We start from the raw sequence: 459280 nt of genomic DNA on the forward strand, positions 1-459280 counted from the left end.
CTCGGGCCCGGCGATGTCGAAGCCGACGACGCCGCGGTCCCGGTTGGCCAGGGCGAGCGCCGCGATCTCGTCCGCGCGGTCCGACTGGCGCATGGCGCACAGCAGCAGCCCGGTGCGGATGGTGCGGCCCTGCGCGGCAGCGGCGGCCTCGCCCTCGGTCAGGCCCTCGCGGACGGCGTCCACGGCCTGCTGCAGGGACAGCCCGCCCGACTGGTGCAGCTCGGGGGCGAACCGCTCCTCGGCGTAGACGACGCCGTCGGCGGCCAGGTCCTCGACGGCCTCGCGGGCGACCCTGCGCAGCGCGTCGGCGGTCTGCATGACCCCCGCGGTGTGCACGAACGTGTCGATGTACGCCTCGAGGGAGCCGCTGTGCGCCTGGTCGTGGAACCAGGCCGCGAGGGCGTCGACGTCGGTGGTGGGCAGGGCGTGCCCGGTCTGCGCGGCGAGCTCGACGACGGTCGCGGCGCGCACGCCGCCGTCGAGGTGGTCGTGCAGCAGGACCTTGGGCAGCGCGACGATCTGCTCGAAGGTCACGGTCATGGGGGCAACGCTACTTCCCGGGGTCCCATATCCCCGCATCGCGGGCGTGGGTCAGGGGTAGTCGTCGCGCTCGTCGTCCGGGACCGGCGCGGCCTGCTCGGCCACGTCCCCGGGGTCGGCCTCGCCCACCAGGTCGGGGCGCGGCTCGTCGGGCGCGTAACCACCCTCGCGGGCGTCCGCGTCGTCGTCGGGCTCGACCTCGGGGAGGTCGGTCAGCGCGGGCTCCGCGAGGCCCGCGTCGGTCCAGCTGGGGTCACCGGGCACCGTGCTCATGTCGGCTCCTCGACGTCGACGGGGCAGGACGCCTCCATCGTCACGCGGGAGGCCGCCGGGCGCCACCGGCCCGGGCCCGTCAGCGGGCGCGTACCGGCAGCAGGGCCCAGGTGAGGTGCGTCCACGCGCCGAGCGCCGGCACGGGGCCGTCCGGGGCGAGCAGCGCCGCGCGGGGCAGCGGCAGCACGGCCCCCGCGCCGGGCTCGTAGACCCGGTAGCCGTCGGCGGTGCGGCCGACCGCGAGCACCACGTGCCGGGGCAGCGCGGCGGCGATGCCGTCGCGGAGGTCGCCGCCGGAGTACAGCGGGACGGGCACCCCGCGGTCGAGGGCCGCGTCCACGCGCGCGAGCAGGTCGGCGACCTCGTCGGTCCGGGTGTCGTCGACCATCACCGCGCGGTACCGGAGGCCCGGGACCCGGCCGAACCGGGCCACCCGGGCCGCGCCCCACGGCGGGGTGCCGAGGCTCCGCGGCCAGGGCAGCACGCCCGCGACGGCGCGCGTCGTGCTCCGCCGGTGCAGGGCAGCCTGGAGCAGCGCCCACCGGGTCGCGGACGCCTCGGCGCCGGTGGCGGCGGCGTGCACCACCCGGTCGTCGGGCGACCGGAACCACACCGGCGCGTCGGGGTCGGTGGGGTCCGCGGGCTCCGGCAGCACCAGGCCGTCGAGCTCCGGCGGGACGACCCCGTCGGGCAGGTGCCCGGTGACCAGCCACGCCGCGAGGACCGGGTCCCCGGCGGCGGCGAGCACGCCGAGCACGGCCGCGCCGCACGTGGTCCCGTCCACCTGGCGCGCGGCGGCGGTCCCCCACCGGACGGTGCGACCGGCCCGCAGGTCGAGCGGTGCGACAACCTGCCGGCGCCGGGCCGGGTCGAGGCCGTCGACCAGCGCGTCCAGCCCGGCAGGCGCGGGCGCGGCGGGCAGGGACGCCGGATCGGCGAGCTCTCCGGCCCCCGCACCCGCCGCCGCACGCGGGGCCGGGGCCGGGGCCGCCGGCACCGTCCGCCCGCGCACGACCCGCAGCAGCGACGTCAGCTGCCCCGTCCGCCACGTCGTGCTGCTGCTCACATCTGCTCCTCGGGTGGTCGAGTGGTCACGACACGCTGGTCGCGGTCCGTGGGAGCCCGCGAGTCGTGACCGCTCGTCAGTATGGCGGGACGCGCGCGAGCCCGCGGGGCCGCCGGGTCGGGCGGCGCCGCGGGCTCGGGCGGGCGCGGTCAGTGCGCGTCGACGCGGTCCAGCAGCAGCGGGGTCGCCTCGTACGCGCCGCCGACCTCGTAGCCGCCCTCCAGGGCGTCCAGTGCCCGGCCGAAGCGCTCCGGGGTGTCGGTGTGCAGCGTCATCAGCGGCTCGCCCTTGCGGACCGTCTGGCCCGGCTTGGCGTGCAGCTCGACGCCGGCGCCGGCCTGCACCGGGTCCTCCTTGCGGGCGCGACCGGCGCCGAGGCGCCACGCCGCGATGCCCACCGCGTACGCGTCGAGCCGGCTGAGCACGCCGTCGGCGGGCGCGAGCACCTGCTCGGTGTGCTGCGCGACCGGCAGCGTGGCGTCGGGGTCGCCGCCCTGGGCCGCGATCATCCGGCGCCAGGCGTCCATCGCGCGCCCGTCGCGGAGCGCCGCCTCGACGTCGACGTCCGTCTTCCCGGCGCCGGCGAGCATCTCGCGGGCCAGGGCGACGGTGAGCTCGACGACGTCCGCGGGGCCGCCGCCGGCGAGGACCTCGACGGACTCGCGGACCTCGAGCGCGTTGCCCGCGGTGAGGCCCAGCGGCGTCGACATGTCGGTGAGCAGCGCGACGGTGTTGACGCCCGCGTCCGTGCCGAGGTCGACCATCGTGCGCGCGAGCTCGCGGGCGCGGTCCAGGTCCTTCATGAAGGCGCCGGAGCCGACCTTGACGTCGAGCACCAGCGCGCCGGTGCCCTCGGCGATCTTCTTGCTCATGATGGACGACGCGATCAGCGGGATGGCCTCGACCGTGCCGGTGACGTCGCGCAGCGCGTAGAGCTTGCGGTCGGCGGGCGCGAGGCCGGAGCCGGCCTGGCAGATGACGGCCCCGACGCCGTCGAGCTGCGCCATCATCTCCTCGTTCGACAGCGCCGCGCGCCAGCCGGCGATCGACTCCAGCTTGTCCAGGGTGCCGCCGGTGTGGCCGAGACCGCGGCCGGACAGCTGCGGCACCGCGACGTCGAACACCGCGACCAGCGGCGCGAGCGGCAGGGTGATCTTGTCGCCGACGCCCCCGGTGGAGTGCTTGTCGGCGGTGGGCCGGCGCAGCCCGGAGAAGTCCATCCGCTCGCCCGACGCGATCATCGCGGCGGTCCAGCGGGAGATCTCCGCGCGGTCCATGCCGTTGAGCAGGATCGCCATGTTGAGGGCGGACATCTGCTCCTCGGCGACGACCCCGCGGGTGTAGGCGTCGATGACCCAGTCGATCTGGGCGTCGCTCAGCCGCTTCTTGTCGCGCTTGGCGACGATGACGTCGACGGCGTCGAACTGCTCGGTGCTCACGAAGACTTCCTCTCGACCAGGTCGCTCGGCCCGAACGCGTCGGGCAGCACCTCGGTCATGGGCTTGATCCCGCTCACCGTGTCGACGAGCAGGTCGGGTCCGCCGTGCTCCCAGAGGAGCTGACGGCAGCGGCCGCACGGCATCAGGGCGTTGCCGTGCGCGTCCACGCAGGCGAACGCCACGAGGCGCCCGCCGCCGGACACGTGCAGGCCGGACACCAGCGCGCACTCGGCGCACAGGGTCAGGCCGTAGGAGGCGTTCTCCACGTTGCAGCCGACGACCACGCGGCCGTCGTCCACCAGCGCGGCGACGCCGACGGGGAACTTCGAGTACGGGACGTACGCGCGGTGCATGACCTCGGTGGCCGCGGCGCGCAGGGCGTCCCAGTCGATCTCGGGGGTCGTCATGTCGGTTCCTTCCCGGGCGGCCGGACCGCCCGACGACCACGACGGCCGCCGTCCCGCGCGGGGTGCGCGGGCGGCGGCCGGTGGCTCACTTGACGTAGGCGATGCCCTCCGCGGCGGGCGCGCGCACGCGGCCCACGAGGCCGGCGACCGCGAAGATCGTCACCACGTACGGGGTCATCAGCATGATCTGGCTGGGGATCGGCGTGCCGATGATGCCGAGCACCACCTGCAGGTTGTCGGCGAACCCGAACAGCAGGGCCGCGGCGAGCGCACCCTTCGGGCTCCACCGGCCGAGGATCATCGCGGCGAGGGCGATGTAGCCCTTCCCGCCGGTCATCTCCTTGCCGAACGCCAGGCCGTTGGCGACGGTGAAGAACGCGCCGCCGAGGCCCGCGACCGCACCGCCGAGGACGGTGTTCCACACGCGGGTGCGGTTCACCTTGATGCCGACGGTGTCGGCGGCCTTGGGGTGCTCGCCGACCGCGCGCAGGCGCAGGCCCCACCGGCTGCGGAACACCATCACCTGCAGCACGACCACGACGACGTACATCGCGTAGACCAGGACGGTCTGCCGGAACAGCACCGGGCCGAGCACGGGGATCTGCGACAGCACGGGGATGTCGATGGTCGGCAGTCGCGGCGGGGAGTTCAGCCCGCTCTGGTTCTCCGTGAGGACGGTGGAGAACAGGTAGCTCGTGATGCCGACGACGAGCACGTTGAGCACCACGCCGACGATGATCTGGTCGACGATGTACTTGATCGCGAACGCGACGAGCAGCAGCGAGACCAGCGCGCCGGCGATGGGTGCGGCGATCAGGCCGAGGTACGCGCTCTGCGTGACGGTCGCGACCACCGCGGCGAGGAACGCGCCGGCGAGCAGCTGGCCCTCGATCGCGATGTTGATGATGCCGGACCGCTCGGACAGCAGGCCCGCGAGGGCGCCGAACACCAGCGGCACCGCGAGGAACAGCGAGCCCTGCAGCAGGCTGGTGAGCGGCAGCGCCTGCGACTTGCCGGCGACCGCCCAGACCAGCAGCGCGAAGATCAGCGCGACGGCGTAGACCGCCGGGAGCCAGATGCCCACCTTGCGGCGGGTGCGCGCCGCCTGGAACGACCACGCGGCCAGCCCGAGGGCGAGGAGGCAGAGCACGATCGCGGTGACCTTGGACGGCACCGAGAACGGCTCGATCTGGAAGAAGTCCTTGCCGGTGGACACCGTGAAGGTGGTGCGCCGCCCGGAGGCCGGGAGGACGCCGAACAGCAGCAGGGCGACCACGGCGACGGCGCCGTAGACGATCGGCGCCCGGTCGCTGATGGGCGGCAGCGGCTTGGCCGCGGCGGACGCGCGCGGCGCGGTGGCGGTGACGGCGCTCACGCGGCGGCCTCCTTGACGACGGGGGCGGACAGCTCGGGGGCGGGTGCGCCGCCGCGGCCGCCCGGGGACGGGAGGCGGAACACCGCCCGCACCAGCGGGGGCGCCGCGATGAACAGCACGACCAGGGACTGCACGACCAGCACGATGTCGATCGGCGTGCCGGTGCGGGCCTGCATGGCGAACCCGCCGGCGCGCAGCGCGCCGAACAGCAGGCCCGCGAGGAACGTGCCCAGCGGCTTGGACCGGCCGAGCAGGGCGACGGTGATCGCGTCGAACCCGAAGCTCGCCGCGACACCGGCCGTGAGGACCTTCTCCGTGCCGAGCAGCTGCGCGGAGCCGGCGAGGCCCGCGAGGGCGCCCGCGACGACCATCACCAGCAGGTAGACCCGGTTGACGTTGATGCCGGCGGTCCGGGCGGCGCGCGGGTTGGACCCGACGGCGCGGAACTGGAAGCCGAGCGTCGACCGGTTCATCAGCCACCAGACGAACACCGCGGCGAGCACGGCGACGACGAAGCCCAGGTGCAGCCGGAACTGCGAGCCGAGCAGCAGCGGGTACTCCGCGTTCGAGCCGATCGGCGGGGAGATCGGGTTGTTGCTGCCCTCGCGCTTGAACGCGGACGTGGTCAGCAGGTACCCGACCAGGTAGATCGCGATGTTGTTGAGCATGATCGTGACGATCACCTCGTTGGCGCCGGTGCGGGCCTTGAGGAACCCGGCGATGCCGGCCCACAGGCCGCCGCCGACCGCGGCGCCGATGACGGCGAGCAGCAGGTGCAGCACGGGCGGGAGGTCGAACGAGAACCCGATGTACCCGGCGAACACCGCGCCGAGGATGATCTGGCCCTGCGCGCCGATGTTGAACATGCCGGCGCGGAAGCCGATGCCCAGGCCGAGGCCCGCGAGGATCAGCGGGACCGACACGGTCATGGTCTCGGTGATCGGCCGCACGGCGCGGACGAACGTCGAGGCCGTCGGGTCGAACACGGCGCCCTGGAACAGCGCGACGTACGCGCCCCAGACGGCGTCCCACACGGCGACGAAGAAGTCCGACGGCCGGGCGAACAGGTACACCGCGGCGTCCTGCACGTCGGCGTCGGCGGCGGCGATCAGCACGCCGGAGATCAGCAGCGCCAGCACGAGCGCGGCGACGGTGACCAGCCAGCTGCTGGCCAGCATCTCGCGCAGCGCGCCCTGGGAGCGGGCCTCGAGCCCGTCGTCGGGCCGCGGCGCGGGCGCGGTGGACCCGGCCGGCTGCTCGGGGGCGGGGGTCGCCTGGCTCACTTGCTCTCCTCCTCGGAGGCGTCGACGTCGGCCTCGCCGAGCACGGTGTGGTGGGTCGCGGCCTGCTGCTGGGCCTCGGCCTGCGGGACGCCGGCCATCATCAGGCCGAGCACGTCGCGGTCGGTGCCGCCGGGGACGATGCCGACGATCCGGCCGCGGTACATGACCACGATCCGGTCGGCCAGCGCGAGCACCTCGTCGAGCTCGGTGGACACGATGATCACCGGGGTGCCGGTGTCCCGCTCCGCGACGACGCGCTTGTGCACGAACTCGATGGAGCCGACGTCCAGGCCGCGGGTGGGCTGGGAGGCGATGAACAGGCGCAGCGGCCGGGACATCTCGCGGGCCAGCACGACCTTCTGCTGGTTGCCGCCGGACAGGGTGCCCGCGTGCGCCTCGATCGAGGGGGTGCGGACGTCGAACTCGACGGTGCGGCGCTCGGCGTTCTCCCGGACGGCGCGCGGGTCGATCGCGAACGCGTTCTTCGCGAACGGCGGCTGGTCGTACAGGTCGAGGATGAGGTTCTCGGCGACCGAGAAGTCGGCGACGACGCCGTCCTCGGTGCGGTCCTCGGGGACGAACCCGACCCCGGCGAGCAGCACCTCCTTGACCGTGCGACCGACCAGCTCGGTGCCGTCGAGCACGACGGAGCCGGCGACGGGCTGCTGCAGGCCGAGGATGACCTCGGTCAGCTCGGTCTGGCCGTTGCCCTGCACACCGGCGACGGCGACGATCTCCCCGCGGGCGACGTCGAACGACACGTCGTCGACCTGGCGGACGCCGGACTCGTCGAGCACGGACAGGTTCCGCACGCGCAGGGCGACGTCGCCCGGCTGCGCGGGGGCGCGGTCCACGCCGAGGGACACCGACCGGCCGACCATGAGCGAGGCGAGCTCGGTCTCGGCGGCGTCGGGCCAGGCGCTGCCGACGACCTTGCCGCGGCGGATCACCGTGATCCGGTCCGCGACGGCACGGACCTCACGGAAGCTTGTGGGTGATGAAGACGATCGACGTGCCCGCCGCCTTCAGCTGGCGCATGATCGCGATCAGCTCGTCGGTCTCCTGCGGCGTCAGCACCGCGGTCGGCTCGTCGAGGATCAGGACCTTCGCGTCCCGGGACAGCGCCTTGATGATCTCGACGCGCTGCTGCGCGCCGACGGGGAGGTCCTCGACCAGGGCGTCGGGGTCGACGTCGAACCCGAACCGGTCGGAGATCTCGCGGACGCGGCGGCGCGCCTCGGCGAGGTCGATCAGGCCACCGCCCTTGACGGGCTCGTAGCCCAGGACGACGTTCTCGGCGACGGTGAACACCGGGACCAGCATGAAGTGCTGGTGCACCATGCCGATGCCCGCGGCCATCGCGTCGCCGGGACCGGCGAACGTGACGGCACGGTCGTCGACGCGGATCTCGCCGCCGTCGGGGTCGTAGAACCCGTACAGCACGTTCATCAGCGTGCTCTTGCCCGCGCCGTTCTCCCCCAGCAGCGCGTGGATCTCGCCGGGTTCGACCACGAGGTCGATGTGGTCGTTCGCCACCAGGGCGCCGAAACGCTTGGTGATCCCCCGCAGCTCCAGCTTCACGTGGGCCTGCTCCTTCGGTCGGTCGTCGTGCGCACACTAGGACAACTCGGGCGGCCAGGGACAGCCGCTCACCCGTGCGCGCCGGGTGTGGACGCACCGGTGGCCCGGGCAGGCTCGCTGCCCGGGCCACCGTGGTGCGTGCGTGGTGCGTGGTGGGTCAGTTCTGGCTCGGGGACTCCACGACCAGGTCACCGGAGATGATCTGGGCCTTGAGGTCCTCGACGGCCGTCTTGACCTCGGCCGGGACCTTGGCGTCGAAGTCGTGGAACGGCGCGATGCCGATGCCCTCGTTCTCCAGCGTGCCGACGTACGGCTCGGAGGTGAAGTTGCCGTCGACGGCGTCCGACACGGTGTCGAACACGGCCTGGCCGATCTGCTTCATGACCGAGGTCAGGATGATCGACGAGTAGTCGGGCGAGGTCTCGAACCAGTCGGCGTCGACGCCCACGATCGAGACGTCACCGGCCTCCTGCGCGGCGGCGGCGGCACCGAGGCCGACCGGGCCGGCGACCGGCATGATGACGTCCGCGCCCTGGTCGATGAAGCCCTTGGCCAGGTTCTGGCCGTTGGTCTGGTTCTCGAAGTCACCGGTGAAGGAGCCCGTCTGGGCCTCCTTGTCCCAGCCGAGGACCTTGACGTCGGCGCCGTTGTCCTCGTTGTACTTGGTGACGCCGTCGGCGAACCCGTCCATGAAGATCGACACGGACGGCAAGCTGGATGCCGCCGAACGTCGCGACGGTGCCGGTCGCGGAGGTGCCCGCGGCGACGTAGCCGGCCAGGTACGCGGCCTCCTGCGTGTTGAACAGCAGCGGCTTGGCGTTGTCCATCTCGCTGCCGAAGCCGGAGTCGATCAGCGCGAACTCGACGTCCGGGTTCGCCTCGGCCGCGGCCGTCAGCGCGTCGGCCAGGTTGAAGCCGACGCCGATGATCAGGTTGCAGTCCTGCCCGACGAGCGAGTCGACGTTCGGGGTGTAGTCGGTCGGGGCCGAGGACTCGACCTTGACCTCCTCGATGCCCAGCTCGGCCTTGGCACGGTCCAGGCCCTCGGCGCCGGACTGGTTGAACGACTTGTCGTCGAACCCGCCCTCGTCGGAGACCATGCAGGCCTTGAAGTCGGCGCCGCCCTCGGAGCCCGCGGACCCCTCGGACTCCTCCGGCGCGCTGCCGCAGGCGGCGAGGGCGAGCGCGACAGCCCCCGTGAGGGCGGCCACTCGGATGATCTTCTTCACGCGACACTCCTGCTTCTCGTCGTCGACCGGTCCGGGTGTGCCGCCGTTGCGCGCGCACCGTTGCGCGCGACTTCGGACGGGGCCGTCCGGTGTTCGCCACGAACCCTAGCCACGCCCAGGTATCCGCAGTGTTACCGGGGGGTCACACAGGGCCTTCGTTACGGACTTGGAACATTGGCCGGGGCCCCCGGTCACCCGACCGGAGCAGCGCGACCACCCGCGGGCGGGCGGCGACCGCTCGGGCGGACGCGCGCGGGACGCCTCAGGCGGACGCGCTCGCCCCGACGCGCAGCACCGTCCGGGCCAGCAGCGACGCACCGACCGCGATGGCCTGCTCGTCCACCACGAGGTCGCCCTGGTGGATGTCGTAGGTCCGGCCGCCGGGCGTGCGGGTGCCGAGGCGGGCCATCGCGCCGGGCACCTTGGTCAGGTACCAGGCGAAGTCCTCGCCGCCGAGCGACTGCTCGGTCAGCAGCACCGACTCCTCGCCCAGCACGTCGCGCGCCGCGGCCTCGAGCACCGCGACCGCGCGCTCGTCGTTCTCGACCGGGGGGACGCCGCGCTGGTGGCGCACCTCGACCTCGACGCCGTACGGCGCGACGACCTGGTCCACCGCCTCGTGGAACACCTGCGACGCCCGCTCCCAGGCCCGCACGTCGAGGCAGCGCAGCGTGCCGCGGACCGAACCGGACGCGGGGATCGCGTTGTGCGCCTGGCCGGCCTGCACCGCGCCCCAGGTGAGGTTCACCCCGGAGCGCGGGTCGAGGCGGCGGCCGAGCACGGCGGGGACCTGCGTGATGACCTGGCCGAGCGCGTACACGACGTCCCCGGTGAGGTGCGGGCGCGACGTGTGACCGCCCGGCCCGGTGACGACGACGGTGACCTCGTCGGAGGCCGAGGTGATCGGGCCGATCCGCGAGCCGATCCGGCCGACGTCCACCTTCGGGTCGCAGTGCACGGCGAAGATCCGGTCGACGCCGTCCAGCGCGCCCGAGGCGATCACGTCCAGCGCGCCGCCGGGCTGCACCTCCTCGGCGGGCTGGAACACCAGGCGCACCCCGACGGGCAGCTCCCCCGCCGCGTGCAGCTCGGCGAGCGCCAGGCCGGCGCCGACCACCGCCGCGGTGTGCACGTCGTGGCCGCAGGCGTGCGCGACCCCGTGGACCGTGGACGCGAACGGCAGCCCGGTCGTCTCCTGGACCGGCAGCGCGTCGATGTCGGCGCGCAGCGCGATCCGGCGCCGGCCGGTGTCGACGGTGCTCGGCCCGATGTCGCAGACCAGGCCGGTGCCGGGCAGCAGCCGCGGGGACAGCCCGGCGGCGCGCAGCCGGTCGGCGACCACCCGCGTGGTGCGCTGCTCGGTACGGCCGAGCTCGGGGTGCGCGTGGACGTCCCGCCGCAGCTCCACCAGCTCGGGGTGCAGCGCGGTCACGATCCGGGTCACGCGGGAGGGGTCGACGATCACCCGACCGACCCTAGTCCGCGGCGCAGGTCGCGGCAGGTGCGCGCCCGGCCCGTGGACGGATCAGGCCAGGTCCTCGCGCCCGCGGCCCCGCCAGCCGTCCACCGCGCCCTTCACGGCCTGGGCGTGCGCCCGGGTGGTGACGAGCAGCGCGTCCGGGGTGTCGACCACCACGGCGTCGGGGATGCCGAGCACCGTCACGGTGCGGCCGTCCGCGGGCACCACGACCGCGCCCGGGGCGCCGATCCGCTGCACGAGCGCGTCGTCGCCGAGGGTGCGCGCGCCGTCGGCGTCGACCGGGGGCAGCAGGGTCGCGAGCGAGGCGAAGTCGCCCACGTCGTCCCAGGTGAAGTCGCCGGGGACCACGGCGACGCCGCCGGTCGCGGCCACCGGCTCCGCGATGGCGTGGTCGATGGCGATCTTCGTCAGCCCCGGCCAGACCTCGGTGAGCACGGCGTCCCGGCGCTCCGGGTCGTCCCAGGCCGCCGCGATCGTGCGCAGGCCCGCGGCCAGCGTCGGCAGCTGGGTCGCGAGGTGGTCCAGCAGCACGCCGGCGGACACGATGAACATGCCGGCGTTCCAGCGGTAGTCGCCGGTGGCGAGGTAGGCGGCGGCGGTCTCGGCGTCGGGCTTCTCGGTGAACCCGGCGACGTGCCGCGCGCTCGCCGCGCCCTCGACGCCCAGCGGCTCCGACGACCGGACGTACCCGAAGGCCGTCGACGGCTCCGTCGCGGTGATGCCGATGGTCACCACGTACCCGGCGCGCGCCGCGGCGACGCCCTCGGTGACCGCGGACCAGAACTGCGGGAGGTCCTCGATGACCTGGTCCGCGGCGAACGAGCCGAGCACGACGTCCGGCCCGTGCCGCTCGGCGAGGATCGCGGCGGCGAGGCCGATCGCGGCCATCGAGTCCCGGGGTGACGGCTCGGCGACGACCTGCTCCGCGCCGAGCTCCGGGAGCTGGGCCGACACGGCCTCGGCGTGCCGGACGCCGGTGACGACGAGCACCCCCGCAGCGCCGGTGAGCGGCACCAGCCGGTCGACGGTGCCCTGCAGCAGGGTGCGGCCCGTGCCGGTCAGGTCGTGGAGGAACTTGGGCGCACCCTGGCGGGACAGCGGCCACAGCCGGGTGCCGGCTCCGCCGGCGGGGACGACGGCGTGGAAGCCGTCGATCGGCTGGGGCTGGACGGGCGCAGCGGACGTCGCCGGGGTCTGGGACATGCGGGGCAGCGTATCGGGAGGGACCGGGATGAACCGGGCCGCCGTCACCCGGGTGGGTGGTGGCGCCGGGCGACCTCCGTCGCGTGGGACCTCGGTCCCGATCGACGTGTGCGCTTGGTCACAGTCCGGCCGTTCGAGTCTTCCGGGACGGGCAGCAGGTCGCACCATCACTACAGTGATCTGACCGGACACTGCAGTCCCGCCCGAACTCGCCAGGAGGCCTCCCGTGCCCACTGCGCCAGCCGAACCGCGCAACGACGCCGCCCCCACGGCACCGCGCCCCGGCGGCACCCTCTACCGCGGCCGCGAAGGCATGTGGTCCTGGGTCGCCCACCGCATCACCGGCTTCGCGATCTTCTTCTTCCTGCTCGTGCACGTGCTCGACACGTCGCTCGTGCGGGTCTCCCCCGAGGCGTACAACGCCGTGATCGGCACCTACAAGAACCCCGTCATGGGGCTCGGCGAGGCCGGCCTCGTCGCCGCCATCGTGTTCCACGCCTTCAACGGCATCCGGATCATGCTGGTCGACTTCTGGTCGAAGGGCGCGAAGTACCAGCGCGTCATGCTCTGGGTCGTGCTCGGGCTGTTCGCCCTCACGATGGCCGGGTTCCTGCCGCGCCACCTCATGCACGTCTTCGGAGGCGAGTGATGACCACGATCCCCGCCCCCCGCACCCGCGCCGCCGGCCCCGGCCGCCGGACCTCCCGGGGCAACTGGAGCCTCTACGGCTGGGTGTTCATGCGCGCGTCCGGCGTCGTCCTGCTCGTGCTGATCTTCGGCCACCTGTTCGTCAACCTGGTCGCCGGCGAGGGCATCTCCGCCATCGACTTCGGCTTCGTCGCCGGCAAGTGGGCGTCCCCGTTCTGGCAGATCTGGGACCTGCTGATGCTCTGGCTCGCCATGATCCACGGCACCAACGGCGTGCGGACGATCATCAACGACTACGCCCGCAAGGACGGCACCCGCCTGGTGCTCAAGCTCGCCCTCTACGTGGCGTTCACCGTCGTCGTCGTGCTCGGCACCCTCGTGATCTTCACGTTCGACCCGTGCCCCCCGAACAGCCCGGCCGACCTGCTGCCGTCGTTCTGCACCGCCTGACCCCCCTCGCACAGCTTTGGAGGCATCGACCCCGATGCAGACCCACCAGTTCGACGTCGTCATCGTCGGTGCCGGCGGCGCGGGCATGCGTGCCGCGCTCGAGTCCTCGGCCCGCACCCGCACCGCGGTGATCTCGAAGCTCTACCCGACCCGCTCGCACACCGGCGCCGCCCAGGGAGGCATGTGCGCCGCCCTCGGCAACGTCGAGGACGACAACCCCGAGTGGCACACCTTCGACACCGTCAAGGGCGGCGACTACCTCGTCGACCAGGACGCGGCGACGATCATGGCGAACGAGGCCGTCGACGCCGTGCTCGACCTGGAGCGGATGGGCCTGCCGTTCAACCGCACCCCCGAGGGCCGGATCGACCAGCGCCGGTTCGGCGGGCACACCCGCAACCACGGCGAGGCCGCCGTGCGCCGGGCCTGCTACGCGGCGGACCGCACCGGGCACATGATCCTGCAGACGCTCTACCAGCAGTGCGTGAAGAACGAGGTCGCGTTCTTCAACGAGTTCTACGTGCTCGACCTGCTGCTCACCCACGACCTCACCGGCCGCGAGGTGCCGGACGGCGAGGACGTGGCCGTCTCGGGCGTCGTCGCCTACGAGCTCGCCACCGGGGAGATCCACATCTTCCGCGCCAAGTCCGTGGTCCTCGCGACCGGCGGCGCCGGCAAGATCTACAAGACGACCTCCAACGCCCACACCCTCACCGGCGACGGCATGGCGCTCGCCTACCGCCGTGGGCTGCCGCTGGAGGACATGGAGTTCTTCCAGTTCCACCCGACCGGCCTCGCCGGCCTCGGGATCCTGCTGTCCGAGGCCGCGCGCGGCGAGGGCGGCATCCTCCGCAACGCCGACGGCGAGCGCTTCATGGAGCGGTACGCACCCACGATCAAGGACCTCGCGCCCCGCGACATCGTGGCGCGCGCGATGGCGAACGAGGTGCGCGAGGGCCGCGGCGCGGGCCCGAACAAGGACTACGTGCTGCTCGACCTGACCCACCTGGACCCCGCGCACATCGACGCGAAGCTTCCCGGACATCACCGAGTTCGCCCGCACCTACCTCGGCATCGAGCCGTACACCGAGCCCGTGCCCGTCTACCCGACCGCGCACTACGCGATGGGCGGGGTCCCGACCAACGTCGAGGCCGAGGTGCTCCGGGACACGAACCACGTGGTGAAGGGCCTGTACGCCGCCGGCGAGGTCGCGTGCGTGTCCGTCCACGGGTCGAACCGGCTCGGCACCAACTCCCTGCTCGACATCAACGTGTTCGGCAAGCGCGCGGGCATCTCCGCCGCCGAGTACGCCGCGACCGCCCCCTGGGTCGACCTGCCCGACACCCCGGAGGCCGCGGTCGTCGCCCAGCTCGAGCAGATGCGCGAACGACCCCAGGGCGAGCGCGTGTCCGACGTCCGCCGCGAGCTGCAGCAGACGATGGACACCAACGCCCAGGTGTTCCGCACCGCGGAGTCGCTGCGCCAGGCGTTCGCCGACATCCAGGTGCTCCAGGAGCGCTACTCCCGGGTGTCCGTCCAGGACAAGGGCCGGGCGTTCAACACCGACCTCATCGAGGCGCTCGAGCTCGGGTTCCTGCTCGACATCGCCGAGACCGTCGTCGTCGGGGCGCTCAACCGGCGCGAGTCCCGCGGCGGGCACTTCCGCGAGGACTACCCGAACCGCGACGACGAGAACTTCATGGAGCACACGATGGCCTACCGCCGGGTCCCCGGCGTGCCGGTCGACTCCCCCGCCGGCTCCGCGCCGAAGGGCGAGGAGGTCCCGCTGCCCGGGCCGGGCCGCCCGGTCGTGCTCCTGGGCACCAAGCCCGTCGTGACCACCGTGTACCAGCCGATGGAGCGGAAGTACTGATGACTGCTGTCGCAGAGCGCTCGGCCGCCGCCGAGCCCAAGGCCGGGGAGATCCCCTCGTTCGAGGTCACCCTCAAGATCCGCCGCTACACCCCGGAGACGCACGGCGACGAGGCGTACTGGGAGGAGCACACGGTCACCGCCCACGGCACCGACCGGCTGCTCGACGCCCTGCACAAGATCAAGTGGGAGTCCGACGGCTCCCTGACGTTCCGCCGCTCCTGCGCGCACGGCGTCTGCGGCTCCGACGCCATGCGGATCAACGGCCGCAACCGGCTCGCGTGCAAGGCCCTGCTCAAGGACCTCAACCCCGACAAGCCGATCACCGTCGAGCCCATCAAGGGCCTGCCGGTCATCAAGGACCTCGTCGTGGACATGGAGCCGTTCTTCGCCTCCTACCGCGAGATCATGCCGTTCCTCATCACCACCGGCACCGAGCCGTCGCGCGAGCGGCTGCAGTCCGCCGAGGAGCGCGCCCGGTTCGACGACACCACCAAGTGCATCCTGTGCGCCGCGTGCACGAGCCCTGCCCGGTGTTCTGGACCGACGGCCAGTACTTCGGCCCCGCGGCGATCGTCAACGCGCACCGGTTCATCTTCGACAGCCGCGACGAGGGGGCCGCCCAGCGGCTCGAGATCCTCAACGACAAGGAGGGCGTCTGGCGCTGCCGGACCACCTTCAACTGCACCGAGGCCTGCCCCCGCGGCATCGAGGTCACCAAGGCGATCCAGGAGGTCAAGCGCGCGATGATCACCCGCGCGTTCTGACCCTCCTCTCTCTCCCGTCCCCCGTCCCTCCCCGTGTGGATCCACCCCGCGAACCAGCCCAGGGTGGATCCACACGGGTAGGCGCGCCGATGCGTGTCGACACGAGTCGTCCACGGGACCGGCCGACCTCGATCAGCGCACGGTCCAGGGCCTCGGCCCGGTACGGAGGCGAGCCCGGGCGGCCGCACGACGCAGGCGGGCGCTCCAGTCGTCCCGCCCCGCCCCGTCGGCGACGTCGGTCGCGGTCGCACGCACGACGACCAGCCCCAGCGCCTCGAGCCGCTCCTGCCGCTCGGCGTCCCTGCTCCGCCGCTGAGCCGCGGCGTGCACCGCGCCGTCGTACTCGCCTACCAGCCCCAGCGCCGGGTCGATGAGGTCGACGCGGGCGACGAACGCCCCCGCACCGTCGAAGACCGACGCGTTGCACCTGGGCATCGGCAGACCGGCCTCCCGCCAGAGCAGCCGCAGCACGGACTCCTGGGGCGACTCGACGCCGTCGGCCGAGAGCGCGAGGACCCTCCGAGCCCGGGCGCTGCCCTGCCAACGGCTGCGTTCCGCGACGAGACGTGCCAGAGCGTCCGGCGCGATGACGTCGATCGCCCGCAACCTGTCCAGGGCGATCACCCCCTCGTCGACCGTCGCCAGGCGCGCGAGGTCGAACGCGGTGCGGAGCGGGGTCGTCACCACCAGCCCGTCGACGCAGCACCGTTCGTCCGGCGGGACCGGACTCCGGAGCAGCCGGCGGAACGGCGTGTCGACGAGCCGGGTCCGCCGCCCGGCGAGCAGCAGCACCGCGCCCGGCGCGCGTCGACCGCGGTCCCAGCCGTCGAACTGCGCCACGTCGCCTCTCCGTAGCGACCGCCGTTCATGGGCTCGCGCCGCTGCCCAACCTCCGACCACCACGCCGGGCGGCAGGCCGGCCGTGGCGACGGCCGTGCGCACGTCCGGGTCCGAGCGGTCCGCGCCGGCGACCAGGTGGACGCCGTGGCCGACTCGCCGGTACGTCCCGTTCCTGAGCAGCGCCAGGGCACCGCGCTCAGCGGCCTGCCGCGTGGTCAGCACCGCGGGGAGTGCGTCGTGGGTCCTCATGCGGCGACGCTGCACCCGACCACGCCCCGAGGTCGATCCACATCCCCGCCGTCTGGGGACGACGGGCGGACGAGCCACCTGTGGAGAAGCTCGGGGCCGCGTCGTCGCCCGGGCGCGGTCCGGAGACCCGCCCCGCGATCCTGTGCCACCGGTACCACCCGCACCACCGCGCCGGTGCGTCGTCCCCTCCGGCGCCAGGGTGGATCCACTCGGCGCGGCCGAGCCCTCGGGTGGAGCGCTCGTGTCGACACACCTCGGCGAGCCTCCCGGGATGGATCCACCCGGGCGGGGCGGGCGGGCGGGCGGGCGGAGGGCGGGGCGAGCGGGCGGGGCGGGCGGGCGGGGCGGGTCAGGGGGTGGGGTCGGCGGGTTCCGGGTCGGCGGTCCAGGCGGCGGCGAGCAGGACGATCCGGGCGATGAGGTTGATCCAGATCAGGAGCGTCACGATCACCGCGAACGACGCCAGCACCGCGTTCTTGTCGGCGGAGCCGGCGACGACCGACGTCCCCAGCACCCGGACCACGCCGAGCCCGAGGCCGGCGACGAGCATCCCCTGGCGGAGGTCCGGCCACGCCGGCCGCTGCCCGGCGAGCACCACGACGATCAGCCAGAACGTCACGGCGTCGACCACGAACGCCACGGCGATGCCCGCGCACCGCAGCACGATCGACCCGACCGTCGAGTCCTCCAGCCCGAGCGCGGCCAGTGCCCAGTCCGCGGCGGTCGTCGTCACGATGCTCAGCACCGCGGACAGCAGGATCGCCAGGCCGATGCCCGCGAACCCGCCGAGTCCCGGAGCTTGCCGGCCACGATGTTGCCGCCGGGGCCGTCGGCCTGGAACATCGCCCGGACCGCGGTCCGCAGCGCGGCCATCGCGGAGATGGCGCTCACCAGCAGCACGACGAGGGCGACCAGTCCCGCGACGCCGACGCCGGTGCTCAGCACCAGGTCGGCGGGGTCGATGACGCCGTTGTCCTCGCTGCTGGTCTTGACCAGGCCGGGCAGGTTCGCGTCGACGGTGTCGAGGACGGTCTGCCGGAGCCCGGCGTTGTTGCCGAGCACCGCCATGAAGACGGTGTAGCCGATGGTCAGCCCGGCGAACACCGAGAAGATCGTCGCGTACGCGATGCCGCCGGTGAGCACCCCGCCGCCGGCGGCGCCGAACCGCGCGTTGGCGCGCCCCGGGCGGCTCCGCTGCCACCACCCGAGCAGGGCCTGCACCCGGGCGACGACGCCCGCGAACCCGCCCGGGTAGGCGCGACGGCCGATGTCCCGGCGGTTGCCCGCGGCCACGTCCTCGGTGCTGCTCACGTCGGCGTGCGCGCGCCCGGCGCCTCGCGGTTCGGCCGGGATACCCATGCGCCCGACCCTAGGAGGCCGCCCGCGGGTCGGCATCCCGAGCCACCGGCTCGAGGTGCAGGTCAGGCCCCGCCGAGGGCGAACGCGCCCATCGTGCGCCACTCGCCGTCGTCGCCGTGCTCGAACGCGTGGATCTCGGCGACGTCGAAGCGCGCCTCGAAGTCCGCCATCTCGACGAAGGCCCGGTCGAGCGCGTCGTCCGGGACGTCGTGCGCCACGGTGACGTGCGGGTGGTAGTGGAACCGCAGGTCCTGCTCCAGCACGCCGGTCCGGATGTCGACCTCGAGCAGCTCGCACGACGCGATGCCCTCGACGACCTCGACGAACACCACCGGCGACACCGGCCGGAACGACGCCGTCCCGCGCAGGTGCACGGCGAACGGCGCGTGCCGGGCGGCGACCTCCCGGAGGTGCTCCTCGACGGCGAGCAGGGACGCCACCGGCAGCACCGTCGGGCCGAGCAGCGTGATGTGCGGCTGGATCAGGTCCGCGGCGGGGTCGCCGACCCGGGCCCGGGCCGCCCGGAGCTGGGCGTCGAACGGCGGGGGCACGGTCACGGCGACGCCGATCCGCACCTCCTCGCCGAACGGCCCGGTCGGGTTCATGTCGTCCGGCGACGCGGCAGCAGGCCGAACCGGTCGGAGACCCGGTCGAGGGTGCGCTGCGCGATGTCCCGGGCGCGCTCGGCGCCGTCCTCGAGCACGGCGTCCAGCGTGGCCGGGTCCGACAGGTAGCCGTCGACGCGCTCCTGGAACGGGGTGAGGAAGTCGGTGACGACCTCCGCCAGGTCGACCTTGAGGTGGCCGTAGCCCTTGCCCGCGTAGTCGGCGACGATCGCGTCGACGTCCCGTCCGGTGAGGGCGGAGAAGATGGTCAGCAGGTTCGCGACCCCGGGCTGGTGCTCCCGGTCGTAGCGGACCTCGCCGATCGCGTCGGTGACGGCCGACTTGATGCGCTTCGTCACCGTCTTCGGCGGGTCGAGCAGCTCGATGATGCCGTTCGGGCTCGACGCCGACTTGCTCATCTTCGCGGTCGGGTCCTGCAGGTCGTAGATCTTGGCGGTCGCCTTGACGATGTGCGCCTCGGGGACGACCGCGGTGTCGTCGCCGAACCGCGAGTTCAGCCGCTGCGCCAGGTCGCGCGTCAGCTCGAGGTGCTGGCGCTGGTCCTCGCCGACCGGCACGAGGGCCGTGTCGTACAGGAGGATGTCCGCCGCCATGAGGATCGGGTAGGTGAACAGCCCGACGGTCGTGCCCTCGGCACCGTGCTTGGCGGACTTGTCCTTGAACTGCGTCATCCGCCCGGCCTCGCCGAAGCCCGTGACGCAGGACAGCAGCCAGGACAGCTCCGCGTGCTCCGCGACGTGCGACTGCACGAACAGGATCGACCGCTCCGGGTCCACGCCCGCCGCCAGGTACTGGGCGGCCGTCCGCCGCGTCCGCTCGCGCAGCAGCGCGGGGTCCGGGGCGACGGTCAGGGCGTGCAGGTCCACCACGCAGTACAGGGCGTCGTACGCGTCCTGCAGGGCGACCCACTGGGTCAGGGCGCCCAGGTAGTTGCCGAGGTGGAGGGAGTCGGAGGTGGGCTGCATCCCGGAGAAGATGCGGGGGCGGGCGGAGACCATGGGTCCATTCTGACGGTTCGGGGGCGGGGGCCCGGACAACGGGTGGGGACGGGGTCGCCTCAGGTGGCCTCGTCGTCGAACGGCGCGGGCGCGCCGGGCTCGAGCGGGGTGGGTGCGGGCGGCGCGGGTGCCGCGGCCCGGGCGGCGCGGCCGGCGGCCCCGGCACCGGCGGCGGACGCGGCGGTGCGCGCGCCCGCGGGGGCGGCGTCGGTGTCCAGCAGGGCGTCCCGGACGATGCGGCGCGGGTCGTAGCGCCGGGGGTCCAGCGCCTCCCAGTCGATGTCCTTGACCTCGTCGCCGAGCTCGTCGTCCACGCGGCGGCGCGCGTCGGCGAGCATGCCGCGGCCCTGCTTGACCAGGCGGGCGAGCTGCTCCGCGTACCCGGGGAGCCGCTTGGGGCCGACGACGATCACGGCGACGAGCAGGATCACGAGGAACTCGCCGCCGTTGATGTCGAAGAACACCGCCCCAGGCTACCGTCCGGGGCCCGCGGCGGACACTGCCCTGGTCAGCCCCGCGGGGACTCGTCCAGGACGACGCGCACGTCCCGCTCGGCGCCGCCGGCGTCGCGCACCCGCAGCAGCACGGCCTCGCCGGGCGTCCGCGCGCGGATCGCGACGATCAGCTCGTCCGACGCGGTCACGGGGCGCCCGTCGATGGACAGCACGACGTCCCCGGGCCGGATGCCCGCACGGTCGGCGGGGCCGCCGGGGGTGACCGGCTGCTGGCCGGCCTGCGGCTCGCCGGCGACCCGCACGCCCTCACCGGTGTAGCCGGAGTCGAGCAGGACGCCGATCACCGGGTAGGTGGCGCGGCCGGTCTCGATCAGCTGCTCGGCGGTGCGGCGCGCCTGGTCGGACGGGATCGCGAAGCCGAGGCCGATGCTGCCGCCGCTGGTCGCGGACGTGCCGGGCGGCTGCGCGATGGCGGAGTTGATGCCGACGACCTCACCGGCGGCGTTCACCAGCGGACCGCCGGAGTTGCCGGGGTTGATCGCCGCGTCGGTCTGGATCGCGTTGATGAACGCGGTGGACTCGGCGCCGTCACCGGCGGCCACCGGACGGTTCCGGGCGCTGACGATGCCCGACGTGACCGTGCCGGCCAGCCCGAGCGGCGCGCCGACCGCGACCACCGGGTCGCCGACCTGCACGTCCTCGGAGACGCCGAGCACCAGCGGGGTGAGGCCCTCGGCCTCGACCTTGAGGACCGCGAGGTCGTACTCCGCGGTGCTGCCGACGACCGTCGCGTCGAGCTGCGAGCCGTCCGCGAGCAGGACGACGACCGTCGCCCCGGCGGTGGTGGCGGCCGCCACGACGTGGTGGTTGGTGAGGATGTAGCCGTCCTGCCGGAGCACGAAACCCGAGCCGGTGGACGACCCCGACGCCGCGGAGACCTCGATCGACACGACCGAGGGCAGCACCCGCTCGGCGATTCCGGCGACGCTGTCCGGCGCCCGGTCCCCCGCCCCCGTGCCGACGGACGCGGGCAGACCGGCATCCACGAGCCGGGCGTCGTCGGACTCGACGCGGCTGCCGACGACCCCGCCGACCAGCCCCGCGCCGAACGCCACCACGACCAGACCGGCGACGACGCCGAGCGGGATCCGGCGCCGGCGGCGCGGGCGGGTGGGTGGCGCGAACTCGGGGTACGGCGGGACGCCCGCCCCCGGCACGGGACCCGCGCCCAGCACCGGGGCGGGGGCGGCACCGGGGTCGGTGGGCAGCGGCGCCGCGGCGGGCCACGCCGCCGGGCGGTGCGTGCCCGGGCGCACGGACCAGCCGGCCGGCGGCGCCGTCCAGCCCGCGGGTGCGGCGGCCGGCGGGGCGAACGGGTCGGCGGGCGGGGTCGCCGGGCGGGTCGGCGGCGCGAACGGGTTGCGGTCCTGCGGCGCGGGCACGTCGCGGTCGTGCTGCCCGGGCGGGAGCGGCTGCTCGGGCGTCGTCACGGCAGGTGCATCGCGGCGGTGAACGTGTCCCACCCGCGGGTCAGGCGGGCGGGGATCCCGGCGTCGAACCCGCCGTCGGGGAACTGCTGCACGACGGTCGCGACCTCCGGCCCGCTGCCGGCGGAGACGACCTCGACGACGGTGTCCCCCGACTGCCAGGCGGCGTGCCACGGCGCGGTGGACAGCAGGTAGACCGTGCGGCCGTCGAGGTCGAGGCGGTCGGCCGCGGTGAGCGCGGACACGTCGAGGCGGCCCTGCTGCTCGGTGACGACGACCTCGCCGCCGGTCGGTCCGGTCAGGTCGAGCTCGAGGGTGCTGCCGGCGTCGCGCAGCCGCACCGAGGTGACGGACCAGCCCTCGGGGACCTCCGCGGGGCAGGTCCAGCCCTGAGCGCGCATCCAGTCCAGGTACTCCTGGGTGGAGGCACCCTCGGCGGGCTCGGCGACCGGGTCGGTGACGGCCGCGGGGAGCGCGGGTGCCCCGCCGTTGCCGAGCACCTGGAGCGCGTCCGCGGAGGCGGTCGCGGGGGCGACCTCCGGGCGGTCGCCCAGCAGGAACAGACCCACGGCGACGACGCCGAGCCCGGTGAGGGAGCCGACGGCGGCGCGCAGGCCCCGGCGGCCGGCGCCAGCGCCGGCGAGGACACCGCGGCCGCCCAGCACGGGGCGCGAGCCGAGGACGCCGCGGTCGCCGCCGAGGACGCCCTGCCCCTGGCCGAGCAGGGTGCGACCACCCGCCAGCAGGCCGTCGAGCGCACCGGACGCGCCGGTGTGCTGCACCGGCCGCGCGCCGGACGGCGGCACGAACGGGTCCATCGGCCGGGCGGTGGCGCGGGCGGTCTCACCGGCGGTGCGCTGCCGGTCGGCGCCGGGCACCGAGCGGGGGTCCGGCGGACAGCCGAGCGCGAGCAGGCGCGCGGTGAGGTCGCCAGCGGGCCGGACGTCGTGCGCGTCGGACAGCACCCGGCGGGCGGCGCGGGCGGAGGCGAGGTCGGCGGCGCAGCGGGCGCAGCAGGTGACGTGCGCGAGCGCGCGCTCCGTGGCGGCCGGGCTGAGCTGGCCGTCGACGAGGGCGCTGACCCGGTCGCCGAGGTGGGCGCTCACCGGGAGCCTGCCGTGGCGGTCACCCCGGGGCCGAGGTCGGCGTCGGCCGGCTCCGCGAGGCCGGCGCGCACCGCGGCGGGCGCGCGGTGCTCGAGGGAGACCCGCAGCCGGGCCCGGGCCCGGTGGATGCGGGAGCGGACGGTGCCGAGCTTGATGCCGAGCGTGACGGCGATCTCCTCGTACGACAGCCCCTCGATGTCGCAGAGCACCACGGCGGCGCGGTACTCCGGGGGCAGCTCGTCGAGCGCGCGCTGGATGTCGACGTCGAGGTTGTCGTGCTCGAACGCACGCTCCGGGCCGCCGTCGGTGGCCGGGTAGCGGTCGCCGTCCTCGCCCATCGCGTCCATCCGGATCCGCTGCCGGCGTCGCGCGCCGTCGAGGAACAGGTTGGTCGTGATGCGGTGCAGCCAGCCCTCGAAGGTCCCGGGCGTGTACGTCGACAGGGACCGGAACACCCGGACGAAGACCTCCTGCGTGAGGTCCTCGGCGTCGTGCCGGTTGCCGGTGAGGCGGTACGCCAGGCGGTAGACGCGCGTGGAGTGCTCCCGGACGATCGCCTCCCACGTCGGGGGCTGCCAGTCCGGGTCGGGCAACGAGGTCGCCATCCACGTCCTTCACGTCGAGGGCCGCGCGGGTGCGGCTCGGTGGTCCATCATCCCAGGCGCGCGGTCCGGTGGCGAACCGGCCTGGTCAGGGGAGAACGCGCGCGCGACCCGCCGAGTTCCCCGACCGGCTCGCGGGGGCGCGCGCACTAGGCTGACGCACGCGCGCACCCGCGCCGCACGCACGCCGGTGCCCGGCGCACCACGCACGTCCCAGGAGGACACCATCGCCACCGACAAGGCCGCCAGCTGGGTCTACGCCGAGGGCTTCAGCCCGGAGGACGAGACGCTGCTGCGGGCCCGCGACCGCGCCGGCGAGCTCGGCTGCACGCCGGTCCAGGCGGGGACGGGCGCGGCGCTGACCGTGCTCGCGGCGGCGGCCCGTGCGCGCGCGGTGGTCGAGGTCGGCACCGGTGCCGGGGTCAGCGGCCTGCACCTGCTGCGCGGGATGCCGTCGGACGGCGTGCTCACCACGATCGACGTCGAGGTCGAGCACCAGCGCGCCGCGAAGGCGGCGTTCGCCGAGGAGGGCGTGCGGCCCGCGCGCACCCGGACGATCTCCGGCCGGGCGCTCGACGTGCTGCCGCGGCTGACCGACGGCGCGTACGACCTGGTGTTCGTCGACGCGGACGTCGAGGCTACCCCGCGTACGTCGAGCAGGCGGTGCGGCTGCTGCGCCCGGGCGGCGTGCTGGCCGTGGACGACGCGCTGTGGCACGACCGGGTCGCCGACCCCGCGCGGCGCGACGAGGCCACGACGATCGTCCGGGAGACCGGTCGGCGGGTCCGCGAGGACGACCGCCTGCTCCCGGCGCTGCTCACCGCGGGCGACGGCCTCCTGGTCGCCGTCCGCCGCTGACCCCCGCACCGAGGTCGCACCGCCCGGCGGCCGCCGGGGCCCCGGTCGTGCACGCAGCACGACGCCCGCGCACCCCGGGGACGGGGACGCGGGCGACGTGGGGCCGGCGGGGTCAGCGCAGGGCGGCCAGGTAGCGCAGGAGCAGACGCGCGCCGTAACCCGTCGCGCCCTCGGTGACCTCGTGCTTGTCGGCGGCGGCGCGCGCCGGGCCGGCGATGTCGAGGTGCGCCCACGTCCGGCTGCCCACGAACTCCCGCAGGAACAGTGCGGCCGTGATCGAGCCGCCCCCGTACTTCAGGTCCTGCGCGACGTGCCGGAGGTCCGCGACGGTGGACCGCACCGCGTCGGCGTAGTCGGGCACCAGCGGCATCGACCAGACGGGCTCGCCGGAGTCCGCGGCGGCCTCCTCGAGCGCCGCCGTCAGCCGCGGGTCGGTGGCGTACAGCGCGGCGTGCTGCCGGCCGAGCCCCAGGCTCGCCGCACCGGTGAGCGTCGCGACGTCGAGCAGCACGTCGGGGTCGAGCGTCGCGTCGGCCCAGGCCAGCGCGTCGCCGAGGACCAGACGGCCCTCTGCGTCGGTGTTCGCGATCTCGACCGTGCGCCCGCCCCACATCCGCAGGACGTCGCCCGGGCGGTACGAGGACGCGCCGAAGTGGTTCTCGGCGAGCGGCAGCACCGCCGTGACGCGGTGCGGGACCCCGGCGGCCGCGGCGCCCAGCACCGTGGCGAGCGCGACGGCGGCACCCGCCATGTCGGTCTTCATCGGGACCATCGCCTCGCGCGGCTTGATGGAGATGCCGCCGGTGTCGTACGTGATGCCCTTGCCGACCACGACGACGTGCCGGGGCCGCCGCGAGCCGGAGGCCGTCGCGGGCTCGTACGTCACCGTGACCAGGCGCGGTGACGACGCGGAGCCGCCGCCGACGGCGAGGATGCCGCCGAAGCCCTGGGCCGCGAGCTCGCGCGGTCCGAGCACCTCGACGCGCAGGCCGGCGGCGCGGGCGAGCTCGCCGGCGCGGTCGGCCATCCACTCGGGGTCCTTGGTGCTGGACGGGGTGTTCGCCAGGTCGCGGACCAGCCACGTCGCGGTGGCACCGCGGACGGCGTCGGCGAGGGCGTCCTGCGCGGGGGCGCCGTCACGGCCGACGACGACGAGCTCGGCCGCCGGGGCGTCCTTCGGGCTCGCGGGCGCGCCGATCCGCTGCACGCGGTAGGCGGCCAGCAGGTACCCCTCGACGAGTGCCCGCACGGAGCGGGGGCCGTCGGCGCCGGGCTCCGTGCCGACGGTCGTGAGCACGCGGCCCAGACCGCGCGTGGCCCGGGCGAGCGCCGCACCCGCACGGCGCAGGTCGTCGGGCGTCCCGTCGCCGACGCCCACCAGGACGAGGCGCCGGGGCAGACCGGACCAGGGCAGGGCCGTGCCGGCGCTGCCGACGGGGCGGGGCAGCAGCAGCGTCCACGCCTCACCGGGCGCACCGGTCAGGCCGGCGCGCTCGGCCAGCTCGGCCAGGTCGATGCCGTACCGGGCGGCGGCGTCCGCCGTGCCGCGCCGGGGCTGCAGGTCGGTGTCGTCCGGCGCCGCCGGGGCGACCGGGACGGCCACCGCGTCGACGTCGGGCGCGGTGAGCAGCTCCGACGACGCGAGCGTGCCGGCGGTCAGCGAGACCGCCGGCACCTCGCGGCCGACGCGCACGGCGGCGGTGGTCAGGGAACGAGCCACGTCAGCGCGCGTCCGTGCCGTCAGGAGACGACGGAGGTGAGCGCCTCGCCCAGCTCCTGGGCCTCGGTCGCGTTCAGCTCGACGACGAGCCGGCCGCCGCCCTCGAGCGGGACGCGCATGACGATGCCGCGACCCTCCTTGGTCACCTCGAGGGGACCGTCACCAGTCCTCGGCTTCATCGCGGCCATGCGGGGCTCTCCTTCGCGTCGTGGCTGGGTGGCCGGGTCCTGATCACGCGCGCACCGCGGGGGGCGGCACGGGCGCGGACGGGGCTCCGGCACCCGGATGTCCAACGGTCAGTCTAGTTCACCGGGGCGACGAACAGGGCCGTGCGCTGCGGATCCGTGCCGCGGGAGCGCCCCCGCGGTCACGGCGGCCACCCCGACGGCGGCACCAGCCGCCAGATCTGCCACACCCAGACGACCTGCAGCGCGAGCATGACGACGACCACCGCACCGGTCCACGCCCGGCGGGCCCACCGGGGCCGTGCCACCACCCCCGCCGTGGCCGCCGCCAGCGGGAACGCGAGCACCAGGAACCGCGCGAGGCTGCTGCCGGGCTCGACCGCCGCCGCCAGGTAGAGCAGGTACGCGGCCGACCACGCGTGCAGCTCCCGGCCCAGGCGCCGGGTCGCCGGCGCGAGCAGGCACACGGCCACGAAGGCCGCCGCGGCGAGCACCACCCACGGCGCGGCCGACCCGAACCAGAACTGCGGCACGTACGCCCACCCCGCGAACGGCGCGGTGGTCCGCTCGCCGCGCCACGCCTCCTGGGTCTGCAGGTAGGCGTCGGGGACGCCCGTCGCCCAGCCGACGACACCGATCCACGCGAACCCGGAGACCACGGCGGTGACCGCGAGCGCGCCGAGGCCGACGAGGTCCCGCGCGGGCGGCCGCTCCCCCGCGGCGCGCCACTCGCGCCACCGCACGACGGCGTGCACCAGGACGACGACGGCCATCGGCAGCGCGACCGCGCGCGTGAACCCGAGCGCCAGCACCGCCAGGCACGCCCAGCCGTACCGGCGGGTGACGACGGCCAGCAGCGACGCCGCGACCAGCAGCAGCGCCAGCGACTCGGTGTAGCCGACCTGGAGCACCACGGATGTCGGGAAGACGCTGACCAGCAGCACCGTCGCCAGCGGCAGGCCCGGGCGGGCGGCGACCGCGCGGGGCGCGCCGGCGACGACGGTGCGGTGCACGAGCAGCACCGCACCCGCGCCGAGCAGCAGCGAGACGGTCGGCGCGACGACGGCCCACGAGCCGCCGGTCAGGTGCATGAGCGCGCCCACGAGCACCGGGTAGAGCGGGTAGAACGCCCACGCGTTCTGCTGCACCACCCCGTCGGCCCCGACCGGCAGCGTCGTCGGGTACCCGCCCTCGGCGATCTGCCGGTACCAGGACGCGTCCCACATCAGCCCGGTGTACTCGGCGTACCCGGGGGCGGCGCCGGTCCAGCCGGTCGCGGCCTGGTGCGACGCGACCACCACCAGCACGACCGCCGAGAACGCCCTGGCCGCCGCGTACACCGCGAGCGCCTGCAGCCACCACGGCCAGGTGCGGGGGTCGGTCCGGCTCACGCCAGGCCCCGGACCGCGCGGGCCGGCGGCGCCTCCCCGCGCAGCGCCGCGACCATGTCGACGGTCCGTCGGGTGGCCCGGACGTCGTGCGCCCGGAACACCCGCGCCCCGAGCCAGGCCGCGACCGACGTCGCGGCCAGCGTGCCCTCGAGGCGCTCCTCGGGCGGCAGGTCGAGGGTCTCCCCCACGAAGTCCTTGCGGGACAGCGCGACCAGCACCGGGTGGCCGAGCGCCGTCAGCGCGGCCGTGCGTCGCACCAGGTGCAGCGAGTGCCAGGTGTTCTTGCCGAAGTCGTGGGTCGGGTCGACCAGCACGCTCGCGGGGTGCACCCCGAGGTCGACGGCACGGGCCGCGGCGGTGCGCAGCGTGCCGAGCACGTCGTGCAGCACGCCGTCGCGCGGGTCGGCGTCCGCCGGGGCGTCGTCGGGCAGCGGGTAGGACACCCGCAGCGGGTCGGTGCGCGGTGCGAGGCCTCCGGTGTGCGAGCAGACCACACCGAGGCCCCGCTCGGCGGCCACCTCGACCAGCGCCGGGTCGTGCCCCGCCCAGGTGTCGTTCAGCAGGTCGGCGCCGGCGTCGGCGGCGGCCCGGGCGACCTCGGCGCGCCACGTGTCGACGCTGACCAGCAGGTCCGGGTGCCGACGGCGCACCCGCTCGACGAGCGGGACGACGCGCGCGATCTCCTCCGCGACGTCGACCCGCGGTCCCCGCCCGGCGCGCACCCCGCCGAGGTCGACCAGGTCGGCGCCCTCCTCCTCGGCGCGCGCGACCGCGGCGTCCGCCCCGGCGTCGTCGTACCGGGCGGCGGCGTAGAACGAGTCGGGCGTCCGGTTGACCACCGCCATGACGACCGGCTGCCCGGGGCCGAACCAGCGCCCGCGCAGCAGCAGCGGCGCGCCGGCCGCGGGCACGGGCACGGGCTGGGGCGCGGGACCGGGCCCGGGGTCAGCGACCACCCGCGCCGTCCTCGACGCCGGCCTCGGCGTCCACCTCCGCCTCGGAGGCCTCCTGCGCCTGCTCGGCAGCCGCGGCGGCCGCGCGCTCGGCGGCCCGGATCTCGGCCCCGCGGTCCCGCACGATCCGGACGGCGTCCTCGGGGTCGTCGACGAGCTGCAGCAGGGCGAGGTCGGCCTCGCGGATCATGCCGCGCTCGAGCACCGGTCCCCGCAGCCAGTCGATCATCCCCTGCCAGTAGTCGGTGCCGACCAGCACGATCGGGAACTCGGTGACCTTGTGCGTCTGCACCAGGGTCAGCGCCTCGAACAGCTCGTCGAACGTGCCGAACCCGCCGGGCAGCACGATGAACCCCTCGGCGTACTTCACGAACATCGTCTTGCGGGCGAAGAAGTACCGGAAGTTGACGCCGAGGTCGACCCACGGGTTCATGCCCTGCTCGAACGGCAGCTCGATGCCGAGCCCGACGGACAGGCCGCCCGCCTCGGTCGCGCCCTTGTTGGCGGCGGACATGATGCCGGGGCCGCCGCCGGTGATGACCGCGTACCCGGCCTCGGCGAGCTTGCGGCCGACGGCCTCGCCCATCGCGAAGTCCGCGTGCTCGGGCAGCGTCCGCGCCGAGCCGAACACGCTGACCGCGGGGCCGAGCTCCGCGAGCGCGCCGAAGCCCTCCACGAACTCCGACTGGATCCGCATCACGCGCCAGGGGTCGCCGTGCAGCCAGTCCGCGCCCTCGCCGCGGGACAGCAGACGCTGGTCGCTGGTGGTCGCGGGGATCTGCCCGCGCCGGAGCAGCACGGGGCCCTTGCGGTAGCCGGACCCGGGTGCCGGAACGCCGTCGTCACTCATGGCGCCGACTCTACGGTCCGCACCCGGGTGCGGGCGGGCGAACTCCCGGGGTCACCCCTGGTCAGGCCGTCAGCCACGCCCGCAGGGCGTCGTGGCAGAGCGCGAGCTGGCCGACGGGCAGCCGCTCGTCGTCCTTGTGCGCGAGCAGCGGGTCGCCCGGGCCGAAGTTCACGGCCGGGATGCCGAGGGCCGAGAACCGTGCCACGTCGGTCCAGCCGTACTTGGGCGCGGGCGCGCCGCCGGTCACGCCGAGCACGGCGGCGGCGAACTCGGCCGCGGCCGGGTCGTCCAGCCCGGGGCGCGCGCCCGCCGCCGCGTCGGTGACGACGACCTCGAAGCCGTCGAACAGGGCGCGGACGTGCGCGGCGGCCTCGTCGACGGACCGCGACGGGGCGAACCGGTAGTTCACCGTCACGACGCAGGAGTCCGGCACGACGTTGGTGGCGATCCCGCCGCTGATCAGCACCGCGTTCAGGCCCTCGCGGTAGACCAGGCCGTCGACCTCGACCGACGCCGGCTCGTACGCCGCCAGCCGGGCGAGCACCGGCGCCGCCCCGTGGATCGCGTTCACGCCCGTCCAGGCCCGCGCGGAGTGCGCGGCGACGCCCGGCACCCGCACCTCGGCGCGCAGCGTGCCGTTGCAGCCGCCCTCGAGGCCCGCGTCCGTCGGCTCGCACAGCACGGCGAAGTCCGCGGTCAGCCAGTCCGGGTGGTTGCGGGACACGCGGCCGAGGCCGTTCAGCGACGCGTCGACCTCCTCGTGGTCGTAGAACACCCAGGTGACGTCCCGCGTCGGGGCGTCCAGCGCGGCCGCGAGCGCCAGCTGCACCGCGACCCCGCCGAGCATGTCCACGGTGCCGCGACCCCAGAGCACGGCGTCGGCGCCCTCGCCCTCCAGGCGGGTCGGCAGGTTGTCCGCGACCGGCACCGTGTCCAGGTGGCCCGCGATCACCACCCGGGTCGGCCGCCCGAGGTGCGTGCGGGCGACCACGGTGTCCCCGTCGCGCAGCACCTCCAGGTGCGGGTACGCCCCCAGCGCCGCGACGACCGCGTCCGCGAGCGCCGTCTCGTCGCCGCTCACCGAGGGGATGTCGCAGACCTGCCGGGTCAGCGTGAGCAGGTCGGCGGTCAGGTCCAGCTGCGTGGTCGTCGTCACCCCCGCGACCCTACTCGGGCGCCACCACTCAGCCTCCGGCCCCCCGTAGGCTGGCCCGCATGAGCGACCGCACCGCCTGGGGCTGGGGCCTGGCCACCGTGACCGGCTCCGGCTCCGTCCTGGACACCTGGTACCCGCAGCCCGCCCTCGGCGACGTCCCCGAGGCCGCGCAGTGCCCCGAGGAGCTCGCCGCCCTGGTCGGCACCGACGAGCCGCGCGGGGTGCGCACCGAGACCGTGCTGACCGTCGTGGACCTCGACGGCGAGCCCGTCGACACCGCGGACGCGTACCTGCGCCTGCACGTGCTGTCCCACCGGCTCGCGGCGCCGAACACGATCAACCTGGACGGCGTGTTCGGCGTGCTGCCGAACGTCGTCTGGACCGACCGGGGGCCCTGCGCCGTCGAGGGCTTCGAGACGACCCGCGCCCGGCTCCGCGCCGAGTCCGGTCGCCCCGTCACGGTCTACGGCGTCGACAAGTTCCCGCGGATGGTCGACTACGTGCTGCCCGACGGCGTGCGGGTCGCGGACGCCGACCGCGTGCGGCTCGGCGCGCACCTCGCGGCGGGGACGACCGTCATGCACGAGGGCTTCGTCAACTTCAACGCCGGCACGCTCGGCACGTCGATGGTCGAGGGCCGGATCTCCCAGGGCGTCGTCGTCGGCGAGGGCAGCGACATCGGCGGCGGAGCGTCGATCATGGGGACCCTGTCCGGCGGCGGGCGCGAGCGCGTGTCCATCGGCGAGCGGTCCCTGCTCGGCGCCAACGCCGGCCTGGGTGTCTCCCTCGGCGACGACTGCATCGTCGAGTCCGGCCTCTACGTCACGGCCGGCACCAAGGTCACGCTGGTCGGCGAGACCGGTCCCGACGGCGCCCCGCGCGTGGTGAAGGCCCGCGAGCTGTCCGGCTCCGACGGCATCCTGTTCCGCCGCAACTCGCTGACCGGCGGGGTCGAGGCGGTCGCGCGCACGGGCACCGGCATCACGCTCAACGCCGCGCTGCACGCGAACTGACCCGCGTGGCCCACCGGCTGTCCCGCCTCGGCTGCGCGGCGCTCGCCGCGCTGGTCGTCCTGGTCGCGGCGGTCGGTGGGGTCGTGTGGTTCCTCGACGACCGCAGCCCGGCCCTCGCGTCGCGGCAGTGCACGGCCACGCTCGACGGAACCGCGTGGGCGCTCTCCGCGGACCAGGCGGACAACGCCGCGCTGATCGCGCTCACCGCGACCTACCGGGGTCTGCCCGCGCGCGCCGCCACCATCGGGCTGGCGACCGCCCTGCAGGAGTCGCGCCTGATCAACATCGACTACGGCGACCGCGACTCGGTCGGGCTGTTCCAGCAGCGGCCGTCCCAGGGCTGGGGGACCGTCGAGCAGATCATGGACCCGGTGTACTCGACCGGGAAGTTCTACGACGGGCTGGTCGGGGTCCCGGGGTACACCGAGCTACCGGTCACCGAGGCGGCGCAGGCCGTGCAGCGCTCGGGGTTCCCGGACGCGTACGCGCAGCACGAGGGCCGGTCCCGGGCGTGGGCGTCGGCGCTCACCGGCTGGTCGACCGGCGTGCTGCACTGCGACCTCGACCCGGTCGAGGGCACCGCCGACACCGACGCGGCGCTGGCCCGCGTGCAGCGCGACCTCGGCGGGACCGTGTCGGCCGCCGTGGACGCCTCCGCCGACCCCGCGACCGGCGTGGTGCTCCAGCTGGACGCCGCCGGGCTGACGGCGGTGTCCGGCGGCGACCCCGCCCGCTCCGGCTGGGCCGTCGCGCAGTGGGCGGTCGCCGCGGCGGAGGCCCTGGACGCGGTGGCGGTCGACGTGGCCGGCGGCCGGTGGGAGCGCGGCGGCGCCGGCTGGGCACCCGCCCCCGCGGACGCCCCGACCCCCGCGCCGGGCACGGTCGCGATCACCCTGGCCCCCTGACCGACGCCCCCGGGTGCCCGTCGCCCCGGGTGCCCTCCGCCGAGACAGGGCCCGCGCACCGAGACAGGGCCGTCGGGGGTCCTGTCTCGGCGCGGCGGACCTGTCTCGGCGACGCACCGAGCCACCGACGCGCCGAAGCACCCGCGCACCGAGCCGCCCGACCGCCGAACCGCCGGCGTCACGCCCGGGGTCAGCGCAGGGCGGCGAACGCCGCGATCTCCTCCCGCAGGGCGTCGGCGAGCTCCGCGAGACCCGTGCCGTCCCCGCGCCCGGCGGCCCCCGCCACGGCGTCGACCTGGTCGGACATGCCCGCGATGATGTCGTCGATCCGGCCGATCGCCCGGCCGGCCTCGTCGGCCGCGGCCTGGGCGGCCACCACCTGCCGGGCGATGTCGTCCGACCGGCCCGCGGAGTCGTCCGCGAGCGAGCGCACCTCGGACGCGACGACCGCGAACCCGCGACCCGCCTCGCCGGCGCGCGCGGCCTCGATGGTGGCGTTCAGGGCCAGCAGCCGGGTGCGGCTCGCGATCGACTTCACCAGCCCGGCGGCGGCCTCGATCTGCGCGGAGGTGTCGGTGAGCTCCTGGACGGTGGACCGCGAGTCGCGCGCCGCGTCGGTCGCGGACGCGGACGCCGCCGTCAGTGCGGCCGCCGACGCCGCCAGGCCCTGCGCCGAGTCGGCCACCCGTGCGGCGACCCCGACGAGCCGGTCGGCGAGGTCGTCCCGCTCCGCCTGGTCCCGGGACGTCCGCAGGGCCGCCCGCTCGAGCCCGGCCCGCGCGGCGTCGATCCGCACCGCGCCGGCCCGGAACGCGCCCGGCATCCCGCGGCGCAGGAACCGCCGGTGGAACCGCCCCTCCTCCGCCGCGGCCAGCGACGCCTGGGACTCCCGCACGTACGCGTCGACCAGGTCGGCGACCCGGTTGAGGGCGTCGCGGGCACGCTGCACCGCCGGGTCGCCGTCGAGGGCCGGGAGCCGGTCCTCGAGGTCACCGGCGGCGAGGCGGTCGCAGAACGCCGCGACGAGGTCCAGCGACTCCCGCGTGGCGGGGTCGAGCCCGGGCTCGTCGACCACGGTCCTCCCCCGGCTCACCGGGCACCCCCGGCTGTCCCGACCCGGGACGGGTCCACCGCGTCGTCGCCGCCCGCGAGGGACCACACCAGCTCGTCGTAGGTCGTGCCGAGGTCGGCCAGCGCCCCGTCGAGCGCCGCGGCACCCGCGGCGAGCTGGTCGGGCGTCCGGGTGTGCGCCGCCTCCGCGGCCCGGACCCGCGCGTACAGGTCGGCGACCGTACGTCGGGTGCCCGGCGGGACCCAGCGGCGGTTCGAGTGGTAGCCGACGACCGACCCGTCGGCGCCGAGGGTCGCCGTGACGTGCGCGAGCACCCAGTAGTGCCCGCCGTCCGCGGCGAGGTTGAGCACGTACGCGAACAGCTCGCGGCCGGTGGGGATCACGTCCCACATCAGCCGGAACACCGCGCGCGGCATGTCCGGGTGCCGGATCAGGTTGTGCGGGCTGCCCAGGATCTCCGGTTCGGCGTAGCCGCTGACGCGCAGGAACACGTCGTTGGCGTACGTCACGACCCCGCGGGGGTCGGTCTTCGAGACGATGATCTCCTCGGGCCCGAAGGCTCGTTCGATGCCGGTCGGCCCCGCCGCGCGTCGCCCACGCACGGGTCCGGGCCGCCGGCCGGTGCCGTGCGTCTGCACGGCCGCGGTGGGCGACATGCCCCACTGGATCGGTCCGGAGTGCGGCGTTCTGACCGGTTCGTCCGGACCGATCCGGGTGAATCCCCCGCAGGGGACTCACCCGGACGGCTCAGCGGTCGGCGACGGCGCGGTAGTCGCGCTCCGGCGAGCCCGAGTACACCTGGCGCGGGCGGCCGATCTTGGTCTGCGGGTCGGTCATCATCTCGCGCCACTGCGCGATCCAGCCGGGCATCCGGCCGAGCGCGAACAGGGGCGTGAACATGCGGTCGTCGAAGCCCATCGCCTTGTAGATCAGGCCGGTGTAGAAGTCGACGTTCGGGTAGAGCTTGCGCGAGATGAAGTACTCGTCCGACAGCGCGATCTCCTCGAGGCTGCGGGCGATGTCGAGCAGCTCGTTGTTCTGGCCCAGGGCCGCGAGGACGGCGTCGGCGCTCTCCTTGACGATGGCCGCGCGCGGGTCGTAGTTCTTGTAGACCCGGTGGCCGAAGCCCATCAGGCGGACGCCCTGCTCCTTGTTCTTCACGCGGGTCATGAACTCGCTGGCGTCGCCGCCGTTGGACTGGATCTCCGCGAGCATCCGCAGGACGGCCTCGTTCGCGCCGCCGTGCAGCGGGCCCGACAGGGCGTTGATCCCCGCGGCGACCGACGCGTACAGGTTCGCGTGGCTGGAGCCGACGATCCGGACCGTCGAGGTGGAGCAGTTCTGCTCGTGGTCGGCGTGCAGGATCAGCAGCTTGTCGAGCGCCTTCACGACCGTCGGGTCGACGTCGTACTGCTGGTACGGCACCGCGAACGTCATCCGCAGGAAGTCCTCGATGTACCCGCGGGAGTAGTCGGGGTACAGCAGCGGCTCGCCGCGCGAGGTCCGGTGCAGGTACGACGTGATGGTCCGGGTCTTGGCGAGGATCAGCACCGTGGCGAGCTCGACCGTCTCCGGGTCGAACGGGTCCAGCGACTCGGGGTAGAACGTCGCCAGGGCGTTGATCGCGGAGGACATGACGGCCATCGGGTGCGCGCCCGACGGGAACGTGCCCATGAAGGTGCGGAAGTTCTCGTGCACGAACGTGTGCCGGTTGACCCGCTCGACGAACGCGTCCAGCTCCGAGGACGTCGGAAGCTCGCCGTGGATCAGCAGGTACGCGACCTCGAGGAACGAGGACTTCTCCGCCAGCTGGTCGATCGGGTACCCGCGGTAGCGCAGGATGCCCGCGTCGCCGTCGATGTACGTGATCTGCGACTCGCAGGACGCGGTGTTCATGAAGCCGGGGTCGACGGTGACGAGGCCCGTCTCGCGCAGCAGCGAGGACACGACGACGCCGTCGTTCCCCTCGGTGGCGCGGACGACGGGCAGGTCGTGGGGGTTGCCGTTGACGACCAGCTGGACGGGCTCGGTGGCGACGTCGGACATGGCGCTCCTCCTCGGGCGGTGTGCGGGATGCGGACCTCGGGTCCGGTCCGCGAGGTCGTGCGGGGTCCAGCGCTGCCGGGGGGCCGCTACGGTGCGGGCGCGCGCCACGGGGGTGGCACCGGCCTGCCCTGACGCTACTTCCCGTCCGGGGGGTCGACCATCCCGGAAAGGACCGCGGGCCGTGTGACTCGGGTCACAGGTCGAGCGGCGTCAGCGTGCGGCGACACCCTCGAGCCGCGCCGCGGCGGCGGCGATCCGCTCGTCGGTGCCGGTGAGCGCCACCCGGATGTGCCGGGGCGCGCCGTAGAACGCGCCGGGGGCCACGAGGATGCCGAGGTCGGCCAGCCGACCGACCGTGGCCCAGCAGTCGTCCTCCCCGTCGGCGGGCCGCGCCCACAGGTACAGCCCGGCGGCGGAGCGGTCGACGACCAGGCCCGCGCCGGCGAGCGCCGTCAGCAGCACCGACCGGCGCGCGCGGTACCGCTCGCGCTGCTCGGCGACGTGCGCGTCGTCCGCGAGGGCGACCGTCATGGCCGCTTGGACGGGCGCGGGCACGATCATCCCGAGGTGCTTGCGGGTGGCGAGCAGGTCCGCGACCAGGGCCGGGTCGCCCGCGGCGAACGCGGCGCGGTATCCCGCGAGGTTCGACTGCTTCGACAGCGAGTACAGCGCGAGCAGCCCGGTGACGTCGTCGCCGCGCACCCGCTCGTCCAGGACGCTGGGCACGCCCTCGCTCGCCCACGGCTCGTCCCAGGGCAGCTCCGCGTAGCACTCGTCGGACGCGACCACGACGGGCCGGCCGGTCCGGGCACCGACGGCCCGGGCCGCGTCCACGACGGCGCGCAGCTCCGGTACGCCGAGAACCCGCCCGTCGGGGTTGCCGGGGCTGTTCAGCCACACCAGCCGGACCCGGTCCGCGTCGGGACCGGTCAGCAGGGCCACGGGGTCGTCGGTCGGGACCGGCTCCGCGCCCGCGAGCCGCGCGCCCACGTCGTAGGTCGGGTACGCGGCCGCCGGGTGCGCCACCAGGTCGCCGGCACCCAGGCCGAGCAGGGACGGCAGCAGCGCCACCAGCTCCTTGGAGCCGACCGTGGGCAGCACGCCCGCCGGGTCGAGCCCCGGGACGCCGCGGCGCCGGTCGAACCACGCGACGACCGCCTCGCGCAGCGCGGGCGTGCCCCAGGTCTGCGGGTAGCCGGGCGCGTCGGCGGCCTCGGCCAGCGCGCGGCGGACGACGGCCGGCGTCGGGTCGACCGGGGTGCCGACCGACAGGTCGACGATGCCGTCGGGGTGCGCGCGCGCCCGGTCGCCGTACGGGGTCAGCGTGTCCCAGGGGAAGTCCGGCAGCGCGCCGGTCAGCAGACCCACGCGCTCAGTCGCCGTGGACCTGCAGCGGGAGCGTGGCGATGACGGGGTGGTCCTTGGCGATCATCCCCATCTTCGCGGCGCCGCCCGGGGAGCCCAGGTCGTCGAAGAACTCGACGTTCGCCTTGTAGTACTCGCTCCACTGCTCCGGGACGTCGTCCTCGTAGTAGATCGCCTCGACGGGGCAGACCGGCTCGCAGGCGCCGCAGTCCACGCACTCGTCGGGGTGGATGTAGAGCGACCGCTTGCCCTCGTAGATGCAGTCGACCGGGCACTCCTCGATGCACGCCTTATCCTTGACGTCCACGCAGGGCTGGGCGATCACATAGGTCACGGTGTCCTCCACGCGCCCGTCCGGGGACGGTGTCGGGCGCGGTCCGGGTTCGGGTCGGGCTGGCGGCTCCTAGTATCGCTCACCTGCGCACTCCCGGCGCAGCGGCGAGAGGAACCCCACACATGTCCGAGTCCCCGCTCGCCGCCGGACCCGCCGGCCCCTGGCGGGACTGGCGGCCCGGCCAGCGCGTCGTCGTCCGCCGTCGGCTGCCCGCGGGGTCGCCGCAGCCGTACACCGACGTGCTCGGCGACCTGCTGGCCGTCGACGACGAGGGCGTGACGGTCCGGACCCGACGCGCCGGGGACGTGCAGGTGCCGGGCGCGGAGATCGCCCTGGGCAAGGTCGTGCCCCCGGCGCCGGTGCGCCGACCGCGACGCTGAGGCCGCGGCCGGCGGGCCGACGTCACCCCGCGGGCGGCGCCGCGGCCGGGTCCGGGCCGCAGACCACGCGGTTCTGCGGGCGGTACGTCCAGGAGAACGGCTCGGTGGCGACGACCTCGCCGTTGAGCTTCACCGTGCGGGTCACCGTGATGCGGAACCCGGGGTTGCCCGGTGACTGCGCCTCGCACGTGGGCGACTGCGAGTAGACCGTGGTCGGCTGCACCACGTTCGTCTTCGGACCCGACTCGGCGATGACCTCCCAGTACGGGGTGCCCCAGAGCCGCACGACCGTCTGGCCGCCCTCGACGTACGCCTGGACGAGCGCGCCGTAGGGGGTGTTGTTCTTCCACCGCATGTCGAGCGTGCCGGTGAAGAGCGTCGCCTCGCGGCCCGCCGGGTAGCGGCTGAACCACTCGGAGTGCGGCTTGTGCTCGATGTCCTCCATGCCGGCCAGGTACGCGGCGTTGAAGGTCGTGGTCGACAGCTGCGACAGCCCCCCGCCCCACGCGTCGGTGTGCTGGCCGTTGACGATCGCGCCCGCGGTGGTGAAGCCGTGCGCGGCGTCGATCGGGCCGAGCGCGTCCGTGAGGCTGAACGTCTCCCCCGGCCGGACGAGCGTGCCGTTGATCGCTGCGGCGCCTGCCGCGATGTTCTGGGTGCGGCGCGGCTCGCTGGTCAGCGGCGTCGAGAACTCCGCGACGACCGACGTGATGCCGAGCGCCTCGAGCGCGGCGGTCGTCTGAGCTGGGTCGGACTCCACGAGCTCGACCGCCGCGGTGCGTGCCTGCGCGGTGACCGCACCCGCGACGGCGGTCGCCAGCGTGGCGGGGTCGAGCGTCGTGCCGGGCGTGCCCGGGACGATCACCGGGCTGCCGCCCTGGAACTCGAACCGCGCGTCGGACGCGGTCGTGAGCAGGTCGGTGGTGCGGGCGATCACCGCGTCCACGAGCACGGGGCCGTCCATCTGCAGCGCCAGGTCGGAGTCGGCGGGCACGAACGACGCCGCGGACACCAGGACGTCACCCGGCAGCTCGACGTTCTGCCCGGCGACCTGCACGACGACCGGCCCCGCACCGACCTTCGAGGCCACGTCCTGCAGCACCCGGTCGGTCTCCTCCTGCGTGATGTCCGGGACGACGACCTCGGTGGTCAGGGCGATCGGGCGGGCTGCGGTCAACCAGGTCCGGGTGAGCGTGTCCCGGGCGGCGTCCGTGTCGAGCGACCAGCCGTCGACGGCGTCGACCGCGTGCGGCGCACCGTCGGCGAACACGATGGACCCGTCGACCGGCGCGAGCGACAGCGTCTCCGCCAGCCCCGCCATCGCGTCGTCCAGGGCGGCCTCGTCGACCACCGTGACCGGCTCCGCCGCGCCCGCGCCGACGATGTGCTCCCACAGGCGCTGCGGGCGCAGGTCGACCCCGGTCAGCCGCTGCACCGTCGCGTCGACGTCGAGGCTCAGACCCGCGACCGCCGGGTCCACCGAGCCCGTGATGTCCTCCGCCGTGACCGGCACCGGCTCCGTCGGCAGGTCGCCCAGACCGGAGGTGAGCGCCTCCTCGGCGTCCGCGGCGGCCAGGCCACCGACCTCGACGCCCGCGACGGTCGTGCCGCGCGGCACCCGGTCGGCCAGGGCGTAGGCCGCGCCGACGTAGGCGCCGCCGAGGACGACGACGATGCCCGCGACGACCAGCGTCGCACGCAGCCAGCGGCGCTTCGGCCGGTCCTCGTCGAACTCCGACAGCGGCGACCACGTGTCGTCGGAACCCGCGTCGTCGCCGTCGGAGCCCGGGGACGGGTCTGCGACTGCCGGGGTGGCGGCGACTGCCGGGGTGGCGGCGGCGGGGGTGGTGCGGGGCTGCTCGGCCGCGGGGCGGGTGGCCTCGGGTCGGGTGCTGGTCCGCTCGGGGGGCGCGTCGTGCGCCGTGGCGGGGAGCACGGTCGTCTCGGCCGTGACCGGGGCGGCGGCCGCAGCGGCGGTTCCGGCTGCGGCTCCGGCGACGGCGGCCGGGACCCGCTCGACCGGCGCCGGGATGCCCGCGGCGGGCGTCTCGGAGGTGTCGGCAGCGCGAACGGGCTCGACGGGGGCGGGAGCGGCGGCCGTGGGCGTGGCGGCGGTCTCGGCCGTGGGCGGCGCAGGGACCGGCGTGGACGCCACCGGCGGTGCGGGCGCGACGGCGTCGACGTCGGGTCCGGCGGCCGGCTCGGGCACCGACGCGGCGGCAGGAGGCTGCACGGCGTCCGGAGCCGGCACGGCGGCAGGAGCCACGGCGTCCGGAGCCGACGCGGCGTCGGACGCCGTCGCAGCGTCGGACGCCGTCGCGGGCGCGGCATCCGCCTCGATGGGGTCGTCCGACACGACAGGCCCGGCGGCGGCCGACGTAGCCGCGGGCGCAGCGTCGTCGGTCGCCTCCCCGGCGCCGGGGCGGGCGGGCGCAGCGTCGGCAGCACCCGCGACCGGTGCGGACGGGGCGGCGACGACGGCGTCGGTCTCAGGCTCCGCCTCGACGTCGGTGCCCGTCCTGACCTCGTCGTCGGACGCCACGGGGGTCGCGGCCTCGGCGGCGGGTTCGTCGGAGGTGGTTCCGGCGACGGTGGTCTGGTCCTGCGCCTGCACGCCTGCAGGAGCGGCGTCGCCCGCGGCCGCCTCGGCATCGGTGGGCGTCGCGTCGTCCACGGCTGCCTCGGCATCCGTCCCGGGCGTCTCGGCGTCGGCGGCGGCCTCGGCATCCGTCTCGGGCGCGTCGGCGTCGGCGGGCGCGTCAGCGTCCACGGCACCCGTCTCGGACGCGTCGGCACCGGCGGACGCCTTGGCATCGGCGGGGGCCTCAGCATCCATCTCGGGCGCGTCGGCGTCGGCGGGCGCCTCAGCGTCCACGGCATCCGTCTCGGACGCGTCGGCACCGGCGGACGCCTCGGCACCGGCGGGCGCCTCGCCGTCCACGCCGTGCTCGCCCTGGGTCCCGGTGTCGGACGTCCCGCCGCCGGCCTGCTCCCCCGTGGCTCCGGCCGCGGCCGCAGCCTCCGCGGGAGCCGCCGGACCCGCGGACGGCACGATCCGCCCGAGCAGCGCGGAGATCCGGTCGACGTCGACCGGCGGGAGCATCCCGACGCCGACGGCGGGCAGCGGCCCGCCGGTCGCGGGCGGGGTCGCGGCAGCCGGGGTCGCGGCGGGCGCGGCCGAGTCGCTGTCCGCGCTCCGGGCCGGGGTGGTGCTGGGGTCGGGCGCGGCGTCCCCGGTGGTGGGGTCGACGTCCTGCGCGACAGGCGGGTTGCCGTCCGCGTTGCCCTTGCTCATCCAGTCTTCCCCCTCGCACGACGACGGCCCCGGTGCCCCGGGGGCCGCAGCGGCGATTCTACGGGCGCGACCTGCGCGGTCCGCGCGGCGAAGGGCCCGTGGACGGCACCACTCAGGTCACGAGTTCGCAACGGTCGCCGCCCCGGGTCTGCCGCCGGTCAGGGCCGGGTCAGGTGCCGGTCACGCGGGCGTCCGCCACCCGGACCACCCGCTCAGCGCGCCCCGCGGAGCCGGCCGCGCAGGTGCACCAGCCCGCCGGCGTCGGGCGTCCCCTCGTGCGCGGCCAGCACCTCCGCGAGCACGACGTCGTGGTCGCCCGCGGGGACGACCTGCGCGGTGCGGCACTCGAACCACGCGGCGGCGCCGAGGACCCGCACCGCGCCGGACAGCGGGGCGCGCTCGTGCGGCACCCGGTCGAGCTGACCCACCGCGGGCCGCCCGGGCGAGGCGAGCCAGTCAGCGACGGGCGCCTGGTCGTCGGCGAGCACGCTGACGGTCCAGGTGGCGACGTCGTCGAGCGCCTCGCGGACCCGGGAGTCCTGGTGCAGGGAGACGAGCAGCATCGGCGGGTCGAGCGAGACGGACGTCGCGGTGCTCGCGGTGGTCGCGTGGTCGGTGCCGCGCCAGTGCACGGCGACGACCACGACGCCCGCGGGCAGCCGGCCGATCGCGGACCGGAAGACGTCGCCCGCGTCGGGGGTCGTCACGGCGCGTCGGCGGCGGGCAGCAGCGGCTCGGGCGCGCGTCGGCGGCGCAGCGGGGTGTCGGAGAACCACGCGCGGGGCGCGACGGCCACCGCCAGCGCGACCGCGAGCGACCCGAGCGCCCACACCCAGCCGATCGCGCCGTCCGCGGGGACCAGCACGTCGCCGCCCGGCCCGCGGGTGGACAGCACCTGGACGGCGGCGAACAGCCCGACCAGCAGCCCGAGGGACGCGACCCAGCCCGCGGCGGCGCGCGCGGTGACGGACGCGGCGAGCACCAGCAGCAGGCACACGACCACGCCCCAGGGCCGGACCGAGCGGTGCATCACGGTGCCGACGGCGCCGACGAGCACGCCGAGCAGCAGGAAGCCCAGGGCACGCAGGACGGAGCGGGGGGTGATCGTCGGCACGGGCGTCAGGCTACGTCGCCCGCCGAGGCGTCGTCACGCGCGGCGGACCCGCCGTGGGTGGCGCGCCGGGCACCGGGCGGCAGCACGATCGTGTCCGACGGCCCGCGACCGGGAGCCCAGCGGTAGGACTCGACCGGCAGCACCGGCGCGAGCACGAGGTTGGACAGCGCGAGGCACGCGCAGGCCGCCGGGTGGTCGAGCGGGCGCACGGCCTGCACCTGGGTGGCGTGCGCGCGCAGGGCGGCCAGCACCCGGTCGCGGACCGGGGCGACGTCGACCAGCAGGTCCGCGGCGCCGTCGACCGCCACGGACGGCAGCGGCCCGGCGGGGTCCGGGAGGGCGAGCGGCGACTCGCGGGTGCCGCGCCGGTCGTCGGCGTGGGCGGCGAGCAGGTCGCGGACGTCCGGGTCCTGCGCGAGCGCGGCGTACCCGGCGCGCAGGTCGGCCGCCGGGGCGACGGCCCACGCCACCGCGGGCGACCAGCCCGGGACGTCGTCGGCGAGCTGCACGGCCCGGGTCGTCACGTCGTGGGCGCGCACGTGGTCGGGGTGCCCGTAGCCCCCGCCGGGTTCGTAGGTGACGACGAGGTCGGGCCGTCGCTCCCGCAGCAGCGCGGATAGCCGTCCCGCCGCCTCGTCGAGCGGGACGGACACGAACGCGCGCGGGGGCACGGAGCCCGCGGACCCGGCACGCCCGGTGCCGAGCCACGCCATCCCCGAGTCCTCGTACCGCGGCGCCGACGCCCCCGGGACCACCGCGGCCGCGCCCCGCGTGCCAGGAGGCGGCGTGCCCGGGGGCAGCGTGTCCAGGAACACCTGCTCGACGCCCAGGGCGGCCGTGGCGGCGGCGACCTCACGCTCCCGGTGCGCCGCGAGACCCGCGCCGTCCCCCTCGAGGTGGGCGAGGGCCGCGCCGATCACCTCGCCGCGCTCCCCGCGGGTGCAGGTCACGACGAGCGCCGGCAGCCCGGCCGCGGCCCAGGTCGCGAGCAGCGCGCCGGTCGCGAGCGTCTCGTCGTCCGGGTGCGCGTGCACCGCGAGCACGCCACCCGTGACGGGGGACGTGCTCGCGGCGGTGCTCATGCGGTCGTGCTCAGGACCGGGTCAGGAGCGCTTGGTGCGGGCCACGGCCCGGGCGCGCTCCGTCTGGTCCAGGATCACCTTGCGGATGCGGACGACCTCGGGGGTCACCTCGACGCACTCGTCCTCACGCGCGAACTCCAGCGACTCCTCGAGGGTCAGGTGCCGCGGCGGCACCAGGTTCTCGAAGTTGTCGGCCGTCGCCGAGCGCATGTTGGTGAGCTTCTTCTCCTTGGTGATGTTGACGTCCATGTCCTCCTGGCGGGAGTTCTCGCCGACGATCATGCCCTCGTAGACCTCCTGCGTGGGGTCGACGAAGAACGAGCCGCGCTCCTGCAGGTTGATCATGGCGAACGGCGTCACGACGCCCGCGCGGTCCGCGACGAGCGAGCCGGCGACGCGGGTCTCGATCGGGCCGGCCCACGGCTCGTAGCCCTCGGCGAGCGAGGACGCGATGCCGGTGCCGCGGGTGTCCGTGAGGAACCGGGTGCGGAAGCCGATCAGGCCACGGGCGGGGACCAGGAACTCCATGCGGACCCAGCCGGTGCCGTGGTTCGACATGGTCTCCATGCGGCCCTTGCGCTGCGCGAGCAGCTGGGTGACCGCGCCGAGGTACTCCTCGGGGACGTCGATGGTCATGCGCTCGACGGGCTCGTGGACCTTGCCGTCGATCTTCTTGGTGACGACCTGCGGCTTGCCGACGGTGAGCTCGAAGCCCTCGCGGCGCATCTGCTCGACGAGGATCGCCAGCGCGAGCTCGCCACGGCCCTGGACCTCCCACGCGTCGGGGCGGTCGGTCGGGACGACGCGCAGCGACACGTTGCCGATGAGCTCCGAGTCGAGGCGGTCCTTGACCTGGCGGGCGGTGACCTTGTGGCCCTTGCCGCCCTTGCCGGCCAGCGGGGACGTGTTGATGCCGATGGTCATCGAGATCGCGGGGTCGTCGACCGTGATGAGCGGCAGCGGCCGCGGGTCGTCGGGGTCGGTCAGGGTCTCGCCGATGGTGATGTCGGCGATGCCCGCGACGGCGACGATGTCGCCGGGGCCGGCCTTCTCCGTCGGGACGCGGTCGAGCGCCTTGGTCTCGAGCAGCTCGGTGATGCGGACGTTCTGCATCGTGCCGTCCGCGCGGGCCCACGCGACGGTCTGGCCCTTGACCAGCTCGCCGTTGAAGATGCGCAGCAGCGCGAGGCGGCCGAGGAACGGCGACGCGTCGAGGTTGGTGACGTGCGCCTGCAGCGGCGCGCCCTCGGTGTAGGTCGGGGCGGGGATCTTCTCGAGGATGGTCCGGAAAAGCGGCTCCAGGTCCTCGGCGTCCGGCAGGCCGCCGTCGGCGGGCTGGGTCAGCGACGCGCGGCCGGCCTTCGCGGCGGCGTACACGACCGGGACGTCGAGGATCGCGTCGAGGTCCAGGTCCTCGACCTCGTCGTGCAGGTCGGACGCGAGGCCCAGCAGCAGGTCGGTCGCCTCGGCGACGACCTCGGTGATCCGGGAGTCCGGGCGGTCGACCTTGTTCACCACGAGGATGACGGGGAGCTTCGCGGCGAGGGCCTTGCGGAGCACGAACCGCGTCTGGGGCAGGGGGCCCTCGGACGCGTCGACGAGCAGGACGACGCCGTCGACCATCGACAGGCCGCGCTCGACCTCACCGCCGAAGTCGGCGTGGCCCGGGGTGTCGATGACGTTGATGGTGATGCCACCGGGCTCGCCCACCGCAGCCGCCGCGGGGCCGGCGTACCGGACCGCGGTGTTCTTCGCGAGGATGGTGATGCCCTTCTCGCGCTCGAGGTCGCCGGAGTCCATGGCGCGCTCGTCGACGTGCGCGTGCGCGCCGAAGGCACCGGACTGGTGGAGCATGGCGTCCACCAGGGTGGTCTTGCCGTGGTCGACGTGGGCGACGATCGCGACGTTGCGCAGATCGCCGCGCACACGGGTTCCCGTGGGCGTCGAGGGCACAGACATATCAGGACTCATTCCGCGAGGGGTGGGAGATCAGAGGGCGCGACGACGTCGAGCGCCGATCGATTGTACGCGCACGCGGGCCCCGGCACGAGGAGGGGTCGTGCCGGGGCCCGCGTGGGTGGTGCAGGTGCTGGTCAGACGGATCCGTCCGCACCGCCGCGCGGGCGGATGTTGCCCTCGTAGCGGCCCTTGGCCTCGCTCTCGGCGTCCTCGAACGCCTGCACGCGCTGGCCGTCGGCGACGCGCGCCTCGGCGGCGGTCTTCCCCGCGGCCTGCTCCAGCAGCCGGTCCCGCTCCTCGCGGCGCAGCTTCTGCTCCGCGGGGTTCGGCACGGGCACCGCGGCGAGCAGCCGCTTGGTGTAGTCCTGCTGGGGCGCGCCGAGGATCTGCGCCCGCGGGCCGACCTCGACGAGGTCGCCCTTGCTCATCACGGCGATCCGGTTGGACAGGATCTCCACGACCGCGAGGTCGTGGCTGATGAACAGGCAGGCGAACCCGTACTCGCGCTGCAGCTCCTGGAAGAGCTCGAGCACGCGGGCCTGCACGGAGACGTCGAGCGCCGAGGTGGGCTCGTCGGCGATGAGCAGCTTGGGCGACAGGGCCAGGGCGCGGGCGATGCCGACGCGCTGGCGCTGGCCGCCGGACAGCTCGTGCGGGTACCGGTTGCGCATGGCGCGGGGCAGGTGCACCCGGTCCAGCAGGCTCTCGACGCGGCGGTCGAGGTCGGCGCCGGACGCGACCTTGTGCAGCTTGAGCGGCTCGCCGATGGACTCGCCGATCGGCAGGCGCGGGTTCAGCGAGGAGCCCGGGTCCTGGAACACGATCGAGACGTCCTGGCGGACGGCCCGCAGGTCCTTGGGCTTGATGCCCGCGAGCTCGACGCCGTTGACCTGGAGCGACCCGCCGGCGACGGGCAGCAGGCCCACGGCGGCGCGGCCGACGGTGGTCTTGCCGGAGCCGGACTCGCCGACCAGGCCGACGACCTCGCCCTTGCCGATCGCCAGGTCGATGCCGTTGATCGCCCGGAATGCGGGCACGCGGCCACGGCCGGGGTACTCGATGACCAGGCCCTTGGCCTCGAGCGAGTACGCGGTGGGCGCGGGGGCGGCGAACTGGTCGCGGGGCCGCTCGGAGACGTGCAGCGTCCCCTCGGCCTGCGCGACCGGGTGCTCGCCCTGCAGGCCCTGGGCGGCGAGCGCCTCGGACCCGAGGTGCGGGACCGCGTCGAGCAGCTGCCGGGTGTAGGAGTGCTGCGGGCGGTTGAACACCTCGTCGGCGGTGCCGGACTCCACGACGCGGCCGTTCTTCATCACCATGACGCGGTCGGACAGGTCCGCGACCACGCCCATGTCGTGGGTGATGAGGATGATGCCGGCGTCGACGCGGTGCCGCAGGTCGCGCATGAGCTTGAGGATCTCGGCCTGGACCGTGACGTCGAGGGCCGTGGTCGGCTCGTCGGCGATGAGCAGCTTCGGCTCGCAGGCGAGGGCCTGGGCGATCATCGCGCGCTGGCGCTGACCGCCGGACAGCTGGTGCGGGTACTTGTCGACGGCCTTCTCGGGCTCCGGCAGGTCGACCATGCGCAGCAGCTCGATGGCGCGGGCGCGGGCCTCCTTCGGGGTCATCTCGAAGTGCACGCGCAGCGTCTCGACGATCTGGAAGCCCACCGTGTACACGGGGTTCAGGGCCGTCATCGGCTCCTGGAAGATCACCGAGACGTCCTTGCCGCGGACCTTGCTCAGCTGCTTGTGGTTCAGCCCGAGCAGCTCGCGGCCGGCGAGGCGCGCCGAGCCCGACGCGCGGCCGTTCGGGGGCAGCAGGCCGATCAGCGACATCGACGACTGCGTCTTGCCGGAGCCGGACTCGCCGACGATCGCGAGCACCTCACCGGGGCGCACGTCGTACGCGACGTCGACGGCGGCCGGGAACCACTCGCCGTCGACGAAGAACTCGACCGTGAGGTCGCGGACCTCGAGGATCGGGGTCTTCGCGTCGAATCCGGGCGTACCCGGCGCGGGAGCGTAGTCAGTGGTCACGGGGCGAGATCCTTCCGTGGGGCGAACCCAGGTGTGCGGGCCGCACGACGTCGAGAGGGGCGGGGCACGTCCGGTGGTCTGGGACGATGGCCGCATGGTCTCGGCTGACGTGGTGGAGTACAGACCGGCCTTCGGCCGGGTTCTTGCGGTGGTCGTGGCGGTGCTGGGCCTCGGTGGTCTCGCGACCGGCCTGGTGGCCGACGCCGACGTCACGCTGCCCTACGTCGCCCCGGTGCTGCTGGTGGTGGCGTGGGTGTGGGCCGCCTACTGGCGTCCCGCCGTGCTGGTGAGCCCCGCGGGCGTCGAGCTGCGGAACGTGACCCGGACGGTCGAGCTGCCCTGGCCGACGATCGAGCGCGTCGACACGAAGTACGCGCTCACGCTGCACACCGCCTACGGCGACTACGCGGCGTGGGCCGCACCCGCGCCGAGCCGGGCCCGCGTGACCGCGTCCCGCGCGGACGACGTCGCGCACCTGCCGGGCTCGACGTACGGCCCCGGCGGCTCGGTGCGTCCCGGCGACCTCGCGTCGAGCGCCTCCGGCCAGGCCGCGGCGATCGTGCGGGCCCGCTGGGAGGAGCTGCGCGACGCCGGCGTCCTGGACGACCCGCGCGTGGAGCGCGCCCGTCCGCGGGTCCGCTGGCACGTCCGCACGCTGGCCGCGATCGTCGTGCTGATCGCGGCCAGCGTGCTGACCGTGGCGCTCTGACAACTCAGGCGCTCGCGGTGGTCCGGGCCTGGGCGCGGGCCTTGCGGGCGTCGGCCTTGGCGAGGGCGCGGGCGGTGGGGATCCGGCGCTGACGCGGGTCGAACGCGTCGCGCAGGCCGTCACCGATGAAGTTCACGCACAGCGCGATCGTCACGATGAACAGACCCGGCCACCAGAACAGCCAGGGCCGCGTGGCGAAGGCCGTCTGGTACTCGTTGATCAGCTGCCCGAGGGAGACCTCGGGGCTGTTGATCCCGAAGCCCAGGTAGGACAGCGCGGTCTCGAGCAGGATCGCCGAGGCCATGAGCAGCGTCGCGTTGACGATGATCACGCCGACGGCGTTCGGCAGGATGTGCTTGAACATGATCCGGCCGTTCGAGGCGCCGGCCACGCGGGCCGCGTCCACGAACTCCCGCTCGCGCAGGGTGAGGAACTGCCCGCGCACCAGACGCGCCATGTTGGTCCAGGAGACCAGCGAGAGCGCGACGGCCAGCGACCAGGGGCTCGCGCCGCCGACCAGCACACCGAGGATCGCGCCGATCATGATCACCGGGATGGTGATGATCATGTCGGTGAACCGCATGAGCAGGTCGTCGAGGCGGCCGCGGAAGAAGCCCGCCAGCGCGCCGACGACGACGCCGATCGTGGTGGACAGCAGGCCGATCACGACCATGACGGTCAGCGACTGCTGGGTGCCGCGCATGACGAGCGCGAACCCGTCGTGGCCGACGTTGTCCTGACCGAACGGGTGCGACCCGAACGTGAACCCGCCGTCGAAGCCCATCGTGGGGGCGCCACCGGCGTTCACGATCGGGTTGAGGTCCTTGTACCCGTACTGCCACCAGCCGGGGATCGGGCCCCAGCCGATGGACGTGGTGACGAGGAGGATCACGGCGGACAGGACGATCGCGGAGATCATCGCGCCGCGGTGCCGGAGGAACCGGCGCAGGACGATGCGGCCCTGCGACAGGCCCTCGACCTCCTTGAGCTCGATGGCGTTCTCGACGTTCTCCGCCGGGTCGACGATGCCCTCGTGGGGCTCCAGGGGCGGTGTGATGCTCATGAGTTCACCCGGATCCGGGGGTCGAGCGCCGCGTAGACGAAGTCGACCACGATGTTGGCGAGGACGAGGAGGGTGCCCGTGACGAGGAAGTACCCCATCACCGGGTCGGCGTCGCGACCGGACAGCCCCTTGATGAACAGCGCACCCATGCCGCTCCAGGCGAAGATGCGCTCCGTGATGATCGCGCCGCCGAACAGGGCCGCGATGTCCAGCGGGACCACGGTGGCGAGCGGGATCAGGGCGTTGCGGAACGCGTGCCGCGTGGTGACGACGCGCTCCGAGAGGCCCTTGGCACGGGCGGTGCGGATGTAGTCCTGGTTCATGACCTCGAGCAGGCTCGCCCGGGAGTACCGGGTGTAGCTCGCGAACGAGATGAGGATCAGGGCGATCGTCGGCAGCAGCAGGTGCGTGAACTTGTCGAGCGACTCGACCCAGTAGCTGCCGGTCAGGCCCGGCGTCTGGGAGCCGATCGTCGCGATCGGCCGACCGTTGATCTGCGAGGCGTTGGAGTAGATCTTCCAGACGCCCATGACACGGTCGACGTAGATCAGCAGGCCGACGCCGAGCGCGGTCACGGCGGCGGCGCGCATCGAGACGACGCGGTCGTACCCGCCGAACAGGAACCCGACGACGAGGCCGACGACGACCGCCAGCACGCCCAGGCCGATGATCAGCCAGGTGGTCGCGTGCACGAAGACGTACTGCAGCGGGTAGTACAGCGCGGCGCCGATCGCGACCGTGGTCAGCGAGGCGTACAGCGCGCGGCGGTTGCCCAGGCCCGCGGTGAGCGCGACGATCCCGAACGCGATGCCCGCGCCGATGGCGGTGACGCCGATGATCCCGAGGCTCGGGTCGAGCAGCCAGCCGGTGCCGGAGACGAACAGCAGCACCGCGGCCGTGGCGACGACGCCCGCGCCGAACGAGATCCACCGGGTGCGCGTCGACCCGCCGATGACGGCGGACCAGAGCACGCCGGAGACCACCGAGATGATCGCGACCCACAGCGGCGGGACGTGGGGGTCCGCGAGGAAGTCGTTGAACCCGATGGCGCCCCACAGCTTCAGCAGCACCGCGACCCAGAACGAGGGCAGCGAGTACAGCACGAAGGACAGGAACGTCACGGAGTAGTCGAACCGCGTGTACTGGCGCAGCGCCGACACGATGCCGACCAGGACGCCCAGGCCGATGGCCAGCAGGGTCGAGGCGGCGATCAGCTGCACGGTGCTCGGGATCGCGCTGCCGAGCATGGCGGTGACGCGGGCGCCGCTCACCCAGCTCGAGCCGAGGTCGCCGGTGAACAGCGCCCCCAGCCACTTGAAGTAGCGGATCACCGGCGGCGTGTCGAGGTCGAGCGCGCGGACGCGGGCCTCGATCAGCGCCTCCTTGTTGGGCGCCGTGCTGGTGCGCAGGTCCTCGAGGGGGTCCAGCGCGAACGACAGGAGCATGTAGACGATGAACGTCGCTCCGAGCAGCACGATCGCCGACGACAGGAGGCGTCGACCGAGGAAGGTCAGGGTCGGCGCGGCGTTCCGGAACCAGGAACGTCGGGCCGGGACCGGTGCGTCGGGCGCGGAGCGCGCGCCGGAGGCACGGGTCGTCACAGAGGTGGCCATGGGGTCCTTGCCTGAAAGGAAGGGGGTACTCGCAAAGCGCAAGTGTAGGCACTCCCGGTAGGGGTGCTGCGCCTCGGGCCTAGGTGGGCCGAGAGTCCCGATCTGGCTGTGGTACAGGGGGCACGGCAACGGGGGCACCGCGTACGTGGACGCGGTACCCCCGTGCCGGCGTGCTCAGACGAGCGTCAGGTCACTCAGTCTCGGTCGCGCTGGGCGCGTCCAGGCTGTCAGCGGCGCTGATCTCCCACTCCCAGAAGTTCCAGAAGATGGTCGGCGAGAGCGCGATGGTCGAGACGCCCTTGAGGACGTCGCGGTTCGCGACCACACCGGGGAACTGGAAGATGTTGACGCCGAAGGCGTCCTGGTTGAGCTTGGTCTCGATCTCGGCGGCCAGCTCGGCCTCGCGGTCGGAGTCCGTGTTCGTGGCGACCTCGGCCCAGAGGGCGTCGACCTCGGGGTTGGAGTAGCCGCCGTAGTTGTTCTGGCCGCCGGTAACGTAGTTCGCCTCGGCGTTCAGGATGAACGTGTTGGTGGACTGCCAGCCGAACAGCGAGGCGTCGTACGAGCCGTTGCCCAGGATCGAGCCCCAGGTGTCGTCGCCGTTGTCGATGACGTTGAAGCCGGCCTGCGCGGCGGAGGCCGCGATCAGCTGGAACTCGTTCGCACGACGGACGTTCGACTTGCCGTAGAGGAAGCGCACGTCCACCGGGGTGGTGACGCCGGCCTCGGCGAGCAGCGCCTGGGCGCCCGCGACGTCGACCTCGGCCCACGCGTCGGAGCCGTTCGAGCCCACGACCGTGTCGTAGTTCGGCGAGCCCGGCACGTACAGGAACGAGTCACGCGTGGTGGCGTCCTCCTGCAGCGGCTGGATGAGCTTCTCGATGATCTCCTGACGCGGGATCACCTTGAGGAACGCCTCGCGGACCTTGCGGGCCTTCTCGGCGTCGCCACCGTAGGCGGCGGGGTCGAACGGACCGCCGTTGTCGAAGGTCAGGTCGACGTGCTCGTAGGTGCCCTCGGGCGCCGTCGCGTAGCTCACGCCGTCGATGCCCTCGAGCGTCGCGATGACGTCGACGGACGACTGCGGGGCGATGAGGTCGACCTCACCGTTCTGGAGCGCGGTGACCGAGGCCAGCGGGTCCTCGGTGTAGCGGACGGTGATCGAGTCCACCTTGGGCTCGGGGCCCCAGTCGAAGGACTCGTTGCGCGTCAGCGTGAGGTACTGGTTCTCGACGTAGTCCGAGATGACGAACGGGCCGTACGAGAGGTACAGGTCCGGGTCGTCCGGCAGCGAGGTGAAGTTGAAGCCGTTCGTCCAGGTGTCCGCGATCTTCACGAGCGCCTCGGCGTCGTTGTTCTCGAACGCGTCCTCGACGGCCTTCTTGGCCTCGGCCGGGTCCTCGATGCCCAGGGCCAGCTTGCCGACCACGTGCGCGGCGACGGGGCTGGGCTGGTTCATCGCCAGCTCCCAGTCGGAGCGCGGGGAGTCGTAGACGAACGTGACCGAGCGGCCGTCGTCACCGATCTCCGGGAACGTGGTGACCTGGTTCAGCGCGGGCGAGGAGGAGTCGAAGTAGACCTCGCCCTCGGCGACCTGCGAGTTGCCGTCCTCGTCCACCTCGACGTCGGAGGAGGCGACGGTGTCGAACATGTCGTTCTGGGCGCCCCAGTACAGGATCATGTCGGCGGCGTCGACGGCGGTGCCGTCGGACCAGGTGACACCCTCGTTGACCGTGTACTTGACCGTGAACGGGTCCTCGGACACGACCTCGTAGGAACCGAAGTCCTCGTTCTTCACGAGGTTCAGGTCGCCGTCGTAGTAGTTGAAGAACGACGTCGTCATGTAGATGATGTTGGCGTTCGCCGTGGCGTTGCCGTTGGCCGTCAGGTTGTTGGTCGAACGGAACGGCTCGTTCCACCCGACGTTGACCGACGTGTCCTCGTTGATCTCGCTCTCCTCGGCCGGGCTCGAGCACGCGGTGAGCACGAGGGCTCCCGCAGCCGCGACGGCCAGGACGGCGCTTGTTCGCCTGATCTTCAATGTTCCTCCTGTGAAGGTGGCGCCCAGCCTCCGCCGCCGCTCGGGGACGACCGCCGGTCGTCCGGAGCAGGGCTGACGCATGGTCCCGCCGTGGATGTGGACACGCTAGTGGCCCCAGTACGGACAAATCGGACACGGCAGCCGGAAGCAGGCCATCGTTACCGGATCGATACTGAGCAGTAGTGTCCAGCATTCAAGACGCTACACGCCGGTAACGTCCCGGAAACACGCACATCAGGGGTATCCCCCGTCCACGGACCGGCACCGCAGGGCCCTCCGACTCAGCACGGAACGGGCCCGGTGTGCTAGCAGACCAAGCCTTGGGTGACCGCGACCACACCGGCGCTCCTGGGTGGATCGATCAGGTTCCGAGAAGCGCGCTCCCCGGCCCGACCTCTAGCGTCGGCGACGACCCGCCCGACCGACCGACCGACCCGGGGAGCGACCACGATGACCACCACCGAGAACGCCGACGAGCGCAGCGGCGCGTTCACCGCCGCCGAGCGCGACGCCATGAAGGAGCGCGCCGCCGAGGTCACGAAGCAGAAGCGCGCGTCCGGCAAGGCCGACCAGACCGCCGACGTGCTCGCGAAGATCGCCGAGATGACCGCCGACGACCGGGACCTCGCCGAGCACGTGCACGCCGTCGTCGCCGAGGTCGCCCCCGGGCTCGCGCCGAGGACCTGGTACGGGATGCCCGGCTACGCGCGCGCCGGCAAGGTCGTGGTCTTCTTCCAGGCCGCCGCGAAGTTCCAGGCCCGGTACCCCACGCTCGGGTTCAACGACACCGCCGCGCTCGACGACGGCGCGATGTGGCCGACGGCGTTCGCGCTCACCGCCTGGGACGACGCCGTCGAGGCGCGCGTCCGCGACCTCGTGGCCCGGGCAGCCGGGGACGCCTGAGCACCGAGGGCTAGAAGAGGAACGCCTTGAGCGTCCCCGTCGCCACCAGCGCGACCAGGGACAGCACCAGGCCCGCGACGGCCTTGCCCCTACCGACCGGGGCGTACCCGTGCTCGGCCATCCGGCTCGCGCGCGACAGGCCCACCGCCGACAGCACGATGCCCACCACCGACACCAGCCCGAAGGTGTTCCCCACCAGCGCCACGATGCCCACCACCAGCCCGGCGGTCGCGAACCCGTTCCGCGGCCGGACCGGGACGTAGCCCGCCGGCTGGCGGTGGCCCGTCCACGCCGAGCCGTCCCACCAGCGCAGGGCCCCGCCGTCGGGGTCGTCGTACCAGCCCGCCGGGGGCGCCTCGCCGGTGCTGGTGGGGCCGGGGCCGTCGGTGCTCATGATCCGCACGCTCCTGTCCGCCGGCACGGTGCCGCGCGAGCACGAGGGTACCGAGGTCAGCGGCGTGCGGAGGCCGTGACCGTGAACTTGCTGCTGCGCGCGACCTGCCGCGTGGGCCCGACCACGGCCTGCAGCCGGGGCCGGTACGCCAGGTGCGAGTTCCACACGCACCACAGCTCGCCGCCCGGCCGCAGCACCCGCGCCGCCTCCGCGAAGAGCTGCAGCGCCACGCCGTCGAGCACCGCGGCGCCGACGTGGAACGGCGGGTTCAGCACCACCAGGTCCACGCTGCCGTCCTCGATCCCGGTCGTGCCGCGCGCCCGCTGCACCCGCACCCGGTCGGCGACGCCGTTCGCCTCGACCGTGGCCCGGGCCGACGCGACCGCGGCCGCCGACTCGTCGGTGGCGACGACGGCGAGCCCGGGACGCGCCGCGGCGAGCACGGCGGCCAGGACGCCGGTGCCGCAGCCCAGGTCGACCGCCAGCGCCGCGTCGGGGACGGCCCGGTCCAGGTGCTCCACGAGGTACCGGGTGCCGATGTCGACCCGCGCACCCGCGAACGCCGCACCGTGCGCGGCGACGACCAGCCCGAGGTCGTCGTGCCGGACCCGCGCCGGCCACACCGGCTCCGGGGCGTCGGGGCGCGGACCGGCGGCGTGCAGCACCCGTGCCTTCTGGCGCCCGAGGCTCGCGTGGACGTCGGCGAAGTGGGCGGCGAGCACCTTGTTCATCGACCGGGACATGTGCTTGTCCCGACCGCCCGCGACGACGACGACGCCGGGAGCAGCGTGCCGCGCGACCAGGCCGGCGACCTCGTCCAGCGCGTCCAGGGAGCGCGGCAGCGCGAGCAGCACCACCTCGGCGTCCGCCAGCAGCTCCGGGCCCGGTCGGTCGACCACGCGGACGGACTCGGCGAGGCCCAGCCGCTCCGCGTTCGCCACCAGTGCCTGCTCGCCGGTGAGGCGGTCGGTGTGCGCGCGGACGTCCCGCAGGCCGAACCGCGCGACCGCGCCGAGCGTGAGGGCGCCGTACCGGTCGCCGACCACGACCACCGTCCCCGGCGCCGCGTCGGCCAGCAGCGGGGCGGCCTCGTCCAGCACCAGCCGGTCGGCCGCGTCCACCGCCGCCAGGTCCGGTGACGGCAGCTCGGGGTCGCAGCGCAGCGCGGCGAGGACGTCCTGGGTCACGGGGCCTCCGGGGCGGTTCGGACGACGGGCGTCAGACGTTGAAGCGGAACTCCACCACGTCGCCGTCGACCATCACGTAGTCCTTGCCCTCGATGCGGGCCTTGCCCGCCGAGCGCGCCGCGGCGACCGAGCCGGCCTCGACGAGGTCGTCGAAGCTGATGACCTCCGCCTTGATGAAGCCCTTCTGGAAGTCCGTGTGGATGACGCCCGCGGCCTGCGGCGCCGTCCAGCCCTGGTGGATCGTCCAGGCGCGGGACTCCTTCGGACCGGCCGTGAGGTACGTCTGCAGGCCGAGCGTGTGGAAGCCGACGCGCGCCAGCTGGTCGAGGCCCGCCTCGTCCTGGCCGTTGTCCGCGAGCATCTCCTTGGCCTCGTCGGGCTCCAGCTCGACCAGGTCGGACTCGAACTTCGCGTCGAGGAAGATCGCGTCGGCGGGGGCGACGAACGCGCGCAGCTCGTCCTGCATCGCGGTGTCGGCGAGGCCGGCGTCGTCGGTGTTGAAGACGTAGATGAACGGCTTGGCGGTCATCAGCTGCAGCGACGCGAGGTCGGCGAGGTCGATGCCCGCGGCCTTCGCGCCCTGGAACAGGGTCTGGCCGGACTCGAGCACGGCCTGCGCGGCCTGGGCGGCGGCGAGCTCGGCGGGGTCCGACTTCTTGATCCGGACCTCCTTCTCCAGGCGCGGGACGACCTTCTCCAGCGTCTGGAGGTCCGCGAGCACGAGCTCGGTGTTGATCGTCTCGATGTCGTCCTTGGGCGACACGCGGCCGTCGACGTGCACGACGTCGGGGTCGGCGAACGCGCGGGTCACCTGGCAGATCGCCTCGGCCTCGCGGATGTTCGCGAGGAACTTGTTGCCGAGGCCCTCGCCCTCGCTGGCGCCCTTGACGATGCCGGCGATGTCGACGAACGACACCGTGGCGGGGAGGATCTTCTCGCTGCCGAAGATCTCCGCGAGCTTCTCGAGCCGCGGGTCGGGCAGCGGGACCACGCCGACGTTGGGCTCGATCGTCGCGAACGGGTAGTTCGCCGCGAGGACCTGCGCCCGGGTCAGGGCGTTGAAGAGCGTGCTCTTGCCGACGTTGGGCAGGCCGACGATGCCGATGGTGAGTGCCACGGGCGACCATCCTACGGGTCGGGTCCGGTCAGGCGAACGAGCGCATGGTCGCCAGCAGCTCCGGGGCCCGCCGGTCGTACACGGCGGCGCCGAGCCGCACGCCCACGACCAGCGCGGCGACCCCGACGCCCAGGCCGACCACCGGCGTCAGGACGTGCAGCACGGGGTGGCCCGTGACCACGGCCGCGGTGCCGAGGCCGACCGTCGGCAGGCAGACGGCGAGCAGCACGAGCATCCCGACGCTCTGCGTCAGCATCACGGCGAACGACGTGCCCTGCGGCGTCGAGAACGGGTTGTCACCCGGCTTCGGCACCGGGTAGACGACCCGAGCCGAGTACACGGAGGACGCGCCGACCCCGACGGCCAGGACGCCCAGGGACATGCCCAGCACGGGGACCGTCGCGTCCCAGCGGCCGCTGACCCCGAGCACGAGGACGTCGGTCGCGAGCACCACGACGCCGCCGACGACCAGCCCGGCGGCGGCGCGGCCGGTCCGGTCCACCCGCCCGTCCACCGGCGCCGCCACGTGCGTCCAGAACGCGGTGTCGTCGTACGCGACGTCCGCGGACAGCGACCAGCCCATCACGAACGCGACCACGACCCCGGCGCCCAGCACGACCGCACCGCCCCGGCTCAGGAACCACAGCAGCAGCACCAGCACCGGGACGACCGCCACGGCCGCCGCGTACCGGGAGTCGCGCACCCAGTACGTCAGGCAGCGCGCGGCGACCGCGCCGGTCGGCGTCGCCGGCACCCGGTCGAAGAACCCGAGGCCGGCGCTGCGGGCGACCCGGCCGCCGCCGCCCGGGCGCACCATCGCCGCCGACAGCGCCCGGTCCCAGACGACCACCAGGACCGCGAGCGCCCCGAGCCCGATCCCGAGCCGGGCCAGCGCCGCGAGCCACGCGCCGTCCGCCACGTCCGCCGCCAGCGCCCAGGGCGCGCCGACCGGGGTCCAGCCGACGACCACGCCGACCCCCGGCAGCCCGTCGGCGACCGCGGACAGCCCGGCGGTCACGCCGAGCACGATCGGGCCCGCGAGCATCAGCGGGACGATCGCGAGCACCGCCGCGACCTCACGGAACCGGCGGCCCCCGACCAGCGGCGCCACCAGCGTCGTCACCGCGCGCGAGCCCACGACGCACAGGGCGACGCCGAGCACGCCGCCGACGACCCCGGCGGCGACCGCGGCCGGTGCGCGCCACCACGCCAGCGCCGAGGCCAGCCCCAGCACGGTCGTCGCCGCGCCCGGCAGGCCGACCAGACCCCCGAGCGCCAACCCGGTGAGCAGCGACCGCAGCGGCACCGGGAACAGCCGGAACCGGTCCGGGTCCAGCGTGCTGTCCACACCGAACGCGACCAGCGGCAGCAGCCACCACCCCACGACGAGCAGCGCGCCGGCCAGCACCAGCACCGTGCGGGTCAGCCCCGGGTCGTCCTGCCGGCCCAGCAGCACCAGGCCGACCACCGCGAGGAGCAGGAGGAACAGCGTGTAGAGCACCCCGAGCGCCAGCCCGACGACCTTCCACACGCTGCGCCGCAGGCCGTTGCGCAGCAGCGTCAGCTTCAGTCGGACGAGGTGCGCAACCACGCGAGCGCCCCCTCCGTGCGGCGGCCGCCGACCAGCTCCACGAACCGGTCCTCCAGCGTCGCCGACCCGCGGACGTCGTCCACGGTGCCCTGCGCGAGCACGTGGCCGTCGGCGATCACCGCGACGTGGTCGCACATCCGCTGCACGAGGTCCATCACGTGCGAGGACACGACGACCGTGCCGCCGCTCGCCACGTACGACGCGAGGATGTCGCGGATGTTCGCCGCGGACACCGGGTCGACGGCCTCGAACGGCTCGTCCAGCACCAGCACCCGGGGGGCGTGCACCAGGGCGCAGGCCAGCGCGATCTTCTTGGTCATGCCCGCCGAGTAGTCGACCACCAGGGTGTCGGCGTCGGCGGTGAGGTCGAACGTGCGCAGCAGGTCGGCGGTGCGGTCCCGCACCGTGTCGCGGTCGAGCCCGCGCAGCAGGCCCGCGTACGTGACGAGCTGGGCGCCGGTGAGCCGGTCGAACATCCGCACGCCGTCGGGCAGCACGCCGAGGTGCGCCTTCACCGCCGCGGGGTCCGCCCAGAGGTCCTGCCCGCGGACGAGCACCCGCCCGAAGTCGGGGCGCAGCAGGCCCGTGGCCATCGACAGCGTCGTCGTCTTGCCCGCCCCGTTGGGACCCACCAGGCCGTAGAAGGACCCGCTCGGCACCTCGAGGTCGACGCCCGCGACGGCGATCTTCGTGCCGAAGCGCTTCCACAGTCCCTGGATGGACAAAGCGGACATTCGCTCCATCGACCCAGCATAGGCGCGGGCGTGTCGGTGGCGCCTGGCAATCTGCGGGTCATGGAACTCGGACAGGTCGTGGCTCTCGCCGGTGCGCTGCTCGTGGGCGTCGTGCTCGGCTGGCTCGGGGCGTCCGGGCGCGGGGCCGGGCGGCTGCGCGCCGCCGAGGTCGACGCCGCACGGTGGCGGACCGCCGCGGAGCTCGGCGGGGCGCCGGACGAGGACCGGCAGGCCGACCGGTTCCGCGCGCTCGCCGCCGACGCGCTGGCCCAGAGCAGCGAGCAGTTCCTCGCGCTCGCGCACCAGAGCCTCGCGGCCCGGCACCAGGAGCAGTCCGGCGACCTCGCGCAGCGCGAGCAGGCGGTGCGGGCGCTCGTCGACCCGCTCGCCCGGACGCTCGACGCGGTGCGCACCGAGCTCCGCACCGCCGAGCAGGGCCGGCTGCAGGGCGACGCCGCGCTCGGGGAGCAGGTCCGGCAGATGCGCGAGGAGGCCGGTCGGCTCCGCGAGCAGACCTCCCAGCTGGTGACGTCGCTGCGGTCGTCGCAGGTGCGCGGCCGGTGGGGCGAGGTCCAGCTGCGCCGCGTCGTCGAGGCCGCGGGGATGATCCCGCACGTCGACTTCACCGAGCAGGCGCAGGTGCGCACCGACGACGGCGTGCAGCGGCCCGACATGGTGATCCGCCTCGCCGGGGGCAAGCGCGTGGTCGTGGACGCCAAGGTCGCGTTCCTCGGGTTCCTCGAGGCCGCGGAGGCCACCGACCCGGCCGAGCGCGAGCGCCGCCTCGCCGCGCACGCCCGGCACCTGCGCACCCACGTCGACCAGCTCGCCGCCAAGCGGTACTGGGAGCAGTTCAGCCCGGCGCCCGAGTTCGTCGTGCTGTTCGTGCCGGCGGAGGCGTTCCTGCACGCCGCGCTCGACGTGGACCCGGGCATCGTGGAGCGCGCCTTCGACCAGAACGTCGTCATCGCCACGCCGATGACGCTGCTCGCGATGCTGCGCACGGTGTCCTACGCCTGGCGCCAGGACGCGCTGGCCAGCAACGCCCAGGCGGTGCTCGACCTCGGCAAGGAGCTGCACGGCCGGATCGCGACGCTCGGCGGGCACCTCTCCAAGGTCGGCCGGGCCATCGACCAGGCCGCCACGGCCTACAACCAGTCCGTGGCCTCGCTCGAGTCGCGGGTGCTGGTGAGCGCCCGGAAGTTCGCCGACCTGCGGGTGGTCGACGGGGACCTCACGACGCCGCCCGCGGTCGAGCGGCGGCTGTCCGTGGTCACCGCGCCCGAGCTGGTGGCGTGGGAGTCGGAGCGGGTCGTCGGGCTGGACCCCGACGGGGCCGGTGCGCCGGGGACCGGGCGGCGGCGGGCGGACGCGCTGGGGGCGCTGGACGACGCGGTGCTCGGCCAACCGCGGACGGACGGCTGACGCGCCCGACGCCGGGCGCCCGGGTCCAAGCGCCCCGCCGGCTCAGACCGGGCGGATCGCCAGGTCCCGGCGCTGCTCGCGGCTCGGCCGCGGGTCGGCCCCGCCGGCGGCCTTGAGGTCGGCGCGCAGCTCGCGCGGCAGCGAGAACATCAGGTCCTCCGTCGCGGTCCGCACCTCCTCGACCTCGCCGAACCCGTGCGCCGCCAGCACGTCCAGGACGTCCCGCACCAGGATCTCCGGCACCGACGCGCCTGACGTCAGCCCGACGGTGCGCGCCCCGACCAGCCACGCCGGGTCGACCTCCGCGGCGGTGTCCACCCGGTACGACGCGCGGGCACCCGCCTCCAGGGCCACCTCGACCAGCCGCACGGAGTTCGACGAGTTCGCCGAGCCGACCGTGATGACCACGTCGCACTCCGGGGCGAAGCTTCTTCACCGCCACCTGCCGGTTCTGCGTGGCGTAGCAGATGTCGTCGCTCGGCGGGTCCTGCAGCAGCGGGAACCGCTCGCGCAGCCGCCGGACGGTCTCCATCGTCTCGTCCACCGACAGCGTCGTCTGCGAGATCCACACGACCCGGCTCTCGTCGCGGACGACGACGTCCGCGACCGCGTCCGGCGACGCGACGACCTGCACGTGGTCCGGAGCCTCGCCCTGGGTGCCCTCGACCTCCTCGTGACCGGGGTGCCCGATCAGCAGGATGTCGCGGTCGTCGGCCGCGAACCGCACCGCCTCCTTGTGCACCTTCGTCACCAGCGGGCAGGTCGCGTCGATCGTCCGCAGCTGCCGCCGCTCCGCCGCCGCACGCACCGCCGGGGACACCCCGTGCGCCGAGAACACCACCCGGGCGCCCTCGGGCACCTCGTCGGTCTCCTCGACGAACACCGCGCCGCGGGCCGCCAGCGTGTCCACGACGTGCCGGTTGTGCACGATCTCCTTGCGGACGTACACCGGGGCGCCGTAGTGCTCGAGCGCCTGCTCGACGGCGACGACCGCCCGGTCCACGCCCGCGCAGTACCCGCGCGGGGCGGCCAGCAGCACGCGCCCGCCGGAGCGCGCGGGGCCGACGTCCGAGGGGGCGGTCACCCCGCGAGTCTAGACGCGGCCCCGCCCCACCGCCCCGCCGGGTGGATCCATCCCGCGGGGCTCGCCGAGGCGTGTCGCGCGCGTGGATCCACCCCGCGCAGCAGGTGGGACTCGAGCCACCGGGTGGATCCATCCGGCGGGGCTCGCCGAGGCGTGTCGCGCGCGTGGATCCACCCCGCGCAGCAGGTGGGACACGAGCCACCGGGTGGATCCACCCCGCGGGGCACGCCGACGCGCGTCGCCCCCGTCGACTCCACGTTGTCGCCGGTGCGTGGGAGGGTGTGCGGGTGCCGCAGTCCACCCCCACCACCCCGCCCACGGAGCTGCCCGCCCGCGCCGCCGACACCACCGCCGAGCGTCCCTGGCCGGTGCGGCTGCTGTCCGCGAAGATCGCCGACTACGTCGCGAAGATGTCGCCGCTGTGGGTCGAGGGGCAGGTCGTCCAGCTGAACCGCCGCCCCGGCGCGGGCATCGCGTTCCTCACGCTGCGGGACACCGACACCGACATGTCGCTCCCCGTCTCGCTGCCCGCCCACGTGCTCGCGGCCGCGCAGACGCCGCTGGCCGAGGGCGCGCACGTCGTCGTGCACGCGCGACCGACGTTCTGGACCAAGCGCGGCACCCTGCAGCTCAACGCCGACGAGGTGCGCGCCGTCGGGGTGGGCGAGCTGCTCGCCCGGATCGAGCACCTCAAGCGGGTGCTGGCCGCGGAGGGGCTGTTCGACGCGGACCGCCGGGTGCCGCTGCCGTTCCTGCCCCAGGTCGTCGGGCTGGTGTGCGGCCGCGAGTCCAAGGCGGAGCACGACGTGGTGGTCAACGCCCGCGCCCGGTGGCCGCAGGTGGAGTTCGTGATCCGCGAGGTCGCCGTGCAGGGCGCCGGCGCCGTGCCCCAGGTGACCCGGGCCGTCGCCGAGCTCGACGACGACCCGCGCGTCGAGGTGATCGTCGTGGCCCGCGGCGGCGGCTCCGTGGAGGACCTCCTGCCGTTCAGCAACGAGGCCCTGGTCCGCGCGGCCGCCGCGTGCCGCACGCCGCTGGTGTCCGCGATCGGGCACGAGACCGACACCCCGCTGCTCGACCTCGTGGCCGACTACCGGGCGTCGACCCCCACCGACGCCGCCAAGCGGATCGTCCCGGACGTCGGTGAGGAGCGCGCCCGCGTCACCCAGGCGCGCGCCCGGATCCGCGCCGCCGTCGAGCACCGCGTCACCCGGGAGGCCGCCGGCCTGGAGCAGGTGCGCAGCCGCCCGGTGCTGGCCCGGCCGCACACGATGGTCGAGACCCGCGAGGCGGACGTCGTCCGACTGCGGGACCACGCCCGCCGGAGCCTCGACCACGCGCTGACCGGGGCGGTGTCGTCGACGCGCGCCCTCGCCGCGCAGGTCCGGGCCCTGTCCCCCGCCGCGACGCTCGAGCGCGGGTACGCGGTCGTGCAGACCGCCGACGGGTCGGTCGTCCGGGAGGCCACGGCGGTCGCCGCCAAGGACACGCTGCGCGTCCGGGTCGCCCGCGGGGAGCTGATGGCCACCGTGCTCGCGGTCGCCCCGCCGAAGCGCACCACACCGACGCCGCCCGCCGGCTGACCCGCCCACCTGCCCGCCGGCCCGACGACCCGCGCGAGCGGGGGCGCACCGGGTGGGCGGTCGTTGGTTAGATGGGTCCGTGAGCGCCACCACCCCCGCACCCGACTCCCCCGCCGTCGCCGAGCTGTCCTACGAGCAGGCGCGCGACGAGCTCGTCGCCGTCGTGTCCCGGTTGGAGGCCGGCGGCGCGACCCTCGAGGAGTCGCTGGCCCTGTGGGAGCGCGGCGAGGCCCTCGCGACCCGCTGCCAGGAGTGGCTGGACGGCGCGCGCGCGAAGCTCGACGCCGCCCGCGGGTCCGACGCCCCCGGCGGCGGCGACCCGTCCTGACACCCCGTGCCCGGCAGACCGTCGGGCACGCGCGGCGGTGCGCCGCAGCCGATCCCGACCCGGCACCGTCGCCGGACCTGAAGGAGCCGCATGACCGAGAAGACCGCCGCCCGCGCCCTCGTCGTCGGGGAGGCCCTGGTGGACGTGGTGCTGCGGCCCGGCGCCGATCCGGCGGAGCACCCCGGCGGCAGCCCGGCGAACGTCGCGATCGGCCTCGGCCGGCTCGGCCGCCGGGTGGACCTGCTGACCTGGCTCGGCCCGGACGCCCACGGCGACCTCGTGCGCGCGCACCTCGCGGACTCCGGCGTGCACGTCCTCGACGGCGACCGTGCCCCGGACCGCACCTCCGTGGCCCGCGCCCACCTGGACGCCGACGGCGCCGCGACGTACGAGTTCGACCTCGCGTGGGACCTGCCCGGGCGCTGGGACGAGGACGAGGACGCCCCGGCGGTCGTGCACACCGGGTCGATCGCGACGGTGATCGCCCCCGGCGGCGAGGCGGTCGCGCGGCTGCTGGCCGACCGCCGCGCGACGTCGGCGCTGACCTACGACCCGAACCTGCGCCCCGCGCTGATGGGCAGCCCGGCGGACACCCTGCCGGTCGTCGAGCACCTGGTGGGCCTGGTGGACGTCGTGAAGGTGTCCGACGAGGACCTCGCGTGGCTGCACCCGGGCGTCGCCCCCGTCGAGATCGCCCGCGACTGGCTGTCCCGCGGGCCGGCGCTGGTCGTGGTGACGCTCGGCGGCGAGGGTGCCGTCGCGGTGACCGCCGCGGGTGACGAGCTCACGGTCACGGCCCCGCGGGTCGAGGTCGCGGACACCGTGGGCGCCGGCGACTCGTTCATGGCCGGCCTGATCGACGGCCTGTGGTCCGCGGGGCTCCTGGGTGCCGACGCCCGGACCCGGATCGCCGCCGCGGACCGCGGCACGATCGAGCAGATCCTCACCCGCTGCGTCCGCATCGCGGCCATCACGGTCTCCCGGCCGGGCGCCAACCCTCCGAGCGCCGCGGACCTCGCGGGGTGAGTCGCCAGGCGAGGTCGGGGGTTTCGCTCCGGATCGGACGCTGAAACCCTCGACCTCGCGTGAAACCCTCGACCTCGACGGGCGCGAGCCGGGCGCGGGCGGGTCAGGAGGCCTGGCGGGACTCGCGCTCGCCCTGGCGGGCGGGGGCGCGCTGGGCGCGGGCCAGGGCCGCGCGCCGGTCCTCCTCCGTCTCGCCGTCGATCCGGCGGGCCGCCTCCTCGTCGTGCGTGAGGTTCTCGCCCGACTCGGGGTCGAACACCAGCAGCCGCGCCGGGTCGAACCACAGGTGCGCGTCGCTGCCGTCGCGGACGCGGCTCTCCGAGCCCAGCGCGACGATCATCTGGGTGCGCATCCCCTCGCCGTCGAGGTCCCGGTCGAGCTCCTCGAGCTTCGCGGCGACGTCGGGGTGGGTGTCGAACGGGATGTAGGCGTACAGCTCGGAGCCGAGCCACTCGACGACGTCCACCTCGGCGTCGAACGTCAGACCGCCGTCCCGCTTGGCGTCGTCGAGCGTCCGGGCGTCCTCGACGTGCTCCGGGCGCAGCCCGACGATGACGAGCTCCCGGTCACCGATCCGGGACCGCAGCTCGTCGGTCAGCGGCACCTCGGCGAACGGCAGCCGCAGCACGTCGCCCCGGACCTCGCCGGGCATGAAGTTCATCGGCGGGGAGCCGATGAACCCGGCGACGAACAGGTTGACCGGCTGCTCGTAGAGGGCACGCGGGCTGGCGACCTGCTGGAGCTCGCCCTTGCGGAGCACCGCGACCCGGTCGCCCAGGGTCATCGCCTCGGTCTGGTCGTGCGTGACGTAGACGGTCGTGGTGCCGAGCCGCCGCTGCATGCGCGCGATCTCGGTGCGCATCTGGCCGCGGAGCTTCGCGTCGAGGTTCGACAGCGGCTCGTCGAACAGGAACGCCTGGGCGTCGCGGACGATCGCCCGGCCCATCGCGACGCGCTGCCGCTGCCCGCCGGACAGGTTCGCCGGCTTGCGGTCGAGGTGCTCGCGCAGCTCGAGGGTGTCGGCGGCGAACTCGACGTTGTCCTTGATCTGCTCCTCGGTGTACTTGCCCTTCTGCAGCCGCAGCGGGAACGCGATGTTCTCGAACACGGTCAGGTGCGGGTAGAGCGCGTAGTTCTGGAACACCATCGCGAGGTGCCGGTCGCGCGGGGCGCGGTCGTTGACCACCTCGTCGCCGATCTTCAGCTCGCCGGAGGTGATGTCCTCCAGGCCGACGATCATCCGCAGCAGCGTGGACTTCCCGCAGCCGGACGGGCCGACGAGGATGACGAACTCGCCGTCCTTGATGTCGAGGCTGACGCCGTTCACGGCCGGGAAGCCGTCGCCGTACTTCTTGACGATGTCCGTCAGGGTGATGGATGCCATGAGATTGCCTCCTGAGGGGTCCGGGCGTCGTGGGCGTCAGCCCTTGACCGCGCCCTGGGTCAGCCCGGACACGATCTGGCGCTGGAACAGCAGCACCAGGACGACGACGGGGATGGTGACGACGACGGCGGCGGCGGAGATCGCGCCGGTGGGGTCCTCGAACTGGGACGCGCCGGAGAAGAACGCCAGCGCCGCGGGCACCGGCCGCGCGGCCTCGGTCGAGGTGAGCGAGATGCCGTACACGAAGTCGTTCCAGGCGATGAAGAACGCGATCAGCGCGGTGGTGAACACGCCCGGCGCCGCGAGCGGCACGATCGCCTTCCGGAACGCCTGCCAGGTGGTCGCGCCGTCCACCTGCGCGGCCTGCTCCAGCTCCCACGGGATCTGCCGGAAGAACGCGGTGAGCGTCCAGATCGAGATCGGCAGCGTGAGCGACAGGTACGGGATGATCAGGCCGGGCCAGGTGTCGTAGAGGCCGATCGAGCGCCACAGGTTGAACAGCGGCGTGACGATCGAGATCACCGGGAAGATCGACACCCCGAGCGCGGTGGTGAGGATGAGCTTGCGGCCCGGGAACTCCAGGCGGGCGATCGCGTAGGCGGCGAGCGTCGCCAGGACCGACGAGATCGCGGTGGCGATCAGCGAGATGCCGATGGAGTTGCGCAGCGACGACAGGAACAGCTCCTGCGCGGAACCGCCCGGGCCGAGGATCTGCTCGTAGTTGCTCCACGTCCAGGTGGTCGGGAGGAACTTCCCGGTGTTGAGGTCGCTGGGCAGCTTGAACGACGTCGCGATGATCGACAGCACCGGGAACAGCGCGTACACGAGGACGGCGACGGTGATGGCGGCCCACGCCACCTTCTGCTTGCCGGACAGGGCACCCATTTACTTCTCCCCCGTGCACCGGCGAGGTCCACCTTGAAGATCTTGATCGCGATGAAGCAGATGACGAGCACGCAGACGAACAGCAGCACCGAGATGGCGGACCCGAGCCCGATCTCCAGGCGCCCGATCGACGTCCGGTAGGCGAGCAGCGAGAGCACGGTGGTGCCGTTCGCGCCGTTCGTCATGATGAAGACGTTGTCGAACACGCGGAACGCGTCGAGCGCCCGGAACAGGACGGCGACCATGATCGCGGCCTTCATGTTCGGCAGCACGACGCGCTTCATCCGCTGCCACCAGGTGGCGCCGTCGACCTGCGCGGCCTCCTCGAGGTCGCTCGGGACCTGCGCGAGGCCGGCCAGCAGCAGCAGGGAGATGAACGGCGTGGTCTTCCAGACCTCGGACGCGATGATGACGAACAGGCTGGTGCCGGTGCCGGCGAACCAGTTGAGGTCCTCGCTGACGCCCGGCACCCAGTCGAACCACTGGTTGACGTACCCGGAGCTGATGTCGAACGCGTAGAACCACGCGAACGCCGAGACGACGGTGATGATCCCGTACGGCACGAGGATCGCCGTGCGCAGCAGGCCGCGCAGCCGCAGCACCGCCCGGTGCATGACCAGGGCGAGCGCGAAGCCGAGGACGACCTCGACGGCCACGGTGATCACCATGATGAGCGTGGTGACGCCCAGCGACTGCCAGAACACCTGGTCGCCGAGGATGACGCCGTAGTTGCCGAGCCCGACGAACGCCCGGTCGTCCGGCGCGGTGAGCCGGTTCCGGAACAGGGACTCGTAGACGGCCTGGAGGATCGGGTAGGCGGTGACGGCGAGCATCACCACGAACGCGGGACCGGCGAGCAGCCAGCCCAGCCGCGCCTCGGCGCGGGCCCGGTCGCTCTTGCGCGGCTTCGACGCCGACCGTGCGGTGGCGCGGTGCGCTGCCTCGACCTCGGTGCTCACAGCAGACGCTCCCCTCGCAGGACGGCGGTGATGAAGTCGGTCGACTCCTGCGGGGTCGTGTCCGGGTCCACGGAGACCGGCGGGTGCCAGGTCTCCTGCAGGCCCTGGGAGACCTCGTTGTAGTACGGGGTCTGCGGCCGCGGCGCGGCCTGCTGGAGGGACTGCCGGATGACGTCCGCCATCGGGAACGTCTCCTGCACCTCCGGGTCGTCGTAGGCGACGGTGCTGGCCGGCGGGTTGCCGTCCGACACGAAGTACGCGGCCTGGTTCTCGGGCGCCACGATGCACTGCGCGGCCTCGTAGGCCTCGTCGACGTGCTCGCTGAACGCCCCGACGCCGAGGTTGATCCCGCCGTACGGCGGCGCGGCCTCCTCGCCCTCCACGACCTGCGGGTAGACGGCCCAGCCGACGTCGTCGAGGAACGACTGGTCGAGCGTGCCGTCCTCGACCGCGCCCTGCATCGCCGGCCAGACGAACGGCCAGTTGACCATGAACGACCCCGTGTCCCCCTGGAACTGGGCCAGGGCGGCGTTCTCGTCCTGCGTCGGCAGACCCGGACCCGCGAGCCCGTCGGTGCCGATCTCCGCGATGATCCGCGCCGCCTCCCGGCCCGCGTCGCTGTCGAGACCGAGCTCGACGTCCTCCGCCGACGCCTCCGGGGTCTCGACGATCTGGCCGCCCGCCGACTCGATGAGCGCGTTGAGCCACACCGTGTACGCCTCGGCCTTGATGCCCTGCACGCCCAGCCGCAGGTCCTGGTCGCGCGCGGCGTCCATCACCTGGTCCCAGGTCACCGGCGTGGCCGCCGGGTCCAGGCCCGCGGTCTCGGCGACCGACTTCTTGTACCAGAGCAGCTGGGTGTTGGCCCAGAACGGGACCGTCACCAGCTCGTCCCCCCACGACGCACCCTGCAGGGCACCCTCCGCGACGTCCTGGCTGACGGCCTCCGCGACGTCGTCCGGGACCGGCGCGAGGAACCCCGCGTTCGCGAGCTCGGGGATGAACGGCGGGTCCAGGCTCATGAGGTCGATCGAGGAGTCGGCCGCGGCGAGCCGCCGCGCCAGCTGCTCGCGCTGGGAGCTCGCCTCGCGGGGCAGCACCGAGACCTCGATCCGGTAGGCGCCGTCGGCGGCCTCCGTGCACTGCTCCGCCAGCGTGGCCTGACCCCCGGCGTCCGGGTTCGTGTACCAGGTCAGCACCGGGGTGTCGTCGGCGGGCGCGCACGCCGCCAGCCCCGCTCCCAGCGCCAGCACCGCCGTCCCGGCGATCGCCCTCGACCGTCTACGCACCGTCACTGCTCTCCCGCCCTCGTGAAACACGTCGTCCCTGACCACAAGGGGTACCCCGGGTTCGCGGGGCCCGCCACCGGGGGCGCGATCCGGACGGCGCCGCCGGACCGTGCTGCCGGACCCGCGCCGGACGGTGCACCATGGGGCGCATGGCTACCCCCAGCACCCCCGCCGAGGCCTGGTCCGCGCTGCGCGAGGGGAACGACCGCTTCGTGCGCGGCGAGATGGCGCACCCCTCGCAGGGCTTCGAGCGACGCGCCGAGGTCCAGTCGGCGCAGCACCCGTTCGCGGTGGTGTTCGGCTGCTCGGACTCCCGGGTCGCGGCGGAGATCATCTTCGACCAGGGCCTCGGCGACGTGTTCGTGGTCCGCACCGCCGGGCACGTGCTCGACACCACCGTCATCGGGTCGATCGAGTACGGCGTGGAGGTCCTGGGCGCCTCGCTCGTGGTCGTGCTCGGCCACGACTCCTGCGGCGCGGTGGCCGCCGCGACGGCCGCGCTGACCACGGGCGAGCTGCCCCGCGGGTTCGTGCGCGCCGTCGTCGACCGCGTGATCCCCAGCATCGTGTCGCTCGCGCACGGCCCCGACGCGCAGGGCCGCCCCCGGGACCTGTCGACCGTCGACCCGGTCGAGCTCGGCCACGAGCACGTCCGGCACACCGTCGACATGCTGCGGTCCTACTCGGTCACGCTCGCCGAGGCGATCGACGAGGGCCGGTGCGCCGTGGTGGGCGTCGAGTACACGCTCGCGGACGGCCAGGCACGGCTGACCTCGGCCGTCGGCGACGTCGACGAGCAGCCCCTGCCTGCCTGACGGCCGCGTCGATGGCAGGATGCCGCGCATGAGCCTGCACGCCGACGACGCCGTCCAGTACCGCACCGAGCACGACACGATGGGCGAGGTGCGGGTCCCCGCCGCCGCCCTGTACCGCGCGCAGACCCAGCGCGCGGTGGAGAACTTCCCGATCAGCGGGACCACCCTGGAGCGCGGGCACCTCGCCGCGCTCGCCCGGGTCAAGAAGGCCGCGGCCCGCGCCAACGCCGAGCTCGGCATCCTCGACCCCGCGGTCGCGGGTGCCATCGCCGACGCGGCCGACGAGGTCGCCGAGGGCCGGCACGACGCGCACTTCCCCGTGGACGTCTACCAGACCGGGTCCGGCACGTCCTCGAACATGAACATGAACGAGGTGCTGGCCACGCTCGCCACCCGCGCGCTGGGCAGCGACGTGCACCCGAACGACCACGTGAACGCCTCGCAGTCCTCGAACGACGTGTTCCCGACGTCGGTGCACGTCGCCGCGACCGACGGGGCGGTCAACGACCTGCTCCCGGCCCTCGACCACCTCGCCACCGCCCTCGAGCGGCTCGCCACGCGGCACGCCGGGGACGTCAAGGCCGGCCGCACGCACCTGATGGACGCCACCCCGGTGACGTTCGGCCAGGAGTTCGGCGGGTACGCCGCCGCCGTGCGCCGCGGCGTCGAGCGGGTGCAGGCCGCGCTCCCCCGGGTCGCGGAGGTCCCGCTCGGCGGCACCGCCGTCGGCACCGGCATCAACACCCCGGCGGGCTTCCCGCAGCGGGTCATCGAGCTGCTCGCGCAGGACACCGGTCTGCCGCTGACCGAGGCCCGCGACCACTTCGAGGCCCAGGGCGCCCGGGACGGGCTGGTCGAGCTGTCCGGTGCGCTGAAGACGATCGCGGTCAGCCTGACCAAGATCTGCAACGACCTGCGCTGGATGGGCTCCGGACCGAACACCGGCCTGGGCGAGATCCGGATCCCCGACCTGCAGCCCGGGTCGTCGATCATGCCCGGCAAGGTCAACCCGGTGATCCCGGAGGCGGTGCTCATGGTCGCCGCGCGGGTCGTCGGCAACGACGCGACCGTCGCGTGGGCCGGGGCCAGCGGCTCGTTCGAGCTGAACGTGCAGATCCCGGTGATGGGCCAGGCGGTCCTGGAGTCGACGCGGCTGCTGGCCGCGGCGTGCCGGGTGCTCGCCGACCGCACCGTCGACGGTATCGAGGTCGTCGTCGAGCGGGGCGCCGCGTACGCCGGGTCCTCGCCGTCGATCGTGACGCCGCTGAACCGCGTGATCGGCTACGAGGCGGCGGCGACGATCGCGAAGCACGCGGTCAAGGAGGGCATCACGGTCCGCGAGGCGGTGGTGGCGCTCGGTTACGTCGAGCGCGGCGAGGTCACCGAGGCCCAGCTCGACGAGGCCCTGGACCTGCTGAGCATGACCCGCCCGGCCGGCTGACGCGCCGCCGACCCCGCCACCGACGCCGAGACAGGGCCGTCGCGCCGAGACAGGGCCTCCTGGCGTCCTGTCTCGGCGCGGAGGCCCTGTCTCGGCGTTCGGACGGGGCGGGTCGGCTCGGGCGGGGCGGGGCGGGGCGGGTCGGGGCGGGTCAGCGCGCCAGGGTGAACTCGTCGGCTCCGCGGGCGAGCTCGGCGGCGACGTCGGCGAGCGTGACGACCGCCTGCCGCACCTCCGCCGCGCCGTCGAACGCCTGGCCGGCGGCCTGGGCCACGTCCGCGGCGCTGCCGGCGATGTCGGTGGTGCTCTCGGCGGCGACGACCAGGTTCCGCTCGATCTCCGACGTGGTCGCGCTCTGCTCCTCGACGACCGCGGACACGGCGCCCTGGAGCTCGTCCACGGTGGTGACCGCCTGCGAGATCCGGCCCACCGACGCCTGCACGTCGGCGGCGTCCCGGGTGACGGCCTCCAGCACGGGGGCGATCGTCCCGATGGCGTTGGACGTCTGCTGCGCCAGGTCCTTGACCTCGCCGGCGACGACCGCGAACCCGGCGCCGGACGCGCCCGCCCGGGCGGCCTCGATGCTGGCGTTCAGCGCGAGCAGGTGGGTCTGGCTGGCGATCGTGGTGACGGTGTCGAGGACCGCGGCGATCTGCGAGGTCGACGCCGCGAGCCGGTCGGCGGCGGAGGCGGCCTCGGCGGTGATGCCGACCGCCTGCGCGGCCTCGCCCGACGCGGACGTGACGTCCTGCGCGACGGACTCGATGGACGCACGCATCTCGGTCATCGCGGCGGTGACGGTCTGCACCTCGGTGCTCACCACCGACGCCGAGCCGGCGGCGCCCTGCGCGCGGGACACGGTGCGCCCGGCGGCCTCCTCCAGCGTGCCGGACGAGCCGTCGAGCCGGCCGGCGGTGCTCCGCACGGCGTCCGCGCCCCGCTGCATCCGGGTCAGGGCGGCGCGCATCGCGTCGATGGCCTCGCCGAGCGCGGTGCCCATGACCCCGATCTCGTCGGCGCCCTCGCCGCGCACCTCGACGGACAGGTCCCGGTCGGCGACCCGGCGGATCGCGGTGGTGAGCCGGCCGATGCGCCCGACCACCCGCCCGGAGATCCACACGACGAGCGCCACGGCGAGCAGCGCGACCACGAGGCCCACCACCAGCTGCGTGACGACCAGCGTGCGGGCACCGGACTCGAGCTCGCCGGAGACGGCGCGCAGGTCGGCGTCGAAACCCCAGGCGCCCACGGTCCAGCCCCAGGCGGCGTACCGCGCGAGCTGCACGGTCGCGGTGCCGGCGTCCCCGAGGTCGACGCGCTCGGCGACGGTCTCGCCCTCGCCGAGCTCGGCGGCGGCCTCGACCAGGCGCGCGGCGTAGGGCTGGCCGTCGGCGTCCACGTCGCCCGCGGCGTCGCCGGCCTGGCCGCCGGGCGGCGGGACGATCCACTGGCCGGACGCGTCCGCGACCGTCAGGTAGCCCTGCGCGCCGACGGTGACCTCGGCGAGCGCGGAGCGCAGCGGCGCGTCGACGTCGGTCTGCGGCACGCCGACGAACAGCGCGCCGACCACCTCGTCGCCGACGACGAGCGGCGCGTAGGCGGTGACGAACGGCTGACCCACGACCAGCGCGGTGCCGTAGTAGGCGTCGCCCGCGAGCAGCGAGGAGACCACGGCGTTCGGGACGCCGCCGGCGCCGGTCGCGCCGATCGCGGTGCCGATCGCGCGCCTGCCCTCGGCGTTGGTGACGCTGGTGGCGACGCGGAGCATGTCGCCCTCCTCGTTCACGCGCTGGAACACGGTGACGGAGGCGCCGAGCAGCGTGCTGATGTCGTCCACGACGGGCACGGGCGCGGCGGGGTCGGTGGTGCGGCCGAGCCACGTGCCGCCGACGAGCAGCTGCGGGAGCGTGACGTCCTCGGTCGCGCCGCTGGTCTGGTCGGTCACGGTCCACGGCTCGGGCGCGCCGAACGACACGGCCCCGGCCTGGGCGAACGTCTGCTGGGCCACGCGCAGGTCGGACGCCATCCGGTCGGTGACGGTCGCGACCTGGGTGGTGACGAGGGTGACCGCCTGGCTGGTGGTCTGCACCATCGAGTCGGTGGTGAGGCGGTCGACGTCGTCGCCGGCGGAGCGCGCGAGGCCGGACACCTGCCACCCGCCGACGACGGTGAGCAGGGCGGCGGTGACGGCGACGGCGCCGGCGCCGGTGGCGACGAGCTGGGCGCGCAGGGATGTGCGCAGCGAGGGCAGGGGCACAGGGGTCTCCTGGTCCGAGGGGCGAGCGCGACGTCGGCCCCCCTCCGACGCCGACGTTGACCTCCGCCCTATCGGGGGACTTTGGTCCCTTGTGAGCGTCGCGGGCCCGATGTGCCCGGGTTTCACCCGTCCGGTCAGGCGCCGCCCTCGACCCGGACCAGCACCCGGGACAGCAGCTGCGCGAGCCGCTCGGCCTCGTCCGGGTCCAGGCCCTCGAGCACCCGGGACTCCCGCGCGAGGTGCTCGGGCATCAGCCGGTCGACCGCCGCACGCCCCTGCTCGGTGAGCTCGAGCAGCACGCCCCGGCGGTCGCGGTGCGGGATGCCGCGCGCGACCAGGCCCGCCCGGACCAGCGCGTCGGCGCGCTTGGTGATGGCGGCGCCCGACGCGGCGGTGAGGGTCGAGACCTCGCTCGCCCGCAGGGCCCGCCCCGCGCGGCGCAGCGCGGTCAGGACGTCGAACTCCCCGCGGGTCAGGCCCTCGTCCGCGAGCGCCGCCTCGGACTGCGCGGCGAGCAGCGCGGCGATCCGGGTGATACGCCCGGCGACCGCGATGGGCGCGACGTCGAGCCCGGGGACCTGCTCGTGCCACTGGGCCCGCAGGCGATCGACGCTGTCCACGGCGGTCACTCTATCGACGACATGGTGTTTCACCGGTAAAACACACACGAACGGACTCGCGTACACTCGTCCGGTGCACCGCCTGACCCTCCTCGCCGCCCTCGTCCACCCCCGCCAGGTCCGCGACGCCGTCCGCCCGTCGCGCGGAGCGGGGCCGTCGACGCGCCGGCTGGTCGACGGGGCGGTGCGCTGCGGGCTCAGCGTCACGCTCGCGCTCGCGCTCGTCGCCGCGACCGGGCGGCTCGACCTGGCCGGGTACGCCGCCCTCGGCGCGCTGGCGTCGCTGTACGGCCGGTCGGACCCGGCGCCGTGGCGCGCGCGGGTCGGCGCCCTGGCGGGCGCCGGGCTGGTCGCCGCGGTCGTCGTGATGTCCGCGCTCCAGGCGGCCGACGCACCGACCGTCGTCGTCCTGGCCGCCCTCACGCTGCTCGCCGCCGGAGCGTCCGCCGGCACCGTCGCCCTGCGCACCGGACCGCCCGGGGCGACGATCCTGGTGTTCGCCGCCGGGGCCGGCAGCGCGCCCGTCACGGGCGGGACGTCCGAGGTGCTGCTCCGCGGCGCGGCCGCCGTCGCCGGTGCGCTGGTCGCCTGGCTGGTCGCGAACGCCGGGTCGACGCTGCGCCGCGTGCGGCAGGGCCCCGCCCACACCCCCGCCCCCGGCGACCGCGCGCCCGCGGTCCGGGACGTGCTGCGCGCTGGGTCCGCCGACGGCGCCGCGCTGGCCGCCGCGCTCCGGGTCGGCGTCGCCGGTGCCGTGGCCGGGGCCGTCGCGACCGTCGCCGGCTGGGGCCACCCCGCGTGGGCGGTGATGGGCGCCGCCGCCGTCCTCCAGGGGGCGCACGTCCGGCACATGGGCGTGCGGGCGCTGCAGCGCGCGGCGGGCACGGCCGTCGGGGCCGCGATCGCTCTGCCGCTGCTCGGCGCCGACCTCCCGTTCCTGGCCGTCGCCGCGCTGGTCGTCGTGCTCCAGACCGTGACCGAGCTGGTCGTGGCGCGGCACTACGGCGCCGCCATGCTCACGATCACCCCGATGGCCCTGCTGATGACCTCGATCGGCGGCGCTCCCGACCCGACCGCGCTGGCCGTCGACCGCGCGCTCGACACCGTGCTCGGCGCGGTCGTGGCGCTCGTCGTGGCGGTGGCGGCGGCCCGCCCGGAGCCCGCCGCCACCGCACCGGCGACGTCAGAGGCTCGATGCCCTCCAGCATCTCCGTGACGAGGGCCGCGACGGGCGACCGCTCGGAGCGGGTCAGCGTGACGTGGGCGAACAGCGGGTGGCCCTTGAGCGCCTCGATGACCGCGGCGACGCCGTCGTGCCGACCGACGCGCAGGTTGTCGCGCTGGGCGACGTCGTGCGTCAGCACCACGCGTGAGCTCTGCCCGATCCGCGACAGCACCGTCAGCAGGACGTTGCGCTCGAGCGACTGCGCCTCGTCGACGATCACGAACGCGTCGTGCAGCGACCGCCCGCGGATGTGCGTGAGCGGCAGCACCTCGAGCAGCTCGCGGTCCATGATCTCCTCGACCACCTCGCGGCTGACCACCGCGCCGAGGGTGTCGAACACGGCCTGCGCCCAGGGGTTCATCTTCTCGGACTCGCTGCCCGGCAGGTAGCCGAGCTCCTGCCCGCCGACCGCGTACAGCGGTCGGAACACCATCACCTTGCGGTGCTGCCGACGCTCCAGCACCGCCTCCAGGCCCGCGCACAGCGCGAGCGCCGACTTGCCCGTGCCCGCCCGGCCGCCGAGCGACACGATGCCGACCGACTCGTCCAGCAGCAGGTCGATCGCGACCCGCTGCTCCGCGCTGCGGCCGTGCAGCCCGAAGACGTCCTGGTCGCCGCGCACCAGCTGGACGTGCTTGTCCGCCGTCACGCGGCCGAGCGCCGAACCCCGCGGGCTGTGCAGCACCAGCCCGGTGTGGCACGGCAGCGTCGGGACGTCCGCGATGTCCGCGAGCGGCAGCGACTCGTGCTCCCAGAGCTGCGCCATCTGCTGCTCGGGCAGGTCGAGGGCGTCCATCCCGGTCCAGCCGGAGTCCACCGCGAGCTCGTGCCGGTACTCCTCGGCCCGCAGCCCGATCGCCGACGCCTTGATCCGCATCGGCAGGTCCTTGGACACCACCGTGACGTCGGCGCCCTCGGCCGCGAGGTTCGCCGCGCACGCGAGGATCCGGGTGTCGTTGTCGCCCAGCCGGAAACCGGCCGGCAGCACCGTCGGGTCCGTGTGGTTGAGCTCGACCCGCAGCGTGCCGCCCTGGTCGCCGATCGGCAGAGGCGCGTCGAGCCCGCCGTGCGCGATCCGCAGGTCGTCCAGCATCCGCAGCGCGGTCCGGGCGAAGTAGCCGAGCTCGGCGTGGTGCCGCTTGGCCTCCAGCTCGGTGATGACCACGACCGGCAGGACCACGTCGTGCTCCGCGAACCGCGTGATCGCCCGCGGGTCGGACAGCAGGACCGAGGTGTCCAGGACGTGCGTCCGGCGGCCCTCCGGCTGGTCGGTCGAGGCGGTGGCGGTTCCCAGCTTGCTGACCACGGCGGGCTCCCTCCCGGGGGACGGCGGTCGCCGTCCGCTGCTCGGGACGCTACGCCCGGGGTACGGCCTGCCGGCCAGCGCGACACGCCGCGGGTGTGATCTGCAACACGATGTTCACCTGGCGGTCGGCGCCGGGTCGCTCAGCGCCCGTGCCGCCGCTCGCGGGCCGCGTAGTCGCGCACCGCGCGCAGGAAGTCCACCCGCCGGAAGTCCGGCCAGTACACCTCGCAGAAGTAGTACTCCGAGTGCACGCTCTGCCACAGCATGAACCCGCCGAGCCGCTGCTCCCCCGACGTGCGGATCACGAGGTCCGGGTCCGGCTGGCCCTTGGTGTAGAGGTGGTCGGCGATGTGCTCGACGTCGAACGTCGCCGCGATGTCGTCCAGCGTCGCGCCCTCGGCGGCCCGCTCGACCAGGTACGACCGCACGGCGTCGGCGATCTCCTTGCGGCCGCCGTAGCCGATCGCGACGTTGACGTGCAGGCCCACGACGTCGGCGGTCGCCGCCTCGGCGTCGCGCAGCACCTGCACGGTGCGGTCGGGCAGCAGGTCGAGCGAGCCGACGGCCTGGAGCCGCCAGCGCCGGGTCGCCGCGAGCTCCCGGACCGCGTCCTCGATGATGCCCAGCAGCGCCTCGAGCTCCGCGGCGTCGCGGGTCAGGTTGTCGGTCGACAGCATCCACAGGGTGACGACCTCGACGCCGACCTCCTCGCTCCACGCGAGCAGCTCGGCGATCCGGTCCGCACCGCGCCGGTGCCCCGTCGCGGTGGACTCGCCGAGGTTGCGCGCCCAGCGCCGGTTGCCGTCCAGGATCACGCCGACGTGCCGCGGGACCCGGTCACGCGGCAGCGACGCCGCGATGCGACGCTCGTACAGCCCGTACAGCGGGTGGGGCAGGCGCACGCGACGGCACTCCTTCGGTCGGACGGATGGCGGTGCTCACGGTACCGGCACCCTCCGCCCGGTCACGCGCGGTCGCGGGTGCGGCGGGGGGAGGATCTGTGCAGGTGCGCGGGCCACCGCGACCGCTACCTACGGCTCCGTAACCTACGGCTTCGTAGGTTAGTCTTCGGGGCGTCCCCGCCACCGAGAGGAGCACCGCCGTGAAGATCGCCGAGTCCGCCGAGCAGGTCGTCGACGCCGTCAAGCCGCGGCTGCGCGGGTGGATCCACGCGGGCATGTTCCCGCTCGCCACCGCCGCCTCGGTCGTCCTGGTCGTCCTCGCGCCGACCACCCCGCTCACGCTCGCCAGCGCCGTGTTCGGCGTCGCGGCGATGCTGCTGTTCGGCACCAGCGCCGTCTACCACCGCGGCACGTGGTCGCCCCGGGTCGCGGGCGTCCTGCGCCGGCTCGACCACACCAACATCTTCCTGGTCATCTCCGGCACGTACACGCCGCTCGCCGTGGCGCTGCTGCCCGCGAGCACCGCACGGACCCTGCTGATCGTGGTGTGGACCGGCGCCGTCGTCGGGCTGCTCGCCCGGGTGTTCTGGCTCGGCGCCCCGCGCTGGGTGTACGTCCCGGTGTACGTGGCCCTCGGCCTCGTCGCCGTGGGCTACCTGCCGGACTTCGCCCGCGCGGAGAACGGCGGCCCCGAGGTCGTGTGGCTGGTCGCCGGCGGCGGCGTCGCGTACATCGTCGGCGCGGTGGTCTACGGCCTGAAGCGCCCCAACCCCAGCCCCCGGTGGTTCGGGTTCCACGAGATCTTCCACGCCCTGACGGTGGTCGGCTTCACCTGCCACCTCGTCGCGGTGTCCCTGGCCGTCCTGCGCTGACCCGACGCGGCCCCGACGCGCCCGAGCGCGGGCGCGACGCTCCCGCGAGGGCGCACGAGACACCACGAGGGCGTACGCGATCTCCTACGCCCTCGTGGCGTCGCATACGCCCTCGCGGGCCGGGCGCGAGCGCGGGTACGTGCGGGTGCGCGGGTGCGGGCGGCGGTCAGAGCGCCGGGACGACGCGGTACCGCCGGTTCGCCAGTGACGGGTTCGAGGCCCGCACGCCCGCCAGCGCCTCCGGGTCGAGGTCGACCGTCCGCAGCTCCGGGTCCGCGCCGAGCTCCAGGCCCACGACCCCGTCCGGGCCGACGACCAGCGACCGGCCCACCACGCCCGGACCCGCCTGGCCGACCGCCACCACGACCGCGGTGTTCTCGATCGCCCGCGCGGTGGCGAGCGTCCGCCAGTGCAGCTCCTTGAGCGGGCCCGCGGCCCACGCGGCAGGCACGAGCAGCACGTCAGCGCCGGCGTCGACCACCCGGCGGGCCGACTCGGGGAACCGCAGGTCGTAGCAGGTCAGCACGCCGAGGCGGACCCCGGCGACGTCCAGGACCAGCGGGGGCGCGTCGGCGGGGCCGGGCTCGAGCCGGTCGGACTCCCGGTGCCCGAAGGCGTCGTACAGGTGCACCTTGCGGTACACGCCGACCAGCTCACCGGACGCGTCGACCGCGACGACGGCGTTCACCGCGCGCGGCGGCGCGCCCCCGTCGCCGCCCGAGCCCGTTCCGGTACCGGTGCCCGTGCCGGGCAGCGTCGTGCCCGCGACCACGGCGACCCCGTCCTGCGCCGCCCGCTCACGCAGCAGCGTGACGAACGGGCCGTCCAGCGGCTCGGCGTGCTCCCGGCCGGTCCCCCGCGGGTCGAGCCCCGAGGCGTACTCCGGCAGCACCAGCACGTCCGCCCGCGCGCGCGACGCCGTGTCGAACGCCCGGCGCACCACCTCGCGGTTCGCGGCGTGGTCCTCGCTCACGCGGAGCTGGCCGAGGGTGACCCGGACCGCCGGCCGCACCGGGGGCGGGGTGCTGGTCACGGCCCGACCGGCGGGTCGTCCGTCGCGGCCGCCTCGCGGGCGGCGTCGGCCTCGTCGCGGCGGCGCGCGTTCCGGTCGACCACCCGCAGGTGCCGGACCAGCGAGTACCCGAGCCCGATCACGGCCGCGGCGACCGCGAACGTGACGAGGAACCCGAGGAGCCCCGGCGAGGTCTGGTCCTCCGGCGGGATCTCCAGGGTGGACGGGGACGGCGAGGGCGTCGGGGACAGCGGCAGGCCCGCGGGCAGCACCGCCCCGAGCTGCAGGGCCGCGCCGTGCGCGGTGTGCGCCAGGGCGGTCAGCGTCGCGGCGCTCATGCCAGCGCCTCCCGCACCCCGGCGAACAGGTCGTCCTCGGGCAGCGTGGTCGGCACGCGGGACTCCGCGAGCTCGTACTCCTCGGTCGGCCAGACCTCGAGCTCGAGGTCACGGGGCATCGCGAAGAAGAACCCCTCGGGGTCGATCTGGGTGGCGTGCGCGCGCAGCGCGGCGTCGCGGGCGTCGAAGTACCCGTCGACGGGGACCAGCGTCGTGACCTCGCGCTCCGGGATCTCGCGCGCGGCGCGCGACTCGACCCACTCGCCGAACGGGGACTCGAGCCCGCGCTCGGTCATCGCCTCGTGCGCGGCCCGGATCCGGGCCATCGAGAAGCCGTGGTTGTAGTAGAGCTTGAGCGGCGTCCACGGCTCGCCGGCGCCGCGGTAGCGCTCGGGGTCGCCCGCGGCGTGGAACGCCTCGAACGCGACCCGGTGGCACATGATGTGGTCCGGGTGGGGGTAGCCGCCCGTGGGGTCGTACGTGGTGATGACGTGCGGCCGGAACTCGCGCACGAGCTCCACCAGGGGACGCGACGCCTCCTCGAGCGGCTGCAGCGCGAAGCACCCCTCCGGCAGCGGCGGCAGCGGGTCGCCCTCCGGCAGCCCGGAGTCGACGAACCCCAGCCAGTGCTGCCGGACGCCGAGGGCGGCGGCCGCCGCGGCCATCTCGACCCGGCGGACGGCGCGCATCTCCTCGATGCCGCCCTCCACCGGCGGGTGGTGCGGGTTGAGCACGTCGCCGCGCTCCCCGCCGGTGCACGTGACCACGAGCACGTCGACGCCCTCGGCGGCGTACCGGGCGGTGGTCGCCGCGCCCTTGCTCGACTCGTCGTCCGGGTGGGCGTGCACGGCCATCAGGCGCAGCTGCTCGGTCACGGTGTCTGGCGGTCCTCTCCTCGTCGCCGGTCGCTGCCCGGCGCGAGACAATGATCCCCCACCCCACCGACACCGTGCACCGCCGCGCCCGACGCGGCCGCCGGCCGGCAGCCCGACGAACCGCCTGACGAGCACCCTGGAGGACCCGTGACCGCAGCACCGACGCCGGCACCCCCCGCCGGCCGGTACGGACGCGTGACCACCCCGGGGCGGCGGCGCGCCGCCCGGATCGCGGTCGTGGCCCTCGCCGTGGTCGGCGTCGCGGTGGTGGTCTGGATCGGGCTCGGCCGCGCCGCGACGCCGGTGCGCTGGGACGAGGTCGGCTACCGGGTGGACGGCTCCACGGCCACCTCGATCACCTTCGACGTCACCAAGGACGCGGACGCGACGGTCGTGTGCCGGGTGCAGGCCCTCTCCGAGCGGTACGCCGAGGTCGGCGTCCAGTCCGTCACCGTCGGCCCGGCCGGGACCGCGACCCAGCGGGTCACCGCGACGATCCCGACCGCGCAGCTCGCCGTGACGGCCGTCGTGGAGTCCTGCGAGCTCGCCTGACCCGCGCGCTCCCGCGTGTTTCCGGGGCGTTCGCACGTCGGAGCCGGGCCCTGCGGGCGCCGCGTTGCTATGCTTGCCGATTCATACGCCGCCCCGGACCGACGTCGACCCGACGTCACCGCAGGTCGACGCGACCGCGAGGTGTGACGGCGTTCCCGCTCACGCACCGCGCAGCCGCGCCCGCCTGACCGGGTCGACGACGAGAGCGCACGCCCCGGACGGGGCGGCGACACGCAGGAAGGGAGTGGACGTGACCGACACGACGCAGGCCGCCACCTGGCTGACGCAGGAGGCCTACGACCGCCTGAAGGCCGAGCTCGAGCACCTCGAGGGGCCGGGACGCGCCGAGGTCACCGAGCGCATCGCCGCCGCCCGTGACGAGGGCGACCTCAAGGAGAACGGCGGCTACCACGCCGCGCGCGAGGAGCAGGCGAAGCAGGAGGCCCGCATCCGCGAGCTGAAGGAGAAGCTCCGCAACGTCCAGATCGGCACCCCTCCCGACGACGGCGTGGTCGAGCCGGGCATGGTCGTGACGGCCGAGGTCGCGGGCGACGAGATGGTGTTCCTGCTGGGCTCGCGCGAGATCGCCGGCTCCGCGGACATCGAGGTCTTCTCCCCGACGTCGCCGCTGGGCGCGTCGATCATGGGCCGCAAGGTCGGCGACACGGTGACGTACACGGCCCCGAACGGCCGCGAGATCCCGGTCGAGGTCAAGGACGCCAAGCCCTTCGTCGGCTGACCTCCCCGGCCCTCGGCGGCCGAGGTCGAGGGTCTTGCGCGGATGACGGGCCTCAGACCCTCGACCTCGGCGCAAACCCTCGACCTCGGCCTCCGGGGGGCAGCAGGGGCCAGCGGGTCAGTGCTCCGCGAGGCGGAAGCCCTGGTCGCGCAGGTGCTGGAGCACGCGGGCGCAGTGCTCGGGGCCCTTGGTCTCGACCTGGACCTCGATCTCGACCTCGTCGATCTCCAGGTCCACGCCGGTGCGCACGTGTGACACGTGCATGACGTTCGCGCCGGCGGACGCCAGCTCGCGCAGCAGGGCGGCCAGCGCGCCGGGGGTGTCGTGCACCCGCACCCGCAGCTGGAGGTAGCGGCCGGACACCGCGAGGCCGTGCCGGACCACGCGCAGCAGCACCAGGGGGTCGATGTTGCCACCGGACAGCACGACGACCACCGGGCCCTCGAGGTCCCCCGGCGGCGCCGCCATCACGGCCGCGACGCCCGCGGCGCCCGAGGGCTCCACCAGCAGCTTCGCGCGCTCCGCGACCAGCAGCAGCGCGCGGGACAGGTCCTCCTCGGACACCGTGCGGATCTCGCACCCGTGCCGCTGCAGCAGGTCGAACGGCACGCGGCCCGGGGTGCCCACCGCGATGCCGTCGGCCATCGTGTGGAGCTCGGCGGCGCGCACGGGCTCCCCCGCGGCGAGCGACGCCGGGTAGGCGGCGGCGCGCGCGGCCTGCACGCCGATCACCCGGACGTCGGGCGCGAGCTCCGCCACCGCGGCCTGCACACCCGCGGTGAGCCCGCCCCCGCCGAGCGGGACGACGATGGTGCGCACGTCCGGCACCTGCTCGAGGACCTCCAGGGCGAGCGTGGCCTGCCCGGCGACGATGTCCTCGTGGTCGAACGGGTGGATCAGCACCCGACCGGTCCGGTCGGCCTCCGCGCGGGCCTCGACCAGCGCCTCGTCGACGCCGTGGCCGTGCAGCCGGACCTCGGCGCCGTACTCCCGGGTCGCGGCGATCTTCGGCAGCGCCGCGTCGACGGGCATGTAGACGACGGCGTCGAGGCCGAGCAGCTGCGCGGCCAGCGCGACGCCCTGCGCGTGGTTGCCGGCGCTGGCCGCGACGACGCCGCGGGCCTTCTCCTCCGCGGACAGCCGGGCCATCCGCACGTACGCGCCGCGGATCTTGAACGAGCCCGCGCGCTGCAGGTTCTCGCACTTGAGCAGCACGCGCGTGCCGGCGATCTGGCTGAGGGCCCGGGAGGACTCCACGGGGGTGCGGGTCGCCACGCCGTCCAGCAGGCGTGCGGCAGCGCGGGCGTCGTCGAGGAAGGTCACGTGCGTATCCTTCACCGACCGGACGTCGGCCGGCTCGCACCGCGCCGCGCGCCGCCCGCCGCGGCCGCCTCACGGAGCCGGGCGAACCGGCCCGGTGGCCGCTGCGTGACGTGGTCCTCGACGCCCAGGTCGGGGAACTTGTCGTGCCCGTGCAGGTAGAGGAGCACGGTGTTCGCGACGGCCGCGATCGGCACGGCGAGCAGCGCCCCGACGATCCCCGCGGCGAGCGAGCCCGCGGACACGACCAGCAGCACGGCGACGGGGTGCAGCGACACCGCGTGCCCCATGAGGAACGGCTGCAGCACGTGGCCCTCGATCTGCTGGACCAGCAGCACCACGCCGAGCATGATCAGCGCGACCACGGGGCCCTGCGACACCAGCGCGACCAGGACGGCCACGGCGCCGGTCGCGATCGCCCCGACGAACGGGATGAACGAGCCGACGAACACCAGCGTCGCGAGCGGCACCGCCAGCGGCACGCCGAGGACCGCGGCGCCGATGCCGATGCCGGTCGCGTCGACGAACGCCACGAGGATCTGCGTGCGGGTGTAGGCGGACAGCGTGACGATGCCGCGCCGCCCGGCCTGGTGCACCCGCTCGCGGACGCCCGCGGGCAGCAGCCCGACGAGCCACGACCAGATGGTGCGCCCGTCGAGCAGGAAGAAGAACGTGCAGAACAGGGTCACCAGCGTGCCGGCGGCGACGTGGCCGACGGTCGTGGTCACGGACAGGGCGCCGGACAGCAGCGTGCTGGCGTTCTGGGTGACCTGGTCGCGGCCCTGCTGGACGAGGTCGTCGACCTGCGTGGCGCTGACGCCGAGCGGGCCGTCGGACAGCCAGGCCAGCGCCTCGTCGAACCCGCTGGACGCCTGGTCGTAGAGGTCGCCGAAGCCGTTGCCGATCGACCGGCTCGCGAGCGTGACCAGCAGCGTGACCGCGCCGATCAGCAGCAGCACCGCGGTGATCGACGCGGCGACCCGCGGGAACCGCAGCACCCGCTGGAGCCACCGCACCACGGGCTGGAGCAGCACGGTGAGCAGCAGCGCGACCGCCACGGCCACGACCAGCACCTTGAAGAACGCGAGCGCCCAGACCAGCACCGCCGTCGCCGCGGCGATCAGCAGGAACCGCCAGGACCACGCCGCGGCCGCGCGCACCGCGGGCGACACCGACTGCTCCGCGGTCCACCCGGTCGGCGTGGACCCCGTCGCGAGGTCGCCCTCGTGCAGCACCGGCGGCGGCGCGGCAGCCGCGTCGACGGCGGCCTCGGTACCCGCGACGGCGGTACGGCGGGTGCCGCCGCGACCCCGGCGGGGCGTGGTCACGCCAGCGCCCGGACGAGGTCGGCGATCAGGTCCGCCTCGTCCTCGATGCCGACCGACAGGCGCACCAGGTCGTCGGGGACCTCGAGGTCCGTGCCCGCGACCGAGCCGTGCGTCATGCGCGCGGGCAGCTCGATCAGCGACTCGACGCCGCCGAGCGACTCCGCGAGCGTGAACACCCGGGTCCGGGCGCAGACCTGCGCGGCGCGCTCGGCGCTGCCCGCGCGGAACGACACCATGCCGCCGAACCCGGACATCTGCCGGGCGGCGACCTCGTGGTCCGGGTGGCTCGCCAGCCCCGGGTAGATCACGGCCGGCACGTCGTCGCGCTCCTCGAGGAACCGGGCGACGGCCGCGGCGTTCGCGCAGTGCCGGTCCATCCGCACGGCGAGCGTCTTCAGCCCGCGCAGCGTCAGCCACGCGTCGAACGGGCCCGCGACCGCGCCGGACGCGTTCTGGTGGAAGCCGACCGCGTCCGCGAGCGCCGTCCCGCCCGCGGGGCTCTCGAGCCCGACGGGGAGCTGGGCGCCGTCCGCGACGACGAGCGCGCCGCCGACCACGTCGGAGTGCCCGCCGATGTACTTGGTCGTGGAGTGCACGACGACGTCCGCGCCGAGCGCGAGCGGCTGCTGCAGGTACGGCGTGGCGAAGGTGTTGTCGACGACCAGCACCGCGCCCGCGGCCCGGGCGTGCGCGGACAGCGCGGGGATGTCGGAGACGCCCAGCAGCGGGTTCGTCGGGGTCTCGACCCAGATCAGCTTGGTCTGCCCCGGGCGGATCGCGGCGAGCACCGCGTCCGCGTCGGTCAGGTCGACCGGCGTGTGCTCGACGCCCCACGGCCCGAAGACGCGGGCGATCAGCCGGTACGTACCGCCGTACGCGTCGTCCGGGACCACGACGTGGTCGCCCGGTCGCAGCACGGCGCGCAGCAGGGTGTCCTCCGCGGCGAGGCCCGACGCGAACGCGAAGCCCGCGCCGCCGCCCTCGGCCGCCCGCAGCGCCTCCTCCAGCGCCGCGCGCGTCGGGTTGCCCGACCGCGAGTACTCGTAGCCGCCGCGCAGGCCGCCGACGCCGTCCTGCTTGTAGGTCGACACCTGGTAGATCGGGGTCACGACCGCGCCGGTGGTGGCGTCCGGGTCCTGGCCCGCGTGGATCGCCCGGGTCGCGAAGCCCGCCTGCGACCAGTCGCCGTGCTCGCCGTGCTCCGACAGGTCCGGGGTCTGCTGCTCGTCAGTCACGCCCCCAGGCTAGGCGCTCCGCGCCACGGGAACACGCGGACACCGCCGACGGTTGAGGCCGTCGGACCCGAGGAAGGGAGTCACCCATGAGCTGGCTGTTCGGATCGGCCCTCGCATCGACGATGGTCACCCCGGAGCGCGCCCTGACCGGCCGCGACGGCTACGCGTACACCGTCCCCACCACCCACACCGTGCTGGGGACGCCGCTGCAGGGCCCGTGGCCCGACGGCACCCGCACGATCACGCTGGGCATGGGCTGCTTCTGGGGCGCCGAGCGCATCTTCTGGCAGCTGCCGGGCGTCGTGACGACGTCGGTCGGCTACCAGGGCGGGTACACGCCGTACCCGACGTACGAGGAGACGTGCACGGCGCTGACCGGGCACGCCGAGGTCGTCCAGGTCGCCTACGACCCCGCCGTGGTGTCCGACGCCGACATCCTGCGGACGTTCTGGGAGTCCCACGACCCGACGCAGGGCTACCGGCAGGGCAACGACCGTGGCACGCAGTACCGGTCCACGGTCTACACGACGACGCCCGAGCAGGCCGCCGTCGCCGAGGAGACCCGCGCGGCGTACCAGGAGCGGCTGACCCGCGCCGGGTACGGCGAGATCACCACGGAGATCCGCACCGCCGACGAGGCGGGGCCGTACTACTTCGCCGAGGGCTACCACCAGCAGTACCTCGACAAGAACCCCGGTGGGTACTGCGGGATCGGCGGCACGGGCGTGTCCTGCCCGCGCCCCCTCGACGCCTGACCCGACCGACCCGCGACGCCCGGTCCCCCGCGGGGCCGGGCGTCGTCGTGCGCCCGGGACGTCCGGTCCGGCCCACGGGAACCGGCGGGTCTAGCGTGCGGGAGGTGAGCAGCCCCGCGCAGCACCACGCCGTCCTGCGCACGCTCGGCCCCGCCGAGGTGCGCGCCTACCTCACCGCCGGGTCCGGCCTGCCGGGGCCCCGCGCGGACCTCGGGCTGATGACCGCGTGCGCCGACGTCGCGCCCCCGGACCTCCTGCTGGCGCTCGCGGACGAGGCCGACGAGTACCTGCGGTGCTGCGGGACCGTCGGCGTCGGGCGGCTGCTGGCCGGGGCGCCCGACGACCCCGCCCTCGAGCGGCTGCTCCGCCAGCGTGCCGCCGACCCGTCCTGGCGGGTCCGTGAGGCCGCCGCGATGGCGCTCCAGCGCGTCGGCGACGCGGACCCCGCCGCGCTGCGGGGGCTCGTCGCCGCCTGGGTCGAGGACACCGACCCGCTGGTACGTCGTGCGGCCGTCGCCGGCGTGTGCGAGCCCCGGCTGCTGCACGACCCGGCGACCGCCGCCGCCGCGCTCGCCGCGTGCACCGCCGCGACCGCCGGGCTCGCCGCGCTCCCGGCGACCGCCCGGCGGCGCCCTGACGTCCGGACGCTGCGCCAGGCGCTCGGCTACTGCTGGAGCGTCGCCGTCGCGGCCGACCCCGCCGCGGGGCTGCCGGCGTTCCGCGCGTGGGAGGCGTCGACCGACCCCGACGTGGTGTGGGTCGTCCGCGAGAACGGCCGCAAGGCCCGGCTGGCCCGGCTGCTCGGCTGAGACGTCCCGTCGCCCGATCGGGCCGCCGGAAGCGCCCCCACCGCGGCCCCGTCCCGCTAGCGTCGGGAGGCATGCGCCCGACCGACGCCGCCGCCTCGCACGCCGACCGTCGCGACCGCCGCCGCGCCGCGGTCGCGCTGGCGATCGTCCTGCCCGCGCTCGTCGCGAGCGGCTGCGGACCCGAGACCGCCGCCCCGCCGGCGGCCGAGGTGGTCGCCAGCGGACCGGACTGCCTCGCACCCGACGTGCTCGCCGAGCTCGGCATCCAGCCGCCGCCGGGGCACGACCGGCCGGGTCCACGTGCCGGCGCGGTGCCCGCGGACTTCGAGCCCGTCGCCGCCGTCGAGTGCCGCGGACCGCTGAGCGGGCCCGTCGTCCTCGCCCCCGACCCCGCGCCCTCGATCCTGCTCGACCCGCCGTCGGTCGAGGACCTCGCCGCCGGGGAGAGCGATCTCGCCGGCCTCGTCGGGGTCGACGGGCCGGTCCCCGGCGAGCCGGGTGCCGATCCCGCCGAGCCGGGCGGGGACGCCGGGCCGTCGGAGCCGCCCGCGGTCACGGTCACCCAGGTCGAGCTGACCGGCGACCTCGACGCGCTGCTCGCCGTGCTGCGCCGACCGAGCGAGCTCCCCGGCCCCGACCAGGCCTGCCCCGCGATGTGGCAGTCGCAGCCGCAGGTCTACCTCGTCGACGGCGACGGCCGGGCCGTGCGCGTCGCGTGGCCGACCGACGGGTGCGGGTTCGCGCTCGACGGGGTGACCGCGCCCCTCGACCACCTGGCGGAGGGCGCGGTCACCCGGCTCACCCTGCCGACCGGCTGAGGCTCAATCCGCCGTCGCGAACGCGGTCAGCCCCAGCTGCACCGCGCGGTCGAACAGCTGCTCCCGCTCGTCGGCGGTCAGCTCCGGCCCGGGGAACGTGAAGTCGGAGATCGACAGCAGGGCCAGCGCCTTGCCGCGCTCGCGGTCGGCGACCGCGTACAGGCCGGCCGCCTCCATCTCGACGGCCAGCGTGCCGTGCTCGACCAGCGCCTGCGACACGTGCGGCCGGTCGGCGTAGAACACGTCGGACGTCAGCACCGGGCCGGCGTGCACCCGGGACCCCGGCGTGCCCTGGCCCGCGGCGAACGCGGCGGCGGCCAGCCCGAAGTCCGGGACGTGGGAGTAGTGGATCCCGCCGGGGATGCGGTTCGCGCTCACCGCGGAGTCCGTGTGCGCGGCCGTGGCGACCACCACGTCGCCGAGCTCCAGCTCGCGGGACATGCCGCCGGCCGTGCCGATCCGGATGATCCGCTGCACGCCGTAGAACCGGAACAGCTCGGTCGCGTAGATCGAGATCGACGGGACGCCCATGCCCGAGGCCATCACGGACACCGGCCGACCCTGCCACGTGCCCGTGTACCCGAGCACACCGCGCACCTCGGTCACCAGGCGGGCGTCCTCGAGCACGGTCTCGGCGATGCGGGTCGCGCGGCGCGGGTCGCCGGGCATGAGGACGTCCGGGGCGAAGTCACCGGGCTGGGCGGAGATGTGCGGCGTGGGCATGCGGGCTCCTCGGGCGGGGGTGGTTCAGGGACGGGACGGGACGGGGTCGGCCGTGGTGGGGTCGGCCGCAGCGGGCCGGACGCCACGACGCCGCCCGGCCCGCCGGTGGGCGGAGCGGGCGGCGTGGTGTGGCGTGGTGTCGGGTGTCAGTGCGTGCCGACGATGTCGACGACGAACACGAGCGTGTCGCCGCCCTTGATGCCGGCCTGCGGCACGCCGCGGTCGCCGTAGCCGAGGTGCGACGGGATCGACAGCAGCACGCGCGAGCCGACGGGCTGGCCGACCAGGCCCTCGTCCCAGCCGCCGATGACGGCGCCGACACCGATCGGGAAGCTGATCGAGGAGCCGCGGTCGTACGAGTTGTCGAACACGCCCCCGCCCCAGCTCTGGCCGAGGTAGTGCACCTCGAGGTCGTCGCCGGCCTCGACCAGCGGGCCGTCGCCGGGCGACAGGACCAGCACCTCGAGCTCGGCGGGCGCGGGGCCGTCGGGGAACGTCAGGGTCGGCTTCTCACCGAACGATCCGGTGGCCTCGGGCAGGGTGGCGGGCATGACGTCTCCTTGGTCGTGGGTGGTACGCCCCCATCCTGCCCGCTGCCACCGACGCGTCGCGAACGCGCGGCGTCGGTTAGCGTCGCAGGCGGCGGGCGACGCGCGCCCGCCGGGACAGGAGCACCGATGTCGCTGACCACCTGGGCCGGGAACCGCACCTACGCCGCCGCGCGCGTGCACGAGCCCCGCACCGTCGAGCAGGTGCAGGAGGTCGTCGCGGCCGCCCGGCACGTCCGGGCCCTCGGCACCCGGCACTGCTTCAACGATCTCGCGGACACCCCGCACGACCTGGTGCGCCTCGACGGCCTCGAGCCCGACGTCGTGCTCGACGAGCGGGCCCGCACCGTCACGGTCACCGGCGGCACCCGGTACGGCACCCTCGCGCGGGCGCTGCACCCGCGCGGCTGGGCGCTGCACAACCTCGCCTCGCTGCCGCACATCTCCGTCGCGGGCGCCGTCGCCACCGCGACCCACGGCTCCGGGGACCGCTCGCGGAACCTCGCCTCCGCCGTCGCCGGGCTGGACCTGGTGACCGCCGACGGGTCGCTGCTGCACCTCACCCGCGCCGACGCGGACCTCGCCGGCGCCGTCGTCGGCCTGGGGGCGCTGGGCGTGGTCGTGCGCGTGACCCTCGACGTCGAGCCCACCTACGACGTCGCGCAGGAGGTGCACACCGACCTGCCCTGGGACGCCGTGCTGGAGCACCTCGACGAGGTCACCGGGTCCGCGGACTCGGTCAGCCTGTTCACCGACTGGACCGGCCCCGCAGTGCGCCAGGTGTGGCGCAAGACCCGGGTCCCGGTCGGCGGCACCTACGAGCCGCGCACCGACCTGCTCGGCGCCGTGCCCGCGACCGGGCCCCTGCACCCGCTGCCCGGCATCGACCCCGTCAGCTGCACCCCGCAGCTCGGCGTGCCGGGGCCGTGGCACGAGCGGCTGCCGCACTTCCGGCTGGAGTTCACGCCGTCCAACGGCGACGAGCTGCAGTCCGAGTACCTGGTGCCCCGCGCACACGCGGTGGACGCGATCGAGGCGCTGCGGGCCCTCGGGCCGGTCGTCGCGCCACTGCTGCAGGTCGCGGAGATCCGCACCGTCGCCGCCGACGACCTCTGGCTCAGCAGCGCGTACGGCGGCGACCGCGTCGGCCTGCACTTCACCTGGCTGCCGCGCCAGCCCGAGGTCGAGGCGCTGCTGCCCCGCATCGAGTCGGCGCTCGCCCCGTTCGGCGCCCGCCCGCACTGGGGCAAGCTGTTCGCCGCCGTCGGCGCCCCCGGCTCCGACCCGGCCGACCTCTACCCGCGGCTGCCGGACTTCCGGTCCCTGGTGACCCGCCTGGACCCGACCGCCACCTTCGCCAACCCCTTCGTCACCCGCCACGTCCTGGCTTCCTGACCCATCACCCGGGCCCCGGACCCCCGGCCCCCGGCCGCCGACCGCCGCCGCCCCGGGTGGATCCACCCCGACGCCGAGTGGATCCACCCCGGCGTGGGGTGGACGAATCGTGTCCGCCGCGCCGCGCGTGTCGCACCGGGTGGATCCACCCCGGAGGACGGTGAGGGGTCGGGACGGTGAGGGGTCGGGACGGGAGGGAGCGGGAGGGGCGGGACAGCGAGGGGGCGGGGTCAGCAGCAGCCGCCGGCGGTGGGGGGCCGGCGGGTGCGGTAGAAGTCGCGGTGCGACAGGGGGGTGTGCCCGGGGTGCTCGCGGGCGTGGCGGGCCAGGTAGTGGTCGTAGGCCGCGTCGCCGAGGAGCTCGCGGACGTACCAGCGGACGGACCGGGCCACCCGGGCCAGCGCGGTCACCGGTCGCCCCCGCCGTGCTGCCCGGGCCCGTGCGGCTGACCGTGCCCGCCGCCGACCGGCTCGACCCGGCCGTCCGCGACCAGCCCCGCGTACTCCGCCTCGACCTTGCGCTCCAGCGGCGACGCGAGCAGCTGCGACGGCGCGTACAGCCGGGAGGCCACGGGCTCGTCCTCGGACGTCCCGATCCCGCCCGGGGTCCGCAGCGCCCGGACCACGGTCAGCAGCGCCGCGACGAACAGGGTCGCGACCAGCACGACGAACACGATCGACAGCGTCCCCTGGATCGCGGTGTTCCGGACGACGGCCCGGGCGTCCGCGAGCGCCGCGGGGTCGTCGATGCCCGCGGCGACCATCCGGCGGTACTCGGCGTGCTGCGCCCAGTACCCGATCGCCGGCGTGCTGGAGAAGATCTTCTGGTAGGACGCCGTGAAGGTGACGACGGTGTCCCACGCGAGCGGCAGCAGCGGGATCCATGCCCACCGCGCGTAGCCCTTGCGCACCACCATCACGGTGACGACCAGCAGCGCGACCGCGGCGATCAGCTGGTTCGCGATGCCGAACAGCGGGAACAGCGTCCGGATGCCGCCGAGCGGGTCGGTGACCCCCATCAGCAGCAATGACCCCCACGCGGACACGACGACGGCCGTCGACAACCACCCGCCGACCCGCCACGTCGGGTCCCGGAACCGTGGCACCCAGTTGCCGACGGCGTCGGACAGCTGGAACCGGGCCACGCGGGTCACGGCGTCGACGGCCGACAGGATGAACAGCGCCTCGAACATGATCGCGAAGTGGTACCAGAACGACATCATCCCGCTGCCGCCGACCACCTGGTGCAGGATGTGCGCCATCCCGACCGCGAGCGTCGGCGCGCCACCGGTCCGGGACACCACGGAGGGCTCTCCGACGTCCTCGGCGACCTGGTCGAGCGCGGCCGCGCCGGTGAGCACGACCTCCTCGCCGTCGGGCCCGGTGGACTCCCAGCGGATCTCGATGGGGTCGCCCGCCGGGTCGGTCACGCCGAGCTCGCCGATCGCAGCCTCGGCCCCGATCGACGTGCCCTCGGTCATCGCGGCGGGGGCGTTCATCGAGAAGTACACGCCCTGGTTGAGCGACACCGCGGCGGCGAGCGCCATGATCGCGACGAACGACTCCATCAGCATGCCGCCGTACCCGATCATCCGGATCTGCGACTCCTTCTGCACCATCTTCGGCGTCGTCCCCGACGCGACCATCGCGTGCATCCCCGACAGCGCGCCGCAGGCGATCGTGATGAACAGGAACGGGAACAGCGCGCCCGCGAAGACCGGGCCCTCGCCGTTCGACGCGAACTCCGTGACCGCCGGCATCTGCGCGATCGGCCGGACCAGCACGATGCCGAGGGCGAGCACGAGGATCGTGCCGACCTTCATGAACGTCGACAGGTAGTCGCGCGGCGTCAGCAGCAGCCACACCGGCAGCACGGCGGCGAAGAACCCGTACACCACGATCGCCCACGTCAGGGTCACCGGCGACAGGTGCAGGTGCTCGCCGAACGAGGACTGAGCCACCCAGCGCCCGCCGATGATCGCCGCGATCAGCAGGACGAACCCGATGAGCGAGACCTCGGTGACCCGACCCGGGCGGACGAACCGCAGGTACAGCCCCATGAGCAGCGCGATCGGGATGGTGCACCCGACCGAGAACACGCCCCACGGGCTCTCGGCCAGGGCGTTCACGCAGACCATCGCGAGCACGGCCAGCACGATCATCAGCATCACGAACACGACGACCATCGCGACCGTCCCGCCGAACCGCCCGATCTCGTCGCGGGCCATCTGCCCGAGCGACCGCCCGCCGCGGCGGGTCGAGAAGAACAGGACGAGCATGTCCTGGACCCCGCCGGCGACGACCACGCCGAGGATGATCCACAGCGTCCCGGGCAGGTAGCCCATCTGCGCGGCGAGCACCGGGCCGACCAGCGGGCCCGCGCCGGCGATGGCCGCGAAGTGGTGGCCGTACAGCACCCGCCGGTCGGTGGGGTCGTAGTTCTGCCCGTCGTCGACGCGCTCGGCGGGCGTGGCGCGGGTGTCGTCGGGCCGCATGATCCGGCGCTGCACGTACAGGGCGTAGAACCGGTACGCGATGGCGTACGTCGCGACCGCCGTGACGACGAACCAGAGGGTGTTGACCTGCTCCCCGCGGACGACCGCCAGCATCGTCCAGCCGACCGCCCCGAGCAGCGCCACCGCGATCCACACGGCGACGCGCAGCGGCGTCCACCGCTGCCGGGGGACCACCCCCACCGGCGTGCCGTCCTGCGCGCGGACGACCCGCGACCGCTCCTCGTCCGTGTAGTCGTCGGCCTCGACGGTCGCCTGCGCCATGTCCCAGCTCCTTCGCTCGGTCGTCGGTCAACCTAGCGGGGCGCGGAACGCCCCTGCCACCCGAACGGGTGACAGGGGCGCGCTGCGTAGGTGGTGCGCGGGGCCGGCGCTCAACGGGTGAGGAACGCCAGGAGGTCGTGGCGGGTGAGGACGCCGACCGGCTGGCCGTCGTCGACGACCATCAGCGCGTCGTGCTCCTGCAGCTGCGCGCGGGCGGACTCCACGGACTCCCCCGAGCCGATCAGCGGCAGCGCAGCGGCCATGTGCCGGTCGACGCGGTCGGACAGGGACGCCGTGCCGGAGAACACCGCGTCCAGCAGCTCGCGCTCGGACACCGACCCGGCGACCTCGCCGATCTTGACGGGCGGCTCCGCGCCGACCACGGGCATCTGCGAGACGCCGTACTCCTGGAGGATCTCGATGGCGTCGCGCACCGTCTCGTTCGGGTGCGTGTGCACGAGCGCGGGGACGCTGCCGTCCTTGGTGCGCAGCACGTCGGCGACGGTCTGCCCGGCGTCCGCGTCGAGGAACCCGTAGGACCGCATCCACCGGTCGTTGAAGATCTTCGACAGGTAGCCGCGCCCGCTGTCCGGGAGCAGCACGACGATCACGGCCCGGGCCGCCGCCTCGGGGTCCTCCTCCTCGAGCCGGCGCGCGAGCCGCAGCGCCCCCTCGACGGCCATCCCGCAGGAGCCGCCGACCAGCAGCGCCTCCTCGCGGGCCAGGCGGCGGGTCATCGCGAACGAGTCCGCGTCGGACACGGCGATGATCTCGTCCGGCACCGACGGGTCGTACGCGGCGGGCCAGAAGTCCTCGCCGACGCCCTCGACCAGGTACGGGCGACCGTCGCCGCCCGAGTACACCGAGCCGAGCGGGTCGATCCCGACGACCTGCACGCGGCCGCCGTCCGCCGCCGCACGGTCCGCCGAGGCGTCGTGCAGGTACCGGCCGGTGCCGGTGATCGTGCCGCCGGTGCCCACCCCGGTGACGAAGTGCGTGACCCGGCCGTCGGTGTCCGACCAGATCTCCGGGCCGGTCGACGCGTAGTGGCTCGCGGGACCGTTGACGTTCGCGTACTGGTTCGGCTTCCAGGCGCCCTCGATCTCCGTGACCAGCCGGTCCGACACCGAGTAGTAGGAGTCCGGGTGGTCCGGCGGCACGGCCGTCGGGGTGACGACGACCTCGGCGCCGTACGCGCGCAGGACGTCGCGCTTGTCCTCGGAGACCTTGTCCGGGCAGACGAACACGCAGCGGTAGCCCTTGCGCTGCGCCACCAGGGCGAGCCCCACGCCGGTGTTGCCGGACGTGGGCTCCACGATCGTCCCGCCCGGGCGCAGCTCGCCGGACGCCTCCGCGGCCTCGATCATCTTCAGCGCGATCCGGTCCTTCGCGGAGCCGCCGGGGTTGAGGTACTCGACCTTCGCCAGGATCGTCGCCGACAGGCCGGCGGTGACGACGTTGAGCCGGACGAGCGGCGTGCCGCCGACGAGCTCGGAGATGTGCTGCGCGTACTTCACGGGAGGGCTCCAGGTGCGGTGACGGACGGACGGGGACGTGCGACGGCCCCGCAGCCCCAGCCTAGGTGGCGGGGTGCGGGGCCGTCGGTACCGCGGGGAGCGGTCAGTCGCCGCCGCGCAGGATCGCGAGGATCCGCAGGATCTCCAGGTACAGCCAGACCAGCGTGACGATGAGGCCGAACGCGGCCGACCAGGCGAACTTCGCCGGGACGCCCTGCTCGACGCCGCGCTTGATGGAGTCGAAGTCCATGATGAGGCTGGCCGCGGCGAGGCCGACGGCGAACAGGCCGATCAGGATGCCCCAGGGCTCGTCTCGCAGCGGGCCGAAGCCCGCGCTGTCCACGAAGAACGACAGCCCGAAGTTCACCAGCGAGAACGCCAGGTAGCCGACCATCGCGATGATGAGCCAGCGCGTGAACTTCGGCGTGACCCGTACCTTGCCCGAGCGGAACAGGAACAGCGCGGCGCCGAAGGTCGCCATCGTGGCCACCACCGCCTGGAACACGATGGGCTGGACGTTCTGCCCGTCGAACGTCATGTTCTGGAACGCCAGGCTGATGCCGCCGAGGAACACGCCCTGCGCCGCCGTGTAGGCGATGATCAGCGGCGGGCTCGGGTTCTTCTTGAACGCGTTGACCAGGCCGAGGACCAGGCCGACGACCGCGCCGAGCGGCCAGAGGCCGGGCGCGAAGTTCCAGGTCGCCGCCGCCACGACCACGAGCAGCGCGAGCAGCCCGCCGGTCTTGACGATGACGTCGTCGTAGGTGAGGCGGCCCGTGTCGCGCGTGGTGGCGGTCGGGGCGCCGTACATGGCGTCGAGCGTCGAGGCCTCGACGACGGGGCCCGTGGCGCCGGGCACGGACGCGCCGTAGGTGGCGGTGCCACCGCGCTGCTGCTGACGGGCGGCCCGGTTGCCGCGGGCGCGCGGGTCGCCGAAGACGGCGCTGTTGTTGAACACCGGGTTGCTCATCGGTCCTCCAGGAGTCGGTTCGTGATCGAGCCGGCAGTCGTACTGGTGCCTAGAACGCCGCAGGTCGCCGGTTAGTTCCCCCGGTCCGCACCCGCCCCGGTGGTCATCCGCAGGGCTGACCGGCGTGCGCCTCACGGACGAGGTTCCGGCCGCCCGGTTTCGGCCCTGAGGATGTTCCCGCGCGGGCCCCGGCTCCGTAGGTTCGTCATGTACCCAGCCGACCCACCTGCGAGGACACCATGATCGAGGCAACAGGTCTCACCAAGAGGTACGGGAAGAAGACCGCCGTCGCCGGCGTCGACTTCACCGTGCAGCCCGGCCGGGTGACCGGCTTCCTCGGCCCGAACGGCGCCGGCAAGTCGACCACCATGCGCATGATCATGGGCCTCGACCGTCCCACCTCCGGTGCCGTCACCGTCAACGGCAAGCCCTACGCCCAGCACCGGTCCCCGCTGACCGAGGTCGGCGCCCTGCTCGACGCGAAGGCCGTGCACACCGGCCGCTCGGCCAGCAACCACCTGCGGGCCATCGCCGCGACCCACGGCATCGGCGGCCGGCGGGTCGCCGAGGTCATCGAGATGACGGGCCTGCAGCACGTCGCGGGCAAGCGCGTCGGCGGGTTCTCGCTCGGCATGGGCCAGCGGCTCGGCATCGCGGCCGCCCTGCTCGGCGACCCGCAGACCCTCATCCTCGACGAGCCGGTGAACGGCCTCGACCCCGAGGGCGTGCTGTGGGTGCGCAACCTGGTCAAGGGCCTCGCGGCCGAGGGCCGGACGGTGTTCCTGTCCTCGCACCTCATGAGCGAGATGGCCGTCACCGCCGACCACCTCATCGTGATCGGCCGCGGCCGGATCATCGCCGACGCCCCGGTCGCGGAGATCGTCGCCGGCGCGTCCGGCACGCGCGTCCGGGTCCGCAGCCCGCAGGCCGCCCGGCTCGCCGAGCTGCTCCAGGGCCCCGACGTGTCGATCACCTCGGTCGAGGCCGGCGTGCTGGACGTCGTCGGCGCGAGCGCCGAGACCGTCGGCGAGGTCGCCGCCCGCGGCGCGCTCGTGCTGCACGAGCTGACGCCGGTGTCCGCGTCCCTCGAGGCCGCCTACATGTCGCTCACCGCCGACGACGTCGAGTACCACTCCGCCCCCGCCGTCCCCGCACCCGCGGCCGGCACGCTCCCCGAGGAGGCCCGGCGATGAGCGCCACCGCCACCGCAACCCGTCCCCGCGCCGCCGCCCGCCCCTCGTCGGACGTCCGCGTCACGTTCCCCCGCCTGGTCCGGTCCGAGTGGATCAAGCTCTGGTCCGTGCGCTCCACCTGGTGGGTCGTGCCCATCACCGTCGTCGCGCAGGCCGGCATCGCCTGGCTGATCGCCTACTTCGGCACCCGGGAGATGGAACGCTCCGGCGTCGACCTCGGCGCCTTCACCGCGGGTGAGCTCGTCGGCGGCATCCAGCTCGCGCAGCTCGCGATCTGCGTCCTGGCGGTCCTGACCGTCACCGGCGAGTACTCGACCGGGATGATCCGCAGCACGCTCACCGCGGCACCCACCCGGGTCCCCGCGCTGCTGTCCAAGGGCCTGGTCGTCGTGGTCGTCTCGTTCGTCACCGGCATCATCGGCACCGTGCTCAGCTGGGCCGTGACCTACCCCGTCCTCGGCGAGACCTACCGGGTCGACCTCGCGGACGCGACCAACCAGCGCATCCTGCTCGGCGCGCCGCTGTACCTCGCGGCGATCGCCCTGCTGGCGTTCTCGATCGGCGCCCTGCTGCGGCACTCGGCCGGCGCGCTCGCCACGGTGCTCGGCCTGCTGCTGGTCGTCGAGGGCATCCTGTCGATGATCCCGTGGACGTTCTTCGAGAAGATCAGCCCGTACCTGCCGATGTCCGCCGGCTCCCAGCTGGTGCAGAACGGCGGCCCCGACGCGGTGCTGTCGCCCTGGCAGGGCTACGGCGTGCTGGTCGCCTGGGGCGTGCTCGCCGTGACCGCGGCGTGCCTGCTGCTCCGGCGCCGCGACGCCTGATCCCGCCCGCGTGGCAGGGTGGCCCCGTCCCCGACCCGGGGGCGGGGCCACCGCCGCTCCAGCCCCCACGCCCCCCACCCGCACGCGACCCCGGAGGGACCGCTGAGCCAGGACCCGGGTCACCTCCCCGTGACCTTCACCGAGCTGGACGCCCGCCGCCTGGGCCGCGTCCGCCGGTTCTTCGCGCGCCGGCCCGTGGCGTCCGACGTGCTGGTCTGCCTGTTCTTCGCCGTCGGCGCCCTGGCCGACGCCGGTCCCGTCCCGGTCGAGGGCGACGGCGGTCTGCTCGCGGGCCCGCGCTCCGTGATGTCCCTCGCCCTGACGGTGCTCGCGCTGCTGGCCCTGGTCGTCCGGCGGCGGTGGCCCGTGCACGTCGCGATGACCCTCGGGCTGCTCTGCGTGGCTCACGTGGCGGTCGCCGGGCACGTCGGGGCGCTGGACGTGGGCTTCGCGCTCGGCCTGTACGTCGTGGTCGCGACCCGGCCGCAGCGGATCGGCTGGCTGCTGCTCGGCGGGTCCGGGGCGCTCGTCCTGGCCGCGCTGCTGGCCTGGGGCGGGGTCAGCACACCACCCACGCCGGCCGGCGGCGTGACCGTCACGGACGCGCAGGGCCAGGTGATCCAGCCGTCCCCCGAGGACTCCGTCGCCACCGACACCCCGTCGTTCCTGCTCGCCGGGCTGCTCGCGATCGCCGTCGGCGCCAACGTCCGCGGCCGGCGCCTGCACACGCGGGCGCTCGTCGACCGGCACCAGCAGCTCGTCGACGCGGGCGAGCAGCAGGCCAAGCTCGCGGCCGCCGCGGAGCAGGCCCGGATCGCCCGGGAGATGCACGACGTCGTCGCCCACGGCCTGACCGTGATGATCGCCCTGTCCGACGGGGCCCGCGCCGCCGTGCGCCGCTCCCCCGACGACGCCGAGGCCGCGCTGGACCTGCTGTCCGAGGCGGGCCGGTCCGCCCTCGGCGACATGCGCCGGATGCTCGGCGTGCTGCGCGGCGCCGACGTCCCGCTCGAGCCGCAGCCGGGCAGCCAGGACCTCGAGTCGCTGGTCCAGCAGTTCCGCGCGGCCGGGCTGACCGTGCACCTCACCACCGCCGGCCCGCCGCTGCCGGCCGACGCGGGGCTGGCGCTGACCGTCTACCGCGTCGTGCAGGAGTCGCTGACCAACGCGCTGCGGCACGCCGGCGCCGGCACCCGGGTCGACGTGCTCGTGCGGCACGGCTCCGGCCGGGTCGGCATCGAGGTCGTCGACGACGGCGGGGGCGCGCGGCCGGTCCAGGTCGCCGACGCCGAGCCCGAGGTCGGTCGGCTCGGCCGGATCGGCGAGCGGCTCGGCGAGCGCCGCGGCGACCCGCTGGACGCCCGGACCGACGCGCAGCCCGCCGTGCCCGGGCCTGCGGTCGTCCGCACCGGCCGCGGGCTGGTCGGGATGCGGGAACGGGCCGCGGTCTACCGTGGCACCGTGGGCGTCGGACCGCACCGCGGCGGGTGGCGGGTGCACGTCGAGCTCCGCACCGACGACGCCGGCGGCCCGCCCGACGTCCTGCCCCGCAGCACCCCCGCCCGACCCGAGGAGACCGCGTGACCAGCACCCCGACCGAGCCCGCGCCCCGGTCGGGCCCCGTGCGCGTGCTGCTCGTCGACGACCAGCCGCTGCTGCGGATGGGCTTCCGGCTGGTCCTGGACGTCGAGGACGACCTCACGGTGGTCGGCGAGGCGGGCGACGGCGCCGAGGCCGTGCGCCAGGTCGCCGCGCTGCGGCCCGACGTGGTGCTGATGGACGTCCGGATGCCCGGGGTGAACGGGATCGAGGCGACCGCGCAGATCGCCGCGTCCGGGTCCGCGTCGCGGGTGCTGATCCTCACGACGTTCGACCTCGACGAGTACGCGTTCGCCGCCCTGCGCGCCGGTGCCAGCGGGTTCCTGCTCAAGGACGCCCGGCCCGCGGAGCTCACCGCCGCGATCCGCGCCGTCGCGACCGGCGACGCCGTCGTCTCGCCGCGCGTGACGCGGCGGATGCTCGAGCTGTTCGCCGGGGAGCTGCCCCGGGAGGGCGCCGCGCCCGCGGCCGCCGGCGAGGACGCCCGCCTGGCCGGGCTCACCCACCGCGAGCGCGAGGTGCTGCTCGCCGTCGCCGAGGGGCTGTCCAACGCCGAGGTCGCCGAGCGGCTGTTCCTGTCGGAGGCGACCGTGAAGACCCACGTCGGGCGGGTGCTCGCCAAGCTCGGGGTGCGGGACCGGGTGCAGGCCGTCGTGCTGGCGTACGAGACGGGGCTGGTCCAGCGGTCCTGAGCGGGCGCGGGCGCCGACGCGCCTGGCCGGCGGCCGGCGCCCGTCCGGGTCAGACCTCGCCGAGCGCCTCCTCCGGCGCGCCCTCGGCCGACCGCGCCGCGCGGTCCCAGCGCCGCAGCGTCAGCCGCTCGCCGACCCCGGCCGCCATCGTGTGGCCCTTCCAGGCGAACGCGACGACGCCGATCAGGAGCACCCCGGCGGCGACCCAGAACGGGGCGGTCGGGCTCACCGGGTGCAGCAGCCCGGCGATCACCGGGGCCGGGGCGGCGAAGCCCCAGCGCACCAGGTTGAACGCGGCCGTCGTGGTCCGGCGCTCGGCGCCGCCCAGTCCCAGGGCCAGGTCGGTGAGGTTCGCGTTCGCGATGCCCATGCACAGCCCCGCGAGCACCAGCACGACGACCGCCTCGGCGGTGCCGACGCTGGTGGCGAGCAGGACCAGGGCGACCAGCAGCCCGCCGATCGCCACGCCCACCGTCGCCACCGCCCCGATGCGGTGCGCCAGCCGGTGGCCGACCACGAGGATGCCCACCGCGAGGCCGATGCCCCACGCCGTGAACACCAGGCCGAGCGGGACGACGTCCAGGCCGAGGAACACCGGGGTGTAGCCGAGCACGACGAAGAACACGAAGTTGTACGCCGCGGTCACCACGCACAGCGTGCGGAACGCCGGGCGCCGGTAGGGGGCGAGCACGTCGCGCAGCCGCAGCGGGGTCGGGGGCTCCTGCGGGTCGCGCAGCCGCGTCACGGACATGCCGAGCGCCACGAGCATGAGCACCCCGCAGGCGGCGAACGGCACGCGCCAGGAGATCTGGCCGAGCAGCCCGCCGATCAGCGGACCCACGGCGAAGCCGAGGCCGACGCAGGTCTCGAACAGCTCGACGACCCACTCGCGGTCGGTGGCCAGCGCGACCAGCAGCACCATCGCGGTGGCGAAGAACATCGCGTTGCCCAGGCCCCACAGCCCGCGGAGCACGGCGAGCTGGAGGATGTTCCCGGACGCGGCGGCGAGGCCGGCGGCGACCGCGACCACCGTCACCCCCGTCGCGAGGACGGCGCGGTAGCCGAACCGGCCGGTGGCGATGACGGCGGGGATCATCCCGACGGCCATCACGATCAGGTAGGCGGTGAACAGCAGCTCGATCTGCCAGGTCGAGGCGCCGATCTCGGTGCCGATGACCGGCAGGATCGGGTCGACCACGGCGATGCCCGCGATCGCGAAGAACGCGGTGAGGGCGGTGGCGTAGATGGCGGTGCGGTGCGGCTCGTGGTGCCGACTGGGCATAGCGGTTCCTCGGGAGACGTCGTCGGGGGTCGGTGTCGTTTTATCTGTATCATACATGGAGTTACCGAGCCAGACGTGCGAGACTGCGCACGACCGACGAGGACGAGGGAGGACCGGTGCGCGAGCCGGACGACGCCGTACGGACCATCGAGGGCCAGGTGGCCATGCTGCTGCGCCTGTCCGAACGGACCCGGCGGTCCGCCGCCCGGCGCCAGGGCGAGCTCGAGCGGTCCGCCTACCTCGTGCTCGGCGTCCTCGCCGTCGACGGCTCCACCAGCGTCAACGCCATCGCCGAGGCCCTGCGCCTCGACCCCTCGACCGTCACCCGCCAGGTGCTCGCGATGGAGCAGGCCGGCCTCGTCACCCGCACCGCCCACCCCGACGACGGCCGCGTGACCGTCGTCGAGGCCACCGACGAGGGCGTCGACGCGCTGCGCCGCACCCGCGACGTGCGCGCCGCGCTCTACGGCGAGATCCTCGACGCCTGGTCCGACGCCGACCGCGCCGACCTCGCGCGGCTGCTCACCCGGCTGAACGCCGACGTCGACTCCTGGGCGCGCACGCACCTCGGCCGCTGAACCCACCCCCGGCCGCGCACGTGACGGGCCGGGTGAGGACGCCCTACGCTCGAACCGGCGCACCGGTCACGCCCCCGGGCCGAGGCGCCCGCGCCGACCCGTCCGGCACCCCGCAACGACCGGAAGGTGCTTCCCGCGTGACCACGACCGACCCCGCAGCCCCGCCGCGCCCGCGCCCCACCGCCCTGCGCGCCACCGTGCTGCGCACCGAGCGCCTCACCCCCGCGATGGTGCGGCTCACCCTGGGCGGCCCCGGCCTCGCGGGCTTCGCGCCGTCGCCGTACGCGGACTCCTACATCAAGCTCGTGCTCGTGCCCGGCCTCGGGGCCACCGCCTCCGGCAGCGACGTCCTCGCCACCTGGACCACACCCGACGGCCGCCTCGACCTCGACGCCGCCCGCACCGCCCTGCCCCCGGAGCACCAGCCCCGGATGCGGACCTACACCGTGCGCGCCTACGACGACATGGACCTCACCCTGACCGTGGACGTCGTCGTGCACGGCGCCAGCGGCGTCGCCGGGCCGTGGGCCGCGGCGGCCGTCCCCGGGGACGAGGTCGCCGTCGTCGGCCCCGGCGGCGGGTACTCCCCCGACCTGACCGCCGACCACCACCTGCTCGTCGGCGACGCCTCCGCGCTGCCCGCCGTCGCGGTCGCCCTCGAGCGGCTCGGCGCCAGCGCGTCCGGCACCGCCGTCCTCGAGGTCGCGGACCGCGCCGAGGAGGTCGCGCTGCACGTCCCCGACGGGATCGCCCTGCGGTGGGTGCACACCGGCGACGCGGCGCCCGGGGCCCGGCTCGTCGAGGCCGTCCGCGCCCTGCCCTGGCCCGCCGGCCGCGTGCAGGCCTTCGTGCACGGCGAGGCCGGGTCGGTCCGTGAGCTGCGGCGGTACCTGCGCGTCGACCGCGGACTGACCAAGGCGGACCTGTCGATCTCCGGCTACTGGCGGCTCGGCGAGGCCGACGAGGGCTGGCGCGCGGGCAAGCGCGCGTGGCTGCGCGGGATCGAGGACGCCGAGGCGGCCGCCGGGCTGGACTGACCCAGCCCGCTCCGGCTCAGGCGCCGGGGACGGTGTGCCAGGGGCGGTCGGGGTCCGTCGCCCGGGGACGCGCCGCGACCTCGACCGCGTAGGTCGCGGCGTCCGGGCGGGCCACGCCCGGGCCGTCCGCGCCGTCCCGGCCCCGCCCGTCGGCGACCGGGCCGAGGTACCGGTGCCCGGTCATGCGGCACCACGCGGGCAGGTCGATCGGCGCCACGGGGTCGGTCGTCGTCAGGTGCACGACGGTGCCCGGCGCGAGCTCGGCGGCGCGCGCCCGCAGCAGCACGAGCAGCCGGGCGCAGCCGAGGTCGCCGCCGTCCAGGTGCACGATCACGCCGCGACTGTACTGCCGTCCGCTCAGGACCCGCGGGCCGGGGTCGCCGAGGTGAGGAACGCCCGCGCCTCGGGGGCGTCGCAGCCGCGCAGGTCCATCACGACCCGCACCGCCTCCGCCACGACCCCGTCGGCCCGGACGCCGTCGAGCAGGTCGCCCACCGCCTCCGCCAGGGCGATCAGCTCCTCGCGGACGACGACGACCGACGCGATGCCCTCCGCCAGGCCCGCCGCCCGGTCCACCAGCGCCGCGTCCCACACGACGGGCTCCCGGGCGTGCAGCGCCAGGTGCACGGTGACGTCCCGCCGCGACCCGGCGACGACGGCCGCCGACCGGAACCCCTGGACGCGGCAGGCGTGCGACCACACGGGCCAGCGCCGCTCGGCGCCGAGGTCCGGGACGACGACCGGGGCGCCGGTCCGGCGCAGCTCGTAGCGCGGGCCCTGGCGGTGGCGGTCCTGCACGCCGTCGCACCGGGCCGCGCCCACCGACCCGGCGGCCAACCAGCGGTCGACGCCGCGGACCACGGCGGAGCAGCAGGCCTGGACGTCGACGCCCAGCGTCGGCCCGGCCTGCACGGTCAGGGTGTGGATCAGGGCGCTGAGCGACCGGACGGCGTCCGGTCCGTCCGCGTCGTCGAGGGCCGGCATGGTTCCTCCGCGTCGTCACGCCTGCTGCGCGGCGCTGCACAGGGGGCCAGGGTGCGCCGCCGCCCGCGGCCCCGCAACCCGGGGAGGCCGGGCGGCGGGCGGTGGCGCACCGCGGTCAGGCGCCGGGGTGCAGCAGCACCTTGGTCCAGCCGTCCTCGCGGGCGTCGAACCGGGCGTAGCCGTCGGCGGCGTCCTCGAGCGGCAGCTCGTGCGACACGATGAACGACGGCGTCGCCCGCCCGGCCACGACCAGGTCCCGCAGCTGCCGGTTGTAGCGCATCACCGGCGCCTGCCCGGTGCCCATGTGCTGGCCCTTCATGAAGAACGTGCCGTAGTCGAACCCGATCCGCCCCTGCCGCGCGGCCTCGTCGCGCGCACCCGGGTCCTCGGGCAGGTAGACCCCGACGACGCCGATGCCGCCGGTCGCGCGGACGACCGCGACGAGGTTGTCGAGCACCAGCTCGGGGTGCTCCTCGCCGCTCGCGTCGTGCGCCTGGTAGCCGACGGCCTCGACGCCGCAGTCGGTGCCGCGCCCGTCGGTGGCGTCCACGATCTGCTCGACGGGGTCGCCGGCGGACAGGTCGACGGCGACCGCGCCGATGCTCTCCGCGAGCCGCAGCCGGTCCGGCTCCTTGTCGACCACGAACACCCGGGACGCGCCGCGGATCATCGCGCTGTGCGCGGCCATCAGGCCCACCGGCCCGGCGCCGAAGACGGCGACGTCGTCGCCCTCGGCCATCCGGGCGAGCTCGGTGCCGTGCCACCCGGTCGGGAAGATGTCGCTCAGCATCGTGAAGTCGTTCTCGTGGTCCGTCCCCTCGGGGAGCCGGAGCAGGTTGACGTCCCCGTACGGGACGCGCAGCACCTCGGCCTGACCACCGTCGTAGGGGCCCATGTTCGCGTAGCCGTACGCGGCGCCTGCCATGCCCTCGGTGGGGTTGGTGCGCAGGCAGAACGACGTCCAGCCCTGCAGGCAGTTGCGACAGGTGCCGCAGGCGATGTTGAACGGGACGCTGACCCGGTCGCCGACCCGGATCCGGGTGACGGCGGAGCCGACCTCCTCGACGACGCCCATGTTCTCGTGGCCGAAGACGGTGCCCTCCTCGACGGAGGTCCGTCCCTCGTACATGTGCAGGTCCGAGCCGCAGATGTTGGTGGTGGTGATCCGGACGAGGACGTCGGTGGGCTGCTCGACCCGGGCGTCGGGCACGTCGGTGACCTCGACCTGGTGCGGACCGCGGTAGACGACTGCGCGCATGGGGGTGGACCTCCTCCGGCGGCGCCCGGGGGCCCGCCCTGGTCGTCGCGCACTGCTGCACGGCGGGGTCCGTCGATGGTCGGTCGCGGGGGCGGGTCCGGCATCTCGGGGCTCTACCTACCGAACGGTAAGTAGAGTGGGTGGCGGTCCACCGACGGACCGGGCCGGACGGCTGACGCCCGGCGATCGCGCGACGAAGGGTGAGGTCCGTGGACGAGCTGCTGTTCGGTGCGGCGTACTACGACGAGTACATGCCGACCGACCGCATCGAGACCGACGTCGAGATGATGCGGGCGGCCGGCATCACTGTCGTCCGCATCGCCGAGTCGACGTGGAGCACGCTGGAGCCGCAGCCCGGCGTGTTCGACTTCACGCACGTCGACCGCGCGCTCGACGCGTTCGAGCGGGCCGGCATCCACGTGATCGTCGGCACCCCCACGTACGCCGTACCCGCCTGGCTCGTCGCCTCGCACCCCGACGTCCTCGCGACGACCGCCGCCGGCGAGGGCCGGTACGGCGCCCGGCAGATCATGGACATCACGCACCCGACGTACCTGTTCCACGCGGAGCGCGTCATCCGCCGGCTGCTGGAGCGCACCGCGCACCGCCCCGGCGTCATCGGGTTCCAGGTCGACAACGAGACCAAGCACTACGGGACCGCCGGCCCGGCCGTGCAGCGGGCGTTCGTCAAGCACCTGCGCGCCGAGTTCGCCGACGACCTCGGGGCGCTCAACCGTGCGTTCGGCCTGGACTACTGGTCCAACCGCGTCGACGCGTGGGAGGACTTCCCCGACGTGCGCGGCACGGTGAACGGCTCGCTGGGCGCGGCGTTCGAGGCGTTCCGCCGCCGGCTGGTCGAGCAGTTCCTCGGCTGGCAGGCCGGGATCGTGCGCGAGTACGCCCGCGACGACCAGTGGGTGACGCAGAACTTCGACTTCGACTGGACGCCCGGCTGGTCCTACGGGCTGCAGCCCTCCGTCGACCACTTCAAGGCCGCCGCGGCGGTCGACGTGGCCGGCGTCGACATCTACCACCCGACGCAGGACCGGCTCACCGGCAAGGAGATCGCGTTCGGCGGCGACATGACCCGCTCGATCAAGGGCGGCGCCAACTACCTGGTCCTGGAGACGCAGGCCCAGGGCCAGCTCGCCTGGCTGCCCTACCCGGGCCAGCTGCGGCTCCAGGCGTACAGCCACCTCGCCAGCGGCGCGGACGGCGTCATGTACTGGCACTGGCACTCGATCCACAGCTCGTTCGAGACGTACTGGAAGGGCCTGCTCAGCCACGACCTGCAGAGCAACCCGACCTACGAGGAGGCCGGCGTCTTCGGCCGGGAGGCCGCCCGCGTCGGGTCGTCGCTGATCCACCTGCGCAAGCACAACCGGGTCGCGGTGCTGGTGAGCAACGAGGCGCTGACCGCGCTGCAGTGGTTCACGCTCGAGACCGGGTTCATCGACGGCGTGTTCGGCAGCTCGATCGGCTACAACGACGTGCTCCGCTGGGTCTACGACGCGCTGTTCGACCTGAACGTCGAGGTCGACTTCGTGTCCGTCGACGACACCGACCTGGGGCGCTACGACCTGCTCGTGGTGCCCGCGCTCTACACGGCGTCGCAGGCCGCGGTCGACCGGCTGGACGCGTTCGTCCGCGCCGGCGGCCACCTGGTCACCACGTTCCGCACGGCGGTCGCCGACGAGCACGTGCAGGTGTGGCACGACACCGCGCCGCACGGGCTGACCGAGGTCGCCGGGCTCACCTACAGCCAGTTCACGGTCCCCGACGGCGTCGGGCTGACCCTGCACGGCGACCTGGCGGGTGCGTCCGGTGCCGACGCGGGCGCCCTGACCTTCATGGAGCTGCTGCGCCCCGAGGGCGCCGAGGCGCTCGCGTCCTACGACCACCCCGCCTGGGGCGGCTACGCGGCGGTCACCCGGCACCGCACCGGCGCGGGGTCGCACGTGCACGTCGGCACCATGACCTCCCCCACGCTGCTGCGCGCCGTGCTGGCCCTGGCGGTCCGGGACGCGGGCGTCGGCGACTGGGCGCAGGACCTCGCGGGGACCGTCACGGTCCGCCGCGGCACCAACGCCGCCGGGAGCGCCGTCACCTACCTGCTCAACTACGCGGGCACGCCCGTCACCGTCGCCGCACCCGTCGCCGGTCGGTCCGTGCTCACCGGGGACGACGTCGCCGCGGGCGACGAGCTGGTCGTCGGCGCGTGGGACCTCGTGGTCCTCGAGTCCTGACCACCCACCCAGCCCACCCCCGGCGCGTCGGCACGCGGCGCGCCGGGGGGACGCCGGGCTAGGGTCGCCCGGTGAGCACCGCCCCGGACGACCCGACGACCCCGCGCCGCCGGGTCCGCCTCAGCCCCGAGCAGCGGATCGCGCAGATCCTCGAGGCCGCCACCGTCCTGGTCGCCCGGCACGGGTTCTACGGCGTCTCGCTGCAGGACGTCGCGCGCGAGGTGGGCATCACCCAGGCGGGCCTGCTGCACCACGTCGGCAGCAAGGAGGGCCTGCTGGAGCTGCTGGTCTCCCAGCGGTACGACCGGCTCGGCACCCCGGCCGACTACGTCGCGAGCGGGGCACCCGGCTCGACGCACCCCGACGGCCCGTCGCTGCCCGGGTACTTCCGGTACCTCGTCGACTTCAACGCCGCGCGGCCCCAGCTGATGAAGCTCTACATGGTGCTCGGCGCGGAGGCGGCCTCCCCGCAGCACCCGGCGCACGACTACTTCGCGGACCGCCCCGACCAGACGTGGGACCTGTACCGGCAGACCGCGTGGCGGCTGCCGCCCGAGGTCGGGCCGTTCGACGGCCTGCGCGACCTGGTCGAGATGAGCATCGAGGCGATGGACGGCGTCCAGGTGCGGTCGTTCCGCCGGCCGGCCGTCGACATGCGGGCGTCGTGGGCGCTGTTCGAGCAGGTGCTGTTCCCGTCGCCCGTCTGGGACGACCACCGCTGAGACGACGACGGCCCGCCGCCCCCGGGTGGGGGCGACGGGCCGCGCGCGACCGTCGGAGGACGGCGCACCGGGGTCAGTGCATCGCGACCGGGGCGTCGCCCGTCGTCGCGGGCCGGCGCACCAGCAGCGACACCGCCACGGCGACCAGCGACACGATCCCGCCCCACATGAACGCGCCCTGCACGCCGTCCGCGGTGGCGGTGAGCGTGTCGGCGCCCTCGGCGACGCGCGCCGCGGTGGTCGTCGACAGCACGGTGATGAACAGCGCGGTGCCCGCGGCGCCGGCGAGCTGCTGGAGCGTGTTCACGATCGCGCTGCCGTGCCCGTACAGCTCGCGCGGCAGGGAGCCGAGCGCGGACGTGAACAGCGGCGTGATCATGAACGCCAGGCCCATGCTGAGCAGGACGTGCACGCCGACCACCGCGACGGACGGCGTACCGGGGTGCAGCGTCGACAGCAGCCACAGGCCGGCGCTCAGGGCCAGCACGCCCGGGGTCACCAGCGGGCGCGGGCCGAACCGGTCGAACAGCCGCCCGACCACCGGCGACAGCGCGCCCATCACGAGCCCGCCCGGCAGCAGCAGCAGACCCGTCTCCAGGGTGCCGAGCTCGAGCACCTGCTGCAGGAAGATCGGCAGCACGATCAGCGCGCCGAACATCGCCATGAACCCGATGATCAGCACCAGCGCGGACACCGTGTAGGAACGCTGCGCGAACACCCGCAGGTCCATCAGCGGCCCGTCCGCGGACTCCTGCAGCCGGATCTGCCGCAGCGCGAACACGACGAGCGCGAGCACGCCGACGGCGACCGGGATCCACGGCGCGACCAGGACGTGCCCGCCCGCGGACTCGCCGATGCTCGACAGCCCGAAGATCAGCGCGCCGAACCCGACGGCCGACAGCAGCAGCGACAGGACGTCCAGGCGCGCGGGGCGCGGCGTCGTGACGTCCCGGACCTTCCACGCGCCGAGGCCCAGGGCGATCAGCGCGACGGGCAGCATGACGATGAAGATCCAGCGCCACGACAGCTGCGACAGCACCAGGCCGGAGATGGTCGGGCCGATGGCGGGCGCGACGGAGATGACGATGGAGATCGTGCCCATCGTGCGCCCGCGGATGCTCGGCGGCACCAGCGTCAGCGCGGTGGTCATCAGCAGCGGCAGCATCACGGCGGTGCCGCTGGCCTGGACGACGCGACCGACCAGCAGGACGCCGAACCCGGGGGCGAGCGCGGCGATCGCCGTGCCGGCGGTGAACAGCGACATCGCCGTGAGGAAGATCGCCCGCAGCCGGAACCGGCCCATGATGTAGCCGGTGGCGGGGATGACGACGGCCATCGTCAGCATGAACCCGGTGGTCAGCCACTGCCCGGTCGCGGCCGAGACGCCGAGGTCGCGCATGAGGACCGGCAGGGCCACGCCCATGACGGTCTCGTTGAGGATCACCGTGAAGCCCGCGATCAGCAGCAGACCGATCAGGGTGCGGTCCCCGGAGGACAGGCGCTCGGGCGCGGCGGTGGCGGCGGGAGCGGTGGCGGCCGGGGGGGTGTCGGGGCCGGTGGTCGCGGGTGTCGCGGTCCGGTCGCGCAGGGCGGTGTCGTCGTGCGTGCTCATCGGTCTCCCGTGCGGGTGGGGTCGGCGGTGGCGGGCGCGTGGCGGCGCCCGGGTCGCGGGCGGCCGGCGTCCCGGAGGGAGTCGCGCTCCGGGACCAACGTCCCGCGTCAGGCGATGATTCCCGGCGCCCGCCATCCGGACGGCCGGAGCGTTCCCGCCGGGTGGAGTCGTACGGTGCTCGCATGGATCCGATGAGCAACCGGGGCTGCGCCCCGCGCCGGGGGCCCGCGGCCTGACCGGGCCGTCAACACCCCCACCCGGGCTCGACGTGCCCGTCCGCGCACGCCGCCCGCACCACCCGCCGACCTCGGCGGGCCTGCCCCTCGAAGGATCCCCTGTGCTCACCCTGCTCCCGGGCGCGCGTCGACGCGCCCTGCTCGCCGCCGCCCTCGTCCTGGTCGGTTCGACCGCCGTGCAGCTGTCGGCGGCGCTCGCCGCCGGGACGTTCGCCGACCTCGGGACGCTCGCCGTCTCGGGCTACCGGATGACGGCCGCGGCGGTCGTCCTGCTCCTGCTCACCCGACCCCGGCTCCGCGGTCGCGACCGGCGCACCTGGGCGGCGATCGTGCTCTACGGCGTCGCGATGGCCGCCATGAACGTGCTGTTCTACGCGGCGCTCGACAGGCTGCCGCTCGGCGTGGCCGTCACGCTCGAGTTCTGCGGGCCGCTGCTGATCGCGGCGGTGGCGTCCGCGGGCCGCACCCGGGTGCTGCCGTTCGTGGCGCTGCTCGGCGTGCTGCTGGTCGTCGGCGGTCCCGCCGGTGGCGTCGACCCGCTGGGCGTGCTGCTCGGCCTCGGCGCCGCGGTTGCGTTCGGCGCGTACACGCTGCTCGCCGGCCGGGTCGGCGACGCCTCGACGGGCCTGGGCGACCTCGCGCTGTCCGTGGGCGTCGGCGCGCTGCTGCTCGCGCCCGCGCAGGTCGCCGCGGCGCCGGACCTCACGACCGGCCACGTGCCGGCGCTCCTCGCGTCGGGGGTGCTCGGCGTCGCGCTGGCGTTCTCCCTCGACTTCCAGGCCGTCCGGCTCGCGGGGACCCGGGTGGTGGGGACGCTGTTCGCCGTCGACCCCGCGACGGGCGCGGTCGTCGGCGCGCTGCTGCTCGGCGACCGGCTGACCGGCCCGGCGCTCGGCGGGCTGGTGCTCGTGGTGCTCGCCGGTGCGGGCGTGGTCTGGTCCGCGGGCCGCCCCCGCCGGGACGCCACCCCCGCGACCTGACGCCCGCCCCCGCCCGCACCCCGCGCCCCCACCTCCGCCGAGATCGGACCTCCCGGCCGAGACAGCCCCGTGGAACGGGCTATCTCGGCCGGGACGGCCTGTCTCGGCGACCTCGACGGCCGGGCGGGCGCGGTCAGACCCCGCCGCGCAGGGCCGTGATCGGCTCCACCCGGGCGGCCTTGAGCGCCGGGTAGATCCCGGCGAGCAGGCCGATGACCCCGCCGCCCGCCGCGGAGGCGAGCACGACGCCGATGTCCAGGATCGGCGTCCAGGACTGCAGCGCGGACACCCCCACGACGGCGGCGACGCCGAGCGAGGCGCCGACCATGCCGCCGAGCAGCCCGACGGTCGCGGACTCCAGCACGAACTGCGCGGCGATGTCCCGCCGCCGCGCGCCCAGCGCCCGCCGCAGGCCGATCTCCCCGACGCGCTCCATCACGGACAGCAGGGTCACGTTCGCGATCCCCAGCCCGCCGATCAGCAGCGCGACGCCGCCGAGCGCGAGGAAGATCGTGCTGATGTCCGCCTGGACGTCCTCGCGCACCCCGGACGACCCGGTCGGACCCTGCACGGTGATGACCTCGGGGCTGTTCGGCGCGAGGGCGGTCGGCACCTGGTCCGCGACCAGCGGCCCGGAGCCGACGGCGATCCGCATGTGCAGCTCCTGCGGCGCCGCGAGCCCGAAGTCCGCGCGGGCCGTCCCGGCGGGGAGCACGACGGCGTCCCGCAGGTCGGTGCGCCGCTGCATCCCGTCCACGATCCCGATGACGGTGTAGGACCGGTCGCCGATGAACACCGACGGCTGCCGGTCGACCCGGGACACCCCGAGCCGGTCGGCGGCGCGGGAGCCGAGGACGACGACGCGGTCCGCGCGGGCGTCGTGCCCCGCGTCGAAGAACCGGCCGGTGACGACCTCGCCGCGGACGGCGTCCAGGAGACCCGCGGTCGCCGCGAGCACCGGCGGGGAGGTGACCTCCGGCGCCGACGGGTCGTTCACGGGCACCGCCGTGACCGCGGCCCCGGCGACGTCCACCACCGCGACCAGGCCGGCGGCCTCGACGCCGGCGAGCCGGTCGGCGCGCAGGTCGGCGTCCCACGGCAGCGGGGCGGTCGCCCGCTGGCTGCCGTCGGCGGTGCGCGTGGTGCTCGCGGACGCCATCGCCTGGGTGGCGGCGACCGCGTCGAACCGGCGCGCGATCTGGCCCGCGGCGGTCTGCGCGAGCCCGACGGTGACGACCACCGACGCGATGCCGAGCACGGTGCCCAGGATCGTGAGGAACAGCCGACCCGGGCGGGCGTCGATCCCGGCGGCCGCCTCGCGGACCAGGTCACGCACGCCGAACCGGTCCGCGCGCCGGGGTCGGGGCCGCGCACCGGGCGCCGGGCGGTCGGCGGGCGGCTCGTCGAGGAGGACCGCGAGCCCCCCACCGGCGGCGTCGGGCGCGGGCCCGGCGTCCGGCGCGGGACCGGCGTCCGGCGCGGGACCGGGGCCCGCGGCGGCGCGACGGCGACCCGGGCGCGGCAGGCGCGGCAGCCCGGCCATCAGCGGATCTCCGTCAGCAGGCCGTCGGCGATCCGCACCCGGCGGTCGGCGCGGGCGGACACGACGTCGTCGTGGGTGATGACGACGAGGGTGAGCCCGTCGGCGTGCAGCTCGTCGAACAGGTCGAGCACGTCCGCCGAGTTGTGGGTGTCGAGGTTGCCGGTCGGCTCGTCGGCGAGCAGCACCGCGGGCGCGGACACGACGGCCCGCGCCACGGCGACCCGCTGCCGCTCACCGCCGGACAGGAACGTCGGCAGGAACGACAGGCGGTGCCCGAGGTGCACGCGGTCGAGCGCGGCCAGGGCGCGGGCACGCCGCTCCGCCCGGGGCACGCCGCTGTACAGCGTCGCGAGCAGCACGTTGTCGAGCACGGTGCGGTGCGGCAGCAGGTGGAACTGCTGGAACACGAAGCCGATCCGCCCGCCGCGCAGCGCGCTCCGCTCGCCCTCGGTCGCGGTGCTCGTCGGCACGCCGTCGAGCAGGTACTCCCCCGACGTCGGCCGGTCGAGCAGCCCGAGCACGTGCAGCAGCGTCGACTTGCCCGACCCCGACGGGCCGACGATGGACAGGTAGTCCCCGGTGGCGACCCGCAGGTCGCTGGGCCGCAGGGCGTGGACGGGCGGGTCGCCCGGGAACACCCGGGCGACCCCGCGCAGCTCGACGACCGGCGGCGGTCCCGCGGGGTCGGCGGGGGCCGGGCGCGGGTCGACGACCGTCACGCGTCGTCCTCCGCCGCGTCGGTCGCCTCGTCGGACGCGCCGCCGGAGGTGCCGATCACCACGAGGTCGCCCTCGGCGAGCGTCGCGCCGCCGGCGCCGGTGACCTCGACGTAGCCGCCGGCCGCGAGACCGGTGGTCACCTCGACGAGCGACGTGGTGTCGTCGTCGCCCAGCACCTCGACGCGCGACTCGCCGCCGGGGCCCGCGGTCAGCGCCGCGAGCGGCACCGCGAGGACCGCACCGCCGGTGGACGCCACGGGCAGGGTGACGCGCACGTTGCTGCCCTGGAGCGCGGCGACCTGCTCGGGCGACAGCTCGCCCGGCTGGAGCGTCACGGTCATCCGCCCGGCGTCGCCGGAGCCGCCGCCGCCGTCGCCGGAGCCGCCGGCCCCGCCGTCACCGGACCCGCCCGAGCCGCCGGCCCCGGACCCGGACGCGGCGATCTCCGTGACGGTGACCGGGATCTCGGCGCCGTCGAGCACGACGGTGCCGGTCGACCCGACCTGCAGCAGCGCGGCATCCGCCTTGGCGGCCGTGCCCACGACCTGCAGCGTCGCGCCGGACACGCTCATGACGGTCCCCTCGACGGTGCCGCCGCGCTTCACGGAGACCGCGTCCACGCGCCGGGGCAGGGTCTCGAGGTAGACGACCTCGCTCGCGGGCAGGGCGACGATCGTCTCGCGCCGGGCCTCCTCGAGCGCGGTGCGCGCGTCGGCGAGGCCCTCGCGGGCGGCGGTGACGCCGGCGCGCTCGGAGCTGGTGTCGGGCGCGGCACCGAGGGCGGCGCGCTGCGCCTGCTTGACGCCGACCTGGTCCCGGGCGTCCTCCACCGCGGCCTGCGCAGCGGGAACTCCCAGGTCGCAGCCGTTCACGACGCACGCGTCGAGCTCGGCCTGAGCGACCCCGACCGCCCGCTCCGCAGCGCGGACGTTCGCGTCCGCCTCCGCGATCGCGCCCCCGTCGCTGCTCCCCTTCCCCGCGGACGCCAGGGCGCCCTCGGCGGCGGTGACCTCGGCCTGGGCGGAGCGCACGGCCCGCTCGGCGGAGGTCACGGCCTCCTCCTGCTCGTCGGTCGGTGCCGGGACGGGGTACCCGGCGCGCCGGTAGGCTCGGCGACGCCGTCGGCGGTCGCGGAGTCGTAGGTGTCGGACGTGGCGTCGCCGGCGCCGATGCCCAGCGCCCCGAGGGCCGCCTTGAGCTGCAGCACGTCGGGTCCGGACACGCCGACCCGCAGCGTGCGGTAGGTCGGCAGCCCGCCGGGAAGCACCAGCACGGGCCGGCCGGCGATCTCGAGCGCGACGGACCCGGCGTCGAGGGTCGCGCCGACCTCCGGGACCTGCCCGGTGACGACGGCGCGCTCGCCGAGGTCCGCCGTCTCGATCCGGAGGTCGACGGCGTCGTCGAACACGACGTCGCCGCGGATGGTGACGTCGTTGCTGAGCTCGCGGCTCTCGACCGGGACCGTGATCGGCCCGGCCTCCGGCGGCGCGGTGCGGGCGGCGGCCTCGGCGGGGTTGAGCACGAACCGGCTCAGCCCCAGCCCGGCCACGAGGCTGAGCACGGCGACGCCGGCGAGGACCACGAGCGTGCGGTTGCCGCTGCGCCAGGAGCGGGGCGGTGCCGCGTCGGTCGCGGTGGGGTCGGTCGGGCCGTCGGCGTCACCGGCGGGGACGAGCGCGTCGTGCTGGTCGCGCACGTCACTCCCCCCGGGCGGCGGTGGCGGCGTCCGCCCACGCGTCGAGCTCGGCCTTGTGCTGGTCGACGAACTCCTGCTGGAGCTCGTGGTTGATCGTGGTGCCCTTGCCGACGTAGTCGACCTTCTCCTGGCAGTCGAAGTCGGCGACCGCCATCGCGATCTCCTTGTCGGTGAAGGCGGCGGCCGCCTTCTCGTCGACCTCGGGGGCGGGCGGGCCCTCGGGCTTCGCCTCCCAGTCCCAGCTTCTCCGACAGGGCGGTGTACTCCGGGTCGTTCCAGCCCTGGAGCTCGTTCCACTCCTCGCTCAGGTCGTTCTGCACGGTGGACACGTCGGTGATGCCGTCGTAGCCCTCGTCGGCCATGCAGGAGGCCCACTCGGTGTTGAGCTCGGCGATGCGGGGGTCGGCCTGCATCGTCTCGTAGAACCGGTTGAGCTCGTCCTCGACGGCGCTGAACTCGTCCGAGTCGACGCCGCCCTCGTAGACCTCGTGCTGCGCGACGCCGTAGCAGCCGGACGTCGTCCAGTCGTACTCCTGCTCCTCGCCCTCGACGTACTCGACCTGCGGGCCCCACAGCGCCTCCTGGTAGGCGGCGGCCTCGCTCTCGGACATCGACTCGACGTACTCCTGGTTCGGGTCGACCCACTCGGTCTCCTCCTCGGGGGCGGCGTCGGCGTTGCCCCACGGGTCGGTGCTGATCGCGTAGCCGTACTGCTCGGCGAACTCCCGCGTGCCCCACTCGACGTCGAGGTCGTCGGAGGAGACCCCGACCGAGCCGCTGTTGTCGACCGGCGTGTAGTCGAAGCCCTGGTCCTGCATGCAGGACGCGACGAGCTCCTCGACCTTGCGGTTCTGGCGCTCGGACTCCTCCTGCATCTCCTCCTCGGAGCGCTCGTCGTCGTAGGAGAACCCGTAGATGCGCGCCTGGTACTCGTCGAGCGGGCCGGGGGTCCACTCCGCGCGGGAGCCACCCCCCTTCGAGCCGCCGTCGTCGCCGGAGCTGGAGCAGCCGGCGAGCGCCAGCACGGCCAGGGCGGCCAGGGCGACCACCGGTCGGGCGGGGCGGGACGTCGTCATCGAAGCTTCTCCGTTCGTCGGCACTGGGTCGGCGGCGGAACCGCACGCACCCGATCATGGCGTGGACGACGGGCCTGCGTGAGGGGTTTGGGGTCACCGTCTCGTCGCGATCCGCGTCCGGCGACGACGCTAGCCAGGGGCGACCACTCAGGGCGTCCACCTGCGGTCGGACGCGTGGTCCACCGGCGGGGGGAGGTGGCGTGCGGGATGAAGGAGGTGGTGCTGGGAGCGGACGACGGGATTCGAACCCGCGACCCTCACCTTGGCAAGGTGATGCTCTACCACTGAGCCACGTCCGCGCGTCTCCACGGCCGTGCAGGACCGGGGGATGCAGGTGGGAACTCTACCGGCCGTGCGGCCGATCCACGAATCGTGCGGTCAGACCTCGGCCGCCTCCGGGGCGGGGTCCGACGCCGCCGCGGCCTCGCGCCGGATCCGCCGGACGCGGGTCACCACGAACCAGACCACGAGCAGCGCGATGCCCCCGAGCACGAGGTTGGACAGCACGCCGCTCCACTCGGCCAGCACCGGCTTGATCGCCGGCCCGAACGCGTACCCGAGCCCGATCCAGATCCCGTTCCACACCGCCGAGCCGAGGGTCGTGTACAGCGTGAAGGCCCAAAAGGGCATCCGCTCGATGCCTGCGGGGATCGAGATGAAGCTCCGGACCAGCGGCACGCACCGCCCGAGCAGCACCGCGAGCGGTCCCCAGCGCAGGAAGAACCGCTCGGCGCGGTCGAAGTCGTCGGCGTCGAGCAGCGGGATCCGCGCGACCAGGGCGCGCGTGCGGGTGCGACCCAGCCAGGCGCCCAGCAGCCACCAGATCCACGCGCCGAGGACGGCGCCGGCGGTCGCGGCGAGGATCGCGAACCACAGGTTCATCCGTCCGTCGTAGGCGAGGAACCCCGCACCGGGCAGCACCGCCTCGGACGGGATCGGCGGCACGAAGGTCTCGATGAACACGGCCGCGCCGACGCCCACCTCCCCCAGCGTCTCCATCAGGTGCAGCACCCAGCCGATGAACCCGGAGTACTCGGCGGACGGGGCGATCGCGTCGGTCACGGCGCTCATGGCAGGGGAGTACTCCACGTCAGGTCGGCGGGGGCGAACGGTCAGCCTGCCACGGACCCGCCGATCGCGGCCCTGACGTCACACAACGTGCACAACCACCGCGTCGAGCGCCGACATCCCGCTGCGGTGCGGGTGGCCGTGCGGTCGCGGTGCCCTCGGCGGGACTCGAACCCGCACTGCGCCGGGTTTAAGCCGGCTGCCTCTGCCGGTTGGGCTACGAGGGCCGCCGCCATCCTGCCACCGCGGGCCCGTGCACGACGACGCCCGCCTGCCCCGGTGCGGGGCGGGCGGGCGTCGTGGCGGTACGGGGTACGTCAGGCCGTGGCCTTCGCCGACGCGGAGTCGGCCGCGGACGTGTCGTCGGCCGTGCCGGTGCCGTCGGGCTTGGCCTCCGAGCCGGGGACCGGGGAGTGGTCCGCGGCGGCCGGCGCGGCCTCGGCGCGGGGCTTCGGCGGGACGGACGCGGCGCGGAACTCGGCGCGCGGGTCGTGGATCGAGCCGAGCGCGACCGTCTCGCGACGCCAGAGCAGGTTCGCGGTCCAGCCGGACATGATCGCGAGCTTGCGGTTCAGCGTCGGCATCGCCATCACGTGGTACGAGCGGTGCATGACCCAGGCGAGGAACCCGCGGACCTTGATCCGGCCGAGGAACTGCGCCACGCCCTTGTACATGCCGAGCGAGGCGACCGCACCGATGTTCTTGTGCTTGTAGTCCGTCGGCTCGGCGGACCGGAGCACCCGGGCGAGGTTGTCGGCGAGGTGGGTGGCCTCGCGGATCGCGTGCTGGGCGTTCGGCGGGCAGAACTGGCCCGGGTTGTACAGGTCCGGCACGGCCGCGCAGTCACCGGCGGCGTACGCGTCCGGGACGACGGTGCCGTCCGCGTCCGCGATCTGCAGGGTCGCGAGCGTGGTGACGCGGCCCATCTTGTCCAGCGGCAGGTCGGAGTTCTGCAGCACCGGGTTGGCCTTGACGCCCGCGGTCCACACGATCGTCTCGGAGTCGAACTCGGTCTTGTCCGAGAGCACCACGTGGCCGTCGACGCACGAGTTCAGGAACGTGGACAGGTACACCTCGATGCCGCGCTTGCGCAGCTGCTCGAGGGTGTAGCCGCCGAGCTCCTCGGAGACCTCGGGCAGGATGCGCCTCGAGCCCTCGACGAGGACGAACCGCATGTCGGAGGCGTCCAGCGACGGGTACTGCTTGATCGCGTCGCGGGCCATGTCCTCGACCTCGGCGATGGCCTCGACGCCGGCGAACCCGCCGCCGACGAACGTGAAGGTCAGCATCCGGCGGCGCAGCTCCGGGTCCCAGGTGGACGACGCGCGGTCGATCCGGCCGAGGACGTGGTTGCGGACGGCGATGGCCTCCTCGACGTTCTTGAAGCCGATGGCCTGCTCCGCGAGCCCGGGGATGGGCAGCGTGCGGGCGACCGAGCCGAGGCCGATGATGAGGTGGTCGTACGTGATCCAGTACGGCTCGCCCTCCTCGGGCGTGATCTGGACCTTCCGCTCGCCGTGCTTGATCTCGGAGACCTTGCCCTGGAGCGCGTCGATGCCCTTGAGCGCGCGGCGGTGCGGGGCGACGACGTAGCGCGCGTCGATGGACCCGGCGGCGGCCTCGGGGAGGAACGGCGCGTAGGTCATGTACGGGCGCGGGTCGACCACGACGATCGCGGCCTCGCGGTTGCCCAGGCGGCGGCGCAGCCGGCGCGCGGAGTACACCCCCACGGACCCGCCGCCGAGGATGACGATGCGCGGCACCTTGCGGGACGTGGTCCCGGACTGCGGCGCCGGGGTCGTGACGGAGGTCTCAGACATAGGGACAACGGTACGTCCCATGTTTGGTTGAACGCGAACCCACAGGCACGTGATTCTGGGCACAAAGTCCCGGGAACGCCGGTCAGGGAGCGGAACCCGTGCCTGCTTGGTCCCCGGTGGCCGGCCCGGACGTGGGACCTGGGTCCTGGGTCGAGGGCGCGCCCGGCAGCACCAGCGCGGGGGCCTTCGCGAACGGCGCGGGCGGGGTGCGCGCGTCGCCGCCCAGTCGCGGCAGCGAGCCGTCGCCGGGCCAGGCGAACTCCGACGTCGGAGCCCCCCGGAGCGGGTACGCGTTCCAGCGCTTGCGCCCCTCGGAGTCCGCGGCGGGCACGAACGTCCACGCCTCGTCGACCCCGGGGAACGTCCAGGTGCCGATGCCGCCGTCGGTCACGGTGCGCACCGGCCGGCCCCGGTCGTCATACACCTGCACGTCGTGCAGCGGGTCACCCGCGGCGTCGTAGACGAACAGGTTGCTCACCTGCATCCCGCCGACCCAGACACCGTCGGCGGGCGGCGTCGACACCGGGGTCGGCACCTCGATGTACTGCACCCGGTCGACCTGGGCGTAGAACCGCGACTCGTTTGTGAACACCGCGACCGGGACCAGCAGCACCAGGGCGAGCGCCGTCGCGGCCGCCGACAGCCACGGCAGCTGCCCCGCACCCCACCGCCGCCGCCCCCACTGGACCGACACCGCCACGAGCACCAGGAGCACCGCGGCGTGCAGCCACCGGTCCGGGAGCCCGTCGCGGTCCGGCCGCAGCCGCCACGTCAGCCAGTCGGCCTCCAGCGCCAGCCACATGACGACCTGGTAGGCGATCCAGCCCCGGACGACCCACCACAGCGGCCGCAGGTCGGCCCCGGCGCCGGCCACGGGTCCGGACCACGGCTGCCGACGGGCCCAGGCCCGCACCCGCCGCGCCCCCGCGACGGTCGCCGCCCCTGCCCGCCCGACGCCGGCCGGCCAGGGGCGCGCGCGGCGCGTCGACTCGTCCGGCAGCCCCGCCGCGGCGCGCAGCTCGCGAGCGTACGCGTGCGGCTCGCCGAACCGCGCGGCCAGGTCCACCCGGTCGCCGTCCGCCGGCGCGTCCTCGAGCGCGTCGACCAGGTCGGCCTCCAGCCCGTCGGCGAGGTCGTCGACCTGGTCGGGCGGGAGGTCCGCGAGGTACCGCCGGACCTCCGCCGCATACTGCGCGACGGCGGTCCGCACCTCCCCGTGCGCTGCTGCGGTCGTGTTCACGCTGCCCCCTCCTCGTCCAGCAGGCGGGCCATCGTGCCCGCGAACGCGCGCCAGTCGGTGCGCTGGGTCGCGAGCATGGCCCGGCCCTGCGCGTTGATGCCGTAGTACTTGCGGTGCGGGCCCTCGTCGCTCGGCACCACGTAGGACGTCAGCGCGCCCTGCGAGTAGAGCCGGCGCAGCGTCCCGTACACCGACGCGTCACCCACCTCCGTCAGCCCGGCGGCGCGCAGCCGCCGGACGACGTCGTAGCCGTAGCCGTCCTCCTGCGCGACGACCGCGAGCACGGCGACGTCCAGCACGCCCTTGAGCAGCTGTGTCGTGTCCACCGTCTCCCCTCCTCCTCGAGCGGCCGATCGGGCCGCGGATCCCGGCGCCGCGACCGGCCCCCTGTCGGTCGCGGCACCGTCGTCCGGCGCGGGAGCCGACCCTCCTCGGCTCCCGCAGGAGACACGGTAGTACAGAGTGCGCAGTACCGGGCTGAACTCGGTAGTGCGGATGTGGCAGATCCCCCGGTCGGCCCAGCGGACACCGACGGACCCCCGACGACAACACGGCCGCCCCCTCCAGGGGCGCGGCGTCAGCGGGCCAGGCGCTCCGCGACGCTCCAGGCGATGCCGTCGAGGATGTCGTGCTCCGAGGTGACGACCTCGGTCAGCTCGCCGCCCGCGGCCGCGACCTCGGCGCGCACCCGCTCCACGACCGCGCGCCACACCAGCGCGCCGGCGCCGATCACGTCGACCCGACCCGGGTGCATGAACCCGAGCGCGGCGCGCGACTCCCGGTCGCGGGTCAGCAGGTCGTCGCAGGCCGCGACCACGGCGTCGACCGGCAGCACCGCGCCGTCGATGGCCGCGGGGTCGTAGGCGGGCAGGTCCAGGGCGTGCGCGGTGACGGTGGTGACCGTCCCCGCCAGGCCGACGAGCGTCGCCGCCCGGCCGAGCGGGACGTGCTGCGCGGCGACGTCGAGCGCGGCCCGGACGTCCGCCTCCGCCGCCGCGACCTCGTCGGCCGTCGGCGGGTCGGACCGCAGGTGCCGCTCGGTGATCCGCACGCAGCCGACGTCCATCGAGTACGCGGCCTCGGGGGTGAGCTCGCCGAGCACGACCTCCGTCGAGCCGCCGCCCAGGTCGACCACCAGGTACGGCGCACGGTGGTCCGCGCCGAGCACGCCCGTCGCCCCGCGGAACGACAGCTGCGCCTCCTCGACCCCACCGATCACCTCGGGCTCGACGCCCAGCGCCTCACGGACCCCCGCCACGAACTCGTCCCGGTTCTCCGCGTCCCGGGACGCGGACGTGGCGACGAACCGGACGGCCTCGACGCCGAGCTCGCGGCAGATCGCGGCGTACCGCCGGGTGGCGTCCAGGGTGCGCGCCATCGCCTCGGGGGCGATCCGGCCGGTGCGGTCGACGCCCTGGCCGAGCCGCACGACCTCCATGCGGCGGTCGAGGTCCGTCAGCGTCCCGGCGTCCGGGTCGACGTCGGCCACCAGGAGCCGGATGGAGTTGGTCCCGCAGTCGATGGCAGCCACACGAGTCACGCCGGACATCCTCCCACCCCGACGGGGCGGCGCGGTCAGCAGGTGCAGCGGTCGGGACGCCACGCGTCGCGCAGGCGCAGCAGCACGGCGTCGCCCACCGGGTTCACCCCCGGGCCCGCGGCGAGCGCGTGCCCCACCACGACGTGCAGGCACTTCACCCGGGTCGGCATCCCGCCGGCCGAGATGCCCGCGATCTCCGGCACGTCACCGAGCTCGGCACGGTCGGCGAGGTACGCCTCGTGCGCGCGCTGGTACGCGGCGGCGACCTCGGGGACGTCCTGCACCCAGGCCGTGAGCTCCTTCATCAGCCCGGTCGCCTCGAGGGTGCTGACCGCACCGACCGCCGGCGGGCAGGTCAGGTAGTACGTCGTCGGGAACGGCGTGCCGTCGTCCAGCCGCGGCGCGGTGCGCACCACCAGCGGCCGGCCGCAGGCGCACCGGGCCGCGACGCCGACGACACCGCGCGCCGGACGACCCAGCTGCTCACGCAGGACGGCGCGGTCCTCGTCGGTGACCCCCGGGGCGTCGTGCCGCGCCCGGGGGACCTCGGCCGGGTCGGGCGGGCCGCCGGCCGGGGTCGGGGTCGCCGGGCTGGTGGGCAGGTCGGTCACGGTGGTCCTCGGGGTCGGGGCGCGCGGGAGGCGTCAGGGGGTGGGCGCCGTGGACCCGTCGGTCGCGGGCGCGGTCCCATTGTCGCCCGTCGGCGCGGTGCCCTCTCCCGCCGGCGTCGTGCCCTCTCCCGTCGGCGTCGTGCCCTCGCCGGTCGGCGCCGTCGGGTCGGTCGTGCCCGTCCCGGCGACGCCCGCGACCTGCACCGAGTCCCAGAGCTGGGCGTACCAGGGGCGGGTCGGGGTCGGCCGGTTCCACCGGCGTCGGCCCGAGCGGGGCGTCGGTCCCGGTGGTGTCCGGGACGACCTCCGGGTCCGCGACGCGCAGCGCCCGCTCCCCCGGCATGACGAACGCCAGGCGCTCCCGGGCCTGCGCCTCCACGTACGCGGGGTCGGACCACCGGTCGAGCTCGCCCGCAGGTCCTCGTTGCGCTGCTCGGCGGTCGCGACCTCGGCGCGCAGCTGCTCGAGCTGCACCTGCTGGTCGAGGTACTGCCGCAGCGTCGGGAACACCAGCACGAACGCGATCGACAGCACGACGAACATCACCAGCGCCCGGATCGTGAACAGGCGCGGGAGCCGCTGCTGGACGGTCTCCGCACGACCGGGCCGCCGGTCGCCCGAGCCGCCGCCCCGCTCGCCCGGACGGGAGCTCCCGGGCCGGCTCGCGGTCCGGGGGGTCGACGACGGTGCGGACCGGGCGCGCGACGCGGCGGGGCGCGGGGTCGCGGGGCGCGGGACGGACTGCTGGGGGGCACCGGTCCGGGCGCCGGGGCCCCGTCCCGCGGCCGGCGCGACCTCGCCCGTGCGGGTCGGCGCGGGCGTGCGGGTCGGCGCGGGGGTGCGGGCGGGCGCCGACGTCCGGGCCGGGGTCCGCGGGCTGGGCGCGGGCGAGCGCGGGACGCCCGAGGTCCGCGGTGCTGGGCGGGACACGGGTCGGGCCGCCGGGCTGCCCCCCGGGTCGCCGCGCCGCGCGTCGTCGTCGGACGCGGCGCCGGGTCGCGGCGCGGCGGGACGACGAGGGGCGGGCATGAGGTCGATTGTGCCCCGCGCGGGCCGCGCCGGGCCGCAGGTCGCCGGGCCGTGTCCGTCTCCCCACACACGATCCGCACACGCGACGGCCCGGCGACCCCCCGGACGCGCCGGAGGCCGGCGACCCCGTGGGGTCACCGGCCTCCGGTGGAGCAGCGGCTGCGAGAGCCGGGGTGCTCAGGCCTTCCAGCGCGGGAAGGCGGACGCGCCGGCGTAACGGCCGGCGTCGTCCAGCTCCTCCTCGATGCGGAGCAGCTGGTTGTACTTGTTGATGCGCTCGCCACGGGCCGGCGCACCGGTCTTGATCTGGCCGGCGTTGGTCGCGACGGACAGGTCGGCGATCGTGACGTCCTCGGTCTCGCCGGAGCGGTGCGAGGTCATCGTGGTGAAGCCGTTGCGCTGGGCCAGGGTCACGGCGTCCAGCGTCTCGGTCAGGGTGCCGATCTGGTTCAGCTTGACCAGCAGGGAGTTCGCGGCCTTGAGCTCGATGCCCTTGGCCAGGCGCTCCGGGTTGGTGACGAACAGGTCGTCGCCGACGATCTGCACCTTGTCGCCGACCTTGGTGACGAGCTCGGACCAGGTGCCCCACTCGTCCTCGGACAGCGGGTCCTCGATGGACACCAGCGGGTAGTCCGCGACGAGCTGCTCGTAGAACGCGATCATCTCGGCGGGCGAGGTGGCCTTGCCCTCGAACTGGTACGCGCCGTCCTTGAAGAACTCCGTGGCGGCGACGTCGAGCGCGAGGCCCACGTCCTTGCCCGGGACGAAGCCGGCCTTCTCGATCGCGACGAGGATCAGGTCCAGCGCGGCGCGGTTCGACTCGAGGTTCGGCGCGAAGCCGCCCTCGTCGCCGAGACCGGTCGACAGGCCCTTGCTCTTCAGCACGGACTTGAGGGAGTGGTAGACCTCGGCGCCGGTGCGCAGCGCCTCACGGAAGGTCGGGGCGCCGATGGGGGCGACCATGAACTCCTGGATGTCCACGTTCGAGTCCGCGTGCGAGCCACCGTTGAGGATGTTCATCATCGGGACCGGCAGGACGTGGGCGTTCGGGCCGCCCACGTAGCGGAACAGCGGCAGGTCGGCCGAGTCGGCGGCGGCCTTCGCCACGGCGAGCGAGACGCCGAGGATGGCGTTCGCGCCGAGCTTGCCCTTGTTGGCGGTGCCGTCGAGCTCGATCAGGGCCTGGTCGACCAGGCGCTGCTCCGAGGCCTCGAAGCCGATCAGCTCGGGGGCGATCTCGTCGATGACGGCGTTGACCGCGTCCTCGACGCCCTTGCCCAGGTAACGGCCCTTGTCGCCGTCACGACGCTCGACGGCCTCGAACGCGCCGGTCGAGGCACCCGAGGGCACGCCCGCGCGGGCGATCGTGCCGTCGTCGAGGGCGACCTCGACCTCGACAGTGGGGTTGCCGCGGGAATCAAGGATCTCGCGGGCGCCGACGGCCTCGATGCTGGCCATGCGTACTCCTTCGACGAAGACGGGTGGGGGTGATACGACCTCAGCCTAGTGCCGTCCGCCGGACGGGGCGGTGGGACCTTTGGCAACGGGGCCGTGAACGGCCGGTGCCGGCCGCCGGTGCGCAGGTCAGAGCGCCTGGACGATCCGCTCGACCTGGTCCTTGGCGTCGCCGAACAGCATCGCCGTGTTCTCGCGGAAGAACAGCGGGTTCTGCACGCCGGCGTAGCCCGTGGCCATCGACCGCTTGAACACGATCACCTGGTGCGCACGCCACACCTCGAGCACCGGCATGCCGGCGATCGGGGACGACGGGTCGTCCAGCGCGGCGGGGTTCACGGTGTCGTTCGCGCCGATGACGAGGACGACGTCCGTGCCGGGCAGGTCGTCGTTGATCTCGTCCATCTCGAGGACGATGTCGTACGGCACCTTGGCCTCGGCGAGCAGCACGTTCATGTGACCGGGCAGCCGCCCGGCGACCGGGTGCACGCCGAACCGCACGTCGACGCCCTGCGCGCGCAGCCGGCTGACCAGCTCCGCGACGGGGTACTGCGCCTTCGCCACCGCCATGCCGTAGCCCGGGGTGATGACGACGCTGCGGGCCTCCTTGAGCAGCTCCGCGACCTCCGGGGCGGTGATCTCGGTGTGCTCCCCGTGCTCGGCGTCGGACGCGGCGGCGACCGTCCCGCCCTCGGAGCCGAAGCCGCCGAGGATCACGCTGACGAACGACCGGTTCATCGCGCGGCACATGATGTACGACAGGATCGCGCCGGAGGACCCGACGAGGGCGCCGGTGATGATGAGCAGGTCGTTGCTCAGCATGAAGCCCGCGGCGGCCGCGGCCCAGCCGGAGTACGAGTTCAGCATCGAGACCACGACGGGCATGTCGCCGCCGCCGATCGCGGCGACCAGGTGCCAGCCGAGCGCGAGCGCCACGACGGTCATGAGCAGCAGCGGGACCAGCGACGGGCTCGCGAGGAACCACGCCATCAGCCCGCCCGACACCACGAGCGCGCCCAGGTTGAGCAGGTTGCGCCCCGGCAGGGTCAGCGGGGCGGACCGGATCCGCGCCGACAGCTTGAGGTACGCGACGACCGAGCCGGTGAACGTCACCGCGCCGATCAGCACCCCGAGGAACACCTCGACCAGGTGCACCGCGTCCGCGTGCGCCTCGGTCAGGTAGGAGTTCACCCCGACCAGCACGGCGGCGATGCCGACGAAGCTGTGCAGGATCGCGATCATCTCGGGCATCTGCGTCATCTCGACGCTGCGGGCGCGCCACGTGCCGACGCTGATCCCGACGACGAGCACGAGGGCGATCAGCAGCATCGTGACGAGCGGGTCCCGCTCGCTGCGGTCGACGGCGAGCACGACGGTGGCGGCGAGCGCCAGCCCCATCCCGGCCATGCCGAGCGCGTTGCCCCGACGGGCGGTCTCCTGCTTCGACAGCCCCGCGAGGCTCAGGACGAAGAAGACGGCGGCGACCAGGTAGACGCCCTGCACTGCGGAGGTGAGCATCTCAGGCCTCCTCCTTCCGGAACATCCCGATCATGCGGAACGCGACGAGGAACCCGCCGAAGATGTTGATGGACGCCACGGTGGCCGCGGCGACCGCGAGCGCCGTGACCGCCCAGCTGTCGCTGCCGATCTGCAGCAGCGCGCCGACCAGGATGATCCCGGAGATGGCGTTGGTCTGGGCCATGAGCGGCGTGTGCAGCGAGTGGCTGACGTTCGAGATCACGTAGTAGCCGACGAACACCGCCAGCACGAACACGGTGAAGTGCCCGAGGAACGCGGCGGGCGAGAACGTCATCGCCAGGGCGAGCAGCACGGCGCCGAGCGCGAGCCCCACCAGCTGGCGGCGGCCCTTGCGGGCGGCCTCCTCGCGGGCGGCGCGGGCGCGCTCCGCCGGGTCGACCGGCGCCGCGACGGGCGTGGCCGGGGCGGTCGCGGCGGCGGAGACCTGCACGGGCGGCGGCGGCCACAGCACCTCGCCGGCGCGGGTCACGGTCATGCCGCGCTGCACCACGTCGTCCAGGTCGAGGACGAGCGCGCCGTCCTTGCCGGGCGTGAGCAGCTTCAGCAGGTTGACCACGTTGGTGCCGAACAGCTGCGACGTGTGCCGCGCCATCCGGCTGGTGAGGTCGGTGTACCCGATGACCGTGACGCCGTTCGGGGTGACGACCTTCTCCCCCGGGACGGTCAGCTCGCAGTTGCCGCCGCCGGACGCCGCGAGGTCGACGACGACGCTGCCGGGCCGCATGCCCGCCACCATCTCCGCGGTGATCGTGCGCGGCGCCTGGCCGCGGACCAGCGCGGTCGTGATGACGATGTCCGCGCGGGCCGACTCGGCCGCGTACATCTCGGCGGTCAGCCGCGCCTGCTCCTCGGTCAGCTCGCTGGCGTAGCCGTCGGCGCTGACCTCCTGCTGGGCCTCGCGCGCCTGGACGAACGTGGCACCCATCGACTCGATCTGCTCGCCGACCTCGGGCCGCACGTCGTACGCCCGGACCTGCGCGCCGAGGCTGCCCGCCGCACCGATCGCCGCGAGCCCCGCGACGCCGGCGCCGATCACGAAGACCGTGGCCGGCGGCGTCTTGCCCGCGGCGGTCACCTGGCCGGTGAACATGCCGCCGAACTCCTCGGCGGCCTCGATCACCCCGCGGTAGCCCGCGACGTTCGACATCGTGCTCAGCACGTCGAGCGCCTGCGCCCGGGAGATGCGCGGCACCGCGTCGAGCGACAGCGTCGTCACCCCGCGCGCGGCGTAGGCCTCGACCCGCTCGGGGTGCGCCGCCGGCGCGAGCATCGCGACCAGCGTGGCGCCCGGCGTCAGCGCGGCGACCTCGGCGTCGGTGGGGGCGTTCACCGCGGTGACGACGTCGCTCGCCCACACCTGGGCGGCATCGCCCAGGGCGGCACCGGCCTGCGCGTAGGCGTCGTCGGGGAAGCTCGCGCCCTCGCCCGCGCCGTGCTCGACGACCACCTCGTAGCCCAGCTTCGCGAGCTGCGCGACCGTGGCCGGCGTCGCGGCGACCAGGCGCTCGCCCGGCCGGCTCTCCTTCGGGACGCCGATCCGCATCGACCCCTCCTCGTCGTGTCGGGGTGCGCGCGGGGGCGCGCACGGCGGGCCGCGACAGGCGCGGCCCGCAGCCATCCTGCTCCAGCCCCGACGCGCGCGTCCCGGACCTAGGGCTCAGGCGGGCCGGACCTCGGCGGCGCGCAGGTCGGACTCCCACCCCGCGGCCGTCCGGCGGAGCTCGCCCTCCGCGTCGAGCCCGGCGGCGCGCGCCTCGAGGACGAGGGCGAGCAGGCGGGGGCCGAGGTCGGTGCCGGGGGTCGGGACGGGGGCGGCGGGCAGAGGTGCGGCCGGGGCGGGGGCCGGCGTCGTGGCTGTCAGGCCCGCGCGCTCCGCCCGGCCCGCGATCTTCTGGGCCCGCGCGAGCGCCCCGAGGGCCAGCGGCACGCCGTCGAGGACCGACGCGCGGCCCTTCTCCTCGCCCTTGATCCGGTCCCACTGCCGGTTCACGCCGTCGGCGTCGACGACCCGCTCCGCATCGTCCTCGGGGGCGGCGAACACGTGCGGGTGCCGGCGCACCAGCTTTTCGACCAGGTCGTCCGCGACCTCGTCGACGCCCCAGGGGTCGTCGGGGTCCTCCTGCGCGATCCGCGCGTGGAAGACGACCTGCAGCAGCAGGTCGCCGAGCTCCTCGCGCAGGTGCGCCCGGTCGCCGCGCTCCACGGCGTCGGCGACCTCGTAGGCCTCCTCCAGCACGTACGGCACCAGGCTCGCGTGGGTCTGCTCCGCGTCCCACGGGCAGCCGCCCGGGGACCGGAGCCGGTCCATCACCGCGACGAGACGCCGCAGCGGGTCGCCGTCCGGTGCCGGGTCGGTCACGGGGCGTCGGGCGTCGCCGTCGAGGTCGCCGTCGGCACGAGCCACGGGTACGTCGCCGGCGTGCCGAGCGCCTCGGCGGAGCCGTACCGGGGGCTGACCGTGACGTCGAGGTCGGTCAGCCGGTCCCGCAGGTCCGTGAGCCGCGCCTCGTCGGCGGACTGCTGCAGCGCACCGAACGCGAGGACGTAGCGCATCACGGCGACCGAGGGGGCGGAGAACGTCAGGTCGCTGCCCGCGCCCGCCTGCTCGGCCTGCTGCGCCAGCGCGTCGCGCGCCTGCTCCTCGGAGACGCCGAGGCCCGCGTCGGCGGCCTGCTCCACGACGACCGGCTCCTGCACCAGGACGCCCACGACCGCGGGCGCGGTCACGCCCTGGAGCACGTCGGTGAGCTCGCGGGTCGCGGTGTCGACGTCGGACACCCGCACGACCCGGTCGCCGACGACCGCCGCAGCGCCGGGCTGGCCACCGCTGCACGCCGCGAGCGACGCGACCACCGCCAGGGCTCCGATCACGGGCACCGCCCGCCGGTAGGACTTCCGCGTCACCGCACGCTCACTCTCTCTGGTCGCACCCTCGCCCGCCGCCGACATCGTAGGCCCCGCGCCCCGCCTGCCCGCCGACGAGAGGTCACGACACGCGAGCCGCGGCCCCCGCGCACCCGCGTGTCGTGACCTCTCGTCGAGTCGGCGCGGGGTCAGCGGGAGGTGGTGCCGACCGAGGCGGCCGCCGCGACGTCGCCGCGGACGACCGCGTCGATGAGCTCCCGCGCCCACGTGAGCACCGCCTCGCCGTGCAGGGGCTTGCCGCCGATGCGCGCGGTCGTCGGGAACGGGACCAGCACGGTGCGCAGCGCGGGCTTGAGCACCGAGCCCGGGTACAGCCGCTTGAGCCGCAGCTGCGCGGACTCGGGCAGCTCCACCGGCGCGAACCGCACGAACTTGCCCTGCGCGGTGACGTCCGTGAGCCCCGCCGCGCGGGCGTGCAGGCGGAACCGGGCGACCGCGAACAGGTTCGTCACCGGCTCCGGGATCGCGCCGTACCGGTCGACGAGCTCGGCGGAGATCTCCTGCAGCGTCGCCTCGTCCGCGGCGGCCGCGAGCTTGCGGTACGCCTCGAGGCGCAGCCGCTCGTGCGCGATGTAGTCGTGCGGGATGTGCGCGTCGACGGGCATCTCGACCGTGACGTCCGGCAGCTCCTCCGGCTGGTCGCCGCGGTAGGACGCGACGGCCTCCCCGACCATCCGGATGTACAGGTCGAACCCGACGCCCTCGATGTGCCCGGACTGCTCGCCGCCGAGCATGTTGCCGGCGCCGCGGATCTCGAGGTCCTTCATCGCGACCGCCATGCCCGCGCCGAGGTCGGTGTGCGCGGCGATGGTCTGCAGCCGGTCGTGGGCGGTCTCGGTGAGCGGCTTCTCCGGCGGGTACAGGAAGTACGCGTACGCCCGCTCCCGGCCACGGCCGACGCGCCCGCGCAGCTGGTGCAGCTGGGACAGCCCGAGCCGGTCGGCTCGCTCGAGGATCAGGGTGTTCGCGTTCGAGATGTCCAGGCCGGTCTCGACGATCGTCGTGCAGACCAGGACGTCGAACCGCTTCTCCCAGAAGTCGACGATCACCTGCTCCAGCTGGTGCTCGCCCATCTTGCCGTGGGCCACCGCGATCCGGGCCTCGGGGACCAGCTCGTTGAGCCGGGCCGCGGTGCGTTCGATCGACTCGACCTTGTTGTGCACGTAGAACACCTGGCCCTCGCGCAGCAGCTCGCGCCGGATCGCCGCGGAGATCTGCTTCTCCTCCCAGGCGCCGACGAACGTCAGCACCGGGTGCCGCTCCTCCGGCGGGGTGGCGAGCGTCGACATCTCGCGGATGCCCGTCACCGCCATCTCCAGGGTGCGCGGGATCGGGGTGGCGCTCATCGCGAGCACGTCGACGTTGGTGCGCAGGGCCTTGAGCGTCTCCTTGTGCTCGACGCCGAACCGCTGCTCCTCGTCGATGATGACCAGGCCCAGGTCCTTGAAGTGGATCTCCCCGGTGATGAGGCGGTGCGTGCCGATCACGACGTCGACGCTGCCGTCCTTGAGCCCGTCGACGACGGCCTGCGACTCCGCCTTGGTGTTGAACCGCGACAGCGCCTTCACGGTCACCGGGAACCCGGCGTACCGCTCGGCGAACGTGTCGAGGTGCTGCTGGACCAGCAGCGTCGTCGGCACCAGCACGGCGACCTGCTTGCCGTCCTGCACGGCCTTGAACGCCGCGCGCACCGCGATCTCCGTCTTGCCGTAGCCGACGTCGCCGCAGATCAGCCGGTCCATCGGGATCGGCTTCTCCATGTCCCGCTTGACCTCGTCGATGGTGGCGAGCTGGTCCGGGGTCTCGACGTACGCGAACGCGTCCTCGAGCTCGCGCTGCCACGGGGTGTCCGGGCCGAACGCGTGACCGGACGTCGCCATCCGCGCGCTGTACAGCCGGATGAGCTCGCCCGCGATCTCCTTGACCGCCTTGCGGGCGCGGCCCTTCGTCTTCGCCCAGTCGGAGCCGCCCATCTTGTTCAGGCTGGGCGCCTCGCCGCCGACGTACTTGGTGATCTGGTCGAGCTGGTCGGTCGGCACGAACAGCCGGTCGCCCGGCTGGCCCCGCTTGGACGACGCGTACTCCACGACCATGTACTCGCGGGTGGCGGCGGCCGCGCCGGTGCCGATCGTCCGGGACACGAGCTCGACGAACCGGCCGACGCCGTGCTGCTCGTGCACGACGAAGTCCCCCGGCCGCAGCTGCAGCGGGTCGACGACGTTGCGCCGGCGGCTCGGCATCTTGCGCATGTCGCGCGTCGACGAGCCCGGCCGGCCGGTGAGGTCGGTCTCGGAGAACACCGCGAGGCGCAGCTCCTCGGCGACGAACCCCGGGCCGACCTGCGCGGGCGTCACCAGGACGACGCCGCCCTCGGGCTCGCCGTCCAGGGCCGCGACCAGGCGCGCGGGGACCTCGGCCGCGCGCAGCTGCTCGGTCATCCGCTGCGCGGGTCCGTGGCCCTCCGTCGCCAGGACCAGCCGCCAGCCGTCCTGCTGCAGGCGGCGGACGTCGGCGACCGCGCGGTCCACCTCGCCGCGGTAGCGCTCGACCTCGCGCGCCCGGACCACCAGGGTCTCGACGCCGTCCGCGACCCGCACGTCGTCCGCCGCGGGCGTCTCGCCCTCGGTGGCGTCCGCGTCCAGGGTGAACGGGCTGAGCGTCCACCAGCCCAGGCCGCGCACGGCGGCGAGGGCCCGGACCTCCGCGAACGACGCGAACGACGCGCCCGACAGGTCGAGCGGGGTCGCCGCACCGGCCGCGGCGGACGTCCACGCGGCCTGCAGGAACTCCTCGGTCGTCGCGACCAGGTCGTGCGCGCGACGACGGACCCGCTCGGGGTCGGCCAGCACCAGCAGCGCGTCGTCGGGGACCAGGTCCAGCACCGGGACCATCCGCTCGACCAGCACCGGGGCCAGCGACTCCATGCCCTCCACGGCGATGCCCTGCGCGAGCTTGTCGAGCATCTCGACGGCGCCCGGCAGCCGGTCCACGAGCGACGCGGCGCGCTCCCGCACGGCGTCGGTCAGCAGGATCTCCCGGCACGGCGGCGCCCACAGGCCGTGGCCCGCGACCTCGAGGCTGCGCTGGTCGGCGACGGAGAACCAGCGGATCTCCTCGACGTCCTCGCCCCAGAACTCGATGCGCAGCGGGTGGTCCTCGGTCGGCGGGAACACGTCGAGGATGCCGCCGCGGACCGCGAACTCACCACGCCGCTCGACCATGTCGACCCGGCTGTACGCGGCGCCGACCAGTCGCTCGGCGACCTCCGACAGGTCCGCGCGGTCGCCGACGGACAGGGACACGGGCTCCAGCTCGCCGAGACCCTCGACGACCGGCTGCAGCAGCGCGCGCACCGGCAGCACCAGCACGCGGACGGGCCCCGCGTGACCGGGCTCGGGCTCCGGGTGGGCGAGGCGCCGGAACACGGCCAGGCGGCGCGCGACCGTGTCGCTGCGGGGGACAGCCGCTCGTGCGGCAGCGTCTCCCACGACGGCAGCACGGCGACGTCGTCGTCGGGCAGGTAGCAGCGCAGCGCGGCGGCGGCCTCGTCGGCGTCCCGGCCCGTGGCGGTCACGACGACGAGCGGCCGGCCCCGGCGGGAGCCCTCCGGCCCCGCACCCGCGCCCGCGAGCGCGGCCAGCAACGGCGGCCGGATGCCGGCCGGTCCGACCACGTCGACCTCGCCGCGGGACACGACGAGCTCGACCGCGCGGGCGACCGCGGGGTCGGTGAGCAGGACGGGGAGCAGACCGGCGACGTTCATGGGTTCCTTCCGCCTCAGCGGCGCACAGCACGAGAACCCCGGATCCACTGGACCCGGGGTGAGGACACCACTGTACGAGCGGCCACCGACACGCGCGCGTGCCGCCTCCGGGCGACGCGTCGTGACGCAACCGGGCGACGCGTCTTGACGCATCTGGGCGACGCGTCTTGACGCATCCGGGCGACGCGTCTTGACGCATCCGGGCGACGCGTCTTGACACGATCTGCACCGTTTGTCCTAATTTGCGGAGCGGCGAATCCGCCACCGCCCCGCTCACGCGCGGCCGGGTACCCGCCGACCGCACCGGCCGACGACGCCCGACACCGACCCAGGGGAGCCGATGCTGCGCACCGACCGAGACGACGCGCCTGCCGTCGCCGTGCTCTGGAGCCTCAACGGGCTGCGGGCGGTCGGCGCGCTGATGGTGATGCTCTACCACGTCAACTCGTGGAACCTGCAGGTGCTGCGCGGCTCCAGCGCGTTCTACACGGGCGTCGGGCTGTTCTTCGTCCTGTCCGGGTTCGTGCTCACCTGGACCGCCCGGCCGGGCGTCACGGTCGGGGCGTTCTACACCCGCCGGGTCGCGCGGATCCTGCCGAACCACCTGGTGGCCTTCGCGCTCGGCGCCGTCGTCACCGTCGCCGTGGTCGGGACGACCATCGACCCCGTCGCGCTGCTGGCGGGCACGTTCCTCCTGCAGGCCTGGCTGCCGGACGACCAGTCCGTCTTCGCGGTGAACGGCGTGGCCTGGTCGCTGTCCTGCGAGATCGCGTTCTACGCGGTGTTCCCGGCGATGTTCTGGGGCCTGCGCCGGCTCCGGGCCCGAGGTCGGGCCGCCGTCGCGCTCACCGCCATCGCCGTGCCGCCGGTGCTGGGGCTGATCTGGCCGGGTCTCATCACGCTGATGTTCCACCTGCCGCCCGCGCGGCTGCCCGAGTTCGTGCTCGGCATGGTGACCGCGATGGCCGTGCAGGACGGCTGGCGGCCGCGCGTGCCCGCCCCGGCGCTGCTCGCGGTCCTCGCCGTGCTGATCGTGGGTGCGGCCCGGTTCGACGTGCACCCGACGGTGCTCACCGCGGTGCTGGCGCTGGTGTTCGCACCCCTGGCGGCGCGGTGCGCCTGGTCCGACGTCGACGGGCGCAGCGGCTGGGCCCGGCACCCGGCCGTGATGCTGGGCGGGGCGCTGTCGTTCAGCTTCTACCTGCTGCACGAGCTGGTCATCAAGGTCCTGGTCGCCACCCCCCTGCGCGGCTGGGTCACGATCCCCGTGGTGCTGGTGGTGTCGGCGGTCCTGGCCCTGGCGCTGTGGCGCGGTGTGGAGCTGCCGGCGCGGGCCCGCATCCTGGCCGCGACGCACCAGCCCGGCCCGCGGCTCGTCACCGGTCGCACCACCGGCTCCCGACGGCCCCCGCACAGCCGGCCGCTGTCGGTGGCGTGGTCGTTCCCGGCGGTGCCTGCGGGCAGCCGCGTCACCACGTGGGGCCCGGTCGACGCCGTCGCCGTCGCGCTGCCGACCGACGCGCACCCGACACACGTCGCGCCGACGCCCGCTGCGCCGACGCCCGTTGCGCCGACGCACTCCGAACCGGTCGACGCCGCGCGGGCGCACCCCGTGTCCGTGGCCGTCGGCGGCCCGGAGAAGCTGGGCCCCGCGGCACCCGGTCACCCCTCGCGGCGGCACCGCGCCCGGAGCCTGGACCCCGCCCCGCCCGCCGGCGGTCCGCCGACCGACCTGACCGTGGCGTTGCGCGCGCCGCGTGCGTGACCTCGGCACGCGTCCACGCGGTTGACCACCCGCACGGTTGGGCACCCCGCGGGGTGTCAGGAGGCGGTCGGCTCGCGGAGGTCCGGCGCGGGCGGCGCCGCGCGGCGACCGGTCGCCGGCTGCGCGGCACGCAGGTCGGCGGCGCGCACGTCGCCCGCGCGGGACCGCCCCCGACCCCAGAACTGCGCCACCGACCCGCGCCGGGCGTCGTCCCGGGCCACGACGCGCACGACGGGGCGCTCGACGGCGGGCGGCAGCGCGGTCGGCGGCACGGAGTCGCGCGGCACCAGCACCGCCGGCGCGGCCGCCCGGGGCGCGCCGGCCCCACCGGGGACGTCGCCGGCCGCGGAGCGGGGTCGCTCGCGGTAGGGCGCGCCCCGCAGCCGCAGCAGCTCGCGGTGGTACGCGACGGCGGCGTGCGCGTCGAGGCGGGCACCGACGCCCCGACCCGGGGCGCACGCGAGCACGACCCGCCCCGCGAGCCGCAGCAGGGTCGCGGCGAGCGGGGGCCGGACGTCGCGCAGGTGGCGGTCGACGTACGCGGCTCCCCGGCCGTGGGCACGCGCCCGGGCGGTCATGGCGCGTGGCGTCAGCTCGGGTTCCGGGAGGACCCGCTCGACGGACGCGCCGTCGACGGCGACCGCACGCAGCCCCGTGGCGACGACGTCCCGGCGGAACACGACGTCGCCGGTGTAGGGCAGGCGGTGGGTGCCGAGGTCCTCGTCGAACCCCACGGCCTCCAGCACCGCGCGGGTCGCACCCGCGCTCGAGCCGGAGAACGCGCCGCCGGGCGGGTCCGCGACGACGTCGAGGTAGGCCGCGGCGACCTCGGGCGTGAGCCACGACCGCGCCGCCGACGACGCGAGGTGCACCGGGCCGCCGACGAGGTCCGCGTGGCCGGTCCGCAGTGGCTCGGTCAGCACCGCCACCCACGTCGGCGGGACCCGCGACGCCGGGTCGGTGAACAGCAGGTAGCGGCCGCGGGCGGCGGCGACACCGAGGTTCCGGGCCCGTCCGCCGCTCGCACCCGACGCCGCGACGACGCGGACCCGCGGGTCACCCGGGAGGTCGGCGGGCAGCAGGCCCACGTCGCGCACGAGGAGCAGCACCTCGCCGTGCAGGCGCTCGCCGCGCAGCCACGTGGTCCCGGGGTGGGCGGCGCCCCCGCTCGGACGGGCGGCGTGGTCGAGCGAGGTCAGCACCGAGCACACCCCGGCTGCCAGGCCCGGCTCGTCGCCGCGGGCGACGACCACGACGGAGACGTCCGCGCGGTCGGCGGGCTCGGGCACGGTCACCTCCGGTCGGGGTCGGTCCGGCGGCGGCGCGGGGCAGTCGACGGACGAGTACCCCATATCGTCCCAAACCGGACGGGCGGGCGTCGACCCGGGTCACCCGGCTGGCGCAGCAGTTCACCCCCGACGACCGTCACGTCGCCCGGGCGCGCGCACCCTCGGGCTCGTGCGCGCGGAACGGCGGCGGGTCGCCGAGCCCGCCGAGCGCGTACCCCACGCCCCATCCGGTGTCCCAGGTGAGGCGCGCGAGGTCACCGGACGAGCGCACCCGCAGCAGGTCGCCGCCGACGTGCGCCGCCCGCCGGACGACCCGCCCCGCCCGACCACGCGGCGCCGGACCGGGCCCGACCGCTCCGCGCAGCGCCGGACCGGGCCCGACCGCTCCGCGCAGCGCCGGACCGGGCCCGACCGCTCCGCGCAGCGCCGGACCGGGCTCGACCGCTCCGCCCGGGGCAGCCGCCGGACCCGCCTCGCGCGCCACGCCCGCGTACCGCGTCGCCAGCCACCGCTGCCCCATGCCGCTCCCCCGGCCCTGCCGCCACGCCCCCCGCAGCCCCCGGCGCAGCCGCATGTGCACCACCGCGTCGGGCACGAACAGCAGGTCCGCGCCGGCGGTGAGCTGGGCGCGCCAGCACAGGTCGGTGTCCTGCAGGTAGCGGGCGCGGCTGTCGAAGCCACCCAGCCGCTCGAACAGCGCCCGCCGGACCCCGAGGTTGCTGGCCGACGCGCACCCGAGCCAGGGGACCGGCTCCTCGTGCTGGAGCCCGTCGACCTGCGGCAGCGCCCGGGACCGCTGGGCGGACCGGTCGTTCAGCAGCGCCCACTCGAGACGTCCCGCCACGAGCGCCGCGCCGCGCAGGGCCCCGTGCAGCGCGTCCACCCACCCCGGGCCGACGACGTCGTCCGCGTCGCAGAACAGCAGCGCGTCGCCGCGGGCGTGCCGGGCGGCGGCGTTCCGCGCGGCCCCGGCGCCCCGGGTCCCCGACGCGTCGACCAGCCGCAGCCACGGGTGCTCGCGCGCGGCCGCGCGCACCAGGTCCGGCGTGCCGTCGGTCGAGCCGTTGTCCGCGACCAGCACCTCCCAGCGCGCGGCGGGCCGCTGGTCCGCGAGCGCCCCCAGCTGCTCCGGCAGCGTGCGGGCGGCGTCCCGGGCCGCGATCACCACCGAGACGTCGACGGCGGCGCCGTGGCTGCTGCCGGTGGATCCGTGCGGGTCGACCATGACGCCCCCAGCGTCCGCGGAACACCTGTCGGGGCCCAGCCGATCACAGATGCGCGCGCCGCGCCCAGGGGCACGAGGGGGTCAGTAGCGCTCGGGCCCGTAGTCGATCCGGTAGGTCTGCTCCCGGGGTCGCACGCCGATCGGCTTCGCGGGGACGCCGCCGACGATCGTCCACGGCGCCACGTCCTCGGTCACCACCGCACCCGCGGCGACCACGGCGCCCTCGCCGATCGTCACCCCGCGCACCACGGTCGACCGGCTCGCCAGCCACGCGCGGTCGCCGATCGTGATCGGACCGAGCCGGCCGCCGAAGCCCGGGTCCCGCAGGTCGTGGTCGGCGGTGACCAGCAGGACGTGGCTCGCGATCACCACGTCGTACCCGATGTCGATGCCGCCGCGCGCGTCGATCTGGCAGTAGCGCCCGACGTGGCAGCGGCCCGCGATCCGCAGGTTCCCGGGCTCGAGCACCTCGGAGCTGCCGAACAGGTAGACGTGCTCCCCGAGGTCCGCGCCCAGGCGCCGCAGCGTCCGGATCCGCAGGCTGTTGCTCGGCACGTGCGTCAGCGCCCGGTTGAAGAGCAGCTTCTCCGCGTCGTCCCACGTCAGTCGTCCTTCCCGCGTGCCGAACCCGCGTGCGCGGGCGTCGGGTCGTGCTGCTCGGGTGCCGACGCACCCAGGAGGCGCTCGGCGATCGCCCGGGGCGCGTGCTCCCGGCGGACCAGCGCACGACCGGCCTCGCCGCGGCGCAGCCGGTCGACGGGGTCGGCGGTGAGCGCGGCGACCGCGGAGACCAGGTCGTGCTCGCCGTCGGGCCCGTCGCCGACGACCAGCACACCGCCGGGGCCGAACAGGTGCACGGCGCCGCGGGAGTCGTTCGTGACGACCGCGCACCCCTGGCCCATCGCGGCGACCAGCGGCCCGCTGACCGCGTACGCGCCGCCGCCGCCCCAGCCGTCGCGGCGCCACCGCACGACCACCGCAGCGCGCGCGAACGACTGGCGCACGTCCGCCTCGGACTGGAAGCCCAGCAGCCGGACCCGGTGCTCGGTGCCGAGGGCCACCGCCGCGTCCCGCAGCTCGCGCTCGGTGCCCGGCGCGCAGGCGCCGACGGCGAGCGTCCACCCCGGCGGCAGGTCGGCCGCGGCACGGACGAGCGGCAGGACGTCCGCCGCGGCGCCGACGTAGCCGGGGACCAGGACCTCGGTGCGGCCCTGCTGCGGTCCGTCGCCCGCGGCGGCGACGTGCGGGACGTCGAGGACGGTCCGGTCGAGCCGGTGCGCGGCCTCGAGCGCGCGGGCGCCCGCCGGGGACAGGCAGAGCACCCGCTCGGCGCGGCGCAGCAGGTCCCGCTCGGCGAGGCGGCCCAGGGTCGCCGACAGCGCGGCCGCGACCCGGCGGCCGCCCTTGCGGTCCAGGCGCGTCGTGAAGAAGGCGCCGCCGGACAGCTCGGGCACGTCGTGCACCATCAGCCAGACGCGGCGGCCGCGGCGGGCCAGCGCCCACGCCGCCCAGAACTCCGCGAGCCCCCGGCCCGCCTGCTCGACGAGCACGACCGTGCCCGGGTCACGGCGCGCGGTCCGGCGCGCGAGGCGGCGGGTCAGCGACACCGCGAGCGCCGCGGACTGCGAGGCCGCCGGCTCCGCGGGCAGCCGCTCGACCCGCACGTCGCCGATCTCGTCGAGCACCGCGCGGAAGGTCTGGGCGTACGCGGCGACGCCGCTGGGGCTGGGCGGGAGCCGGGTGACGTGCAGCAGCCGGTCGACGGGCGCGACCGCGGGGGCGGTCATCGTCCGCGCCGGGCGGTCGCGCGCCGGGCGGTGCCGCGTACGGCGTCGCGGGCCCCCACGACCGCGCGCTGGGCGCCCTCGGCCGCCGCGAGCAGCCCGGTGGTGCGGCGCGGCAGCGGGCGGTCGAGCGTCCCGGCGCGCTCCGCCTCCAGCAGCGAGCCGTAGAGGTGGCCGAAGGTGTGCAGGGCGGCGACGGCGAACCCGGCGCGGCCGTCCCGCCACGCACCGCTGAACACGGTGCTGCGCAGCAGCTCGCGCAGCAGCAGCACCGGGTCGTCCAGACGGGTGAACCGCGCGGGGTTGTTGTCGGCGTACCGGACGATCTTCTCGGTCGTCTGCGCCACCGACCGGAAGTTCAGGTGCGCGATCGGGGGCACCGACCCGGGCGCGTCGACCGCGCGGCCGTCGAGCACCGGCGGCACGTGGGCGAGCGCGGGCTCGGCGTACCGGGCGCGGCCGCGGCGCAGCAGGGCGTACTTCGCGCTGCCCTGGAGCGAGTGCGCGAGCATCCGGCCGAACGCGACGTTGTCGTAGCGGACCCGGACGCCGGCGAGGTCGTCCGCGCCGTCGAGCACCGGCGCCAGCGCGGCGCGGTAGCCGGCGGGCACGTGCTCGTCGGCGTCCACGAACAGCACCCAGTCCGACGTCGCGGCGTCGAGCCCGAGCTGGCGGACCTGCTCGACGACCGGGGCGTCCGGCACCGGCACCACGCGGGCGCCGTGCGCGTGGGCGACCGCCACGGTGTCGTCGGAGGACCCCATGTCGCAGACCAGGACCTCGTCGAAGTCGGCCAGCAGCGGGAGGCAGTCGCGCAGCAGGTCGGCCTCGTCGCGCGAGTACACGACGGCACTCACAGTGGTCGGGGGGGTCATGCCGACGAGCGTAGACAGGCGTTCGGGGGTTGCAGCACCGCCCGAAGGGTGAATTGGGGTGAAGTAGGACATAGCGGGCAGATCGGACCGCTAGCCTCGGCGCATCAGGGACCCCGTCGGGGCCCAGCGGGGAGGAGCAGGGATGAGCCACGTCGTCGTCGTCGGATCGGGCATCGTGGGACTCGCGGTCGCCGCCCGGCTGGCCGCCCGCGGCGACGAGGTCACCGTCCTGGAGAAGGAGGACGGCCTCGCCCTGCACCAGACCGGCCGCAACTCCGGCGTCATCCACTCCGGCCTGTACTACCCGCCCGGCAGCCTCAAGGCGACGATGGCCGCCGCCGGCGCGCGATCGATGGCCGCCTACGCCCGCGACCGCGGCGTGCCCTACGACATCTGCGGCAAGCTCGTGGTCGCCACCACCGAGGCCGAGCTGCCCGGGCTGGCGAAGCTCGCCGAGCGCGCCGTCGCCAACGGCGTCCCCGCGCACCGCCTCACCACCGAGCAGGCCCGCGAGCACGAGCCGCACGTCCGCGCCGTCGCCGCCCTGCGCGTCGAGTCCACCGGGATCGTCGACTACTCCGCGATCTGCCGCGCGCTCGCCGCGGACGTCGAGGCCGCCGGCGGCCGGATCGTGCTCGGCGAGCAGGTCGTCGCCGCGCGCACGGTCCCCGACGCGCCCGGCGCCCCCGGCCGCGTGGAGATCCGCACCGACCGCGCCGACCGCGAGGCCGACGCGCTGGTCGTCTGCGGCGGCCTGCACGCCGACCGGATCGCCCGGGCCAGCGGCCTCGACCCCGAGGCCCGGATCGTGCCGTTCCGCGGCGAGTACTTCGAGCTCACCCCCGAGGCCGGCGAGCAGGTCCGCGGGCTGATCTACCCCGTGCCCGACCCGCGGTTCCCGTTCCTCGGGGTGCACCTCACCCGCGGCATCGAGGGCCACGTGCACGCCGGCCCGAACGCGGTCCTCGCCCTGGCCCGCGAGGGCTACACCTGGACCGACGTGTCGCTGACCGACCTCGCGGACTCCCTGGCCTGGCCCGGCCTGTGGCGGCTCGCCGCGCGCAACCTCGTGCCCGGCGCCGCGGAGGTCGGCCGGTCGCTGTCCAAGCAGGCGTTCGCCCGCAGCCTCGCGCGCCTGGTGCCCGGGATCACCGCCGGCGACCTGGTCCCCGCACCCGCCGGCGTCCGCGCCCAGGCGCTGCGCCGCGACGGCGGCCTGGTCGACGACTTCCTGCTGCAGACCACCGCCCGGCAGGTCCACGTGCTCAACGCCCCGTCCCCCGCGGCGACCGCGTCGCTCGAGATCGCCCGGCACATCGTCGAGCGCCTGGACGCCACCCTCCCGACCCGCACCGCCGCCTGACCCCGGGCGCGCCTCCCGCCCCCGCACGAGCGGTCACGACACGCTGGCCCGCGGCACCCCGCACCCGCGTGTCGTGACCTCTCGCCGAGATGACGACCCTCGCCTGCGCGGAGGGCCAGGGGCACACGCGCGCGCTGTCATCTCGGCGACGGGGCGGCGCCGGGCGGCGGCGCGAGCCCGGACGGACCCACGAGAGGTCACGACACGCTGCCCCGCGGCACCCCGCGCCCGCGTGTCGTGACCTCTCGCCGAGATGACGACCCTCGCCTGCGCGGAGGGCCAGGGGCAGACGCGCGCGCTGTCATCTCGGCGACGGGGCGGCGCCGGGCGGCGGCGCGAGCCCGGACGGACCCACGAGAGGTCACGGCACGCTGGCCCGCGGCACCCCGCACCCGCGTGTCGTGACCTCTCGCCGAGATGACGACCCTCGCCTGGGCGGAGGGGCCGGGGCAGACGCGCGTGCTGTCATCTCGGCGACGGGGCGGGTCAGGTGCGGGCGGCGGCGGGGGTCGGGGTCGGGGCGACCGTGACCGGCGGGGGGACCTCGACGCGGCCGAAGGCGTAGCCCGTGCCCCAGCCGAGGTCCCAACACCAGGCGCCGAGCTCGCCGACGCTGCGGACCCGGGCCAGGCCGCCGAGGGTGGTGGCGGCGCGGCGCAGCGCGCGGCGGGCACCCGGGCGCGCCTCGGGGCGGGTCGCCGCGATGCCCGCACCGGCCAGGGCGGCGCCGGCGAGCGCGACGCCCTCAAGGCCGCCGCCCGCTAGCGCCCCCGCGGACAGCGCGCCGGCGGTCACGGCGGCGGCGTCGGTGACGCTGCGGGCCGCCCCGCTCATCGCGGCACCGGCCTGGGCACCCCGGGACAGCGTCTCCGCGTCCTCGCGCGCCTCGTCGGCGGCCAGATCGGCCCGGCCCGCCTGCTCCGCGCGCCGGGCGCCCACGTCGCCGGGCCCAGCGAGACCGCCGGTGCCGTCGCCGGTCGCCGCGGCGGCGAGCGCGCGCAGCCGGACCTCCTGCTCGCGGTACCGCAGCGCGAGCCACCGCTCGCCGGTGCCGTAGTCGTAGCCCTGCCGGGCAGCGGACCGCAGGCTCCCGCGCAGCCGGACGTGCACGACCGCCCCGGGCACCCAGGTCAGCGGGACGCCGGAGAGCTGGACGCGCCAGCACAGGTCGGTGTCCTCGAGGTACCGGCAGTGCGGGTCGAACCCGCCGACCGCGCGGAACACCTCGACGTGCAGGCCCATGTTCCCGGCGCCGGCGGCGCGCAGGCCGGGCAGGTGGCCGGACTCCTGGAGCCCGTCCTGCTGCGGCAGCGTGCGGGACCGCAGCACGCGCGGGGCGTTGAGCCGCGCGCCCTCGAACCGGCCGGCGACGAACGCGTGGGTGCGCAGGGCGTCGCGGACGGTGGCGACCCAGTCGTCCGCGACGACGTCGTCGGCGTCGCAGAACGCGACCAGCGGCGCGCGCGCGACGGACACGCCGACGTTGCGCGCCGCCCCGGCGCCCCGGGTGGCGGAGGCGTCGACGACGCGCAGCCGCAGGCGGTCGGCGTAGGTGCGGGCGACGTCGACGGTGCCGTCGGTGGACCCGTTGTCGGCGACGACGACCTCCCAGCGGAAGGTCGCGGTCTGCCGCGCGAGCGCGTCGAGCTGGTCGCCGAGCGTGCCCTGGGCCTGGTAGGCGGCGATGACGACCGTGAGCTCCACGTCGGGCCCGGGGTGCGCGCCCCCGTCCCGCAGGGCGCTCACGGCAGGGCTCCTGGTGCGGCTGCGCTCATGACATCAGCTCCCGGATCACGGTCCGCACGCGCGGGTACCGGGCGAGCAGTCCGCCCACGGTGTCGAACGTCCAGCCCTCGGCGGTGAGGGGGTCGATGAGACCGGCCGACACGGCGGCGCGGTCGAAGTGCGGCATCTCCTCCCCGGGGCCGAGGGCCTCGGGGTCGGCGCGCGTGTCGTGCAGCAGCAGGATCCCGCCGGGGTGCACGGACCGGCGGGCGCGGGCGGTGACGGCCTCGGCGGTGTCGTCGTACCAGTCCTCGGCCCAGCCGGACCAGATGACGACGTCGAGCCCGCCGGCGGTCCACGCGCGCAGGGTGCCGGGGGTGTGCACGCCGTAGGGCGGGCGGAACAGCGTGACCGGGACGCCGGCCACGTCCTCGACGCGCGCGCGGGCGTCGGCGACGACGGCCACGGCGGTCGCGTCGGGCAGGGTGCTGAGCCGGGTGTGGTCGGCGCCGTGCAGGGCGAGCTCGTGGCCGTCGGCGACGATCCGCCGCACCAGGCCGGGGTGCGCGACGGCGGCGTCCGCGAGCACGAAGAACGTCGCCCGGACGCCGCGGTCGGCCAGCAGGTCGAGCAGGCCGGGCGTGTGCGCGGGGTCGGGGCCGTCGTCGTAGGTGAGCGCGAGCACGGGGTCGGCGGTCTCGACGCACATGGTGCAGGAGTACCGGCGCAGCAGCGGGCCGGCGACGCGCATCACGGCGCGGTGCCGCACGGGTCGTGGCGCCGGGGAGCCGAAGTCGCCGAGGTCGCGCCGCAGGACGTGCACCTCGCGGGGTGCGCGGGTGGTGCGGACGGTCGCCGCGGGCCGTGCCTGCTCGTGCTGGGCGGACATCCGCTCCCCCTCGTGACTCACGCGGGCACCCACGAGCGCCCGCCGGACAGCAGTGTGCCCGTGCCCGAGGGCACCGAGTGTCCGTTTTGCCGGTTTTCACCCGATTGACCGATAGGCAGGTCGCCGGCCGCTCCCATGCACCCGTCCGGGGGACCCAGCCGCCCCGGACGGGCGGCAGCCGCGTGCTCTCGCCGCGCATCTGGGCGGAATGTCCGGTTTTCACCCGTCTGTACCTGTCTGGGGCGATTTGCCCGGACTAGCCTCGGGGCAGGTCGCGGGAAGCGACCGACAACCCCCGTACCCCTCTTCGAGGAGGAGCCATGACCGCAGGCGACCTGTCGCCCGCCGACATCCCGGTGGTGATCCTGTGCGGCGGCATGGGGACGCGTCTCCGCGAGGCCAGCGAGAAGCTTGCCGAAGCCGCTCGTGGACATCGGCGGCCGCCCGATCCTCTGGCACATCATGAAGACCTACAGCGAGCACGGGTTCCGCAAGTTCGTGCTGGCGCTGGGCTACAAGAGCGACCTCATCAAGCAGTACTTCCTGGACTACCGCCACCTGACCTCGGACTTCACGCTCCGGCTCGGTGCGCAGGGCCCCGAGGGCGAGCCGGTGTTCCACAACGCCGCCGGCGCCGAGGACTGGGAGATCACCTTCGTCGAGACCGGGCTGACCACGGCGACCGCCGCGCGCATCCGCCGGGTCGCCGACCACCTCGACGCCGACCGGTTCGCGCTGACGTACGGCGACGGCATCGGCGACGTGGACATCACCGGCGCCCTGCGCCACCACGTCGAGCAGGGCCTGCTCGGCACGCTCACCGGCGTGCACCCGTCCAGCCGGTACGGCGAGATGCGGGTCGAGGGCGACACCGTCGTCGAGTTCAACGAGAAGCCGACGCTGGCGGACGGCTGGGTCAACGGCGGGTTCTTCGTCTTCGAGCGGGCGTTCGTCGACAAGTACCTGGACGACGACCCGGGCGTGATGCTCGAGAGCGCGCCGCTGCAGCAGCTCGCGCGGGACCGCCAGCTCTCGGTGTTCGAGCACGAGGGCTTCTGGATGGGCATGGACACGTTCCGTGACTGGACGGAGCTGAACGGACTGTGGGACGCAGGGCGCGCCCCGTGGAAGATCTGGGAGGACTGAGCACGTGCGCATCCTGGTCACCGGCACCGAGGGCTACCTCGGCAGCCTGCTCGCACCGACGCTGCTGAGCCGCGGCGACGAGGTCACCGGCCTCGACACCGGCTTCTACAAGAACGGCTGGCTCTACAACGGCGTCCGCGAGACCCCGCACACGCTCGTCAAGGACATCCGGCACGTCACGCCGGACGACCTCGCCGGGTACGACGCGGTGGTCCACATGGCCGAGCTGTCCAACGACCCCATCGGGGACCGGATCGGCGACGTCACCTACGACATCAACCACCACGGCTCGGTGGCCCTGGCCTCGGCGGCCAAGCGCGCGGGCGTCAGCCGGTTCGTCTACATGTCGTCCTGCTCGGTCTACGGGGTGGCGGACGGCACGGTCGACGAGACCAGCCCGACGGACCCCCAGACCGCTTACGCCAAGTGCAAGGCCCTGGTCGAGCGGGACGTCACCGCGCTCGCGGACGACGAGTTCTCCCCGACGTTCCTGCGCAACGCCACCGCGTTCGGCGCGTCCCCGCGCCAGCGGTTCGACATCGTGCTGAACAACCTCGCCGGCCTGGCGTGGACCACGCACCGCATCGCGATGACCTCCGACGGCACGCCGTGGCGCCCGCTGGTGCACGGCCTGGACATCGCCAAGGCGATCCGGGCGGTGCTCGACGCGGACCGCGAGGCCGTGCACAACCAGGTGCTGAACGTCGGCGCGGACGCGAACAACTACACGGTCCGCCAGATCGCCGAGACCGTCGGGGCGGAGTTCCCCGGCTGCGAGGTGTCGTTCGGCGAGCCCGGCGCGGACAACCGGTCCTACCGGGTGTCGTTCGCGAAGATCCGCGAGGTCCTGCCCGGCTTCGACACCGACTGGGACGCCGCTGCCGGCGCGGCCCAGCTGCACCGGGTGTTCGAGCAGATCGCCCTCGACACCGAGACCTTCACCGGTCGCGGCCACACCCGCCTGGCGCAGATCGAGCACCTGCTCAAGACCGGCCAGGTCGACCCCGAGCTGTTCTGGACGGTGAACCCGTGAAGTACACCCCGACCGCCGTCGACGGCGTGATGATCGTCGACCTCGAGGAGCGCGGCGACGACCGCGGGTTCTTCGCGCGGACGTTCGACACCACGGAGTTCGAGGCCCACGGCCTGGACACCGCCGTCGTGCAGTGCAACCTGTCGTACAACCACGTCGCCGGCACGCTGCGGGGCCTGCACCGCCAGGTGCCGCCGTACGCCGAGGGCAAGCTGGTGCGCTGCACGGCGGGCGCGGTCGTCGACGTGGCCGTGGACGTCCGCCCGGACTCCCCCACCTACGGCGAGCACGTGATGGTCGAGCTGTCGGCCGCGAACCGGCGGGCCCTGTTCATCCCGCCGTACGTGGCGCACGGCTACCAGACGCTCACCGACGGCGCCGAGGTGGTCTACCAGGTCAGCGGCCCGTACGCCCCGGAGGGCGAGCAGGGCTTCCGGTACGACGACGCCGCGTTCGGCATCACGTGGCCGGTCCCGGTCACCGTCGTCTCCGACAAGGACGCCGCCTGGCCGCTGGTCCAGGCCGACGCCGAGGCCGACGCCGACGCCGAGGTGGCCCGATGATCGTCGTCGACTCGCTGCTCAAGGCGCGCCAGGCCGACGGGAAGCCGATCCGGGTCGCCCTGGTCGGCGCCGGGTTCATGGGCCGCGGCCTGGTGAACCAGATCGTCAACTCCGTGCCCGGCATGGACGTGGTCGCGATCGCGGCCCGGCACCCCGAGCAGGGCGTCCGCGCGTACACCGAGGCCGGGCTCACCGGCGTGGTCGAGGTGGACTCCCCCGCGGCGCTCGCCCGGGCCGCGGCGGCCGGCACCCCGGCGGTGACCGCGGACTACCGCGTGGCCGTCGCGTCCGACGCGGTCGACGTGGTCGTGGACGTCACCGGCGCGGTCGAGCTCGGGGCGCACGTCGCGCTGGCCTGCTTCGAGCACGGCAAGCACCTGGTGCTGATGAACGCCGAGGTCGACGCGACCGTCGGCCCGGAGCTGGCCCGCCTCGCCGACAAGGCCGGCGTCGTCTACACCGGCTGCGACGGCGACCAGCCGGGCGTGCAGATGAACCTGCACCGGTTCGTGTCCGGCCTCGGGCTCACGCCCCTGGTCGCGGGCAACATCAAGGGCCTGCAGGACGAGTACCGCACCCCGACGACCCAGAAGGCGTTCGCGGAGCGGTGGGGCCAGGACCCGCACATGGTGACGTCGTTCGCGGACGGCACGAAGGTGTCGGTCGAGCAGGCGCTGGTCGCGAACGCCACCGGCATGTCGGTGCACCGCCGCGGCATGCTCGGCATGGACCACGACGGGCACGTCGACGAGCTCACGTCGCGGTACGACGTGGACGAGCTGCGGGCCCTGGGCGGCGCCGTGGACTACGTGGTCGGCGCCCGGCCGGGTCCGGGCGTGTACGTCCTGGCGACGCACGACGACCCGAAGCAGCGGCACTACCTCGAGCTCTACAAGCTCGGCACCGGGCCGCTCTACTCGTTCTACCAGCCGTACCACCTGTGCCACTTCGAGGTGCCGACGACGATCGCCCGGGCGTTCCTGCTCGGCGACGCGACGATCCGGCCGCTCGGCGCGCCCACGGTCGAGGTCGTCACCACGGCCAAGACCGACCTGGCCGCGGGCACCGTGCTCGACGCGCTCGGCGGCTACCACTACTACGGCCAGGCGGAGAAGGCCCCGGTCACCCGGGCCGAGCGCCTGCTGCCGGTCGGCGTGGCGCAGGGCTGCACCCTGGTCCGCGACGTCCCGAAGGACGCGACGCTGACGTACGACGACGTCACCCTCCCGGAGGGCCGCCTCGTCGACACGCTCCGCGAGTCCCAGGCCGCCCTCGTCTGAGGGCACCGGCGCCGGGTGCGCCCCCGCGGCGGCGACTGCGCCCGCTCGCGAGGGCGCACTCGCCGCGTCCCGGGGCGCTCGCCGGCCGACCGCGCCGCATCACCCGGATGCCGACCGGTTCACCCGGCACCGGCGGACAAACCGGACATATCCACTCATAGACTCCAGCAGAGCGCACCGGCCACCGCCACCCGCGCAGCACGAAGGGCTACCGCCGATGACCGCACCGACCGACCTGCGCGCCCGCGCCGTGTCGTTCTACCTGCCCCAGTTCCACCCGGTGCCGGAGAACGACGCGTGGTGGGGCCCCGGCTTCACCGAGTGGACGAACACCGCGAAGGCCCGGCCGCTGTTCCGCGGGCACGTCCAGCCGCACATCCCCGCCGACCTCGGGTTCTACGACCTGCGGATGCCCGAGGCCCGCGAGGCGCAGAGCGACCTCGCCCAGCGCTACGGCGTCGAGGCGTTCGTGTACTGGCACTACTGGTTCGGCGGCGGCCGGCGGATCCTCGAGCGCCCGTTCACCGAGGTGCTCGCGACCGGAGCCCCGTCCGTGAAGTTCTGCCTCGCGTGGGCGAACCAGACCTGGAGCGGCATCTGGCACGGCGCCAGCGACCGCGTCCTGATGGAGCAGACCTACCCCGGACCCGAGGACGAGCAGGCGCACTTCGACTCGCTGCTGCCCGCGTTCCGCGACGAACGCTACCTCCGGGTCGACGACCGGCCGGTGTTCTACGTGTTCCGGCCCGAGGACCTCCCCGACGCCGCCGCGTTCGTCGACCGCTGGCAGGGCATGGCCCGCGCGGCCGGCCTGCCGGGCCTGTACCTGGTGGCCGAGGTGTCCGACCTGCTCGGCCGCGGCCCGAAGTACACCGACGTGGACGCCGCCGGGTTCGACGCCGGCGTCTACATGCGGATCCCCGCCCGGCAGACCCGCGCCGACGTGCTGCGGATGCGGGTCGGCCGCAAGCTCGGCCGCCCGGAGATCTACCCGCACGCCGCGGACTTCCAGCCCGCGCCGGCCGGCATCTCCGAGCACCTGCAGCCCTGCGTCTACCCGAGCTGGGACAACACGCCCCGGTCCGGCGCGCGCGGGCTCACGATCACCGGCTCGTCCCCCGAGATCTTCGGCCGGCACGTCCGCCAGGCCGTCGACACCCTGCAGGACCGCCCCGCCCAGGAGCGGCTGCTGTGGGTCAAGTCGTGGAACGAGTGGGCCGAGGGCAACTACCTCGAGCCCGACCTCGAGCACGGCCACGGGTGGCTGCGCGCGCTGCACGCCGGGCTGACCGCGTCGAGCACGCTGCGCACCGAGCCGGCGCGGGTGCTCACGCCCGCGCAGGACCTGGCCCCGTCGAACGGGGTCGCGCATGGCTGACGCCCTCCGGATCGCGATGCTGTCGTACTACCTGCCGTCGGGCAGCAAGATCGGCGTGGGCTTCCAGGCGCACGAGCTCGCGACCGAGCTCAGCCGCCGAGGCCACCACGTCGACATGTTCAGCGACTGCCCGCCCGTCGCCGGCGCGGCCTACGGCCACCGGCACATCGCGATGTCGGGCGCGCTGCGCACGTTCCGGTTCGCGAGCGCCCTGCGCCGCCAGGACTACAGCGGCTACGACGTCGTGCACGCGCACGGCGACGACTACTGGCTGTGGCGCCGCCGCGCGCCCCTGCAGCTGCGGACCGTGCACGGCTCCTGCTTCGAGGAGGCCCGGCACATCCGCGGCGTCAAGGAGAAGCTGCGGATGCTGCTGCTCGGCTTCACCGAGGTGCTGGCGTCCGTCGTCGCGGACCGCGTGGTCGTCGTCTCGCCGCAGACCCGCCGCTGGGTGCCGCGCTCGCACGACGTCATCCCGAACGGCGTCGACACCACCCGGTTCACCCCGGGCGACGAGGCCGGCCGTGCCGACCACCCGGTGATCCTGTTCGTCGGCACCTGGCACGGGCGCAAGCGCGGGGCGGACCTCGCAGCAGCGTTCCTGCGCGACGTGCGCCCGCACGTCCCGGACGCCGAGCTGTGGATGGTCACCCGCGACGCCCCGGTCGACCCGGGCCCCGGGATCCGGGTGCTCGGCCGGCTGTCCGACGAGGACCTCGCCGACGCCTACCGCCGCGCCTGGGTGTTCTGCCTGCCGTCGTCGTACGAGGGCTTCGGCATCCCGTACGCGGAGGCGATGGCGTCCGGCCTGCCCGTGGTCGCGACCCCGAACGTCGGGGCGCGCTACGTCAGCGACGAGGGCCGGGTCGCCGTCCTCGCCGAGCTCGACGCGCTCGGGACCGCCCTCGCGGACCTGCTGCGCGACGCACCCCGCCGGGCGGCCCTGTCCGCCGCCGGCCTGGAGCGGTCCCGCTCCTTCTCGCTCACCGCGGTCGCCGACGCCTACGAGCGCCTGTACCGCGAGCCCGCCCGCCCCGCCCAGCTGCACGGAGACCACACATGACCGACGTCGCCATCCGGGCCTCCGGGGTCGGCAAGTCCTACAAGATCGCCACCACGGACGACGCCCCGTCGACCGCGGCCGAGGCGGTCCTGCAGCGCGTGCGCCACCCGCTGCAGCGCCCGCAGTTCGAGGAGTTCCGCGCCCTCGACGACGTGAGCTTCGAGATCCCCCGCGGCGAGGCCGTCGGCATCCTGGGCCGCAACGGCGCCGGGAAGTCCACGCTGCTCAAGCTGCTCACCCGCGTGGCCGCCCCCACCCGGGGCCGGATCGAGCTGGTCGGCCGGGTGGGCTCCCTGCTCGAGGTCGGCACCGGGTTCCACCCCGAGCTGACGGGCCGCGAGAACGTGTTCCTCAACGGGACGCTGCTCGGCATGCGCAAGAGCGAGATCAAGAAGCGGTTCGACGAGATCGTGGACTTCTCCGGCGTGGAGAAGTTCCTCGACACCCCGGTGAAGCGCTACTCCTCGGGCATGTACGTCCGGCTGGCGTTCGCGGTCGCCGGGCACCTGGAGACCGAGATCCTCGCGGTCGACGAGGTGCTCGCGGTCGGCGACGCGGAGTTCCAGGCGAAGTGCCTCAACCTGATGCGCAACGTCGCCTCCGAGGGCCGGACCGTGCTCTACGTGTCCCACCAGGTGCAGACCGTGAAGTCGCTGTGCACCTCGGCGATCTTCCTGGAGCACGGCAAGCTCGTGATGCACGGCTCCGTCGACGACGCGATCGAGCTCTACCAGACCAGCCGGGACCGGGTGTCGATCAGCCAGACGGACATCGAGCGCCGCCCGGGCACGGGCGAGGTGCGGATCACGTCCGCCACCGTGTCCAGCCCGCTGTACAAGACCACCGAGCCCAAGACGATCGAGTTCCTGGTGTCCGCGAACCAGGAGTACATCGGCAAGTACTTCGTCTCGTGCCACATCAACGACGCCCGCGGGACCACGATCCTGCAGCTCGACTCCCGGGTGACCGGCCTGTGGCTCGACCCGTCGCAGGAGCAGAAGATCGCCCTGACGATCAAGGAGCCGTGGCTCAAGCCCGGCGAGTACACCGTGGACCTGTTCGTCTGCTCCTCGGGCGTCCTGGACTCCTTCGAGGGTGCGGGCCGGTTCGAGATCCACCCGGTGCTGCCCTACCCGCAGGCCGTCTCCGACGAGGGCCTCGACGCGGGCCTCGTCCTCGCCGACTTCGACTACGAGAGGCGCTGACCCGTGGCGCGCACGACTGTCATCAACCCGCCCGGCCGCCTGCCGCTGCCCGCGTGGCGCGAGATGTGGGAGGCCCGCGAGGTCTTCACCCGGTTCGGCATCCGCGACCTCAAGCTGCGCTACCGGCAGACCGCCCTCGGCGTGATCTGGGTGATCCTGCAGCCCCTGCTGAGCGCCGGCATCTTCTCCGTGGTGTTCGGGGAGATCGCGAACCTCGGCAGCGACGGGGTCCCGTACTTCGTGTTCTCGTTCGCCGGGATGCTCGCGTGGACGCTGTTCAACGGGATCGTCAGCCGCGCGGCCCCGTCGCTGGTGAACAACCAGGCGCTGGTGTCGAAGGTGTTCTTCCCCCGGCTGCTGGTGCCGCTGTCCTCCGTGCTGTCGGTGCTGGTCGACTTCCTCGTGGCGTCGGCGCTGATGGTGGTGCTGCTGGTCGTCTACGGGATCACCCCGGGCGTCGCGGTGCTCACCCTCCCGCTGTGGCTGCTCGCGGTCGTCCTGCTCGCGTCGGGGATCGGCATGGCCTGCTCGGCGCTGATGGTGAAGTTCCGCGACGTCGCCTACATCGTGCCGTTCGCGATGCAGACGCTGCTCTACGCGTCCCCGCTGGCCTACTCGCTGTCCGAGGTGGGCAGCAACGTGCGCTGGCTGTTCGACATCAACCCGCTGACCTGGATCCTCGAGGGCTTCCGCTGGTCGCTGCTCGACCTCGCGCAGCCCGCGCTGTGGCAGATGGCCGCCACCGCGGGGGTGAGCGTCGTCGTGTTCGTCGGCGGCGCCCTGATCTTCTCGAAGATGGAACGCGGATTCGCGGACGTGATCTGACGTGACCACGCCGACGACGCCCGCGCCCCGCCGCGCGCGACCCGGACCCCGGGCCCGCGCCGGCATCGCCCTGGGGATGACCGCCGTGCTGGCCGCCGCCGGCGTCGGCGCGTGGCAGCTCGCCGCGTCCCGCCCGGGCTCGGGCGCGAGCGCCGTCGCCGACGTCCCCGCGGCGGGCGCGGCGGCCGCGCGCGTCTGCGGCGTCGCCGACCCCGACCGGTACTCCGCGCTCGCCGCGGACGCCCCGGTCGCGCAGGTCGACGCGCTGGTGCCGTCGATCGGCACCGCGGTGCCGAGCCAGCTCGCCGCCGTGGAGGGGCACGTCGCCGCCCTGCGCCAGGACGGCGCCACCACCACGATCGACCGGTGGACCGCCGACGGCCGCGCGGGCACCCCCGTGGTCGTCGAGGCGTCGGCCGCCGAGCTCGCCCCGACCAGCTTCGCGCTGACCGCCGACGGCGGCGTCCTCGCCGCGACCGGGGCGCGCGGCGGCGGCACCGTGGGGCTGTGGACCAGCGGCGCCGACCCGTCGACCACCTGGGACCTCGCGGGACTCGACCGCGGCCGGGTGCAGGCGGTGCTCGGCTGGTCCGCCGGCCACGACGACGTCCTCGCGACCGTCGTGCTCAGCGGCTCGCACCGGCTCGCGCTGCTGCGCGCCGGCGGCGTGGTCGACGGCGACGGCCCGGAGCTCGACTGGGGCGTCTACCCGCGGTTCTACCCGCAGGACGACGGCACGCTCGTGGTGATGAGCGACGCCGACGAGCAGTCCTCCACCATCTCCGTCGTGCAGCACGCCGCCGACGGCACCCCGGGCCTGCGGGTCGAGGGCCCGCTGTCCGGCGGCTCCGCGAACGGCGGCGCCTCGACGCTCGACCACCCGACCGGCGTGGCGACGGCCGCGGACGGCGGACTGCTGCTCGCCGGGCCCACCTGGCGCCTGGTCGAGGTCGGTCCCGACGGCGTCTGGCGCCGGATGGCCCTGTCCGGCGAGGGCCAGGGGTCGACGTTCCGGTTCGCGGACCTGACGCCGTTCGTCCGCCACGGCGACGCGGTGTACTTCGTCTCGCCCCGCGACGGGGCCGAGGGCCTGCAGCTGTCCCGGGTGCGCGACGCCGACCTGGACCTGCTGCTCGACGCCCCCGTCACCTGGGACGTCAACCACGCCTCGACGCTGGACCGGCTCGGCTACGGCGCGGGCCTCGCGACCGACGCCGTCGACGGCTACGTCGCCCCGGGGAGCACCCCGGCGGTGCGCGCCGAGTTCGAGCCGTGGTTCGGCGCCGTCGGCGACGCCTACGAGCTGCGCTACGAGGTCGCGGGCGACCCGTGGCTGGACCCGCCGGTCGAGGCCACGTCGGGCACCGTCGCGATCCCCGCGGCCGGCGGCGAGGTGCCGCTGACGCTGCCCGCCGCGCGCCCCGGCCCGTACGAGGTGCACGCCGAGCTGGTCGAGAAGGCGACGGGCGAGGTCCGCACCGCGACCTGCCTGCGCTACGCGGTCGGCGCCGAGGGTGCCACGTACGACCCCGCCGCGCTCGCGGACGGTGCGGACTGGGGCGGTGCCGGGCCGCTGCGCGGCGTGCAGCTCGCCGGGCAGCTCGGCGTCAGCACCCACCGGGTGCAGCTCGACTTCTCGCGCCTCGTCCCGGACGTCACCGCCACCCCGGCGGTCGGCGCGCTGGACCTCGGCGCGCTGCCGGGGGCCGAGGACGGCGACCCGTTCGCGGACGTCGCGGCCGCCGCGACGCTCGCCGCGCGGACCGGCGTGCAGCTCTACGTCCAGGTCGGCCAGGGCGGCGAGGCCGAGCACGAGGCGGTCGACGCCGGCACCTGGGGCGCCTGGGTGCAGGCCATCGCGACCGCGCTGCGCACCGGCGCCCCGGACCTGCACCTGTGGGCGCCGTGGAACGAGCCCAACAACACCGGCTTCGGCGACGGCGGCGACTACGCGACCCGCGTGCTCGCCCCGTTCGCCGCGGCGGTGCGCGCGGTCGACCCGCAGGCCCGGGTGATCGGCGGCAACGCGCTCAACGTCGTCGTCCCCTGGTACCAGCAGCTCGTGGACGCGGGCGGCTGCGCCTCGATGGACGTCGTCGGGATCCACCCGTACTCCGGGTTCAACCGGTCCTGGGACGAGGAGGGCGCCGGCGGCCCGATCGGGCAGATCACCGCGCTCGACGCCGTGCTGGACGCCTGCGGCGCCGACCGGCCCGCCGTCTGGGACACCGAGTCCGGCTGGTGGTCGGACGGCCCGGCCAACGAGTGGGGCCAGGCCTACGACGTCGCCCGGAGCGCGCTGCGGATGCGCGAGCTCGGGGTCGACGAGTGGATGTACTTCTTCAGCGAGGGCGGCTGGGGCGAGGGCGGGTTCACCTGGTCCCTGGTCCAGGTCGGGTCGTTCGTGAAGCCCGGCGCCCTGGCGATGGCGACGAGCTCCGGCCTGCTCGAGGGCCGACCCGCGCCGACCGCGGTCGACACCGGGGACACCGCCCTGCACGCGCTCGCGTTCGGCCCGTCGACCGGCGGCACCCGGTCCAGCGGGATCGGCGGCGCGGTGGCGGACGACGCCCTGCTCGCCGTCTGGACGCAGGACGAGGTCACCCGCGCCGCCGTGACGGCCACGCAGGACACCACCGTCACGGTCACGGACCTGTACGGCGGCACCCGGACCCTCGACGTGACCGCCGGGCAGCCCGCCGAGCTGCCCGTCACCGGCGCGCCCGTGTACCTGACCGCGCCCGCCACTGCCGGGCTCGCCGTCGCCGCCGTCCGGCCCACCGGCGCCAACCTGCTCGAGGGCGGCACGGTCACCGCGAGCTCGTCCACCGAGGGCACCGACCCGGCGGCCCTCGTCGCGGGCGACGGCGCGGGCGCCGACCCGTGGCGGGCCGGCGCGCGGACCGAGGACGGACCCGACGTGACGCCCTGGGTCGAGGTCGCGCTCGCGGCGCCCACCCCGATCGACCGCGTGGTCGTCGAGAGCGCCGGCATCCGGTGCTGCACCGCGGGCGTCCGCGCCTACACGGTGAGCGTCCAGGGCGCCGACGGCGCGTGGCAGGAGGTCGGCAGCCGCGACGGCCTGTTCCTCGAGCGCACGTCCTCGGTGGAGTTCGAGCCGGTCACCGCGACCGCGGTCCGGATCCAGGTGCCCAGTACCACCAGCCGCGGCGTGACCGTCCCCGACCTCGTCTACTCCGGCCAGAACGGCGGGCTGTTCCCCGCCTGGGAGCCGGTCCGCCCGGAGCCCACCTGGCCCCTGTCCCTGACCCGGCTCGCGGCCTACGGGCCCGCCGCCGGGTGACCCCCGCACCCCCGCCCGGAAGGGACCGCACGATGACCCCCCGCGCCACGCTGGGCATGCCCGTCTACAACGGGGAGAAGTACCTGCCCGCCGCCCTCGACTCCGTGCGCGAGCAGGACGAGCCCGACGTCGAGATCGTCATCTCCGACAACGGCTCGACCGACGCCACCGAGGAGATCTGCCGGGCGGCCGCCGCCGAGGACCCCCGGATCCGCTACGTGCGGCACGAGGAGAACCGCGGCGGCCGGTGGAACTTCAACCACGTGCTCGACCTCGCGACGACGCCCTACTTCACCTGGGCCGCGGCCGACGACATCCGCCGCCCGGCGTTCGTCCGCCGCTGCCTGGAGGTGTTCGCCGACTCCGACCCCGCCACCGTGCTGGTCTACCCGCGGACCCAGATCATCGACGCGGGCGGCGTGGTCGTCGAGGACCTGAACGACGCCGACCTCGCGTGCGACGAGCCCACCCCGCACGAGCGGATGGCGCACTTCCTGCGGGCCCAGGCGGCGCACCTGTTCTACGGGCTGCACCGCACCGAGGCGCTGCGCAGCACCCGGGGCATCCGGCCGACCGTCGGCAACGACCTGGTCATCCTCACCGAGCTCGCCTGCCGCGGGCCGTTCCAGCTGGTCCCGGAGCAGCTGTTCCTGCAGCGCCGGCACGCCGAGCAGTTCTCCGCGCAGGGCCAGGCGCAGATCCAGTGGCACGCGCCGTCGGCGTCGGTCCGGTTCGCGTTCCCGCACACCAAGGTCAGCGTCGAGCTGGTCCGCGGCGTGCTGTCCTCCGGCCTCGATCCCGCCGAGACGGCGCGCGCGCTGGCGACGATCCCGGCCGCGTGGACCCTGCCCCGCTGGCGCGGGCCCGCCGCCGACGTCTGGGCCGCCCTCGGCCTGCAGCCGCGGAGCCAGCGGCGATGAGCCTGCCGGAGGCGACGGTGCCCCCCTCCGCCGGGCCCGGGGCGGCGCGCGTCCCCGAGGTGCACGTCCTGACGCCCGGGGACCACTTCTCCCCGCGCACCGGCTCGGCCATCCCGACCGTCGTCGACGGCCTGTGCGCGGTGCTGCCCGCCGGGACCACGCCACGGCCGCGCGTGGTCGTCGCCGACGGCACCTACCCGGACCGGTACGCGAGCGCCGACGTCGTGGGCTACCCGCAGGCCGCCGCGCGGCCCACCGACCGGTACCTGGACGCGCTGGCCGGCCGGCTCGGGCTCCCCCGCCCCGGCGTCCGCCGCGAGCTGCGGCCGACGGTCGCCGACCAGGACGCCTGGCCCGCCGGGGTCGTGCTCGCGCACAACGCCCCGCAGCTGGTGCCGCTGGTGCACGAGCGGCACGCGGCGGTGCTGTACGCCCACAACCTGCTGCTGCGCACCTACTCCACCCGCGAGGCCGACCGCGTGCTCGGTGGCGTCGCGGCGGTGGTGTGCGTCAGCGGCGCGCTCGCCGAGCAGACCGCCGACCACCTGCCGGCGACGCTGCGCGACCGGCTGCGCGTCGTCCCGAACGGCGTCGACACCACCCGGTTCGCCCCGCGCGCCGACCCCGCGCGCGGCGAGCGGCTGCGGGTGACGTTCGTCGGCCGGATGATCCGGGACAAGGGCGCCGACGTGCTGCTCGACGCCCTGGCGCTGCTCGGCCGGGACGACGTCGAGGTGACGCTGGTCGGGTCGCAGAACTTCGACGCGGGTGCCACGCCGTCCCCGTACGAGCGCGAGGTCGCCGCGAAGGCCGCCGCCCTCGGCGACCGGGCGCGGCTGGTGCCGTTCCGGCCGCGGGCCGAGGTCGCCGAGGTCTACCGGCAGGCCGACGTCGTGGTCGTGCCGTCCCGGTGGGCCGAGCCGTTCGCGCTGACCGTGATGGAGGGGATGGCCAGCGGCGTGCCGGTGGTCGCCTCGGCGATCGGCGGCATCCCCGAGGTGATGGGCGACGCCGGCGTGCGCGTGCGTCCCGACGACCCGGCCGACCTCGCCGCCGCGCTGGAGGCCCTCGCCGACGACGAGACGCTGCGCCGGACGGTCGGGCGCGGGTGCCGCCGCTGGGCGCAGGACCACGACTGGGCCTGGTCGCGCAGCCGCCTGGACGCGGTGCTCACCGAGGTCGCGGGCGTTTCACCCGGGCCGGTCGGGTGAACCTTTTGCCCCAGATGTCCGAATTGTGACGGTGCACGGCACGATGGTCCCCATGCGTGTCCTGCGGATCTCCCACAGCGCCGTCGTCACGGCGTGGCGCGGTCGCGAGCTCGCCCTGCGCGACCGCGGCCTGACGGTCCGCACGCTCTCCGCCCGCACCTGGGAGGAGGGCGGCCGTGACGTCGACCTGGAGCCGCAGCCCGGCGAGGACGTCGTCGGCGTCCGGACCGTCGGCCGGCACCCGAACGTGTTCCTCTACGACCCGCGGCCGATCTGGCGCGCGCTCGGCGAGCCGTGGGACGTCCTCGACCTGCACGAGGAGCCCGCGGCGCTCGCCACCGCCGAGATCCTGCTGCTGCGCGCCCTGCGCCGGGTCCGCACCCCCTACGTCCTGTACTCCGCGCAGAACATCGCCAAGCGCTACCCGCCGCCGTTCCGGTGGTGGGAGCGCCGGGCGCTGCGCGGCGCCGGGGCGGTCAGCGTCTGCAACGCCGAGGCCGGCGACGTGCTGCGCGCCAAGGGGCTCACCGCCCCCGCGCACGTCATCGGGCTCGGCGTCGAGACCGCCGCCCAGCCGGGTCCCGCCGACGGGACCCCTCCGGACGCCGGCGTAGTCGGTGCGGCCGCCCCCGCGCGCACCGGCTACGTCGGCCGCCTCCTGCACCCGCACAAGGGGCTCGACGTGCTGCTCGACGCCGCCGAGGCCGACCCGCGGCTGCACGTCGCGATCGCCGGCGCCGGCCCGCACGAGGACGCGCTCCGCCGCCGCGCCGCGGACCCCGCGCTCGCCGGCCGCGTGACGTTCCACGGCCACCTCACCGGCGCCGAGCTCGACGCGTTCTACCGGTCGCTCGACGTCCTCGCGGTCCCGTCCGTGCCGACCCCCGGCTGGCTCGAGCAGTTCGGCCGCGTCGCCGTCGAGGCGATGGCCGCCGGCGTGCCCGTGGTCGCCTCCGACTCCGGCGCGCTGCGCGACGTCGTCGGCGGCGCCGGCACCCTCGTGCCCCCCGGCGACGCCGCCGCGCTGGCCCGGGCGCTCGCCGTCGTCCTGGACGACCCCGCCCGGGCCGCGCGGATGCGCGCCGACGGCCTGCGCCGGGCCGCCGAGTACACCTGGCCGGCCATCGCGGAGCGGTACGAGGCGATGTACCGCGCGGTGGTCGCCGCCAGCCCGAGGCCCCGCGCCGCCGACGGCACGCGAGGTCGGGGGTCCCGGCCGAGGTCGCCGCTCGCAGAGGGCGACCTCGGCGCGGATGGTGCGACCTCGGCGGCGGCTGCCCCGGCGGGGACGGCGGCGGGGCAGGACCCCGAGGTCGTCGTCGTCGCGTACGGGGCGCCCGGGCTGCTCGCCCGCGCGCTCGAGCCCGTGGCGGGCACGTTCGCCGTCACCGTGGTCGACAACTCCGGCGACGACGAGGTGCGGCGCGTGGCCCTCGACGCCGGCGCCCGCTACCTCGACCCCGGCGCCAACCTCGGCTTCGGGTCCGCGGTGAACGTCGCGCTGCGCGACCGGCAGCGCCCCGGCGCCGACGTGCTGCTGCTCAACCCCGACGCCCGCGTGACCGTCCCCGCGGTGCGCGCCCTGCACGCCCGGCTGCACGAGCAGCCGGACGTCGGCGCGATCGGACCCGAGCAGGTCGACGAGGACGGCGAGCTCGCGCGGGTGCGCTGGCCGTTCCCGACGCCCGCGGGCGCGTGGCGGCAGGCCGTCGGCCTCGGGCTGCCGACGTCTCCGGACGGCTTCGTCATCGGCTCGGTGCTGCTGCTGCGCGCCGAGGCGCTGGCCGCGGTCGGCGGGTTCGACGAGGACTACTTCCTCTACTCCGAGGAGACCGACTGGCAGCGCCGCGCCCTCGACGCCGGCTGGCGGTCCGCGGTCGCCGACCACGTGCTCGCCCGGCACGTCGGCGGCGGCACCAGCAGCGACCCGGTGCGCCGCGAGACGTACTTCCACGCCGGTCAGGAGCGGTACTTCCGCGCCCACCACGGCGCCGCCGGCTGGGCGTCGGCCCGCGCCGCGGTGCTGCTCGGCAGCGTCCCGCGCGCCGCGCTGCCCGGCGACCGCGGGCGCAGCGCCCGGCTGCGGCTCGCCCTGTACCTGCGCGGCCCGCTGCGCGCGGAGGCCGCCCTCGGCGACCCGCGCCGGCCCCGGGCGGCCCACGCCGCCGCGGACCGTGCGACCGCGCCCGGCCGCCCGGTCCGACCCGACGGCTCGACCGGACCCGACGGCTCGACCGGACCCGACCGGCGGGAGGCCGCGGCATGACCACCACCACCCCGGCCGACCCGAGCGCCCCCGCCGACCCGGCCACCCCCACCGGCCCGGGCGCCCCCGCGACCGCCGACCTGGCCCCCGGCGTCGGCCCGCACCGGCTGGCCGTCGGCCCCGGCGTGCTGGAGCGCGTCCCGGGTGGATCCACCCGCACCCGGGTGCTGCTCGGCGGCGGGCTGCTCGCGGTCGGCGTGGTGCTCGCACTCGTCACCTCCGTCAACCCCTACCTGACGCTCGGCGTCGGCCTCGGCGTGCTGGTCATCGGCCTGACCATGCGCGAGCCGCTGGCGCTGCCCGTCCTCGGGATGCCGCTGCTGCTGCTGGTGAACCGGGTCGGCGGCGCGCTGTCGCTGTCGGACTTCGTGCTGTTCGCGGGGTTCTGGCCGGCGCTGCTGTTCGCCCGGCGGCCGATGACCCCCGCAATGCGCAACGTGCTGTGGGCGTCGGCGTTCTACCAGGCCACCGTCCTGTTCACCGTGATCGCGAACCCGTACGCCGCCAACGTCGTCGAGTGGTTCCACTCGTGGCTGCTCGTCGGCGGCGCGCTGCTCGTCGGCTGGGCCATCGGCGCCGCGGGGCACGCACGGATCGCCCTCGGGCTGTTCGTCGCCGGCGCGGTCGTGGTGGCGCTGTTCACCCTCGCCCAGCTCGCGGTGAACCTGTCCCAGGGCAACACCGGGCCGGTGTACCTGAACGAGCCGCTGCTGATGCACAAGAACTACATCGGCTGCGTCCTCGCGTTCGCCGCGATCATCGTCTACACCCGCCCGCGCTGGCTGCGGTGGAACGACCTGGTCTGCCTCGCCCTGTTCGGGCTGTTCCTGGTCGGCATCCTCGCCGCCCAGTCCCGGCAGGCGCTGATCGGCCTCGCCGTCGCGATCGCCGTGGTCGCGCTGCGGCCCGACCCGCACCGGCACCGCTCCAAGGTCGTCCTCGTGGCCATCGCCGGCGCGGCCGTCATCGTCGGCTCGCTGGTCCAGGACCAGCTCGAGTCCGGCGACCAGTACAACTCCGCCTACCAGCGCCTCACCTGGTTCGCGCAGTCCATCCAGATCTGGGAGCAGTACCCGTGGTTCGGCGCCGGCCTGCGCTGGTGGTACACGGACCGGTTCGCCGAGAGCTTCCAGCCCCCGAACGCCGAGTTCGAGATGCTGTCCTCCGGCGGCATCGTCGGCCTGGTCGGCTTCCTGGTGATGTTCCTCGCGGTGCTCGTCGTGCTCTGGCGGGTCGACGCGCGGTTCGGCACGCTCGCGTTCGTCATGGTGCTGATGCGGTTCGTGCAGGGGCAGTTCGACCTGTTCTGGGTGGCCGCCCAGGTGTCCATCCCGTTCGTCGTCGCGGGCATCTGCCTCGGCGCCCAGGCCCACGCGCGCCGCTCCGGGGCCGACGAGGACGGGCTGCCCCGCGCGGTCGCGCCCGCCCCGGTCACCCGGCGGGACCCCGGCCCCGCCGACAGCCCCGCCGGCCGCCGCGCCCGGCGCGCCCGCCACCTGCTGCCCGAGCGGCTGCGCCGGCGACGCGCCCCCCTGCCGATCGGCCACAAGGAGCCCGCGTGACCCTCGACGTCGTCCACGTGGTCTGCACCGACGCCTTCGCCGGCGTGGAGCGCTACGTCACCACCCTCGCCCGCACCCAGGACGCCCACGGCCTGCGCGTGCACGTGCTCGGCGGCAGCGCCGACCGGATGCCCGCCGAGCTCGCCGGGTCCGGCGTCCGCTGGGCCGCAGCGCCCACCCCGCTGCGGGCCGCCGCCGCGCTGCGCCGGCTCGACACCCGCCTCGTGCACGCGCACATGACCGCAGCGGAGCTCGCCGCGGTGACCGCCGCACGCGCGCCCGTGGTCGCGACCCGGCACTTCGCCGACCGGCGCGGGTCGTCCGTCGTCGGCCGGGCGGTCGGGCGGTACATCTCCCCGCGGCTCGCCGCGCAGGTCGCGATCAGCGCGTTCGTCGCAGGCCGCGTCGAGGGCGCGTCGACCGTCGTGCACCCCGGTGTGCCGACCGTGCCGCGCGCGACCGAGTCCGGCGTCGGGACGCCGCGCCGCCCGGTCGTGCTGATGGCCCAGCGGCTCGAGGCCGAGAAGCGCACCGACGTCGCGCTGCGGATGTGGGCCGCCTCCGGGCTCGCGGACGCCGGGTGGGAGCTGCACCTGGCCGGCACCGGCGCGCTGGCCGCCGAGCTGGAGGCCCTCGCCGCCGAGCTGGGTGTCGCGCACGCGACCCGGTTCCTCGGCGCCCGCTCCGACATGGACGCGCTGCTGTCCTCGGCGTCGATCTTCTTCGCACCCCGCGGCGACGAGCCCTACGGCCTGTCCGTCGTCGAGGCGATGGCGCACGGCACCCCCGTGGTCGCCGGCCGCGGCGGCGGGCACAGCGAGACGGTCGGGGCCGCCGACGGAGCCGTGCTCGTGCCGCCGGACGACGTCGCCGCCGCCGGGGCCGCCCTCGCCGCGCTGGCCCGCGACCCCGAGCGCCGCGCCGCGTACGGCGAGGAGCTGCGCGCGGTGCAGGCCCACCGGTTCGACCTCGACACCCACGCCGACGGGATCGCCGCCGTGTACGCCGCGGCGCTCGGCGCCCCGCTGGCCCCCGCCGCCCCCGCGGCCGACGTGGTGCCGCGATGAGCGCCGTGACCCGCGAGACGGCCCCGACGTCCGGGCGCGACGACGACCTGCGGCGCGACCTCGTCGTGCTGTCGCTCGAGCCCTGGGACGAGGTGTGGCGCCGCAACCAGCACCTGGTCGCCGGGCTGCTCGCCACCGACCCGTCGCTGCGCGTGCTGTTCGTCGAGCCGCCCGTCGACCACCTGCACGACCTGCGGCGCGGCGCGTCGCCCACCCTCGGGCGACGGCTGCGCCGGCTCGGCCCCGACGACGGCGCCCCCGAGGGCCGCGCGTGGGCGTACCGCCCCACCAAGTGGCTGCCCCGGCGGCTCGACCCCACCGGCGACGACCGGCGCGCCCGCGGCGTGGCCCGGGTCGCCCGGCGGCTCGGCATGGCCGACCCGGTGCTGTGGGTCAACGACCCCGACGGCGCCGCGGTGCTCCGGGCGACCGGGTGGCGGGCGCTGTACGACGTCACCGACGACTGGCTCCAGGCCGTCCGCGAGCCCGCCGAGCACGAGCGCGTCCGCGCCGCCGAGCAGGTGCTCGTCGAGCGCTGCGCCGAGGTGGTCGTCTGCTCCCCGACGCTCGCGCGCACCAAGGGCGCCGCTCGGCCGGTCACGCTGCTCACGAACGCGGTCGACGTCGACGCCTACCGGACACCCGTGCCGCGCCCCGCGGACCTGCCCGACGAGGACTACGCCGTCTACGTCGGCACCCTGCACCCCGACCGTCTCGACGTCGACGCCTGCCTGCGGCTCGCGACGCACCTGCGGGCCACCGGCGCCCGGCTGGTGCTCGTCGGCCCGCCGCTGCTGGACGCCCTCGACGTCACCCGCCTCGAGGCCGCCGGCGCCCTGCTGCTCGGCGCGCGCCCCGCCGCGCTCGTGCCCGGCTACCTCCAGCACGCCGGCGCGCTGGTCGTGCCGCACGTGGTCGACGAGTTCACCGACTCGCTCGACCCGATCAAGCTCTACGAGTACCTGGCCGTCGGCCGCCCCGTCGTGTCCACGCCGGTCGCCGGCTTCCGCGACCAGCCCGCCGACCGCGTCACCACCGCCTCGGCCCAGAACCTCGCCGACGCCGTCGTCCGCGTCCTCGCCGAACCCCGCCCCGCGGGCGTCGGCCCCGCCCCGGCGGACGTCCCCCGCTGGTCGGACCGCGTCCAGGAGATGGCCGCGGTCCTCGCCCGCGTCCGCGCCACCCGCTGACCCGCACCGCGCGACCGCCCCGCGCTCCACCGCCCCGCCCCGCTGCCCCCCCCCCCCCCCCCCCCCCCCCGCACCCGCTCCCACGCACCCGCGCACCCCGCTCCCTGCGCTCCCGAGCGCGACGAGAGGTCACGACACGCTAGCCGCAGGGCTCCGAGACCAGCGTGTCGTGACCTCTCGACACCGGTCACGGCGCGGGGGGGTGCGCGGGGTGGGTGAGCGGGAGGGGTGAGCGGGAGGGGTGGGTGAGCGGCGCGCGGCGGCGGGCCCCGCACTCCCGCACCCTCCTGCGCACCCTCCCCGCACCACCTCCACCTCCGCGTCCGCGCGACGAGAGGTCACGACACGCTGGCCGCAGGGCCTCGAGACCAGCGTGTCGTGACCTCTCGACGTCAGGGGCGGGGGGTGGGTCAGCGGCGGGCGGTGGCGCGCCAGACCGCCGTGAGGCGGGCGGCGGTGGTGGCGATCGCGTACTCGCGGCGGACGTCGACCCAGGCGCGGCGGGCGCGGGCGGCGGACTCCGCGGGCTCGGCCAGGACGCGCGCGATCGCCTCGGCGAGCGCCGCGGGGTCGTCCGGGGGCACCAGCAGGCAGCGCGCCGTGCCGTCGGGGGCGGTCGCGATCTCGTCGACCCCGCCGCCGGACGTCGCGACGACGGGCACGCCGCGGGCCATCCCCTCGACCACGACCTGCCCGAACGGCTCCGGGACCGGCGACGCGTGCACGAGCACGGACAGGGCGTCCACCGCGGCGGCCGGGTCGTCGGCGAAGCCGGTGAGCTCCACCCGGTCGGTCAGACCCAGCGCGGCGACCCGGGCGACGACCGCGTCCGCGTACGCCTGCTCGGTGAACAGCGCGGCGCCCACGATCCGGAACCGCGCGTCGGGGAACCGGTCGGCGAGCAGCGCGGCGGCCTCGACGAGCACCAGCTGCCCCTTGGTCGGGCTGATCCGCCCGACGAGCCCGACGACGGGCGTCGGCGGCACCGGGCGCGCGTCGGGGTCGGCGGCGACCTGCTCCGGCGCCAGGCCGGGGTACGCGAGCGTCCAGCCGCGCGGCAGCGGCAGCAGCGTGCGGGCGGTCGCGCGGGAGTTGACCACGACGTGCCGCGGGCCCCGGCGGGCGAGCACCCGCAGCACCCGCGCGACCGGCGCCGGCAGGTAGTCCTCGGCGATCCGGTCGTGCACGTGCCAGACCAGCGGGATGCGCGCGAGCGCGGCCGCGGGCAGCCCGATCAGGTCCGCCTTGAGCGACGTGGTGTGCACGACGTCGGGCCCGATCGACCGCAGCAGCCTCGCGAGCCGGACGACGAACGGCACCGTCGCCGCCACCGACCGCACGGCCCCGACGACGGACCGCCCCGCGGCGGCCCGGTCGGTCGACGCGATGCGCGCGTCCAGCGGCAGGACCCGCACCGCCACGCCGACCTGCCGGAGCCGGTCGGCCAGCGGCCCGTCGGCGAACAGCACCACGGTGACCTCGACCCGCGCGGGGTCCAGCGCAGCGCAGGTCCGCAGCAGCGCGAGCTCCGCGCCCCCGGGCTGCGCGGTGTGGTCGAGGACGACCACGCGCACCGGACGGGTCACGCGGACTCGACGGCGACCGGCGCGCGGCCCTTCGCGGTGCGCTCGGCGTCCTGCTCGTCCGCGTCGTCGGGGGTGTCGGCGTCCTCGTCCCCGTCGGTCGCGCGGTCCTCGGTGCCGGACGCCTCGGGCGCGTCGTCGGCCTCGGCCCCCGCGGCGACCGGCTCGGCCTGCGCGTCCCCGGCGGGCCCGTCGGCGGTCGCCGTGCCGTCCGCCGCGGCGTCGGCGGTCGTCCCGGTCTCGCCGTCCCGGCCCGCGTCCCCTGCCGGGGCGTCGGCGGCCGCGTCCGGCTCCAGCTCGTCGGCGCCGGCGTACGCGTACGTCGCCTCGTAGGTGACCTGGCGACGCTCGGTGACGCCGTCGAGCGACAGCCCCAGCAGCGCGGCGTTCGCGGCGCGGAGCCGCTCGGCGGACTCCTCGACCGCGCCCATCGGGGTGTGCCCGACGGTGACGGCGAGCAGCACGCCGTCGGCGTAGGACCCGAGGATCGTCGCGTCGGCGGCGACCAGCATCGGCGGCGCGTCGATGATGACGACGTCCGCGGTGGCGCGCAGCTGCTCGATCAGGGCGCGGACCTCGTCGCTGGCGAGGAAGTCGGCGGGGTCGAGCTCGGTCTGCAGGGCCGGGTGCACCGACAGGTGCGGGATCGCGGTGGGCACGGCGGCGGTGCGCTGCCGGCCGGAGCCGCGGCCGGTCCGCACCGGCGCGTCGGCCGACGCGGGCAGCAGGGCGTTCAGCCGGGGCTGGCGCAGGTCTCCGGAGAGCACGACCACGGACCGCCCGGACAGCGCCCACGACGCGGCGAGGTTGGCGGCGACGAACGACCGCGGGGTCTCGACGTCGGCGGCGGTCACGACGATCACGGCGCTGCCGGAGTCGTTCTCGACCGCGGCCTGGAGCGCGGTGCGCAGCTCCCGGATCGACCGGGTGTACGCGGTGGCCTCGCGGCGGGCGACGGGCAGGGTGCCCTCGGCCTCGGAGGACCGCAGCGCCGCGGCGGTGCCGGTCAGCCGGGCGAGCACGGGGGCGCCGGCGCTGCGGCGGGCGGCCCCGGCGGTGCGGACCTTGGTGTCCAGGCCGCGACGCAGCACCGCGAGGCCGATGCCGACGAGCAGGCCGGCGAGCAGCGCGACCGCGTAGACCAGGGTCGCGGGGACGCTGATCAGCGACGCGTGCACGGCGTTCTGCAGGATGGTGGCCGGCGACGCGAGCAGCTGGGCCTGGGTGAGCTGGCCCGACAGCGTCTGGTACTGGTCCATCGTGGTCGAGTACTGCGCCTCGAGCAGACCGTCGACGGGGTCGACCTGGGCGTTCGGGTTCGCGGCGACGGACGCGGCGGCGGCGGCCCGCCGCGCCTCGGTGATGGCCTTCTGCTGGCCGTCGATGCTGGTCGCGAGGGTGTCCAGGCGCTCCTGCATCGAGGCGAGGTCGTCGTCGAACTGCGCCTGCAGGGCGGCCACGTAGGCGGTCGCGACGGCGTTCGCGTGGTCGACGACGTCCTGCGGGTCCAGGCCCGTCTCGGTGATGACGACGTTGGTCGGGCTGTCCGTGGCGTACTCGGCGGACGTGCGCCCGGCCAGCTGCCCGGCCAGGTCGGCGTCGCCCAGGTCGTCGGCGGCGGCCTCGGTCACGGCGTCGCCGGTGACGAGGCTCGGGTCGCTCTCGAGCCGGACGCCCGCGGCGCCGAGGGTCTCGGCGTCCACGAGCTGCACGACGGTCTCGCTGGCGTACTCGGGCTCCTGGCCGGAGGCGTACAGGTACGCGCCGCCCAGCGCCGCGAGCACGGACACCACGACCAGCCACTTGCCGAACCAGATGGTCCGGAACATCTCCTGCAGGGTCATCGGGGGCGCCTTTCGGAAGGGACGGGCTCGGGCCGGGGGGCGTCGCCGCCGGCGGCTCCACGGGCGACCGCGCGCTCCTCGCGCGCGATCGTGTGCAGCCGGGCGACGAACCGCTCCGCGGCGAAGTCGTGGGCGTGGTCGGTCAGCACCCGGGGGTCCCAGGGGCGGGCCAGCGCGCGCCCGGCGGCCTCGGCCACCAGGTCGGGCTCGGGGGCGTCGAAGAACTCCCCGGTGACGCCGTCGCGGACGGTGTCGAGGTACCCGCCGTCGCGCAGCACGACGGACGGGCGGCCGAAGGCAGCGGCCTCCAGCGGGGACAGGCCGTAGTCCTCGTAGGACGCGGCGACGAGGGCGGCGCTGTTCCGGTAGAGCCAGCGCAGGCGCGCGTCGTCGACCCGGCCGACCAGGCGGACCCGGGGCAGGTCCCGGACGAGGTGCTCGAGCGCGGCGCGCTCCGGGCCGTCGCCGACGACGACCAGCCGGGCGCCGGGGGTGCGGCGGACGGCCTCGACGACGACGTCCACGTTCTTGTAGGGCAGCAGCCGGGCGACGCAGAGCAGGAAGCCCGGCTCGACGCCCTCGACCGCGGTCTCCTCGCCCGCCGGGAGCATGGCGGGCGGCGGGGGCAGGATCTCCGCCTCGATGCCGTAGACCTCCCGGATCGCGCGCGCCGTGACGGTCGAGTTGGCGAGGTACCGGTCGGCCGTCGCGGCGGCACGGCGGTCCCAGCGGCGCAGGCCCGGGGCCAGCAGCCCGAGGGCGCGCGCCGCGACCCACCGCTGGGCGTCTCCCGCGCGGGAGCCGGAGCCGGCGCGGGCCGGGCCGAGGTACCGGTCGGTCTGGTAGAGCCAGCGGGCCGGGGCGTGGCAGTACACGACCTTGCGGCCGGTGGTCGGGAACCCGTGCGCCCAGCCGGTCGACGACGCGAGGACGACCTCGGCGTCGATCGGGGTGGCCCGCACGGCGGGCGCGAGCAGGGGCAGCGCGAGCCGGTGGTGCCGGCGCAGCAGCCCGACCCGGTCGAGCGGGCTGGTCCGGACGTCGAGCGGCCCGAACTCCGGGAACGTGCCCGCGGGGTCGTAGAGCGTCGTGTAGAGGGGGGCGCCGGGGAACGCGTCGGCCATCACCAGGGCGACGCGCTCGGCGCCGCCCCGCTGCGTGGCGTAGTCGTGCGCCAGCGCGACCCCGTCAGCGACCGCCATGCCCGCTCACGACCACGTGCACCGTCCGCCACAGGATCATCAGGTCGAACGCGATCGACCAGTTCTCGACGTACCGGAGGTCGAGCTTCACGGCCTCCTCCCACGCGAGGTCCGCGCGGCCGCTGATCTGCCACAGCCCCGTCAGGCCCGGCTTCACGAGCAGGCGGCGGCGGGCGGACTCCCGGTACTGGGCGACCTCGAACGGCAGCGGCGGGCGCGGGCCGACGAGCGCCATGTCGCCGCGCAGCACGTTGATGAGCTGCGGCAGCTCGTCCAGGGAGTGCTTGCGCAGGACGTGCCCGATGCGCGTGATCCGGGGGTCGCGGTCCATCTTGAACAGCGGGCCGTCGGCCTGGTTCGCGGCGCGCAGGGCGGCGAGCCGCTCCTCGGCGTCGACGACCATCGACCGGAACTTCAGCATGGAGAACTCCTCGCCCTCCTTGCCGACCCGCGTCTGGCGGAACAGCACCGGCCCGGGGCTGGTGAGCTTCACGGCGAGGGCGATCCCGGCGAGCACCGGGGCGAGCAGCAGCAGCGCGCCGAGGGCGAACGTCTTGTCGAACGCCTCCTTCATCACGATCCGCGAGCGGCGCGACTCGGCCGCGTTGACGTGGATGAGCGACAGCCCGGCGGTGGGCTCCAGCGTGACGCGCGGCCCGAAGACCTCGACGATGCCGGGGGCGACGACCAGCTCGGTGCGGGTGCGCTGCAGCGCCCAGGACAGCCGGCGCAGCGCCTGGCCGGACAGCTCGGAGCCGGTGACGATGACGACGTCGAACTCCCCGTCGACGGCGACCTGCACGACGTCCGAGACGGTGCCGAGCACCGGCACGCCGATCGGGGGCAGTGCCCCGTCGAACGACGGCACGCAGACTCCGGCGATGTGGTACCCGTGCTGCGGCAGCCCGCTGAGGTCGTCGACCACGTGGGTGATCGAGGACGCGTCGCCGACGACGAGCGTCCGGCGCATGGACTCCCCCGCGGCGCGGCGGCGGTGCAGGGCGCGCCGGGCGAGGTGCCGCGCGACGATCAGCACGAGCACCACCAGCGGCAGCGCCAGGAACACGATGGTGCGCGGCACGTCGACGTCGGCGCCGACCGCGAACACCGCGAGGGCGGCGGCGGTGAGCACGCCGCCGCGGATCACGGCCTCGAACTCGAGGTGCCCGTCGCCGATCACCTGGCGGTCGTAGCCGCGCTCGACCGCGATGAACGCGACGAACACCAGGCCGATGAGCAGCCCCCAGGAGAAGCTGGAGCAGCGAGACGCCGTGCAGGAGGAACAGCAGGAGCGTCGGGATGCTGGTCGCCAGGACGATGTCCCGGGCGAGCGTCTCCACCTGGTAGGCGGTGTGCTGGCTGCGCCAGCCGGAGGGAGCCGCGGTGCCGCGGGGCTCGTAGAACGGCCGGTCGGAGGCCCAGGACAGCCGCGGACCGCGGGCGGACCGGCGGCGTTCGGCACTCTCGTGCTCCGCCGGGGACTCCGCCGCGGCCGCGACGGTGCGCTCGGTGGAGCGCGACACGTCGTGATCGTCGAGCAGGCTCATGCTGGGTCCCCCTGGGCGGCCTCGTTGGTGTGAGTTGAGGCTATATCAGCGGGTTTGTCCTAGTCCGCCCCATCTGTCCGTTTTCACCCCTTTCACACCCATATGGCGGAGCCGGGTCACGCTGACGTGCGGGAGCGCCGCCGGACACGCGACGAGGTCGCCCCCACGGGCCGAGGTCGCCCCCTGGACGGGGCGACCTCGGCCGGCAGGGGCGACCTCGGTGGGGCTGGCGCGGGGCGCGTCAGGGCGTGCGGGTGTGGAACCGCAGCTGGGCCCTCTCCAGGCCCTCGGTGACCAGCAGCTCGACCGCGTCGGCGGCAGCGTCGAGCAGCCAGGGCAGGTCCTTCTGCTCCGGCTTGGCGAAGTCCCGCAGCACGAAGTCGGCCGCGTCCATCCGGCCCGGGGGCCGCCCGACGCCGACCCGGACCCGCAGGTAGTCCTTGGTGCCGAGCGCCTTGGTCGTGTCGCGCAGGCCGTTGTGCCCGCCCTCACCGCCGCCGAGCTTCAGCCGGATCTCCCCGAACGGGATGTCCAGCTCGTCGTGCACCATCACGACGCGCTCCGCCGGGACGTCGTAGTACCGCGCGAGCGCCGCGACCGGACCGCCCGACGTGTTCATGTACGTCGACGGCTTCGCGAGCACCCCGCGCGGCCCCGGCACCCCGCCCGGGCCGGTGCCGATCCGCACCTCGGCGGTCGCCGCCTGCGGGCGCCGGGACAGCACGCCGCCGCCCTTCGCCGAGAACGACGCACCCGCACGCCGGGCCAGCTCGTCCAGCACCATCTGCCCGACGTTGTGCCGGTTCCCCACGTACTGCGGGCCCGGGTTCCCCAGGCCGACCACCAACCAGCGCCCCTCGCTCATCGCGGCGCAGCTCCTCTCGTCGGACCGCCGTCACGGGCGGACCGGTCGTCCGTCCGGGAAGCAGGACGCCCGGCACCGTCGCACGGTACCGGGCGTCCCAGCAGGGTCGGCGCGCCCGCGGGACGCGCCTGTCGGATCACTCCGCGGCGGCGGCCTCGGCCTCGGCCTCGTCGGCGGCGCGGTCCTCGGCGGAGACGCTCGGGACCGTGACGGTGACGATGACCTGCTCGGCGTCGCCCTCCAGCACGGAGCCGGACGGCAGGGTGATCTCACCGGCGGTGATCGCGGTGCCGGCCTCGAGACCCTCGATGGAGACCTCGACGTTCTGCGGCAGGTGCGTCGCCTCGGCCTCGAGGGACAGCGTCTGGATCTCGACGATGTGGATCGTGCCGGGGGCCGACTCGCCCACGACGACGACGGGGACCTCGACGGAGACCTTCTCGCCGCGGTTCACGATGAGCAGGTCGAGGTGCTCGATGACGTTCTTGACCGGGTCCTTCTGGACGTCCTTGGCCAGGGCCAGGACCGGCTTGCCGTCGACCTGGATCTCGAACAGCGCGTTCGAGGCGCCCTTGAGGGCCAGCATGGTCTCGTGGCCCGGGAGGGCGACGTGGACCGGGTCGGTGCCGTGCCCGTACAGGACGGCGGGGATCTGGTGCGCGCGGCGCAGGCGGCGCGCGGCGCCCTTGCCGAACTCGGTGCGGGCGGTGGCGGCGAGCTGGATCTCGGACACGGGTGACTCCCAGGTGTGAGGGCGGTGGCGACGGTGGTGGCCTCGACGCGGGGCGCTGGACGGGCACGCGGAGGCGTTCCACCCTGTCGATCACGGAGCGTGAGCGTCCGCCGGAGCTTCTCCGGTGGCCGTCCGACATCCCTCGCCGAGGCAACTTCCCCATGATAGCGGCGCCACGCCCGCGCGCGAAACCGCCCCCCGCGCCCGCGCCTTCTCCTGCCCACCCTCGCCGAGATAGGACCGTCCCGCCGAGTCAGGTCCGCAGACCGCCCTACCTCGACCCGGAGGCCCTGTCTCGGCGCGGCGACGCGCGGGGAGCGCGGGGTCCGGTCAGGACTGGCCGTCGAACAGGCTGGTCACCGAGCCGTCGTCGAACACCTCGCGGATCGCGCGGGCGATCAGCGGCGCGATCGACAGCACCGTCAGCTTCTCGAACCGGTGCTCCTCGGGGATCGGCAGCGTGTCCGTGACGATGACCTCGCGGGCCCCGCACTGCTGCAGCCGGTCCGTCGCGGGGTCGGACAGCACGCCGTGCGTCGCCGCCACGATGACGTCCTTCGCGCCGGCCTCGTGCAGCACGCGCACGGCGCCGGTGATCGTCCCCGCGGTGTCGATCAGGTCGTCGACGAGCACGCAGGTGCGGCCCTCGACGTCACCGACGACGCGGTTCGCGACGGTCTTGTTCGGCTGGCGGATGTCGCGCGACTTGTGCACGAACGCCAGGGGGCCGCCGCCGAGCTTCTGCGCCCACAGCTCGGCCACGCGGATGCGGCCGGCGTCGGGCGACACGACGGTGACGTTCTGCACGTCGACGCGGGTCCGCACGTAGTCCGTGAGGATCGGCATCGCCCACAGGTGGTCGACCGGGCCGTCGAAGAAGCCCTGGATCTGCGCGGCGTGCAGGTCCACGCTCATCAGGCGGTCGGCGCCGGCCGTCTTGAACAGGTCCGCCATCAGGCGGGCCGAGATCGGCTCGCGACCGCGGTGCTTCTTGTCCTGGCGGGCGTAGCCGTAGAACGGGGCGATCACGGTGATGGTCTTCGCGGAGGCGCGCTTGAGCGCGTCCACCATGAGGAACTGCTCCATCAGCCACTGGTTGATCGGCGCCGCGTGGCTCTGCAGCACGAAGACGTCCGCACCGCGCACGGACTCCGCGAACCGCACGTAGATCTCGCCGTTGGCGAAGTCGTAGGCCGTGGTGGGCAGCAGGTCGATGTCGAGGCTCTTGGCCACGGCGGCGGCGAGCTCGGGGTGCGCGCGGCCCGAGACGAGGACGAGGCGCTTCTCACCGTCCTGCGAGACGATCCCGGTCATCGTGCGGTGTCCTCCGTGCTGGGCTGGGCGTCGGGCAGCGGTGCCGGGTGGTCCGGCAGGTCCGGTGGCGGCTTCGGTGCGCCGGTGCCCGCGGCCTGCCCGGCGCGCTCGCGCTCGGCGCGGGCCTGCGGGGACAGGTCGGCGTGCTCGTCGCGAGCGCGCGCGGCGGCCTCGGCGGCCGGCGTCCCCGGGCGGGACCGGGCGACCCAGCCCTCGATGTTCCGCTGGGCGCCGGCGCTGACCGCCAGGGCACCCGCGGGGACGTCGTGCCGGATCACGGAGCCCGCGCCGGTGTACGCGCCGTCGCCCACGACGACCGGGGCGACGAACATGTTGTCCGAGCCGGTGCGGGCGTACGAGCCGATGGTCGTGCGGTGCTTGCGGACGCCGTCGTAGTTGACGAACACGCTGGCCGCGCCGATGTTCGTCTCCTCGCCGATGGTCGCGTCGCCCACGTAGGACAGGTGCGGGACCTTCGAGCCGGCGCCGATCTCCGCGTTCTTCGTCTCGACGAACGTGCCGATCTTGCCGCGCTCGCCCAGGACGGTGCCGGGGCGCAGGTAGGCGAACGGGCCGACCGTGGCGCCCGCGCCGATCACGGCCAGCGAGCCGTGCGTGCGGATCACCGTCGCGCCCTCGTGGACCTCGACGTCCTGGAGCGTGGTGTCGGGGCCGACGGTCGCGCCGCTCGCCACCGCGGTGGCCCCGAGCAGCTGCGTGCCGGGCAGCAGCGTGACGTCCTGCGCGAGCTCGACCTCGACGTCGACCCACGTGGTCGCGGGGTCGACGACCGTGACGCCGGCGCGCATCCAGCCGTCCAGCACGCGGCGGTTCAGCTCCGCGCGCAGGACCGCGAGCTGCGCGCGGTCGTTGACGCCCTCGACCAGCACGGGGTCGTCGGTGCGCAGCGCGCGCACCCGGCCGCCGTCGCCGCGGGCGATCGCCAGCACGTCGGTCAGGTAGACCTCGCCCTGCGCGTTGTCCCGGCCCAGGCGGCCGAACGCCCCCCGGAGCACGGCGGCGTCGAACACGTAGACGGAGGAGTTGATCTCGGCGATCGCGCGCTGGGCGTCGGTCGCGTCCTTCTCCTCCACGATGCCGAGCACGTCGCCCGCCTCCGGACCCTCGGTCGCGCGCAGGATCCGGCCGTAGCCGGTCGGCTCCGCGACCTCGGTGGTCAGGACGGTCACGGCGTTGCCGTCGGCGGCGTGCGCCGCGAGCAGCTCGCCGAGCGTCTCGCCGTCCAGCAGCGGGATGTCGCCCGCGAGGACCACGACCGGGCCCTCGACGAGGACGCCCGCGGCGGAGCCCGCGTCACCCTGGCCGTCGTCCGCGGAGGCGGCCTCGGCCTGCGCGGCGGCGTCCAGCACGTTCAGCGCGCACTGCACGGCGCGGCCGGTGCCCGGGACGTCGTCCTGGTCCGCGACCAGGACCTGCGGCAGCAGCTCGCGGGCGTGCGCCGCCACCTGCTCGCGCTCGTGCCGGACGACGACGGCGGTGCGTCGCGGGTCCAGCGCCTGCGCGGCGGCCAGCGCGTGGCCGAGCATGGAGCGGCCCGCGAGGGTGTGCAGGACCTTGGGTGTGGCCGATCGCATCCGGGTGCCCTCGCCTGCGGCGAGGACGATGACCGCAGCGGGTCGGGGGGTGGTCACCTGGGGGTGCTCCCTCGGAAGAGGTCTGCCCGGTGCGCCCGTGGGGCGGACAGGGCGGGGACGTCGTGCTCCGGCACTCTACCGCCGCGCGGGCCCCGCTCGTCGCGGTCCGGGTCGCCGGGGGCGAGGTCCGGGGTGACGATGGCGACGACGACGGGGCCGGTCGACCGCGCCCCGCGACACCGCGAGGAGGACGACGTGACGACGACCCCCGCACGGCCCCGGCTGGTCCAGACGGTGCTCGACACCACGGACCCGCGGCGGCTGGCCGAGTTCTACCGCGAGCTGCTGGGCCTGCGGTACCGGGACGGCGACGACGTGACCGACCCCGACGGCGACGACTGGCTCGTGCTGCACGGCGACGGGCGCTGGCCGCTGGCGTTCCAGAAGGTGCCGCAGATCACGCCGCCGACCTGGCCCGACCCGACCGTGCCGCAGCAGCTGCACCTCGACATGACGGTCCCGGACGCCGCGACCCTCGACGCCGTGCACCCCTGGGTGCTGGGCCTCGGCGCCCGGCTGCTGCTCGACCGGCGCGACGACCCCGATGAGCCGCTGTACGTCTACGCCGACCCCGACGGGCACCCGTTCTGCGTGTTCGTGGGCTGAGCAGATCACCCACCGCCGCTCGTGGGCCTCACGGCTCGACTCGTCATCTCTGCGCCTCCGGCACGTCCGCGTACACGTCGGCGTGCCGGTCGAGCACGCCGAGCCGGTCCGCGGGCCAGACCGTCAGGAACGCCCTGCCCACCACGGTGTCGACGGGGATCGCCCCACCCCCGGCATCGAGGAGGTGGTACGTCGAGTCGGAGGACTGCTGACGGTTGTCCCCCATCACCCACAGAGAACCCTCGGGAACCACCACGTCGAACGCGACGCTGCTGGGGCTCGATCCCGGTGCCGTGTACGACGACTCGTCGATCCCGACGCCGTTCACGGTGAGCGGGTCCCCGCGTCCCGAGGACACCACGCGGTCGCCGGGCAGCGCGATCACGCGCTTGATGAGGTGGTCCTCCGACGGCTGTGGCAGCAACCCGAGCGCGACCAGCGCCGCCTGCACAGCGTTCGTCGGCGCCGCCTCCCCGTCGGGCAACCAGCCTCCTGGGTCGGAGAAGACGACGACATCGCCGCGTCGGAGGTCGACCAGCCCGGGCACGAGCTTGTTCACGAGCACCCGGTCACCCTCGCGCAGCGTGTCCCGCATGGACGCGCTCGGGATGAAGAACGCCTGGGCGAGGAACGTCTTCACGACCAGCGACATCATGAGAGCGCTGATCAGGATGACGGCGACCTCCCGTACGAACGCAACGCCGTTCCCCCGGGGCCCGCGCCGGGCGTCCGACTGCCCTTCGCCCGGCACGACGGACGAGCCCGCTCGTGATCGTCGGATCGGAGACCTGAGTGCCACGCGGGAGCCTTCCGGGACTGAGGGCGGGCCCCGGGCGTGCCACAGGGCGTGCTCGGTCGAGCACCCGGCCACGCTAGAGCGACGACTCTGACGCGCAGGCCCGCAGCCGCGCGACGACGACTCCGGTGAGTGGTCGAGCGGTGTCACTGCGTGGTCGTGGACCGCCCACGGGTCCGTGATGGGAACCCGACTGAGTAGTGCGGTGCAGGACTGCTCGGTGATGCACGGAGGTAGGCCGACCCCGACGGGCACCCGTTCTGCGTGTTCGTGGGCTGAGCCGGCCTCACCAGGCCCAGGACGCGTCGGGGAGCGGGACGGGGCAGGCGCGGCGCCGTCGGGGAGCATCTCGAAGTGCCACGCCTCGTTCGCGTAGGTCCGGCACAGGCCGTGCTCGAGCCCGTGCTCCTGGAGCCACGCGATCCCGTCGGCCGACCCCACGTCGACGGCGAGCCCCTGCACGTGCGCCGACTGCTCCGGGGGCAGCACCCAGCGGTGCGCCTCCGCGGGGTCGCCGTACCGCGCCAGCGCCTCCTCGACGAGCCGCTGCTGCTCCTGCGCGGAGCGCCACCCCGACACGAGGCGCAGGTCGACGCCGTCGGCGGCCGCCGCGGCCTGCGCCGCGTTGAACCGGTCCGCGAGGTCGGGGTGCAGCCCCGTGGCAGGGGACGCGTCGGTGGCCGGCGTCCCGGAGGCAGCAGGGAGACCCGGTAGGCCCGAGGGCGGCACGCCGACCGCCGCGCGCACCTGCGGCACGAGGAGGACGGCGCCCGCGACGACCAGCACCCCGAGGGCACCGAGGAGGGCACGGGCGGGCGCGGACAGCGGGCGGGGGTGGGGGCGGTCGGGGTCCATGCGTCCAGCACACCGCGGGGCGGCGGCGCCCGTCGTCCGACCAGGGCCGGACCCCGCGGCGGCCGGGTCCGACCACGGGACGGCGGTCGGGGTGGTCCTCCGGTCGGTCGCGCCCACGGCCGGCGTCACCGGCTCCGCCCCCAGGATTCGAACCCGGACCTCAAGGCACCAAAGGCCTGTGTGCTGCCGTTACACCAGGGCGGACCGCGTCCCGGCGCACCGGACCGCGTCGGTGAGCCAGTCTGCCAGGCGCCGACCCGCCGTCGCCCCCTGCTCCGACGCCGCGCCTGAGAGGATGGCCCGATGAGTCCCGAGCCCCGCCGCGCGCCGCGCACGACGCGAGCCCGCATGACGGCCCACCAGCGCCGCGAGCAGCTGCTGGACGTGAGCCGCCGGCTGTTCGCCGAGAAGGGCTTCGAGCAGACGTCCGTCGAGGAGATCGCGTCCCGGGCGGAGGTGTCCAAGCCGGTCGTGTACGAGCACTTCGGCGGCAAGGAGGGCATCTACGCGGTCGTCGTCGACCGGGAGATCCAGGCGCTGACCAGCGCCCTGTCCGGCGCGCTGGACGAGGGCGGGCACCCGAAGGTCATGGTCGAGCGCTCGGCGCTGGCGCTGCTCGGGTACATCGAGGACTCCGAGGACGGGTTCCGGATCCTGGTCCGCGACTCGCCGGTCGCGCAGGCCACGGGCACGTTCTCCAGCCTGATCGGCGACGTCGCCACCCAGGTCGAGCACCTGCTGGCCGAGCAGTTCAAGAAGCAGCACCTCGACCCCCGCACCGCGCCGATCTACGCGCAGATGCTGGTCGGCATGGTCGCGCTCACCGGCCAGCACTGGCTGGACGCCCGCAGCCCGAGGAAGGCGGACGTCGCGGCGGCCCTGGTGAACCTGGCGTGGAACGGGCTGTCCGGCATGGAGCGCCGCCCCCGGCTGACGACGGCGCCGCCGACGAAGCGCCGCGCGGCGCGGACCGACACGGAGGCGGTCGGCGGCCCGGCCGGGGAGCCGGCCCCGGGCGTCGAGTAGCCTCGCCCGCATGTCCGCCGCCGTCCCCCCGCGCCCGACCGCGTCGCCGGCCCGGGACGAGGTCGACCGGATCGTCGAGGCGTGGGCCCGGGAGCGCCCGGACCTGGACGTCGCGCCGCTGTCGGTGCTGTCCCGGGTGACCCGGTTGTCGCGGCACCTGGACCTCGCGCGGCGGCAGGCGTTCGCGCGGCACGGGCTGGAGCCGTGGGAGTTCGACGTGCTGTCGGCGCTGCGCCGCGCGGGCGCGCCCTACCGGATGTCGCCGGGGGCGCTGCTCACCCAGACGCTGGTGACCAGCGGGACGATGACGAACCGCATCGACCGGCTGGCGTCCCGGGCGCTCGTGGAGCGGCTGCCGTCGCCGGACGACCGACGCGGCGTGCTGGTCAGCCTCACCGAGGAGGGCCGGTCGCGCGTGGACGCGGCGATGTCGACGCTGCTGGACGTCGAGCGCGCCCTGCTCGGGTCCCTGCCCGCCCCGGACCGCACCCGCCTGGCGGACCTCCTGCGCACCCTCGTCGCCCCCTTCGACACCCCCTGACCCGACGACGAGAGGTCACGACACGCGGGACCGGAGCGGGTCCGGGCAGCGTGTCGTGACCTCTCGTCAGCGCGGTGGGCGCGGAGTGGGCGTGGGTGCGTGGTGCGGGGGTCAGGCCGCCTTGGCCAGGGCCTCGGAGAAGCTTGACGCGGCGGCCGGTGCGCAGCACCGAGCGGGAGTAGATGCGCGCGCCGATCGCGGTGACGCCGACGGCGGTCGCGCCGAGGATCACCAGGGACACCAGCGGCTCCCACCAGGACGCCTCGCCGAGGAACAGCCGCACCGGCATCCCGACCGGGGCGCTGAACGGCACGTACGACATGATCGTCAGCACCAGGCTGTTGTCGTTGAAGAAGATGACGCCGAAGTACGGGATCATCACGAGCATCATCACCGGGGTCAGCACCGGGCCGGTGTCCTCGACGCGGGAGACCAGCGACGCGGCGGAGGCGAACAGCGCCGCCAGCAGCACGAACCCGACGAGGAAGAACAGCACGAACCAGGCCACCGGCGCCCCCACGAGGCCCAGCAGGTCGTCCTGGCCGGTGACCACGAGGCCGATGACGGCGACCGCGGCGATGGCCGCGATCTGGCCGACGGCGAGCACCGTGTTGCCGAGGATCTTGCCGCCGAGCAGCGCCCGCGGGGACACCGTGGACAGCAGGATCTCGACGATGCGGGACTGCTTCTCCTGCACCGTGTTCTGGGCGATGGTGCTGCCGAACGTCATCGCGGCCATGAAGAACGCGATGCCGAACACGAACGACACGATGTAGCGCAGGCCGGCGGAGGTGCCGGTGTCGTCGAGCAGCTCGACGGGCGGGGTCACCGCGAGCGCCTGCAGCACGCCGTCGGGGGCGGAGTCGAGGCCGACGACCACGACGCCGAGCGGGTTGTCCGCGTCGTCGTCGGGCAGGACCGCGGCGGTGACCTCCTCGGACTCGACGAGGGCGCGGGCGGCGTCGGCGTCGGCGGCCTCGACCGCCTCGAGCCCGTCGACGTCGGCGATCACCGACGCGGTGGCGGGGACGACGGCGACCTTGGTGTCGCCGCCGCGGAGCCGGTCGCCCAGCACGGAGGTCAGCACGATGCCGGCGAGGACGAGGACCAGGAGCACGGCCGTCGAGATGAGGAACGACTTGCTGCGGGCCTGCGTCATGATCTCGCGCTCGGCGACCATGAGGGTGCTCTGCACGCCGCCGGGGGCGGCGGGGCGCGGGCGCGGGGTGGGCGTGCTCATCGGACCGTCTCCTTCGTCCGCGCGGCGGCGGGCTCCTCGTCGTGGCGCTGCTCGTCGCGGACGATGTCGCGGAAGATCTCCGCGAGCCGCGGCTGCACCGGGGCGAACTGCTGCACGGGCGCGGCGTCCAGGGCGGCGCGCAGCACGCGCTGGGCGGTGGCCTCGTCGGCGTCGAACAGGGCGTAGCCGCCGTCGAACTCGACGACCTGCACGCCGGGCTCGGTGCGCAGCCAGCCCATGTCCCCGGACGAGGTGATCTCGTAGCGGGGCTCGGCGTACCGCCGGCGCAGCGCCTCCTTCTCCCCCGCCGCGCGGATCTTCCCGCCGGCGATGACGACGACGTCGTCGCAGAGCCGCTCCACCACGTCGAGCTGGTGGGACGAGAACAGCACGGGCACCCCGCGGGCGGCGTGCTCGGACAGGACGCCCAGCACGACGTCGACAGCCATCGGGTCGAGGCCGGAGAACGGCTCGTCGAGGATCAGCACCTCGGGCTCGTGCACCAGCGCGGCGGCGATCTGCGCGCGCTGCTGGTTGCCGAGGGACAGGTCGTCGACCGGGCTGGTCAGGCGCTCGCCGAGGCCGAGGCGCTCGAGGATGTCGCGGGCCCGCTCGGCGGCGGCGCGGCGGTCGTAGCCGTGCAGCCGCGCGAGGTAGGTGATCTGGTCGAGCACGTGCATCTTGGGGTAGAGGCCGCGCTCCTCCGGCATGTAGCCGAACGCCCGGCGCTCGTCGTGGCCGAGGGGCCGGCCGTCGATGGTGACCGTCCCGGAGTCCGGCGTGAGCACGCCGAGCAGGATGCGCATCGTCGTGGTCTTGCCGGCGCCGTTGCCGCCGACGAACCCGGTGAGCTTGCCCCGCTCCACCGAGAAGCCCACGTCGTCCAGCACCAGGCGGTCCCCGAAGGACCGGTGGATGCCGTCGAGCTGCAGCATGTCGTCTCCCGTGTCGTCTCGTCGTCGGCGGTGGTCCGTCCGACGGGGTCAACGCTAGGAGCCCCGCCCCCACCGGCACCTCGGCCGCCGGACGGAACTTCGCCGGGCCGGGGGCCTCCGCCCCGAGGGGGAGGGCGTCAGTCGGTGAGGCCGTGCTCGAACGCGTAGACGACGGCCTGCACCCGGTCCCGCAGGCCCAGCTTGGTCAGGACGTTGGACACGTGGGTCTTGACGGTGGCCCTGCCCAGGACGAGCTCGGCGGCGATCTCGTCGTTGCTCAGGCCCCGCGCGACGAGGCGCAGCACCTCGAGCTCGCGCTCGGTCAGCCCGGAGGCGGAGGCGGCCGCGGGGTCGCGCGGGGGCAGCACGCCGGCCGCGGCGCTCCCCCCTGCGGCGGAGCCGCCGACGACCGCGCGGGCGATCACGGCCCGGGTCACCTCGGGGGACAGCAGCGCGTCGCCGGCGGCCACGGCCCGCACCGCGTCGGCCAGCTGCTCGGGCCGGGAGTTCTTCAGCAGGAACCCGGCGGCGCCGGCCTGCAGGGACTCCAGCAGGTAGTCGTCGCGGTTGAACGTGGTCAGCACGAGCACGCCGGCGGTGACGTCGGGGTCGGCGGTGAGCCGCCGGGTCGCCTCCAGGCCGTCGACCTCGGGCATCTGCACGTCCATGCAGATCACGTCGGGCCGCAGGGCGCGCGCGAGCTCGACGGCCTCGCGCCCGTTGCTCGCCTGCCCGACGACCTCGATGTCCGGCGACGCGCCGAGGATCGTCGCCAGCCCGGCGCGCAGCAGCGCCTGGTCGTCGGCGAGCAGCACCCGCACGGGTCGGTCGGGTCCGAACGCCACGGGCTCCGCCGCGTCGTCGACGATCTCGGTCATCGTGCTCCTCCAGCTCGCGGTGCGAGCGGCACCCGCGCCCGCACCAGGTACCCCCCGCGCCCGCGGGCGCCCGTCTCGAGCGTGCCGCCGTCGGCGGCGACCCGCTCCCGCATCCCGACCAGCCCGAGGCCGCCGGACGCCATCCGCACGCGCCGGCCCGCTGCGGCGTCGTTCGCGACCTCCAGCTCGACGGCGTCCGGGGCGTACCGCAGCCGCACGTCGACCCGGGCGCCGGTGCCCGCGTGCTTGCGCACGTTCGTCAGGGCCTCCTGGCAGATCCGGTACAGGTTCAGCGAGGTCAGCGGCGGGACCCGCAGCGGGTCGCCGACGACCTGGTACTGCGCGACGAGGCCGGCGTCGGAGGCCTGCTGCACGAGCTCCGGCAGCCGTTCGACGCTGAGCGACCCGACGGCGTTGCCGGCCTCGGTCTCGGCGCCGGTGTGCCGCAGCGTGCTCAGCAGCCCGTGCAGCTCGTCGACGGCCTCCCGCGCGGAGTCCTCGACCTGCTCGAGGGCGGCGGCGGCCTGCTGCGGGTCGGCGCCGAGCACCATCCGCGCGGCGGCGGCCTGCACGCCCATCATCGACACGTGGTGGGCGACGGCGTCGTGCAGCTCGCGGGCGAGGCGGAGCCGCTCGATGGCGACGGCCTGCTCCTCCACGCGACGCCGCTCGCCGACCAGCTGCCTGCCGCGCCACTCGGTGCGGGCGCGCTCGCGCGCGGCGCCCCAGGCGTGCTCGCCGAACCACCACGCCCCGGCGAAGTACAGGATGTTGGTGAGCAGCTGGATCAGCAGGAACGCGACCAGCGGGGAGAACGCGCCGGCGTTCGAGAACCCCTCGATGCCCTCCGGGTCGGTGACGGCCTGGAACATGGCGATCAGCAGCCAGACGAACATCCCGACGACCACCACGGCGCGCACCCACACCGCGCGGGTGCGCCGCGGCTCCCAGGCGCCCACGGAGTACAGCGCCATGAACAGGGCGATGTTGGCGAACAGCGTCTCCGGCACGCGCGTCTCGGCCAGGACCACGAACGCGACCGCCACGACGACCGCGACCGCGGACGGCCACCGGCGGCGCACGGCGAGCGGCGCGCTGAGCCCGAGCAGCACCAGGACCGACACCCACCCGGCCGCGGGCTCGTCGTACATGCCCGCGGTCCGGCCCAGCGCCAGGCTGAGCACCCCGCCCACGAGCAGGCCCGCGGCGAGCAGCACGTCGGCGCGGCGCTGGTCCCCCGTGATCGGCGCCCGCTGCCAGCCCGGGGCGTCGGGGTCGTCGACGACCTCGGGGGCGGTCGCCAGGTCGGCGGCGGCCGGGGCGTCGGGGGCAGCGGGGTCGTCGGGGGCAGCGGGGTCGCTGTCGGGGCGGAGCACGCACCCACCGTATCGGGACGAAGGTGACGTACCGAGCCGGTCGGCAGCGCGTCAGCGCGTCACGGTGAACCCGCCCGCCGCGACCCGCACCGGACCGCCCGCCCGGACGGCGACCCGCCGCGCGATCCGGCCGTCCGGCTCGTAGGCCGCACCCGACCCGTCCGCCAGGGCGGCGACGTCCGTGCCCCGCGCGGTCGCGCCGGCGTACAGCACGGCGTCCCCGCCGGTGGTGGTCCACCGGGCGGTGGCGACCGCGGGGCGCAGCAGCAGCGCGTCGAGCCGCAGCTCCCCGCTCTCGGCGGTGCACCGCACGGTGACAGGCCCGCGGTCGGGGAGCGGCCGGTCCAGCAGCTGCGGCACCAGGCTGCCGTCCGCCTCCGTGAGCCCGGCCGGGCCGGTGCCCCCGTTCTGCGTCCGGCCGAGCCGCGGACCGCCGACCACCTCCCACCGTGCACGACCGGAGTCCGCGGCGGTGCGCCACACCAGCGGCAGCGCCCACGCCCCGGGTGCGGCGCCGACGTCGAACTCCACCCACTGCCCGGCGGGCACGCGGACGTACCCGGCGCCGACCAGGTTGCCCTCCCCGGTCCAGGCGCCCCCCGCGGGCCGCACGACGGTGCACCCCGGGCCGAGCCGCGCGGACTCGGCGTCCAGGACGCGCAGCCCGTCGTGCGCGGCGAGGCCCGTGACGCCCCGGGCGATCTCCGCGACGTCCGGCCGGGCGTCGAGCAGCTGCATGGCGAGCAGGGCGTGGATCGTCGACTCGGCGCCGGCGTTCCGGTTGACCCGGCCGTCGGTCTCGACCCCGTCGGCCGCGACGCCGGTGGCGGGGTCGTAGACGGGCACCCCGGCGGTGTTCGCGCCGAAGAACCAGCCCGCCGCCAGGCCGCCGAGCACCCGCAGCCCCGGCCCGCCCCCGGCGTCGGCGGCCGCGAGCGCCGCGGCCACCCGGCCGTGCGCGCCGTAGGCGATCTGCGCCTCCGCGGGGGTCGGCGCCCACGCGTTGGCAGGTCCGCCGGTGGCGAGCAGCAGGGGCGTGAACGTGCCGGCGTCCGCGAGCGCCGCCCGGGTCCACTCCCGGCGGCCCCGCAGCGCGCCCGCGGCGGCGAGCGCCTCGGGCGCGGCGGCACCCCACGCGTGCCAGAACCCGGTCGACCCGGTCCACGGGAGCACGGCGCCGAACGGCCATCCCCGGGTGTCGGTGCGCATCACGGCGACGCCCTCGGCGTACCGGTCGAGCGCCCGCGCCAGGCGGCCGTCCGCGGGCAGCGCACGGACCGCGGCGACCAGGCCGAGCAGGGCCTCGGCGGTCGCGTCGGCGCCGCCCGCGATCAGCCACGCGGGCAGCCGGACGCCGTCGCTGGGCACCCGCTGCCCGTACCGGGACAGCGACTCCTGCTCGAGGGCGTCGAGGCACCGGTGCAGCCGCTCCAGGAGGAACTGCGCGAACGCGGGGTCGTCGGCGGCGAAGGCGGCGTACCCCTCGCCGAGCGCCCACACCGTGCGGGCGAGCCAGTACGACTCGGCGGAGTCGGACGGGTCGGGCAGCTCGACGGGCTCCGCGCTCGGGTTGAGCGTGCCGTCGGCCTGCTGCCAGAGCACGACGCGGCCGGCGTCGTTCTGCAGGTACGTCAGGGCGCGGAGCACCTGGTACGCCTGGTCCCGGCTCGTGGCGTCGCTCGTGGACCGCCAGTGCCGCAGCAGCACGACGGCGCACCGGGCGATGTCGTCGGCGTTGTACGCGCCCTGGGACCAGGCCCCGGTCGCCGGGTCGAGCGTGCCGCCGCCGACCCGCCGGAACCCGGTGCCGTCGCCGAGCGCGTCGGCGTAGGTCCACGGGGCGAGGGCGGCGGGCTCCTCCGCGATCCGGTACGTCGTGTGCGCCCCGGCGGCGACCAGCGGCACGGTGTCGAGCAGGAACCGCAGGTGGGCGAGGTTGGTCAGCGGGGTCGCCGGGGGCGCCGGCCGGCCCGCGGGGCGGAGCCGCGGGGTGGTGGTCGAGGCGGCGGGGCCCGCGGTGGCGACCGCCACGGGGACCACCGCGCAGGCCGTGAGGAAGGTGCGTCGGGTCGTCATCGTCGGGCTCCTGCGTCGGTTCGGTCGGCGGGTGGTGGTCGGCGGGCGGCCGGCGGGTGGTCGGCGGGTCAGGCGCGCAGCGACGCCCCCCACGGCCGGGCGGGGTCGTGCACGGCGACGGCGAGGGTCGTGTCGGACTGCCCGTAGTAGGCGAACCACTGCCCGCGGTGCTGGACCAGGCCCTCGACGAACGTCACGTTGGACACCAGCCCGTGCCGGTCCTCGAAGGTCTGCGGCCGCAGCCAGGGGTCCTGGAGGCGGGCGAGCACCCGGGTGGGGTCGTCGGGGTCGATGGCGATCTGCCCGCACCGGTAGTCGACGTCCACGGTGCCGTCGTCGTGCACGGTGCGGGTGGCGCCGTTGGTCAGCATCACGAGCAGCCCGTTGTCGGTGAGCACCGGCGAGGTGCCGATCTCGACCAGGTCGGCGTCGAACGACCCCGGGGTGGGCTCGTACATCGGCTCGGTGTCGGGCGTGCCGGGGGTCCAGTGGATCAGGTCGTCGCTGGTGGCCCAGTAGATCGCCCCCTCGCCGAAGTACATCCACCACTTCCCGTGCATCTGCACGGGGACGATGACGCCGGCCTTGGACCAGTCGTGCCCGCGCGGGTCGACGGTGGCGAAGGTGTCGAACCCGGGGAACAGCGGGCCGTGCCGGGTCCAGGTGCGCAGGTCGGTCGACGTCGCGAGGCACAACCGCGCCGCGTGCCGGTCCCAGCCGGTGTAGGTCAGGTAGTACGTGCCGTCGATGGACGCGACCCGCGGGTCCTCGCAGCCGTACCGCTCGTAGTCCTCCTGCGGGGACAGCACCGGCTCGTCCTCGCGCTCGAAGTGGTAGCCGTCCCGGCTCCGCGCGAGGCCGATGTGGGACACGATGTCGTCCGCGTGCGCCCGGTAGAGCAGCACGACCTCGTCGTCGACGACGAGCGCCGCGGGGTTGTAGAGGTTCGCGGACTCCCAGGAGCCGCCGCGCGGACGCAGCACGGGGTTGCCCTCGTAGGGCACGAACGGGCCGAGCGGGAACGCCGCGCCGGTGAACCAGGGGGTGGTGGTCATGGGGTCAGCCCTTCACGGCGGAGCCGAGGTCGGTGGCGCGGAAGTACCGCTGGAACAGGCAGAACAGGACGACGACCGGGAACGCCAGCGCGCAGGCGCCGGCGAGGATCGCGCCGTTGGGGTTGGCCGCGGTCTGCGCGACGTTGGAGATGTAGTTCGCGAGCGACACCGCGAGCGGCTGGAGCGCCGCGTCCTTGGTGATGAGGAACGGCCAGAGGAACTCGTTCCACGGCCCGATGAACGTGACCAGCACGACGGTCGCCAGCGCGGGCCGGACCAGCGGCAGCGCGACCGAGCGCAGGATCCGCAGCTCCCCCGCGCCGTCGATCCGCGCCGCCTCGAACATCTCCCGCGGCAGCGCCCGGAAGAACTGGGCGAAGATGAACACCGCCGTGGTGTTGATCGCGAACGGCAGGATCATGCCGAGGTAGGTGTCCCCGAGGCCGTAGCCGCGGGTGACCTGCACGTACAGCGGGATCATCAGCAGCTGGAACGGCACCATCTGCACCAGCAGCATGAGCGCCCAGGTCAGCCGCCGGCCGGGGAACTGCAGCCGGGCGACCGCGTACCCCGCGAGGGTCCCGAGCACGACGGTGCCGAGCAGCACGCCGGTCGTCATGACCAACGAGTTGACCAGGGAGCCGACCAGGTCGATCCGCGAGTCGATCTGCGCGAAGTTGTCGCCTGTCCACCCCGAGGTCGGCACCAGCCGGTCGGGGGTGTTGGTCGGGTTCTCCTGGAACGCGCCGACCACCATGAAGTAGAAGGGGAACGCGAACACCAGCGCCGCTGCGGCGAGCAGCACGTGGCGCACGATCCCCGGAGCACGTCGGGTGCGCACGGTCACCTCTCCCGGTTCAGGCGGTTGGCGGTCAGGGACAGCAGCCCGACGACGACGACCAGCAGCATGCCGATGGCCGCCGCGGTGTCCGGGTTCTGCTGCTGGATGCCGCGCTGGTAGATGAGCAGCACGGGGGTGACGGACGCGCCGTCGGGGCCGCCGCCGCTGGTCAGCAGGTACGGCTCGGTGAACAGGTTGGTGCCGGTGATGATCGCCAGGATCAGGACGAGCGTCGTGGTCGTCCGCACCCCCGGCACCGTCACGTTGAGGAACCGCTGGAACCCGCTCGCGCCGTCGGTCTCGGCCGACTCGTGCAGCTCCCGGGGGACGTTCTGCAGCGCCGCCAGGTAGAGCAGCACGTAGAACCCGAGCTGCTTCCAGGTCACGAACAGCGCGATCGTCGGCATCGCGAGCCCCTTGTTCACCAGCCACGACGGGTCCGGGGCCAGCGGCCCGAGCACGGCGTTGACCAGCCCGTTCGACGAGAACAGCAGCAGCCACACGCCGACCAGCGACACGCTCGCCGTCAGGTACGGCACGTAGTACGCGACGCGGTACGCCGCCGCCCACCGCACCCCGGCGTTCAGCGCCGACGCCAGCACCAGCGCGAGCACCACCGTCAGCGGCACGTTGATGACCAGGAACACCGCGGTGTTCCGGAACGACCGCAGCACCTGCGGGTCGGTCAGCACGGCGACGAAGTTGTCCAGCCCGACGAACGGCTTCGGCACCTCGACGCCGGGGGCGGTGAAGAAGTAGTCGTGCACCGACATGTATCCCGCGAACCCGAGCGGGTAGGCGAACACGACGAGCACGAACACCAGGTACGGCGCGGCGAGCAGCGTGCCGACCGGCTGCCCGCCCCACCAGCGGCGGCGACCCCGCCGGGCCGGGGCGGGCGCGCGGCGTCGCGCGTCCGGCCCGGCGGTCACGGCGGTCACGTCAGCCCTGCACGAGGTCGTCGATCTTCGCCGCCGCGGAGCTGAGGAACTCCTCCACGTCGGTGCTCGCGAAGATCACCGCGGACGAGTACGCCTCACGAAACGTCTGCCACACCTCGATGGAGCTCGGGATGCTGGGCACGTCGCCGGTGCGGGCGGCCTGGTCGGCGAACACCTCGTACTCGGGGTTCGCCGCGAAGTAGTCCGGGTACGTGGCCGCCAGGTCCTGCCGCAGCGGCATCTGGCCGGTGGCCTCGAGCAGCGCGCCGTCGTTGTCCTCGCTGGTGGAGAACTGCAGGAACTCCCACGCGGTGCCCTGGTTCTCGCAGGACGTGAACATCGAGACGTTCTTCGAGTCGGCGAACGTGGTGACGTCGTCGCGGCCGTCCGAGGTCGGCACCGGCATGAAGCCCACGTCGACGCTGTCGGCGTACGAGGCGATCGCCCACGGGCCGGCCATCTGCATGGCGGTCTGCCCGGTGACCATCGCGTCGTCGGTCGACTCCTCCTGGGGTGCGAGACCCGCGGCGTAGACCGACGCCCAGAAGTCGCCGACCGCCTGGCCCGCCTCGCTGTCGAAGGTCGCGGCGCCGTCCTCGACGAGCAGCGTGCCGTCCGTCTCGGCCAGGTACACCGGGTAGAAGTCGAACCACGGCTGGTAGAAGTCGTTGGTCGGCGACGGCCAGATCGCGCTGGGCGCGGCGCCCGAGTCGACGATCTGCTGCGCCCCGGCGAGGAACGCGTCGAACGACGCCATCTGCGGGTCCTCCGGGTCGAGTCCCGCCTGGGCGAACAGCGCCTTGTTGTACATGACCATCACGGGGTTCGACTTCCACGGCAGCTGGTAGTAGCCGCCGTCGGTCTCGTACTGGGTGACCGCGTCCCCACCGCGTTCGGTGAGGTAGTCGGCGCCGCCGTCGAACGTCGCGAGGTCGACGAGGCCGCCCTGCCGCACCCAGCCCGGCACCGCGGCGCTGGAGATGTTGTAGACGAGGCACGGCGCGGTCCCCGCGGTGATCGCGGCGGTGATGGCCTCCTCCGAGGACGCGCCCGCCGGGATCTCCTGGGCGGTGACCTGCTCGTCGGGGTGGTCGGCGTTCCAGGCGTCCACGACGTCCTGGCCCCAGCCGACCTCCTGCTCGTTGTTGGACAGCCAGACGGTGATCGGGCCGGTGGCGGTGGTGGCGTCGGCGGAGCCGCCGTCGTCGCCCCCGCCGGAGCAGGCGGCGGCGGACAGGGCGACGGCGGCCACCAGGGCGGTCGTGCGGGCGGTCGTGCGGGTGGTCCTCGCGGTGCGGGTGGTCCTCATGGGAACTCCTCCTCGAGCTCAGGGGGCGGTGCTGGTGGGGGCGGTGCCGGTGGGGGCGGGGTGGTCGTGGGTGGTGCGCGGAGCGGGGGCGTCGGTGCTGGCGCGCAGCCGCAGGACGGTGCAGTCGACGGTGACGGACGTGGGCGGGTCCCCCGCGACGTCCGCCAGGAGCCGGGTGGTGGCGACCCGGCCGCGTCGGGCGGGGTCGGTGGACACGCTGGTCAGGGCCGGGCTGAGGTGCGCGGCCAGGTGGTCGTCGTCGAACCCCGCGACCGCGAGCGCGTCGGGGACCGCGATCCCCCGGCTCTGCGCGTAGGACGCCCCGGCGATCGCCATCGTGTCGTTCGCGTAGAGGATCGCGGTGGGCCGGTCGGGCAGCTCGAGCAGCTCGGCGGTGGCCGCGCGGCCGCTGCCCGCGGTGAAGTCGGCCTCGCGCAGCAGCGCGCGGGAGCCGACCGCCTGCACGTACGCCCGGGCGCGGGCCCAGGAGTGCACGTAGTCGAGCGGGCCGGCGACGTGCGCGATCCGGGTGTGGCCGCGGGCCCGCAGGTGCGCGACGAGCTGCCGCACGGGCGCCGCGTCGTCCGTGCGGACGCACGACATCGTGGTCGGTCCGTCGTACGCGCCGAGCAGCACCGCGGGCAGGCCCAGCTGCTCGAGGAACGGCACCCGCCAGTCCTCGCGGTGCAGGTCCAGCACGATCACGCCGTCGGCGCGCCCCGCGACCATCGCCCGGTAGGCCCGCTCCTCCGCGGCGCGGTTGCCGACCACCTGGAGCACGAGGGCGACCTCCCGCTCCGCGAGCGCCTGCTCGACGCCGGCGATGAACGCGGGGAAGAACGTGTCCGAGGCGAGGATCGCCGGGTCGCGGCGCAGGACGACGCCGATCGCGTTGGCCCGGCGGATCGCGAGCGCGCGGGCGCTGGAGCTCGGCACCCAGTGCAGCTCGCGCGCGGCGGCGAAGACCCGGGCCTTGGTGGGGGCGCTGATCGGCCGGTTCCCGCTGTACGCGTGGGACACCGTGGCCTTCGTGACCCCGGCGGCGCGGGCCACGTCGGAGATCGTCGGACGGGACATCATCACTCCCTCGTGATGGACGTGCTGCGACCGTAAAAGCGGTTTGACGATGGCGCCAACCGGTTTGACGCGGGCTGTGGATGCCGGCTGGACGACGGTGCGACGGCGGCTGGACGACCGCCCGGCGCCTACGCTGGCCCGATGGCCCACCTGCTCGGCGGCGAAGCGCTGCACCTGTCCTTCCCCACCAAGAACGTCTTCGACTCGGTGACCGTGGGCCTCAACGAGGGCGACCGCGTGGGCGTGGTCGGCCGCAACGGCGACGGCAAGTCCTCGCTGCTGGCACTGCTCGCCGGGCGCCTCACCCCGGACACCGGCCGCGTGACCGTCCGCGGCGGCGTGCGGATCGGCGTGCTCGACCAGTCCGACACCCTCGACCCGGCGCTCACCGTCGGCGCGGCCGTCGTGGGCGACCGCGCCGAGCACGAGTGGGCCGGCGACCCGAAGGTCCGCGACGTGGTGTCCGGCCTGGTCGGCGACCTGCCGTGGGACAAGCTCGTCGGCGACCTGTCGGGCGGCCAGCGGCGCCGCGTCGCGCTGGCCGCGCTGCTCGCCGGGGACGACGACGTGCTCATGCTCGACGAGCCCACCAACCACCTCGACGTCGAGGCCGTGACCTGGCTCGCCCGGCACCTGAACCGCCGCTGGTCGTCGAACGCCGGCGGGCTGCTGGTCGTCACCCACGACCGGTGGTTCCTCGACGAGGTCTGCACCGCCACCTGGGAGGTGCACGACGGGATCGTCGAGCCGTTCGAGGGCGGGTACGCCGCGTACGTGCTCCAGCGCGTCGAGCGGGACCGGATGGCCGCCGCCTCGGAGGCCAAGCGCCAGAACCTCATGCGCAAGGAGCTCGCCTGGCTGCGTCGCGGCGCCCCCGCGCGCACGTCCAAGCCGAAGTTCCGGATCGACGCCGCGAACCAGCTCATCGAGGACGAGCCCCCGGTGCGCAACCCGGTCGAGCTGTCCCGGATGGCCACCGCGCGCCTCGGCAAGGACGTCGTCGACATCGAGGACGTCTCCGTGTCGTACGGCGACCACCAGGTGCTGCGCGACGTGACCTGGCGGATCGCCCCGGGCGAGCGCACGGGCATCCTGGGGACGAACGGCGCCGGGAAGTCGACGCTGCTCGGCCTGGTCACCGGGGCCGTCACCGCCACCTCGGGCCGGGTGAAGCGCGGCAAGACGATCAAGGTCGCGACCCTCACCCAGGAGCTCGCGGAGCTCGTCGAGATCGCCGACGACCGGGTCAACGACGTCGTCGCCCGCTACCGCACCTCGTACGTGGCCGGCGGCAAGGAGATGACCCCCGGCCAGCTGCTGGAGCGCCTCGGCTTCACGGCCGTGCAGCTGCAGACCCCCGTCAAGGACCTGTCCGGCGGGCAGCGGCGCCGGCTGCAGCTGCTGCTGATCCTGCTCGACGAGCCGAACGTGCTGGTGCTGGACGAGCCGTCCAACGACCTCGACACCGACATGCTCGCGGCGATGGAGGACCTGCTCGACACCTGGCCCGGCACGCTGCTGGTCGTGTCGCACGACCGCTACCTGCTGGAGCGGGTCACCGACCAGCAGTACGCGGTGCTCGACGGTCACCTCCGGCACGTGCCCGGCGGCGTCGACGAGTACCTGCGGCTGCTGGAGCGGTCCCGCGCCGGCGCGGGGGCGACGACCACGGGCGCCCCGACGGAGGCCACCGGCGGCGCGGGCGCGTCCACGACCACCGGCCTCGACGGCGCGGAGCTGCGCGCCGCCAAGAAGGAGCTCGGCGCCCTCGAGCGGCGGATCGCCAAGATCACCGGCCAGATCGAGGCGCTCGACAAGAAGATGACCGAGCACGACCCCGCGGACTACGGCGGCCTGACGGCCCTCGGCGAGGAGAAGCACGCCCGCGAGGCGGAGGTCGCCGAGGTCGAGGAGCGGTGGATGGCGCTGGCGGAGGTCCTGGAGGGCTGACCTCGGCGAATGTCGTGCGGCATTCACGGCGCTTGTCCGAGAATGTCCTCGTGGGTCACGGGTCGAGCGGTGGACGCATTCTCGCGATTCACCCGTCCGGGGGTATGGTCCCGCTCGATCCGACCCCCGCCAGACAGGACGACCCGTGCCCGGAACCAGCGCACCGACCGAGGACGACCAGCTCCAGCGCGGCCTGACGAACCGCCACGTCCAGCTCATCGCGATCGGCGGCGCCATCGGCACCGGCCTGTTCCTGGGCTCCGGGCGGACGATCTCGCTCGCCGGTCCGTCGGTGCTGCTGGTGTACGCGGTCATCGGCTTCATGCTGTTCTTCGTCATGCGGGCGATGGGCGAGATGCTCCTGTCGAACCTCGAGTACAAGTCGTTCCGCGACATGGCCGGCGACGTCCTCGGGCCGTGGGCCGGGTTCGTCACCGGCTGGACGTACTGGTTCTCCTGGATCGTCACCGGCATCGCCGACGTCGTGGCCGTCGCCGGGTACGTCGACTACTTCGCGCCCGACCTGCCGCAGTGGGTGCCCGCGCTCGGGCTCGTCGCGCTGCTGCTCACGCTCAACCTCGTCGCCGTCCGGCTGTTCGGGGAAGCTCGAGTTCTGGTTCGCGATCATCAAGATCGTCGCGATCGTGGCGCTGGTCGTCACCGGCGTCGTGCTCGTCGCGACCGCGTACCGCGGGGCCGACGGCGTCCAGGCGTCGCTCACCCACCTCTACGCCGACGGCGGCCTGTTCCCGCACGGCTTCACCGGGTTCCTCGCCGGGTTCCAGATCGCGATCTTCGGGTTCGCCGGCATGGAGCTCGTCGGCACCGCCGCCGCCGAGACCCGCGACCCCGAGACGACCCTCCCCCGGGCGATCAACGCGATCCCGCTGCGGGTCGGCCTGTTCTACATCGGCGCGCTGCTCGTCATCATGGCGGTCACCCCCTGGCGGCAGATCAGCCCGGAGGTCAGCCCGTTCGTCGAGATGTTCGCGCTGGTGGGCCTGCCCGCCGCGGCGGGCGTCATCAACCTCGTCGTGCTGACCTCGGCGGCGTCGTCGGCGAACAGCGGCATCTTCTCCACCTCGCGGATGCTCTACGGGCTCGCGCACGACGGCGTCGCCCCGCGGTCCTTCCGGCGGCTGTCGAAGCACCACGTCCCCGCCCGCGGGCTGCTGTTCTCCTGCGCGTGCCTCGTGCCCGCCGTCGCGCTGCTGTACGCCGGGCGGTCCGTGATCGAGGCGTTCACCCTGGTGACGAGCGTCGCGACCCTGCTCTACCTGGTGGTCTGGACGATGATCCTGCTGTCCTACCTGGCGTACCGCCGGACGTACCCCGAGCGGCACGCGGCGACCCGGTTCGGCATGCCCGGCGGGCGGGTCATGTGCTGGGTGGTGCTGACGTTCTTCGCCTCGATGGTGGTGGTGCTCGCGCTCGAGCCCGACACCCGGGCGGCGCTGCTCGTCACGCCGGTGTGGTTCGGGGCGCTCGCCGTGGCGTGGCTGGTGCTGCGGCGGCGGCACGGCGGCACGGGCCCCGCAGGTGCGGTCCCCGGCGGCGCGCCCACCAGCAGCGCCGCTCCGGCCGGCGCGTCGGACCCCACGGGCGAGGCGGATGAGCGCGAGCCGGTGACCGTCGCGCCCTGACCACGAGCGGGCGCCGAACCCTCCACAGGCACCCGCGGCGCGCGTCGTCCTGCTCCGCGCGGTCGGGAAGCTGGGGTTGATGCGCGCCCGCCGCCCCCGCCACGATGACCGGGGCGGGCAGCGAGACGACGAGAGAGAGGTGCCCGGTGGACCGGATCGAGCAGGAGTTCGAGGACAACCGCCGCCGACGGGAGCTGGTCCAGAGGGACCCGATGGTGCAGCAGGCGGTGGCGCGGTTCATGGTCACCGCGGACGCGGGGCTCGGCATCCGGACCCCCCAGTGGGTCAGGGACCTCGCTGAGTCGGGTCCGGCGTACGACGACGACACCTACCCCTGAGCCCTCACTAGGATCGACGCCATGTCCCGCATCCTCAGCGCCGTCGCCTGGCCCTACGCCAACGGCCCGCGCCACATCGGTCACGTCGCCGGCTTCGGCGTCCCCTCCGACGTCTTCAGCCGCTACATGCGGATGGCGGGCCACGACGTGCTCATGGTGTCCGGCACCGACGAGCACGGGACGCCCATCCTCGTGCAGGCCGAGCAGGAGGGCGTCAGCCCGCAGGAGCTCGCCGACCGGTACAACCGGGTCATCGTCGAGGACCTCGCGCAGCTGGGCCTGAGCTACGACCTGTTCACCCGGACCACCACCCGCAACCACTACGCCGTGGTGCAGGAGATGTTCCGCACGGTGCACAAGAACGGCTACATGGTCGAGCGGACGACCATGAACGCCATCAGCCCGTCGACGGGCCGCACGCTGCCCGACCGCTACATCGAGGGCACCTGCCCGATCTGCGGCTACGACGGCGCGCGCGGCGACCAGTGCGACAACTGCGGCAACCAGCTCGACGCGATCGACCTCAGGAACCCCCGCTCGCGGATCAACGGCGAGACCCCGAAGTTCGTCGAGTCGAACCACTTCTTCCTGGACCTGCCGGCGTTCGTCGACGCGCTCGGCGACTGGCTGCGCACCCGGACCGAGTGGCGGCCGAACGTCCTGAAGTTCTCGCTCAACCTGCTGGACGACGTGCGCCCGCGCGCCATGTCCCGCGACATCGACTGGGGCATCCCGATCCCGCTCGAGGGCTGGGAGGACAACCCGTCCAAGCGGCTCTACGTGTGGTTCGACGCCGTGATCGGCTACCTGTCCGCGTCGATCGAGTGGGCGCGCCGCTCGGGCGACCCGGAGGCGTGGCGGCAGTTCTGGACGGATCCCGAGTCGCTGTCCTACTACTTCATGGGCAAGGACAACATCACCTTCCACTCGCAGATCTGGCCGGCCGAGCTCCTCGGCTACGCCGGCGGCGGGTCGAAGGGCGGCGAGCCGGGCGCGTTCGGGCGGCTGAACCTGCCGACCGAGGTCGTGTCGTCCGAGTTCCTCACGATGGAGGGCAAGCAGTTCTCGTCCTCGCGCGGCGTCGTGATCTACGTCCGCGACATGCTGAGCCGCTACCAGCCGGACGCGCTGCGGTACTACATCTCCACCGCCGGGCCGGAGGCGCAGGACGCCGACTTCACCTGGGCGGACTTCAAGCGCCGCACCAACGACGAGCTCGTCGCGGGCTGGGGCAACCTGGTCAACCGCACCGCGAGCATGATCCACAAGAACGTGGGCGCGATCCCCGAGGCCGGGCAGCGGTTCCCCGTGGACGAGGCGCTGCTCGCGCAGACCACCACCGCGTTCGGCCGGGTCGGCGAGCTGATCGGCAAGCACCGGCACCGCGCCGCGATCGGCGAGGCGATGCGCGTCGTCGGCGAGGCCAACCGGTACATCTCCGAGACCGAGCCGTGGAAGCTCAAGACCGACCCGGAGCGCCTGGGCACCGTCCTGCACACCGCGGCGCAGGCCGTGAGCGACTGCAACACGATGCTGTCGCCGTTCCTGCCGCACTCCGCGCAGGCCGTGCACGAGGCGTTCGGCGGCACCGGCACGTTCTCGCCGCTGCCCCGGATCGACGAGGTCACCGACCTCGACGACCCGTCGCGGCGCTACCCGGTCATCACCGGCGACTACCGCCGCGGGGAGACGCTGCCGGTGTGGCAGCCCCGCGCGGTCGTCCCGGGCACGCCGGTCGAGAAGCCGACGCCCGTGTTCACCAAGCTCGACGACGACATGGTCGAGACCGAGCTCGAGCGCCTGCGGCAGGGCTGAGTGGGCCGGTCCCGCAACCGCCCGCGCGGCTGGGCCCCGTCGCCGGAGCCGCTGCCGGTCCCGGTGGTCGACGACCACACGCACCTCGAGTCCGTGCTGGCCGTCACCGCCGAGGCCGGCGCGGACGCCGGCGACGAGCCCGCGCCGGTCACGCTCGACGACCACCTGGACCGGGCCGCCGCGGTCGGCGTGCCGCGGATGGTGCAGGTCGGCTGCGACCTGGACGCCGTGGCGTGGACCGACGCGGTGCTGCGCGTCGACGCCGGGGAGCCGGACGCCGTCGCGCCGGTGCCCCTGCGCCACGGGCGGCGCGCGCTGCTCGGTGCCGTCGCGATCCACCCGAACGAGGCCGTGCTGCACGCCGGCGTGCACGAGGTCGCACCCGACGGGCTCGAGCCGGACCCGCAGCCGCGGCACGACGTGTCCCTGGACGACGCCCTGGCCCGGGTCGCCGCCGTCGCGCGGGCCAACGACCGGGTCCGGGCCGTCGGCGAGACCGGGCTCGACTTCTTCCGCGCCGGCCCACGGGGTCGCGCGGTGCAGCGCGAGGCGTTCCGCGCGCACGTCGCGCTCGCCAAGGAGCTCGGGCTCGCCCTGCAGATCCACGACCGCGACGCGCACGACGACGTGGTGGACGTGCTGCTGCGCGACGGGGCCCCCGAGCGCACGGTGTTCCACTGCTTCTCCGGCGGGGCCGCGCTCGCCGAGGTGTGCGCGCGCGAGGGCTGGTTCGCGTCGTTCGCCGGCCCGGTGGGCTACCCCGCGAACGCCGACCTGCGCGCCGCCCTGCGCGTGCTGCCGCTCGACCTGCTGCTGGTCGAGACCGACGCCCCGTACCTGACCCCGCACCCCCTGCGCGGCCGCCCGAACGCCCCGTACCTGCTGCCGCACACCGTCCGTGCCCTGGCCGCGGAGCGCGACCTCGACCTCGCGGACCTGTGCACCACCCTGTCGACGACCACCACCCGCGTCTACGGCGCCTGGTGACTCCCCCGGCGCCGGACGAGTGGTCACGACTCGCTGGCGCGACGGGCGCGGGACCGGCGTGTCGTGACCTCTCGTGCACCCGCTCGGTCGCGGGCGGGTGCTCGGGCGGGTGGTTTCCCTTGGGGGCGGTTCCGGGCGGGGTCACGAATCGGTTACGGTCGGGGGGTTGTCCGGTGCGGACCCCTCCCCTGCGCCGACCCGACCCCGCTGGAGCCCCCGCGTGCCTGCCCCCGAGCCCTCGCCCGGTGACCTCGACCCCCGTCCCGCCGCGGCGACCCGTCGACGGCGCCTGACGAAGCTCGGCGCCCAGGGCCTGGCGCTCGTGCTCGTGGCCGGTGCGACCACCGCGTTCGCCGGGCTGCACAAGACCGTGACCGTCGAGGTCGACGGCTCCCCGGTGCAGGTGACCGCGTTCGGGCGGACGGTCGGGCAGGTGCTCGCGGCGGGTGACATCGAGGTCGGCCAGGACGACCTGGTGGCCCCGGGGCTCACCGAGTCCGTCGGCGACGGCGGGCAGATCGTCGTGCGGCACGGCCGGGAGCTCGCGGTCGAGGTCGACGGCGAGGAGCGGACGGTCTGGACGACGGCGCTCACGGTCGGCGAGGCCGTCGAGGGCCTGGGGCTGCGCGACGACGAGACCCTGCTGTCCGCGTCCCGGTCCGCCTCCCTCACCCGCGACGACGTGCTCCGCGTCTCGACCCAGAAGACCCTGCACCTCGCCGTCGACGGGCAGGTGATCGACGGGCTGACCAGCGCCGCGACCGTCCGCGACGCGCTGCGCGAGATCGGCCTCGTGCTCAACGAGGGCGACCGCGTGTCGGTGCCCCTCGACGCGACCACGACCGACGGGCTCGTCGTCCTGGTGACTCGCGCGGCGACCGCCGGCGAGACCGTGACCGAGGCCGTGCCGTTCGAGGAGCAGGAGGTCGAGGACCCCACGCTCGTCACCGGCACCCGGGTCGTCGGCACCAAGGGCAGGGCGGGTGTCCGCACCACGACGTACAGCACCGCGACCGTCGGCGGCGCGGTGGTCGACCGGCAGGTCGTCGCCTCGGCCGTGACCGTCGAGCCGGTGACGCAGATCATCAAGGTCGGCACCAAGGAGGTCGCCGCGGGCGTGGACATCACCGTGTCCCCCGGCAGCGCCCAGGAAGCTCGGCAAGCAGATGGCCGCCGAGCGCGGCTGGGGCGACGACCAGTTCGCCTGCCTGCTGCAGCTCTGGAACAAGGAGAGCGGCTGGCGCGTGGACGCCGAGAACAAGTCCTCCGGCGCCTACGGCATCCCGCAGTCGCTCCCGGGCTCGAAGATGGCGAGCGTCGCCGCGGACTGGCGCACCAACCCCGCCACGCAGATCACCTGGGGCATGAACTACATCGCCGGCCGCTACACCAACCCCTGCGGCGCCTGGTCGGCCTCGCAGGCCAAGGGCTGGTACTGAGCCGGAGCCCTCACCAGGGCCGACACCGGACCGCTTGGCAGCGGGTCACGAATAGGTTACGGTCGCGTGTCGTCCGTGACAGACCGGAGTCCCTCCGTCTCGACCGGGCCGACACCCGCGCACCGCGCGGGGGCATGACCGCCGGATCGGGGATCCGGGACCGTCGGGCACCGCACCTCCCTCCGGGTGCGAGCGCCGCGCGGGGCCGTTCGCGGCCCGGCACCGACGGGCGCCGCCACGGCAGCGCGACCCGCACCCCGTGCCCGGGACCGTCGTCGTCTGGAACCACGTGACCTCCTCCCTCCGTGGCGCCCGTGCGCGCCTCGCCGCCGTGCCCGCCTCCCTGCGCACCCGGATCGTCCGCAACACCTCCGACGCCCCCGCGACCGAGGACTCCCGTCCCCGCCGGTCCCGCCGTGGCCGGGCCCGCCTGATCGGCGCCGCCACCGCCGTCGTCGTGCTGGCCAGCGGCGGCGTCGCCGTCGCCGACGCCCACAAGACCGTGACGCTCGACGTCGACGGCGTGCAGACCACCGTCTCCACGTTCTCCGGCAGCGTCGAGGGTCTCCTCGCCGAGCAGGACCTCGAGCTGGGCGCGCGCGACACCGTGTCCCCCGCCGGCGCGCTGCAGGACGGCGTCGACGTGGTCGTGCGGTACGCGCACCAGGTGACCATCGAGGCCGACGGCGCGCAGGAGACGGTCTGGACGACCGCCCTCACCGCCGACGAGGCGCTCGAGATGCTCGCCACCCGTGGCGACGACGTCCGCCTGGTCGCCTCGCGGTCCGCCGCCGGCGGCCGTCCGGACCTCGCGCTGGACCTGACCCTCGACGGCCCCGCGGCCGTGCAGGTCGACGGCCAGACGCTGACCGTCCCGGACGGCAGCACCACGGTCGCCGACGCGCTGGACGCCCTCGGCATCGAGCTCGGCGCCCTCGACCGCGTGAGCGTGCAGAGCACCGGCTCGCAGGTCACCGTCGTCGTGAACCGCGTGCTGGTCCAGGACGTCACCACCACGCACGAGGTGCCGTTCAACGCCGTCGAGCAGGAGGACGCCTCGATCTACGTCGGCACCTCCAAGGTCACCACCGCCGGGGTCCCGGGCGTGCGGACCGTCGTCGAGCGGGTCACCACCGTCGACGGCGTCGAGACGGCCCGCGAGGCCGTGTCCGACGCGGTCACCCAGGGCCCGGTCGACCAGGTGACGAACGTCGGCACCAAGAAGAAGCCCGTGGTGCAGTCGGCCCCGGCGACCTCCTCGACCCCCGCGGTCGGCGGCGGCGACGCGGCGGGCCTCAACTGGGCCGCCCTCGCGGCCTGCGAGTCCGGCGGCCGGGCGAACGCGGTCTCCGCGTCCGGCAAGTACCACGGCCTGTACCAGTTCTCGGTGAGCACGTGGGCGGCGGTCGGCGGCGCCGGCCTCCCGTCGGAGGCGTCCGCCGAGGAGCAGACCGCCCGCGCGCAGGCGCTGTACAACCGCTCCGGCGCCGGCCAGTGGCCGCACTGCGGCCCGAAGCTGTTCAGCTGAGGCACGAGGACGCCGCGGCGGCCCGGTAGGCTCGCCCGCATGTCCTCCAGCACCGGCCCCGTCGCACCCGCGGCGGGGCCGTTGCTCGGTCCGGCCGAGATCCGCGCGCTCGCGGAGCGCGCCGGCATCCGCCCGACCAAGACGCTCGGCCAGAACTTCGTGCTCGACGGCGGCACCGTGCGCAAGATCGTGCGGCAGGCCGACGTGGTGCGCGGCGAGCGCGTGGTCGAGGTCGGTCCCGGCCTGGGGTCGCTGACCCTCGGGCTGCTCGAGGCCGGCGCGGACGTCGTCGCGGTCGAGATCGACCCCGTGCTCGGCACCCTGCTCCCCGAGACCGTCCGCCGGCACGTGCCCGGCGCCGTCGTGGACCTCGTCGACCTCCCCGACGTGGTCCCCGGCCCGGCAGCCGAGCCCGGCACGGCAGCCGACGCCGGCGCGCCGGACCACCCCTCGCTGACCGTCGTCCGCGGCGACGCCCTCGACGTGCGCGCGCTGCCCGGCCGCGCGCCGACCGCCCTGGTCGCGAACCTCCCGTACAACGTGTCCGTCCCGGTGCTGCTGACGTTCCTCGAGCGGTTCCCGACGCTGGAGCGGGTGCTCGTGATGGTGCAGGCCGAGGTCGCCGACCGGCTGGCCGCCCCGCCCGGCAGCCGCACGTACGGGGTGCCGTCCGCGAAGGTCGCCTGGTACGCGTCCGCGCGGCGCACCGCCACCGTCGGCCGCAACGTGTTCTGGCCCGCCCCGAACGTCGACTCCGCACTGGTCCGGATGGACCGCCGGCCCGCGCCCGCGACCTCCGCGACCCGCGAGGAGGTGTTCGCCGTCGTCGACGCGGCGTTCTCCCAGCGGCGCAAGATGCTGCGCTCCGCGCTGGCGTCGCTCGCGGGCGGCTCCGAGGCGGCGGTCCGGGCGATCGCCGCCGCCGGCGTCGACCCGCAGGCCCGCGGCGAGGCGCTCGACGTGACGGCGCTGGCCCGCGTGGCCGAGCAGCTGCACGCACCCGCCTGAGCCCCGCGCGCGTCGCGAGGTCGGCGGCCCCCTCGGGCCCGCCGACCTCGCGACGCACGCGCCCGGACCTGGCACAGTGGGTGCCGTGACCGACCTGCGCCTCGCCCCCCGTACCGGCCGTGAGGTCCGCGTCCGGGCCCCCGGCAAGGTGAACCTGTCGCTGCGCGTCGGCGCCCGCCGCCCCGACGGCTACCACCCCGTCGCCACCGTGTTCCAGGCCGTGTCGGTCTACGAGGACGTCGTCGCCCGCGCGTCGGACGACCTGCGCGTCACCGTCACGGGACCGCAGGCCCACCTGGTGCCCACCGACGGCTCGAACCTCGCCCTGCGCGCCGCCCGCGCACTGGCCGCCCGCACCGGCGTGGACGACGGCGTGCACCTGGAGCTGCACAAGGGCGTCCCGGTCGCCGGGGGCATGGCGGGCGGCTCGGCGGACGCCGCGGCCGCGCTGCTGGCGTGCGACGCGTTCTGGGGCACCGGGCTGCCGCGCGAGGAGCTGCACGAGATCGCCGCCGAGCTCGGCTCCGACGTCCCGTTCCTGCTGATGGGCCAGACCGCGGTCGGGTCGGGGCGGGGCGACCTGCTGACGGCCGCGCTGAGCCGCGGCGAGTACCACTGGGCGTTCGGCGTCCGGGACCACGGCCTGTCGACCCCCGAGGTGTACGCGGAGCTCGACGCCCTGGGCGCGACCCGGGAGCCCGTCGACACCGACGACGACGTCCCGCTGCTGCACGCGCTGCGGGCCGGGGACGCCCCCGCCGTCGGCGCGCTGCTGCACAACGACCTGCAGGCCGCCGCCCTGGAGCTCGCGCCCGGCCTCGTGGAGACGCTGGCCGTCGCGGAGGACGCCGGCGCGCTGGGCGTGGTCGTGTCGGGCTCGGGCCCGACCGTCGCCGCGCTCGCCCGCAGCCGGCAGCACGCCCTGGTGATCGCCGCCGCGATGACCGCCGCGGGCGTCGCGGACTCGGTGCTGACCGCCTCCGGGCCGGTGCCCGGCGCGCGGGTCGTCGCCGGGTCCGACGTCCTCTGAGCGGTCAGCCGCGGTCGCGGGTGACCGAGCCCGACCCGTCGACGTCGCTGGTGACGTCGGGATCGCCCGGGTAGGTCACCGAGCCGGAGCCGCCGATCCGCACGTCCAGCCGGCGGGTGGCGTCGACGCCGATGTCGCCCGAGCCCTCGATGGACACCTCGGCGTCCTCGACGCGCAGCCGGTCGGCGTCGACGTCCCCCGAGCCCTCGATCGCGAGCCGCGCGGTGCCGGACCGGCCGCTCAGCGTGATCCCGCCCGAACCCTCGATCACCGCGTCGACCTCGTCGGCGTCGACCCCGTCGAGGTCGATCTCGCCCGAGCCCTCCAGCAGCACGGTGAGCGTCGAGCCGGTGACGTCCGCACCCTCGACGTCGCCCGAGCCGGACACGACGACCCGGGTGAGCTCGCTGACGACCAGCTCGTACCGCACGTCGCCCATCCTGCTGAAGCCGAACGTCGACCGGGAGTCGAGCTCCAGGACCCCGTCGCGGACCCGGGTGGTCAGGCGGTCCTGGGTGCCCTCCGGGGCGGTGACCGTCAGCGACGGGGTGTCACCGCGCCGCACCACGAGGTCGCCCGACGTCGCGAGGTCCACCGCGGTGACGTCCTCGATCTCCACGTCCCGGGTGACCACCGGGCCCGAGTCGTGCATGGAGCACCCGGTGAGACCGAGCACCAGACCGACGCCGAGCGCCCCCGCTGCTGCTGCCGTGGTCGCGCGCCGTGCCATCGTCGTTCTCCTCGTCCCGGGCGCAGGGCCGTCCCCGCGTCTGCACCCAGGCTCCCAGGCCGCGGGGTGCGGGGGCATCCGGCACCCCCCTGAGCCGACCCTGAGGACGACCCCCGGTCCCGCGTGGCCCGGCCCCGCTCAGGCGAGCCGGGTCAGCCCCTTGCGCAGCCCCCGCACGGCCTGGGCGATCCGCTGCTCGTTCTCGATGAGCGCGAACCGCACGTGGCCGTCGCCCCCGGGCCCGAACCCGACGCCCGGCGAGACCGCGACGTCGCAGTCCCGCACCAGCATCTCGGCGAACTCGATCGAGCCCATCTCGCGGTAGGGCTCGGGGATCCGCGCCCAGGCGAACATCGTGCCGCGCGGGCGCAGGATGTCCCACCCGATCCGGGCGAGGCCGTCGACGAGCGCGTTGCGCCGGCTCTCGTAGACGGCGCTGAGCTCGGCGGGGTAGTCCTGGGCCTCGTTCAGCGTCACCGTCGCGGCGATCTGGATCGGCTGGAACGTCCCGTAGTCCAGGTAGGACTTGAGCTTGGCGAGCGCGCCGACCACGTCCGGGCGGCCGACCAGGAACGCCACCCGCCAGCCCGCCATCGAGTACGACTTGGTCATCGAGTACAGCTCGACCGCGACCTCCGTCGCCCCGGTGCACTGCATGATCGACGGCGGCGTCCACCCGTCGAAGCACATGTCCGCGTAGGCCAGGTCGTGCACGAGCACCACGTCCCGCTCCCGGGCCCAGTCCACGAGCCGCTGCAGGTCGTGCAGCTCGATGGTCGTGGTCGTCGGGTTGTGCGGGAACGACAGCACCACGACCCGGGGCTTCGGCCAGCCCAGGTCCCACGCCTCCATCACGCGGTCCACGTACCCGGCGCCGTCGGTGCCGTCGCCGATGGGCACCTGCCGCGCGTCCGCCCCCGCGAAGTACGGGCCCCAGATGTGGATCGGGTACGACGGCGTCGGCACGATCGCCGCGTCACCGGGCTGGAGCAGCACCCACATGAGGTGGCTGAACCCCTCCTTGGCGCCGATGGTCGAGATGACCTGCGTCTCGGGGTCCAGCGTCACCCCGAACCGGCGCAGGTAGTGGTCGGCGACCGCCTGCCGGAAGCTTGGGGATGCCCCGCGACGCGGAGTACCGGTGGTTGCGGGTGTTCTGCGCCGCCTCGGCGAGCTTGTCGACGGCGATCTGCGGGCTCGGCAGGTCGGGGTTCCCGAACCCGAGGTCGACGACGTCGCGGCCGGCGCGGCGCGCCTCGACCTTGAGCGTGTCGATGATCGTGAACACGTACGGCGGCAGGCCGGGGATGCGGCGGAACTCCATGTCGACACGCTAGTGCGCGTGCCGGTGCGGGTGCCGCTCGCCGCGCGCGGCGACGCGCAGGCGCCGCTCGATCTCGCGGGCGACCTCGCCCGCGGTCATGCCGTCGGTGAGCGTGCGCATCGTCGCCACGGACTCGTAGGTCTCGCGCCGCTCGCGCATGATGTCGATCCACCGCTGCCGCGGGTCGCCCATCAGCAGGGGGCGCGACTCGTCCAGGCCCACGCGCGGCGCGGCGTACGCGATGCTCACGTCCAGGAACACCACGACGCCGCCCCCGGCGACGTAGTCGGCCAGCTCGGCCTGGGTGTCGGCCCGCAGCACGGCGCCCCCGCCGAGCGCGAGGACCCCGCGGTGCTCGGCGAGCGCCGCGGCGACGGCCTCGTGCTCCAGCCGGCGGAACGCGTCCTCGCCCTGGTTCCGGAAGATGTCGGGGATCGGGGCGCCCGCGCGCTGCTCCACGTCCTGGTCGGTGTCCCGCAGCTCGACGCCCCAGCGCCGGCCGAGCGCGTGCCCCACCGAGGTCTTGCCCGCGCCCATCGGGCCGCACAGGACGGCGAGCGGGCCGCTCCCGGGCGCCGGCCGGCCCGAGGCGCGCGACGACAGGCCGTGCGCGGAGGACGGCGGTGCGGGGCGGGTCGACATCGGGGCCTTCCGGGTGCGGGACACGGGAACCGGTCCGGACGCTACCAACACCGGGACACGCGCCGCCGGTCGGACCGGGCCGCGGACGACGTCGGACGCGCGGCGGCCCGCGCAGGTGCGGGGTCGGCGATGATGCTCCTCGGGGACGACCGCCGTCCCGCACCGCCGGGCCCGCCCCACCAAGGAGGACCATGAGCACGACCGACGACACCCCGACGCCCGGGGCCGCCGCGTCCGCCGCGTCCGCGGCGTCCCCGGTGACGGTCCGCGGCACCACGATCGGCTCCGGCCGACCCAAGGTGATCGTCCCGCTCACGGGCGCGACCGTCGACGAGCTCCGCACCCAGGCCGCGGCGGTCGTCGCGGCCGGCCCCGACGTCGTCGAGTGGCGGATCGACCACCTGGACGCCGGCTCGGCGACACCCGAGGCCGCCGCGACCGCCGCGCGGGCCCTGCGCACCGCGCTCGGCGACCTGCCGCTGCTCGCCACCACCCGCACCACCGCCGAGGGCGGGCTCGCCGACGTCACCGACGACGCCTACGCGGCCGGGTACCGCGCCGTCCTGGCGACGGGTGCCGTGGACCTGCTGGACGTCGAGGTGATGCGCGGCGAGGCGTGCGTGCGCGCGCTGGTCGACCTCGCGCACGAGGCCGGCGTCGCGGTCGTCGCGTCGAACCACGACTTCGACGCGACCCCCGCGCGCGAGGAGATCGTCCGCCGGCTGCTGCTCATGGCCGACCGCGGCGCGGACGTGCTGAAGATCGCCGTCATGCCGCAGGACCCGGGCGACGTGCTCACCCTGCTCGCCGCCACCTGGGAGACGTCGCAGCGCACCGGTCGCCCGCTCATCACCATGTCGATGGCCGGCACGGGCGTGGCCTCGCGGATCGCCGGCGGGGTGTTCGGGTCGGCGGCGACGTTCGGCATGGTCGGGCGCGCGTCCGCCCCCGGGCAGGTCGAGGTCGAGGCGCTGCGCGCGGCGCTGGACCTGGTGCACGGGGCCTGAGCGCGCCGCGCCCGAGGGCGACCCCACGAGGTGCGGCGGGTCCGCGGGGGCGGGCGCGCCGCACCTCCGGCTGCTCAGCGGGCGCGGGCCGCCAGCGCGGCGGCGTAGAGCTCCCGCTTCGGGACCCCCGCGACCTGCGCGATCTCCGCGACGGCCTCCTTGAGCCGCTCCCCGGCGTCGACCCGGGCCAGCACCTCGGCGACCAGCTCGGCCGTCGACGCGACCTCCCGCGCGGGCGCCCCGGCGACCACCACGGCGATCTCCCCGCGGACCTCCCCCGCCGCGGCCCACGCGGCGAGCGCCCCGAGGCCGTCGCGCACGACCTCCTCGTAGGTCTTCGTGAGCTCGCGGCAGACCGCCGCCGGCCGGTCCGCGCCGAACGCGGTCGCCATGTCCGCGAGCGTCTGCGCCAGCCGGTGCGGCGCCTCGAAGAACACCATCGTCCGGGGCTCGCGGTCCAGCGCGGTCAGGCTGCGCAGCCGCTCGCCGGGCTTGCGGGGCGGGAAGCCCTCGAAGCAGAACCGGTCCGTCGGCAGCCCGGACAGGGCGAGCGCGGTCAGCACCGCGCTCGGGCCGGGGGCCGCGGTGACGTCCAGGCCCGCCTCGACCGCCGCGGACACCACCCGGAACCCCGGGTCGGACACCGCGGGCATCCCCGCGTCCGTCACGACCAGCACCGTGCCGCCGCCCGCGACGACCGCCAGCAGCTCCGGCGTGCTCGCCGCCTCGTTGTGCTCGTGGTGGCTGATGACGCGCCCGCCGATCGTGACGCCCATCCGGGCCGCGAGCGCCCGCAGCCGCCGCGTGTCCTCCGCCGCGACCACGTCCGCCTCGGCGATCAGCCGCCGCAGCCGGGGCGAGGCGTCCTCGACGTCGCCGATCGGGGTCGCCGCCAGGACGAGCCGCCCGCTGCCGGAAGAAGAGGAGGAGTTCACGCGCCCACCCTGCCACCTCCCCGCCCCCTGCCCCGCGCAACCCCCTCCCCCGTCCCACCTGCCCCGCGCCGACGAGCGGTCACGACACGCGAGCGCGCGCCTCTCGCGTCCAGCGTGTCGTGACCCCTCGTGCTCCGGGAGGGGCGGGTGGGAGGGGACGCGCAGGCGGCGCGCCTACGATGGCGGGCGTGCCGCAGCCCGATCCGACCGCCGAGCCCGGGGTGCGCGACGTCGGCAGCGGCGCGCACGCGGCGCACGCTCCTGGCGAGGCTGCCGCGCTGACCGTCCCCGACTCCCCCGACCCGGACCGCGCGGACGACCCCGGCCTGTCCACCCACGACCGCCTGCTGGTCCACCTCCTCGGTGCGCGCACCCTGCTGCTCGGCGCCACCCGCCGTGCGCGGGTCACGGGCTGGCTGTGGCCGCTCGCCGTGACGCTGCTGGGCGGCGCGCTGCGGTTCTGGCAGCTCGGCCGCCCCCACGAGCTCGTGTTCGACGAGACCTACTACGTCAAGCAGGCGTACTCGCTGCTCGTGCAGGGGTACGAGGGCCAGTGGGCCGAGGGCGCGAACGACCTGTTCGTCGCCGGCGACGACTCCGCGCTGCGCCTGGCCCCCGAGTACGTGGTGCACCCGCCGGTCGGGAAGCTGCTGATCGCGCTGGGCATGCAGCTCGGCGGGGGGTTCGAGTCGTCGACGGCCTGGCGGCTCGCCTCGGCGGTCGCGGGCACGCTCGCGGTGCTGATGGTGGCGCGGATCGGGCGGCGGCTGTTCGCCTCGACGGCGCTGGGCACCGTCGCGGGCCTGCTGATGGCCGTGGACGGCGAGGCGATCGTGCACTCGCGCACGGGCCTGCTGGACAACTTCGTCATGGTGTTCGCCCTCGCCGCGTTCGGCGCCCTGCTGCTGGACCGCGACCAGGCGCGTCGACGCCTCGCGGCCAGGACCGCCGCGGTGCTGGACTCCGGGGCGGCGCTCGACCTCGGGCCCGGACTGGGCTGGCGGTGGTGGCGGTTCGCGGCGGCGGTGCTGCTCGGGCTGTGCGTCGGGACCAAGTGGTCGGGGCTGTACTTCATCGCGGTGTTCGGGCTGCTGTCCGTGGCCTGGGACGCGACGGCCCGACGGTCCGTCGGCGTGCGGTCCTGGGCGCTGGCCGCGCTGGTGAAGGACGCGGTCCCGGCCGGTGTGGTCGTCGTCGGGACGGCCGCGCTCACCTACCTCGCGTCGTGGTGGTCGTGGTTCACGCACCCGGGGGCGTACCAGCGTCAGTGGGCGGTCGAGCACCCGGGCGAGGGCGTCGGGTGGCTGCCGCCGGCCCTGCGGTCGCTGTGGCACTACCACCAGCAGATGTGGCACTTCCACACGACGCTCACCTCCGAGCACGCCTACCAGGCGCACCCGCTCGGCTGGATCGTGCAGTGGCGGCCCACGTCGTTCTACTACCCGAAGTCGGTCTCGACGCTGACCGGCGAGGCCGCCCAGCAGGCGTGCGGGTCGGACGCCTGCTCCCAGGCGATCACCTCGCTCGGCAACCCGGTGCTGTGGTGGCTCGGGGCCGCGTCGCTGCTGTTCGCGGTGGTGTGGCTCCTGGTGCGGCGCGACTGGCGCGCGGGGGCGGTGCTGTCGGGCGTCGTCGCCGGCTGGCTGCCCTGGTTCGCGTACGCCCACCGGACGATCTTCACGTTCTACTCGATCGCGTTCACGCCGTGGGTCGTGCTCGCGCTGGTGCTGGTGCTCGCGCTGCTCGTGCAGAGCCGCGACCCGGTGCAGCGCCGCCGGGGCATCGTCGTCGCGACCGCGGTCGTGGTGGTCGTCGTGGCGGTGAGCGCGTTCTTCTACCCGATCTGGACCGCGTGGGTCGTGCCCTACGACGTCTGGCACCTGCACATGTGGTCGCCGTCCTGGATCTGACCCCCGGACGGGGGCGTCAGCCGAGGTCGACGTGCCAGTCGACCTGCGGGCTGGGGTACCAGGCGAGGCCCTCGGCGTCCCAGTAGGGCCCGTGCCCCGCGACGCGCGCGGCGAAGTCGTCCCAGTCCCGCCGCTCCCTCGGGGTCCACGCGACCTCGGCGACCGCCGCGAGGCGCGGCAGCAGCATCGTCATCAGGTCGTCGATGCTGCGCAGGGTCTCGGTCCACACGGTCGCCTCGACCCCGATCACCGAGCCCTCCGGCAGCCCGGGCACCAGCGTCGTGGGCTCCCACTCGTAGGCGTCCCGCAGCTCGATGTGCCCGGCCCACTCGAGGCCGAGCGCGGTGTCCGCGTCGTACTTCATGTCGAGGTACGCCCGCGAGCCCGGGGACATCAGCAGCCGGGCGCCCGCCTTCGCCGCCGCGACCAGCGGCGCCGGGTCCATCCGGGTGTCCCAGTACTGCACGACCGTGCCGGGCTCGAGCGGGGTCGTGGCGATCTCCTGCCAGCCGACGACCTGCTTGCCAGCCGCCCGCACCGCGTCGCTCGCCATCGCGACCAGGCGCGCGTACTCCTCGCGCTCCATCGTCAGGACCTCGTCGCCGCCGATGTGCACGTACTCCCCGGGCGTCACCGCGGCCACGTCGCCGAACACGTCGCGCAGGAACGGCTCGGTCGCCGGCAGGTCCGCGTGCAGCCGGCTGAACCCGACCTCGATGCCCGTGTACGCCTCGGTGGGCTCCCCCGACGGGGTGGGCTCGCCGTACGCGTGCAGCGCCGCGTTGACGTGGCCCGGCACGTCGATCTCGGGGACCACCCGCACCCCGCGGGCCTGCGCGTACGCGACCAGCGCCGAGAACTCCTCGGTCGTGAACCAGCCACCCGGGTCCCCGTCGACCGCGGTGCCGCCGGACCGCGCCGCCAGCTCGGGCCGCGACGGCAGGTCGAGGCGCCAGCCTTGGTCGTCCGAGAGGTGCAGGTGCAGCACGTTCATCTTGTACGCGGACATCAGCTGCACGACCACCCGCAGGTCGTCGGGCCCGAAGAAGTGCCGCGCCACGTCGACCGACAGCCCGCGCCACGCGTGCACGGGCTCGTCGTCCACGTGCACCGGCCACGCCGCGAACGTGCCCTCGTGCGGGCGCAGCACCTGGTGCAGCGTCGCCAGCCCGCACATCAGCCCGTCCGGCGACCCGGCGACGACCTCGACCAGGTCGGTCACCACGTCCAGGCGGTACGCCTCCGCGGCCATCGACCCGTCGACGCGCAGGGCGACGTCCCCGGGCTGCGTCGGCTCGGCGACGTCGCGGTACCGGACCTCCACCGTCGTGCCGGACACCCGGCTCAGCGCCTCGGCGGCGAGCACGCCGAGCGAGACCTCCACCGGGCTGGTGCCCACGGTCACCGTGGTGGACGCCGTGACGACGAACGGGGCCCCCGCGCGCTCCTCGACCAGCCGCGGTGCCGGCACGAGACGCAGGGGGGTGGACGGAGCGGGCACGACGGTCCTTCCGGCAGCGGGGCACGTCCGGGGCGCAGCGCGCTCCGGCCCCCCGCTGCTCAGTGTGCCCTGTCACCAGCGCCTGTGGCAGCGACTCGCGGATCCGATTCGTCCGGTTCGGCGGAGACCGGCGTGATCCGCGGCGGCCCGACCGGAGCCGCCGGTGCTCAGCGCACCGGGGCGGGAACGGCGTCCGGGTCGGTGGCCGCGAGGCGGCGGGCGAGCACCGCGCACGCGGCGAGCTGCAGCTGGTGGAACACGATCACGGGCAGCGCGACACCGGCCGCCGCGACGGGGCCGAACAGCACCGACGCCATCGGCAGACCCGTGGCGAGGCTCTTCTTCGACCCGCACATCAGCAGCGCGATCCGGTCGCCGCGGCTGAGCCGGAGCAGGCGCCCCCCGGACCAGGTGAGGGACAGCATCGCGGCGAGCAGCACCACGCAGACCCCGACGAGCACCGCGAGCACGCCGACGGTCAACCCGTCCCAGACCCCCGAGCGCGCCGCCTCGGAGACGGACGTGTACGCGACCAGCAGGATCGTGCTGCGGTCGGTGGTCCGGGTGAGCCACTTCCGGGAGCGGACCCAGTCGCCGATGAACGGCTGGGCGACCTGCCCGAGCACGAACGGCAGCAGCAGCTGCAGCAGCGTCGCCCCGGCGGAGCCTCCCACCGGCCCGCCCGCGCGGGACATCAGCACGCCGACCAGCAGCGGGGTGAGCACGATGCCGAGCACGTTCGACACCGTCGCCCCGGTGATCGCCCCGGCGACGTTGCCGCGCGCGATCGAGGTGAAGACCACCGACGACTGGATGGTCGAGGGCAGCAGGGACAGGTAGAGCAGGCCGGTCTGCAGGTCCTCCGGCAGCACCGAACCGGGCAGCAGCTGCACCGCGAGCCCGAGCACGGGGAACACCAGGTACGTGGAGGCGAGCATCCCGCCCTGGAGGCGGAGGTTGCGCAGGCCGTCCCAGATCTCCCGGGTCGCCATCCGCGCCCCGTAGAGGAAGAACAGCAGGACGACCGCGGCGGTGGTCACGTGGTCCAGCGCCGCGGCGAACCCGCCACCGGCCGGCGCGAGCAGCCCCAGCACGAACACCGCGACGATCATCACGACCAGCGGGTCGACCCAGGTGGTCACGGCGGTGCGGGCCCGGGTCCACCCGCCGGGTCGGGAGGCGGACGCGTCAGGCACCGGGTCATTCTGCCACCGGGGCCGGCGCGGCCCGTCCGGTGCTCAGCCCACGGGCAGCACGTCGTACACCAGGTGCGCGAACTGCCCGTAGCGCTGCACGTCCCGGAGCCGCAGCCGGTCGGGGCCGACGCGGCGCGGCAGCACGGGCGCCCCGCCGGTCAGCGCAGCGGGCGCCACGCTGAGCTGCACCTCGTCGAGGGCGCCCACGTCGAGCAGCTGCCCCGCGAGGTCCCCGCCCCCGACGACCCACGCGTCGCGATCTCCCGCGGCTTCCCGGATGGTCGGCAGCGCTTCCCGGACGTCGCCCCGCACGAACCGCACGTCGGCGCCCGCGGGCACCGGCAGGTCCCGGGTGGTGAAGACGTAGTAGGGGCGGTCGCCGTAGTACGCGGGCCACTTCTCCGGGTGCGCGACGAGGTCCTCCTCCCGCAGCACCCACTCGTAGGTCGTCGACCCGGAGATCAGCACCCCGATGCCGGCGAGGAAGGCGTCGTGGTCGGGCACCTGCTCCGCGTCGACCGCGAACAACCAGGCGAGCGAGCTGTCCTCGTCCGCGATGTACCCACTGAGCGACGTCGCCGTGTTGTAGATCATCCGCATGACGTCATCGTGCACCCGACCACCGACACCGCCCCGGGACGCCCTCCGGCGTGCATGACGAAGGCCCGGGACCGTCCGGTCCCGGGCCTTCGACGTGCGGGGTGGAGCTGAGGGGAATCGAACCCCTGACCTTCTCATTGCGAACGAGACGCGCTACCAACTGCGCCACAGCCCCTTGAAGCGGTGATCAGCCTAGCACCCGTCGAGGGGTGGTCACGACACCGCCCGCGCGGCCCTACTCGCCGGCGGCACGACGGCGGGCGAGCACCGCGTCGAGGTCGATCGACCCCGTCGTCTCCGGCGCGACGGGCGCGGTCGCGGTCGCGGTCGCGGTGGCCTCGGCGACGGGCGCCGGGGCCGCCTCGGGGGCGGCCGGGGTCGGAGCCGGGGCGGTCGTGGGCCGGGCGTCCTCGGGGATCGCGGACGACGCCGCGGGGGCCGTCGTCGCGGCGGCCTCGTCACGGTCCGCGACGGAGCGCCGGGCGGGCGCGCCCAGCGTCGACCCCTCGACCTCGCCGAGCGGCACGGGGTCGCGCCGGGGCGCGGGCGCCTTGGTCGTGTAGGTGGGGGCCGGCACCGCGACCGGCGACCAGGTGTCGCCCTCGCGGCCGCCGTCCCGCAGGCGGGCGGACGTGCGCGCCGGGAGGTCCGCGCGGACGCGCGTGATCGCCTGCGTGTCGTCGATCGAGGGCCGGACGGCGCGACCCGCGGCACCCTGGCGTCCCGGACGCGCGGCCCGCTCGCGCAGCGGCGCGGTCGCCTCGGCGATCCGGCGCTCCCACTCGACCTCGGCGGCCTGGCCCTGCAGCACGGCGCGACGGCCCAGGCCGAGCACGCCCGCGAGCAGCACGGTCGGCACGACGCCGGCGACGATCCCGAGCGCGGTCACGCCGACGACGACCCAGCCGACGACGGAGAGCACCGCGAGGCCGGCGGCGAGCGCGCCCCGGCGACGCGCGGCGGCCCCGCGACGTGCCGAGGCGGCGGCGTGCGCGGCGTGCAGCTGCGCGGCGCGGCGGGTGGCGTCGGCGCCGACCCTGTCCTGGGTCCCGTGCGGTCGGTCCACGTCCGTGGCCCCCCTGTCCGTTCGAGCGATCCGGTTCCCGGTTCCCGGGGTGAGCAGCCCGACCCGCTTGTCCACCGGGCCGCAGTCCGTCCGGATCCCCCGGTTCACGTCGACCCGCCTCCGCCGTCGCGACCCGTCCGGGCCGGTCACGGCGAGCACGCGCAACGCGTCGGAGAACCGGTCGTCGGTCCGCGACTCGAGCAGCTGCTGCCGGTGCCGCAGCTTGTGCGGCACCAGGTACGCGATCCACAGGCCGACCACCACGAGGGTGGCCGGGCCGGCGAATTCGTACACTCCACGACGGTAGGTGCGGTGCGGCCGGTGCCCCCGGACCCGTCGCGGCGTGTCGAGCGGCACACCCGAGTGAAATCACACGGATGTGATTCAGGTGGGCCGCGCTCAGCCTCCCACACGGACGGACCGTCGGGGAGCCCCCGCGTGCTCCGACCTGCGGCGCAGCCCTCAGACGCCGCGGGACCGGGCCGCGTGCCAGCGGTCCAGCAGCCCGCCGGGGACCTCCTCGGCGGTCAGGGCGAACGTCCGGTGGTCGCACCACCGACCCTGGATGTGCAGGTAGCGCTCCCGCAGCCCCTCGTCGCGGAACCCGAGCTTCTCGACGACCCGCAGCGACGGCCCGTTCTCCGGCCGGATGTTGACCTCCACCCGGTGCAGGCCGAGGGTCCCGAAGCAGTGGTCCGTCGCCAGCGCCACGGCGGTGGGCGTGACCCCGCGGCCGGCGACGTGCTCGGACACCCAGTAGCCGATCGACGCCGAGTACAACGAGCCGTACGTGATGCCCGAGACGGTGAGCTGGCCGACGAGCTCGCCGTCGACCTCGATCGCGAACGGCAGCGACGTGCCCGTCCGCGCCTGCCGGTCCAGCGTGCGCACGAACTGCCCGAACGTCGGCCGCCGTCCCGTCACCGCCTCCGGCGCCGTCGCGTCCCACGGCTCCAGCCACGCGGCGTTCACCGCACGCAGCCGCATCCACGCGACCTCGTCCGCCCGCCGCAGCGGCCGCAGCCGCACCGGCGCGTCGACCAGCGTCACCGGCCACCCGCGCGGCATCAGCGCTCCAGCACGAGGCAGTGGACGACCTGCCCCGCCACGACCGCGCCGTCCTGCTCGCCGACCACGGCCAGCGCGTTCGCGTGCGCGAGCCCCGCGATCGACGAGGCGGAGGGGTCGCCGACCGGGGTGACCCGGTAGCCCTCGCTCGGCGAGCCGACGACCGCCGCGGGCACGAACTGCCGCACCCCCTCCGGGGACGGCCAGCCGACGTCCGCGCGCGCGGCCACCGACGGCCGGAACAGGTCCGTGTGCCCGGCCATCGCCCGCAGGGCCGGCCGCACGAACACCTCGAACGCCACCTGCGCCGCCACCGGGTGCCCGGGCAGCGCGAAGAACGGCACCGCCCCGGAGCCACCGCCGACCGTGCCGAACCCGTGCCGGAACCCGGGCGCCATCGCCACCTGGTCGAACCGGACCGTGCCCAGCGGCGCGAGCACGTCGGACAGCGTGTCGTGCTGGGACTCCGACAGCCCGCCGGTGGTCACGACGACGTCCGCACGGACCAGCTGGTCCTCGAGCGCCTCGCTCAGCACCGCACGGTCGTCGGTCACCACCCCGACCCGCACGGCGGTCGCACCCGCGTCGCGCACGGCCGCCTCGAGCGCGTGACCCGCCGACTCGTAGACCCCGCCGTCCCGCCGGGGGGCGCCCGGCTCCGCGAGCTCCGACCCGATCGAGACGATGACCACCCGCGGCGCCGGGTGCACCCGCAGCCGCCCGCGACCGGTCGCCGCGGCCACCGCGAGCTGCCGCGCTCCGAGCCGGGTCCCCGCCGCCAGCACCACGGACCCCGCCCGGGCGTCCGACCCGGCGGCCCGCACGTGCTCGCCCGGCGCGGGCACGTGGTGCAGCGCGACCCGCACCGCGCCCCGGTCGGTGTCCTCCGCCGCGACGACCGCATCCGCGCCGGCCGGCAGCGGCCCGCCGGACGCGATCCGCACCGCCTGGCCGGGGGCGAGCCGGATCGCCTCGGGGTCGCCCGCCTGCACGTCGTGCGCCACCGGCAGGACCAGCGGCCGGCCCGGGACGCCGCCCCGCAGGTCGCCGCTCGCCACCGCGTAGCCGTCCCGGGCCGCGACGGGCGCCGGGGGCACGTCGACCGGTGCGGTCACGTCCTCGGCGAGGATGCAGCCCGGGGCGTCCGAGAGGACGACGTCGAGCGGGGCGACGGGGCCGACCGCGGACAGCACCGCCGCGAGCTGGTCCTGGACGGATCTCATGGCGGCATTCTGCCCGCGGCCGGCTCGGCGGCGCGCACGCATCGCCGCGCGTCGGTCGCGCAGCAGGTCCGGGGCCCGCGGTGCCGCCAGAGGTGTGACATGGACCGGTGGTCCTACCCCGGGCCGCGTGGATCGGGGAGGATGGGGCACATGAGCGCCGCTGCCCAGCCGTACCCGCACGTGTCCGACGGCAGCGAGACGACCGAGGTGAAGGACGAGTTCCGGGCGCTGCTGCGGGCCGCCCGGCAGGCCCGCTCCCCGCGCCGGCGTGCCGAGGCCGCCGCCGCCCTCGCCGACGTGGTGGGGACGATCCCCGCGCTGGACGGCGCGACCTGTGTCGCCGCCTACTGCGCGCGGCCGACCGAGCCCGACACCGGCCCGCTGCTCGACGCGCTCGCCGCCCGCCGGGTCGAGGTGCTGCTCCCGGTGCTCGGCGCCGGGCTGCAGCGCGAGTGGGCCCGGTACGCCGGCCGCGACGACCTCCGGCAGCGCGCACCGGGCCGGCCGCCCGAGCCGTCCACCCCCGCGCTCGGCGCCGACGCGCTCGCCGAGGCCGACGTGATCCTGGCACCTGCGCTGGCCGTCGACACCGCCGGCACCCGGCTCGGCCAGGGCGGCGGCTGGTACGACCGCGCGCTCGGCTTCGCCCGGCCGGGGACGCCGGTGATCGCCCTGGTGTTCGCCGAGGAGCTCTACGACGCCGCCGTGCACCCGCTGCCGCGCGAGCCGCACGACCGCACGGTCGACCTGGTGGCGACCCCCGAGCGGTGGCTGCGCCTCGGGTCCTGACGCCCGCCCGGCGGTAGAGCGCGACGGGAATAGCCGGAGGCCGCGTATCCTTGGCACTCGGACGAGGAGAGTGCCAGGGACGCGGAGCCCCCGCGGTGCCCGGCTCGCCACCCACCAGCAGCTCACGTCACCGCGGGAGACAGCAGTGCCCACCTACGCCTACACCTGCACCGAGTGCGGCCACGCCTTCGACATCCACCAGTCGTTCAGCGACGCGGCGCTCACCGAGTGCCCCGCCTGCGGCGGCCGGCTGCGCAAGGTGTTCTCGTCCGTCGGGGTCGTCTTCAAGGGCTCGGGCTTCTACCGCAACGACTCCCGGTCGACCACCTCGTCGTCCACCGGCGCCGCACCGGCGGCGGCCCCGGCCACGTCGGGGTCGAGCACGACGTCCTCGAGCGGCTCGTCCCCGACCGGGTCGTCCTCGACGTCGGGCGGCAGCACGCCGTCGGCGCCCGCCGCGTCGTCGTCGAGCAGCACCGCCGCGAAGCCCGCCGCGGGCTGAGCCGGACGCCGCCGCGCGATCACGCGGCGGCGAGTCCTCCACAGCGGCGGAGCCCGCGCGTCGTCCCCAGGGCGGCTGGCGACGAGCGGCACCCGAGCGGGCTGCGCGCCTAGCGTCGCGCCCATGCCCCTCACTGCTCGCGCCACCCCGACGGTCGGCCCCACCCGGCGCCGGCTGCGCGTCCTGGCCTGGCGCGCCCGCTACCCGCTGGCCGCCCTCTGCGCCGGGCTCGCCGTCGTCCTGGCGACGGAGCGCCTGCGCCCACCCGACCCGCCGTCCCGCGCGGTGACCGTCGCCGCGCGGGACCTGGCTCCGGGGACGCCGCTCACCGACGCCGATCTGGTGGTGCGGCGGGTCCCCGTCGCCCTGGCGCCCGCCACGGGTCCGCCGCTCGCCCCCGACGACCTCGAGGGCCGCTGGCTCGCGGTCCCCGTGCCCGAGGGCCTGGTCCTCGCGGGGGAGCTGCTCGTGGACGAGGACGCCGCGCCGCCGGACGGGACGGTGGTCGTCCCCGTGCGCTTCGCGGACGCCGGGGTCGCGGCGGTCCTGCGACCCGGGACGCGGGTCGACGTCGTGGCGTCGCCGCTGGTCGACGGCGCCGGCCCCGAACGCCTGGCCCGCGGTGCCCTCGTCCTCCCCTCGCCGACGACGGACGACGGCGACGGCGGACCGGGGACCGGCTGCGGGCTGCTGGGTACCGGGTCGGCCACGGACGACGGGCCCGTGCTGCTCGCGGTCACACCCGACGAGGCGGTCCTGCTCGGCGGGTCGGCGGCGTCGCGCGCGCTCGGACCGGTCATCGTGGGATGATGCGGACATTTCGGAAGCTCGAGACCGGGGGCATGGACATGAGCGATGCACTGAACAAGGGTCTGCGGGGCGCGACCGACCGGGCTCGAGGCCTCGCCGGGGTGTTCCAGGGGTTCAAGGACTTCATCTCGCGCGGGAACGCGATCGAGCTCGCCGTCGGTGTCGTCATCGGCGCCGCGTTCACCGGCGTGGTCACCGCCCTGCAGACGGGCTTCATCGCCCCGCTGATCGCGATGATCTTCGGCAAGCCCGACATCAGCACGATCTGGCAGATCGGGCCCGCCGGAGAGGCGCAGATCAGCGTCGGGCTCATCCTCAACGCGCTGCTGCAGTTCCTCATCACCGCGGCGGCGGTCTACTTCTTCATCGTCCTGCCGCTCGACAAGCTGGCCGAGCGGCGCAAGCGCGGCATCGAGGCCGAGCCCGCGCGGCCCTCCGAGGACATCCTGCTGCTCCAGGAGATCCGCGACCTGCTCGCCTCCCAGTCCAGCCCCGCGCTGCGCCAGGACACCGGGCAGACCCCCACCACGGGCCGGCACGGCGCCGGCGGCACGCCCGACGTGCCGCCGCCCTCCGTCTGACCCGCGCACCCGCCGCGGCTGTTGGGGCGGTGGGAGGATGGCTCCCGTGAGCACGCCCTCCCCCGCCCCGCAGCCCCGCGACGCGTCCCCGCACCGCGACGCGTCCCCGCACCGCGACGCGGAGCAGCCCAGCGCCACGGACCAGCCCAGCGTCACGGACCAGCCCAGCGACGACGGCGCCCGCCGGCCCACCACGGCGCCTGCGGCCTCGACCCGGGTCCCCGCCGCGCGCGTGGTGGACGACGCCCCGCTGATCCCCGGCCGCAGCGCGGACGACTCCGACGCCGGCTGGGGCGACGACCGGGCGGACTCCAACGACGACCGCCTGCTCCGGGACGTCCCCCCGCACTGGTGACCCCCGCCTCACGTCGCCGAGAAGGGACCGCCGCACCCAGATAGGGCCGCGGAGCGCCCTACCTCGACCCGGAGGTCCTGTCTCGGTGACGCCGGCGTGCGGGTCGCCGTCAGCGGGTGGCGCGCTGGACCGCGGCGCCGACGACCGAGTCGACGCGCGCGCCCCGGCGCGTGATGCCGAGCTCGTGGCGCAGCGCGGCGGCGAGCTCGTCGGGAGTGCGCTCGGTGCCGTCGGACACCAGCCACGCGACGAGGTCGTCGAGCTGGTCGTCGGAGTACGCGCTGACGGGCAGACCGGGACGGACGTCCGGGCGCGGACCGCCCGGCACCGCCAGCGTCGGCTGGACGACGCGGACCGCACCCGTCATCGGCGCGGCGGCCTCCATCACCCCCGGGATGTCGGCGGCGGTCGCCGGAGCGGCCCCCGTCACCGGGACCGCACCCGTCGCGGGCGCGCCACCGGCGGCGGAGCCCGGGTCCGACGGGGAGGCGTCCGCACCCACGGCACCGGGCGCAGCACCCGCGGGTCCGTCCGCCGGCGCGACGGCCGTCAGCGGCACCGCACCGGTCGCCGGAGCGTCGGACACCCGGCGCTCCCCGGGTCCGGTGCCGCCGCCCGCGGGCAGGTCGGCACCGGGGACCACCGCGAACCCGGTGAGGGTCGGCGCGGGCCCGGTGCCGTCGTCGTCGAGCAGGACCCCGTCGAGGTGCGCCCCCTCGGGCAGCAGCAGGCGGCCGCGGCGACGCTGCTCGGCCGTGCGGGCCAGGCGCTCGTCGGCGACCGCGTGCAGGGCGCGGCGGATGCGGTCGACCTCGGCCTCGGGGTCGAGGAACGCGGCGGCGGACCAGACCCGCAGCACGCTCCACCCGAGGCGCTCGAGGCGCTCGGCGACCTGCCGGTCGCGGACGCGGACCGACGGCTCGGTGAGGTACGCGTCGTCGTCGGTGAGGACCGCGACCAGGAAGCTCGCCGGGCAGCTCGGGGTGGCCGACGGCGAGCGGGAGGTGCAGCCCACCGGGCAGACCGTGGTCGAGCTCGACGACGAGGCCGTGCCGCCACAGGCGCTCCGCGAGGTCGACGACGAGCCGGTCGGGCGCGTGGTCCGCGGGCCGCTCCTCGGCGAGGGGCGCCGTGACGGGCTCGGCCTCGTGGGTGTCGTCGGTGAGCTCGCGGGCCGGGTCGGGCGCGGGCGCCGGGTCCTCGACGAACGGGGCCACGGCGCGGTCGGTCTCCCCCGCGGCGCGGCGCTCGGCGAACCGCAGCAGGTCGGCGAGCAGCCGGGGCCCGGGTCCGCGCAGCCGCTCGGGGTCGATGTCGGCGGTCGCGAAGCAGGACACGACGTCCAGGCGGTGCCGGGTGACGCCCAGCGCGGCGAGCAGCAGCGCGTCGCCGCCGGGGCCGCTGATCGGGCCGAACCGGTGCAGCACCCGCCCGTGCGGGGTCCGGCCGAACCCGAGCGACAGGATCAGGGCGTCCCGGCGCAGGCCGGCGACGTTGGTGAGGTCGGTGACGACGAACGGCTCCGGCCGGGTGCCGTCGAGCGCGGCGGCCAGCGACGGCGAGTCCCGGACCTGCGCGAGCACGGCCTCCCGGACCTGCGCGGTGTGCAGGGCCGACGCGGTGACGACCGCCAGCGACTCCTCGGGGTGGGTCAGGGCGTGCTCGATGACGAGCTCGACGACCCGGTCGACGTCCGCGCGGGTGCTCTGCACGGCCCCGGTGCCGTCAGGCATCCCGGTGCCGTCGGGCACGAGGTGGTGGCCGACGGCGGCGGCGCTGGTGGGCAGCGGCGTCGGCGACAGGACGTCGGCGTAGCCGTGCGCGGCGAGGAACGCCGTCAGGTACGGGTCGCGGCGGGAGGCGTCGGCGCGCAGGTGCACCGTCGGCAGCACGTCGGCGAGCTCGCGCACGGCGGTGCCCGAGGCGCAGCGGCGGTCGCCGACGACGACGACCTGGCGGCCGCGGGCCAGCGCGGGCAGCGCGACCTCGACGGGCAGGTGGGCGGCGGCGTCGATCACGACGAGGTCCACGGTCCGGGCGGCGGGCAGCACCTGCGGCACCAGCATCGGTGCGGCGGCGAGCACGGGCCGGAGCCGCCGGGCGACGTCGGGGTACCGCTCGAAGGTCTCGCGCAGGCCGGTGGTGCGGTCCTCGACCAGCTCCGCGAACAGCGCCTCGGTCTGCTCGGTGTGCAGCGCCATCGTGCTGCGGACGTGCGCGGCGGCGCGGGCGCGCACCGGGCCGGCGAGCGCGGCGGTGTGGGCGACGTCGAGCTGGCGGTACTCCGCGGCCAGCCGGCCGAGGGTGCGACCGTCGTACCCGGCGAGCGCGGGGTCGGCGGTGAGGATCTGCTCGAAGACCGTGCTCCACCAGGCGAGCTCGAGCTCCGCGCCGACCAGGTCCGGGGCGACCCGGCGGTCGGCGAGGTCGTCGAGCAGGTCGCCGAGGCCCGCGGCCACCAACGACCGGACGAGCCGGGTGCGCTCGGGCAGCACCGCCAGCGACTCGCGCGCGGCGACCAGGCGGCCGGCGCGCTCGCGGACCTCCGCGAGGGGACGGCCGAGCAGGTCGCCGCCCTCCGGGGTGCCGGCGAGGACGGCCGCGAGGGCGTCGACGTCGTCGCGGACCTCGCGGTGCTCCGCCTCGATCTCCGCGAGCCCCTCGGGCAGCCGCGGCCAGCCGCCGGCGGGGCAGTGCGCCTGCCAGATCCCGCGCTGCCGCTGCACGTCGAGCAGCGCCGCGTGCAGGTCCGCGACGGGGCGGCCGGGGCGCAGCAGGTCCTTGGCCTGCTTGCGCAGCCGGCGCCGCAGCCAGTAGCCCATCGGGGTGCCGTGCTCGGCGCGCCAGGCCTTGCTCGCGGTCGCGGCGACCATGTCGGCGGGGTTGCGCTCGAAGACCAGCGGCTGGAACACGTCGAGGACGCCGCGGACGCCGTGCAGGACGTCGAGCTGCTCGGCCCAGGCGGCGAGGGCCGTCGCGGGCGTGAACCCGGTGACCTCGGCGACCTCGGCCACGCGGCGCTCCACCGCGGCCAGACCGGACTCCCCCGCGAGCCGCTCGGCCCGGCGCAGCGCGTCGGCGGCCTCGGCGTCGGACAGCAGCGCGGCGCCGTACCAGGGGGTGTCGACGGGGCGCAGCGTGAACGCGCCGGCGCGGGCGGCCTCGGTGCAGCTCGGCGCCCACGGTCGCGCGGCGGGCGGCGTCGAGCGACCGGGCGACCTCGCCGGGCAGGCGGACGGTCGTGCGGGGCGCGGGGCGCTGGGCGGTGAGGGTGGCGAGCGCCTGGAACGCGTCGTACGCGGAGGCGCCCCAGGGCTGCCGGACGAGGTGCAGGCCGTCGACGTAGCCGCGCAGGCGCTCGCGCCGCTCGACGAGGGACCGGCGCAGCTCGCCCGCGGCGACGGGGTCGCCCGCGTCGACGTCGAGCGTCATCGCGCCCATGAGCCGCCGGGCGGAGGCCTGGCGCCACGCGGCGTCGGGCGCCACGTCGAGCAGCACCTCGTCGACGCCGAGCTGCTCGAGCCGCTCGCGCAGCGCGACGGCGGCGCGGCGGTGGCCCGGGACGTAGAGCACGGTGCGGCCGCCGGCGGCGGCGTCCGCGACCAGCGCGGCGAGCGTGCCGGTGACGTCGCTGTCCGCGGGGGCGTCGACGAAGACGTGCGTCCCGCCGGCCACCACGTCGAGGACGTGCTGCTGGGCGGGGTCGAGGTCGCCGACGCCGCGCTCGGTGCCGGGGTCGCGGTCGCCGCGGGCGGGCTCGGGCAGGGCCACGGCGAGCCGCTCGGCGGCCTCGGGGACCCCGGCGAGCGCGGCGACGACCTCGTGGCGCTCGAGCGCCGGGGCGAGCCGGTCGAGGTCGTCGACCAGCACCTGCCCCGGGTGCACGAACGTGCCGACGACGATGCGGTCGACCAGCTGGAAGTCGTCGAGCACGGCGGCGCCGAGCGAGGTCAGCCGGGTGATCGCGTCCCGCGGGTCGAACCCCGACCCGGTGAAGGCGCTCCGGGCGACGGCGCCCGGGTCGAGCAGCGCGCCGCGGGCCCGCAGCGCCCGGGCGAGCACGGGGTTGACCTCGAGGGACGGCTCGAGGGTGAGCTCGTAGTCGCTCTCGGCGGTGCCGCGGGCGCGCAGCGACACCGGGCGGAGCAGGACGGGGGCGCGCACGCGGCGCGGCGTGCTCGCGGGGGCCTCCCCGGACCGGTCGTCGTCTCCCGCACCGGCGGCGTGCTCGCTGGTGGCGGTGGCGATGGCGGCGACGTCGTCGGTGGCGACGTCGGGGGTGCTCGGCTCGGTCCAGGACGCCACCCCGATCGCGAGGTAGGTCGGCGCGATGCCGTACTGCTGCGCGTAGGTCCCGGCGCGGGCGGCGACGGCGCGGGCCCGGCGGCGTGCGGTGCCGAGCGCGGCGCCCTCGCGCACGAGGTTGGACAGCCGGGTCTCGCGGCCGGCAAACAGCTGCGCGGTCCCGGACGGGTGCGCGGCGGACAGGTCGAGGGCGGCGTCCCCGAGCAGCTCGACGTCGGCGAGCGTGGACCCGCCGGCGGCCTCGACCAGCGCGGCGCGCCAGGTGCTGGTGGCGCCGGCGACGAGCTCGGCGGCGGACGGCGGCTCGACGAGCACGGGGCCGGAGGCCTGCCCCGCACCGGGGTCGTCGGCCTGCGGGCCGGGGCGCCGGTCGGCGGCGGGGCGTGCCCCGTCCGTCCCGGTGCCCGGGGTCACGGCGGCGGGGTCCGGCCTGCTCGACGCGGGGTCGACCGGCGCGGACGGGACCGGAGGGGTCGACGGGGTCGACGGGGCGACCGGGGCCGCCGCCGGGGAGGCGGCCGGCTTGCCGAGGGCGGGGCGGCGCGCGGGGACCTTCACCCGTCGAACGCTAACCGCCCGGGGGCCGCCAGGGCACCGTGACGCGCCGCCGAGCGGGGTGATCACGCGGAACCCGCCGTGCCGGGCGACCGGCCGGAGCGGTGCTCGACGGGCGGTCGGGGCGGCCGTCGGTGCTGCTCGGCCGGGAGGTAGTCGACGGTGCGCACCGCGCAGGGGGCAGGCGATGCGCACCGTCGGGATGAACTATGGCCCCGGGGTGGTGCAGCGGTCAACAACCTGGCGTCCTCCCGGGTGAACGCTCACACAGACTGGTCACAGGCCCAGGGCGTCGCCCCAGGTCGCGCGCCCGGGGGTGTGGGCGAGATCACCCGCCGCCACCCGGCCGTGGTGGCCTGGCGGGACCTGTCAGCCGCTGCAGGCCCCGCCGGCAGCACCATGTCTAGACGCCGGCCGGGGCCGGTCGTCGACCTGAGTGCTCCGGCCGGGGCCGGACTGAGTGGCCCGGGCCCGAACTGGGTGGCGCGGCCGGCGCGCTAGGTGGTCGACCGGCGGCGCCCGGCTGCGTGGTCACACCTCGGCCCACCCGCCCAGCGATCCACGGCTCCCGAGACCCAGCTTCCGCAGCGCGCGGCTCATGTGGTTCTCCACCGTCCGCACGCTGAGTCCGAGGCGGTCCGCGATCTGCCGGTTGCTCAGCCCGTCGCGGGCGAGCACCGCGACCTCGCGCTCCCGGGTGGACAGCGGCTCCTCGCGGAGCGACCCGCGCCGGCCGGTGGCCTCCGGGATCCGACGCGCCCGGGCCGCGAGCGCCGCCTCGTCCAGGCCCAGGATCATCTCGGCCTGCTGCGCGAGCCCGGGGGCGACGAGCGCGCGGGTCCGCGGCAGCGCGGCCTCGACCGCCGGGCGGTCGCACGCGGCGATGCCGAGCAGCAGGCGGACGTACGGCTCCAGCAGCGGCACGTCCGACCGGTCGAGCACGTCCCGCACCACGGCGGCACGCGAGGGCGGCAGCGCCGCGGGCCCGCCGACCCAGGTGAGCAGAGCGGGCTGGAGCAGGCCGGCCTCGGCGTAGCGCAGCCCCGCCTCCCAGGCTGTCCCCGCGGCGCTCTCGGCGTCCCCCGCCGCGGCGACGGTCGCGACCCGGGCGAGCACCCGCAGCGAGCGGACCAGCGGGTGGTAGGTCCGCGGGGTCGAGTCGAGCTCGCGGAGCATGACCCGGGCGAGCGTGGCGTTGCCGGCGTGGGCCTGGAGCACGGCCGCGACGGTCATGCCGCGCCGGTGGAACGTCGTCTCGATGGGACCCGCGGGCCCCAGGCGCAGCGCCGTGCTGACCACCCGCCACGCCGCACCGGGCTGCCCGGCGAGATACAGCACCTCCGCCAGGACGCACGCGTGCACCCGGATCCCGAGCGCGTCGACCTCCGCGTACGCGGCGTCGAGCATCCGGCGCTGCCACCCCTGGGCCTCCGCGAGCCGCCCGCACATCGCGAGCCCCTCCCCGCGCAGCGCCGCGAGGTAGTGCCGGACCTCCGGCTCCGCGTCCCCGACGTCCGCCGTCGCGCACACCCGGACCGCCTGCTCGGGCCACCCGCCCTCGAGCAGCGCGGCGGCGCGCACCACCGCGGGCCAGCCGCGGAACAGGCGGACCGGGACGTCGGCGTGCGGGGCGTCGGCGATCTCGTCGGCGCTTCGGCCCTCGCCGAGCTCGCGCAGGACCTGCTGCTTCAGGTCCCGCAGACGCAGGAGCGGACCCGGGTCCGCGGGGCCGTCCCCCAGGCCCGCGTCGACGTCCTCGGTCGCGTCGCCCCGCCACCCCTGCCACCGGGCGCGGTAGTACGCGAAGGTGAGCCGCTCGTCCTCGCCGTCCCGCTCCGTCGGCCGGGTGCCGTCGAACACCGCCTGCAGCTGGTCGGTCGCGGGCCGGCGCATCAGCTGGGCCAGGTACGCGTTCGCGGTGCGCAGGGACGGCGCGAGCAGCCACGCGGACCGGAGCGCGGACTCCTCGACGGTCGCCCGCTCGTGCACCAGGCCCGCCAGCTCGGCCGTCCACCGCCAGTACGTGTCGCTCTCCGCGGTCACGTCGCCCAGCAGCACGGCGGTCGGCTCGTCCTGGTGCGGCCGGTGCGGGACGAAGCCGGGACCCGTGCGCGCGTCCACCCGGTCGGCGAGCCGGCGGCGCCGGTGCGGGCTGGTCCGCTCGCGCAGCACCCGGGCGAGCACCGGGGGCGCGACGCCGTACATCTCGTCCGACTCCGCCACGTCGTGGCTGACCACGCGGCCCGCCTCGAGGAGCTCGGCCAGCACCGCGGGGTCCACGATCTGCTCGGCGACCCCGGCGGGCACCGGGCCGATGCCGGACAGCAGCTCGAGCGCCTCGACGACCTCGGGCCGGGCGTCCGACAGGAAGACGTACGCCACCGGGGCCGCCGGGACGTCGACCAGGGTGCCGTCCTCGGCCCACAGCCCGTCGACCCGGCGCAGCGCGCCGGCCGCACGGGCCGCGTCGGTGAGCGCCACGACCGCGCGGGGGTTGCCCCCGGTCTGGGCCAGCACCGACGAGGTCAGGCCGGTGTCGGCGGGGGCGCCGAGCAGCGAGCTCAGCAGGGCCGCCACGGCACGGAACCCGAGGGGCGGCAGCCGGACCTCTGCGGGGGCGCGCTCGACCAGCACCTCGCGCATCGCGTCGGTCGGGCTGCGCAGCGGGTCGGCCGTGCAGCTCGCCACCAGCACGCAGCTGGTGCGGCCGAGCACGCGGCGCAGCACCGCGAGGCTGCGGGCGTCCATCCGGTCGACGTCGTCGACGAGCAGCAGCGAGCGCCGGCCGACCAGCTCCTGCGCGAGCCACGCGGTGAGGACCGTCTCGTCCGCGGTGCGGGGCGGCGCCGACGCGTGGTCGAGCAGCGCGGCGAGCGGCCCGGTCCCGCCGGCCCGCAGCAGCATCCCCTGCAGCCCGCGTCGCGACGCGTCCGCCAGGAGCGACTCGAGCACGGTCGTCTTGCCCGAGCCCCGGTCCCCCCGCAGGAGCACGTCCCGGCCCAGCGGCAGCCAGCGGTGCACCGCCCCGACCGCCGCCGCGAATCCTTCGACCTCCATGCCGGTGCCCTCTCGTTGGTGTCCCGAACCCACGCACACTGCGGGTTCCGCACCACTCACCGAGCACCGCCCGCCCACCTACTCAGCAGGCGGCAGCGCGGTGACGCCCCGGGCGCGAGCCGGTTGAGTGGCCGTCGACGCACCTCTGCCGGTACCTACCCAGTCCTCCGCGGCCGCAGCGCGGTCCCTGCCCGGCGGCTACGCGCGGGGCGTGAGCCGCAGCCCCGGGATCACCGGCGCGGGCAACGGCGCGTCCGCGTGCCCCGTGACCCGGCCGAACCGCGGGGCCGGGCCGGTGACGTCGGCGATCTCGGCCTGCCACTGCGTGCGGGCCGCGACGACCTCCTCGTGGTCGCGCCCGATGAAGTTCCACCACATCACGATGCGCTCGCCGAGCGGCAGCCCGCCGATGAGCAGCACCCGCACCTCGGCGTCGCCCGTGGCGGTCAGCGTCAGCGTCGTCGCACCGGGGGCCCGGTAGAGCAGGTGGTGCACCGGCGCCGGCGTCCCGTCGACCGCGACCGCCCCCGCGTCGACCAGGACCGCGTGCTCGAACGCCGGGTCGACCGCGAACGCGTGCGCCGCACCCGGCCGCAGCCGCACCTCCGCGCCGACCAGCGGGGAGAACGTCGGCACCGGCGACGTCGACCCGGCCAGCGACCCGAGGAACACCCGCGCCTCGCCGCCGTCGAGCGCCGTCACCGGCGGGACGTAGTGGTCGAACGCCGGGTCGGCGTCCCGATCACGCTCGGGCAGCACCGTCCACAGCTGCACGCCGTGCAGGACGGTGGTGGCGGGCGTGGAGTCCTCGGAGTGGCTGATCCCGTGCCCCGCGGTCATCAGGTTGAGCTCGCCCGGGCGGACCAGGCAGTGCGTGCCGAGGCTGTCGCGGTGCTCGATCTCCCCCGAGAACAACCAGGAGACGGTCTGCAGCCCGGTGTGCGGGTGCGGCGGGACCCGCATCCCGCCCGTGAGCGCGACGTCGTCGGGACCGTAGTGGTCGAGGAAGCACCACGCACCGACGAACGACCGGGCACGCTGCGGCAGCGTGCGGCGCACGGACATCGCCCGGATCCCGCCGAGTGGGACGTCCCGGGGCTCGAGCACCTCGGTCCCCGCGGGCGGGGCGGTCGGGCGGCAGTCGTGCTCGGTCGCGACCGCTTCGAGGTTGGTCATGGCGTCTCCCGGCGGTGGTCCGCGGCCGACCGGCGTGCGCCGGCGTGGCGGCCAGGGTACCCACGGCACCGACCGGCGGCGCCGCCCCGGGTCAGCCGCGCCGGAGGCGTGCGGCGTAGGCGTCGAGCACGTCGAGGACCCCCTCGTGGACCCACACGCGGTTGCGCTGCCGCCCGCTGCGCTCGACCAGCACGCCGGCGTCCGCGAGCTGCTGGAGGGCCCGCTGCGCCGTGACCGCGTTGAGGCCGAGCCGCTGCACGAGGAACCGCGAGCTGACGACCGGCTGTGCGACGAGCTGCGGCAGCACCTGCCAGGCGGCGGCCTGCGGCCGGAGCGCGCCGAGCGCGAACCTCGCCGCGTCGACCTGCGCCGCGAGGTCGTCCACCAGCCGCCGGCCGGTGAGGGCGGCGTACCGGCTGGCCCGCGTGAACTGCTCCACGATCGGCCGGGCGTCGCCGGCGCGGTACGCCGTGAGGGCGTCGACATAGGCCTCGGTGTCGGTGAGCAGCCCCGCGGAGACGGGTGCGGTGGTCCGCGTCATCACCCGCTTCGCCCGCAGGATCGCGTGGACCAGCGCCCGCCCCGTGCGCCCGTTGCCGTCCGCGAACGGGTGGATGGTCTCGAACTGCGCGTGGGCCACGGCCGACTGGAGCAGCACGGGCAGGTCGTCCCGCGCGATGAACCGCACCAGGTCGGCCATCGCGGCGGGCACGAGGTCGGCCTGCGGGGCGATGTAGGCCGCGCCGCGCGGGCTGATGCCGCTCGTCCCGACCCACACGAGACCGTCCCGGTACCGCCCCGCGTGAGCGCCCCACCCGGGCTGCGCCGCCAGGAGCACCCCCTGCATCGTGAGCACCGCCTGCTCGTCCAGGCGGTCGGCGAGGTCCAGCGCGGCCTCCATCGCCCGGACGTTGCCCACGACGACCGTGGCGTTCTGGCTGGTCGACTGGTCCAGCTCCGCCAGCGCCAGCTGACGGGCGCCGACCGTGACGTTCTCGATCTGCGAGGACGACGTCGACTCCGTCCGCAGCAGGATCGACGACATCGGACCGAGCACCGGGTCGTCGAGCCCGAGTGTCGCTGCGGCGTAGCTGTCCAGCCCGGTCAGTGCGGTCGCGGCCTCCTCGACGTCCGCCGCCAGGTCCGCCGGCACGGGCGGGCGGTAGTCCGCGATCGCGGGCGGGACGCTCGAGAAGTACGAGCCGGATCCCGCGGCGACCTGGGCGCGGGTCGACATCCCGTCGGTCTCCGCGATCCAGACGTGCTCCGTGCTCGCGAGCGGAGCGATGGGGAGCGGGTCGACCATCGGACCATCTTACTTACAGTTTCGACCGAACTGTAAGTACCACGCTCGCGTCCGGACAGATCCTCGGGCCTGCGCGCTCAGAGCCGCAGCGCCCGGCGCAGCACCGCCGCCACCGCCACCCCGCCGAGCACCCACGGCCCCGCGACCAGCACCACGTCGAGGGGCTGGTGCCGGACATCGGCCCGCCCGCGGCGCGATGCGACCGGGTGGGCGTGCAGCTCCGCGCTGATCCCCGTCTCGGTGACCGGGTTGTCGGGCCGCAGGGTCGCGAGGGAGCGCAGGTGCGCGGTCGTCGCGTCGACCCGGTCCGCGGCGATGAGCAGCAGCCAGTGCGCCGCGCGACCCTCGCTGAACCGTTCGTAGGCGTAGCGACGGATCGCCCCCGCGGGCCCGTGCAGCGGCTGCGCGGTGCCGAACACGGGCGGCAGCATCGTGTGCTCCACGGACCGCTCGCGCGGGACGGTCTCCTCCTGGCGCTCCGGCAGCACCCAGTGCGCGCCGGTCGGTGGGAGGTCGTCGCGCTCGCGCGGGGTCGACGGGCGGTCGGCGGGGTCGAGGTCGGCACCCCACCCGGGGATGCGGGCGCGGAGCTGGTCGGGCGTCTCCGGCAGCGGCGGCTTCTGGGCGGTGTACGGCATGTCCGGCTCCTCCTCAGGCCTCGTCCGGGACGATCAGCGGCTTGATGATGCCGTCGAGCTTGGCGGACATCATGTGGTACCCCTCGGCGATGTGCTCCAGCGGGATGCGGTGCGTGATCACGTCGCTGGGCGTGAAGTAGCCGGCCCGCAGGTGCTCGAGCAGCCGGGGCCACTGGCGCTTCACGGGTGCCTGGTTCATCCGCAGGGTGAGGCCCTTGTTCATGGCGTCGCCGAACTTCACCGCAGAGAACATCGGCCCGTAGGCACCCATCACGGAGACGGTGCCGCCCTTGCGGACACCGTCGATCGCCCAGTTCAGCGCGACGGGTGAGCCGCCCTGGAGCTCGAGCTTCGCGGCGGTGACGTGCTGGACCAGGTTGCCGTCGGCCTCGGCGCCGACCGCCTCGATCACGCGGTCGAACCCGAGCCCGTCGGTGGCCTTCTTCATCTCGACGACGATGTCGTCGTACTCGGTGTAGTTCCGGGTCTCGGCGAGCGCGAAGGTGCGTGCCTTCTCCAGCCGGTACTCGAGCTGGTCGATCACCACGACGCGTCCGGCGCCCATCAGCCACGCCGACCGGGCGGCGAACTGCCCCACGGGCCCCGCACCGAGGACCGCGACCGTGTCCCCCTCGGCGATGTCCGCGAGCTGCGCGCCGAAGTACCCGGTCGCGAGCGCGTCGGTCATCAGCACGGCGTCGTCGTCGTCCAGCCAGTCCGGGATGACCGAGGGACCGACATCGGCGAACGGCACCCGCACGTACTCGGCCTGCCCGCCGTCGTAGCCGCCGGTGGTGTGCGAGTACCCGTAGATGCCGCCGACCGCGGTGGCGTTCGGGTTGACGTTGTGGCAGTTGGAGTACAGGCCGCGCGCGCAGAAGAAGCACGTGCCGCAGAAGATGTTGAACGGCACCATGACGCGGTCGCCGACCTGCAGGTTCTGCACCGACGAGCCGACCTGCTCGACGACGCCGATGAACTCGTGCCCGAACGTGTGCCCGACCCGGGTGTCCGGCATCATCCCGTGGTAGAGGTGCAGGTCGGAGCCGCAGATCGCGGCGCGCACCACCCGCACCACGGCGTCGTTCGGGTGCTCGATCCGGGGGATGTCCTTCTCCTCGACGCGGACCTTGTACGGCCCGCGGTACACCATCGCGCGCATGCGACTCCCTCGTCCCTGTCGGTCCCTCCAGCGTGGGGACCTCGGGGCGATCCCGCATCCCGGGGCGGCACCCGTAGCATCGCGGGCGATGAGCACCACCCCCGCGACCGAGCCCGGGGCCGGCGCGCGCGCCCTGCTGGACCGGCACCGCGCGCTCGCCGCCGCCGCCCGCGCCGTCCTCGACCGGGTGGACGCCACGACCGTCGAGGTCGCCGCGGTCGTCGAGCAGGACCGCGAGACCCGGGTCCGGGCGGAGCTCGGCGTCGTGCCCGTCGAGCAGCTCGGGGCGATGACCGACCGGAACCTGCGGCTGCGCGCGCTCGCGGACGCCGGGTACGCCACCGCCGCGGACCTGCTAGGGGTGCCCGCCGCGACCCTGGACGCGGTGCCCGGCGTCGGGGAGCAGACCGCGCGCAGCGTCGTCGCCGCGGTCGAGCAGCTGGCCGGGGCCGTGCGGGACGGCGTGCCGCTGCGGCTGGAGATCGACCGCTCCGGGCGACCCGACTCGACCGCCACGGTCACGCTGCTGCGGCTGCTCGACCGGCTGCTGCGGCTGCGCCCGCTCGTCGAGCCGCACCGCGAGGCCCTGACCGACTACGCGACGTCGGTCGCGGTGCACGCGGTCGCGGCGGCGCCGGCCACGAACCGGCTGCGGCTCGCCCTGTCCCGCCGGGCGACGAAGGACCGTGCGCGTCGGGCCCTCGCGGCGCTAGACACCTGGGACGCCACCCTGGCGACGACCGGTCTGGGCGCGACGATCGACGACCTGGCGGCGGCGTGCGCCCGGCCCGACGCCGCCTCCGGCGCGCTGTGGGACGCGTTCGAGCGCCGCAGCGCCGAGTTCTACACCGTGCTCGGCAGCATCGTGCCGCTCGCCCGCGACGTCCTCGCCGCCCGCGGGATGCTCACCGCCGAGCTCGCGGAGCGCGTCGCCGCCCGGCCGCTGGACCTGTCGCGGATGCGGGTGCCGCTGCGCGGGTACCAGGAGTTCGGGGCGCGGTTCGCCCTGCACCAGGGCCGGGTGCTCCTCGGCGACGAGATGGGCCTGGGCAAGACGATGCAGGCGCTCGCGGTGATGTCCGACCTGGCGGCCGCGGGCGAGCGCCGGTTCCTGGTCGTGTGCCCGGCGGGCGTGCTCGCGGGCTGGCTGCGGGAGGTCGACGCGCGCACGACCCTGACCGGCCACCGCCTGCACGGCCCGGACCGGGACGCGGCGATCGCGCGCTGGCGGGCGGAGGGCGGGATCGGTGTCACGACGTTCGAGTGCCTGGGGCACGTCCCCGTCGACGGCGCCGAGGTCGGGCTGCTGGTGGTCGACGAGGCGCACTACGTCAAGAACCCGGCGGCCCGACGGACGCAGGCGGTGGCCGCGTGGACGTCGGCGGTCTGGCGGGTGCTGCTGCTCACCGGCACGCCGATGGACAACCGGCTGGAGGACTTCGTCGCCCTGGTCCGGCTGCTCGACGCGGACCTGGCCGCCGGGCTGCCCCGGCACCTGGGCCTCGTGGGCGCGGACGCGTTCCGCCGGGAGGTCGCGCCGGTGTACCTGCGCCGCAACCAGCGGGACGTCCTCGTCGAGCTGCCCGACCTGATCGCCGTGGACGAGTGGGAGGACCTGTCGCCCGCCGGGGAGGCCGTCTACCGCGCGGCGGTCGCGTCGGGAAGCTTCATGGCGATGCGGCGCGCGGCGTACCTGACCCCCGACCCGGCGGACTCCACGAAGCTCGCGCGCCTGGTGGAGATCGTGGCGGACGCGGGCGCCAACAGGCACCGGACCGTCGTGTTCTCGTACTTCCGGGACGTGCTGGACGTGGTGACGCGCGCGCTCGTGGCGGCGGGGGCCCCGGTGGTCGGGCCGCTCACCGGGGACGTCGCGCCGGACGACCGGCAGGCGGCGATCGACGCGTTCGGCGCCGGGCCGCGGGACGGGGTGCTGGTCGCGCAGATCAGCGTCGGCGGGGTCGGGCTGAACCTGCAGGCCGCGTCCGTCGTGGTGCTGTGCGAGCCGCAGCTGGTGCCGTCGGCGGAGGCGCAGGCCGTCGCGCGGCTGCACCGGATGGGCCAGGTCCGCACCGTCGTCGCGCACCGGCTGCTCGCCGAGGACGGCGTGGACGAGCGGATCGTGGAGCTTGCTGTCCGGCAAGCAGCGGGTGTTCGACGCGTACGTGCGGGAGTCGTCGGTGGCCGCGGCGGCCGTCGCGGCGGTGGACGTCACCGAGGCGGGGCTGGCGCGCGAGGTCGTCGCGATGGAGCAGGCGCGGCTCGGCTACGGGCCGGTGTGGGACGAGCTGGCCGACGAGGCCGGGGGCACGCCGCCGCCGCAGCCGTGACCCGGCGTCGACCGGGTCGGTGCCGCGAGGCCGGCGTCACCGACCCGGACGCCGCATCTTCGGCGACCGCTCAGTCGAGGTCACGCGACCACAGCAGGATCTCCTGGTCCACGGCGGCCCGCGGTCCCCAGAACGTCACACCCTCGTCGGTGCGCCGCCAGGCGGCCGTCCCGTCACGACCCCAGCTGGTCGCCCCCCACTCCAGCCCGGGTTCGTCTGTGGTGCTGCTGGATCCGTTGGCCGGTCCGACCTCGAACCTGCGACCGTCCGGGAACACGAGCGTCGACCCCGTGAGGGAGCAGTCCGTGTGCGCCGCGAGCTCCTCGACCGCGATCTGCCGCACCTCGGGGCACGGCGGCAGCTTCTCCTCGGACCTCGACCCCGACGGGGGCGCACCCCGCCGCGAGCAGCGCCACCACGGCGAGTCCGGTCGCCCTCCTCACCCGGGGACCGACCGCCCCCGCAGGCGCCGGACCAGCCGGGCGAGCGCCGCCCCGAGCAGGTGCGGCGACCCCGAGGGGCCCTCGACCTGCCAGGCCGCGCCCTGCTCCCGCTCGTCCTCGTCCGGTCGACCGGTCTCCGTCACGACGTCACCTCTGCTCTGCTCCCGGCCGTCCCTCAGCCGCGGGTCAGCGTACCCAGGGCGCACACGTCGGGCTCTCGACGCGGGTGCGAACGACGACGCGCGGGGAATGCCCCCTTTGCGGAGGAATGCGAAAGTGGCATTCCTCGTCCCCGTTATCGTGCGGAGCGGCGCCACCCGGCGCAGCTCACCACCTCCGGAACCAGGGGAACCCATGGGCCTGCCGCACCTCACCGTCTCCGTCCTGATCGCGTGCGCGCTCGGCGGCCTCGCCGTCGTCCCGGACGAGCCGGTGCCCACCACGACGGTCGACGACGTGGAGATCGCGGTCCCCGGGATCGGCTCACGCGCCGCGCTGGACGACTTCCTCGCCTCCAGCGCCGCGAAGACCGTGGTCCTGGACGTCGCGTCCGGTCGGGTCGTCGCGGTCGGGCTGGACGACCGGATCGCCCGGGGACGGACCGACGTCACCCCGCCGGTTCCGGGTCCGGGATCTCCCCCGGCCGGTACCGCGGCAGCCGGCTCGCCGGCAGCACCGCCGTCGCGCTGATCGCGGCCAGCACGAGCAGCCCGAGCCGCAGGGTGTCGAGCCGCGCCTGCTCGTTGAGCGCCACGGCGGCCTCGACCTCGCGGGGGTCGGCGTCGGTACGGTCCAGCACCTCGCGCAGCTCGTCGTTGCTGACGAAGTTGACCTGGTCGAGGTCGACCTGCGCGACCAGGTCGGGCGGCAGGTCGGGGTGCTCGACGACGGCGCGCCCGACGTTGACCGACAGGATCGTCACCAGCAGCGCCCCGACGAGCGCGGTGCCGACGGCGGACGCGAGGTTCTGGGTGGTGCCGCGGATGGACCCGACGTCCCCGGCGAGCCGCTTGGGCGCGGACGTGACCAGGACGTTGAACACCAGGGTGACCAGCGACCCCTGCCCGACGCCGAACACCAGCAGACCGAGGATCGTCGGCAGCGTCTCCCAGTTGTTCGTGACGACGAGCGAGAGCCACGCGAGCGCGACCGTGGTGAGCGTGAACCCGACGACGCCGATCTGCCGCGGGCTGAACCGCCGGTAGAACCGCACGATCAGGGTCGCGGTGACGAACACGGTGAGGTTGAACGGCATCATCGCCAGCGCGGTGTCGAACGGGGTCCGGCCCTGCACGATCTGGATGTACAGCGGGACCGTGAAGTTCAGCGCCGCCTCCAGCGCCACGACGATGAACATCGCGTAGACCGCGGCGCGCTCGTTCGCGGAGCCGAGCACCGACAGGTCGACGAGCGGCGTCCTCCCGCCCGCGGCGCGGCGGCGCGTCCACCAGAAGAACGTCTGCCCGAGCACGACACCGACGACCACGAGCAGCGGTGCGGGCGACACCCCGGCGACGTCGAACGGGGCGCCGTCGGTGGCCAGCAGCGGCCCCCACGCGTTGAGGTTGTTGAACCCGAGCGTCAGCGCCACGACGGCCGCACCGATGAGCACGGACGCGATCAGGTCGATCCGCACGCCCGGGTCGCCGCGGTCCGACCGGAGCCGGGTGCTCAGCACCAGCACCGCGACCGCGAGGACCAGCACGACGCCGAACACCGGCCGCCAGCCCACCAGGGTGCCGAGCGCGCCGCCGACGAAGAACGCCGTCACCCCGGAGATCGCCCGGGCCGAGCCGAGCGACCCGATCGCGGTCGCCTGCTGGGCGCCGTGGTAGTTCTCCGCGATCAGCGCGACGAGCGACGGCACGATGATCGCCGCCGACGCCCCCGCGACCGCCTGGCCCGCGATGGCCCAGCCGACGCTCGGCGACAGGATCATCAGCAGCGCCGACCCCGCGAACGCCCCGACCATGACCCGGAACACGACGACCCAGCCGATCCGCTGACCCAGCTTCGCGCCCGTCATCACCAGCGCCGCGACCGCGAGCCCGTAGACGACGATCGTCGAGCTGACCACCGTCGGCGGCACTCCGAAGTCCTCGACCATGCCGCCCAGCGACACCGGCAGCGCCGCGACGTTGAACGACATGAGGACCTGCGCGAGGAACAGCCCCGCCATCGGGACCCACGACGTGCGCGGTGCGTCGACGGGCGGCGGCGCAGGGTCGTCGTGGTCGGGGTCGTCGTGGTCGGGGTCGTCGTACTCCGGCTCGTCGTGCTCGACCGTGGTCATCTGCCGGCTCCCGCTCTCTCGGTGACGTGCACGGACGACGCGAAGACGTTGAGGCCGAGCGAGCGGCTCAGGTGCGCGGTGGCGCGCTGCCCGCGGACGCTGTTGCCGGCGGGGTCGAGCGGCGGGGAGAACGTCCCGATCGCGCCCTTGCCGGGGGCGACCGCCATGATGCCCCCGGCGACCCCCGACTTGGCGGGCAGGCCGATCTCGAACAGCCACTCCCCCGACCGCTCGTACATCCCGGTGGACGCCAGCACCGCGAGGGTGTCCCGGCAGACCTGGGCGGAGACGACGCGCTCGCCGGTCAGCGGGTTCACGCCGCCGTCGGCGAGCGTCGCGCCCATCACGGCGAGGTCCCGGGCGGTGACCCGCAGCGCGCACTGCCGGGTGTAGAGGTCGACGACCTCCAGCGGGTCGGCCTCGATCCGGCCGTAGCTCTCCAGCAGGCGGGCGATCGCCCGGTTGCGCTGGTTGGTCGCGGCCTCCGAGCGGTAGACCACGTCGTCGACCTCGAGCCGCCGGCCCGCGAACGCGTCGAGTCCGCGCGTCAGGTGCTCCCACCGGCCGGCCGGGGTCCCGCCCGGGAGCAGCGCGGTGGTGGCGATGGCGCCGGCGTTCACCATCGGGTTCATCGGGTGCCCGTCGTTGAGCTCGACGGCGATCACCGAGTTGAACGGCAGGCCGGTGTTGTTCACGCCCACCCGGTCCAGGACCGGCCGGTGGCCCAGCGCCTCGCAGACCAGCGCGTACACGAAGGCCTTCGAGATCGACTGGATCGTGAACGGGACCTCGGCGTCGCCCGCGAGGTGCAGCCCGCCACCGGACTCCGCGACGCACACGCCGAACCACGCGGGGTCGGCGGAGGCGAGCTCGGGGATGTAGTCGGCGACGGTGCCGTCGGCGAGGTCGCGGTAGCGCGCGTGGGCGTCCTGGACCAGCTGCTCGACGCGGTCCCAGCCCGGGAGCGACCCGGTGGAGACCACCTGCTCGGTGTCGTCGTCGGTCTGCACTGCGCCCCCGCCCGTCGCTGGACCTCAGCCGATCGTGGCACGCACCCTCGCGGCCGTACAGGGTCAGCCGGTGACCGAGAACCCCGTCGCCCCGTGCGCGCCCCCGTCGCCCGGGCCGGCGTCGTGCACCTCGACCGCCGTGACGTCGGCGCCCGGCGGGCCGTGGCGTGCCCAGTCCAGCACCGCGGCGACCGCGTCCTCGCCCCCGGAGAGCAGCGCCTCGACGGTGCCGTCGGGCCGGTTGCGCACCCAGCCGGCGACGTCGGCGTCCCGGGCGCGCGCGGCGAGCGACGCGCGGAACCCCACGCCCTGGACGCGGCCGTGCACGACGACCCGGCGCTCGGTCATGCCGTCGAGTGTGCCTCCCGTCGTCAGCCCCGGACCGGCCGGTTGCTGCGGATCAGCCCGCTCGGGTCGACCGCGTCCTTGACGGCCCGCAGCCGGTCGACGGTCGCGGGCGGGTAGGCCTTGGCGATCGTCTCGTCCTCGTCGAGGAACGTCAGCGGGACGGTCCCGGTGCTCCACGGCTCGAGCAGGGCCAGCAGCCCGCCGAGCGCCCCGGCGACCACCGGTGCGAGCCCGGGCGCCGGGATCATCCCGAGCCCGGTCAGCAGGTAGGGCTCCTCGGCGGTCCCCGCCGCGGACGGCACCCGCTCGCGGGCGAGCGCCCCACCGGTGTGCCGGACCTGGAGCTGGAGCAGCGGCGTGCCGGAGCCGTGCCCGACGGCGCCCAGCACGGCGTCGATCGCCGCCTCGTCGAACGTGTGCAGCCGGGTGCCGGTGAGCACCACCGGGCTCGGTTCGACGGGTTCCTCCGCGAGCAGGCCGACCTCACCGGGGGCGAGCACGCGGACGGTGTCCCGCACGACCGGACCGGCGGCGCGCACCGGTGCGAGCAGCCGCTCGGCCTCGGCGGCGTCGCCGAGGTAGGTGGCGAGCACCAGCGCGAGCGACGCCCCGCGCAGCTCGGCGGGCACGAACGGGGCGTCGGGCAGGTGCATCACGGCCGCCCACGTCGTCAGCGCCTCGGGCGCGGACGCCGTGACCGCGGCGAAGGCCCGGAACACCGCGGGCGCGACCTGTGCGGGGAACGCGAGCAGGCCACCGTAGATCTGCGGCGCCGGGAACAGGTCGACCTCGACGGCGGTGACCACCGCGAAGTCGCCGCCGCCGCCGCGCAGCGCCCACAGCAGGTCGGCGTCCGCCGGCTCGTCGGACCGGACCCAGCGGAGCGTGCCGGTGGCGTCGACGACCTCCACGGCCCGCACCGAGCCCGCACCGGAGCCGTAGGCCCGGCTGAACCAGGACAGCCCGCCGCCGAGGCAGAACCCGACGACCGAGACGTCCGGGTTGGACCCCACGAGCCCGGTGAGCCCGGTCCCGTCGAGCTCCCGCTGGAGGGTGCTCCACCGCACCCCGGCGCCGACGCGGGCCACGCCGGCCGCCGCGTCGACCCAGATGTCGTCGAGCGCACCGGTGCGCACCAGGACGGCGCCGTCGAGGGCGCGGCTCGCGCCGTGCCCGCTGGGCTGCGCGGTCACGGGGACGCCGCGCGCCGCCGCCCAGCGCACCGTCGCGACGACGTCGTCGGCACCGGCGGCCTGCACCACCGCCACGGGCTGCTGGTCGATCAGCACCTTCCAGGGCTGCCGGGCGGCGTCCCAGCCGGGGTCGCCGGGTGCGACCAGGGTGCCGGTCAGGGCGGAGCGCAGCGCGTCGAGGTCGGTCGGGGACAGCGGCGTCGGCGCCGCGAGGTGGGTCGTCATGGGGTCGAGCGTCCTCGCCATCCTCGCAGCAGCGGTATCCCAGAATCGGGGGATACCGGGATCAAGCGGACAGGAGCACCATCGGAGGATGGCGACTCTGCGGACCGAGCCCGTGCAGCGCGGGCTCGACGCCCTCGCCCGCTCCGGGCTGGACTGGCGCGGGTTCGTGACCGGGGCGATCGACCTGCTGGCCGGGGCCGTCCCGCACGACGCCGCGTGCATCGGCCCCGTCGACCCCGACTCCGGGCTGATCACCGGGTCCGTGAAGCGGAACATCGGCGACGAGCTCGACGCCGAGTTCCTCGAGCACGAGTACCTGACCGACGACGTGAACCTGTTCCGGACGCTGGCCCTCCGGGAGGTCCCCGTCGGCATCCTCGCGGACGCCACCGGGGGCGACCCGCGACGCAGCAGCCGGCACCGGGACATGTTCGTCCCGCACTGGTCGCTGGACCACGAGCTGCGCGCCTCCGCCCGGACCGACGGGCGGGCGTGGGCCGCGGTCGCCCTCTACCGCAACGGCCGCACGAGCGGGTTCAGCCCGGCCGAGGCCGACTTCCTCGCGCGGGTGGCCGGCTCGCTGGCGCTCGGGGTGCGGGCGGGGCTGGTGACCGCCGCCGCGTCGGCCACGACCGCACCGACCGCGACCGGGCCGGCGGTGCTCGTCGTCGAGCCCGACAACACGGTGAGCCGGCTGACCCCCGCGGCGCAGGACCGGGTCGCGGAGCTCGGCGGGTCCGGCTGGGGCGCGCTGCCGACGCCCGTCGCCGCGATCACCTCCGCCGCCCGCGCGCTGGGGGACGGCCGGCGCGGGACCGTCCCGCGGCTGCGGGTCCGCACCGCCGCCGGCCAGTGGCTCCTGGTGCACGCCGCCCCGCTCGCCGCGCGCGACGGCGGCGGGCGCCAGGTCGTCGTCACGGTCGAGGAGGCCCGGCCGCCCGAGATCGTGCCGCTCGTGGTCGCCGCGTTCGGGCTGACCGGCCGCGAGCGCGACGTCGTGGCGCGGGTGCTGCACGGCGACAGCACCCAGCAGATCGGCCGGGCCCTGCACCTGTCGCCGTACACCGTGCAGGACCACCTGAAGGCGGTGTTCGAGAAGGTCGGCGTCGGCAGCCGGCGCGAGCTCGTCGCGCGGGTCTACGTCGACCACTACCTGGCGTCGGCCTGAGGCTCCGGGGCCGTCAGCCGTCGCCGCGGCGCAGCGGGATGCCCAGCACCGCGGGCTCGGGCGGGGCGAGCACGTCCGCCGCCTCGTCCGCGGCCGGGACGCCGTCGTCCGGGACCGGCCCGACCCAGACCCGCCACAGCGGCCCCTCGGGGTGCAGCCGTCCCGGCGCCACGAGGCGGGCGCGCGGACCGGCGGCGTCGCGCTGCGCCCGCAGCCGCGGCACCCGCGACGCGGGGACGAACCCGACGACGAGGTTCCGGCACACGACGACCAGCCCGCCGTCGCGGCCGTCGTCGAACGCGACCTCCACCGGCACGGCGCCGCCGGTCGCGCGCTCCGCCGCGGTCAGCGCGGCTTGCAGCGACGTCTGGAGCGACCGGGTCTCCGCGGCGTGGAACCCGGGGTGGACGTCGGCCTCGACGCGGGTGGTGCGGGTGAGCCTCACGGCGGTCAGCCTCCCACGACCGCCCGGTCGGCGGCGAGGCCCAGCCGGTGCGCGTGCGGCGCGGCGCGCAGCACCGTCCGGGCGACCGCGCCCCCGGTCGCCACCAGCAGGTCCACCCGGTCGCGGGTGCTCGGGAACAGCCGGGCACCGACGGTGTACCGGGCGTCGAACGCCGGGTCGAACACGGCCGCGTCGGTGGTACCGAACACGTACGTCATCGTCGCGACCCGCCCGATCGAGCCGGGGCTGTAGCGCGCGTGCGCCTGGGCGTACGCGTCGAGGAACCCGAAGTACCCGGACCCGGACCGCAGCGCGTACCCGATCCACAGGGTCTGCCCGCCGGCGGCGAGCCGGAGCACCAGCAGGTCCTTGTCCCGGCGGAACCCCGCGGTGACGGCCCGGAACCAGCGCTCGGCCACCGGGTCCAGCCGCAGCGCGGCACCACCGCGGGCCGGGTCGCCCTTCCAGCCCGCCACCTGGAGGTCCAAGAACTCGTCGTCGACGTCCGGGTCGGCGCTGCGGTCGTGCAGCTCGAGCGGCCCGTCCGCCGCCCGGGCGAGCCCGCGGACGCCGCGCCGCATGTTCCGGCGCTCGTCGGTCCGCATGTGGTCCCAGGAGAGCGGGGGGTCGACGACCGGCCCGGGCCCCTCGGGGACCGGCAGGACCGTCACGGCCTCCCGGGGCGCGAACACCGTGGTCCGGCGACGCCGCTCGTGCACCCGGAGGCCGGGCCGGCGCCCGACGACCTCGGCGAGCGTCTGGGCGAGCGGCCCGTCCGCGGGGAAGTGCTGGAGCTGGACCAGCCCGGGCAGCCCTGCGGACCGCACGCCGGCGAGCAGGGCCGCGAGCGCCTCGGCGGCCCGGTCGGTGCGGACCAGGGGGTGGTGCCGGTCGGCGTGGGACGTCATGAAGGCCCCGCCGGTCGTGGTGGCGTTGACCGGCACGCGGGGCGCGACGGGCTTGACGGTGACCGCGAGGACGCCGTGCCACTGCCCGCCCTCGTGCGCGACGACCAGCTGCAGGTCGGCGGCCTGCGCCTCGCGGTCCCGGGCCGGGACGAGGAACCGCGGGTCGAGGTACGCGTTGGGTTCGAGCGCGGCGTCGGCGAGCTGCTGCCAGGCCTCGGCGTCGACGCGGGTGACCTGGGCGAGGGGGATGAGCCGGATCTGCACGATGTCCTCCCGGACGCGATCGGTCGGGCCGGCGGTGGTGCGTCGTCGGGTGCCCCGGTGGGGGCTCCCGGGGGTGACGCCGCGAGCGTACTGTCGCGTTTGGCAGGTTTTGGGCGGGTTTGCGGGTGAGAATTCCCGACCACGACCCCGGTTTCCGCGCCAGGGCCCGGGGCCATGCCACCCCCTGGCGACCCGCGCGGCGACGGGCCACACTGACCGCACGACGCCACCGCCGACGTCGAGGAGGGGTGGACCCGTGCCGACCGACGAGATCGACCGACCCCACCCCGGCGCCGTGGCCCGCACGCACGCCGCGCACGAGCAGTTCCTCGCCACCGGCGTCCCCGTCCGCGGCGTCCGGCCCGTCGTCGCCGACTCGTGGGTGCGCAGCCTGCGCAGCGGCGTCGACCCCGAGCGCCCCGCACCGCCCGTCACCCTGTCCGACGCGGACCTGCGGGCGCACCGGCGCGAGCACCCCCTGCGGCTCGCGCTGCCGGTGGTCCGCGGGCTGCTGCTCGACGCCGCCCTGACCGAGGGGTTCGTCGTCGCCCTGACCGACGCCGGCGGCCGGCTGCTGTGGATCGCCGGCGACGACCGGGTGCGGCGCGCCGTCGAGGGTGTCGGGTTCGTCGAGGGCGCCGCCTGGGACGAGCAGCACGTCGGCACCAACGCCCCGGGGACCGCGCTCGCGACCGGGCGCGCCGTCCAGGTGCTCGCCGCCGAGCACTTCGCCCACGCGGTCCAGCCGTGGAGCTGCACGGCCGCCGTCCTGCGGGACCCGGCCGGCCGGGCCCTCGGCGCGCTGGACGTCACGGGCCGCGACCCCGCCGCCTCGCCGCTCATGCTGTCGCTGGTGCGCGCGACCGCCGCCGCCGTGGAGGCCGACCTGCGCGCCCGCGACCTCGCGCGGGGTTCGGCGGCCGGCACCGCGGCGGACGCGACCGCGGCCCGGCTCGAGGTGCTGCGCCCGGACTCCGGCGTCCTGCACCCGCCGGGCGGCGCACCCCGGGCGCTGTCGCTGCGGCACGCGGAGCTGCTGCTGCTGCTCGCCGAGCACCCGCGCGGGCTGCACGCCGGCGAGCTCGCCGTGCTGCTGCACCCCGACGCAGTGTCCGAGGTCGCCGTGCGCGCCGAGGTGTCCCGGCTGCGCCGTTCCGCGGGACCGCTGGTCGCGCACTCCCGGCCGTACCGGCTGACGGCACCGCTGTCGTCCGACGTGGCGGGTGTCCGGGCGGCGCTCGCCGCGGGGGACGTGCGCGCCGCGCTGGACCGCTACCCGGGTCCCGTGCTGCCGCGGTCGCGGGCCCCCGGCGTCGAGCAGGTCCGGGACGCCCTGGCGTCCGACGTGCGCGCCGCGGTCCTGCACGCCGCCGACGTCGTCGCCCTGGAGGGCTGGCTCGACCGCGACGAGGGCGCCGACGACTGGCCGGCGTGGGAGCGCCTCGCCGCGCTCACCCCACCCGGCAGCGCCGCACGCGCCCGCGCGACGGGCCGGCTCGGCCTGCTGGTGCGGCGGCTCGGCGACACCCGCGGGCTCGCGGACGTGTGACCTGCGGTGCAACCCCGCTGCAACCTCCCGCGACCTACCGTCGCGCGCACGGCGCACCGCAACGACGCGGGCGCCCCGGCCGCGGCCGCACCCCGGACCGCGGCCGGCCACGTGAGCACGGAGGCGCGCACATGACCGTCTACGCAGCACCCGGGCAGCCCGGCAGCCCCGCCACCTACCGCGAGCGCTACGACCACTGGATCGGCGGCGAGCTGGTCGCCCCCGCGTCGGGCCGCTACTTCGAGAACCCGTCGCCGGTGACGGGTCGGACCTTCACCGAGGTCGCGCGCGGCGACGCCGCCGACATCGAGCGGGCCCTCGACGCCGCCCACGGCGCCGCCCGCAGCTGGGGCCGCACCACCGCGACCGAGCGCGCGGTGATCCTCAACAAGATCGCCGACCGCATGGAGCAGAACCTCGAGATGCTCGCCGTCGCGGAGTCCTGGGAGAACGGCAAGCCGGTGCGCGAGTGCCTCGCCGCCGACATGCCCCTGGCCGTCGACCACTTCCGCTACTTCGCCGGGGCGGTCCGCGCCCAGGAGGGGTCGATCTCCGAGATCGACGCCGACACCATCGCCTACCACTTCCACGAGCCGCTCGGCGTGGTCGGGCAGATCATCCCGTGGAACTTCCCGATCCTCATGGCGGTGTGGAAGCTCGCGCCCGCGCTGGCCGCCGGGAACACCGTCGTGCTCAAGCCCGCCGAGCAGACCCCCGCGTCGATCCTGCTGCTGATGGAGCTCATCGGGGACCTGCTGCCCCCGGGCGTCGTGAACGTCGTCAACGGGTTCGGCGTCGAGGCCGGCAAGCCCCTGGCGTCCAGCCCGCGGATCCGCAAGATCGCGTTCACCGGCGAGACCACGACCGGGCGGCTGATCATGCAGTACGCCAGCCAGAACATCATCCCCGTGACGCTCGAGCTCGGCGGCAAGAGCCCGAACATCTTCTTCGAGGACGTCGCCCGTGCCAAGGACGACTACTACGACAAGGCCCTCGAGGGGTTCACGATGTTCGCCCTCAACCAGGGCGAGGTGTGCACCTGCCCGTCGCGCGCGCTGATCCAGGAGTCCATCTACGACGGGTTCCTCGCCGACGCGATCGCCCGCACCGAGGCGGTCGTGCAGGGCAACCCGCTCGACACGGACACGATGATCGGCGCGCAGGCGTCCAACGACCAGCTCGAGAAGATCCTGTCGTACATCGACATCGGGAAGGCCGAGGGCGCCAAGGTGCTCACGGGCGGCACCCGCGCCGAGCTCGACGGCGACCTCGCGGGCGGCTACTACGTGACCCCGACGATCTTCGAGGGCAAGAACTCGATGCGGATCTTCCAGGAGGAGATCTTCGGCCCGGTCGTCGCGGTGACGTCGTTCTCCGACTACTCCGACGCGATCCACACCGCGAACGACACCCTCTACGGGCTCGGCGCGGGCGTCTGGTCCCGCGAGTCCGCGATCGCCTACCGCGCGGGCCGGGACATCGAGGCCGGCCGCGTGTGGACGAACTGCTACCACGCGTACCCCGCGGCGGCGGCGTTCGGCGGCTACAAGGGCTCCGGCGTCGGGCGCGAGAACCACAAGATGATGCTCGACCACTACCAGCAGACGAAGAACCTGCTGGTGTCCTACTCCGGGCAGAAGCTCGGCTTCTTCTGAGCCGCACCCCACCACCCAGCAGGCTCCCGCGCGCGGCCCCACCCACCGGTCGCGCGCGGGGCCGGGACGGAGCACCGTGCCCGACGACACCCCCGGCCGCGTGGACCTCACCCCCGCGGCCGCCGACCTCCTGCGCCGCCTGCACGCCGAGCACGGCGCGCTGATGTTCCACCAGTCCGGCGGCTGCTGCGACGGCTCCTCCCCCATGTGCTACCCCGCGGGCGACCTGATCCTCGGCGACGCCGACGTCCACCTCGGGGACCTGCGGGTCGACGACCTCACGGTCCCGGTGTGGATGAGCCGCGCCCAGTTCGGGTACTGGCGGCACACCCACCTGACGATCGACGTCGTCCCCGGCCGCGGCGCGGGGTTCTCGCTCGAGGCGCCCGAGGGGGTGCGGTTCCTCATCCGGTCGCGGCTGCTCACCGACGCGGAGCTGGCCGCCGAGGGCGCGGAGGTCCAGGTCGGGCCGGTGTGACCGAACCGGAGTCGCTCGCCCCACCCGGGCGCGTCGGCGGTCTCCTGCCGGAGGCCCCGAGGTCAGGCGGAGAGGTCGCCCCGGCGGATCCGGTCCTCCGCCTCGGGGGTGCCGAGCTCGGGGCGGTGGGCCGGGTGCCGGAGGTAGTGGCGCAGCAGCAGCGCGACCAGCCGCGGATCCGATCCGTGCAGGTTGGTCGCGATCGGCAGCTGGTCGGGACGCGTCGTGGGGCCTCCCACCGGACGTTCCCCCCGCGTCGGGCGAGAGCTGGACCTCGTGGGGACGGGAAGGCGTGCCACGACCAGCACGCGAGGCGCCGGGTCGGACACGGCGTCGACCGAGACGACGTCGTCCCAGCTCACCACCTGCACCGCGCGACCCGACATCCGGACGACACCGTCGGGAGCCAGCCCGACCTTCGGCAGCACCGCGGCCCCGCGCAGGTGCGCCATCAGCACGGGCACGCAGACCACGGCGAGCACGACGGCGGCCAGTGAGGCCACCACGGGCCCGGTGAAGCTCCGCTCAGCGACGAGGCCGACCAGGACCACGACACCGAGCGCGATGCAGATCGACAGGCCGAGCAGTGTCAGGGCGCGGAACGGGCGAACCGCGGGGAGCCACAGCTTCCCGTCGTCGGACTCGACCTCGAGCCGGCCCTTCCGCGGGAAGGCGAGCAGGGTGACGAGAGCCGCAAGGCCGATCGCGAGGAGTGCGGCGATCGCCACGCCCAGGCCGATCCCCGCGATCCCGCCCCCGTCGGCGAAGGCAAGCGCTCCCAGCCCGGATCCGGCCATCGCGACGACGACCACCAGAACGATCGCCGGGCGGGCCGCGGCCGTCGAGCGCGGGTACGGCACCGCCGGACCGTCGATGCGCACGGTGAACCTCGCCATCAGCCGAACACCGTGCACGACGGCAACCGCTCCGCAGTGCTCGGCCAGCCCGTCGATCGCGGTAGAGGGAGGTCGGCGCCGGTCACGCGGTCATGAAGTTCCGTGCGTCGAACCAGATGCCGAGGCGCTTGAAGTCGATCGGCGTGCGCGCCATCGTCCTCGCCCGCAGCGCGTGCTCGCCGGCCGGCCACCAGAAGGCGTCGAGCGGCGGCACGTCGGTCCACCGCGGCGGGACGTGTCCGGTGAGCCTCGCCTGGTAGGCCACGGCCGTCGCCAGCAGCGTGTCCCACCGTCGGTCACCCACCGTGCCGGGCCGCGCCAGGAACGCCCGGACGTCCGCTGCCACGGTCAGGTACCGGAGGTGGTTCACACCGTCGAGCAGCAGGCGCAGCGCGTGGTGCTCGTCGCCCTGCTGCAGGCACGCCCGCACGTCGTCGGCGATCTGGGGGACGGTCCGGTACGTCCGTCGGGCCTCCCGCAGGTGGCGCGCGACCTCCGGTTGCGACCGACCGACGAGCCGGGCGATCTCGCGCTGGGACCGACCCTGGTCGGACGCCTCGAGGATCACCTGGCGCAGCTGCGCGCGACCCGACTCGACCAGCGCATCCGCCTCGCGCGCGCGGTCCGCGAGATCCATCCGACGCTCCCGACCGATAGTCCGCCCTCTCATCCGACCAGCCTCATCGTACGCTCGGCGCCATGCACCCGCGCGCCCGCACCGTCGCGGGGACGGTCGTCCTCCTCGCCCTCGCCGCCTGCTCCGCACCCGCTGGGGGGACCCCGGAGCAGATCTCCGCCTGGATCGCCGAGCAGGACGCCGCCGACCAGGGGACCGGCACGCTGGGGACCGCGACGTCCCGCGTCGGCCCGGGCGACCCGGAGCCGTCCGCCGGCACCGGGATCACGCTGGAGTACGACGCGCCGGCCCGGGTGGACGCGGTGCGGGTGTCGTGCTTCGGGGACGGGACGCTGGACTTCACCGTCGCGACCACCTCCGCCGACGACCACGGCGGCAGCACCACCCGCGACGCCGAGGTCACCGACGTCGCCTGCGGCGGCGACCCCGTCGAGATCCCGCTGGACGCGACGGGAGTGACGGCGGTCCGCACCACGGGCTCGGGCGCCGACCGCTTGGGCGCCTGGCACGCCGAGATCCTCGGCACGCAGCCGTCCTAGTCCCTCTCCCCCTCACCCCTCCCCCGCGTCGCTCGGCAGCCGAGGTCGAGGGTTCCACGCGACACGCAGACGCGACACGCCGGGTCCATCGCGAAACCCTCGACCTCGGCGCCGTCGGGGGCGCTGAGCAGGGGGTGCGAAACGGGGACGGGACGCACAGCCGCCGCCTAGAGTCGAGGCAGCCCACCGTCCGACCGGCCCCACCGGGTCGCGCCCGAGGAGTCTCATGGAGCTCGTAGGAACCACGTTCATCGTCGTCGTCGCCGTCGTCGTGCTGATCGCGCTGGCGATCGTCGGCGCGATCTACGCCAAGGTGCGGTTCAAGATCGCCACGCCGGACGAGGCGCTCATCATCACCGGCCGCAAGAGCGGCAAGCCGGTCATCAACCCGGAGACGGGCGACGAGACCACCGACCTGTCCGGCCAGCGCGTCGTGATCGGCGGCGGCACGTTCGTCAAGCCGATCTTCGAGCAGGTCGTGCGGCTCTCCCTCGCGTCGCAGAGCTTCCCGGTGGCCGCCGAGGACGCGACCACGAAGAGCGGCGTCGGCGTGACCCTGCGGTCCATCGCGGTCGTCAAGGTCGGCGGCACCGAGCGCATGGTCCGCGCGGCCGCCCAGCGGTTCGCCGGCCGCAGCCAGGAGCAGGTCATCGAGCAGCAGACCTCCGAGGTCCTCGTCGGCGTGCTGCGCACCATCGCGGGCACGCTGACCGTCGAGTCGATCCTGTACGAGCGCCAGGACTTCTCCAAGGAGGTCAAGGACATCGCGGTGCCGATGCTCGCTGAGCGCGGCCTCATCCTCGAGAACTTCGAGATCCAGACCGTCGAGGACTCCGGCGCCTACATCCGCAACCTCGGGCGCCCGCGCGCCGCCGCCGTGGCCCGGGACGCCGAGATCGCCGAGGCCCAGGCCCAGCAGGAGAGCACGCAGCGCTCCAACGAGGCCGCCGTGCAGATCGCCGAGTCGAACAAGGCCCTCGCCCTGCGCAACGCGCAGATCGCCCAGGAGACCGCGACGGCGCAGGCCGACGCCGACGCCGCGCGCGAGCGCGCGGTCGCCGAGGCGCAGCAGGAGGTCCTGATCCAGCAGGAGCAGGTGGCCCTGCGCCGCGCCGCCCTGCGCGAGCAGGAGCTGCAGACCGAGGTCCGCAAGCCCGCCGAGGCCCGCAAGTACGAGGCGGCCCAGGAGGCCGACGCCCGCAAGTACGCCGCCGAGCAGGAGGCCGAGGCCGCCAAGACCACGGCCATCCGCCGCTACGAGGCCGAGGCGCAGCGCACCACCGCGCAGGCCGAGGCCGAGGCGTCCGCCGCGCGCTCCCGCGCGGAGGCCGCGCTCATCGAGCAGCAGCGCCAGGCGCAGGGTGCGCTCGCCCTCGCCAAGGCCGAGGCCGACGGCATCCAGGCGCGCGGTGAGGCCGAGGCCGCCGCCGAGCGCGCCCAGGGCGAGGCCCGCGCCGCGGCGATCAAGGCCGAGTCCGACGCGTACCAGTCGTTCCCCGAGTCCGCCCGCCTGCAGATGGTCCTCGACGCCCTGCCGAAGGTCGCCCAGCCCTACGCGGACGCTCTCGGCGCGATCGACGGCATCACCATCATCGACAAGGACGGCGCGTCCCGGCTGCCGGGCCAGGTGTCCACCGGCGTGCAGGAGCTGTCCACGATGCTCAAGGCGCAGACCGGGATCGACGTCCTCGACCTGCTCCAGGGGCTCGGCGGCCGGCGCGGCGAGACGCCCGCGACCGCCGTCACGGCGCCCGCCGCGGCGTCGGACGCGACCGCCGACCACGCGTCGGCCGACGGGGCCGCGGGCTGACCGGCGCCCCGCCCACCCGCCGCTGAGCGGGACGCCGCGCGGTCAGCCCCCGACCGCGCGGCGTCCTCGACCACGAGAGGACCTCCCATGACCACGGGACCGCGGGTGCTCGGCGTGGATGCGTGCCGCGGCGGCTGGGTGGGTGTCGTGCTGGGCGACGGGCCCCCGGCCGCGCACGTCGCGCGGCGGTTCGCCGACGTCGTCGCACTGGCGTCCGCCGCCGGGCCGGTCGCGGTGGTCGGGGTGGACATCCCGATCGGCCTGCCCCGCACCGGCCGACGCGCCGCCGACGTGCTCGCGAAGGCCGCCGTCGGGCCCCTGCGCTCGTCGGTGTTCCTCACACCGGTCCGTGCGGCGTTGCTCGCCCCCGACCACGCGACCGCCGTCGCGGTGAACCGGGAGCTGGCCGGCGAGGGCGCCTCGATCCAGGCCTACGGTCTGCGGCACCGCGTGCTCGAGGTCGAGGCGTACGCCGCCGACGCTGGGCACCCGGTGCTGGAGGTGCACCCGGAGGTGGTGTTCGCCCACCTGAACGGCGCGCCGCTGACGGTGCGCAAGCCGACCTGGGCCGGTGCGGCGCTCCGGCACCGGCTGCTCGCGGACCAGGGCGTCACGCTGGCCGGCGACCTCGGGCTGGCCGGGCAGGACGCGGCGGTCGACGACGTGCTCGACGCCGCCGCGGTCGCGTGGACCGCGCGGCGCGCCGCCGCCGGGACCGCTCGCTCACTCCCCGACCCGCCCGAGGACCTCGGGGACGGCACGACCGCCGCGATCTGGGTGTGACCGCATCCGCGTGCGCCCCGCGGCGGCTCAGTGCAGCGCCTTGAGCCCCACCACGCCGCCGACGATCATCGCGAGGAACAGGATCTTCAGCACGGAGACGGACTCGCCCCCGGTGGCCATCGCGTAGACCACGGTGAGCACCGCACCGATCCCGACCCACACCGCGTAGGCGGTGCCGACCGGGAGGTCCCGCATCGCGTACGCGAGGCCACCCATGCTGGCGAGCAGCGCGACCGCGAACACGATCGACGGGCCCAGGCGGCTGAACCCCTCGGACTTGCCGAGGGCGGTCGCCCACACGGCCTCGAGGACTCCGGACACGACGAGCACGATCCAGGACATGGTTCTCTCCCACGGGCCGTCTTGTCGCGCTCCGGGTACGGCACCCCTCGTCCGGGAGCCCCCGGCGACGGCGGGCTCTGCCCTCCAGGGTCGCACCCGGAGCACGGGCCGATCAAGGCCGGTCCCCGCGAGGCCACCCGACAGCTAGTACACCGTGCACGCGTTCCCGACCGGCGCCAGCGAGTAGCCCGGCCAGGTGACGTACCGGTGCTGCGGTACGCCCATCTCCGTCGGCACCTGGATCCACTCGAACCCGAAGCAGGCGGTCCCGTTCGTGCTGCCCGCCAGGAGCTGCACGCCCCATCTCGCCTGCGGCACCTCGAGGCGCGACATGTCCCGCTTGATCTCGATCGTCCGGTACACCCTCGTCTGCGGCACCATCTCCGTCGACTGCGGCCGCCACGTGATCCGGTAGTCCGCGGTCTCGACCGTAGCCGGCTGACCCCACCACTGGAAGGCACCACCGCCCGAGGCGATCAGGGAGTGGACGATCGTGTCGCCCGCGCGCAGGTCCGCGTCGAACGCCTCGCCTCCCGGCGTCGTGTTGAACACGAACCCGCACACTCCGCCGCCGATCCTCGTCCCGTTCGGACACGCGATCTGGTGGTTGAACACGCCGACCTGGACCAGCTGGTTCGTGAACTTCGCGTCGCGGAGGACGGAGCCTGTCTCGCTCCCCAGCCCGCGCGGCAGGGTCACCGCGACCCGCACGGGTGAGCTGGACGGGGTCAGCGTGCTGCCCGCAGCCCGGACCGCGAGGGTGATCGGCGCGTTCTGCGTGTCGAGAGTCCGCGCGCTGAAGGTCTGCGTGCGGGTGACCGTCGTCGTACCACCGGTGTTCGCCCTCGACGTCCACTTCACCCGGCTCGTTGCGAGCTGCGTCGTGCCGGTCGGGACGGTGGGCGTCAGGTCGGCCGGCACGGTGATCTCGTGGACCAGCTCGTCCTCGGGCAGGAACGTCAGCGCCCGCGACGTCGGCGAGCCGCCCGGTGCCGTCCGGAACGTGATCGTCCCCCAGGTCATGGGCCTGAACGTGTCGGTGTCGGCCCGCGGGAGCACGGTGAGGTCGTAGGTCCCCTGGGCGACCACGTGGGTCGCGTCGACCGTCGTCGTCGCACTCCCCGCGCGGGTGGTCAGGACCACCGGGACCGTGGCCCCGGCGCTCGCGGTGGCGCCGGCTCGCGGCACGCCGGTCTCGGTCACCACGACGGGGAACTGGAGGCGCGGCGTCGTGTAGCTGGTCGTCGCCTGGTTGAACTCCTCGGTCCGCGTCACCCGCACCTGCCCGGTGCCGAGCGTCGTCTGGGACCACGTGACCCCGGTGCCCTCCTGGGGCAGGGTCCCGGGCGCCAGCCAGCCGGGCAGCGTGACGGTGTGCCTCATCTCCGTCCCCGCGCCGACGGTGAACGCGACCGGGGTCGACGCGCTCGGGGTGGTGAGGAACGAGGCCGTGCCCGTGGCCCCGACGGTGAACGGGCCTCCCCCGTCCGCCTCGATCCTGAGGTCGTGGACGCCCACGAGCGTCTCGGCCGAGCCGGTGACCGTGACGCTCGCCTGCGTGCTCGCGCTGCTGGCGTGCGTGGGCAGCGCGGCGGCGACGGTCGCGTCGCCCTGGATCGACGCGAGCGTGACCGACTTCACCACGGTGAGCTGCACCGGGGCGGTCGCCGGGTAGTCGCTGCGCGCGCCGTGGAACGTCTCGGTCCGGACCACGGGGCCCGTTCCGGCGGGGACCTGCGTCCACGTCACGGTGCTGGTCGCGGTGCTGATCTCCGCAGGGAGCCCGCCGGTGACGGACAGCCAGGGCGGCAGCGTCACGGTGTGCCGGACGACGTCGCCGTCGTCGATCCGCATCGCGGTGGACCCGCTGTCGGGCGTGATCTGGAACGCGAGCGTGCCCCGTGCGCCCGGCTGGAACCACTCGCCGTGGTCGGGCGTGACCGACAGCGCGTGGACGCCGACGCGGGTGTCGGTCGTCGCGAGGACCGTCGCCTCGCCCGACGGGGAGGCGCTCGACAGGTGCGGCGGGAGCGTCGCCGTCGCCGTCACCGGCGCCCGGTCGGCCACGGTGCCGTCCGAGGTCACCGGGATGCGCAACCGGCCCCCGTTCCAGGTGTCCCGTTCCGCGCTGAACTGCTCCACGAACCGCACCGTCCACGACCCGTCGGGGTTCTCCGACTTCGTCCACCGCGTCGAGCTCGTCTCGTACGACGCGTCACCCGGCAGGCTCCCCGGCACCAGACCCCGCGGCAGACGCACCTCGAACGCCAGCCAGTCTTCCGGGTCCACCGGCACCGTCGCCCACACGTCCGCCGCCGGCGTCGTCAGGAACGACACCCACCCGGCCGTGCCCGCACCGAACACCGGCGCACCCGACGGCTCCACCACCAGGTCGTACACACCCGCGACCGTCCGCGTCGACGACGCGACCATCCGGGTCTGCGAGGTCGCCGTGCTGCGCAGGGCGTCCGGCAGACCCACGGTCGCCGTCACGACTCCCGGGGTCGGCGTGAGGGACGACCTCGTCGCCCGCACCGGCAGCACGACGGCGTCCGAGCGGAACGAGCTCTGCGCCGACGCGAACGACTCCGTGCGGGTCAACGTCGTGGACCCGTCCGGCGCGACGGACGACGTCCACTCCACCCTGCCCTGCGACACCGGCACGGGGTCGGCCGCCAGCCACGGCGGCAGCGTCACGACGTGACGCACCGGTTCCTGCGGTCCCAGGTCGATCGGTGCGCTCGCCCCAGCGGGCGTCGTGTCGAACCGCACGGTGCCCCGCATCCCCGGAAGGAACACGTCCTCGCGCGCGGGGGTCACCGTCAGCGCGTGGACGCCGACGTCCGTGCGCACCGCGACCGGCACCGGCACGCTGGACGACGGGCTCGCGCTCGTCAGCCCAGCCGGGAAGCTCCACGGCGACCGACACGTCCGCGACCTGCGCCAGGACGTCCTCCGAGGTCACCGGGATGCGCAACCGGCCCCCGTTCCAGGTGTCCCGTTCAGCAGTGAACCGCTCCACGAACCGCACCGTCCACGACCCGTCGGGGTTCTCCGACTTCGTCCACCGCGTCGAGCTCGTCTCGTACGACGCGTCACCCGGCAGGCTCCCCGGCACCAGACCCCGCGGCAGACGCACCTCGAACGCCAGCCAGTCTTCCGGGTCCACCGGCACCGTCGCCCACACGTCCGCCGCCGGCGTCGTCAGGAACGACACCCACCCCGACGTGCGCGCACCGAACACCCGCGCACCCGACGGCTCCACCGCCAGCTCGTACACACCCGCGACCGTCTGCGTGGACGAGGCCACCTCGACGGCGTCCCGGTCGCGCTGGCTCAGCGCGTGCACCGGGAGGGTCACCGCGACCGTCACGGACCCCGGGACCAGGCCGGTCCGGAGCGCGCGGACGGGGAGCTCCACCACAGAGCCGACGTACGCGGCCCGCGCGGCGCCCACCGCCTCGGTGCGGGTCACGGAGATGCCGTCGGGCCCCGCGACCGACTCCCAGCGCACGCCGTCGGCGTCCGCGGGCAGCGTGGGCTCGAGCCACGCCGGGAGCGTGGTGGTGTGCACGACCTCCTCACCGGCGTGCAGCTCGAGCGGGACCGTGCCGGCACCCGGGGTCGTCGCGAACCGGACGGTCCCGCGCATCGCCGGGAGGAACGCCTGCCCACGGGCAGGCCGCACCTCGAGGTCGTGCACCCCGACCGAGGTGCGCTGCGACAGCGCCACCGAGATCTCGTCGGACGCGCGGCGGCTCGTGAGCCCGCCGGGCAGGCTCACGGCGGCCCGGATCGTGTCCTCGCCCGGCACGGGATCCGTCGCCACGACCCCGAAGGTGAACCCGGGGGCGGCGAAGGCGTCGACGTCCTCGGAGAAGCGCTGGGTGCGTCGGACCGTCCAGGCGCCGCTCTCGGCGTCCTGGATGCCGGTCCAGAGCACCATGCTCCGCGCACCGTCGAGCTCGACGGGCAGCGGGAACCGCGGCGCGAGCCAGGAGGGCAGGGTCAGCTCGTGCACGAGGTCCTCGCGCTCCCGGAAGTGGGTGGCACGCGGGGTGGAGGTCGGCGCGGGAGTCGCTGCGAACGACACCGTGCCCTCGGTCCCGGCGGCGAACCGGTCCCCCGCGACCGGGACGGCCGCGAGGTCGTAGACGCCGACCTCGGTGCTGCTGATCCCGTCGACCGGTACGGAGCCGCTCGGGGTCCGGGACGTCATCCGCTCGGGGAGCTCCACGGTCGCGACGACGTGGCCGGCCGTCACCACCCCGGCGACCGTGACCGGGAGCTCGACGCGGCCCTCGGCGCCGACGGCCGCCCGGCCCGCGGGGTACGTCGCGGTGCGCGTCACGGTCCACGCGCCGTCCACGGGGTCCTGCACCTGGGACCACGTGACGTGCGCCCCGCCGGCCTCCGCCGGTCCCGGCAGGGCACCCGGCACGAGCCAGGACGGCAGCGCCACCGCGACCGTCACGGCCTCGCCCTCGAGCATCTGCAGCTCGACCGGGCCGCCGGCGGGTGCCGTACCGAACCCGACCGTGGCGGCGTCCCCGGGCCGGAACGTCGCGCGCCCGCTCGTCGGGGTCACGGTGAGCCCGTGCACGCCGACGTCCACGTGGTCGGTCGCGCCGAAGTAGCTGCCCACGATGGTCGAGCTCGAGGTGACCGCGGCGGTGACCGCGAGCCCGGGTGCGACGAGCGCGAGGACCGTCAGCACGGCCGCCGCGGTACCCCGACGCGTCCTCCACGCGAGAAGAGCGGCGATACAGGAGCGGGCGGGGGCGATCATGCGGGTCCCTGGGTCGTCGGCTGGTGGTCCGGCAGCTCGGTGCGGGGGCGTCGTCGCTTCAGGAGCAGGGCGGTGGCGAGCAGCGTGCCGGCCGCGAGTGCGGCTGCACCGGGGAGCGCGTGCCGGGCGAGCCCGGTGCGCCCGGCGACGTCCGGGCGCCACGGGTCGTCGCCGGCCGTGCGCGCCACGGGTCGTTCGACCGACGCGAGCACGACCGAGAAGGTCACGGACGCCCCGGACGGGAGCGTGGTGTCGGCGGGCAGGGCGATGACGCCGCACAAGGTCGTCGTCTCGTCGGGGACCACCGTGCCCAGGGGGAGGCTGCGGGGAGAACCCACGGCGACCGCACCGCCGGCGCCCGACGGGAGCGTGGCGCAGTCCTCGCCGAGCCGGGCGGAGACCAGCGCGTCCGGCACCGCGCCCCCCGTGCCCTCGGTACGGTCCACCACCGTCGCCATCGCCACGGTCAGCGGCGTGCTCGCGTCGTTGGTGACAGCAGCCTGCGCCACGTGCACCTCGCCCGGACGGAGCGTCACGTCGAACAGCGCCGTGGCGGGGTCGACCGAGAGTCCGGCGGGCCGCGCGTCCGTGACCGGCCTCGGCACGGGGTCCGGGGTCGGCCTGACGGGGGCGGCGCAGCCACCGAGCGCGAGCACGGCGACGCAGATCCCGGCGAGGGACGGGGCGAAGAGGGCTCGGGTCACGACAGGCTCAGGCACAGACGCTCCGCACGGAGAGGGTGACGACGGTCGGCGGACCGTCCCGGCGGGCTCCTCCACCGACGCGTCGGACAGGGGAGGAACCCCCGGGCCGCTCGGTCCAGGTGCGAGTCTGCGTGGACCTCGAACGGCTAGGTGGACGCGACGCCCGAACTAAGGGGACCGCTCCGGCTGCCTGCGTACTGGGACCCTGCTACCTACGGTGCGGCTGCGCGGGGCCTCCGTGCTACTGATCAGGAGCGCCCGCCGCGAGCCGTCCACTGGCTCACAGGCGGAACGTCGCCGTCCGCGACGCCATCTCGCGCGAGCCGTCCGCGACCCGGCCCATGTCGTCGTCCACCCGGGCGAGCGCGCCGGCGCTGGTCTGCGCGGACGCCGCGACCGTCGTGATGCTCTGCGCGATCTCCCCGGCACCGGCTGCGGCCTCGGCGACGCCGCGCGCCATCTCGGCGGTCGTCGCGGTCTGCTCCTCCACCGCCGAGGCGATGGTCAGCTGGTAGTCGTTGATCCGGGCGATGATCTCGGAGACCTCGTCGATCGCCGCGACGGCCTCGCCGGTGTCGCCCTGGATCGCCTCGACGCGGCGGGCGATGTCCTCGGTCGCCTTCGCCGTCTCCTGCGCCAGCTCCTTGACCTCGCCCGCGACGACCGCGAACCCCTTGCCCGCCTCGCCGGCGCGCGCGGCCTCGATGGTCGCGTTCAGGGCCAGCAGGTTGGTCTGCTCGGCGATGCTCGTGATCGCCTTGACGACGGCGCCGATCTCCTGCGACGACGCCCCGAGCCGCGCGACGGTCTCGTTCGTCGCGTGGACCACGCCGGTGGCCTGCGCGGCGACCTTGGCGGCCTGCGCCGCGTTCTGGGAGATCTCCCGGATGCTCGCGCCCATCTGCTCGGCGCCGGCGGCGACGGCCTGCACGTTGCGGGACACCAAGCTCCGCCGACGCGGCGACCCCGGCCACCTGGCTGCTGGTCTCCTGCGCGGCGCGGGCGCCGTCCGACGCGACGCCGCGCAGCGTGCCGACGGTGCCGTCGGTCTCCCGGGCGGTGCGGGCCACCTCGCCGACCAGGGCGGACACGGAGTCGATCGCCCGGTCGAGCTCGCGGCCGGCGACCGAGATCTCCCCGCCCGCGTCCAGGCCGGTGCGCTGCGTGAGGTCGCCCTCGGCCATCGCCGCGGCGACCCGGGCGATGCGGGTCGCGGGACCGGCGACGTCGCGGGTGACCTTGCGCGCCGCGTAGGCCGCGAACAGCGCCGCGACGACGCCGAGCACCAGCAGCACCAGCCGGCCGCGCTCCTGGGCGGCGCGCTGCTCCTGCTGGAGGTCGGCGACCCGCTCCGACGCGGACGCGTCCACCGCGTCCGCGAGCGCCAGCACGTCGCTGTAGGCGGCACCCGCGGCGCCGCCGTTGATCGACTCCATCGCCGCGAGGTAGCCCTCCTCGGTCCCGGTGCCGAGCAGGTCCACCACCTCGGCGTCGCCCGCGAAGAACGAGTCCCACGCGGGGGTCAGGGCCGCGAACGACGCCTGCTCCTCCTCGGTCGCGCCCGTGGTGTCGAGGTCCGCCAGCCAGGCGCGGACGTCGTCCTGCGCGGCGAGCTGACCCGAGCGGTTGTACGCGTCGTCCGCCAGCGCGGCGTCCGCGCCGTACGCCGCGACGTCCGCGACGACCAGGCCCTGCCAGCCGGTGGCGTCGGCGATCTGGAACCGGGCCTCCTCGGCGAGGCGCAGCACCCGGTACGCGTCGGCGGTGCGGTCCGTGTACGTCCGCTGCACCTGCGCGGTGACGACGCCGAGCGCGATCGCCGCGACGATCAGGGAGGTGAGCAGCCCGAACACCGCCGCCATGCGCGACCCGATGGACTGACTACCCCACGTGCTGGACACCGACGGACCACCTTGCGACGAGACGACTGATCTCCCGTCCTGATCGGGCCGGGACGCGCCGGTGGGAGGGGTCCGTCCGGGTGAACCGGTCCCCGGGGTGCGGCGGCGGAGGGGCGCGCGCGATGCTGGACCCGGCGCGCCCCGGTGCGCCGGCCCGCACCACCCGCGACCCGGAGGTCACCCGTGCAGCACCGCAGCCTCGGCCCGTACACCGTCTCCGCCATCGGCCTGGGCGCCATGCCCGTGTCGATGAACCAGGACGGCACCTACCCCGAGCCCGCCGACGCGATCGCGACGATCCACGCCGCGCTGGACGCCGGGGTCACCCTGATCGACACCGCCGACATCTACGCGCCCACCTGGGACCAGATGGGGCACAACGAGCGCCTGGTCGGCGAGGCCGTCCGCACCTGGGGCGGTGACACGTCGCAGGTGGTCGTCACCACCAAGGGCGGCATCACCCGGTCGGAGGGCGAGGTGTGGGGCCGCGACGGGTCGCTGGCGTACCTGCGGGGCGCGGTGGAGAAGTCGCTGCGCGAGCTCGGGGTCGAGGCGATCGACCTGTACCAGTACCACCGCCCGGACCGCTGGATGGTCTACGGCGAGGTGATCGAGAACCTGGCGACCCTGAAGCGCGAGGGCAAGGTCCGCGAGATCGGCATCTCGAACGCGAGCGTCGAGGAGATCGAGATCGCCCAGCAGGTGCTCGGCGAGGGCGGCCTGGTCAGCGTGCAGAACGAGTTCTCCCCGCGGCACCCCGGCAGCCACGACGAGCTCCGGTACTGCGAGCAGCACGGCATCGCGTTCCTGCCGTGGAGCCCGCTGGGCGGCACCGGCGGCGGCGCCCGGGCGGTCGGCGACCGGTTCGCGGCGTTCCGCGAGATCGGCGAGGTCCACGGGGTCAGCCCGCAGCAGGTCGTGCTCGCGTGGGAGCTGGCGCTGAGCGACGTGCTGATCGCGATCCCCGGGGCGCGGCGGCCGGCGTCGATCACCGACTCCGCCGCGGCGGCCGACCTCCGGCTGTCCGGCGACGAGGTCGAGCGGTGCTCCCGGGCCGTGGGGCTCGAGGTCGGCTGAGCCGAGGGGCCGGGGTCAGCGGCACCCGGTCAGGGCGGCGTCCACCGCCACCTCGACCGGGTGCAGCTCCGGCCGGGCGCGCAGGAACTGCACCGGGCGGGTGAGCGACCCGCCCTCCCACGGGACGTCCGCGGACACCTCGACGACCAGCGGGGCGATCTTGGTCGCGATCGCCGAGGGCGCGGCGCCGGGGTGCGCGACGGGCGTGATCTGCCGACCGAGCGCGAGCCCCGCCGCGAGGCCGAGCGACAGCGACCGTCCGACGGGCACCAGCTCGCCGTCGCGGGGCAGCGCGAGCAGCAGCACGCCCGGCTGCGCCGGTGACCCGGTGACCGCGGTCGCCACGAGGTCGAGCGCGGACCGGTGCTTGACCTTGCGCCAGTCGCGGGTGCCGGCGCGGTAGGGCTGGTCGAGCCCCTTGGCGACGAGGCCGTCCGCCCCGGCGCCCGCGAGGTCGCGGAACCACCGGGCGGCGACCTCCACGTCCCCGGTCAGCGGCGAGGTCGCGAGCGCGCCCGTCCACTCGGCCGCGACCTCGTCCAGGGCCATCCGCCGCTCCATGAACGGCAGCTCGCGCGCGTCCACGTGCTCGCGCTGGATCAGGTCGAACGCGATGAACCCGGCCGGGGCGGACCGGGCGAGCGCGGCGGGGTCGGGTGCGGTGGCCCGGCGCTGGAGGCTGCCGAAGTCGACGCGGCCGTGCTGCCAGACGACGAGCTCGCCGTCCACCACGGTGCCCGGCGGCACCTGCTCGCCCACGGCGGCCGCGACCTCGGGGAACGCCGCGGTGAGGTCGGCGCCGTACCGCGACCGGAGCATCGTGCCCGGGCCGTCCGCGAGCGCCAGGACGCGCATGCCGTCCCACTTCGGCTCCCAGGCGGTGCCGCCGGGGAGGCCCACGGTGTCCTGGAGGTGCAGCGCCACGCGGGCCAGCGCGAGGCCGCTGGGATCCTCCGGGGTGCGGGACACGGGGTGATCTTAGGGTGAATTCTGTCCGAATCGTCCTGGTTTGCCGTTTTTCCCTCGACGGAGTGGCCGGGGGTACCGTCGACGGCAGGCACGAGGACGCGGAGGGCGACGTGGCCGAGCACCGGATCTTCAGGACCAGCTTCGCGAGCATCTACCCGCTCTACGTCGCGAAGGTCGAGCGCAAGGGGCGCGACCGCGCCGACGTCGACCGGGTGATCGCCTGGCTGACCGGCTACGACGACGCCGGGCTGCGCCGCGTGCTGGACGACGAGGTCGACATCGCGACCTTCTTCGCCCAGGCGCCCGCGATGAACCCCGACGCCTCGCTCATCACCGGGCTGATCTGCGGGGTCCGGGTCGAGGAGATCGAGGACCCGCTGATGCAGCGGGTCCGGTACCTCGACAAGCTCGTGGACGAGGTCGCGCGAGGGAAGAAGATGACGTCGGTGCTGCGCGGCGGGTGAGCACTGGCGCGCCTGCATCGACGTGTGCCAATATCGAGACATGTCGATGCAGAGCCCCGTCCGCCTGGCCCCGCTCGACCGGTGGCTCCCGCTGTGGATCGGGCTCGCGATGGTGGCCGGCCTCGCGCTCGGCAGGTTCGTCCCCGCCGTCGGCGAGGCCCTGGCCGCCCTGGAGGTCGGCGGGATCTCGCTGCCGATCGCGCTCGGCCTGCTCGTGATGATGTACCCGGTGCTGGCGAAGGTCCGCTACGACCGCGTCGCCGCGGTGACCGGCGACCGGCGGCTGCTGGTCGGCTCCCTCGCGCTCAACTGGGTCGTGGGTCCCGCGCTGATGTTCGCCCTCGCGTGGGTGTTCCTGCCGGACCTGCCCGAGTACCGCACCGGGCTGATCGTCGTCGGCCTGGCCCGGTGCATCGCGATGGTCGTCATCTGGAACGACCTCGCGTGCGGGGACCGCGAGGCCGCCGCGGTGCTGGTCGCGATCAACTCGGTGTTCCAGGTGGTCGCGTTCTCGCTGCTCGGCTGGTTCTACCTCACGGTGCTGCCCGGCTGGCTGGGCCTGGGCTCCGCGGGCCTCGACGTCTCGATCGGGCAGATCGCCGGGAACGTGCTCGTGTTCCTCGGCATCCCGCTCGCCGCCGGCTTCGCGTCCCGCTGGGTCGGCGAGCGGGTGCGCGGCCGCGACTGGTACGAGGAGCGGTTCGTCCCGCGGATCGGCCCGTGGGCGCTGTACGGGCTGCTGTTCACCATCGTGCTGCTGTTCGCGCTGCAGGGCGACGCCGTGACCTCCCGGCCGCTCGACGTCGCACGGATCGCCCTGCCGCTGCTGGTCTACTTCGCCGTCATGTGGGGCGTCGGGATGGCGACCGGCCGGACCCTCGCGCTCGGGTACGCCCGGTCGACCACGCTGGCGTTCACGGCCGCGGGCAACAACTTCGAGCTCGCCATCGCCGTCGCCATCGGCACGTTCGGCGCGACCTCCGGGCAGGCGCTCGCCGGCGTCGTCGGCCCGCTGATCGAGGTCCCGGTGCTGGTCGGTCTCGTCTACGTCAGCCTCTGGGTCGGTCGCCGCTGGTTCCCCGGCACCGCCCCCGCCGCACCGTCCGGCTCCACCACCGCCCAGCAGGAGGTCCGCGCATGACCACCACGACACCGGCGCGCGAGGACTGCGCCCCGACCCCCTCGCCCGCCGAGCACGCGATGGGCCTGGACGCCGCGACCCACGTCGCCGGCACCCTCAAGGCGCTCGGCGACCCGCTGCGGCTGCGGATGCTGTCGCTGATCGCCACCTCCCCCACCGGCGAGGCGTGCGTGTGCGACCTCGCCACGGTCGCCGAGGTCGCCCAGCCGACGGTGTCCCACCACCTCAAGCTGCTCAAGGACGTCGGCCTGCTGACCTCCGAGCGGCGCGGCACCTGGGTCTACTACCGGGTACGGCCCGCCCTGCGCGGCGCCGTCACGACGCTGCTCGACTCGTTCGCCCCCGTCGCGGCCGAGGCGGCGCACCTGTCGCCCCTGACCGGCCTGACCGACGCCGAGCCCGCGCTGGAGCGGATCGCGGAGCGTCTGACCGCCGCGTTCCCCGACCGCGACCCGGCCGCGGTGCTCACCGTCGTGCGCGAGTCGTACACCGGACTCGCGCGGTCGTCGGCCGTCCGGTCCCACCTCGTGGTCAACACCGAGCGGTTCGCGCGGCAGCGCCTGACGGACGCCGCACGCGCCCGGGGCACCGCCGCCGCGCACCGCCCGCAGGTCCTGTTCGTCTGCGTCGCCAACGCCGGCCGCTCCCAGCTCGCCGCCGCGCTGCTGCACCACTACGCCGGGGACGCCGTCGTCGTCCGCTCCGCCGGGTCGACGCCCGCCGGCGAGGTGCACCCCGGGGTCCGCCCGCTGCTCACCGAGCTCGCGGCCGACGCCGAGGCGTTCCCCAAGCCGCTCACGGACGACGCCGTCCGCGCCGCCGACGTCGTCATCACGATGGGCTGCGGCGACACCTGCCCGGTCCTGCCCGGCAAGCGCTACGAGGACTGGGCCGTCGGCGACCCCGCCCTCGCGTCCGACACCGGGGTGCGCGCGATCCGCGACGAGATCGACCGCCGGGTGCGCGCCCTGCTCGCCGACCTGCTGCCCGACCTGACCCTGCCCGCTGCCTGACCGCCCCTGATCCGCCGTGACCCTGGAGGACCCCATGACCGCGAGCACCCCGTCCGCCCTGTTCGTCTGCGTGCACAACGCCGGCCGGTCCCAGATGGCCGCCGGCTACCTGCGCCACCTGTCCGGCGGCGCCGTCGAGGTCCGGTCCGCCGGCTCGATGCCCGCCGAGCAGATCAACCCGACCGCCGTCGAGGCGATGCTCGAGGAGGGCATCGACATCCGCGCCGAGCGCCCGAAGGTCCTCACCACCGACGCGGTGCAGGCGTCCGACGTCGTCATCACGATGGGCTGCGGCGACGCGTGCCCGATCTTCCCCGGCAAGCGGTACGAGGACTGGGCGCTCGAGGACCCGGCCGGCCAGGGCATCGAGGCCGTCCGGCCGATCCGCGACGAGATCCGCCGGCGCGTCGAGGTGCTGCTGGGCGAGCTCGGCGTGGAGCCGGTCAGGGACTGACGACCGGGCCGGGCTTCGTGGCGCGCACGACCGCGCCGTGCATCCCGTCCGCGACCGGGTGCGTGAACCGCACCTCGGCGTCGACGAACCCCGCCGCCGCGAGCCCCTCGAGGTACTCGGCCCGGGACAGCGCCCCGGCGATGCAGCCGACGTACGAGCCCCGCTCGGCGCGCTCGGCGGGGGCGAGGTGGTCCTCGGCGACCACGTCGGAGATACCCAGCCGCCCGCCGGGCACCAGCACCCGGAACGCCTCGGCGAGCACCGCCGGCTTGTCCGGGGACAGGTTCACCACGCAGTTCGAGATGACGACGTCGACCACCGCGTCGTCCAGCGGCAGGTCCTCGATCGTGCCCTGGCGGAACTCCACGTTCGTCGCCCCCGCCTTCTGCGCGTTGGCGCGGGCCAGCGCGAGCATCTCGTCGGTCATGTCGACGCCGTAGGCGAAGCCCGTCGGCCCGACGCGGCGCGCGGACAGCAGGACGTCGATGCCACCGCCCGAGCCGAGGTCGAGCACCCGCTCCCCCGCGCGCAGCTCCGCGACCAGCAGCGGGTTGCCGCAGCCGAGCGACGCGGCCAGCGCCTCCGCCGGCACCGCCGCGGCGTCCTGGGCGTCGTACAGGGCGCTGCCGAACCGGTCGTCGACCACCAGGTCCTGCGGGCCGCAGCCCCCGACGCCGTCGGCACCACCGCCGCAGCAGCCCGCGTCCCCGACGCCCTGCACCGCCGCCCGGGCGTACCGCTCCCGGACCTGCTCGCGGATGTCCTGCACCATGACTCCTCCAAGGGATCGATGACCGTCGATACCTCGCAGCCTGGCGCAGCGGTCCGGCGCTGTCAATCGACAGCCGTCGATATCTGGGCGAGGATGTCCGGATGGCCCTCGACCTGCTGCCCGTGAGCACCGCGGCGCCCTCCGCGTGCTGCACCCCCACCACCGGCGCGACCATGTCCGCCGACGACGCCGAGGCCACCGCGCGCACCCTCAAGGCCCTCGCGGACCCCACCCGCCTGCGGCTGCTGTCGATCATCGCCGCGCACGAGGGCGGCGAGGCCTGCGTCTGCGACCTCACCGACCCCGTCGGCCTTTCCCAGCCGACGGTGTCCCACCACCTCAAGGTCCTCACCGAGGCCGGGTTCGTCACCCGCGACAAGCGCGGCGTCTGGGCGTACTACACGCTCGTCCCCGGCGCGGTCGAGCAGCTCACCGCGCACCTCGGGACGCACCTGCGGGGCTGAGGCCCGGCTGCTCCTCGGGCGTCGCCCGCTCCACGACGCGTTCCGCCAGCGCACCGGGCACCGCCGCCGCACCCGGGCCACCCGCGCGCAGCCAGCCGTCGAGCTCCGCCGTCACCTCCGGGCCCGCGAGCCGCTCGAACCACACCGGCGCCGCACCGTCACCGCGCCGGCGCGCGCTCGGCCGCGCCACGACCACGTCCCCGCGCTCGCACTCGTCCAGGCAGTCGACCGTCGTCAGGCGCGCCACGCCCGCGTCCGCGAGCGCCCGCAGCCGCGCCAGCTGACCACCCGGCAACGGGTCCGCGGCGCCCAGCGTCTCGCCCGCGCACAGGGCGCAGGCCGTCAGGCCGGGGCGGTCGTCGGGGCGCGCGGCGGCGGGTCGGGCGGTGGGCACGGCGCCGACTGTACGACTCCGCGCCCGTGCGGCCGGGAACCCGCGACACGACGTACGGTCGGGCGGTGACCAACAGCGCGGACGTCCGCGAGTTCCTCATGTCGCGCCGCGCGCGCGTCACCCCCGAGCAGTCGGGGCTGGCCGCGTACGGCGCGAACCGCCGCGTGCCAGGGCTCCGGCGCGGCGAGGTCGCGGCACTCGCCGGAGTGAGCGTCGAGTACTACTCCCGCCTCGAGCGCGGGAACCTCAGCGGGGTGTCGGACAACATCCTCGACGCGGTCGCCCGCGCCCTCCAGCTGGACGAGGCGGAGCGGGCCCACCTCCGCCACCTGGCCCGCGCCACCGACCCGCCGTCGCTGCGCCCCCGCCGCGTCCCCGCGCGGCAGGTCCGGCCGAACGTGCGGCGGGTGCTGGACCTGATGACCGAGGTCCCGGCCGTCGTGAACAGCACCCGGCTGGACCTGGTGGCCAGCAACGCGCTCGGCGCCGCGCTGTTCGCCCCGGTCCTCGCGACGGCCGACCGCCCGCCCAACCACGCGCGCTTCACGTTCCTGGACCCGGCGGCGCGCGCGTTCTGGGTCGACTGGGAGCGCGCCGCCGACGATGCGGTCGCCACGCTGCGCACCGAGGCCGGGCGCGCGCCCGACGACGAGGCGCTCCGGGACCTGACCCGCGACCTGGTCGAGCGCAGCGCGGAGTTCCGGGCCCGGTGGCACGCCCACGACGTCCGCCTGCACCTGACGGGCACCAAGCACGTCCACCACCCGGTCGCGGGCGAGATGGTCCTGGACTTCGAGGTCCTGGAGTTGCCCGCCGACCCCGGGCTCACGCTCGTCGTGTTCAGCGCCGAGCCCGGGACCGCCGCCGACGAGGGGCTGCGCCTGCTCGGCGCGCCCACCGCCGGCTGACGCCCACGACCCGGCGGGGCTGCTCACTGCTCGACGGAGGCCATGTTCGCGTCGTCGTGGCGGGCGCCGGACGCCGGGGTCAGGGCGTCGAGCCGCGCGATCTGGTCCGGGGTCAGCTCGATCCCGTCGGCGGCGGTGTTCTCCTCGACGCGGCCGGTCCGCCGGGTGCCGGGGATCGGGGCCACGTCCTCGCCCCGGGTGAGGATCCACGCCAGGGCGGTCTGCGCAGGCGTGGCCCCGATCGCGGCGCCGACGGCCCGGACCTCGTCGACGATCGCGAGGTTGCGGACGAGGTTGTCCCCGGCGAACCTCGGGTTGGTCCGCCGCCAGTCGTCCTCGGGGAAGTCCGCGGCGCTGCGGATCTGCCCGGTGAGCAGGCCGTGGCCGAGCGGCGAGTACGGCACGAACCCGATGCCCAGCTCGCGCAGGGTCGGCAGGATCTCGGCCTCGACGTCGCGGGTCCAGAGCGAGTACTCGGTCTGGACGGCGGTCACGGGGTGCACCGCGTGCGCGCGCCGGATGGTCGCGGCGCCGGCCTCGGACAGGCCGTAGTGGCGGATCTTGCCCTCGGCGACCAGCTCCGCGAGGGCGCCGACCGTGTCCTCGACCGGGGTGCCCCGGTCCACGCGGTGCTGGTAGTACAGGTCGATGTAGTCCGTGCCGAGGCGCCTGAGCGACCCCTCCACGGCCCTGCGGACGTTCGCGGGAGATCCGTCCGTCGCCGCGCCCCACGTGCCGTCGGCCGCGTGCGTGAGCAGGCCGAACTTGGTCGCGATCCGGACCCGGTCCCGGCGGCCCCGCACCGCACGGCCGACCAGCTCCTCGCTGTGGAAGGGGCCGTAGACCTCGGCGGTGTCGATGTGGTCGACGCCGAGGTCGAGGGCGCGGTGGATGGTGCGGATCGACTCGGCGTCGTCCAGCCCACCCTCCGCCGTGTAGGTGCCGGCCATGGTCATCGCGCCCAGACCGACGCGTCCGACCTCGAGCGTGCCGAGATGTGCCTTCTTCATGGTGGTCCCGTCCTCGCCGTGGTGGTCAGGCGTCGTCGTGCGCGAGCGACGACGACAGGTCGCGGTGGGCGTCGGCCTGGTCGAGCAGCTGCCGGGCCTTGGTCTCGAGCACCCCGACGGCGTCGGCACCGGCGGCGAACCGGACCGGCGGGTGCTCGAGCGCGGTGAGCTGCACCAGGGCGGAGGCGAGCCGGGCCGGGTCGCCGCCCTGCTGCCCGTCCATGGACTGCCAGCCGGCGACGGTCTGCGCGGTGCGGTCGGCGTAGTCGTCGATGGACGACGCCGCGTACCGGGTGGACTCCGGGGTCAGCAGCCCGGTGCGGAAGAACCCCGGCTCCACCAGCATCGTGCGGATGCCGAACGGCTCGACCTCGGGGGCCAGCGACTCCATCCAGCCCTCGACGGCGAACTTCGACGCGGCGTACGCCGAGCAGAACTCCTGCCCCGCGATGCCGGCCGTCGAGGAGATCGTCACGACCAGGCCCGACCGCTGGGCGCGCATCACCGGCAGCACCGCCCGCGTGACGTCCACCGGACCGAACAGCGTCGTCTCCAGCTGGGCGCGGAAGTCGGCGTCGGTGATCTCCTCGAAGAACCCGGCCTCGAAGTTCGCGGCGTTGTTCACCAGCACGTCGATCCGGCCGAACGTCGCCTCGGCCTCCCGCACGGCGGCGCGCACCGCGTCCGGGTCCGTCACGTCCAGCGCGACCGTCAGCAGCGCGGGCGCGGCGCCGATCGCGGCGGCCACCTTCTGCGGGTCGCGCCCCGTCGCCACCACCCGGTGGCCCGCGGCGAGCGCGGCCCTGGCGATGTCCACGCCCATCCCGCGGCTCGCACCGGTGATGAACCAGACCTGCGTGTCCCTGCCGTCCTGCGTCATGTCCTCGTGCCCTCCGGGTGTCGTCCTCGTCGCGCCGCGCGGCGATGCCCCCATGCAACGCCCGGACCTCGCCGCACGGGAGTCCCCGCTGAAAGGTGTTCCGACAGGGAACCCCTCCACCTCCGGCCCGTGACCGGACCGGTACGGTCGCGTGACCCTCCTGTGCTGTTCGCGCTGGTCACCGACCCGGGAGCATCGAGTTCTCAGACGATGGAGGCTCACATGCGTGGTCGGCCGGCAGCACAAGCCCGTACCGGAACCTCGTGGCGTCGACGGGAGCGTGTGGTCGCCGCAGCCTCGGTGGCCCTGCTCGGGGTGCTGGGCGCGTGCACCGCCGGCGGGTCCACCGACGCCTCGTACGGGCAGGGGACGGCGCAGGACGAGGCCGCCACCACCGAGCAGTGGCGCCAGGCCCCCACCGACCCGCGGGTGGAGTTCGACGACTCCGCGGAGCAGGCGTTCCAGGACGTGGCGACCAGCCCGCTGTCGACGTTCGCCTCCGACGTCGACACCGCGTCGTACAGCGCCATGCGCCGCCAGCTCGCGCAGGGCTCCGCCCCCGAGGGCATCCGGATCGAGGAGCTCGTCAACTACTTCGACTACGACTACCCCGCCCCCGCACCCGACGCCGCCGACCCGTTCACCGTGACCACGCAGGTCGCGGACGCCCCCTGGGCGCCCGAGCACCAGCTCGCGATGATCGGCGTCCAGGCGACCGACGCCGTCCCGACCAGCCGCGGCAACAACGTCGTGTTCCTGCTGGACGTCTCCGGCTCGATGGACGCACCCGACAAGCTGCCGCTGCTCGCCGAGTCGTTCGCGCTGCTCGTCGAGGAGCTCGACGAGGACGACACCGTCTCGATCGTCACCTACGCCGGCAGCGACCAGGTGCTCGCGGACTCCGTGCCGGGCGACCGGCGCGAGGAGCTCGTCGGGATCCTCCGCGACCTCAGCGCCGGCGGGTCCACCGGCGGGGCGGCCGGGCTGGAGACCGCGTACGAGCTCGCGACCGAGAACTTCATCGAGGGCGGCAACAACCGGGTCGTGCTCGCGACCGACGGCGACTTCAACGTCGGCCCGTCCGGCCCCGACGAGCTCGCCGAGCTCATCGAGGAGCACGCCCGCACCGGGGTGCACATCTCGGTCCTCGGGTTCGGCATGGACAACCTCAAGGACAGCACCATGGAGGCGATCGCCGACCACGGGAACGGCAACTACGCGTACATCGACACCCTCGACGAGGCGCGCAAGGTCCTCGTCGACGAGTTCGACTCCACGATGTTCGTCGTCGCCCAGGACCTCAAGGTGCAGGTCGAGCTCAACCCCGCCACCGTCGCGGAGTACCGCCTGATCGGCTACGACAACCGGCGCCTCGAGGACGAGGACTTCGACGACGACACGAAGGACGCCGGGGACGTCGGCGCCGGGCACTCCGTCACCGCGTTCTACGAGCTCGTGCCCGCCGACGGCAAGCGACCCCGCGACGACCTCGACTACTCCCGCCGCACCACGTCGGGCTCGGACGACTTCCTGACCGTGCACGTCCGCTACAAGGACCCCGGCGCGACCGAGAGCACCGAGGTCGTCGTCCCCGCCGGCGCCAAGGCCTACACCCGCTCGCCGTCGGCGGACTTCCGGTTCGCGTCCGCCGTCGTCGAGTTCGGCCTCGTGGCGTCCGGCTCCGAGCACGCCGACGGCGCCGACACCCACCGCGCCCGCGCCCGCGCGCAGGACGCGCTCGGGGACGACCCGTACGGGCTGCGGGACGAGTTCGTGGGGCTGGTCGGGGAGTACGAGCGGATCACGGGGTGAGCGCGGCGCGATCGACGACGCGTGACACGATGCGGCCGTGACCGACGACTCCCCCGCCACGCCCGCCGACGAGCTGTTCCAGGCACTCGCCGAGCGCCTCGACGGGACGGCGTACGTGGTCGAGCGCACGACCGACGGTCTCGTGGTGCGCAGGGACCTCGCGGACGAGCAGTGGTATGCCCAGCAGCACGGCCGCGAGCGCCGGACGGTCGTGCAGCACCACGTCGTGCTGCACGAGGACACGCAGCTCGTGGAGATCACGGACGAGCACGTCGAGGTGAGCCGGCGCTCCGGGTCGCGGGTCCCGGCGGTCGACGCGAGCACGATGCGAGTCGCCCGCCGCCGCGGCCGGATCCAGGAGGTGTCGCTCAGCACGACCCTCGGGCGTTCGCCGTCCGGGCGGTGGGAGCGATGGGAGTCGCATCGGTTCGACACGGCCGAGGCGCACGAACACATCCGCGCGGTGGTCGCGGAGCAGGGCTGGGTCGAGCGGGCCGGACGGACGCAGCGCTCCGCGACGGGGGCGGCCGTCGCCGGTGTCGTCGTCGCCGGGCTGACCGTGGTGCTGCTGGTGGTCGGTTGGGTGCTGGGCCTGTTCTAGGCGGCGCCGCGGGGGTGCACGTCCCCGAGCCACCACGGGAACACCTGGCCGCCCGGACGGGCGGGGGGCCGGGGGCCACGGGCAGGCGGTACCGTCGGTGCCGTCGCACGCGGAGCACTCACCCGCGCGCGCCGGGGCCTCTAGCTCAACTGGCAGAGCAGCGGACTTTTAATCCGCGGGTTGTGGGTTCGATCCCCACGGGGCCCACCTCGTCGATCCGCTCAGAGCCGTGTCCGGGCTTCCGCCAGCAGCCACTCGACGACGACCAGCGGAACGTCCGACTCGGTGTAGAACCGAACGGTCCGCCGACCCGAGTCCTCGAACTCGAAGACGTCGGCGACCTGCTCACCACTGACTGTCTGCAGCTCGAGCGCCATCCCCTCGCGATCGCCGTTGCTGCTGGCCAGCACCAAGCGGAAGCCCTCCATCTCCTGACCACCTCCCTTTCGCGGCGCACCCAACCCGCTCATCCCATCAGCTCCCCCAGCGTCACGAGCCCCACGTCGTCCCGCTCCGCGGCGACCGCCATCAGCTCCGCGTCGAACCCGCACCGCCCGAACAGCACGAGCCGCGCGCCCCCGTCCCGCGCGTCCTGCGCCGCGAGCAGGTCGCGGATCCGCTCGAGCCTGCGGAGGTCGGTGGTCGTCCGCGGCCGGTTCGACGACTTCGCCTCGCCGAGCACGGCGACCGGTGGCCGACCAGGGCCCTCGTGGTCGCGGTGCAGCGCGACCACGTCGACCTCGTGCCGGGAGCGCTGCGTCGCGTCGTTCAGCACCGCCGAGCCGACACGGCCGAGCGGGGCCCCGAACCGGTCGCCGGCGTACCGACGGGTCCAGGTGCGGGCGATCTCCTCGAAGTGCAGCCCGAGCACCTGGGAGGAGAACGTGGCGGCCGCCCGCTCCCACACCGCCTCGACCTCCCGCTCCTCCAGGAGCGCGCGGTTCGGCGCGGTGATCAGCGCCTCGAACCGGACGATGGGGTCGGTGACGGCGTACCGGGGCCGCGACGGCATCAGGACGTCGGCGTCCCGCGTGAGGAACCCCGACGACACCAGCACGTCCAGCGGGTGCCGCAGCTGGTTGTGGTCCCGGCCCACCGCGGCGCCGATCTCCTTCTGATGGTGCCGTCCGCCCGCGACCGCCGTGAGCACCGAGACGTACTGCTCCTTGCTGCGCACTCGCGGGTCCTCCCGCAGGAGGTAGTCGGTCTCGGTGAACAGGGCGTGCGACGGGTTCAGGACGTTGCGCGCGAGCCAGCGCGGGAGCTCGTCGACGGTCGCGGGCGGCTCCTGCTCGACGAGCGCCCGGTAGCCGGGGGTGCCGCCGAACACCGCGCCGAGCCGGAAGGCGACCTCCGGGTCGGACGCCCCCCAGAACCCCGCCGCGTCCCGGTAGTCGAACGGGTGCACGGTCAGGTCCAGCGTCGCCCGCCCGCGGAGCGGCTTCTGCCCGGAGAGCAGCTCGGTCATGACCGAGAGCGCGGAGCCGCACACGATCACCGTGGCCGGCGAGTGCGCAGAGGCCTGACGCGACTCGTCGTAGAGCTCCTGGAGCACGCTGGGGATCTCCGGCGAGTGCGCGAGCAGGTACGGCAGCTCGTCGAGCACGAGAGCACGACCGCCCTCGACCGCCTGCGCCGGCGGCCTCTCTCCGCGCGCGGGGAGGCGGAGCGCGGTCCGCAGCGCAGCCTCCCAGTCGTCGAACCGCACGGTCCCGGCCGGCAGGCCGCGCTCGCGGGCGACGTCGTCCCCGAACCGCTGGAGCGCCTGGGTCCGCCCGACCTCCTGCGCCTGGTGGTAGAGACCTCCGGCAGCGGTGACGACGCGTCGCAGCAGGTAGCTCTTGCCCTGGCGGCGTCGTCCGGACACGATCGCGATGCGCAGGCCCGGCGCGTCGGAGCTGACCAGGTCGGCCAGGTCGTCCCACTCGCGCGTCCTGTCGTAGAGGTCGTCCGGCCTACGCACGGCGTCTCCTGTAAACGTAGTTATTGTAACTACGATTACAGTACACCCGCCTCCTCCCGCAGCAGCCCGTACGCGTACGAGTCGAGCCACCGCCCGTCCCGGTGCAGCGAGTCCGCGCGGAACGTCCCCTCGCGCCGCATCCCGACGCGCTCCATCAGCCGCCAGGACGGCTCGTTGTACGCGAAGCACACCGCCGTCAGCCGCCGCAGCCCGAGGTCGGTGAAGCAGGCGTCGACCAGCCGCCGCACGGCCTCCGTCGCCAGGCCGCGGCCCTGGACCGCCGGGTCGAACGCCCAGCCGATCTCGGCCTGCGTGCGCGCGGCCGCCGCGGCGACCTCCTGCTGTCCCCACCCGTCCTCGACGCGGAGGAGCAGGTCGCCCACGACGCGGCCGTCCTCCTCCACGATCACGGTCGGCCCGAGGTGGTCGGGCTGGAGCAGGCGCGCGGTGAACTCCGCCTCGTCCACGGGGAGCGAGGTCAGCCACCGCCCGACCTCGGGCAGCCGGCGGTAGCGGAACACGGCGGGCGCGTCCTCGGGCGTCGCCGGGCGCAGGACGAGCCGGTCGGTGGTCAGCGGCCAGGCGATCTCCGGGTGCGGTGCGCTCACCCGGGCAGGGTAGACCGCGCGCCGGGAGCGGCTACCGCAGCTGGCGCCCGTACTGGTCGCGCCCGCCGCTGGACAGCAGCACGATCCCGTCGACGACGGCCCAGATCCAGATGGCCGGGGCGATGACGAACCCGATCAGGACGACCATCAGGACGCAACCCACGATGAACCCGATCAGCTGGGTCAGGCCGATGCCGATCTGGCCCGCGTACAGCCGGCCGACCCCGCACACCCCGACCAGCGACAGCAGCAGCTGCAGCAGGCCCGCGGTGGTCCGGTTCTTATCCGACCACGCGACGCCGGTGTACGGGTCGACGCCGTAGGCGACCGGCCCGGCGGCGGGCGGGTACGCGTAGCCGTAGTCGGGGCCGTAGCCGCCCGGCTGCCCGGCGTACGGCTGCTGGTACGGCTGCTGCTGGTACGGCTGCATCGCGGACGGCTGCTGCGCGTCCCAGGGCTGCGGGCCGCCCGGGGGCTGCTGATCGCTCATGTGCCGGACCCTAGCGCGACCTCGTCGTGGGGCCGGGGCCGTTCAGCCGTCTGCCGCGCGACAGGATGTGCACGCATCGCGACAGGTTGTCGCCCACGGCGCCCGAGCGGGTGCGGCAGCGGTTTGGCTGTCCTCGGGGTCCGGGACGAGCCGGGCGCCGGGACCCGGAACGAGGACGTCGCATGGTCGGTCGCATCCGCAGCGCGTGGCAGGGCTTCGAGGAGCGCCGGCCCGCGGTCGCGCAGCTCGCGCTGTTCACGGTGATCAGCCAGGGCATGACGGCGCTGCAGCTCGCGCTCATGCCGCTGTTCAAGTGGCTGTTCAACCAGACCCCGCTGGTGGAGGCGGCGTTCCAGGTGCTGCCGGTCAGCACGAACGCGGACGGCAGCACGTTCTTCGTGTTCGACTACCCGGCGGGGGCGTTGCCGCTCGGCGGCGGCGGGCTGGCGTACTTCCTCGCGGTGCAGCTGACGCTGCTGATCGCGCAGGTCATCAACTTCTTCCTCCAGCGCAACGTGGCGTTCAAGTCGAACTCCGACCCGCGGGTGGCGGCCGCCTGGTACGCGGTCGCGTACGTGGTCATCACGTTCCTGGCGGCGTGCCTGCAGGGGTTCTACAAGGACCCGATCTACCAGTGGATGATCGAGCGCTGGGGCGGCACCGGCGAGACGGCGGCGGACGTCGTGACCATGCTGATCAACGCGCTGATCTCGTACTGCGTGTTCTTCCCGATCTTCAAGATCATCTTCAAGAAGGTCCCGGAGCCGGCCGCCGAGCCCACCCCCGAGCCGGCCGCGTCGAGATAGGACGCCGACGCCGAGGTAGGACGTCGGGACGTCCTACCTCGGCGCGGCGGTCCTGTCTCGGCGGACCAGCGAGCGAGCCAGCCGGTCAGCCGTGGCGGGCTACTTCTTGACCGGGATCGACTGGGCCTCGAGGGCCGAGACCGTCTTGCCCTCGGCGGACTCCAGCGCCTCCGGGATGGTGCCCTGGCCGGACGCGGCGCTCTTCAGGCCGTCGGACACGTCGTTGTAGACCTGCGTCATGGTCGGGCCCCACACGAAGTCGGGGTTGACCTGGGCCGAGGCCTCGGCGAAGACGTCGTAGATCTTCTGGCCGCCGTAGAACTCGACGCCCTCCTGGAGCACGGGCAGCGACGCACCCTCCTTGGTGGCCGGGTAGATGTTGGCCTCCTCGTTGAGGATGGTCAGCGCCTCCTCGGACGTGTTCAGCCACAGCGCGAACTTCGTCGCCTCGTAGAGGTGGTCCGTGCCCTTGAAGACCGCGGTGGACGAGCCGCCCCAGTTACCCGCGGCGGCGTCGCCGGCCTCCCACTGCGGCATGGGCGCGACGGCCCACTTGCCGGCGGTGTCCGGCGCGCCGGACGCGATGGAGTTCGCGCCCCAGACGGCCGACGTCCAGGTCCAGGCCTGGCCGGTGTTGTAGGCGTTGTCCCACTCGGTCGTCCACGCGGGGACGGTCGAGACGAGGTCGTCGGCGAGCAGGCCCTGCCAGTAGTCGGCGACCTTCTCGGACTCCGGCGACGTCAGCGTGACGGACCAGCCGTCGGTGTCGTTGCTGAACCACTGGCCGTCGGCCTGCCAGACGAACCCGGCGAGCTGGTTGACGTCGGCGGTCGAGAAGTTGGTGATGTACCCGCCGGCGGCCCGGACCTGCTTGGCGGCCTCGGCGTACTCGTCCCACGTGGTGGGGACCGCGATGCCGTTCTGCTCGAACAGGTCCTTGCGGTAGAACATCGCCATCGGGCCGGAGTCCTGCGGGACGGCCCACACGGACTCGTCGTCGCCGAGGGTGACCTGGCCCCAGGTCCAGTCGACGAACTGGTCCTGCGCGGCGACCACGTCGGCGCACGCGGACAGGTCGGTCAGGCCGTCCTGGACGCGGAAGTTCGGCAGGGCGTCGTACTCGATCTGGCCGAGGTCGGGCGCGTTGCCGGCCTTCAGCTGGTTGAAGAAGTTCTGGTAGGTGCCGCCGTTGCCGTTCGGCCCGGTCTGGACGGTGACCTGGATGTCGGGGTTGGCCTCGTTCCAGGCGTCCACGGCGACCTCGATGCCGGGGATCCACGACGTGTAGGACAGCTCGACCTTGCCGTCGGACGGCTCGCAGGCCGCGGCGTCGGAGCCGCCGTCGCCGGAGCCGCTGTCGCCGCCGGACGAGCACGCGGCCAGCGCGCCGACCAGGACGGTGGTGGTGAGCAGGGCGGTGACGCTCCTGCGCGTGCGGTGCTGCATGAGAGAGCTCCTTCTTCGTCGAGGGATGTGTCTCGGATGGGGTGGGGGGGACAGCAGGGGGTGGATCAGGCGGGCGGGGTCACTTGACCGACCCCGCACCGAGCCCGCCGCGCCAGAACCGCTGGAGCGCGAGGAACGCGACCACGAGCGGGACGATGGACAGCAGCGAGCCCACGAGCACGTACGTGTTGAGCTCGGGGATCTGGTTGAGCTGGGTGTTCCACTGGTAGAGCCCGAAGGTGACCGGGAACTTCCGCTCGTCGCGCAGCATGATCAGCGGGAGGAAGAAGTTGTTCCAGATCGCGACGAACTGGAACAGGAAGATCGTGACCAGCGCGGGCGTCATCAGCCGGATGCTGACGCCGAAGAACGTGCGCACCTCCCCCGCGCCGTCGAGGCGCGCGGCCTCGATGAGCTCGTCCGGGACGCTCGCGGCGGCGTAGATCCGGGCGAGGTAGACGCCGAACGGGCTGACGACGCTGGGCAGCAGCACCGCCCAGTAGGTGTCGGTGAGGTTGACGCGGGAGAACAGCAGGAACAGCGGCAGCGCGAGCGCCGTGGCGGGCACGAGCACCCCGCCGAGGACGACGTTGAAGATCGCCTCCCGGCCGCGGAACGCGTACTTCGCGAGGGCGTACCCGCACATCGAGGCCAGCAGGGTCGCGACGAACGCGCCGACGCCGGCGTAGAACAGCGAGTTGCCCATCCACTGGGCGAACAGGCCGTCCTTGTACGTGAGCACCGCGCGCACGTTCTCGACCAGGTTGAGGTCCGCGAACCACAGCGCGTTCGTGCTGAGCACGTCGCCGCGGGTCTTGGACGACGCGACCAGCAGCCACCAGATCGGCAGCAGGAAGTACACGGTGAACACGGCCATGACCAGCATCGCGGCCATCCGCGGCAGCACCGGGGTGCGCACCGAGCGGCCGGGCGAGGTGGCGGGCGCCGGCCCGCGGCGACGCGGCTTCGCGGGGGGTGCGGTGAGCGTGGTCATCGTGCCTCCCGGCGCTGCGAGAACTTGAGGAACCCGAACGACAGGACGAACGTCGCGAGCGCCAGGACCACGGAGAACGCCGCGGCGAGGCTCGTGTTCGGCACCGCCGAGGTCGTGTAGACGGTCATGTTCGGCGTGAACGTCGAGGTGACCGCCGAGCTGAACGAGCGGAACACCTGCGGCTCCGCGAGGAGCTGGAGGGTGCCGATGATCGAGAAGATCGCGGTCAGCGAGATGGCGGGCAGCACCATCGGGATCTTGATCGACCAGGCGATGCGGGTCTGGCTGGCGCCGTCGAGGACGGCGGCCTCGGAGACCTCGCCGGGGATGGCGAGCAGCGCCGAGTAGATGATGAGCATGTTGTAGCCGACGTACACCCAGGTCACGACGTTCGCGATGGCCCAGATCACCAGGTCGGCGCCGAGGATCGGCACGTTCTGGGTCAGCGCCGTGAACGGCGACAGCTGCGGGGAGTACAGGAAGCCCCACATGATCGCGGCGATCACGCCGGGCACCGCGTACGGCACGAAGTAGGCGAGCCGGAAGAACTTCTTGCCCTTGACCAGCGGGGAGTCGAGCAGGAGCGCGAACAGCAGCGCCAGGCCGAGCATGACCGGCACCTGCACGACGCCGAACACGAGCACCCGGCCGATGGACGACCAGAACGCCTCGTCGGCGAACACCTGCTGGTACTGGGTGAGCCCGCCGAACACGGTGCGCGCGGCGCCGAACGTGCCGTCCCGCTCGACCGTGAGCAGCGACTGGTAGACGGCGTAGCCGATCGGCACGACGTAGAACGCCAGGAACAGCAGGCCGAACGGGGCGACGAAGAACGTGATCGCGCGGCCGTAGCGACGTGGCCGCGCGGTGCGGACCCCGGGCGTCGCGGCCGCGGGCGGCGCGGTGAGGGTGGTCATCGGACGGGCTCCTCTCGCAGGACGCGGACCGCACGACCGGGGACGACGAGCTCGACGGCGACGGCGGTGTCCGTCACGAGCTCGTGCCCCCGGGCGGGCAGGGCCACGTCGGTCGCGGCGTGGTTGACGAGGAAGGTCCACCGCCGGCCGTCGGCGGCGGCGCGCACGACGCGCTCCACCCCCGCGGCGGCGAGGTCCGGGTCGGTGGGGACGCCGGCGTCGGCCAGCACCCGGCCGGCGAGCGCGGCGAGGTCGGGTGCCTCGAGCGCCGTGCCGACGTACCAGGCGGCGCCGCTGCCGGCGGCGCGCCGGGTGATCGCGGCCTCGCCGGCGGCGGGTCCGTCGGCGTACCGGGACAGCACCTCGGCGTCGACGACCTCGGAGCGCTCGCTCCAGAGCCGGGCGCGCTCGCCGGTGTCGAGGGTGAGCACCTGCTCGGGCAGGACGGGGGCGAGCTCCTCGACGCGGATGCCCAGCAGGTCGCGGAACGCGCCCGGGTAGCCGCCGAGCCGCACGGCGTCGTGCTCGTCGGCGATGCCGGACCAGAACGTCACCAGCGCGGTGCCGCCGTCCTCGACGTACCGGGTGAGCGCCGCGGCCTGCTCGTCGCGGACCAGGTAGAGCGTCGGGACCACGACCAGCCGGTAGCCGGACAGGTCCGCGTCGGCGCCGACGACGTCGACCGTCACGCCCTGCGCCCGCAGCGCGGTGTAGGTGGCGACGACCTGCTCGCGGTACCGGACGGCCGTCGACGGGACGTTCTCGCCGTCGACCGTCCACCAGGACTCCCAGCCGAACAGCACCGCGACGTCGGCCTGCACCCGGGAGCCGGCGACCTCGTCGAGGCGGTCCAGCACGGCGCCGAGCTCGACGGCGTCGCGCCACTGCCGGGAGGCGGTGCCGGCGTGCGGCACGAGGGCGGAGTGGAACTTCTCGGAGCCCTGCGTCGAGGCGCGCCACTGGAAGAAGCAGACGGCGTCGGCGCCGCGGGCGACGTGGGTCAGAGAGTTGCGCAGCATCTCGCCGGGACCCTTGGCGACGTTCACCGGCTGCCAGTTCACCGCGCCCGTGGAGTGCTCCATCAGCAGCCACGGCGCCCCGCCCGCGATCCCGCGGGTCAGGTCGGCGCTGAACGCCAGCTCGGTGGTCGGGTCGGCGAGCCGGTGGTCGAGGTAGTGGTCGTTCGCGACGACGTCGACGTGCGGCGCCCAGGTGAGGTAGTCGAGGTTCCGGATGTGGTCGGTGACCATGAAGTTGGTCGTGACCGGCACCTGCGAGTGCGCCCGGAGGACGGCGGTCTCGGCGCGCAGCTGGCCGAGCAGCTCGTCGGAGCTGAACCGGTGGAAGTCGAGCACCTGGCCGGGGTTGCGGGTGGACAGGGTGACGCGCGGCGGCAGCACCTCGTCGAACGACCCGTACCGCTGGCTCCAGAACGTCGTGCCCCAGGCGGCGTTCAGCGCGGCGACGTCCCCGTAGCGGGCGCGCAGCCAGTCGCGGAACGCGGCCGCGCTGGTGTCGCACCAGCACAGGGCGTTGTGGCAGCCGAGCTCGTTGGACACGTGCCAGAGCGCCAGCGCGGGGTGGTCGCCGTAGCGGCGCGCGACCTGCTCGACGAGGGCCAGCGACCGCTCGCGGTAGACGGGCGACGACGGGCACCAGGCCTGCCGACCGCCGGGCCAGCGGGTCGTGCCGTCGGCGGCGACGGGCAGCACCTCGGGGTGCCGGGTGGTCAGCCAGGGCGGGGTGGACGCGGTGCCGGTGCCGAGGTTGGCGCGGACGCCGTGCTCGGCGAGCAGGTCCATCACCTCGTCGAGGTCCCGGAAGTCGTACTCGCCCGGGCGGGGCTCGACGGTGGACCACCCGAAGACGTTGATCGCGACGAGGTCCACGCCGGCGTCGCGCATCAGGGCGACGTCCTCGCGCCAGACGGACCGGTCCCACTGCTCGGGGTTCCAGTCGCAGCCGAACGCGATGCCGGGGTGCGTGAAGGTCGGGGTCGACCGGGCGGGTGCCGGGTCGGTGACCGGGGCGACGGTGGTCGTCATCGTGCGCGACTCCTTTGTGTGCACGTGCACACACCACCACGGCCAAATCGCCCGATCCGGATGTGTGAACGTGCACACACTAACGACCTGAGTCCCGCTGTCAAGCCCCCCGGCGTCGCTACAGTGGGCCCGTGACGACCACCCCGCCCCGCCGCAAGCGCGCGACGGTGCACGACGTCGCCCGCGAGGCCGGCGTGTCCCGCGGGACGATCAGCCGGCTGCTGACCGGTGAGGGGTACGTCTCCGCCGAGGCGCGCGAGGCCATCGAGGCGGCGATCCGCAAGGTCGGCTACGTCCCCAGCACCACGGCGCGCAACCTGGTCCGGCAGCGCACCAACGCCGTCGGGTTCGTCGTGCACGAGCCGCACTCGCTGTTCCTCGAGGACCCGAACATCGGGGAGATCCTGCTCGGCGCCAACGAGGCGCTGTCCGAGGACGACTACCAGATGGTCTGCCTGGTCATCGGCTCGGACCGGGACTCCGAGCGGGTCGCCCGCTACCTGCGCGGCGGGTTCGTCGACGGGGCCGTCGTCGTCTCCGCCCGCGCCCACGACCCGATCACCGCCGTGATGCGCACGGCCCAGCTGCCGGTCGCGTTCGTCGGCCACCCGCCCGACCTCGAGGACCAGTCCTGGGTCGGCATCGACAACGTCGCGTCCGCCCGGGAGATCACCCGGCGGCTGCTCGCGACCGGCCGCCGCCGGGTGGCGATGATCGCCGCGGCGCTCGACCGCGACTCGGGCACCGACCGGCTCGCCGGCTTCACCGCCGCGCTCGGCGACCTGTTCGACCCGGCGCTCGTCGAGCCGGTCGACCTGTACTCCTACTCCGCCGGCGCCGCCGCGATGTCCGCGGTGCTCGAGCGCGCCCCCGACGTCGACGGCGTGTTCGCGGCCTCCGACGCCCTGGCCGCCGGGGCCCTGGACGCCCTGCGCCGCGCCGGGCGCCGCGTGCCCGAGGACGTCGGCCTGGTCGGGTTCGACGACTCCGCGTGGGCCCGGCGCGTGACGCCGCAGCTGTCGACGGTCCGCCAGCCCGCCGCGGGACTCGGCCGTGCGGCCGCGCAGAGCGTGCTCGCGCAGATCGCCGGCGAGCAGACCGGTCCCAGCGCGATCCTGCTGGACACCCCGGTCGTCTGGCGCGACAGCGCCTGACGGCTCAGGCGCGCTGCCGGGGCTCCCGCCGCCGCGGCCCCAGCACGAGCGCGACGCCCGCCGCCGTCGAGCCGAGCCCGCCCATCACCAGGTCGCCGACGGTGTCCCGGTAGGCGACGTGGATGCTCGGGTCGAGGTACGTGTGCCCGAGGTACTCCCCCACCTCCCAGAGCACGCTCAGCGCGAGCCCGAGCGCCGCGGTCACGGCCACCGACCCGGCGCGGGCGCGCCCGCCGACCAGCGTGCCGGGGTCCGCCACCGCGCCGGTCCACCGCGCGACCGCCACGTGCGCCACCGCCGCGACCAGACCCGTCACCACCAGGTGCATCACGAGGTCGAGCCAGGCGACCGTCTCGTACAGGTCCAGCGCCCCGGACCACGCGGCCGCGAGCAGGCCGAGGCCGTAGGCGGCGTCCAGGCGCGGCCCGATCCCCGCCGCCACCGGCACGACGAGGCCCGCGAGCACCAGCGCGAGCAGCGCGGCGTCGACCGGTCCGCGCAGCAGGAGGGCGACGGCCGCCGAGAGCAGCCCGAGCACCCGGACCGCGCCACCGGGGCCGCGCAGCAGCAGGCGGGGCACGCGTGGCGGCGCCGTCACCGCGGGTGCAGCTCCGGAGCGGGCTCGCCCGGGCCGGAGGCGGTCGTCGGCGGCGAGCCGAGGCGCGACGCCATGTGCCCCCCGAGGTAGGCGCTGACGCCGAGCACGCCGCCGGCGCCGAGCGACACGGCGACCCCGAGCCCGCGACGACCACCTCTGCGCAGCAGCCACGAGGCGCCGTACAGCCCCAGCGCCACGTCGTTCAGCGCGCCGTGCACCGTGCCGACCCGGAGCGTGCGGCGGTCCGACACGGCCCAGTCGGCCAGTCCGGTGACGACGGCCGGGACGGCGGACAGCACGCCGAGGCCGAGCAGCAGGTCGCTCGCCCGGCGCCGCCCGTCGCCGCCGGGGACCAGGTCGAGCACGGTCGAGCTCGCCCAGAACCCGATCGGCAGGTCGGTCGTCAGCGGGTGCGCGGCGTGCCCGATCGGTCGTCCGTGCAGCAGGGCGGCGACCCGTGGCTGCGCGCGCAGCGCGGACAGCACCACCGGCCGGGCCCGGTCGACGACGGCGTCGAGCCGGGTGGACCTCTCGAGCCGTCGGGTGAGCCGCAGGGGCAGGGCCTCGTCGTCGTGCATGGGGGAAGCATCGCCCGGCGCCCGCGGTCCCGCACGACGAGGGAATGGTCTACCGCGCGGTTCAGTGTTACGGTGAACCACATGGTTCACTACGAGGTCCTGGACGGCGTGTTCCGCGCCCTGTCCGATGCGACCCGGCGCGACGTCCTGGCCCGCCTGGGCGAGGGCCCGGCCACCATCGGCCAGCTCGCCGAGCCGCACGGCATCACGCTCACCGGCATGACCAAGCACGTCCGGGTGCTCGAGGACGCCGGGCTCGTCGTCACCCGCAAGGTCGGCCGGACCCGGCAGTGCCGGCTCGGCACCGAGCGGCTCGACGACGCCCTGTCCTGGATCGCGACCTACCAGCGCCTCTGGGAGCGCCGCCTCGACGGCCTGGACGCCTACCTCACCCTGCAGCGCGACCGCGACGACGCGCCGCCGACGGAAGGACGACCGACATGACCACCGACGCGACCGACCTCGAGCTGCGCGCGCAGCGCCTGCTGCCCGCCAGCCCCGAGGTCGTCTTCGACGCCTACACCGACGCCGAGCAGCAGCGGATCTGGTTCGCGATCCTCGACACCGAGCCCGGCGTCGTCGAGATCGAGGTCGACCTGCGGGTCGGCGGGCAGCAGACCGCGGTCTGGGGCCCGAACCGGGACGAGCTGTTCACCGAGGTGCAGACGTTCCTCGAGATCGACCGGCCGCACCGCCTGGTCACCGAGTCCGTGGGCAGCTTCCCCGACGGGCAGACGATGACCACGCGGGTCGAGGTCACGTTCGAGGCCGCCGACGGCGGCACGCTGATGCGCGTGGTGCAGAGCGGGTTCCCGTCGGCCGAGGTGCGGGACTTCTTCGCCGAGCACGCGTGGGGCGGGGCGTTCGACCGCATCGCGGCCTACCTGGCACGGGGCTGAGGCGCAGGGGCACGGCGCCGGCCCCGGGCCGCGCGTGCGGGGTCGGGCCGGCGGACCTACCGTCGGCCCAACCGGCGCGCACCGCGCCGCACCCGACCCCCGGAGGCCCGCATGCCCACCGCCACCCTGAACGGCACCGTCCTCGCGGACGCGCCCGAGTCCGACGTCCTGCACATCGAGGGCAACGTCTACTTCCCGCCGTCGAGCGTGCGGGCCGAGCTCGTCGCCTCCCCGACGCCCTACACCTGCCCGTGGAAGGGCGTGTGCCAGTACTGGTCCGTCCGCGACGGCGACGCGCTGCGGACCGACCTCGCCTGGTCCTACCCGGACCCCTACCCGGCGGCGTTCGACCGGGTCGGCGCGGACTTCAGCGGCTTCGTCGCATTCGGCCCGGGCGTGTCCGTGTCCTGACCGCCCGCCTGCGGGTCGCCTCGCGAGGTCGAGGGTTCATGACGGGACCGGCCCGTGAAACCCTCGACCTCGCGCGAAACCCTCGACCTCGACCGGCGATCGGCGCGGGGGGGGTGGGGGTCAGGTCGGGTTGGCGGGGGCGCCGTAGCGGAGGCCGTCGACGACGAGGTCGAGGAGGCCGCGGACCCGTTCCGCCCACCGGTCGGAGTCGGGGACGTTCCAGACGCCACCCATCGCCAGCATCACCTGCTCGCCGTCGACGTCCGGGCGGACCGTCCCGTCGGCGCGGCCCGCGGCGAGCAGCACCTCGATCGCGCCGATGATCCGCTCGCGCGTCTCCGCGAACAGCGACGAGTCCGACCCGGCGGCGGCGCGCAGGGCGGCACCCATGCCGCGCTTGGCGGCGGCGTACCGGACGTAGCGCCCCATCCACTCGCGCAGGGACTCGACCGCCGGCCGGTCCGCCTCGAGCAGCGCGGGGGCGGCGTCGCACAGCGCGGTGACCTCCTGGCGGTAGGCCGCCTCGACCAGCGCGCCCCGCTCGGGGAAGTGCCGGTAGAGCGTGCCGATCCCCACGCCCGCGCGCTGCGCGATGGCCTCGAGCGGCGTGTCGCCGTCCTCGGCGAACGCGGCGGCGGCGACCTCGAGCAGCCGGGCGCGGTTGCGCGCGGCGTCGGCGCGCAGCGGCTTCTCGGCGGGCGTCCGCTTCTCGGCGGGCGTCGTGGACACGTGGACATTCCCCCTTGCGAACCGGAGGAACCTCCGGTTAAGGTCGACGGAGCGAAACGGAGGCTCCTCCGTTCCAGGGTACGCCGCCGGACGACCTCCCGTCGACGACGGCCGCGACCCTCGCACCGCAGCACCAGGAGGCACCCATGGCCAGCACCTTCCACGGACTCTCGTTCGACGCCTACGACGCCCACGCCGTCGCCCGGTTCTGGGGCGCCGCGCTCGGCCGGGACGTCGCACCCGGCGCCAGCTCCGACCATGCCGAGCTGGTGGCCGACGACGCCGCACCCCGGCTCGTCTTCGACCGCGTCCCCGCCGGCGGCGTGGTGCGCAACGCCCTGCACCTCGACCTCGTGACCGGCGACCTGGAGCGCGAGTCCGAGCGGCTCGTCCGGCTCGGCGCCCGGCGCGTCGGTGCCGTCGCCGGCGCGGCCCGCTGGGTCCGCCTCACCGACCCCGAGGGCAACGCCTTCGACCTCCTGCCCGCCGCCTGACACCCCGCTGTGCCCGCGCTGTGAGCGCGGGCACACCGTCTCGGGATGCGGGGCCGAACACCGCGTGGGACTGTTCCCTCGTTCTGACCGAGACATGGAGGTGCCTGATGGGATTCTTCGGATTCCTGCTGCTGGGACTGATCGCCGGTGCGATCGCGAAGGCGATCCTCCCGGGCCGCCAGGCCGGGGGCTGGTTCGTGACGCTGCTGCTGGGCGTCATCGGCGCCCTGCTGGGCGGCTGGCTGGGGAGCGTGCTGTTCAACGCTCCGCTCGAGGACTTCTTCTCGATCCAGACCTGGCTGCTCGCCATCGGCGGCTCGATCATCGTGCTGCTGATCTACGGCGCGCTGACCGGCCGCAAGGGCGCCCGCGCCTGACCCCTGCCTGATCCCCCCAGGGGGACGAGCCCGGTCCGGCGGTGGTGGGACACCACCGCCGGACCGCATGCCGGACCAGCCGGCGACCGGTGGGACACCGGCGCCGCGCCCGGCACGACGAGGGCCCGCACATCCGCTCGAGGCGGCTGCGCGGGCCCTCGCTGTACGTCCGGGCACGCTGCCCGGCAGGATCAGCCCTGGGGCGTGAGCGTGAAGCCCGGGCTGCCCGTCGCCGACGGGTCCGCGTCCAGGGTCAGGTCCGCCAGGAGCGTCGCGGTCGACTCCGGCACGAACACGGTCGCGCCCTCGGCGTCGATCACCTCGTCGCCCGGTGCGGCCTCGGGGACGAGCGCGAGCTCGAACGACCCGAGCTGCTGCTCGGACTCCGCGATCCGCAGGCCGCCGGAGTCCGGGAGCCCGGCGCGGGTGGTGAGGTCACGGACGGCGGTGCTGGCGTTCTCGGTCAAGGTGAGCACGGACGGCTCCTCTCGTTGCCGGTGGCGACCGCCGCACGCTGACGTGCCGCGGCCATCGGTCCCCACCACCGTGCGCAGCCCGCGGCGAGGTCGCAACCGCGGGTCCGCTGGGCAAGACGGTGGCCGTCCGCTGCGCGGAGCGCGGTCGACAGGGGCGACCGGGTGCGGCACCCTGCGCACCCGGGACCGGCTGCGGAGCCGGGGCGCAGGGTCCCGGGACCCGTCAGCGGCGGTCGTCCCGGGGGCTCACCGGGGCGCTGCGGACCGAGCGGCGCGTCGGCGGCGCGGGGGTGCCGTCGTCCGGCTCGACGGCCGGCTGGACCTGGGTGACGCCGGTGGTCGTCGGCTCGTCGGCGTACGCGGGCAGCACCATCGTCCCGGAGTCGGCGGCCGGGGTGGGGCCGGAGCCCGGGGTGGGGTCGGAGGCCGGGGTGGGGTCGGAGGCCGGGGCCGGAGCCACGGCCGCCGAGGAGGCGGTCCTGCCCGACTCGCCCGGCGTGCCCGCCACGTCCGTCCGCGCCGCCGCGGCGTCGGCGTCGGCCGACGGCGTGGCGGGGGTGGGGTCGGACGGGGGGTCCGCCGGCGGGTCCGCCGGGGCGTCCGCGAGCGGGACCGCGGCCGTGCCCGGCGCCGCGACCGTCCCGACCGGGCGGCCGCCCGACGAGCGGCCCGGGGTGGGCTCGGCCTCCTCGCGGCCCTCCGCGGCGTGCTCCTCGCGCTCGGCGATGACGTCCTCGCCGGGTCCGGTGAACGACCGCGACCGCTCCATCGCCTCGACGCTGCCGGTGAACAGCCGGGCGTCGAGCTGACCCGTCTCCGGCCGCGCCTCGACCACCGCGTGCGCGCCGGTCGCCGGGCGCGACGCGCGCTCGGTGCGGGGCTCGACGGGAGGCAGGGGTGCGCCCTTCGTGGTCTCGATGCGGGTGCGCGGCAGCGCCTGCGGGGCGGCGCTCTGCAGGTACTGCACGAGGCCCTCGCGGATGTAGCAGCGCAGGTCGAACAGCGTGGGCGCGTCGACGGCGCTGGCGAGGGCCCGCAGCCGCACCCAGCCGCTCACCGCGTCGGTGACCTGGAGGATGCCGACGCGGTGGTCCCACAGGTCCGTGGCGGCGAGCAGGCGGTTCAGCTCGACGCGCAGCTCGTCGACCGGCACCTGCCAGTCGACGTCCAGCTCCACGGTGCCCAGCAGGTCCGCGGCACGACGGGTCCAGTTCTCGAACGGCGTCTGCGTGAAGTAGGTCGACGGCAGGATCAGCCGGCGGTCGTCCCACACGTGCACCACGACGTAGGTGAGCGTGATCTCCTCGATGCGGCCCCACTCGCCGTCGGCGATCACCACGTCGTCCACGCGGATCGCGTCGGTGAACGCCAGCTGGAGCCCGGCGAACACGTTGGCCAGCGAGCTCTGCGCCGCGAGGCCGGCGACGATCGACAGCACCCCGGCGGAGGCGAGCAGGCTGGCGCCGAACGCGCTCACGCCCGGGAACGTCAGCAGCACCGCGGCGACCGCCACGACCACCAGCACGGCCACCGTGATCCGCCGGAGCAGCTGGACCTGCGTGCGGACCCGGCGCGCGTGCCGGTTGTCCTTCACGTCCACGCGGTAGCGCTGGAGCGCGGTGTCCTCGACGACGAACGCCAGCGTCCCGACCAGCCACGTCGCCGTGCCGATCAGGGCGATCAGCAGCACGTGCCGCACGACGCCCATCCACCCCGAGGCGTTCCACGTGGCGTCCGGCACCGACAGGGCCAGCGCCACCCACACCGCGATCACGATGAGCACCGCGCGCAGCGGCCGCTTGGCGCGCCGGGCCAGGTCCGCGGCGATCAGGGACTTCTTGGCGGCCGAGCGCACCAGCACCCCGATGACGACCGCGGCGAGCATCGCCGCCAGCACGCCGCCGACGACGGAGAGCACCGGGACGAGGACGTCCCGGGCGGTGTCGACCGTGTCTTCTTCCACTGCAGCAAGGATCACGCCGACCATCGGACCACGGCCCCCTGAGGACGACCACCCGAGCACCGACCCCCGGCCGCCCCTCCCCAGGACCTGCACACGGCGGTCCCAGGTGCCGGGCTCAGGTGGTGAGGGCGATGGCGATCAGGAGCATCGTCACCAGGAAGCCGACCACCAGGTTCAGCCACAGGAACGTGCGCCAGCCGGCGTTGGCCCGCTCGCAGTCCTCGTCGCGGACCGACCAGAACCGGGCCGTGCTGACCGCGTAGGCCAGCGGCAGCACCGCGGCGAGCAGCCCCGGCCACGGCAGCACCAGCAGCACGCCGGCGGCGGCGGCGTACGCGACGGTCGCGCCGACCACGGTCGCGTGCGCGCCGAGCACCGTCGCGACCGAGCCGATCCCGCCCTCGCGGTCCGCGCGGACGTCCTGCACCGCGCCGAACGCGTGGGACGCCATCCCCCACGCCACGAACGCCACGAGCACCGGCCACACCGACCGCGACCCCAGGTCCGCGTCGACCAGCACCAGCGCGTACAGCAGCGGCCCGACGAAGTGCATCGCCGACGTCGCGGAGTCCAGGACGGGGCGCTCCTTGAACCGCAGCACCGGGGCCGAGTACGCGACGACGAGGAACACGACCAGCGCGAGCACCAGCCCGGCGGCGAGCGACCCGACGGCCAGCAGGTAGACCAGGAACGGCAGCACCGACAGCGCGCTCGCCCACAGGATCCGCCGGTGCACCGAGCGCGCCGCCGACGGGTCGACCAGGGCGCCCTCGATGCCGCCCTTGCGGGGGTTGCGCAGGTCGGAGGCGTAGTCGAACACGTCGTTCACGCCGTACATCAGCAGGTTGTACGGGATCAGGAAGAACAGCGTCCCGATGACGAACGTGAGGTCGACCCGCCCCTCGGTCGCCAGCAGGTAGCCGGCGGCGAACGGGTAGGCGGTGTTGATCCAGGAGAACGGGCGGGACGCCGCGAGCACCTGCTTCACGCGGCACCCTCCTCGTCGGTGGTCGGTGCGGACGCGGTGGTGCGCGGACCGAGCGCCGTCCACAGCACGGGCATCGCGAGCGCGGCCGCGATCGCGTAGGCGAAGTCCTCCAGGGGCGCGCCCCAGAGGTAGACGCCGAGGATCTTGTCCTCCGCGTAGACGTACAGGTCGGCGGCGATCATCAGGGTGTCGAACACCATCGTCAGCAGGCACATGGCGAGCGCCCCGAGCACGACGGGCCCGGGCCGCAGCCGCCGCAGCACCCGCCACGACACGGCGGTCAGCACCACGAGCACGATCACGTTGAGCACGATGTTCGTCACGGCCGCGCCTCCTGTGCCCGTGCCAGCGCCCGACGACCCCACCACCGGTCCAGCCCGCGCCAGACCAGCAGCGCGTTGTAGCAGAGCAAGGTGAGGAACACGGCCTCCTCGACGGGCAGCTCGGGGGCGAGCAGCAGCCCCGTCATGTGCGGGCTCTCGCCGCGGGCGAAGATCCCGAGCAGCAGGCCCGCGACGTCCCACAGCAGGAACCCGACGACGCCGATCCCCACGGTCAGGGCGGCGCGGCGGGGGGCGTCCCAGAACGCCAGGCGCCAGCGGCGGTCGATCACGGCGAGGCCGCCGAGGGACACCAGGAGCGCCCCCAGGTAGGCGAGTCCGATCACCGGCCGCCCGTCCCCGCGCCTGCCGGGCCGTGCTCGGCCCACGTGCCGCGGCGGCGCGCGGCGTCGAGGAACCCGGGGCGCAGCGGCGTCGGCAGGGGGCTCGGGGAGGTCTCCCCCAGCATCCGCTTCGCGACCAGCTCCGCGCCGATCAGGCACATCGGCAGCCCGACGCCCGGCACGGTGTTGCCACCGACGTGCAGCAGGTTGGGCACCCGGGGCGACCGGTCGGAGGGCCGGAACATCGCGCTCTGCGCGAGCGTGTGCTCCATCCCGAGCGCGGAGCCCCGCCACGAGGAGAAGTCGCGCGCGAAGTCCGCCGGGCCCACGACCCGGCGGGTCACCACGCGCTCGCGCAGGTCCGGGACGCCCGCCCACCGGGCGATCTGGTCGAGGTACCGGTCGGCGTAGGAGTCGAGCTCCGCGCGGCCGGCCTCCCCCGCCCCGATCCCCGGGTCGGCGGGGAACGGCACCAGCACGTACAGGTTCTCGTGCCCGGCCGGGGCCGCGCCGGGGTCGGTCGCGCTGGTCCGGGACACGTACAGCGACGCGACGTCCGGGACCCGCAGGTCGCCCGGCGCCGTCACCCGGCCCGAGCCGAGGATGTCGTCGAAGTTGCCCTCCCAGTCGCGCGTGAAGAACAGGGAGTGGTGCGGCAGCTCAGGCAGCTCGCCGCGGACTCCCGCCATGATGAGCAGCGCGGAGATGCCGGGGCCCTTCGACTCCCACCAGGACGCCGGCAGGGTCCGGTGCTGCTCGGGCAGCAGCGCGGTCTCGGTCTCGTGCAGGTCCGCGCCGGAGACGACGACGTCGGCTGCCAGCACCTCCCCGGACGCGAGCCGCACGCCGCGGGCGACGCCGGTGCGGCGCGGGTGCCGCAGCGACCGGCCGGCGTCGTCGACCTCGACGCCGACGACCTCGGCCCCGGTGCGGATGGTGACCCCGTTCTTCCGGGCCAGCCGCTCGATCGCCTCGATGACCGTGTACATGCCGCCGCGCGGGTAGTACACGCCCTCGACCAGGTCGAGGTGCGTCATCAGGGAGTACAGCGCCGGCACCCGGTACGGCGACGAGCCGAGGAAGACCGCGTGGTAGCTGAGCGCCTGCCGGAGCACCGGGTGCTGCGTGACGCCGGCGACCTTGTCGGCGAGCGTCCGGGTGAGCAGCGGCGCGAGCGTGCCGACCCGGGTCGCGACCTCCAGGTCCACCGCGCGGTCGAGCCGCTCGAACGTCGTGTAGAGGAAGTGGTCCAGCGCCGTCCGGTACGCGTCCGTCGCCTCGGCGGCGTACGCCCGCACGGCCTCGCCGGCTCCCGGCTCGAGGGCCTCGAAGGTCGCCCAGTTCCGCTCGGGGTCCGACGTCAGGTCGAACGGCTGGGACGGCTGGCCCGCCTCCGGCTCGGGGAACAGCCGGTAGGCGGTGTCCAGCTTCACCAGGTCGAGGTGGTCGCGGATGTCCTCGCCGAGCAGGTCGAAGAAGTGCGCGAACACCTCGGGCATGAAGAACCACGACGGACCGGTGTCGAACCGGAACCCGTCGACCTCGTGCAGCCCCGCGCGCCCGCCGACCCGCTCGTGCCGCTCCAGCAGGGTGACCTCGGCGCCACCCCGTGCGAGCAGCGCCGCGGTCGCGAGGCCGCCGATCCCGCCGCCGACCACGACCACCCGGTTCGTCACGCCCTGCCTCCGTCGTCCGTCGTGCGCGCCGGCGAGCTGCCGGTCACGCGGTCCCGCACCGCACCCGCGGCCTGCTGGCCGACCACCCCCGCGAGGACCGCGAGCTTGCGCGGCGTGCTGACCCGCACGCGGCGCGCCAGCACCTCCTCGGGGGGTGTCGCCGCGAGGTCCGCGAGCAGCCGGTCGTACAGGGCCAGCGTCGCGGCCACGGCGGTCCTGGCGCGGCGCGGCAGCCGGGGCAGCGCCGCGCGCGCCCGGGCGAGGTCGTCGGCGATCTCGTCGAGGATCTCCGCGAGCTGCGCGTCCGTCGGGCCCGTGGGGGCGACGCCGGGGAAGTAGCACCGTCCGAGCTCGCCGGAGTCGGCGCCGAGGTCGCGCAGGAAGTTGATCTTCTGGAACGCGGCGCCCAGCGCGCGGGCGCCGTCGACGGTGTCCGCGTCGGGGCGCCGCACCGGCTCCCCCGGGCGACGGTCCGCGTTGAGGAACACCTGCAGGCACATCAGCCCGACGACCTCGGCGGACCCGTAGACGTACAGCAGGTAGGACGCGCGGTCGTGCACCTGCACCGTGAGGTCGGCGCGCATGGACGCGAAGAACGGGTCGATCTCCGCCGGGCCGATGCCGGTCCGCCGGGCCGTGCGGGCGAACGCGTGCACGACGAGGTTGGTCGACCAGCCGGTCTCCAGGGCGCGTGCGGTCTGCGCCTCGAGCTCGTCGAGCAGCGCACCGGCGTCGGCGCCGCCCCGGGTGTCGACGACCTCGTCCGCGATCCGGACCAGGGCGTACACGGCCTCGATGTCGCGGCGGGCGCGCGGGCCCAGCAGCCGGGTGCCCAGCCCGAACGACGTGGAGTACCCGGCGAGCACGGTGCGGCTCGCGCGGGCGGCGGTCCGGTCGTAGAGCGCGGCGGAGGCGGCGCGGACCCCGGCGGTCACGCGTCGACCCCGGCGAGCGCGTCGAGCAGGCCGGTCAGGTGGGTCGCGAGGTCCTCCGGCAGCCCCTCCTCCGCGGTGGTGCGCGCGGTGCGGACGGCGTCGGCGCGGACCAGGCGGGCCTCGTGCAGCGCGCCGGAGCCGACGAGCACGTCCCGCACCCGGGCCGCCCCCTCCTCGGTCAGGTCCGCGCGACCCACGGCGCCGTCGAGCACCGCGCGCTGGGCGGCGTCCGCGCGCAGGTACGCGAGGCGCAGCGAGCTCGGTGCGCTTGCCCTCGCGCAGGTCCGACAGCACGGACTTGCCGGTGACGGCGGGGTCGCCGAACACGCCGAGCTCGTCGTCGAGCAGCTGGAACGCGACGCCGAAGGCGGTGCCGAACCGGTCGAGCACCCCGAGCACCGCGTCGTCCGCCCCGGCGAGCACCGCGCCGGCGGCCAGCGGCGTGCAGCAGGAGTACACGGCGGTCTTCAGCTCGGCGACGCGCAGCGCGTCCACGGCGGTGGGGCCGTGCAGCGCGCCGGTCACGTCCAGCAGCTCGCCGGCCACCGTCGTGTCGACGGCCCGGGCCAGCTGCTGCACGACGCGCAGGCGAAGCTCGGCGTCGACGGGGGCGGCGACCACCAGGTCGAACGCGGCGGCGATCGCCAGGTCCCCGCCGAGCAGCCCGGCCGCGAGCACCGCGTCGTCCGCGACGGGCCCGACGACCCCGCGGGCGGCGAGCCGGCGCCGGGCGGTGCCGGTCACGTTGGGCCGGCCGCGGCGGGTCTCGTCGTGGTCGAGGACGTCGTCGTGCACGAGCATCGCCGTGTGCAGCATCTCCTGGGCGGCGGCCACCGGGGCGACGGCGGCGACGTCCGTCCCGCCGAGCCCGAGGTACGCGGCGACGGTCAGGCGCGGCCGCATGAGCCGGCCGGCACCGAGCTGCTGGCCGACGGCCCGCCACAACGACGCGTGCTCGGCGGCGGTCTCCCGGGCGGCGGCGCGCCGACGGGCGACGTCGTCGACCAGCAGGGCGCGCACCACCGCGAGGGCGTCGTCGACGCGGTCGTCCAGCCCGGCCGGGGCCGCGCTGGTGCGCGGTGCGGCCGCGCGCGGGCGCGACGTCGGTGCGGATGCGACCAGGCTCGTGGCGCCCGGCGCGTCCGTACGGCTGCGGGCACTGCGCACGCGCCACCTCCCAGGGACTCGACCAAGGTGCTCAGCATACTGAGCACCTCCAGCGGCACCACCGGAACCGCGGCGACCCGGCGGCGGGTCCGCCTCAGCGTGCACTCTGCCGCATGACCGGGTTCGACACGACTTGTCCGCCCCGGCGATTCCCGTCGCGCTGTCCGCGCACCAGCGACCCAGCCAGCAAGAACGCACATGATCCAACGCATCCGCGCAGAAAGCACCAGCACCGCACGCCGGATCGCGCTACGCTGCGGACATGACGTGGATGGTGACCGGAGGCGCGGGGTACATCGGATCGCACGTGGTGCGGGCGTTCGGGCAGGTCGGCATCCCCGCCGTCGTGCTCGACGACCTGTCGTCCGGGCACCGCGGGTTCGTGCCGGCGGACGTGCCGTTCGTGGAGGGGTCGATCCTCGACACCGCGCTCGTCACCGCCGCGCTCCGTGAGCACGAGGTCACCGGCGTCGTGCACCTGGCCGGCTTCAAGTACGCCGGGGTCTCGGTGCAGCGCCCCCTGCACACGTACGAGCAGAACGTCACCGGCACCGTCCACCTCCTCGAGGCGATGGCCGCCGCCGACGTGCACCGGATCGTGTTCTCCTCCAGCGCCGCCGTCTACGGCACCCCCGACGTCGACCTCGTCACCGAGGACACCGCGACCGCCCCCGAGTCCCCCTACGGCGAGTCCAAGCTCATCGGCGAGTGGCTGCTCTGCGACCAGGGCCGCGCGACCGAGCTCCAGCACACGTCGCTGCGGTACTTCAACGTGGTCGGCTCCGGCACCCCCGAGCTGTACGACACCAGCCCGCACAACCTGTTCCCGCTCGTGCTCGACGCGCTCGCCGCCGGACGCACGCCCCGGATCAACGGCACCGACTACGCCACCCCCGACGGCACCTGCGTCCGGGACTACGTGCACGTCGCCGACCTCGCGACCTCGCACGTCGCCGCCGCGCGCGCCCTCACCGAGGGCCGCGAGCTGCAGCGGGTCTACAACCTCGGGTCCGGCGACGGGGTCTCCGTGCGGGAGATCATGACGGCGATGGCCCAGGGCACCGGCATCCCGTTCGAGCCCGAGATCGCCCCTCGGCGCCCCGGCGACCCCGACCGGATCGTCGCGTCCGGCGTGGCCGCCGCGCGCGACCTCGACTGGGTCATGCGGCACACGCTGACCGAGATGGTCGCGAGCGCCTGGGAGGCCCGGCAGGCCCACTGAGGCCGCCCCCTGACGACCGGGGCCGGTGCCCCCCTGCGCCGGCCCCGGTCCTTCTGCCTGCCCGCTGCCCGCGCCCGCGCCGAGACAGGTCCGCCGCGTCGACTCAGGTCGCCCCACGGTCCTGTCTCGGCGGTGCGGTCCTGCCTCGGCGGCGTCCGGGGTCGGGGTCGCCGGGTCGGTGTCCGGGGTCGGGGTCGCGGGTCAGCGGCCGAGGCGGGACAGGCCCTCGGCCAGCACGTCCTCCGAGCCGGCGTAGATGCCCTCGGCCCGGGGCCAGTGCACGACCACGTCGCTGAACCCCAGGTCCGCGGCGCGCTCCACCCCCTCGACGAGGGTGTCCGGCGACTCCAGGGAGTACACCGGCGCGCCGTCGAGGCTCAGGTACAGGTCCGGCACCCGGCCCTCCGGGGCGACCCGCGCGGCGACCTCGCGCACCTGGTCGACCATCCCGGCCAGCCCGGTCCACCACGCCTCCTGCGCCGCCGACGCCGACCCGGGCTCCTCTCCGGGGGCGAACGTCGGGCCGTACGTGGCCCAGCCCTGCCCGAACCGGGCCGCGAGCGCCATCGTGCGGGGACCGTTCGCGGCGATCACGAAGGGCGTCCGCGGCGTCGCGAGCGTCCCGGGCAGCATCCGCGCGCCGTGCGCCGCGTAGAACTCGCCCTCGTGCTCGGTCACCGGGTGCGTGAGCAGCCGGTCCAGCAGCTCGACGAACTCCTCGAACCGGCGGGTCCGCTCCCCCCGCGTCGGCGCCGGGCCGAGCACGCCCGCGTCGAAGCCCTCGCCGCCGGCGCCCAGCCCCAGCAGGAACCGCCCCTCGGCGATGTCGTCCAGCCCCATCACGTCCTTGGCGAACGGCACGGGGTGCCGGAAGTTCGGCGACGCCACCCACGTGCCCAGCCCGATGCGCTCGGTCACGGCCGCCGCCGCGGCGAGCAGCGGCACCGTGGCGAACCACGGCTCGTCGGCGAGCGACCGCCACGCCAGGTGGTCGTAGGTCCACGCGTGGTCGAACCCGTACTCCTCCGCCCGGCGCCACACGTGCCGCGCGGCCGACCAGCGCCGCTGCGGGAGGACCACCACGCCGAGACGGGTGCGGGCGGGCGCTGCGGCGGGGTCGTCGGTCACGTGCGCCAGCGTACCGACGCGCCGCCCCACCGGCCGGTCCCGGCCCCCTCACGCGTGCGTGCGGGCCTCGCGGGACTCCGGGGGCTCGAGCTGGAACGTGCAGTGGTCGACGTCGAAGTGCCCGGCCAGGCACCGGCGCAGGTCGTCGAGGACCCGCCCGGACTCGCCGCGCGCGAGGACGTCGGCGGGGACCTCCACGTGGGCGGACAGCACGGGGACGCCGGAGGTGATCGTCCAGGCGTGCAGGTCGTGGACCCCGAGGACCCCGCGGACGCCGCAGATGTGCCGGCGGACGTCGTCGAGGTCCACCCCGGGCGGCGTCGCCTCCAGCAGCACGACCCCGACGTCGCGGAGCAGCGACCACGCGCGGGGGGCGATCAGCAGGCCGATCAGCACCGAGGCGATCCCGTCGGCCCGGACGAACCCCGTGGTCAGCACGACGACCGCGGCGCCGATCACCGCGACGGACCCGAGCAGGTCGCCCAGCACCTCGAGGTAGGCGCCGCGGACGTTGAGCGACTCGGCCTGGCCCGGGCGGAGCAGCACCAGGCCGACGGCGTTCGCGAGCAGCCCGACCACCGCGACGCCGAGCATGAGGCCGGCCTCGACCTCGGCGGGTTCGCTGATCCGCCGGACGCCGCCGACGACCGCCGCGACGGCGACGACCGCCAGGACCAGGCCGTTCGCCAGGGCGGCGAGGATCTCCGCGCGCTGCCAGCCGAACGTGCGCCGGGCGGTGGCGGGGCGACGGGCGAGCGACGTCGCCAGCAGCGCGAGCCCGACGCCGACCGCGTCGGTCAGCATGTGCCCGGCGTCGGCCAGCAGCGCGAACGACCCGGACAGCAGCCCGCCGACGACCTCGGCGACGAGCACAGAGAGCGTGATCGCGAGCACCGCGGCCAGCCGCCCCCGGTGCGCCTGCGCGGCGGTCAGCCCGTGGTCGTGGCCGCCGTGCCCGTGGCCGCCGTGCCCGTGGTCGTGCCCCATCGTCGTCCCTCCGTCCGGGCGACCACCCGCTCGGCGGCCCCCAGCAGCTCGTCGAGCTCGGGGTCCGCCAGCGCGTACCGGGTCGCCCGCCCCTCGGGGGTGGCGACCACGAGCCCGGCCGCCCGCAGCGTCGCGAGGTGCGCCGAGACCGTCGACTGCGCGAGGCCCAGGGCCCCGGTGAGGTCGACGACCCGCAGCGCGTCGTCGGCGAGCAGGTGGACGAGCGAGAGCCGCGTCGGGTCCGCCAGGGCGTGCAGCACACGGGCGACGTCCTGGTGCGCGTGCTCCGGGACGCCGGCGTGGTCGTGCAACGCCGCGGTGGATCCTGAATCATCGTTGTTCATCGATGTTATCGCTCCTTGTCGATGGAGGGAAGGGCCGGGTCATGCCCAGCCGAGCTCGTGCAGCCGCTCGTCGTCGATGCCGAAGTGGTGCGCGACCTCGTGCACCACGGTGATCGCGACCTCCTCGACGACCTCCTCCCGGTCCGCGCAGATCGCCAGCGTCGGGTTCCGGAAGACCGTGATCCGGTCGGGCAGCGAGCCGGCCGCCCAGAACTCGCCGCGCTCGGTGAGGGGCACGCCCTCGTACAGGCCCAGCAGATCGGGGTCGTCGGCGGGCGCGTCGTCCTCCACCAGCACCACGACGTTGTCCATCTGCGCCGCGAGCTCGGGCGGGATGCGGTCCAGCCCGTCCCGGACGGCGTCCTCGAACTCCTCCAGCGACATGTCCACCACGGGGCCATCCTCCCTGATGATCACGGGGCACGCGGGGTCGCGCGACGGGTCGCCACGAGCCGATTTGGGGGATCCCCGCGGATGCACGTATAGTCATCACCGGTCTGAAGACGCCTCGACGTCAGGGGCGAACGAGCCCCCATCGTCTAGCGGCCCAGGACCCCGCCCTTTCACGGCGGTAGCACGGGTTCGAATCCCGTTGGGGGTACGAGCAGTGCATGTGGAAGAATAGGTCTCACAACGAGGCCCCGTAGCGCAGTTGGTTAGCGCGCCGCCCTGTCACGGCGGAGGTCGCGGGTTCAAGTCCCGTCGGGGTCGCTCGATCACACCGGTCCATCTGGGCCGGTGTTGTCGTACCAAGGCTCTGTAGCTCAGTTGGTAGAGCGTTCGACTGAAAATCGAAAGGTCACCGGATCGACGCCGGTCGGAGCCACACCGAGAAGCCCCGCTCGCCCCAGGCGACGCGGGGCTTCGCCGTTCCCGGCTCCGTCAGCCCGCCCGCCCCCGGCGCGGCAGGACCGCCGTGAACGTCGCCCCCTCGCCCTCCACGCTGGTGACCTCCACCACACCGCCGTGCGCGACGACCACCGACCGGGTGATCGCCAGCCCGAGCCCGATGCCGGGCACCGCGTGCCGCGCGGCGGTCGACGTCCGGAAGAACCGCCCGAACAGCCGGTCGAGCTCGTCGGCCGGGATCCCCAGCCCGGTGTCGGCCACCGCGACCCGGACGTGGTCCACGGTCGCCGTCACCCCGACGGTCACCGACCCGCCGGCCGGGGTGAACTTCAGCGCGTTCGACACGAGGTTGTCGCAGACCTGCGCGAGCCGCACCGGGTCGGCGCGCAGCGGCACCGGGTCGGCGGGGACGTCGAGCGCCAGCCGCACCCCGGCGCGCTCCGCGGCGGGCCGGGCGGACTCCACCGCGGCCCGGGCCACCTGGGCCACGTCCACGTCGGTCGGGTTCAGCGGGAACCCGCCGGCGTCGACCCGGGCCGTGAACAGCAGGTCGTCGACCAGCCCGAGCAGCCGGTGCGCGTTCCGCTCGGCGACCTCGACCGACCGCGCCTGGTCGGGCGTCAGCGGGTCGTCGCGCAGCAGGTCCAGGTGACCGACGACCGCGCTCACCGGGGTCCGCAGCTCGTGGGAGATCATCCCGGTGAACTGCTCCTGGAGCTGCGCGGACTCCAGCGCCAGCGTCTGGTCGGTGGCCACGAACAGGTAGCCCGCCACCCGGCCGTCGTCCTCGCGCCGCACCGTCACCGACACCTGGACCGGCACCCCGGAGCCGTCGGCGCGCAGCCACGTCCAGCCGGAGACGTCGGGCCGGTCGGTGGTGACCTCGGCGACCAGCGCGGCGAACGGGGTCCGGGCGGCGGTGCGGCGCCAGCGCTCGCGCAGCTCGTCGGGGTGCACCAGCTCGTCGACCCGCAGCGCGCCGCGGACGTCCGCGGCCCGTCGGCCGAGCATCCGCTCCGCGCCGGGGTTCCAGACGTCGACCAGCCCGTCCGGGCCCGTGCCGATCACCGCCTGCTCGGTGACCGCGTCGAGCACGCTCCGGGTCAGCCGCTCCGCGGCGTGCAGGTGCGCGAGGTCCCCGCGGACGCGCCGGGCCAGGGCGTGGGCGACCAGCGCCGCGACGGCGTGCACCAGCAGGACCGGCACCGCGCGCCCCGCGTCCGGCGTGGCCCACGGCAGCAGCAGCGGGACCAGCAGCAGCGCCGCCGCGGACGCCGCGACGGCCAGCGGCACCGACCGCCGACCCGGACCGGCCGCGATCCACAGCACCGGCAGCAGGAGGGCGGCGGTGGCGGCCGGGCCCAGCCCGCCGGTCGCCGCGGCCGGCACCCCGAGCGCGAGCGCCACGGCCGGCGCGGCGGCGGACGCCCACCCGCGCCCCGCACCCGCGACGACGGGGGCCGGCGACGCGCTCACGGCCGCCGCGCTCCCGTGTCCCGCACGATCTCCAGCGGCTCCACCGCGCGGCCGGTGCCGAACCGCGACCAGTACCGGGCGGTGGCCCGCACCATCTCGGGGTCGAGGTAGTCGCGGATCGCGGTCTGGGAGCCGAAGCAGGCCAGCATCGCGAGCTTGGTCGCGAGGTGGTCGTCGACCCCGACGAACCGGTTCGGCCGGAAGTCGACCGTCGCCGACGGGCTCTCGAAGCACGCCACCGTCGCGACGTCGCGGGTCGCGACCATCACCGCCTGGTGCACCGCGCGGTGGTCCTGGTGCCGGTCGTGCTCGCTGTGCGTGTAGACGACCGTGGGCCGCACCTGGGCGACGACCCGCTCCACGATGCCGAGCGTCGGCTCCGCGACGGGGATCCGGGTGTCCGGCAGGTCCTCGAGCAGCAGGCGCGCGCCGATCAGGGCGGCCGCGGCGTGCGCCTCACCCTCGCGGGCGGCGACGTCCCCGCCGCGCGCCCCGCGGGACAGGGTGAGCACGACGACCGTGTCCCCGGCCGCCCGGTGCGCCGCGAGCGTGCCGCCGACGCCGATCTCGACGTCGTCCGGGTGCGCCCCGACCGCGAGCACGACCGGCCGGGCGGCGACCGCCGCGCGCCGCCGCTCGCCGAGCCGCCGCACGACCGCGACCAGGTCGGCCGCCGCGACGGGCTTGGGCAGGAACTCGTCGGCGCGCCGCCGCAGCGCCTCGACCGCGTGGTCGACCGAGACGTGCGCGGTCATCACGACCACGCCGACGTCCGGGACCCGCTCCCGGAGCACCCCGGCGAGCTCGAGCCCCGACATGCCGGGCATCTCGATGTCGGTGACCACCACGTCGGGGTCGTGCCGGTCCAGCGTCCCGAGGATGTCCGACGCGTCGTGCAGCACCACGACGTCGCACCCCGCGCGCCGCTCCAGCACGGCCGCGGTGTACGCGGCGACGTCGGGGTCGTCGTCCAGCACGACGACCCGTAGCGTGCCCTCGGTCAAGCAGTCCCCCCGGTGGTCGGCGTGCGGGCGCCGAACCGCCCGGCGCCGCCCTCATGCTCGCAGACGGGCGCACGACCCGCCGGGCCGCCCGGGCGGGGCGCGTCGCCCGGCGGCGGTCGAGTGCCTAAGGTGAGGGCGCACCGGGAGCGGTCCCGGCCGGCACGACAGGAGGGTGGGACGTGGAGATCGCAGTCCAGCGGATCGGCGGCCCCGTCGTCGTCGTGCATCCCCAGGGCCGGCTGACCGCCGCGGACGCCCCCGAGCTGCGCACCGTCCTCGCCGACCTGGTCGAGGCCGGGCGCACCAAGATCGTGCTGGACCTGGAGGAGACGACCTTCCTCGACTCGTCCGGCCTGGGCGCCCTGGTCGCGGGCCTGCGGATCACCCGGACCGCCGGCGGCGACCTGACGATCGCCCGCGCCACCGGCCAGGTGCTCGACGTGCTGACCCTGACGACGATGATCCGGGTGCTGCCGTCGCACGAGACCGTCGCCGACGCGTTCGGGGCCCTCGGCGGCGCCTGAGCGCTCCCGGCCCCGCTCGCCCGACGCACGCCCGGCCGCGGAACCGGGCGCACGCGACGACCGTCTGCCCTAGCGTGTCGGCATGACCCCGGCCCGAGGCCACGGCGTGCGACGGATGTCGGTGCTGCGCGCCGTCGCGCTGCTGGTGGCGTTCGCGCTGCTCGCCGGGATCGGCGGGGTGCTGTCGGCCGCGCTGGTGCTGCCGAGCGTCGCCGTGGCGAACGGCACCACGGACCTCGCGGTGCAGGCGTTCGAGGAGCTGCCGACCGCGCTCGACCGCCAGCCGCTGTCGGAGCGCTCCGTCGTGCTCGCGGCCGACGGCACGACCGTGCTGGCGCTGTTCTGGGCCGAGAACCGCGAGGTCGTCCCGCTCACCGCCGTCTCCGAGCCGCTGCAGCGGGCCGTCATCGCGACGGAGGACCGCCGGTTCTACCACCACGGCGGCATCGACCCCGAGGGGATGCTGCGCGCCCTGGTGCGCAACCTCCAGCACCCGGAGCGCACCGAGGGCGCCTCCACGCTCACCCAGCAGTACATCAAGAACGTCCTCATCGACCAGGCGGTGCGCGCCGGCGACCTCGCCGGGGCCGACGCCGCGCGCGAGGCGGAGGGACCCGAGGGGTACGCGCGCAAGATCCGCGAGGCGAAGCTCGCGATCGCCCTCGAGAAGGAGATGACCAAGGACCAGATCCTCGAGGCGTACCTCAACATCGCGCAGTTCGGCCTCAACACCTACGGGGTGCAGGCCGCCGCGCTGCGCTACTTCAGCAAGCCGGCCTCGGAGATCACCTACCTCGAGGCCGCGACCATCGCCGGCGTGACGCAGAGCCCTACGGCGTTCGACCCGGTGCGCAACCCGCAGGCCGCGCAGGAGCGGCGCGACATCGTGCTGGGGCTGCTGCACGAGCAGGGGTACATCACCGCGGAGGAGCTCGCCGCCGGGATCGCGACGCCGCTGCCCGACATGCTGCGGGTCGACGACCGGCAGATCGGGTGCATGCAGGCGGAGGCGGCCGTGCGCGGGTCGGGCTACTTCTGCGACTACGTCACGAAGGTGATCCGCAACGACCCCGCGTTCGGGGAGACCGAGGACGCGCGCGTCGACCTGCTCTACCGCGGCGGGCTCACCATCACCACCACCCTCGACCCGCGGGAGCAGACCATCGCGGACGAGGAGGTGAAGAACCAGGTGCCGGTGGCCGACCCGTCCGGGGTCGCGACCGCCCTGGTCACCGTGGAGCCCGGCACCGGGCGGATCACCTCGATGGCCCAGAACCGCGTCTACAACAACACCCAGGACCACGGCGACCGCGAGACCGCCGTGAACTACAGCACCGACTTCCGGTACGGCGGGGCCAGCGGGTTCCCGCCCGGGTCGACGTTCAAGCCCTTCACCCTGGCGCAGTGGCTCAAGGAGGGGCACAGCCTGAGCGAGACCGTGAACGGCACGCGGTTCTCGTACCGGTTCAGCGAGTTCACGGCCCCGTGCACCGGCCTGAACGGCAGCACCGAGTACCGGTTCGCCAACGCCGAGGGGCCCCGGTCCGGCGGGGTGATGTCGGTGCTCGACGCCACCCGCGGCTCGGTGAACTCCGGCTACATCGCGATGGCCTCGCAGCTGGACCTCTGCGGGATCATGGACACCGCGACCTCGCTGGGCATCCACAAGGCCGGCGGCCAGTCCGGCGACGGGCCCTTCGACCCGCTGCCCGCCAACGTGCTCGGCTCCGACTCCGTCGCACCGCTCGCGATGGCCGCCGCGTTCGCCGCGTTCGCCGCCGGCGGCACGTACTGCACCCCGGTCGCGATCACCGCGGTCGTCGACCGGGACGGCGCCCCGCTGCCGGTGCCCGCGTCGTCCTGCACGCCCGGCGCGCTGGAGCCCCGGATCGCGAACGCGGTGAACCACGCCCTGCAGAACGTCTGGTCCGGCACCGCGAGCACGCCCGCGCCCCCGTTCCCCGCCGCCGGCAAGACCGGGACGACCTCCCGGAACGAGCACACCTGGTTCGTGGGCTACACGCCGCTGCGCGCGACCGCCGTGTGGGTCGGGCACGCCGAGGCGATGGTCCCGATGCAGCGCATCACCATCAACGGCCGGTACATCCGCAACGTGTTCGGGTCCTCCGTCGCCGTGCCGATCTGGAAGGGCTTCATGACCCGCACCCTGGAGGGCCAGGCGGTCCCCGGGTTCGCGCCCGCCGGCCAGGACGAGGTGCTGGGCCGGCAGGTGCCGGTGCCCCGCGTCGTCGGCCTGGACGTGGACGCGGCGCGCCGCGCGCTCGCCGCGGCGGGGTTCCGGGTCGTCGTCCGCGCGCCGCAGCCGTCCGCGGAGCCCGCCGGCGCCGTCGCCGAGCAGAGCCCGTCGGGCACGACGGTGGCCGGGTCGGTGGTCAGCCTGACGCCGTCGGCCGGTCCCCCGCCCGCCGCGCCACCGCCGGCAGCGCCGCCGCCCGCGGCACCCCCACCCGCCCCCTGACGCGCGGGCGCGCCGTCGGGTCCGGCACCCCGGCGCGTCAGATCCGGCGCAGCACGTTCGACAGGAACGCGTGCACGTGCGGTCGCAGGTCGTCGCCCCACACGAGGACGACCACCATCCCCAGGCCGATCAGCACCAGCAGCCCCACCCAGCGGCCCGGGTACCGCAGCCGACCACGCCCCTGCGCGCGCCGACCTCCCGTCACCAGGCCAGCCGGAGCCACGGGGAGCCGTCGTCCTTCAGCAGCCGGTCCACGGCGCGGTCGAACGAGCCGATGTCGCCGTCCACCGGGTTCCGGCTGGTGCCCGCCGTCCAGAACGCCCGACCCACCACGAACGCCCGGCCGAACTCCTCCCACCCCCGGTAGGCGGGCCGGGACAGGCCGACCGCCTCGCCCATCGCCTCGAACGCGCGGTCCCGGGTCACCAGGCCCGCGTCGAGCAGCAGGCGGCTCAGGTGCACGACCCGCGCGGCGTCCCACGCGACGATGCTCGCCGGCAGGGGGTCGATCAGCTCGGCGTGCCCGCCCGCGACCGCCGCGCCCGTCCACCCCGTGTACCAGGCGCGGGCGCGCTCGGGGTCGAGGCCGCGCTCGGCCGCCTCCCCGCCGATCCGCGCCAGGTGCTCCTGCTGGAGCCCCCGGGCGCCGCGCCGGTCCGCGAACACCTCGTCGACCCGAGGGGCGACCAGCGCGTAGTACCCCCGGTGCCCCTGGTGCAGGAGGAACGCGTAGGCGCGGTCGACGTCGTCGGGCCCGTGCACGTCCCACGCGCCGGACAGCAGCTTCTGCGCCGTCGCGGGGTCGGCCTCCATCGTGGGGGCGTTGACCGGCAGGTGCCCCTCGGCCGCGTACACCGCGCCCAGGGCCAGCGCCCGGTCCTCGTCGGGCGACAGCGCGGGCGCGCCCTCCAGCACGATGAACTCCGCGGTGAACATCGACTTGATCTTGTCGAACAGACCCATCGGTCCGCCCCTCCTCGGCGTGCGGCGTCGCGGGGGTGCGACGCGAGGGGCCCAGCGCACCGCACGGCCCGCCCGCCCGGCACGTGTCCCGAACGAACCCGAACACCCCGCCGGCACCGCCGCCCTCGGCTCGTACCCTGGTCGGCGTGCCCGGCGACGCCTCCCCTCCCCCGGACCCCGCGGGCTGGGACGACCTGACGACCCGGCTGCGCGCGCTGCGGGCCCGCGCCGGCTCCCCGTCGTACGCGGAGCTCGTCCGCCGGGTCGACGGCCTGCGGGCCGCGCGCGGCGTCCCGGAGCACGAGCGGCGCCCGGGCCGGGTCACCGTCTACGACGCGTTCCGCGACGGCCGGGCCCGCCTCGACGTCGAGCTGCTCGTCGACCTGGTGCGCGCCCTCGGGGGCACGCCGGACGACGCGACGGCCTGGCGGGGCGCGCACGCGGCGACGGCCCGCCGGGTCGCGGGCCGCGAGCAGGTCGGCGATCAGGTCGGCGGGCACGTCGGTCAGCGGGCCGGCCGGGCGCCGCTGCTGCGCGACGCGGACCCGCTCGCCGAGCTGCCCCGGGTCCGCGGGCGCGACGCCGAGCTCGAGCAGCTGCTCGCGTGGGCCGCCGCCCCCGCGCCCCGTGCGCGGGTCGCGGTGGTCACCGGGGTGCCGGGGGCCGGGCTCAGCACGGTCGTGCGCGCGGTGGCCGCGCGGCACCGCGCGGCCACGGGAGCCCCGGTCCGGGTCGTCGACGGCGGCGCGGACGTCGACCCGGTGCTGGCCGGGCTCGCCGGGCTCGCAGCGTCCGCGGACGCAGCGGGCTCCCGCGACGGCACGCCGCTGCTCGTCGTCGACGACGCGCCCGGGGCCGACCACGTCCAGCGGCTCGCGGACGGGCTGCCCGGCTGGTCGCTGCTGGTCACGTCCCGCCGGTCGCTCGCCGTCGCCGGCTCGCGCGCGGTGGTGCTCGGCCCGCTCGACCCGGCGACCGCCGTCACGGTGCTGGGCGACCTCGTGGGCCCGGACCGGGTCGCCGCCGAGCCGGACGCCGCCGCCGCGCTCGCCGCCGCGTGCGGGTACCTCCCGGTGGCACTGGCCGTCGCCGCGGGCCGGGTCGACGAGCAGCCCGGCTGGTCCCTCGCGGACCACCAGCACCGCGTCGCCGGCTCGGCGCACGCCCTGCCCGCGATCGACGCGGCGTACCGCGCGCTCGACCCGGAGCAGGCCCTCGTGCTGCGCCGCCTCGCGCTGCACCCCGCCCCGCTGCCGACCGCGTGGCTCGCCGTCCTCGCGGGGCTGGACGTCCCGAGCGTGCGACGGGCGCTCGCCGCGGGCGAGGACGCGCACCTCGTCCGGACGGACGCCGCCGGGCGGTCGACCGTGCACGCCCTGGTGCGGCGGTACGCGGTCGACGCCGGGCACCAGGACGAGCCGGTCAGCGCGCGGCGCGCCGCCGTCGCCCGGCTCGCGGAACGGCTGCTCGACGAGGCGCGCCCCCTGGTCGCCGTCGTCGCCCCGCACCACGACCTCCCCGCCGCCGCCGACGACGCCCCGACACCGGCCGAGGCCCGGACCCGGCTCGACGACCTGCGCGGCGTCGCGGTCGGCGCGGCCGGGCTCTGTGCGGGTCTCGGGCTCGCGGAGCAGCTGGGGGCGCTGTCCGGGACGCTGGCGCCGTACCTCGACACCGCCGGCCACTGGTCCGACGCCGTCGAGCTGCACACCCACGCCGTCGAGGCGGCCGACCCGGCGGGCCGGAGCCGGGCCGGTCGGGACGTCGGTCGCGCGCTGGAGCAGCTCGGCCGCTACGACGAGGCCCTCGCCCACCTGGTGCGGTCCCACGAGTCCGGCCACGACCCCCGGCCCGGCCAGACGCTCAACCGGATCGGGAACGTCTACAAGCGGCTCGGTCGCACCGACGAGGCGCTGCGGTCCTACGCCGACGCCGTGGCCGCCGCGCGGGTCGCCGGGGACGCGGTGAGCGAGGGACGCGCCGTGGGCAACCACGCGGACGTGCTGCGGGTGCTCGGCCGGCACACCGAGGCGTTCGCGGGCTACGACGCGGCGCTCGCCCTCGCGGCGGCGGCCGGGGACGCGGTGAACACGGCCGTCGTGACCCTCAACTCGGTGCTGGCGCTGGAGCAGGCCGGTCGGGTCGACGACGCCCGCGCGCGCGTCGTGCTCGCCCGGGCGGCCGCCGAGCGGGTCGGCGACGCCGGGATGCTGCTCCGCGCGGCCCTGTACGACGCCCGGCTGCGGGCGACGACGGGCGCGCCGGGCGACGCGGTGCCGGCGGTCCGCGCCGTCGTGGCCCGGGCCGCGGAGCTCGGCGACGTGACCGTCGAGGCCGAGGCCGGGACCGTGCTGGGCCACGCGCTGCTCGCCGCGGGCCACCTGCCGGGCGCGCACGCCGCGCTCACCCGGGCCCGTGCGCTCGGGCAGCGGCTGCGCGCCCGGCTGATCGAGGCGGAGGCGCTCAACGGCCTCGGCGCGGTCGCGCTCGCCGGGCAGGACGCCGCGGCGGCGCGGGACGCGTTCGCGGCGGCGCTGACGGTCGCCGACGCCGCCGCGGACAGCGGCGAGCGGGTGCGCGCCCTGACCGGGCTGGGCGACTGCGCGGCCGCGGACGGCGCGGGCGAGGACGCGCGGGCGCGGTGGACCGCGGCGCTCGCCGACGCGCAGGCCGCCGGGCTCCCGGCGGTGGCCGGCCTGCGGTCGCGGCTGGACGCGCCGCCCGGGACGCCGGCCGCCACGCCGTCCAGCGCCACGGCACCCGCCCCGGGCTGACCCGCGGTCCACCCCCGGGCGGACCCGCAGGCGCGCGGGACCGGCCCCCGGGTCGATGTGCCGCGCGCCCGGCCCCGCCTAGCGTCGAGGGCATGGACACCACGCCCCTCACCAGCACCCCCGCGGGCACGCCCGAGCGGCGGCTGCTCGCGGTCACCGCCGCCGCGGCGGGCGTCGTCCTGGCGCTCAGCGCCTGCGCCGGCCCCGTCGCCGAGGCGCTCGGCGGCGCCCGCGACACCGCCGTCACGTACCGGTCGGTCCAGGAGGCGCACGGCGACACGGCGCTGCCCGACTGGCTGCCCGCCGAGGCAGCGGACATCCGGGTGAAGTCCCGCCCCGGCGGCGCGGAGCGGATCGTGCGCATGGACGCGCGGCTCGACGCGCTGCCCGCGGAGTGCGTCCCGGTCGGTCCCGAGCAGCCGCTCGCGCCGCGGCCCGTCGACGCCGACCCCGGCGACTACCGCTCGGTGTCGACGCTGCACGCGGACTGGTGGCCGGTCGAGCAGGAGCAGCAGGCGACGATGATGTGCGGCGCCTGGTGGGTCGGCGAGCAGGACGGGGAGCTCTACGCGTTCACGCCCGAGCGCCGGACCGTGCCGGTGGGCTGACGACGGCCGGCGTCCCGGGGGTCGGGCCGTCGCAGCAGGGTCAGGCCGTCGCGGCGAGGAGCACGCGCTCCTCCGCGAGCGCCACGACGACCAGGTCGCCGGACTCCTCGTCCACCACGGCCACCGCGCGGGCGCCGCAGACGCACACGACGTCGACGTCGTCGCCGTCCTCGAACCAGGTGCACACGTGCCGTCGGCTGCTCATGGTCCGACCGTACGCACGGGCACCGACACGGCCGTGCTCCCGGCCCCGCGTGTCGCGTTCTGCCCCGTGATCGTGCGGCACGACGGATCCGTCGGCGCACGGTGCTCAGGTCCGTGGCCCGCCCGCCGATGGGAACCGCAGCACGGGCGAGAGGGACGCACAGACCTATGGGCATCGAGGGCATGGACGGCATCGCGGGCATCAGCCAGCGCATCGCCGCCATCCAGGCGACGATCGGCACGCTGGCCCCGGTGGCCGCGACCACGACCAGCAGCAGCGGCGCCGCGTTCGCGGACGCCCTCGCGCAGGCGGTCGACGGCACGGGCACCGCGGGCACCTCGGGCTCCGCGTCCTCGTCGGCCGCCGGCACCGCGCTGGACGCCGACGGCGTGCCCCTCGCGCTCGCCGCGTACGGCAACGGGAAGATCCCCGCCGAGGCGCTGTCCCCGGTCGACGGCACCGGTCACCGCCTCTGGGCCCCCGCCGCGGAGTCGCTGGGACGGCTGCGCGCCGACGCGGCCGCCGCGGGCGTCACGATCGGCATCACCGACTCCTACCGGTCCTACGAGTCGCAGGTCGACGTCGCCGCGCGCAAGGGCCTGTACAAGAACGGCGGCCTGGCCGCGGTCCCCGGCACCAGCGACCACGGCTGGGGCATGGCGGTCGACCTCGCGCTGGACGACAAGGCGCAGTCCTGGATGCGGGCCAACGGCGCCCGCTACGGGTTCGTCGAGGACACCCCGCGCGAGCCCTGGCACTGGGCCTACAAGCCCTGACCCCCGGGCGCCCCGCACGCCCCGGGCGCCCGCACCCACGCACGCCGAGTCAGGACCGCCGCGCCGAGTCAGGTCCGCGGACGGCCCTGTCCCGGTGCGCGGGTCCTGTCTCGGCGCGGGCGGGTCAGCGGAGGATGGCCTTGGTGACCGCGACCTGCTCGGTCAGCACGCCGCCGATGGTCTGCTGGGTCTCGTTGATCCGCTCGACCACGCCGCCGATCTTCGCCAGCGACGTGATCACCCCGGCGACCTGCTGCTGGATCTTCTCGACCTTGTCGCCCACCTGCGTGGTCGCCGCGGCGGTCTCCTGCGCGAGCTCCTTGACCTCGCCGGCGACGACCGCGAACCCCTTGCCCGCCTCCCCCGCTCGGGCGGCCTCGATCGTCGCGTTCAGCGCGAGCAGGTTGGTCTGGGCCGCGATGCCCTGGATCACGGTGACGACCTGGCCGATCTCCGCACTGGACTCACCCAGGCCGGCGACCTCCTGGTTCGCCTCGTGCGCCAGCCGCTGCCCGTCGGTGGCGACGGTCGTCGCGGCGAGCACGTTGCGCTCGACCTCCTGGATGGAGGTGACCAGCTCCTCGCCCGCGGTGCGCAGGCGGTCGGACGCGGCGTGCCGCTCGAGGGCCTGCCCGACCAGGAACGCGGTGTTGCGCAGCGCCTCGCGCCGGCGGTCCGAGAGCTCGAGGGTCTGCGTGGCGAAGAAGTCCATCGTCCCGGTGATGACGCCGTCGACGAGGATCGGCAGGCAGACGCCGGACTTCACGCCCGCCCGCTGCGCCGCGGGAGCCCGCACGCAGTCGGTGAGCTCGCCCAGGTCGGCGACGAACACCAGGTCGCGCGCGCGCCAGGCCCGGCCGGCCAGGCCGACGCCCTCGCGGAACGACGCGGACCGGGTGACCTGGCGGAACTCGGCACCGGCGTCGCCGGACTCCTGGACGAAGTGCAGGGCGTGGTCGCGGTCGTCGACGGCCCAGTAGGACGCGTACGCCCAGTCGAACCCGGTCCGGATCGCCTCCAGCGCGCGGGACAGCGCGTCCTGCGCGGACGGGGCGCTGGTGACCTCGTGGATCACGCGGTTGACGGCCTCGACGTCCTGGGACGCGTCCGCGTGCCGCTCGCCGGCGGCGACGCGCTCGATCGCCTGCGAGACCAGCACCCCGATGCTGCGGAGCGTGTCGAGGCGCTGCGGCGACGGGTCGAGGGTCTCGGTGGTGAAGAAGTCCATCGTGCCGGTGACGACGCCGTCCTCGGTGAGGGGGAAGCACACGCCCGACCGGACGCCGGCACGCTGCGCGGCGGGTGCGCGCACGCAGTCGGTGAGCTCGCCCAGGTCGGCGACGAACACCAGGTCGCGGCTGCGCCAGGCGCGCCCGGACAGGCCGACGCCCTCGCCGAACGACGCGGTGTGGGTGACGCGGCGGAACTCCTCGCCCGCCTCTCCGGACTCCTGGACGAAGTGCAGGGCGCGGTCGTCGCCGATCCGCCAGTACGACCCGTAGACCCAGCCGAACCGCTCGCGGACGACCTCCAGGGCGTTGCGCACCGCGGCCTCGGAGGTCGCGGCGTCCGCGAGGGCGCGCACGACCGCGGTCACGGCCTCGATGTTGGCCCGGGACTCGGTGAGCTGGCTGGCCGTGGCTGACGGCGTCGTACGGCTGCGGCTGAACACGGTCGCTCCTCGATGAGGGGTTGGCAGATGGGCGCCCCCGCGCACCCTGCCGATCGACGCGGACAGACCGGTCATGAGGGATTGAACCGGCGATTCCGGGTGAACCGGACGCGGCGGTCAGCCCCGCGCGCCACCCGTCCCGCCGGCGGTCGGCTCGTCGTCCGGCCGCGGCTCGTCGATGCCGTCGGTGCCGTCGGTGCCGTCGGCGGTCCGCGCCCCGTCCGCCGGGACCGCCCGCGCCTGCAGGTCCCACGGCTGGAACACCCGGTCGGCCCCGCGCCGGACCCGCAGCGTGCGCGGCTCGGTGTCCCGCTCCTCGACGACGACCCGGTCGACGCGCACCGGGCCGGCGGGAGCCGGCGGGCCGGCCGGCGCGGGCGCGGGGGCCGGTGCGGGCGCCGGCGTGGGTGCGGCAGCGGGCCCCGCGACCGTGCGCGGCGCCGGGGCCGGGCGGACGACCGGCTCCCGCAGCACCTCGGGCTGCGGGGCGAGCAGCACCTCGTCGATCGGCCGGTACCGGAACTCCGCCTCGCGCCGGTGCCGCTCGATCCACATCGTCATGAGGTCGAACACCTCGGCCTCGAGGTGCACGGGCCGCCGCTGGGCCTCGCGCCGGCGGGTGACCAGGCCCGCGGCCTCCAGCACCCGCAGGTGCTTCGACACGGACTGCGCCGTGACAGGGTAGGGGGCGGCGAGCTCGCCGACGGTGGCGTCCCCGGCGGTGAGCCGGGCGACGATGTCCCGGCGCAGCGGGTCCGCGAGGGCGGAGAACACCTGGGACAGCGGGTCCTGCGCGGGCACGCGGCCTCCTCGAACGGGTGAACGGTCCCGCGAGGGTGACACGCAACCGTCGAGGTGGTCAACCGCACGGTTGGTCACCTCCGCGGTTGGCGCGCCGCACCGGCTCACGGCGCGGTCGTGAGCACCTGCTCGGGCCCGACGGCGGTGCCGGCGGCGTTGGTGGCGACCACCCGGAACCGGTAGGTAGTGCCCGGGGTCAGCCCCGTCAGCGCCGCCTCGCCCGCGCGCTCCCAGGTCGCCGCCGCGAACGTCTGCTCGGCGGTCCGCGTGCCCCACCCCGGCCCGGTCTCGACGCGCACCGTCGTCGCGAGCCCGTGCGGGTGCACCCGCAGCGGCACCGTCGCGGAGGTCCGACCGACCCCCGTCGCGGTGACCGCCCGGACCGTGGGCGGCCCCGGGGTGTCCACCGTCCGGGCGACGGTCGTCGTCCCGGCCGCGGTCGTCGCGGTCGCGGTCCACCGGTACCGGGTGCCCGGCACGAGTCCCGCGAGGTCGTGCGCGACCGCCTGGGCGGACGTCGCGGCGGGGACCGACCGCTCGACCGCGCCGAGCTCCGGTCCCCCCTCGACCGACCAGGACAGCCGGACCGTCCCGGGGAGCCCGCGCGGATCCACCCAGGCGCGCAGCCCGGCGGCGTCGCCGGTCACGTCCCGCTCCGCGGCCGTCACGACCGGCGGGGACGCGACGACCAGCGCGCGCCGGTCGAACGCGGTCCGGCCCGCGGCGTCGGTCACCGTCAGGCGCACCACCGGGGCACCCGCCGCGTACGTGTGCGTCACCGTGCCCGGCGGGCCCGTGCCGCTGCGCGTCGTCCCGTCGCCGAGCTCGAGCACCCAACGGACCACGCCGGACCCGGTGGCGGAACCGCCGCCGGTGCTGCGGGACAGGTCGAGCGCCACCGTGAGCGGCGCCGGGCCGACGCGCGTCGACGGCCGGACCCAGGCCGTCGGCCGTGCGTGCGCGACCGGGCCCGCGACCGCCGCCGCGTAGGCCGCCCGCGTCGGCTCCGACCCCGCGACCGCCCACGCGCAGGTCCCGGTGCCCTCGAACGACGACACCACGTCCAGCCCCGGCCACGCCCCGAGGTACGCGACGGCCTCGGCCAGCCACGCGCCCCGGCGCCCCGGGTCCGCGGGGTCGGCCGCGGTGCCGAGCTCGGCGAGCAGCGGCGTCCGCCCGCGGGCCGCCGCCCACTGCCGGAACGGGCCGACCACCTCCGCGAGCGGCCGCCACGCCGTCGGCTTCCCCGGTGCGCAGCCGAACCAGTTGTAGGCGTCCAGACCGACCCGGTCGACGACGTCGTCCCCCGGGTAGAACGCGTCGGCCCCCGGGGTCGAGGGCGCGCTGCCGAAGCTCGCGGGCGTGACCACCCAGGTCCAGAGCACGTCGGTGACCCCGGCGTCCCGGAACACCTGCACGTACCGCCGCCACGCGGCCCGGAACTCCGCGGGGGTCCCCCACCCGGCCGCGATGTCCGCCTCGTGGTGCAGCACCAGGTACACGGGCACGCCGAGCGCGGCGACGCCCGCCGCCTGCGCGCGGATCTCCGCGTCGACCCGCCCGTCCGCGATGGCCGCCCAGGGCACCACCGACCCGTCGGCGCGGCGCGGCCAGATCGACAGCAGCGGCGTCCGCCCGCGCGCGACCGACTCGACCACCGGGGCCACGGGCTGCACGTCGTCCCACCGGCTGTACCAGCGGTGCACGTCGAGGCGCCGGCCGAGCGCGTCCTCGAACGCCGCCACCGCCGACGCCGCGTCCGGCGCGGACCCGCGGTCGACGTGCGCGCCCAGCCGGAAGCCCGGGCCGGGCGGCGCGTCGGGCTCGGCCGCGACGGACGAGGGGACCGCGAGCGCCAGGACGGCGAGCGCGGTGGCGATCACCCGGGCGACGCAGCCGGAGCGTGCGGCGCGGCGCGGGCCGCTGCGGGACGACGGTGCGGACACGGGACCCCCCTGGTCGTGGTGCTGCGCCCGTGCCCATCGGCCACACCCCGGCACCGCTGAGCGGTGCCCGCGGCGGACGCGGTCGCCGTCACCCGGTCGGCCCACCGCGCGAGGGCGTCCGCACGCCCTGATACTCGGGCGGTGACGACCACCGACACCCCGTCCGACCGGCAGGGCCCCGGCCTGCGCCGCGCCGTGACCGGGCCGCTGCTGTTCCTGTTCATCCTGGGCGACGTGCTCGGCGCCGGGGTGTACGCCCTCGTGGGCGAAGCTCGGCGCCGAGGCGGGCGGGGCGATCTGGCTGCCGCTGCTGGTCGCGCTCGGCATGGCGCTGCTCACCGCCGCCTCCTACGCCGAGCTCGTGACCAAGTACCCCCGGGCGGGCGGGTCGGCGGTGTTCGCGCAGCGGGCGTACGGCAGCCCGCTGGTGTCGTTCCTCGTGGGGTTCTGCATGCTCGCCGCCGGCGTGACGTCGGCAGCGGGACTGGCACTGGCCTTCGCCGGCGACTACCTCGCGGTGTTCCTCGACCTGCCCGCGGTCCCGGTCGCGCTGGTGTTCCTGGCACTGGTCGCGGCCCTGAACGCGCGCGGCATCCAGGAGTCGCTGCGCGCCAACGTCGTGATGACGGTGATCGAGCTGTCCGGCCTGGTGCTCGTGGTCGTACTCGGCGCAGTCGTGCTCGGTCGCGGCGACGGCGAGCCGGGCCGGGTGCTGGAGCTGCCCGCGGAGACGTCCTGGGCGGCGGCCGTGCTCGGCGGCGCGCTCATCGCGTTCTACTCGTTCGTGGGGTTCGAGACGTCCGCGAACCTGGCCGAGGAGGTCACCGACGTCCGACGGGTCTACCCCCGGGCCCTGTTCGGCGCCCTGCTCGCCGCCGGGGTCGTCTACCTGCTGGTGGGGCTGGTGGCCCCGGCGGTCGTCGCCCCGGCGGACCTGGCCGCGTCCAGCGGGCCGCTGCTCGAGGTGGTGCGGGTCGCCGGCGGCGTGCCGCTGGAGGTGTTCTCGGCGGTCGCGCTGGTCGCCGTCGCGAACGGCGCGCTGCTGACGATGATCATGGCGAGCCGGCTGACCTACGGGATGGCGCGCGAGGGGCTGCTGCCGCCGGTGCTCGGGCGGGTGCTGCCGAACCGGCGCACGCCGTGGGTCGCGATCCTGGTGACCACCGCGGTGGCGATGCTCCTGGCCGCGACCGGCGAGCTGGTCGACCTCGCCTCGACCGTCGTGCTGCTGCTGCTGTTCGTGTTCCTCAGCACGAACGTCGCGGTGCTGGTGCTGCGCCGGGACCGGGTGGAGCACGCGCACTTCCGGGCGTGGACCGCGCTGCCGGTCCTGGCGGTCGTGACCTGCCTGGTGCTGCTCACCCAGCAGCAGGCGCGGCACTGGGCGCTGGCGGGCGTGCTGCTCGCCGCGGGGCTGGTCCTGCACCTGCTGACCCGGGGGCGCTCCCGGGCCGGCTCGGCGCCCACGGCACCCGCGGAATAGATCCGCGCCGCGCCCGGTTGGGGCGCAAGTACATGCAAACGCATCGATCTGAGGAGCGCGAGATGCAGTTCGGAGTCTTCACGGTCAGCGACATCACCCCTGACCCGCACACGGGACGTGCCCCCGACGACACCGAGCGCGTCCGGTCGATCCTCACGATCGCCCAGCACGCCGAGGAGGTCGGCCTCGACGTCTTCGCCACCGGCGAGCACCACAACCCGCCGTTCGTCGCCTCGTCCCCCACCACGATGCTCGGCTACCTGGCGGGCCGCACGAAGGACATCGTGCTGTCGACCGCCACCACGCTCATCACCACCAACGACCCGGTCCGCCTGGCCGAGGAGTACGCGATGCTCCAGGTCATCTCGGACGGCCGGATGGACCTCATGCTGGGCCGCGGCAACACCGGGCCGGTCTACCCCTGGTTCGGCCAGGACATCCGCCAGGGCGTGCCGCTCGCCGTCGAGAACTACGCGCTGCTGCGGCGCCTGTGGACCGAGGAGGTCGTCGACTGGGAGGGCAAGTTCCGCACCCCGCTCCAGGGCTTCACCTCGACCCCGCGCCCGCTCGACGGCGTCCCGCCGTTCGTGTGGCACGGCTCGATCCGCACCCCGGAGATCGCCGAGCAGGCCGCGTACTACGGCGACGGCTTCTTCCACAACAACATCTTCTGGCCGATGAGCCACACGAAGCAGATGGTCCAGTTCTACCGGCAGCGGTTCGAGCACTACGGCCACGGCCGGGCGGACCAGGCGATCGTCGGCCTCGGCGGCCAGGTGTTCATGCGGAAGAGCTCGCAGGCCGCGGTGGACGAGTTCCGCCCGTACTTCGACAACGCGCCCGTCTACGGCCACGGCCCCTCCCTCGAGGACTTCGCGGCGCAGACCCCGCTGACCGTCGGCTCGCCGCAGCAGGTGATCGACCGGTACGCCGCCATGCGCCACGACGTCGGCCACTACCAGCGGCAGCTGTTCCTCATCGACCACGCGGGCCTGCCGCTCAAGACGGTGCTCGAGCAGCTCGACATCCTCGGTGGCGAGGTCGTCCCGGTGCTCCGCAAGGAGATGGAGTCCGACCGCCCGGCGCACGTCCCGTCCGACCCCCCGAGCCACGCGGCGCGCGTCGCCCAGGCCCGGGCCGCCGGCACCGTGCACGAGCAGACCGTCGCCGCGGCCGACCACTGGACCGGGAAGACGGCCGAGGACGACACCGCCGCGGCCGACGCGGTCACCGCCGGCCGCTGAGCCGGGACAACGCCACACCCCCGCGTCACCCCAGAACAGGAGCACCCGTCATGTCCGAGCGCAGGATCGTCGCGCTGTCGGCCGGCCTCGGCCAGCCGTCCTCCACCCGTCTGCTCGCCGACCGGCTCGCCGAGGCGACCGCCACCGAGCTCGCCGACCGCGGCCGGCGCCCCGAGGTGCAGGTCGTCGAGCTGCGGGACCACGCGCACGACATCGTCAACGCGATGCTCACCGGCGTCGCGAGCCCGGCGCTGGCCGAGGTGATCGAGGCCGTGACCGGCGCCGACGCGCTGATCGCCGTGACCCCGCTGTTCACGACCACGTACTCGGGCCTGTTCAAGTCGTTCGTGGACGTCCTCGACAAGGACGCGCTCGTCGGGCTCCCGGTGCTGCTCGGCGCGACCGGCGGCACGGCCCGGCACTCGCTCGCCCTGGAGTACTCGATCCGCCCGCTGTTCACGTACCTGCGGGCCGACGTCGCGACGACGTCCGTGTTCGCCGCGACCGACGACTGGGCGACCGGCGCCACGGGTGACGAGCCCAGCGCGCTCCCCGCCCGGATCCGGCGCGCCGGCGCCGAGCTCGCCGCCACCGTCGCGACCCGCGAGCCCCGGGTCGCGCAGGACCCGTTCACGACCACCCCGTCGTTCGCCGACCTCCTGCGCAGCTGACCCCGGCGAGGTCGAGGGTTCCGTCGCTCTCGGGCCTCGGAAACCCTCGACCTCGCGGCGAACCCTCGACCTCGACCGGCTACGCCCGGGCGAGGAGGAGGAGGGTGGCGTCGTCGTCCGAGGCGGGGTCGCGGAGGCGGTTCACCACGTCGCCGAGGGCATCGGGGGCGGGGCGGCCGACGTCGTCGCGGGCGCGGTCCATCGCGACCCGCAGCGACTCGCCCCGGCGTTCGAGCACCCCGTCGGTGAGCAGCAGCATCGCGTCGCCGGGGCCGAGCGTCAGCCGGTCCGACGCGGGCTCCCCGTCGAGCAGGCCGATGAGCGGCGACCCGAGCACCGCCTGCCAGGCGGCGGTCCCGTCCGCGCGGACCACGAGCGGCGGCAGGTGACCCGCGGCCGCGTACGTGACCTCCCCGGTGGCCGGGTCGAGCACCGCGAGCGCCAGCGTCGCCATCTGCCCGGGCAGCGTCCAGCGGGCCAGCGCGCCGACCCGGGCGAGCGCGACCGCGGGCGGCGCCGCGTCCAGCAGGTACGCCCGGACCGCGTGGCGCAGCTGACCCATCGCCGCGGCGGCCGGCAGCCCGTGCCCGGTGACGTCGCCGACCGCGAGCGCGAGCCGCCCGTCGGTGAGCGGCAGCACGTCGTACCAGTCGCCGCCGACCTCGCCGCTGCCCGACGGCTCGTACCGTGCCGCGACGGTCCAGCCCGGCAGGTCCGGCAGGCTCGCGGGCAGCAGGGTGCGCTGGATGGCCCGCGCGGCCTGCACCTCTGCGCGTCCGCGGCGGAACAGCGCCTCGACCAGGTGGCCGCGCAGGTCGCCGGCGTTGCCGACGTGCCGGTCGTCCCACGGCACCGACCGACCGCGGACCTGCTCGCGCCAGAGGTCGAACGACTCCCGGGGTCCGAGGCGTCGGCGGTCGCCCTCCTCCACCACGATCGCCTTGTGGTTCGGGTCCCCGCCCCAGTCGACGGTCTGCACGACCTCCCCGCGCACCCACACGACCGCACCGCCGTCCGGCAGGGCGAGCGCCACGACGCCCGCGACCCCCGGGACCGCGGGCGCGACCGGGTGCTCGGCGAGCCGGTCGGTGGCGAGCACGGTGTCGCCGACGCCGCTGGCCCAGGCGGTCAGCGCGTGGCAGGCGTCGTCGTCGGGCACCGCGCCCCGGGTCGCGAGGTCGCCGCCGGCGCACACCACCACGCCGTCGGCGGGCACGAGGTCGAGCAGGTCGTCCGTGCGCGTCAGCGCCTGCGCGAGCCGGACGTCCTCGTCCCGGGAGGCGCCGACCAGCCGCGCGAGCACGCCCGACGCGCGCCGGGACTCGGCGAGCAGGTCCTCCTCGACCTGCGCGACCAGCCGCGCGGACAGGGCGACGCCGAGGAACTCCGCGGCCGCGCGCACGCCGTACGAGGGCGCGTGCGGGCCGCTGTAGTGGTGGCAGGCCACCATGCCCCAGAGCTTCCCGTCGCGGAGCAGCGAGATCGACATCGAGGCGCGCACGCCCATGTTGCGCAGGTACTCGCAGTGGATCGGCGACACGCTGCGCAGCTGCGCGTACGTGAGGTCGAGCTGGCGGCCGGTGAGCGGGTCGGTCGTCGGCACCACCGGCACCGGCGTGTAGTCGACGTCGGAGATGAGCCGGATCCAGCTCTTCTCGTAGAGCGCGCGGGCCTGCGGCGGGATGTCGGACGCCGGGTAGTGCAGCCCGAGGAACGGCTCCAGGTCGGCGCGGCGGGCCTCGGCGACCACCTCGCCGTTGTAGTCGGCGTCGAACCGGTAGATCATCACGCGGTCGAACAGGGTGAGCCGGCGCACGTGCCGCGCGGCGGTGTCGTAGAGCGCCGTGAGCTCGTCGGCGCGGTTGAGGTCCGCGATCGCGTCGCGGACCGACTCGTACGTGCTGGCGTAGGTCAGCGGGCGCGGGCCGTCGGCGACCTCGAGCTCCACGACGAACACGGGCCCGGGCTCGTCGAGCGTGGCGGGCGGCGGCCGGTGCACGACGACGTCCAGGACCGTGGTGCCCGCCGCGCCCTCGACCTCGACGAGCCCGGGGTTGCGGGTCCGGTGGTCGGGGACCGCCTCGAGCTGGTCGAGCACCACGCGGGCGGCCCGGTCGCCGAGCACCTCCGGCAGCGACCGCCCGAGCACGTCGTCGACGGCCAGACCCAGCACGACGTCGACGTTCGTGGAGCACTGCAGGACGACCGCGCCCTCGTCCTGGACCACGAGCAGCAGCCCGCGCGGCTGGACGGACCCGGGGACGTGGATCGGCTCGCGCGCGCAGTTGTCGAGGTCGACGGCCTCGCCCGGCGCGAGGAAGACCTGGTCCGGCACGCGCATCCCCTCCCTCGGCGTGGGTCGTGCGACCGGCCCGCGGCCGGCCCGTCGGCGCCGGGGTGCGACGAGGGTCGCAAACCCGCCCGCCCCGTGGCAACTGGGTCAACCGGTCCAGTGCGTCCAGGCGGCCACCGCACCGACCCCGGCCGCCGCGGCCGCCAGGGTCAGCAGCATCGACCCGACGAGGTACGCGACGGCGCGACCCCGGTCGCCGGCCTGGGCCAGCCGCACCGTCTCGACCGTCGCCGCCGAGAACGTGGTGTACCCGCCGCAGAACCCGGTCGCGAGCAGCAGGTACCCCGTGGCAGGCAGCCCGGCGAACAGGTGCGCCCCCGCGACCAGCCCGATCAGCAGCGAGCCCGTCACGTTCACCACCAGGGTCCCGACCGGCAGCACCGCACGCCCCCGGGCCCGGACCTCGCCGTCGACCCAGAACCGGGTCGCCGCGCCGAACCCGCCCGCGAGGGCCACGAGCAGCGCGCCGCTCACCGCGCCTCCCCCGCCCCGCCGGTCTGCCCCGCGCCGCCGGGCCGCTCCGCACCGCGGGTGCCAGCCGGTCGCGGCACCGCCCGCCCGGCGAGCACCCCGGCCGCGGCGCACAGCACGCCCGCGACCAGGCTGGTCCCCGCGTACGCCGCCGCCGTGCCGACCGCACCCGCGGCCAGCAGCCGCTCGGTCTCCAGGGCCAGCGAGGAGAACGTGGTGAACCCGCCGAGCACCCCGGTCCCGAGGGCGAGCCGCAGCCGCAGGACCCCGGGCGTCTCCGGGCCGCGCCGGCCGAGCACCTCGAGCAGGACGCCCAGCGCGAACGCCCCGAGCAGGTTCGCGGTGAGGGTGCCGACCGGCCAGCCGTGCGTCACGGGCAGCGCCCGGGCGAGGGCGTACCGGCCGAGGGACCCGATCGCACCGCCCGCGCCGACCAGCAGCGCGAGCACGGCGCGCCGGTGCGGGGACGGGGCCGCCGCGCGGGGCGCACCGGGCGGCGGCGGGGCGGTTCGGTCCGACGTGGCGAGCCTCCTCGGCGGTCGTGCGGGCCGTTCCGGGCGGGCCCGGGCCGGGGCCCGGCGGACGGGTGGACGCGCCCATCCAACCGCACCCGGCCGGGCCGGTCAGCCGTCTCCGTCGCTCCGCAGGGCGAGCACGGCCGTCACCCGCGGGTTCACGTCCTCGCCCACGATGCCGAGGGAGCGGTAGGTGGCGGCGAGGTGGTTCTCGACCGACCGCGGCGACAGGCCGAGCAGGCGCGCCACCGCGCGGTTGGACAGCCCCTGCGCGACCAGCCGCAGCACCGCCGCCCGTGCCGGGGTCCCGGCAGCCGGACCTGCACGCACCGCGCCGGCGCCCCGCACGGCGTCCCCGCGGGCGGTCGCGACGACGGCCTGCGCGAGCGTCGCCGGGTCCGGGCACGACCTCCGGGCGAGCGACGTCCACGGTCGTGGCGCCCCCGCACCGGCGTCGCGCGCGAGCACGGCGACGTCGTCCCCGCCGAGCAGCAGCACCGCCAGGCCGGGGTCGCGCTGCTGCAGCCGGACGGCGAGCGCCACCCCCGTGCCGTCCACCAGGTCGGTCGGCTCGACCACCAGGACGTCGGCGGCCCCCGGCCGGACGGCGACGACCGCCCGGGTGCAGCCCGTCCCCACGTGCACGACGGCGAGCCGCGGGTCCGAGTCCAGCGCGGCGGCGACCGCCGTGCCCGTCAGCCCGTCGCCGAGCACCAGCGCCACGCGCACCACCTGGTTGTGCCGGTTCACCCGGACGACGGTACGGGCGCCCGCCGACCACCCAGCGGCGCTCCCACCACCTACCCGCCGGTGACTAGGGTGGACGGGTCCGTACGCACCGCAGCAGGACGCCAGGAGGACCCGGTGACCCACCCCGACGACGAGCCGCGCCGCGCGGGCCTGTTCAGCCGCCTGACGGAGCCGCTCGCCGAGCGCACCCGCGAGCGGTTCGAGCAGGTCGAGGACCGGATCCGCGGGGCGGTGCAGACCGAGATCGACTCCGTGACCCGGTCGGTCCGGGCCCGCGCGGTCGAGGTCCGACCCAGCGCCCTGGCGTTCGCCGGCGCGCTGCTGCTCACCGTCTTCGGGCTCGCGCTCGTCGTGACGTCGGCCGTGGTCGCCCTCGCCCTCGTGCTGGACCTGTGGCTGGCCGCCCTGCTGGTGGGCGTGGTCCTCGTGGCGGTCGCGGCCGGGCTCGCGGCGTGGGGTCGGCGTCGGCTGCCGCAGCCCGTGCGCGTGGCCCCGCCCGCACCCGCGCCCGCGAAGGACGCCGAGGAGCTCGTGCACCCCTGGACCGACTGAGCCGCACTGCGCCGACCAGCGGAACGGTCCACACTAGGCAGAACGCCACACGTCCACGAAGGAGCACCGGATGACGACCACAGCGGGCAGCGGGTCCGGCCCGGACCACCAGTCGATCGGGCAGCTCATCAGCCGCATGAGCGAGCAGGCGGCGCGCCTGGTCCGTGCCGAGATCGACCTCGCCAAGGCGGAGCTCGCGGAGAAGGCCAAGGCAGCCGGGATCGGTGTCGGGCTGCTGGCGGGTGCCGCGTTCTTCGGGTTCTTCACCTTCGTCGTCCTGCTGACGACCGTCATCCTCGCCCTGAGCGAGGTGCTGGCCCCGTGGCTGGCCGCGCTGATCGTCCTCGTCGTGCTCGCCGTGGTGACGGCCGTGCTCGCGCTGCTCGGCGTGAAGAGCCTGAAGAAGGGCACGCCGCCGACGCCGGAGAAGGCGATCGCCGGCCTCAAGCAGGACGCCGACACCGTGTCCCGGTCCGTCAAGGAGGGCCTGAGCCGATGAGCGACAGCACCCGCAAGCCGACCATCACCGAGCTCGAGGCGGAGGTCCTGCTGACGCGGGCCGAGCTCGCGGGGACGGCCGACGCGCTGGCCGCCCGGCTGAGCCCGCAGCGGCAGGTCGCCGACGCGAAGGCCGGCGCGAGCAGGCTGTGGCGGGACGCCGTCGGCACCGACCCGGCGGCCGACCCCGCGAACCGTGGCCGGGCGCGCGCCGTGCTCGCGGTCGGCGTGGGCGTCGTGGCCCTGACCGTGGTGCTGCTGGTCCGTCGCTGACCGGGTCCGGCCCGGGTCAGCGGGCCTCGTGCGCGAGCAGGGCCCGCTTCACGTCCAGCCCGTAGTAGTAGCCACCGAGCGCCCCGCCGGACCGCAGCACGCGGTGGCACGGGACGAACGGTGCGACGAGGTTGCGCGCGCACGCCGACCCCGCGGCGCGCACCGCCGCCGGGCTGCCCGCCGCGATCGCGAGCTCGGCGTAGGTGAGCGTGCCGCCCGCCGGGATCGCCCGCATCGCCGCCCACGCCCGCTGCTGGAACGGCCCGCCCGGCTGCGCCACGGGGACGCCGTCGAGCGCGCCCGGCTCCCCGGCGGCGTACCGGGCGACGGCCTCGGCGACCCGCGCGACGGCGGGGTCCGTCGCCGCGACCAGGACGGGTCCGTCGACGGTCCCGTCGGGTGCGGGGACCTGGGGCGCCGGCAGCCGGGCCGCCATCGCCGCCACGGGCGCGAAGCCCGCGGCGCGGACGACGCCGTCCTCGGTGAGCAGGGTCGTGAGCTCGCCGCCGGGGCTCGGCAGGACGACGGCCAGCAGCCGACCGGCCTCGAGGGCCGCCTGTGCGGGGGCGGGAGGTGCGGTGGTCATGGCTCCATCATGCGCGCCGGGCGGAGCGGAGCACTGGCGGTCGTCGGACACCGCAGCGGCACCGCGGGAGCCGGGTGGTCGGTCCGTGGCGGACGACGACGCCCGCCGTCCGGCAGGCGGACGACGGGCGCGGTCGGTGCGTGCAGGGACGCGTCAGGCGTCGTCCCCGCGCTGGCCGGGGATGCCGCCGAGGAGCTCGCGCACCTCGGTCTCCCGGTAGCGGCGGTGACCACCGAGCGTCCGGATGGACGACAGCTTGCCGGACTTGGCCCAGCGGGTCACGGTCTTGGGGTCGACACGGAACAGCGTGGCGACCTCGGACGGGGTCAGCAGGATCTCGTTCTCGGTGTGCGGGGCGGACACGTCAGACCTCCGGGATGTCCTCGAGTCGACGGCCGACCGGGCGGTCCACCGTCGAAGGCGTCTGGAACATGGTCACCGTCAGCACCGGTGCCGGACCTCGGTCCGTCGGCGACGCCGCTGGTGACCTCATGCGCTGTACCCCCCTTGCGCCCCCGTCGTGACCACTCTGTCACGACCGAACTCCCACAACCAGTACCAACGTCCCATCTCCGGACAAGTGGTAACTATTCGGACACTCTAGGTCTTCTCGGACATGACTGCGCGTCGAGGGGGTAGGCCGAACGGGGGCATCCCGAGCCCCTGGTGTCACCCGTCCGGGTCGCCGATCCCGGTCACAGCGCGGCGACTCGCCGCGTCGACCACCGACTTCACCCCGTCCTCGCGGACCTCCGGACGCCGCCCTCCTCGGCACCCGACAGGGCTCCCAGCACACGGACGAGACGGCGAAAAGTGGCATATGTCACACTCTCGGACGCCCCGCGCGGGGCCGCCGGCGACCAGCAACCGGGCATCCCGCCCGACCACCCGTCCAGCGGCGCGACGACCCCGGAGTCGCTCACCTGGCGAGTGGTCGGAATGCGTCGGGACCATGTACCGTTGCGACTCGAACAGACGATTCAGCATCCCGGGGCCGCACGTGTGAGCACGGAGCCGCCCCGCTTCCACGTTAGAGGGGGTCGATGCCATGGGCCGCGGCCGTCAGAAGGCTAAGCAGACGAAGGTGGCACGGGAGCTGAAGTACTTCAGCCCTGACACCAACTACCAGGCACTGGAGCACGAGCTCAACGGTGGCCGCGGTGGAGACCTCGTCACGGACAGCCGCCAGGACACCGACGACGAGGGTGACGAGTACCCCCCTCGCTGGGCGTCCGAGCGCTGAATCCCCCGGTCGGCAGGCACGCCCCGCGCGTGCGGCCGACCTCGGTCGCGGCCCCGCGACCCGCGTGGAGCACAGGCCCGCCTCGCGTGACCCCGCAGCACGACGCTGCGCGGACCGCGCGACGGCGGGCCTGACGCCTGCCCGGGGCCGCTGACCGCACCCCGCCGGGCGTCACGCGGTGCGGTACGCCCCGCTCATCCGGACCGCGCCGCCCTGCACGCCCTTGGTGCCGGCCACGAGGTCGGGTCCCGCGACGTCGCGCGCCGCGTCGAGCGTCCGGACCTCGCCCAGGACCCACGCCGTCATGCCGAGCTCCGCCGCGTGCCGCAGCACCCCGTCCGCACCCGCGGCGTCGACGATCGCGACCATGCCGACGCCGAGGTTCAGCGTGCGCTCCAGGTCCGACCACGGCACACCGCCCGCGCCCTGCACCAGCGAGAACACCGGCGGCAGCACCCACGACGTGCGGGAGACGTCGGCCACCAGGCCCTCGGGGAGCACCCGCGCGACGTTCGCCGCGAGCCCGCCGCCCGTGATGTGGCTGAACCCGTGCACCGCGCCCGCGGCGCGCTCGACCAGCGCCAGGCAGTCGGAGGCGTAGACGCGGGTGGGCTCGAGCAAGCTCCTCACCGAGGGTCCGGCCGAGCTCGGGCACGTCGCGGTCCAGCGCCCAGCCGGCGTGCTGCACCACGCGGCGCACCAGCGAGTAGCCGTTGGAGTGCAGCCCGCTCGAGCCGAGCGCGACCAGGACGTCGCCGTCCCGCACCCGCTCCGGGCCGAGCAGCGCGTCCGCCTCGACGACACCCGTCGCCGCGCCGGCCACGTCGTACTCGTCCGGACCGAGCAGGCCCGGGTGCTCCGCGGTCTCGCCGCCGACCAGCGCGGTGCCCGCGACCGAGCACGCCGCCGCGATGCCGCGCACCACGTCCGCGATCCGCTCCGGCACGACGCGCCCGCAGGCGATGTAGTCCGTCATGAACAGGGGCTTCGCGCCCACCACGACGATGTCGTCCACGACCATGCCGACCAGGTCGAACCCGATGGTGTCGTGCACGTCCATCGCCTGCGCGATCGCGACCTTCGTGCCGACGCCGTCGGTCGACGTCGCCAGCAGCGGCCGCCGGTACCCGACCAGGGCGGACGCGTCGAACAGCCCGGCGAACCCGCCGACCCCGCCGAGGACCTGCGGTCCGTGGGTCGCCCGCACGGCGTCCTTCATCAGCTCGACGGCGCGGTCGCCCGCCTCGGTGTCGACGCCGGCGGCGGCGTAGGTGATGCTCTCGGTCACGGGTGCTCCAACGCGGTCGACCCGCCGGCGCCCGGGACGAGGGTCGCGAGACCGTCCTCCGGCGCGCCGAGCGGCAGCTCGTTCTGCTCCAGCAGGTGCTTGCCGAGCCGGTCCTGGGACGGCAAGCTCGATCGGGTACTTCCCGGTGAAGCACGCGGTGCACAGCTGCGCCGCGGGCTGCTCCGTGGCGGCGATCATCCCGTCCATCGAGATGTAGCCGAGGGAGTCCGCGCCCAGCGAGGCGCCGATCTCCTCGACCGCCAGGCCGTTCGCGATCAGCTCCGCGCGGGACGCGAAGTCGATGCCGTAGAAGCACGGCCACTTCACCGGCGGGCTGCTGATCCGCACGTGCACCTCGGCGGCGCCGGCCTCGCGCAGCATCCGGATCAGCGCGCGCTGGGTGTTGCCGCGGACGATCGAGTCGTCGACCACCACGAGCCGCTTGCCGCGGATCACCTCGCGCAGCGGGTTCAGCTTGAGCCGGATGCCGAGCTGGCGCAGCGTCTGCGACGGCTGGATGAACGTGCGGCCCACGTACGAGTTCTTGGTCAGGCCCTGCCCGAACGGGATGCCGGACGCCTGCGCGTACCCGATCGCCGCCGGGGTCCCGGACTCCGGCACGGGGATGACCAGGTCCGCCTCGACGGGGTGCTCGGCGGCGAGCCGCCGGCCCATCTCGACGCGGGCGGCGTGCACCGACCGGCCGGCGATCGCCGTGTCCGGGCGGGCCAGGTACACGTACTCGAACACGCACCCCGCGCGCTGCTGCGGCGCGGTGAACCGCTGCGTGCGCAGGCCGTCCGCGTCGATCGCGACGAGCTCGCCCGGCTCGATCTCCCGGACGAACGACGCGCCGACGATGTCGAGCGCCGGGGTCTCGCTCGCCACGACCCAGCCGCGCTCCAGGCGCCCGAGGACGAGCGGGCGGACCCCCTGCGGGTCCCGCGCCGCGTAGAGCGTGTGCTCGTCCATCCACACCAGGCTGAACGCACCCCGCAGCCGCGGCAGCACCTCGAGGGCCGTGGCCTCGAGCGTGTGGTCCGGGTCGCCCGCGAACAGCGCCGTCACCAGCGCGGTGTCCGTGGTGTTGCCGCGGGCGAGCTCGCCGCGCCGCTGGGCGCCGTACCGCTCCGCCACCAGGTCGACCAGCTCGGCCGTGTTGGTGAGGTTGCCGTTGTGCGCGAGGGCGACCGTGCCGCCGGCCGTCGCGCCCAGGGTCGGCTGCGCGTTCTCCCAGGTGCTGCCACCGGTGGTCGAGTAGCGCGCGTGCCCGACGGCGATGTGCCCGTGCAGGGCGTTCAGCGCGGTCTCGTCGAAGACCTGGGAGACGAGCCCCATGTCCTTGTAGACCAGCAGCTGCTCGCCGTTGGACGTCGCGATGCCCGCGGACTCCTGCCCGCGGTGCTGCAGGGCGTAGAGCCCGAAGTAGGTGAGCTTGGCGACCTCCTCGCCGGGAGCCCAGACCCCGAAGACGCCGCATGCGTCCTGGGGGCCCTTCTCGTTCGGCAAGAGGTCGTGATTGAGCAGTCCGTCTCCGCGGGGGGCCACGTCCTCATGGTGACACATGACACGCCCGCGGCCGACTCCGGGGGGTCAGCGGCGGGGGTCGCCGCCCGCGCGCCGGACGCTGCGCCGGTCCGCCAGCAGGGCCGCGCCCGCCCCCGCGAACCCGCCCACGACGGCGCCCGTCAGGACCGCGATGAACCGCACGGCGCCCTGCCCCTCGAGCAGGCTGATGAACGCCGTGCCGTCCGACACGACGTCGCTGCTCCCGCCCGCCACGAGCGCCGCGACCAGGCCGACCACGATGCCGACCAGCGCCCCGGCCACGATGAACGCGCCGAACTTCGGGGCGCGGCGCACCTGCGCGGGCTCGGCGACCTCGGCCAGCTCGGCCTCGGTGGGCACGGGTGCGGGCTCGGGGGCGTCGGGCGTCGGGTCGGCGGGTCGCGGGTCGGCGGCATCAGGCACCCGTCGATCCTAGGTCGCCGGGCGCCTAGGCTCTCGCGGGTGGGGACCGCAGCCGACGACGCGCCGCGCTACCCGTCCACCATCGCCGCGCCGGTCGAGCACGAGCTGGTGGTGAAGAAGTCCCGGTTCCTCGCGCTGGTGCACCCCGTCGCGTCCGTGGCCGAGGCCGACGAGGTCGTCGCCCGGGTCCGCAAGCAGTTCTGGGACGCGCGGCACCACTGCGTCGCGCTCGCCGTCGGACCGCACGCGGAGCAGCAGCGGTCGACCGACGACGGCGAGCCCTCCGGCACCGCGGGCGTCCCGATGCTCGAGGTGCTGCGCCGCCGGGAGCTCACCGACCTGGTCGCGGTGGTGACGCGGTACTTCGGCGGCGTCCTGCTGGGGGCGGGCGGCCTGGTGCGGGCCTACTCGACCGCGACGTCCGAGGCGCTGGACCGGGCCCGCGTGCTCGGCCGCAGCGCCGCGGTGCGGGTCACCGTGGACGCCCCGCACGCCGAGGCCGGTCGGCTGCACGGCGTCCTGGTCGACTGGGCGGCCGCCCACGACGCGTCGCTGGTGGACGTGGGGTACGCCGCGTCGGCGACGTTCACGCTGCTCGTCCCGCCGGCGCACCTGGACGCGTTCGACGCCGCCCTCGCGGCCGCGACGGCCGGCACCCGGCACGCCACCCGGGGCGCGACGGAGATCCTCACCCGCTGACGCGCCCTTCCCGCCCGCGCGCTCGCCCGCGCGCCCGCCCCGCGCCCGCCCACCGCGCCCGCCGCCGCCGCCGAGATGACAGTCCTCGCCTGCGGCCCCGGGCCTCCGCACAGGCGAGCGTTGCCATCTCGGCGGAGTCCTGAGCGCGGCGCGGCGCGGCGGGGCGGGTGGGTCAGCGGGGGCGGGTGGCCTGGAGCGGGAGGTGGTCGGCGAGGTCGGCGCGCTCGCCGGAGGCGTGCACCCGGCCCTGCGCGACGGCGTCGGCCCAGGACGTCGCGCCGGTCGCCAGCGCGAGCCAGGTCTGCGGGTCGGTCTCCACGACGTTCGGCGGCGTGCCGCGGGTGTGCCGCGGGCCCTCGATCGCCTGCACGGCGCCGTCCGGCGGGACGCGCACCTCGACGGTGTGCCCCGGGGCGACGTCGGCGAGCTCCTCGAGCGTGAACCGGACGGCGGTGCGGCGGGCGGCGGTGTCGGTCGGGTCGACGCGCCAGGCGGCGACGGCGGCCCGGCCGACCGCGGGGTCGGTGCGGCGGCGCGGAGGCATGGGCCCATCATCCCCGTCCGCCGGCCGCGCGGCGTACCTCAGCGGGGGCGGCCCTGGCGCTGGAGCCGGTGGTACGCCGCGGTCTGCTGCCGGGTGCGGGCCCGGTCCGCGGCGGCGAGGCGCGCGTCGGAGCGCCGCTCCTGCCACGCCGCCTCCCGGGCGAGCCGCCGCCAGGAGTCGAGCCGGCGCGCGGGCAGCGTGCCGTCCGCGACCGCCGCCAGCACCGCGCAGCCGGGCTCGGTGCGGTGCTCGCAGTCGCCGAACCGGCACCGGCCGGCGAGCGCCGCGACGTCCGCGAACGTCGCGTCGAGCGAGCGCGCGTCCGCGACCAGCCCCACGCCGCGCAGCCCCGGCGTGTCGATCAGGCTGGATCCACCCGGTAGCGGCACGAGCTCGCGGTGCACGGTCGTGTGCCGGCCCCGGCCGTCTGCGCGGCGGTCGCCGGTGCCCATGACCTCCGCGCCGGCGAGGGCGTTCACCAACGTCGACTTGCCCGCGCCGGAGGGGCCGACGACGACCAGCGTGCGTCCGGGCCCCAGCAGCGCGCGCACCGGGTCGAGCCCCGTGCCCGCGGTGACGCTCACGGCGTGCACGTCCGCGCCGATCGCGACCGCGCGGACCTCCTCGGCCATGCCGTCCGGGTCGGGCACCAGGTCGGCCTTGGTCAGCACGACGACGGGCTGCGCGCCCGACCGCCACGCGAGGGTCAGCAGCCGCTCGACGCGACCGGGGCTCGGGTCGGGGTCGAGGTGCTCCACGACGAGCACGACGTCGACGTTCGCGGCGAGCACCTGCTCGCGGGAGGTGCGGTCCGGGCCGTCGCGGACCACGACCGTGCGCCGCGGGAGCACCGCCGCCAGGGCAGGCGTCCCGTCGGGGTGCGTGCCGAGCAGCACGCGGTCGCCGACGGCCGGGGGGACGCGGTCGGCGGGGCGGTCGGCGGCGGGAGCGGGAACGTGGGCGGCGGGGCTGCCGTCGGCGACGGGGCCGCCGTCTGCGCCGGGGCTGCCGTCGGCCGCGGCCAGCGGCACCAGCCCGTCCCCGGGCAGCGCCACCCGGACCACCTCGGCGTCCGCGGTGCCGTCGCCGTCGACCGCGGCGGGCAGCACGAGCACCGCGCCGCGGTCGACGCGCACCACCCGCCCGTGGCGGGCGCCGAGGTCGGAGGACATGCCCTCGACGCTAGGGAGCGGACCGCCGCGGGTCGACCGATTTCCGGGGATGCCGACGCCGCCGAGACAGGTCCGCCGCGCCGAGACAGGGCGTCAGGAGCTCCTGTCTCGGCGTCACGGACCTATCTCGGCGCGGCAGCCGGGGCGTCAGCCGAAGTAGTGCGGGAGGGTGGCCTCCGAGGCGGCGCGGGCCTCGGCGAGCGGGAGCGTGAACAGGCCGGTGACCTCGACCGCCGGGGCGTGCACGTGGTCGTCGGGCAGGTCCGCGGTGGGGGCGCCGGCGCCGGGGGTGCAGGTCTCCGCGGTGACGCCGATCTTCAGCAGCGGGACGCCCTGCGCCGTGCAGAGGTCCTCGAACCGGACCTCCTCGCTGCGCGGGACCGCGACGAGGGCGCGGGCCGTGGACTCGGACAGCAGCGCCTCGAACGGGGTGACGCCGTCCCGGGCGCACAGCGCGACGACGTCCACCTGCACGCCGACGCCGTACCGGAGCGAGGCCTCGACGAGGGCCTGCGCGAGGCCGCCCTCGGAGAGGTCGTGCGCGGCGTCGACGAGGTCGTCGCGGGAGGCCCGGACGAGGACGGTCGCCAGGCGGCGCTCGGCGTCCAGGTCGACCCGCGGGGGCACGCCGCCGAGGTGCTGGTGCGCGACGTCGGCCCACGCGGAGCCGTCGAGCTCGGGCCGCGTGGTGCCGAGCAGGTAGACGGACTGGCCGGCGGTGGTCCAGCCGGACGGGGTGGCGGCCGCGACGTCGTCGATCACGCCGAGCACGCCGACGACGGGCGTCGGGTGGATCGCGGAGTCGATCTTGCCGGGCTCGCCGGTGCCGTTGTAGAGCGAGACGTTGCCGCCGGTGACGGGGACGGACAGGGTCGCGCAGCCGTCGGCGAGGCCCTCGATCGCCTGGACGAGCTGCCACATCGACGCCGGGTCCTCGGGGCTGCCGAAGTTCAGGCAGTCGGTGACGGCGAGCGGGCGGGCGCCGGACGCGGCGACGTTCCGGTACGCCTCGGCGAGGGCGAGCTGGGCGCCGGCGTACGGGTCGAGCTTGGCGTACCGGCCGTTGGCGTCGGTGGCGAGCGCGACGCCGAGCCCGGTGGTCTCGTCGACGCGGACCACGCCGGCGTCGTCGGGCTGCGCGAGCGCGGTGTTGCCCTGCACGAACCGGTCGTACTGGTCGGTGACCCAGGCCTTCGACGCGAGGTTCGGCGACGCGACCAGGTCGAGCACGGCGGCGCGCAGCTCGGGGCCGGTGGCGGGCCGGGCGTACCGCTGCGCCCCCTCGGGGGTGCTGACCGAGTCGGCGACCAGCGCGTCCTGCCACGTCGGGCGGGAGTACGGGCGGTCGTAGACGGGGCCCTCGTGCGCGACGGTCTTCGGGTCGACGTCGACGATCCGCTGCCCGTGGTGGTCGATCGTCAGGCGGCCGGTGCCGGTGACCTCGCCGATGACGGCGGTCTCGACGTCCCACCGCGACGTGATCGCCAGGAACGCGTCGAGCTTCTCGGGCGTGACGACCGCCATCATCCGCTCCTGCGACTCCGACATGAGGATCTCGCCGGCGGTCAGGGTGGGGTCGCGCAGCAGCACGTTCTCGAGGTCGACGTGCATGCCGCCGTCGCCGTTGGACGCGAGCTCGGAGGTCGCGCAGGAGATGCCGGCCGCGCCGAGGTCCTGGATGCCCTCGACCACGCGGGCCGCGTAGAGCTCGAGGCAGCACTCGATGAGCACCTTCTCCATGAACGGGTCGCCGACCTGGACGCTGGGCCGCTTGGACGGCTTGGTGTCGTCGAAGGTCTCGGACGCGAGGATCGACGCGCCGCCGATGCCGTCGCCGCCGGTGCGCGCGCCGAACAGCACGACCTTGTTGCCGACGCCGGACGCGTTGGCCAGGTGGATGTCCTCGTGCCGCAGCACGCCGAGGCACAGCGCGTTGACCAGCGGGTTGCCCTGGTAGGAGGCGTCGAACACCAGCTCGCCGCCGATGTTCGGCAGGCCGAGGGAGTTGCCGTAGCCGCCGACGCCGGAGACCACGCCGTGCACGACGCGGGCGGTGTCGGGGTGGTCGACCGCGCCGAACCGCAGCTGGTCCATGACCGCCACGGGGCGGGCGCCCATCGAGATGATGTCGCGGACGATGCCGCCCACGCCGGTCGCGGCGCCCTGGTAGGGCTCGACGTACGACGGGTGGTTGTGCGACTCGACCTTGAACGTGACGGCCCAGCCGTCGCCGATGTCGACGACGCCGGCGTTCTCCCCGATGCCGACGAGCAGGTGCTCGGTCATCTCGGGGGTGACGCGCTCGCCGAACTTGCGCAGGTGGTTCTTGCTGGACTTGTACGAGCAGTGCTCGGACCACATCACGGAGTACATCGCGAGCTCGGCGGCCGTGGGGCGGCGGCCGAGGATGTCGCGGATCCGCTGGTACTCGTCGGGCTTGAGGCCGAGCTCGGCGTAGGGCTGCGCGAGGTCGGGGGACGCCGCGGCGTGCTCCACCGTGTCGGACACGTGCCCGGCCGCGTGGTCGGCGACGGGCTCGGAGGGCTGCGGGGTGCTGGGCGCGCTGGTCATCGAATCCCTCGGGCTGGGGGCGGGCGTCGGCAGACACGCACAGGTTACCGGCGTGACGACGGGCACACGCACCGCCCGCCCCAGGGTCAAGCGTCCGTGACATCGCGCGTCCGGGCGTGCACGCTCTCGTGTACAGGTTCCTTGACATCCGACGAGAGGCCGTCCCGTGCGGAACAGCGTCCCCGAGCTGCGCGCCGCCGCCGGCCTGACCCAGGCGGACCTCGCGCGGCAGCTCGACGTCTCCCGGCAGACCGTCATCTCCATCGAGCGCGGGCGCTACGACCCGTCGCTCCCGCTCGCGTTCCGCATCGCCCGGCTGTTCGGCCGGACCATCGAGGAGATCTTCCATGTCGACGACTGACCGCACCCCGCGCACCGGGGCGGCGCGCACCCTGGCCGTCGCGGTCGTGCTGGGCGTCCTGGCGGTGCTGGTCGCCGCGGCGGCGCTGGCGCTGGACCGGTGGGGCCCCGGGAACATGGGCCGCGGCTTCGCGGTCGGCGCCGCGACCGGGGCGACGCTCGGCGCCGTCGCGATCTGGCGCGGGCGCCGGCGACCGGGCAGCGCGACGACCGGGGACCGGCTGTTCGCCGGGACCGCGGACGAGCGCGACCACGCCGTGGCGACCCGGGCGTTCGCCGCCCTCGGGCTCGCAGCGCTCCCGCTGACGTTCGTCGCCGCGGGCGCCCTGGCGTTCGGCGCCCCCGCCGACGCGACCGCCTTCTTCTTCATCGTCGGGCAGGTCGTCGTGCTGGTCGGGGCGTTCGCCCGGCAGGCGCGCCGGCTCTGACCAGCGGCGCCGACGTCGCCCACACTGGTGCCCGTGACCGTCGCCCGCAGACCCGCCCGGACCGCCGCCGGGGCGCTCGGCCTGCTCCTGCTGCTCGCGGGCTGCACGGGCGACCCCGCACCCGCACCCCCGTCCGCACCCCCGTCCGCGACTGCCGCGACCGCCGCGCCGTCGCCGACCTCCGCCGGGTCGAGCGCGTCGCCCCACGCGGCACGCGTGCGGTCGGAGGGGTCCGTGGTCCGCGCCGGGGACCTGACCCTGCACGTGTGGCCGCCCCTCGACGACGCCGCGGTCACCACCGGCGAGGACGGCAACGCCACGCTGGCCGCGCCGCTGCCCGCGACCGACGGCACGGCCGCCGAGGTGCCCGCCGCGACGTTCGCCGCCGGCGAGGGCCTGACCCTGGAGGCGCTGCGCGACGACACCGTGGTGGCGCGGGACGCCGCCGGCCGCGCGGTGGGCGGCCTGACCCCGCCGGTCCTGTCCGGCGACGCCGCGGGCTCGGGCGCGCGGGTGCGCGTGCTGGCCGGCGACGACGGCACCCTCACCTGGTCGGTCGCGACCCCCGCGGGCACGTCCGGCACCGCGGCCGACGGCACGGTGACCGACGGCACGGTGACCGGCACGGCGGCGGGTGCCGCGCTGGGCAGCGCCACCTGGGCCGACCGCGACGACGAGGGCGGCCGCAGCCTCGCGGTGGTGCCGACGGGCTGGGGTCGGGCCGGTGGCCTGGCCGCGGAGGAGACGCTCTGGTCCCAGCTGGTCACCGCGGTCCCCGAGGCCGACGCCCAGAACGTCCACGACCAGCTGACCTGCCACCTCATCGGCGCGCCGGACAAGGCGAGCTGGAACCTCGAGCCCTGGCGTCCGGACGTCGGCCTGCTCGCGACGCTCGGGGCGCTCTGCAACCCCGAGTAGCCCACCTGCCGGACGGCCGGTCCCGGACCCCGGACGGTTGTTGCTACAGTCATCGGCATCATGCGCCACACGACCCCCGCCGCACGCCTCCGCGCCCGTCGACCCCTGTCGGCCGCCGCGTGCTGTTGTCGTCGCTGATCACCCTCGCGGGTCGCTGACCCGCTGAGCCCCGGCCCCGCCCGCCCGGTCGCAACCGGCGGGCCGTCCGCCGGCCCCGCGGACCCGTCCGCCCCACCCCACCCCCACGCGCCCGGCGTCCCCGGGCCGTGCTCCCGCGGGAATTCCCGACCGCCCGGTCCGGTTCCGAGTCCTCGGACGCCGCACGGTCGAGGACCCGTACCGCACCCGCACCTCCCGCTGTGCCCCGTGCCCGGCACCCCGCCGCGCACCCTCCCGGAAGGACACCACCCCGTGAGCTCCCGCCGATCCCGACTCGGTGCCGCACTGGCCGTCGCGACCGCCCTCGTCCTGGCTGCGTGCAGCTCGGGCTCCGGCTCCGCCGACGGCTCGACCGCCGCCGCCGACCCCGCCGCCGAGATCGTCATCGGCTCGACCAACGAGCCCACCGGCCTGGTGCGCAACGTCGGCGGCTCGTCCGGCGTCTCCCAGACGATGACCCGCAACGTCTACGAGGGCCTGACCTCGGTGGACGTCGACGGCTCGGTCGTCCCGACGCTCGCCGAGTCCTGGGACGTCTCCGAGGACGGCCTCGCCTACACGTTCCACCTGCAGCCGGACGTGACGTTCCACGACGGCACCGCGCTGACCGCGGACGACGTGGTCTGGAGCATCTCCGAGGCCATCGGCCCCGAGTCGAAGTCCGCGCGCAAGAGCGACCTGCTCGTCATCCAGCAGGCCACCGCGGTCGACGACGCCACCGTGCGGCTCGACCTGTCGCGGCCGTCGCAGGGTCTGACGTTCTACCTCGCGTCGGTCACCGTCGTGAAGAACGGCGACACCGAGCTGACCAGCGACAACGGCACCGGCCCGTACCGGTTCGTCGAGTGGGTCCAGGGAGACCACCTCACCATCGAGAAGTACGACGCCTACTGGGGCGAGCCCGCGCAGAACGCCGGGGTGACGTTCCGGTTCTTCCAGGACACGACGGCGCTGAACAACGCGCTGCTCACCGGCGACCTCGACCTGGTCATCGCCGAGGACTCCCCCGACCAGCTCGTCCAGTTCCAGGACAACCCGGACTTCACGATCACCGAGGGCACCTCGACGACCAAGCAGATCTGGGCGTTCAACGACCGCGAGGCGCCGTTCAGCGACGTCCGCGTCCGCCAGGCGCTGTACAAGGCCATCGACCGCGAGGCGATCCTGTCGGCCGTCTGGGACGGCTACGGCCAGGTCATCGGCTCGATGGTCCCGCCGACCGACCCCTGGTACGTCGACCAGGCCGACGTGCACGGCTACGACCCCGACGCCGCCGAGGCGCTGCTCGCCGAGGCCGGCGTCACCGACCTGACGATCTCCGTCGACTACATCCCGGACGACACCACCGAGGCGATCCTCGCGCTGCTGACCAAGAACCTCGCGGCGGTCGGCGTGACGCTCACCCCGAACCCGGTCGACGACGCCACCTGGTACCAGAAGGTCTACACGGACCACGACTTCTCGACGACCCTGATGGGCCACGTGAACCCGCGCGACGTGCTCTGGTACGCGAACCCCGACTTCTACTGGGGCTACGACAACCCGCAGGTGCAGGCGTGGGTGACCCAGGCCGACGAGGCAGCCACCGAGGCCGAGCAGGTCGCGCTCCTGACCCAGGTCAACGAGACGATCGGCGAGGAGGCGGCGTCCGCCTGGCTGTACCTGGACCCGCAGATCCGCGTCGCGCGGGCCGACATCTCGGGCTTCCCGGTCGACCAGGTCACCGAGTCGTTCTACGTCGCCGACATCGTCCGGGGGTCCTGACCCCCGTGCGCCAGGTGCTGCTCCGGATCGGCGCGCTGCTGGTCTCCCTGCTCCTCGCGAGCGTGGTCGTGTTCGTCGTGCTCCGGCTGCTGCCGGGCGACAGCGCGGGCACCTCGCTGGGTGTGGGGACCACGGCCGACCAGCTCGCGCAGCTGCGCAGCGAGCTCGGGACGGACCAGCCCGTGGTGGCGCAGTACCTCCAGTGGCTCGGGCAGATCGTCCGCGGGGACCTCGGCACGTCGTTCGTGTCCCGGCTCCCCGTGGGCGACCTGATCGCGCAGAAGCTGCCGATCACCGTGCCGCTCAGCGTGTCCGCGTTCGTCCTGGCCGTGCTCGTGTCGGTGCCCCTCGGCGTGCTCGCCGCGGTGCACCGGCGCGGGCCGGTCGGCGTGGTCGTGTCCACCGTGTCCCAGCTCGGCGTCGCCGTCCCGGTGTTCTGGGTCGGCGTGCTGCTGGTCCTCGTGCTCGCCCTGCAGGCCCAGGTGCTGCCCGCGGGCGGGTTCCCCCGCACCGGCTGGGACGACCCGGTCGCCGCCGCGCGGTCGCTCGTGCTGCCGGTCGTGACCGTGGCGACCGCCATGTCCGCGGTGATGGTCCGGTACGTCCGGTCGGCGACGCTCGACGTGCTCGACCAGGACTACCTGCGCACCGCGCGCTCCCTCGGCTACGGGCGCTGGCAGGCGCTGCGCCGGCACGGGCTGCGCAACGCGGCCGTGCCCGTCGTGTCGATCCTCGGCATCGAGCTGGCGACCTCGCTGCTCGGGGCCGTCGTGATCGAGAACGTGTTCGCCCTGCCGGGGCTCGGCACGCTGCTGCTCGGCTCCGTGACCGCCCGCGACCTGCCCGTGGTGCAGGCGCTGGTGCTGGGGCTGACAGGTGTGGTGCTGGTGATGAACACCCTGGTCGACCTCGCGCAGCGCGCCATCGACCCGCGCCTGCGCCTCACCCGGGAGGTGGCCGCGTGACCGGCGAGCTGTCCGCCACGACCCCCGTGGCGCGCGGCCTGGGCTCCCCCGCCGCGCCCACCGACCCCGCCGCACGCCGCCGCCGGCGCGCCCTGCCGCCGTCCCTGGTGGTCGGCGCGGCCCTGGTCGGCCTGGTCGCCCTGGTCGGCCTCGTCTCCCTGGTCTGGACGCCCTACGCCCTCGACGACACCGGGACCGGCGCGCGCCTGGCCGGACCGAGCGCCGCGCACTGGGGCGGCACGGACCGCCTGGGCCGGGACCTGCTCAGCCAGCTGATGACCGGCGCCGGCAACGCCCTGGTCGTCGCGGTCGCGTCGATGCTCGTCGCCGGCGTGCTCGGGGTCGCGGTCGGCGTGCTCGCCGGCGCCACCCGCCGCTGGGTCGACGTCACGCTGCTGTCCGCCGTCGACCTGCTGATCGCGTTCCCGACGCTGCTGCTCGCGATGCTCATCGTGACCGTGCGGGGCGCGTCGCTGTCGTCGGCGGTCTGGGCGATCGGCATCTCCGGCTCCGCCGTGATCGCCCGGGTCACCCGGGTCAACGTCGCCCGGGTGCTGCGCGAGGACTACGTCACCGCCGCGCACGCCGCCGGCACCGGCTGGTGGGGCACGGTCCTGCGGCACGTCGTCCCCAACGTGTGGCCGACGCTCCTGGTGCAGCTCATGCTCCTCGGCGGCGGCGCCGTGCTCGCCGAGGCGTCCCTGTCCTACCTGGGGCTCGGCGCCCCGCCGCCGAACGCCTCCTGGGGCCGGCTGCTGCACGAGGCGCAGTCGACGATGCTCGTCCAGCCGTGGGGCGCGATCCTGCCCGGCATCGCGATCGTGGTGACCGTCCTCGGGCTGAACCTGCTCGGCGACGGGATCCGCGAGCGCACCGACCCGAACCTGCGAGGCGACCGATGACCGCGCTGCTGTCCGTCGAGGACCTGACCGTCACCACCTCGTCCGGCCGGACCCTGCTCGACGGCGTCTCCTGGTCGCTCGACGCGGGTGGCCGGCTCGGGATCGTCGGCGAGTCCGGCTCCGGCAAGTCCATGACCGCGCTCGCGGTGCTCGGTCTGCTGCCCGACGGCATGCGGGCCACGGGCCGGGTGCTGCTGGACGGCACCGACCTGCTCACGCTGCCGCCGCGGCGCCTCGCGACGGTGCGCGGGGCCCAGGTCGCGATGGTGTTCCAGGAGCCGCTGACCGCGCTCGACCCGCTGATGACCGTGGGCCGGCAGATCACCGGGCCGCTGCGGCTGCACCGCGGGCTGCGCGGGTCGGCGGCGCGCGCCGAGGCCGCCCGGCTCGCCCGGCTGGTGCACCTCGACGACACCGAGCGCATCCTGCGGTCCTACCCCTGGCAGCTGTCCGGCGGGCAGCGGCAGCGGGTCGCGCTCGCGATGGCGCTGGCCTGCGAGCCGCGCGTGCTGCTCGCCGACGAGCCCACGACCGCGCTCGACGTCACCGTGCAGGCCGAGGTGCTGGACCTGCTGGACGACCTCGTGGACCGCACCGGCGTGGCGCTGGCGTTCGTGTCGCACGACCTGCCCGTCGTCGCCCGCGTGGCCCGCGACCTGGTGGTGATGCGCGACGGCCGGGTGGTCGAGCGCACCACCGTCGGCGCCGCGCTGGCCGGCGCCGAGGCGGCCTATACCCGCGAGCTCGTCGCCGCCGCGCGCGCCGTGACGGGCCTGCCCACGACCGACCTGCCCGCGAGCGGAGGACCCCGATGACCGCCGCCGCGCTGCTCGAGGCCACCGCGGTCTCCCGGTCGTTCGGGGGGACCCGCGCGCTCGACGGGGTGGACCTGCGGGTCGAGGCGGGGCGCAGCCTCGGGATCGTCGGGGAGTCCGGGTCCGGCAAGTCCACGCTGCTGCGGCTGCTGCTCGGGCTGGACGCCCCCACCACCGGCGAGGTCCGCTACCGCGGCGAGGTGCTCGACCGGCGCGACCGCGGCCTGCTGCGCCGCCTGCGCGCGGACGTGCAGCCGGTGTTCCAGGACCCCCGCTCGTCGCTCGACCCCCGCATGCGGATCGGGGCCGTCGTCGCCGAGCCGCTGCGCTCGCTGCGGGTCCCCGGCGACCACCGGGCGCGGGTCGCCGAGGTGCTGGCGGCCGTGGGCCTCGAGCCCGACGTCGTCGACCGGTACCCCGCGCAGTTCTCGGGAGGGCAGCGGCAGCGGATCGCGATCGCCCGGGCCCTGGCGCCGTCGCCGTCCGTGCTCGTCGCCGACGAGCCGGTGTCCGCGCTCGACGTGTCCGTGCGCGGCCAGGTGGTCGAAGCTGCTGCGGCGCCTCGCCCGCGAGCAGGGGCTGACGCTGGTGCTGGTCTCGCACGACATCGCGATCGTCGGGCGGCTCTGCGAGCGGACGGTCGTGCTGCACCACGGCCGGGTCGTCGAGGAGGGCGCGACGGCGTCGGTGCTCACGGACCCGCGGGAGCCGTACACGCGGCGGCTGCTGGCCGCGGTCCCGCAGCTCCCGGCGGGCTGACCCGCTCCGGAGCCCGCGCGCCCGCCGGCCCGCCCGCAACGCCGAGACAGGACCTCCGCGCCGAGAGAGGGCGCCCGACGGTCCTGTCTCGGCGGGGCGGTCCGATCTCGGCGGCCGCGCGGAGGCGGGGCGCGCGGGGTCAGACCTCCGGCGGGGGGCCCGAGCTGTCGCGGACGACCAGCTCCGGGACCGGGTACGGCGCGTCCGCGTCGGTGCCCAGGTGCTCGGCGAGCAGCTTGTGCACCGCGATCCGGCCGGCCGCGCGGGTCGGGATGTGGATCGTCGTGAGGTTCGGCTGCACGCGGGTGGCGATGGCGAAGTCGTCGAACCCGACCACCGACAGGTCGCGCGGCACGTCGACGCCGGCGCGCTGGGCGGCCTGGAGCACCCCGGCCGCCATCTCGTCGTTGGCGCAGAACACCGCGGTCGGTCGCGGGTCCCGGGCGAGCAGCTGCTCCCCCGCGGCGACGCCGGACGCGAACGTGTAGTCGCCCGGCACCACAAGGTCGGGGTCGAGGGGCGTGCCCGAGGCGGCGAGGGCGTCGGCGAACCCGGCGAGCCGCTCCCGCCCGGACAGGAACGACGCGGGGCCGCAGACCGTGCCGATCCGCACGTGCCCGAGCGCGCGCAGGTGCTCCGCGGCGGTCCCGGCGGCGTGGCGGTCCATGCCCGCGACGCTGCGGCCGGGCTCGTCGACGGCCGCCGGCGAGACCCGCACGTAGGGGACCTGGAGCTCGTCGAGCAGCGGCTTGAGGCGCTCGTCCTCGGACACCGACGAGGTGAGCACGACGCCGTCCAGCCGGTGCCGGTCGACGTACTCGCGCAGCCGCTCGACGAACCGGGGGTCGTCGCGCTCCAGCGGGAAGCTGACCAGCGCGTACCCGGTGCCCTCGAGGCCGTCGAGCAGGCCCTGCTGCATGGTGATGAGGTACTCGGGGTTCGGGTTGTTGAACACGTGCCCGATGAGGAACGCGCGGCCGGTCGCGAGGCCCTGGGCCTGCGCGCGGGCAACGTAGCCGTGCTCGGCGATCAGCGCCTCGATGCGGGCGCGGGTCTCGGCGCCCACGCCCGGCAGGCCGTTGACCACCATCGACACGGACTTGCTGGACACCTGCGCGAGCTCGGCGATGTCGCGCATCGTGACCCCGCCGCGGCGTCGCCCGTCGGTGCCCGCTGCCTGCCGGCCCCGTGCCATCTGCGTCCCCGCCCCTTCGTCCCGGGCGCCCGGACGATCGGCCCGGGTGCCCGGTCGCCATCGTAGGAGACCCCCCGATACCAGATGTCCGCGGTCTCGATCTGGGCCTTGCGTAACCGGTTACCCATTCCCTAACGTAACCGCTTACTCAGAGAGGAGCGCACATGGACGTGCACGTGGGGTCCGCGGTCGCCGCAGCACTGGTGGCGGCACGGCGGGCCCAGACCCGCCTGGACGGCTTCCCGGGGGACATCCCCGCGACGCTGACCGAGGCGTACGAGATCCAGGACGAGGCCGTCACCCTGCGGGGCGAGCGCGTCGCCGGGTGGAAGGTCGGGCTGATCCACCCGGCGTGGCGGGACCGCGCGGGCGCCGCACGGCTCGTCGGCCCGGTGGTCGAGAGCCTGCTGGGCCCGGTGCCCGCGGGACGGCTCGTGTTCGCGGCCGTCCCCGGCGGGACCGCGTGCGTCGAGGCCGAGATCGCCCTCGTCGTCGGCCGGGACGTCCCGGCCGGGGACCGGGACTGGACCCTCGACGACGCCCGCGCGCACGTCGGCGCCGTGCGGCTCGCGGTCGAGCTCGCCGGCAGCCCGGTGCCCGACATCAACGGGCTCGGGCCGATGGCGGTCGCGGCGGACTTCGGCAACAACGCCGGCGTCGCGCTCGGCCCGGCGGTCGACGGCACCGCCGTCGACGGCACGGACGGCGCGTGGCTCGACCTGCGCTGCGAGACGCGGGTCGACGGCGTGCTCGTCGGCAGCGCGACCCCCGGCGACGCGCCCGACGGCGGGCCGCTCGAGGCGTTCCGGCACGCCCTGCAGGTGTGCACCGCACGGGGCCACGCGCTCCGGGCGGGCGACGTCGTCGCGACCGGTGCGGTCACCGGCGTGCACGACGTCATCCCGGGCCAGCACGCCGTGCTGCGCTTCGGCGACCTGTTCCAGGTCGAGATCGACGTGGTCGAGGCACCCCTCGGCCCCACTCCACCCCGATGAAGAGAGCTGGAGACGATGAAGGTGGAAGCACGATGAGCATCAGGCCCAGCGAGGCGATGGTGCAGACCGCGACGGCGCGGATGACGAAGTACCGCTGGGTGATCGTGGCCCTGCTGTTCACGGCGATGACGATCAACTACATCGACCGGCAGGCCCTCGGGCTCATGAAGGCCGACCTGTCCGACGAGTTCAGCTGGTCGGAGCAGGACTACGCGAACGCGATCTTCTGGTTCCAGGCGGCCTACGCGGCCTCCTACCTGGTCTGGGGCCGGGTGATCGACCGGATCGGCGCCCGCTGGGGCCTGGGCATCGCGTTCGCGATCTGGCAGGTCGCGCACCTCCTGCACGCCGGGATGCGCAGCCTGACCGGGTTCATCTTCGCCCGCGCCCTGCTGGGCATCGGCGAGGGCGGCGGGTTCCCCGGCAGCATCAAGGCCGTCACCGAGTGGTTCCCGAAGAAGGAGCGCGCGTTCGCGACCGGCCTGTTCAACGCCGGCACCAACGTCGGCGCGATCGCGACGCCGCTGATCGTGCCCGTGATCGTCCTGACCTGGGGCTGGCAGGCGGCGTTCATCGTCACCGGCCTCGGCGGCCTGCTGTGGCTGCCGATCTGGTTCCTGGTCTACAAGCGCCCGCAGGACCACCCCAAGGTCTCCGAGGCCGAGCTCGCGCACATCACCCAGGACCCCGAGGAGTCGATCGAGAAGGTCGACTGGCGCGTGATCGTGCGGCTGCGCGAGACCTGGGCGTTCGCCGTCGCGAAGTTCCTCACCGACCCGATCTGGTGGATGTTCCTGTTCTGGCTGCCCGACTTCCTGGGCAAGCAGTACGGGCTCGACCTGAAGTCGTTCGGCCCGCCGCTGGTCGCGATCTACCTGCTGTCGGACGTCGGCAGCGTCGGCGGCGGCTGGCTGTCGAGCCGGTTCATGCAGCGCGGCTGGTCCATCAACCGGGCGCGCAAGACCACGATGCTGGTCTGCGGCCTGATGGCCCTGCCGGTGGCGTTCGCGGGCCAGGCCAGCAGCCTGTGGCTGGCGGTCCTCATCATCGGCATCGCCACCGCCGCGCACCAGGGGTTCTCCGCGAACCTCTACACGCTGCCCAGCGACGTGCTGCCCCGCGGCGCGGTCGGCACCGTGATCGGCATCGGCGGGATGCTCGGCGGCATCGGCGGCATGGTCATGTCGAAGTACGCCGGCTACGTGCTGGACAAGATCGGCAACTACACGCCGATCTTCCTGGTCTGCTCGGTCGCCTACCTGCTGGCGCTGACCGTCGTGCACGTGCTGATGCCGCGCATGACCCGCGTGCAGATCCCCGCGGCGCCCGCCGCCGTCTGACCCCGCGCCGCCGCGGCACGTCGTCGTGCCGCGGCGGCGCACCTCCGTCCCGTCCCCGCACCCACCCCGCACCCACCTCGCCCCAGGAGACCCGATGATCCTCGACCAGTTCCGCCTCGACGGCCGGACCGCCCTCGTCACCGGCGCAGCCCGCGGCCTCGGCCAGCGCGCCGCCGTGGCCCTCGCCGAGGCCGGCGCCGACATCGCCGTGATCGACTACGTCGACGCCCCCGAGACCGCCGAGCTCGTCCGCGCGCTGGGCCGCCGCGCCCACACCGTCCAGCTCGACCTCGTGGCCGCGACCCCCGCCGACCTCGAGGCGGCCGTCGACGACGTCGTCGCGACGCTCGGCCGTCTCGACGTGCTCGTGAACAACGCGGGCATGATCCGCCGCGCCCCGCTGCTGGAGCACCCGGCCGCCGACTGGGACGCCGTGCTCGCCCTCAACCTCGACGCCGTGTTCCACCTGTCGCAGATCGCCGGCCGCCGGTTCGTCGCGCAGGGGTCCGGGAAGATCATCAACATCGCCTCGATGCTGTCGTTCCAGGGCGGGGTCCTGGTGCCCGGGTACGCCGCGTCGAAGCACGCCGTCGCCGGCCTGACCAAGGCGTTCGCCAACGAGCTCGCCGCGCACGGCGTGAACAGCAACGCGATCGCCCCCGGGTACATGGCCACCGACAACACCGCGCAGCTGCGGGCCGACGCCGCCCGGGAGCGCGCCATCGTCGAGCGGATCCCCGCCGGTCGCTGGGGCACCCCCGACGACCTCGCCGGGGCGTTCGTGTTCCTCGCCTCGCCCGCGTCCGACTACCTGAACGGCGCCGTCATCCCCGTCGACGGCGGCTGGCTCGTGCGCTGACGCGCGGCGACCGCACCCCACCCCCCGAAGGAGACTCCCCCGTGGACCAGCGCTACCCCACCCACCCGCAGCAGGTGCCCAGCATGGACACCGACGCCCTGCGCGCCGCCTACCTGGTCGAGGACCTGTTCGTCCCCGGCGAGGTCCGACTCGTCCTGACCCACCACGACCGCGTCGTGCTCGGCGGCGTCGTGCCTGCGGGGCAGGTCCTGACCCTGCCCGCCGACGACACCCTGCGCAGCGCGTACTTCCTCGAGCGGCGCGAGGTCGGCATCGTCAACGTCGGCGGCACCGGCACGATCACGACCGACGGCGTCGAGCACACGCTGCCGCACGGCGCGTGCCTGTACGTCGGCCGGGGCACCCGCGAGGTGGTGCTCGCCGACGCGCCCGCCGCAACGGACGGCGCGACCGACGGCGCGCAGTTCTACCTGTTCTCCGCTCCCGCGCACACGACGTACCCGACGGTGCTCGTGCTCCCCGAGGACGCCACGGTCCGCGAGCTCGGCGACCAGGTGACCAGCAACCGCCGCACGCTGCGGCAGTACATCCACGAGAACGGCGTCCGGAGCTGCCAGGTCGTGATGGGGGTGACCCAGCTGCACGCCGGTTCCATGTGGAACACGATGCCCGCGCACACCCACGAGCGCCGCACCGAGTGCTACCTCTACGTCGACGTCCCCGCCGACGCCCGGGTGATCCACCTGATGGGCGAGCCCACGCAGACCCGGCACCTCGTCGTCGCCGACCGGCAGGCCGTCATCTCGCCGCCGTGGTCGGTGCACTCCGGGGTCGGGACCGCGGCGTACTCGTTCGTCTGGGCGATGGCCGGCGAGAACCAGGCGTTCGACGACATGGACGGCGTCCCCGCCGTCGGGCTGCGGTGAGGCGCACGCGGGGGGCGGCGGCGCTGACCGTCGCCGCCCTCGCCGTGACGCTCGCCGCGTGCGGTCCGGACGCGGTCTCGGACCCGCCCGTCCCGACCCCCACGAGCGCCGACGACCTGCGCGAGGACGTCCTGGCCACGATGCGCCGCGCGACGACGTTCATGACCGACGACGTCGCCTACCAGGGCGGGTACCTGTGGTCCTACCTCCCGGACCGGTCGCGCCAGTTCGGCGAGATGGAGGCGTTCGACACCCAGATCTGGATCCAGCCGCCGGGCACCGCGACGATGGGCCACGTCTACCTCGACGCGTACCACGCGACCGGGGACGAGGCGTACTACGACGCCGCGCGCGAGGTCGCGGACGCGCTGATCGCGGCCCAGCACCCCGCGGGCGGCTGGAACTACCTGCACGACTTCGCCGGCGAGGAGTCGCTGCAGCGCTGGTACGACACGATCGGCCGCAACGGCTGGCGGCTCGAGGAGTTCCAGCACCACGACGGCAGCGCGACGTTCGACGACGCGGGCACCGCCGAGAGCTCCAGCTGCTGCTGCGCCTCTACCTCGAGAAGGAGGACCCGGCGCTGCGCCCCGCACTCGACCGGGCCGTCGACTTCGTGCTGGACAGCCAGTACCCGGTCGGCGGCTGGCCGCAGCGGTACCCCGCGTCGCCGGACGCCGAGCCGTACACCCGGCACATCACGTTCAACGACGACGTCGCGGCGGAGAACATCGAGCTGCTGCTGATGGTGCACCAGACCCTCGGGGACGAGGCGGTGCTTCCCGCGGTGCGCGCGGCGATGGACGCGTTCGTCGTCACCCAGCAGCCGGCGCCGCAGGCCGGCTGGTCGCTCCAGCACGACGCCGAGGACCTGCGCCCGGTCGGCGCCCGGACGTACGAGCCCGACTCGCTCGCCACCCACACGACCGCGGGCAACGTCGAGAAGCTGCTCGGGTTCTACGAGCTGACCGGCGACGAGCGGTACCTCGCGGGGGTGCCCGCTGCGCTGGACTGGCTGGACTCGGTGCGCCTGCCCGAGGAGCTGTGGACCGCAGACGGCCGGCAGTTCCCGACGTTCGTCGAGCTCGGCACGAACCGGCCGCTGTACGTGCACCGCACGGGGTCGAACGTCGTCAACGGCCGGTACTGGGCGGACCAGGACCCGACGGGCACGATCGTGCACTACAACGCGTTCCGGTCGGTCGACGTGCCGGCGCTGCGCGAGCGGTACGCCGACCTGGTCGCCCGGCCCGTCGAGGAGGTCACCGCGACGTCCCCGCTGCTGCACCCGGGCGCCGAGCTCCCCGCGTACTTCAGCACCGAGGACGTGTCGGTCTCCGACCTGAACGTGGGGACCCTGCACCGGACCGGCGAACCGCCCACCGACGACGAGGTCCGGGAGATCCTCGACGCGCTCGGCGACGAGGGCTACTGGCCGACGCCGCTGCTGTCCACCAGCCACCCGTACACCGGCGATGGGTCGCCGACCCCCGACGCGGGCGACTACTCCCGCACCGAGGTCGGCGACGCCACCGACACCTCGCCGTTCACCACCGACGACCCGGTGACCGGGATCTCCACCGGCCGGTACATCGAGCACATGAGCACGCTGATCCGGTTCCTGACGGGCACCTGAGCGGCGGCGGCCCGGCGTCAGCGGCGGGGCCGCGGCTCCGGCACCGGCTCCGCGCCCGACGCCCGGGCGGCCCGCTGCGCCTCGCGCGCCTCGGCCTGGCGGGCCGCCTCCGCGCCGGACGCGATCTCCGCGCGGACGTGCTCGGGCCCGTAGCCGAACGCGTCCACCAGGTCCTGCGCGTGCGGGCGCAGCCGCAGGAGCAGCCGCTCGATGTAGGACGTCACCGTCCGCGCGCGCCCGGCCGACAGCCGCCCGTTCACCAGGTACCAGGCGAGGTTCCGCTCGATCAGGGTCAGGCCGAACAGGTCCCGCAGCCAGGTCAGCACCTGCCGGGTGCCCGCGTCGGCCACGGTGTCCAGGCCGCGGGTGAACGCCTCCCACTGCAGCAGCTCGGCGTGGGCCCGGGCCGCCTCGACGAGCTCGTGCTGGTGCGCGTCGAACAGCTGGGCGGCGACCTCGGGAGCCGCGCGCCGGGCGGGACGCAGCGCCTGGGCGAGCTCGGCGACCATCGTCGACACCCGGTCGGCCAGCAGGTCCCGCTGGGTGTCGGGGTCGCGCAGCTGGCCCGCCGAGCGGCGCGCGTCGCCCGCGTCCACCAGCGTCTGCACGGCACGGGCCAGGGGCATCCGGTGCAGCGCGGCGTCGGCCGCCTTCTCGGCCACCAGCCGGGCGATCACCGCCGGGTCGCCGCCGACCTGCTGGCCGTAGCGGGCCAGCAGCCGCTTGCCGACGAGCTGGTAGAGCACCGTGTTGTCGCCCTCGAACGTCACGTACACGTCGAGGTCGGCGCGCAGCGACGTGAGCCGGTTCGCGGTGAGGAACCCCGCCCCGCCGCACGCCTCCCGGCAGGTCTGCAGCGTCCGCAGGGCGTGCCAGGTCGACGTCGGCTTGAGCGCCGCGGCGAGCGTCTCGAGCTCCTCGCGGGAGTCCGGGGTGTCGTCCCGGCCGGAGAACACGTCGTCGAACGCGGCCAGCAGGTGCTCGTGCGCGAACGTCGCCGCGTACGTCTCCGCGAGCAGCGGCAGCAGCCGGCGCCGGTGCTCGCCGTAGTCGAGCAGCACGACCTCGTCGGTCGGGGACGCCCCGGCGAACTGCCGGCGCTGGTTGCCGTACGTGACCGCCGTGACCAGGCCGATCTTCGCGGCGTTCACCGCGGCTCCGTCCAGCGACACCCGGCCCTGCACCAGCGTGCCGAGCATCGTGAAGAACCGCCGGCCCGGGCTCGCGATCGGCGAGGAGTACGTGCCGTCCGGCGCCACGGAGCCGTACCGGTCGAGGAGCTCGGTGCGCGGCACCCGCACGTCGTCGAACCACAGCCGGCCGTTGTCGATCCCGTTCAGGCCGCCCTTGAGGCCGTCGTCCTCGCCGCCGATCCCGGGCAGGAACTCCCCCGTCGCGGCGTCGCGGATCGGCACGTAGAACGCGTGCACGCCGTGGTTCACCGGGTGCGGGTCGGCCGGGCCCTGGGCGACGAGCTGCGCGAACACCACCGCGGCGGTGCCGTGCTGCCCGGCGTTGCCGAGGTAGTCCTTCCAGGCCGCGCGGTACGGGGTCCGGATCACGAACTCCTCGGTCGCCGGGTCGTACGTCGCGGTCGTGCCGATGCTCGCCACGTCGGAGCCGTGGCCGGTCTCCGTCATCGCGAACGCCCCGGGGACGTCCACCGACATCGCCCCGGGGAGCAGCCGGTCGTGGTGCCGCTCGGTGCCGAGGTGCAGGATCGCCGACGCGAACAGCCCCCACTGGACGCCGGCCTTGATCTGCAGCGACGGGTCGGCGGCCACCAGCTCCTCGAACCGGGCCAGGCTGCCGCCGTGGTCGTCGGCGCCGCCCAGGTGCGTCGGGAACGCCCGCAGCACGTCCCCCTCGGCCGCGAGGGTGCGGAGCTGGTCCAGCACCCGGGTGCGGTGCTCGGCGACCGGCAGCCCCTCGACCCGCTGGAACCGCGGCTGGGCCACGACGTCCCGCGCCCCGCGCCGCAGGTCCGCGTACCGGCCGAGCAGCACGTCGGTCAGCGCCTCGACCGCGACCCGCGGCTCGCCGTCGCGCAGCGGGCGGGCGTGGCCGGCGCCAGTGGGGCGGACCGTCGCCGCGGGGTCGGTGGTGGTCGGACCCGACGCCGGGTCGCCCTCGGGGCGCGCGGGCCGCCCGGGCCCGGTGGCCCGGGCGGGCGCGGCGGGCCGGGACGAGCGGGCGGGGCGAGGTGCGGTGGTGGTCATGCGGACTCCCCTGGGGACGGTGCGTCGTCGTCGACGCGGGACTGCGCGGGTCGCGCGGGAGGTGCGGACGTGCTGGACGTGGTCGTGCTGCTGGACGTGGTCGTGCTGCCGGAGGTGGTCGTGGCGCCACGGGTGCCGGTGCGCTCGCGGGACAGGACGGCGACCGGCCCGGCCCAGAGCCAGGCCGCGACGCGGGCGGCGACGTCCTCGCGGTCCGCTCCCGGCGCCTCGTCGCCCGCGAGCCAGCGCTCGCCCGCGCCGCGGACGAACCCGACGGCCCCGGCGGCCCACAGGCGGGCCCAGCCGGCGTCCGGGTCGGACCCGTCGAGCCCGAGCGCGCGGACGAACGGGTCCGCGACGAGCTCGGTGACCGAGTCGAGGAACGCGCCGACCGAGCCGCCGCGGGTGACGAAGGTGTAGACGTGCGGCGAGGACTCGATCATCGCGAGGTAGGTGTCGACCATCCCGCGCAGCGCCTCGCGGGGGGTGCCGGCACCGGTCGCCGCGAGGTCCAGGGCGTCCCGGATGTCCGCGACGACCGCCGCCGCGACGGCGAGCTGGAGCCCGTCCTTGTCCGTGAAGTACCGGTAGACGATCGACTTGGACGTGCCGGCGGCGGTGGCGATGTCGCCCATCGAGGCGTCGGGGCCGGTGTGGTGCACGACCCGGCGGGCGGCACGGACCAGCTCGGCGCGGCGGGCCTCGCGGTGGTCCTCCCAGCGCGTCGACCGGCCATCGACGTCCGTGCCCGTCTCCGTCGACGGGTCCCGTGTGATGGGGCTCACAGAACCGACGGTATCAGGTACTGTGAGTCTCGGACACCCGGATTCCACAAGGGACCGAGGTCCCGACTCGGGCACACGCACCACCCAGACCATCGACGACGATGCGGGAGGACCCCCATGGCACCGACCCCCAGCACGCCCGATCCGACGAGCGGCACCCGACGTGCCGTGGTCGTCGGCGGCAACCGGATCCCGTTCGCCCGGGCCGGCGGCGCGTACGCACGGTCGAGCAACCTCGACATGCTCACCGCCGCGCTCGACGGGCTGGTCGCCCGGTACGGCCTGCAGGACGAGGTGCTGGGCGAGGTCGTCGCGGGCGCCGTGCTCAAGCACAGCCGCGACTTCAACCTCACCCGCGAGGCCGTCCTCGGCTCGCCGCTGTCCGCCCGCACCCCCGCGTACGACCTGCAGCAGGCGTGCGCGACCGGGCTCGAGGCCGTCGTCGCGATCAGCAACAAGATCCGGCTCGGCCAGGTGGAGTCCGGCGTCGCCGGCGGCGTCGACTCCGCGTCCGACGTGCCGATCGCCGTCAGCGAGGGCCTGCGCCGCACGCTGCTGACGCTCGCCCGCGCGAAGACCGTCCCGCAGCGGCTCAAGGCCGCCGCCGCGCTGCGCCCGCAGGACCTCAAGCCCGCGACGCCGCGCACCGACGAGCCGCGGACCGGGCTGTCGATGGGCGAGCACCAGGCCCTCACCACCGCGCAGTGGGGGATCACCCGGCAGGCGCAGGACGAGATCGCGCTCGCCAGCCACCAGCGCCTCGCGGCGGCGTACGACGCCGGGTTCTTCGACGACCTGGTCACCCCGTACCGCGGGCTGGTCCGGGACCAGAACCTGCGCGCCGACACGTCCCTGGAGAAGCTCGGGAAGCTCAAGCCGGCGTTCGGCACCCGGCTCGACACCCCCGCGACGATGACCGCCGGCAACTCGACCCCGCTGACCGACGGCGCCTCCGCGGTGCTGCTCGCCTCCGAGGACTGGGCCCGCGAGCGCGGGCTGACGCCCCTCGCCGCGGTCGTCGACGCCGAGACCGCGGCCGTCGACTTCGTGCACGGCGAGGACGGGCTGCTCATGGCCCCCGTGCACGCGGTGCCGCGGCTGCTCGCCCGGCAGGGGCTGACCCTCGCCGACCTCGACTACGTGGAGATCCACGAGGCGTTCGCGTCGACCGTGCTGACCACGCTCGCCGCGTGGGAGGACAAGGAGTTCTGCCTGTCCCGGCTAGGCCTCGACGACGCCCTCGGCACCGTCGACCGCGACCGCCTGAACGTGCACGGCTCCTCGCTGGCCGCCGGGCACCCGTTCGCCGCGACCGGCGGGCGGATCATCCCGACCATCGCGAAGCAGCTGCACCGCCGCCGCGCAGAGCTGCTCGCCGCGGGCGAGGACCGCCCGGTCCGCGCCCTCGTGTCCGTCTGCGCCGCCGGGGGCCTCGGCGTCGCCGCCGTCCTGGAGGCGCTGTGAGCGACCGCTACCTGGACCTCGTGAACAGCGGGGTCACCCAGACCATCGCGAAGCAGCTCGGCCTGCCCCGTCCCGCGCGCCTGCGCCGGCACCGCCCCGGGCGGCCCCTGGTCGACGGACCCGTGCTGGTGCTCGGCACCGGGGCGGACGCCGACACGCTCGCGCAGTTCCTGGCCGGCACCTCGCCCGACCACAAGGGCTGGGACCTGGACGTGCGCCGGCACGCGACCGAGGGCACCCGGTTCGCCGCGGTCGTCCTCGCGCTGACCGAGGTCCAGCACCCCGACCAGCTCGCCGGCCCGCTGCTCGAGCTCGCACCCACGCTCAAGACCCTCGCCCCCGGCGGCCGGGTCGTCAGCGTGTCCCGCCCCGCCACCGACGACCAGGCGCCCGCGCTCGCCGCCGCCCGGCAGGGCGTCGACGGGGCGCTGCGGTCCGTCGCCAAGGAGCTCCGCGCCGGCGCGACCGCCAACGGCGTGGTCGTCCACGACGACGTGCCCGTCACCGCGCCCGCCGTGCTCGGCGCCCTGCGGTTCCTGCTGTCCGCGCGCTCCGCGTACGTCGACGGCCAGCTGCTCGCCGTGGACTCCGCGGCCGGGTCGCTGCCCGCCGACTGGGAGCAGCCCCTCGCCGGGCGCGTCGCCGTGGTCACCGGTGCGGCCCGCGGCATCGGGGAGGCCATCGCGAAGACCCTCGCCCGCGACGGCGCGACGGTCGTCGCCGTGGACGTCCCCGCCGCCGGGGAGGCGTTGGCCGCGGTCGCCAACCGGGTGCGCGGCACGGCGCTGCAGCTCGACGTCACCGCCGACGACGCCGGCGCGCGCATCCTCGAGCACGCCCTCGGCCGGCACGGGCGCCTCGACATCGTGGTGCACAACGCCGGGATCACGCGCGACAAGCTGCTCGCCAACATGACCCCCGACCGCTGGGAGTCCGTGATCGCGGTGAACATCGCCGCCCAGCTGCGGATCAACGAGGCGCTGCTGACCTCCGGGGACTTCACCGACGCGCCCCGGATCGTCTCGCTGGCCTCCACGTCCGGCATCGCCGGCAACCGCGGCCAGGCGAACTACGCGGCGTCCAAGGGCGGGGTGATCGGGATGGTCCGGGCGACCGCGCCGCTGCTCACCGCGTTCGGCGGCACCGCGAACGCCGTCGCGCCGGGGTTCATCGAGACCGACATGACCGCCCGGATGCCCGCGCTCACCCGGCAGGTCGCCCGGCGGCTGTCGTCGCTCCAGCAGGGCGGCCTGCCCGTCGACGTGGCCGAGGCCGTCGCGTTCCTCGCGTCGCCGCAGGCCGGCGGGGTCGTCGGGCAGGTGCTGCGGGTGTGCGGGCAGAACATGGTGGGCCGGTGACCGCCGTCGCCGCGGGGCCGGGCGCGCGGCGCGAGGTCGTCCTCGACGCCGCGCCGGGGCTCGGCGGGCTGTACGCGCGGGCCGGTCTGGCCGCCGGGCGGGCCGCCGTCGCCGGGCCGGTCCGGCGCGCGCTCGGCGGGCGCGGCGCGGGCGGCGGGGTCGGCGGGGGCGCGGGCGAGGGCGGCCGGCACGCACCGACGCTGCCCGCGGTGCTGCACCGGCTCGACGGCGTCCGGCCCGACGCCGGCCACCTCACCGCGTACCAGCACCTCGTCGGCGAGCCCGGCGGCGACGTCCTGCCCGCCGGGTACGTGCACGTGCTCGCGTTCCCCGTCGCGACGGCGCTGATCGTCCGCCCGGACTTCCCGCTGCCCGCCCTCGGCATGGTGCACCTCGCCAACCGGGTCGAGCAGCGGCGGGCGCTGCGGCTCACCGACACGCTCGACGTCCGCGCCTGGGCCGAGCACCTGCGCCCGCACCGCAAGGGCGCCCAGGTGGACCTGGTCACCGAGGTCCGCGTCGCCGGCTCCGCCCCGACCGACCCGCCCGCCTGGCGCGGGGTGTCCACCTACCTGGCGCCCGGGGCGCGCGTCGCGGGTGCCGCCCCGGACGACGCCGGCCACCCGGACTTCGCACCCCCGGAGCCGACCGGGCGGTGGGCGCTCGACGCCGCGACCGGCCGCCGGTACGCGGCCGTCTCCGGGGACGCCAACCCCATCCACCTGTCACCGCTCACCGCGCGGGCGCTGGGGTTCCCGCGGGCGATCGCCCACGGGATGTACACCGCCGCACGGGCGCTGGCCGACGTCGGCGCCCGGCGCGGGGAGGCGTACGCGTGGGACGTCGAGTTCGCGTCGCCCGTGCTGCTCCCCGGGTCGCCCGCGGTGGCGGTGGCGCGCACGGCCGGCGGGTGGACGGTCACGGCCTGGGACGCCCGGCGCGGGCGGCTGCACCTGCGCGCGGAGGTCCGACCGCTGGGGTGAGACCCGCGGGAGCGAGACCCGCGGGGGCGCCCGTCAGCCTCGCGCGCGCCCCCGCTCCCGCCGCTCCCGCCACGCGAGCCACAGCCTGCGCAGGCCGTACACCGGGGGCGGGGGCAGCGGCTCGAACACCAGGCGGGTGATCTCCGCCTCGCGGTCCCGGCGGGCCTGCTGGCGGCGGACGGCCTGCTGCCACAGGTCGCCGTCCGGCGGGGTCAGCCGCGCGATCCACCGCTCCGCCTCGGCCGCCTCCTCAGGGGTCCGCGGACGCGGAGGGTCGTGCACCAGACCCTGGAACGGGTACTCCACCGTCATCCCGTCGCTCCTTATCAGTAGCATCGTGCGGCCAGGCTAGCCGGAGAAGGGCGGCTCGCACAGGGTCGTCGGTCGCGTCGGACAGCGCGCCGAGCGCCCGGTCGGCCGTCCTCGGACCCACGTCGCCGAGCCGCGCCACCACCCACGTGAACGCCACCCACCACTGCGCGCGGTCGCGGTCCTCGAGCGCGGCCGCCCGCACGAGCTCCGCGGCACGCGCGTCCCGGCGGTGCTGCTCGGCCGCCAGGTCCCGGTCGAGCCGGGCCCGCACCCGCGCCACCCGCAGCCCGATCGTCGCGGCCACCACCGCGGCCACGCCCGTCACCGCGGGCGACAGGAAGAACGCCGCGACCCACTCGCCCGACCACAGGTCCACCCTCGCCCTCCTCGCTGCCGCACCGGCCGTCCACCGCCACCGTAGGTCGACGAACCGGCCGGACGGCCGTCGTCCCCAGGACGGATCTCGGCGGCGAGCGTGCACCCGCGGCACCCGGCGACCGGACGCGTCGGAGCCCGGTGGCAGGCTGTGCCGGTGACCACTCCCCCCGAGGACGCCCTCGCCCCGTTCGCCGGACCGCTCGAGCCCGAGGGGGACTACGACCGCGCGCTCCTGGCGGGCCTGGACCTGGCCGGGGCGGACGCGGAGAGCGCCCGGTTCGTCGAGTGCGTGCTGCGCGGGTGCGACCTGGAGGGCGCCCTGCTCGACCACGCGCACGTCGTCGAGACGGTGGTCGCGGACTGCCGGGCGGGGAGCTTGCGGGCGCGTACCGGCTCGTGGCGCGACGTGACCCTGCGGGACTGCCGGTTCGGCGCGATCGAGGCGTACGGCAGCACGTGGGACCGGGTGACCGTCGAGGGCGGGAAGATCGACTACCTCAACCTGCGCGACTCCCGGGTCCAGGACCTCCGGTTCGTCCGGTGCACGACCTGGACCTGGACCTCGCCGGGGTCAGGGCGCTGCGGGTGACGTTCGAGGACTGCCGGGTCGGCCGGCTCGACGTGACGCGCGCGCAGCTGCGGCAGGTCGACCTGCGCGGGGCCGAGCTGGCCGCGATCGACGGCACCGCCGGCCTCAAGGGCGCGACGATCAGCGAGCACCAGCTGCTGGACCTCGCCGGCGCGTTCGCCGACCACCTGGGGCTGACGGTGCGCTGAGCGCCCGCGCTGCGCCGTCCGGCTGACGTGCACGAACACCGCCGCGCGGACCCCGCCCCAGGCGGTAGGTTGCCGCCGTGACGGCGACCGGATCGGGGCACGACCTCGCCACCCTGCTCCGCGGCGGGGTGCCGCTCGTCGTCGTCGAGACCACCGACGAGGCCCGCGCGGTGGACCTCGTGCTCGCGGCCCGCCCGGTCCACGTGATGACCGCCGCGGGCGCGCCGGTGTTCACGTGGAAGGTCACCGAGGGGATGCGCCGCCGCGACGTCGACCTCGGCACCGCCCAGCGGTTCGCCGCGGACCCCACCGAGATGCTGCGCGGGCTGCTCGAGGGCGGCCTGCCGGGCGTCTACGTCCTGCTCGACCTGCACCCGTTCCTCGGCGACCCGGTGACCGTCCGCCTCCTCAAGGACCTGTGCCTCGCGCCCGTGCGCCGGACGCTGGTGCTGGTCGGCCGCGAGGTGCCGCTCCCGGACGACCTCGAGCACCTGGCCGCGCGGTTCCCGGTGGCGTTCCCCGACGCGACGGAGCGGCGCGCGATCGTCGACCACGTCGTCGCCGACTGGGCGCGCACCACCGGGCAGCCGGCACGCGTCGACGCCCGCGCGGTGGAGCTGCTGGTGGCGAACCTCGCCGGGGTGTCGCACGGCGACGCGGAGCGGCTGGCGCGGGGCGCGGTCTTCGACGACGGGGCGCTGCTGCCGGCCGACGTGCCCGCGGTGACGCGCGCGAAGCACGCGCTGCTCGCCCGCGACGGGGTGCTCGCCTACGAGCTCGACACCGTCCCCCCGGACCAGGTCGCGGGCATGGCCCGGCTCCGGCAGTGGCTGGCCCGTCGGGCGCCGGCGTTCGACGGCAGCGCGCCGCACCTCGACCCCCCGCGCGGCGTCCTGATGCTCGGCGTGCAGGGCTGCGGCAAGAGCGTCGTCGCCAAGGCCTCCGCGCACCTGTTCGGTGTGCCGCTGCTGCGGCTCGATCTCGCGGCGACGCACGACAAGTACGTCGGCGAGTCCGAGCGGCGGCTGCGGGAGGCGCTGGCGACCGCCGAGGCGATGGCCCCGTGCGTGCTGTGGATCGACGAGATCGAGAAGGCCGTGCCCGCCGGCGGCGACGACGCCGGTCCGGGCCGCCGGCAGCTCGGGACGCTGCTGACCTGGCTCGCCGAGCCGCACGCGACGGTGTTCGTCGTCGCGACCGCGAACGACATCACCGCCCTGCCGCCGGAGCTGATCCGCAAGGGCCGGTTCGACGAGATCTTCTTCGTCGACCTCCCCGGCCCGGACGTGCGCGCCGAGATCCTGGGGATCCACGCCGCCCGCCGCGGGGTGCCGCTCGACCCCGCCCTGCTGCCCGACCTGGTGCTGGCCACCGACGGGTTCTCGGGTGCGGAGATCGAGCAGGCCGTCGTCGCCGCGACCTACACCGCGCACGAGGGCGGACGCCCGCCGGGTGCGGCGGACGTGCTCGCCGAGGCGCGCGGCACCCGCCCGCTGTCCCGCGTGATGGCCGAGCCCGTCGCGCGCCTGCGCGCCTGGGCCGGGCCGCGCACCGTCCCCGCCGACTGACCGCCTGCGGGCCCCGGACCGGACCGTCCCCTGCTCGGACCGGTCCGGGGCAGCACGTCAGTCCTCGACGGCGGGACCGCACGCCGCGGCGGCGGTGGCGGCGATCGCGTCGATCCCGGAGACCGCCGGGCGCGGCCGGGTGTCGCCGGCGACGGTCCAGCAGCCGTCGACGACCTCGTACCGGGCGCGCGGCCCGTCGGCCACGAACGCGAGCAGCCCCGCGACCAGCCGGTCGACCGTCTCCGCCGTGCTGCCGACGCCCACCGAGGCGCGCAGCGCCCCGCCGTCCACGCCGACCCGGGCCAGCAGCGGGTGCGCGCAGAACCGGCCGTCGCGCACCCCGATGCCGTGCTCGGCGGACAGGTAGGCGGCGACGAGCCCGGAGTCGTGGTCGCCGACCGTGAACGACACGACGCCCACCGGGTCGGTCGAGTCCGACCACAGGCGCAGCACCCGGGCGCCGGGCACCGTGGCGAGCCCGGTGACGAGCCTGTCGCGCAGCGCCTCCTCGTGGGCCGCGAGCGCACCGGCCGGCAGGGCCTGCAGGGTGTCGCAGGCCTGGGCCAGCGCGACGGCGCCGAGCACGTTCGGCGAGCCGCCCTCGTGCCGCGCCGGCGCCGGCTGCCACAGCGTCCGGTCGGTGCGCACGTCGCGCACCGCGCCGCCGCCGGCCAGGTACGGCGTCCCCGCGTCCAGCCAGTCGCGGCGACCCACGAGCGCGCCCGCCCCGAACGGCGCGTACGTCTTGTGCCCGGAGAACGCGACGTAGTCCACGCCCGACTCCGCGAGCGAGAACGCCCGGTGCGGGAGCAGCTGCGCGCCGTCGACGGCCACGCGCGCCCCCGCCTCCTGCGCGAGCGCCACGACCGACGTCAGCGGCAGCGCCTCCCCGGTCACGTTGGACGCGCCCGTGAGCGTGACCAGGGCGTACGGACGGCGCGCAAGCTCGTCACGCAGCGCGACCAGCGTCGCGGCCACGGTCGGCGCCGCGGGCAGGATGGTCGCCGTGCGACCCGTGTCCCGGAACGCGCTGACCCAGGGCAGCAGGTTCGCGTGGTGCTCGACGTCCAGCACCAGCACCCGGCCGCCGTCCGGCACGCAGCCGGCCAGCAGGTTCAGCGCGTCGGTGGTGTTGCGGGTGATGACGGCGACGTCGTCGGGGCGCGCGCCGACGAACCGGGCGACGGTCGCCCGGGACGACTCGTACAGCGCCGTGGACACCTGCGACAGGTACCCGGCGCCGCGGTGCACCGACGCGTACAGCGGCAGCACCTCGACGACCCGCGCCGCGACGGCCTCGAGCGCCGGCGCGGACGCCGCGTAGTCGAGGTTCGCGTACGTGACGGACCGGCCGTCGACGAGCGGCACGCGGGTGTCGGCGCCGACGACGGGCAGCAGGGCGCGGTCGGGCGCCTCGGTCGTGGCACAGGTGGCGGTGGTGGCGACGGACATGGGACTACCCCCGAGAGGAATCGGTGGGGGCCCGGGTACGGCCGGGTCACCCCGCGCTTGCCGGCCACCGAACGGTGGACGGCCAGGTCGTCACCCGGGGCACCCCGCCGCGGAGGGAGGGTTGCCGGCCAGCAAGCCGGGGCTCAGTGCTGGCACTCATGACCTGCCCCGAGGATAGGGAGCGCCCGCCCGGACGTGTCAACACCTGTCCACCCTGCGACCCGGGTGAAGCACCCCCGCGGCGGCATGGCGTAGCATCGCCGCACCATCCAGAGCGGCCGAGAGATCTGGCTCGTCGACGCCGCAGCAACCCGCGGTCCTGTGCCCCGTGCACGGGGCCGGCCGAGGGTGCTTCCGCCAGGTCCGATGGAGGAGACGCATGACCGACACCGACGACCGCCTGCGCTACCGGCTGCTGACGGGACCCGACGACCGCTCGTTCTGCGAGCGGGTGAGCGCGGCCCTCGCCGAGGGCTACGAGCTGCACGGCGGCCCCGCCGCGACCCACGACGGCGAGCGCGTCATCGTCGCGCAGGCCGTGGTGCTGCCCGCCGCCGCGACGCCCGCGGTGCGCCCGCTGTGAGCGCGCAGCACGGACACGGGGACGGGCCCGGCTACGCCGGCGACCTCACCCCGCAGGAGGCCTGGGACCTGCTCGCGTCCGACGAGCGCGCCGTCCTGGTCGACGTCCGCACCGAGGGCGAGTGGCAGGGCATCGGCGTCCCGGACACCGCGGACCTCGACGCGCAGGACCGGACCGCGTTCGTCCAGTGGACCGACGCGTTCGGCCGCCCCAACCCGACGTTCCTCGACGAGCTCGCCGCCGCCGGGATCACCGCCGACGAGCCGCGCCCGGTCGTGTTCCTGTGCCGGTCCGGCGTGCGGTCCGTCGCCGCCGCGACCACCGCCACCGCGGCGGGCCTGGGTCCGGCGTACAACGTGCTCAGCGGGTTCGAGGGCGACGTCGGCCCCGACGGGCAGCGGGGCCACTGGGGCTGGCGCGCCGCCGGCCTGCCGTGGCGGTCCGCGTGACCGCGCCCACCCCCGCTCCCTCTCCCGCGCCCGGCCCCGGCGACTGGCAGGACCCGCGGTTCCCCCGCGACACCCTGCGCCCCGACACGCTCGCCGTGCGCGGCGGCCAGGTCCGCACGGCGTTCCAGGAGACCTCCGAGGCGCTCTTCCTCACCCAGGGCTACGTCTACGACCGCGCCGCCGACGCCGAGGCCGCGTTCGCCGGCGAGGCCGACCGGTTCCTCTACTCCCGGTACGGCAACCCGACGGTGTCGACGTTCGAGGAGCGGCTGCGGCTGCTCGAGGGAGCCGAGGCCTGCTACGCGACCGCGTCCGGCATGTCGGCGGTGTTCACGGCGCTGGCCGCGCTCGTCCGGTCCGGGTCGCGCGTCGTCGCGGCGCGCGCCCTGTTCGGGTCGTCGGTCGTCATCTTCGACGAGATCCTCGCGGGCTGGGGCGTGCGCACCGACTACGTCGACGGCCACGTCCCGGAGCAGTGGGAGGCGGCGCTGTCGACGCCCGCGGACGTCGTGTTCTTCGAGACCCCGTCGAACCCGATGCAGGACCTCGTCGACATCGCCACGGTCAGCCGGCTCGCGCACGCGGCGGGCGCGGTGGTCGTCGTCGACAACGTGTTCGCCACCCCGGTGCTGTCGAAGCCGCTGCAGTTCGGCGCGGACGTCGTCGTGTACTCCGCGACCAAGCACATCGACGGCCAGGGGCGGGTGCTCGGCGGGGCGATCCTCGGCACCGACGCGTTCGTGCACGGCCCGGTGCAGACCCTGATCCGCAACACCGGCCCGTCGATGAGCGCCTTCAACGCGTGGGTGCTGCTCAAGGGCCTGGAGACGCTGTCCCTGCGCGTCCGGCACCAGACCGCCTCCGCGCTGACGCTGGCCGGCTGGCTCGAGCAGCACCCGGCGGTCGCGCAGGTCCGCTACCCGTACCTGCCGTCGCACCCGCAGCACGCCCTGGCGCTCGCCCAGCAGGACGGCGGCGGCACGGTCGTCACGTTCGACCTGCGGGTTCCCGAGGGCGCGACGCCGGACGTGGCGAAGAAGACGACGTTCGGCGTCCTCGACGCGCTGCGGGTCATCGACATCTCGAACAACCTCGGCGACGCGAAGTCGATGGTCACGCACCCCGCGACCACCACGCACCGCAAGCTCGGCCCGGCGGGCCGCGCGGCGGTCGGCATCGCGGAGTCCACGGTCCGCCTGTCCGTCGGTCTCGAGGACCCCGCCGACCTCCGCGACGACCTCGCCCGGGCCCTCGACCACCTGACCTGACCGGGCCACCCCCGAGCCGGCCTCCGGTGGAGTGGTCCTGACCGACACGCTCGGCGTGCCGAGCAGGATCACTCCACGCACCCGGGTCGGGCCCCTCGGGGGTGGCCGCCCGGGGTCAGGCCACCAGGGACCGGAGGTCCGCGGCCGCGGCCGGGCCGCCGGACAGCGGGTGCAGGACCACCCCGTCGACACCCGCGCGGCGGGCCAGCTCGCGGACCTCGGCCACCAGGCGGTCGCCGGTCGTCACCACCCGGGTCGCGGCGGGCGACCAGCCCAGCCCGGCGAGCGCGTCCAGGTACTCCAGCTGCGACCGCTTGCGGCGCGCCGTGACCTCGTCGGCGGCCACGACGACCTCGAGGTCGAGCAGCACCCGCACGTCCGCGCGGTCGCGGCCGGACGCGGCGACGGCATCGTCGACCAGCGCGGCCACCCGGGACAGCGCCCCGACGGACGGCACCGCGACCGAGAACTCGAGCCGGACGACGTCGGCGTGCACGCCGGCCAGGGCGATCGCGGACTCGGAGCCCGGCCGGGACTCGACGGTCCGGACGCCGTAGTCCGGGGCCAGGACGTGGATCGTGGGCTCCGGCCCGGCGGGCGGGAGGGGCGCGGCGGCGAGCGGCGTGGGTGCGGGCGCCGGCAGCGTCGGGGTCTCGGCGGGCAGGGCCGGCGGCAGCGGCCGCAGGGCGGCGCGGTGCCGGCGGGCCGGGGCGGGCAGGTGACGGGTGGCGACCGCGAGCGCGCGGTCCAGCACGGGCTGAGCCTGAGACATGACGGGGTGTCCTCGACGGGTGAGGCGGGGTGCGCAGCGAGGGCCGTGGCGGCCGCGGGCGCGCGGGGTCGTCAGCTCAGCGACAACACACCCGGGTCAGGAACACGCGGGAACGGTACCCCGCGCCCGGTGCCCCCGACCACGGCCTGTCCACATCCCGGTCCCCCGTGTCAGGAGACGAGCGCGCGCATCACCGAGGTGAAGAACCGCAGCCCGTCCGTGCCCGAGCGCGGGCCGCGGGCGCCGTCCGGACCGAAGCCCGCCTCGACCGCGTGCTCGGGGTGCGGCATCAGGCCGACGACGTTGCCGCGGGCGTTGCTGATGCCCGCGATGTCCCGGCGGGACCCGTTGGGGTTGCCGTCGGTGTAGCGGAACACCACGCGGCCCTCGCCCTCCAGCTCGTCCAGCGTCGACTCGTCGGCGACGTACTGGCCGTCCTGGTTCTTCAGCGGGATCGTGATGCGCTCCCCCTGCTGGTACTCGCCGGTCCAGGCGGTGCCGGTCTGCTCGACCGTGAGCACCTGCTCCCGGCAGACGAAGTGCAGGTGGTCGTTCTTGATCATCGAGCCGGGCAGCAGGTGCGCCTCGGTGAGGACCTGGAACCCGTTGCAGATGCCCAGCACGGGCATGCCCTTGCCGGCGGCCTCGACGACCTCGCCCATGACGGGAGCGAACCGGCTGATCGCCCCGGCCCGCAGGTAGTCGCCGTAGGAGAACCCACCGGGCAGCACCACCGCGTCGACGCCGCGCAGGTCGGCGTCGGCGTGCCAGAGGGCGACGGGCTCGGCACCGGCGAGCCGCACGGCGCGGGCGGCGTCGCGGTCGTCCAGGGTGCCCGGGAAGGTGACGACGCCGATCCGGGTCATCAGGCCAGACCCCCGGAGGCGATCGTGGCGGCCGCGTCGGCCTCGGAGTCCGCGACCCGGACGACGTCCTCGATCACCGGGTTGGACAGCACCTGGGTGGCGGCCTCGGCCGCGGCGGCGAGCACCTCGGGGGTGACGGGGCCGTCGACCTCCAGCTCGAACCGCTTGCCCTGCCGGACGGAGGTGAACTGGCCGAACCCGAGCCGCGGCAGGGCGCCGGCGACGGCCTTGCCCTGCGGGTCGAGGATCTCGGGCTTGGGCATCACATCGACGACGACTCGTCCCACGGGTGGGCTCCCTGGTTCGCGGCGGGGGGTGTGGTCAGGTGCGGGCCCAGCCTACCGACCCCGCCGGGCTGCTCGGTGCGCGGCCGCGGGGCCCGGGCTCAGGCCGCGCGGACGACCCCGACGGACGCGTCGCGCCCGCTGGTCAGGTACGCCATCACCCCGGCGTTGTCGGCGCCCGCCAGCTCGGTGGCGTAACCGACCACGACGATCGCCCAGCCGCGGTCGAGCAGCGCGTCCAGCCAGTCGTCGTCGTGCTCGGCGACCAGCTCGGTCTCGTCGCCGACCCAGAGCGTCGCCCAGCCACCCGCGGCGGTCAGCGAGGCGCGGTAGTCGTCCACCTCGGTCAACCGCTCACCGGTGTGCGGACCCAGTCCGAGGGCGGACGTGAACCGGTCCAGCCGCGCGAGGGCCCCGGCGTCGCCGGACGTCGGGTGCACCACCCAGCAGGCGACGGGTCGGCCGTCACGGGGGTGGAACCCGAGCGCGGTGCGGGCGGCGAAGCCGTGCGGGGCGAGAACGCGCAGGTCAGGACTCATATGGTCGACGACGTTACGACCCGGTACCCGGCGGCACCAGGGACCGTTGGGTGGTACCACCCCGGACGACCGCCGGGCACCACCCGAACGGTCGACGCAGCCGGGTGCGGGTCCCCCGGACGGGTCACGCGCGCGCGGAGGTCGACGGGATCTCGACGGCGGACGGCGGTCGCGCCCCTGGTCGACGGGCCGGCGCCCCGGGACGATGGCCGCATGGACCTCACCCCGGACACCGCCCTCGTCGTGATCGACGTGCAGCAGGGCTTCGACGACGCCTCGTTCTGGGGCCGGCGGGACAACCCCGACGCCGAGCAGCACATCGGCCTGCTGCTGGACGCGTGGCAGGCCTCGGGCCGCCCGGTGGTCGTCGTGCAGCACACGTCGGTGTCCTCGCCCCCGCTGCTCGCGGACGCGCCGGGGCACGCGCTGAAGCCGGTGGTCGCGGACGCCCGGCCGGCGCTACTGGTCGACAAGCAGGTGAACTCGGCGTTCTACGGCACGCCCGACCTGCACGCGTGGCTGACCGCCGCCGGGATCCGCCAGCTCGTGCTGTGCGGGATCCAGACCAACATGTGCGTCGAGACCACCGCGCGGATGGCGGGCAATCTCGGGTACGACGTCGTGCTGCCGCTGGACGCGACCCACACGTTCGACCTCGCGGGCCCCGACGGCACGGTCCTGCGGGCCGAGGACCTGGCGCGCGCGACGGCGACGAACCTGCACGGCGGCGGGTTCGCGCGCGTGGTGACGACGGCCGAGGTCCTCGCGGCCGCCTGACACCACGCCCGGGTCCGCGCGGGGTGGTGTCAGAACCCCCGGTGGGTCCAGCGGCCCGCGAGCAGCGTGCCCGCGACGGGCATGTCCCGGAGCACCGGCGCGTGCAGCGGGTCCGCGTCGAGCAGCACGAGGTCCGCGGGGGCCCCGACCGCCAGGGTCAGGGGCTGCCCGTCCGTGGACGACCGCAGGGCGGTCAGCAGGTCGAGTCGCTGCTCGGGGTGCCACGGCTCGCGGCCGTCACGAGCGCGGTCGACCGCCGCCGCCACGGCCTGCCAGGGGTCGAGCGGCGCGACCGGGGCGTCCGAGCCCATCGCGAGCCGGACCCCCGCGGCGGCGAGCGAGGCGAGGGCGAACGCGCGGTCGGTGCGGCCGGCCCAGTGGTGGTCGGCGACGTCGCGGTCGTCCATCGCGTGCTCGGGCTGCACGGACGCGACCACGTCGAGCGCGGCGAACCGGGCGACGTCGGCGTCGGTGAGCAGCTGGGCGTGCTCGATCGAGCCGCGGGCGCCGCTCGCCTCGAACGCGTCGAGCGCGAGGGTGTTGGCGTGGTCGCCGATGGCGTGGATCGCGCAGGTCAGGCCGTGGCGGTGGGCGTGCGCCATCAGCGGCACCAGGTGCTCGGTGGGGACCGACAGGATGCCGTGCGCCTCCGGCCCGCTCAGCCCGGGGTACGGGTCGTGGCAGTACGCGGTCCGGGTGTTCAGCGAGCCGTCGGTGACCACCTTGAGCGGGCCCTGCTCGAGCAGACCCCCGGTGCCGACGACGACGTCGCCGGTGCGCAGCTCCTGGGCGAGCACGCCGTCGAGGTACGGCTCCCACACGCCCGCCCGGACCCGCAGGGCGTCCGAGCCCGCGGCGATCCGGCGGCGCCAGGGGCCGAGGTTCTCGGTGATCTCGAGCTCGACGACGCCGACCACGCCGCGGGCTGCCGCGGCCCGCGCGGCCTCGTCGACCCACGCGTCGGCGACCTCGTCGGTGACGTGGTCGACGACGCTGGTCAGCGGCAGCCACTCGGCCTCGCGCAGCAGCCCGGTCGGGTGGCCGGCGACGCCCGCGTACCGCAGTCCCGCGGTGCTGAACCAGGCGCAGTGCAGGTCGCCGGACACGAGGACCACGGGCGTCTCGCCGACCGCCGCGTCGAGCACGGCGGCGGTCGGCTCGTCGGGCCACAGGCCGTCGCGGAACCCGTAGCCGACCAGCGCGGTGCCGGGCGTCAGCGGGCGGGCCGCCAGCCGGTCGAGCACGATCCGCACCGCGTGCGCGGCGGACGTCGCGGCGGACACGTCGAGCCGCTGCCGGGCCAGCGCCCACTGCGTCATGTGGGTGTGCGCGTCCCAGAGCCCGGGCAGGACCGTGCGCCCGTCGACGTCGACCTGCTCGACGCCCGCGCCGACCGTCGCCGCGAGGTCCGGGCCGACCGCCTGCACGCGGCCGTCGCGCAGCAGGACGTCGACGGTGCGCGGGGCGCCGAGCAGGCGGGCGCGGGTGAGCACGAGCGGTGCGGTCACGGGGGTCTCTCTCGGTCGGGGCGGTGGTGGTGCGCGGCGCTCAGTCGGCGCGGCGGTCGAGCTCGGCGCGCATGGCGTCGGCGAGCGCCGGGTGCGCGTAGTGGGGGTCGGTGCGCAGCGCCGCGGTGACGCGCTCGGCGACCTCGCGGGGCTTGTCCTGGCTGAGCTTGGCCTTGGCCTGGTAGCGGGTGACCCGCAGCCGGATCCCGACGGCGCCGGGGGCGATCCGGCGGGCGTACCCCTCGACGTCGGGCATCCGGACCGGGTCGGGCATGGGGGCCTCGTACCGGTCGACGGTGGCGGCCATCACGGCGTAGGAGTCCTCGGGGTCGAGCAGCTCGAGGGTGCCGTAGAGGTGCACGGCCACGTAGTTCCACGTCGGGACCGCGGGGGCGTAGCCGTACCAGCCGGGCGACACGTAGCCGTACGAGCCCTCGACGACGAGCAGGTGCTCGCGGGTGCCGTCGACCTGGTGCAGCAGCTCGTCGGGCCGGCCGAGGTGGCTCAGGACGTGCAGCGGGGCGGCGGGGACGGTGAACCGGTCGGGCAGGCCGTGGGCGTCGCGGCGGGGCCGGGGGGCCGGTGCCGGGTCGGGCGCGCCGGAGCCGCCGGGCAGGGCGACGTCCTGCGCGGGCAGCACGGGGACGTGGGACACGACGGGGCCGTCGTCGGTCGTGGAGACCAGCGTCGCCCACCCGTGGTCCCGCACGATCGCGCGCACCCGCGCCTCGTCGGTCAGCACGTAGTCGCCTGTGTGGATCACCCGGCCATCGAACCACCGCGGGCCCCCGCCGCGGCAGGTCCCTGGTGTGTCACGGACGTAAAAGCTTCATTTCCTACTGAACTTTCAGCAGTCCGGCTATTGACGCCGCCACCGCGGCCAGGGCTGACTGGGCGGCACCGCAGCCGGCCCGCCGAGCACGCCGCCGGGCACCGCGGGCGACGCGTCCCACCCCGACGCCGGTCCCCGCTCTCCCCCGCCCCGGCGCCCAGCCCCACCGCACTCCCCCTGACGACCCGGGCGGCACCCCCGCGCCGCCGACCCCTGTGGAGGACCCATGAGAACGTCCCGGATCCGGCTGGCCGCCGGCGCAGCCGTGCTCGCCCTCGCGCTCACCGCGTGCAGCGGCGGCGGCGGCGACAAGCTCCGACGGCGGCGCGTCCGCCGACGCGGGCGGCGGCATCCGCGTCGCCGTGACCGACCCCGTCAAGCTGATCCCCGGCCGCCAGGACATCGCGTTCGACTTCGCGATGTCCGTCTGGTCCTCCCTGACCTGGGCCGACGACGAGGGCGCCCTGTCCTACGTCGCCGCCGAGTCCGTCGAGTCCGACGACGCGACCACCTGGACGATCGTGCTGAAGGACGGCTGGACGTTCCACGACGGGACGCCGGTCACCGCGCAGTCCTACGTCGACGCGTGGAACGCCGTCGCCTACGGGCCGAACGCGTTCGAGAACACCGGCCAGCTCGCGAACATCGTCGGCTACGCGGACCTCAACCCGACCGAGGGCGAGCCCACCACCACCGAGATGTCCGGCCTGCAGGTCGTGGACGACACGACGTTCACCGTGACCCTGACCGGCCCGGACGGCCAGTTCCCGATGCAGCTGTCCCAGGCGCAGACGGCGTTCTACCCGATGCCGGAGTCCGCGTACGAGGACTTCGACGCCTACAACACGCACCCCGTCGGCAACGGCCCGTTCGAGGTCGAGGGCGACTACGCCGAGAACGAGGAGCTCACGGTCACGGCGTACGAGGACTACCAGGGCCCCGAGCCGACGGTCGACTCGATCACCTTCGTGCCGTACACGGACACCACCACCGCCTACACCGACGTGCAGGCCGGGAACGTCGACGTCGCGGGCGTCCCCGTCGCCCGGCAGACCCAGGCCGCCGCGGACTTCGGCGACCGGCTGTACTCGTTCGAGGCCGCGGGCATCTCCTACCTCGGCCTCCCGCTGTGGGACGCCCGCTACTCCGACGTCCGCGTCCGTCAGGCCATCTCGATGGCGATCGACCGGGAGACCATCAACGACGTCATCTACGGCGGCCTGTTCACCCCGGCCACCGCGCTGACCCCCGCCGTCGAGCCGGGGACGCCCGTCGGCATCTGCGGCGAGCTGTGCGCGTTCGACCCGGACGCCGCGAAGGCGCTGCTCGACGAGGCCGGCGGGTTCGACGGCACGATCGACATCTTCTACCCCGGCGGCTCCGGGATGGACGAGCTGTACACGGCCATCGCGAACCAGCTGCGGCAGAACCTCGGCGTCGACGCGGTCGCCACGCCGAGCACCGACTGGGCGGAGTTCGCCGAGAAGCGCACCGCCGGCTCGATCAGCGGTCCGTTCTTCTCCCGCTGGGGCGCCCTCTACCCGAGCCAGCAGAACACCCTGCGGGCGTTCTACGTCGACGGCGGCGGCTGCCCGAACTGCATCCCGTTCTACGAGCCCGAGGTCGCGTCGCTGATCGCCGCCGCGGACGCCGAGACGGACGCCGACGCGGCCGCCGAGGCCTACGGCGCGGTGCAGGAGCGGATCATCGCGGACTTCCCGGCCCCGCCGCTGTTCTTCGAGACCTACTCCTACGTCGTCTCGGACCGGGTCGAGGAGCTGCCCACCTCGGCGGTCGGCAACCCGACGTACACCGCCGTCGTCCTCGCCGAGGGCGCATGAGCCGGCGCACCACGGCGCACGCCGGGCCGGCGGGCTCGCTCGAGGACGTCCTCGAGCGGGCCCGCCGGGTCCCCCCGGTCGCCGGCTTCCCCGGCGTCGACGCGCTGCTCGCCTGGTTCGGCGCGCTGACCGCGGACCACCCCGACCTGGTCCGCGAGCGCAGGATCGGCACGTCCCGCCTGGGCGAGCCGATCCCGATGGTCACGATCGGCTCCGGCCCCCGGCCGCACCTGCTGTTCGCGGGCGTGCACCCCAACGAGCCGATCGGGTTCCGCACGCTGCAGCACCTGGCGTCGGAGCTCGTCGGGGACCCGGACCTGCTGGCAGCCTCGGACGCGACCTGGCACCTGATCCCGTGCATCGACCCGGACGGCACCCGGCTGAACGAGGGCTGGTTCGCCGACCCGGCGGACCGCACCGCGTACTCCCGCGCGTTCTACCGGCCCGCGCCCGCCGAGCAGGCGGAGTGGACGTTCCCGTTCGCCTACCGGGACGCCTGGTTCGACGACGTCATCCCCGAGACGCAGGCGCTCATGCGCGTGATCGACGAGATCCGGCCCGAGCTGATGGTCAGCCTGCACAACGCCGAGCTGGGCGGCGTCTACTACTACCTGTCCGAGGACGTGCCCGGCGCCGTCCCCGCGCTGCACGCCGTGCCCCGGGCGCTCGGGCTGCCGCTGGACGTGGGCGAGGCCGAGTCCCCGGCGATCAGGTCGATCGCCCCCGCGGTCTACCTGATGTCGAGCACGCGCGACGAGTACGACTACCTCGACTCCCTCGGGATGGACGCCGCCTCGATGGTCGGCGGCGACTCGTCGTCGGCGTACGCGAGCCGGCACGGCACCGTGTCGCTCGTCGCGGAGCTGCCGTACTGGTCGCACCCGCTCGCCGACGACACCACGCCGACGTCCGCGGACTACGCCGACGTCGTGCGCGCCAAGGGAGAGGCGATGATCGCGCTCGGCGGCACGCTGGTGGGCCTCCTCGACGAGGCCCGCCCGGACCTGACCATCCGCTCCCCGTTCCTGCGGGCCAGCGAGGCGTTCGTGCCGATGACCGCCGAGCTGGGCCGGTCCGAGGTGCTGCGCGCCGAGCGCCCGGGGCTGCGCCGCCCGGCCACGGCCGCCGAGGTGTTCAGCAACGAGGACGTCGTGCGGATGTTCCGGCTGCGCTGGGGCGGGATGCTGCTGCGCGCGCTGGACGCCGAGGTGCACGCCGGCCTCGCCACCGCCCGGGTGCACCGGGTCGCCGCGCGGGCCCGGGAGGTCTACGCCGGCTGGACCGCCGAGGCCGACTCGCTGACCGGCCTGACCGTCCTGCCCGTCGAGCAGCTGGTCGGCGTGCAGTACGGCGCGACGCTGGCGATGTCGCGGGTGCTGGCCGACCGCGCCGCGGGCCGTGGGGGGACCCGGTGACCCGTTACGCCCTGCGCCGGGCCGTCGAGCTGGTGATCGTGTTCCTCGGCGTCACGCTGATCATCTACCTGATGGTGTTCGCCCTGCCCGGGGACCCGATCCGGTCCCTCGGCGGCGACCGGCCGCTGCCGGACAACGTCGTCGCCGAGCTCCGCGAGCGCTACCACCTCGACGAGCCCGTGCTCCAGCAGTACCTGCGCTACCTCGGCGGTCTGGTCACCGGCGACCTCGGGACGAACTTCAGCGGCCAGTCCGTGGCCTCGCGGATGGAGTCGCGCTGGCCGGTCACGATCACCCTCGCGCTGACCGCGTGGGGCATCGAGGTCGTCCTCGGCGTCGCCCTCGGCCTGGTCGCCGGGCTCCGCCAGGGCCGGTTCGCCGACCGCGCGGTGCTGGCCGGCACGATCCTCGCGACCAGCATCCCCGTGTTCGTCGTCGCGGTGACCGCGCAGCTGGTGCTCGGCGTCCGGCTCGGCTGGTTCCCCGTCGCCGGCACGAGCGCGGGCTGGCCGACCGCCTACCTGCTGCCCGCCGCCGTCATCGCCGTCTTCGGGCTGGCGTCCGTCACCCGCCTGATGCGGGGCTCGGTGGTCGACACCCTGCAGTCCGACTTCGTGCGGACGCTGCGCGCCAAGGGGCTGCGCGAGCGGCGGGTCGTGGGCGTGCACGTGCTGCGCAGCTCCGCGATCCCCGTGCTGACGTTCCTCGCCATCGACCTGGGGTTCCTGCTCGGCGGGACCGTCGTGGTCGAGGGCGTGTTCAACCTGCCCGGCGTCGGCCAGCTGCTGTTCCAGGCGATCCGCGCGCACGAGGGCCCGACCGTCGTCGGCGTCTCCACCGCGCTGATCATCATCTTCCTGCTGACGAACCTGGTCGTGGACCTGCTGTCGTCCGTGCTCGACCCGAGGATCCGCCATGAGTGACACCGTCGTGGCCGCCCCGCGCGGCGTCTGGCGCACCCTGCGCCGCCGACCCCTGTTCTGGGTGTGCGCCGCCGTCCTCGCCGTGCTGGCGCTGGTCGCGCTGGTCCCGTCGGCGTTCGCCGGCTGGTTCGGCCAGGCCGACCCGCGGGCCTGCGACCTCGCCGACAGCGCCCTGCGCCCGGGCGGCGACCACGTCTTCGGCACCGACGTCCAGGGCTGCGACGTGTGGGCCAACGTCGTCTACGGCACCCGGGCGTCGCTCACCGTCGGCCTGCTCGCCACGGCGCTCGCGCTGCTCGTGGCCCTCGTGGTCGGGACGGTCGCCGGGTTCTACGGCGGGCTCGCCGACCGGCTGGTCTCGCGGCTGACCGACGTGTTCCTCGGGTTCCCGTTCCTGCTCGGCGCCGTCGTCGTGCTGACCTCGATCGGCACCCGGTCCGCGGTGACCGTGGCGCTCGTGCTCGCGCTGTTCTCCTGGCCGACGATGGCCCGCCTCGTCCGCGGGTCCGTCCGCGCCGTCCGCGACGCCCCGTACGTCGAGGCGGCGAAGGCCATGGGCCTGCGGGACCGCCGGATCATCGCCCGCTACGTGCTGCCGAACTCCATCGGCCCGGTGCTCGCGGTGGCGACCACGATGGTCGGCGGCGTGATCGTCTCGGAGTCCACCCTGACGTTCCTCGGCCTCGGGCTGCGGGCGCCGTCGATCTCCTGGGGGCTGCAGCTGTCCAGCGCGCAGACCTACTTCCAGACGTCCCCGCACATGCTGCTGTTCCCGAGCCTGTTCCTCACCGTCACCGTGCTGGCGATGATCACCCTGGGCGACGTGCTCCGCGACGTCCTCGACCCGAAGGGCCGCGGCTGACGCCGCGCGGACCCACCCCCGACCGAGAGGCACACCCGATGTCCGACAGCACCACCGCCACCCTCCGCGCCGCAGCGCCGTACCTCGCCTCCTGGGTCGACCAGCAGGGCGCGTTCCGGCGGGCCGTGGGCATCCAGGTGGCGATCCGGTCCGGGGACGACGTCGTCCTCGACCACGTGTGGGGCCTGGCCGACGCGACCACCGGCGAGCCGCTGCGCGCCGACCACCTGTTCCGGATCGCCTCGCACTCCAAGTCGTTCACCGCCACCGCCGTGATGCGTCTGGTCGAGGCCGGGCGGCTGCGCCTGGACGACACCCTCGGCGCCCTGGTGCCGGACCTCGCGGGGTCGTCGCTGGCCGGGCGCACCGTCCGCGAGCTGCTCGGCCACCAGGCCGGGGTGATCCGCGACGGCGAGCACGCGGACTTCTGGCAGCTCGACGGCCCGTTCCCCGACCGGGCGGAGCTGCTCGCCGAGGTCGGCCGGGCCGGGGAGGTCTACGGGCCCAACGAGCACTTCAAGTACTCCAACATCGGCTACGGCCTGCTGGGCCTCGTCGTCGAGGCCGTCACCGGCGAGCCCTACGCCGACCACCTGCGCACCGCCGTGCTCGACCCGCTCGGCATGGCCGACACCGGCGCCGAGTACGACCCGGCCCGCGCCGACCAGTACGCCGCCGGGCACACCGCCCTGCTCGACGCCGCCGACACCCGCGAGCGCATCGAGCACGTCGACACCCGCGCGCTGGCCGCGGCGACCGGGTTCTTCTCCACCGCCCGCGACATGACGACGTTCGGCGCCGCGCACTTCCACGGCGACGAGACCCTGCTGTCCGACGCCGGCAAGCGGCTGCTGCACCGCCAGGAGTCCGTCGTCACCGTGCACGGCAAGGAGGTCGGCCGCTACGGCATCGGCCTCGACCTGCGGACCATCGGCGACCGCGAGGTCGTCGGGCACTCCGGCGGCTACCCCGGCCACATCACGCGGACCTACATCGACCCGGCGAAGAAGCTCGTCGTCAGCGTCCTGACCAACGCCATCGACGGGCCTGCCGACGCCCTCGCCGTCGGGCTGATCCAGCTGATCGACCTCGCCCTGAACCCCCCGGCCGACCCCGCACCGCTGCCCGTCGACGCCCGGCCGCTCGCCGCGTACACCGGCCGGTTCGGCGCCCTGTGGGGCGTCACCGACATCGCGGAGCTCGGCGGCCGGCTGCTGATGCTGCACCCCGCGGCGCCCGACCCGACCGCCGCGTACGACGAGCTCACCGTCGCCGGCCGCGACCTGCTGCGCACCGCCCGGCAGCCGGGCTTCGGCTCCGCCGGCGAGGACGTCGTGATCGAGCGCGCCGACGACGGCTCGATCGCGGCGGTCCGCAACGGGATGACCTCGTGGCCGATCGACGAGTTCCGCCGCCGCCGCACCGGGATGACACGTCGCCGGGACGCCGGTGCGCCCGTCCCGTCGTCCCTAGGGTGAGCGCATGAGCAGCGACGCCACGCCCGACCGCCCCGCCACCGCCGCCGAGCCCGGGCCCGAGGAGGTCGAGCTCTCGGCCGGGACCCTGCACTGGGTCGAGCAGTTCGCGCTGACCTGGGAGGGCGTGAACAGCCCGCGCATGGAGGGCCGGATCGTCGGCCTGCTCATCATCGTGGACCGCCCGTACCTGTCGTCGCAGCAGATCGCCCGCCTGCTCACCGCGAGCGCCGGCGCGGTGTCGACGGCCACCCGGCGGCTGGTCGAGATCGGCTTCATCCAGCGGCACGCGATCCCCGGCGACCGGAACCACTACTTCCGCGTCGAGGACGACATCTGGGGCAGCTGGCTGGAGGGCGAGCGCTCGTACCTGCCGAGGTTCCAGCGGGTCATCGACGAGGGCCTGGCGGCGCAGCCCGACGTGGACGAGGGCCCGCGGCGCCGGCTCGTCAACGCCCGCAACTACATGGAGTGGCTCGCGGGCCACCACCGCAAGATGCTCGCCGAGTGGCAGGCCTACCGCGACTCGCTGCCCCCGCAGGACGCCCCGACAGGAGACCAGTGACCACGGACACCGCCCCGGCCCCCGCCCCCGTCCTGCGCGTGCGGGACCTCACCGTCACCTTCCGCGTCGACCGCGGCCGCAGCCCCGACGTGCACGCCGTGCGCGGGGTGTCCTTCGACCTCGCGGCCGGCGAGGTGCTGGCCGTCGTCGGCGAGTCCGGCTCGGGCAAGAGCGTGTCGTCGCTCGCGCTGCTCGGCCTGCTGCCCGGCAACGCCACCGTGACCGGCAGCGCCGTGCTCAGCGGGCCGGGCCACGACGCGACCGAGCTCGTCGGCCTCGACCGGCGCGCCCTCGCGGACGTCCGCGGCCGCCGCGTCGCGATGATCTTCCAGGACCCGTCGAACGCGCTCGACCCGGTGTTCACCATCGGCTCCCAGCTGCGCGAGACCCTGCGCCGGCACGTGCCCGGCATGACCCGCCGCGCCGCCGACGAGCGCGCCGTCGAGCTGCTGCGCACCGTCGAGCTGCCCGACCCCGAGCAGCGCGTGCGGTTCTACCCGCACCAGCTGTCCGGCGGGCAGGCGCAGCGCGTGATGATCGCGATGGCCCTGGCGTGCGACCCCGAGGTGCTGGTCGCCGACGAGCCGACCACCGCCCTCGACGTCACCGTCCAGCAGGAGGTGCTCGAGGTCCTGCGCCGGCTGCGCGCCCGCACCGGGGCGGCGGTCGTGCTCATCACCCACGACATGGGCGTCGTCGCCGACCTCGCCGACCGCGTCGTCGTCATGCGCGACGGCGAGGTCGTCGAGACCGCGGCCGTCGCCGACCTGTTCGCCACCCCGCGCGCGGAGTACACCCGCACCCTGCTGGCCGCCGTCCCCCGGGTCGGCGCCCCCGAGCGACCCAGCACCGCCGACGTCCGCGAGCGCCCGGCGCTGAACGTCGAGGACCTGGTCGTCGAGTACCGCAACCGCCGCGGGCGCGTCGTGCGCGCCGTCGACGGCGTGACCCTGCGCGTGCAGCCCGGCGAGATGGTCGCCCTCGTCGGCGAGTCCGGCTCCGGCAAGTCCACCCTCGGCCGGTGCGCCCTCGGCCTCGCGCCCCTCACGTCCGGCAGCGTCGAGGTCGTCGGCACCCGGCTCGGCCGGGACACCCCGCGCGCCGTCCGGGCGGCCCGCACCCGGGTCGGCGTGGTGTTCCAGAACCCCACCGCCTCCCTCAACCCCCGCTACACGATCGGCGAGTCCGTCGCCGAGCCGCTGCGGGTGCACGCCGGCCTGAAGGGCGACGCCCTGCGGACCCGGGTCACCGCGCTGCTCGACGGCGTCGAGCTCCCCGGCGCGTGGGCCTCGCGGTACCCGCACGAGCTGTCCGGCGGCCAGCGCCAGCGCGTGTCCATCGCCCGCGCGATCGCGCTCGACCCCGAGCTGCTGATCGCCGACGAGCCGACGTCCGCGCTCGACGTCTCCGTCCAGGCCACCGTCCTCGAGCTGTTCCGGTCCATCCAGCAGCGCCTGCGGTTCGCCTGCCTGTTCATCAGCCACGACCTCGCCGTCGTGGACGAGCTCGCCGACCGCGTCGCCGTCATGCACCGCGGCCGGCTCGTCGAGGTCGGCGAACGCAGCCGCGTACTGCGGTCCCCCGACCACGCGTACACGCAGCGGCTGCTCGAGGCCGCACCCGTGCCGGACCCGGCGCAGCAGGCCGCGCGGCGGGCGGCGCGACTGGCGTCCTGACCCCTACCCAGGCCCGTGATCCCGACCACACGGGAGGATTTCACCCACCCCTGGGTGGCGGATCCCGCAGATCCGTGTGACACCGTCCGATGGACACGAGACCACGGACGCGCACCACGCGCGGACGCGGGCACCGCGACACCGGCTCGCCGCCGGTGCCGTCTCGGGCCGCTCCCCCGGCGGCCCCGCCAGGAGGACGCATGAACACCGACAGCACGACCACCGACGCCCGGCTGCACGTCGTCACCGGCCCCCTGCCGTGCGCCGCACGGCCGCACTCCGGCCTCGTGCACCGCGACGGCCCCTGCCGGTGCTTCGTCGGCGGCCCCGCCCCGGAGCACGACCACCGGCCCCAGGACGCGCTGCTCGCCCTCGCCCACCACGGCGCCGCGTAGCCACCGGCAGCCGCCCGCCGCAGTCACCCACAGTCACCCACAGTCACCCGCAACCGGGACCCATCCGCCGCCCCACCCGCTCCGAACCCCTCGTGAACACCAACCGAGGGACCCCAAGGAGCGATGATGCGACGCACCCGCAGCACCTACGCCGTGGCCGCGATGGCCGCCGGACTGACGCTGAGCCTGACCCTGGCCGCCTGCAGCAGCAGCGAGGACACGTCGACCGGCAGCAGCATGCCGTCCGCGTCGTCCTCGGCCGACGGCATGGACGGCATGGACATGGGCACCGGCGCGGTCGAGCCGGTCAGCACCGGTGACCCGTTCGCCGACGCCCGTACCGCCGCCCAGCACATGCCCGAGACCGGCCTGACGCTCGCCACCGGCCTGGCCGCGGCGACCGGCACCGCCGGCGAGGTCGACTCCGACGCCGCCACCCTGCGGTCCGCGCTGACCGCCCTGCTCCAGGAGCACGTCTACCTGACCGGCATCGGCGTCGCCACGGCCTACACCGCCGGCGCCGACTCCGACGAGTTCGCCGCCGCGAAGGCCGCGCTCGACGGCAACACCGCCGACATGACCGACGCGATCGCCTCCCTCGCGGGCGACGACGCCGGTGCCACGTTCCAGCAGGTCTGGGACGCGCACATCGGCTACTTCGTCGACTACGCCGTCGCCGTGAAGTCCGGGGACACCGCCGCCGCGGCCGCCGCCCAGGCCGAGCTCGCGACGTACACCGTCGACGCCGGGGCGTTCTTCGAGCAGATCAGCGCCGGCAACCTGCCCGCCGCCGCCGTCACCGAGGCGCTCGCCATGCACGTGAGCACGATGTCCGCCGCGATCGACGCGCTCGCCGCGGGCGAGCCGACCGCGTCCGACACGCTCAAGGCCGCCGCCGACCACGTCGGCATGGACGCCGCGACCATCGCCACCGGCCTCGCCGCCGGCGCCGGCCTGTCCGGCGACGCGATGGACGACGCCTCGACCCTGCGGGCGAACCTCACCGCGATGCTCCAGGAGCACGTCTACCTGGCCTCGTACGCCGTGTTCACGGCCTACACCGCCGAGGGCGGCGTGGAGTCCCCCGCGTTCACCGCGGCGGCCGCCACGCTCGACGCCAACTCCGTGCAGCTCTCCGAGGCCGTGTCCTCGCTGGCCGGCGACGAGAACGGCGCCGCGTTCCTCGACCTGTGGCGCGAGCACATCGGGTTCTTCGTCGACTACGCCGTGGCCGACGCCACGGGCGACGAGGACGCCCGCCAGCAGGCCCTGCAGGACCTCGACGGCTACCGCGGCCCCGCCGGCGAGTTCTTCTCGACGATCAGCGACGGCGAGCTGCCCGCCGACGACGTCGCCGCCGGGCTCGGGATGCACGTCTCGACCCTCGCCGGCGCGATCGACTCGCTGGCCGCCGCGCTCGTCAAGTGACCGCACGCTGACGAGCTCCCCGCAGACGCGTGGCGCCGGCCCTCTCCCCGCCGGGCCGGCGCCACGCCCCTGCGGCCGTGGGGGCGTGACCGCGCTCCCCCGGCCGAGCACCGGTCCGTGCGGCAGGATGTCGCAGGTGTCCTCCCCCGGTACCCGCAGCACCGCGCCCGCGACGGCCGACGACGCCCTCGCCCGGGTCGCCGACGGCGACCGCGACGCGTTCGGCCCGCTGTACGACATGCTGTCCCCCGCCGTGCACGGCACGGCCCTCGCCGTCCTGCGCGATCCCGATCACGCGGCCGAGGTCACCCAGGAGGTCATGGTGGAGATCTGGCGCACCGCGTCCCGCTGGGACGCCCGACGCGGCTCGGCCCGCGCGTGGGCGACCACGATGGCGCACCGCCGGGCGGTCGACCGCGTCCGCTCCGTGCAGGCCCAGCGCAACCGCGACCAGGCCGTCCTCGACGCCGACCGCCCCCGGGACTTCGACGTCGTCTCCGAGCAGGCCGAGACCAACCTCGAGGCCCAGCGCGTCCGGCACTGCCTGGGCGGCCTCACCGACACCCAGCGCGAGGCCGTCGTCCTCGCCTACTACGACGGGCGCACCTACCGGGAGGTCGCCGAGAGGCTGGAGGCCCCCCTGCCCACCGTGAAGAGCCGGATCCGCGACGGCCTCACCCGCCTGCGCGACTGCCTGGGGGTGGCGGCGTGACCGACCCCACCGCCCCCCGCCCCGGCGACCCGCGGCCCGGCGACCGACGGTCCGACGACGCCGCCACCCGCGAGCTGATTGGCGCCTGGGCGCTGGACGCCCTCGACGACGCCGACCGCGCCGCCGTCGACGACCTGATCGCCCGCGACACCGACGCGGCCCGCGAGGCCCGCTCCCTGCGCGAGACCGCCGCCGTCCTCGGTGCGGCCGTCGCCGTCGAGCCCCCCGCCGCCGTCCGCGACGCCGTGCTCGACCTCGTCGCGCGCACCCCGCAGGCCGGTGCGACCGACGCCGGGACCGGCACCCCCGGCGCACGGCCGCACGTCGCACCCGCGCACGCGGTGCCGCCCGCCGGGACGTCCGCCGGGCCGTCGTCCACCCGGCCCGGGTCCGCGCCCGCCACCGCCACCCGCCCCGCCGGGCGCGGCACCCGCCGTCGGCGCCGGCTGGCGACGCTCGCCGCGGCGCTCGTCGTCGCCCTCGCCGTGGCCGTCCCGAGCACCATCGCCTGGCAGCAGGCGCAGCGCGCGACCGAGGTCCAGGCCCGCGCCGACCGGCTCACCGAGCTGCTCGCCGAGCCGGGCGCTCGCGTCGCGTCCGCCGCGGTCACCTCCGGCGGCACCGCCGTCGCGGTCGTCACCGCCGACGCGGCGATCGTCACCGCCACCGGCGTCACCGCCCCCGGCACCGACGAGGTCTACCAGCTCTGGGTCATGCGCGACGGCGTCCCGCTGCGCGGCGGCACGACCGGGGTCGTCGACGGCACCCTCGAGATCGGCACCGACGCCTACCGCACCGGCGACGCGCTCGCGCTCACCGTCGAACCCGCCGGCGGGTCCGAGCAGCCGACCAGCGAGCCGGTCGTCGTCCTCGCCCCGGCCTGAGCCGCAGAGCCCGGGGCGGGCCGACCGGGCCGGCGGGTCAGCCCCGGTCGGTCCCGTGCCGCACGTGCGCGTCGCGGGCCACCGGGACGACCATCGGCGTCCCCGTCTCCGGGTCCGGCACCACGCGCGCGGCCAGGCCGAAGACGTCACGGACCAGCGCCTCCGTCACGACCTGCTCCGGCGGGCCCTGCGCCACGACCCGGCCCCCGCGCATCGCGATCACGTGCGACCCGTACCGCGCCGCCTGGTTCAGGTCGTGCAGCACCGCCACCAGCGTCCGACCCTCCTCGTGCAGCCGGGCGCACAGGTCCATCACCTCGTACTGGTGCGCGATGTCCAGGAACGTCGTCGGTTCGTCGAGCAGCAGCAGGTCCGTCTCCTGCGCGAGCGCCATCGCCAGCCACGCGCGCTGCCGCTGCCCACCCGACAGGTCCGACACGTACCGCTCCGCGAGGTCCGTGACCTCGGTCGCCGCCATCGCCACCGCGACCGCCCGCGCGTCCTGCGGCGACCACTGCCGCAGCAGGCCCTGGTGCGGGTACCGGCCCCGCGCGACCAGGTCGCCGACCGTGATCGCCTCCGGCGCGATCGGGCTCTGCGGGAGCAGCGCCAGCCTCCGCGCGATCGCGCGGGTGCGCAGCTGCGCCATCGGCTGCCCGTCGAGCAGCACCCGGCCGGCGCGCGGCTTCAGCGTCCGGGCCAGCGCGCGCAGCAACGTCGACTTGCCGCAGCCGTTCGGCCCGATGATGACCGTGAACGACCCCGCCGGGATCTCGACCGACAGGTCCTGCGCGACGACCAGACGGTCGTAGGCGAGCGTCACCCCGTCGGTCGCGAGCGGTGCGGTCGTCGTGGCGGTCATGCCGTCCCCTTCCTCCACTCGCGCACCAGGAGGTACGCGAGGTACGAGCCACCGAGCAGCGCGGTCAGCACCCCGACGGGGTACTGCACGCCCCACGGCGCGTGCTGGGCCAGGAGGTCCGCGGCGACCAGCAGCACCGCGCCCGTGCACGCCGCCGCCATCATGCCCGGCCCCGTCGACCGGGTGACCCGGCGCGCGATCTGCGGCGCCGTCAGCGCGATGAACGACACCGGGCCGCACACGCTCACCGCCGCGGCCGTCAACGCCACCCCGACCGCGATCGCGAGCGAGCGCGTGCGACCCGGCGCCACACCGAGCGCCGTCGCCGCGTCGTCGCCCATCTCCACGAGCTGCAGCCGCCGGGTCAGCGACAGCGCGAGCGGCAGCAGCACCACGAGCGCCAGCGCGATCGTCGTGACGTGCCCGGCGTTGCGCGACAGCAGGCTGCCGTTGAGCCACGCCGCGACCGTCTGCGCCTCCTCGGTGGTCGCCCGCGCCAGCGCGAGCTGCACGAACGCGAGGGCCATCGCCCCGATCGCGATGCCCACCACGACCATCCGGAACGGCGCCTTCACCCCCCGGCCCGCCCCGAGCAGCACCAGCGCGACCGCGACCCCCGCGCCGACCAGCGCCCCCACCGGACCCGGCACCACGCCGGGCCAGACCAGCGTCGCCGCCGCCGCACCCGCCGCCGCGCCCGACCCCAGCCCGATGATGTCCGGGCTGCCGAGCGGGTTGCGGGTGACGCTCTGGAAGATCGCCCCGGCCACGCCGAACGCCGCCCCCGCGCCGACCGCCACCCCGATCCGCGGCGCCCGGTTGGACCACAGCACCCACTCCTGCGCCTTCGACCCGTCACCCGCCAGGACCGCCGGCAGCTCCGCCGGGGAGATCCCCAGGTCGCCCACCGCGACCGTCACCAGCGCGAGCAGCACCACGACGACCAGCGCCACCAGGCACACCACCACCGGCCGCCGGCTCACCCGGACCGCGACCCTCACAGCCCCACCCGCCCACGGCGCACGGCCACCACCAGGAACGGGGCACCGACGAACGCCGTCACCACCCCGACCATCAGCTCCCCGGGACGTGCCACGACCCGGCCGACGACGTCCGCGCCGAGCAGCAGCACCGGACCCAGCAGCGCGCAGTACGGCAGCAGCCACCGGTGGTCCGAGCCCGTGAACGCCCGCACCGTCAACGGCACCGCCAGCCCGACGAACGCCACCGGCCCCACCGCCGCGACCGACGCCGCCGCGAGCACCGTCGCCGCCGTCCCCGCCAGCGCCCGCGTCCGGCCCGAGCTCAGGCCCAGCGTCGTCGCCGTCTCGTCGCCGAGCGCCAGCGCGTTCAGCCCCCGCGCCAGCAGACCCGCCAGCACCAGCCCCGCGACCACGAACGGGACCACCAGCCCCACCGTGCCGTCCGGGCGGCCCGCCAACGACCCGATCACCCAGAACCGGTACGTCGAGAACACCTCCGGGTCTGCGAGCGTCACCGCCTGCACCAGCGCCACCAGCACCGCTGCGATCGCCGACCCCGCCAGCACCAGCCGCACCGGCGTCGCCCGTCCGCGCGGCCCGCCCGAGCCGATCACGTACACCGCGACCGTCGCCAGCACCGCGCCCGGCAGCGCCGCCCAGACGGAGCGCCCCGCGGTCCCGCCGGCCAGGGCCGTCACGACCACCACCGACGCCGACGCGCCCGCGTTCACCCCCAGGAGACCCGGGTCGCCCAGGGGGTTGCGGGTCAGACCCTGGATCACCGCGCCCGAGACCGCCAGCGCCGCACCCGCCAGCACCCCCAGCACCGTCCGGGACAGCCGCGACTGCACGACCGCCGAGGTGTAGCCGTCGTCCGGGTGGAGCCACGCCGACCACACCTCGCCCAGCGGCACGGACTTCGAGCCGACCGCGACGCTCAGCCCGCAGGCCAGCACCAGCAGCGCCACGGCCGCCACCAGCCCCGCCGCGAGCAGCCACGCGCGCGACCGCGAGCCCCGCGCGGTGCTGCGCGGGGCTCGCGGGGTCGCGACGACGTCGGTCACTGGCTTGTCACGTGGGGTCGGCCGCCGGGCTGCCGGGTGGCACCCGAGGTCAGGAGACCTTCGCGACGACCTCCGCGATCTGCGGCACGTACGCGTCCAGCGCGTACGGCACGCTCAGCGGCGTCGCGACGGTCACGGCCATGCCGAGCTGCCGGTCGATCATCGGCAGGTACACGCCCGACGCGAACGCGGGCATCTGCTGCCACAGCGGCTGCGCCTCGGTCGCCGCCTGCTCGTCCTCGTCGTTGAACCAGGTGAACAGCACCTGCACGTCGTCCAGCGTGTCCGCGTTCTCCAGGCCGAGCGTCGCGTAGAACGACCCCTGGTCCGGCTCCAGCGCCGCCGCCGACGGCGCGAGCTGCAGACCCAGGCTCGACAGCAGCGCCACCCGGGTGTCGCCCGGCATGTAGACGCCCAGCGAGCCGGGCTGGTCGCCGCCGTAGACGTACGCGTACGTGACGTCCGCGAACTCCGGGTGCTCCGCCTTGACGGCGTCGTACTCCGCCTGGATGCCCTCGATCAGCTCGGCACCCTCGTCCGGCTCACCCAGCGCCTGCGCGGCGATCGTGATCTGGTCCTCCACCGAGGTGGCCCACGCGTCGCCCGGGTAGGCGACGACCGGCGCGAAGTCCGACAGCTGGTCGAACGTCGCCTGGTCGATGCCCGACTGCGTCGCGAGGATGAGGTCGGGCTCGAGGGCGATGACCGCCTCGACGTCCAGCTCCGGGTACATCGTGATCGTCTCAGGGAGCTCCACGCCGTCCGCCTCGAGCGCGTCGCGGAACCACGGCTGGTAGCCGTCCTCGTCGCCCGCCCAGTCGTCCGACTCGATGCCGACCGGCGTCGTGCCGAGCGAGTACGCGATGTCGGCCGCGCCCCAGCCGAGCGCGACGACCCGCTCCGGCTTCTGCTCGATCGTCGCCTCACCGAGCGACGACTCGATCGTCACCGGGAACGCGTCCGACGCGGCCGCGGTCTCGTCAGCAGGGCCCGCGTCGTCCGCGGAGTCGTCACCGCCGCTGCAGGCGGTCAGCGTCAGGGCCGCGGCACCGAGGGCAGCGACGACGGCCAGGCCGCGTCGCGCGGCAGGGCGCGGGAGGGACGTGCGAGCGTGCACGGAGGTGCTCCGATCCGAGGAAGGGCGACGAGCGCGCGTCGGAGGGAGCCCCAGGCTCGCGGACCGACGTCGGCGTCGCAACGATGAGGCAAGCCTAACCTACCGACCGGGTCGGCCCGAGCGCCAGAGGCGTTCCCCTCAGAGCGAGAGCGCCGTGCCGGTCAGCCGCTCGTACGCCTCGAGGTAGCGGTCCCGGGTGCGCTCGACGACGTTCTCGGGCAGCAGCGGCGGCTCGACGTCACCGTCGCGGTCCCAGCCGGAGGCCGCCGACGTCAGCCAGTCCCGGACGTACTGCTTGTCGAAGCTTCTCCTGCGCCCGCCCGGGCTCCCAGGAGTCCGCCGGCCAGAACCGCGACGAGTCCGGCGTCAGCACCTCGTCGCCCAGGGTCACTGCTCCCGTCACCGGGTCCAGACCGAACTCGAGCTTCGTGTCCGCGAGGATCACCCCGCGCTCGCGCGCCACTCCCTCGGCGCGCGCGTAGACCGCGAGCGTCAGGTCCCGCAGCTGCTCGGCGCGCTCCCGACCGAGCACGTCCGCGACCACGTCGATGCTCACGTTCTCGTCGTGCTCCCCCAGCTCTGCCTTCGTCGCCGGCGTGAAGATCGGCTCCGGCAGCCGCGAGCCGTCGACCAGCCCGTCGGGCAGGGAGATGCCGGTGACCGATCCACCGGCCCGGTACTCCGCGAGACCCGACCCGGTCAGGTAGCCACGGGCGACGCACTCGACGGCGAACATCTCCAGCCGTCGGCAGACCATCGCCCGGCCGAGCACCACCGCCGGCACGTCCGGCGCGACGGCGCTCACGACGTGGTTCGGCACGAGGTCCTCGAGCTGCGAGAACCACCACAGGCTCAGCTGGGTGAGCACCACGCCCTTGCCGGGGATGCCGGGGTTGAGCACGTGGTCGTACGCGCTGACCCGGTCGCTCGCGACGACGAGCACCACGTCGCCGTGCGCCTCGGCGACGGCGGCACCTGCCGCCTGCGTCGTGTCCGGGACGTACAGGTCGCGGACCTTGCCCGAGTAGGTGTGCGTCCAGCCGGGCAGCGCGGGTGCGGTCATGGTGGACATCCTGCCGCAGGTCGCACCGGGCATACTCGCCCGCATGGAGCTTCCCTGTCGCCTGGTCCGTGGTCCTGATCGTCGCCGGCCTCTGGAGCCTGCTCGTCTGGCCGCGGTTCGGCGCCCGGATCGCGAAGGACCCCCGTGCCCGCGACGCGGCGGGCCGTCCCACGCGGTTCCTCACCGTGCACCTGGTGCTGATCACCGTGTCGATGCTGCTGGGTGCGGCGGTCGCGCTGCTGGGCGTGCTGACCCTGGCTTGAGCGGTCGCGCGCCCGAGGACCACCCGGTCAGAACGGTGGTGGCGCCTCGGGCTGCGGCGCGGTGAGGTGGACGACCGGCGCGTCCGTCCCGGGGTGCACCCGGAAGCTGTGGCCGGTCGGGGTGCGCCAGTCGAACTCGCCGGCGGTGCGCTGCCGGAGCGCGAACGCCCCGGTGGTCTTGAGCCGGTGGTGGTGCCGGCAGAGCGGCCCGAGGTTGGCGGCTGCGGTCGCCCCCGGCGGGCGCGGGGGATCGCCCTCGCGCGGCCTGTCCCACTCCTCGGTGTGGTCCAAGTCCGAGCGCCACGCGGGCACGCTGCATCCCGGTGCGACGCAGGTGCGGTCGCGGACCCGGACGTGCTCGGCGAGGGCGGCGGGCGGGCGGTAGGTGGTGCGTCCGACGTCGAGCACGGTGCCCGAGAGGTCGTCGGTGACGACCCGCCGCCAGACCCCGCCGAGGGCGAGCGCCCGCGCCTGGACGGCGTCGACGGGTCCGAACCCCTCGAGCTTCTCCCGGCTGGTCGTCGAGGTCCATCAGCGTCGAGAGCGGCACGGTGACGAGGACCCGGGCGCGGGTCTCGTCCCACCCGGAGGAGCCGCCCCGGCTGGTGATCGCCTCCGGCACGTCACCCTCCGCGGGATCCAGCAGCTCGAACGCGCCGTCGCGCAGCGTCCGCGCCGCAGCGCGCACGGCCTGGTCTCCGGCACCGGGAGCGCCGGCCCGACCGAGCACCCGGTCGCAGAGCTCGTCCGCGCGCAGCTGGTCGAAGGTCCGCTCGTCCCCGGCGGAGAGCGCTCGGCGGGCGGCGGCGTCGAGCGCTGCGTCGACCTGCACGGCGGCGACTGCGGGGAGGACGAGCCACGTGCCCGCCATGCCGTGCTGCAGCATGCGCGGCCGCGAGACCGCACGGCCACGGCGGGCGTCGCGGTGCCGGTCCACCGCGTGCTCGCCGTCGACCTGGTTCAGCGCCCGCTCGACGTCCTGCCGCACCTGCGCAGGCGTGCGTCCGGGTGCGCGGGGCAGGACCAGCTCCTGTGCGGCGAGGGCGACGGACGCCGGCTCGTCGGCGAGCCCGCGCACGATCGCGCGGGCCCGGGGCACGTCGATCTGCCCGTCGGACAGCGCGGCGCCCGTGTCCGCGAGCACCCCGGCGTAGGCGGTGCCCTCGCGGACCAGGGTGTCCGCCTCGCCCGTGCTGGTCTGGAGGCGCATCGCGAGGGTGGCCGCGGTCAGGTGCCGGGAGACCAGCGCGGTCCCGGGCAGCGGACGGCTGCGCGGCGGTCGCATGTCCGGGTGCCGGTCGAGCGCCGCGGCGGCGCGGGCCTTGAGCGCGTGGGCCAGCGCCTCGAGGCGGCCGGCGGCGACGACGACCTCGACGCGCTCGAACGCGGTGAGCCCCTCGAGGTCGAGCTGCTCGATCTCGGTCAGCAGCGGTACGCCGGCGGGCAGCGCGGCGAGCCGGTGGGCGAACCGCGTCTCGCGCTCGTCCTCGACCGCGAACGGGCTCCCCGCCCGGGCGTCGGGCGACGCCTCGGGTTCGGGTCCGTGCGGGTCGGGTGCCATGCCGTCACCGTAGGAGCGTCCGCCCGCTCACGGCGGCCTACGCCCGCGCACCTGGGGACGACGCGCAGGCGACCTCCCTGTGGAGGGTTGGGCCCCCGCTCACCGAGCCGAACAGCCCGGACGCACCACACGCCCCGCCCGGCGCGCGCCCGGCCTCAGCCCTCCGCGGCGGCCCGCGCGATGTCCGACCGGTGGTGCGACCCGTCGAGCCCGATCCGCTCGACCCCGGCGTACGCCGCAGCCCGTGCGGCTGCGAGGTCGGGCCCGGTGCCGACGACGCTGAGCACCCGACCCCCGGCGGAGACGACCGCCCCGTCGGGGCCCGCGGCGGTCCCGGCGTGCAGCACGTGCACCCCGTCGACCGCGGCGGCGTCGTCGAGCCCGGTGATCACGTCGCCGGTGCGCGGCGCCTCGGGGTACCCGTGCGACGCGACGACGACGGTGACGGCGGCGTCGTCGCGCCACTCCAGCGGCGGGAGCGCGGCGAGCCGTCCGGTGGCGGCGGCGAGCAGCACCCCGGCGAGCGGCGTCGCGAGGCGCGCGAGGACGACCTGCGTCTCCGGGTCGCCGAACCGCGCGTTGAACTCGACGACGCGCATCCCGCGGCTGGTCAGCGCGAGCCCGCAGTAGAGCACCCCGGCGAACGGGGTCCCCCGCCGCGCCATCTCGTCGACGGTGGGCTGCGCGACCTGCGCGACGACCTCGTCGACGAGCCCGGCGGGCGCCCACGGCAGCGGGGTGTAGGCGCCCATGCCGCCGGTGTTGGGGCCGGTGTCGGCGTCACCGACGCGCTTGAAGTCCTGCGCGGGCACGAGCGGTACGACGTGCGTGCCGTCGGACAGGACGAACAGCGACACCTCGGGACCGTCGAGGTAGTCCTCGACGACGACGCGGCCGCCGGGCTTGGCCAAGCAGGCGAGGGCGTGCTCGAGCGCGGCGGCGCGGTCCTCGGTGACGACGACGCCCTTGCCGGCGGCGAGGCCGTCGTCCTTGACGACGTAGGGCGCCCCGAAGGTGTCGAGGGCGGCGGCGGCCCGGTCGGGGTCGGTGACGACGACGGGGTCGGCGGTCGGCACGCCGGCAGCGGCCATGACCTCCTTGGCGAACGCCTTCGACCCCTCGAGCCGCGCGGCGGCGGCGGTGGGGCCGAACACCGGGATCCCCGCGGCGGCGACCGCGTCGGCGACCCCGGCGACGAGCGGGGCCTCGGGCCCGACGACCACGAGGTCGGCGCCGATCCGCCCGGCGAGCGCCGCGACGGCCGCGCCGTCGAGGGGGTCGACGGCGTGCAGCGTGGCGAGCGCGCCGATGCCGGGGTTGCCGGGCGCGGCGTGCAGCTCGGCGACCTGGGGGTCGCGGGACAGGGCGAGGACCAGGGCGTGCTCGCGGGCACCGGTTCCGACGACGAGGATCTTCACGCCGCCGACCCTACCGACCACGCGCACGGGCCGGCGGGGGCGGGTCAGTCGGTGGGCAGGGGCAGCACGTCGAGGTACACCCGCACCCGCCGCCGGTCCACCGGCCGGTCCCCCACCCCCTCGTCCCGCGCCGCAGCGTCCCGCGCCGCCTCGAGGTGCCGCCGCACGACGGCCTCGAGCTCCCCGGTCAGCGCCTCGGCCTCGGCGACGGTCAGCTCGCCGGTGGCGCGGGCGCTGCTGCCGACGCCGGCCCACGCGGGGTCGGGTTCGACGGTCTCGACCCAGCGGGTCAGCACGCGCAGGCGCTCGGCGACGGCCCACTGCTGGGTGGAGGCGACGACCTCGGCGCCCCCGGGTTCCTGGCGGACGGCGACGCCGTCGACCCAGAACGCGACGGCGCGCCACCAGCGCTCCCGCCCGCCGGCGTGCTCCGGGTCGTCCTCGACGAACCCGTGCCGCTCGAGCTGACGCAGGTGGTAGCTGGTCTGGCCGGTGCTCTCCCCGAGGGCGCGCGCGAGCTGGGTCGCGGTGGCGGGGCCGTGCGCCTGGAGGTGGTCGACCATGGCGCGCCGCAGCGGGTGGGTGAAGGCCTTGAGGGCGTCGGCACCGACGGAGCGGGGCGGGCGGGCGTTGACGTCGTCCATGTGCAGAGATACCTTTGCAGAGACTTCTTTGCATAACTTCCTCTGCCCACTCTACGCGAGGACCCATGCCACGCTCAGGCCCCACCACGACCACGACCGTCGAGCCCCTCGGCCACCGGTTCCGCGCCCTGCTCGCCGCCACGACGCTCGCCAACCTCGGCGACGGCGTCGTGCAGACCGTCGTCCCCCTCTACGCGTTGACCCTGACCCGCTCACCCGGGCAGATCGCCCTCGTCACCGCACTGGCCTGGCTCCCCTGGCTCGTGCTGGGCGTCCCGGGCGGGGTGGTCGTCGACCGGTACGACCGCCGTCGGGTCCAGGTGGCGGCCCTGCTGGCCCGCGCGGCGCTGCTCGGCGGCGCGGTCGCCCTCGCGGCCACCGGGCGGATGACGGTCCCCGCCCTCCTGCTGCTCGTCCTGGCGTACGGCGTCACCGACGTGCTCACCGACCTGGCGCAGTCCGCCCTCGTGCCCGACGTCGTCCCCCGGTCCCGGCTGCAGGCGGCGAACGGCCGGGTCGTCGCGGCGCAGCAGGTCGCCGGCTCGTTCGTGGGCGGGCCGCTCGGGGGCGCGGCGCTCGCCCTGGGCGCGGCGTGGGCGTTCGGCCTGCCCGCCGCGCTGGCGGTGCTCGCGGTGGTCACGCTGCTGCGCGGCGTCCCCGGCCGCTACCGGCACGAGCGCGCCGCGACGACCCCGGTCCGACCGGCCCGGCGCGCGTTCGACGAGGCCCGCGAGGGTGTCGGTTTCCTGCTCCACCACCCGGTGCTCCGCCCGCTGCTGGTCGCCGGGAGCGTGCTCAACATGTGCTTCACCGGCTACACGACCCTCCTGGTGCTCTGGGTCGTCGGCGCGGGCTCGCGGGTCGGGATGACCCCGACCACGTACCCGCTGCTCGGCGTCGCCCTCGCGACCGGGGCGCTCGGCGGGTCGCTGCTCGTCGAGCCGCTGCTCCGGCGCGTGGGCGAGGTCCGGCTGCTGCTCGGCTGCTGGGTGGCGATGGCGCTGCTGCTCGTGGTGCCGGTCGCCGCCCCGTACCCGGCGGCGGTGGCCGCGGCGTTCCTCGCGATCGGCCTCACCAGCACCGTCGGCAACGTGCTCTCCCAGTCGATGCGCCAGCGACTCGTCGCACCGGCGATGCTCGGCCGGGTCGGCGGCGCGGGCCGGGCGCTCGCCTACGGCCTGATGCCGGTCGGTGCGCTGCTCGCCGGCGCTGCGGCCGAGCGCTGGGGGCTGGCGGCGGCGCTGCTGGGCGCGACCGCGCTGTCCCTGGTCACGCTCGTCCACCCGCTCGCGGTGGTGCGCCAGCGGGACGTCGACGCGGCGGAGCCGGCGGTCGGGTGACGACCGGCCCCACCGCGCGCGAGCGGCCTGCGGGTCAGCCGAGCAGGTCGTGGATCGCGACGGTCGCCTCACGGCCCGGGCCCACGCCCACGGCCGAGATGCGGGTGCCGGAGATCTCCTCGAGGTGCGTGAGGTACCGCTGCGCGTTCACGGGCAGGTCGGACAGCTCACGGGCCTGGGAGATGTCCTCGGACCAGCCGTCGAGGTACTCGTAGACCGGCTTCGCGTGGTGGTAGTCGCTCTGGTCGTCCGGCATCTCGTCGAACCGGCGGCCGTCGACGTCGTACGCCACCGCGACGGGGATCCTGTCCCGGCCGGTGAGCACGTCGAGCTTGGTCACGACCAGGTCCGTGAGCCCGTTCACGCGGCTCGAGTACCGCGCCACGACGGCGTCGTACCAGCCGGTGCGGCGCGGCCGCCCGGTGGTGGTGCCGAACTCGCCGCCGGTCTGCCGCAGCCACTCGCCGTCCTCGTCGAACAGCTCGGTGGGGTACGGGCCCTCGCCGACGCGGGTGGTGTAGGCCTTCGCGACGCCGACGACGCGGTCGATCCGGGTCGGGCCGATGCCGGAGCCGGTGCACGCGCCGCCCGCGGTCGCCGAGGACGACGTGACGAACGGGTAGGTGCCGTGGTCGATGTCGAGCATCGTCGCCTGGCCGGCCTCGAACACGAGCGTCTTGCCGGCGTCGAGGGCCTGGTTGAGCACCAGCGGGGTGTCCGCGACGTACGGGCGCAGCCGCTCGGCGTAGCGCAGCAGGTCCTCGACGGCCTCGTCGACGGTGATCGCGCGGCGGTTGTAGACCTTCACCAGCAGGTGGTTCTTCTGGTCGAGGGAGCCCTCGACCTTCTGCCGGAGGATCTTCTCGTCGAACAGGTCCTGGATGCGGATGCCGACGCGGTTGATCTTGTCGGCGTACGCGGGGCCGATGCCGCGCCCGGTGGTGCCGATCTTCCGCTTGCCGAGGAACCGCTCGGTGACCTTGTCGAGCGTGCGGTGGTACGGCGCGATGACGTGCGCGGCGGACGACACCAGCAGCCGCTCGGCGGACACGCCGCGGGCCTCGAGGGCGTCGATCTCCTCGAACAGCACCTCGATGTCGATGACGACGCCGTTGCCGATCACCGGGACGACGCCCGGCGACAGGATGCCGGACGGCAGCAGGTGCAGGGCGTACTTCTCGCCGCCGATGACGACCGTGTGCCCGGCGTTGTTGCCGCCGTTGAACTTCACGACGTAGTCGATCCGCGAGCCGAGCTGGTCGGTCGCCTTGCCCTTGCCCTCGTCACCCCACTGGGTCCCGAGCACCACGACGGCCGGCATGTGATCACCACTCCCACCCTGCCCGGCGGCGGCCCGCCCGCGCGGCACCGAGCGGGTGGCTCGGTCGCGGGAGGTCCGGGTACCGGACGGCAGGCACCCCGGTTCCTCCGGAAGATTACCGGAGCGGCCCGCCCGACGTCGGGCGGGTCCGCGGCTCGGCGCGCGTCGGCCCGCGTCGACACGGGCGGCGCGGTGCCGATCGCGACGGCCCTCGCGGACTCAGCGCAGCTCGGCGACCTCCGCCGCGGACGTGCCCGAGTCGGTGAGGAACTGCGTGCAGCGCTGCGCCTCGTCGTCCTCGCCGATCGCCTCGGCGGCCTCGGCCAGCGCGAGCAGCGCCCGCAGGAACCCCTGGTTGGGCTCGTGCTCGGCGGGCACGGGCCCGCGGCCCCGCCAGCCGGCGCGCCGCAGCGCGTCGAGGCCGCGGTGGTAGCCGGTGCGGGCGAACGCGTAGGCGGCGACCGGGTCGCCGTCGTCGGCCAGCGCGTGCTCGGCGAGCAGGGCCCACGCGAGCGAGGACGTCGGCACCTCGCGGGCGGCGTCGCGCAGGTCGCCGCCGCGCGCGAGCACCGCCCGGGCGTCGGCGTCGGCCCCCACGGGCAGGCGGGTGGGCTCGGGCTCGAGGAGGTTCGCACCGGTCATCCGCCCAGTGTGGCAGCCGCGAGCGGGTGCGGACCCGCCGGGCGGGTGGTTACAGTCGGTCAGCCTGCCCGTCCGCGTCCGGAGGACCCCCCCATGATCGAGATCGCGACCTCGGCTGCGACGACGACGCTCGTCATCGCCGGTGATCTCGACCTCGCCGAGCGCGACCAGTTCCCGGAGATCGCCGCGCGCGTCGTCGGGCTGCGCCGGCAGCTGCTGGTGATCGACATGTGCGACGTGACGTTCATGGACTCCACGGGTGCCGCGTTCCTCATCTCGCTGGCGGACGCGAGCCGCAAGCGCGGCGGTGCGACGGTGCTGCGCGGCGCGGACCCGCGGGACCTGTTCGTCCTGGAGATCTGCGGCGCGCTCGAGCTGTTCCGGATCGACGCGGAGCACCGGTGCAGCACCGCCGCCGAGTCGACCGACGAGGCCGACCTCCCGACGGACGCCTCCCGCTAGACCCCGGTCAGCGCCCAGACCCCGGTCAGCGCTCCGTCGGCCGCACCCGCGCCCACACGAGCTTGCCGCCGCGCGAGGGCCGCCAGCCCCAGTCGGCCAGCTGCTCGACGATCCGCATCCCGAACCCGCCGATCCGTCCCGGGTGGCCCTCGGTCGCGACGGGCGGCGTCGGGTTGGAGTCCTCGACCTCGATCCGCAGGCCGTCGCCGGTGTCGTGCAGGCGCAGGGTCACGCGGCCCCAGCCGTGCAGCACGGCGTTGGCGACCAGCTCCGACACGACGACTCGGCGTTCCCGGCGTCGCCGAGCTGCCAGGCGTGGCAGGTCCGCACGACGGCGTGCCGCGCCCGGGCGATGGACGCCGGCTCACCGGGGAGCTGCCAGCGGCGGCTGCGGACGTTGCCGCCGTGCCCGGAGGTGTCCGTGAGGTCGGGGACCCGCACGACGACGACCGCGACGTCGTCCTCGGGCCGGTCCGCGAGCCGCGCGAGCAGCTCCTCGCCGATGCCGGCGGAGTCGACGGCGGTGGCGCCCTCGGCGACGGCCCGCAGCGCGGCGAGCCCGTCGAGGAGCGACCGGTCGCGGCGCTCGATCAAGCCGTCGGTGTAGAAGACGAGGACGTCGCCCGGCCGCAGGTCCAGGGCCGCGGTCGAGCGGCGGCCGTCCCCGAAGCCGATCAGGGCGCCACCGGCCCCGTCGAGCAGCGTCGCCGCGCCGTCCCGCACGAGGACGGCGGGCAGGTGGCCGGCGCGCGAGTACGCGAGGTGCCAGGTCGGGCACGCACCGTCCTCGGCGCCGCGCCGCGTCAGGGTGGACAGCACCAGGCCCGCCGACCGCGGGATGCGCATGCCGCCGACCAGCTGGTCGACGCGCTCGAGGACGGGACCGGGCTCGGTGACCTCGAACGCGTAGGCGCGCACGACGGACCGCAGCTGCCCCATCGCCGCGGCGGCCTCGACGTCGTGGCCGACCACGTCGCCGATGACCACCCCGACGACGTCCCGCGAGACCTGCACGACGTCGTACCAGTCGCCGCCGACCTGCGCGTAGACGACGTTCGGCGCGTAGTAGGACCACACGTCGAGCCCGTCGACCTCGGCCTGCTCGGGCAGCATCGCCCGTTGCAGGGTCTCGGCGACCCGGTGCTCGCGGGCGTAGAGCCGCACGTTCTCCATCGCGAGCCCGACGCGCCGCGCGGTCAGCGACAGGATGGTGCGGATGCGCTCGTCCAGGCCGCCGCGGGTGGGCGCGGGCCGGCCCGGGGGCACCGTGGGTGCGGCGACGACGACGAGCAGCCCCAGCACCCGGTGCCGCCCGGGGAGCGGGAGCACGGCGACGTGCTCGGGGTCGACGTCCGGGCCGAGGCGGTCGCGCAGGTCGGCGACGAGCCACGCGGACGCTGACCCCGGGGCGTGCGGGGCGTCGAGGTCGAGGTCGAGCGGGAACACCGCCCCCTCCCCCTCGCCGTCGAGCAGCCGCTGCACGGGGTCCTGGCCCGGCGTCCCCCGCCCGCGCACGAACGCCGGCCGCCCCGCCCCGCCGCTCGCGCTGCGCCGGACGGCACCGCGTCCCGCCCGGCTGGTGTCGATCCCGTCCGCGGCGTGCAGCCCGTCGTCGTCGACGTAGAACCCGGCCCACGCGACGACCCGCCGGGCCAGCAGCTCGGCGATGGCGCGCAGGCCGTCGGGGTCGTCGAGGTCCATCACCAGGTCGGAGACGGTCGCGATCAGCGCGAGGTCCTCGCTCTCCCGGCGCACCACCTCGACCTCGGCGGCGACCGCGGCGTCGTGGTCCACCTCGGCGGTGACGTCGACGAGCGCCGCGACCCAGTGCGTGGTCGTCGTGCCGCCTCCGGCCGCGACCGGGGTCACGAGCGTGCGGGACCAGAACCAGTCGCCCCCGGCCCGCCGGAGCCGCAGCAGCGCGGACGTGGCGCGACGGGCCTGCACGGCCTCGCTGAGGTGCCGCAGCCCGGAGCCGTCCTCGGCGGACATCGCGACGAGGCCGGCGGCCGGCCCGGCGACGTCGGCGAGCGTCAGCCCGGTGGCCCGGGTGAAGGCCTCGTTGACCCAGACGACGGGCCAGTCGGGCTCCTGCGCGGCCGCGACGACGGCGGGCATCCCCTGCACGTGCTCCAGCGCGCGCCGCAGGCCGTCGAGCGCCCCGTCCTCGCCGGTCCCGGGCGTGGAGTTGACCACCACCGCCTCCGATCGTCTAGCGTGCGAGCCATGTCCGGCGAAGCCACCCACCGGACGACGCCGAGACACCCGGTGCGGCCGATGCGGCCGCCACCCGGACGGAAGGGAGCATCGTGCGCGACGGTAACAGCACACCGCCGGGCGGGCCCACCGGGGACCCGGGGGACGCAGGCGCCTCCGCGCCGACCGTACCCGCTCCGCGGGACGCGGCCGGGGAGCCCGGTTCGGTCCACGTCATCCTGTCCCCGGACCGGACGACGATCGTCCTGTCGGGCGAGGTCGACGCGGACCTCGGGCCCGACCTGGCGCAGGCCACCACGGACGCGGAGGAGGCGGGGGTGCCGATCGAGGTCGACACGCACCACGTGACCTTCATGGACTCGTCCGGGGTCGCGTTCCTCGCGCGCCTGACCAGCCGCACCCCGCACCGGGTGCGCCTGCTGCACGTCCCGCCGACGGTCCAGTTCCTGCTGGAGGTCACCCGGATCGGCGAGCTCCTCGACGTCGTCGAGGACGAGCCCCGCGTCTGACCCCGCGGGCCCCTCGCACGCAACGCCCCCGCACGCACGAGGGCCCGGTCACCGCACGCGCGGTGACCGGGCCCTCGTCGTGGTGCGGGTGCTCAGCGGAGCTTGTTGCCCGCGGACCGCAGCTGCTGCGACGCCTCGACGATGCGGGCGGCCATGCCGGCCTCGGCCAGCTTGCCCAGGCGCGCGGGTCGTAGGCCTTCTTGTTGCCCACCTCGCCGTCCACCTTGAGCACGCCGTCGTAGTTGCTGAACATGTGGCCGACGACGGGACGCGTGAACGCGTACTGGGTGTCGGTGTCGATGTTCATCTTGATGACGCCGTTGTCGACCGCCTCGGCGATCTCCTCGGCGGTGGAGCCCGAACCGCCGTGGAAGACCAGGTCGAACGGGTCGGTCTTGCCGATCTCCGCGCCGACGGCCTTCTGGATCTCCGCCAGGATCGACGGGCGCAGCTTGACGGCACCCGGCTTGTACACGCCGTGCACGTTGCCGAAGGTGAGGGCCGTCAGGTAGCGGCCCTTCTCGCCGGCGCCGAGCGCGCGGACCGTCGCGAGGCCGTCCTCGGCCGTGGTGTAGAGCTTCTCGTTGATCTCGGCCTCGTGGCCGTCCTCCTCGCCACCGACGACGCCGACCTCGATCTCGAGGATCGTGCGGGCCGCCTGCGACAGCTCGAGGAGCTCCGCGGCGATGACGAGGTTCTCGTCCAGCGGGATGTCCGAGCCGTCGAACATGTGGGACTGGAAGGTCGGGTTCTTGCCGGCCTTGACCTCCTCGGCCTCGAGGGCCAGGAGCGGGCGGACCCAGGAGTCCAGGTTCTTCTTGACGCAGTGGTCGGTGTGCAGGGCGACCGTGATGCCGTAGCCCTGGGCGACCTCGGCCGCGTAGGCCGCGAGGGCGCGGGTGCCCGAGACGCGGTCCTTGACCGTGGAGCCCGACGCGTACTCGGCGCCGCCGACGGACACCTGGAGGATGCCGTCCGACTCCGCCTCGGCGAAGCCCTGCAGCGCGGCGGTGATCGTCTGGGAGGAGGTGATGTTCACGGCCGGGTAGGCGAACTTGCCCGCCTTCGCCCGGTCGATCATCTCGGCGTAGACCTCAGGGGTGGCGATCGGCATCGCAGCGGCTCCAAAGAAGAAGTGGGGTTTTCGCTATCGCACCAAGTCTGGCACGAGTCGCGCGCAGGGCGTCCGGGACGTCCTGCCCACGGACGCCCGGACGGCGTCAGGCGGGTGGGGGCCCCGCGTGCCGGACCACCCAGGCGTGCATCGCGATCGCCGCGGCGGCGCCGGCGTTCATCGAGCGCGTCGAGCCGTACTGGTCGATGTGCAGGACCGCCTCTGCGGCCTCCTGCGCGGCCGGGGTCAGCCCGGTCGACTCCTGGCCGAGCAGCAGCACACACGCCTCGGGCAGCGGGTAGCCGCCGAGCGGCACCGACCCGGGGACGTTGTCGACGCCGATCACAGGCAGCCCCGCGGCGCGGGCCCAGGCCAGCAGGTGCGCGACGTCCGGGTGGTGGTGGACGTGCAGGTAGCGGTCGGTGACCATCGCCCCGCGGCGGTTCCAGCGGCGCCGGCCGACGACGTGCACCCCGGCGGCGTTGAACGCGTTGGCCGTGCGGACCACGGAGCCGATGTTGAGGTCGTGCGCCCAGTTCTCGATGGCCACGTGGAACGGGTGCCGGCGGGTGTCCAGGTCGGCGACGACGGCCTCGACGGTCCAGTACCGGTAGCGGTCGACGACGTTGCGGCGGTCGCCGTGCGCGAGCAGCTCGGGGTCGTACCGGGGGTCGTCGGGCCACGCCTCCGGGCCGCCGGGCCAGGGGCCGACGCCGACCTCGGGGGCGTCGGGCGCGTCCCGCACCTCGGGCGCGTCGGGTCCCTCGGCCGCGTCCGGGTCCCGGGGTCCGGTCACGCCGGGTCCAGCGTCACGGTCAGCGCCGCCGCCGCGGCTCGGGCACGGTCCCGCGCCTGCGCGACGTCGGCCCCGCGCGCGACGGTCACGGCGACCCGCCGCCGTCCGGCCACCGCGGGCTTGCCGAACAGCCGGACCTGCGCGGTCGGCACCGCGAGCGCCGCCTCGACGCCCGTGAACCGCGGCACACCGGTCCCCTCGGCGAGCACGGCGCAGGACGCCGCGGGGCCGAGCTCGAGGACCTCGCCGGCGGGCAGCCCGAGGACGGCCCGGGCGTGCAGCGCGAACTCCGACAGGTCCTGGGACGCGAGGGTCACCAGCCCGGTGTCGTGCGGTCGGGGCGAGACCTCGGAGAACAGCACCTCGTCGCCGACCACGAACAGCTCGACCCCGAACAGCCCCCACCCGCCGAGCGCCTCGGTGACGGTCGCGGCCACCCGCTGCGCCGCGGCGAGCGTCGCCGCGGGCAGGGGCGCGGGCTGCCAGGACTCCCGGTAGTCGCCGTCGACCTGGACGTGCCCGACGGGTGCGCAGAACGTCGTCCCGGCCGCGTGCCGCACGGTGAGCAGCGTGATCTCGGAGTCGAACCGGACGAAGCCCTCGACGATCACCCGCACGGCGGCCCCGCCGTCGGCGACCGCGCGGCCCCCGGTCTGCGCGGCCGTCCAGGCCGGCTCGACGTCGTCCGCCGTGCGGACCACCGACTGGCCCTTGCCGGAGGACGACATCACCGGCTTCACCACGCACGGCAGCCCGACCTCCGTCACGGCGGCCCGGAGGTCGTCGAGGGTGTCGACGAACCGGTACGGCGAGGTCGCCAGCCCCAGCTCCTCGGCGGCGAGCCGCCGGATGCCCTCGCGGTCCATCGTCAGCCGCGTGGCGCGGGCGGTGGGCACCACGCGGACGCCGGTGGCCTCGACGTCGGCGAGCACCTGCGTGGCGATCGCCTCGATCTCGGGGACGACCACGTCCGGGCGCTCGGCGTCGAGCACGGCGCGCAGCGCGTCCGGGTCGAGCATGTCGACGACGTGCGACCGGTGCGCGACCTGCATCGCGGGTGCGTGCGGGTAGCGGTCGACGGCGACGACCTCCACGCCGAGCCGCTGCAGCTCGATCGCGACCTCCTTGCCCAGCTCGCCCGAGCCGAGCAGCAGGGCGCGGGTGGCGCCGGGGGTGAGCGGGGTGCCGAGGGAGACGGGGTTCACGACCGCCATCCTCGCGCAGCACGGGCCGGGGGTCCCGGGACCCGGGCCGTACCCTGGGCGGCATGCCCTTCTCGTCCGCCCTCGCGGCCCTGGCCCCGGCCGTCGGCGTCCAGCCCGCCCTGCTGCCCGACTGGCTCGACGCCGAGCACCTCATCTCGTCGTTCGGCTCGTACGCGCTGATCGGCATCGTGCTGGTCGTGTTCATCGAGACGGGCCTGCTGTTCCCGCTGCTGCCGGGCGACTCGCTGCTGTTCACGGCGGGCGCGCTCGTCGCGCAGGAGGCCCTCGACTTCCCGCTGTGGCTGCTGTGCCTGCTGCTGTTCGCGGCGGCGTTCCTCGGCGACCAGGTGGCGTACTTCATCGGCCACAAGGCGGGCCCGCGGCTGTTCAACCGCCCGGACTCGAAGATCTTCAAGCAGCAGTACATCGACCAGACGTACGCGTACTTCGACAAGTACGGCGGCCGGACGGTCATCCTGGCGCGGTTCGTGCCGATCGTGCGGACCTACGCGCCGGTCGCCGCGGGCGTCGGGAGGATGCGCTACCGGACCTTCATCTCGTACAACGTGATCGGCGCGTTCGTGTGGGGCGTCGGCGTGACGGTGCTCGGCTACCTGCTCGGGACCATCGCGTTCGTCCGGGACAACATCGAGGCGCTGGCGGTGCTCATCGTGCTGATCTCGGTCGTGCCCGTCGCGATCGAGCTGTGGCGCGGGCGTCGGGCCGCGCGGCGCGCGGGCGGCGCCGACGGCCGGGACCCGCGGTACGACGAGCCCGCCGAGCGCGCCGACGTCGAGCGGAAGGCCTTCGACCAGTGAGCACGCACAGCACCCCCCGACCGATCACCTCGTGGCTGTCCGACATGGACGGCGTCCTCGTGCACGAGGGCACCGCGCTGCCGGGGGCGCCGGAGTTCGTCCGCGCGCTGCGCGACGGCGACCACCCGTTCCTGGTGCTGACGAACAACTCGATCTTCACGCCCCGCGACCTGCGCGCCCGGCTGGCGTCCTCGGGCATCGAGGTGCCCGAGGAGTCGCTGTGGACGTCCGCGCTGGCGACCGCCCAGTTCCTGCGCGACCAGGAGCCCGGCGGGTCCGCCTACGTGATCGGCGAGGCCGGGCTGACCACCGCGCTGTACGAGGCCGGCTACACGCTGACCTCCGCGGACCCCGACTTCGTGGTGCTCGGCGAGACCCGCACGTACTCGTTCGAGGCCATCACCCGGGCGATCCGGCTGATCCAGGGCGGCGCCCGGTTCATCGCGACCAACCCGGACGTCACCGGCCCGAGCCAGGAGGGCGACCTGCCCGCGACGGGCGCGGTCGCGGCGATGATCTCCGCCGCGACCGGCCGTCAGCCGTACTTCGTCGGCAAGCCGAACCCGATGATGATCCGCTCGGCGCTGAACCGGATCGACGCCCACTCCGAGACGACCGCGATGATCGGCGACCGGATGGACACCGACGTCGTCGCGGGCATCGAGGCGGGCCTGCGCACGTTCCTCGTGCTCACGGGCTCGACCCGCCCCGACGACGTCGCGCGCTACCCGTTCCGCCCGACCCACGTGCTCGACTCGATCGCCGACCTCGTGGACCGGGTCCCGGAGTGGGCGGTCACCCCACCCGCCTGACGCCGGCTGCTCGCCCGGACGTCGACCGGGCGGACCCCTCAGGCCAGGCCGAGGTCCGACAGGTCGAACAGGAAGTGGTACGGCACCCCCAGCGCCTCGATCTTCTCCCGCGCGCCGGTGTCCCGGTCCACGATGACGGCGACGCCGCGCACGTCGGCGCCCGCCTCGCGCGCGGCCTCGACGGCGGCGATCGGCGACGCCCCGGTGGTCGAGGTGTCCTCCAGCACGACGACGGCGCGACCCGCGACGTCGGGGCCCTCGATGCGGCGCTGCATCCCGTGCGCCTTCGCCTCCTTGCGGACCACGAACGCGTCGAGGTCCTGCCCGCGCGACGCCGCGGCGTGCAGCAGGGCGGTCGCGACGGGGTCGGCGCCCAGGGTCAGGCCGCCGACCGCGTCGACCTCGGCCGTGCCCAGCCCGACCTCCTCGAGCCGGTCGAGCAGCACGTGGCCGATCAGCGGGGCGGCGCGGTGGTGCAGGGTCACGCGGCGCAGGTCGACGTAGTAGTCGGCCTCGCGCCCGGAGGACAGCGTGACCCGGCCGCGCACGACGGCGAGCGCGACGATCAGGTCGCGCAGCTGCTCGCGGGGTGTGGGGGACATCGGGGAGTTCGTCACGCCCGCCAGGGTAGCGAGGGCGGCGCGGGTATCCCGCCACGGGCGGCGGACCGCCGCGCCGACCGCTGAGGCTACCTACCCACCCCCGCCCTGCCCCCGGGCGGCACCCGTGGTCGGCACTCAACGTCGGCCCACGCACCACTCACCGCCGCATCGAGGTCGCCCCGCAGCCGCGGTCCCGGGCTCGACTGGAGCCACGCAGACGACGGCAGCCCGGCCACCGAGCCGGGCCCGGCGTCACTCCATTCCTGACAAGAAGGACACCATGAGCTCTTTCACCGAGAAGCAGACCCCCCGCTGCCTCGCCCGCCGCGGGCTGGGCGTCGTCCTGGCCTCGACCATGCTGCTGGGCGGCGCGTTCGCCGCCGGCGCGTCGGCCGCCGGCCCCGCGCTGAGCGCGGACGACTCCGCCAACACGATCGCCGGTCTGACCACGGCGCACATGTGGTCCGCCGACGGCGGCGCGACGTGGAGCAAGGCCGCCCCGGACACGCAGTTCACCGGCACGCGCACGGTCACCGTCGCGAACCTCGACGAGGACGCGCTCAAGGCCGTCGCCTACGACGCGTCCAAGGTCTACTCCGCCGCGCACACCGTCGTGAGCCACGACGGTGCCCTGTGGAGCAACTCCTGGTACGTGAACCCGGGCGAGACCCCGGGGCAGAACGAGGCCTGGAAGCTCGTCAAGAAGCTCGACCTCACGATCCTCGGAGAGTTCGAGTTCACGCCGTGGACCGGAGCCGAGGCGGAGGCGTTCCAGGCGGCCGAGCGCGCGGAGAGCATCGCCGCGAAGAAGGTCGTGGGCTACTTCCCCGAGTGGGGCATCTACGAGGCTCACGACAACTACGGCGTGCAGGACATCCCGCTCGACAAGATCACCCACCTCAACTACGGCTTCGGGCTCCTGGTCAAGGACGGTGCGGGCGAGTGGTCGATCGGCGTGGCCGACGAGTGGGCCGCGCTGCAGAAGGACGGCGGCCTCTACGCGCAGGTCGCCGACGCGACCGAGCGCGCCGGCGTGGAGAACATGCTCTCCATCGGCGGCTGGACGAACTCCGAGAACGGCGAGTTCGAGGACGCGACCTCGACCCCGGCCAAGACCGAGCAGATCGCCCAGAAGATGGTCGACTTCATGGTCGAGCACGGGTTCACCGGCCTCGACATCGACTGGGAGTACCCGAGCGACGACCGCGGCGCGGCCCAGTTCGAGAACCTCATGACCGAGGTCCGCTCGAAGCTCACCGCGCTCGGCCAGGCGAACGACGAGTACTACCCCGTCACCATCGCCGTGACGCCGAACCACAAGAAGATGCAGTTCATCAAGCCCGAGGTGATCGTCGACCTCGTCGACGCCGTCAACGTGATGTCGTACGACTACCACGGCGCGTTCGACCCGGTCACGGGCCACAACTCCCCGCTGCACGCCAACGCGGTCGACACCGACGCGAAGCTCAACATCGAGTCCACGATGCGCGAGTTCCACGAGGTGCACGGCATCCCCAAGCAGCAGCTGCTCGTCGGTGTGCCGTACTACGGCCGTGCGTGGGGCGGGGTCGAGCCCACCGAGCTGATCCCCGGCCTCCCCGGCCTGGGCGCCCCGGGCCAGGGCACCGTGCACGGCCTCTGGGACGACGCCGGCCAGTTCACCGGCACCAACCCCTGGTACAAGCTCAAGCAGATGGAGCAGGACCCGGCCTTCACGAAGTACTGGGACGACGAGGCCAAGGTCCCGTACCTGTACAACGCCTCCACCAAGGAGTTCTTCACCTACGACGACGCCCGCTCCGTGCAGGAGAAGGTCGACTTCATCAAGGAGAACAACTACGGCGGCGCGATCATCTGGGACCTGTCCGGCGACACCAAGGACCACGAGCTCGGCTCGATCGTCGGCACCGTCCTCGACGAGCCGACCGAGCCCGAGCAGCCCGTCGAGCCCGAGGAGCCGGCGGCTCCCGCGGTCCCGTCGCTCTCGGTCACCGAGTCGTTCGGTGTCGTCGACATCGCCGCGACCATGTCGGCCGACGCGTTCCGCACCTCGGACCGCTACATCGTGCGGCACAACGGCGCCTACCTCTACGAGTTCGCGAACGGGACCGTCTACTACTCCCACTCGCGCACCGCTGACGGATCCACCCAGGTCATCAAGACCGGGCACCCCGTCGCCGCCGGTGACGTCCTGACCCTCGAGCGCGTCCCGGGCAAGCCCGGCCAGAAGTTCGAGGGCGTGGCCACCACCGTCGTCGCCACCCACCAGGTGACCGGAGCGGTGTCCCTGACCGCCGAGCAGCGCGACGCCGTCACGTCCGTGTCGACCGACGGCACGACCGTGCGCGCTGCTCTGACCTCGTCCGCGTACGCCTCCGAGTCGCGGCTCGTGCTCACCGTCAACGGCAAGTACACGTCCGAGACCTACGCGGGCAAGACGTACTACGGCAGCACCGCCGTCGACGGCGGCACCGCCACCCTCACCAAGGACGTGCCCGGCCTGAAGGCCGGCGACGTCGTCGAGATCCGCCTCGTGTCCGGCAAGCCCGGCTACAAGATCGCGGACCACACGACGCTGGCCACCCACACGGTCAAGTAGTCACCGGCACCACCCGACGAGCCCCGCACGACCACCCGGTCGTGCGGGGCTCGTCCGCGCCCGGCGCCGGCCCGCACGGCGGCGGGTCCGCGACGACAACCGGGTGCACCGGTCCGTAGGGTGAGCGGCATGGGAACCGCACTGATCACCGGGGCGAGCGCCGGTCTCGGCCTGGAGTTCGCCTGGCAGCTCGCCACCGCCCGCCACGACGTCGTCCTGGTCGCCCGCGACGCGCAGCGCCTCGAGCGGCTGGCCGGCCAGCTGCGCGCCGCCGCAGGCGTGCACGCCGAGGTGCTGGCGGCGGACCTCACCGACCCGGACGACCTCGCCCGGGTCGCGGACCGGCTGCGCGCCACCGAGCGTCCCGTCGGTCTGCTGGTGAACAACGCGGGGCTCGGGCTCGGCCAGCGGTTCGTCGGCGGTGACCTGGAGCGGGAGACCGGGGCGCTCGACCTCATGGTCCGCTCGGTCCTGGTGCTGTCGCACGCGGCCGCGACCGCGATGGTCGAGCGGGGCCGCGGGGCGATCCTCAACGTCGCGTCCGTCGCCGCGCTGATGGCGTCCGGCACCTACTCGGCGCACAAGGCCTGGGTGCGAAGCTTCACCGAGGGGCTCGCCGTCGAGCTCGCGGGGAGCGGCGTCACGGCGACGGTGGTCTCGCCGGGCCTGACGCGCACGGAGTTCCACGAGCGCGCCGGGCTCGTCGGTGCGGCGGACTTCCCGGACGTCGTGTGGCTGAGTGCGGACCGGGTGGTCGCCGCCGCACTGGCGGACGTGCGGCGCGGCGTGGTGCTGTCGACCCCGAGCCTGCGCTACCGGGTGGCGTCCGGCGTGCTGCGCGGCCTGCCGCGCGCGGCGGTGCGCCGGCTGAACGAGGCCCGCCGGATCTGATCCGGGCCCGCCCGGCGGCGTCTCAGCCGTCCAGCCCGAGCCACGTCCGCGCCGCGCGGGTCAGGTCCTCGCGACGGTCCACGCCCACCTTCCGGTGCGCGTTCATCAGGTGCGTCTCCACCGTGCGGGTGCTGAGGCCGAGCGCCTGCGCGATGTCGGCGTTGGCCAGCTGCGCGCTCACCAGCGCGGCGATCTCGCGCTCGCGCGCCGTCAGGCCCACGGCGCGCCCCAGCGGCGCGAACAGGCCGCGGCGGTCGACGCCCCGCTCCGCCGCCGCCTCCCAGGCCGCCTCGGCCTGCGCGCACGCCGCCACCGGGTCGCCCCCCTCGCGCAGCGCGAGGGCCCGGGTGACGAGCGCGCGCACCGCGTAGAGCGGGGTCCCGGCGCGGTCCAGCGCGTCGGAGGCCGCCGTGAGCGCACGCTCGTCGCGGCGGGCGGCCGCGACGGCGTACCCGACCCACGCGGCCAGCAGCGGCGAGTCCGAGTCCCGGGCCGCCTCCGCGGCTGCCGAGGCGAGCGCGCGGTCGGGCCGGAGCTCGACCGAGGTGACCGCCGACAGCACCCCGGCGGCGACGTACCCGCCCGCGAACGCCCCGGACGCGGCCCGGGCGTGCACGCCGGCGTCGTCCAGGTCGAGCCCCCCGCGCGCGATGGCGAGCAGCGGCCCCGGGACCATCGCCGGGAACGGGCCCCGGTCGAGGCGGAGCGTCCCGGCCTGCACCGCCAGCGTCCGCGCGTAGGCGTGCCGCCCCTGCCAGCCGGCGGCGAGCGCCGCCACGGACAGCAGCCCGGCCTGGTAGTGGCGCTGGATGGCCAGCACGTGCGTGGCCGCCAGGGCGGAGCTGACCACCTCGTCGAGCTCGTCGAACCGCCCCAGCAGCATCAGGCCGAGGGCCGCCACGTACCAGTGCGACTGCATCGCCCCGGCCTCGACCCCGTCCTGCAGCGCCTCCAGCCGCCCGCGCGCCCACGCCACGCCCTGTGCGACGTCGCCCGACAGCACGAGCGCCAGACCCCGGCACACCTCGCCGTGGTGCTGCAACGGAGCCAACCCGGACCGGAACGTGGCCAGCCGCGACCGCGCGGCGCCGACCCGCCCGACGGCGAGGTCCCGCTCGACCCGGACCGCAGCGAGCGCCTCCGCGCCCAGCGGGTCGGCGCCCGGGCCCGGCTCGTCGAGCAGCGTCGGGTCGGGGTCGGCGCCCCGGACGAGGTCGAGGTGCGCCTGCACCGCCCGCAGGAACGGCTCCGCGGCACCGGCGCCGACGCGGGCGGCGACGAGGTCCGCCCGGGCACGGTCGGGCTGGCCGAAGCGCAGAGCGCGGAACACCGCCTCCCACGCGGCGAGCAGCGCGCACGCGTGGGCGTCGGCCCCGTCCCGCGGGGTCCCGGCCAGGACCTCCTCGACCTCGTCGGGCTCGGCGGAGGCGTGGTGCAGGGCGGCCAGCAGCGGTGCGGCCGTCGACGGGCCGGGGTCCAGCCGCCACGAGCGCCGCAGCGCGACGACGGCCGCCCGCCAGTGCTCGACGGCCCGTGGCGCTCCGAGGACCGCCCCGTGCCCCGTGCGCAGCGCGGGTGCGCGACCCGCGCCGACCGGCGGCAGACCCCGACGCGCCAGCAGCCCCTCGACGTGCGCACGCTCGGTGCCCGTCGCGGTGCGGCGCAGGTGCTCGCCGAGCAGGGGCGGGCACACGGTCAGGACGGTGCCCTCGCCTCCCGGGAGGACGCGCACGAGCCGCAGCTCCTCCAGCCCGGACAGCACCTCCCTCGGCACGAGGTCGGTCGTCCGGGCGAGCGGGAGTGGCCCGGCCACGGCGAGTACCGTCATCGCGTCCAGCTCGTCGTCGCGCAGACCGTCCAGCAGGGGCTCGAGCGCGGGGGCGAGGCGCAGGCTCCACAGGTCCTCGTCGGCGGTCCAGATCTCGTCGCGCCACCGGAGACCGCCGCTGCGGCGGCCCTCGTCGACGACCGCCCGCACGAGCCCGGGCAGCCCGCACGACCGGGTGGCCAGGCGCGCGACGACCACCGGGTCGACCGGCCCGCCCAGCATGTCGTGCACGAGCGTGTGGACCTCGGCGAAGCGCAGGGGCTCGACCCCGACCCGCACCCCGGGCACCAGCGACGTCGCCTGCAGGCCCGTGGGGCGGTGCCGTCGGCCCGCGGGCCGGGTGACGGCGAGCACGGGCACCGGCACGCGGCTGCGGGCCGCGACGACGACGCCCGCGGTGACGGCGTCGAGGTCGTCCGCGTCGTCCACCACGAGGACCGACCGGCGCGCGCCGAGCTGCCGCACCAGCGCGTCCGCCGCGGCGGCAGGTGCGGGAGCGGCCCCTGCGGGGACCAGACCGAGGCCGGAGACCGAGGCCGCCGCGAGCGGGCGGTCCCGCAGCGACCGGACCCCCGCCAGGCGCACCGCGACGACGCCCACGTCCCCGAGCAGGTCCCCGACGCGGCGGCTCGCCCACGACCGGCCCGACCCCCGACGTCCGACGAGGTGGACCGAGAGGCCGTCGAGCAGGTAGCCGACGACCTCGTCGACCGCGGCGGGCTCCGAGCTGTGCACCCGCGCGACCCTACGCACCGCGGACTACTCACCCCCGCCCCCCCCGACCTCACCGCACCCCCTACTCAACGGCCGGCGCAGGGTACTCACCGGCGGTCCCGCGCGACGAACCCGGGCGGCCGCGAGGGGAGAGTGCAGGCACGCGGCCGACAGCACCCCGTACGCCGCGACCCACCCCCGGCTCCCCCGAGCCCGACCGGAAGGACCCGACATGCACTCGACGCCCTGCACCGCCACCACCTCTCCGACGACCACGCCCGCCACCGCCGAGGACCGCGGGCGCCGCCGCAAGGCCCTGCTCGCCTGGGGCTCGCTCGCCGGAGTCGCCGCGCTCGTCACCACGGCGGCGTTCACCGACGTCGCCCGGCTGAACATCGGCGCGAACGGGCTCGGCGGCGCCGACTCGCGCTACAACCTCCAGGTGAGCGCCACCGACGCCACCGGTCAGATCATCCCGGGCGCGTGGCAGGAGGCCGACGACGCCGCGGGCGTGCCGCTCGCCCTGTTCGGCGGCGGCGTGCTCGCGCCGGGCGGCAAGGAGGACACGGAGTTCGACGTCCGTAACGACTCCCCGACGTTCGCGTCGACGGTCGCGGTGTCGGTCGACGTCCTGCCCGACGACCCGGACGCGGGCCGGATCACGGACCCGGACTACCTCGCCAGCCTCCGGTTCTCGATCGGCATGGGCGCCACGGCGACGTCCAGCGACATGGTGCTGCACAGCAACCTCACCCTCGAGGAGGCGCAGTCCGTCCAGCTGAAGAACCTCGCGCCCGGCGAGGACGCGGCCGTCCACGTCACCGCCAAGCTCCTCTCCCAGAGCGACTCGGGGGCGACCTACGAGGACAACGCGCTCAACGGCAAGGGCGCGCACCTGCAGGTGCGGATCGACGGCTCGTCGGTCTGACGAGCCCGGCCGTCCCCGGTCCGGCCGCTCCCGGGCAGGGCCGGGGGCTCCCCCACGCCCCCGGGCCGCACGCCCCGACCACGCGACGCAGGAAGGACCGAGATGCATCCCCGCCACTCCCCCGGACGGCCCCTCGCCCGTGCGGCGCTCGCGCTCGCGGGCGCGCTCGGCGTCGCGCTGGCGGCTGCGGCTCCGCCGGCGACCTCGGCGGCGTTCACCGACACCGCCCGGCTCGCGATCGCCGTGTCCACGGAGGCGGCCGGTCCCGTAGCGGCCGAGGCGCCCGACGCGGAGGCGGACCGGTCTGCGCGCCCCGCACCCGGGCCGGCTCCGGTCCCCGAGCCCGTCGGCGCTGCCGGGTCGGCCGGCCCCGACGAACCGGTCGACCCGGCACCCGCGGCGACGGCCGCCGCCGAGACCACCCAGCCGGGCGCCGCGCCGTCGCCGGGCTCGGGCGTGGAGGTCGGTCCTGCCGGCGGGCACCCCGCGGGCTGACGCGTCGGCGCCCGCGCGGCGACCGCGGACCTACGGAGCTCGCTCTCCACGGCTACCGAGTTCGCCCGCCCGGCTACGCGGATCCCCGCAGCTCCCCGGGCGGGCTCCGGGAGCGGGGCGATCCTCTCGTGCGACACGTCGAGGGGGAGGGAGCAGGACGATCGAGGGGATGAGGCGGTCGGTCGACGAGGTGCACCGGTGGCTCGCCACCGGGCAGGCCGTCGTCGTCCGCGGCGACGACGGCTCGGGACGCACGTCGGTCCTGGAGGCGGTGCGCGACGCCGCGTCGCACCGGTCCCGCGCGACCCTCCTGGTGCGAGCCGCCGGCGACGCGCCCTACGCACCGCTCCTCACGCACGCGGTGGGGTCGGGCGCGACCACCGCGGCTGCCCTCGTCGACCGCCTCGTCGCCGACGTCGGCGGCACGGACGGGCTGCTGCTCCTGGACGACGTGGACCTGCTGGACGCCGGCACCGCCGCCGTGGTGCTCCAGGCGGTCCGCCGGGTCGGCTGCGCGGTCGTGATGACGAGCGGGCGGGACGTGACGCGGCTGTCCGGCCCGACCGCGGACCTCGTCGCGCAGTGCGCTCCCGCGGAGGTCCGGGTGCTGCCGCTCGGCTTCGGGTCGATGTCCGCGCTGCTCACGGGTGCGCTCGGTGGCGCACCCGACGTCGCGCTCGTGTCCGCGGTGACGGCTCGCTCGGCGGGCAACCCGCGCGTCGCGCTCTCCCTCGTCCGCTCCGCGCGGTTCGCCCGTGCCATCCGGTGCGTCGACGGCCGGTGGACGAAGGTGCGGCCGCTCGACCAGGTCCCGCTGGACGCGGTCGCGCACGCGCTGCTCGCCCGCCTCGACGAGGCCCAGGTCGACGCCCTGGAGGCGGTCGCGCTCCGCGGGCCGGAGCACCCGGTGGATCCGCACGCCGACGGGCTCGACGCCGCGGTCGTGCAGCGCCTGCTCGCCGGGGGGCGCCTCGTCGCGCGCGGTCCGGGGCCGGGAGGCGCGGAGCTCGTCGTGTCTCCCCCGGCGCTCGCCGCCGCGCTGCGGCAGCGGCACGGCCGGCAGCCGTCGGCGGTGGCACCGCGGTCGGACGGCGCCCGGACGGGGCCGGGCCGGTCGCCCGGCCTGGGGATGCTCCTGCTGACGGAGCACGGCTGCGACGACACGGGCTACTGGCGCGTCGCCGCACACCTGACGTCGCTCCTGCAGGAGCGCTCCGCGACCGCCGAGCAGGTGGCGCGCGTCGCGTGGCTCCGTTCCCCGACCGTGGCGCACGCGAACTCCTACCTCGCGCTCCTCATGCGACGACCGGCCACCGACCTCGTGGAGGCGGTCCTGCGCGACACCCGGCACGCACCGGACGACGACCCCGAGGCGCAGGTGCAGCACCGCCTGTACGAGGCGCGGTGGGCGGCGTACCAGGGCGAGACGGTCGAGGCCGTCCGCCGGCGCATCGGCCCCGACGCACCCGCCCTGGAGCCCTTCCTGTCGGTCCACGAGACACGGGACTCGCTGGTGACGGCGCTGCGGGAGGGGGCCGAGGACACCACGGCCGTGGACCACCCGGTGGCGGACCTGCTGCTCCCGCTGCGCGGGTGGTCGCGCGTGGCGCGGGCCGCCGGAGCGCTGGAGGCGGGTCGACCGGACCTCACCCTGCGGCTGTGCGAGGAGGCGGGGGACGGCCCGCTGACGCCCGAGGTGCACCACCACCTCGCGGGGCTGCGGGGCGAGGCGCTGCTGATGCTCGACGACCTCCGGGGCGCGGAGCGGTGGTCGCGGGAGCACCTCGCCCAGGCCCTCGACGAGCTCGACACCGGCGGCATCCGGGTGCACGCCTGCGTGCTCGCCCAGGTCCTCATGTTCGCGGGACGGCCGCACGCCGCGTGGCGTGCGATCAGCACGTCCCTGCGGCTCGGGCCGCCGGGGCCGCTCGAGGACTCGTACTACCGGCGCACGCTCGTGCTCAGCGCGACGCTGCAGGTGCGGTCCGGCGCGCTCCCGGTCGCGCAGATCCTCGTCGCCGAGCTCGACGGCATCCCGCGAGGGTCCCGGCCGCTGATCCGGTCGATGCGCGCGCTCGCCCACGCGGCGCTCGAGGTCGCGCAGGGCGACGACGCCGAGGCCGCGGACCGGATGTGGGCGCGGGGCGAGCGGTACGTCCTCGCCGGGCAGCTCCAGCCGGGCCTCCTGTGCTGGCTGCTGTCGGCGGTGCCGATCGACGGCGCGCGACGTGCCGAGGTCAGCGCGGCCTGGGACCGCGTGCACCTCCCCCTGCTCGAGCCGTTCCTCCGCCTGCACGACGCCCTCAGCTCCGGCGACCTCGCCGCCGCCCAGGGGGCGCTCCCGACGGGGCGGGCGTGGATCGCGGCCGGGTTGGCCCGCTCGGCGAAGTCCGCGCTGGACCGGAGTAGGCGCTCGGCGGACCCGGGGACGGGGCCCCCACCCCCACCCCCGCGCCCCGTCCGCCCCGCGTCGGAACCGGGCGCAGGGCGCCTCTCGCTGCCGGTGGAGGTGCTGTCCGCGCGCGAGCGGGAGGTCGCGCTGCTCGCGCGCGCGGGGCTGAGCAACCGGCAGATCGCGGAGCGCCTCGTGCTGAGCGTCCGCACCGTGGAGAACCACATGAGCCGCGCGCTGCGCAAGCTCGGGTACACCAGCCGGGTCGAGCTCGACCTCTGGTCGGAGCTCGACCACGTTGTGCGGCCCGGGCGCGGACCGCCACCGACGGCTGCTGCCCGGCCCTCCGGGTACGCCGGGTCGCGTCCCGACCGCCGGGCCGGGGTCGGGCTCGGCACCGCGTCCAGGTGTGGAGGTGGTCGGGGCGGTGAGCGAGGGGCTCGGGCCGCGTGGTTCGCGGGAGCGCACCTCGTGGGTGGGTGCCGGTAGGTTGCCGGGCATGCGCCTCGCCACCTGGAACGTGAACTCCGTCCGCACCCGCGTCGACCGTGTCGTCGCGTTCCTGGAGCGGTCGGGCACCGACGTGCTCGCGATGCAGGAGACCAAGTGCAAGGACGAGCAGTTCCCGCGCGAGGCGTTCGAGGCCGCCGGCTACGAGGTGGTCACCAGCGGGTTCAGCCAGTGGAACGGCGTGGCGATCGCGTCGCGCGTGGGCATCACGGACGTCGAGCACGCGTTCGCCGGCCAGCCCGGCTGGGGCGAGGACCCGGTGACCGAGGCGCGGGCCCTCGGGGCGAGCTGCGGCGGGGTGCGCGTGTGGAGCCTGTACACCCCGAACGGCCGGGAGATCGGCGACCCGCACTTCGACTACAAGCTCCGCTGGCTCGAGGCGCTGCGCACCGAGGCGGCGCGCTGGATCGACGACGACGCCGGCGACCCCGCCCTGCCGGTGGCGCTGGTCGGCGACTGGAACGTCGCCCCGCTGGACACGGACGTGTGGGACATCGGGCTGTTCGCGGGCCGCACCCACGTCACCCCTGCCGAGCGGGACGCGTTCGCCGCGTTCGCCGCCGCCGGCTACACCGAGGTCTCGCGCACGCACCTGCCCGCCGAGCACACGTACACCTACTGGGACTACCAGCAGCTGCGGTTCCCCCGGAACGAGGGCATGCGGATCGACTTCACCTGGGCGTCGCCGGCGCTGGCACCCCGGGTCACCGGCGTCGAGATCGACCGGAACGAGCGCAAGGGCAAGGGCGCGTCCGACCACGTCCCGGTGATCCTCGACATCGCCGACGCGGCCTGAGCCCGTGACGACGCCCACCGGGTACCCCGAGGCGTACTACGCGCCCGGGTGGGGGTCGGCGCCCGCGCGGACGGACGGGGTGGCGGTCGCCGCGCTCGTGACCGGCCTGCTGGGCCTGGGGCCCGTCGCCCTGGTGCTGGGGCTCGTCGCGCTGCCCCGCACGCGGCCGGGCCGGCGACGGGGTCGCGGGCTCGCGGTCGCGGGCATCGTGCTCGGCGGACTGGGGGTGCTCGCGTGGGCCGCGCTCGCGGCGGTCGGCGTCGGCACCGCGCTGGCGACCCGGCCCCTGCCGGGCGACGTGGCCGAGCCGGTGGACGCGCGGGCGGTCCAGCTCGTCACGGGCAGCTGCGTCGCGGAGCTGCCCGCCGACGGGCCGGTGGACCGGGTGCGCGTGGTGCCCTGCGCCGACGTGCACGCGGCGCAGGTGGTCACGGCGTACGCGTTCGCCGACGACCTCCCGTGGCCGGGCCAGGACCGCGCGACCGCCACGGTGGCCGCCGCGTGCGACCTCACCCCCGCGGAGCAGGAGCGCGGGCTGCGCGCGGTGGCGTGGGCGCCGACCGAGCGGTCCTGGGCGAGCGGGGACCGCGACGGGCTGTGCCTGGCGGTGCTGCCGGAACCCGGGACCGGGTCGCTGCTGGACGCCGGCGGGCGGTAGCCGGCGGCGGGTCAGAGCTCGATGGTCAGGTGCGACGACACCAGTGCCCGCACCGCCCCGATCATGTCGGTGCGACCCCCGTCGAGCAGCCACTGCACCTGCATGCCGTCCATCAGCGCGATCAGCTGCCGGCCCGCGACCTCGGGGTCGACCTCCGGCCGGAGCTGGCCCGCGTCGCCCGCCTGCCGGTACGCGGCGACGGCGGCGCCCACCGAGGTCTGGTAGCGCTCGACGAAGAACGCGTGGGCGGGGTGCTCCGCGGAGGTGGCCTCGGCGGACAGCACCGCGTACAGCTCGACGATGTTCCGGCGCCCGGCGTTGAGCTCCACGAGCTCGACGAGCCGGCGCAGCGTCACGACGCCGTCGGTCTGGTCGAGCCCGACCCAGGCGATGTCGACCTCGTCGCGGTGCTCGAGGACGGCCAGCAGCAGCGACTCCTTGGTCGGGAAGTGGTGCAGCAGCCCGGGGTGCGAGATGCCGCAGCGGGCGGCGATCTCCCGCAGCGACGCACCGCGGTAGCCGACCTCGCCGAACAGGGCCATCGCCTGGTCGATGATCTCGCGCCGCTTCGCGCGCCCCTTGGCGTAGCCCCGCTGGACCTCGACGCTCATGGCACTCCCCCTGGCCGGACCGGTGGCACCGCCGTGGTGCCGGGGCACAGCGTCTCACAGCGGGCTTGCAGTCTCGACGCAAACCCGACCACCCGGTAGGCAACAGGGCTACAGTGGGGGAAAGTCCGATCGCACGAGGAGGTGCCCCGCATGTCCGTCGCATTCGACGTCGAGCGTGTCCTGGCCGAGCTCACCCTGGAGGAGAAGGCCGCGCTGACGTCCGGCTCCGACTTCTGGCACACCCAGGCGGTGGAGCGCCTCGGGGTGCCCGCCGTGATGGTGACCGACGGCCCCCACGGCCTGCGCAAGCAGGCCACCAGCGCCGACCACCTGGGCATCGGCGACTCCGTGCCCGCGACCTGCTTCCCGCCCGCCGCCGCGCTCGCGTCCACCTGGGACGTCGACCTGCTCGACCGGGTCGGTCGCGCGCTGGGCCGCGAGACCCGCGGCAACGAGGTCGCGGTGCTGCTCGGCCCGGGCGTGAACATGAAGCGGTCGCCGCTGTGCGGGCGCAACTTCGAGTACTTCTCCGAGGACCCGGCGCTGGCCGGCGACCTGGGCGCGGCCCTGGTGTCCGGCATCCAGTCGCAGGGCGTCGGCACGTCGCTCAAGCACTTCGCCGCGAACAACCAGGAGACCGACCGCATGCGGGTCTCCGCGGACGTGGACGAGCGCACGCTGCGCGAGATCTACCTCCCCGCGTTCGAGCGCGTGGTGACGCGGGCGCAGCCGTGGACGGTCATGTGCGCCTACAACAAGGTCAACGGCGTCTACGCCTCGCAGGACCCGTGGCTGCTGACCGGGCTGCTGCGCGACGAGTGGGGCTTCGAGGGCCTGGTCGTGTCCGACTGGGGCGCCGTCGCGGACCGCGTCGCCGCCGTCGCCGCGGGCCTGGACCTGGAGATGCCCGCCACCGGCGGCCGGACCGACGCGCTCGTCGTCGACGCGGTGAAGAACGGCGAGCTGGACGAGGCCGTGCTCGACGTCGCGGTGCGCCGCGTGCTGCGGATGGTGGCGCGCGCGCTGCCCGCCCTGGCCGAGCCCGGCGAGGTCGACGTCGAGGCCCACCACGAGCTGGCCCGCGAGGCCGCCGCCGACGGCTCGGTGCTGCTGAAGAACGCCCCTGTCGACGGCGCGCCCGTGCTGCCGCTGAGCGCGTCCGACGCCGCCTCGGCCGTGGTGATCGGCGAGTTCGCCCGCACGCCGCGGTACCAGGGCGCCGGGTCCTCGCAGGTGAACCCGACCCGCCTGGACGACGCGCTCACCGCGCTGCGCGCCGCCACGGGCACGGAGCTGCCGTTCGCCGCCGGGTTCTCCGTCGCCGGGGTCGAGGGGTCGCAGGACGCCGACGACGCCGCGCTGCTGGCCGAGGCCGTCGCGACCGCGCGGGACGCCGGGACGGTGCTGCTGTTCCTCGGGCTGCCCGCCCCCGACGAGTCCGAGGGCTACGACCGCACGCACCTCGGCCTGCCGGCCAACCAGGTCGCCGTGCTGCGCGCCGTCGCCGCGGTGAACCCCCGGGTCGTCGTGGTGCTCGCGAACGGCTCCGCGGTGACCGTCGAGTGGCAGGACGACGCGGCCGCGGTGCTGGAGACGTGGCTCGGTGGCCAGGCGGGCGGCTCGGCCGTCGCCGACCTGCTGCTCGGCGTCCGCACCCCGTCGGGCAAGCTCGCCGAGACGATCCCGCACCGTGTGGAGGACACCCCGGCGTTCGGGAAGCTTCCCCGGCGAGCTGGGGCACGTCCGGTACGGCGAGGGCGTGCTGATCGGCTACCGCTGGTACGACACCCGCCTGGTCGACGTCGCCTACCCGTTCGGCCACGGCCTGTCGTACACGACGTTCGGCTACTCCGACGTCACCGCGTCGGTGCGGGGCAAGGGCGCGGACGCCGCCGTCGACGTGTCCGTCACCGTGACCAACACCGGCGCCGTCGCGGGTGCCGAGACCGTGCAGGTCTACGTGGGCGACCCCGAGGCCGCCGTCCAGCGCCCGACGCGCGAGCTCAAGGCCTTCGCCAAGGTCGCGCTGGCGCCCGGGGCCTCGCGGACGCTGGCGTTCACGCTGTCCGCCCGCGACCTGTCCTACTGGCACCCGGGCCTGCACCGCTGGGTCGTCGGCGGCGGTCGCACCGTCGTCGAGGTCGGGTCGTCGTCCCGCGACATCCGCGGCACCGTCGAGGTCGCGGTCACCGGCGAGCCCCTGTGGGGCGACCTGACGGGCGACTCCACCGTCGCCGAGTGGCTGGCGCACCCCGTCGGCGCCCGCGTGCTCGGACCCTCGTTCGGCGAGGCCACCGGGCAGCTGGACGCCACGATGCTCGCGATGCTCGGCGACATGCCGATGCGCGTCGTCGCGGGCTTCGGGATGGGCGGGTTCGACGAGGACGGCCTCGCGGCGATGGTCGACGAGGTCGCCGCGGCCTGACCCCCCGCGCACCGGCCGACGGCCCGCCCCGCCCCTGCGGCGAGGCGGGCCGTCGGCACGTCTGGGGCCTGCGTCCCGGGTCGGCCGCGCGCCCGGGTGGCAGGCTGGACGCGTCGGCGCGACCAGCGCGGACGCACGGGCGAGAGGGGTTCTCCGATGGCAGGCAACCGGGTCGTGGTGGTCGGCGGCGGGTACGGCGGGACGCTGGTCGCCGCGCTGCTCGACGACGTCGCCGAGGTGGTGCTGGTCGAGCCGAAGGACGCGTTCGTGCACGCCTCGGCCGCCCTGCGCGCCGCGGTGGACCCCGCGTGGGAGGACCGGGTGTTCTTCGGCTACGGGAACCTGCTCGAGCGCGGGCGCGTCGTGCAGCAGCGCGTCGAGCGCGCCACGTCGGACCGCGTGCAGCTGGCCGGCGGCACGACGCTCGAGGCCGACCACCTGGTGCTCGCCACCGGCACGTCCTACCCGTTCCCGTCCAAGTTCATCGAGTCGGAGACCGCCGTCGCGCGCGCCCGGCTCGCCCGGATGCGCGAGGGCCTCGCCCGCACGGAGCGGGTGCTGGTCGTCGGCGCCGGGGCGGTCGGGCTCGAGCTGGCCGGCGAGCTCCTGGACGCCTACCCGCACCTGCGGGTCACGGCGGTCGACCAGGCCCCGGACGCGCTGACCACGGGCGACTACCTGCCCGAGCTCCGCGCCGCCGTGCACGCGCAGCTCGACGGCCGGGTGGACTTCGTGCTCGGGTCCCGCCTCGGCTACCTCCCGCCGTCGGACGTCGGCACGTACGAGCCGTTCGTCGTCGAGACCGAGGCGGGCGTGCGCGTCGAGGCGCAGATGTGGTTCCGCTGCTACGGCAACGTCCCCGCGAGCGACTACCTCGCGGGGGACCTCGCGTCGACCCGCAACGGCCTCGGCGAGGTGCGCGTCGACGCGCACCTCGCGCTCGTCGGCCACCCGTCGGTGTGGGCGGTCGGGGACATCACCGACGTCCGGGAGTCCAAGCGCGCGTCCGCCGCCCGGGCGCACGCCGAGGTGGTCGCGGCGAACATCCGCGCCCGCATCGAGGGCCGCGCACCCGCGGCGACGTACGCCCCCGCGCCCGAGCGCATCGTGCTGCCGCTGGGCCGCACCGGCGGCGCGAGCCAGCTGATGGCCGACGACGGCACCCGGCACGTCCTGGGCGCCGAGGAGACGAGCCGGATGAAGGGCGCGGACCTCTACTCGACGGCGATGGCGAAGCTCTTCGGCTGACACCCCGGCCCCGGGGTGCGACCTGGCGCGGGTCAGGCGGCGCGGCGGCGGCGGAGGCGGGTCCAGACGAACCGGACCACCACGACCGCGATCGCCGCGTACACCGCGTAGTTGATCCAGTCGGAGTAGCGGCCGACGTCCTCCCACTGCGCGCCCAGGACGTAGCCCGCGACGATCAGGCCCGTGTTCCAGACCGCGCTGCCGAGCGCCGTGTACGCGAGGAACCGGGCCTGCGGCATCCGCTCCAGGCCCGCCGGGACCGACACCAGCGACCGCACGACCGGTACGCAGCGACCGATCAGCACCGCGGCGCCGCCGTGCCGCTCGAACCACGACTCCGCGCGGTCCAGGTCCTCGACCTCCATCAGCGGGATCCGCTCGAGCCAGCGGCGCAGCCGCTCCCGACCGAGCCAGACGCCGAGCCCGTAGAGCAGCCACGCGCCGGCGACCGCGCCGACCGTCGCCGCGACCACCGCCCAGGCGAGCGGCATCTTCCCCTGGCTCGCGACGTATCCCGCGACGGGCAGCACGACCTCGGACGGGATCGGCGGGAACACGTTCTCCAGCGCGACCAGCAGGCCGACGCCCGCGGGCCCGAGCGCCTCGACGACGCTCACCACCCAGCCGGCGAGGCCGGTGAGCTCGGCGGGGTCCTGCGCGGCGGCGAGCACGGTGGTGGCGGTCATCACGCCCGATGGTCGCACCGCGGCACGACGCCCGCAGCACGACGCCCGCCCGGCGACCGGGTCGCACGGGCGGGCGTCGGGGGTGGCCCGGCGCAGGTCAGGCGCGCTCGAGCACCAGCCCGGTGCCGCCGTCGGGGGCGCGCGTGACCCGGACGGTGTCGCCGTCGTGCACCTCGCCGGCCAGGATCAGCCGCGCGAGGCGGTCGCCGATCTCGCGCTGCACGAGCCGGCGCAGCGGGCGGGCGCCGTACGCCGGGTCGAACCCCTCGATCGCCAGCCACTCGCGTGCGGCGGGGTCGACGTCGAGCACGATCCGCCGGTCCCGCAGCCGCCCGGCCAGGGACGCCACCTGCAGGTCGACGATCCGGCTGAGCTCGTCGAGCGACAGCGGGTCGAACAGCACGACGTCGTCGAGCCGGTTGAGGAACTCCGGCTTGAACGCCTCCCGGACGGCGCCCATCACGCCGTCGCGCCGGGCGGCGTCGTCGAGCGTCGGGTCGACGAGGAACTGCGAGCCGAGGTTCGACGTGAGCACCAGGATGACGTTCCGGAAGTCGACCGTGCGCCCCTGGCCGTCGGTGAGCCGCCCGTCGTCCAGCACCTGCAGCAGGATGTCGAACACCTCGGGGTGGGCCTTCTCGACCTCGTCCAGCAGCAGCACGGAGTACGGGCGCCGGCGGACGGCCTCGGTGAGCTGGCCGCCCTCCTCGTAGCCGACGTAGCCCGGGGGCGCCCCGATCAGGCGCGCCACCGAGTGCCGCTCGGCGTACTCGGACATGTCGATCCGCACCATCGCGCGCTCGTCGTCGAACAGGAAGTCCGCGAGCGCCTTCGCGAGCTCGGTCTTGCCGACGCCGGTCGGGCCGAGGAACAGGAACGACCCGGTGGGGCGGTCGGGGTCGGCGACGCCCGCCCGGGAGCGCCGGACGGCGTCGGAGACGGTGGTGACGGCCGTGTGCTGGCCGATCAGCCGCTGCCCGAGCACCTCCTCCATCCGCAGGAGCTTCGCGGTCTCGCCCTCGAGCAGCCGGCCCGCGGGGATGCCGGTCCAGGCGGCGACGACCTCGGCGATCTCGTCGGGCCCGACCTTGTCGGCGATCATCGGGGCCTCGTCGCGCGGGGCGGCGCCGGCCTCGGCGCGCTCGCGCTCCTCGGCGGCGGCGATCTCCTGCTCGACGGCCGGGATCTCCCCGTACTGGATGCGCGCGGCACCGGACAGGTCGCCCTCGCGCAGCAGCCGGTCCGCGGTGGACCGCAGCTCGTCCAGCCGGGCCTTGAGGTCGCCGACGAGGTTGTGCCCGGCCTTCTCCTTCTCCCAGCGGGCGGTGAGCCCGGCGAGCTCCTCGCGGCGGTCGGCGAGGTCGGCGCGCAGCTTCTCCAGCCGGTCGCGGGAGGCCGGGTCGTCCGCCTCCGACAGCACGACCTCCTCCATCTCCAGGCGGGTGACGGCGCGCTGCAGCTGGTCGATCTCGACCGGGGAGGAGTCGAGCTCCATCCGCAGCCGGGACGCGGCCTCGTCGACCAGGTCGATCGCCTTGTCCGGGAGCTGGCGTCCCGGGATGTACCGGTCGGACAGCGCGGCGGCGGCGACGAGCGCGGCGTCGGCGATGGTGACCTTGTGGTGCGCCTCGTACCGCTCCTTGAGGCCGCGCAGGATCGCGACGGTGTCCTCGACGGAGGGCTCGCCGACGAACACCTGCTGGAACCGGCGCTCGAGGGCGGGGTCCTTCTCGATCCGCTCCCGGTACTCGTCCAGGGTGGTGGCGCCGACGAGGCGCAGCTCCCCGCGGGCGAGCATCGGCTTGAGCATGTTGCCGGCGTCCATCGCACCCTCGCCCCCGGCGCCCGCGCCGACGACGGTGTGCAGCTCGTCGATGAAGGTGACGACCTCGCCCTCGGACGAGGTGATCTCCTCCAGGACGGCCTTGAGCCGCTCCTCGAACTCGCCGCGGTACTTCGCGCCCGCGACCATCGCCGCGAGGTCGAGCGAGATGAGGCGCTTGCCGCGCAGGGACTCCGGCACGTCGCCGGCGACGATGCGCTGGGCGAGCCCCTCGACGACGGCCGTCTTGCCGACGCCGGGCTCGCCGATCAGCACCGGGTTGTTCTTGGTGCGGCGGGACAGCACCTGGATGACGCGGCGGATCTCGGCGTCGCGGCCGATCACCGGGTCGAGCCGGCCGTCCCGCGCGCGCTGGGTGAGGTCGACGCCGTACTTCTCGAGCGACTTGTAGGTGCCCTCGGGGTTCGGGCTGGTCACGCGCGACGAACCGCGGACGGACGGCAGCGCGGCGGCGAGCGCGTCCCGGGAGGCGCCCTGGGCGCGCAGCGCGTCGGCGACGCCGGTCTGCCCGGCGGCCAGCCCCAGCAGCAGGTGCTCGGTCGAGACGTAGTCGTCGCCGAGGGTCCGCGCCTCGGACGACGCCGCCTCGATGACCGCGGCGGTCGCGCGGGACGCCGTGGGCTGCGCGACCGACGACCCGCTCGCGGTGGGCAGGCCGACCAGGACGGCGCGGACCGCCCGCCCGAGCGCCGTCCGGTCCGCGCCGACGGCGTCGAGCAGGCCGTTCGCGACCCCGCCCTCCTGGGCGAGCAGCGCGTTCAGCAGGTGGGCCGGCTCCAGCTGCGGGTTCCCGGCGGCCGACGCCTGCTGGATGGCGTCGCCGATGGCCTCCTGCGACTTGGTGGTGAGCTTCGCGTCCAACGTCCCCTCCGTGCGTGCCTCGTGCGTGCGGTCCCGCGGGTGCCCGCGGGGGTGGTCAGGTGCTCTCAGGTTCCGTCCGGTGCAACCCGGCCCAAGTTGAGCCTATTCCGCTCAACTCTGCGTGGCGAGCCCTCGCGCCCGGTGACGCGATGCGCGGGCGCGCGGCGGCGCGGGCGACCCCGCCCCTACCCGAGCCTCCGCCGGACGGCTCGTCATAGCGCACTGTGACTCTGACCCGCGTCATGACTCGTTGTGACCAGGTTCACGTCACCGACACGCGCCCGACGCGCTGCCGCAACACCGGGCACCCGCGCTGAGCAGCGACACCGCTGTCCGGAGATACCTCCGGACATATCCGACTTGCACGACTGTGATCTGGACATTTACGGCAATCCGGACCACGCAGACGTGATCCATCTCACAAAACGTGTCCGATTCGCCCGAAGGGAGTTGCGCTGCGCCAGCCCCGCCCAACACTCTTGGACCACTCCCGCCGGGATCACATCCGGCTCACAGGAAGCCCCCGACCGGACCCTCCATCCGCTCGAACGGGTGACCCTCAGTCAACAGCCGCCCGCCCGCCGAGTCACAACGGACGGACCCTCGAGCAGCCAGCTCGGACGGACACCGCCCACCGCCCCACCCGCGTTGCCCCCTCCTTGCCGCGTCACCGTCGCCGCCGGCTCTTCCGACACGACCCGCGCCGAGGTGAGCGATGTTCATCTTCATCCTGCAGATCCGGCACATGCTCGACGACCACGCCGAGCTGTACCTCTTCACCGTCTTCTCCGGGCTCGTCTGGGCCCTGTGGATCCTCAAGGTCGTCCTGTCGCGGCGGTACCGCCCCTGGGTCGCCGAGCACCACGAGACCACCAGCGTCATCGTCCCCGTCGTCGACGAGCCGCTCGACCTGTTCCGCGACGTGCTCACCCGGGTCACCGAGCAGCACCCCGACGAGGTCATCGTCGTCATCAACGGCGCCCGCAACCCCGACCTCGAGGCGGTGTGCGACGAGTTCGCGCCGCTGGTCCGCTGGGTGCACACCCCGATCCCCGGCAAGCGGAACGCGGTGAAGATCGGCACCGAGCTTCTCGAAGTACGACGTCACCGTGCTGCTCGACTCCGACACGGTGTGGACGCCGGGCACGCTCTCGGAGCTCATCAAGCCGTTCAAGGACTCGAACGTCGGCGGCGTCACCACCCGCCAGCGCATCCTCGAGCCCTCGCGCTCCTGGATCACCCGCTGGGCGGACTGGCTGGAGAACTCGCGCTCGCTCTACTCGATGCCCGCGCAGTCCGTCCTCGGCCAGGTGGGCTGCCTCCCCGGGCGCACCATCGCCTTCCGGCGGCACATCCTCATCGACGTCATGCACGACTTCATGACCCAGCGGTTCATGGGCGTGTTCCTCGAGGTCTCCGACGACCGGACGCTGACCAACCTCACCCTCAAGCAGGGGTACCGGACGGTCTACCAGCACACCAGCCTGGTCTACACGGACGCCCCGCTGCAGGTGAAGAAGCTGTTCAAGCAGCAGCTCCGCTGGGCGCGCGGCTCGCAGTACAACACCCTGCGGATGCTGCCCTGGATGCTCGGCCACGCCCCGGTGCTGTCGATCTTCTTCCTGGCCGACATCATCCTGCCGTTCCTGCTGGTCGGGACGATCGCCGGCTGGGTCTACCGGTCCGTCACCGGCACCGGCGTCAACCTCTACGAGGCGATGCTCGAGACCTACGGGGCCCAGGCCGGCTGGTTCTGGGTGATCGCGCTCATGGTCGTGTCGTCCGTGCTCTCGATGGCGATCCGGCAGATCCGGCACCTGCAGGAGGTCCCCAGCGACTTCTTCCGGCTGCCGATCTTCATCATCGTCTCGACGTTCTTCCTGATGCCGGTCCGCCTGCTCGGGTTCCTCCGCATGGCGCACGCCTCCGGCTGGGGCACCCGCGCCGGTGCCTACGCCGGCGGTGACCCGGGCCAGAGCGACGACGCCGAGTCGGCCTCGCTCGAGGCCGAGCTCGACCTGATGTCCCGCCCGGCGCCCGTCGACGTCGTCGACCGCGACGCGCGCTCCGGCGGGTTCCCGACGCAGCGCGACCACGCGGCGGACGACGGCGGCGACCACGGCACCCCGGTGCCCGTCGGCGCCCCGGCCCTGCACGCCGAGGCCGGGACGTCCCCGGCCGCCGGACCCGCGTGGCACGCCACCACCGCCGCGCAGCCCGGCACCGCCCCCGCGGCCGAGGCGTCCCGGCGGCAGGCCCGCGCCGCCGCCCCCGCACCCGCCCGCCGACGGCTCAACCCGCTCGCCGCCATCCCCTACGGGATCGCCGTGATCCTGTTCGCCCTGGAGGCCCTGCTCTATGTCTGACGCCCAGCACCCCCACGGCAAGGCCTGGTGGGCCCCGACGATGGGCCGGATGACCGTCCGCGCCCGCATCGCCACGGCCACCATCGCCATCGCCCTGCTCGCCATCACGCTCGTCGTGTGGAACACGCCCGCCGTGTCCTCGATCGTCAACGCCCAGGCCGACGAGCCCACCGCCGCGGAGCTCGCTCCCGGGCCCGCAACGCCGAGCTCGAGGCGCAGCTCGAGACCAGCCGCTCCCAGGCCGACGCGCTGCGCGACGTCCTGTCCGACGAGCAGGCCGCCCGCAAGAAGGGCGAGGAGGCGCGCGCCGCCGCCCAGGCCCAGCGCGACGCCGAGGCCGCCCAGCAGGCGCAGGCCGGCTCCGGCTCCTCGCAGTCCTCGGGCCGGTCCTCGGCCAGGAAGAGCACGAGCTCGTCCGGCAAGGGCACCAGCGGCGCCAAGGCGCCCACCACCGGTGCCGGCGCGGCGAACCCGAGCAACCCCCGACCCGAGAACCCGACGACCCCCGCCGAGCCGGTCGCCCCCACGGCGCCGTCCAAGGCGGAGCTGCTGGACCCGAGCCAGCGCTACTTCGGGATGTACACCGAGCAGGCGCCGTTCAACTGGGCCACGTTCGACGACGCCGCCCAGGACGTCGGCCGGCAGCAGAGCCTGGTCGGCTACTTCGGCGGCTGGGACGAGCCCTACCGCGCGAACGCCGTGACCCGGGCCTGGCAGCGCGACATGCTGCCGATGCTCACCTGGGAGTCCCGCCCGATCGCGTCCAAGAACGACGTCGTCGACGAGCCGGCGTACAGCCTGCCGAAGATCATCGCGGGCGACTTCGACGCCTACCTCACGCAGTACGCCCAGGACATCGCGACCACCGGCCTGCCGCTCGCGATCCGCCTCGACCACGAGATGAACGGCGTCTGGTACCCCTGGGCCGAGCAGACGTCGTCCGGCGCCCCGATCAACGGCAACGGCGTGGGCGACTACGTGACGATGTGGCGGCACGTCCACGACATCTTCGAGGCCAACGGCGCCAACCAGTACGTGATCTGGGTCTGGGCCCCGAACATCATCAACAACCTCCCGGCCGTGCACCAGGGCCAGGACCACCTCGCGGCCCTCTACCCCGGCGACGCGTACGTCGACTGGGTCGGCGTCTCGGGATACCAGCGTCCGCCCTACAAGGCCGACAACGACGCGACGTTCTCCTACACGTACGACCGCACGCTCGACCAGCTGCGGGCGATCACGGACAAGAAGATCCTGCTCGCCGAGGTCGCGGCCTCCGAGGTCGGCGGCACGAAGCCGCAGTGGGTCCGGTCGTTCTTCCAGGGCTTCGACCCCGGGGCGAACGACGACGTCATCGGGTTCGCCTGGTTCAACCTCGCGATCACCACCTACTCCGGCGGCCAGCTCGTCACCAACGACTGGCGGGTCGACTCGCGGGCCAACAGCCTCGAGGCGTTCCGCACCGGTCTCGCCGACCCGGCCCGCAACTTCGGCGGCACGCTGCTGACCGCGCCGCCCGGAACCGGGTCCGGGGCCGAGCAGCAGGCGCCCGCGCAGGCTCTCGCGCCGGAACCCGCACCGGCACCGGCACCCAGCCCGGCTCCGACCACGGCGCCCGCACCGACCGCGTCGCCCGCACCCACGGCGTCGCCCGCCCCCTCGGCCACGCCGAGCGCGACGCCCACCCCGACCCCGACGGCCGCACCGTGAACCGCCGGACCCGCACTCCCCGCCACCCGCGCACCACCGTGAGGAGCACTGCCATGAACGACGCGTCCCTCTCCGCCGCCACCCTGGCCGCCGAGACCCTGGCCACCGACGACCTCACCGCCGACGAGACGACCGGCGGCGGCGCCCGCGACGGCGCGCCGAAGATCAGCGTCTTCGGCACCGGCTACCTCGGTGCGACCCACGCGGTCGCGATGGCCGAGCTCGGCTTCGAGGTCCTCGGCGCCGACACCGACCAGGGCAAGGTCGACGCCCTCGCCGCCGGCAAGGTGCCGTTCTACGAGCCCGGGCTCGACCCGCTGCTCGAGAAGCACCTCGCCACCGGCCGGCTGCGGTTCACCTCGGACCTCGAGGAGGCCGCACGGTTCGGCGACGTGCACTTCATCTGCGTCGGCACGCCGCAGATGAAGACCAGCCACGCCGCGAACCTGGCGTACGTGGAGTCCGCGGCGACCACCATCGCCCGCAACATCACCAAGGACGCGCTGATCGTCGGCAAGTCGACCGTCCCGGTCGGCACCGCCGCGCGGCTGCGCACCCTGATCGCCGCCGAGCTCCCCGCGGGCCGCTCCGCCGAGCTGGTCTGGAACCCCGAGTTCCTGCGCGAGGGCAAGGCCGTCGACGACACGCTGCACCCCGACCGCATCGTGCTCGGCGGCACCAGCGCCCAGGCCGAGGCGACGCTCCGCGAGGTCTACGCCGGCCCGATCGCCGAGGGCACCCCGGTCGTCGTCTGCGACCTGCCCACCGCCGAGCTCGTCAAGGTCAGCGCCAACGCGTTCCTCGCCACGAAGATCTCGTTCATCAACGCGATCTCCACCGTGTGCGAGGCCGCCGGCGCCGACGTCACCGTCCTCGCCGACGCCCTCGGGCACGACGTGCGGATCGGCCGCCAGTTCCTCAACGCCGGCCTCGGGTTCGGCGGCGGCTGCCTCCCGAAGGACATCCGCGCGCTCATGCACCGCGCCAACGAGCTCGGCGCCTACCGGGCCTCGGCGCTGCTCCAGCAGGTCGACGAGATCAACATGGGCCAGCGCGAGCGCGTGCTGGACATGGCGGTCGAGGCCTGCGGCGGCTCCGTGCTGAACCGCCGGATCGGCGTCCTCGGGGCGGCCTTCAAGCCGGACACCGACGACGTCCGCGACTCGCCGGCGCTCAACGTCGCGGCGGCGCTGCACCTGCGCGGCGCCCAGGTCACCGTCTTCGACCCGGAGGCCGGCGACACCGCCCGCCGCTCGTTCCCGACGCTGTCCTACGCGACCTCCATCGAGGAGGCCGTCGAGGGCACCGACGTCGTGCTCGTGCTCACCGAGTGGGACGAGTTCGCGAACGCGGACGCCGAGAAGCTGGCCCCGCTGGCCACCCACGCCCGGGTGGTCGACGCGCGCGGCCGGCTCGACCCCGCGCGTTGGCGCGACGCCGGCTGGCAGTTCGCCGGGCTGGGTCGCACCGCCGCCTGACAGGCGGCCACGGTCGGGGGCGTCCCGGCAGCACGGCGCGCGGAGGGGGCGCCGGACTGCCGGGGCGCCCCTTCCGCGTGTCGGGGGTCGGTGGTCTGATGGGGCTGCGGGCGGCTCGCGCCCGCGCACCCGCACCGACGCGAGGGGGACGACCATGAGCGTGCGCGAGGAGCCCTGGGACGAGGGGACGCCCTGCTGGGCGGAGCTCGCGGTCCCCGACCTGGAGCGCGGCCGCCGGTTCTACGGCGAGCTGCTCGGGTGGGAGTTCGCGATCGGGTCCGCGGAGACGGGCTACTACAGCGAGGGCCTGGTCGGCGGGCGGCGCGTCGCCGCGCTCAACGGGTACCGGCCCGACTCGACCGCGCCCGTGTCGTGGCTGACGTTCCTCGCCGCCGCCGACACGACCGCGACCGCCGCGCGCGCGACCACGGCCGGTGCCGTCGCCCTCGCCGGGCCGGTGGACGTCATGGGCTTCGGGCGGATGGCGGTGCTCGCCGACCCGGTCGGGGTGCCGTTCGCGCTCTGGCAGGCCGGCACGTCGCTGGGCGCCGAGGTCGTGAACGAGCCCGGCACGATGATCTGGAACGAGCACATGTCGAGCGACTGGACCCGCGCCCGCGACTTCTACACCGGCACGTTCGGGCTGACGCCCGAGGACATGAGCGCCCCGGGCTTCGACTACGCGACGCTGCAGCGCGGCGACCGGGCCGTCGGCGGGATCGGCGCCTGGGACGACGCCCCCGGCTGGCAGGTCTACTTCGGCGTGGCGGACACCGACGCGACCACCGCGGCGGCCGAGCGGCTGGGCGGTGCGGTGGCCCTCGCCCCGCAGGACAGCACCTACGGCCGGCTCGCGTGGGTGGTCGGGCCGTTCGGGGAGCGCTTCTGGCTGATGTCGACCGACGAGGCCAGCACCCCCGCGGCACCCTGACCGCGCTGATGCGGGCCCGGCGCCGGTGCGGGTGCGGCGCCGGTGCGGCTGCGGCGCGCGACTACCCTCGACGCCGTGCCCGCACCCGACGACCACCCCGCCCGGCCCGGCGACGCGTTCCGGCACGCCTCCAAGGCGACCGGCGAGTCCGTCCGCACGTTCCACCCCCGCCGCGCGACCCTCGGTGCCCGCCGCGGCGACGCCCTCGACCGGCTGTGGCCCGCGCTCGGGTTCTCGGTGCACGACCCGGACCTCGGCCTCGCGCCGACCGGGCCCGACGGGACGCTCGACGCCGCGCGGCTGTTCGGCCGCACGGCGCCGGTGGTGCTCGAGATCGGCTCCGGCATGGGCGACGCGACCGCCGAGATGGCCGCCGCCGACCCCGCCCGCGACTACCTCGCCGTCGAGGCGCACCTGCCCGGCATCGCGCACCTGCTGACCCTCGTCGAGGACCGCGGGCTGACCAACGTCCGCGTCGCGCACGGCGACGCCCTCGACCTGGTGCGCCGGGTCGTCGCCCCCGACTCGCTCGACGCGGTGCACGTGTTCTTCCCCGACCCGTGGCCCAAGGCCCGCCACCACAAGCGGCGCATCATCGCCCCGGCCCACGTCGCGCTGCTGCGCAGCCGGCTCGTGCTCGGCGGCACCCTGCACCTCGCCACCGACTGGGCGCCCTACGCGGAGCAGATGCTCGAGGTCGTGACCGCCGACGAGGGCCTGGCCAACGCGCACCCCGGGTACGCCCCGCGCCCCGCGCACCGCCCGGTCACCAAGTTCGAGCGCCGCGCCCTCGACGCCGGCCGCCCGGTCCACGACCTCGTCGCCACCCGCACCCGCTGACCCGCCCGACTCCCGCACCCTCCCCGCCCCCCCTCCCCGGCGCCCACCCGGCCGACGAGAGGTCACGACACGCTGGCGCACCGGGGCGCCGCCCAGCGTGTCGTGACCTCTCGTCGCCGGCGCGCGCGAGGGTGCGGGGTGCGGGTCAGGCCCGGGGCGGGAGGCGGACGACGCGGTCGGCGGTGCGGACGGCGCCCGGGCGGTGGGCGATGACCAGGACCGTGCGGCCGCGGGCGGCCTCGGCCAGGGCGTCCTGGATCTCGGCCTCGGTGGCGACGTCGAGCTGGCTGGTCGCCTCGTCGAGCACCAGCACGGGCGCGTCCAGGAGCAGCGCGCGGGCGATCGCGACCCGCTGCCGCTGACCGCCGGACAGCCGCTCCCCCATCTCGCCGACCCGGGTCTCGTAGCCGTCGGGCATCGCCACGACCGCGTCGTGCAGCGCGGCGCGACGGCAGGCCTCGACGAGCTGCTCGTCGGTCGCGTCGGGCGCGGCGAGGCGGAGGTTGGCGGCGAGGGTGTCGTTGAACAGGTAGGTCGTCTGCGACACGACGGCCACGTGCCGGCGCAGCTCGTCGAGCGACACGTCGCGGACGTCCACCCCGCCCAGCAGCACCCGGCCGGCGTCGGGGTCCCACGCGCGGGTCAGCAGGTTGACCAGCGTCGACTTCCCGGAGCCGGAGGCGCCGACGACCGCGGTGGTCTCCCCCGCCGGCACGTGCAGGTCCAGGCCGGTGAGCACCGGGCGGCGCTCGGGGGCGCTGCCGCCGGCGAGCGCGACGGCAGCGGGGTCGTCGGGGTCGACCTCCACCTGCGGGTAGGTGAACGCGACGCCCTCGAACCGGATGTCGAGCGGCCCGTCGGGCAGCGGCACCGGGTGCGCGGGCGAGGTGGTGGCGGGGGCGGCGTCGGTGATCCGCCAGATCCGGCGGGCGGACGCGAACGCCTGCTCCAGGTCGGGGGCGACGCCCTCGACGGCCAGGACGGGGGTGAACACCGCCAGCGCGAGCACGACCGCCACCGCGTAGTCGCCCCAGGCCAGCGCACCCGCGGAGACGCGGCCGGCACCGACCAGCGCGACCGTCACCACGGCACCGACCAGCAGCACGCCGTTCGCCGCCCGGCGGCGCGCGGTCCAGGTCGCGAGCGTGCCGAGACCGGCGTCGACGTCCTCGGCGAGCGCCCGGGCGTCGGCGCGGCGGCGGTCGGCCGCGCCGAACGCCAGGACCTCGCGGACGCCCTGCAGCGACTCGGTGACGAGCTGGGCGACGCGGCCGCGGGTGGCGCGGACGCGGGTCGCGGCGGCGGCGCTGGGGGTGCGGCCCCAGCCGGGCACGACCGCGCCGACGAGGACCAGGAACGGCAGCAGGACCAGCGCGAGCACCGGGTCGTAGCCGACGGCGAGCACGACGAGCACCACCACCGGCACGACCATGGCCGTCACCGCGGGCACGAGGGTGTGCGCGAAGAACACCTCGACGCGGTCGACGTCCTTGGTCGCGCGGTTCACCAGGTCGCCGGTGCGCCGGGACAGCACGCCCGCCGGCGACTGCGGGGCCAGCCGGTCGTAGAAGTCGACCCGCAGCAGGGCGAGCGCCCGGAACGCCACGCCGTGCCCCGCGAACTGCTCGAGGTAGCGCAGCACGCCCTTGGCCAGCGACATCACGACCAGCGTCCACACCACCGGGGCGACGGCGGCGTCCGGGTCCTGGGCGACCCGCGCGACGCCCCAGGCGCTGACGCCGAGCAGGCCGATGCCGAGCAGCTGGGCCAGCACCCGGCAGACCAGCGACGCGGCGAGCGGTGCGAGGACCGGGCGGCCGAACCGCACGAGCCGGCGGGAGACGGCCGTGCGGCTGAGCGGGGTGGCGGTCGAGGTCGGGGTCGCCGGGGGGCGGGCGGTGGCGGTGCTCACGGCGTGACCTCCTGGGCGGTGCCGGACAGGTCCAGCGCGCGGGCGTAGTACGAGTCGAGCGCGCCGAGCCGGTCGGGCGGACCCTGCTCGACGATGCGGCCCTCCGCGAGCACCAGCACCTCGTCCACCCGGCGGACCGTGCTCAGCCGGTGCGCGACGACCACCACGGTGCGGCCCTCGCCGGCGCGGTCCAGCGCCTCGACCAGGGCCCGCTCGGACGCGGCGTCGACCTGGCTGGTGGGCTCGTCCAGCAGCAGCACGGGCGCGTCCTTCAGCAGCGCCCGGGCGACCGCGAGCCGCTGGGCCTGGCCACCGGACAGCGACAGGCCGCGCTCGCCGACCCGGGTCGCGAGCCGGTCGGGGAACCCGCGCACGTCGTCGGCGAGGTTCGCCTCGGCGAGCACCGACCACAGCAGGTCGTCGTCGGCGTCGGGCGCGGCGAGCCGGAGGTTGTCGGCGAGGGTGCCGGTGAACAGGTACGTGCTCTGCGCGACGACGGCGGTCTGCGCGCGCACCCAGGCGACGGGGACGGTGGTGGCGTCGTGCCCGCCGACCCGCACCTGCCCGGAGGCGGGCCGCAGGTGGGCCTGCAGCAGCGCGGCGACCGTGCTCTTGCCGGAGCCGGACGGGCCGATCAGGGCGACCCGGCCCCCGCGCGGCACCGCGAACGAGACGTCGTCGAGCACCGGGCGCCCGCCCGGGTAGGCGAACGAGACGTGCTCCAGCGCGACGGCCTCGGGCGCCGGGGCACCGGCCCGGGGTGCCGCGTCGGCCGGCGGACCCACGAGGGTGCTCGTCGCGGGGACCCGCACGCCCGGCGCGTCGGCGGCGACCGCGTGCTGCGCGAGCAGGGTGTCGATCTCCCGCACCGCGGCGCGGCCGCCCATGCCGACGTAGAAGAACGACCCCACCCGGTCGAGCGGCTCGAGCAGCACCGTCGACACGAGCACCACCGCGACCGCCTGGCCCGGCGTGATCGCCCCGTCCCGCAGCCGCGCCATCGCCAGACCCGCGGCCGCCGTGACCATCGCGAGCGAGAACGACGAGTCGATGACCAGCAGCACCAGCTGGTTGCGCGCCAGCAGGCGCATCACCATCCGGCGCAGCTGCTCGGCACCGCGGGCGAGCTCGGCGCCCTTCGCGGCGGCGCGGCCGTACGCGGTGGAGGTCGGCAGGCCCTGGATCGCGTCGAGGAACTGGGCGGCGAACCGCCGCGCCGTCGTCCGGTACTGCACGGACACGCCGCGGAACGCCTTCTGGAACCCGCCGACCAGCAGCGGGATCGCCGGGAGCAGCAGCGCGAGCCAGCCCGCGAGCACCCAGTCGACGACCGCCCCGAGCGCGACGAGCGCGATCACCGGGACCGTCATCGAGGCGAGGATCGGGAACCGGAAGGTCACCTCGTACGACGCCGCGCGCTCGACGCCGTCGGTCGCCGTCGACACGAACCGGCCGGCGCGCTCCTGCGTGCGGAACGCGACGCCGAGCCGGAACACCTGGTCCAGCAGCACGTCGCGGCGCTGAGCCTCGCGCGGACCGACCGCGGCGAGGCTGACCCGCGGGCCCGCGAACGCCGCCGCGGCCATCACGACGACGCCGAGGACGAGCGCGACCACCGTGCCCGACGAGGTGCCCGCGCCGGTGCGCGCGCCGTCGAGCACCGCGCCGAGCGCCAGGTACACGGTCGTCGTGCCGGCGGCGACCACCCAGGTCAGCAGCGCGGGCAGCACGGCGGTGCGCCGCGGCAGCGGCGGGGTGGGGACGACCGGGGGGCCGACGGGCCCGGCACCCGGGCGACCGGGGTGCCCGCCGCCGGGGTGACCGGGGTGACCGCCGGGGTGCCGCGGATGCCCGCCGGCCTGGCCGGGGTGCCCGCCGCCCGGACGTCCCGGGTGCCCGCCGGGTCGCCCACCCGCTGCCGGACGGCCGGTGGCGGCGTGCGGTGCGGTCATGCGGGAGCCTCCGTGCAGGGTTCGCAGCCCCGTGCGGGTGGGGCTCATCGGTCAGCACCATGCCACCACCCGCGCCGGTCCCGCTCGCCGAGGGCGCATCCCGCCTCATACGCCGTCGCAACGGCGAGTACGCCCTCGCGGGGGCGTCAGGGGCGCGGGGGCGTCAGGCGCGCGGGGCGTCCGGGGGCGTGGAGCGCTCGGCGGCGCGGGCGGCGTCGCGCTCGCGCAGGCGCTGCTCCTCGCGCTTGACCTCGGCCTGGGTCGCGCGCTCGCGGTGGAGCCACTCGGGGCTCTCGGCGATGATCGCGTCGATCTGCTCGGTGGTCAGCGGGTCGGTCAGCCCGGCCCGGCCGAGGCCCGACGTCGAGATGCGCAGCCGCGCGGCGACGACGGAGCGGGGGTGGGGTCCGGTGCGGCGCAGCTCGGCGAGCCACTCCGGGGGCGTGCGCTGCAGGGCGTCGAGCTGCTCGCGGGACACCGGGCCGGCCTGGAACTCCGCGGGCGTCGCGGGCAGGTAGACGCCGAGCTTCGCCGCCGCGGTCGCGGGCTTCATGGTCTGCGTGGTGCGCGCGCGGCGGGCGGGCGCGGCGCCGGCCTGCTCGGTGGTGCTGCCCTGCTCGGCGGGGCTGGCCGGGGCGGCGGGGCTGTCCTGCGGGTCGGAGGTCACCGCACCAGGATACGGACCGTGGGCGCCCCGCGTCGCCGCCCGCGCGGCACCCGCCCGGCGCCCCGCGGCTACGCTGGCCGCGATGTCCGAGCACCCCGCCGCCGCCGACCCCTCCGAGCTGGCCGGCCCGCCCCCCGAGCCGTCCGTCGCCGCCGTCGACGGGCCGCCGGACGGCGCCGTGTTCCGGCTGCTCCTGGTGCCGGGCGTCGTGCCCGCGTCGTGGGTGCGCACCTGGCGCGAGCGGGTCACCGACGTGCCGCTCGAGCTGGTGCACGCCCCCGCCGCCGACGCCCAGGACGTGCTCGCGGCGGGCGGGGCCGAGGCGGCGTTGCTGCGGCTGCCCGTCGACCGCGACCGGGTGTCCGCGATCCCGCTGTACACCGAGACCACGGTCGTCGTGCTGCCGAAGGACCACGAGCTGACGACGCTCGCCGAGGTCGGCCCGGACGACCTGGCCGAGGAGACCCTGATCACCCCCGCCGACGACGTGCTGCGCTGGGCCGACGCGCCCGGCGAGCCGTCGCTGCTCCCGCCGCCCGCGACCACCGAGGAGGCCGTCGCGCTGGTGGCCTCCGGTGTCGGGCTGCTGCTGGTCCCGCAGTCGCTCGCGCGGCTGCACCACCGGCGTGACCTCACCTACCGCCCGCTGACCGGGGCACCCGGCTCGCAGGCCGCCCTCGCCTGGCCGGCGGACCGCGACGGCGACCCGCTGGTCGAGGAGATGATCGGCATCGTCCGGGGCCGGACCGCGAACAGCTCCCGAGGACGGGCCGCGACGCCGGCGGCCGAGCCGGACGCGCGGAAGAAGAAGGCGTCCGAGCCCCCGAAGGGCCCCCGCCGCGCCGGTGGTGCCCCCGGGCAGAACCGCGGCGCACGCAAGGCCCCCGGGCGCGGGGCGGGCGGCGGCGGCAGGTCCGGCGGTCGCGGCGGCCGGGGCAGGTAGGCCCGTGCACATGCCCGCCCCGGGCCTGCGGGTCACGGTGCTCACCGGCGCCGGGATCTCCACGGGCTCCGGCATCCCCGACTTCCGCGGACCCGCCGGGACCTGGACGCGGCACCCCGAGCAGGCCGAGCTGCTGGAGGTCGGCCGCTACGTCGCCGACCCGGACGTCCGGCGTCGCGGCTGGGCGATGTGGCGCGCGCACCCGGCGTGGGACGCCCGGCCGTCCGCCGGGCACCTCGCCCTGGTCGAGCTCGCCGCCGCGGACCGGCTGCAGGCGCTGCTCACCCAGAACTTCGACGGCCTGCACCAGGCCGCGGGGTCCGACCCCTCCGACGTCGTCGAGCTGCACGGCACGCTGCGCACGACGTCGTGCCTGGCGTGCGGGGACCGGCAGCCCACCCGGGCCGTGCTCGCGCGGCTCGACGCCGAGCCCGACCCGCCGTGCACCGTCTGCGGCGGGGTGCTCAAGCCCGACGTCGTGTACTTCGGTGAGCGGCTGCCGGACCGCGCCCTCGAGCGCGCGATCGCGGCGGCTCAGGACGGTGACGTGCTGCTGGCGGTCGGCACGACCCTGACGGTCCAGCCCGTCGCGAGCCTCGCGGCGCTGGCCGTCGACTCCGGCGCCGAGCTGATCGTGGTCAACGCCGAACCCACCCCGTACGACCACCTCGCGGAGCGGGTGGTGCGCGAGCCGATCGAGGTCGCGCTGCCGCCGCTGGTCACGGAGCTGCTGGCCCGGGACTGACCGCTCATCCCGGCATCTGCCCGTGCCGATGTCGACCGGGTGACCCCTCGTCGGATCGTCCCCGCGCTCGTCCTCGCCGCGCTCGTCGTCGGGACGGTGGTCTACGCGGCGCCCTCGTGGTGGGAGGCCGGCCGGCAGCTCGCAGCCGAGCGTCGGTGGCCGGGCGAGCGCGCCGAGATCGAGTCGGCGCTCCTGGCGGTCGACCTCCCGGCGCGGTACGACCCCGTGTCGTGCGACGCGGACCCCGTCGCGGGGTCCGGTGACCGGTGCTGGCGGGTCACCGCGCTGCCCGAGGAGGTCGTCGACGAGCTCGGCACCGCGTTGCGCGGCGTCGCCGAGGACGTGCTCACGACGGTCGCCCCGCCAGGGCGGCACGGGTCGGTGGGCGCGGACGCCGTCGGCCTCGTGGCGGGGCGGACGGTCCAGCTGACCGCGTGGCGCGAGACCGACGCCGCCGCGCTCCCCGCGACCCCCTTCGGGTCGACGACCCTGGTGCGGCTCACCGCTGATCTCAGCGCACCCTGAGCACACCCCACCGCTTTCGTGTACCGCACAGGTGTCGTAAGGTCACGCAGCCCCTCCCCACCCCGTGCCGTCCCCTGCGAGGCTCCCGCATGTCCAGCACCGTCCGCCCCTGGCCCGCTCTGTGGGCGCTGGTCGTCGGGTTCTTCATGATCCTGGTCGACACGACCATCGTGTCCGTCGCGAACCCCGCGATCATGCGCGGCCTCGAGACCGACATCGACGCGGTCATCTGGGTGACCAGCGCGTACCTGCTGACCTACGCGGCGCCGCTGCTCGTCACCGGCCGCCTCGGCGACCGGTTCGGCCCGAAGCCCGTGTACCTGACGGGCCTGACGGTGTTCACGGTCGCGTCCGCCGCGTGCGGGCTCTCGACGTCCATCGGGATGCTCATCGCCGCCCGCGCCGTCCAGGGCCTCGGCGCCGCGCTGATGACGCCGCAGACGATGGCGGTCATCACCCGGCTGTTCCCGCCGGACAGCCGCGGCAAGGCGATGAGCCTGTGGGGCGCGGTCGCCGGCGTCGCCACCCTCGTCGGCCCGATCCTCGGCGGCGTGCTGGTCGACGGGCTCGGCTGGGAGTGGATCTTCTTCGTGAACGTGCCGGTCGGGGTCGTCGCGTTCGTGCTGGCGTGGCGGCTCGTGCCGCGGCTCGACACCCGCCCGCACCGGTTCGACGTCGTCGGCGTGGTGCTGTCCGCGGTCGGCATGTTCCTGCTGGTGTTCGGCATCCAGGAGGGCGAGTCCTACGACTGGGGGCTCATCGGCGGCTGGCTGCCCGTGTGGGGCCTGGTCGGCGGGGGCGTCCTGGTGCTCGCGGTGTTCGTGTGGCACCAGGGTCGGATGCGCGGCGAGCCCCTGCTGCCGCTGCGGCTGTTCCGCGACCGGAACTTCGCGCTCGCGAACGGCGCGATCAGCGCCCTCGGGTTCACGGTCACGTCGATGTCGCTGCCGCTGGTCTTCTACTACCAGCTGGTGCTCGGCTTCTCCCCGACCCGCTCGGCCCTGATGCTCGCGCCGATGGCCGTCATGACGCTGGTGCTGTCGCCGGTGATCGGCCGCCGCGTCGACACCGCGAACCCGCGCACCATCGCGCTGGCAGGGATGCTGCTGCAGGCGGTCGCGCTCGTCTGGTTCACGTTCTGGCTGACGCCCGACGCCGACCGGTGGGTCCGGCTGCTGCTGCCGAGCGCCCTGCTCGGCGTGGCGAACGCGTGCCTCTGGGCGCCGATCTCCTCCACCGCCACCCGCAACCTGCCGCGCGAGCTCGCGGGCGCCGGGTCGGGCGTGTTCAACACGACCCGGCAGATCGGTTCCGTCCTCGGGTCGGCTGCCATCGCCGGCCTGATCCAGGCACGCCTGGTCGCCGAGCTCGGCCCGCAGGCCGCCGGCTCGACCTCGGCCGCCGAGGCCGCGGGCACGCTGCCCGAGGCGATCGCGGGCGGCTTCTCCGACGCGATGGCCCAGTCGCTGCTGCTGCCCGCGGGCATCGCGGTGGTCGGGGCGGTGGTGGTCGCGTTCTTCGCCGCGCCGCAGCGCGCGGGCGCGGACGCGCGGGTCCACGTCGGCGGCTGACGGGACGCTCGCGGAGGGCTAGGCTGGCCGCGCGGACCCGCCCCACTCTCGTGGACCAGGCGGGTCTAGCTGTGTCCGGGGGGTTAGCAGGCGCGGGGCGCCGTGCGGGTCGCGCTGCGCGAGGTACCTCGGGTACCAGTCCCAGCCGAAGGCGTTGCCGGGGTACCGGTCGAGCGTGAGGTTGGCCGCGTAGGCCACGAGGTCGGCCATCTGGGTCCACTGCGACAGCCTGCTGTCGTGCGCCACCGGATCCTCGATCACGTGCCGCTCGTCGAGCCTGAGGCTCCGGTGCGCATCGCGGTAGTGCCGGTCGTCGCCGTCCATCGTGACGTGCCCGTAGGTCGCGTCCCTGCGGAGCTCGTCGTCCAGGGTGTGGACGAGGTCGGCGTACGCGGCGAACTTCGCCGCCCCGTAGCGCCGGCCGGCGTGGGCGCCGACCTGCCGGAACACCGCCCCGACACGCAGGTGCTCGCACGCCGCCAGCGTCTCGAGGCACCGGACCGCGACGGCGCGCCCGAGGTCCTTCCACAGGACCGCGCCACTGCGCCGGAACCGGACCGGCGGTTCGGTGGAGATCTGGGACCTGCCGTTGACGTACTTGGTGCAGTGCAGCTCCTGGGCGACCGGGACCGCGAACTCGTGGACGAGCGACTTGCGGAGGTCGAGCCAGGCGCGCAGCGCGGGCGCCCAGCCCGCCGGCGCGACCTCGACCCAGCCGTAGATCACCAGCCCGCTGCGATCGCTCCCCGAGTCGTCGACGTACAGCATGCGGCTGAGCTGCCCTGTCACGGGGTGGGGTCGAGGTCCGGTCGTCATCGCCGGACCGTAGCGCTCCGGCACAGTCGGCCGGCAAGCCCTTCCGGCCGCCCGCTAGGGTGCCCCGCATGGTTCGCAGCGGTGCGGTGACGCTCCAGGAGGTCGCGCGCGTCGCGGGCGTGTCCCCGCGGACGGTGTCGAACGTCGTGAACGGCTACGAGCACGTCGCCCCGGCCACCCGGGCGCGGGTGCAGGCCGCGATCGACGACCTCGGGTACCGCACCAACGCCGCGGCGCGGTCGCTGCGCACCGGGCGGACGGGGATGCTCGGCCTGGTGCTGCCGGCGCTGGACCAGCCGTACTTCGCGGAGCTGACCCGGGCGGTCGTCCGGGAGGCGACCGCCGCGGGGTTCACCGTGGTCGTCGACCAGACCGACGGGGACCCGGACCGGGAGCGCGAGCTGCTGCGCGGGCCGCGGGGGGCGATGTTCGACGGCGTGGTGCTGAGCCCGCTGGCGCTGACCCCGGCGGACCTGCGGGCCGCCGACCCGGACCGGCCGGTGGTGCTGCTCGGCGAGCGGCCGGCGGGGACGGCGTGCGACCACGTGCACATCGACGACGTCGCCGCGGCGCGGGAGGCGACGGCGCACCTGCTGGCCTCCGGGCGGTCGCGGGTCGGCGCGATCGGGTTGCAGTCGGGTCCGCGCGCGCAGACCGGGATGCAGCGGGCCGAGGGCTTCGCGCTGGCGCTGGCGGACGCGGGGCTGTCCCCGGAGCCCGGGCTGCTGCGGCACGTCGACGCCTACGACCGGGCGGCGGGGTTCGCGGCGATGTCCGACCTGCTCGACGGCCCGGACCGGCCCGACGCGGTGTTCTGCTTCTCCGACCTGCTGGCCGTGGGGGCGCTGCGGGCCTGCCTGTCCCGGGGGGTGCGGGTGCCGCAGGACGTCGCGCTGATCGGGTTCGACGACGTCGAGGAGTCCCGCTACCTGACGCCCTCGCTCAGCTCGGTCCGCCCGGACCGGGACGCCATCGCGCGGGAGGCGGTCGGGCGGCTGCTGACCCGGCTGGGCGACCCGACCGGCAGGGCTCCGGCGCAGGACGTGCTGGTCGCGCACACCCTGGCGGTGCGGGAGTCGACCGCGGTGGCGAACTCGGGGTGACGCCCGGCTTTGCCACGTGGCAAAGTGGGGCGCGACCGACCCGCGACCCCGAAGGACGACCATGACGACGACGTCAGCAGCCGACCGAGGCCTGCACCCGCGCCCCCAGCTGATCCGCCCCGACCGGTGGTGGTCGCTCGACGGCCCCTGGTCGTTCGGGTTCGACGACGCCGACGCCGGGCTGCGCGAGCGCTGGTACCGCCCCGGTGCCCCCGGCCTGGACCGCGAGATCCGGGTGCCGTTCCCGCCGGAGTCGACGGCGTCCGGCATCGGCGACCACGGCGACCACGCCGCGCTCTGGTACCGCCGCGCGTTCGCGGTGCCCGCCGGGCTCGGCGCCGACCGGCTGCTGCTGCACCTCGGCGCGGTCGACCACGCGGCGGACGTCTGGGTCGACGGGCAGCACGCCTGCCGGCACGAGGGCGGTCAGACGCCGTTCGGCGTCGACGTCACCGACCTGCTCGACCCGGAGGTGCCCGCCGACGGGCACGTCCTGGTGGTGCGCGCGACGGACGACCGCACCGACGTCGAGCAGCCGCGCGGGAAGCAGGACTGGCAGCCCGAGCAGCACGTCATCTGGTACCACCGCACCTCGGGGATCTGGCGCACGGTCTGGCTGGAGCAGGTGCCGGCGGTGGCGGTGGGGGCGCTGACCTGGCGGCCCGACGTCCCCGGCGGGCGCGTCGAGGTGCAGGTCCGGCTGCGCGCGACGGCACCGGCCGGCACCCGGGTCCGCGTCCGCCTGGCCCACGACGGCGAGGACCTCGGTGCGGTCGAGGTGCCGGTGCACGGCGAGGTGGCGCAGGCGACGGTCGCGATCCCCCGGCAGCAGAACGGCCAGGTCTACGAGCAGCTGCTCTGGTCCCCGGACCACCCGGTGCTGCTCGACGCGGACGTCGACCTGCTCGACGCGGACGGGACCGTCCTGGACCACGTCGACGCCTACTGCGGTCTGCGCTCGGTGGCGGTCGACGGCGACGCGCTGCTGCTCAACGACCGGCCGTTCTCCGTCCGCGCGGTGCTCGAGCAGGGCTACTGGCCGGACTCGCACCTGACCCCGCCGAGCCCCGCCGCGCTGCGGGACGAGGTGGAGCTGACGCTGTCGCTCGGCTTCAACACGGTGCGGGTGCACCAGAAGGTCGAGGACCCCCGCTACCTCTACTGGTGCGACGTGCTGGGCCTGGCGGTCTGGGCGGAGACGGCGGGCGCGTACCGGTTCAGCGACGAGGCCGTCGCGCAGCTGACCCGCGAGTGGCTCGACGTCGTCCGCCGGGACGTCTCGCACCCGAGCATCATCGCGTGGGTGCCGTTCAACGAGTCGTGGGGCGTGCAGCACCTCGCGCACGACCCCGCGCAGCGCGCGTACACCCGGGCGCTCACCGAGCTGACCCGGGCGCTGGACCCCACGCGGCCCGTCATCTCGAACGACGGCTGGGAGCACACCGACTCCGACCTGCTCACCGTGCACGACTACGCGGACACCGGTGCGGTGCTCGCCGCGCGGTACGGCGACGCCGCCGCGGTCGCGGCCACGCTCGCCGGCACCGGGCCGGCGGGCCGGCGGATGTGGGTCGACCGGCCCGCGCCCGATCCCGGGACGCTCCCCGTGCTGCTGTCGGAGTTCGGCGGCGTCTCGTACGCGCCCGGGGCCGCCGCGGGGTCCTGGGGCTACTCGGAGGCGCGCAGCCCCGAGGACCTCGAGGCGCGGCTCGCGGACCTGCTGGGCGCGGTGCACGCCTCGACCGTGCTGCGCGGGTTCTGCTACACGCAGCTGACCGACACGGGCCTCGAGACGAACGGCCTGTGCGACGAGCACCGCGTCCCGAAGCTGCCGGCCGAGACGATCCGGCGGATCGTCACAGGCCGGGTCGCGACGGGCTGAGGCGCGCCCCGGCCGCGGGTCAGGCGGTGGCGGGGGCCCGGCGCGTGATCTGCACGTGCCACGCGTCGGGCCCGTCCACCAGGTACGCGACGTCGATCGGCGCGCGCTCGGCGAGCTGCGCGAGCAGCGGCAGCGGCCGGTGCGGCGCGACCACGACCAGTGCGCCGCCCGGCGGGATCGCGTCGAACGCGCCGAGGACCGTCGCGTGCCGGATGGCGTGCGGGATCGACCGGACGTCCAGCACGGGCGCGGCGTCGTCGTGCTCGTGGCAGCCGCACGCGTGCCCCGCGGGCCCTGCGGTCGCAGCAGGCTCGGGGGTCGCAGCGGGCTCGGCGGTGGCAGCCGGGACGGCGGGCCGCTCGGGGGCGTGGCGCAGGATCTCGACGGGCTCGGTCACGGGGGTGCTCCTTCGGTGGGCCGCACCGGTCGTGGCGCGGGGCTGGGTGGTGGCGTGCGGGTCAGGACGCCTCGACGAGGTGCAGGTCGCACCGCCGGGGCCCCGCGAACGGGACGAGCCGGTCGGCGCGCACGGGCCCGCCGACCCGGTCGAGCACACCGCGCGCGAGGCCGAGGTGCACGGCGCACACGACCTCGGGGCGCGCGCGGGCCAGGTCGAGGAACGGGCACCGCCAGAGCCGGACGGTGGCCCCGTCGGCGTCCGGCTCGGGGTCGAAGCCGAGCCGGTCGAGGTGCGCGTGCAGGGCGCTCCGCTGGGCCTGCGCGGCGGCCTGCGCGTCGGCCTGCGCGGCGGCCTGCGCGGCGGAGGCCGCACGGGCGACCGGGCCGGGCAGGGCGTCCAGCATCCGCTCCCCCGCCGCGACGGCCGCGGCGGCGACGTCGTCCGCCGGGGCGCCGTACGCGGCCAGCAGCAGCCGGGTGAGCCCGGCGCGCGCCGCCGCCTCGTCGAGCCCGCGCGCGGGGCCGGGGTCGAGACCGGTCCCGGGGCCGTCCGGGCCGGCGTCGGTCGCAGCCCGGTAGACGGTCCGCGGCCGGCCGCGGACCGCGCGCTGCTCGGGCTCGCGGGTGGCGAGACCGTCGGCGACGAGGTGGTCGAGGTGGCCGCGCAGGGTGTTGCCGTGCAGGCCGGTGCGGGCCGCGAGCGCCTGCACCGTCGTCGCGCCCTCGGTCCGGAGCAGGTGCAGCACCTCGAGCCGGCTGCTGGCGACGGCCGCCCGTGGGCGCAGCGGCGGGCGTCCGCCTCGCGCGGGTCCGGTGGTCATGCGCGCCTGCCTCTGTGCCGTCGGGGTCGGGGGCGGGGTCGGGACCGAGGTCCCTGCCGTACTGTCGCCCCGATTAAATACCCTCGAAGCGTGAATAATCCCGGGACCCCGGTCCCACGCCACGTCGTCCTGCTCGTCCCGGGCGGCCTCGCGCTGCTGGCCGGGCTGGACGCCGCCCTGCTGCGGCTCGGGCTCGGCGCGCCCGTCGCGGACGACCGCTGGGCCGACGTGCACGGGCCGCTGATGGTCCTGGGGTTCGTCGGGACGCTGGTGGCGCTGGAGCGCGCCGTCGCCGCCCGGCGCGCCTGGGCGCTCGCGTCGCCGGCGCTGCTGGGACTGGGCGGCCTGGCGTTGCTCGGCCCGCTCCCGCTCGCGGCCGGGCAGGGGGCGCTGGTCACAGGCGCCGCGCTGCTGATCGCCGTCTACGGGGTCGCGTGGCGGCGGCAGCCCGCGGCGGCCCTCGCGGTGCAGGTGCTCGGCGCGGTGCACGGGCTCGCGGCGGCGGTGCTCTGGCTCGCCGGCGTCCCCGTGCCGCACCTGGTGCCGACGCTCGCCGGGTTCCTCGTGCTGACCGTCGTCGGCGAGCGGCTGGAGCTGCTCCGGGTCGGCAACCCGTCGGCGCACGTCGAGACCGCCGTCTGGGGGCTGTCGCTCGGCTGGGCGGTCGCGAGCACGGTCGCCCTGCTGCACCCCGGCACGGGCTGGACCCTGCTGGGCGCGGTGCTGCTCGCCCTGGTGGCGGTGCTCGCCCGGTACGACGTCGCCCGGCGGACGGTCCGCGGCACGGGGCTGCCACGGTTCATGGCCGGGGCGATGCTCGGCGGGTACGCGTGGCTGGCCGTCGCCGGCGCGGTGTGGCTGGTGCACGGCCCGGTGCTGTCCGGCGCGGCGTACGACGCCGTGCTGCACTGCGTGTTCCTCGGGTTCGTGCTGTCGATGATCATGGCCCACGCCCCGGTGATCCTGCCCGCGGTGCTGCGTCGACCGCTGCCGTACCGCCCCGTGATGTACGCACCGCTCGCCCTGCTGCACGCGACCCTGCTGCTGCGGGTGCTGGTCGGGGACGCGCGCGGCGTCGACGCGGCGGTGCAGGTCGGCGGCGTGGGCAACGTCGTCGCGCTGCTGCTGTTCGTGGTCGTCGCCGTCGGCTCCGCGGTGCGCGGACCCGTGCGGGTGCGGACCCCGCGGGAACCGGCACCGGTCGGGAGCCCCGCGTGAGGCGCGCCGACCGGCACCTGCGCGCCAACCTGCTGGTGCTGGCGTGGCTGGCCGCGGCGGCGGTGGTCGCGGTGGCCCACCGGGCGCTGCCCGACGCCGGGTGGCTGATGGTGCACCTGCTGCTGCTCGGCGGGGTGAGCACCGCGATCCTGGTGTGGAGCCAGCACTTCGCGGACACGCTGCTGCGCCGCCCGACCGGCCCGCGGGCCCTCGCGGTGCGGCTCGGCGTGCACACCGCCGGGACGCTGCTGGTGGTCGGCGGGGTCGTGGCCGGGAGCACGCCGGCCGTGGTGGCCGGGGCGGTCGGCGTCGCCGGGGCGGCGGTCGCCCAGACGGTCGGCATCGTCCGGCAGCGGCGCGGCGCCCTGCCCGGCCGGTTCCTGCACCTGGTCCGCTACTACCTGGTCGCCGGGGTGCTGCTGGTGCCCGGTGTCGCGTGCGGCGTGGTGCTCGCCCGTCTCGAGCCGGGGCCGCAGGGCTACGCGCGCTGGTACGTCGCGCACCTCGCGCTCACGCTGCTGGGCTGGGTCGCGGTGACCGTCGCCGGGACGCTCGCCGTGCTCTGGCCGACGGTGCTGCACGCCCGGATCGTCGCGGGCGCCGAGCGGGACGCCCGCCGCGCGCTGCCCCTGCTGGCCGCCGGGCCGGTGCTGATCGCCCTGGCCGCCGCCGTGGACCTGCGCCCGGTCGTGGCCGTCGGTGCGGCCGTCGGCCTGGTCGGCACCGGCCTGGTCGCGCGCGTGCTCGTCCAGCAGGCCCGCACGGCGCCCCCGCGCACGTTCGCGGCGTGGAGCCTGGCCGCGTCGGTGGCCTGGTGGGCGGGCACGACGGCGGCCTTCGCGGCGGTGGTCGTGGCCGCCGGGTCGTGGGCCGAGGCGGTGCCCCGCCTGACGGGCCTGGTGCCGGCGCTGGTCGTCGGGTTCGCGGCGCAGGTGCTCGGCGGCGCGCTGTCCGCCCTGCTGCCGGTCGTGCTCGGCGGCGGACCCGCGGTGTCGCGCCGGACGGCCGCCGAGCTCGACCGGTCCGCCGTCCTGCGCTGCGTGCTGCTGAACGGCGCGCTGCTGGTGTTCGTGACCCCCGCCCCGAGCGTGGTGCGCGTCGGGGTGTCGCTGGTCGGGCTCGCGGCGGCCGGGTGGTTCCTGGTGCTGGCCGTCCGCGCGGTGCGCGCGAGCCGGGACCGCGGGGCGGCGACCGCGGCAGCGACGCCGCCCGCGCCACCCACGCCCGCCGCGCCGCCCGCGCCGCCCGCGCCCGAGACCCCCGCCGTCGTCCGCGCCCGGCACCGCGGCGCCGCCACCGCCGGGGTCGGCGCGCTGCTGCTGGTCGTCGCCCTCGGTGTGGCCGCCGACCCGACCGCCGCGGGGCTGACCGGTCCGGTCGCCGGCGCGGGTGCCGACGTGGCGGCGACGGGCCGCACGACGACGGTCGCGGTCGAGGCCCGGGAGATGACGTTCGTCCCGTCCCGCATCGAGGTCCCGGCGGGCGACCGCCTGGTGCTGGAGGTCACGAACACCGACGGCACCGTCCACGACCTGGTGCTCGACGGCGGCGCGACGTCGGGCCGGCTGGCGCCCGGGGGCCGTGCGGTCGTCGACGTGGGCGTGGTCGGCGCGGACCTCGCGGGCTGGTGCTCGGTCGCCGGGCACCGGCTGATGGGGATGACGCTCGACGTCGTCGTCACCGGCGCCCCGCCGGCCGGGGGCGCACCGGCGGGCGCCGCACCGGGCGGCGACGGGACCGCGGCAGCGCCCGACGACCACGCCGGGATGCACCACGGCGCGGACGGCACGGCGGCCGCCCCTGACGCGGCCGCTCTCGTGGACCCGATGGCGACGCCGGACGCCGGCTTCGAGGCCCGGGACGCGGCCCTGCCCCCGGTGGGCCCGGGCACGACCCACCGCGTCACGCTGGCGGTCACCGAGACGGTGCAGGAGGTCGCGCCCGGCGTGACCCGCACCGCGTGGACGTTCGGCGGCACCGCGCCCGGCCCGGTGCTGCACGGGCGGGTCGGGGACACGTTCGTCATCACCCTGGTCAACGACGGCACGATCGGCCACTCGATCGACTTCCACGCCGGTGCGCTGGCGCCGGACGACGTCATGCGGACGATCCCGCCCGGGGAGACGCTCACGTACACGTTCACCGCCGAGCGGTCGGGGGTGTGGATGTACCACTGCTCGACCATGCCGATGAGCCTGCACATCGCCAACGGGATGACCGGCGCGGTCGTGATCGACCCGCCGGGGCTGCCGGAGGTCGACCGGGAGTACGTGCTGGTGCAGCAGGAGCTCTACCTCGGCGCGCAGGGCGGTCCCGCGGACGAGGCGGCGGTCGCCGCGCAGCAGCCCGACCTGCTGGCGTTCAACGGCTACGCCTGGCAGTACCGCGACCGCCCCCTCGAGGCCGCCGTCGGCGAGCGGGTCCGCGTGTGGGTGCTCGACGCGGGGCCGAACCGCGCGTCGTCGTTCCACGTGGTGGGCGGGCAGTTCGACACGGTGTTCCGCGAGGGCGACTGGGTGCTGCGCGACGGCGGGTCCACCGGGACCGGCGGTGCGCAGGTGCTCGCGCTCCAGCCCGCCGAGGGCGGGTTCGTGGAGCTCGACGTTCCCCGAGGCGGGCACGTACCCGTTCGTCTCGCACGTGATGGGCGACGCCGAGCGCGGCGCTCAGGGGCGGTTCGCCGTGACCCCCTGAGCGTCGGCGCGGTCCTGCGACCCGCGGGGCGTGAGCATCTCCCACACCGGCCCGAACACCAGCCACCCGACGAGCACGACCGTCGCCCGCGCGCCCCAGCCGAGCAGCACCTCCTGCTGCTGGGCGGCGGCGTCGCCCGACCCCTGCGCGACCAGCAGCAGGACGCCGAGCACCGCCCACGCGACCACCCAGGCCAGCAGCACCCGCAGCCACAGCGCCCACTCGTGCCGGACCCGCACGGGCCCGTGCTTCGGGACCCGGACCGGGGCGGGACCACCGAAGAACCGGTGCGCCACCCACGCGTCGACGGCGTGCACGGTCCGCTTCCCGAACGCCACCGTGAACCCGAGGTAGAGCGCCGCGAGCCCGTGGGTCCAGGTGGCCTCGCTGCCCCGCAGCAGGTCGCCGACGGTCGCGACCAGCAGGACGACCTCCAGCAGGGGCTCGCACAGCAGCAGCACCGTCGACGTCCGCCGCAGGCGCAGCACGTAGCGGGCGACGACGGCGGCGGCCAGGAACACCCAGAAGGCGATCTCGCAGGCGACGACGAGGGCAGCGACCGGGTTCTCGCGGATGGCGTCCATGCGCCCACCGTCGCGGCGGTGCGGGGTCGGCGTCGTCGGCCGTCCGCACGATCTGCGACGGGCGGGTCCTCCGTCCGGAGGACCCGCCGGCGCCCGGCCCGTGCTGGGATGGCGACATGCCCACCCGCCTGCCGCGGCCGACCCGGTGGCCCCGCCTCGACGACCGCGGGGTCGCGCTGGCCTACCTGCTCGTCGGGCTGCTGCTGCACGCCGCCGGCATCACCACGACCGGGGACGCACCGCTGCGCGGACCCGCCGCGACGGCCGTGCACGCCGGGCTGCTGCTCGCGGGCTGCGTGGCGCTGGCGGTCAAGCGCCGGCACCCCGTGCCTGCCCTCGCGGTGGTGACCGCTGCGACGCTCGCGTCCGTGGCGGTGGGCGGGAGCATCGGCCTGCTGCTCGCGCTGGTCGACGCGCTGTACACCGCGGCGGTGGTGCTCGCCCCGCGGGCCCGGCGCGCGCTGGTCACCGCGGTCGTCGCGGTGACGGTCGCCGCCCCGGTCGTGGCGGCGCTGCTCGGTGGCGGGCTGCGCGAGGTGCTGGCGGCGCTGCTGCAGGCGGTCGCGCTGCTGGTCACGCCGCTGTGGTGGGGGTCGGACGTGCGCAGCCGCACGGAGCTGGCCGCGTCCGAGGCGCGGCGCGCGACGCTCGAGCGGGAGCAGGCGGACCTGGCGCGCGCGCACGTGGTGGACGTGCAGCGGATCGCCGACCTCGACCGCGGCGCCGCCCTGCGCGAGGAGCGCGCCGCGATGGCCCGCGACCTGCACGACGTCGTGGCGAGCCGGCTGTCGGCCATCGCGATCCACGCGGAGGCCGCCCTGTCCGCGGCGCCGGAGACCGCGCGGGACCGGGCCGCGCTCGCGGCGGTCCGGGCGGAGTCGGTGGCGTCGCTCGCGGAGATGCGGTCGATGATCCTGGTGCTGCGCGGCGGGGGCACCGGCGGCGCGGACACCCCAGCGGCGGGCGGCCTCGACCGCCTGGACGACCTCGTGGGGACCGCCCGGGACCGGGGCCTCGACGTCCGGGTGACCGACGGGGGGCGCCCGCCGCTGCCGGCCGTGGTCGACCACGCCGCGTACCGGATCGCGCACGAGGCGCTGACGAACGCCGCCGCGCACGGCCCGGCCGGCGGGCGGGTCGACGTGCGGGTGGCCGGGGTGGGCGCGGCGCTGGAGGTGGAGGTGCTGAGCGCGCTGGGCTCGCTGGGCGACCCCGGTCCCGACCCCGGCCCGCCCGCGCTCCCCGGGCCGGCGCTCGGCTCCGCGACCGGCCTGGTCACGATGGCCGAGCGGGCCCGCTCGCTCGGCGGCACCCTGACCGCCGGCCCGGACGGCGACCGGTGGCGCGTGCTCGCGGTGCTGCCGGTGGCCGGGGAGGTGACGGCGTGACGGTCCGGGTGCTGCTGGCCGACGACCACGGGGCGATCCGCACGGGGCTGCGGCTGATGCTGGAGCAGGCCGACGGCGTCACCGTGGTCGGCGAGGCGGCCGACGGCGCGGCGGCGGTCGCGAACGCGCGGGCGCTGCGGCCCGACGTCGTGCTGATGGACATCCGGATGCCCGGGACGGACGGCATCGAGGCGACCCGGCGGATCGTCGCCGAGGGCACGGCGCAGGTCGTGGCGCTGACCACGTTCGACCTCGACGAGTACCTCTTCGGGGTGCTGCGCGCCGGGGCGGTCGGGTTCCTGCTCAAGTCGGTCGGGGCCGCGGAGCTGGTGGACGCGGTCCGCCGGGTGGCCGCGGGCGACGGCGTGCTCGCGCCCGAGGTGACCCGCCGGGTGCTGGCGGGCATGACGGCGACGGCACCGGCCGCGCCCGGGCCGGCGGACGCACCCGCGGGGCTGGACCAGCTGACCGCCCGCGAGCGCGAGGTGCTCGTGCTGCTCGGCGAGGGCCGGTCGAACCAGCAGCTCGCCGACGCCCTGACCGTCTCGGAGACCACGGCGAAGACGCACGTCAGCCGGGTGCTCGCGAAGCTCGGCTGCCGGACGCGGCTCGAGGCGGCGGCGGTCGCGCACCGCGCGGGTATGGTGACCTGAGCCACACCTGCCCGGTTTGCACCCGGTGCACGGTTGCACCGAGTGCACCCATCTGCCTACGGTCCTCCGCGTGACACTCGACCCTGGATCGACCGACCGGCGGGCGGCGCTCAAGGCGCGCTCCCGCCGCGCGATCCTCGACGCCGCCGACGCGCTGGTCCGCGAGCGCGGCGGCTCGCAGTTCAGCGTCGACGAGCTCGCCGAGCGCGCCGACGTCTCCCGCCGCACCGTGTTCAACCACTTCGGGTCGCTGGACGACGTCACCCTGACCATCTGCACCGAGCGCCTCAACGACGTGATCCACGAGGTGCAGGCCGTCGCCAGCGCCACCCCCGTGGGCGACGGGAGCCGGGCGTCGATGTTCGACGAGCTCGCGCTGACCCTGCGCGGCGCCGACCTGCCCGCCGCGATCACCTACCTCGCCGGCGTGCTCGCGCCGATCGCCGAGGGGAACGACCCCCGCGCGCAGGCCCTCGCCCAGGAGGCGTTCTCCCGCGTCGCCGACCACCTGTCGAGCGAGCTCGTCCGGCGGCACCCCGCGGCCGAGGCGCTCGACGTCCAGCTGCTCGTCTCGTCCCTGGTGCACGGCGTCGCCGTCATCGCGATGCACTGGGTCACCACCACCGACCCCGCGGCGCCCGGTGCGCGCGACGCGTGGGACGCCCTCGTCGACCGGCTCATCCGCAGCGTCCGAGCCGGGTACATGCCGGAGCACTGACGCCCCGCACTCCCACCACCACCGAGAGAACAGGGATCATGGCAGGACTCCTCTACCGACTCGGGCGCTTCTCCGCCCGCCGCGCCTGGACCGTCGTCACGGCCTGGGTGGTCGTGCTCGGGCTCGCGGTCGCCGCGTACCTCGCGTTCGGCGGCACCCTCACCTCGGCCGTCACCATCCCCGGCACCGCGACCGAGAAGGTCACCGACCAGCTCCGCGAGCAGTTCCCCGCCGCGAGCGGCGGCAGCGGCACGGTGGTCTTCCACACCGGCGGCGACGAGCCGTTCACCGACGAGCAGCGGGCCGCGATCAGCGCCGCGCTCGCCGACCTCACCGACATCGACGGCGTCGCGGGCGTGATCGACCCGTTCCAGACCACCGCGGGCCTCGCCGAGCAGCAGGCGCAGATCGACGCCGGCCGCGAGCAGATCGCCGCGGGCGAGGCGCAGCTCGAGCAGGGCCAGGCCCAGCTCGACGCCGGTCAGGCGCAGCTCGACCAGCAGCGCGCCCAGGCCGAGGCCGCGGGGGCGCTCGCGCAGGCCCAGCCGCAGCTCGACGCCGCGCAGGCCGAGCTCGACGCCCAGCAGCAGGCCGCGGACGCGGGTCGCGCCCAGCTCGAGGCGCAGTCCACGCAGCTCGAGGACGGCGCCGCCCTGCTCGAGCTCGCCGGCGGGCTGCGGACCCTCTCGCCGGACGAGTCCGCCGCGATCGGCAACGTCTCGTTCGCCGAGTCGCAGTTCGAGGTCAGCACCGAGACCAAGGACGCCGTCGTCGCGGCGCTCGAGGACGCGGACCTGGCCGGCGCCTCCGTCGAGCTGTCCAACGACCTCACCCAGGGCGTCCCGAGCGTGCTCGGCCCGGGCGAGGTCATCGGCGTCGTGGTCGCCGGCATCGTGCTGCTCGTCATGCTCGGCACCGCCGTCGCCGCGGCGCTGCCGATCTTCTCCGCCCTGGTCGGCGTCGCCATCGGCGCCGTCGCGTCGCTCGCGCTGTCGGGGGCCGTCGACATGCTGTCGGTCACCCCGGTGCTCGGCATCATGCTCGGCCTGGCGGTCGGCATCGACTACTCGCTGTTCATCCTCAACCGGCACCGCCGCCAGCTGCGCGACGGCGTCGAGCTCGAGGAGTCCATCGGCCTGGCCAACGGCACCGCGGGCAACGCCGTCGTGTTCGCCGGGGCGACCGTGTTCGTCGCGCTGCTCGCGCTCAACGTCACGGGCATCCCGTTCCTCGGCCTGATGGGCACCGTCGGCGCGTTCTGCATCCTCGTGGCGGTCAGCCTCGCGATCACCCTGACCCCCGCGCTGCTGTCCCGGATCGGGCTGCGCGTGCTGCCGAAGAAGCAGCGGGCGCTCATCGGCCACGAGGAGCCGGAGCCGGTCCCCACCACGCCGATGCGCACCTCGCGGGCCGTCCTCACCCTCGTCGCCGGACTCGCCGCGCTGCTGGTCATCGCCATCCCGGCCCTGTCCATGCGGCTCGGCCTGCCCACCGGCGCGTCGGAGCCGGAGGAGTCCTCGCAGTACCAGGCGTACACGATCACCGCCGACAAGTTCGGCGCGGGCGTCAACGGCCCGCTGCTGGTCGTGGCCGACCTGCCCGAGGCCGTCACCGAGGACGAGGTGATCGGCGAGCAGGTGCGGATCGGCACCGCGCTCGCGGCGTTCGACGACGTCGCGGCGGTCGCCCCCATCGGTGCCAACGAGGCCGGCACGGTCCTCGCGTTCCAGGTGGTGCCGACCGACGGACCCACCAGCGAGAGCACCGAGCAGCTGGTCCGCGACCTGCGGGACGCCTCGCCGCTCGACGGTGACGTGCGGCTCGGCGTCGCCGGGTCCACGAGCGCGAACATCGACGTGTCGGAGAAGCTGTCGAACGCGCTGCCCGGCTACCTCGGCATCGTCGTCGGGCTGTCGCTGATCATCCTGATCCTCGTGTTCCGGTCGATCTTCGTGCCGGTCACCGCGACGCTCGGGTTCGTCCTGTCGCTGTTCGCGGGCCTCGGCGGCGTCGTCGCGATCTACCAGTGGGGCTGGCTCGGGTCCGTGTTCGGCGTCCACGACGCCGGGCCGGTGCTGAGCTTCCTGCCGATCATCGTCACCGGCGTGCTGTTCGGCCTCGCGATGGACTACCAGCTGTTCCTGGTCTCGGGGATGCGCGAGGCGTTCGCCCACGGGGTCGACGCCCGGGTCGCCGTCCGGCGCGGCCTGCACGCGGGCCGGGTCGTCGTCACCGCGGCGGCGATCATCATGGCGGCCGTGTTCTCCGGGTTCGTGTTCGCGGAGTCCGCGATCATCCGTCCGCTCGGCTTCGGTCTGGCGTTCGGCGTGCTGCTCGACGCGTTCGTGGTCCGCATGCTGCTGATCCCGGCCGTCATGCACCTGGCCGGGAAGTCGGCCTGGTGGATCCCGCGCTGGCTCGACCGGATCCTCCCGGACGTGGACGTGGAGGGCGCCTCGCTCGAGCGCACCCACCCCCACCCCACCCACCGCACCACGGCGGACCCGACCCCCGGGGCCTGACCCGCGGCAGCTCCCGGAGTGGAAGGTTCCTGCTCGACTCGCCGGGCGTGTCGGGCAGGAACCGTCCACTCGGCGGGGTGATCGGGTGGGTGGCCGCCGTCCCCCGTCGGCAGCGGGGAACGGCGGCCGGTTCGGGGGGTCAGGTCGTGGGGAGCCAGACCCGCATCGTGCTCGGGCCGCGGTTGGCCCAGGAGTGGTACGGGACCAGCCGGAGGTCGACCGGCACGGGTTCACCGTCGGGTCCGGGCACGCCGTAGGGCCAGTCGGCGTCGGCGGCCGGCACGAGCCGGCCGGTCAGCCGCGCACCGTCCCCGTCGGCCCGCACGGCCACGTCGGCGTCGACCCGCAGGCCGGCCACGTCCGCCCCGCCGGGCAGGTCGACGGACTCGGCGCACAGCACGACCGGCCCGCGCTCGACCGCGACCGAGCCCCGCACGGCGTCGATCCGCGCGTCCGCCGCCGTGACCCGCGGGGCGACCGGCAGCACCAGCCGCACCTCGTCGCCCGCGGTGAACGCGCGCCGGAGCCGGACCTCGCCGGCGTCGACGACCGCGGGCTCGCCGTCGACGGTCGCGCCGTCGGCCGCCCACGCGGGCACCCGCAGCGCCAGGGTCCACTCCCCCGCGGGCGCGTCGACCACGCGGACCCGCACGTCGCCGTCCACCGGGTACCCGGTCTCGACGTCGACCCCCACCGACCGGCCGTCACCGAGCCGGGTGCGGATCCGCGCGGGCGCGTACTGCTGCACGTGCAGCGCGTCGTCGGACACCGCGGCGACGTACCCGCCGAGCGCCGCGAGTGTGCGGGCCACGTTGGTCGGGCAGCAGGACACCTCGAACCACGGGGCGCGCAGCCGGGACAGCGCCCGCTTGCTGACCTCGTCGGCGTCGGCGGCCTCGCCGGGGACCCGCTTGTGCAGGGGGTTCGTGTAGAAGAACGCCCGGCCGTCCTGCGCCGGCGACGCGGCCACCACGTTGTAGAGGGTGCGCTCGACGACGTCGCCCCACGCGGCCTCGCCGGTCGCGAGCAGCAGCCGCCAGGCGACCATCACCGAGCCGACGCCCGCGCACGTCTCGCAGTACGCGCGGTCCGGCGGCAGCTCGAAGTCGTCGCCGTAGGCCTCGTCCTGGTGGTGCGCGCCCATCCCGCCGGTCAGGTAGGTCCGCCGGGCGAGCGTCCGCTCGTACTGGGCGCGGGCCGCGGCGAGCAGCCCGGCGTCCCCGGTCTCGACGGCGACGTCCACCGCCGCGGCCGTCAGGTACAGCGCGCGGACGGCGTGCCCGCGCAGCACCTCGGCGTCCCGGACCGGCACGTCGTCCTGGTAGTACTCCCGGCCGAGCTCGATGTCCGGCAGGGTGCCCCGGCCGCGGCGCTCGACGAACAGCGCGGCCTGGTCGAGGTACCGGCGCTCGCCAGTGGCGCGGGCCAGCTCGACGAGGGCGACCTCGATCTCCGGGTGCCCGCAGACGGCGTCCCGCCCGTCCGGCCCGAACTCGACGCAGACCTGGTCGGCGGCGCGCCGGGCGATCGCCACGAGCTCGTCGTCGTGGCCGGTCCGCAGCCGCGCGACGGCGGCCTGCACCAGGTGGCCGACGCAGTACAGCTCGTGCCCCCACGCCAGGTCGGACCACCGGGGCGGCTGACCGGGTCGCCCGAACCGGGTGTTGAGGTACCCGTCGGGCTCCTGGACGGCGCCGATCTGCGCGGTGAGCTCGGCGATCCGGGCCTCGAGCACGTGGTCGCCGGTGCGGCCGACCTCCCACGCCATCGCCTCGATCATCTTGTAGACGTCGGAGTCGGAGAACTCGCGCCCGGTGCGGTGCTCGGCGAGCGTGCCGTCGAGCGCGCGGTCGAAGTTGTCGATCCAGCCGACCCGGGTCTCCCAGTGGTCGCAGTGCGGGATGGTCGCGGCGCCGTTGACGCGCTGCCGGTCGGCCCAGAAGCCACCGGTCAGCACGACCTCGTCGAGGCCGAGGGGTCGCAGGGCGCCGGTGGACGGCACCACGGGGGTCACGGGGGTGGTGGTGGAGGTGTGCACGGAGCTGGTCATCCCTTCAGCGCTCCCGACATGAACCCGTTCACGTAGTGCCGCTGGAGGACCAGGAACAGCAGGACGCACGGGACGGTGAGGACGACGACGCCGGCCTGCGTGGCGCCGTAGTCGATGACCCCCATCACCTGCTGGCGCATGTTGACCAGCGCCAGCGGCAGCGGCTGGTTGTCGCCGCCCACCAGGTACAGGGGGACCATGAAGTCGTTCCACGCGGCGAGGAACGCGAACAGCCCGATCGTGATGAGCCCGGGCTTCACGGCCGGCAGCATCACGCGACGCAGCGCGCCGAACGACCCGCAGCCGTCGACCAGGGCCGCCTCCTCGAGCTCGCGGGGCACGGACTCGAACGAGATCCGCATCATGAACATCGCGAACGGCAGCTGGAACACCGCGAGCACCAGCCCGACGCCGACGAGCGAGTTGGACAGGCCGAGGTCCTTCAGCCAGATCACCAGCGGGATCAGCAGGGTCGCGTACGGGACCATGAGGATCGACAGGACCAGCAGGAACAGGGCGTCCTTGCCGGGGAACCGGAACCGCGCGAACGCGTAGCCGCCGAGCGTCGCGACCACCAGGGTCACGACCACGGCCGTGGCGGTGATGCCGAGCGAGTTGCCGAGGTAGGTGCCGACGCCGGCCTGGTACGACGCGAGCGTGGCGTAGTTGCCGAACCCGAAGCCGTCGACCTGCGCCGACCCCGGCTGGGGGGACACGGACGACGCGGTCGTCCAGATCATCGGGAACAGGAACAGGATCGCCAGGCCGCCGGTGAGGACGTAGAACGGGGTGCGTCCGAGGACGCGGGAGATGCCGGTCACGGGGGTCACTCCTCGGGCGAGCGCCGCAGCGCCTTGAGCTGGACGACGTTGACGACCACCAGGGCCAGCAGCACGATCACCGACAGCGCGGCGGCCATGCCGAGGTCCCGCTTGGACTCGAACGCCAGGTTGTAGATCAGCTGGACGACGGTCATGGTCGAGCCGTCCGGGCCGCCCTTGGTGAGGATGTAGAACTGGTCGAACGCCAGGATCGAGCCGGTGACGCACATGATCGTCGCGAGGGCCAGGGACGGCTTGAGCAGCGGCAGCGTGATCCGGCGGAACACCTGGAGGGTGCGGGCGCCGTCCAGGCGGGCGGCCTCGTACACCTCGTGCGGGATGCCCTGCAGCCCGACGAGCAGCAGCAGCATGTAGAACCCGGCGAACCGCCAGACGACCAGCGCCACCGTCCCCCACAGCGCGCCGTCCGCGGAGCCGAGGACGTTGACCTGCCCGCTGCCGACGCCGAGCCGCTCCAGCCAGCCGGACACCGGGCCGACCTGCGGCGAGTACAGCGCGTAGAAGAGGAGCGACGCCGACGCCAGGCCGAGCGCGGTCGGCAGCAGGAACGCGGTGCGCAGGAACCCGCGCCAGCGCGAGCTCTCCTGCACCAGCAGCGCCAGCCCCAGGCCGAGCCCGATCAGCAGCACCGTGGCGATCACCGTGTAGAGCAGCGTGAACCGCACGGACGGCCAGAACATCCGGTGGTCGAGGACGGCGCCGAAGTTCTCCGGGAAGTTCGTGCCCTGCCGGCCGCCGAGCAGCGACCAGTCGGAGCCCGACATCAGCACGACCAGCACCAGCGGGACCACGAACAGGACGAGCACGAGGACGGCGGTGGGGGTCGCGTACAGCCAGCCCTGGAGGGCGCCGCGGGAGCGGGCGGACCGGCGTCGGCGCTGTGCCGTGCCCGCGCGGGACGGGCTGGCGACCCGTCCCGCGCGGCCGTGGGTGGCGACGGTCACTGGCCCAGCACCTCGGTGATCGCGTCGTTGTCCGCCTCGACGGTGTCGGTGCCCTCGAACGTGGCGTTGCGCATCAGCGTCACCCACGGGCTGCCGGACGCGTTGAACGCCTCGGAGAAGAACTCCGCCACCGGGGTGCGGCCGGACTCGGCGATCTGGTTCATCGTCAGCGCGAGCGGGTCCTCCTGCGCGTACACGTTGTCGAGCAGGGAGTTGCGCCCGGGGACCTCGCCGTTCTTCGCGATGACCTCGAGCTGCGTCTCCTCCGACATCATCCAGGACAGGAAGTTCCACGCCTGGGCGACGGAGTCGGAGTCCTTCGAGATGCCGAGCGCGTCACCGCCGAGGAACGTCGACTGCCCGCCGTCGACGCCGGGGATGCCCGTGACCCCGACGTCGATCCCGGCCTCGACCGCGGCGTAGACCGCGGTGTTCGGGTACGGCATGACGCCGACCTGGCCGTTCGAGAACGGGGCCGTCCACGTCGCGCCGGTCTCCTCCTTCGAGCCCGCGCCGACCGCGCCGGCCTGGTTGAGCTCGTAGTACATCTCGTAGAGCGCCTTCGCCGAGTCGGACGCGACCTGGGCGGTCTTCCCGTCCTCGGACAGCACCTCGTCGCCCGACGCCCACATGGTCGGGAACCAGGTGAAGACGCCGCAGCCGCCGCAGTTGCCGCCGTAGTACGTGCCGGAGACGCCGGGCTTGCCCAGCGCCGCGACCGCCTCGGCCTGCTCCTGGAGCTCGGCCAGGTTCGTCGGCCCCGCCTCGGGGTCGAGGCCGGCCTCGCGGTACAGGTCCTTGTTCCAGACCAGGACGGAGATGTCCTCGACGAACGGCAGCGTGTGCATCGCACCGTCGGGGTCGGTGCCCGCGTCGAGGTGGCCGCGGGTGATGTCGTCCTTGAAGTCCAGGCCGTCGATCTGCTCGGTCAGGTCGGTGAACAGCCCGTTCGCCACCCAGTAGGGCAGCCGGACGACGTCGCCGGCCAGCAGGTCGGGCAGCTCGTCGTTGGTCGCGGCGCCGCCGACCTTCCCCTCCATGTCGTCGTTGGGGATGATCTCGAGCTCGACCTGGTTCTCGTGCGACGCGTTGTACGCCTCGACGAGGGTGGTGGCCTGGCGCTCCAGCGGCGCGCGGGTCCACATCGTCAGCGTCGTGCCGTCGTCCACCCCGTCGGGGCCGGCGGACTCCAGCGCGGCGCCGGCGTCCCCCTCGGACCCGGACCCGCAGGCGGCCAGCCCGGCCAGCGCGAGGCCGGCGACGGCCAGGGTGGCGACCGGGCGGAACCCGCGCGATCGGAAGGTGCGGTTGATCATCGTGCTCTCCTCGTGAACTTCGCCGTCGAAGCTGTGCGGGGCGCCCGGGCGGGGCCGCGCTGAGGTTCTGCCGAAACCCTTTTCGGGGAACGTAGTGGCAGTTCCTACCCGTTGGCAAGGGGATGCACCGAAACGTGATGTGTGTACGATCGCCGGCATGACGACCGCACCGGGGGCCCCGCGCCGGGCCGTCACGCTGGCCGACGTCGCCCGGCTGGCCGGCGTCTCCGTTGCCACGGCGTCCAAGTCGCTCAACGGTCGGCAGCAGGTCCGCGCGGAGACCCGCGAGCGCGTGCTGTCCGCCGCCGAGCAGCTGCAGTTCTCCCCGAACGTGCTGGCCCGGCACCTGCTGAGCGGCCGGTCCGGCACGATCGGCCTGGTCACGCACGACCTCGAGGGCCGGTTCTCGATCCCGACCCTGATGGGCGCCGAGGACGCCGCCGGCACGGGCAAGACGTCGGTGCTGCTCTGCGACGCGCGCGGCGACGCCCTGCGGGAGCAGTACCACGTGCAGGCGCTGCTCGGGCGGCGGGTCGACGGGCTGATGATCGTGGGCGCCCGCCCCGACCCCCGGCCGTCGCTCGGCACCCTGCCCGTCCCGGTCGTGTACGCCTACGCCCCCTCGCAGGACCCCGCCGACATGTCGGTCGTCTCCGACAACGTGCTCGGCGGCCGGCTCGTCGCCGAGCACCTGCTGGCCTGCGGGCGCCGCCGGATCGCGGTCGTCACCGGCGACCCCTCGTACGGCGCCGCGCACGACCGGGCCGCCGGGGTGCGCGCCGCCCTGGACGAGGCGGGCGTCGCCCCGCTCGGCGAGGACCGCTACGGGGCGTGGACCGAGGAGTGGGGCCGCACCGCCGCGGCGCTCGTCCTGGACCAGCACCCCGACGTCGACGCCATCGCCTGCGGCAGCGACCACATCGCCCGCGGCGTCCTCGACACCCTCCGGGAGGCCGGCCGCCGCGTCCCCGAGGACGTCGCCGTCACCGGGCACGACAACTGGGAGACCCTCGCGCTCAGCGCCCGCCCGCCGCTGACGTCCGTCGACATGCACCTCGAGGAGGTCGGGCGGCGCGCGGCGGCCCTGCTGTTCGACGCCATCGAGGGCCGCGGCCGGTCGGGCACCGAGGTCGTCCCCTGCCGCCTGGTCCCCCGCGGCTCCACCGGCCCCCGCGCGACCTGACCCCGGGGCCCCGGGGGAACACCGGACACCGGGCCTCACCTCGCGGTACGGTCCCGCGGAGCCGGCCGCGCGCCGCCCGATACCCGAGGAGACCCCGTGAGCCACCCGTCCGGCCCGTCGTACCCGCCCGGACCCGGCTGGGGCCCGCCCGTACCGCCCGCCCCACCCGTCCCGGGCGTCGGTGACGCGCTGCGGTTCGGCTGGACCGCGGTGCAGCCGGTGTGGGGACGCGCGGTCCTGCTGTTCCTCGGCCCGGTCCTGGTGTTCCTCGGGGCGGTCGGTGCGATCTACGTCCCGGTCGTGGTGGGCCTCGTCGAGGCCGTCCGCCTGCAGGAGGAGGCGCTGGCCGCGACACCTCCCGGCACGTACACCGGCACCGCGCTCGGGTTCTCCACCGGCGCGATCGTGTGGCTCGCGGCCCTGTTCGTGCTGGTCGCGGTCCTGGGCGCGGGGCTCCAGGTACTCGGAGCCAGGTTCGGGCTGCTGCTCGTCGACGGCCGGGTGCCGACGGCGCGCGAGCTCTACCGGGGCCACGGGCTCGGCCGGTCGTTCGCCACGTCGCTGCTGGTCACCGCCCTGGGCGCGGTCGGGAGCCTGGTCTTCTACCTCCCCGGGCTCGCTGTCATGGTGCTCGGGCAGCTCGCCGTGTACCTCGCTGTCGACCGGGGGCTCGGGCCGGTCGCAGCGGTCCGCGAGGGTTTCCGGCTGGCGTGGCGGCACGTCGGGACCGTCGCGCTGCTGCTGCTCGCGACGATCGGCGTGAACTGGGTGGGCGGCCTGGTCTGCGGGGTCGGCGTCGCGGCGACGTACCCGATCACGTTCACCGCGACCGCGTGGCTCTACCGCGCCCTCGCCGCCCGCACCCCCTGACCCGGGAGCCGGGCCTCAGGAGGCGACGACCGTGACCACCGCCCGGGTCTCGCTCGTCACCTCGACCGACCACCGGCCGGTGATCTCCACGCCCGGCAGCTCGGTCACCGCGGGCGGCGCGTCGCGGTCGGCGACGTCGGAGCAGTCGGCGGCCGTCTCCGCGACCGTCTCGCCGAGCGACCGCACCGTGACGTGCACGGGACCCGCGTCGACCGACGCGCACACCACCCCCACGGCGAGCACGCCGGACTCCGGCGCCACGCTGGACGATCCGGTCAGCACCTCACCCGGCCCCGCCGCGCCGCCGCCGAAGCCGACCCCCTGCCCGGGCGCGACGCGCTGCTCGGCGGCGGCGCTCACCGCGGCCTCGGCGGCCACGAGGTCTGCCTCCGTGGTGTCCGCCGCCCGGATCCCGAGCACGGCGACCACCGCGAGCACGGGCACCACGACCACCAGCCCGGCCACGAGGGCCCGTCGGCGCCGGCCACGGTCGGCGTGCGGGTCGGTGCGGGGCTCGTCGGCCTCGTCGGTCTCCACGTCGAAGGTCGTCACCCGGTCCAGGCTGCCACGGCGCGGGGTCAGACCGCCGCCCGCCGCAGCCGCCCGCTGACCCCCGACCGTGCCCGCACGCCTGCTCACCGAGGGCGCATGCGACACCACGAGGGCGTACGCCATCTCATGCGCCCTCGTGGTGTCTCGTACGCCCTCGGCGCGCAGAGGCGCGCAGCGGCGGGGGGCGGCGGGGGGGCGGCGGGGGGTCATGTTGACGGGAGGCGGAGGCGGGCGCTCGTGCCCTGGCCGGGGCGGGAGCGCAGGACGACCGTGCCGCCGTGCCGGTGCGCGACCACGCGGACGAGCGCGAGCCCGAGCCCCGAGCCGGGCGTGCCGCGGGCCTGCTCGCCGCGCGCGAGCTCGTCGAACACCCCCTCGATCTCGTGCTCGGGGATGCCGGTGCCGGAGTCGGCGACCTCGACGACCACCACCCCGTCGTCGTCCGTGCCCCGCACCTCCACCGGCGAGTCGGCCGGGGAGAACTTCAGCGCGTTCGCCAGCAGGTTGTAGACCGCGAGGTACAGCAGGTCCGCGTCGCCGCGGACGTGCGGCAGGGGCCAGGGGGCGCGCGGCAACGTCACGGTGATCGTCCGGGGCACCCCCGACGCGACGGCCTGGTCGCCCAGGTCCGCGACCGCGTCGTGGACGACCTGCGCGACGTCGACGTCCTCCTGCTCGAGCGGGCGGGTCTCGAGCTCGGCGAGCTCGCGCAGCTCCGCGACCAGCCCGGACAGGCGCAGGGTCTGCTGCTGGAGCGTGTCGTAGGCGCGCGCCCGGGCCGGGTCGAGGTCCGCGGGGTCGGGGACCACACCGGGCAGCGCGGCGCGGAGCGCGGTCACCGGGTTCTTCATCTCGTGGTCCAGGCGCAGCAGGAACCGGCGGTGCGCCGCGCGCTCATCCTCGCGAGCCACGCGCGCCGCCTCGGCGGTCGCGGACGCGACGGCGGTCCGGCGGCTGCGGGCGGTGGTGACCACGGCGAGCAGCACGCCGGTCACCAGCAGGCCGGTGCCCACGAGCACGACCGGCAGCGGCGCCCCGACGAGCACCCGCAGCGCGCGACCCGACGCGAGCACCACGACCGCGGCGAGCACCCCGAGCACGGCCGGGGCCAGCGCGAGCAGCACCGGGGTCCGCGCGAGCAGCACCGCCCGCGCGGGGCGGCCGGCCGCGGTCACGCGCGGGCCCCGCGGTGCACGGTGCCGCAGAACCGGTACCCCAGCGACGGCACGGTCTCGACGTAGCGGGGCGCGGCGGCGTCGTCGCCCAGCACCCGGCGGATCTCCGCGACCCGGTGGTCGACGGCGCGGCTGCTCACCGCCAGCTCGAACCCCCACAGCGCCTGCAGCAGCCGCTCGCGGGTGTGCAGCTCGTCGGGGTGGGTCATCAGGTAGTCGAGCAGCAGCGACGCCTTCGGGGTGAGCGTCACCTCCCGGCCCGCGAGCCGGACCCGCCGGGCGGTGCGGTCCAGCACCAGGTCGCCGCTGACCAGCGTCTCGGCGGCGGCCAGGGACGGCTGGCCTGGGACCGCGCGGCGCAGCACCGCCCGGACGCGGGCGTGCAGCTCCTGCGGGTCGAACGGCTTGTTGAGGTAGTCGTCCGCGCCCTCCTCCAGGGCGGCCGACCGCTCGGACGACTCCCCGACCTGCGTCAGCAGCACCACGGGCGTCCAGTCGCCCGCCGCCCGCAGCCGACGGACCACCGACCGGCCGTCGAGCCGCGGCATCAGCACGTCGCACACCAGGATGTCGGGGTGCCAGGTGGCGTGCAGGGCGAGCCCGGCCTCCCCGTCGGCGGCCGTCGCGACCTCAAGCCCGCTGCGGGTGAGGAACGAGGCCAGCCCCTCGCGGATCGCCTCCTCGTCGTCGACGAGCAGCACCCGGGGCGGAGCGTCGGTCACTGCCGCCCGCCCCAGACCACGAGCCCGCCGACCACCAGCAGCACGACCGCGTACCCGGCGACCGCCAGGTAGCCGAGCACGAGCCCGACGACGGCCGCGGCGCCGCCGCCCTCCCCGCGGGCGCGGATCTGCCGCAGCGCGACGTGGCCGGTGACGACGGGGATCAGGGCGAACCCGCAGAGGCCGAGGACCAGCGTCACCACCGCGAGCACGTTGGTCGGCCGGGGCACGACGACCGGGACCGGCTGCGGGGCGGGGTGGTAGGGGTACGGCGCGCTCATCGTCGGTCCTCCTGCTCGTCCTGGTGGGTCACCGGGTGCCCGCCTGCCCGTAGGTGCTGCCGGCGCCGAGGTCGGTGACCACCGGCGTACCGGACTCCCAGGTCACGGTGACGTCGGCGGCGTCGATCGTCACCGTCGCGGCGCTGCTGACCGCGACCCGCGCCCCGGCGCCCTCGACGACGACGTCCGTCACGTCGCCCGCGACGACCACCGACCCGGCGCCGGCGACCGTCAGGGTGCCGCAGGCGTCGGTGACCTCCACGGCCTCGGTGGCGCGGGTGGTGCCCGCCTCGCCGCCGGCGCACGCGGTCTGCGCGGTGGTCAGCGGCCGCAGGTCGGTGCGCCCGGGCAGGTCGGGGCCGTCGACGGGGTCCGCCGAGGGCACCGGGTCACGCGGCTTCGTCGGCCGGGGCGACGGCGTGCCGTCCGGGGCGCCGTCGTCCTGCGTCGCGGGCGCGCTCGGCTGCTCGTCGTCCACCACCTCGACGCTGCACCCGGCGAGCGCCAGGCCCAGCACGCCCGCGGCCGCGACCGCCCCCCACCGCGTGGTCACGACGTCACCCCCGGCAGCAGGATCTCCACGCGCCGGTTGCGCTGCCGCCCCGCCGGGTTGTCCTGGCCGTCGACCTCGTTCGGCGCGACGGGCCGGTCCTCGCCGTAGCCGACGACGTCGAACGCGGTGCCGACGCCGCGGTCGGCGAGCGCGTCCGCGACCGCCCGCGCCCGGTCCTCGGACAGCCGCTGGTTGAGCGCGGGCGACGACACCGAGTCCGTGTGCCCCTCGACCGAGCCGGCGGGGGCCGCGACCCCCGCGAGCGCCGTCGCCAGGGCGTCGAGCGCCGCGTCGGCGTCGGGGCGGATCTCGGCGGAGCCGAAGTCGAACAGCACGCCGGAGTCGAGCGTGAGCGTGGCGCCGCAGGACGGCACCGGGGCGATCACCCCCATCGACGGGAACGCCCCCAGCCGGGGCACCTGCGGCAGCGGGTCGACCTCGACCGGGACGCCGTTCACCAGCCCCGTGCCGTCGCCGTGGTTCTGCACCGACAGGTCCGCGTCGGTGTAGGCGCCGGAACCGTCCCCGTAGTTGACGACCTGCACCTCGCCCTCGGTGTACACCCCCGAGCCGTCGCCGTAGTTGACGACCGACCGGTCCCCGCGCGTCCAGCCACCGGAGCCGTCGGTGTGCACGTAGACGTGGGTGGTGCCGTCGTCGTAGACCCCGGAGCCGTCGCCGTAGCTGACGACGGAGGTGCCGCCGGCCGCGTAGGTGCCGGACCCGTCGCCGTAGACCGTCACGGTCGTGCCGTTGAGCGCGTAGGTGCCGGACCCGTCGCCGTAGTTGACCACCGAGCCGTCGGGTGCGGTGAACACGCCCGACCCGTCTCCGTAGGCGAGCAGCGCACCCCGGCCGGTCTCGACGGCACCGGTCGCGTCGCAGTGCGTCGGCGTCACCGTCACCCCGGGCACGTCCCCGACAGCGGCGTCCACGTCGAGCGCGAACCCCGCGAGCGACGCGTCGAGCATCGACAGGTCGGGGAGCACGATCAGCGGCACCGGCGGGATCTCCCCCGGCGCGTACCCGGCGACGGCCGGGACCTGGGACGTCGGGGTCGTGCGGGGCTCGCGGGTGCTGCGCTCGGTCGGCGCGGGTGTGCGGTCGGGGCGCTCCCGGGCGGCGTCGGAACCGGAGGCCCCGCACGCGGTGAGCAGCAGCAGCGAGGCGGCGAGGAGGGCGGTGCGACCTCGGACGGTGTGCGACATGGCAGCACCGTAGGTGACGTCCGGCCGCGGCGGGTCGCGGGCCTGTCGCGGGGTCGTCGCAGTCCTGCGACACAGGGGGGGCGGGGATGCGGCCACCCACGCACACGCGGTGCAGCACTCCCGCAGATCCCGACCACCACGCAGTCACCACGCACCTCGACTCCCTGCACCACCCGGCGGCCCCGATCGCCCGGTGACGCGTGCTGGGGTGGGTCCGCCTCCGCACACCGCCCCCGAAGGGACCCCGATGCCCTCGCTCGTCCGCCCGATGATCCTGGTCCTCACCGCCGCCGTGCTCAGCGGCGCGCTGCCGTGCACCGCCGTCGCGGCCGCGCCGTCCGCGGTCGTCGCGGCACCGCTCGGGGCCGTGCCGCTCGGGGCCGCACCGGTCGCGGCCGCACCGGGCTCGTCCCGTCCCGCGCTCGAGCACCGCGACGCCTGGTCGGAGACGCAGGTCACGGCCCTCCCGGCGGCCCGCCAGCAGGCGCTCGCGGAGGGCCGGTCCCTCGAGCACTCCGACCTCACGCCCACGGGACGATTCGTCCGCGCCGGCGAGACGCTGACCTTCGACGTCTCGGGGACCGCGCCGGTCGAGTACGCCATCGCGGCGACGGGCGTGTTCGCCGACCTGAACGGCGGGCGGAGCGGAGACCGGGCCCCGACCTCGACGCCGCTGCCCGCCGGGTCGTCCCGCGTCACGGCGGCGTCCGACGGCCTGGTGTACCTGCGCAGCGTCGGCAGCGGCACGACCGCCCGGGTCCGCGTGACCGGCGGTGCGCCCCAGCCGGTCTTCCAGCTGGGCGTCACGACCGACGCCGCGTTCGACGACCAGATGACGCGCTGGCCCGACTCCCGCTTCGTGCTGCTCCTGGGCGAGCGGGTGATCGGCGAGTTCCAGCGGTCCGAGGTCGACCGGGCCCGGACCGCGAGCACGTGGGACACGGCGGGCACGGTGGCGTACTGGGACCGGTCGGCCGACCTGGTCGCCGAGGCCCACGGCATGGACGTCGCCGCCACCGGCGTCGCCCGCCCCGTCGACCACCGGATCCGCATGGTCAACCCGGACACCGGCCCCGGCTGGGCGAGCGCCGGGCACGGCGCGATCACGTTCCAGGTCGCGACCGGTGCGGGGCAGCAGGTGCTCGGCGCGCTCCGTCTCGAGGACCAGTGGGGGCTGTGGCACGAGATCGGCCACACGTACCAGAACCCGGCGTACCGGTGGGACGGCATGGGCGAGGTGCAGGTCAACATCTACTCCAGCTACGTCCAGCGCCACCTCGGTGTCCCCACCCGGTACACGTCGGCAGCCGACTCCGTGCAGCGAGCCAGCGCCCTGCTCGCCCTGCCCGTCGAGCAGCGCGCGTCGTCCGGCGCCTCGCACGAGCTGATGTTCGAGCAGCTCGGACGCGCGTTCGGCGACGCGTTCTACCCGCGGCTCAACCAGGAGTACCGCGTCGCCCACGCCCGGGGCGAGGTCGACCCGGGTTCCCACACCGAGAAGACCCAGCAGCTCATCCGCACGGCGTCGACGGTCGCCGGGTACGACCTGACCGAGTTCTTCCGCCAGTGGGGCATCCCCGCCGACGACGCGACGGCCGCGGCCGTCGCCACGCTGCCCGATCTCCCGCAGCCGATCTGGGGCACGCTC

General features: G+C 75.3%; 393 protein-coding genes, 8 tRNA genes, 24 pseudogenes and 3 riboswitches (2 of these 428 cut by a window edge). Of the genes and pseudogenes, 183 read left to right on the top strand and 242 right to left on the bottom strand.

All coding sequences use genetic code 11. The features are described from left to right. The 11 genes and pseudogenes from AC1VL8_RS00545 to AC1VL8_RS00595 form a co-directional block, all read right to left on the bottom strand. A protein-coding gene (locus AC1VL8_RS00545; RefSeq protein WP_483073718.1) for an adenosine deaminase crosses the window boundary here: on the bottom strand, positions 1 to 540 show its start. It extends 552 nt beyond the left edge of the window; only the first 540 of its 1092 coding nucleotides appear in the window; it begins with the start codon at positions 538 to 540; its stop codon lies beyond the left edge, outside the window. A 51-nt stretch (positions 541 to 591) separates the two neighbouring features. Beyond that, positions 592 to 813: a hypothetical protein gene (locus AC1VL8_RS00550; RefSeq protein ID WP_483073719.1), complete on the bottom strand. Its 222-nt coding sequence runs from the start codon at positions 811 to 813 to the stop codon at positions 592 to 594. A 79-nt stretch (positions 814 to 892) separates the two neighbouring features. Next, positions 893 to 1879 carry a hypothetical protein gene (locus tag AC1VL8_RS00555; RefSeq protein ID WP_483073720.1) on the bottom strand — a complete coding sequence of 329 codons (987 nt, stop codon included), beginning with the start codon at positions 1877 to 1879 and terminating at the stop codon, positions 893 to 895. Positions 1880 to 2028: 149 nt separating this feature from the next. Then, positions 2029 to 3318 (bottom strand): thymidine phosphorylase, encoded by a 1290-nt coding sequence (locus AC1VL8_RS00560; RefSeq protein ID WP_483073721.1) that lies wholly within the window; start codon positions 3316 to 3318, stop codon positions 2029 to 2031. Beyond that, positions 3315 to 3725, bottom strand: a complete 411-nt coding sequence (locus AC1VL8_RS00565) for a cytidine deaminase (RefSeq protein ID WP_389230868.1) — start codon at positions 3723 to 3725, stop codon at positions 3315 to 3317. The genes AC1VL8_RS00560 and AC1VL8_RS00565 overlap by 4 nt, the downstream gene beginning before the upstream one ends. 85 nt (positions 3726 to 3810) lie before the next feature. Further along, positions 3811 to 5100, bottom strand: coding sequence for an ABC transporter permease (locus AC1VL8_RS00570; protein ID WP_483073722.1), 1290 nt, complete (start codon positions 5098 to 5100; stop codon positions 3811 to 3813). After that, positions 5097 to 6383, bottom strand: a complete 1287-nt coding sequence (locus AC1VL8_RS00575; protein WP_483073723.1) for an ABC transporter permease — start codon at positions 6381 to 6383, stop codon at positions 5097 to 5099. The genes AC1VL8_RS00570 and AC1VL8_RS00575 overlap by 4 nt, the downstream gene beginning before the upstream one ends. Further along, positions 6380 to 7964: pseudogene (locus AC1VL8_RS00580) on the bottom strand (ABC transporter ATP-binding protein). Before AC1VL8_RS00580 ends, AC1VL8_RS00575 begins: the two are co-directional and overlap by 4 nt. Positions 7965 to 8121: 157 nt before the next feature. Further along, positions 8122 to 9193, bottom strand: a pseudogene (locus AC1VL8_RS00585) (BMP family lipoprotein). A gap of 262 nt (positions 9194 to 9455) precedes the next feature. After that, positions 9456 to 10658: an amidohydrolase gene (locus tag AC1VL8_RS00590; RefSeq protein ID WP_483073724.1), complete on the bottom strand. Its 1203-nt coding sequence runs from the start codon at positions 10656 to 10658 to the stop codon at positions 9456 to 9458. A gap of 60 nt (positions 10659 to 10718) precedes the next feature. After that, positions 10719 to 11876: a mannose-1-phosphate guanylyltransferase gene (locus AC1VL8_RS00595; RefSeq protein WP_483073725.1), complete on the bottom strand. Its 1158-nt coding sequence runs from the start codon at positions 11874 to 11876 to the stop codon at positions 10719 to 10721. Positions 11877 to 12189: 313 nt separating this feature from the next. Here AC1VL8_RS00595 and sdhC point away from each other — a divergent pair, with 313 nt between their 5' ends. The 4 genes and pseudogenes from sdhC to AC1VL8_RS00615 all read left to right on the top strand — a co-directional run bounded on the left by sdhC (position 12190) and on the right by AC1VL8_RS00615 (position 15614). Continuing rightward, on the top strand, positions 12190 to 12525 hold the full coding sequence (sdhC, locus tag AC1VL8_RS00600) for a succinate dehydrogenase, cytochrome b556 subunit (protein ID WP_389232562.1): 336 nt from the start codon (positions 12190 to 12192) through the stop codon (positions 12523 to 12525). Next, on the top strand, positions 12525 to 12974 hold the full coding sequence (gene sdhD / locus AC1VL8_RS00605) for a succinate dehydrogenase, hydrophobic membrane anchor protein (protein WP_483073726.1): 450 nt from the start codon (positions 12525 to 12527) through the stop codon (positions 12972 to 12974). Before sdhC ends, sdhD begins: the two co-directional genes overlap by 1 nt. A gap of 34 nt (positions 12975 to 13008) precedes the next feature. Next, positions 13009 to 14848: pseudogene (gene sdhA / locus AC1VL8_RS00610) on the top strand (succinate dehydrogenase flavoprotein subunit). Next, positions 14848 to 15614, top strand: a pseudogene (locus AC1VL8_RS00615) (succinate dehydrogenase iron-sulfur subunit). Before sdhA ends, AC1VL8_RS00615 begins: the two co-directional pseudogenes overlap by 1 nt. A gap of 132 nt (positions 15615 to 15746) precedes the next feature. On the opposite strand, the gene AC1VL8_RS00620 reads toward AC1VL8_RS00615, so the two are convergent. The 8 genes and pseudogenes from AC1VL8_RS00620 to sigE all read right to left on the bottom strand — a co-directional run bounded on the left by AC1VL8_RS00620 (position 15747) and on the right by sigE (position 23339). Further along, positions 15747 to 16703 carry a hypothetical protein gene (locus AC1VL8_RS00620; RefSeq protein WP_483073727.1) on the bottom strand — a complete coding sequence of 319 codons (957 nt, stop codon included), beginning with the start codon at positions 16701 to 16703 and terminating at the stop codon, positions 15747 to 15749. 349 nt (positions 16704 to 17052) lie between these two features. Then, positions 17053 to 18098: pseudogene (locus tag AC1VL8_RS00625) on the bottom strand (YihY/virulence factor BrkB family protein). A gap of 26 nt (positions 18099 to 18124) precedes the next feature. Then, on the bottom strand, positions 18125 to 18667 hold the full coding sequence (locus AC1VL8_RS00630; protein ID WP_483073728.1) for a 2'-5' RNA ligase family protein: 543 nt from the start codon (positions 18665 to 18667) through the stop codon (positions 18125 to 18127). Next, a complete protein-coding gene (trpS, locus tag AC1VL8_RS00635; RefSeq protein WP_389230908.1) occupies positions 18664 to 19686 on the bottom strand; it encodes a tryptophan--tRNA ligase in 1023 nt (340 codons plus the stop codon). The genes AC1VL8_RS00630 and trpS overlap by 4 nt, the downstream gene beginning before the upstream one ends. Before the next feature lie 59 nt (positions 19687 to 19745). Continuing rightward, on the bottom strand, positions 19746 to 20150 hold the full coding sequence (locus AC1VL8_RS00640; RefSeq protein WP_389230911.1) for a twin-arginine translocase TatA/TatE family subunit: 405 nt from the start codon (positions 20148 to 20150) through the stop codon (positions 19746 to 19748). A gap of 44 nt (positions 20151 to 20194) precedes the next feature. Next, entirely contained in the window at positions 20195 to 21631 is a 1437-nt protein-coding gene (locus tag AC1VL8_RS00645; RefSeq protein WP_483073729.1) for a S1C family serine protease, read from the bottom strand. Then, entirely contained in the window at positions 21628 to 22734 is a 1107-nt protein-coding gene (locus AC1VL8_RS00650; protein WP_483073730.1) for a zf-HC2 domain-containing protein, read from the bottom strand. The genes AC1VL8_RS00645 and AC1VL8_RS00650 overlap by 4 nt, the downstream gene beginning before the upstream one ends. Beyond that, positions 22731 to 23339 carry an RNA polymerase sigma factor SigE gene (gene sigE / locus AC1VL8_RS00655; RefSeq protein ID WP_389230921.1) on the bottom strand — a complete coding sequence of 203 codons (609 nt, stop codon included), beginning with the start codon at positions 23337 to 23339 and terminating at the stop codon, positions 22731 to 22733. Before sigE ends, AC1VL8_RS00650 begins: the two co-directional genes overlap by 4 nt. A 223-nt stretch (positions 23340 to 23562) precedes the next feature. Here sigE and AC1VL8_RS00660 point away from each other — a divergent pair. Further along, a pseudogene (locus AC1VL8_RS00660) lies at positions 23563 to 24194 on the top strand (O-methyltransferase). Between the two features lie 112 nt (positions 24195 to 24306). Here the strand turns inward: AC1VL8_RS00660 and AC1VL8_RS00665 are convergent. The 6 genes from AC1VL8_RS00665 to dapE form a co-directional block, all read right to left on the bottom strand. Next, positions 24307 to 25914 (bottom strand): leucyl aminopeptidase family protein, encoded by a 1608-nt coding sequence (locus tag AC1VL8_RS00665; protein ID WP_389230924.1) that lies wholly within the window; start codon positions 25912 to 25914, stop codon positions 24307 to 24309. A gap of 20 nt (positions 25915 to 25934) precedes the next feature. Continuing rightward, entirely contained in the window at positions 25935 to 26102 is a 168-nt protein-coding gene (locus tag AC1VL8_RS00670; protein WP_082812748.1) for a DUF3117 domain-containing protein, read from the bottom strand. A gap of 179 nt (positions 26103 to 26281) precedes the next feature. Then, positions 26282 to 27490 (bottom strand): hypothetical protein, encoded by a 1209-nt coding sequence (locus tag AC1VL8_RS00675; protein ID WP_483073731.1) that lies wholly within the window; start codon positions 27488 to 27490, stop codon positions 26282 to 26284. Further along, positions 27487 to 28446, bottom strand: a complete 960-nt coding sequence (gene folP / locus AC1VL8_RS00680; RefSeq protein WP_483073732.1) for a dihydropteroate synthase — start codon at positions 28444 to 28446, stop codon at positions 27487 to 27489. The genes AC1VL8_RS00675 and folP overlap by 4 nt, the downstream gene beginning before the upstream one ends. Beyond that, on the bottom strand, positions 28436 to 29293 hold the full coding sequence (locus AC1VL8_RS00685) for an LOG family protein (protein ID WP_483073733.1): 858 nt from the start codon (positions 29291 to 29293) through the stop codon (positions 28436 to 28438). The genes folP and AC1VL8_RS00685 overlap by 11 nt, the downstream gene beginning before the upstream one ends. Positions 29294 to 29354: 61 nt before the next feature. Further along, the gene (gene dapE, locus AC1VL8_RS00690) at positions 29355 to 30449 is read right to left on the bottom strand and encodes a succinyl-diaminopimelate desuccinylase (protein ID WP_483073734.1); all 1095 of its coding nucleotides are present in this window, start codon (positions 30447 to 30449) and stop codon (positions 29355 to 29357) included. Positions 30450 to 30508: 59 nt separating this feature from the next. Here dapE and dapD point away from each other — a divergent pair, with 59 nt between their 5' ends. Beyond that, entirely contained in the window at positions 30509 to 31462 is a 954-nt protein-coding gene (gene dapD / locus AC1VL8_RS00695; RefSeq protein ID WP_483073735.1) for a 2,3,4,5-tetrahydropyridine-2,6-dicarboxylate N-succinyltransferase, read from the top strand. 5 nt (positions 31463 to 31467) lie between these two features. Then, positions 31468 to 32367, top strand: a complete 900-nt coding sequence (locus AC1VL8_RS00700; protein WP_389230943.1) for a hypothetical protein — start codon at positions 31468 to 31470, stop codon at positions 32365 to 32367. 190 nt (positions 32368 to 32557) lie between these two features. On the opposite strand, the gene AC1VL8_RS00705 is transcribed toward AC1VL8_RS00700, so the two are convergent. The 5 genes from AC1VL8_RS00705 to fdxA all read right to left on the bottom strand — a co-directional run bounded on the left by AC1VL8_RS00705 (position 32558) and on the right by fdxA (position 37184). Then, positions 32558 to 33442 carry a methyl-accepting chemotaxis protein gene (locus tag AC1VL8_RS00705; protein ID WP_389230946.1) on the bottom strand — a complete coding sequence of 295 codons (885 nt, stop codon included), beginning with the start codon at positions 33440 to 33442 and terminating at the stop codon, positions 32558 to 32560. 14 nt (positions 33443 to 33456) lie between these two features. Further along, positions 33457 to 34095 (bottom strand): PAS domain-containing protein, encoded by a 639-nt coding sequence (locus AC1VL8_RS00710; RefSeq protein ID WP_389230948.1) that lies wholly within the window; start codon positions 34093 to 34095, stop codon positions 33457 to 33459. A 91-nt stretch (positions 34096 to 34186) separates the two neighbouring features. After that, complete coding sequence (locus tag AC1VL8_RS00715) at positions 34187 to 35485, bottom strand: citrate synthase (RefSeq protein WP_389230951.1); 1299 nt, start codon at positions 35483 to 35485, stop codon at positions 34187 to 34189. 210 nt (positions 35486 to 35695) lie between these two features. Then, entirely contained in the window at positions 35696 to 36853 is a 1158-nt protein-coding gene (gene dapC, locus AC1VL8_RS00720; protein WP_483073736.1) for a succinyldiaminopimelate transaminase, read from the bottom strand. Between the two features lie 4 nt (positions 36854 to 36857). After that, a complete protein-coding gene (fdxA, locus tag AC1VL8_RS00725) occupies positions 36858 to 37184 on the bottom strand; it encodes a ferredoxin (protein WP_179688157.1) in 327 nt (108 codons plus the stop codon). 122 nt (positions 37185 to 37306) lie between these two features. On the opposite strand from fdxA, the gene AC1VL8_RS00730 reads away from it, so the two are divergent. After that, a complete protein-coding gene (locus AC1VL8_RS00730; protein WP_483073737.1) occupies positions 37307 to 37564 on the top strand; it encodes a putative acetyltransferase in 258 nt (85 codons plus the stop codon). A gap of 22 nt (positions 37565 to 37586) precedes the next feature. Here AC1VL8_RS00730 and AC1VL8_RS00735 read toward each other — a convergent pair whose 3' ends face one another. The 6 genes from AC1VL8_RS00735 to AC1VL8_RS00760 all read right to left on the bottom strand — a co-directional run bounded on the left by AC1VL8_RS00735 (position 37587) and on the right by AC1VL8_RS00760 (position 47050). Continuing rightward, positions 37587 to 40859, bottom strand: a complete 3273-nt coding sequence (locus tag AC1VL8_RS00735; RefSeq protein WP_483073738.1) for a VanW family protein — start codon at positions 40857 to 40859, stop codon at positions 37587 to 37589. A 212-nt stretch (positions 40860 to 41071) separates the two neighbouring features. Then, positions 41072 to 41566, bottom strand: a complete 495-nt coding sequence (locus AC1VL8_RS00740; RefSeq protein ID WP_483073739.1) for a flavin reductase family protein — start codon at positions 41564 to 41566, stop codon at positions 41072 to 41074. Then, the gene (locus AC1VL8_RS00745; protein WP_483073740.1) at positions 41563 to 41973 is read right to left on the bottom strand and encodes a hypothetical protein; all 411 of its coding nucleotides are present in this window, start codon (positions 41971 to 41973) and stop codon (positions 41563 to 41565) included. The genes AC1VL8_RS00740 and AC1VL8_RS00745 overlap by 4 nt, the downstream gene beginning before the upstream one ends. A gap of 5 nt (positions 41974 to 41978) precedes the next feature. Next, positions 41979 to 43055: a PIG-L family deacetylase gene (locus AC1VL8_RS00750; RefSeq protein WP_483073741.1), complete on the bottom strand. Its 1077-nt coding sequence runs from the start codon at positions 43053 to 43055 to the stop codon at positions 41979 to 41981. A 21-nt stretch (positions 43056 to 43076) separates the two neighbouring features. After that, on the bottom strand, positions 43077 to 45014 hold the full coding sequence (gene typA, locus AC1VL8_RS00755) for a translational GTPase TypA (RefSeq protein ID WP_483073742.1): 1938 nt from the start codon (positions 45012 to 45014) through the stop codon (positions 43077 to 43079). Between the two features lie 134 nt (positions 45015 to 45148). Further along, positions 45149 to 47050 carry an ABC transporter ATP-binding protein gene (locus AC1VL8_RS00760; RefSeq protein WP_483073743.1) on the bottom strand — a complete coding sequence of 634 codons (1902 nt, stop codon included), beginning with the start codon at positions 47048 to 47050 and terminating at the stop codon, positions 45149 to 45151. A gap of 94 nt (positions 47051 to 47144) precedes the next feature. On the opposite strand from AC1VL8_RS00760, the gene AC1VL8_RS00765 reads away from it, so the two are divergent. Continuing rightward, complete coding sequence (locus AC1VL8_RS00765) at positions 47145 to 47759, top strand: PH domain-containing protein (RefSeq protein WP_389230979.1); 615 nt, start codon at positions 47145 to 47147, stop codon at positions 47757 to 47759. A gap of 4 nt (positions 47760 to 47763) precedes the next feature. On the opposite strand, the gene AC1VL8_RS00770 is transcribed toward AC1VL8_RS00765, so the two are convergent. The 3 genes from AC1VL8_RS00770 to AC1VL8_RS00780 all read right to left on the bottom strand — a co-directional run bounded on the left by AC1VL8_RS00770 (position 47764) and on the right by AC1VL8_RS00780 (position 52476). Then, on the bottom strand, positions 47764 to 48822 hold the full coding sequence (locus AC1VL8_RS00770) for an ABC transporter permease (protein WP_483073744.1): 1059 nt from the start codon (positions 48820 to 48822) through the stop codon (positions 47764 to 47766). Further along, positions 48819 to 50435, bottom strand: a complete 1617-nt coding sequence (locus tag AC1VL8_RS00775) for an ABC transporter permease (RefSeq protein WP_483073745.1) — start codon at positions 50433 to 50435, stop codon at positions 48819 to 48821. The genes AC1VL8_RS00770 and AC1VL8_RS00775 overlap by 4 nt, the downstream gene beginning before the upstream one ends. Positions 50436 to 50625: 190 nt before the next feature. After that, entirely contained in the window at positions 50626 to 52476 is a 1851-nt protein-coding gene (locus AC1VL8_RS00780; RefSeq protein ID WP_389230988.1) for an ABC transporter family substrate-binding protein, read from the bottom strand. Between the two features lie 450 nt (positions 52477 to 52926). Here AC1VL8_RS00780 and AC1VL8_RS00785 point away from each other — a divergent pair, with 450 nt between their 5' ends. Beyond that, the gene (locus AC1VL8_RS00785; protein ID WP_483073746.1) at positions 52927 to 53379 is read left to right on the top strand and encodes an iron chaperone; all 453 of its coding nucleotides are present in this window, start codon (positions 52927 to 52929) and stop codon (positions 53377 to 53379) included. 10 nt (positions 53380 to 53389) lie between these two features. On the opposite strand, the gene AC1VL8_RS00790 is transcribed toward AC1VL8_RS00785, so the two are convergent. From AC1VL8_RS00790 to AC1VL8_RS00810, 5 genes are read right to left on the bottom strand one after another with little or no spacing between them, the layout of a single operon-like run. Further along, the gene (locus AC1VL8_RS00790; RefSeq protein ID WP_483073747.1) at positions 53390 to 53773 is read right to left on the bottom strand and encodes a DUF2510 domain-containing protein; all 384 of its coding nucleotides are present in this window, start codon (positions 53771 to 53773) and stop codon (positions 53390 to 53392) included. 56 nt (positions 53774 to 53829) lie between these two features. Next, on the bottom strand, positions 53830 to 54960 hold the full coding sequence (locus AC1VL8_RS00795; RefSeq protein WP_483073748.1) for a class I SAM-dependent methyltransferase: 1131 nt from the start codon (positions 54958 to 54960) through the stop codon (positions 53830 to 53832). Positions 54961 to 54991: 31 nt separating this feature from the next. After that, entirely contained in the window at positions 54992 to 56077 is a 1086-nt protein-coding gene (gene ychF, locus AC1VL8_RS00800; RefSeq protein WP_389230997.1) for a redox-regulated ATPase YchF, read from the bottom strand. Positions 56078 to 56105: 28 nt separating this feature from the next. Continuing rightward, positions 56106 to 57668, bottom strand: a complete 1563-nt coding sequence (locus tag AC1VL8_RS00805) for a hypothetical protein (protein ID WP_483073749.1) — start codon at positions 57666 to 57668, stop codon at positions 56106 to 56108. Beyond that, complete coding sequence (locus AC1VL8_RS00810) at positions 57644 to 58411, bottom strand: ABC transporter ATP-binding protein (RefSeq protein ID WP_483073750.1); 768 nt, start codon at positions 58409 to 58411, stop codon at positions 57644 to 57646. The genes AC1VL8_RS00805 and AC1VL8_RS00810 overlap by 25 nt, the downstream gene beginning before the upstream one ends. 51 nt (positions 58412 to 58462) lie before the next feature. On the opposite strand from AC1VL8_RS00810, the gene AC1VL8_RS00815 reads away from it, so the two are divergent. Then, a complete protein-coding gene (locus tag AC1VL8_RS00815; protein WP_483073751.1) occupies positions 58463 to 59827 on the top strand; it encodes a DNA recombination protein RmuC in 1365 nt (454 codons plus the stop codon). 42 nt (positions 59828 to 59869) lie between these two features. Here the strand turns inward: AC1VL8_RS00815 and AC1VL8_RS00820 are convergent. Beyond that, positions 59870 to 60866, bottom strand: a pseudogene (locus AC1VL8_RS00820) (4-hydroxy-3-methylbut-2-enyl diphosphate reductase). Between the two features lie 332 nt (positions 60867 to 61198). On the opposite strand from AC1VL8_RS00820, the gene xseA reads away from it, so the two are divergent. The 3 genes from xseA (at position 61199) to AC1VL8_RS00835 (ending at position 63848) form a co-directional block, all read left to right on the top strand. Continuing rightward, positions 61199 to 62494 carry an exodeoxyribonuclease VII large subunit gene (xseA, locus tag AC1VL8_RS00825; protein ID WP_483073752.1) on the top strand — a complete coding sequence of 432 codons (1296 nt, stop codon included), beginning with the start codon at positions 61199 to 61201 and terminating at the stop codon, positions 62492 to 62494. 79 nt (positions 62495 to 62573) lie between these two features. Beyond that, positions 62574 to 62822 (top strand): exodeoxyribonuclease VII small subunit, encoded by a 249-nt coding sequence (locus tag AC1VL8_RS00830; RefSeq protein ID WP_483073753.1) that lies wholly within the window; start codon positions 62574 to 62576, stop codon positions 62820 to 62822. 90 nt (positions 62823 to 62912) lie between these two features. Next, positions 62913 to 63848 carry a carbohydrate kinase family protein gene (locus AC1VL8_RS00835; RefSeq protein WP_483073754.1) on the top strand — a complete coding sequence of 312 codons (936 nt, stop codon included), beginning with the start codon at positions 62913 to 62915 and terminating at the stop codon, positions 63846 to 63848. A gap of 103 nt (positions 63849 to 63951) precedes the next feature. On the opposite strand, the gene AC1VL8_RS00840 is transcribed toward AC1VL8_RS00835, so the two are convergent. From AC1VL8_RS00840 to AC1VL8_RS00855, 4 genes and pseudogenes are all read right to left on the bottom strand, one after another. Then, the gene (locus AC1VL8_RS00840; RefSeq protein ID WP_389231021.1) at positions 63952 to 65232 is read right to left on the bottom strand and encodes an ABC transporter ATP-binding protein; all 1281 of its coding nucleotides are present in this window, start codon (positions 65230 to 65232) and stop codon (positions 63952 to 63954) included. 36 nt (positions 65233 to 65268) lie between these two features. Continuing rightward, complete coding sequence (locus tag AC1VL8_RS00845) at positions 65269 to 66117, bottom strand: carbohydrate ABC transporter permease (protein ID WP_483073755.1); 849 nt, start codon at positions 66115 to 66117, stop codon at positions 65269 to 65271. Further along, positions 66117 to 67076 (bottom strand): annotated as a pseudogene (locus AC1VL8_RS00850) (carbohydrate ABC transporter permease); the annotation flags it as partial. The pseudogene AC1VL8_RS00850 and the gene AC1VL8_RS00845, both read right to left, overlap by 1 nt. Further along, a complete protein-coding gene (locus AC1VL8_RS00855; protein ID WP_483076163.1) occupies positions 67073 to 68365 on the bottom strand; it encodes an extracellular solute-binding protein in 1293 nt (430 codons plus the stop codon). The gene AC1VL8_RS00855 and the pseudogene AC1VL8_RS00850, both read right to left, overlap by 4 nt. 149 nt (positions 68366 to 68514) lie before the next feature. On the opposite strand from AC1VL8_RS00855, the gene AC1VL8_RS00860 reads away from it, so the two are divergent. Beyond that, the gene (locus AC1VL8_RS00860; RefSeq protein ID WP_389231032.1) at positions 68515 to 69180 is read left to right on the top strand and encodes a carbonic anhydrase; all 666 of its coding nucleotides are present in this window, start codon (positions 68515 to 68517) and stop codon (positions 69178 to 69180) included. Positions 69181 to 69208: 28 nt separating this feature from the next. Beyond that, positions 69209 to 70621 (top strand): class II fumarate hydratase, encoded by a 1413-nt coding sequence (locus tag AC1VL8_RS00865; protein ID WP_483073756.1) that lies wholly within the window; start codon positions 69209 to 69211, stop codon positions 70619 to 70621. A 151-nt stretch (positions 70622 to 70772) separates the two neighbouring features. Here AC1VL8_RS00865 and AC1VL8_RS00870 read toward each other — a convergent pair whose 3' ends face one another. Continuing rightward, a complete protein-coding gene (locus AC1VL8_RS00870; protein WP_483073757.1) occupies positions 70773 to 72878 on the bottom strand; it encodes a methyl-accepting chemotaxis protein in 2106 nt (701 codons plus the stop codon). A 134-nt stretch (positions 72879 to 73012) separates the two neighbouring features. Continuing rightward, positions 73013 to 73498 (bottom strand): MarR family winged helix-turn-helix transcriptional regulator, encoded by a 486-nt coding sequence (locus tag AC1VL8_RS00875; protein ID WP_483073758.1) that lies wholly within the window; start codon positions 73496 to 73498, stop codon positions 73013 to 73015. Positions 73499 to 74306: 808 nt separating this feature from the next. Between AC1VL8_RS00875 and AC1VL8_RS00880 the strand changes: the two genes are divergently transcribed. Further along, the gene (locus AC1VL8_RS00880; protein ID WP_483076164.1) at positions 74307 to 74714 is read left to right on the top strand and encodes an FUSC family protein; all 408 of its coding nucleotides are present in this window, start codon (positions 74307 to 74309) and stop codon (positions 74712 to 74714) included. Here AC1VL8_RS00880 and phoH2 read toward each other — a convergent pair. Then, positions 74689 to 76029: pseudogene (phoH2, locus tag AC1VL8_RS00885) on the bottom strand (RNA 5'-3' helicase PhoH2); the annotation flags it as partial. The gene AC1VL8_RS00880 and the pseudogene phoH2 sit on opposite strands and share 26 nt — an antisense overlap. A gap of 140 nt (positions 76030 to 76169) precedes the next feature. Continuing rightward, entirely contained in the window at positions 76170 to 76931 is a 762-nt protein-coding gene (locus AC1VL8_RS00890; RefSeq protein WP_389231046.1) for an isoprenyl transferase, read from the bottom strand. A 200-nt stretch (positions 76932 to 77131) separates the two neighbouring features. Between AC1VL8_RS00890 and trhA the strand changes: the two genes are divergently transcribed. Next, positions 77132 to 77803, top strand: a complete 672-nt coding sequence (gene trhA / locus AC1VL8_RS00895) for a PAQR family membrane homeostasis protein TrhA (protein WP_483073759.1) — start codon at positions 77132 to 77134, stop codon at positions 77801 to 77803. A gap of 166 nt (positions 77804 to 77969) precedes the next feature. Here trhA and AC1VL8_RS00900 read toward each other — a convergent pair whose 3' ends face one another. The 3 genes from AC1VL8_RS00900 to mca are packed head-to-tail and all read right to left on the bottom strand — an operon-like array spanning position 77970 to position 80007. Then, complete coding sequence (locus AC1VL8_RS00900) at positions 77970 to 78836, bottom strand: carbon-nitrogen hydrolase family protein (RefSeq protein WP_483073760.1); 867 nt, start codon at positions 78834 to 78836, stop codon at positions 77970 to 77972. After that, positions 78833 to 79153: a hypothetical protein gene (locus AC1VL8_RS00905; RefSeq protein ID WP_483073761.1), complete on the bottom strand. Its 321-nt coding sequence runs from the start codon at positions 79151 to 79153 to the stop codon at positions 78833 to 78835. Before AC1VL8_RS00905 ends, AC1VL8_RS00900 begins: the two co-directional genes overlap by 4 nt. Next, complete coding sequence (gene mca, locus AC1VL8_RS00910; protein WP_389232568.1) at positions 79150 to 80007, bottom strand: mycothiol conjugate amidase Mca; 858 nt, start codon at positions 80005 to 80007, stop codon at positions 79150 to 79152. Before mca ends, AC1VL8_RS00905 begins: the two co-directional genes overlap by 4 nt. Positions 80008 to 80175: 168 nt before the next feature. Here mca and AC1VL8_RS00915 point away from each other — a divergent pair, with 168 nt between their 5' ends. Beyond that, positions 80176 to 80580: a DUF4307 domain-containing protein gene (locus AC1VL8_RS00915; protein WP_483073762.1), complete on the top strand. Its 405-nt coding sequence runs from the start codon at positions 80176 to 80178 to the stop codon at positions 80578 to 80580. Positions 80581 to 80830: 250 nt separating this feature from the next. Further along, on the top strand, positions 80831 to 81319 hold the full coding sequence (gene greA, locus AC1VL8_RS00920; protein WP_389231061.1) for a transcription elongation factor GreA: 489 nt from the start codon (positions 80831 to 80833) through the stop codon (positions 81317 to 81319). A gap of 117 nt (positions 81320 to 81436) precedes the next feature. On the opposite strand, the gene ilvA is transcribed toward greA, so the two are convergent. The 3 genes from ilvA to AC1VL8_RS00935 form a co-directional block, all read right to left on the bottom strand. Next, on the bottom strand, positions 81437 to 82642 hold the full coding sequence (gene ilvA, locus AC1VL8_RS00925; RefSeq protein ID WP_389231064.1) for a threonine ammonia-lyase: 1206 nt from the start codon (positions 82640 to 82642) through the stop codon (positions 81437 to 81439). A gap of 11 nt (positions 82643 to 82653) precedes the next feature. Beyond that, positions 82654 to 83871: an AI-2E family transporter gene (locus AC1VL8_RS00930; protein WP_483076165.1), complete on the bottom strand. Its 1218-nt coding sequence runs from the start codon at positions 83869 to 83871 to the stop codon at positions 82654 to 82656. Positions 83872 to 83963: 92 nt separating this feature from the next. Next, on the bottom strand, positions 83964 to 85175 hold the full coding sequence (locus AC1VL8_RS00935; protein WP_483076166.1) for a cystathionine gamma-synthase: 1212 nt from the start codon (positions 85173 to 85175) through the stop codon (positions 83964 to 83966). A 113-nt stretch (positions 85176 to 85288) separates the two neighbouring features. On the opposite strand from AC1VL8_RS00935, the gene msrA reads away from it, so the two are divergent. The 3 genes from msrA to AC1VL8_RS00950 all read left to right on the top strand — a co-directional run bounded on the left by msrA (position 85289) and on the right by AC1VL8_RS00950 (position 87584). Next, on the top strand, positions 85289 to 85957 hold the full coding sequence (msrA, locus tag AC1VL8_RS00940; protein WP_389231067.1) for a peptide-methionine (S)-S-oxide reductase MsrA: 669 nt from the start codon (positions 85289 to 85291) through the stop codon (positions 85955 to 85957). A gap of 104 nt (positions 85958 to 86061) precedes the next feature. Next, positions 86062 to 86766 (top strand): HEAT repeat domain-containing protein, encoded by a 705-nt coding sequence (locus AC1VL8_RS00945; protein ID WP_483073763.1) that lies wholly within the window; start codon positions 86062 to 86064, stop codon positions 86764 to 86766. Between the two features lie 71 nt (positions 86767 to 86837). Then, the gene (locus AC1VL8_RS00950) at positions 86838 to 87584 is read left to right on the top strand and encodes a hypothetical protein (protein ID WP_483073764.1); all 747 of its coding nucleotides are present in this window, start codon (positions 86838 to 86840) and stop codon (positions 87582 to 87584) included. A gap of 3 nt (positions 87585 to 87587) precedes the next feature. Here the strand turns inward: AC1VL8_RS00950 and AC1VL8_RS00955 are convergent, their stop codons facing one another. Continuing rightward, a complete protein-coding gene (locus AC1VL8_RS00955) occupies positions 87588 to 88307 on the bottom strand; it encodes a purine-nucleoside phosphorylase (RefSeq protein ID WP_483073765.1) in 720 nt (239 codons plus the stop codon). Between the two features lie 146 nt (positions 88308 to 88453). Beyond that, positions 88454 to 88858 (bottom strand): FKBP-type peptidyl-prolyl cis-trans isomerase, encoded by a 405-nt coding sequence (locus tag AC1VL8_RS00960; protein ID WP_389231077.1) that lies wholly within the window; start codon positions 88856 to 88858, stop codon positions 88454 to 88456. Between the two features lie 126 nt (positions 88859 to 88984). Between AC1VL8_RS00960 and AC1VL8_RS00965 the strand changes: the two genes are divergently transcribed. Next, positions 88985 to 90250, top strand: coding sequence for an FAD-binding protein (locus AC1VL8_RS00965; protein ID WP_483073766.1), 1266 nt, complete (start codon positions 88985 to 88987; stop codon positions 90248 to 90250). Positions 90251 to 90480: 230 nt separating this feature from the next. Here the strand turns inward: AC1VL8_RS00965 and AC1VL8_RS00970 are convergent, their stop codons facing one another. From AC1VL8_RS00970 to AC1VL8_RS00985, 4 genes are all read right to left on the bottom strand, one after another. Continuing rightward, entirely contained in the window at positions 90481 to 90660 is a 180-nt protein-coding gene (locus AC1VL8_RS00970; protein ID WP_389231084.1) for a CstA-like transporter-associated (seleno)protein, read from the bottom strand. Beyond that, on the bottom strand, positions 90657 to 93026 hold the full coding sequence (locus tag AC1VL8_RS00975; protein ID WP_483073767.1) for a carbon starvation CstA family protein: 2370 nt from the start codon (positions 93024 to 93026) through the stop codon (positions 90657 to 90659). The genes AC1VL8_RS00970 and AC1VL8_RS00975 overlap by 4 nt, the downstream gene beginning before the upstream one ends. A 110-nt stretch (positions 93027 to 93136) precedes the next feature. Further along, complete coding sequence (locus tag AC1VL8_RS00980) at positions 93137 to 94543, bottom strand: cystathionine beta-synthase (RefSeq protein ID WP_483073768.1); 1407 nt, start codon at positions 94541 to 94543, stop codon at positions 93137 to 93139. Positions 94544 to 94646: 103 nt separating this feature from the next. Further along, positions 94647 to 95513, bottom strand: coding sequence for a Bax inhibitor-1/YccA family protein (locus AC1VL8_RS00985; RefSeq protein WP_483073769.1), 867 nt, complete (start codon positions 95511 to 95513; stop codon positions 94647 to 94649). A gap of 239 nt (positions 95514 to 95752) precedes the next feature. Here AC1VL8_RS00985 and AC1VL8_RS00990 point away from each other — a divergent pair, with 239 nt between their 5' ends. The 4 genes from AC1VL8_RS00990 (at position 95753) to AC1VL8_RS01005 (ending at position 99821) form a co-directional block, all read left to right on the top strand. Next, positions 95753 to 96706 (top strand): ABC transporter ATP-binding protein, encoded by a 954-nt coding sequence (locus AC1VL8_RS00990; RefSeq protein ID WP_389231097.1) that lies wholly within the window; start codon positions 95753 to 95755, stop codon positions 96704 to 96706. After that, positions 96703 to 97530, top strand: coding sequence for an ABC transporter permease subunit (locus AC1VL8_RS00995; protein ID WP_483073770.1), 828 nt, complete (start codon positions 96703 to 96705; stop codon positions 97528 to 97530). The genes AC1VL8_RS00990 and AC1VL8_RS00995 overlap by 4 nt, the downstream gene beginning before the upstream one ends. Positions 97531 to 97659: 129 nt before the next feature. Further along, on the top strand, positions 97660 to 99114 hold the full coding sequence (locus tag AC1VL8_RS01000; protein ID WP_483073771.1) for a sensor histidine kinase: 1455 nt from the start codon (positions 97660 to 97662) through the stop codon (positions 99112 to 99114). Next, on the top strand, positions 99111 to 99821 hold the full coding sequence (locus AC1VL8_RS01005) for a response regulator (RefSeq protein ID WP_483073772.1): 711 nt from the start codon (positions 99111 to 99113) through the stop codon (positions 99819 to 99821). Before AC1VL8_RS01000 ends, AC1VL8_RS01005 begins: the two co-directional genes overlap by 4 nt. Before the next feature lie 49 nt (positions 99822 to 99870). On the opposite strand, the gene AC1VL8_RS01010 is transcribed toward AC1VL8_RS01005, so the two are convergent. After that, the gene (locus AC1VL8_RS01010; protein WP_483073773.1) at positions 99871 to 101103 is read right to left on the bottom strand and encodes an MFS transporter; all 1233 of its coding nucleotides are present in this window, start codon (positions 101101 to 101103) and stop codon (positions 99871 to 99873) included. A 116-nt stretch (positions 101104 to 101219) separates the two neighbouring features. Between AC1VL8_RS01010 and AC1VL8_RS01015 the strand changes: the two genes are divergently transcribed. Next, positions 101220 to 101681, top strand: coding sequence for a MarR family winged helix-turn-helix transcriptional regulator (locus AC1VL8_RS01015; protein WP_483073774.1), 462 nt, complete (start codon positions 101220 to 101222; stop codon positions 101679 to 101681). A gap of 137 nt (positions 101682 to 101818) precedes the next feature. Continuing rightward, the gene (locus AC1VL8_RS01020; protein WP_483073775.1) at positions 101819 to 102718 is read left to right on the top strand and encodes a siderophore-interacting protein; all 900 of its coding nucleotides are present in this window, start codon (positions 101819 to 101821) and stop codon (positions 102716 to 102718) included. A gap of 16 nt (positions 102719 to 102734) precedes the next feature. Here the strand turns inward: AC1VL8_RS01020 and AC1VL8_RS01025 are convergent, their stop codons facing one another. The 3 genes from AC1VL8_RS01025 to AC1VL8_RS01035 form a co-directional block, all read right to left on the bottom strand. Then, positions 102735 to 103052 (bottom strand): sulfurtransferase TusA family protein, encoded by a 318-nt coding sequence (locus AC1VL8_RS01025; protein WP_483073776.1) that lies wholly within the window; start codon positions 103050 to 103052, stop codon positions 102735 to 102737. Between the two features lie 23 nt (positions 103053 to 103075). Next, on the bottom strand, positions 103076 to 103702 hold the full coding sequence (locus tag AC1VL8_RS01030) for a hypothetical protein (protein WP_483073777.1): 627 nt from the start codon (positions 103700 to 103702) through the stop codon (positions 103076 to 103078). Positions 103703 to 103817: 115 nt separating this feature from the next. Beyond that, positions 103818 to 104960 (bottom strand): glutathione-independent formaldehyde dehydrogenase, encoded by a 1143-nt coding sequence (locus AC1VL8_RS01035; RefSeq protein ID WP_483073778.1) that lies wholly within the window; start codon positions 104958 to 104960, stop codon positions 103818 to 103820. A 209-nt stretch (positions 104961 to 105169) separates the two neighbouring features. Here AC1VL8_RS01035 and AC1VL8_RS01040 point away from each other — a divergent pair, with 209 nt between their 5' ends. After that, entirely contained in the window at positions 105170 to 107206 is a 2037-nt protein-coding gene (locus AC1VL8_RS01040; protein WP_483073779.1) for a beta-galactosidase, read from the top strand. Positions 107207 to 107277: 71 nt separating this feature from the next. Continuing rightward, positions 107278 to 107928, top strand: coding sequence for a TetR/AcrR family transcriptional regulator (locus AC1VL8_RS01045; protein WP_483073780.1), 651 nt, complete (start codon positions 107278 to 107280; stop codon positions 107926 to 107928). A gap of 73 nt (positions 107929 to 108001) precedes the next feature. On the opposite strand, the gene AC1VL8_RS01050 is transcribed toward AC1VL8_RS01045, so the two are convergent. Next, positions 108002 to 109540 (bottom strand): MDR family MFS transporter, encoded by a 1539-nt coding sequence (locus tag AC1VL8_RS01050; RefSeq protein ID WP_483073781.1) that lies wholly within the window; start codon positions 109538 to 109540, stop codon positions 108002 to 108004. Between the two features lie 337 nt (positions 109541 to 109877). On the opposite strand from AC1VL8_RS01050, the gene AC1VL8_RS01055 reads away from it, so the two are divergent. Continuing rightward, the gene (locus tag AC1VL8_RS01055; RefSeq protein WP_483073782.1) at positions 109878 to 110756 is read left to right on the top strand and encodes an EamA family transporter; all 879 of its coding nucleotides are present in this window, start codon (positions 109878 to 109880) and stop codon (positions 110754 to 110756) included. 133 nt (positions 110757 to 110889) lie between these two features. On the opposite strand, the gene AC1VL8_RS01060 is transcribed toward AC1VL8_RS01055, so the two are convergent. The 20 genes and pseudogenes from AC1VL8_RS01060 to mfd form a co-directional block, all read right to left on the bottom strand. After that, on the bottom strand, positions 110890 to 112299 hold the full coding sequence (locus AC1VL8_RS01060; protein ID WP_483073783.1) for an ABC transporter permease: 1410 nt from the start codon (positions 112297 to 112299) through the stop codon (positions 110890 to 110892). Next, positions 112299 to 113018: an ABC transporter ATP-binding protein gene (locus tag AC1VL8_RS01065; RefSeq protein ID WP_389231141.1), complete on the bottom strand. Its 720-nt coding sequence runs from the start codon at positions 113016 to 113018 to the stop codon at positions 112299 to 112301. The genes AC1VL8_RS01060 and AC1VL8_RS01065 overlap by 1 nt, the downstream gene beginning before the upstream one ends. Then, on the bottom strand, positions 113015 to 114070 hold the full coding sequence (locus AC1VL8_RS01070) for a permuted SH3 domain-containing protein (protein WP_483073784.1): 1056 nt from the start codon (positions 114068 to 114070) through the stop codon (positions 113015 to 113017). Before AC1VL8_RS01070 ends, AC1VL8_RS01065 begins: the two co-directional genes overlap by 4 nt. Beyond that, a complete protein-coding gene (locus AC1VL8_RS01075; RefSeq protein WP_483073785.1) occupies positions 114067 to 114600 on the bottom strand; it encodes a hypothetical protein in 534 nt (177 codons plus the stop codon). Before AC1VL8_RS01075 ends, AC1VL8_RS01070 begins: the two co-directional genes overlap by 4 nt. Then, positions 114549 to 115790 carry a hypothetical protein gene (locus AC1VL8_RS01080; protein WP_483073786.1) on the bottom strand — a complete coding sequence of 414 codons (1242 nt, stop codon included), beginning with the start codon at positions 115788 to 115790 and terminating at the stop codon, positions 114549 to 114551. Before AC1VL8_RS01080 ends, AC1VL8_RS01075 begins: the two co-directional genes overlap by 52 nt. A 227-nt stretch (positions 115791 to 116017) precedes the next feature. Continuing rightward, positions 116018 to 116089 (bottom strand) — tRNA-Gly (locus tag AC1VL8_RS01085). Positions 116090 to 116168: 79 nt separating this feature from the next. Then, on the bottom strand, positions 116169 to 116861 hold the full coding sequence (locus AC1VL8_RS01090) for a DedA family protein (RefSeq protein ID WP_483073787.1): 693 nt from the start codon (positions 116859 to 116861) through the stop codon (positions 116169 to 116171). Between the two features lie 150 nt (positions 116862 to 117011). Further along, positions 117012 to 117085 (bottom strand) — tRNA-Leu (locus AC1VL8_RS01095). A gap of 90 nt (positions 117086 to 117175) precedes the next feature. Next, positions 117176 to 118678 (bottom strand): NAD(P)/FAD-dependent oxidoreductase, encoded by a 1503-nt coding sequence (locus AC1VL8_RS01100; RefSeq protein WP_389231153.1) that lies wholly within the window; start codon positions 118676 to 118678, stop codon positions 117176 to 117178. 82 nt (positions 118679 to 118760) lie between these two features. Then, a complete protein-coding gene (locus tag AC1VL8_RS01105) occupies positions 118761 to 119918 on the bottom strand; it encodes an HAAS signaling domain-containing protein (protein ID WP_483073788.1) in 1158 nt (385 codons plus the stop codon). Beyond that, complete coding sequence (locus AC1VL8_RS01110; RefSeq protein ID WP_483073789.1) at positions 119915 to 120244, bottom strand: PadR family transcriptional regulator; 330 nt, start codon at positions 120242 to 120244, stop codon at positions 119915 to 119917. The genes AC1VL8_RS01105 and AC1VL8_RS01110 overlap by 4 nt, the downstream gene beginning before the upstream one ends. 251 nt (positions 120245 to 120495) lie before the next feature. After that, positions 120496 to 121458 carry a Ppx/GppA phosphatase family protein gene (locus tag AC1VL8_RS01115; RefSeq protein WP_389231156.1) on the bottom strand — a complete coding sequence of 321 codons (963 nt, stop codon included), beginning with the start codon at positions 121456 to 121458 and terminating at the stop codon, positions 120496 to 120498. A 35-nt stretch (positions 121459 to 121493) separates the two neighbouring features. Then, positions 121494 to 122069 (bottom strand): DUF501 domain-containing protein, encoded by a 576-nt coding sequence (locus AC1VL8_RS01120; protein WP_389231159.1) that lies wholly within the window; start codon positions 122067 to 122069, stop codon positions 121494 to 121496. A gap of 33 nt (positions 122070 to 122102) precedes the next feature. Next, complete coding sequence (locus tag AC1VL8_RS01125; protein WP_483073790.1) at positions 122103 to 123098, bottom strand: hypothetical protein; 996 nt, start codon at positions 123096 to 123098, stop codon at positions 122103 to 122105. A gap of 177 nt (positions 123099 to 123275) precedes the next feature. Next, positions 123276 to 124556 (bottom strand): phosphopyruvate hydratase, encoded by a 1281-nt coding sequence (gene eno, locus AC1VL8_RS01130; protein ID WP_389231165.1) that lies wholly within the window; start codon positions 124554 to 124556, stop codon positions 123276 to 123278. 126 nt (positions 124557 to 124682) lie between these two features. Then, positions 124683 to 126071 carry a Re/Si-specific NAD(P)(+) transhydrogenase subunit beta gene (gene pntB / locus AC1VL8_RS01135; protein ID WP_483073791.1) on the bottom strand — a complete coding sequence of 463 codons (1389 nt, stop codon included), beginning with the start codon at positions 126069 to 126071 and terminating at the stop codon, positions 124683 to 124685. Position 126072: 1 nt separating this feature from the next. Beyond that, positions 126073 to 127635 (bottom strand): Re/Si-specific NAD(P)(+) transhydrogenase subunit alpha, encoded by a 1563-nt coding sequence (locus tag AC1VL8_RS01140; protein ID WP_483073792.1) that lies wholly within the window; start codon positions 127633 to 127635, stop codon positions 126073 to 126075. 114 nt (positions 127636 to 127749) lie between these two features. Beyond that, positions 127750 to 128496: a MazG family protein gene (locus AC1VL8_RS01145; RefSeq protein ID WP_483073793.1), complete on the bottom strand. Its 747-nt coding sequence runs from the start codon at positions 128494 to 128496 to the stop codon at positions 127750 to 127752. Continuing rightward, complete coding sequence (locus AC1VL8_RS01150; protein ID WP_483073794.1) at positions 128448 to 128969, bottom strand: SurA N-terminal domain-containing protein; 522 nt, start codon at positions 128967 to 128969, stop codon at positions 128448 to 128450. The genes AC1VL8_RS01145 and AC1VL8_RS01150 overlap by 49 nt, the downstream gene beginning before the upstream one ends. Before the next feature lie 176 nt (positions 128970 to 129145). Next, positions 129146 to 132780 (bottom strand): annotated as a pseudogene (gene mfd / locus AC1VL8_RS01155) (transcription-repair coupling factor). Positions 132781 to 133120: 340 nt separating this feature from the next. On the opposite strand from mfd, the gene AC1VL8_RS01160 reads away from it, so the two are divergent. Next, on the top strand, positions 133121 to 134545 hold the full coding sequence (locus tag AC1VL8_RS01160) for an acyltransferase family protein (RefSeq protein ID WP_483073795.1): 1425 nt from the start codon (positions 133121 to 133123) through the stop codon (positions 134543 to 134545). 56 nt (positions 134546 to 134601) lie between these two features. On the opposite strand, the gene AC1VL8_RS01165 is transcribed toward AC1VL8_RS01160, so the two are convergent. From AC1VL8_RS01165 to AC1VL8_RS01185, 5 genes and pseudogenes are all read right to left on the bottom strand, one after another. Beyond that, positions 134602 to 135834, bottom strand: coding sequence for a glycosyltransferase family 2 protein (locus AC1VL8_RS01165; RefSeq protein ID WP_483073796.1), 1233 nt, complete (start codon positions 135832 to 135834; stop codon positions 134602 to 134604). A 136-nt stretch (positions 135835 to 135970) separates the two neighbouring features. Continuing rightward, complete coding sequence (locus AC1VL8_RS01170; protein ID WP_483073797.1) at positions 135971 to 137059, bottom strand: glycosyltransferase family 2 protein; 1089 nt, start codon at positions 137057 to 137059, stop codon at positions 135971 to 135973. 129 nt (positions 137060 to 137188) lie between these two features. Next, positions 137189 to 137350 (bottom strand): annotated as a pseudogene (locus tag AC1VL8_RS01175) (acyltransferase); the annotation flags it as partial. A gap of 311 nt (positions 137351 to 137661) precedes the next feature. Continuing rightward, complete coding sequence (locus tag AC1VL8_RS01180; protein WP_483073798.1) at positions 137662 to 138846, bottom strand: glycosyltransferase family protein; 1185 nt, start codon at positions 138844 to 138846, stop codon at positions 137662 to 137664. Further along, positions 138843 to 139718, bottom strand: a complete 876-nt coding sequence (locus tag AC1VL8_RS01185) for a glycosyltransferase (protein ID WP_483073799.1) — start codon at positions 139716 to 139718, stop codon at positions 138843 to 138845. Before AC1VL8_RS01185 ends, AC1VL8_RS01180 begins: the two co-directional genes overlap by 4 nt. Before the next feature lie 142 nt (positions 139719 to 139860). On the opposite strand from AC1VL8_RS01185, the gene lhgO reads away from it, so the two are divergent. Further along, positions 139861 to 141081, top strand: a complete 1221-nt coding sequence (gene lhgO / locus AC1VL8_RS01190; protein ID WP_483073800.1) for an L-2-hydroxyglutarate oxidase — start codon at positions 139861 to 139863, stop codon at positions 141079 to 141081. 486 nt (positions 141082 to 141567) lie between these two features. Here the strand turns inward: lhgO and AC1VL8_RS01195 are convergent, their stop codons facing one another. Beyond that, entirely contained in the window at positions 141568 to 142827 is a 1260-nt protein-coding gene (locus AC1VL8_RS01195) for a glycosyltransferase family 2 protein (RefSeq protein ID WP_483073801.1), read from the bottom strand. Positions 142828 to 142852: 25 nt separating this feature from the next. Then, a complete protein-coding gene (locus AC1VL8_RS01200; RefSeq protein WP_483073802.1) occupies positions 142853 to 143716 on the bottom strand; it encodes a polysaccharide deacetylase family protein in 864 nt (287 codons plus the stop codon). Between the two features lie 390 nt (positions 143717 to 144106). Here AC1VL8_RS01200 and AC1VL8_RS01205 point away from each other — a divergent pair, with 390 nt between their 5' ends. The 15 genes from AC1VL8_RS01205 to AC1VL8_RS01275 all read left to right on the top strand — a co-directional run bounded on the left by AC1VL8_RS01205 (position 144107) and on the right by AC1VL8_RS01275 (position 163708). After that, complete coding sequence (locus tag AC1VL8_RS01205) at positions 144107 to 144841, top strand: sugar phosphate nucleotidyltransferase (RefSeq protein ID WP_483073803.1); 735 nt, start codon at positions 144107 to 144109, stop codon at positions 144839 to 144841. Positions 144842 to 144845: 4 nt separating this feature from the next. Next, positions 144846 to 145874, top strand: coding sequence for an NAD-dependent epimerase/dehydratase family protein (locus tag AC1VL8_RS01210; RefSeq protein ID WP_389231212.1), 1029 nt, complete (start codon positions 144846 to 144848; stop codon positions 145872 to 145874). Next, on the top strand, positions 145871 to 146437 hold the full coding sequence (gene rfbC / locus AC1VL8_RS01215; protein WP_483073804.1) for a dTDP-4-dehydrorhamnose 3,5-epimerase: 567 nt from the start codon (positions 145871 to 145873) through the stop codon (positions 146435 to 146437). Before AC1VL8_RS01210 ends, rfbC begins: the two co-directional genes overlap by 4 nt. After that, positions 146434 to 147717 (top strand): NAD(P)H-dependent oxidoreductase, encoded by a 1284-nt coding sequence (locus AC1VL8_RS01220; RefSeq protein ID WP_389231218.1) that lies wholly within the window; start codon positions 146434 to 146436, stop codon positions 147715 to 147717. The genes rfbC and AC1VL8_RS01220 overlap by 4 nt, the downstream gene beginning before the upstream one ends. A gap of 217 nt (positions 147718 to 147934) precedes the next feature. Next, the gene (locus AC1VL8_RS01225) at positions 147935 to 149095 is read left to right on the top strand and encodes a glycosyltransferase WbsX family protein (RefSeq protein WP_483073805.1); all 1161 of its coding nucleotides are present in this window, start codon (positions 147935 to 147937) and stop codon (positions 149093 to 149095) included. Beyond that, positions 149088 to 150158 (top strand): glycosyltransferase family 4 protein, encoded by a 1071-nt coding sequence (locus tag AC1VL8_RS01230; RefSeq protein WP_483073806.1) that lies wholly within the window; start codon positions 149088 to 149090, stop codon positions 150156 to 150158. Before AC1VL8_RS01225 ends, AC1VL8_RS01230 begins: the two co-directional genes overlap by 8 nt. Then, complete coding sequence (locus AC1VL8_RS01235; RefSeq protein ID WP_389231227.1) at positions 150155 to 151363, top strand: ABC transporter ATP-binding protein; 1209 nt, start codon at positions 150155 to 150157, stop codon at positions 151361 to 151363. The genes AC1VL8_RS01230 and AC1VL8_RS01235 overlap by 4 nt, the downstream gene beginning before the upstream one ends. A gap of 3 nt (positions 151364 to 151366) precedes the next feature. After that, positions 151367 to 152188 (top strand): ABC transporter permease, encoded by an 822-nt coding sequence (locus AC1VL8_RS01240; RefSeq protein ID WP_483073807.1) that lies wholly within the window; start codon positions 151367 to 151369, stop codon positions 152186 to 152188. Position 152189: 1 nt separating this feature from the next. Then, positions 152190 to 155492, top strand: a complete 3303-nt coding sequence (locus AC1VL8_RS01245) for a discoidin domain-containing protein (RefSeq protein ID WP_483073808.1) — start codon at positions 152190 to 152192, stop codon at positions 155490 to 155492. 32 nt (positions 155493 to 155524) lie between these two features. Continuing rightward, the gene (locus AC1VL8_RS01250; RefSeq protein ID WP_389231236.1) at positions 155525 to 156412 is read left to right on the top strand and encodes a glycosyltransferase family 2 protein; all 888 of its coding nucleotides are present in this window, start codon (positions 155525 to 155527) and stop codon (positions 156410 to 156412) included. Beyond that, entirely contained in the window at positions 156409 to 157623 is a 1215-nt protein-coding gene (locus tag AC1VL8_RS01255) for a glycosyltransferase family 4 protein (protein WP_483073809.1), read from the top strand. The genes AC1VL8_RS01250 and AC1VL8_RS01255 overlap by 4 nt, the downstream gene beginning before the upstream one ends. A gap of 52 nt (positions 157624 to 157675) precedes the next feature. Continuing rightward, entirely contained in the window at positions 157676 to 159889 is a 2214-nt protein-coding gene (locus tag AC1VL8_RS01260; RefSeq protein ID WP_483073810.1) for a glycosyltransferase, read from the top strand. Then, the gene (locus AC1VL8_RS01265; protein ID WP_389231245.1) at positions 159886 to 161451 is read left to right on the top strand and encodes an O-antigen ligase family protein; all 1566 of its coding nucleotides are present in this window, start codon (positions 159886 to 159888) and stop codon (positions 161449 to 161451) included. The genes AC1VL8_RS01260 and AC1VL8_RS01265 overlap by 4 nt, the downstream gene beginning before the upstream one ends. After that, entirely contained in the window at positions 161448 to 162518 is a 1071-nt protein-coding gene (locus AC1VL8_RS01270; protein WP_483073811.1) for a glycosyltransferase family 4 protein, read from the top strand. Before AC1VL8_RS01265 ends, AC1VL8_RS01270 begins: the two co-directional genes overlap by 4 nt. Continuing rightward, complete coding sequence (locus AC1VL8_RS01275; protein WP_483073812.1) at positions 162515 to 163708, top strand: glycosyltransferase; 1194 nt, start codon at positions 162515 to 162517, stop codon at positions 163706 to 163708. Before AC1VL8_RS01270 ends, AC1VL8_RS01275 begins: the two co-directional genes overlap by 4 nt. Positions 163709 to 164118: 410 nt before the next feature. Here the strand turns inward: AC1VL8_RS01275 and AC1VL8_RS01280 are convergent, their stop codons facing one another. The 8 genes from AC1VL8_RS01280 to glmU form a co-directional block, all read right to left on the bottom strand. Beyond that, positions 164119 to 165294, bottom strand: a complete 1176-nt coding sequence (locus AC1VL8_RS01280) for a glycosyltransferase (protein ID WP_483073813.1) — start codon at positions 165292 to 165294, stop codon at positions 164119 to 164121. Then, a complete protein-coding gene (locus AC1VL8_RS01285; protein WP_483073814.1) occupies positions 165291 to 167135 on the bottom strand; it encodes a Wzz/FepE/Etk N-terminal domain-containing protein in 1845 nt (614 codons plus the stop codon). The genes AC1VL8_RS01280 and AC1VL8_RS01285 overlap by 4 nt, the downstream gene beginning before the upstream one ends. Then, positions 167132 to 168337: a glycosyltransferase gene (locus AC1VL8_RS01290; protein ID WP_483073815.1), complete on the bottom strand. Its 1206-nt coding sequence runs from the start codon at positions 168335 to 168337 to the stop codon at positions 167132 to 167134. Before AC1VL8_RS01290 ends, AC1VL8_RS01285 begins: the two co-directional genes overlap by 4 nt. Further along, on the bottom strand, positions 168324 to 169562 hold the full coding sequence (locus AC1VL8_RS01295; RefSeq protein WP_483073816.1) for a sugar transferase: 1239 nt from the start codon (positions 169560 to 169562) through the stop codon (positions 168324 to 168326). The genes AC1VL8_RS01290 and AC1VL8_RS01295 overlap by 14 nt, the downstream gene beginning before the upstream one ends. A 563-nt stretch (positions 169563 to 170125) precedes the next feature. Continuing rightward, the gene (gene pth / locus AC1VL8_RS01300) at positions 170126 to 170749 is read right to left on the bottom strand and encodes an aminoacyl-tRNA hydrolase (protein ID WP_483073817.1); all 624 of its coding nucleotides are present in this window, start codon (positions 170747 to 170749) and stop codon (positions 170126 to 170128) included. A gap of 136 nt (positions 170750 to 170885) precedes the next feature. Beyond that, positions 170886 to 171482: a 50S ribosomal protein L25/general stress protein Ctc gene (locus AC1VL8_RS01305; RefSeq protein WP_389231269.1), complete on the bottom strand. Its 597-nt coding sequence runs from the start codon at positions 171480 to 171482 to the stop codon at positions 170886 to 170888. A 330-nt stretch (positions 171483 to 171812) separates the two neighbouring features. Beyond that, a complete protein-coding gene (locus AC1VL8_RS01310) occupies positions 171813 to 172796 on the bottom strand; it encodes a ribose-phosphate diphosphokinase (protein WP_389231272.1) in 984 nt (327 codons plus the stop codon). Beyond that, the gene (glmU, locus tag AC1VL8_RS01315; RefSeq protein ID WP_483073818.1) at positions 172793 to 174448 is read right to left on the bottom strand and encodes a bifunctional UDP-N-acetylglucosamine diphosphorylase/glucosamine-1-phosphate N-acetyltransferase GlmU; all 1656 of its coding nucleotides are present in this window, start codon (positions 174446 to 174448) and stop codon (positions 172793 to 172795) included. The genes AC1VL8_RS01310 and glmU overlap by 4 nt, the downstream gene beginning before the upstream one ends. A 198-nt stretch (positions 174449 to 174646) precedes the next feature. On the opposite strand from glmU, the gene AC1VL8_RS01320 reads away from it, so the two are divergent. Then, a complete protein-coding gene (locus AC1VL8_RS01320) occupies positions 174647 to 175057 on the top strand; it encodes a VOC family protein (RefSeq protein ID WP_483073819.1) in 411 nt (136 codons plus the stop codon). A 43-nt stretch (positions 175058 to 175100) separates the two neighbouring features. Here the strand turns inward: AC1VL8_RS01320 and lepB are convergent, their stop codons facing one another. Both lepB and AC1VL8_RS01330 read right to left on the bottom strand, forming a co-directional pair. Then, on the bottom strand, positions 175101 to 176708 hold the full coding sequence (gene lepB / locus AC1VL8_RS01325) for a signal peptidase I (RefSeq protein ID WP_483073820.1): 1608 nt from the start codon (positions 176706 to 176708) through the stop codon (positions 175101 to 175103). A gap of 132 nt (positions 176709 to 176840) precedes the next feature. Then, positions 176841 to 176912 (bottom strand) — tRNA-Gln (locus AC1VL8_RS01330). 144 nt (positions 176913 to 177056) lie between these two features. Here AC1VL8_RS01330 and AC1VL8_RS01335 point away from each other — a divergent pair. Beyond that, positions 177057 to 177734 carry a TetR/AcrR family transcriptional regulator gene (locus tag AC1VL8_RS01335; RefSeq protein ID WP_483073821.1) on the top strand — a complete coding sequence of 226 codons (678 nt, stop codon included), beginning with the start codon at positions 177057 to 177059 and terminating at the stop codon, positions 177732 to 177734. A gap of 10 nt (positions 177735 to 177744) precedes the next feature. Next, entirely contained in the window at positions 177745 to 178275 is a 531-nt protein-coding gene (locus tag AC1VL8_RS01340) for a MarR family winged helix-turn-helix transcriptional regulator (protein WP_389231286.1), read from the top strand. A gap of 247 nt (positions 178276 to 178522) precedes the next feature. Here AC1VL8_RS01340 and AC1VL8_RS01345 read toward each other — a convergent pair. From AC1VL8_RS01345 to AC1VL8_RS01390, 10 genes and pseudogenes are all read right to left on the bottom strand, one after another. After that, a pseudogene (locus AC1VL8_RS01345) lies at positions 178523 to 179515 on the bottom strand (ABC transporter permease); the annotation flags it as partial. Beyond that, the gene (locus AC1VL8_RS01350; RefSeq protein WP_389231292.1) at positions 179512 to 180450 is read right to left on the bottom strand and encodes an ABC transporter ATP-binding protein; all 939 of its coding nucleotides are present in this window, start codon (positions 180448 to 180450) and stop codon (positions 179512 to 179514) included. The gene AC1VL8_RS01350 and the pseudogene AC1VL8_RS01345, both read right to left, overlap by 4 nt. 137 nt (positions 180451 to 180587) lie before the next feature. After that, on the bottom strand, positions 180588 to 181328 hold the full coding sequence (locus AC1VL8_RS01355; protein ID WP_389231295.1) for a response regulator: 741 nt from the start codon (positions 181326 to 181328) through the stop codon (positions 180588 to 180590). Beyond that, complete coding sequence (locus AC1VL8_RS01360) at positions 181325 to 182704, bottom strand: sensor histidine kinase (RefSeq protein WP_483073822.1); 1380 nt, start codon at positions 182702 to 182704, stop codon at positions 181325 to 181327. The genes AC1VL8_RS01355 and AC1VL8_RS01360 overlap by 4 nt, the downstream gene beginning before the upstream one ends. 51 nt (positions 182705 to 182755) lie before the next feature. Continuing rightward, on the bottom strand, positions 182756 to 184780 hold the full coding sequence (locus tag AC1VL8_RS01365) for a hypothetical protein (RefSeq protein ID WP_483073823.1): 2025 nt from the start codon (positions 184778 to 184780) through the stop codon (positions 182756 to 182758). 68 nt (positions 184781 to 184848) lie between these two features. Further along, positions 184849 to 185835: a glycoside hydrolase family 130 protein gene (locus tag AC1VL8_RS01370; protein ID WP_483073824.1), complete on the bottom strand. Its 987-nt coding sequence runs from the start codon at positions 185833 to 185835 to the stop codon at positions 184849 to 184851. Positions 185836 to 185839: 4 nt separating this feature from the next. Beyond that, complete coding sequence (locus tag AC1VL8_RS01375; RefSeq protein WP_483076167.1) at positions 185840 to 186592, bottom strand: carbohydrate ABC transporter permease; 753 nt, start codon at positions 186590 to 186592, stop codon at positions 185840 to 185842. An 86-nt stretch (positions 186593 to 186678) separates the two neighbouring features. After that, a complete protein-coding gene (locus tag AC1VL8_RS01380; protein WP_389232583.1) occupies positions 186679 to 187608 on the bottom strand; it encodes a carbohydrate ABC transporter permease in 930 nt (309 codons plus the stop codon). A gap of 10 nt (positions 187609 to 187618) precedes the next feature. After that, complete coding sequence (locus tag AC1VL8_RS01385; RefSeq protein ID WP_483073825.1) at positions 187619 to 188926, bottom strand: extracellular solute-binding protein; 1308 nt, start codon at positions 188924 to 188926, stop codon at positions 187619 to 187621. An 18-nt stretch (positions 188927 to 188944) separates the two neighbouring features. Then, the gene (locus AC1VL8_RS01390; protein ID WP_483073826.1) at positions 188945 to 190003 is read right to left on the bottom strand and encodes a LacI family DNA-binding transcriptional regulator; all 1059 of its coding nucleotides are present in this window, start codon (positions 190001 to 190003) and stop codon (positions 188945 to 188947) included. A 141-nt stretch (positions 190004 to 190144) separates the two neighbouring features. Here AC1VL8_RS01390 and AC1VL8_RS01395 point away from each other — a divergent pair, with 141 nt between their 5' ends. The 9 genes and pseudogenes from AC1VL8_RS01395 to AC1VL8_RS01435 all read left to right on the top strand — a co-directional run bounded on the left by AC1VL8_RS01395 (position 190145) and on the right by AC1VL8_RS01435 (position 201741). Continuing rightward, complete coding sequence (locus tag AC1VL8_RS01395; RefSeq protein WP_483073827.1) at positions 190145 to 191953, top strand: ABC-F family ATP-binding cassette domain-containing protein; 1809 nt, start codon at positions 190145 to 190147, stop codon at positions 191951 to 191953. Positions 191954 to 192098: 145 nt separating this feature from the next. Next, positions 192099 to 193596 (top strand): annotated as a pseudogene (cycA, locus tag AC1VL8_RS01400) (D-serine/D-alanine/glycine transporter). A gap of 146 nt (positions 193597 to 193742) precedes the next feature. Next, the gene (locus AC1VL8_RS01405; protein ID WP_389231319.1) at positions 193743 to 193934 is read left to right on the top strand and encodes a hypothetical protein; all 192 of its coding nucleotides are present in this window, start codon (positions 193743 to 193745) and stop codon (positions 193932 to 193934) included. Positions 193935 to 193955: 21 nt separating this feature from the next. Then, a complete protein-coding gene (gene metG / locus AC1VL8_RS01410) occupies positions 193956 to 195749 on the top strand; it encodes a methionine--tRNA ligase (protein ID WP_483073828.1) in 1794 nt (597 codons plus the stop codon). Next, entirely contained in the window at positions 195750 to 196736 is a 987-nt protein-coding gene (locus AC1VL8_RS01415) for a TatD family hydrolase (protein WP_483073829.1), read from the top strand. Between the two features lie 289 nt (positions 196737 to 197025). Next, a pseudogene (locus AC1VL8_RS01420) lies at positions 197026 to 198175 on the top strand (aggregation-promoting factor C-terminal-like domain-containing protein). A 259-nt stretch (positions 198176 to 198434) separates the two neighbouring features. Then, a complete protein-coding gene (locus tag AC1VL8_RS01425; RefSeq protein WP_483073830.1) occupies positions 198435 to 199703 on the top strand; it encodes a ubiquitin-like domain-containing protein in 1269 nt (422 codons plus the stop codon). Positions 199704 to 199742: 39 nt separating this feature from the next. Further along, positions 199743 to 200711, top strand: coding sequence for a ribosomal RNA small subunit methyltransferase A (locus AC1VL8_RS01430; protein ID WP_483073831.1), 969 nt, complete (start codon positions 199743 to 199745; stop codon positions 200709 to 200711). A gap of 85 nt (positions 200712 to 200796) precedes the next feature. After that, positions 200797 to 201741: a 4-(cytidine 5'-diphospho)-2-C-methyl-D-erythritol kinase gene (locus AC1VL8_RS01435; RefSeq protein WP_483073832.1), complete on the top strand. Its 945-nt coding sequence runs from the start codon at positions 200797 to 200799 to the stop codon at positions 201739 to 201741. 4 nt (positions 201742 to 201745) lie between these two features. Here AC1VL8_RS01435 and AC1VL8_RS01440 read toward each other — a convergent pair whose 3' ends face one another. The 3 genes from AC1VL8_RS01440 to AC1VL8_RS01450 all read right to left on the bottom strand — a co-directional run bounded on the left by AC1VL8_RS01440 (position 201746) and on the right by AC1VL8_RS01450 (position 204461). Further along, positions 201746 to 202471, bottom strand: a complete 726-nt coding sequence (locus AC1VL8_RS01440) for a head GIN domain-containing protein (RefSeq protein ID WP_483073833.1) — start codon at positions 202469 to 202471, stop codon at positions 201746 to 201748. 138 nt (positions 202472 to 202609) lie between these two features. Continuing rightward, positions 202610 to 203803 carry an aminotransferase class I/II-fold pyridoxal phosphate-dependent enzyme gene (locus tag AC1VL8_RS01445; RefSeq protein ID WP_483073834.1) on the bottom strand — a complete coding sequence of 398 codons (1194 nt, stop codon included), beginning with the start codon at positions 203801 to 203803 and terminating at the stop codon, positions 202610 to 202612. A gap of 1 nt (position 203804) precedes the next feature. Then, on the bottom strand, positions 203805 to 204461 hold the full coding sequence (locus tag AC1VL8_RS01450) for a shikimate kinase (RefSeq protein ID WP_483073835.1): 657 nt from the start codon (positions 204459 to 204461) through the stop codon (positions 203805 to 203807). A gap of 167 nt (positions 204462 to 204628) precedes the next feature. Here AC1VL8_RS01450 and aroD point away from each other — a divergent pair, with 167 nt between their 5' ends. Further along, positions 204629 to 205444, top strand: coding sequence for a type I 3-dehydroquinate dehydratase (gene aroD, locus AC1VL8_RS01455; RefSeq protein ID WP_483073836.1), 816 nt, complete (start codon positions 204629 to 204631; stop codon positions 205442 to 205444). Between the two features lie 74 nt (positions 205445 to 205518). Here the strand turns inward: aroD and rsmI are convergent, their stop codons facing one another. After that, complete coding sequence (gene rsmI / locus AC1VL8_RS01460) at positions 205519 to 206379, bottom strand: 16S rRNA (cytidine(1402)-2'-O)-methyltransferase (RefSeq protein ID WP_483073837.1); 861 nt, start codon at positions 206377 to 206379, stop codon at positions 205519 to 205521. Between the two features lie 179 nt (positions 206380 to 206558). Here rsmI and AC1VL8_RS01465 point away from each other — a divergent pair, with 179 nt between their 5' ends. After that, positions 206559 to 208289, top strand: coding sequence for a dolichyl-phosphate-mannose--protein mannosyltransferase (locus AC1VL8_RS01465; RefSeq protein ID WP_483073838.1), 1731 nt, complete (start codon positions 206559 to 206561; stop codon positions 208287 to 208289). A gap of 16 nt (positions 208290 to 208305) precedes the next feature. Here AC1VL8_RS01465 and AC1VL8_RS01470 read toward each other — a convergent pair whose 3' ends face one another. The 7 genes from AC1VL8_RS01470 to AC1VL8_RS01500 all read right to left on the bottom strand — a co-directional run bounded on the left by AC1VL8_RS01470 (position 208306) and on the right by AC1VL8_RS01500 (position 214943). Continuing rightward, a complete protein-coding gene (locus AC1VL8_RS01470) occupies positions 208306 to 209790 on the bottom strand; it encodes a family 20 glycosylhydrolase (RefSeq protein ID WP_483073839.1) in 1485 nt (494 codons plus the stop codon). A 167-nt stretch (positions 209791 to 209957) separates the two neighbouring features. Next, the gene (locus AC1VL8_RS01475; RefSeq protein ID WP_483073840.1) at positions 209958 to 210986 is read right to left on the bottom strand and encodes a bile acid:sodium symporter family protein; all 1029 of its coding nucleotides are present in this window, start codon (positions 210984 to 210986) and stop codon (positions 209958 to 209960) included. 42 nt (positions 210987 to 211028) lie between these two features. After that, on the bottom strand, positions 211029 to 211586 hold the full coding sequence (locus AC1VL8_RS01480; protein WP_483076168.1) for a dihydrofolate reductase family protein: 558 nt from the start codon (positions 211584 to 211586) through the stop codon (positions 211029 to 211031). A 102-nt stretch (positions 211587 to 211688) separates the two neighbouring features. Beyond that, positions 211689 to 211761 (bottom strand) — tRNA-Ala (locus tag AC1VL8_RS01485). 60 nt (positions 211762 to 211821) lie between these two features. Further along, positions 211822 to 212946 (bottom strand): hypothetical protein, encoded by a 1125-nt coding sequence (locus tag AC1VL8_RS01490; protein ID WP_483073841.1) that lies wholly within the window; start codon positions 212944 to 212946, stop codon positions 211822 to 211824. A gap of 168 nt (positions 212947 to 213114) precedes the next feature. Beyond that, complete coding sequence (locus tag AC1VL8_RS01495; RefSeq protein WP_483073842.1) at positions 213115 to 213720, bottom strand: GNAT family N-acetyltransferase; 606 nt, start codon at positions 213718 to 213720, stop codon at positions 213115 to 213117. Continuing rightward, positions 213720 to 214943 (bottom strand): molybdopterin molybdotransferase MoeA, encoded by a 1224-nt coding sequence (locus AC1VL8_RS01500; RefSeq protein ID WP_483073843.1) that lies wholly within the window; start codon positions 214941 to 214943, stop codon positions 213720 to 213722. Before AC1VL8_RS01500 ends, AC1VL8_RS01495 begins: the two co-directional genes overlap by 1 nt. A 150-nt stretch (positions 214944 to 215093) precedes the next feature. Here AC1VL8_RS01500 and AC1VL8_RS01505 point away from each other — a divergent pair, with 150 nt between their 5' ends. Then, entirely contained in the window at positions 215094 to 215732 is a 639-nt protein-coding gene (locus tag AC1VL8_RS01505; protein WP_483073844.1) for a 5-formyltetrahydrofolate cyclo-ligase, read from the top strand. 145 nt (positions 215733 to 215877) lie between these two features. Next, a pseudogene (locus tag AC1VL8_RS01510) lies at positions 215878 to 215970 on the top strand (FmdB family zinc ribbon protein); the annotation flags it as partial. 62 nt (positions 215971 to 216032) lie between these two features. Here AC1VL8_RS01510 and AC1VL8_RS01515 read toward each other — a convergent pair. Continuing rightward, entirely contained in the window at positions 216033 to 216257 is a 225-nt protein-coding gene (locus AC1VL8_RS01515) for a hypothetical protein (protein WP_483076275.1), read from the bottom strand. A 100-nt stretch (positions 216258 to 216357) separates the two neighbouring features. On the opposite strand from AC1VL8_RS01515, the gene AC1VL8_RS01520 reads away from it, so the two are divergent. Genes AC1VL8_RS01520 through AC1VL8_RS01530 form a run of 3 tightly spaced genes read left to right on the top strand, consistent with a single transcriptional unit; the run spans position 216358 to position 217980 of the window. After that, positions 216358 to 217044, top strand: a complete 687-nt coding sequence (locus AC1VL8_RS01520; protein ID WP_483073845.1) for an SAF domain-containing protein — start codon at positions 216358 to 216360, stop codon at positions 217042 to 217044. 38 nt (positions 217045 to 217082) lie between these two features. Then, positions 217083 to 217625 carry a large conductance mechanosensitive channel protein MscL gene (gene mscL / locus AC1VL8_RS01525; RefSeq protein WP_483073846.1) on the top strand — a complete coding sequence of 181 codons (543 nt, stop codon included), beginning with the start codon at positions 217083 to 217085 and terminating at the stop codon, positions 217623 to 217625. 46 nt (positions 217626 to 217671) lie between these two features. Next, positions 217672 to 217980: a hypothetical protein gene (locus AC1VL8_RS01530; protein ID WP_483073847.1), complete on the top strand. Its 309-nt coding sequence runs from the start codon at positions 217672 to 217674 to the stop codon at positions 217978 to 217980. Between the two features lie 109 nt (positions 217981 to 218089). On the opposite strand, the gene AC1VL8_RS01535 is transcribed toward AC1VL8_RS01530, so the two are convergent. Further along, entirely contained in the window at positions 218090 to 218995 is a 906-nt protein-coding gene (locus AC1VL8_RS01535) for a hypothetical protein (protein WP_483076169.1), read from the bottom strand. Between the two features lie 2123 nt (positions 218996 to 221118). Between AC1VL8_RS01535 and AC1VL8_RS01540 the strand changes: the two genes are divergently transcribed. Beyond that, on the top strand, positions 221119 to 222885 hold the full coding sequence (locus tag AC1VL8_RS01540) for a thioesterase domain-containing protein (RefSeq protein WP_483073848.1): 1767 nt from the start codon (positions 221119 to 221121) through the stop codon (positions 222883 to 222885). A 486-nt stretch (positions 222886 to 223371) separates the two neighbouring features. Here AC1VL8_RS01540 and AC1VL8_RS01545 read toward each other — a convergent pair whose 3' ends face one another. From AC1VL8_RS01545 to AC1VL8_RS01565, 5 genes are all read right to left on the bottom strand, one after another. Further along, entirely contained in the window at positions 223372 to 225897 is a 2526-nt protein-coding gene (locus AC1VL8_RS01545) for a helix-turn-helix transcriptional regulator (RefSeq protein WP_483073849.1), read from the bottom strand. A 198-nt stretch (positions 225898 to 226095) separates the two neighbouring features. After that, the gene (locus AC1VL8_RS01550) at positions 226096 to 227073 is read right to left on the bottom strand and encodes a pirin family protein (RefSeq protein WP_483073850.1); all 978 of its coding nucleotides are present in this window, start codon (positions 227071 to 227073) and stop codon (positions 226096 to 226098) included. 91 nt (positions 227074 to 227164) lie between these two features. After that, positions 227165 to 228379, bottom strand: coding sequence for a Fic family protein (locus AC1VL8_RS01555; protein WP_483073851.1), 1215 nt, complete (start codon positions 228377 to 228379; stop codon positions 227165 to 227167). Positions 228380 to 228456: 77 nt separating this feature from the next. Beyond that, a complete protein-coding gene (locus tag AC1VL8_RS01560; RefSeq protein ID WP_483073852.1) occupies positions 228457 to 229017 on the bottom strand; it encodes a hypothetical protein in 561 nt (186 codons plus the stop codon). Between the two features lie 13 nt (positions 229018 to 229030). Next, complete coding sequence (locus tag AC1VL8_RS01565; protein ID WP_483073853.1) at positions 229031 to 230179, bottom strand: zinc-dependent alcohol dehydrogenase; 1149 nt, start codon at positions 230177 to 230179, stop codon at positions 229031 to 229033. 88 nt (positions 230180 to 230267) lie between these two features. Here AC1VL8_RS01565 and AC1VL8_RS01570 point away from each other — a divergent pair, with 88 nt between their 5' ends. Next, positions 230268 to 233642 carry a DEAD/DEAH box helicase gene (locus tag AC1VL8_RS01570; RefSeq protein WP_483073854.1) on the top strand — a complete coding sequence of 1125 codons (3375 nt, stop codon included), beginning with the start codon at positions 230268 to 230270 and terminating at the stop codon, positions 233640 to 233642. Here the strand turns inward: AC1VL8_RS01570 and AC1VL8_RS01575 are convergent. The 4 genes from AC1VL8_RS01575 to AC1VL8_RS01590 form a co-directional block, all read right to left on the bottom strand. Further along, the gene (locus AC1VL8_RS01575) at positions 233560 to 235245 is read right to left on the bottom strand and encodes an MFS transporter (protein WP_483073855.1); all 1686 of its coding nucleotides are present in this window, start codon (positions 235243 to 235245) and stop codon (positions 233560 to 233562) included. The genes AC1VL8_RS01570 and AC1VL8_RS01575 overlap by 83 nt on opposite strands. Beyond that, complete coding sequence (glsA, locus tag AC1VL8_RS01580; RefSeq protein ID WP_483073856.1) at positions 235242 to 236255, bottom strand: glutaminase A; 1014 nt, start codon at positions 236253 to 236255, stop codon at positions 235242 to 235244. Before glsA ends, AC1VL8_RS01575 begins: the two co-directional genes overlap by 4 nt. A 63-nt stretch (positions 236256 to 236318) precedes the next feature. After that, positions 236319 to 236603: an acylphosphatase gene (locus AC1VL8_RS01585; protein ID WP_389231430.1), complete on the bottom strand. Its 285-nt coding sequence runs from the start codon at positions 236601 to 236603 to the stop codon at positions 236319 to 236321. 23 nt (positions 236604 to 236626) lie between these two features. Further along, entirely contained in the window at positions 236627 to 238021 is a 1395-nt protein-coding gene (locus AC1VL8_RS01590) for an FAD-binding oxidoreductase (RefSeq protein ID WP_483073857.1), read from the bottom strand. Between the two features lie 88 nt (positions 238022 to 238109). On the opposite strand from AC1VL8_RS01590, the gene AC1VL8_RS01595 reads away from it, so the two are divergent. Next, the gene (locus AC1VL8_RS01595) at positions 238110 to 239189 is read left to right on the top strand and encodes a helix-turn-helix transcriptional regulator (RefSeq protein WP_483073858.1); all 1080 of its coding nucleotides are present in this window, start codon (positions 238110 to 238112) and stop codon (positions 239187 to 239189) included. A gap of 13 nt (positions 239190 to 239202) precedes the next feature. Here AC1VL8_RS01595 and AC1VL8_RS01600 read toward each other — a convergent pair whose 3' ends face one another. Both AC1VL8_RS01600 and AC1VL8_RS01605 read right to left on the bottom strand, forming a co-directional pair. Then, positions 239203 to 239634 carry a hypothetical protein gene (locus AC1VL8_RS01600; protein WP_483073859.1) on the bottom strand — a complete coding sequence of 144 codons (432 nt, stop codon included), beginning with the start codon at positions 239632 to 239634 and terminating at the stop codon, positions 239203 to 239205. Between the two features lie 5 nt (positions 239635 to 239639). Next, positions 239640 to 240806 (bottom strand): GNAT family N-acetyltransferase, encoded by a 1167-nt coding sequence (locus AC1VL8_RS01605; RefSeq protein ID WP_483073860.1) that lies wholly within the window; start codon positions 240804 to 240806, stop codon positions 239640 to 239642. Between the two features lie 256 nt (positions 240807 to 241062). On the opposite strand from AC1VL8_RS01605, the gene AC1VL8_RS01610 reads away from it, so the two are divergent. The 3 genes from AC1VL8_RS01610 to AC1VL8_RS01620 all read left to right on the top strand — a co-directional run bounded on the left by AC1VL8_RS01610 (position 241063) and on the right by AC1VL8_RS01620 (position 244488). After that, positions 241063 to 242355, top strand: a complete 1293-nt coding sequence (locus AC1VL8_RS01610; protein WP_483073861.1) for a GAF domain-containing protein — start codon at positions 241063 to 241065, stop codon at positions 242353 to 242355. Positions 242356 to 242486: 131 nt separating this feature from the next. Further along, positions 242487 to 244010 carry an acetaldehyde dehydrogenase ExaC gene (gene exaC, locus AC1VL8_RS01615; RefSeq protein ID WP_483073862.1) on the top strand — a complete coding sequence of 508 codons (1524 nt, stop codon included), beginning with the start codon at positions 242487 to 242489 and terminating at the stop codon, positions 244008 to 244010. Positions 244011 to 244086: 76 nt separating this feature from the next. After that, on the top strand, positions 244087 to 244488 hold the full coding sequence (locus AC1VL8_RS01620) for a DUF779 domain-containing protein (RefSeq protein ID WP_483073863.1): 402 nt from the start codon (positions 244087 to 244089) through the stop codon (positions 244486 to 244488). 62 nt (positions 244489 to 244550) lie between these two features. On the opposite strand, the gene AC1VL8_RS01625 is transcribed toward AC1VL8_RS01620, so the two are convergent. Both AC1VL8_RS01625 and AC1VL8_RS01630 read right to left on the bottom strand, forming a co-directional pair. Further along, positions 244551 to 245384, bottom strand: coding sequence for a hypothetical protein (locus tag AC1VL8_RS01625; RefSeq protein ID WP_483073864.1), 834 nt, complete (start codon positions 245382 to 245384; stop codon positions 244551 to 244553). Between the two features lie 82 nt (positions 245385 to 245466). After that, entirely contained in the window at positions 245467 to 246021 is a 555-nt protein-coding gene (locus tag AC1VL8_RS01630; RefSeq protein WP_483073865.1) for a hypothetical protein, read from the bottom strand. A gap of 62 nt (positions 246022 to 246083) precedes the next feature. Between AC1VL8_RS01630 and AC1VL8_RS01635 the strand changes: the two genes are divergently transcribed. From AC1VL8_RS01635 to AC1VL8_RS01645, 3 genes are all read left to right on the top strand, one after another. Further along, complete coding sequence (locus AC1VL8_RS01635) at positions 246084 to 246560, top strand: hypothetical protein (RefSeq protein WP_483073866.1); 477 nt, start codon at positions 246084 to 246086, stop codon at positions 246558 to 246560. Positions 246561 to 246786: 226 nt separating this feature from the next. Further along, positions 246787 to 248370 (top strand): SPFH domain-containing protein, encoded by a 1584-nt coding sequence (locus tag AC1VL8_RS01640; protein ID WP_483073867.1) that lies wholly within the window; start codon positions 246787 to 246789, stop codon positions 248368 to 248370. An 87-nt stretch (positions 248371 to 248457) separates the two neighbouring features. Further along, positions 248458 to 249153 (top strand): DUF429 domain-containing protein, encoded by a 696-nt coding sequence (locus tag AC1VL8_RS01645; protein WP_483073868.1) that lies wholly within the window; start codon positions 248458 to 248460, stop codon positions 249151 to 249153. Positions 249154 to 249180: 27 nt separating this feature from the next. On the opposite strand, the gene AC1VL8_RS01650 is transcribed toward AC1VL8_RS01645, so the two are convergent. From AC1VL8_RS01650 to AC1VL8_RS01665, 4 genes are all read right to left on the bottom strand, one after another. Then, entirely contained in the window at positions 249181 to 249495 is a 315-nt protein-coding gene (locus AC1VL8_RS01650) for a DMT family transporter (RefSeq protein ID WP_389231467.1), read from the bottom strand. Between the two features lie 10 nt (positions 249496 to 249505). Beyond that, positions 249506 to 249576: riboswitch (guanidine-III (ykkC-III) riboswitch) on the bottom strand. A 2134-nt stretch (positions 249577 to 251710) separates the two neighbouring features. Next, positions 251711 to 254212 carry a hypothetical protein gene (locus AC1VL8_RS01655; RefSeq protein ID WP_483073869.1) on the bottom strand — a complete coding sequence of 834 codons (2502 nt, stop codon included), beginning with the start codon at positions 254210 to 254212 and terminating at the stop codon, positions 251711 to 251713. A 68-nt stretch (positions 254213 to 254280) separates the two neighbouring features. After that, on the bottom strand, positions 254281 to 254988 hold the full coding sequence (locus AC1VL8_RS01660) for a hypothetical protein (protein WP_483073870.1): 708 nt from the start codon (positions 254986 to 254988) through the stop codon (positions 254281 to 254283). Positions 254989 to 255268: 280 nt separating this feature from the next. Further along, on the bottom strand, positions 255269 to 255931 hold the full coding sequence (locus AC1VL8_RS01665; protein WP_483073871.1) for a methyl-accepting chemotaxis protein: 663 nt from the start codon (positions 255929 to 255931) through the stop codon (positions 255269 to 255271). On the opposite strand from AC1VL8_RS01665, the gene AC1VL8_RS01670 reads away from it, so the two are divergent. Further along, on the top strand, positions 255876 to 256919 hold the full coding sequence (locus AC1VL8_RS01670; RefSeq protein WP_483073872.1) for a hypothetical protein: 1044 nt from the start codon (positions 255876 to 255878) through the stop codon (positions 256917 to 256919). The two genes, AC1VL8_RS01665 and AC1VL8_RS01670, sit on opposite strands and share 56 nt — an antisense overlap. A gap of 153 nt (positions 256920 to 257072) precedes the next feature. After that, positions 257073 to 257966 carry an aldo/keto reductase gene (locus tag AC1VL8_RS01675; RefSeq protein ID WP_483073873.1) on the top strand — a complete coding sequence of 298 codons (894 nt, stop codon included), beginning with the start codon at positions 257073 to 257075 and terminating at the stop codon, positions 257964 to 257966. A gap of 15 nt (positions 257967 to 257981) precedes the next feature. On the opposite strand, the gene AC1VL8_RS01680 is transcribed toward AC1VL8_RS01675, so the two are convergent. Continuing rightward, a complete protein-coding gene (locus AC1VL8_RS01680; RefSeq protein WP_483073874.1) occupies positions 257982 to 258935 on the bottom strand; it encodes an ATP-dependent DNA ligase in 954 nt (317 codons plus the stop codon). Between the two features lie 110 nt (positions 258936 to 259045). Here AC1VL8_RS01680 and AC1VL8_RS01685 point away from each other — a divergent pair, with 110 nt between their 5' ends. Genes AC1VL8_RS01685 through AC1VL8_RS01700 form a run of 4 tightly spaced genes read left to right on the top strand, consistent with a single transcriptional unit; the run spans position 259046 to position 262007 of the window. Beyond that, positions 259046 to 259399, top strand: coding sequence for a DUF2200 domain-containing protein (locus tag AC1VL8_RS01685; protein ID WP_483076170.1), 354 nt, complete (start codon positions 259046 to 259048; stop codon positions 259397 to 259399). A 40-nt stretch (positions 259400 to 259439) separates the two neighbouring features. After that, positions 259440 to 260540, top strand: coding sequence for an ACR3 family arsenite efflux transporter (gene arsB / locus AC1VL8_RS01690; protein WP_483073875.1), 1101 nt, complete (start codon positions 259440 to 259442; stop codon positions 260538 to 260540). Beyond that, positions 260537 to 261553 (top strand): metalloregulator ArsR/SmtB family transcription factor, encoded by a 1017-nt coding sequence (locus AC1VL8_RS01695; protein WP_483073876.1) that lies wholly within the window; start codon positions 260537 to 260539, stop codon positions 261551 to 261553. The genes arsB and AC1VL8_RS01695 overlap by 4 nt, the downstream gene beginning before the upstream one ends. Positions 261554 to 261587: 34 nt before the next feature. Further along, entirely contained in the window at positions 261588 to 262007 is a 420-nt protein-coding gene (locus AC1VL8_RS01700; protein WP_483073877.1) for an arsenate reductase ArsC, read from the top strand. Here the strand turns inward: AC1VL8_RS01700 and arsM are convergent. Then, positions 261997 to 262779, bottom strand: a complete 783-nt coding sequence (gene arsM / locus AC1VL8_RS01705) for an arsenite methyltransferase (RefSeq protein WP_483073878.1) — start codon at positions 262777 to 262779, stop codon at positions 261997 to 261999. The genes AC1VL8_RS01700 and arsM overlap by 11 nt on opposite strands. 101 nt (positions 262780 to 262880) lie before the next feature. Here arsM and AC1VL8_RS01710 point away from each other — a divergent pair, with 101 nt between their 5' ends. Beyond that, positions 262881 to 263243, top strand: a complete 363-nt coding sequence (locus tag AC1VL8_RS01710) for an ArsR/SmtB family transcription factor (protein ID WP_389231497.1) — start codon at positions 262881 to 262883, stop codon at positions 263241 to 263243. On the opposite strand, the gene AC1VL8_RS01715 is transcribed toward AC1VL8_RS01710, so the two are convergent. Further along, entirely contained in the window at positions 263209 to 263637 is a 429-nt protein-coding gene (locus tag AC1VL8_RS01715) for a hypothetical protein (RefSeq protein ID WP_483073879.1), read from the bottom strand. The two genes, AC1VL8_RS01710 and AC1VL8_RS01715, sit on opposite strands and share 35 nt — an antisense overlap. Before the next feature lie 65 nt (positions 263638 to 263702). Here AC1VL8_RS01715 and AC1VL8_RS01720 point away from each other — a divergent pair, with 65 nt between their 5' ends. Continuing rightward, complete coding sequence (locus AC1VL8_RS01720; protein ID WP_389231503.1) at positions 263703 to 264545, top strand: helix-turn-helix domain-containing protein; 843 nt, start codon at positions 263703 to 263705, stop codon at positions 264543 to 264545. 23 nt (positions 264546 to 264568) lie between these two features. On the opposite strand, the gene AC1VL8_RS01725 is transcribed toward AC1VL8_RS01720, so the two are convergent. Further along, a complete protein-coding gene (locus tag AC1VL8_RS01725; RefSeq protein WP_483073880.1) occupies positions 264569 to 265555 on the bottom strand; it encodes an aldo/keto reductase in 987 nt (328 codons plus the stop codon). 25 nt (positions 265556 to 265580) lie between these two features. Further along, complete coding sequence (locus AC1VL8_RS01730) at positions 265581 to 266435, bottom strand: SDR family oxidoreductase (protein ID WP_483073881.1); 855 nt, start codon at positions 266433 to 266435, stop codon at positions 265581 to 265583. Positions 266436 to 266717: 282 nt separating this feature from the next. Here AC1VL8_RS01730 and AC1VL8_RS01735 point away from each other — a divergent pair, with 282 nt between their 5' ends. The 3 genes from AC1VL8_RS01735 (at position 266718) to AC1VL8_RS01745 (ending at position 269055) form a co-directional block, all read left to right on the top strand. Continuing rightward, entirely contained in the window at positions 266718 to 268247 is a 1530-nt protein-coding gene (locus AC1VL8_RS01735) for a vWA domain-containing protein (protein ID WP_483073882.1), read from the top strand. Between the two features lie 37 nt (positions 268248 to 268284). Continuing rightward, a complete protein-coding gene (locus AC1VL8_RS01740; protein WP_483073883.1) occupies positions 268285 to 268848 on the top strand; it encodes a hypothetical protein in 564 nt (187 codons plus the stop codon). A gap of 134 nt (positions 268849 to 268982) precedes the next feature. After that, a tRNA-Lys gene (locus AC1VL8_RS01745) sits at positions 268983 to 269055 on the top strand. Positions 269056 to 269069: 14 nt separating this feature from the next. Here the strand turns inward: AC1VL8_RS01745 and AC1VL8_RS01750 are convergent. The 4 genes from AC1VL8_RS01750 to AC1VL8_RS01765 are packed head-to-tail and all read right to left on the bottom strand — an operon-like array spanning position 269070 to position 271909. Beyond that, a complete protein-coding gene (locus AC1VL8_RS01750; RefSeq protein ID WP_483073884.1) occupies positions 269070 to 269276 on the bottom strand; it encodes a hypothetical protein in 207 nt (68 codons plus the stop codon). Positions 269277 to 269314: 38 nt separating this feature from the next. After that, positions 269315 to 270811, bottom strand: coding sequence for an ATP-binding protein (locus AC1VL8_RS01755; protein ID WP_483073885.1), 1497 nt, complete (start codon positions 270809 to 270811; stop codon positions 269315 to 269317). 35 nt (positions 270812 to 270846) lie between these two features. Then, on the bottom strand, positions 270847 to 271419 hold the full coding sequence (locus AC1VL8_RS01760) for a GNAT family N-acetyltransferase (RefSeq protein ID WP_483073886.1): 573 nt from the start codon (positions 271417 to 271419) through the stop codon (positions 270847 to 270849). Positions 271420 to 271450: 31 nt separating this feature from the next. After that, on the bottom strand, positions 271451 to 271909 hold the full coding sequence (locus AC1VL8_RS01765; protein WP_483073887.1) for a TM2 domain-containing protein: 459 nt from the start codon (positions 271907 to 271909) through the stop codon (positions 271451 to 271453). A 182-nt stretch (positions 271910 to 272091) separates the two neighbouring features. On the opposite strand from AC1VL8_RS01765, the gene AC1VL8_RS01770 reads away from it, so the two are divergent. After that, positions 272092 to 272715, top strand: a complete 624-nt coding sequence (locus AC1VL8_RS01770) for a hypothetical protein (RefSeq protein WP_483073888.1) — start codon at positions 272092 to 272094, stop codon at positions 272713 to 272715. A gap of 99 nt (positions 272716 to 272814) precedes the next feature. Here the strand turns inward: AC1VL8_RS01770 and AC1VL8_RS01775 are convergent, their stop codons facing one another. The 4 genes from AC1VL8_RS01775 to AC1VL8_RS01790 all read right to left on the bottom strand — a co-directional run bounded on the left by AC1VL8_RS01775 (position 272815) and on the right by AC1VL8_RS01790 (position 278117). After that, positions 272815 to 274161, bottom strand: coding sequence for an ABC transporter substrate-binding protein (locus tag AC1VL8_RS01775; protein ID WP_483073889.1), 1347 nt, complete (start codon positions 274159 to 274161; stop codon positions 272815 to 272817). A 79-nt stretch (positions 274162 to 274240) separates the two neighbouring features. Next, entirely contained in the window at positions 274241 to 275155 is a 915-nt protein-coding gene (locus tag AC1VL8_RS01780) for a carbohydrate ABC transporter permease (protein WP_483073890.1), read from the bottom strand. Further along, entirely contained in the window at positions 275152 to 276072 is a 921-nt protein-coding gene (locus tag AC1VL8_RS01785) for a carbohydrate ABC transporter permease (RefSeq protein ID WP_389231540.1), read from the bottom strand. Before AC1VL8_RS01785 ends, AC1VL8_RS01780 begins: the two co-directional genes overlap by 4 nt. Beyond that, a complete protein-coding gene (locus AC1VL8_RS01790; protein ID WP_483073891.1) occupies positions 276069 to 278117 on the bottom strand; it encodes a beta-galactosidase in 2049 nt (682 codons plus the stop codon). Before AC1VL8_RS01790 ends, AC1VL8_RS01785 begins: the two co-directional genes overlap by 4 nt. 131 nt (positions 278118 to 278248) lie before the next feature. On the opposite strand from AC1VL8_RS01790, the gene AC1VL8_RS01795 reads away from it, so the two are divergent. Next, complete coding sequence (locus AC1VL8_RS01795) at positions 278249 to 279271, top strand: LacI family DNA-binding transcriptional regulator (protein ID WP_483073892.1); 1023 nt, start codon at positions 278249 to 278251, stop codon at positions 279269 to 279271. A 4-nt stretch (positions 279272 to 279275) separates the two neighbouring features. Here the strand turns inward: AC1VL8_RS01795 and AC1VL8_RS01800 are convergent, their stop codons facing one another. Continuing rightward, on the bottom strand, positions 279276 to 279851 hold the full coding sequence (locus tag AC1VL8_RS01800; RefSeq protein WP_483073893.1) for a hypothetical protein: 576 nt from the start codon (positions 279849 to 279851) through the stop codon (positions 279276 to 279278). A 14-nt stretch (positions 279852 to 279865) separates the two neighbouring features. Beyond that, positions 279866 to 280447, bottom strand: coding sequence for a DUF2231 domain-containing protein (locus AC1VL8_RS01805; RefSeq protein WP_483073894.1), 582 nt, complete (start codon positions 280445 to 280447; stop codon positions 279866 to 279868). Positions 280448 to 280528: 81 nt separating this feature from the next. On the opposite strand from AC1VL8_RS01805, the gene AC1VL8_RS01810 reads away from it, so the two are divergent. The 3 genes from AC1VL8_RS01810 to AC1VL8_RS01820 all read left to right on the top strand — a co-directional run bounded on the left by AC1VL8_RS01810 (position 280529) and on the right by AC1VL8_RS01820 (position 281757). After that, positions 280529 to 280891: an ArsR/SmtB family transcription factor gene (locus AC1VL8_RS01810; protein ID WP_483073895.1), complete on the top strand. Its 363-nt coding sequence runs from the start codon at positions 280529 to 280531 to the stop codon at positions 280889 to 280891. Continuing rightward, complete coding sequence (locus AC1VL8_RS01815; RefSeq protein ID WP_483073896.1) at positions 280888 to 281346, top strand: SRPBCC family protein; 459 nt, start codon at positions 280888 to 280890, stop codon at positions 281344 to 281346. The genes AC1VL8_RS01810 and AC1VL8_RS01815 overlap by 4 nt, the downstream gene beginning before the upstream one ends. A gap of 111 nt (positions 281347 to 281457) precedes the next feature. After that, a complete protein-coding gene (locus AC1VL8_RS01820; protein WP_389231562.1) occupies positions 281458 to 281757 on the top strand; it encodes a DUF427 domain-containing protein in 300 nt (99 codons plus the stop codon). A gap of 120 nt (positions 281758 to 281877) precedes the next feature. Here the strand turns inward: AC1VL8_RS01820 and AC1VL8_RS01825 are convergent, their stop codons facing one another. Next, on the bottom strand, positions 281878 to 282486 hold the full coding sequence (locus tag AC1VL8_RS01825; RefSeq protein WP_483073897.1) for a TetR/AcrR family transcriptional regulator: 609 nt from the start codon (positions 282484 to 282486) through the stop codon (positions 281878 to 281880). A gap of 146 nt (positions 282487 to 282632) precedes the next feature. On the opposite strand from AC1VL8_RS01825, the gene AC1VL8_RS01830 reads away from it, so the two are divergent. Both AC1VL8_RS01830 and AC1VL8_RS01835 read left to right on the top strand, forming a co-directional pair. Further along, positions 282633 to 282980: a VOC family protein gene (locus tag AC1VL8_RS01830; protein WP_483073898.1), complete on the top strand. Its 348-nt coding sequence runs from the start codon at positions 282633 to 282635 to the stop codon at positions 282978 to 282980. Positions 282981 to 283087: 107 nt separating this feature from the next. Then, positions 283088 to 283357 (top strand): GlsB/YeaQ/YmgE family stress response membrane protein, encoded by a 270-nt coding sequence (locus AC1VL8_RS01835; protein WP_389231570.1) that lies wholly within the window; start codon positions 283088 to 283090, stop codon positions 283355 to 283357. Between the two features lie 191 nt (positions 283358 to 283548). Here AC1VL8_RS01835 and AC1VL8_RS01840 read toward each other — a convergent pair whose 3' ends face one another. From AC1VL8_RS01840 to AC1VL8_RS01870, 7 genes are all read right to left on the bottom strand, one after another. Beyond that, positions 283549 to 283833, bottom strand: coding sequence for a hypothetical protein (locus AC1VL8_RS01840; RefSeq protein WP_483073899.1), 285 nt, complete (start codon positions 283831 to 283833; stop codon positions 283549 to 283551). 223 nt (positions 283834 to 284056) lie between these two features. Continuing rightward, entirely contained in the window at positions 284057 to 285796 is a 1740-nt protein-coding gene (locus AC1VL8_RS01845) for a mechanosensitive ion channel family protein (RefSeq protein WP_483073900.1), read from the bottom strand. A 115-nt stretch (positions 285797 to 285911) separates the two neighbouring features. Continuing rightward, positions 285912 to 286784, bottom strand: coding sequence for a prenyltransferase (locus tag AC1VL8_RS01850; RefSeq protein WP_483073901.1), 873 nt, complete (start codon positions 286782 to 286784; stop codon positions 285912 to 285914). After that, a complete protein-coding gene (locus tag AC1VL8_RS01855) occupies positions 286781 to 287107 on the bottom strand; it encodes a lycopene cyclase domain-containing protein (RefSeq protein WP_483073902.1) in 327 nt (108 codons plus the stop codon). The genes AC1VL8_RS01850 and AC1VL8_RS01855 overlap by 4 nt, the downstream gene beginning before the upstream one ends. Beyond that, positions 287104 to 287451: a lycopene cyclase domain-containing protein gene (locus AC1VL8_RS01860; protein ID WP_389231586.1), complete on the bottom strand. Its 348-nt coding sequence runs from the start codon at positions 287449 to 287451 to the stop codon at positions 287104 to 287106. The genes AC1VL8_RS01855 and AC1VL8_RS01860 overlap by 4 nt, the downstream gene beginning before the upstream one ends. Next, on the bottom strand, positions 287448 to 289124 hold the full coding sequence (gene crtI / locus AC1VL8_RS01865) for a phytoene desaturase family protein (RefSeq protein ID WP_483073903.1): 1677 nt from the start codon (positions 289122 to 289124) through the stop codon (positions 287448 to 287450). The genes AC1VL8_RS01860 and crtI overlap by 4 nt, the downstream gene beginning before the upstream one ends. Next, positions 289121 to 291226, bottom strand: a complete 2106-nt coding sequence (locus tag AC1VL8_RS01870) for a squalene/phytoene synthase family protein (RefSeq protein ID WP_483073904.1) — start codon at positions 291224 to 291226, stop codon at positions 289121 to 289123. Before AC1VL8_RS01870 ends, crtI begins: the two co-directional genes overlap by 4 nt. A 262-nt stretch (positions 291227 to 291488) precedes the next feature. Here AC1VL8_RS01870 and galE point away from each other — a divergent pair, with 262 nt between their 5' ends. Next, a complete protein-coding gene (gene galE / locus AC1VL8_RS01875; RefSeq protein ID WP_483073905.1) occupies positions 291489 to 292448 on the top strand; it encodes a UDP-glucose 4-epimerase GalE in 960 nt (319 codons plus the stop codon). A 201-nt stretch (positions 292449 to 292649) separates the two neighbouring features. Here galE and AC1VL8_RS01880 read toward each other — a convergent pair whose 3' ends face one another. From AC1VL8_RS01880 to AC1VL8_RS01895, 4 genes are read right to left on the bottom strand one after another with little or no spacing between them, the layout of a single operon-like run. Further along, on the bottom strand, positions 292650 to 293576 hold the full coding sequence (locus AC1VL8_RS01880) for an LLM class flavin-dependent oxidoreductase (RefSeq protein WP_483073906.1): 927 nt from the start codon (positions 293574 to 293576) through the stop codon (positions 292650 to 292652). Positions 293577 to 293624: 48 nt separating this feature from the next. Then, positions 293625 to 294563: a cation diffusion facilitator family transporter gene (locus AC1VL8_RS01885; protein WP_483073907.1), complete on the bottom strand. Its 939-nt coding sequence runs from the start codon at positions 294561 to 294563 to the stop codon at positions 293625 to 293627. Further along, the gene (locus tag AC1VL8_RS01890; protein WP_483073908.1) at positions 294506 to 294907 is read right to left on the bottom strand and encodes an ArsR/SmtB family transcription factor; all 402 of its coding nucleotides are present in this window, start codon (positions 294905 to 294907) and stop codon (positions 294506 to 294508) included. The genes AC1VL8_RS01885 and AC1VL8_RS01890 overlap by 58 nt, the downstream gene beginning before the upstream one ends. 39 nt (positions 294908 to 294946) lie before the next feature. Further along, positions 294947 to 295291, bottom strand: a complete 345-nt coding sequence (locus tag AC1VL8_RS01895) for a metallopeptidase family protein (protein WP_483076171.1) — start codon at positions 295289 to 295291, stop codon at positions 294947 to 294949. Positions 295292 to 295435: 144 nt separating this feature from the next. Here AC1VL8_RS01895 and AC1VL8_RS01900 point away from each other — a divergent pair. From AC1VL8_RS01900 to AC1VL8_RS01910, 3 genes are all read left to right on the top strand, one after another. Then, a tRNA-Glu gene (locus AC1VL8_RS01900) sits at positions 295436 to 295508 on the top strand. 36 nt (positions 295509 to 295544) lie between these two features. Then, positions 295545 to 295618 (top strand) — tRNA-Asp (locus AC1VL8_RS01905). A 42-nt stretch (positions 295619 to 295660) separates the two neighbouring features. After that, a tRNA-Phe gene (locus AC1VL8_RS01910) sits at positions 295661 to 295733 on the top strand. 56 nt (positions 295734 to 295789) lie between these two features. On the opposite strand, the gene AC1VL8_RS01915 is transcribed toward AC1VL8_RS01910, so the two are convergent. After that, entirely contained in the window at positions 295790 to 297232 is a 1443-nt protein-coding gene (locus AC1VL8_RS01915; protein ID WP_483073909.1) for a sensor histidine kinase, read from the bottom strand. After that, the gene (locus tag AC1VL8_RS01920) at positions 297229 to 298236 is read right to left on the bottom strand and encodes a response regulator (protein ID WP_483073910.1); all 1008 of its coding nucleotides are present in this window, start codon (positions 298234 to 298236) and stop codon (positions 297229 to 297231) included. The genes AC1VL8_RS01915 and AC1VL8_RS01920 overlap by 4 nt, the downstream gene beginning before the upstream one ends. Positions 298237 to 298415: 179 nt before the next feature. On the opposite strand from AC1VL8_RS01920, the gene AC1VL8_RS01925 reads away from it, so the two are divergent. Together AC1VL8_RS01925 and AC1VL8_RS01930 are read left to right on the top strand one after the other, a co-directional pair. Next, positions 298416 to 298760 carry an STAS domain-containing protein gene (locus tag AC1VL8_RS01925; RefSeq protein WP_389231615.1) on the top strand — a complete coding sequence of 115 codons (345 nt, stop codon included), beginning with the start codon at positions 298416 to 298418 and terminating at the stop codon, positions 298758 to 298760. Between the two features lie 82 nt (positions 298761 to 298842). Beyond that, a complete protein-coding gene (locus tag AC1VL8_RS01930) occupies positions 298843 to 301239 on the top strand; it encodes a transglycosylase domain-containing protein (protein ID WP_483073911.1) in 2397 nt (798 codons plus the stop codon). Positions 301240 to 301276: 37 nt separating this feature from the next. Here AC1VL8_RS01930 and AC1VL8_RS01935 read toward each other — a convergent pair whose 3' ends face one another. Both AC1VL8_RS01935 and AC1VL8_RS01940 read right to left on the bottom strand, forming a co-directional pair. Continuing rightward, positions 301277 to 301462 (bottom strand): hypothetical protein, encoded by a 186-nt coding sequence (locus tag AC1VL8_RS01935; RefSeq protein ID WP_389231621.1) that lies wholly within the window; start codon positions 301460 to 301462, stop codon positions 301277 to 301279. Beyond that, entirely contained in the window at positions 301441 to 302202 is a 762-nt protein-coding gene (locus AC1VL8_RS01940) for a DUF1266 domain-containing protein (RefSeq protein ID WP_483073912.1), read from the bottom strand. Before AC1VL8_RS01940 ends, AC1VL8_RS01935 begins: the two co-directional genes overlap by 22 nt. Before the next feature lie 146 nt (positions 302203 to 302348). Here AC1VL8_RS01940 and AC1VL8_RS01945 point away from each other — a divergent pair, with 146 nt between their 5' ends. Together AC1VL8_RS01945 and AC1VL8_RS01950 are read left to right on the top strand one after the other, a co-directional pair. After that, a complete protein-coding gene (locus AC1VL8_RS01945; RefSeq protein ID WP_483073913.1) occupies positions 302349 to 304976 on the top strand; it encodes a tetratricopeptide repeat protein in 2628 nt (875 codons plus the stop codon). 92 nt (positions 304977 to 305068) lie between these two features. Beyond that, positions 305069 to 305584, top strand: coding sequence for a hypothetical protein (locus AC1VL8_RS01950; protein ID WP_483073914.1), 516 nt, complete (start codon positions 305069 to 305071; stop codon positions 305582 to 305584). Between the two features lie 40 nt (positions 305585 to 305624). On the opposite strand, the gene AC1VL8_RS01955 is transcribed toward AC1VL8_RS01950, so the two are convergent. After that, a complete protein-coding gene (locus AC1VL8_RS01955) occupies positions 305625 to 305789 on the bottom strand; it encodes a hypothetical protein (protein ID WP_389231633.1) in 165 nt (54 codons plus the stop codon). 167 nt (positions 305790 to 305956) lie between these two features. Between AC1VL8_RS01955 and AC1VL8_RS01960 the strand changes: the two genes are divergently transcribed. Continuing rightward, positions 305957 to 306565 carry a M15 family metallopeptidase gene (locus AC1VL8_RS01960; protein ID WP_483073915.1) on the top strand — a complete coding sequence of 203 codons (609 nt, stop codon included), beginning with the start codon at positions 305957 to 305959 and terminating at the stop codon, positions 306563 to 306565. A gap of 124 nt (positions 306566 to 306689) precedes the next feature. Here AC1VL8_RS01960 and AC1VL8_RS01965 read toward each other — a convergent pair whose 3' ends face one another. The 3 genes from AC1VL8_RS01965 to AC1VL8_RS01975 form a co-directional block, all read right to left on the bottom strand. Further along, positions 306690 to 308237, bottom strand: coding sequence for a GAF domain-containing protein (locus AC1VL8_RS01965; protein WP_483073916.1), 1548 nt, complete (start codon positions 308235 to 308237; stop codon positions 306690 to 306692). Between the two features lie 117 nt (positions 308238 to 308354). Then, positions 308355 to 309038 (bottom strand): ArsR/SmtB family transcription factor, encoded by a 684-nt coding sequence (locus tag AC1VL8_RS01970; RefSeq protein ID WP_483073917.1) that lies wholly within the window; start codon positions 309036 to 309038, stop codon positions 308355 to 308357. Between the two features lie 104 nt (positions 309039 to 309142). Beyond that, positions 309143 to 310984 carry a glycosyl hydrolase gene (locus AC1VL8_RS01975; RefSeq protein WP_483073918.1) on the bottom strand — a complete coding sequence of 614 codons (1842 nt, stop codon included), beginning with the start codon at positions 310982 to 310984 and terminating at the stop codon, positions 309143 to 309145. Positions 310985 to 311125: 141 nt separating this feature from the next. Between AC1VL8_RS01975 and AC1VL8_RS01980 the strand changes: the two are divergent. The 3 genes and pseudogenes from AC1VL8_RS01980 (at position 311126) to AC1VL8_RS01990 (ending at position 314382) form a co-directional block, all read left to right on the top strand. After that, positions 311126 to 312467: pseudogene (locus AC1VL8_RS01980) on the top strand (APC family permease). Positions 312468 to 312529: 62 nt separating this feature from the next. Then, entirely contained in the window at positions 312530 to 313711 is a 1182-nt protein-coding gene (locus tag AC1VL8_RS01985) for an LLM class flavin-dependent oxidoreductase (RefSeq protein WP_389231651.1), read from the top strand. Positions 313712 to 313761: 50 nt separating this feature from the next. After that, positions 313762 to 314382, top strand: a complete 621-nt coding sequence (locus AC1VL8_RS01990; RefSeq protein ID WP_389231654.1) for an FMN reductase — start codon at positions 313762 to 313764, stop codon at positions 314380 to 314382. A gap of 79 nt (positions 314383 to 314461) precedes the next feature. Here AC1VL8_RS01990 and AC1VL8_RS01995 read toward each other — a convergent pair whose 3' ends face one another. From AC1VL8_RS01995 to AC1VL8_RS02010, 4 genes are all read right to left on the bottom strand, one after another. Continuing rightward, complete coding sequence (locus tag AC1VL8_RS01995) at positions 314462 to 316723, bottom strand: SpoIIE family protein phosphatase (RefSeq protein ID WP_483073919.1); 2262 nt, start codon at positions 316721 to 316723, stop codon at positions 314462 to 314464. 99 nt (positions 316724 to 316822) lie between these two features. After that, positions 316823 to 317209 carry a fluoride efflux transporter CrcB gene (gene crcB, locus AC1VL8_RS02000; protein WP_483073920.1) on the bottom strand — a complete coding sequence of 129 codons (387 nt, stop codon included), beginning with the start codon at positions 317207 to 317209 and terminating at the stop codon, positions 316823 to 316825. Continuing rightward, positions 317206 to 317655, bottom strand: a complete 450-nt coding sequence (locus AC1VL8_RS02005; protein WP_483073921.1) for a fluoride efflux transporter FluC — start codon at positions 317653 to 317655, stop codon at positions 317206 to 317208. Before AC1VL8_RS02005 ends, crcB begins: the two co-directional genes overlap by 4 nt. 174 nt (positions 317656 to 317829) lie before the next feature. Beyond that, complete coding sequence (locus AC1VL8_RS02010) at positions 317830 to 318471, bottom strand: helix-turn-helix transcriptional regulator (RefSeq protein WP_483073922.1); 642 nt, start codon at positions 318469 to 318471, stop codon at positions 317830 to 317832. A 114-nt stretch (positions 318472 to 318585) separates the two neighbouring features. Here AC1VL8_RS02010 and AC1VL8_RS02015 point away from each other — a divergent pair, with 114 nt between their 5' ends. The 3 genes from AC1VL8_RS02015 to AC1VL8_RS02025 all read left to right on the top strand — a co-directional run bounded on the left by AC1VL8_RS02015 (position 318586) and on the right by AC1VL8_RS02025 (position 319794). Continuing rightward, positions 318586 to 319023 carry a phage holin family protein gene (locus AC1VL8_RS02015; RefSeq protein ID WP_389231670.1) on the top strand — a complete coding sequence of 146 codons (438 nt, stop codon included), beginning with the start codon at positions 318586 to 318588 and terminating at the stop codon, positions 319021 to 319023. A gap of 70 nt (positions 319024 to 319093) precedes the next feature. Then, a complete protein-coding gene (locus tag AC1VL8_RS02020) occupies positions 319094 to 319522 on the top strand; it encodes a phage holin family protein (protein WP_389231673.1) in 429 nt (142 codons plus the stop codon). Continuing rightward, entirely contained in the window at positions 319519 to 319794 is a 276-nt protein-coding gene (locus tag AC1VL8_RS02025; protein ID WP_483073923.1) for a DUF3618 domain-containing protein, read from the top strand. Before AC1VL8_RS02020 ends, AC1VL8_RS02025 begins: the two co-directional genes overlap by 4 nt. Positions 319795 to 319810: 16 nt before the next feature. On the opposite strand, the gene AC1VL8_RS02030 is transcribed toward AC1VL8_RS02025, so the two are convergent. Continuing rightward, the gene (locus tag AC1VL8_RS02030) at positions 319811 to 320380 is read right to left on the bottom strand and encodes a methylated-DNA--[protein]-cysteine S-methyltransferase (RefSeq protein WP_483073924.1); all 570 of its coding nucleotides are present in this window, start codon (positions 320378 to 320380) and stop codon (positions 319811 to 319813) included. A gap of 153 nt (positions 320381 to 320533) precedes the next feature. Continuing rightward, positions 320534 to 320743, bottom strand: a complete 210-nt coding sequence (locus AC1VL8_RS02035; RefSeq protein ID WP_389231681.1) for a BldC family transcriptional regulator — start codon at positions 320741 to 320743, stop codon at positions 320534 to 320536. Positions 320744 to 321428: 685 nt separating this feature from the next. Between AC1VL8_RS02035 and AC1VL8_RS02040 the strand changes: the two genes are divergently transcribed. Then, complete coding sequence (locus AC1VL8_RS02040) at positions 321429 to 321623, top strand: DUF3073 domain-containing protein (protein ID WP_389231684.1); 195 nt, start codon at positions 321429 to 321431, stop codon at positions 321621 to 321623. A gap of 171 nt (positions 321624 to 321794) precedes the next feature. Here AC1VL8_RS02040 and purM read toward each other — a convergent pair. The 3 genes and pseudogenes from purM to AC1VL8_RS02055 form a co-directional block, all read right to left on the bottom strand. Further along, positions 321795 to 322911: pseudogene (purM, locus tag AC1VL8_RS02045) on the bottom strand (phosphoribosylformylglycinamidine cyclo-ligase). After that, positions 322908 to 324477: pseudogene (gene purF / locus AC1VL8_RS02050) on the bottom strand (amidophosphoribosyltransferase). Before purF ends, purM begins: the two co-directional pseudogenes overlap by 4 nt. A gap of 27 nt (positions 324478 to 324504) precedes the next feature. Then, the gene (locus AC1VL8_RS02055; protein WP_483073925.1) at positions 324505 to 324882 is read right to left on the bottom strand and encodes a histidine kinase; all 378 of its coding nucleotides are present in this window, start codon (positions 324880 to 324882) and stop codon (positions 324505 to 324507) included. A gap of 39 nt (positions 324883 to 324921) precedes the next feature. On the opposite strand from AC1VL8_RS02055, the gene AC1VL8_RS02060 reads away from it, so the two are divergent. Continuing rightward, complete coding sequence (locus AC1VL8_RS02060; RefSeq protein WP_483073926.1) at positions 324922 to 325581, top strand: IMPACT family protein; 660 nt, start codon at positions 324922 to 324924, stop codon at positions 325579 to 325581. Positions 325582 to 325753: 172 nt separating this feature from the next. On the opposite strand, the gene AC1VL8_RS02065 is transcribed toward AC1VL8_RS02060, so the two are convergent. The 3 genes from AC1VL8_RS02065 to purL form a co-directional block, all read right to left on the bottom strand. Beyond that, a complete protein-coding gene (locus tag AC1VL8_RS02065; protein ID WP_483073927.1) occupies positions 325754 to 326125 on the bottom strand; it encodes a sterol carrier family protein in 372 nt (123 codons plus the stop codon). 38 nt (positions 326126 to 326163) lie between these two features. Next, positions 326164 to 327297 carry a ribosome small subunit-dependent GTPase A gene (rsgA, locus tag AC1VL8_RS02070; RefSeq protein ID WP_483073928.1) on the bottom strand — a complete coding sequence of 378 codons (1134 nt, stop codon included), beginning with the start codon at positions 327295 to 327297 and terminating at the stop codon, positions 326164 to 326166. Positions 327298 to 327444: 147 nt separating this feature from the next. Then, a complete protein-coding gene (gene purL, locus AC1VL8_RS02075) occupies positions 327445 to 329868 on the bottom strand; it encodes a phosphoribosylformylglycinamidine synthase subunit PurL (RefSeq protein WP_483073929.1) in 2424 nt (807 codons plus the stop codon). Between the two features lie 166 nt (positions 329869 to 330034). Here purL and AC1VL8_RS02080 point away from each other — a divergent pair, with 166 nt between their 5' ends. From AC1VL8_RS02080 to AC1VL8_RS02115, 8 genes and pseudogenes are all read left to right on the top strand, one after another. Beyond that, entirely contained in the window at positions 330035 to 330229 is a 195-nt protein-coding gene (locus AC1VL8_RS02080) for a helix-turn-helix transcriptional regulator (RefSeq protein WP_483073930.1), read from the top strand. Then, positions 330216 to 330656 (top strand): hypothetical protein, encoded by a 441-nt coding sequence (locus AC1VL8_RS02085; RefSeq protein ID WP_483073931.1) that lies wholly within the window; start codon positions 330216 to 330218, stop codon positions 330654 to 330656. Before AC1VL8_RS02080 ends, AC1VL8_RS02085 begins: the two co-directional genes overlap by 14 nt. 33 nt (positions 330657 to 330689) lie before the next feature. Then, a complete protein-coding gene (locus AC1VL8_RS02090) occupies positions 330690 to 331574 on the top strand; it encodes a DUF2599 domain-containing protein (RefSeq protein ID WP_483073932.1) in 885 nt (294 codons plus the stop codon). Positions 331575 to 331985: 411 nt separating this feature from the next. Beyond that, positions 331986 to 333497 carry an ABC transporter substrate-binding protein gene (locus AC1VL8_RS02095; RefSeq protein WP_483073933.1) on the top strand — a complete coding sequence of 504 codons (1512 nt, stop codon included), beginning with the start codon at positions 331986 to 331988 and terminating at the stop codon, positions 333495 to 333497. Positions 333498 to 333502: 5 nt separating this feature from the next. Next, on the top strand, positions 333503 to 334462 hold the full coding sequence (locus AC1VL8_RS02100) for an ABC transporter permease (protein ID WP_483073934.1): 960 nt from the start codon (positions 333503 to 333505) through the stop codon (positions 334460 to 334462). Beyond that, positions 334459 to 335364, top strand: a complete 906-nt coding sequence (locus tag AC1VL8_RS02105; RefSeq protein WP_483073935.1) for an ABC transporter permease — start codon at positions 334459 to 334461, stop codon at positions 335362 to 335364. Before AC1VL8_RS02100 ends, AC1VL8_RS02105 begins: the two co-directional genes overlap by 4 nt. Then, positions 335361 to 336179: an ATP-binding cassette domain-containing protein gene (locus tag AC1VL8_RS02110; protein ID WP_483073936.1), complete on the top strand. Its 819-nt coding sequence runs from the start codon at positions 335361 to 335363 to the stop codon at positions 336177 to 336179. Before AC1VL8_RS02105 ends, AC1VL8_RS02110 begins: the two co-directional genes overlap by 4 nt. Continuing rightward, a pseudogene (locus AC1VL8_RS02115) lies at positions 336176 to 336938 on the top strand (ABC transporter ATP-binding protein). The gene AC1VL8_RS02110 and the pseudogene AC1VL8_RS02115 overlap by 4 nt, the downstream one beginning before the upstream one ends. A 139-nt stretch (positions 336939 to 337077) precedes the next feature. Here the strand turns inward: AC1VL8_RS02115 and AC1VL8_RS02120 are convergent. Then, the gene (locus AC1VL8_RS02120) at positions 337078 to 338133 is read right to left on the bottom strand and encodes a LacI family DNA-binding transcriptional regulator (protein ID WP_483073937.1); all 1056 of its coding nucleotides are present in this window, start codon (positions 338131 to 338133) and stop codon (positions 337078 to 337080) included. Between the two features lie 164 nt (positions 338134 to 338297). Between AC1VL8_RS02120 and AC1VL8_RS02125 the strand changes: the two genes are divergently transcribed. The 5 genes from AC1VL8_RS02125 to AC1VL8_RS02145 all read left to right on the top strand — a co-directional run bounded on the left by AC1VL8_RS02125 (position 338298) and on the right by AC1VL8_RS02145 (position 343850). Continuing rightward, positions 338298 to 339128 carry a 2-keto-4-pentenoate hydratase gene (locus AC1VL8_RS02125; RefSeq protein WP_483073938.1) on the top strand — a complete coding sequence of 277 codons (831 nt, stop codon included), beginning with the start codon at positions 338298 to 338300 and terminating at the stop codon, positions 339126 to 339128. 32 nt (positions 339129 to 339160) lie between these two features. Beyond that, positions 339161 to 340468, top strand: a complete 1308-nt coding sequence (locus AC1VL8_RS02130; RefSeq protein ID WP_483073939.1) for an MFS transporter — start codon at positions 339161 to 339163, stop codon at positions 340466 to 340468. A gap of 94 nt (positions 340469 to 340562) precedes the next feature. After that, the gene (gene kduD, locus AC1VL8_RS02135) at positions 340563 to 341327 is read left to right on the top strand and encodes a 2-dehydro-3-deoxy-D-gluconate 5-dehydrogenase KduD (protein ID WP_483073940.1); all 765 of its coding nucleotides are present in this window, start codon (positions 340563 to 340565) and stop codon (positions 341325 to 341327) included. A gap of 41 nt (positions 341328 to 341368) precedes the next feature. Further along, entirely contained in the window at positions 341369 to 342214 is an 846-nt protein-coding gene (gene kduI / locus AC1VL8_RS02140; RefSeq protein ID WP_483073941.1) for a 5-dehydro-4-deoxy-D-glucuronate isomerase, read from the top strand. A 196-nt stretch (positions 342215 to 342410) separates the two neighbouring features. Then, a complete protein-coding gene (locus AC1VL8_RS02145) occupies positions 342411 to 343850 on the top strand; it encodes a pectate lyase (protein ID WP_483073942.1) in 1440 nt (479 codons plus the stop codon). Between the two features lie 17 nt (positions 343851 to 343867). On the opposite strand, the gene AC1VL8_RS02150 is transcribed toward AC1VL8_RS02145, so the two are convergent. Continuing rightward, a complete protein-coding gene (locus AC1VL8_RS02150; RefSeq protein ID WP_483073943.1) occupies positions 343868 to 346069 on the bottom strand; it encodes an acyl-CoA dehydrogenase family protein in 2202 nt (733 codons plus the stop codon). Beyond that, positions 346066 to 346854, bottom strand: coding sequence for a TetR/AcrR family transcriptional regulator (locus AC1VL8_RS02155; protein WP_483073944.1), 789 nt, complete (start codon positions 346852 to 346854; stop codon positions 346066 to 346068). The genes AC1VL8_RS02150 and AC1VL8_RS02155 overlap by 4 nt, the downstream gene beginning before the upstream one ends. 117 nt (positions 346855 to 346971) lie before the next feature. Between AC1VL8_RS02155 and AC1VL8_RS02160 the strand changes: the two genes are divergently transcribed. From AC1VL8_RS02160 to AC1VL8_RS02170, 3 genes are read left to right on the top strand one after another with little or no spacing between them, the layout of a single operon-like run. Continuing rightward, positions 346972 to 348318: an acetyl-CoA C-acetyltransferase gene (locus AC1VL8_RS02160; RefSeq protein WP_483073945.1), complete on the top strand. Its 1347-nt coding sequence runs from the start codon at positions 346972 to 346974 to the stop codon at positions 348316 to 348318. After that, positions 348315 to 349676: a 3-oxoacyl-ACP reductase gene (locus tag AC1VL8_RS02165; protein WP_483073946.1), complete on the top strand. Its 1362-nt coding sequence runs from the start codon at positions 348315 to 348317 to the stop codon at positions 349674 to 349676. Before AC1VL8_RS02160 ends, AC1VL8_RS02165 begins: the two co-directional genes overlap by 4 nt. After that, positions 349673 to 350659, top strand: a complete 987-nt coding sequence (locus tag AC1VL8_RS02170) for a MaoC family dehydratase (protein WP_483073947.1) — start codon at positions 349673 to 349675, stop codon at positions 350657 to 350659. The genes AC1VL8_RS02165 and AC1VL8_RS02170 overlap by 4 nt, the downstream gene beginning before the upstream one ends. 33 nt (positions 350660 to 350692) lie before the next feature. Here AC1VL8_RS02170 and AC1VL8_RS02175 read toward each other — a convergent pair whose 3' ends face one another. Continuing rightward, positions 350693 to 350971, bottom strand: coding sequence for a hypothetical protein (locus tag AC1VL8_RS02175; RefSeq protein ID WP_483073948.1), 279 nt, complete (start codon positions 350969 to 350971; stop codon positions 350693 to 350695). Further along, entirely contained in the window at positions 350910 to 351347 is a 438-nt protein-coding gene (locus AC1VL8_RS02180; protein WP_483073949.1) for a hypothetical protein, read from the bottom strand. Before AC1VL8_RS02180 ends, AC1VL8_RS02175 begins: the two co-directional genes overlap by 62 nt. A gap of 156 nt (positions 351348 to 351503) precedes the next feature. Between AC1VL8_RS02180 and AC1VL8_RS02185 the strand changes: the two genes are divergently transcribed. The 3 genes from AC1VL8_RS02185 (at position 351504) to AC1VL8_RS02195 (ending at position 353694) form a co-directional block, all read left to right on the top strand. After that, positions 351504 to 351938, top strand: coding sequence for a pentapeptide repeat-containing protein (locus AC1VL8_RS02185; protein ID WP_483073950.1), 435 nt, complete (start codon positions 351504 to 351506; stop codon positions 351936 to 351938). After that, positions 351890 to 352126 (top strand): hypothetical protein, encoded by a 237-nt coding sequence (locus tag AC1VL8_RS02190; protein ID WP_483073951.1) that lies wholly within the window; start codon positions 351890 to 351892, stop codon positions 352124 to 352126. The genes AC1VL8_RS02185 and AC1VL8_RS02190 overlap by 49 nt, the downstream gene beginning before the upstream one ends. 77 nt (positions 352127 to 352203) lie before the next feature. Continuing rightward, complete coding sequence (locus tag AC1VL8_RS02195) at positions 352204 to 353694, top strand: AAA family ATPase (RefSeq protein ID WP_483073952.1); 1491 nt, start codon at positions 352204 to 352206, stop codon at positions 353692 to 353694. Positions 353695 to 353751: 57 nt separating this feature from the next. Here the strand turns inward: AC1VL8_RS02195 and AC1VL8_RS02200 are convergent, their stop codons facing one another. Beyond that, complete coding sequence (locus AC1VL8_RS02200) at positions 353752 to 355146, bottom strand: aminotransferase class V-fold PLP-dependent enzyme (RefSeq protein WP_483073953.1); 1395 nt, start codon at positions 355144 to 355146, stop codon at positions 353752 to 353754. Between the two features lie 48 nt (positions 355147 to 355194). After that, positions 355195 to 355310, bottom strand: a riboswitch (SAM riboswitch). Between the two features lie 98 nt (positions 355311 to 355408). Beyond that, positions 355409 to 355519, top strand: a riboswitch (SAM riboswitch). A 6-nt stretch (positions 355520 to 355525) separates the two neighbouring features. On the opposite strand from AC1VL8_RS02200, the pseudogene AC1VL8_RS02205 reads away from it, so the two are divergent. The 3 genes and pseudogenes from AC1VL8_RS02205 to AC1VL8_RS02215 form a co-directional block, all read left to right on the top strand. Next, positions 355526 to 355714: pseudogene (locus tag AC1VL8_RS02205) on the top strand (DUF1737 domain-containing protein); the annotation flags it as partial. A gap of 11 nt (positions 355715 to 355725) precedes the next feature. After that, positions 355726 to 356178, top strand: coding sequence for a rhodanese-like domain-containing protein (locus AC1VL8_RS02210; RefSeq protein WP_389231778.1), 453 nt, complete (start codon positions 355726 to 355728; stop codon positions 356176 to 356178). Continuing rightward, positions 356175 to 357446, top strand: a complete 1272-nt coding sequence (locus AC1VL8_RS02215; protein WP_483073954.1) for an O-succinylhomoserine sulfhydrylase — start codon at positions 356175 to 356177, stop codon at positions 357444 to 357446. Before AC1VL8_RS02210 ends, AC1VL8_RS02215 begins: the two co-directional genes overlap by 4 nt. A gap of 115 nt (positions 357447 to 357561) precedes the next feature. Here AC1VL8_RS02215 and AC1VL8_RS02220 read toward each other — a convergent pair whose 3' ends face one another. The 4 genes from AC1VL8_RS02220 to AC1VL8_RS02235 form a co-directional block, all read right to left on the bottom strand. Next, positions 357562 to 358218 (bottom strand): hypothetical protein, encoded by a 657-nt coding sequence (locus AC1VL8_RS02220; protein ID WP_483073955.1) that lies wholly within the window; start codon positions 358216 to 358218, stop codon positions 357562 to 357564. 170 nt (positions 358219 to 358388) lie between these two features. Continuing rightward, on the bottom strand, positions 358389 to 359084 hold the full coding sequence (gene purQ, locus AC1VL8_RS02225) for a phosphoribosylformylglycinamidine synthase subunit PurQ (protein ID WP_389231787.1): 696 nt from the start codon (positions 359082 to 359084) through the stop codon (positions 358389 to 358391). Further along, complete coding sequence (purS, locus tag AC1VL8_RS02230) at positions 359084 to 359371, bottom strand: phosphoribosylformylglycinamidine synthase subunit PurS (protein ID WP_389231790.1); 288 nt, start codon at positions 359369 to 359371, stop codon at positions 359084 to 359086. Before purS ends, purQ begins: the two co-directional genes overlap by 1 nt. Before the next feature lie 98 nt (positions 359372 to 359469). Further along, positions 359470 to 359907: a hypothetical protein gene (locus tag AC1VL8_RS02235; protein ID WP_483073956.1), complete on the bottom strand. Its 438-nt coding sequence runs from the start codon at positions 359905 to 359907 to the stop codon at positions 359470 to 359472. 213 nt (positions 359908 to 360120) lie between these two features. Here AC1VL8_RS02235 and AC1VL8_RS02240 point away from each other — a divergent pair, with 213 nt between their 5' ends. Next, complete coding sequence (locus AC1VL8_RS02240; RefSeq protein ID WP_483073957.1) at positions 360121 to 360684, top strand: cysteine hydrolase family protein; 564 nt, start codon at positions 360121 to 360123, stop codon at positions 360682 to 360684. Positions 360685 to 360713: 29 nt separating this feature from the next. On the opposite strand, the gene AC1VL8_RS02245 is transcribed toward AC1VL8_RS02240, so the two are convergent. Both AC1VL8_RS02245 and AC1VL8_RS02250 read right to left on the bottom strand, forming a co-directional pair. After that, positions 360714 to 362192, bottom strand: coding sequence for an amidohydrolase (locus AC1VL8_RS02245; protein WP_483073958.1), 1479 nt, complete (start codon positions 362190 to 362192; stop codon positions 360714 to 360716). A 40-nt stretch (positions 362193 to 362232) separates the two neighbouring features. Next, complete coding sequence (locus AC1VL8_RS02250; protein ID WP_483073959.1) at positions 362233 to 362955, bottom strand: FMN-binding negative transcriptional regulator; 723 nt, start codon at positions 362953 to 362955, stop codon at positions 362233 to 362235. A 431-nt stretch (positions 362956 to 363386) separates the two neighbouring features. Between AC1VL8_RS02250 and AC1VL8_RS02255 the strand changes: the two genes are divergently transcribed. The 11 genes from AC1VL8_RS02255 (at position 363387) to AC1VL8_RS02305 (ending at position 375200) form a co-directional block, all read left to right on the top strand. After that, on the top strand, positions 363387 to 364865 hold the full coding sequence (locus tag AC1VL8_RS02255; protein WP_483073960.1) for a peptide ABC transporter substrate-binding protein: 1479 nt from the start codon (positions 363387 to 363389) through the stop codon (positions 364863 to 364865). Beyond that, positions 364862 to 366280 carry a M14 family zinc carboxypeptidase gene (locus AC1VL8_RS02260; protein WP_483073961.1) on the top strand — a complete coding sequence of 473 codons (1419 nt, stop codon included), beginning with the start codon at positions 364862 to 364864 and terminating at the stop codon, positions 366278 to 366280. The genes AC1VL8_RS02255 and AC1VL8_RS02260 overlap by 4 nt, the downstream gene beginning before the upstream one ends. Further along, entirely contained in the window at positions 366277 to 367203 is a 927-nt protein-coding gene (locus tag AC1VL8_RS02265) for an ABC transporter permease (protein WP_483073962.1), read from the top strand. Before AC1VL8_RS02260 ends, AC1VL8_RS02265 begins: the two co-directional genes overlap by 4 nt. Continuing rightward, on the top strand, positions 367196 to 368065 hold the full coding sequence (locus tag AC1VL8_RS02270) for an ABC transporter permease (RefSeq protein ID WP_483073963.1): 870 nt from the start codon (positions 367196 to 367198) through the stop codon (positions 368063 to 368065). The genes AC1VL8_RS02265 and AC1VL8_RS02270 overlap by 8 nt, the downstream gene beginning before the upstream one ends. 38 nt (positions 368066 to 368103) lie before the next feature. Further along, positions 368104 to 369543 (top strand): serine hydrolase domain-containing protein, encoded by a 1440-nt coding sequence (locus AC1VL8_RS02275; RefSeq protein WP_483073964.1) that lies wholly within the window; start codon positions 368104 to 368106, stop codon positions 369541 to 369543. 4 nt (positions 369544 to 369547) lie between these two features. Continuing rightward, a complete protein-coding gene (locus AC1VL8_RS02280) occupies positions 369548 to 370105 on the top strand; it encodes a GbsR/MarR family transcriptional regulator (protein ID WP_483073965.1) in 558 nt (185 codons plus the stop codon). Further along, positions 370102 to 371781, top strand: coding sequence for a dipeptide ABC transporter ATP-binding protein (locus AC1VL8_RS02285; RefSeq protein WP_483073966.1), 1680 nt, complete (start codon positions 370102 to 370104; stop codon positions 371779 to 371781). The genes AC1VL8_RS02280 and AC1VL8_RS02285 overlap by 4 nt, the downstream gene beginning before the upstream one ends. A gap of 200 nt (positions 371782 to 371981) precedes the next feature. Further along, a complete protein-coding gene (locus tag AC1VL8_RS02290; protein WP_483073967.1) occupies positions 371982 to 372176 on the top strand; it encodes a hypothetical protein in 195 nt (64 codons plus the stop codon). A 126-nt stretch (positions 372177 to 372302) separates the two neighbouring features. Then, positions 372303 to 373604 (top strand): hypothetical protein, encoded by a 1302-nt coding sequence (locus AC1VL8_RS02295; RefSeq protein WP_483073968.1) that lies wholly within the window; start codon positions 372303 to 372305, stop codon positions 373602 to 373604. 127 nt (positions 373605 to 373731) lie between these two features. After that, a complete protein-coding gene (gene sigK, locus AC1VL8_RS02300) occupies positions 373732 to 374316 on the top strand; it encodes an ECF RNA polymerase sigma factor SigK (protein ID WP_483073969.1) in 585 nt (194 codons plus the stop codon). After that, positions 374313 to 375200 carry an anti-sigma factor gene (locus AC1VL8_RS02305; protein ID WP_483073970.1) on the top strand — a complete coding sequence of 296 codons (888 nt, stop codon included), beginning with the start codon at positions 374313 to 374315 and terminating at the stop codon, positions 375198 to 375200. Before sigK ends, AC1VL8_RS02305 begins: the two co-directional genes overlap by 4 nt. A gap of 37 nt (positions 375201 to 375237) precedes the next feature. On the opposite strand, the gene AC1VL8_RS02310 is transcribed toward AC1VL8_RS02305, so the two are convergent. The 5 genes and pseudogenes from AC1VL8_RS02310 to AC1VL8_RS02330 all read right to left on the bottom strand — a co-directional run bounded on the left by AC1VL8_RS02310 (position 375238) and on the right by AC1VL8_RS02330 (position 380322). Then, the gene (locus AC1VL8_RS02310; RefSeq protein ID WP_483073971.1) at positions 375238 to 376062 is read right to left on the bottom strand and encodes an ABC transporter ATP-binding protein; all 825 of its coding nucleotides are present in this window, start codon (positions 376060 to 376062) and stop codon (positions 375238 to 375240) included. Continuing rightward, positions 376059 to 377063: a FecCD family ABC transporter permease gene (locus tag AC1VL8_RS02315; RefSeq protein ID WP_483073972.1), complete on the bottom strand. Its 1005-nt coding sequence runs from the start codon at positions 377061 to 377063 to the stop codon at positions 376059 to 376061. The genes AC1VL8_RS02310 and AC1VL8_RS02315 overlap by 4 nt, the downstream gene beginning before the upstream one ends. Next, on the bottom strand, positions 377060 to 378109 hold the full coding sequence (locus AC1VL8_RS02320; protein WP_483073973.1) for a FecCD family ABC transporter permease: 1050 nt from the start codon (positions 378107 to 378109) through the stop codon (positions 377060 to 377062). Before AC1VL8_RS02320 ends, AC1VL8_RS02315 begins: the two co-directional genes overlap by 4 nt. 49 nt (positions 378110 to 378158) lie before the next feature. Beyond that, positions 378159 to 379226 carry an iron-siderophore ABC transporter substrate-binding protein gene (locus tag AC1VL8_RS02325; RefSeq protein WP_483073974.1) on the bottom strand — a complete coding sequence of 356 codons (1068 nt, stop codon included), beginning with the start codon at positions 379224 to 379226 and terminating at the stop codon, positions 378159 to 378161. A gap of 138 nt (positions 379227 to 379364) precedes the next feature. Then, positions 379365 to 380322 (bottom strand): annotated as a pseudogene (locus AC1VL8_RS02330) (phosphoribosylaminoimidazolesuccinocarboxamide synthase). Positions 380323 to 380357: 35 nt separating this feature from the next. Between AC1VL8_RS02330 and AC1VL8_RS02335 the strand changes: the two are divergent. Then, positions 380358 to 380552: an SCO4848 family membrane protein gene (locus AC1VL8_RS02335; protein WP_483073975.1), complete on the top strand. Its 195-nt coding sequence runs from the start codon at positions 380358 to 380360 to the stop codon at positions 380550 to 380552. Here the strand turns inward: AC1VL8_RS02335 and AC1VL8_RS02340 are convergent. From AC1VL8_RS02340 to AC1VL8_RS02350, 3 genes are all read right to left on the bottom strand, one after another. Beyond that, positions 380491 to 382113 (bottom strand): DUF222 domain-containing protein, encoded by a 1623-nt coding sequence (locus tag AC1VL8_RS02340; protein WP_483073976.1) that lies wholly within the window; start codon positions 382111 to 382113, stop codon positions 380491 to 380493. The two genes, AC1VL8_RS02335 and AC1VL8_RS02340, sit on opposite strands and share 62 nt — an antisense overlap. A gap of 155 nt (positions 382114 to 382268) precedes the next feature. Next, complete coding sequence (gene purD, locus AC1VL8_RS02345; protein WP_483073977.1) at positions 382269 to 383531, bottom strand: phosphoribosylamine--glycine ligase; 1263 nt, start codon at positions 383529 to 383531, stop codon at positions 382269 to 382271. A 44-nt stretch (positions 383532 to 383575) separates the two neighbouring features. Next, on the bottom strand, positions 383576 to 384175 hold the full coding sequence (locus AC1VL8_RS02350) for an ArsR/SmtB family transcription factor (RefSeq protein WP_483073978.1): 600 nt from the start codon (positions 384173 to 384175) through the stop codon (positions 383576 to 383578). 65 nt (positions 384176 to 384240) lie between these two features. Here AC1VL8_RS02350 and AC1VL8_RS02355 point away from each other — a divergent pair, with 65 nt between their 5' ends. Further along, complete coding sequence (locus tag AC1VL8_RS02355) at positions 384241 to 385515, top strand: MFS transporter (protein WP_483073979.1); 1275 nt, start codon at positions 384241 to 384243, stop codon at positions 385513 to 385515. 34 nt (positions 385516 to 385549) lie between these two features. On the opposite strand, the gene AC1VL8_RS02360 is transcribed toward AC1VL8_RS02355, so the two are convergent. Then, positions 385550 to 386836, bottom strand: coding sequence for an adenylosuccinate synthase (locus AC1VL8_RS02360; RefSeq protein WP_389231865.1), 1287 nt, complete (start codon positions 386834 to 386836; stop codon positions 385550 to 385552). Positions 386837 to 387055: 219 nt separating this feature from the next. Further along, positions 387056 to 387478 (bottom strand): DUF3151 domain-containing protein, encoded by a 423-nt coding sequence (locus AC1VL8_RS02365; RefSeq protein WP_389231867.1) that lies wholly within the window; start codon positions 387476 to 387478, stop codon positions 387056 to 387058. 93 nt (positions 387479 to 387571) lie between these two features. Here AC1VL8_RS02365 and AC1VL8_RS02370 point away from each other — a divergent pair, with 93 nt between their 5' ends. Further along, the gene (locus tag AC1VL8_RS02370) at positions 387572 to 387940 is read left to right on the top strand and encodes an STAS domain-containing protein (RefSeq protein ID WP_483073980.1); all 369 of its coding nucleotides are present in this window, start codon (positions 387572 to 387574) and stop codon (positions 387938 to 387940) included. 25 nt (positions 387941 to 387965) lie between these two features. Here the strand turns inward: AC1VL8_RS02370 and AC1VL8_RS02375 are convergent, their stop codons facing one another. Continuing rightward, on the bottom strand, positions 387966 to 388217 hold the full coding sequence (locus AC1VL8_RS02375; protein ID WP_483073981.1) for an ATP-binding protein: 252 nt from the start codon (positions 388215 to 388217) through the stop codon (positions 387966 to 387968). After that, a complete protein-coding gene (locus tag AC1VL8_RS02380; RefSeq protein ID WP_483073982.1) occupies positions 388169 to 390139 on the bottom strand; it encodes a SpoIIE family protein phosphatase in 1971 nt (656 codons plus the stop codon). The genes AC1VL8_RS02375 and AC1VL8_RS02380 overlap by 49 nt, the downstream gene beginning before the upstream one ends. Positions 390140 to 390249: 110 nt before the next feature. Here AC1VL8_RS02380 and AC1VL8_RS02385 point away from each other — a divergent pair, with 110 nt between their 5' ends. Then, positions 390250 to 390666, top strand: coding sequence for an STAS domain-containing protein (locus AC1VL8_RS02385; protein WP_483073983.1), 417 nt, complete (start codon positions 390250 to 390252; stop codon positions 390664 to 390666). Between the two features lie 92 nt (positions 390667 to 390758). Here AC1VL8_RS02385 and fbaA read toward each other — a convergent pair. From fbaA to purT, 3 genes and pseudogenes are all read right to left on the bottom strand, one after another. After that, positions 390759 to 391780, bottom strand: a pseudogene (gene fbaA / locus AC1VL8_RS02390) (class II fructose-bisphosphate aldolase). 106 nt (positions 391781 to 391886) lie between these two features. Then, positions 391887 to 392576: a TrmH family RNA methyltransferase gene (locus AC1VL8_RS02395; protein WP_483073984.1), complete on the bottom strand. Its 690-nt coding sequence runs from the start codon at positions 392574 to 392576 to the stop codon at positions 391887 to 391889. Next, a complete protein-coding gene (purT, locus tag AC1VL8_RS02400) occupies positions 392573 to 393781 on the bottom strand; it encodes a formate-dependent phosphoribosylglycinamide formyltransferase (RefSeq protein ID WP_483073985.1) in 1209 nt (402 codons plus the stop codon). Before purT ends, AC1VL8_RS02395 begins: the two co-directional genes overlap by 4 nt. Before the next feature lie 62 nt (positions 393782 to 393843). On the opposite strand from purT, the gene AC1VL8_RS02405 reads away from it, so the two are divergent. Together AC1VL8_RS02405 and AC1VL8_RS02410 are read left to right on the top strand one after the other, a co-directional pair. Further along, the gene (locus AC1VL8_RS02405; protein WP_483073986.1) at positions 393844 to 394599 is read left to right on the top strand and encodes a VTT domain-containing protein; all 756 of its coding nucleotides are present in this window, start codon (positions 393844 to 393846) and stop codon (positions 394597 to 394599) included. Between the two features lie 44 nt (positions 394600 to 394643). Beyond that, complete coding sequence (locus AC1VL8_RS02410) at positions 394644 to 395411, top strand: HAD-IIA family hydrolase (RefSeq protein WP_389232601.1); 768 nt, start codon at positions 394644 to 394646, stop codon at positions 395409 to 395411. A gap of 38 nt (positions 395412 to 395449) precedes the next feature. On the opposite strand, the gene pyrE is transcribed toward AC1VL8_RS02410, so the two are convergent. Beyond that, positions 395450 to 396013 (bottom strand): orotate phosphoribosyltransferase, encoded by a 564-nt coding sequence (pyrE, locus tag AC1VL8_RS02415; protein ID WP_483076172.1) that lies wholly within the window; start codon positions 396011 to 396013, stop codon positions 395450 to 395452. Positions 396014 to 396293: 280 nt separating this feature from the next. Here pyrE and AC1VL8_RS02420 point away from each other — a divergent pair, with 280 nt between their 5' ends. Then, a complete protein-coding gene (locus AC1VL8_RS02420; RefSeq protein ID WP_483073987.1) occupies positions 396294 to 398612 on the top strand; it encodes a glycoside hydrolase family 18 protein in 2319 nt (772 codons plus the stop codon). Between the two features lie 129 nt (positions 398613 to 398741). Then, positions 398742 to 399503 carry an SDR family NAD(P)-dependent oxidoreductase gene (locus AC1VL8_RS02425; RefSeq protein ID WP_483073988.1) on the top strand — a complete coding sequence of 254 codons (762 nt, stop codon included), beginning with the start codon at positions 398742 to 398744 and terminating at the stop codon, positions 399501 to 399503. A gap of 22 nt (positions 399504 to 399525) precedes the next feature. Here AC1VL8_RS02425 and AC1VL8_RS02430 read toward each other — a convergent pair whose 3' ends face one another. Next, the gene (locus AC1VL8_RS02430; protein ID WP_483073989.1) at positions 399526 to 402066 is read right to left on the bottom strand and encodes a LuxR C-terminal-related transcriptional regulator; all 2541 of its coding nucleotides are present in this window, start codon (positions 402064 to 402066) and stop codon (positions 399526 to 399528) included. A 211-nt stretch (positions 402067 to 402277) separates the two neighbouring features. On the opposite strand from AC1VL8_RS02430, the gene AC1VL8_RS02435 reads away from it, so the two are divergent. The 5 genes from AC1VL8_RS02435 (at position 402278) to AC1VL8_RS02455 (ending at position 407824) form a co-directional block, all read left to right on the top strand. Then, a complete protein-coding gene (locus AC1VL8_RS02435) occupies positions 402278 to 402973 on the top strand; it encodes a hypothetical protein (RefSeq protein ID WP_483073990.1) in 696 nt (231 codons plus the stop codon). A gap of 102 nt (positions 402974 to 403075) precedes the next feature. Beyond that, positions 403076 to 403468, top strand: a complete 393-nt coding sequence (locus AC1VL8_RS02440; RefSeq protein WP_483073991.1) for a hypothetical protein — start codon at positions 403076 to 403078, stop codon at positions 403466 to 403468. Positions 403469 to 403637: 169 nt separating this feature from the next. Further along, the gene (locus AC1VL8_RS02445; RefSeq protein WP_483073992.1) at positions 403638 to 406349 is read left to right on the top strand and encodes a helix-turn-helix transcriptional regulator; all 2712 of its coding nucleotides are present in this window, start codon (positions 403638 to 403640) and stop codon (positions 406347 to 406349) included. Positions 406350 to 406359: 10 nt separating this feature from the next. Continuing rightward, entirely contained in the window at positions 406360 to 407166 is an 807-nt protein-coding gene (locus AC1VL8_RS02450; RefSeq protein ID WP_483073993.1) for an exodeoxyribonuclease III, read from the top strand. 4 nt (positions 407167 to 407170) lie between these two features. Continuing rightward, positions 407171 to 407824, top strand: coding sequence for a DUF4190 domain-containing protein (locus tag AC1VL8_RS02455; protein ID WP_483073994.1), 654 nt, complete (start codon positions 407171 to 407173; stop codon positions 407822 to 407824). An 11-nt stretch (positions 407825 to 407835) separates the two neighbouring features. On the opposite strand, the gene AC1VL8_RS02460 is transcribed toward AC1VL8_RS02455, so the two are convergent. Beyond that, complete coding sequence (locus tag AC1VL8_RS02460; RefSeq protein ID WP_483073995.1) at positions 407836 to 408435, bottom strand: TetR/AcrR family transcriptional regulator; 600 nt, start codon at positions 408433 to 408435, stop codon at positions 407836 to 407838. A gap of 276 nt (positions 408436 to 408711) precedes the next feature. Here AC1VL8_RS02460 and AC1VL8_RS02465 point away from each other — a divergent pair. The 3 genes and pseudogenes from AC1VL8_RS02465 to AC1VL8_RS02475 form a co-directional block, all read left to right on the top strand. Continuing rightward, positions 408712 to 410085 (top strand): annotated as a pseudogene (locus AC1VL8_RS02465) (aryl-beta-d-glycosidase); the annotation flags it as partial. 40 nt (positions 410086 to 410125) lie between these two features. Next, the gene (locus AC1VL8_RS02470) at positions 410126 to 410860 is read left to right on the top strand and encodes a fibronectin type III-like domain-contianing protein (RefSeq protein ID WP_483073996.1); all 735 of its coding nucleotides are present in this window, start codon (positions 410126 to 410128) and stop codon (positions 410858 to 410860) included. Between the two features lie 156 nt (positions 410861 to 411016). Continuing rightward, the gene (locus AC1VL8_RS02475) at positions 411017 to 412108 is read left to right on the top strand and encodes an FAD-dependent oxidoreductase (protein ID WP_483073997.1); all 1092 of its coding nucleotides are present in this window, start codon (positions 411017 to 411019) and stop codon (positions 412106 to 412108) included. Between the two features lie 32 nt (positions 412109 to 412140). Here the strand turns inward: AC1VL8_RS02475 and AC1VL8_RS02480 are convergent, their stop codons facing one another. Both AC1VL8_RS02480 and clpB read right to left on the bottom strand, forming a co-directional pair. Next, positions 412141 to 412794, bottom strand: a complete 654-nt coding sequence (locus AC1VL8_RS02480; protein WP_483073998.1) for a DedA family protein — start codon at positions 412792 to 412794, stop codon at positions 412141 to 412143. Between the two features lie 97 nt (positions 412795 to 412891). Further along, the gene (gene clpB, locus AC1VL8_RS02485; protein WP_483073999.1) at positions 412892 to 415498 is read right to left on the bottom strand and encodes an ATP-dependent chaperone ClpB; all 2607 of its coding nucleotides are present in this window, start codon (positions 415496 to 415498) and stop codon (positions 412892 to 412894) included. Between the two features lie 715 nt (positions 415499 to 416213). Between clpB and AC1VL8_RS02490 the strand changes: the two are divergent. From AC1VL8_RS02490 to trmB, 5 genes and pseudogenes are all read left to right on the top strand, one after another. Then, a pseudogene (locus AC1VL8_RS02490) lies at positions 416214 to 417864 on the top strand (glycosyltransferase family 2 protein). Positions 417865 to 417981: 117 nt separating this feature from the next. Then, positions 417982 to 419574, top strand: coding sequence for a glycoside hydrolase family 26 protein (locus AC1VL8_RS02495; protein ID WP_483074000.1), 1593 nt, complete (start codon positions 417982 to 417984; stop codon positions 419572 to 419574). 212 nt (positions 419575 to 419786) lie between these two features. Then, a complete protein-coding gene (locus tag AC1VL8_RS02500; RefSeq protein ID WP_483076173.1) occupies positions 419787 to 421052 on the top strand; it encodes a UDP-glucose dehydrogenase family protein in 1266 nt (421 codons plus the stop codon). Between the two features lie 154 nt (positions 421053 to 421206). Further along, positions 421207 to 421983, top strand: a complete 777-nt coding sequence (locus tag AC1VL8_RS02505) for a VOC family protein (protein WP_483074001.1) — start codon at positions 421207 to 421209, stop codon at positions 421981 to 421983. Between the two features lie 75 nt (positions 421984 to 422058). After that, positions 422059 to 422823: a tRNA (guanosine(46)-N7)-methyltransferase TrmB gene (trmB, locus tag AC1VL8_RS02510; protein ID WP_483074002.1), complete on the top strand. Its 765-nt coding sequence runs from the start codon at positions 422059 to 422061 to the stop codon at positions 422821 to 422823. 145 nt (positions 422824 to 422968) lie between these two features. Here the strand turns inward: trmB and cydC are convergent, their stop codons facing one another. From cydC to AC1VL8_RS02525, 3 genes are all read right to left on the bottom strand, one after another. Beyond that, positions 422969 to 424735 (bottom strand): thiol reductant ABC exporter subunit CydC, encoded by a 1767-nt coding sequence (gene cydC, locus AC1VL8_RS02515; RefSeq protein WP_483074003.1) that lies wholly within the window; start codon positions 424733 to 424735, stop codon positions 422969 to 422971. Then, a complete protein-coding gene (locus AC1VL8_RS02520; protein ID WP_483074004.1) occupies positions 424732 to 426687 on the bottom strand; it encodes an ABC transporter ATP-binding protein/permease in 1956 nt (651 codons plus the stop codon). The genes cydC and AC1VL8_RS02520 overlap by 4 nt, the downstream gene beginning before the upstream one ends. A gap of 163 nt (positions 426688 to 426850) precedes the next feature. Beyond that, positions 426851 to 427240: a DUF5997 family protein gene (locus AC1VL8_RS02525; protein WP_483076174.1), complete on the bottom strand. Its 390-nt coding sequence runs from the start codon at positions 427238 to 427240 to the stop codon at positions 426851 to 426853. 196 nt (positions 427241 to 427436) lie between these two features. Here AC1VL8_RS02525 and AC1VL8_RS02530 point away from each other — a divergent pair, with 196 nt between their 5' ends. The 4 genes from AC1VL8_RS02530 to AC1VL8_RS02545 all read left to right on the top strand — a co-directional run bounded on the left by AC1VL8_RS02530 (position 427437) and on the right by AC1VL8_RS02545 (position 431138). Then, positions 427437 to 428297 carry a LysR substrate-binding domain-containing protein gene (locus AC1VL8_RS02530; protein WP_483074005.1) on the top strand — a complete coding sequence of 287 codons (861 nt, stop codon included), beginning with the start codon at positions 427437 to 427439 and terminating at the stop codon, positions 428295 to 428297. 10 nt (positions 428298 to 428307) lie between these two features. Beyond that, entirely contained in the window at positions 428308 to 429042 is a 735-nt protein-coding gene (locus AC1VL8_RS02535) for an SIR2 family NAD-dependent protein deacylase (RefSeq protein ID WP_483074006.1), read from the top strand. A gap of 39 nt (positions 429043 to 429081) precedes the next feature. Next, a complete protein-coding gene (locus AC1VL8_RS02540; protein WP_389231951.1) occupies positions 429082 to 429567 on the top strand; it encodes a hypothetical protein in 486 nt (161 codons plus the stop codon). Positions 429568 to 429656: 89 nt separating this feature from the next. Beyond that, positions 429657 to 431138 carry a DHA2 family efflux MFS transporter permease subunit gene (locus tag AC1VL8_RS02545; protein ID WP_483074007.1) on the top strand — a complete coding sequence of 494 codons (1482 nt, stop codon included), beginning with the start codon at positions 429657 to 429659 and terminating at the stop codon, positions 431136 to 431138. A gap of 18 nt (positions 431139 to 431156) precedes the next feature. On the opposite strand, the gene AC1VL8_RS02550 is transcribed toward AC1VL8_RS02545, so the two are convergent. Continuing rightward, positions 431157 to 431954, bottom strand: coding sequence for a DUF3800 domain-containing protein (locus AC1VL8_RS02550; protein WP_483074008.1), 798 nt, complete (start codon positions 431952 to 431954; stop codon positions 431157 to 431159). Positions 431955 to 432022: 68 nt separating this feature from the next. Here AC1VL8_RS02550 and AC1VL8_RS02555 point away from each other — a divergent pair, with 68 nt between their 5' ends. Both AC1VL8_RS02555 and AC1VL8_RS02560 read left to right on the top strand, forming a co-directional pair. Beyond that, positions 432023 to 433057 carry a LacI family DNA-binding transcriptional regulator gene (locus tag AC1VL8_RS02555; protein ID WP_483074009.1) on the top strand — a complete coding sequence of 345 codons (1035 nt, stop codon included), beginning with the start codon at positions 432023 to 432025 and terminating at the stop codon, positions 433055 to 433057. Between the two features lie 61 nt (positions 433058 to 433118). Further along, a complete protein-coding gene (locus AC1VL8_RS02560) occupies positions 433119 to 434939 on the top strand; it encodes a glycoside hydrolase family 2 protein (RefSeq protein ID WP_483074010.1) in 1821 nt (606 codons plus the stop codon). A gap of 19 nt (positions 434940 to 434958) precedes the next feature. Here the strand turns inward: AC1VL8_RS02560 and AC1VL8_RS02565 are convergent, their stop codons facing one another. Both AC1VL8_RS02565 and AC1VL8_RS02570 read right to left on the bottom strand, forming a co-directional pair. Then, entirely contained in the window at positions 434959 to 435336 is a 378-nt protein-coding gene (locus AC1VL8_RS02565; RefSeq protein ID WP_483074011.1) for a DUF2249 domain-containing protein, read from the bottom strand. Positions 435337 to 435397: 61 nt separating this feature from the next. Further along, positions 435398 to 436159 carry a helix-turn-helix transcriptional regulator gene (locus AC1VL8_RS02570; RefSeq protein WP_483074012.1) on the bottom strand — a complete coding sequence of 254 codons (762 nt, stop codon included), beginning with the start codon at positions 436157 to 436159 and terminating at the stop codon, positions 435398 to 435400. A 90-nt stretch (positions 436160 to 436249) separates the two neighbouring features. On the opposite strand from AC1VL8_RS02570, the gene AC1VL8_RS02575 reads away from it, so the two are divergent. The 6 genes from AC1VL8_RS02575 (at position 436250) to AC1VL8_RS02600 (ending at position 445936) form a co-directional block, all read left to right on the top strand. Then, entirely contained in the window at positions 436250 to 437377 is a 1128-nt protein-coding gene (locus AC1VL8_RS02575) for a hypothetical protein (protein ID WP_483074013.1), read from the top strand. Then, positions 437374 to 441003, top strand: coding sequence for a multicopper oxidase domain-containing protein (locus AC1VL8_RS02580; protein ID WP_483074014.1), 3630 nt, complete (start codon positions 437374 to 437376; stop codon positions 441001 to 441003). The genes AC1VL8_RS02575 and AC1VL8_RS02580 overlap by 4 nt, the downstream gene beginning before the upstream one ends. A 401-nt stretch (positions 441004 to 441404) precedes the next feature. Further along, the gene (locus tag AC1VL8_RS02585; protein ID WP_483076175.1) at positions 441405 to 442043 is read left to right on the top strand and encodes a sensor histidine kinase; all 639 of its coding nucleotides are present in this window, start codon (positions 441405 to 441407) and stop codon (positions 442041 to 442043) included. Continuing rightward, on the top strand, positions 442040 to 442696 hold the full coding sequence (locus tag AC1VL8_RS02590) for a response regulator (protein WP_483074015.1): 657 nt from the start codon (positions 442040 to 442042) through the stop codon (positions 442694 to 442696). Before AC1VL8_RS02585 ends, AC1VL8_RS02590 begins: the two co-directional genes overlap by 4 nt. 70 nt (positions 442697 to 442766) lie before the next feature. After that, complete coding sequence (locus tag AC1VL8_RS02595) at positions 442767 to 443414, top strand: TetR/AcrR family transcriptional regulator (protein WP_483074016.1); 648 nt, start codon at positions 442767 to 442769, stop codon at positions 443412 to 443414. Between the two features lie 38 nt (positions 443415 to 443452). Then, the gene (locus AC1VL8_RS02600) at positions 443453 to 445936 is read left to right on the top strand and encodes an MMPL family transporter (protein WP_483074017.1); all 2484 of its coding nucleotides are present in this window, start codon (positions 443453 to 443455) and stop codon (positions 445934 to 445936) included. 139 nt (positions 445937 to 446075) lie between these two features. Here AC1VL8_RS02600 and AC1VL8_RS02605 read toward each other — a convergent pair whose 3' ends face one another. From AC1VL8_RS02605 to AC1VL8_RS02620, 4 genes are read right to left on the bottom strand one after another with little or no spacing between them, the layout of a single operon-like run. After that, positions 446076 to 447986, bottom strand: coding sequence for a glycoside hydrolase family 127 protein (locus tag AC1VL8_RS02605; protein WP_483074018.1), 1911 nt, complete (start codon positions 447984 to 447986; stop codon positions 446076 to 446078). After that, the gene (locus AC1VL8_RS02610) at positions 447983 to 448807 is read right to left on the bottom strand and encodes a carbohydrate ABC transporter permease (protein WP_483074019.1); all 825 of its coding nucleotides are present in this window, start codon (positions 448805 to 448807) and stop codon (positions 447983 to 447985) included. The genes AC1VL8_RS02605 and AC1VL8_RS02610 overlap by 4 nt, the downstream gene beginning before the upstream one ends. Before the next feature lie 5 nt (positions 448808 to 448812). Continuing rightward, the gene (locus tag AC1VL8_RS02615; RefSeq protein ID WP_483074020.1) at positions 448813 to 449772 is read right to left on the bottom strand and encodes a carbohydrate ABC transporter permease; all 960 of its coding nucleotides are present in this window, start codon (positions 449770 to 449772) and stop codon (positions 448813 to 448815) included. Beyond that, positions 449769 to 451088 carry an ABC transporter substrate-binding protein gene (locus tag AC1VL8_RS02620; protein ID WP_483074021.1) on the bottom strand — a complete coding sequence of 440 codons (1320 nt, stop codon included), beginning with the start codon at positions 451086 to 451088 and terminating at the stop codon, positions 449769 to 449771. Before AC1VL8_RS02620 ends, AC1VL8_RS02615 begins: the two co-directional genes overlap by 4 nt. A gap of 157 nt (positions 451089 to 451245) precedes the next feature. Between AC1VL8_RS02620 and AC1VL8_RS02625 the strand changes: the two genes are divergently transcribed. Beyond that, positions 451246 to 452271 (top strand): LacI family DNA-binding transcriptional regulator, encoded by a 1026-nt coding sequence (locus tag AC1VL8_RS02625; RefSeq protein WP_483074022.1) that lies wholly within the window; start codon positions 451246 to 451248, stop codon positions 452269 to 452271. Positions 452272 to 452367: 96 nt separating this feature from the next. Then, positions 452368 to 453141: a hypothetical protein gene (locus tag AC1VL8_RS02630; RefSeq protein WP_483074023.1), complete on the top strand. Its 774-nt coding sequence runs from the start codon at positions 452368 to 452370 to the stop codon at positions 453139 to 453141. A gap of 15 nt (positions 453142 to 453156) precedes the next feature. On the opposite strand, the gene AC1VL8_RS02635 is transcribed toward AC1VL8_RS02630, so the two are convergent. From AC1VL8_RS02635 to AC1VL8_RS02660, 6 genes are all read right to left on the bottom strand, one after another. Then, positions 453157 to 453693, bottom strand: a complete 537-nt coding sequence (locus AC1VL8_RS02635) for a hypothetical protein (RefSeq protein WP_483074024.1) — start codon at positions 453691 to 453693, stop codon at positions 453157 to 453159. A 206-nt stretch (positions 453694 to 453899) separates the two neighbouring features. Next, the gene (locus tag AC1VL8_RS02640; protein ID WP_483074025.1) at positions 453900 to 454868 is read right to left on the bottom strand and encodes a sensor histidine kinase; all 969 of its coding nucleotides are present in this window, start codon (positions 454866 to 454868) and stop codon (positions 453900 to 453902) included. Continuing rightward, positions 454865 to 455590, bottom strand: a complete 726-nt coding sequence (locus AC1VL8_RS02645; protein ID WP_389232017.1) for a response regulator transcription factor — start codon at positions 455588 to 455590, stop codon at positions 454865 to 454867. The genes AC1VL8_RS02640 and AC1VL8_RS02645 overlap by 4 nt, the downstream gene beginning before the upstream one ends. Then, a complete protein-coding gene (locus AC1VL8_RS02650) occupies positions 455587 to 455871 on the bottom strand; it encodes a DUF4190 domain-containing protein (protein WP_483074026.1) in 285 nt (94 codons plus the stop codon). The genes AC1VL8_RS02645 and AC1VL8_RS02650 overlap by 4 nt, the downstream gene beginning before the upstream one ends. Before the next feature lie 28 nt (positions 455872 to 455899). After that, positions 455900 to 456424, bottom strand: coding sequence for a DUF3060 domain-containing protein (locus AC1VL8_RS02655; RefSeq protein ID WP_483074027.1), 525 nt, complete (start codon positions 456422 to 456424; stop codon positions 455900 to 455902). Further along, positions 456421 to 457632, bottom strand: coding sequence for an OmpA family protein (locus tag AC1VL8_RS02660; protein ID WP_483074028.1), 1212 nt, complete (start codon positions 457630 to 457632; stop codon positions 456421 to 456423). Before AC1VL8_RS02660 ends, AC1VL8_RS02655 begins: the two co-directional genes overlap by 4 nt. A 247-nt stretch (positions 457633 to 457879) precedes the next feature. On the opposite strand from AC1VL8_RS02660, the gene AC1VL8_RS02665 reads away from it, so the two are divergent. Continuing rightward, positions 457880 to 459280, top strand: the 5' portion of a protein-coding gene (locus AC1VL8_RS02665) for a M60 family metallopeptidase (RefSeq protein WP_483074029.1). The gene runs 1326 nt beyond the window's last position; the window shows 1401 of its 2727 coding nt (coding positions 1-1401); it begins with the start codon at positions 457880 to 457882; the stop codon falls past the right edge of the window.

It is taken from the genome of Cellulomonas sp. KU4C (assembly GCF_056868065.1).

What these genes read in the sequence shown, in the direction of transcription:
- AC1VL8_RS00550 (WP_483073719.1), bottom strand. Translation starts at nt 813, where the DNA reads ATGAGCACGGTGCCCGGTGACCCCAGCTGGACCGACGCGGGCCTCGCG.
- AC1VL8_RS00565 (WP_389230868.1), bottom strand. Translation starts at nt 3,725, where the DNA reads ATGACGACCCCCGAGATCGACTGGGACGCCCTGCGCGCCGCGGCCACC.
- AC1VL8_RS00595 (WP_483073725.1), bottom strand. Translation starts at nt 11,876, where the DNA reads ATGTCCCAGACCCCGGCGACGTCCGCTGCGCCCGTCCAGCCCCAGCCG.
- sdhC (WP_389232562.1), top strand. Translation starts at nt 12,190, where the DNA reads ATGTGGTCCTGGGTCGCCCACCGCATCACCGGCTTCGCGATCTTCTTC.
- sdhD (WP_483073726.1), top strand. Translation starts at nt 12,525, where the DNA reads ATGACCACGATCCCCGCCCCCCGCACCCGCGCCGCCGGCCCCGGCCGC.
- AC1VL8_RS00620 (WP_483073727.1), bottom strand. Translation starts at nt 16,703, where the DNA reads ATGAGGACCCACGACGCACTCCCCGCGGTGCTGACCACGCGGCAGGCC.
- AC1VL8_RS00630 (WP_483073728.1), bottom strand. Translation starts at nt 18,667, where the DNA reads ATGAACCCGACCGGGCCGTTCGGCGAGGAGGTGCGGATCGGCGTCGCC.
- trpS (WP_389230908.1), bottom strand. Translation starts at nt 19,686, where the DNA reads ATGGTCTCCGCCCGCCCCCGCATCTTCTCCGGGATGCAGCCCACCTCC.
- sigE (WP_389230921.1), bottom strand. Translation starts at nt 23,339, where the DNA reads ATGGCGACCTCGTTGCCCGACCCGGACTGGCAGCCCCCGACGTGGGAG.
- AC1VL8_RS00670 (WP_082812748.1), bottom strand. Translation starts at nt 26,102, where the DNA reads ATGGCCGCGATGAAGCCGAGGACTGGTGACGGTCCCCTCGAGGTGACC.
- AC1VL8_RS00685 (WP_483073733.1), bottom strand. Translation starts at nt 29,293, where the DNA reads ATGAGTGACGACGGCGTTCCGGCACCCGGGTCCGGCTACCGCAAGGGC.
- dapD (WP_483073735.1), top strand. Translation starts at nt 30,509, where the DNA reads ATGAGCGACCGCACCGCCTGGGGCTGGGGCCTGGCCACCGTGACCGGC.
- AC1VL8_RS00710 (WP_389230948.1), bottom strand. Translation starts at nt 34,095, where the DNA reads ATGTCGCCCACCGCGGCCGTGCAGACGCACGGCACCGGCCGGCGGCCC.
- AC1VL8_RS00715 (WP_389230951.1), bottom strand. Translation starts at nt 35,485, where the DNA reads ATGTCCGACGTCGCCACCGAGCCCGTCCAGCTGGTCGTCAACGGCAAC.
- AC1VL8_RS00730 (WP_483073737.1), top strand. Translation starts at nt 37,307, where the DNA reads ATGTCCGAGTCCCCGCTCGCCGCCGGACCCGCCGGCCCCTGGCGGGAC.
- AC1VL8_RS00735 (WP_483073738.1), bottom strand. Translation starts at nt 40,859, where the DNA reads ATGAGCAAGGGCAACGCGGACGGCAACCCGCCTGTCGCGCAGGACGTC.
- AC1VL8_RS00750 (WP_483073741.1), bottom strand. Translation starts at nt 43,055, where the DNA reads ATGAGCACCGCCGCGAGCACGTCCCCCGTCACGGGTGGCGTGCTCGCG.
- typA (WP_483073742.1), bottom strand. Translation starts at nt 45,014, where the DNA reads ATGTCTGTGCCCTCGACGCCCACGGGAACCCGTGTGCGCGGCGATCTG.
- AC1VL8_RS00765 (WP_389230979.1), top strand. Translation starts at nt 47,145, where the DNA reads ATGGTCTCGGCTGACGTGGTGGAGTACAGACCGGCCTTCGGCCGGGTT.
- AC1VL8_RS00770 (WP_483073744.1), bottom strand. Translation starts at nt 48,822, where the DNA reads ATGAGCATCACACCGCCCCTGGAGCCCCACGAGGGCATCGTCGACCCG.
- AC1VL8_RS00775 (WP_483073745.1), bottom strand. Translation starts at nt 50,435, where the DNA reads ATGGCCACCTCTGTGACGACCCGTGCCTCCGGCGCGCGCTCCGCGCCC.
- AC1VL8_RS00785 (WP_483073746.1), top strand. Translation starts at nt 52,927, where the DNA reads ATGACCACCACCGAGAACGCCGACGAGCGCAGCGGCGCGTTCACCGCC.
- AC1VL8_RS00790 (WP_483073747.1), bottom strand. Translation starts at nt 53,773, where the DNA reads ATGAGCACCGACGGCCCCGGCCCCACCAGCACCGGCGAGGCGCCCCCG.
- AC1VL8_RS00810 (WP_483073750.1), bottom strand. Translation starts at nt 58,411, where the DNA reads ATGGAGCGAATGTCCGCTTTGTCCATCCAGGGACTGTGGAAGCGCTTC.
- AC1VL8_RS00815 (WP_483073751.1), top strand. Translation starts at nt 58,463, where the DNA reads ATGGAACTCGGACAGGTCGTGGCTCTCGCCGGTGCGCTGCTCGTGGGC.
- AC1VL8_RS00835 (WP_483073754.1), top strand. Translation starts at nt 62,913, where the DNA reads ATGACCGAGAAGACCGCCGCCCGCGCCCTCGTCGTCGGGGAGGCCCTG.
- AC1VL8_RS00840 (WP_389231021.1), bottom strand. Translation starts at nt 65,232, where the DNA reads ATGGCATCCATCACCCTGACGGACATCGTCAAGAAGTACGGCGACGGC.
- AC1VL8_RS00845 (WP_483073755.1), bottom strand. Translation starts at nt 66,117, where the DNA reads ATGGGTGCCCTGTCCGGCAAGCAGAAGGTGGCGTGGGCCGCCATCACC.
- AC1VL8_RS00860 (WP_389231032.1), top strand. Translation starts at nt 68,515, where the DNA reads ATGGCTACCCCCAGCACCCCCGCCGAGGCCTGGTCCGCGCTGCGCGAG.
- AC1VL8_RS00865 (WP_483073756.1), top strand. Translation starts at nt 69,209, where the DNA reads ATGAGCCTGCACGCCGACGACGCCGTCCAGTACCGCACCGAGCACGAC.
- AC1VL8_RS00880 (WP_483076164.1), top strand. Translation starts at nt 74,307, where the DNA reads ATGGGCGCCGCCGCCGTCCTCCAGGGGGCGCACGTCCGGCACATGGGC.
- AC1VL8_RS00905 (WP_483073761.1), bottom strand. Translation starts at nt 79,153, where the DNA reads ATGAGCGCCGCGACGCTGACCGCCCTGGCGCACACCGCGCACGGCGCG.
- mca (WP_389232568.1), bottom strand. Translation starts at nt 80,007, where the DNA reads ATGGCCGTGCACGCCCACCCGGACGACGAGTCGAGCAAGGGCGCGGCG.
- msrA (WP_389231067.1), top strand. Translation starts at nt 85,289, where the DNA reads ATGAGCTGGCTGTTCGGATCGGCCCTCGCATCGACGATGGTCACCCCG.
- AC1VL8_RS00950 (WP_483073764.1), top strand. Translation starts at nt 86,838, where the DNA reads ATGCGCCCGACCGACGCCGCCGCCTCGCACGCCGACCGTCGCGACCGC.
- AC1VL8_RS00955 (WP_483073765.1), bottom strand. Translation starts at nt 88,307, where the DNA reads ATGCCCACGCCGCACATCTCCGCCCAGCCCGGTGACTTCGCCCCGGAC.
- AC1VL8_RS00960 (WP_389231077.1), bottom strand. Translation starts at nt 88,858, where the DNA reads ATGCCCGCCACCCTGCCCGAGGCCACCGGATCGTTCGGTGAGAAGCCG.
- AC1VL8_RS00965 (WP_483073766.1), top strand. Translation starts at nt 88,985, where the DNA reads ATGTCGCTGACCACCTGGGCCGGGAACCGCACCTACGCCGCCGCGCGC.
- AC1VL8_RS00975 (WP_483073767.1), bottom strand. Translation starts at nt 93,026, where the DNA reads ATGGCGCAGGCGACCGTCGAGGCCGACGACTACACGGACGAGGAGCGG.
- AC1VL8_RS00985 (WP_483073769.1), bottom strand. Translation starts at nt 95,513, where the DNA reads ATGAGCAACCCGGTGTTCAACAACAGCGCCGTCTTCGGCGACCCGCGC.
- AC1VL8_RS00990 (WP_389231097.1), top strand. Translation starts at nt 95,753, where the DNA reads ATGATCGAGGCAACAGGTCTCACCAAGAGGTACGGGAAGAAGACCGCC.
- AC1VL8_RS00995 (WP_483073770.1), top strand. Translation starts at nt 96,703, where the DNA reads ATGAGCGCCACCGCCACCGCAACCCGTCCCCGCGCCGCCGCCCGCCCC.
- AC1VL8_RS01010 (WP_483073773.1), bottom strand. Translation starts at nt 101,103, where the DNA reads ATGCCCAGTCGGCACCACGAGCCGCACCGCACCGCCATCTACGCCACC.
- AC1VL8_RS01030 (WP_483073777.1), bottom strand. Translation starts at nt 103,702, where the DNA reads ATGCCGGCCCTCGACGACGCGGACGGACCGGACGCCGTCCGGTCGCTC.
- AC1VL8_RS01035 (WP_483073778.1), bottom strand. Translation starts at nt 104,960, where the DNA reads ATGCGCGCAGTCGTCTACCGCGGTCCGCACCAGGTCGAGGTCACCGAC.
- AC1VL8_RS01050 (WP_483073781.1), bottom strand. Translation starts at nt 109,540, where the DNA reads ATGAGCACGCACGACGACACCGCCCTGCGCGACCGGACCGCGACACCC.
- AC1VL8_RS01060 (WP_483073783.1), bottom strand. Translation starts at nt 112,299, where the DNA reads ATGGCCGGGCTGCCGCGCCTGCCGCGCCCGGGTCGCCGTCGCGCCGCC.
- AC1VL8_RS01080 (WP_483073786.1), bottom strand. Translation starts at nt 115,790, where the DNA reads ATGACGACGTCCCGCCCCGCCCGACCGGTGGTCGCCCTGGCCGCCCTG.
- AC1VL8_RS01090 (WP_483073787.1), bottom strand. Translation starts at nt 116,861, where the DNA reads ATGAGCGCCGTGACCGACGCGATCGCCCCGTCCGCCGAGTACTCCGGG.
- AC1VL8_RS01100 (WP_389231153.1), bottom strand. Translation starts at nt 118,678, where the DNA reads ATGTCTGAGACCTCCGTCACGACCCCGGCGCCGCAGTCCGGGACCACG.
- AC1VL8_RS01125 (WP_483073790.1), bottom strand. Translation starts at nt 123,098, where the DNA reads ATGCCCGCCCCTCGTCGTCCCGCCGCGCCGCGACCCGGCGCCGCGTCC.
- eno (WP_389231165.1), bottom strand. Translation starts at nt 124,556, where the DNA reads ATGGCCAGCATCGAGGCCGTCGGCGCCCGCGAGATCCTTGATTCCCGC.
- pntB (WP_483073791.1), bottom strand. Translation starts at nt 126,071, where the DNA reads ATGCTCACCTCCGCAGTGCAGGGCGTCTACCTGGTCGCCGCCGTCTTC.
- AC1VL8_RS01140 (WP_483073792.1), bottom strand. Translation starts at nt 127,635, where the DNA reads ATGCGGATCGGCGTCCCGAAGGAGAGCCGGCCGGGCGAGCGCCTGGTC.
- AC1VL8_RS01160 (WP_483073795.1), top strand. Translation starts at nt 133,121, where the DNA reads ATGCTGCGCACCGACCGAGACGACGCGCCTGCCGTCGCCGTGCTCTGG.
- AC1VL8_RS01170 (WP_483073797.1), bottom strand. Translation starts at nt 137,059, where the DNA reads ATGGTCGACCCGCACGGATCCACCGGCAGCAGCCACGGCGCCGCCGTC.
- AC1VL8_RS01180 (WP_483073798.1), bottom strand. Translation starts at nt 138,846, where the DNA reads ATGACCGCCCCCGCGGTCGCGCCCGTCGACCGGCTGCTGCACGTCACC.
- AC1VL8_RS01185 (WP_483073799.1), bottom strand. Translation starts at nt 139,718, where the DNA reads ATGACCCCCCCGACCACTGTGAGTGCCGTCGTGTACTCGCGCGACGAG.
- lhgO (WP_483073800.1), top strand. Translation starts at nt 139,861, where the DNA reads ATGAGCCACGTCGTCGTCGTCGGATCGGGCATCGTGGGACTCGCGGTC.
- AC1VL8_RS01220 (WP_389231218.1), top strand. Translation starts at nt 146,434, where the DNA reads ATGATCGTCGTCGACTCGCTGCTCAAGGCGCGCCAGGCCGACGGGAAG.
- AC1VL8_RS01225 (WP_483073805.1), top strand. Translation starts at nt 147,935, where the DNA reads ATGACCGCACCGACCGACCTGCGCGCCCGCGCCGTGTCGTTCTACCTG.
- AC1VL8_RS01230 (WP_483073806.1), top strand. Translation starts at nt 149,088, where the DNA reads ATGGCTGACGCCCTCCGGATCGCGATGCTGTCGTACTACCTGCCGTCG.
- AC1VL8_RS01235 (WP_389231227.1), top strand. Translation starts at nt 150,155, where the DNA reads ATGACCGACGTCGCCATCCGGGCCTCCGGGGTCGGCAAGTCCTACAAG.
- AC1VL8_RS01250 (WP_389231236.1), top strand. Translation starts at nt 155,525, where the DNA reads ATGACCCCCCGCGCCACGCTGGGCATGCCCGTCTACAACGGGGAGAAG.
- AC1VL8_RS01255 (WP_483073809.1), top strand. Translation starts at nt 156,409, where the DNA reads ATGAGCCTGCCGGAGGCGACGGTGCCCCCCTCCGCCGGGCCCGGGGCG.
- AC1VL8_RS01260 (WP_483073810.1), top strand. Translation starts at nt 157,676, where the DNA reads ATGCGTGTCCTGCGGATCTCCCACAGCGCCGTCGTCACGGCGTGGCGC.
- AC1VL8_RS01265 (WP_389231245.1), top strand. Translation starts at nt 159,886, where the DNA reads ATGACCACCACCACCCCGGCCGACCCGAGCGCCCCCGCCGACCCGGCC.
- AC1VL8_RS01275 (WP_483073812.1), top strand. Translation starts at nt 162,515, where the DNA reads ATGAGCGCCGTGACCCGCGAGACGGCCCCGACGTCCGGGCGCGACGAC.
- AC1VL8_RS01285 (WP_483073814.1), bottom strand. Translation starts at nt 167,135, where the DNA reads ATGACCCTGCAGGAGATGTTCCGGACCATCTGGTTCGGCAAGTGGCTG.
- AC1VL8_RS01290 (WP_483073815.1), bottom strand. Translation starts at nt 168,337, where the DNA reads ATGGCGGTCGCTGACGGGGTCGCGCTGGCGCACGACTACGCCACGCAG.
- pth (WP_483073817.1), bottom strand. Translation starts at nt 170,749, where the DNA reads ATGAGCGAGGGGCGCTGGTTGGTGGTCGGCCTGGGGAACCCGGGCCCG.
- AC1VL8_RS01310 (WP_389231272.1), bottom strand. Translation starts at nt 172,796, where the DNA reads ATGACCGGGATCGTCTCGCAGGACGGTGAGAAGCGCCTCGTCCTCGTC.
- lepB (WP_483073820.1), bottom strand. Translation starts at nt 176,708, where the DNA reads ATGGACCCCGACCGCCCCCACCCCCGCCCGCTGTCCGCGCCCGCCCGT.
- AC1VL8_RS01335 (WP_483073821.1), top strand. Translation starts at nt 177,057, where the DNA reads ATGACGGCCCACCAGCGCCGCGAGCAGCTGCTGGACGTGAGCCGCCGG.
- AC1VL8_RS01340 (WP_389231286.1), top strand. Translation starts at nt 177,745, where the DNA reads ATGTCCGCCGCCGTCCCCCCGCGCCCGACCGCGTCGCCGGCCCGGGAC.
- AC1VL8_RS01350 (WP_389231292.1), bottom strand. Translation starts at nt 180,450, where the DNA reads ATGCTGCAGCTCGACGGCATCCACCGGTCCTTCGGGGACCGCCTGGTG.
- AC1VL8_RS01355 (WP_389231295.1), bottom strand. Translation starts at nt 181,328, where the DNA reads ATGACCGAGATCGTCGACGACGCGGCGGAGCCCGTGGCGTTCGGACCC.
- AC1VL8_RS01365 (WP_483073823.1), bottom strand. Translation starts at nt 184,780, where the DNA reads ATGACGACCCGACGCACCTTCCTCACGGCCTGCGCGGTGGTCCCCGTG.
- AC1VL8_RS01370 (WP_483073824.1), bottom strand. Translation starts at nt 185,835, where the DNA reads ATGACCACCACCCCCTGGTTCACCGGCGCGGCGTTCCCGCTCGGCCCG.
- AC1VL8_RS01375 (WP_483076167.1), bottom strand. Translation starts at nt 186,592, where the DNA reads ATGGTGGTCGGCGCGTTCCAGGAGAACCCGACCAACACCCCCGACCGG.
- AC1VL8_RS01385 (WP_483073825.1), bottom strand. Translation starts at nt 188,926, where the DNA reads ATGAGGACCACCCGCACCGCGAGGACCACCCGCACGACCGCCCGCACG.
- AC1VL8_RS01390 (WP_483073826.1), bottom strand. Translation starts at nt 190,003, where the DNA reads ATGTCCCGTCCGACGATCTCCGACGTGGCCCGCGCCGCCGGGGTCACG.
- AC1VL8_RS01395 (WP_483073827.1), top strand. Translation starts at nt 190,145, where the DNA reads ATGGCCCACCTGCTCGGCGGCGAAGCGCTGCACCTGTCCTTCCCCACC.
- metG (WP_483073828.1), top strand. Translation starts at nt 193,956, where the DNA reads ATGTCCCGCATCCTCAGCGCCGTCGCCTGGCCCTACGCCAACGGCCCG.
- AC1VL8_RS01430 (WP_483073831.1), top strand. Translation starts at nt 199,743, where the DNA reads ATGTCCTCCAGCACCGGCCCCGTCGCACCCGCGGCGGGGCCGTTGCTC.
- AC1VL8_RS01440 (WP_483073833.1), bottom strand. Translation starts at nt 202,471, where the DNA reads ATGGCACGGCGCGCGACCACGGCAGCAGCAGCGGGGGCGCTCGGCGTC.
- aroD (WP_483073836.1), top strand. Translation starts at nt 204,629, where the DNA reads ATGAGCACGACCGACGACACCCCGACGCCCGGGGCCGCCGCGTCCGCC.
- AC1VL8_RS01465 (WP_483073838.1), top strand. Translation starts at nt 206,559, where the DNA reads ATGGCGGGCGTGCCGCAGCCCGATCCGACCGCCGAGCCCGGGGTGCGC.
- AC1VL8_RS01480 (WP_483076168.1), bottom strand. Translation starts at nt 211,586, where the DNA reads ATGCGGATGATCTACAACACGGCGACGTCGCTCAGTGGGTACATCGCG.
- AC1VL8_RS01495 (WP_483073842.1), bottom strand. Translation starts at nt 213,720, where the DNA reads ATGCCGCGCGGGTGGCCGGTGACGCTGGTCGACGCGCCGGTGCGGCTG.
- AC1VL8_RS01500 (WP_483073843.1), bottom strand. Translation starts at nt 214,943, where the DNA reads ATGAGATCCGTCCAGGACCAGCTCGCGGCGGTGCTGTCCGCGGTCGGC.
- AC1VL8_RS01505 (WP_483073844.1), top strand. Translation starts at nt 215,094, where the DNA reads ATGAGCGCCGCTGCCCAGCCGTACCCGCACGTGTCCGACGGCAGCGAG.
- AC1VL8_RS01520 (WP_483073845.1), top strand. Translation starts at nt 216,358, where the DNA reads ATGCCCCTCACTGCTCGCGCCACCCCGACGGTCGGCCCCACCCGGCGC.
- mscL (WP_483073846.1), top strand. Translation starts at nt 217,083, where the DNA reads ATGAGCGATGCACTGAACAAGGGTCTGCGGGGCGCGACCGACCGGGCT.
- AC1VL8_RS01545 (WP_483073849.1), bottom strand. Translation starts at nt 225,897, where the DNA reads ATGGAGGTCGAAGGATTCGCGGCGGCGGTCGGGGCGGTGCACCGCTGG.
- AC1VL8_RS01550 (WP_483073850.1), bottom strand. Translation starts at nt 227,073, where the DNA reads ATGACCAACCTCGAAGCGGTCGCGACCGAGCACGACTGCCGCCCGACC.
- AC1VL8_RS01555 (WP_483073851.1), bottom strand. Translation starts at nt 228,379, where the DNA reads ATGGTCGACCCGCTCCCCATCGCTCCGCTCGCGAGCACGGAGCACGTC.
- AC1VL8_RS01560 (WP_483073852.1), bottom strand. Translation starts at nt 229,017, where the DNA reads ATGCCGTACACCGCCCAGAAGCCGCCGCTGCCGGAGACGCCCGACCAG.
- AC1VL8_RS01565 (WP_483073853.1), bottom strand. Translation starts at nt 230,179, where the DNA reads ATGCGCGCGATGGTGTACCGCGGGCCGTACAAGGTCCGCGTCGAGGAG.
- AC1VL8_RS01570 (WP_483073854.1), top strand. Translation starts at nt 230,268, where the DNA reads ATGAGCACCACCCCCGCGACCGAGCCCGGGGCCGGCGCGCGCGCCCTG.
- AC1VL8_RS01575 (WP_483073855.1), bottom strand. Translation starts at nt 235,245, where the DNA reads ATGACCACGGTCGAGCACGACGAGCCGGAGTACGACGACCCCGACCAC.
- AC1VL8_RS01585 (WP_389231430.1), bottom strand. Translation starts at nt 236,603, where the DNA reads ATGACCGAGCGCCGGGTCGTCGTGCACGGCCGCGTCCAGGGCGTGGGG.
- AC1VL8_RS01590 (WP_483073857.1), bottom strand. Translation starts at nt 238,021, where the DNA reads ATGACGACCCACCTCGCGGCGCCGACGCCGCTGTCCCCGACCGACCTC.
- AC1VL8_RS01595 (WP_483073858.1), top strand. Translation starts at nt 238,110, where the DNA reads ATGGCGACTCTGCGGACCGAGCCCGTGCAGCGCGGGCTCGACGCCCTC.
- exaC (WP_483073862.1), top strand. Translation starts at nt 242,487, where the DNA reads ATGACCGTCTACGCAGCACCCGGGCAGCCCGGCAGCCCCGCCACCTAC.
- AC1VL8_RS01625 (WP_483073864.1), bottom strand. Translation starts at nt 245,384, where the DNA reads ATGGCGAGGTTCACCGTGCGCATCGACGGTCCGGCGGTGCCGTACCCG.
- AC1VL8_RS01630 (WP_483073865.1), bottom strand. Translation starts at nt 246,021, where the DNA reads ATGGATCTCGCGGACCGCGCGCGCGAGGCGGATGCGCTGGTCGAGTCG.
- AC1VL8_RS01635 (WP_483073866.1), top strand. Translation starts at nt 246,084, where the DNA reads ATGCACCCGCGCGCCCGCACCGTCGCGGGGACGGTCGTCCTCCTCGCC.
- AC1VL8_RS01640 (WP_483073867.1), top strand. Translation starts at nt 246,787, where the DNA reads ATGGAGCTCGTAGGAACCACGTTCATCGTCGTCGTCGCCGTCGTCGTG.
- AC1VL8_RS01645 (WP_483073868.1), top strand. Translation starts at nt 248,458, where the DNA reads ATGACCACGGGACCGCGGGTGCTCGGCGTGGATGCGTGCCGCGGCGGC.
- AC1VL8_RS01650 (WP_389231467.1), bottom strand. Translation starts at nt 249,495, where the DNA reads ATGTCCTGGATCGTGCTCGTCGTGTCCGGAGTCCTCGAGGCCGTGTGG.
- AC1VL8_RS01670 (WP_483073872.1), top strand. Translation starts at nt 255,876, where the DNA reads ATGCTCGCGCCCATCTGCTCGGCGCCGGCGGCGACGGCCTGCACGTTG.
- arsB (WP_483073875.1), top strand. Translation starts at nt 259,440, where the DNA reads ATGTCGATGCAGAGCCCCGTCCGCCTGGCCCCGCTCGACCGGTGGCTC.
- AC1VL8_RS01695 (WP_483073876.1), top strand. Translation starts at nt 260,537, where the DNA reads ATGACCACCACGACACCGGCGCGCGAGGACTGCGCCCCGACCCCCTCG.
- AC1VL8_RS01700 (WP_483073877.1), top strand. Translation starts at nt 261,588, where the DNA reads ATGACCGCGAGCACCCCGTCCGCCCTGTTCGTCTGCGTGCACAACGCC.
- arsM (WP_483073878.1), bottom strand. Translation starts at nt 262,779, where the DNA reads ATGGTGCAGGACATCCGCGAGCAGGTCCGGGAGCGGTACGCCCGGGCG.
- AC1VL8_RS01710 (WP_389231497.1), top strand. Translation starts at nt 262,881, where the DNA reads ATGGCCCTCGACCTGCTGCCCGTGAGCACCGCGGCGCCCTCCGCGTGC.
- AC1VL8_RS01725 (WP_483073880.1), bottom strand. Translation starts at nt 265,555, where the DNA reads ATGAAGAAGGCACATCTCGGCACGCTCGAGGTCGGACGCGTCGGTCTG.
- AC1VL8_RS01730 (WP_483073881.1), bottom strand. Translation starts at nt 266,435, where the DNA reads ATGACGCAGGACGGCAGGGACACGCAGGTCTGGTTCATCACCGGTGCG.
- AC1VL8_RS01750 (WP_483073884.1), bottom strand. Translation starts at nt 269,276, where the DNA reads ATGGAGGGCTTCCGCTTGGTGCTGGCCAGCAGCAACGGCGATCGCGAG.
- AC1VL8_RS01765 (WP_483073887.1), bottom strand. Translation starts at nt 271,909, where the DNA reads ATGAGCGATCAGCAGCCCCCGGGCGGCCCGCAGCCCTGGGACGCGCAG.
- AC1VL8_RS01770 (WP_483073888.1), top strand. Translation starts at nt 272,092, where the DNA reads ATGGTCGGTCGCATCCGCAGCGCGTGGCAGGGCTTCGAGGAGCGCCGG.
- AC1VL8_RS01775 (WP_483073889.1), bottom strand. Translation starts at nt 274,161, where the DNA reads ATGCAGCACCGCACGCGCAGGAGCGTCACCGCCCTGCTCACCACCACC.
- AC1VL8_RS01780 (WP_483073890.1), bottom strand. Translation starts at nt 275,155, where the DNA reads ATGACCACGCTCACCGCACCCCCCGCGAAGCCGCGTCGCCGCGGGCCG.
- AC1VL8_RS01785 (WP_389231540.1), bottom strand. Translation starts at nt 276,072, where the DNA reads ATGACCACCCTCACCGCGCCGCCCGCGGCCGCGACGCCCGGGGTCCGC.
- AC1VL8_RS01790 (WP_483073891.1), bottom strand. Translation starts at nt 278,117, where the DNA reads ATGACGACCACCGTCGCCCCGGTCACCGACCCGGCACCCGCCCGGTCG.
- AC1VL8_RS01805 (WP_483073894.1), bottom strand. Translation starts at nt 280,447, where the DNA reads ATGCACGACGACGAGGCCCTGCCCCTGCGGCTCACCCGACGGCTCGAG.
- AC1VL8_RS01810 (WP_483073895.1), top strand. Translation starts at nt 280,529, where the DNA reads ATGGTTCACTACGAGGTCCTGGACGGCGTGTTCCGCGCCCTGTCCGAT.
- AC1VL8_RS01815 (WP_483073896.1), top strand. Translation starts at nt 280,888, where the DNA reads ATGACCACCGACGCGACCGACCTCGAGCTGCGCGCGCAGCGCCTGCTG.
- AC1VL8_RS01820 (WP_389231562.1), top strand. Translation starts at nt 281,458, where the DNA reads ATGCCCACCGCCACCCTGAACGGCACCGTCCTCGCGGACGCGCCCGAG.
- AC1VL8_RS01830 (WP_483073898.1), top strand. Translation starts at nt 282,633, where the DNA reads ATGGCCAGCACCTTCCACGGACTCTCGTTCGACGCCTACGACGCCCAC.
- AC1VL8_RS01835 (WP_389231570.1), top strand. Translation starts at nt 283,088, where the DNA reads ATGGGATTCTTCGGATTCCTGCTGCTGGGACTGATCGCCGGTGCGATC.
- galE (WP_483073905.1), top strand. Translation starts at nt 291,489, where the DNA reads ATGACGTGGATGGTGACCGGAGGCGCGGGGTACATCGGATCGCACGTG.
- AC1VL8_RS01885 (WP_483073907.1), bottom strand. Translation starts at nt 294,563, where the DNA reads ATGGGGCACGACCACGGGCACGGCGGCCACGGGCACGGCGGCCACGAC.
- AC1VL8_RS01890 (WP_483073908.1), bottom strand. Translation starts at nt 294,907, where the DNA reads ATGAACAACGATGATTCAGGATCCACCGCGGCGTTGCACGACCACGCC.
- AC1VL8_RS01895 (WP_483076171.1), bottom strand. Translation starts at nt 295,291, where the DNA reads ATGTCGCTGGAGGAGTTCGAGGACGCCGTCCGGGACGGGCTGGACCGC.
- AC1VL8_RS01930 (WP_483073911.1), top strand. Translation starts at nt 298,843, where the DNA reads ATGACCCCGGCCCGAGGCCACGGCGTGCGACGGATGTCGGTGCTGCGC.
- AC1VL8_RS01940 (WP_483073912.1), bottom strand. Translation starts at nt 302,202, where the DNA reads ATGGGTCTGTTCGACAAGATCAAGTCGATGTTCACCGCGGAGTTCATC.
- AC1VL8_RS01950 (WP_483073914.1), top strand. Translation starts at nt 305,069, where the DNA reads ATGGACACCACGCCCCTCACCAGCACCCCCGCGGGCACGCCCGAGCGG.
- AC1VL8_RS01955 (WP_389231633.1), bottom strand. Translation starts at nt 305,789, where the DNA reads ATGAGCAGCCGACGGCACGTGTGCACCTGGTTCGAGGACGGCGACGAC.
- AC1VL8_RS01960 (WP_483073915.1), top strand. Translation starts at nt 305,957, where the DNA reads ATGGGCATCGAGGGCATGGACGGCATCGCGGGCATCAGCCAGCGCATC.
- AC1VL8_RS01985 (WP_389231651.1), top strand. Translation starts at nt 312,530, where the DNA reads ATGCAGTTCGGAGTCTTCACGGTCAGCGACATCACCCCTGACCCGCAC.
- AC1VL8_RS01990 (WP_389231654.1), top strand. Translation starts at nt 313,762, where the DNA reads ATGTCCGAGCGCAGGATCGTCGCGCTGTCGGCCGGCCTCGGCCAGCCG.
- AC1VL8_RS01995 (WP_483073919.1), bottom strand. Translation starts at nt 316,723, where the DNA reads ATGCGCGTGCCGGACCAGGTCTTCCTCGCGCCGGGCGAGGCCGTCGAC.
- AC1VL8_RS02020 (WP_389231673.1), top strand. Translation starts at nt 319,094, where the DNA reads ATGACGACCACAGCGGGCAGCGGGTCCGGCCCGGACCACCAGTCGATC.
- AC1VL8_RS02025 (WP_483073923.1), top strand. Translation starts at nt 319,519, where the DNA reads ATGAGCGACAGCACCCGCAAGCCGACCATCACCGAGCTCGAGGCGGAG.
- AC1VL8_RS02030 (WP_483073924.1), bottom strand. Translation starts at nt 320,380, where the DNA reads ATGACCACCGCACCTCCCGCCCCCGCACAGGCGGCCCTCGAGGCCGGT.
- AC1VL8_RS02040 (WP_389231684.1), top strand. Translation starts at nt 321,429, where the DNA reads ATGGGCCGCGGCCGTCAGAAGGCTAAGCAGACGAAGGTGGCACGGGAG.
- AC1VL8_RS02065 (WP_483073927.1), bottom strand. Translation starts at nt 326,125, where the DNA reads ATGCCTCCGCGCCGCCGCACCGACCCCGCGGTCGGCCGGGCCGCCGTC.
- rsgA (WP_483073928.1), bottom strand. Translation starts at nt 327,297, where the DNA reads ATGTCCTCCGACCTCGGCGCCCGCCACGGGCGGGTGGTGCGCGTCGAC.
- purL (WP_483073929.1), bottom strand. Translation starts at nt 329,868, where the DNA reads ATGACCAGCGCGCCCAGCACCCCGCAGCCCTCCGAGCCCGTCGCCGAC.
- AC1VL8_RS02085 (WP_483073931.1), top strand. Translation starts at nt 330,216, where the DNA reads ATGTCGACGACTGACCGCACCCCGCGCACCGGGGCGGCGCGCACCCTG.
- AC1VL8_RS02110 (WP_483073936.1), top strand. Translation starts at nt 335,361, where the DNA reads ATGACCGCGCTGCTGTCCGTCGAGGACCTGACCGTCACCACCTCGTCC.
- AC1VL8_RS02120 (WP_483073937.1), bottom strand. Translation starts at nt 338,133, where the DNA reads ATGGCACGGGGCCGGCAGGCAGCGGGCACCGACGGGCGACGCCGCGGC.
- AC1VL8_RS02125 (WP_483073938.1), top strand. Translation starts at nt 338,298, where the DNA reads ATGGACGTGCACGTGGGGTCCGCGGTCGCCGCAGCACTGGTGGCGGCA.
- AC1VL8_RS02130 (WP_483073939.1), top strand. Translation starts at nt 339,161, where the DNA reads ATGAGCATCAGGCCCAGCGAGGCGATGGTGCAGACCGCGACGGCGCGG.
- kduD (WP_483073940.1), top strand. Translation starts at nt 340,563, where the DNA reads ATGATCCTCGACCAGTTCCGCCTCGACGGCCGGACCGCCCTCGTCACC.
- AC1VL8_RS02150 (WP_483073943.1), bottom strand. Translation starts at nt 346,069, where the DNA reads ATGACCACCACCGCACCTCGCCCCGCCCGCTCGTCCCGGCCCGCCGCG.
- AC1VL8_RS02160 (WP_483073945.1), top strand. Translation starts at nt 346,972, where the DNA reads ATGGCACCGACCCCCAGCACGCCCGATCCGACGAGCGGCACCCGACGT.
- AC1VL8_RS02175 (WP_483073948.1), bottom strand. Translation starts at nt 350,971, where the DNA reads ATGACGGTGGAGTACCCGTTCCAGGGTCTGGTGCACGACCCTCCGCGT.
- AC1VL8_RS02200 (WP_483073953.1), bottom strand. Translation starts at nt 355,146, where the DNA reads ATGTCCGTCGCCACCACCGCCACCTGTGCCACGACCGAGGCGCCCGAC.
- AC1VL8_RS02220 (WP_483073955.1), bottom strand. Translation starts at nt 358,218, where the DNA reads ATGTCTCAGGCTCAGCCCGTGCTGGACCGCGCGCTCGCGGTCGCCACC.
- purQ (WP_389231787.1), bottom strand. Translation starts at nt 359,084, where the DNA reads ATGACCCGGATCGGCGTCGTCACCTTCCCGGGCACCCTGGACGACCGC.
- AC1VL8_RS02235 (WP_483073956.1), bottom strand. Translation starts at nt 359,907, where the DNA reads ATGAGTCCTGACCTGCGCGTTCTCGCCCCGCACGGCTTCGCCGCCCGC.
- AC1VL8_RS02240 (WP_483073957.1), top strand. Translation starts at nt 360,121, where the DNA reads ATGGACCTCACCCCGGACACCGCCCTCGTCGTGATCGACGTGCAGCAG.
- AC1VL8_RS02260 (WP_483073961.1), top strand. Translation starts at nt 364,862, where the DNA reads ATGAGCCGGCGCACCACGGCGCACGCCGGGCCGGCGGGCTCGCTCGAG.
- AC1VL8_RS02270 (WP_483073963.1), top strand. Translation starts at nt 367,196, where the DNA reads ATGAGTGACACCGTCGTGGCCGCCCCGCGCGGCGTCTGGCGCACCCTG.
- AC1VL8_RS02275 (WP_483073964.1), top strand. Translation starts at nt 368,104, where the DNA reads ATGTCCGACAGCACCACCGCCACCCTCCGCGCCGCAGCGCCGTACCTC.
- AC1VL8_RS02280 (WP_483073965.1), top strand. Translation starts at nt 369,548, where the DNA reads ATGAGCAGCGACGCCACGCCCGACCGCCCCGCCACCGCCGCCGAGCCC.
- AC1VL8_RS02290 (WP_483073967.1), top strand. Translation starts at nt 371,982, where the DNA reads ATGAACACCGACAGCACGACCACCGACGCCCGGCTGCACGTCGTCACC.
- AC1VL8_RS02295 (WP_483073968.1), top strand. Translation starts at nt 372,303, where the DNA reads ATGCGACGCACCCGCAGCACCTACGCCGTGGCCGCGATGGCCGCCGGA.
- sigK (WP_483073969.1), top strand. Translation starts at nt 373,732, where the DNA reads ATGTCGCAGGTGTCCTCCCCCGGTACCCGCAGCACCGCGCCCGCGACG.
- AC1VL8_RS02310 (WP_483073971.1), bottom strand. Translation starts at nt 376,062, where the DNA reads ATGACCGCCACGACGACCGCACCGCTCGCGACCGACGGGGTGACGCTC.
- AC1VL8_RS02340 (WP_483073976.1), bottom strand. Translation starts at nt 382,113, where the DNA reads ATGGCACCCGACCCGCACGGACCCGAACCCGAGGCGTCGCCCGACGCC.
- AC1VL8_RS02350 (WP_483073978.1), bottom strand. Translation starts at nt 384,175, where the DNA reads ATGGACGACGTCAACGCCCGCCCGCCCCGCTCCGTCGGTGCCGACGCC.
- AC1VL8_RS02355 (WP_483073979.1), top strand. Translation starts at nt 384,241, where the DNA reads ATGCCACGCTCAGGCCCCACCACGACCACGACCGTCGAGCCCCTCGGC.
- AC1VL8_RS02360 (WP_389231865.1), bottom strand. Translation starts at nt 386,836, where the DNA reads ATGCCGGCCGTCGTGGTGCTCGGGACCCAGTGGGGTGACGAGGGCAAG.
- AC1VL8_RS02365 (WP_389231867.1), bottom strand. Translation starts at nt 387,478, where the DNA reads ATGACCGGTGCGAACCTCCTCGAGCCCGAGCCCACCCGCCTGCCCGTG.
- AC1VL8_RS02370 (WP_483073980.1), top strand. Translation starts at nt 387,572, where the DNA reads ATGATCGAGATCGCGACCTCGGCTGCGACGACGACGCTCGTCATCGCC.
- AC1VL8_RS02405 (WP_483073986.1), top strand. Translation starts at nt 393,844, where the DNA reads ATGCCCTTCTCGTCCGCCCTCGCGGCCCTGGCCCCGGCCGTCGGCGTC.
- AC1VL8_RS02410 (WP_389232601.1), top strand. Translation starts at nt 394,644, where the DNA reads ATGGACGGCGTCCTCGTGCACGAGGGCACCGCGCTGCCGGGGGCGCCG.
- pyrE (WP_483076172.1), bottom strand. Translation starts at nt 396,013, where the DNA reads ATGTCCCCCACACCCCGCGAGCAGCTGCGCGACCTGATCGTCGCGCTC.
- AC1VL8_RS02420 (WP_483073987.1), top strand. Translation starts at nt 396,294, where the DNA reads ATGAGCTCTTTCACCGAGAAGCAGACCCCCCGCTGCCTCGCCCGCCGC.
- AC1VL8_RS02425 (WP_483073988.1), top strand. Translation starts at nt 398,742, where the DNA reads ATGGGAACCGCACTGATCACCGGGGCGAGCGCCGGTCTCGGCCTGGAG.
- AC1VL8_RS02435 (WP_483073990.1), top strand. Translation starts at nt 402,278, where the DNA reads ATGCACTCGACGCCCTGCACCGCCACCACCTCTCCGACGACCACGCCC.
- AC1VL8_RS02440 (WP_483073991.1), top strand. Translation starts at nt 403,076, where the DNA reads ATGCATCCCCGCCACTCCCCCGGACGGCCCCTCGCCCGTGCGGCGCTC.
- AC1VL8_RS02445 (WP_483073992.1), top strand. Translation starts at nt 403,638, where the DNA reads ATGAGGCGGTCGGTCGACGAGGTGCACCGGTGGCTCGCCACCGGGCAG.
- AC1VL8_RS02450 (WP_483073993.1), top strand. Translation starts at nt 406,360, where the DNA reads ATGCGCCTCGCCACCTGGAACGTGAACTCCGTCCGCACCCGCGTCGAC.
- AC1VL8_RS02460 (WP_483073995.1), bottom strand. Translation starts at nt 408,435, where the DNA reads ATGAGCGTCGAGGTCCAGCGGGGCTACGCCAAGGGGCGCGCGAAGCGG.
- AC1VL8_RS02475 (WP_483073997.1), top strand. Translation starts at nt 411,017, where the DNA reads ATGGCAGGCAACCGGGTCGTGGTGGTCGGCGGCGGGTACGGCGGGACG.
- AC1VL8_RS02480 (WP_483073998.1), bottom strand. Translation starts at nt 412,794, where the DNA reads ATGACCGCCACCACCGTGCTCGCCGCCGCGCAGGACCCCGCCGAGCTC.
- AC1VL8_RS02500 (WP_483076173.1), top strand. Translation starts at nt 419,787, where the DNA reads ATGGCCGAGCTCGGCTTCGAGGTCCTCGGCGCCGACACCGACCAGGGC.
- AC1VL8_RS02505 (WP_483074001.1), top strand. Translation starts at nt 421,207, where the DNA reads ATGAGCGTGCGCGAGGAGCCCTGGGACGAGGGGACGCCCTGCTGGGCG.
- AC1VL8_RS02520 (WP_483074004.1), bottom strand. Translation starts at nt 426,687, where the DNA reads ATGACCGCACCGCACGCCGCCACCGGCCGTCCGGCAGCGGGTGGGCGA.
- AC1VL8_RS02525 (WP_483076174.1), bottom strand. Translation starts at nt 427,240, where the DNA reads ATGAAGCCCGCGACCGCGGCGGCGAAGCTCGGCGTCTACCTGCCCGCG.
- AC1VL8_RS02530 (WP_483074005.1), top strand. Translation starts at nt 427,437, where the DNA reads ATGTCCGAGCACCCCGCCGCCGCCGACCCCTCCGAGCTGGCCGGCCCG.
- AC1VL8_RS02535 (WP_483074006.1), top strand. Translation starts at nt 428,308, where the DNA reads ATGCCCGCCCCGGGCCTGCGGGTCACGGTGCTCACCGGCGCCGGGATC.
- AC1VL8_RS02545 (WP_483074007.1), top strand. Translation starts at nt 429,657, where the DNA reads ATGTCCAGCACCGTCCGCCCCTGGCCCGCTCTGTGGGCGCTGGTCGTC.
- AC1VL8_RS02550 (WP_483074008.1), bottom strand. Translation starts at nt 431,954, where the DNA reads ATGACGACCGGACCTCGACCCCACCCCGTGACAGGGCAGCTCAGCCGC.
- AC1VL8_RS02555 (WP_483074009.1), top strand. Translation starts at nt 432,023, where the DNA reads ATGGTTCGCAGCGGTGCGGTGACGCTCCAGGAGGTCGCGCGCGTCGCG.
- AC1VL8_RS02560 (WP_483074010.1), top strand. Translation starts at nt 433,119, where the DNA reads ATGACGACGACGTCAGCAGCCGACCGAGGCCTGCACCCGCGCCCCCAG.
- AC1VL8_RS02570 (WP_483074012.1), bottom strand. Translation starts at nt 436,159, where the DNA reads ATGACCACCGGACCCGCGCGAGGCGGACGCCCGCCGCTGCGCCCACGG.
- AC1VL8_RS02585 (WP_483076175.1), top strand. Translation starts at nt 441,405, where the DNA reads ATGGCCCGCGACCTGCACGACGTCGTGGCGAGCCGGCTGTCGGCCATC.
- AC1VL8_RS02600 (WP_483074017.1), top strand. Translation starts at nt 443,453, where the DNA reads ATGGCAGGACTCCTCTACCGACTCGGGCGCTTCTCCGCCCGCCGCGCC.
- AC1VL8_RS02605 (WP_483074018.1), bottom strand. Translation starts at nt 447,986, where the DNA reads ATGACCAGCTCCGTGCACACCTCCACCACCACCCCCGTGACCCCCGTG.
- AC1VL8_RS02620 (WP_483074021.1), bottom strand. Translation starts at nt 451,088, where the DNA reads ATGATCAACCGCACCTTCCGATCGCGCGGGTTCCGCCCGGTCGCCACC.
- AC1VL8_RS02625 (WP_483074022.1), top strand. Translation starts at nt 451,246, where the DNA reads ATGACGACCGCACCGGGGGCCCCGCGCCGGGCCGTCACGCTGGCCGAC.
- AC1VL8_RS02650 (WP_483074026.1), bottom strand. Translation starts at nt 455,871, where the DNA reads ATGAGCGCGCCGTACCCCTACCACCCCGCCCCGCAGCCGGTCCCGGTC.
- AC1VL8_RS02660 (WP_483074028.1), bottom strand. Translation starts at nt 457,632, where the DNA reads ATGTCGCACACCGTCCGAGGTCGCACCGCCCTCCTCGCCGCCTCGCTG.